Origin of the sequence: Pacificispira spongiicola (assembly GCF_012926505.1) — a bacterium.
In the GTDB taxonomy this organism is placed as follows: Bacteria; Pseudomonadota; Alphaproteobacteria; order UBA8366; family Aestuariispiraceae; genus Pacificispira; species Pacificispira spongiicola.
Map to the genome: position 1 here is coordinate 515,693 of NZ_JABBNT010000002.1, position 386,258 is coordinate 901,950.

Genomic DNA, 386,258 nt, shown 5'->3' on the forward strand with positions numbered 1-386,258 from the left:
ACTTCCGCTCCTTCATCTTCGGCAGCGGTTGTTCCGGTTTCCCGGACAGATCCGCGATCATCCCCATGACGAAGGGCAGTTCCTTCATCTGGATCGCGTTGCCGATCTCGACATCATAGGTGATCTGTACGCGAGGCGGGCGCACCCGACCGATCTTGTGCTGGATACTATCGGACATCAAAGCCCCCCTTCACCGGCCTCCTACCGGACGTGCCCTGCGATCCGCCCCGCCCTCCGGTGCGGACCACCGATATCCGGCGGCCAATTCTATCGACATATGCCCTCCGCCCGAACACGTCCTTCCATGCCGACGTCGAATCGGTAGAGAGGATTCGCGACCCGTGCGATTCGCTAAACAAGGTAAATGATTATCGGTAACTATTGCAAGCGCTTACACACGGGTTAGGAAATTCGTCATAATTTACTTTGAATCCGCCTCCATCACCTATGACGATTTGGCGAATAGCAGCGCGCGACCTATTTTTCCTTTGAAATGTTTTCAACCTATTGAATAGTATAGTTTTTATCCGCTCTTGGCCGATCATGCCTTTTCCGCCTACACTTGAAAGGCAAGCGCATCGGCACTTGAGAACAAAAGACAACCGGGGCGAGACGAAAGCCCGAAACAGGGACGAGAGGCAGCGCCACCATGAGCGATGACGTAATCGAACTGATCGGAAACGAGAGCCCGACAGGCAGTATCCGTCTGCGCCTAGACCTCGAACTGCCGCATGAACAGGCGTTACAGATCCTTCAAACCGTGCATGACGTGAAAGAACGTCAGGAAAAGGAAGCTGAAGCCGCGCGCCGCCGCGAAGAGGCCGAACGCCGGAAAGCGGAAGCCGAAGCCAAGAAGGCCGCCAAGGCCGAAGCGGAAAAGGCGAAAAAGGCCGCCGCGGCCAAGGCGCCGGCGGAGAAACCGGCTGCCGAACAGTCCAAGTAACACCAGCACCGGACAATTTGGGCGGGATATCCGCCCCGCAAAACCGACAGGATCATAGCCATGGCCACGAAAATTCTTGAGTTCAACGGCAGCGAAACCCTGCCCGCCTCCATGATGGTGAATATCCAGATGGAAATGCCCTACGATCTGGCGATCAAGATTCTGGACCTCATCCAGAAAAACATGCCGGAAGAAGCGCCCGCTCCGGCGTCAGAGGGAAGCGAGAGCTAACCCGTCATCATGGAAATCGGTGTCCCCTACAAACGGCTCGGCCCGGTCGATATCGGACCGAGCCTGGATTTACTGGCGCACCTCACCGACGTGGACTGGGAAAGTAACCGCCTACGTCAGGAATTGCTGGCGGCGTCCCCGCACCGGGGCACGACGCGCTCGATCATACTCAAATACAATTGGCTTCCCTATCAGCGGCCTTGGGGCATTCGCACCATGCGCGAATTGGTCGAAGCCTGGTGCAAGCAGGAAAATGTCGACCCAGTAAATCTGCTGCCGGAAATCGAGCTGGAAACGGATCAGGGCCATGTGAACGTCTTCCCGCAATGGAAAAAGTTCGAACCCGTGATCGGACCGCTGGTGGATAAGGCAGTATCCTATATCGGGGCGCAACGGGGCGTGACGACCCGCATCGCCATTGTCGAAATGGTGCCGAACGGCAAGATCGCCCCGCATATCGATAGCCAGGAGCATGCCGGCAGGGCGCACCGCATTCATATCCCGCTGATCGTCCCACCCGGCGTCGAATACAAAGTCGACGGTAAGAAATTCAAGATGCCGCCCGGTTTTGCCTATGACTTCAACAACAAGCGACAGCACAGCGTGCGCAACAAAAGCCCGCGCCCGCGCATAACGATCCTTCTGGATTACCTGCCCGATCCCGGCCCGCCGAAGCAGACCGCCATCCCTCATTTTTCCTGAATTGGACGACCTGGAGCAAGACCGCCCTGCCCGCACCACCGAGAACCGCTAGCGTTGATACTTGATAAACGGTGTTTTCGTAGCGATGCGATCGTACAATAGTCGGGCCGTCGAGTTGAAGTCCTGCGTCATCCAGTAAACGGTCGACGTGCCGTTGGCGTCGGCGGCTTTGTAGACCGCTTCGATCAACGCACGCCCAATTCCCGTACCGCGCGCGTCGGGATGGACGTAGAGGTCCTGCAAGTAACAGACATCCTCCACCCGCCAATTGTGTTCGTGATAGATTGCGTGAACCAAGCCCAGAACCTTCCCGTCAGCTTCTGCGACAAGGCAGAACCGGCTACGGTGCTGGGGATCGATCAGACGGCCGAACGTCGTCGAATAGACCACCTCCGGCACTGTCGACTCATAGAATTCAAGATATGCCGACCAAAGGTCTCTCCAAACAGGTTCGTCTTCCGGACGTAGAGGGCGGACGGTAATCGACATAAGAAAAGAACCCCTGCTATTTGAGTAACGGTACCGACGGCAATGAGGGGCCGCTTTACCGAAGGGCCTCGGCGGTCAGATCGGAAAGCCGTACCTTCTGCCGTCCGTCGGCATCGAAATTGTCGGGGGCGAGCCATTTCTGAAAGGCCGCTTTCACCGCGGGCCATTCGTGGTCGAGGATCGCGAACCATGCGGTGTCGCGGTTGTGCCCTTTCACGACCGACATTTGCCGGAACGTCCCCTCATACGTGAACCCCAGGCGACGGGCGGCTGCTTTCGACGCTTCGTTCAGGTTGTTGCATTTCCATTCGTACCGGCGGTAGCCCAACTCATCGAAAACGCGCGCCATCATCAGATACATCGCCTCGGTCGAGGCCGGACTGCCCTGCATCAAAGGCGAGAAATGGATATGGCCGACTTCGATCACGCCGTTGGCCGCATCGATGCGCAGGTAGCTCGCAACCCCGACCGCCCTGCCGGTCGCAAGGTCGATGATCGCGTAGAACAACGGGTCCTCGCCCAGACAGGTCTTCGCCATCCAGTCCTTGTAATCCGAGAGAGTCTTGAACGGACCGTAGGGTAGATAGGTCCAGTACCGCGCGTCCGGTGCCGTTTCATTCGCGGCGAACAGATCGGCGGCATGCGCATCGACCGACAGCGGTTCCACCCGACAGAAGCGTCCGGTCATCGCCGCGCGGGGCGGATGGGGACGTTTGACGAAATCGGGAACGGGCGGGCCAATCAACTGGCCCAGATCATTGCGGGTTTCGGACACGAAAACTCTCCGGGAAACAATGGAACATGTCCGGAGAATGCCGTGCGAATGGCCCCACTGTAAGGGCCAAAATCGTTTTTGTGGTAGGTCCACTTCGGAAGTGGGTCAGCCCTTCGGGGCGAAGACGATGCAATCCATGCGCTGCGCCTTCAAGCTACGGCAGGCATTGAACGCGGCCTGCTTGTCGAAACCCGCGATGCGGGACCGATGCAGCTTACCGGATCGGTCGACCACGACGACCGCACCCTCGCCCAGAGAGCCGAGATTCCCGACCGCCTGCTGCGCCACGGTGCGGGCGGATTCGGCGCGGCTGAACGCGCCCACTTGAATCGTCCAGCGGCTTTCCTGAATTTCCGTCAGGTCCATATCGGCCGCCGCATCGCCCTGCGGCTCAAGCGTGTCGGAGACAACCTGCACCTTGGGATCGACTGTGTTCATCGCCACCAGATCGGTCGGGCGCGTATCGCCTTCCAAGACCTTCTCGAAACCTTTGTCGAGCAGCGACTTCATATGCGCATCACGGGACTTCCCGGTCTGACCGCCGAAGACCACGCCGATCAGGCGATGGCCGTGCCGTTCGACGGAGGCCACGAGGTTGAAGCCGCTGGCACGAATATAGCCGGTCTTGATCCCGTCGGTCCCTTCGTAGGACGACAACAGCGTATTGTGGTTTTTGTAGGTCCGCGACCCGTATTTGAAATGGGTGGTCGAGAAATAGGAATAGAATTCCGGGAAATCCGCGCGGATGCGCAGCCCCAGGGTCGCCATGTCGCGCGCCGTCGACAATTGACGCCGGTTCGGCAAACCGCTGGCATTCTTGAAGGTCGTGCGCGTCATGCCGATCTGGCGTGCGCGCTCCGTCATCTTGATCGCAAAGTCGATTTCCGTACCGCCCATGGCCTCCGCCAGAACAACCGCCGCATCGTTGGCGGATTTCGTCACAAGCGCCAGAACGGCATCCTTGACCGCAATCGTCTGACCGCGCCGCAGCCCAAGTTTGGACGGGGCCATGCCTTCCGCCCGACGAGAAACCTTCAGCCGCTGGTCAAGAGTCAGCTTGCCGTCGCGCAACGCCTCAAAGGTCATGTACAACGTCATGATCTTCGTCAGCGAGGCCGGATAATTTCGGGTGTCTTCATTCGACGCGTGCAGAACGCGGCCCGTATCGGCATCGATCACATAGGACGCATATTTCGCCTGCGCGCCACCGGAAGGCAGAACAGCGAATAGCGCAAGTAATACGAAGAGAAGAGCGAAAGTTTTCTGCACGACGTCACCTTATTCTTTCGGAATTCTTCCGCGGCCCAACAGGTGACTTAAAACGTTCCCCCATTTGAACCTGAATCTTTATTACTTTAAGTAACACGCTGTGTCCATTGGAAATTTCATCCTAATTCAATTTAGACATTGCGACGAATCATCTTCCGTCCCATATCCTGCAGGCCCGCGTTGGGAAAAAAGGAAGAAAATCATGGATATGACTCCTGCCATCGGAATGCCGGAAAACGGCCACGCCACCGCCACTTTTTTTTCGCGCATCAAGAGTGCGATGGGAATTTTGATCCTGCCGACACTTCTAGCGGGCTGTGCATCCATCACACAATCCAACGGCGAAATAGACAATCCGGTCCAGCGGCGCGCTGTCTGGTTTTCCTTTATCAGCGGGGAGGACATCCAGCGCAGTTGCGCGTCCGACGGACGGGAGCGGTATCGCCTCGTCTATATCGCAGACCGAACGGTTCAGGTCCGCATTTACGATATCGACCCATTGACGACTCCCAGCCCGCAACAACGCAGCCGTGTCATGACCGTCGCCGCCAGCGATTGGTTTCCCTGGGCGATTACCGAAGACGTCACTCGGCCTTTCCGCCCGCATACCGGCATAACCAACCTCAGCGATGCAGACATGGACGCGTTGCGTACCGCCTTCGCCCAGGACGGTCTGGGGACGCGCGCCCCGCCAATCGGACGAAAAATCGCCGACACATCCTACAGTTGGATGGGATCCGCCTGTATCGGCGGTACGTTCCATTTCCAAGCCTGGGAATACCCGGACGCTGATTACACGGGGCTACGCTTCCCGGAAATGCTGTTCGCAAAGGACCCGACCGGCATTCGGATCGAACCGTCCCCAACAGACGGAAAGCGGCGGGTTTACGACCGCTTCAAACCGCCTGTTTGGGATAACGATCCATGGCGGCATGCCTCCCACTACAATATGGAGGTGCATGAGACCGGCGTTACGATTTCGGACTGACGGCAATCCTCGACAGGGTCAGCGCCCGGCGTCTTCGTCCCGCACAAGGCTTAGCGGTGCGACGCCCGCCGTATCGACGGGCGGGGCGATCAACGTGCTGCCCCAGGGGCCGTCCGGCATTTTCATCGCCAACTGGGTCAGGTTCTCATTCCACCAACGGCGTTGTTCCAGCACGTCATCGTAATCGTATTGGGCTTCCCGCCACTGCCCGTCGGCATTGGTGTAGGTAATCAGGTCGATCGGAAAACCGACATCGACAGCGCTTATACGCGTGGAATCGAAGGACAGATAAGCCAGATTGGTCGCCGTCTTCAAATCGGTTTTTCGGCTTAACGCCCGGTCCAGGATCGGCTTCCCGTAAGTCGTCTCGCCGATCGACAGATAGGGCGTGCGGCTGTCGATTTCGATCCAGTTGCCTTCCGGATAGACCAGAAACGCGGTCGGCTCGTCGTCGTCCGGCAGCTTTCCGGCAATGATCGTATGCAGGTTGAACTTCAGATTCGACCGGTCCAGATCGGCGGAGTCTTCCTCGAACACGCGGCGCAGGTTGTTGCAGTATGTCTGCACGGCGTCGAGCATCGTGCCGAAAGACTGCTTGGCGCCGCCCCGCTTCAGGTCGCGCTTCATATAAGCCAGGGTCTTGTCCCGAAGAGACCGAAGGCCCGACGTCATCGTCAAAACCCGCGCATCGCCGGTGCCGACGATTTCCACCTTGCGCGCGGTCGTCGCCTGTGTTCCCGCCGTGATGCGACCATCGGCCAAACAGACCAAGCCGTCGTTAACCTTGATCGCCAGACAGTACGTCATTTCGAACCAACCTTCTCAATTCCCCAAGCGTCGCAACGGACGCAATACCACATACCATCTTATCCAGCCGAGACTCGGTGTTGGAAACACGTCGAATATCCGTACGACGGCATGTCTCAATTCTGCGCACAACATCCTAAGAAACAAAGATTAATTTTGCGTTTCCGAAAAATTATGTTGCGGTGCACAAAAAATTCTCTTGACCCGCGAACCGTATCGAACCATATACGCCCTACACGTTATGTTGCGGTGCAGCATTTAGAGAATGAGGCACCGGTAGAGAGCGCAGATGAGCTGACGCTCTCGATAAATCGGACCGGCCCGGCAGGAGGTCGGCCTCACTCCAAGGAGATCAGTTATGACCGCTACCGCGAAAAAAGTTACCCCCGCGATCGACACCAAGAAGATCGAAGAAGCCGTTGCCGCCGGCAAGCAGACCGTCGAACAGGCTGTCGCCACCACCAAGGAACAGGTGGAAAAGGCCTCCGCCGCCGCCCTGAAAGGCTATGACGAGTTCGCCACCCTGAACAAGGACGCGATGGATGCCTATGTGAAGGCCGGCAACGTGTTCGCCAAGGGCATGGAAGACCTCGGCAAGTCGGTTTTCGCCTTCGCCCAGACCCAGGCGGAAGCCAATGTCGCGGCCGCCAAGACCCTGATGACCGCGAAGACGTTGAACGACGTTGTCGAGATCCAGTCCGATCTGGCGCGTTCCCAGTTCGACGCCCTCGTCGCCGAAGGCACGAAGGTTTCGGAAATCTCCCTGAAGATCGCCAACGAAACCGTTGAACCGATCCAGGCGCAGATGAACGTCTTCGTCGAAAAAGCGATGAAGCCGATCGCCGCCTAATTCGGCAGGAATACCGATCGCGCTTTTTCGCACGATCGTCAGGACGAGACCCGGTCGCAACGCGGCCGGGTCTTTTCTTTTCGTTACCCGAGGTATCTAAATACGCGAATATCGCTATTTTAGGTGTTTTCCCGACCCAAAGACCGCATTTCCGTTCGACGCGACGGCAATTGGCCGGTTAGTCTTCTCGCCAATACTTTTGCGATTGGGCGATAGGAATAGAATGCGTTTCTCCACAATTGCCATGAAACACGTCATTCTTGCGGGTGTGGCAATCATCGAGATTGTGACGGCGAGCGCGTTCCTCTTTGCCTTCTATTATTACGCCAATCGCGCGGCGGAGGAGCATGCAAGTTCCAGCATCCGATGGGCCTTGGCATCCGTCGAACAGGAATTGTCCCTGTTCGTCGACAAGGTCGAAACCGTCACCGACCTGACGCTCGGCCTGTCGCAATCCGAAATTCTGGACCTCAGCGATTCGGACAAGGTCGAACGTTATTTTTTCGACGCGCTGACGGCGTCCCCCCGTTTCACGGGCCTTTACTACGCCGGTGTCGACGGCTCCTTCATCTTTGCGACCCGGGAAGCGCCGGACCTCTCTGAGGGGGAAGTCTTCGTCCGTCGTGTCGCCGTCGAAAACGGCGAAAAATCGCAGTCCCTCTATGTGCGCAGCCCGGAATTCCGGATAGCGCGCCGCTTGCCGGATCAGGATACGATTTTCGACGCATCCTCCCGCCCGTGGTACAAATCCGCCATGGCCTATCCGGGCGTGCAGTGGACCGATCCCTATATCTTCTACACCTCCAAACGGCCCGGCATCACCGTTTCCAATCAAGTCCGGTCGCCGACAACCGGCGAAATAACTGGTGTCATCGGACTGGATCTCAGTTTCCGACGGCTGTCGGAATTCGTCCGTCGCCTGGAAATCAGCCCCAACGGAAAGGCATTTATCGCCGATCGCGGTGGACGGCTGATCGCTTTCCCTCATGATGTCGCGGATTTGGACGGCGCACCGAACGCCCTGCCTGGTATTGATAGCGAAACCGCCCCGGTCGCCGCCGAGTCCTTCCGGCAGGCCCATTCGACAACGGACCTGCCGTTGATCACCGCGATCGATATCGACGGCACACGCTATGTCGCGGCCATCAATGTCTTGAAGCTCAATCGGGGTGAATGGGTTGTCGGCGCCTATGCCCCGAAATCGGACTTCCTGAATTGGTTCGAAGACGTCACTGTCGCGACTTTCTGGCTTACCCTTCTGTTGACGGCGGTCGGCATGGCCGGTGGCATCGCCCTTTGGCGGACGGTGCAGAAGCGGCTTTCGCGCATCCAGATCGGCGCCGACGCGTTGGTCAACGGTACCTGCCAGCCTTTCGAATACGAACCGACGGGCTTCGTCGAACTGCAAACGACGGAAAAGGCGCTGTCCGATATGGCCCAAGCCATTATCGACCGGGAAAACGCCCTGACGGCCCTCAACGGCAAACTGGCGGAAGTCATGCGCGCGGTCGACAAGATGCCCATCGGCGTCGGCGTCTTCACGCCGCACCAATCCATCCGCTACGTCAACGCGGTGGCGGCGGCCATTCTGTCGCTGACCGGGGATGGGGTTGAAACCTTCGACGATGCGCTGATCGATCGCCTGGACGCGGCCTGCCTACCGGACAGGGGCTCCGCCCCCCTCACCCTACGCGAGGCATTGTCGCGGCAGGAACGTTGGGAAGGCGAGTTCCTGGACAAGGATTTGCTGGGCCGCGACAAGGGCATCGTCTATCGCATGATCGTGGTGCCGCTGTCGCCCATCGGATCGGGAAAATTCGTTCTGGCGGTGGAAGACGTCACGCAGCAAAAAAGCCTGGAACGGCATCTCGTCACCGCCCTGGAAACCGCCACGGAAGCGTCGCAGGCGAAATCGATGTTTCTGGCCAATATGAGCCACGAATTGCGCACGCCGCTGAATTCCATCCTGGGATTCAGCGATACGATCCGGCATGAAATCCACGGCCCGGTCGGCGACCCGCACTATGCCGAATACATCAATCATATCTTCGAAAGCGGGAAGTCGCTTCTCGACATCCTGTCGAACCTGCTGGATTTGACCGCGATCGAAAGCGGCCGGATGACGTTGAAGGCCGATGCCGAAGATTTCTCCCGGATTATCGAGGAAGCCCTTAGCCCGCATCGGACCGCCTGCCGTGCGGCTGGGTTGACTGTTACGCTGAATCTCCCTGATTCCTCGCCGATTCAGGCCGATGCGACGAAACTGCGGCAAGCCGTGGGCAACCTTATCCAGAACGCCGCCAGATACGCCACGGATGCGTCGCAACTCACCGTAACATTGCGCGATTTGCCGAATGGCAGGGTCGAGCTAACCGTGGAAGACGACGGCGTCGGCATCCCCGAAGAACGCTTCGACCGGGTGCTGCAGCCGTTCCGGCGATCGGTGGAAAATTCCCATGTCGCGGCGACGGATGGCGTGGGCCTGGGCCTGCCGATCGCGAAAGCGATTTTCGAACTGCACGGCGGTACCTTGAAACTGAGTCGCGGACTGTCCGGGAAAGGCCTTCGCATCATCGCGACGATACCGCGCGGCGGTGTTCCGCAGAACAAGACGTCGTGATCCGTCATCTTGGCGGTCCACCAGCTTGGTGATTTTCTTTGCTTCGTCCCGGTACGATTGTTATAAGCGCCCTCGATTTTCCCGACACGCGTGGATATCCCGGTGTCCTGATCCCGGCCGGGCCGGGGTCCGGCCTGTCAGAAATACCACGCCCGACGAAACACACGGAGCAGGCACGACATGGCAAAGCTTTTGATGCCCAAGGCAACGGCGGTATGGCTGATCGACAACACCGCGCTTTCCTTCGAGCAGATCGGCGCTTTCTGCGGCCTGCACGAGTTGGAAGTCCAGGCCATCGCCGATGGTGAGGTCGCGGTCGGCATGCACGGGATCGACCCGGTGCAGAACGGCCAGTTGACCCTGGAAGAAATCAAACGCTGTGAAGCCGATCCGCTGACCGATCTGAAGATCGCGAAAAGCGACATCCCGCAGCCGGTCATTCGCCACAAGGGCCCGCGCTACACCCCGGTGTCCAAGCGCGCGGACAAGCCGGACGGCATCGCCTGGCTGGCCAAACACCACCCGGAGCTGGCCGACGCCCAGATCAACCGCCTGATCGGCACGACGAAGCCGACGGTTGCCGCCGTACGCGACCGCACGCATTGGAATTCCGCCAATATCCGCCCGCGCTCGCCGGTTGAGCTGGGCCTGTGCACCCAGACGGAACTGGCCATCGAAATCGACAAGGCCATCAAGGCGGGCCGCAAGCCCCTGGAACAGCCGATCGTCGAAGCGGTCAGCGACGAGCCCGACTCGGGCGGCTGGGAAGGCCTGGAATAAGGCGCGAGATCAAAGGGCGGCATCAGCCGCCCTTTTCTTTTGCCCCAACGGTGGTTGGGCTACCGGGGCGCAAGCCCTTCCAGTTCCGTCGGTACGGTTTCATCCAACATGTCCTGTGCAACAAGGCCGCCTATCGTGGCGGCCAGGATGACACCGGGATGGAAGGCGGCGATGTATAGGCACGGAGATCCCGGCACACGCCCGACAATCGGACCACAGCCAACCTGAACGGGCCGCATGCCGACCTGAACCGAATCGAGCGTCAACGCCTCGCCGCCCGTCAGCCCGGTCGCCAAGGCTTTTCGCAGACCCGTTGCCACCACCTCCGGCCCACAGTCAGAACGATCCCCCTGATAACTTTCCGCCGTGACGAGATAGTTCGGCGTTTCCATCCGGGCCTCGAATTCCGGCGACTCAACGATCCGATTTAGAATTGGCACCGGCGACCGGAACCGCGTCAGGATCGACGGCGACGCTTCCAAAGGGAGGATTAGTCCCAATGGTCGGCACAGATCCGCGACCGCCGCCCCGGCTGCCAGCACTACCCGGTCGAATTCAGCGCGGTCGTTCCCCAGCCAAAGTCGAACCCCGCCGGTCGGCAGCGGTTCGATATTGTCGACCGCCTGTCCGACGCGCAACGCCGCGCCCGCCTCCATCGCGGCCGCGGCGAGAACGCGGGCCGATACGCCGGGCCGCATCATCCCGTCTTCCGGGGCGAATATCGCCAAGGCCGGAGGCGACTTCAGCGTCGGTTCCAATCGGGCGACCTGCGCCGTATCAAGCAAGGTGACACGATGGTCCGCGCGCTTTAAATCGGCGAACCGCGCTTCGGTCCGGCCCGGATCATCGGACCAGGACAGCGCGCCTTGCCACGCGATGTTTAGGCGCCCGTGGAGCCGGTCGTCCAATTTGCGATAGTCGTCGATCACCCGATGTTTGAAGTTCGCACCGGGACCGTCGGGATCGGCCAGCGCCACATTGATCCAGCCGAAGGCGCGATCCGTGACACCGGCCCCCGGACCGGCCGCGTCGATCAATGTCACCGACGCACCGCGTGCCGCCAGGAAATACGCGATGGCGCTGCCGACGATCCCCGCGCCCACAATCGCGATACGGGGCGCGGCTCTCATATCAGCAGTCCCGCAGCACCTTCGTGGCGCAATAGGGCGACCTTCGTCTCGACGCCGCCGCGCCCGGAAAATCCGCCCAGCTTTCCATCGGCCGCCAGGACGCGGTGACAGGGGATAATGATCGGGATCGGATTGGCGCCGCAGGCTTGGCCGATGGGCTGCGCCGGAACGCCCAGATCCTTGGCGATGTCGCCGTAGCTGCGTGTCTCGCCGAAGGGAATGGCCAGCATCGCGGCATGGACGGATTGCTGGAACGTCGTGCCCGCCGGATTGAGCGGCAGATCGAACACGGTCAAATTACCGGTAAAATAGGCGCGCAACTGATCGACGGCGGCCTTCAGGATTTCCGTTGCCGGTTCGATGATCGGCCCGTTCTGCCAATCCAGTCGAATGATCGCACCATCCGCTTCCTCTACCACGAGGCCGCCGACGGGACTGTCGATCCGGGCCTTCATCTCAATAGGGACAGTTGGACTTGCCGCAGTTGGATATCCCGTCCACCGCCACATAGGACTTGCAGACCGGACATTGTTCCGTGTCGCCAACCGATCCGTCGGATGCCGATTTTCCGCCCGCGCGGTCGCGCATGGATTTACGGATACGCTCGCCCATGGTGCGTTCCATGGGGCGACGGCGGCCTTCTTCCACCCGGTTGCGGCGCTCCAGATAACGGAACCCGAACCAGACGACGGCGACCAGCAGGACAAGGACGGCGACTTTCAGAAACATGCAATAGGTCTAAGAGCCGCCGAGATCATAGTCAAACGCTTCGCGCGACCCTTATTCCCAATAGTCGGGACCGATGGTCGAAATCGCATTTGAAACGTTCGGATTGTGCAGATCGATTTCACACCGATCTGGATCGTTTAGAAGCGCCAAGGCGAATTCGTTTCCCGGATCGGACCGGAAATTCTCCATGAACGTGCCACTGTCATAGGCTGCTTGAAGGGCGGTCTCCAACTTATCGTGTAACGCCCGATTGTCCTTTCGAACGTATAGGAAATAGTCCTGTCGATAGGAGAAAAGGACACTGCCTTCTATCGAAAATGACCGTCCGGACGCACGCTCCCTCGCCAGTTCGGCCTCGACTTCCTGTATGCCGCGATTGAGCCCATCGAAACGCCCAGCTTCCAACATGCGCCAAAGGCCCTCATACGATGCCCGCGCCACGGGAAAGCCCGCCGCTTCAAACACATCCGAATCCGGCCAATCCGTGCCGGACCCGATGGTTATTTGCGTTCGCAATGTCTCAAGATCACAGGGTAGCGGTTTGCCCTCGTTCCATCCGGATCGGATTACGAGAACGCGCTTGCCCAACAATCCGCGCGTTAATGGAATCGCGACCTGCAGGAATCTGTCTTCCCGATCCCGGCTATTGGCGGAGATAACAACATCGAACGACGGTTCATCGTCGGCATCTTCATCCGAGCCGTGTTCCAACAGATAGAACAGCCGCTTTTGCCGTGTGTTCTCCAAAAATGTCAGGTCGAGAGAGGTGTCTGTCGGGAAGAAAGTCAGCGCCATTCGAAGCACGCCGATTTCGTAACTTATGACGTGTTCGTCGCCAGGCTGCAGGCCCAACCGGACGCTTTCCCCTTGCGCCGCACCGAAACCGACAAAAATAAAAATATTGATGAAAAACAAAAATACGAAACGGTACATAACAACCCGCGAAACTTAGTTTTCCACCCACCCCTATTTTGGGGGAAATCTTCGCGGAAAGTCTATTTCTATAATCCGATTTTTTGCCAATATATCCGTTCTTCAAGTCGATCCATAGCCGCATCCGCCAAATCGCCGATTTTCTGGTCTCCACCGAGACCGATCAATCTCTGAATCCGCGATTTCGGTTTGGAGAAGCTGCGGAAGCGGGTTTTGTCGCCGAAACGCGCTCGCATCACGCTGCGGCAATCGCCCAGCCCGTCGACAAGGCCTAGGCCAACGGCTTCCCGACCAGTCCAAAATGCCCCGGTGAACAAGTCCCGCGCATCGGTCAATTTTCCCGTCCGGCGCTTTTCGATCCAGGTTTTGAACTGGTCGTGCAGATCAACCTGAATGCGCTTCAGGATTTCCAAATCCGCCTTCTTTTCCGGCTGGAAGGGATCGAGGATTGCTTTTTCCGTGCCGGCGGTGTGAACACGCCTTTCGATGCCCAGCTTTCCGATGGCATCGACGAAACCGAACCCGGCGGAAACGACACCGATAGACCCGACGATGGATCCCGGCATGGCGTGAATTTCATCCGCCGCGCAGGCCAGCCAATAGCCGCCGGACGCCGCCGCGTCCTCGCAAAAGGCAAAGACCGGGACGCCCTTCTCTTCCGACAGCGCCCGAATGCGCGTTGCGATCAGGTCGCTCTGCACTGGCGAGCCCCCAGGCGAGTTTATTTCCAGCGCCACCGCCGCCACACCGCGCAGGGAAAATGCCTGCCGCAATTGCGGCGCCACGGAATCCAGGGTCAGGCCGCGTCGCCCGACACCGCCCTTCCCGATCACGCCTTCCAGCCGCACAACGGCGACGACCGGAGTCCGGTTCATATAGGGTAACTTGGACAGGAGAGTGTCCAGACCAGATTTCGGCTGAACACTGGCGGCGGCATTGTTGGTCGAATGTGTCATCGCAGGATCATTTGGCCTTGGCCGCGATCGGATACAAGACCCATCCCCCAAGAAGTGCCTACATCGGCGCCTGTTCCTGCAATGGATCGCGTTCTTTCAGGATACGGCGCAGCTTTTCCAGACCGTCGCGCAATATCTGTTCGGTCCGTGGCGGTCCCAGACAGACCCGCACCGCAAAGGGCGCCCGGTCCCGGCCGATGCTGAATCCATGGGCGGCGGACAGGACGACACCTTCTTCCTTCGCGGCATCGACGAATTGGCTGGCATACCAGGGTTCCGGCAGATGCAACCAGGCATGCAAACCGCCGTCCGGCAGGTCGATATTCAGTCCGGAAAAGACTTCCGCCGCAATCGTCCGACGCCGCGCGGACAAACGACGGGCTTCATCGGCAAGCCGGTCCGCCGTGCCGTCGAGAATCCAGCGCGACGCGATTTCCACGGTGATCGGGGATGCCATCCAGGTCGATCCGCGCACCCCGGCGGCAATGGCGCTGCGCGCCCGGGTCGGTCCGTGGACATAACCGACGCGAAGACCGGGGGCCAATGTCTTCGACAGCGATGTGATGTAATAGCCATGATCCGGCAGCATCGTGCAGATCGGCTTCGGCGCATTGTCCGGCAACAATCCGAAAAGATCGTCTTCCAGCAACGGCGTATCGAATGTCTGGACGATTTCCGCGATTTCCTCGCGCCGTCTCTGGGACATGGTCACATTGGTCGGGTTTTGCAGCGTCGACACGCAATAGATCGCATCGATACCGCCTTTGGACAGAACCTCCCGCAGCGCATCGGGGTTCAGACCTTCCTCGTCCAAGTCGACCGGCACCAATTCGATGCCCATCAAACGGGCGATAGCACGCAGTCCGGGATAGACCATCCGTTCCGTCGCAACACGACCGCCGCTGGGGCACACCGCCGCGAGGCTCGCAAGAATACCGTTATGCGCGCCGGAACACAGGACCAACCTATCGGCGGATGCCTCTAGACCGCGCTTACCCAGCCACTTGATCGCGGCGGTACTGGGCATGCCGTCGCCCGTTGGCGATTGATAGTACAAGAGACGCGTCAAATTCGGGTCCGTCACCAGATCCGCCAGAGTGCGACGCAAATCGGCCTCCCCGGAATCGCAGACAGGATAATTGAACTGCATCTGAATTGGTTGGGCCGGATCGTCTTGCGGTCCGTTGGTTCCGGGGGCCGGGGTCAACGTATACCAGTCCGTGGACATGCCATCGATACGAAACGGATTCAGGTTCGCCTGCTGATCGCGGACAAAGGTGCCGCGCCCGACCTCCCCGCCGATGACGCCGCGCCGTTCCGCTTCCTGATAGGCGCGGGTGACGGTGCCGATGGTGACACCCAGCTTCCAGGCCAGATCGCGTTGCGTCGGCAGTTGGTCGCCGACCTTCAGTTTCCCCGTACGAATGTCCTCCGCCAGGGCCTCCGCAATGCGTTTGTATTTCGGACCCTCGCGGCCTTCCAGCGTCGGAGTCCAAATGTCATGATTTATTGTCATGGTGACAATGTAACATTTGACGGGGACAAAGAAAAGGTAATATCGATTTTATCGAGACAATTTCGTCTCATCTAGGCAGACAGGAGAATTTGTATGGGTACAATTCACTCTTTGCCTGGATCGATCGGGTTCCCTCGAGGATCGGACCGCTCCGGGCATGACAGTGCCGAGGCCACCACGACCAAGGGCGTCTTCCGCCGTATCGTCGTGGGCGTCTGGAGCGTCCTAATCAACATGCAGCGCCGATACGAGATGCGACGGGCCTTGCTCGATCTCGACGACCGCGCGCTGAAGGATCTTGGCCTGACCCGTGAGGACGTCACGCGTGAGGCGGATCGGATGATCCGGTTCGGTTAGCCCCCCTATCTGACCGAAACGGATATCAGAACGGCCCGCCCCGCCCCCAATGAGGCGGGCCGTTCCTTTTTCCGATCCCGCATAGTTCCGACTATAATGCCGATTGAACGAAAGGCCCCCATCATGCCGCAGCCGACGAAAGCCCAACTGGAATCCGCATTCGACACCGTCTACGACGTGTTCAAGGGTACGCCGCAATACAGTTGGCCGCTGCTGAACCAGCGCCTGGATTGCGAAATCTGGGTGAAGCATGAAAACCACACGCCGGTCGGCGCGTTCAAGATTCGCGGCGGTCTCGTTTATATCGGTGACCGGGCGAAATCGGGCAACAAGCGCGGCGTCATTACCGCGACGCGTGGAAACCACGGCCAATCGATCGCGACCGCCTGCGCCCGGCACGGCATCCCTTGCACCATCGTCGTTCCGGAAGGCAACAGCGCGGAAAAGAACGCTGCCATGGCCGCCCAGGGCGGCAAGATCGTCACCCATGGCCACGACTTCCAGGCGGCCGCCGAACATGCCCGCGACCGGGCGGCGGCGGATGGTCTGGACATGCTGCCCAGCTTCCACGAGTTGCTGGTCCGGGGCGTCGGCACCTACGGTATGGAACTGCTCGGTACCGTTCAGGACCTGGACACGGTCTATGTGCCGATCGGCCTGGGGTCTGGGATCAGCGGCATGATTTCGGCCCGCGACGCGCTGGGCCTGAAGACGAAAGTCGTGGGCGTCGTATCCGACGCCGCCCCGGCCTATGCCTTGAGCTTCGAAGCGGGCAAGCCCGTTTCCACCAACACCGCCGACACAATGGCGGACGGCGTCGCCTGCCGCGTGCCGGTAGATGAGGCGCTGGAAATCATTCTGAAGGGTGCCGACCGGATCATCCGCGTGTCCGATGACGAGGTTCGCGACGCCATGCGATGGTATTATCGCGACACGCATAATATCGCCGAAGGCGCCGGGGCGGTACCGCTGGCCGGCCTGGCGCAGGAACGCGCCTTGCATCAAGGGAAGAAGGTCGGCGTCGTGCTGACCGGCGGTAATGTCGACCGCGACGTCTATGCCAAGATCCTTGCGGAAGGGGAGGTTTGACATGTCACAGATACACGATGACTACGACGACTTGGCCGCCTTGCTGCAGCAAGCGTTGAACGGCAGCCTGTCCTTCCACAAGGGGTTGGCCGACCGGCCCGTCGCCGCCCGAAAACAGGATACCGGCCTGCCGCAGGAACTGCCCAGTACCGGTGTCGGCGGGGCGGATGCCCTGACGGACTTTCTGGCACGATACGGCGATCGTTTGTCCGCCAGCGCCGGACCGCGTTTCCTGGGTTTCGTGACCGGCGGCACGACCCCCGCCGCCCTTATCGGGGACTGGCTGGCCGCGTCGGTCGACCAGAACAGCGCGTCGCCCGGCGATTCCGTGGCGACCGCCGTCACCGTCCAAGCGCTGGATTGGCTGAAGCAACTCTTCAATCTGCCCGCCGCCGATTTCGACGGCGCCTTCACGACCGGGGCGACCGCCGCGAATTTCGCCTGCCTGCTCGCCGCCCGCGAATGGGCGGGAGAACAAGCCGGTTACAATATTGCCCAAAAGGGTTTGGCCGGCGGCCCGACGATCCGCATCTACAGCGCCTGTCCGCATGCCAGTTTCGTGAAGGTAACCCGCTTCCTGGGCCTGGGTCAGGACGCCATCGTCCCGGTCGACCGCATCGGCGATACGGAGGCAATGGACCCGGATGCGTTGGACCGCGCCCTGGCCGCCGCGGATCCGGCGGAAGCCAAAATCGTCTGCGCCAGCGCCGGAACGGTGACGACCACGGCTTTCGACGACCTGATCGCGATATCCGCCGTATGCAAGCGCCATAATGCCTGGATGCATGTCGATGGCGCTTTCGGCCTATTTGCCCGCACCGTGCCGGAACTGGCCGGGCGCACCGCCGGGGTCGAATTCGCGGATTCCATTACCGTGGACGGCCATAAATGGCTGAACGTGCCTTACGACTGCGGTTTTTACTTTACGCGCCGGATCGACTTGATCGAACGGGCAGCCGGGGCGATGCCCGCCTATCTGGATGTCGCGGGCGGCGGTTTGCCGCATTACATGAACCGCGCCTTGGAAGGATCGCAACGCTTCCGCGCCCTGCCCGTCTGGCTGACCCTCGCGGCCTATGGCGCGGACGGCGTCCGGCAGATCGTGCGCAACAACTGCCGTCAGGCCGGTTTGCTGGCCGCCTGGGTCGAGCGCACGGACGGTTTCGAGTTGCTGGCCCCGACCAGCCTGAACATCGTCTGCTTCCGGGGCGTACCGCCCGACGGCCATTCCGATCCCGATGGCTGGAACCGTGCCTTACTGAGCGCGATCAACGATACGGGATTGGTTTACCTGACCCCCGGCGCCTATGGCGGCAAAGGTGGAATCAGGGCAGCGTTTTCCAACTGGATGACCCGGGACGACGACCTGGACGCGGTGACACGGGCACTGATTATGGGTCGGGAGACAGTCCTTACCGAAGAACGGGAAGACGCATGACGAAAAGCCTGCCGCTATATCAGTTGGACGCCTTCGCCGAGGCCCCTTTCGCAGGAAATCCTGCCGCCGTCGTTCCTCTGGACGATTGGCTGCCCGACACGGTGCTGCATGCCATCGCGGCGGAAAACAATCTTTCGGAAACCGCCTTTTTCGTGCCCATCCCGGATACAGAACAAGCGGATTTCCACCTGCGTTGGTTCACGCCGACGGTAGAGGTAGACCTGTGCGGTCATGCGACCCTGGCAACGGCGGGAACACTGTTCGATCATCTGGGCTTCGAAAAATCGACGGTCCGGTTCAAGTCCCAGTCGGGCACGCTGACCGCGACCCGTCAGGGCAACCGCGTCGAACTGGACTTCCCCGCCCGACCCGGCACGCCGACCCGTGTCCCGGACGGTCTTGCGGCAGCCCTGGGCGGAATCGAACCCGTCGGTTTCCTCCGGGCTATGAACAATATGGCGGTGCTGCAATCGGAAGCGGAAGTCCGCGCGGTGAAGCCGGACCTTGCCTATATCGCCGCATTGGACGGCGACGGGCTGATCGTCACCGCGCCGGGAGAGGACGGCGACGTCGCTTCCCGTTACTTTGCCCCCCATGCCGGGATCGACGAAGACCCGGTCACCGGATCGGCCCATTGCACCATCGTGCCCTATTGGGCCGAACGCTTCGGCGGGAAGACACAGCTTCATTGCCGGCAGGTTTCGGCGCGGGGCGGCGATTTGTTCTGCGAACTGGCCGGGGACCGCGTGCGCATGGCGGGGACGGTGCGCCTATATCTGGAAGGCCGCATCCATGTCTGATCCGCTGGTCATCCTTCAGGAAATCGACCCGGCGGGCCAGGACCCGGTCCTGGCGAAGATGCTGTTGGTCGAATATGCCGAAAGCCTGGGTTTTTCCCTGTGTTTCCAGCAGTTCGACGAGGAATTGGAAGGCTTCCCCGGCAAATATTCACGGCCCGAGGGAAACTTCTGGCTGGCACGGGTGGACGACAGTCTGGCCGGATGCATCGCATTGCGGCCCTATGGCGACGGAACGGCGGAAATGAAGCGCCTATATGTCCGTCCCGGTTTTCGTGGGCACCGTCTGGGGACGCGGCTGACGAAGACCGTCATCGACTATGCCAGGAAAGCCGGGTACTCGGCGCTGCGCCTGGACACGGAACGCGAAAAGATGCGCGAGGCCCAGGCGATTTACAAACGCCTCGGTTTCGTTGAACGCGATCCCTACTACGAGGCGGACAGCATCGATCTCGTTTTTTACGAAAAGCCCCTCACTTAAGAACAATTCGCATTCTCGCTTGATCCGCGAAACGGCACCGCCTATCCTCGGGCCATGGGCCGGTACGGCCCGCCGTCCGCGCCCCTATGGGTATGGTGAACGTATCGAAATTCCTCTTTCCTGACCTTTATGATCACGGCGGGAAAGTCGGCAAGGCGGACACCGGCACCACACTCCCGCCCTGTCGAAGGATCAGGATCATGCGAAATTTCAAGGACGCCAAATTGATGGCGAAGGCACTGCGCAGCGCGATGGAGACACGCGGCGTTCACTTGACGCATAGCGAAACGCTGGAAATCGTCGCCACCCAATTCGGGTTCGAAAACTGGAACGTCTTTTCGGCCCGGATCGATCCCCTACCCGATCCGGATGGGATCAGTTTCACCGGCACCGCGCCGGTCCTGCGCAGCTTCGACGAGGCAAAGGCGAAGGAATTCTATATCGACTATCTGGGCTTCACCCTGGATTGGGAACACCGTTTCGAACCGGGCATGCCGCTGTATTTTCAAGTCTCGCGCAGCGGTTTGACCCTGCATATCAGCGAACACCACGGCGACGCCACACCGGGCGCAACGGTCTTCGTCACCATGACGGGGATTGAGGACTATCACCGGGAACTGCACGCGAAATCCTACGCCAATCTGCGGCCCGGCATTCAAAACCAGCCCTGGGGCCGGGAAATGACGTTGACGGACCCGTTCCAGAACCGCCTGCGTCTGGACGAACGACCGCGTTAGGTCGCGGTGTCGACGGTCTGTGCCTTCAACGCTGTTTCCCAATCCGCACGCAGGCGCGGACCGTCGCCCGTGAAAAAGTCTTCCGTTTCGGTGCAGGACTGCATCCGATCCAACCGGAAATGCCGGAAATCCGCGCGCATCTCGCACCAGGCGATCAACATCGCATTGTCTACGTAATAGATCAGCGCCAAGGGCCGCAGCGTCCGGCGGGTTATGCGCCCGTCGGCATCCCGATAATCGACCGCCAATTTCCGTTCATCGCGGATCGCCGCCCGCACCAGCGCCATATCCGCATGCTCCGGCTGGTCGATCCCCCAGTTCGACGCGATCAGATAGCCGGAGTCCGGGGCCGCATCGTGCAGTTTCCGCGCCGCGCTGCGCGCCGCTTTCCACAGGGCCTTATCGCCGGTCCGGGCGATCAGGCTCAGCCCGACGGACACGGCCTCCGCCTCCTCAGTATCGAAATTCACCGGCGGCAGGTCGTATCCGCGCCGCAGCACATAGCCGATACCGGGCTCACCAACGATCGGTGTGCGCATGGCCTGAAGGTCCGCGATATCGCGATAGACGGTTCGGGTCGATACCTCCAGCATCCGCGCGATTTCCGCGCCGGGCAGCGGCGCTTTCGCCGCCCGCAGAATTTGGATGATTTCGAACAGCCGCGTGGTTTTTGACATTCGGTCCCCTTCCGTATCCGGCGGAAAGCAAACACCACTGACGCCTAGTTGTCAGCATGTCTCTGATATCTCTTCGGTCCCGAAACCGATGGAGAACCGACCATGCGCGCCCCTATTCCCACCCTGGCCCTATCCCAACACACGGCCGGTGTGATTTTCATCACGATATCCGCCGTCGCGTTCAGTTCGGCCGGTATCTTCACGCGCGGCGTGGAGGCCGACGCCTGGAGCGTCATCTTCTGGCGCGGCCTATCGGGCGCGGGCTTCATTCTGGGATATCTAGCCGGACGTGGGCAGTTGTGGCGAGAAGTCCGCGCCGTGAACGGCCCAGCCATCGCGGCGACTGTGCTGTTGGCCCTGGGCGCGGCAGCCTTCATCACCGCATTCAAGTATACCAGCGTCGCCAACGTCACCGTGATCTATGCCACAACGCCGTTCCTGGCCGCGGGCCTATCCTGGATTGCGTTGAGCGAAAGACCCAGCGCGCGCGTCATGCTGGCCAGTACCGTTGCTTTCGGCGGGATCGCGCTGTTGCTGTCGGACGAGATCGGCGCGGGATCGATGCTGGGAAACGCCCTGTCCGTCTGGATGTCGGTCATGGTCGCGGGCTGCATGGTCGTCTATCGCCGCTGGCCGTCCACATCGGCGACAACGCCGGTCGTCTTGTCGTCCATCCTGGTGCTGCCCACCTGCCTGATCTTCGGAGACCCGCTGACGATCGCCGACCGCGATCTTGTCGCCTTGATCGCCTTCGGCTTCGTCTTCTCGGTATCGCTGGTGGCGATGAACGAGGGCGCGCGTCGCCTGCCGTCCGCCGAAAACGCGCTGCTATCGACGATGGAAACGCCGCTGGCCCTCGTGCTCGCCTACCTGATCCTGTCGGAAGTACCGACGCCTCGCACGATGGTCGGGGCCTCTATTGTTCTGGCCGCCGTCCTGTGGTCGCAGACCCGCCGCCGCGCGGTCGCTTGCCCGGAAGGTTAGACCTTCACCCGGTCGGCCTTCGGATCGTATAGCGGCGCGAGCTGTGCCTTGGCGGGATATCGTTTCCAGGCGATTTCGACCTCGTAGGAACCGCTGTCGATCCAATCCTTGGTTGCCTTGCCGCCGTCGCCGTCCGGGCAGGTAATATAGCCCATGCCGATGGACTTGCCGATGCGATGACCCCAGGCGCCGGACGTCGTGGACCCGACGATGGTGCCGTTCCGATAGATCGGTTCCTCATGGAACATCATCGGCGCGGTATCGCCGTCGTCGTCCAGGACGATCTGCACCATTCGGCGCGCCGGAATTCCCTGTTTTTTTTGCGCGACCAGCGCGGCCCGCCCGATGAAATCCGGCTTGTCCCAGGCGACGGCGAAGCCCAGCCCCGCCTGGACCGGCGAATCTTCTTCCGCAATGTCATGGCCCCAATGGCGGAAACCCTTTTCCGTGCGGCAGACGTTCAGCGCGAAATAACCTGCATGGGTCAGGCCGAATTCGGTCCCGGCCTCAACCAGCCGGTCATAAACATGGGCGGCGAATTCTGCGGGGATATACAGTTCCCACCCCAGTTCCCCGACATAGGTGATGCGCCCGGCCTTGATCTTGGCATAACCGAGTTCGAGGTCCTGCATCGTGCCGAAGGGAAACGCCTCGTTCGACAGGTCCGCGCCGGTCAGTTTTTCCAACAAGGCGCGGCTGTTCGGGCCCATCAGGCCCAGCATCGGCAGGCCGGAGGTGATGTCCGTCGCGATGCAATGGGCGTCTTCCGGAATATGACGCTTCAACCAGGCGAAGTCGCGCACCTGCGCCGCCCCGGCGGTCACCACCATGTATTCCGTTTCGGACAGACGGGTGACGGTCAGGTCCGCCTCGATCCCGCCGCGCTCATTGCACCACTGGGTGTAGACCATCTTGCCCGGCGCGACGTCGACCTGATTGGCGCAGATGCGGTTCAGGACGGCGCAGGCATCGCGCCCTTCCACCCGGAACTTGGCGAAGCTGGATTGGTCGTAGAGCGCGACCGCATCCCGCGTCGCGCGGCATTCCGCGCCGACATGCTCGAACCAGCCCGGTCGGCCGTAGGAATAGTCGAATTCCCGCGCCACGCCGTCAGGCGCGAACCACATCGGGCGTTCCCAGCCCGCCGTTTCGCCCCAGACCGCCCGCGACGCGTCCAACCGGTCGTGGAACGGCGTGCGGCGAACGCCGCGTGCGCTGGTCGTCTGGAAATTCGGCCAGTGCATGGCATAGAGCAGACCCAGCGTTTCCGTCGTCCGGTCGCGCAGATAGGTCTTGTTGTTCTGGAAGCGCGCCATGCGGCGCACATCGACATCGGCAAGATCCATCGGCGGATGCCGGTCGCGAATCCAATCCGCCAGGACCTTCCCGACCCCGCCGGACGACTGAATGCCTATGGAATTGAAACCGCAGGCGACGAACAGATCGCGGACCTCCGGCGTTTCGCCCAGCAGGTAGCGATCGTCGGGGGTGAAGCTTTCCGGCCCGTTGAAGAACAATTGAATACCCGCCTGTTGAAGGATCGGCAGGCGTTCCATGGCGAATTCCAACACCGGTTCGAAATGTTCGATATCCTCCGGCAGGGTGTCGAATTCGAAATTCTCCGGGATGCCGTTCATGCCCCAGGGCTTCGCATTCGGTTCGAACGCGCCCAGCAGGATCTTCCCGGCGTCTTCCTTGTAATAGGCGTATTCGTCCGGAATACGCATGACCGGCAGGTTGGCCGGAACGCCGTCCATCGGTTCCGTCACGATGTAGAAATGTTCCGCCGCGTGGAGCGGCAGGTTCACCCCGACCGACGCGCCCAGATCGCGCGACCACATGCCGCCGGCGATCACGACCGTCTTGGCGCGGATTTCTCCCTTGTCGGTCAGGACGCCGACGGCGCGACCGCCTTCCACCAAAATCCGTTCTACCTTGGTCTGTTCGAAGATTTTCGCACCGCGCATCTTCGCGCCCTTGGCAAGGGCCTGGGTCGTATCGATCGGATTGGTCTGGCCGTCCTTCGGCAGCAGAACTCCGCCGACGATATCCGTCGTATCGACCAGCGGATACAGACGTTTGATGTCGTCGACGGACAGGACCTCGACCTCAAGACCGAAGCTTTTGCCCATGGAGGCGCCGCGCAGAAATTCCTCGAACCGCGCCTGCGTTTTCGCGACGCTGATAGACCCGTTCTGCTTGAACCCCGTCGCCTGCCCGGTTTCCGCCTCCAGCCCCGCAAACAGTTCGGAGGTATATTTGGCGAGTTCCGTCATGTTGCGGGTCGCGCGCAGTTGCCCAACCAAGCCCGCCGCGTGCCATGTCGTGCCGCACGTCAGTTGCTTGCGTTCGCATAGAACGACATCGGTGATGCCGATTTTCGTCAGGTGATACGCGATCGAACAGGCGGCGATTCCCCCACCGATAATCACGACCTCCGCCCGGTTCGGAAAATCCGCCATACCCCACATCCCTTTGCCAAAATATCGCTGTAACAGCATGCCCCGCCCGGCTGTCAACCGGCAACCTCACCGATCCATGCCACTTCCTAAACGCTTTCGCAGCATCAATTTTTTCTGCCGCCGGTTATTTGTTTTCACTTGTTTCCGCGATACGATACCGGCCCGATCACGAATTCGCGATTGGTCCTATGGCTCCATTCCCGGATAGCATTCGGATGTGGCATCCGGACCACACGAAATTGGCTTTCGAAAGGAAGAGCTACATGAAGAAGCGTAACATCAATGGCCTGATCGGCTTGGCACTCTGTACCGGCGTATCCTTGGCGGCGGCAGCCCCGGTCGCGCTCGCCGACGACATGATGGCGTCCGCCGACACCGCTTACGAAACCCGTGAAGGCGTGATGAAGGCGATCGGCGGCCATATGAAGGCGCTGGGTGCCGTGGCGAAGGGCGAGGCGGCGATGGATGCCGGCACCCCGATCCATGCCCAGGCGATCATGGAACTGTCTCACACGGTGAAGTTCCTGTTCCCGGAAGACTCGATCACGGAAAAGAGCCGCGCCAAGCCGGAGATCTGGCTGGATTGGGACGGCTTCATGAAGGCCTCCATGGATTTCGAAACCGCCTCCGCGGCCCTGGTTGAAGCGGCGGCGGGCAGCGACCCGGCGGCGCTGGGCGCGGCGCTGGGCGATGTGGGCAAGACCTGCGGCGGCTGTCATAAGCCGTTCCGTGGCCCCGAGAAGTAAGGCCATGCCCTTTCCCACGCGCTTTCCCGCCTGGATAATGTCTGCCGGTATGGTCGGGTTTTGTCTGTCGGCGACCGTTTCCGCGCAGGAAAGCGCCGTGGACAAAGGGGCCTATCTGGTGCGCGCCGCAGGGTGCCTTGCCTGTCACACGGACGAGGCGAATGGCGGCGATGCCTATGCCGGGGGGCGTGCGCTGAACACGCCCTTCGGCACCTTCTATTCCCCGAATATCACGCCGGATGCCGAAACCGGTATCGGCGCATGGAGCGACGACGATTTCGTCAATGCCCTGCGGCACGGGGAATCGCCGACCGGCGACAACCTATTCCCCGTCTTTCCCTATACCAGCTATAGCGGGATGCGGCGGGACGACATGCTGGCCATCAAGGCGTATTTGATGTCCCTGCCCCCGGTATCGAAGGCCAATAAGGACCACGAGGCCGGTTTCCCCTTCGGCTTCCGCCCCTTCCTGACGGTTTGGAAATGGCTGAACTTCGATCCCGTCGAAATAACCGACGATCCGAACCGGGACGCGACGTGGAATCGCGGTCGCTATCTCGTCGAAGCCCTCGCCCATTGCGGCGAATGCCATACGCCGCGCAACGCCATGGGCGGGCTGGACAATAGCCGTTTCCTGGCAGGTACGGCAGACGGGCCCGACGGCGAGAAAGTCCCGAACATCACGCCGCATGAAACCGGCATCGGCGACTGGAGCGAGGGCGACATCGTCACCTTGTTGCGCGATGGGATGAAGCCGAATTTCGACGATGTTCAGGGCAGCATGGCCGAAGCAGTGCGCGACGGTCTGTCCCATCTTACGGATGAGGATTTGGAGGCAATCGCGACCTATCTGAAAGCCATTCCGCCGATCGACAACAAGCCGTGATCCTGCCGACTAGGCCCGGCGCTTCTTGCGGCGGTCCTTGACGCGATAGATCGGTTGCGGCGCGTCGAAGCCTTTCAGATCGAACTTGCCGATTTCCTCAAATTCGAAATTCGTGGTCTTGCAGATGTCTCGGACGGCGCTGCTGACCGCCGTTTCGTGCGCCTTTGCCTTGGCCAGGACGCGGGCAGCGAGGTTGACCGGTGTCCCGAACAGATCGCCGCTTTCATGGATCGGTTCGCCGCAGCTGATGCCGACGCATATCTCGAAAGCGAGATCCGGCATCATGCCGCTGAACTTCGCGATCCCTTCATGCATCAGCAAGGCGGCGGCAACGGAGGCTTCGACCTCCGGGAAGGATGCCATGATGCCGTCGCCGGTATGCTTGATCTCACGTCCGCCTTGCCGACCGATCGCTTCCCGGACGATGTCATTGTGCGCGCGAACGACGTTCATCAACCACGCATCGCCGTGTTTCTGCTGCTTGGCAGTCGACCCAACGATATCCGTGAACAGGACCGACACGAAGGCATGGGATTCCTCGTCCCCCGTCGTATCGTAATGTTTCGGGTCGGTTTGCTTGTCCGGGTCCTGGCCCGGCGGGGCCTTTGGCGTTTTCCAGAATTTGAACGCCTTTTTCAGGCCGCTGCCCGCTTGCGCATCCTGAAGGCGCGCAATCGCCGCGCCGCGACCGGACGAATACATGTCGAAATACCGGGGATCGAGGAGGTATTCGTCGATATTCGCCGCGAAGCCCAAGGCCATGGAGGCGGAAACACCCAGTTTTTGAATCTGCTCCGCCAAAGAGTTTGTGACGTCGCGGGCCGCCACCTTGAACTTGCGAGCGAAGGTTTCCGCCGCCCCCGCCAGGAACAGAATGATGCCGAAGCGCAGAAACTGGTCGTCGTGGATCGAGTTCTTGGAAATCGCGATCGCTTCCTCCACCAATTCGGCAAGAGCGGCGTTCAGCGGCACGGTCCCCAGCAATTCCTCCTCCGCTGCTTCCTGCTTCTCCCCTTGGTGGTCCGTCGGCGTTTCTTCTTCGGATGGCTCGTCCTGATCCTTAAGGTTTTCGACAGACTCCGCGTCGATGGTGAGGTCTCCGGTGTCGTCGCCCTTGTCGTCGTCTTCTTCATCCAGTTCCAGATCGAAGGACAGCGCCTCTTCCTTTTCCTTCATTCCTTGCAGGTGTTCTTCCAGCGCTTGGGCGACCGACCGTTCGGACATTTCCGCAGGCGATACTGCCGGGGCCGCGGTCGTTGCCGCAGCCGGACGCGGCATTGCAGGGGAAGAATTCGTCGACGGTTGCGATCTCTTCGATGCAGGCGCCTTGTTTTGCACCTTGGCCAGAATGCGCTTCATCATCGGCACGAAGGTGGCACCCCACCCGGCCAGCCACGCCCCGATCAGGACGATCCGGTTGAGTTTGATACCCAGGGCAACGCCCGTGGTCGACAGAAACTTCAACCCGTAAAACGCGGCGATGCCGACAACCGTCCCGACAAGACAGGCGATCAGGAAGGCCAGCAGCAATTTGGGAATCGCATCCGCCCAATCGGACCCGGCTTCTACTTCCGGCATGGCAGCGAGCGGCGGTTCCTTCGGTTCCGGACGTCGGGCTTGCGCCGCCTTTTGTTCCGCTTCCCGGATGGCTGCTTGCCGTTTCGCCTCCGCCTGCGCATTCGCGGCCGCCGATCCCGGCGGGGCCTTCGCCGCCGGTCGGTTATTGGCGCTGGCGGCAGGCTTCGCCGAACCGTTATTCCCCGCCGTGATAACATCGACGGGCGGCTTCGCCTTCAAATTCGGGCTATGATAGATGACGGACTCGGATGCGGTGCCGGTGGAATCGTCCCAATTTTCACGGACAACGCAGGTGGCGTTGAAGTGACCCTGTTTGTCGAGCCGCTTCGCTTCGTCTATTGCGTTGTCACGCTCTCTATAGTTGTATCTATGATGAATCTGCCATCTACCATACTGTAGATAGTAGACTTCATAGGATACAGAACCTCCACCGGCCATGCTTGCGCCCCAACTGCCTCCCGTCTCCCCAAAGCGGCGATACGCCCGTTCGGCGGTTACAACCTAGCCGAAACACCCCTAACTTATTCTTAACGGGCACCGCTCCGCTGCCTTCTATACCTGAATCGAAGGCGGTTTGGGGAACGAAAGACGGGACACGGGAAGGATTTAGGCCTGTTTTTCCCTATTCATGTAGTGATAGTCGGTATTCGGACGCATTTCGACGGCATGGGCCATGCGGTTCGTGTAGTTGAAGAAGCTGGCGGTTTCGGAGATATCCCAGACGGCCTCATCGGAAAATCCGGCGACTTTCAGGGCGTCTCGATCCTGCGGGCCGATGTTTTCCGGTTCGCCGGTCAGCTTCCAGGCATAGTCCAGCATCGCGCGATGCCGCGGCGACAGATCGGCCATTCGGTAGTTCAAGGCGATCGCATCGCCCAATTCCGGATCGCCGGAAAGCTGACGCACCGCCTGACCATGCGCGACAAGGCAGTAGTAGCAGCGGTTTCGGCTGGACACGGTGACCGCGATCATTTCGCGTTCCAACTTGGTCAACGGCCCGTCGGTCAACATGATTTCGTTATAGCTGTCGATGAAGCGCCGCAGGCGATCGGGCCGAAAGCTATAGGCTTTCAAAACATTCGGCAGCAGCCCCAGCTTTTCCCGGCAGATTTTGAAGTATTTCTGCAGGTCCGGGTCCAGCGTGCTTTCGTCCGGCACGGGCAAGGCGTGAACGGGATCATGTGACGGCATTGGAGGCCTCCCTTCATATCGTGTTTTACGAAGGTCTACCCGCTTCCGCCCCTATGGCCCAGAGGAAACTGACGCGGCGCGCCGCTTAGCCGCACTGCGCGCGATGGCGCAGCAGGTGGTCCAGGATGACGCAGGCGACCATGGCCTCCCCGACAGGAACGGCCCGGATGCCGACGCAGGGATCGTGACGGCCCTTGGTCAGAATTTCTGTTTCCCGCCCGTCCGTCGTGACGGTTTCGCGCGGCGTCAGGATGGAACTGGTCGGCTTCACGGCAAAGCGCGCGACGACCGGCTGGCCCGTGGAAATGCCGCCCAGAATGCCGCCTGCCTTATTCGACCGGAACAGCGGCTTGCCGTCGTTGCCCATGCGGATTTCGTCGGCGTTTTCCTCTCCGGTCAGGGCGGCAGCGTCAAAGCCCGCGCCGATTTCGACACCCTTCACCGCGTTGATGGACATCAGCGCGGCGGCAAGGTCGCTGTCCAGCTTGCCATAGATCGGTGCGCCCAAACCGACCGGGACGTTTTCCGCCACGACCTCGATCACCGCGCCGCAGGACGACCCGGCCTTGCGCACGCCGTCCAGATAGGCCGCCCATTCCTCCGCCGCGACCGCGTCGGGACAGAAGAACGGGTTTTCGTCGACCGTGTTCCAGTTCCAGCGGTCGCGATCGATCTTGTGCGGGCCCATCTGGACCAGCGCGCCGCGGATCGACACCCCACCGTCAACCAGATGGTCCAGCGCCTTGCGCGCGACCCCCCCGGCGGCGACCCGCATCGCGGTTTCGCGCGCCGACGACCGCCCGCCCCCGCGATAGTCGCGGATGCCGTATTTTTCCCAATAGGTGAAATCGGCATGGCCCGGACGGAACTTCCCCGCGATATCGGAATAGTCCTTGGACCGTTGATCGGTGTTTTCGATCATCAGCCCGATGGGCGTGCCCGTGGTTTGCCCCTCGAACACTCCGGACAGGATTTTCACCGCATCCGGTTCCTGGCGTTGCGTCGTATAACGCGACTGACCGGGCCTGCGTTTGTCCAGGAAGGGCTGAATATCCGTTTCCGTCAATGGCACCAGCGGCGGGCAACCGTCGACGACGCAGCCGATGGCGGGACCATGGCTTTCCCCAAAGGTCGTAACCCGGAAAAGCTTTCCGAAACTGTTATGGGACATGGAAACCGCCTTTTCAGCCGACCGGCCCTATCCGGGCCGTTTCGGATCACTCGCCCTTTTTGGTCAGGCCCGTCAGAAGCTCGCTGACCGCATCCGCCTGATCAACCGCGACCATGCCGACGGTATGATAGCCGCTGTCCACATGGTGGACCTCGCCGGTCACGCCGCTGGACAGATCGGACAGGAAATACAGGCCCGCGCCGCCGACCTCGTCGATCGTCACATTCCGGCGCAACGGGGAGTTCAGCTCGTTCCATTTCAGGATATAGCGGAAATCGCCGATACCGCTGGCGGCCAGCGTCTTGATCGGACCGGCGGAAATCGCGTTCACACGAATACCGGACGGGCCCATATCCGCCGCAAGATAGCGCACGGAGGCTTCCAACGCCGCCTTCGCCACGCCCATGACGTTGTAATGCGGCATGACGCGTTCCGCGCCGTAATAGGTCAGCGTGATGATGGAACCGCCGTCCTTCATCAACGGGGCGGCACGCTGCGCCAGCGCCGTCAGCGAATAGCAGGAAATATCCATCGTGCGCAGGAAATTGCTGCGCGTCGTCTGAAGGTATTGGCCCTTCAATTCGTCCTTATCGGAAAAGGCAATGGCGTGAACCATGAAGTCCAGCGATCCCCACGCGCCGTTCAACGTCTCGAAGACCGAATCCATACTGGCCTCGTCCGTCACGTCGCACGGCAGGACAAATTTGCTGCCGACGCTTTCCGCCAGGGGACGGACGCGGCGTTCCAACGCTTCCCCCTGATAGGTGAAGGCAAGCTCCGCCCCTGCATCCGACGCGGCCTTGGCAATGCCCCAAGCAATCGACTTATCGTTAGCGACACCAAGAATGATGCCTTTTTTTCCCGCCATAAGCGGTTTTGGCTGAGACATGCCCCCGATACTCCAAATGAGACTGCGAAAAGTGGCGCATCCTACCGGGCGTCGCCCCATCCGTCAAAGCCAAGGCGGCGCCGGGGCGGCGATTGACATGCAATGGGAATTACGACCTCGCCGGGATGGCCTCCCCCGGTGAAAAGCGTCTATACTGCCCCTGAATCAAACAGGAAAACGGTATGAACGACACGACCGCCACGCCCGTCACAAGAATGCGCCCGCCTCCCCGTCCGGTAGCAAACCTGTTCGGATTCTGCGGCTATGCGATCAACCGATTCCTTCATGACGACGGCCAGCAACGCGCGGCGGCCCTGACCTTTACCTCGCTGCTGGCCATGGTCCCGCTATTGGCGGTCAGCTTCGCGATCTTCGCCGCCTTTCCCGCCTATGAATCCCTGAAAGGCCGGGTCCAGAGCTTCCTGTTCGAACAATTCGTCCCCTCCGTCGGCGCGGAAGTGCAAGGCTATCTGGAACAATTCACCGCCCAGACAGGACAATTGACGGCGGTCGGCATCGTCTTCCTGGCGGTCAGTGCGGTCATGCTGTTGATGACAATATCGTCGACCTTCAACCGCATCTGGAAAGTAAAGCAGACGCGCGGCGTGATTTCCCGCCTTCTGGTATTCTGGGCCGTACTGACGCTGACGCCGATGCTGTTCGGCGCGTCCATTTCTCTGTCCAGCTATCTGTTCGCGGCGGCGCGGGCGTCCGGGGTGGAAAGCGTGACCGGCAACCTCACCCGGTTTGCCTTTGTCATCCCGTTCCTGCTGCAAACGGCGGGTTTGATGGTCCTCTATCTCGTCATGCCGAATTTCCCGGTCCGCCGACGGGACGCGATGATCGGCGGCCTTGTCGCCGGGATCATGCTGGATCTGCTGAAGCGCGGCTTCGGGCTGTATGTCACCAACTTCCCGACCTATGAAACCATCTATGGCGCCATGGCGACCGTGCCGATCTTCCTGATGTGGGTCTATTTCAGTTGGATGGTGGTTATTTTCGGGGCGGAGGTCACGGCGGCCCTGCCGGAATGGCGGCACGGATCCCGAAACCCCAGGCAGGAGGGCATGACGCCCTTACGCAAACTCAGCGCCGCCTTGGCTGTCCTGAATGCCCTGCACCGCGCATCGCTTCAGGGCGAGACCTTGTCGGAACGCCGGTTGACACAAACGACGCGGGTCGGACCGCAGGAACAGGGATGGGCGGCGGAACGGCTGCGCAAGAAGCAATACATCACCCGGACCGACAAGAACGGATGGGTCTTGAGCCGCGACCTGTCGCAGGTGGACTTGGCGACGCTTTACACCGATCTCGGTCTCGATCTCGGCGGGCGTCTACCGGAAAGATTGCGCGACGCGGCATGGCTGCGCCGCTTTGCCGAGTTGAAGACGGGGCTGTCGGCGTCGCAGCAGGAAATCTTTGCGACCGATCTGAAATCGCTGCTCGCCCCCGCGGATCCGTCGTCGGAACCGTTGCCCGACGAGGATCACGAGGAAGATGAGGACGGCAAGCCGGGCTTCAAGCTCTATGCCCGTGTCTTGGGCCTTGTCGGGCTGGGGACCCTGGCCCAGGGCAGTTAGGGCCCAAAGCAACGCGGCTTAAAGGTCGTCCAATCCGGCACGCTTGCGCACGTCGTAGTCATAGTCCTTCGACCATTCGGTAACGAAGTCGACCAGTGCCTGATCCGGCTTGTCCGGCAGAACGACGGACAGTTTCACGAACTGATCACCCGCGACGCCGGGACGGGCCTGAATGCCCTTGCCGCGCAGCCGCAACGTCTTACCGGAATTCGACCCCGCCGGGATCGACAGGGCGACATTGCCGTGGATTGTCGGCACCGTGATTTTCGCGCCCAGCACCGCTTCGGCCAGCGTGACCGGCACATCGACGAAGATGTCGTTGCCGTCGCGTTCGAAGAAACGATGGGAATCGACCTGCACCTCGATAAAGGCGTCACCGGCCTCGCCGCCACCCATGCCGGGCATGCCCTGACCTTTCAGGCGCAGGGTCTGGCCATCCGCCGTCCCTGGTGGAATACGGACATCCAGGCTTTTCCCGTCGTATAGATTGACCCGGCGCGTGATCCCCCGCGCGGCCTCCAGAAAGGAGACACGCAAGGAATAGTTCACGTCCTTGCCCTTCATCCGCATGGTGCGGGCGCGGCTACGGTTACGGCCGAAAAGATCGGCGAAGATATCTTCCGCCGCATCGCCGCCGAAGCCCCCGAACCCGCCGCCGCCGGCACGACCGCCGAAGCCGCCGCCGCCGAAAGGCGCGCGTTGGGACCCATCGGCATTGATTTCCCCGGCATCGAATTTCGCGCGCTTCTCCTTGTCGCCCAGGATCGAATAGGCGTGCGAAATCTCCTTGAACCGTTGTTCGACGATGGGATCGTCCGGGTTCAGGTCGGGGTGAAATTCCTTCGCCAGACGGCGATAGGCTTGCTTGATATCGTCGGCGCTGGCGTTGCGTTTAACGCCCAGCACCTCATACGGATCCTTCATATCTGTTCCGACTGCCATTATCGTCACTCACTCGTCAGTCCATACCCACACGGGCAGACAAAAAACCGCAAGCAAAATCCGTTCCGCAAGAAGCGGACGGACCGAAACCGTCACCTTTCGACCGGTCGGTTTCGGGTCACCCCCGGAATTGTGAGTTCGGAAACCGTCCGGCGGTAGCCTAGCTGACGATTTTCCAACTGCCGTCCGGCTGGCGACAGGCCGTCCCGTAGGCCTGCTCCTCCTTGCCGCCGATATCCACCGTCTGGGTGAATTCCCGGCAATATTGGCCCGAGTCGGTCTGATAGGTCTCGTGCGGGGTCACCGTGCCGGAATGGCCGGTATTCGGGTTGACCCAGGACGAGGTCGCCTTGTCCGGCTGGTTTTCCAGTGCGGTTTGTGTCGTCTGCGACATTTTCATCTTATCGACCTCGTCCAGCGACCGGCCGATGGACGACCCGGCCAGCGCGCCTAATACCGCGCCCAGACCGACGGCGATCAACTGCCCCTGCCCCTTGCCGACCTGCGCGCCCAGCACGCCGCCCAACACGGCACCGCTAGCGCCGCCGATCGTTTCCTTCGTTCCGGCCCCTTCGCACGCGGTCAACGCCAAGCCCGCGACCAGCGTCAGGGCGATTGTCTTCGCCGCCACGCGGCGCGGCTTTTGGGTTTCGGCAACGGTCATTTCAATTCCCTTTCCTACCAGGCTGAATGCCCCAAACCATCCGTTCGGCATACAGGTTTCCCATAAAGACGGATGACGCGTCGTTTTCCGTCGCATGTTTTTTCGCACGCCGATTGAGACGCGACCTCTAGATGCCTATAACAGAGTTCAGTCTCACGAACATATGGCGTTTTCATGGCCGATTTAAAAGATACCGATCCGCTGACCCTGTTCGCCGAATGGATGGCCGACGCGGAAAAATCCGAACCGAACGACCCGAACGGCATGGCACTCGCCACCGCCGACGCGCAAGGGCGTCCGTCCCTGCGCATGGTGCTGTTGAAAGGCTATGACGCCGACGGCTTCGTGTTCTACACCAACCTGGGAAGCCGCAAAGGCACCCAATTGGCGGAAAACGCGAATGCGGCCCTGCTGTTCCATTGGAAAAGCTTGCGCCGGCAGATTCGGATCGAAGGGCCGGTTACCCCGGTCACCGACCAGGAGGCCGATGAATATTTCGCCAGCCGCGCCCGGCAGAGCCAGATCGGCGCTTGGGCCAGCGAACAATCGCGCCCCTGCGAAGGCCGCTTCGAATTGGAAAAGCGCGTGGCGACCTATGCCGCGAAATTCAATATCGGCAAGGTGCCGCGCCCGCCGCATTGGTCCGGTTTTCGGGTCAGCCCGCGCTATTTCGAATTCTGGAAGGACGGGGCCTTCCGCCTGCACGACCGGCATGTTTTCAGCCGCGATGCGGACGATCAGGACTGGGCGGTCCAGCGCCTGTTCCCCTGATCGAAGGCCCGGCGGGAGCGGTCACGAAACGATGTCGGACACGAAAATCCAGCTAGACCCGGTCAAGGAACTGCAACGGGCGCGTTCCAAGGAAAACCGGCTTGTCCGATCCGCGACCTATGCCTCCGCGACGACCGCGTCCATCCTGATCGCCGCGAAGCTGGCGGCCTGGGTCATGACGGATTCGGTGGCCATCTTATCCAGCCTGATCGACTCCCTGCTCGATCTCGGCGCGTCCCTGGTGACCTTCTTCGCGGTGCGTCAGTCCCTGACACCCGCCGATTCCGATCATCGCTTCGGCCATGGCAAGGCGGAACCTCTGGCCGCCCTGGTGCAGGCGGGGTTCATCGCCGCATCGGCAGTGTTGCTGATCATTCAGGCGGTAGACCGATTGATCGTGCCCGAACCGATCCATGCCACGACCGTCGGCGTCGGGGTGATGGTGCTGTCCATCGTCGCGACATTGGCCCTGGTCGCCTATCAGCGGTTCGTTATCGCCCGCGCCAGTTCCATCGCGGTAGAGGCGGATTCCGCGCATTACGCCGCGGACCTGCTGGCCAATATCGCGGTGATCGCGGCCCTGCTGGCGACAACCTTTCTGGATATCCCGCAGATCGATCCGATTTTCGGCATCTGCATCGCGCTTTATATCGCGCATGGGGCCTGGGGTATCGCGACGGACGCCTTCGACATGCTGATGGACAAGGAACTGCCGGACGAAGACCGGGAAAAGATCAAGGAGATCGCCCTGTCCTACAGCGACGTTCAGGGCGTTCATGACCTGCGCACCCGCCGATCCGGCCCGGATATGTTCATCCAGATGCATCTGGATTTCAACGGCGGCCTGACCCTGAACCGGGTTCATTCAGTAGCCGACGCGGTCGAAAAGGAAATCATGGAAGCCTTCAAGGGGGCGGAAGTCATCGTCCACGAGGATCCGGTAACCCCGCTTGTCGCGCATGAGGCCCCGGCCGAATTCGAGGAACAGAAACATGACTGAAACGCCGTCCCCTTCCCCCAGTCGGAAAACCGTCGTCCTGACCGGGGCCAGCCGGGGTATCGGACATTCGACCGTACAGCGTTTTTCCGACGAAGGCTGGCGCATCATCACCTGTTCGCGCGAAGGCATCCCCGACCATTGCCGGGCGGACCCGAATTGGACCCACCACATCCCCACGGATTTGAGCGACAAGGACGATGTCGCCGCCTTCATCGCAAAGGCATTGGAAATCTTGGGGAACGAACCGGTCCATGCCCTGGTCAACAATGCCGCCGTATCGCCGAAGACCAGTTTCAAGGAACGCCTGGGCTGCCTGAATGGCGATCTGGACCGCTGGCGCGAAGTGTTCGAACTGAACTTCTTCACGCCGCTGACCCTGTGCCGGGGATTCGCGTCGGCCCTGGGCCGCGCATCGCGGCGGGACGGCGGCGCGGCGATCGTCAATATCACCTCCATCGCCGGGCATGCGATCCATCCTTTCGCCGGGTCGGCCTATTCCACGTCCAAGGCGGGCCTGTCGGCGCTGACCCGCGAATTGGCGGTCGAATTCGCCCAATTGGGCGTGCGGGTCAACGCGGTCGCCCCGGGTGAGATCGAAACGGAAATGATCGGGGAGGAATACGAGCCCCTGATCGCGCGCATTCCGCTTCAACGGATGGGAACCGCGTCGGAAGTCGCGTCCTGCGTCTTTCGCCTATGCGAATCCGATTTCAGCTATGTCACCGGGACGGAGATTTTTGTAACGGGCGGACAGCACCTATATTAAGTTTCGCACAATACCCGTAACGACTTGGGAGGATGAACAAGATGAGCAGTTGGACCGAAACGTTCCGTGGCGCGGTGATGGCGTCGGAATACGATCCCGAATCGTCGATGAACTCCCGCCTTTATATCGAACGTTTCGATCAGGCGACGTGGTTCCTGTTGCATTCGATCGGCGTGTCGCCGCGCACGATCAAACAGGCGGGCCGCCGGATCGCCGTCGTGCGCCAGAATTTCCAATATGTACGCGAATTGCGCGGGGGCGAGTTGGTGCGCATCGAAAGCGGCTTCATCGCCGTCGGCCGCAAGCACCTGCGTTTCCTGCACCGCATGTTCGATGTCGAATCCGGCGCGCTGATCGCGACATCGGACGTCACAGCAGTTCAGGCCAGCCTGGATAGCGGAAAGACGGAGACATTACCGGACAGCCAGGTCGAAAAGGCACGCGGCCTGACGATCACCGAGGACGAAATCGAATAACATCACCGCCTTAGACGGATTTGGGGGAGTATCAGCATGTTGCGTTTCGGTTTTCTGGCCGGTGCCTGCTTATTGTCCATGATCTCGGCGGGACCGATGGTGCACGAGGCGCAGGCGGATACGAACTCCCTGTTCGGCGCGGCGAAATCCCTGCTGAACAAGGCGACCGGGTCGGAGTCCGGAACTGGAACGACGGCGCTTGCCGGATCGGAGGTTGCCGACGGCCTGCGCGAGGCCCTGCGCATCGGCAGTGAATTGGTTGCCGATCAACTGGGGGCGGTGGACGGTTTCAACGGCGACAGTGCCGTTCATATTCCCCTGCCCGATTCCCTGAAAACGGCGCAATCCATGCTGGCCAAGGTCGGCATGGGGAGCCTGGGGGAGGAAGTTGAGCTGAAAATGAACCGCGCCGCGGAAAGCGCCATGGAAGACAGCGGCGATATCCTGGTCAACGCCATCCAGGCAATGACGATCGAGGACGCGAAATCGGTATTGGACGGCCCCGATGACGCGGCGACGCGATATCTGATGAAGGTTTCCGGCGACGATATCCGAAACAAGATTCGTCCGGTCGTGGATCAAGCCCTGACGGAAGTCGGCGCAGTCGCGGCATTGGACAAAATGATGGCGCAGTACAAATCCCTGCCCTTCGTCCCCGACGTCAAAAGCGACCTGACGGAACACGCGACGGAAAAGGCATATGACGGCCTGTTCCATTATATCGCGCAGGAAGAAGCGGCGATCCGGGAGAACCCGGCCAAGCGCACCACGGAACTGCTGCAGAAGGTCTTCGCCCGATAGGGCGGCGGGGTTCGGGGCATGGCCGCGCATAAGACCCGGCTGAAGCAGGCGATCCCCATCCTCGCCGGTTTGGCGGTGATCCTGATCCTGGCCCCCATATACAGCGCGGACCTGCCCGCCGTATCGCGCCTGAGAAACATCGTCTTTGACACGTATCAGCAATTCGATCCGCGCCCGCCCTATCCGGACAGTGTCGTCACCATCCTGGATATCGACGAGGCCAGCCTAAAGAATATCGGACAATGGCCGTGGCCGCGCAGCTATCTGGCCTCCATCGTCGAATACCTGCAACAGGTCGGGGTCGGGGTCGTCGCCTTCGACGTTCTGTTTTCGGAAGCCGACCGAACATCGCCCGCCCGCGTCTTCGGCACCCTGCCCGACACCATGCAGGAACAGCTGGGCGCGATCGATTTCCCGGACAATGACGAAACGCTGGCGGAAACGGTCTCGCGCGGCGGGATCGTCCTGGGGCAAGTTCTGTTACCCCTGCAGGAGTCGCCCGCCCCCGCGCCGCCACCGGAGAAATTCGGGATCGTCAGCAGCGAACCCCACGCGGCCCAGTATCTTTACGCCTATCCGTCCATTCTGCGCGCCCTGCCCGTCCTGGAAGACGCCGCGGCCGGGTTGGGACTCGTCAATATCGTGCCCGACAATGACGGTGTGATCCGCACCGTCCCGCTGTTCCTGCGCTACAAACCGCGGACAGAGACGAACGCCACGACACCTGACGACGTCTTGGGCGCAGATTGGGGCAGTGTCCAGGCGTCGTTGAGCATGGAGACCTTGTCGGTCTATCTGCAGCGCTTGACGCAGATGCTGAAACCCGACAATGCCCCGGCGAAACGCACATACCGTTTCAAGACCGTCGGCGGCAGCGGCGAACAGAGTATCGGCGGCGCGGAAACCGGTATTGTCTATATCGATACCGGGGGGTTACCGGACCTACGCTTCAAGATCGAAACGGATGCCAATGCCGGGCTTCGCATTCACTATGCGCGCAAAGAAACGCAACCGGTCATTTCCATGTGGGATTTGGTCCAGGGCAAGGTGGACCCGAACGAATTGGCGGGGCGCATCGTCCTTGTCGGTACCTCCGCCGCCGGGCTGCACGACCTGCGCTTCAATACGTTGGGCGAGGAAATTCCCGGCGTATTCGTCCACGCACAAATCATCGATCAGGTGATGAGCGGCCATTTCCTGACCCGACCGGATTACGCGCAGGGGCTGGAAATCGTCGCGATGCTGGTCCTGTCCGTCGCCCTGATCGTCGTCATTTATCTGTTCGGGGCGCTCGTTTCCGGTTTGCTCGGTCTCACCATCGTGGCGGCGGGTCTCGCCGGTTCGGCCTATGCCTTCCACGAACACCATATGCTGCTTGACCCGGTGCTACCGTCCATAACGGCACTGGGCGTTTTCATGGCCTGTTCGCTGGCCAAATATTGGCAGACGGAACGCGACCAACGCTGGGTGCGCAACGCCTTTAAGACCTTCGTCTCGCCGAATCTCGTCGAAAGCCTCGCCCTGCATCCCGAAGCCTTGAAGCTGGGCGGGACCCGAAAGGAAGTGACTTTTATCTTCACCGATCTGGCGGGGTTCACGACCTTCGTCGAACAGTCGGACCCGGAGGTATCCGTCCCTCTGCTGAACGAATATATCGACAACATGGTTCGGATCGGGCTGAAACATGGCGGTTATCTGGACAAGATCATCGGCGACGCCACCGTTTTTCACTTCAATTCCTTCCTGCCGCCGCTGGACCAGCCGGACCACGCACAACGCGCCTATGCCTGCGCCGTGGAAATGGATGCCTGGGCCACCGCTTATTCCGACGAAAAGCGCGCACAAGGGATTCCGTTGAACAACACGCGGATCGGTGTGAATACCGGCATTGTGACCATCGGTAACTTCGGCGGGGCCGTGATGGACTACACGGCGCTGGGTGACGCGATCAACACGGCGGCCCGCCTGGAAAGCGGCGGGAAGTTCCTGGGCGTGAATGTCAGCGTCTCCGGCGAAACCAAATCCCGCGTCGATGGCTTCATCGGCCGCCCCTGTGGCATTCTCGTCCTGAAGGGACAAAGCGTCGACACGCCGGTCTACGAACCCATGTCGGAAGACCGCTTGAACAGCGCGCCGATCCAAAAGTATCTGGAAGCCTACGCCCTGATGGAAGCCGAAGACCCGCGCGCGGCAGACGTCATGGCGGAGGTTTTGGACCTCACCCCGGACGACGGGCTGGCGAAACTACACCTCGATCGGCTGCGCAACGGAGAAACCGGCATTCGCATTGTGATGACAAGCAAATAGGCGTCGACGGGCGACCTCGGAAACACCCTTTAGGCTGGACGGTCCCTTATTTTTCCGAAAGCCGTCCGCGCATCGCCAATATCTGATCGCACATATTCAGGTTCAGATTGACGATTTTTTCCAGCAGTTCCGGATCCTTGGCATCGCGGTCGGCAAGCGCGACCGTGACCTTTGTCATGAACTGACTGATCCGCGACAGCAATTCGCGGGTTTCCGGGGTGACATCCTCCCCGAAATGATGCGGCAGGAAATGGGAAATGAACCGCCACAGGAACAGGTTCGTTTCGAAAATCGCCTGCCAGGTTTCCCCATCCGCCTTGTTGAGGCGCGCGGCCTCGATCTTTTCGGCCAGGTCCAGGAAAGGCAGGGCCATATCGTCGATCAGTTCGTCGCGGGACCCCGCATTCGCCAAATCAACGCTGATTTTTATTCTATCCGTCGTCGATGAATTCGACATTTGCATCAATCCCCCGCTTCACCGACCAGCCCCGGATTCCGCGTCCGTGCGTGGCCATACCGCCGTGTCGGACAGGCAAATACGCTTTCTTTCCGACCATTCCCGGAAGTCTCGCACAACCCGGCGCCCCAAGTCCACGCAATTGAAATCACGCTATCCCAGATGAGAAATCGACAAAAATTTTCCAATGCCCGACTAAAAAATTCTGGCCGAGCCCGGATTTTACTGCCAGTCTCCTCTCCAAGGACGCGGTGTTGTTCCAACCCATCACAAAACGGTGGGGTAAAGTATGACAATACCGTGGACAACGGGAGATTGGTATCAAGGGCTATTGATTCATTCGAATTCTGTGCCTGAAATACCTTCACCAATTAGAGCTGCAAAGCAGCCGTCTGGGAGCACAAAGAGGGCCTTAGTAGGCTGCTGGAAGAGCTCTTCTGGCATCAACCAACGATAGGGGACAGTACCAACATGAAACTCAAAACGATTCTGGTCGCGGGCGCGGCTTTGGCGGCGACCGCCACGGTAGCCCACGCGGACACGCTGGCGGACGTCAAAGCCCGCGGCGAACTGAATTGCATCGTGACCACCGGTCTCGTCGGCTTCGCTTACACCGACGAAAACGGCCAGTGGCGCGGTTTCGACGCTGATTTCTGCCGTGCGACCGCAGCCGCGATCTTCGGCGACGGCAGCAAGGTGAAATTCGTTCCGACGACCGGTAAGACGCGCTTTACCGCACTCAACGCCGGCGAGGGCGATATCCTCTACCGCAACACCACAGAAACCATGAGCCGCGACGTCGACCTGAAGCTCAGCTTCCTCGGCATCAACTACTATGACGGCCAGGGTTTCATGGTGAAAAAGGACCTGGGCGTGACCAGCGCCAAGGAATTGAACGGCGCTTCCGTCTGCATCCAGACCGGCACCACGACCGAGCTCAACCTGGCCGACTACTTCCGTGCCAACGACATGAGCTATGAGCCGGTTCCGATCGAAACCAACGACGAAGCCCGCGCCAACTACCTGTCCGGCCGTTGCGACGTCTACACGACGGATGCTTCCGGTCTGGCCGCGACCCGCGCCTCTCTGGACGACCCGAAGAACCACATCGTTCTTCCGGAAATCATCTCCAAAGAGCCGCTTGGCCCGGCGGTCCGCCAGGGCGACGAAGCCTGGGGCGACCTGACGCGTTGGGTTCTGCGCGCCGTTATCGCCGCTGAAGAATACGGCGTGACGCAGGAAAACGTCGCCGAACTGTCTGCCGGTCCGACCGGTAAGCCGGACGTCGACCGCCTGCTGGGCACCGAAGGCAACTTTGGCGAAATGATCGGCCTCGGCAACGATTGGGCCGCGAATGCGATTAAAGCCGTCGGCAACTACGGCGAAATCTTCGATCGCAACATTGGCCCGAATACCGAGCTCGGCATCGAGCGCGGTCTGAACGCCCAATGGTATGACGGCGGCCTGATGTATGCCGCCCCGATCCGCTAAGGATCGGCATTGATCGCATGACTTCGGGGGTGGCCCGGCTTTTAGCGGGCCGGGCCACTTTCGATTTCACGGCGACGTTTGAGCTGTCGGTGGGTCAGGTTTTCACGGGACACGGCTTTCACAGGACATGGGGGTCCTTTGACAAGAACCGGTCCGGATATCGGATTCGGCCCCGTTTCCAGCACCACCAGACTTTTCCGACACAACTCAACACACCGCGTTTCGCCTTCGTGCCCGCGTTGTTGACGGACACCTATGGCGGGACCAACGACTAGGTTGGACGATCATGGCTTCCATGGAACAAACTGCGCCACAAATGGACCTTCTTCGCCTATGGCGAGATAAAAATGCGCGCGCGGTCATCATTCAAATTCTTACCATCGCGGGATTGTTCTTTTTCACTTTCTGGATCGTGTCCAACGCGGTTACGAACCTGGAAACGATCGGCAAGGGCTACAGCTTCGACTTCCTGTTCGAACCGGCCGGATACGACATCAACCAATATCTGATCGAATACACGAACCGCAGTTCTCATCTGACGGCAGCGGTCGTGGGTCTTCTCAATACGCTGCTCGTCGCCGTGACCGGGATCATCCTGGCAACGGTGGTCGGCTTCATCCTCGGCGTTCTGCGGCTCAGCAAGAACCTGCTGATGGGCAAGATCGTCTACACCTATATCGAGGTCGTGCGGAACGTGCCGGTCCTGCTGTGGATCCTGCTGGTGCACGGCATGTTGATTTCCTCGCTGCCGAGCCCAAAAGCTTCCGTCAGCGACGGCTGGGATTTCCTCGGCGTTTCCTTCCTGTCGAACCGCGGTTTCTATCTACCGCAACCCAATCCGGAACCCGCCTTCTGGGCGACGGTGATCGCCTTTTTCCTGGGGATCGCCGGTGCCGTCGTGTTTCGACGCCATGCCCGTAAGGTTCAGGACGCGACAGGCAAGATTCTTCCGGTCTTCTGGGTATCGGTCGCGGCGATCCTGGGTCTGCCGATCCTGGTCTTTCTGGTCACGGGCCTGCCGATCGTGTGGAGCTTCCCGGAGCTCAAAGGCTTCAACTTTGTCGGCGGCTTCGCGATCAAGCCGGAATTCATGGCCCTGACTCTGGCGCTGTCGCTCTACACCTCCTCCTTCATTGCGGAGAACGTGCGCGGCGGCATCCTGGCGGTGAGCCACGGCCAGACGGAAGCGGCCCACGCCCTGGGTATTTCCAATAGCCGCACGCTGCAGCTGGTGGTTATTCCGCAGGCACTGCGGGTCATCATCCCGCCGCTGACCAGCCAGTATCTGAACCTGACCAAGAACTCATCGCTCGCCATCGCCGTCGGCTACATGGACATCGTGGCGACGATTGGCGGGATATCGCTGAACCAGACGGGCCGCGAGATGGAATGCATGACAATCGTCCTGCTGGTCTATCTCTGCTTCTCGCTGCTGATTTCGGCGTTCATGAACTGGTATAACAAACGCATCAAGCTGATCGAACGGTAAGGGGGCGGATATGACCGACGTAACCGAACAAAACTATCCGCCCGGCAAGCATCCCAGCCTGCCGCCGCCGCGGAACATGACCGGATGGCATGTTTGGATCTGGAAGAATTTCTTCGGATCGATCACCAATACCGTCCTGACGTTTCTGTCGATCTTTTTGATCTGGCAAATTGTACCAGGCGCTCTGGATTTCCTCGTTTTCGACTCCGTCGTTAACGCCGGGTCCCGCGCGGAATGCCGTGAAATCGCCGACGGCGCGTGCTGGGCGGTGATTGTGGAACGCTTCGAACAGTCCATCTTCGCCTTCTATCCGGAAGAAGAACGCTGGCGGGTCATCCTCGCCTTCATCCTTCTGTTCCCGACGGTCGGCATCCTGTTGTTCGACGGCTTCCCGGCCCGGGCGAAGCTGATGAAATTCACCATCGCCTATCCGTTCATCGCAGGCTGGCTGATCGTCGGCGGTTGGGGGCTGGAGCCGGTTTCCACCGACAAGTTCGGCGGCGTCATGCTGACCCTGATCATTGGGGTCACCGGCATCACGCTGTCCCTACCGATCGGCATCCTGTTGGCGCTCGGCCGGATTTCGAAACTGCCGGCGATGCGGATCGTCTGCGTCGCGTTTATCGAATTCATTCGGGGCGTGCCGCTGATTACCCTGTTGTTCGTCGCATCGACGATGCTGAACTACTTCCTGCCGCCGGGCGTTCAGTTCGACCTGCTGTTGCGGGTGCTGATCATGGTGACGCTGTTCGCCTCCGCTTACATGGCGGAAGTGATCCGCGGCGGTCTTCAGGCCATTCCAAAAGGCCAGTACGAAGCCGCCGACGCCATGGGCCTGAAATACTGGCAATCCATGCGGCTGATCATCCTGCCGCAGGCGCTCAAAATCTCCATTCCGGGGATCGTGAACACCTTCATCGGCCTCTACAAGGATACGACGCTGGTCATCATTATCGGCCTGCTCGACGTTCTGGGGATTATGAAGACCGCGCTCGCCGATCCGAAATGGAACGGATTGCCTGAGGAGGTTTACATCTACACGGCCATCTTCTTCTTCGTCTCCTGCTTCGCGATGTCTCGGTATTCGCTGTATCTGGAGAAGAAGCTGCACACCGGCCACAAGCGCTAAGTCGAAGGGGGACGAACAATGTCTGAAGCTGCAATCGATACCAGCGGCATGAAGGTCACCGACGAGGTCGTGATCGAAATCCAGCATATGCACAAATGGTACGGTGAGTTCCATGTGCTGAAAAACGTGAACCTGACGGTCAACCGGGGCGAACGGATCGTTATCTGCGGTCCGTCCGGTTCCGGTAAGTCGACCATGATCCGGTGCATCAACCGCCTGGAAGAACACCAGCAGGGTCACATCCTGGTCGATGGAATCGAATTGACCAACGACCTGAAGAACATCGATGCGATCCGCCGTGAAGTCGGCATGGTGTTCCAGCACTTCAACCTGTTCCCGCATCTGACCGTGTTGGAAAACTGCACCCTGGCACCGATTTGGGTTCGTCAGACCCCGAAGAAAGATGCCGAAGAACAGGCCATGCATTTCCTGAGCAAGGTCAAGATTCCGGATCAAGCCCACAAATATCCGGGCCAACTGTCCGGCGGGCAGCAGCAGCGCGTGGCGATTGCCCGTTCGCTGTGCATGAATCCGCGCATCATGCTGTTCGATGAGCCGACCTCGGCCCTTGACCCGGAAATGATCTCGGAAGTGCTCGACACCATGATCGAACTGGCCCAGGAAGGCATGACCATGCTGTGCGTCACCCACGAAATGGGTTTCGCCCGGAAGGTCGCCAACCGCGTCATCTTCATGGATGGTGGTGAAATCATTGAACAGAACGAGCCGGAAGAATTCTTCACCAATCCGCAAAGCGAGCGGACGAAGCTCTTCCTCAGCCAGATTCTGAACCACTAAGACCCACAGTTCGGGGGAGGTTTCCGTCCAGCGCCCTTGCGCGGACGGACGCCACAGCGACGGGCGCCGTTTTCACGCGAAAATGGCGCCCGTTTCTTTTCGGCGGTTTGACGCCCGACGCAATGCGGGCCAAACTGCACGGGCAATACGGTTCGCCTTGGACGTGGCGAATGCCAGCGCCGCCACAGCGAGAATTCGGTCATGTCTCGAAGCCGCACAGCCGCCGCCACACTTACCCCGTGGGACAGGCGTGCCGTTCTGGGATTGGCTTTGGGGGCGGCGTCTTTCGCCCTTCCCGCCCCGACGCTTGCGCAGGAAGTACACCAGGAAGCCCTGACCTTCATCCGGATCGGCACCGGCCCCAGTGCGGAAACGCTCTATGGCCTCGGCACAGCGATTTCCGCCGGAATCAGCCGACCGCCGGGCGGCAGCCCCTGCGACGAGGGCGGCATTTGCGGTGTCCCCGGCCTGATCGCCGTGGCGCAGTCCCGCGGCGGGTCCTTGCAGAATATCCGGGACATGCGCGACGGCCTGCTGGAATCCGCCCTGGTTCACGCCGATATGGCCTATTGGGCCTATACCGGCAGCGGCCCGTTTTCGGAAGATTTGGGCGTGCCGGATTTACGCGTTATCGCGAACCTGATTCCCGTTTCCCTGCATATCGTCGTGCGGGCGGATTCCGGCATCGATTCAATTCGCGGCCTACGGGACAAGATCGTATCCCTCGGCGGTCCCGGTTCCGGGACGACCCGTTTCGCCAATATGCTGTTGCGACTGCACGGGCTGACGCGGGCCGATATCCATCCATTGAGCCTGCCGTCCGGGGTTGCCGCCGACTTGCTGGTCCAGGGGGAAATCGATGCCCTGTTCGAAATGGGCGCCCCGCCGATCGACGCGATATCTGAGCTACGGGACGAAGTCGATATCCGGCTGCTGCCGATCGAACCCAACGCCCTGCAAACGCTATTGGGTTTCTTCCCGTTTCTACGAACGGCGCCGTTCAATCCCGCCCTGTACCATATCCAGGAAGAACCGTTCAAAACCGTGAAGCTGGGTGTGCAATGGGTGGTGCGATCGACAATGGACGCCGCCCTTGTCGAAGCCATCACCAAGGCCCTGTGGCGCAGCGATACCGCGGACGTGTTCAACCTGAACAATCCGGGACACACCTTCCCGACGGTTGATGAGGGAATGGAAAAAGGCCTGATCCCCTTTCATCCGGGGGCCCAGGCCTATTACGACAGTCTGCTGCCGTCCGGATAACGGCGCATCGGGCCGGATAAGCCCGACACGCCCTTTTTCCGACATCTTTTAGTGGGACATCACGACCGGCAGCGTCATGTCCTTCAGGATCGTATTGGTCGCCCCGCCCAGGATCGATTCCCGCAAGCGTGAATGGCCGTAGGCCCCCATCACGATCAAATCGGCGCCCACATCCGCCGATTCATTCAGGATGGCCGACCCGACATCAAGACCGGATGCCGGCATGCGGCGCAGCTCGGCATCCAATCCATGGGCCGACAAGAAGCGCGCAGCGCCCGCGCCGGTCACTTCGGTCTGACGTCCGGTCGTATCGACGGACAGGACTGTTACCTTCGACGCCGCATTCAACAGCGGCAGCGCATCGGACATCGCCCGGGCCGCTTCCCGCGTATCGTTCCAGCACAGCAGCGCATGACCGCCGATCGGCTTGCGATTGCCGATATACGGCACGATCAGGATCGGACGTCCGGATTCCAAAACCAAGTTGTCCGGCAATTCCTCGACTTCCAGCGCTTCCTTGTCCGGTTCCGCCTGACCGACGACGATCAAATCGCATCCGCGACCGATCTTGGACAGCATGCGGGATACGTCGCCGCGCGTTTCGATGAACTCGCTGCGGTCGGACCAGCCGTTGGAGTCCATGACTTTATCGAACGCCTTGTGCGCGGTTTCGATGACCTTGTGCTGTTCGGCGATCAGGACGTCGATGACGTCCGCCGGAATTTGCGCCGCGGCATAGGTTGGGATGCGCGGTTCCGCCTCAACGGCGCAGCCGATCAGATGCGCGTCCTGCGCCTGCGCCAGGGTCAGCGCCATGGTCAGGGCGCGTTCGCCGCGCGGCGTGGCATCGTAATGCACGAGAATCCGTTTCAAAGACATAGCGTTCTATCCCCGAAGTTGTTGTTGGTTCCTAGCGCATAATGCGCCGCACCGCATGCGGTTGCATTGACATCGATCAACAAGCCGACTGATCCGCAGCGTGTCGCGTTGCCGTTGGCTGCACCGTATCAGTAAAGACCCAGGAACTTCCACCATAACAGCTCAAGCGGGAAAATTAACACAACCGTTGCGACAGCCACACTGATCACCAGTTTCGTCGCATCCGCCAACCGCGCCCCCGACAGGCCCAGCGCGATGATGATCGGCGGGGCCTGATAGGGCAGGATCGCCGTCGAATAGGACAGCACGATACTGGCCAGAACGGTATCGAGCGGCAGACCGGACACATCGGCCAAAGGTCCCGACAAGGGAACCATCACGGCGGGCAATCCTGGGATCGTCGCGGCCAGCGCGATCACGCTGCTGCCGAAAGTCATGGACAGAAGGTTCGTGACCGATGCCCCCGGCGTCAACGGCAATAGGTCCGCCAGGAAATGGCCCAGACCGACGCCGATACCGCTATAGGCGATCAGTGCGCCCAACCCCAGAACACCGCCCAGATAGAGAACCGGCGCGACATCGATTTTCTTGAACACGTCCTGTTGCGGCAGGACGCCGATCCCCGGCAGAACAGACAGGATCGCTGCCGCCATCCCGATCCAGGCCGGGGAAACGCCATGCAGGAAATCCGTGGACCATCCGATCAGTGCCGCGACCAGGATGACGGCAAGACGTTTCTCCGCCGCGCTCATCGGCTTTGCCTCATCCTCCGCAGTGACGGGGATCACCTCATCCCGAAACAATGCCCAACTCGCAGCACAGATCAGCAACGCCTTCGTCAATCCCAGGAAAGGGAAATGCAGGATCAACCATTCGCCATAGAGCGGCGCGTAGCCGTGAATTTTTTCCATTGCCCCCGTCAAAACCATGTTCGGCACTGTCGCCGGTAGGATGCCGGTCGCAGGGCTGAAACTGGCGAAGCCGACGGTCAGGGCAAGCCCGCTGCGCCCGATGCTGCCTTCCTTCAGGCCGAAACGGTCCGCGATGGCCAGGACGATCGGCATCAACAACACGACGCGCCCCATGCTGGACGGCATGACGAAGGCAATCAGGGTGGTGGCCGTAACGGTACCGACGACCAATCCGGCATAATTTGCCGGGAATATCCGCGCGAGCCCCCGCGCAAACCGCGCACCGAGCCCCGTTGCGTTGATCGCGAGTCCGATGACGAGGCCGGATAGGACCAGCCAGAACGCGTTGCTTTCGAACCCCGCAAAGACGACCCCTGCCGGAGCGATGGAAAAGACCATGGCGATGGTGAAGAACGCCAAGGCGGTGACATATTCCTTCACCGCGCCGGTCGCGTAGAGGGCGATCGCCGCCAGGACAAGCCCGGATGATCGGGCCAGCGCATCCCCAAGCACGAGAGGATCCCCCAAGGCGATCCATAGCCCCAACAGGATACCCGCCGCCGCGATCCACCCGGCAGGCGATTTAAATATCGGCATACATCCCCACCCTCTACCGGGTCAGGCGGTTAGCCGCACATCCCCGGTTTTCAAGAACCATTCATATGTCGCCGCCAACCCGTCCCGCAATCCGACCTTCGGCGCCCAGCCGAGACCGCGCAGGCGGGACGAATCCGCAAGTTTCCGGGGCGTGCCGTCCGGTTTGGACGTATCGAAAACCAAATCCCCTTCGAACCCGACCACATCGCAAATCGTCCGCGTCAGATCGGCGATGGTGATCTCCTCCCCGGTTCCGACATTAACCATAGAATGCGGAATATCGTTTTCCAGACAGAAGCGCGCCGACGCGGCCATATCGTCGACAAATAGGAATTCCCGCAACGGCGTGCCGGATCCCCAGACGATCATCGAGGGCGCTCCGGCGAGTTTCGCTTCATGCGCCTTACGCATCAATGCCGGAATGACGTGGCTTTTATCCAGATCGAAATTGTCGCCCGGCCCGTACAGATTGGTCGCCATCAGCGTGACAGACTTCATGCCGTATTGCTTGGCATAGGCCTCGCACATCTTCAGCCCTGCGATTTTGGCGATGGCATAGGCTTCGTTCGTCGGTTCCAACGGTCCGGTCAGCAGATGTTCTTCCTTGATCGGCTGCGGTGCCATTTTCGGATAGATGCAGGTGGAGCCGAGATAAATCAGCTTTTCCACGCCGGTCAGTCGGCAATTTTCGATGACGTTCATCTGGATCGCCATATTGTCGCGGATGAAATCGCCGGGATAGTCGTTATTCGCGACAATCCCGCCGACCTTCGCCGCCGCGCAGACGACATATCGTGGACGCTCCGCCGCGAAGAAGGCATTCACCGCGCCTTGGTCGCGCAGGTCCAGTTCCGACGACCTGCGCAAAATAAGGTTTCGGTACCCTGCGGCTTCCAATGCCCGGACGACGGCGGAACCGACAAGGCCCCGGTGGCCGGCGACGAAAATCGGATCGTTCTGCGCCGGGCCGGACATGTCAGTCGCCGGCCCGGGTCGAAATGGCGTGACCTGCATCGATCAGGGTTTTTTCCCTCGCCGCCATGTCCATGTCGTGATCGACCATCATGCGGACCAATTCATTGAAATCGACCTTCGGTTCCCAGCCGAGTTTTTCTTTAGCCTTGCTGGGATCGCCCAAAAGATAATCGACCTCCGTCGGGCGCAGATAGCGCGGGTCGAATTCGACATGCTTCTTATAGTCGATCCCGGCATGCCCGAAAGCCGCTTCCAGAAAGTCCCGAACGGAATAGGCCTTGCCCGTGGCAACGACGTAATCGTCCGCTTCGTCCTGCTGCAACATGCGCCACATCGCCTCGACATAGTCCCCGGCGAAGCCCCAGTCGCGCTTGGCGTCCAGATTGCCCAGGAACAATTTGTCCTGCAGCCCCAGCTTGATGCGCCCGACGGCGCGCGTGATCTTGCGCGTGACGAAGGTTTCGCCCCGGCGCGGACTTTCATGGTTGAACAGGATGCCATTCGCGACGAATAGGTTATAGGCCTCGCGATAGTTCTTGCAGAACCAAAACCCCGCGACTTTGCCAACGGCATAGGGGCTGCGCGGATAGAATTCGGTCCCTTCGTTCTGCGGCGGATTGGCCGCGCCGAACATTTCCGAACTGCCCGCCTGATACAGTTTTGTCATCCGCCCGGTATTCTGGGTGTAGTCCCGGATCGCTTCCAACAGGCGCAACGTGCCGGTACCGACGACATCCGCCGTATATTCGGGCTGGTCGAAGCTGACCCGCACATGGCTCTGCGCACCCAAATTATAAATCTCGTCGGGTTGCACATGTTCCAGAATACGGCGCAAACCCGTCCCGTCCGCCAGATCGCCGTAATGCAGCTTCAACCGCAAATGGCTTTCATGCGGATCCTGGTAGATGTGGTCGATCCGTTCCGTGTTGAAAGTCGATGCCCGGCGCACGATGCCGTGCACTTCATAGCCTTTCGACAGCAGAAGTTCCGCCAAATAGGATCCGTCCTGACCGGTGATGCCGGTAATCAGCGCCTTTCTCATGCGCACCCTTTCCATTGATACGGCGTCTTGCTACGCGCGTCATACTCGACGGTCAAGGCTGTAGCCGGTTGCAAGCGACGGTCGCGGGCGCCATTCTGACGGCATGACATCTTCAGGCACCCCCATCGACTATCATGCGCATGTCTACTTCGACGCGGACACTGTCGACGCCGCCCGCGCGCTGTGCGAGTCCGCCCGCGACCGGTTCGGTCTGCGGATGGGCCGCGTCCACGAAAAGGAAGTCGGCCCGCATCCGATGTGGAGTTGCCAGTTGACCGTGCCGACCGAACGCTTCGGCGACGTCATTCCCTGGCTGAACGCAAATCGGGACGGCCTTGTCGTCTTCGTGCATCCGAATACCGGCGACGATCTTCGAGATCACAGCGACCTGACCATGTGGTTGGGGCGCAGTGTTCCGCTGAAACTGGACATGTTTCTGAAATAGAAACGGCCCAAAAGAAACGGGACGCCCCTTTCGGCGACGTCCCGTTCCCAACCCGATCATACACTCGTAAATTAGGCGACGGCCTTCAGCGTATCGCCGATGATCCCGACCAGATCGTCGATATGCTTCTTTTCCGCCATCAGCGGCGGGGAAATCGCGATGATATCGCCGGTCACCCGGATCATCGCCCCCATTTCATAGGCCTTCACCATCGCGTCATAGCCGCGTTCGCCCGGCGCGCCAGGACGCGCGGACATTTCGACGGCCGCAACCATCCCCATATTCCGGATGTCGACGACATTCGGATGATCCTTCAACGAATGGATGGCGTCGGCCAGATAGGGTTCCAGCGCCAGCGCGTTTTCGAACAGGCCTTCCTCGCGATAGGTATCCAGCGTCGCGATCCCGGCGGCCGCCGCAACCGGATGCCCGGAATAGGTATAGCCGTGGAACAGTTCGATCGGCGCGTCGGCCTTGTCCATCATCGTGTCGTAGATTTCCTTGCGGACCGCAACGGCGCCCATCGGGATGACCGCATTGGTCAAGCCCTTGGCCGTCGTGATGATATCCGGCAGGACGCCGAACCGTTCCGCCGCCGTGGCATAGCCCAGACGCCCGAACCCGGTGATGACCTCGTCGAAGATCAACAGGATACCGTGCTTATCGCAGATTTCGCGCAGACGCTTCAGATAGCCCTTCGGCGGCATCAGAACGCCCGTCGACCCGGCCATCGGTTCCACCATGACGGCGGCGATGGTCGATGCGTCATGCAACGTCACCAGACGTTCCAGGTCATCGGCAAAATGCGCGCCGTATTCCGGTTCGCCCTTCGTGAAGGCATTGTGTTCCATGTCATGCGTGTGGCGGATGTGGTCCACGCCGGTCAGCAGCGTGCCGAAATACATCCGGTTCTTGACGATCCCGCCGACGGAAATGCCACCGAAGCCGACCCCATGATAGCCGCGTTCCCGGCCGATCAGGCGGGTCCGCGTGCCCTGCCCCCGCGCGCGTTGATAGGCCAGCGCGATCTTCAACGCCGTGTCGCCGGATTCGGACCCGGAATTGGTGAAGAAGATATGGTCCAGGTCGCCGGGGAACAAATCGCGCAGGCGGCTGGCCAGTTCGAAGGCCTTGTTGTGACCGAATTGGAAGGTCGGCGCGAAGTCCAGTTCCTTCACCTGCTTCTGCACGGCTTCCACGATTTTCGGCCGGGCATGCCCTGCATTCACGCACCACAGGCCCGCGGTCCCATCCAGGATGTCGCGATTGTCGTGGCTTTTGTAATACATACCTTCCGCCGACACGAGGATCCGCGGGTCCTTCTTGAACCGGCGGTTGGCCGTGAACGGCATCCAGAAGGCGCTGAGGTCGTTTTGCGTGATTCCATCGGGCATGGTGGTCTCCCCTGCGGCTGAGCCCTCAAAATGACGGGCGGGATTTTGTGATCACAAATGGGATACTCCCTTTCCCGACATCGACACAAGTAAAATCCGGACAAGAATTCACGACCATACCGGCCCAACTTGCGAAGTGGCGACTCCGGCGTTAAAAGCCTGTCTTCCCGGACGGGGAACCCCTATTCAATCGTCAGGAAGGACCGCCGCATGATCCCGCGTTACAGCCGCAAGGAAATGGCCGATATCTGGGAACCCGCGAACCGGTTCCACATCTGGTTCCTGATCGAGGCCCATGCCTGCGACGCGTTGGCCGATCTGGGCGTTATCCCGAAAGAGGCCGCGAAGGCCGTCTGGGCCGGCGGCGACAAGCCCTATACCGACGAACGCATCGCCAAGATCGATGAGATCGAGCGGGTCACCAAACACGACGTGATCGCCTTCCTGACGGAACTGGCGGAGCATATCGGTCCCGACTCCCGTTTCGTACACCAGGGCATGACGTCCAGCGATGTGCTGGACACTTGCCTTGCCGTGCAGATGACACAGGCGGCGGATATCCTGCTGGCCGATCTGGACCGCGTTCTGGCAGCCTTGAAGAAGCGCGCCATCGAGACCAAGGAAGCCATCTGCATCGGACGGTCTCACGGTATCCATGCGGAACCGACGACCTTCGGCGTGAAGCTTGCCGGACATTATGCCGCCTTCAAACGCAACCGCGACCGGCTGCTCGCCGCCCGCGCGGATATCGCGACCTGCGCCATTTCCGGCGCCGTCGGCACCTTTGCCAATATCGATCCGCGCGTTGAAGAACATGTCGCCGCGAAACTGGGCCTGACGCCGGAACCGATGTCGACCCAGGTCATTCCGCGCGACCGTCATGCGGCCTTTTTCGCGACCCTGGCCGTTATCGCCGGGTCCATCGAAAATCTGGCCATCGAAATCCGCCATCTGCAGCGCACCGAATTGCGCGAGGCGGAAGAATATTTCTCGCCGGGCCAAAAAGGCTCCAGCGCCATGCCGCATAAGCGCAACCCGGTGCTGACCGAAAACATGACGGGCCTTGCCCGCATGATCCGGGCCTATGCCCTGCCCGCCCTGGAAAACGTCGCGCTGTGGCACGAACGGGATATTTCCCATTCTTCCGTCGAACGCATGATCGGCCCGGATGCGACCGTGACCCTGGATTTCGCGCTGAACCGTCTGGCAGGCGTCGTGGAAAATCTGGTCGTCTACCCGGAAAACATGCTGGCGAATCTGAACAGCCTTGGCGGTCTGCACAATTCGCAACGGGTCCTGCTGCAACTGACCCAGGCGGGGATGAGCCGCGAAGACGCCTATAAAGCCGTACAGCGCAATGCGATGGAAAGCTGGAAAACCGGTAAGAGCTTCCAGAATCTGCTAAAAGCGGATGAAGAGGTGGCGCGTCATTTGCAGGACGATGCTATCGACGCATTGTTCGACTTGGGCTACCACGTAAAGCATGTGGACACGATCCTGGACCGGGTTTTCGCGGAAGACGCTTAATTCCCTGCCGAAGGCGGGCGCGGTCGCGCTCGCCCTTTTGGCCGTTCCGGCCTGGGTGACGCCTGTCTTGGCCCAGGAAGCGGAACAGGATAACGCACCGAATACTGGGCAAGATACCGGGCAGGAACCGGGTCCCGCCTCAGACATTTCCAAACCGACTTTCGATCCAGGCGACGGATTCCGGTCCAGCGCGGTCGATCCCGTTACCCTGGCGGTTTTGTCCGACGCGTTGCTGCGCCTGCAATTCCTCGCCGTCGCGGCCCTGGAATCCGACGAGGATGTCGGCCTGGCGCAAAGCGGCGTCGTCCGTGCCTATCTCGCCCGGCGTCAAGCCATCAAGGCGGTCGAGAATGCCAGCCGAATCGCCGATACGATCTGGCGGTCACGCTCGTTTCTTTGGATAGCCGACTATGTCGCAGCCGTCGAAAAGGACCCGGCCAAGGCGCGCGACTGGGTCCTACGCGCGATATCCGAATATCAGACCTTGAACGCCCCGCGGGACGACGGCGAAACCATCAACATGGCGGCACTGCGCCTCGCCCGCTTCGGATTCATCGAGGACGCCAAGGTAACGGCGGGCAGCATTCCCGGCCTGCTCGCCCGAATTTCGGCCCTTCAGCAGATTTCGACAATTGCCCTGAAAGGCAGACCGACCCAGGCGGAAATCACCGAAGCCATCGCCGTTTTGGCGGAAACCTTCCAGCAGGCGAAAAACCTGGACTTCACCGACCTGACCAATATCGACCTTCTGATAGATATCGGGGTCGCGCGGCGGCTGGCGGGCGACACGCCCGGCGCGGTCGAAACCTTCGCCTATGCCAGGGAACTGATCCTGTCGTCCGACGCGGACCGGCGTTTCGACGCCTTGATCAAACTGGCCGCCAAGATGGTGGAAACCGGCGATCAACGCGGTGGCATGGCGATCGTCAGGTTGGTCCCGGAAGGCGCGCATCGGGCCCGCGCCATTGCCGCCGTTTCCGCCGCCCTGGGAGAGCGCGATCTGGATGCCGCCGTACCGCTATTCCGTCTGTCCATGGAGGAAACGGACCGGATCGAGGATCAGCAAGAGCGGTTCGACGCCCTAACCTATCTGGTTTCCCGACAGGCGGCGGTCGGACGGTTGGCCGACGCTTTCGAAAGCGCCTACAAGATCACGGAAGACATCCCCCGTGCCGAGGCGCTGTTGGGCATGGGGCGCGTTCTGATCGATCAGGGGAAGCTTAAGGAAGCCCTCGTCCTGAAGGATTACATACCCTATGTCGGGATGCGGGCGCAGGTCATGGCGCCGGCTGCCGAGGGGCGCGGTATCGAAGGCGACCCAGTCGGCGCCAGCGCGCTGCTATCGGAAGCATTGGACCCGACGGGCTATCCCTATCAGGCGGCTTTCGTTCCGACCGCTCTGGACAAAGTATTGAGCGCCCAAGTGCGCGTCGGCCTGGAATCGGCGGATCAGGCGATCTTCGGCCGCGCGCGCGAATTGGCGGAAATCATTCCCGGCGACACGGCGCAGGTGAAGGCCCTGGTGCAGGTCGCCATCGCGGAAGCCCGACGCGGCCGTATCCCCGATGCGCAAAAGACCATCAGCAACGCCTATCGCACGACGTTCGAACATCGCGGCGATCCGGGCTTTGACGAAGCGTTGATGTCGATCTCCCTCGCGCAATTGGCGGCGGGCGATCTGCTGGGCGCCTATGACACCGCGGCGCGGATTCCCGAACCGCCCAACACATCGAACCTGAAACGCACGGCGGACGGCGGTTACGACGTTCCGCGCTACCAAGCGCTGATTCGCGTGGCGGCGGCGGCGGGTCGGCTGGGCGACCCCAATTTCGGTCAGGAAGTCACCGACAAGATCGGATTGGACCCGGCCAAGGCCATCGGCCTCGCCGCCGTGGCAATCGCCATGTCGAATCGCAGTTCCGACCTGATCGACGTGATTAACGACATCCGCGACGGTGTCCTGTTGGAACCGAATTTCGAAACCCTGGCGCCCAAACAGGAAGAAGCCGAACCGGAAAAAGTACCGGACGAAATGCCGAAGGCGGTCGAAGAATTGGGCGACGCGCCGGAACTGACACCCCTGCCGCCCAGCTAACGCCAAAACAAAAGCCCCCGCCGAGGCAGGGGCTTTCGAAACGCTATCGCCGATGCGATCAGGCTTCGTTCTTAACCTGAAGCCGCGCAACGTCCAGCAGTTCGGTCATCTGCTTGCGGATCAGATGTTCCGATGTATCGATGCCCTTGCCCTGCATGTCGCCCAGCACCTTGCGCAGAACGTCGTCATCGCCCGGCTCGTCGAAATCGGCCATCACGACCTCTTTCGCGTATCCGTCGGCGGCGTCGCCGGTGATGCCCATCTGTTCGGCGGCCCAGAGGCCCAGAAGCTTGTTCCGCCGCGCAATCGCCTTGAACTCCTGTTCACGGTCGTGACTGTGCTTGGCTTCGAAGCTCTTTTCGCGTTCGTCGAACTGGCTCATACCGTCTTTCCCCTGGCAGGTTATGCGAAGACCCATCCCAGGGCCTTCCTGTTTCGCCCCGTTATTTAGCGACTCCGGCTTACGCGTTCAACGCCGGATACGGAAATCCATGCCGAAATGCGAATTTTAGCCGCATTATGCCCCGAAACCGGCAAGGATACGATTGTGAAACGCGGGGGCGATTGCTATACGCTGCACTCAATCCAACATTTGGCGGCAAAAGGCGGGTCCCTACCCATGGCGCGACGCAGACAGCTTTACGAAGGCAAGGCAAAGGTAATTTTCGAGGGTCCGGAACCCGGCACCCTGGTCTGCTATTTCAAGGATGATGCGACGGCCTTCAACAATCAAAAGAAGGGCACGATCACCGGCAAGGGCGTCCTGAACAACCGGATTTCCGAATTCCTGATGCTGCGCCTTCAGGATCTGGGTATCCCGACGCATTTCCTGCGCCGCCTGAACATGCGCGAACAGTTGGTCCGCGAGGTGGAGATCATTCCGGTCGAAGTCATCGTGCGCAACGTCGCCGCCGGGTCCATGGCCAAACGCCTGGGCATTCCGGAAGGCACGCCGCTGCCGCGGTCCATCGTCGAATATTGCTACAAGTCCGACGAGTTGGGCGATCCGCTGATTTCCGAAGAGCACATCACCGCCTTCGGTTGGGCCAGCCCGCAGGATATCGACGATTTCCTGGCCATGTCGCTGCGCGTCAACGACTTCCTGTCCGGTATCTTCCTGGGCATCGGCATCAAACTGGTCGACTTCAAGCTGGAATTCGGCCGAATCTACGACGAAAACGGCGATGTCCGCATCGTTCTGGCCGATGAATTGAGCCCGGACAACATGCGCCTGTGGGACGTCAATACCGGCGAGAAAATGGACAAGGACCGCTTCCGCCGCGATATGGGCAATGTCGAAGAAGCCTATCGCGAAGTCGCGCGCCGTCTGGGGGTGCTGCCGGAAGGCGCGAATGTCGAAGCCATCGACGGCGAATCGAACTAACCGATCCTACCGGCCACGACCGAAGCGGAGTTTCAGACTATGAAAGCGAATGTCACCGTCACCCTGAAACGCGGTGTGCTGGACCCCCAGGGCAAGGCCATCGGCCATGCGCTGGAAGGCCTGGGCTTCGACGGCATCGGCGAGGTCCGCCAGGGCAAGCTGATCGAGGTCGAACTGGCCGAAACCGATCGCGCCAAGGCGGAAGCCGCGCTGGATGAGATGTGCCGCAAGCTGCTGGCAAATACGGTGATCGAAGATTACCGCATCGAGATCGCGGAGTAAGAGACCATGAAGGCCGCCATCACTGTCTTCCCGGGTACCAACCGCGAACGCGATATGGCGGACGCGCTGGAACGCGCATCCGGCACGCGTCCGACGATGGTCTGGCACGGCGAACGCGACCTATCGGGTTATGACCTGATCGTCGTGCCCGGCGGCTTTTCCTATGGCGATTACCTGCGCTGCGGCGCCATGGCGGGGAATTCCCCGATCCTGCGCGCCGTGAAGGAACAGGCAGACCGAGGCGTTACCGTCCTGGGTGTTTGCAACGGCTTCCAGATTCTCACGGAAACCGGTCTGCTGCCCGGTGTGCTGCTGCGCAATGCGGGGCTGAAATTCATCTGCAAGATGACCCATATCCGCTGCGAAAAATCCGCGGCCCCGTTCACCGGCAAACTGACCCAAGGTCAGGTCAGCCGCGTCGCCGTCGCCCATAACGAGGGCAACTATTACGCCGACGACGAAACGCTGGATATGTTGGAAGGCGAAGGTCGTGTCGTGTTCCGCTACTGCGACGACCGCGGCAATGTCTCCGACGCAACGAACCTGAACGGCTCCCAGCGCAACATCGCCGGGATCGTGAACAAGCGCGGTAATGTCCTGGGCATGATGCCCCATCCGGAAAACGCTATCGACCCGATGGCCGGCGGGACCGAAGGTCTTCCCATTTTCCAGAGCCTGGCCACCGCAATCCTGGCCTAGTTGCCTGAAATCTGATATAAAATCGGTTTGGAGGGGTACACTTCCGACCTTACGGTCGGTGGGTGGGGCAACATGCGAGTCCGTTACTATGAACGAGATTCAACCCATCGGACCCTTAACCCTGTCGACCGCTTCCGACGGGGACACAAGCGCCGATGCCGCCTTTTTGGCGCATGCCGGTCCGATCCTGATCAATGGATTGGACTATTGGCGCAGTCGATGTGCCGGCACCGAAATGCCCGCCAGACGCGATATCCAACCGGACGAAATCCGTCACATTCTGGGCCATGTGGTGATGGTGGACGTTCTGCGCGACCCGATGGATTTCGTCGAACGGATTACCGGCGCAACGGTTCAGCACCATAATTCACGCTGTTACACCGGCATTCCCTGGCGTGAAGTCGATACGCGCGGCCCTGACTCCGAGATTTGGAACTTCATGCGCACCGTCACGGAAGCCCGAACGCCGCGTTATACGAAAATCCCCTATATCGGCCCTCACCGGTCCTTTTTGCGCGCCGAAGTTCTCGGCTGCCCTCTTTCCGGGGATGACAAAGCACAGGTCGCGAAAATCCTCTGCTTCGTCGACTATCACAGCCTATAAAATCCGTACCGTATCCTTTGCATTTCCGGCTGAGTCGGGCTAGGAAACGCGCGTTCCCGATCAGCCCCAGACGGAAGGGATTCCATGTCGCTGCCGCAAGTAGACATCACGCCCGAAATCGTGGCCGAACACGGCCTGACTTCGGACGAATACAAGACCGTTCTCGATATCCTCGGCCGGGCGCCGAATATCACGGAACTCGGCATCTTTTCCGTCATGTGGTCGGAACATTGTTCCTACAAATCCTCGCGCGTTTGGCTGAAAACGCTGCCGACGGAAGGGCCGCAGGTCATCCAGGGGCCGGGTGAGAATGCGGGTGTCGTCGATATCGGCGACGGCGATGCGGCGGTCTTCAAGATCGAAAGCCACAACCACCCCAGCTTCATCGAACCCTATCAGGGCGCGGCGACGGGCGTTGGCGGCATCATGCGCGACGTGTTCACCATGGGCGCGCGACCAATCGCGAACTTGAACGCGCTGCGCTTCGGGGAGCCCGCGCATGCCAAGACCCGGCACCTCGTTTCCGGTGTCGTCGCCGGGATCGGCGGATACGGCAACTGCATGGGCATCCCGACGGTCGGCGGCGAAGTGAACTTCGACAAGGCCTATAATGGCAATATCCTGGTCAACGCCATGACGGTCGGCCTCGCCCGCACCGACAAGATCTTTTATTCGAAGGCTTCGGGTATTGGGAATCCGGTCGTCTATGTCGGCTCGAAAACCGGCCGCGACGGTATTCACGGCGCGACCATGGCCTCCGCCGAATTTTCCGAGGATTCGGAAGAGAAACGCCCTACCGTTCAGGTCGGCGACCCCTTCACCGAAAAGCTGCTGCTGGAAGCCTGCCTGGAACTGATGGCCACGGACGCCATCGTGTCTATCCAGGATATGGGGGCGGCGGGCCTCACCTCCTCCTCCGTCGAAATGGCGGATAAGGGCGGTGTCGGGATCGAACTGGAACTCGATAAGGTGCCGATGCGCGAAGAAGGCATGACGCCTTACGAACTGATGCTGTCGGAAAGCCAGGAACGCATGCTGATGGTGCTGAAGCCGGGCCGGGAGGCGGAGGCGAAGGCCATCTTCGACAAGTGGGAGCTGGATTTCGCCGTTGTCGGCACGGTGACCGATACCGGCAACCTGACCCTGAAATGGTATGGCGAAACCGCCGGTGAAATTCCGGTCGCGCCGTTGGTCGATGCGTCCCCCATGTATGAGCGCCCCTGGGAGCCGACCCCGTCGTCCCCGGTCGTCAAATCGGAGGATGTCGCATCCTCCCTATCCGCGGGCGCGGCCCTCAAGAAACTGATGGCATCGCCGGACCTGTGCTCCCGCCGTTGGATCTGGGAGCAGTATGACCACCTGATCGGCGGCGAGACGGTGCAAACGCCCGGCGCGGCGGATTCCGCCATCGTGCGCCTGCCCGGCAAGTCGAAGGCTCTGGCCGTTACCGTCGATTGCACCCCACGCTATTGTCTGGCCGACCCGATCACGGGCGGCGCGCAGGCGGTGGCCGAAGCTTGGCGCAATATCACCGCGACCGGCGCGAAGCCGCTGGCGATCACCAACAATATGAACTTCGGCAATCCCGAACGCCCCCGAATCATGGGGCAGTTCGTCGGCGCCGTTAAAGGCATGAGCGCGGCCGCCAAAACGCTGGATTTCCCGGTCGTCTCCGGCAACGTCTCGCTCTACAACGAAACCAATGGCGAGGCGATCTTGCCGACCCCGGTTATTGGCGGCGTCGGCCTGATTGAGGATGCCGCGAACTCCGTCGGCCTCGGCCTCACGGAAACCGGTTTGATCCTGATCCTTATCGGAGAAACCCAGGGGCATCTGGGCCGCTCCATCTATCTGCGCGATGTCGTGGGCAAGGACGAAGGTGCACCGCCGCCGGTCGACCTGACGATCGAACGGCGCAACGGCGATTTTGTGCGCGACCTGATTTCCCAGAAACTGATTGCCGCCTGCCACGATCTATCCGACGGCGGCCTGGCTGTCGCCGTCGCCGAAATGGTGCTGGCCGGCGGCATCGGCGCGACGCTGGACGCCGCCCCGCCCGGCATGGGCATCACGGCATGGCTATACGGCGAGGATCAGGCGCGCTACCTTGTCGCCGTGAAGGACGAAAAAGCAGTCCTGTCTGCGGCGAAGGCGGCGGGTGTCCCGGCACATCGTGTCGGTATCTCCATGGGACGCTCGTTGACGCTTCCCGGCGGCGACACCATATCGCTGGAACAACTGGCGAAGACCCATGAAGCGCCGCTGCCGTCCTATATGGCCGGCGAGACGTGGAATTGAGCGAAACAGCCTAGGCGGAGGATTACCGAATGGCGATGAATGCAGGCGAAATTGAGCGCTTTATCAAGGAAGCCCTCCCGGACGCCGAAGTCATCATCAACGATCTGCGCGGCGATGGCGACCATTACGCCGCCTATGTGAAATCGGCCGCCTTTGCCGGAAAGTCACGCGTCCAGCAGCACCAGATGGTCTACAACGCGCTGCAGGGCAGGATGGGAAATGAACTACACGCGCTCGCGCTGCAGACCGCAGTCCGCGAAGATGCGTAAAGAAGAGGATCAGTATGATGGACGGTCAGGTTAAAGAACGCATCGAAGGCGAAATCACGGGCAGCGACGTCGTCCTGTTCATGAAAGGCACGCCGGTCTTCCCGCAATGCGGCTTTTCCGCCGCAGTGGTTCAGGTCTTGAATCACTTGGGCGTTCCGTTCAAGGGCGTGAATGTCCTGGACGATATGTCCGTGCGCGAAGGCATCAAGGAATTTTCCCAATGGCCGACGATTCCGCAGCTTTATGTCAAAGGCGAATTCGTCGGCGGCTGTGACATCGTACGGGAAATGTTCGAAACCGGCGAACTGGGCGACCTGCTGAACAGCAAGGGCATCGCCGTCGAGGCGTAATTTGCCCGGATCAGGCGCCGTTCAGGCATCAGGAAACGTCGCGTCGGCATGCGCCGGGGCGGCGTTTCTTTTTGCAGACCAGGCACCCGCATGGATAACCTTCCCATTTTTTTATAAAACCATTAATCGTAAAAATGCCCTGTTTTCCTATGCTTAGGCAAATAAGCATTCCTATGATACCGCAATTCGCCTATGGTCCGATTGGGGAGTGGCCATACGGTAGGGGGAAGTATGCGGATCGGTCCTAGCGCCATGCGGCAATGGACGAAGATACGACGCGCTGTAGCATTCGGGATGGCCTGCTGTTTTATGGTCGTCTCGGGGCTTGCCCTCCCTCCATCAACCCATGCCGGGCCACCGGAACTCCGCTTCGCCGTTATAGATTGGGCCCCCTTTTCCATTATCGAGCGCAGCAGGATTTCCGGAATCAATATCGATATCGCGACGTTGATCGCACAGGATCTTGGCGCAACCCTGGTGGAGGTACGATGCACCTTCATCCGGTGCCTGAAGGAAATGAAGGCCGGACGCCTGGACCTGATGGCAAGCATCGCCTTCAATATGGAACGATCATCCTATATGGACTATGCACCGACCCCCTATGACAAAGTGTCCGTCGTCTTTCACGTTCGCGCGGGGCAGGAGGACCGCCTGCAGGACTATGACGACCTTCACGACCTACAGGTCGGATATGTCACCGCGTCGCACTATTTCGAACCGTTCAATAGTGACCTGTCGATCCGCAAGACTCCGGTAGGCGAGGAACGGCAATTATTGCCGATGCTGCTCGGCGGGCGGATCGACACCTATATCGGGACCAATCCGAACGCCGCCTATGATATCAAGCGGTTAGGTTATAAGGACCGGATCGTGCCGGCTCCCTACCAACCGGGCGCCGATGTGCCGCTGTATTTTGCCTTTTCCAAGAAATCCGCCTGGGTAGACAAGGTCGACGCCTTGAACCAATCCATCATGGACCATCTTGCAGACGGCATGATCGACGATATTCGGAACCGTTACCGCTAACCCGTCCGCATTTCGAATCCTTGATTCTATTTTACCGCGCTTCCCCACCTACCCGAAAATGCCGACCCATCACTTAACTTTACTGTTTAATATTTGATTCGTCTTGATATGCTGGCATGAAAACTGCATCGCGAATCGGTGATTCTGCCCCGAAAAGCGGGGCGATGCGGCGAACCGTCTGGCACGAGGCGTTGAGAACGCTATGGGGTTTGGGCTACCGGAATTCGTACAGAACCCGGAAAATCGTTGTCCGGTCACGTTGCTGCTGGACACGTCCGCATCCATGCGCGGCGAACCGATCGCCGAATTGAACGCCGGATTACGAGCCTTCCACCATCAAATCCTTTGCGACGAACTGGCCAGCCTTCGCGTCGAGCTGTCGGTCATCTCCTTTGGCGGAGAGGCCCGCCTTGTGCAGGATTTCTGCACCATCGACGAATTGGGACCGCCAACGCTGGAAGCCAGCGGCGACACGCCGATGGGCGATGCGCTCGACCTCGGCCTGCGGATGGTCGATGCCCGCAAGGCCGTCTATCGGGCGAACGGCATCCATTATTACCGACCCTGGATTTTCTTGATCACCGACGGCGCACCGACCGACGGCATCGCGTGGCAGGAAGCGGCCCTATCAATGCAGGAAGCCGATTTACTGGGCCGCGTGACCTTCTTCACCGTCGGCGTTCAGGGCGCGGATATGGCGATCCTGCGGGACATCGCCTCCCCCAACCGTCCGCCCCTGATGCTCCAGGGCCTGAAATTCCGTGACCTGTTCCAATGGCTGTCGGCCAGTGTCCGGCGCGTATCGATGAGCCGTATCGGCGGTGAGACCCTCGCGCTGCCGCCGGTCACCGGCTGGGCGGAGATCCGGCCATGAACGCCCATCGCCCGCTATGGAAAGCCGCTTTGGACTATCGCCAGGGACCGTCGCATCGACGCGCGGGTATCCCCTGCCAGGATTACGGCCGCCTGTTGATGCCCGATGGGGAAACCCTGATCGCCGCGATAGCGGACGGGGCCGGGTCCGCCCCGCACAGCCGGCTGGGTGCCCGCGTCGCGGTCGAAGCCGCCCTGTCGGAAGCCAAGCGCCGGTTGGAACAGGAACGGTTTCGCGATGCCGGTGACCTATCGAAGCTGTTGGGCGAGGTTGTCTCCGCCGTTCGCGCTGCGCTGACGGACGCCGCGAATGACAACAACCTCACCCTGGGCGATCTGGCCTGCACCCTGACCGTTATCGCCCTGACCCCCGGTAGTGTCGCCGCTGCCCAGATCGGTGACGGCTTCGTCGTTGCGCGATCCGGTCGCGGATCCTATGAAATGCTGATTGCGCCGGATCGTGGCGAGTATGCGAACGAGACCAGTTTCGTAACCGACGTCGATGCGGAAACACGACTGCGCCTTTCCGTCTGGGAAAAGGAAGTTCAGTTCCTAAGCGCCGCGACCGACGGCCTCGCCAGCGTTTCCTTGGATCAACGCCTGGGACAACCGCATGCCAATTTCTTCCGTCCCATGGATCAGTTCGCCCACATGTCCGACGGGGCCGGAGAAATCCACGACGGTATCCGGGAATTTCTGGCATCGGAGCGCTTAACGGCCCGTGTCGACGACGATGTCGCCCTGCTCGTCTGCGGGCGTATCGGTAGTTTGGCATGACGTCCCGCCCCGACATTCTGGATGACAGCGGCACGCCGATCCCTCTGGGTGCAAAACTCTCGGAAAGCGGCGAAGCTACCCTTTACCGGCATGGCGGACAGGATGGCCATTTAATTAAACTTCATCACCGCACGGACGCGGCGCAACGCCGCAAGCTCGAACGAGTCGTCTCCCACCGACCCGAAGACCCGTCCTTGGACCCGGATCACAGGAACTTCGCTTGGCCCTTGGAAACGGTGAGGAACATGCGCGGCGATGCGGTCGGCGTAATCCTACCGGAAGTCGCGGACGCCCGCAGCCTGACGGTCCTGGCCAATCCGAAACTGCGTGTCCGTCACGCGGCGGAAATGAACCTGCATTTCCTGCATGCCGTTGCGGCGAATATCGCGTTCCTGTTCGATTGCCTGCACGATCAAGGGTTCATCGTCGGCGATATTCGTCCGGAAAACATCCTGATCGACAAACGTGCCCGGGTCACCCTGATCGACTGCGATTCCATTCAGTTTCGCGACACTGACGGCACGGTCCATTTATGCCCCGTCGGGACGGAAGGTTTCACCGCTCCGGAATGGATCGGCCGACGTTTCGATTCCGGCCCGCGCACGGACAGTGCCGATCGGTTCGGACTGGCGGTATTGCTGTATCAATTGCTGACCGGTAGCCATCCCTGGACCGGCGAATGGATGGGCGGTGGCGAACCGCCACCGCGCGATCACCTGATCCGCAGCGGCGACTGGCCCTATCGCGCGGGGGCGAAATTGCGCCCGATCCCCGGACTGCCCGGCCCGGACACGCTGTCTCCCGAACTGGCCGACCTCTTCCGTCAGGCCTTCGTCGCGGGTGCCACCGATCCGGATCGACGGCCCAGCCCGTCCGATTGGCAGGCCGCCGCCTGTCTGGCGCTGGCGGACCTGGAGACCTGCGCCGCCAATTCGAACCATCTGTACGATGTGTCGATCGACACTTGCCCGTGGTGTGCCCGCGTGCACCACGGTCTGCCCGATATCTTCCCCCCCGCCAAGGGACAAACCGATCCCTTTGCCGCGCTGATCCTGGCCTTCGACAGGGCCATGGCACGTGGCGACAGCCGCATGGCCCGCGATCTGTGGCACGGAAATCCAGTCCTGCAACGACGCGCGGAGCTGCATTCGCTGCACTCCCGGCTAGCGGAAATGGATGCCGCCCTGACCGCACTGGACCAATGGCGTATAGCGCAGAACAACGGCGATACCGGAATGCTGGCCAGCCTGTCCGGTATGCTCCCCCTATTGTCCGATAGCTCGTTCTTCCGGCATGAGGCCGATCACGATCCCATCGCCATTCGACGCTCGATAGAGGCCGCGGACGACGCGACACTCAGCATTCCACCGATTCCGGCACGTCCGATACTGTCGGAATCGGTGTCCGTACCCCCTGCGTCGCAGCCGGTTCGAACCGAAGCGGCATCCGTGCGACGCATGCCCCCGATGCAGGCAAGGGAAGGGACACAACACGCGATAACCCTGTCCTATCGGATCAGCCCCGGCTGGTCCGGCCTGCGCCCACCGTCGCTGATCGTGTCTGTCAGCCGACCGGCGCGCATACCGCCGTTGACCCTAATCGACACGGAAACCGGGCATGTCCTTTGCAGTATCGCCGCCATGCGCATTCGCGGGGAAACGGCGATTCCTCTGGACCATCCGGCACAGCGTGTCCTGGCCGAATTGATTGTGCCGAACCTTGAACATATACAAATTAATGAATATATTTGTATAGCACATCCGCCAAAGCGGCAACGGTATCTGGGACCGGCCGCCGGGTCTCTTTTGCGCCCGGCATTTCTCGCCCCCTGACCCCGGACAAGGCCACGGCGGAACGCGATTTCGAACGCGCTTTCGCAAGCGGCGCCAGCCAAGGAGCAGTCTTAGATGGAAAACTTTACCCCGGTCTCCGCCCTGATCGGCGGCGGCCTGATCGGTTTGTCGGCATTGGTCTACTATCTCGGGATCGGCCGGATCGCCGGAATCAGCGGCATCGTCGGCGGCCTGATGACCGACGGCACGGGACGCCCAATCCGCGCAGCCTTTGTTGTCGGTCTGCTGCTGGGCGCCGCCGCGCTGTTCTATGGTTACGGCATGCCGCCCGCGGTTGAGATGCAGGTGGCGGATTGGCCCTGGTTGGTCGTCGCGGGCCTTCTGGTCGGTTTCGGCACGCGGCTCGGCTCCGGCTGCACCAGCGGGCACGGCGTGTGCGGCCTGTCGCGCGGATCGCTGCGATCTCTCGTCGCGACATGCACGTTTTTCGCGGTCGCCTTGGTGACCGTCTTCGTCATTCGACACGTCCTGTAAGCGAGCCAGAGCCATGAAATCCGTCCTCACATCCCTGATTTCCGGTCTGCTGTTCGGTGCCGGTCTCGCCATTTCCGGCATGATGAACCCGGCGAAAGTCGTCGGCTTCCTCGACATGCTGGGCAATTGGGATCCCAGCCTCGCCTTCGTCATGGGCGGGGCGCTGGCCGTCAGTTTCATCAGTTACAGGCTGGCGGCGGCCCGGTCCGCCCCTCTCTTCGCGACCGCCTTCCAGACGCCGACGCAAAAACAAATCGACCCGCGTCTGATCGCGGGGGCTGTTCTGTTCGGCCTTGGCTGGGGAATTGCGGGCCTGTGCCCCGGTCCGGCGGTCGCGGCCCTCGTCACCGGCACGACCGACATCCTCATTTTCGTCGGTGCCATGCTGGGCGGCATGTTAGTCTACCGCGTGGTTCTGGAACGGTAACGCGAACGACAACGGGTGGCAGTATGGTTGATGCCGTGGGGAAAGTCGGGGGACAGCAACCGACCCTGACGCAAAATCCTGCGGCTGTGCACATCGGCCATGCCGGGGCGGTCCTACGCGATCCCTTCGACATGGCCGTTGTCATTCCGACGATCCTGCGCCCAACGCTGGCGCAGGCGGTACAGTCTGTCTTCGCGCAGGATTTTCAAGGCCGTATCCATATCCTAATCGGCGTCGATCAATCCGATGCGCCCCGCACCCTACTCAGCCAGGCCGTTGCGGGACAGCCCGCCCATTGCGTGGTGACGGTCCTGGACCCCGGCTATTCCACATCCAAACGGCATGGCGGCATGCATCCTGCCCATGACGGCGGCGCCTTGCGCACGGTGTTGAGCTATCTGGCGAATAGCCGCTATGTCGCCTATCTGGACGACGACAATTGGTGGGATCCGGCGCATCTATCCAGCCTGCGCACGGCAATCGACGGACAGGATTGGGCCTTTTCCCTGCGCCGGTATGTGGACCCGGAAACCGGAAGCCCCCATTGTATCGACCGGTGGGAATCCGTCGGACCGGGGCGCGGTGTCTATAACACCCATTGCGGCGGTTTCGTCGATCCGAACTGCCTGATGATCGACAAAATCGCCTGCGAGCCCGTCTTGCGCTTCTGGGCCCACCCCCTTGCAGATTTGCCGACCCCAGAGCCGGATCGATCCGTCTTTCATCAACTCTCACAGGAGTATCGCTGGGGGGAAAGCGGCCAAGCGACCGTCCGCTACCGCATCAGACCGGGAGACGTCGCCCACGGCCACCGGCGCGACTGGATTTTTGAGGAAACCGGCACGCGGATCGCCTAGCCATAGTGCCAGAAATCCGGGCTCAGCACGACCAGCAAGGCCAGAACTTCCAACCGGCCCGCAAGCATTGCGCCGGTCAGTACCAGTTTCGCGGCATCGGGTAGACCGGCGAAATTCCCCGCCGGTCCGACCACCGGCCCCAGCCCCGGACCGACATTGGTAATCGCCGTCACGCTGGCCGAATAGGCCGTCACGAGATCGAGGCCCAGCGCCGCCAGAATGACCGTCACTACCGCGATCGTCGCTACGAACACCGCCAGGAAGGCCAGGACGGACATCGCCACGTCCTCGCTGAGACTGCGACCGTTATAGCGCAGCGGGATGACCCGGTTCGGACTGAACAGGCGCTTCAAATGCGCATTCACGAATAGGAACAGGACCTGGAAGCGGTAAATCTTGATCGCGCCCGACGTCGATCCGGAACAGCCGCCGACGAACATCAGCACCAGGAAAAACCCGGCGGGCCCGTGTCCCCATTGGCCGTAATCCTCGGAAGCAAAACCGGTCGTCGTGACGATGGAGACAACGTTGAAGAAGGAAATCGTCAACGCTTCCCCGAAACTAACGCCCAGATTGTCGACCAGCCAGATCGCCAACCCCATCCCCGCGCAAAACAGGAAAATCAGGAAGCCGCGCACCTGCTGATCCGACAACAACGACAGGCCTTTGCCCTGGAGTTCCTTGATATAGAGACCGAACGGCAATCCGCCGAGGACCATGAAGGTCACCGCAATCCAATGCAGCGACGCTTGCGGGAAATGGCCGAAGGAATCGTCATGGGTGGAATAGCCGCCTGTAGACAGCGTCGTCATGGCATGGGTAACGGCGTCGAAACCACTCATCCCAAAGACAAAATACAACGCCCCGCAGAGGGAGGTCAGCGCGGCATAGATCACCGCCAACCAGACGATGGTCTTTACCGCCGTCGACACCTTTTCCAGGGAGACGTCTGAACTTTCGATCTTGAACATCTGCATGCCGCCGACACGCAGCAGCGGCAGGATCAGGATGGCGATGGCGATGATCCCGATCCCCCCGATCCATTGCAGGATCGCCCGCCAGAGCAACAGGCCCGGCGGCAGGGAGTCGAGGCCGACGATCACGGTAGAGCCGGTTGTCGTGATCCCGGACATCGCCTCGAACAGCGCGTCTACGAAACCGATGCCGATCCCCATCATCGGGATCGCGCCCAGAACGGCGACGACGATCCAGCCCAGGACGGTAACCAGGAAGGCCTGCCGCAAATCCAGCGACAGCGGTTTGGTGCGCATCGTCGCGATGGCGAGCGAGAGTCCGAGTACCAGCGCGAACGCGCCGGACTCCGCGAAGGGCCGCCAATCCGGATTGTCCGCCATGGCATCCGCCGCGGCGGGCAGGAACAGCATTGCCCCGATCAGCCCCGATATCCAACCGAGGATATGGACGACCGGACGGAGGTCGATCATGGAAAACCCCAAACAGCCATTACCGCGATAAAATCACACCCCGGCGCTGGTTGCTGCCGGGGTGTGGGGTAAGCTACGCCACGGAACGCGAAAGGGAAATAATTTCCGCAATCAGCCTCCATCGGCCAAAACCATTTCATAGGCAGGCAGGGTCAGGAAGGTCGGAAAATCTTCCGCCAGCGCCATCTTTTCAAACAGCTTGCCCGCCTGAACGAAGCGGGTCCCGGCAAGGCTGCCGCCGGCATCGGCTTCGATCTTCTTCATTTCTTCCGCGATCATGCCGGAAATCGCCTCGCGCCCCAGCTTGATCCCCTCGACCGTCACGGCGCCGTGCTTCGCCCATTGCCACAATTGCGCGCGGGAGATTTCCGCCGTCGCCGCATCTTCCATCAGATTGAACAGCGGCACACAGCCGTTGCCGCCCAGCCAGGCTTCCGTATAGCGGATGCCGACCTGGATATTCGTGCGGACCCCGGCTTCGGTAATCCCGCCTTCCGGGACGGCCAACAGGTCTTCCGCTGTCACGGTCACGTCGTCGCGCAGACGGTCGATCTGGTTCGGCCCCTTCATCACCGCGTTGAACGCGTCCAGCGCGACCGGCACAAGCCCCGGATGGGCGACCCAACTGCCGTCATGGCCGTCATTCGCCTCCCGCTCCTTATCCGCCTTCACCTTGGCGAAGGCCGCCGCATTCGCGGTTTCGTCGCCCTTTACCGGAATTTGCGCCGCCATACCGCCGATGCAGGGTGCGCCGCGCTTGTGACAGGTTTTGACGGCCAGCAGGGAATAGGCCCGCATGTTCCGCACCGTCATCGTGACCAGGGACCGGTCCGGCATGACGAAATCCGCATTGCGGCGGAACTTCTTGATGATGGAGAAAATATAATCCCAGCGCCCGCAGTTCAGGCCCGCCGAATGATCCCGCAATTCATACAGGATTTCGTCCATTTCGAACGCGGCCAGGATCGTTTCGATCAGCACCGTCGCCTTGATGGTCCCTTTCGGCACGCCCAGATAGGATTGCGCTTCTACGAAGATATCGTTCCACAAGCGCGCTTCCAGATGGCTTTCCATCTTCGGCAGATAGAAGTACGGCCCCGTGCCACGGGCCTTCAGCGCCGCGTGATTGTGAAAGAAATACAGGCCGAAATCGACGATCCCGCCCGACATGGGCAGACCGTCGACCGCGATATGCTTTTCTTCCAAATGCCAGCCGCGCGGGCGGACCAACAGGACCGCCGTCTTGTCCTTCAGCGCGTATTCCTTGCCGGATGCCGGGTCCTTGAAATCGATGCTGCGATTGACCGCGTCGCGCAGATTGATCTGGCCACCGATCATATTGTCCCAGGTCGGGCAGTTCGAATCCTCAAGATCGGCCATGAAGACATAAGCGCCGGAATTCAGGGCGTTGATGACCATCTTGCGGTCGGTCGGGCCGGTGATTTCGACCCGGCGGTCCTTCAGATCGTCCGGAAGCGGCGCGATTTTCCAATCGCCGTCGCGAACCGATTGGGTTTCCGGCAGGAAATCGGGCAGTTCCCCGGCATCGATCTTCGTCTGACGGGCTTCCCGCGCGGCCAGAAGCTCGCGGCGGCGTTCACCGAACAGGCGTTCCAGATGGGCGATGAAGGCCACGGCCTCATCGGTCAGTACGGTCTCGTAACCGGGCTTCATCGCGCCGGTCAGGGCGACGCCTTCCGTCGTGGCGGTCTTAACAGTCATGGATCGGTTCCTTCCTTGGTGCCTTGCGAGGGTACACTCCCTCGTCCCGCAGTGCAGCATTGCGGAAACACTACCAATGCATGGAACCTTTTCCAATATCCGAAAAACTCAAACCGTCTTTTTTTGTCCGATCAAACCCAAGGCCAGCGCCATTCCGAAACTGACGAGGCCTAAACCGATCAGGTGATGCGGACCGGGCACCTCCCCCAAGGCGGGATAGGCGAACAGGGCCGCGAAACCGGGCACCAGCGCCGCGAAGACCGCCCCCCGTCCCGCGCCCAGCAGGCCCACGGCACGGGTGAAAAAGAACAGCGCCAAAACCGCGGAGAAAACACCTTGCGCGATCCCCTGGAAGAGGACTTCCGACATCGGTGCGGACAACAGCGCATCCCCGCGCCAGATCAGATAGATCGGTGTAAATCCAATCAGCGACAGAACAGACACCAGCGCCGTCGCCTGGACGGAATCGACGGCCCATTTGCGGCTGAAAATCGTATAGATGGACCAGCACATGCCGCCGCCGACGAACAGCAGATGCCCGATGGCAAGGTTCGGATATTCGTCTCCCAGGCCGAAAGCCGCGCTGCCGGTCACGACCACGCCGCCCAGAACCAGCGCCAGCCCCAATAGACGCTGCCGGTTCGGTCGGTCTCCCAGGATGAAGGCGCCTCCGATGGTCGAACAGGTCAGCATGGTGCTGGGGATAATCAGCCCCCCGTGCCCCGCCGGAGCGAAGGAAAAGCCGGAAACGGTCACGATTGTGTAGGGCGCGCCCGCCCCGATGGCGAGGATGATCGCCTTCCCCCATCCCAACCCGCCATGACCGCGCCGGATCACCAGCGGCGACAGCAGGAGGCCGGCCACCAAAAAGCGGAGGAAGGTGATATCGGGTGCCGTTAAGGTCTGACCGACGCCGAACCGCGAGGCAACCGGCCACGCCCCCCAAATGGTCACGGCCGCCAAACCATAGGCAATGCCCATCCACAATGTCTTACCGGACACATCAGGTTGCGACGGAACGGGGGGCGGTGTCGGGACAGGCCGTATAGGATCGACTGGGGCGGTTAAATCGGACATGGAAGACTCCGGGGGATCGTGAAGGGTGAGCTATCACGGACATCCCGCGCAGTCTCCCCGAAAAACGTCCTATCTCCTGTGAGGATATGGCATCGGTCGCGCTTCCTGCCTTGACCATCCGGGGCCGAACCCGTCAGATCGGGGCATGCAGACATCCCCTTCATCACCCGCTCCCTCCGCCTGGAAGGATATCGACGATCCGGATGAGGAAATCTGGGTCTACGGCTATGGCTCCCTGATGTGGCGTCCGGGATTCCGTCATGCGGAAACCGCCCCGGCGCGGCTGGCCGGATATGCCCGCAGCTTCTGCATCTGGTCGGAACATCACCGCGGCACCCCGGAACGGCGTGGGCTCGTTCTGGGACTGGCGTCGGTCGCGGATCGGGTTTGTGAGGGCCGTTCCTTCCGGGTTCGTCCCGAAGACTGGCCGGAAACAGCGGCCTATCTGGAAGAACGCGAATTGCGGGGCTATGCCTATCGTCCGGCCCGTTTGCCGGTGGCATTGGCCGACGGGCGCACCGTTGCGGCGCGCTGCTTCGTCGCCGATCCGACACATCCGCATTTCGCCGGGGATATCGCCCCGGACGAGGCTGCGCGCATCATCCTACTGGCGCGCGGTGAAGCCGGTTTGAACCGGGATTATCTGATCAACACGATCCAATCCTTGGAAGATCACGGCTATCACGAACCGCATCTGCACGACCTGCTGACCCGCGTGAAGCGATTGACCGGGGAATTGGATGTGGGTGCGGGGATCTGATCGAGTAGGAAAGGCTGCATATGAAACTTCTGGTTCAACGCGTGTCCCAGGCATCGGTCACGGTCGACAAGGAAACCGTCGGCGCCATCGGACGGGGGCTGATGGTTCTGGTCTGCGCCGATCCGGGCGACAGCGACGAAGACCTCGCCTTTCTGGCCCGGAAGCTGACGGCGCTGCGCATCTTTTCTGACGACGCCGGGAAGATGAACCTGTCCGTCCGGGATATGGGCGGATCGATCCTGGCGGTCAGTCAGTTCACCCTTGCGGCCCGCTGGCGACAGGGGAACCGCCCCGGCTTTTCCGACGCCGCGCCGCCGGACGAAGGCCGCGACCTGTTCGACCGTTTCGTCACTCTGTTGCGTCACGACGGCATGCCCGTCGAAACCGGCGTTTTCGGCGCGGATATGCAGGTTTCGCTGATCAATGACGGGCCGGTCACGCTCTGGCTCGACGGGCGGGACCCGCGTTAGGCGCTAGGCGCTATCCCGCCAACAGATCATCACCATCACAGAACGGCGGCCACCGCGACAGTTCCCAAGACCGTCAGTCCGGTCAGCAGGCACGCCGCGAACCGGGCCAGGGCCGGGAATGGCGGGGGATCGGAATGGAACAGCATGGCGCGTACCTCCTGCCACGGGGGCATTTGTTTCGATACGCGGCACACTGCCCCCCGACCATGGCGAAACGAAGGCGAGATTTTGTGACATTTTGGCGGAATCAGATCACTGTGAATCGTTGAATTCGTTGGGGAAGCTCAGGCGCACATGGCGTTCCGCGGCAAGAAAGACAATTACATCCCGCTATCGACCCGTTTTCAGGCGTGGTGGGACGGGGTCGATGCGCGGGAACTGGCGGAATATAAGCGTCTTCGATCCGCCGCCCCCGACCCGCTCGCGATCGAAGTGGACGAAGAGCCGGATGAGGACGATGGGAAGCGTTGGCCCGAACGGCGCGTCGCCTTTTGCCGCCGTCTTTTCGATATCGCGGAAGAGGACGAAACCGTCCAGCCCGGCGGCGCGGACTATACACTGTGGCTCGTCAAGCCGATGAGCCTGAATTCCGAGCAAAACGCCGCAGATTTGTCTGCCGGCCTGGGCGGCGGGACGCGGAAGGTCAGCAAGGAATTGGGGCTCTATATCGACGGGTATGAGTCCGACCCGGAATTGGCGGAATTGGCGATGGAATTGTCGCGCCGCCACGGGATGGACAAGAAAGTTGCCGTCACCCCATTCGACCCGGATGACTTCACCCTACCCGCAGGCCGCTACAACGGTATCCTCACGCGCGAACGGGCTTACCGTATCCGCAACAAGGCAAAATACCTGGAAACCATCTGCAACGCGCTGCGCCCGCGAGGCCATATTATCCTAACCGATTTCGTTCTGGCTTCACCCAACGACGAGCTTTCCCCGATCGTTGAGGCCTGGAAAGACCGGGAAGCGGCCGAATTCACGCTGTGGACGGCGGACGACTACCGCAAAACGCTGACCGCCCAACGCATGGATGTCCGCATCATCAAGGACGAGACGGAGGAATTTCGGCAAATCCTGTTGAAAGCCTGGACAAAGCTCGCCACCAGCCTCGACAAGGGCGAGCTTACCCGCGAATTCGTCAACACGATGATGCATGAAGCCGAATACTGGCTGATCCTCATCAAGGCGATGGAGATGGGGAAGATCAAATATTACCGTTTCCACGGGATACGCGGCGGCGAGACAATGTAACGAGCGAACGGCCCGGTGTTATTGCTGGTGCTATTGCTGTTGCTGGGCCTGTTGCGCCGCCTGCCAGTGTTTCGCGAATTCGGCCAAGCGAACCGGTTTCCTCTTCGGGCCCCAATCGCCGGGTTTCGGTTCGAAGCGACCCGCGATCACACCCCCGCAATGCGTACAGTGCCCCCCCTGCCCGATGCCCCAATCCGATAGCGTATACCAGTCACGTCCGATGACCTTCGTCCCGCACTGCGGACAATAGGTCGACCCGGTCTCCTCATGATGAACGTTGCCGGTATAGACGTAGTTCAGACCCGCCGCCTTGCCGATCGCATGGGCCTTCAACAGCGTTTCAACCGGCGTGCGCGGTTTGTCCCGCATGCGGTAATCGGGATGGAAGGCGGTGAAATGCAGCGGCACGTCCGGCCCCAGCGTTTCCGACACCCATTGTGTCAGCGCCTCAAGTTCCGCCTCGCTGTCGTTCTCGCCGGGGATCAGCAGGGTCGTCAATTCGACCCAGGTCTTGCGTTCCTTCACCAGATAGACCGCCGTTTCCTTCACGGAGTCCAGCGACGCCGTGCACAGGGACCGGTAGAAATCCTCCGTAAACGCTTTCAGGTCCAGATTGACCGCGTCCATGCGGGCGAAGAACTCCTCGCGTGCCGCTTCCTTGATATAACCGGCGGTCACCGCGACATTCGCGATCCCCTGTTCATGACAGGCGGCGGCCACGTCCACCGCATATTCCAGGAAAATCACCGGATCGTTGTAGGTATAGGCGACGGATCGGCAACCCGTCTTCTTCGCCGCCGCCGCGATGGCGCCCGGCGGTGCCTGATCCATCAGACGGTCCATCTCCCGGCTCTTGGAGATATCCCAGTTTTGGCAGAATTTACAGGTCAGATTGCAGCCCGCCGTGCCGAAGCTCAGTACCGGCGTACCGGGCAGGAAATGGTTCAACGGCTTCTTTTCAATGGGGTCGATACAGTATCCGGAGGCCCGGCCATAGGTCGTCAGCACCAATTCGTCGCCGCGCCGCGCCCGCACGAAACACAGACCCCGCTGCCCGTCCTTCAGCTTGCATTCTCGCGGACAGACGTCACAGCGAATGCGCCCGTCGTCCTGCATCGCCCAATAACGCGCGGACACGCCGTCGATGACATCCCGATCCAGGGTCACGCCTTCCGTCATGGCTACCTCCATCCCATATATAGGATGTCTGACGAAAATTCGAAATGGCGGTCGCGGGTCCCGTGGCGACGCGTTATCATGCCGACCGTCAGGAAATGGAGGGACATACGATGGCACTGATCCGTCCCGCCGCCGTTGCGGGCATGTTCTATCCGGGCGACCGGCAGGGGCTGGCCCAGTCCGTGGCCGGTTTCGTCAACGATGCGGCGAAACGCGCCGGGATCGGACCAAACAGCCCAATTGTGAAGGCCGTCATCGCGCCGCATGCGGGATATGTCTATTCCGGGGCCTGCGCGGGGGAAGCCTATGCCCGTTTGCTGCCGGGCCGAGACGCCGTGACCCGCGTCGTCCTGATGGGCCCGTGCCATCGCGTCGCCTTGCGCGGGCTTGCCACGACCGCCGCCGACCTATGGCAGACGCCGCTGGGCTCCGTCCCCATCGACCGGGAAGCCCTGGACGGTCTGTCCGACCTGCCGCAGGTCTTTGCCCATGACGCCGCGCATAAGCAGGAACACAGTCTGGAAGTCCACCTGCCCTTCCTTCAAACCGTCTTCCCGAAGATGAAACTGGTCCCCTTCGCCGTCGGGCAGGCGAGCGCGGAGGATGTCGCCGCCGTCCTGGACCGCCTTTGGGGCGGACCGGAAACCCGGATCGTGATTTCCAGCGATCTGAGCCATTTTCTGGATTACGACGCCTGCAACGCCCTCGACGCCAAAACCGCCGACGCGGTCGAACGCTTCGATTATGCCGCCATCGGGCGGGATCAGGCCTGTGGGCGGATACCGATGTCGGGGCTCCTGAAACTGGCACCGGAAAAGCATCTGTCAATCGAACGGGTCGGACTGTGCAATTCCGGCGACACGGCGGGCGACAAGGGGCGCACCGTCGGCTACGGCGCCTGGGTGTTCCGCGCATGAATACGCAGGAAATCGCGGATAAGCACGGCGCGCTGCTGCTGGACCTCACGAAGCGCAGCCTTGCCGACGGTCTGGTCAACGGCAAGCCGCCGCCGGTCAATCTGGACAGCTTTCCGGAGGAGTTGAAGGCGCCGGGCGCGACCTTCGTCACCATCGAGAAAGCCGGAAAGCTGCGCGGCTGCATCGGCACGCTGCAGGCGCATCGCCCCTTGGTGCTCGATCTGGTAGAAAACGCCTATCGCGCCGGATTCAAGGACCCGCGCTTCCCACCGCTGTCCGGGGACGAAATGGGCCGCATCAGCTGGTCGATTTCGATCCTGAGCGAACCGGAACGCATGCTGATCCGGGATGAAGACGACCTACTGTCCCAATTAGTGCCCGGCGTGGACGGGTTGATCATCGCCGACAATGGGCGGCGCGCGACTTTCCTGCCGCAGGTCTGGGATCAACTCCCGGACGCGAAAACCTTCCTGTCCCATCTAAAGCGCAAGGCGGGTCTGCCACCCGACCATTGGTCGCCGAATTTTCAGGCCTTCCGCTATCGCGTTGTGAAGGTTGGTTGATTGACCGCAACGCATCCCGCCCTATGATCCTTCTCACACGGTCTTTGAGGGAACTTCCGGCATGGTGAAATTCGGTATCGGTCAGGCCGTTCGGCGCACCGAGGACCCGGTCCTTTTGACCGGCAAGGGGCAGTATACCGCCGATGTCTCCTGGCCCTGTCAGGCCCATGGCATCGCCGTTCGATCCCCCCATGCCCATGCCCGCATCCTGTCGATCGATACACAGGACGCGGCGGCGATGCCCGGCGTTCTTTCCGTCTTCACCGGCGCGGATATGCGCGCGGCGGGTGTCGGGCCGATGCCCGCCAATGTGGTGGTAACGCAGACCGACGGCAGCAAGATGGCGCAACCGCCGCGCCATGCCCTGGCCACCGACAAAGTGCGCCATGTCGGCGATCCCGTCGCCTTCGTCGTTGCGGAAACCCTGGATCAGGCGCGCGACGCGGCGGAAGCCGTGCTGGTGGATTACGAAGACTTGCCCAGCGTCACCGACACCGATCTGGCCGATACGCCGGACGCGCCGGTCATCCATGACGAAGCCCCCGACAACCGATGTTTCACCTGGGATTTCGGCTCCGCACCGGAAACCGCCGACGCGCTTGCCAAGGCCGCGCATAAGGTCGAGTTGAAGCTGATCAACAATCGGATCGTCGTCAACGCGATGGAACCGCGCGCGGCGCTGGCCAACTACGAAGGGGACGACGAAACCGGACGCTATGTCCTGCATACGCCGACCCAGGGGGTGCATTCCGTCCAACGCCAACTGGCCAACGACATTTTCCATGTCGACCCGTCCCGCATGCGCGTTATCACGGGCAATGTCGGCGGCGGATTCGGGATGAAAATCTTCCTCTATCCCGAACAGCTCTGCGTCCTCTATGCCGCGCGGCAGTTGAAACGTCCGGTGAAATGGGTCGGCGAACGGTCCTATGACGGGTTCACGGCGGACAAGCAGGGCCGCGATCATGTCAGCCGCATCACACTGGGCCTGGACAAGGACCTGCGCTTCACCGGCCTGCATATCGACCTGAAGGCCGCGATGGGCGCGCATCTGTCCGGCTTCCAGGCCTTTATCCCCACCATGGCCGGGGCGAAGATGTATACCGGCGTCTATCGCATCCCCGCGCTGCACATGCAGGTCCGGGGCCTGTTCACCAATACGACGCCGGTCGACGCCTATCGCGGCGCGGGGCGGCCGGAAGCGGCCTACCTTCTGGAAAGGCTGGTGGACAAGGCGGCATTGGACCTCGGCGTCGATCCGGCGGAACTGCGGCGGCGGAATTTTATCCCGACAAGCGCCATGCCCTACGATACCGGCCTGGGTCCGGTTTACGATTCCGGGGATTTCGAACGTGTCATGGACACGGCCCTGGCCCGGATCGACCGGGCGGGTTTCGCGGCACGCAAGGCGGAATCCGAAGCACGCGGCAAGCGGCGCGGGTTGGGCATGGCCTATTACATCGAATGTTGCGGCGCAGGCCCCGGCGAACAAGCCGACCTGCGCGTCGACGAGGCGGGCAAGGTGACGCTCTATATCGGGACGCAGGATAACGGCCAGGGCCACCACACGGCCTATCAGCAGATCATATCCGACCGATTGGACCTACCGTTGGAGGCAATCACCGTCGTGCAGGGCGATACCGACCTTGTCGAACGCGGTGGCGGCACCGGCGGCTCGCGCTCCATTCCCGAAGGCGGCGTCGCCGTGCGGGACGCGGCGGAAGGCGTGTTGGACAAGGGCAAGATCATCGCGGCGGGGATGCTGGAAACGGCGCCCGGCGACATCGACTATGCCGACGGGGCCTTTACCGTCGTCGGTACGGACAGACGCGTATCCTTCGAAGACGTCGCCCGCGCGGCCCGCGATCCGTCGCGCCTGCCGCCGGGAACGGAACCGGGCCTGGATACAAAGACGCGGCATAAGGCGGCGGCGCAGACCTTCCCCAACGGTTGCCATGTCTGCGAGGTCGAAATCGACCCCGATACCGGCGATATCGAAATCCCGCGCTATGTCGTTGTCGACGATTTCGGCACGGTCGTGAACCCGATGATGCTGGCCGGACAGGTCCATGGCGGTGTCGGTCAGGGTCTGGGTCAGGCCCTACTGGAAGAAACCGTCTACGATCCGGACAGCGGGCAGCTCCTGTCAGGGTCCTTCATGGATTACTGCATGCCGCGCGCGGACAATATGCCGGATATCGACTTCATCTATATTGAGGACATGCCCTGCACCACGAACCCGCTGGGTATCAAGGGCGCGGGGGAAGCGGGCGCCATCGGCGCACCGCCCGTCTTGATAAACGCCATCGTCGATGCCTTGAAAGATCTGGGCATTCATCATATCGACATGCCCGCAACGAAACACCGCATCTGGCAGACGATCCGAAACGCCACGATGCCTCAAGCGGCAGAATAGAGAGACCCGTGACCTCCACACAATTCGATACCGCGGCCCTGCTCCCGACCATTCAACAGGTGGCGCGGGATGCGGGCGCGAAGATCATGGCGATCTATGCCACGGATTTCGAGCACCGGACGAAGGACGACGCGTCCCCGGTGACGGAGGCCGATGAAGCGGCCGAGGCAATCATCGTCCCGATCCTGGAGAAACTGACGCCCGGCGTAGCCGTGGTGGCGGAGGAAGCGGCGACCACGGGCCGTATCCCGGATGTCGGCAACGGCCCCTTCTGGCTGGTCGATCCACTGGACGGCACCAAGGAATTCCTGAAGCGCAACGGTGAATTTACCGTCAACATCGCGCTGATCGAAAACAATGCGCCGGTCTTGGGCGTGGTCTACCTGCCCGCTTTGTCCTGCCTGTATTCCGGGATCGTCGGAAAAGGTGCCTGGCGTCAGGATAAGGACGGACCCGAAACCGCGATCGCCGTGCGTCCCGAACCGGCGGACGGCCTGACCGTGATCGGCAGCCGCAGCCATGGCGATGCATCGGAAATGGAGGCCTTCCTGGCCCCGCGCCGTATCGCGGAAACGGTGTCCGCCGGCAGTTCCCTGAAATTCTGCCGGGTCGCGGAAGGCGCGGCGGACGTCTATCCGCGCCTGGGCCGGACCATGGAATGGGATGTCGCGGCGGGCCACGCCGTTCTGGCGGCGGCGGGCGGCACGGTCACGCTGACCGACGGCACGCCCTTCACCTATGCCAAGAACCCAATCTTCGAAAACCCGCACTTCGTCGCCTGGGGTGGGGTTCGCCCGTAAAGACCATCCGGGAAGACGAGTGTGCCGCCGAAACGGAGGTCGGCATCATCAAATAGCGCGAAGCAGAAACATACTTTCCCGAAAGCCCGACCTCGCTAGGAAGTCTGTAAAGGGACAATTTCCTTTTCGATCCATTCTTCAGGATAGTCGAACGGCTCCCACCCACAAAACGAATAGGTGTTCCGCATATACTGCCCGTATTCAAATCGGACAGAGCATTTTTGATCTACCGCCAAATTGCGTAGATCGTCGAACCAATAGTCGTCGAGAATGCGTTTTAGGAAGGTTTCTCCGCCCGCCAGTTCCGCAACCCTGGCGATGAAATCCGGCTCGCCGCCCAGCAGGGTGGGGGATTCGTGTTCACCATAAATCGCCCAACTGCCGTCCCGTGAAAACAACAGCCCTTCACCGAATGACAAAGTGTCGGCATCCCCACTAAATCCCACCCAAAAATCCGCAAAATGGGCCGAGGTTGCCGTAGCGCAAGCCGTGCCGCGGTGCTGATAGCCCATGAGGTCGTAGTGTATGACCTCGGTGATTTCGCGCTCCGCCAAGGCGTAGCAGATCGGCGCGAAATCGAACCAACTCTCGTCCCCCTTGAAGATTTGCAGGCATTCTTCGGGCCGCTCGTCCGGCTGGGCACCAAGCTCGCCGTCCCAAAACGACGATCCGAACGCAAGATAGCGCCAATCGGGATTGGCGAACATATCCGTTGGCCGCAGGGTCTTCCTCATAAAATCTCTGAACTCGAAGCCCGGCGCCAAGAGGCGCTGGACGATGGGACGGAACTGCTCATCCGCTTCTTCTTCCGAATAGTGCCGGGCGACGTATACTCTACCGAATTCGATCCTCATTGAGACTCTCCGCGATACCGAATTTTGAAGTATGTTTCCCCGTGCGTCCCATTAGCACGCCCGTTGACCTGGATTTCGTTCGTAACCTCGCCGCTGTCTCTTGACGTGATTGTGCGATAGACGATCTTGGTCCCGTCCTTGGTTTTGTAGATTTTTTTCACGCTTCCATCCTGAGATTCTTCTTTCCGCGCTTGGCTCGGATCGCCTCCGACACTGCGGATGAGATCATAATAGTCCTTACCTGCCACTTCCTCAGGATGAGCCCCACCTCGCTTGGCGAGATTCGTGATGTATTCCCTATCCCCTTTTTCACCGATAAGTTTAGCGCCCGCCGTGACCTGTTTCAAACGGTCGGCGAGATCTGGGTTGCTGATCTGGTCAAGGTTGCCGCCCGCATTTCTGACGTTCTTAGGATGCGCGCCGCTAACATCCCAGTCGTAGTCGTTCCCTTTTGAATCCTTGATGTTGAGGATCGTGCCCTGGGGCAGGATATCCGACTGATCCTCTGACGGCGGTAGTTTGGTGAGGTCGTCGTATCGGCTGCCGTCCGGGAAAACGAGTGTGCCGCCGAAGCCCCGGTCGTCGGACTGGTCGGGAAAGGTTTCCTGGGTGTCGAGGTCCGGCGCGTCCTGCGGCGGGGCTTTGTCGATAGCTTGTTTTTCGTCCTCGCCCAACATGTCGCGTAAGTTCGGGCCCAACGGGCCGTAGCGGCCGACGCCCAGCAGTGGCGCGTCTTTCGCCGCGTCCCAGGCGTCGCCGAGTATTCCGTCGACTTTGTCGCCAAGGTCCTTCACCGCCTTTGGATCCACACCCAGTCCGGTCAGTGTCAGGCCGGGAATTGTGATCAGCCCGCTTTCCGAATCCTCATGCGCGACCTGAATGCCGGGTGGTTTCGGAGCAGGGCCGCCGCGCCGTTCGGGGGCTGTTTCTTTCAGCGCGGCCATCAAAGCAATGGGCATTCCCGATGCGCCGGAATTGTGACCGATGCCGGGCTTTTCCGCCTGCCGATACACGATCGACGGTCCTGCCCCCTTTTTAGCGAGTGGTACGGGGATTGGAGCACGGTATGGCCCGTCGCGTCTGACATCGTATTCCCGTGTACGGATGTTCTGTCGCGGCAGGATCGACGTCGCCAGGCCCAAAATTTCATCGGCGGTGGCCGACGGCTTCACGCCCCGTCCGAACGGACCGGGGGTATAGGTGCCGGGATAGGCCCGTTTCCACAATGCGGCAATGGCATCGCGATAGGCATCGCGCTGCGGGTGATTGGGCTTCCAATAGCGTTCATCCATCATGAATCCCTTGATCGCCTCGTCGGCATCCTTGGGCTTCGCGGTTCCGGTGAAACCGGCCGGTGCCGTAAAATCCGCCGTATCGGAACGGGCGGTCGAACCAGTGAGGTTATCGGCATCGGTAGGGCGCTTGGGATCATCCTCCCCCGGATTGGAATAGCGGTGCAACCCGGCCTCCAACCGGGACCGGAAGGGACCGTCCGGCCCGACACCGAAACCAAGGTCGTCCTGCCCGGATCGACGCCCGCGCGCCCTCGGATCGGTATAGTCATACATATTGATCTCCTTTTGTTCTATTTTGATATTTAAGAAAGGGCGCAATCCAAGCGCCCCTAGCCAGCCTATATCACAACTATAAAATTGTTCCGAAGTCAACACAAAACAGGAACATTAAAGGAACTAATTGGGTGCAAAAACATCCCGCCCAAAAGGCGGGATGTCCGCAATCATAGAAAAGCCCCCTGTCGGTCTGCGGTGCCGATCGGTGACGCACGCCCCTCCCGTTATTCGCGGAATGACGGGTCTTTCTTGTCCATCATGCGCAGATAGGCGTGCCATTCCGGCGGCGGGGTGGTGGCCTGATCTTCGGACTCGTCCTCCCACTGGCGGGCGGTGTGTTCGCAGACCTGACCGGACGGCAACGTGATCTTCGCGCCCGTGCGCATGACGTCCAGTTGCACGCGGCAGGCCTGTTCCAGGTAATAGAACCGGCTGAATGCATGCCCCACGGTTCGGCCCAGCGTCAGCAAGCCGTGATTGCGCAGGATCATGGCCCAGGAATTGCCCAGATCGGCGATCAACCGTTCGCGTTCCGAGAGGTCCAGCGCGATGCCTTCATAATCATGATAGGCGAGCCGGTTGTAGAACTGCATCCCGCCCTGGGTCATGGGCAGAAAACCGTCTTCCAGACAGGAAACCGCGACCCCGGCGTCGGTATGGGTATGCAACACGCAAACCGCGTCGTGACGCGCGCTGTGAATCGCACTGTGGATCGTATAGCCGGCGGCGTTGATGCCGTAGTCGGAGTCGTCCAGCACATTTCCGTCCAGATCGATCTTCACGAGATTGGATGCACAGACCTCGTCATAACCGAGGCCGAAGGGATTGATCAGGAACTGATCCGTCGTGCCGGGAACCCGCGCCGTAATGTGATTGTAAATCTGGTCGCACCAGCCATGGGCGTCGATCAGCCGATAGCAGGCTGCGAGATCGACGCGCATCGCCCATTCTTCATCGGAACAATCCGGTCGGCGCGCGCGATGGATATAGGTCATGCTTATGGGTTCCCTACATTTGGCGGTCTACACGGCAAGGCGGCAAAATAGTCCGCCAAGTCTTCGAGTTTATACTGTTTGCCCTCGTCGAACATGATTTCGCTCAATCGATGGTGTCTTTCGACCTCATCGTCTTGGCCTTTACTATCCTCCCAAAGACGCCGAAGTTCGGCAAGGAGATAGGCCCGGTCTTGTCCCGCCAGATAAGGCGTATCGGCCCACGGATTGCTCCTCATCCCCCCGTGGCACACCTCACATTTCTCGACGCCTTGCGGCTGTACGATATTTGCAACGTCCACATCGACCGGTCCGATACAGGCACGCGTCGAATAGAAGGCCGCGATATCCGCGATTTCCGTCGTCTTCAGGGACCGCGCCATTTCGTTCATGATCGGATGGATCCGGCGGATGACGGTTTCCTGATCCGACGTCACTTCCTTGAACTTCAAATGGGTCAGCGCCCGGACAAGATACCCATATTTCTGGCCCGCAAGTTTCGGAATGCCTTCCGGCCGTGCGGAACCATCCCAAGCGTGGCACGCGCCGCAACCATGTTCGTTGACCAGCGCGCGCCCCTTCGGCGGCGATCCGAAAGCCCATGCCAGTGATACCGGGAAACACGAACACGCTAAAATGAGAAAAAGTATAACTGACTTCATTTTATTACGCCCCACCCGGCAATATTTCAGACCGGGCACCCTAAATCTCTATAATTTTAATTAAAAGAGAGAATAATTTTTTGTTAACACCACCTATACGACAGGCTTTTTATGCCCTGCCGACTCCGGCATCCTGATCCATCGGGTGTTTCGATTAAGGGCCGATAGGCTGTGACCATACCAATCCGGATTGTTCTTGTTGTCGGCTTTTGCGGCCTGCTGGCGGTGTCGCTCGGCATCGTGATCTATACCGGCGTTTCCGGGGCCTTGAGCAATACGCTGGCCCTGATCGCGGGCAATTCCGTGCGTATGGTCGAAAATGCCGAACAACGGCTATCGGACGAATTGTCGCCGATCGAAGCCCAGGCCGCCTGGATTGCGGAAAGCTTCTCCTCCGGTCGTCTGACATTTGATGACCCGCAACGACTACGCCTCGCGCTTGAATCGTCCATGGCCGCCCTGCCGGATCTCGCCGGAATGATCGTCATCGACCGGTACGGGCATGGATTTCAGTTCCTGAGCAAATGGCAGGTTGTCGACGGTCCCTCGGTACAGGAAGTCAATATTCTGGCAGATGGACTTCTGGCAAAAGCGCTGGAAAGCGCCAGGGAGATCAAGATTCCGGTCTGGCGGCGGCCGGTTTGGGTGCCGGAGCTTGCCCAAACCGCGATCAACCTGCACACACCGCTGGTTCGGGACGGGCACTTCCTCGGGCTGCTGATCCAGGGAAAGGCCGTCGCGGATTTGTCCAACCGCTTGCGGGATTTCGATTGGACGGATTCCGGCGCGACGCCGTTCCTGTTGTATGACGGCAATCAGGTGCTGGCCCATCCCAGTTTGGCCGAAGGTGCCTTGAACGCCACCGAAGAAGCGCCCTTACCGACCGTTTCCGCCTTCGACGATCCGGTAATCCAGTCCCTGCCGATTATGGCGCCGTTGCGGCTCCAGGACTTTACCGAGGACGAGCGGTTCAAGCTGGGCCAGGTCTTTTTCGAAAACAGGCGATACCTGATATCCTACGCGCAGTTTTCCGGGCTGGCCGCCGACAAGCCGATCACCGTCGGTCTGTATGTCGATGAAGACCAATATCGCCCCCTGCGGACGAAGATTTACGAAATGATCGGCGCCAGCCTTTCCGTTCTCGCCATATCCGTGGCCATCACCCTGTGGCTTGCGAAACAGACAGGACAACCGATACGCGCCCTGGCGGCGGCATCCAACCGCGTCGCGGCGGGTGACCTGGACCACGTTCCCGCCCTGCCCCACAGCCGACTGCGGGAGTTGGAGGCCGCGTCCCGCGGTTTCGAACGAATGGTCGCGGGCCTAAAGGAACGAGAACGAATTCTGGACCTGTTCGGGCGTGTCGTGCCGCAAAAGATCGCGGAACGGATGCTGCACGCCCCCGACGGCCTTTCCCCGCAACAAACCGAAGCGACGGTCCTATTTTGCGATTTGGCGCGCTTCACGAACATGACGGAGGAATTGGGGCCGGAAAAGGTCGTGACCGTCCTGAACGCCTACTTCACCGATCTGGTCGATGTCATTCACACATTCGACGGAATCGTCACCCAGTTCCAGGGCGACGCCATCCTCGCCGTCTTCAACCTGCCGATGGCCGATCCGGATCATGCCTTCAAGGCGATCGAGGCCGGGACCGTCATTCAACGGCATCTCAATCGGCAATCCTATGAAGGCGAACGCCTAACCGCCCGCATCGGGATCGCGACGGGTCCGTTGATCGCCGCCCTGGTCGGGGCGGAATCCCGCCTGAACTATACGGTCCACGGCGACACGGTGAATGTGGCCGCGCGGCTAGAGGAACTGAACAAGGCGTTGGATACGCATATTCTGATCGCGGAAAGTACGGTCAACGCGGCCAAGGCGCCTCTTGCGGCGGCGAACAACCCGAAACTAAAATCGCTGGGTCCGCAGACGATCCGCGGGCGCGAAACCCCCGTCACGGTCTTCACAACCACGTCGGACTAGACCATGCGAGAAATCCTGCGCAGCAACGACCCCGTCGAACTGTCCTTCACGGAAGTCCTGCTGCGGGACTCCGGGATAGACTGCATCCTGTTCGACGCGCATACGAGCATACTGGAAGGGTCGATCGGCGCCATTCCCCGGCGCCTGATGGTCGCGGACGATGATTTCGAGGCCGCCAAACGCCTTTTAACCGATGCAGGGCAGCGCGATGACAACGCCTGACCGTCACAGCACGGACGCCTTTCTGGGGGGGCGGATCGCCCTGCACCAATCGAAAACCGGCTATCGCGCCGCCATGGACCCGGTCCTGTTGGCGGCGGCGGTCCCGGATATCGGACGCGGACGGGTCCTGGACCTGGGCTGCGGGAACGGTGCGGCCTTGCTGTGCTATGGGGCACGGGTTCCGGGCCCTGACCTCGTCGGGTTGGAATTGGATGGGGAGGCTGCCGACCTCGCCCGGGTGAATGCGGAAGAGAACGGGTTCGACGCCCGGTGCACCATCCTGCAAGGCGATATCATGACCCCGCCGGACGCTTTGACACCCGGCGGGTTCGACCAGGTCTTTGCCAACCCGCCCTATTTGGATGCCCGTACCGGAGAAGCCTCCCCCATCCCCGATCGCGCCCGGTCCAATGTCGAAGGGGAAGCCCGGTTGAAGGATTGGGTTTCCGCGCTGCTGCGCTTCGCCCGACCGAAAGGGGGGGTCACGATTGTCCATCGCGCCGACCGGACAGACGAAATCCTGGCACTATTGAGCCGTAAGGCCGGGGATATCACCGTTATCCCGCTGTGGCCGCGCTTGGGGCAACCGGCGAAGCGCGTTATCATCCGGGCACGGAAGGGCGTTCGCGGCGGCACGGTCCTGCATCCCGGATTGGTATTGCACGGTCCCGCGGATGATCCCACGGCACGCTATACCCCCGCGGCGGCGGCCATCCTTCGAGACGGCGCGGCACTCGTTTGATCGGGTCCCTGATTTTCCGTAGCGGATTGTCCCACGATTTTCGTAAACCCGCCTTTGCTTGCCGTTCCGGAATTGTGCAAGAATGGCCGTAAGGAATTTCTATCGGAAGATCAGGGGAAAAATGGCTGCCGGCGGTGATGTTACCTTCTTGGAAGATGCGGCCTTGTATCTTTCTGCGGCGGTTATCGCGGTACCGCTCTTCAAGCGCTTGAAACTCGGTTCCGTCCTGGGATATCTCGCTGCCGGGGCTGTCATCGGCCCGCATGTTCTGGGGGCCGTCGGGGATACGGAAAACGTCTTCGCCTTTGCCGAATTCGGCGTCGTGCTGCTGCTGTTCCTGATCGGCCTGGAACTGAAGCCCAGCCGATTGTGGGCCTTGCGCGGGGATATCTTCGGATTGGGCAGTATCCAGGTCTTCCTGACCGCCGCCGCCGTCGCCGCCTTCGGCGTCTATGCTCTGGGGGCGTCCTGGCAGGTCTGCGTGTTGGTCGGTATGGGACTGGCGCTCTCCTCCACCGCTTTCGGGCTTCAGTTGATGCAGGAACGCGGGGAATTGAACACGACATACGGTACCCGCGCCTTTTCGATCCTGCTGCTTCAGGATTTGATGATCGCACCGATTCTGGCGCTGGCACCGTTGATGGCCCTGGGCGGCGGACAGGAAGCAGGATCGGACGGTTGGATCGCCGCCCTAGAAAGCATCGGGGCGGTCGCCGTCTTGATCCTGGCCGGAAAGTTCGCCCTGAACCCTATTTTCCGGATCATCGCCCAGACGAAGTCGCACGAAATCTTCATGGCGACGGCCTTGCTGCTTGTCGTCGGATCGGCCTTGCTGATGCAATGGTTCGGACTGTCCATGGCGCTGGGCGCCTTCCTGGCCGGGGTAATGCTGGCCGAAAGCGAATACCGCCACCAGATCGAAGCCGATATCGAACCCTTCCGCGGGCTGCTGCTGGGCCTGTTCTTCATTGCCGTCGGCATGTCCGTGGACTTGGGCGTTGTCATCACGGAATGGGCCTGGGTGGTCGGCGGCGCCATTCTGCTGTTGATCGTAAAAGGGGTCATCATCTATGGCCTGTGCCGGATTTTCCGGTCCTCCGCGCCGGAATCGGGCCTGATCGCCACGACCTTGCCGCAGGGTGGTGAGTTCGGATTCGTCGTCGTCGCCGAGGGTGTCGCTCTCGGCCTCGTCAGTGCCACCGACGCCGGACTGCTGACGGCGCTTATTACCGTGTCCATGGCCCTTACGCCGCCGATCCGCATGGCGTTCGAACGCCTGGCGCCGCACCTGTGGCCCACCAAGACGGATCACCTGCCCCGGCCGGGCGAGGAATCCGAACGCAACGGCGTAATCATTTTGGGCTTCGGACGCGTCGGGCAGATCGTCAGCCAGATTTTTCGCATGAAGGGCATATCCGTCACCGCGATCGACGCGGACCCGAAACGGATCGAGGCGGCGAAACGGTTCGGCGCAAAGGTCTATTTCGGCGACGCCACGCGCCCGGATGTTCTGGCCGCCGCCGGGATGGCCGAGGCAAAATTGGTCTATGTCACCATCGACAACGCCGCCGCCTGTACGAAATCCATCGACGTCATCACCCATCGCTTCCCCAATGTGCGCATCATGGCCCGCGCGCATGACCGTCTACACGCCTTGGACCTGCTGGACAGCGGGGCGGATTTCCTGATCCGGGATACGTTCGAAAGCTCCGTCAAACTGGCGGAAGAAGGGTTGCGCCGCCTCGATATCGATGTGGAGGAAATCGACCGCCTGCTGGAGGAATTCCGGCGCGTCGACGGCGAACGCCTGATCCGCCAGAAAGCGGAAGGCATCTATGCCACGGCAGAAGACGGCGGCACCTTCCGATTGGATAAATCCTGATCCTTCCCGGATATCCACGTCCTCCACACCATTCGCAATAGGATTCGCCGTCATGGCATTCGATCTCGACCACTATCTCAACCGGTTGGGTCTGACCGAAAAGCCGGTCGGCGCCGACGGGCTGGCGCGCCTGCAAGAGGCGCAGATGCGCGCGATCCCGTTTGAGGCGATCGACCCGTTCCTGGGCATGCTGCCGGACCTCACCGACGACGGACTGTGGCAGAAACTGATCATCGACCGACGGGGCGGCTATTGTTTCGAACTCAACACACTCTTCGGGCTCGCCCTCGATGCACTGGAATATCGTCCGCAGATGTTGATGTGCCGCGTCCGCCAGGGCGCGGATCGGGGCGGCGCGCGCACACATCTGGCGTTCACGGTTGAGGCCGACGGCGTTCGCTGGCTCTGCGATACGGGGTTCGGCGGTCCGGGGTCCCGCCGCCCACTGCATTTGGACAGCCGCGATCCGCAGACTATCGGGCAGGATGTCTTTCGCCTTCGAAACGATACGGCGACCGGCGAATTGGTCGTCGACAAGCAACAGGGCGACGGATGGTTCCCGCTCTACGGAACGGATTTCTCACCGGTCCAATTCGCGGATATCGAGGCCGCCAACTTCCTGTGTACCCATTGGAACCGCACGCCCTTTCAGACATTCCTGATGGCGGCGATCCTGACCGAAGCCGGGCGGGCGAGCCTGTTCAATCTTGCCTTCAAGCATGTGAAGGACGGACAGGAAGAAACCCGCATGCTGGCCGACGCCCCGGAACTGGGCACGGTTCTGGAAACGGTCTTCGGTCTGAACTTTAATGATTCGACGGTTCAGGCGGTCTTCGATAAGGCCGCGAACGCGCCCCTTACCCGTTAAGCACCCGCCCCGCGACGGCATCCAGCTTCGCCATGACGGCCGGGTCCCGCGCTTCCGGCGCGGTGATCAGCGCCATTTGCAGCGCCCGGTCGCAGCCGCAGGTCGGTTCCGCAGCCCACGTATTCAAACGTTTCGCCACCTCACGCACCAGATCGCGCCCATGATCGGCGTTTTCCAGCAGGGTCTTGATAACCATTTCGACATCGACATGATCGTGATCGGGGTGCCAACAATCGTAGTCAGTCACCATGGCGACGGTCGCGTAACGCAGCTCCGCTTCGCGGGCCAGCTTGGCCTCCGGCATATTCGTCATGCCGATGACCGAACACCCCCAACTGCGATACAGTTCCGATTCCGCGAGGGAGGAAAATTGCGGCCCTTCCATCACCATATAGGTCCCGCCGCGCGTATGCGGAATGGCCAGGGATTTCAGCCCGTCCTCGCACAAATCGCCAAGCCAGGACGATACCGGATGAGCCATGGACACATGCGCGACACAGCCCGGACCGAAGAAGCTTTTTTCCCGCGCGAACGTCCGGTCGATGAATTGGTCGACAATGACGAAATGGCCGGGCGGCAATTCTTCTTTCAACGATCCGCAGGCAGAAATCGATAGGATATCGGTGCAGCCCAACCGCTTCATCACGTCGATATTGGCGCGATAGTTGATGGAACTCGGCGACTGAACATGCCCGCGACCGTGACGCGGCAGGAAGCGGAGCTTCGTTCCGTTCAAAACGCCGCACAACACGGCGTCGGACGGCTTGCCCCAGGGCGAGTCGACCGACACCCATTCGGCATCTTCCAGACCGTCTATCGCATAGAGACCGCTACCGCCGATGATTCCGAGCACCCGTTCAGTCATATACCGATCTCCGCTGTTTTAAGCCGATCCCGCGGCCTTGATCGCCGCCCGGACGGCCTGCCGAAACATATCTTCCGTCAGGCGCCCCGTATTCGTGTTGTAACGCGAACAATGGTAGCTGTTTACCACGAAGATTTCGCGACTCGTTTTGTCTTCCACACGATGGACGGCTTCATGGGCGAATTTGTACCCGGCGGGGCGCTGCCCCAGGACCCGCAGAATCGCTTCATGTGCGATACGGCCCAGGGTGAAGACCGTCTTCAGGTTGGTCATCGCCGCGATCTCATCGACCAGAAAAGGCCGACAGGCATTCATTTCCTGTCCGATCGGTTTGTTTTGCGGCGGCACACAGCGCACGGCATTGGCAATCCGGCACCCGGTGAGCCGTAGGCCATCGTCGGGCCTGCGGTCGTAGACTCCCTCCGCCAGACCTTCTTCAACCAGAACCTTATACAGGAGGTCTCCCGCCCAATCCCCGGTGAAGGGACGTCCGGTTCGGTTCGCCCCTTGCAATCCGGGCGCCAGACCGAGAATCAGGATCGGCGCGTCCAACGGCCCGAAACTGGGGACCGGGGCATTCCACCAATCGGGATGCGCCGCCCTGTTTTCGGCGATGAACGCGTTCAACCGCGGACAGAGCGGACAATCCCGCGATGGGTTTTCGAAAACCGGCGTGCTCACCGGTTGCCGGATCGGTCGGTGCGTTCGACAATAGCCTCGACGCCGGAATAATCGTCCTCGTCGTCGAACTCGTCGTCGCCTTCATAATCTTCTTCATCGCCGTCAAAATCGGCGCTGGGCCCGCGCGGCGAGCGGCGCGGCGCGGTGCTGGCCTGGGTCGACGGGCGTGCCGGTTCGTGGAAGTTCCGGGCAATATCCTTGGCCAGATCGTAAAGCTCGATGAAGTTGTCGGCCTGACGGCGCAATTCGTCCGCGATCATGGGCGGGGAGGATTTGATCGTGCTGACCACGCTGACCCGCACGCCGCGGCGCTGTACCGCCTCCACCAAGCTGCGGAAATCGCCGTCGCCGGAGAACAGGACGATGTGGTCGAGATGCTCCGTCATGTCGAGCATATCGATCGCCAGCTCCATGTCCATATTGCCTTTGATCCGCTGACGGCCTTGAGAATCCGTGTAGGATTTTGCCGGCTTCGTGACCATGGTATAGCCGTTGTAGTCAAGCCAATCGACCAGCGGGCGGATCGGGGAATAGTCCTGATCCTCGAACAGCGCCGTGTAGTAGAAGGCACGGACAAGTCGGCCTTCCGTCTTGAACTGCGTCAGAAGCTTCTTGTAATCGATATCGAACCCCAGCGCCTTGGCCGCCGAATAAAGATTTGCCCCGTCAATGAATATGGCAAACTTCTCTTCTTTGTAGATTCCCAACCGCATGGCGGAATTCCCTTCGTATAAATTGTTTGCTGCTATGAATGCCGCCGCAGGCGCGAGAAAAAGCCTGTCAGCCTTCAATTCAATAACTTGTGGAAGATTCCTAGTCCGCGCCGAAACGTGTTTCAAGAAACGAAATGTAAAATGCTGTATACTTTACCGACATCGTCCCGGCGTTTCGCCAGGGTCCATTCGGGCGGGAATTCTACGGTTGAAATAGCAGGCGTTGACGCGTATATCCCCGTTTCCGGTGCGGATTTACGTTCGCGCCGCTGAATGACATGCGGTTGACCCGCCCCATCCCCGTCCCGCCGCCTGTGTCGGCCCGGGGGTTCGAACCGAACGAGGAAGTGAACATATGGCCCGCGTTACCGTAGAAGATTGCGTCGAACAGGTTCCGAACCGCTTTGACCTTGTCATGCTGGCCGCTCAGCGCAGCCGCGACATTTCGAACGGCGCGGTGCTGCAGGTCGATCGCGACAACGACAAGAACCCCGTCGTGTCGCTGCGCGAGATCGCGGAGTCCAAGGTCGACAAGGAAGAGCTGAAGGACGAGTTGATCCGCGGTATGCAGCGTTTCATCGACACCGACGAGCCGGAAGAAGAGGACGATGTCCAGGTCTTCGAACAGGCCATGATCGGTGCCGCCGAAATGCCGCATATGGGCGATCCGGGCCCGATCCCGGCGGCGCCGAGCGACGATGACGGTCCGCTGGAAATGCCGCGTTTCGAAGACGCCGACGTCGACGACTGATCGCGAAAGCATCCAAAACGTCTCGGAAGCCCGGCCACAGCGCCGGGCTTCGTTTTTTACGTCCGTTCCAGTCGATTCGACCGCAGCGCGGCCTTGTTAATTGGGGTCGGGCGACACATTCTATCTTTATGGAAAGCCGCGCCTTTCGGCGGCTTGGAACGGTGTTTAAGGTCGCGCTGCGCTCATGATGCGTCAATACGAGTTGGTGGAGAGGGTTCGGGCCTATGATCCCGGCGCCGACGAGGATGCGCTGAACAAGGCTTATGTCTTCACCGTGAAATGGCACGGCAGCCAGACGCGCGCCAGCGGCGACCCCTATTTTTCCCACCCGGTCGAAGTCGCGGGCCTGTTGAGCGACAAGCGGCTGGATTGTGCCTCCATCATTACCGGGCTGCTGCACGACACGGTGGAAGACACCGACGTCACCGTCGACATGATCAAGGAAACATTCGGCGGCGAAATCGCCGCCCTAGTCGACGGGGTGACCAAGCTGTCGCAGTTGGAACTGCAATCGGACCGGACCAAGCAGGCGGAAAACTTCCGCAAACTCGTCCTGGCGATGTCGCAGGATATCCGCGTCCTGATCGTGAAGCTGGCGGACCGGCTGCACAATATGCGCACGCTGCATTTCATAAAGAGCCCGGAAAAGCGTCGCCGCATCGCTCGCGAAACCATGGATATCTATGTTCCCCTGACTGAGCGGATCGGCATCCGCGACTGGCAGGAGGAACTGGAAGATATCGCCTTTCAGGAACTGAACCCGGATGCGCGCGCATCGATCGTCGCCCGTCTGGCCTTTCTGGAAGAATCCGGCGGCGACATTGTCGACCGGATCAAGGACACGCTGATCCAGGAATTGGCGAAACACGGCCTGACGGCGGAAATCAGCGGTCGCCGCAAGAAGCCCTATTCCATCTGGCGCAAGATGCAGCGGCAGAATATCGGTTTCGAACAGCTGTCCGACATCATGGCCTTCCGCGTCATCGTCGGGTCGGTGGAACAGTGCTATCAGGCGCTGGGCGTGCTGCACGGCCTGTATTCCATGGTGCCGGGCCGTTTCAAGGATTACATCTCGCTGCCGAAGCCGAACGGGTATCGGTCCATCCATACCGGCGTTATCGGGCCGGAAAACCGCCGCATCGAAATCCAGATCCGCACCCGCGATATGCATGAAATCGCGGAACTGGGGGTCGCCGCCCATTGGCGCTACAAGGAAAAGGGCGGTAGTGCCAAGGAGCCGGGAGACGCCGAAGGTGGGTCGCGCAAAGGCCTGACCGAAGGCCGCCAGTACCGATGGCTCCGCGAATTGCTGGAAATTCTGGAAAACGCATCCGGACCGGAAGACTTCTTGGAACACACGAAGATGGAGATGTTCTCCGATCAGGTGTTCATCTTCACGCCCAAGGGCGACCTGCATGCCCTGCCGCGCGGGTCGTGCCCCGTCGACTTCGCCTATGCCGTCCATACCGATATCGGCAACCGCTGCACGGCCGCGCGGGTCAACGGGCGGTTGGTGCCGCTGCGCACGGAACTGCGCAACGGTGACCAGGTGGAAATCATCACCTCCAAGGCGCAGACGCCGTCTCCCGCCTGGGAAAACTTCGTCGTCACCGGGAAGGCGCGCGCCTGTATCCGGCGGTTCATCCGGTCGGTCCAACGCGAACAGTATATCCGATTGGGTAAGGAAATCCTCGACCGTGCCTTCAAGGCCGAAGGGTATGACGCGACCGAAAAAGCGCTGAAGGGGATTGCCCAGCGCTTCGACGCAGAAACCGGCGAGGATGTGCAGGTCGCCGTCGGCGAGGGCCGCGTATCCGCGCGGGAAGTCCTGATCGCCTGCTATCCAGGCGTGAAGGAAAAGGAAAAGGACAAGACGGTCCCGAAGCGCAAGGCGCCGGGACAGATCGATCCGACCGCCGGGGGCGCCATCCCGATCCGAGGGCTGATCCCGCATATGGCGATCCATTTCGCACGTTGCTGCCACCCCCTCCCCGGCGACCGGATCATCGGCATCGTCACGACCGGCAAGGGTGTTACGATCCACAACATGGATTGCCCGACGCTGGAAAACTTCTCCGACATGCCGGAACGCTGGCTGGACGTGTCCTGGGACGCGGAGGCCGTGGACGGTACCGCCTTTACCGGGCGGGTCCGAACGGTTTTGTTGAACGAACCGGGCGCCCTGGCGGAAGTCACCGCCGTGATCGGGCGCGAGGGCGGCAATATCTCCAACCTGAAATTCACCAGCCGCAGCGTCGATTTCTTTGAAATGTTGATCGATATCGAAGTCACGACGGCAAAACAGTTGAACAATATCCTGGCGGCGCTGCGGGCCTCCCGCCACGTCAATTCGGTGGAGCGCGCCTGATGCGATTCAAAGGACGCAGCCCCCGGACCTGGTTGACCACGACACGCGAATTCATCTGGCCGCGCATGAGTCTGTCCCGCCTATGGGCCTATTACAAAAAGCGCATTTCCCGCCTACCCGGCACGCCGCACAGCATCGCGGCCGGTTTCGCGGCGGGCGCGGCGGTCAGCTTCACCCCCTTCATGGGGCTGCATTTCGTTCTGGGGGCTCTGCTTGCCTATCTGTTGCGGGGCAATCTGATCGCCTCCGCCCTCGGCACCTTGGTCGGCAATCCTTGGACCTTCCCGCTGATCTGGATCGCGATTTATGAAATCGGCAGTTCGATCCTGCCCGGCGAGGGCACGAAAGTGTCGCTGAACGATTTGAGCTTCACCTATTTGATGGCCCATATCGGCGATGTGCTGCTGCCGATGATGCTGGGCGGGGCGATTCTGTCGGTCGTCGTCTGGCCGATTTTCTATTTTCCGCTGGTCCGCATGATCGAAAAGCTGCGCCGCAGCCGTCTGGGCCGCAGCCGCAAAAGGGCAGAGATGGGCCGGGAAACCGCATGATCATCGGAACCGGGACCGACCTTTGCCAGATTTCGCGTATCGCGGACAGCCTGACCCGGTTCGGCGACCGGTTCACCGCACGATGCTTTACGGAACGCGAACAGATGCGCGCCGACCGGAAACCGGCGAAGCGTGCCGACCGCTACGCCCAGATGTTTGCCGCGAAGGAAGCCTGTTCCAAGGCCTTGGGCACCGGTTTTCGTCAGGGGGTGTTCTGGCGCGATATGGAGGTCGTGCCCCTGCCCAGCGGCAAGCCGCGCCTGATCCTGCACAATGGCGCCCTGGCGCGGGCCGAAAAGCTGATGCCCCCCGGCATGGTGCCTCTGGTCGATATCTCGTTGACCGACGAGGCGGGCCTTGCCCATGCCATGGTCATCCTGTCCGCCATCCCCGCCGATCAGGCGGACATGCTGCGGCACTATCGGGAACTTTAGGCTCGGCTTACGTGGCGAAGAGCTGATCCAGGTTTTTGAACGCCTTCAGTTCCAGTGCGTTCCCGGCCGGGTCCATGAAGAACATCGTGGCCTGTTCCCCCGGCTGCCCCTTGAAGCGGATATAGGGTTCGATGACGAATTCCACGCCCGCCGCGGTCAAGCGATCCGCCGTTTCCTGCCAGTCTTCCATCGTCATCACCAGGCCGAAATGCCGCACCGGCACCCCGTGCCCGTCGACGGAGCCTTTCGCCGCCTGTCGGCATTCCTGCGGCGCTAGATGCGCAACGATCTGGTGCCCGTGGAAATCGAAGTCGACCCAATCCGGCGAACTGCGCCCTTCCCCACAACCCAGCAGCCCTTTGTAAAAGCCGCGCGCGGCCTCCAGGTCGTCGACCGGGAAGGCCAGATGGAAGGGACGGATTTCTTTTGCGGCCATGGGGCGGCTCCTTCGATAATGGTGCATAAAGCGATATCAAATGCGGAAGACAAAGGAAATCCGTTCGCGAATTCCCAGGCTCCGGGTTGACTTCCACCGGGGCTGGGGGCCATATCCAGGCAATCCCGCAGGAATGGCCGTGAACCCGGCCGGTAGTAACTGGAAGATCGATGGCAGACTTCGAAAAGGCGGAAAAGAGCGCCGTGACCGATACCCCGAAGACCAAGAAGAAAAACGCATTCCGCGAAACGATTTCGACCGTCATCTGGGCCGCCGTCATCGCCTTCGGCTGCCGCATCTTTTTCTACGAACCGTTCAACATTCCGTCCGGTTCCATGCTGCCGACGCTGAAGATCGGCGACTATCTATTCGTTTCGAAATTCTCCTATGGCTACGGCAAGTATTCCTTCCCGTTCAGCCCCTTCGATTTTTCCGGCCGGATCATGGGCTCCGGGCCGGAACGCGGCGACGTGGCCGTGTTCCGCAAGCCGACGGATACCTCAATCGACTATATCAAGCGCATCATCGGGCTGCCCGGCGACCGCATCCAGGTCATCAACGGTATCCTGCATATAAACGGCGAGGCCGTGAAGCGCGAACGCATCGAAGACTACGTCCCGGAATACGGCGAACGTCTGGGTCAGGCGGTACCGCAATATATCGAAACCCTGCCGAACGGCGTGCAGCACCGGATCATCGAGGCGATGGGCGACCATTGGCGCCTGGATAACACGCCGGAATATACGGTCCCGCCGGGTCATTATTTCGCGATGGGCGACAACCGCGATCATTCCCAGGACAGCCGCGTGTTGAGCCAGGTCGGTTTCGTCCCGGCGGAAAACTTCATCGGCAAGGCGACGATCCTGTTCTTCTCTATCGGGGATCGGGGCATGCTGTCCTTCGACGAGCCGGGCATCCGGTTCGGGCGTTTCTTCAATGCCGTCGACTGACGACCGCCGCGCCGCGCTCGAAGCGCGGATCGGCCATGCCTTCAAGGATCCTAAACTGCTGGACCGGGCCCTGACCCACAGCAGCAGCCCCCATGCCGCGAAAGGCAGTTATGAACGCCTGGAATTCCTGGGCGACCGCGTTCTGGGCCTGATCATCGCCGATATGTTGATGCGCCACTATCCGAAGGAACCGGAAGGGCACCTGTCCCGCCGCTTCAACGCGCTGGTGCGTAAGGAAACCCTGGCGGAAATCGCGACGGAACTGGGCGTCGGTCCGGAAATCCGGTTCGGCCCGTCGGAAGTCGAGGACGGCGCGGAAAACCAATCCATCCTATCCGATGTCTGCGAGGCGCTGATCGCCGCCCTGTTCCGGGATGGCGGGTTGGACACCGCCCGCGCTTTTGTGGAATCCCACTGGACCGACCGTCTGGATGCCGCGGTCAAACCGCCGCGGGATGCGAAAACCACGCTGCAGGAATGGACCATGGCCCGCGGTCTCGGCCTGCCCGTCTATGAAGAAGTCGGCCGCAGCGGCCCCGACCATGCCCCCGTCTTCCGCATTCGGGTCAGCGTCGCCGGGCATGGCGATGCCGAAGCGGAAGGCCGCGCGAAACGACTGGCGGAACAGACCGCCGCGAAAACCTTGTTGGAAAGCCTACCGAAATGACCGATGCGTCCCCTGAAATGACCCGTTGCGGCTTCGTCGCCGTGATCGGCGCGCCGAATGCCGGGAAATCCACCCTGGTGAACCTGCTGGTCGGGGCAAAGGTCACCATCGTGACCCACAAGGTTCAGACGACGCGAACCCGCGTCCTGGGCATCGCGCTGCGCGACGAAACGCAGGTCTGTTTCATCGACACGCCCGGTATCTTCAAACCCAAACGCCGCCTGGATCGCGCCATGGTCTCCGCCGCGTGGCAGGGCGCGCAGGAAGCCGACGCCACGGTGCTGCTGATCGATGCCCATGCCGGTGTGACGGATGAGGTCGAGGACATCCTGAAGGGGCTGGAAAAGGAAGGCCGCAAAGCCGTCCTGGCGCTCAACAAGATCGACATGGTGAAGCGAGAAATCCTGCTCGCCCTCGCCGACCGCCTGAACAAAACCGGCCTGTTCACGGATATCTTCATGATTTCCGCCGAAAACGGCGATGGGACGGAAGATCTGATGGCGCATCTCGTCTCCCGCATGGCGCCGGGCCCGTGGCTGTTCCCGGAAGATCAACTATCCGACATGCCGCAGATGCTGTTGGCGGCGGAAGTAACGCGCGAAAAGCTGTTTCTGAACGTTCACCAGGAACTGCCCTATGCGCTGACCGTGGAAACCGAAAGCTATGAGGTCCGCAAGGACGGATCGATCCGCATTGAACAAGTCGTCTATGTCGAACGCGAAAGCCAGCGCGCGATCATCCTAGGCAAGAACGGCGCGAAGGTAAAAACCGTCGGCTCCGCCGCCCGGAAGGAGCTGGAGGAGATGTTCGAGTCCAAGGTCCACCTATTCCTGTATGTGAAGGTGCGCGACCGTTGGCAGGACGACCCTGAACGCTATCGTATGTGGAACCTGGACTTTCAGGCATGACGGGACCCGTTGTCGTTCTCGTAGACCCCCAGATGGGGGAAAATATCGGCATGTGCGCCCGTGCCATGCTGAATTGCGGGCTGACGGAAATGCGCATCGTGCGGCCCCGCGACGGTTGGCCGAACCAGAAGGCAATCGACGCGTCCTCCGGCGCGGTGGACGTCATTGAGAACGCCGCCCTGTTCGATACGGTCGAAGAGGCTGTGGCGGACCTGACCCGCATCTACGCCACGACGGGCCGCAAGCGGGAAATGGTGGAAACGGTGATGACGCCCCGCGCCGCCGCCGCCGATATTCGCAAGCGCGAATCCACCGGCACCGAACGCTGCGGCGTCCTGTTCGGCGGGGAACGGTCCGGCCTGACGACGGAAGACGTGGCACTGGCCGACGTTATCCTGCGCGTGCCGCTAAATCCTGACTTCAAATCCCTGAATCTGGCCCAGGCAGTTCTACTGGTCGGCTATGAATGGTTCACGGCGGAAGACGCAACGCCGGATAGCACCGTCGATATCGGCGACTCACGGCCCGCGACCCGCAACGAAATCGACATCATGATTGAACGGTTAGGGCGTGGCTTGGACGACGGCGGCTTTTTCCGGTCCCCCGACATGCGCCCGACGGTCATGCGCAATATCCGCATGCTGTTTCAGCGATCCGGCCTGACGGATCAGGATATCCGCACCGTGCACGGCATTGTCGAAAGCCTGCGCCGTGCCGGGCCGGAACCCCGCAAGGGCGGGTGACGCCCTTCCCTTATTCGTAATCCCGAAGGTCGAGCCCCAGGACGCGGCAGATGGCCTCGCATTGGGCGCGTTCGGACTCCAGGAAGTCGCCGTCGGCGCGGCTGATGGCCAGGGCGATCTTGACCAGCATGACGGCGTCACCTGCGTCATGCCGCATTTCCTTTACCGCCTCCAGCGCCGCCTTGCGGCCCTTCACCGGTTCGGCGACGATCGCATCGACATGGGTATTGAACAGATCGACGGCCTCGTGCACGTCGAAAAATTTCAGCCGGTCGATGGCTTCCAGCACGTCGTCGACGCGGCTGCGTTCGGATAGGGAAACCTCCCCATCCGCGATGGCCACCAAGGCGCAGGTCGCCATGCAAGCCTCCAGAAACGGCCGGTTGCGATGCCGTGCCGTTCGTTCACCCAATGCCGTACGCAGCCCTTCGAGCATGCACTCTCCCCCAAGACTTGTGCGTTGCAATAGTGGGGTCCCGGCGTTTCCTGGTCAACCAATGTCGCAAATATGCTGGATTCCAAACGCGGTTCGCGTAGGCTAAATCCGTTGAGAGAGCGGTTCCTCGACGGGGTTTCCCCCGAAGAGGATCAAAAGGGAATTCGGTGCGGTACCATGGGGCTTCCCCCACTGGACCCAAGGCCGAAGCTGCCCCCGCAACTGTAAGCGGCGAGCCCGCATCCGACCTAGCCACTGGCCCGATCTATAGGGCCGGGAAGGCAGGATGCGACGCACCGACCCGCGAGCCAGGAGACCTGCCGCTCAATGTCTTGAACCTTATCCAACCCGGGCGGGGTGTCCCGGAAGGAGGCCGTATGACAGTATCCCTGTATCCATCCGATTCCGTGGCGTCGCCGGTTGCGATTGCCGATCCCCAACAATGCCTGACGGCGCTGTTCGAAATGGACACCACACTTCCGGACGGCTTTGCGGAAACCGCGATTCTGTCCTGGTTAATCAGCCTGCCGTCGGAAATCGATCCGGCGCGGGCGGCGGCGACGTTGGGATCCTTGCCCAGGATCGCTGGGGCCCAAGGCGGTGAGACGGGTCGGATTTCCCAGCTATTGAGGGAAATCGCGCGCTATCCGGCAGAAAAGCTGGCAGCGACCGGGCGGCGCGGCCATCGACGCCACGCGTAAACAGAACCGCCCCCCTAACGCCGGTCAGGGGGGCGGATTCGGTTTCCGAAATTCCGGTTAAACGCCGAGGTAACGCTGAGTCAGTTCCTGGTCGGCCAGTAATGACGTGCTGTCGCCGGTCCAGACGACCTGACCCTTTTCGACGATGTGATGACGATCCGCGATCCGGGCGAGGTCCTTGACGTTCTTGTCGATAACCAGGATCGACAGGCCTTCCCCTTTCAGGGCTTCCAGGCTGCGCCAGATTTCGTCGCGGATCAGCGGCGCGAGGCCCTCGGTCGCCTCGTCCAGGATCAGCAGTTTCGGATTGGTCATCAACGCCCGGCCGACGGCCAACATCTGCTGTTCACCACCCGACAGCAGGTTGCCCATGCTGGTCCGGCGCGCGGCCAGACCGGGGAACAATTCATAGACCCGTTCCACCGTCCAGGGCGTCTTCAGCTTGCCCCAGTTGGCCGCCGTGGCGACCAGGTTTTCGTGGGCGGTCAGGTTCGGGAAAATCTGGCGGCCTTCCGGCACCAGACCGATGCCCAATCGCGCCACGGCAAACGGGGTCATGCCGCGCAACGGCGTGCCGTTGAATTCGATCTCGCCGTCCTGGGACGGGGTGATCCCCATGATGGAATGCACGGTGGTCGTCTTGCCCATGCCGTTGCGCCCCATCAGGGTGGCGACCTGACCTTCCTGAATTTCGACATCCATGCCGAACAGGGCCTGGCTGTTGCCGTAGAAGGTTTTCAGTCCGGAAATACGCAGCATGGTCAGTCTGCCTCCTCACCGAGATAGGCGCGTTTGACCGCCTCGTTATCGCGGATCGCCTCGGGTTTGTCCGTCGCGATCACCTCGCCATAGACCAGGACCGAAATGCGATCGGCCAGCGCGAAAACCGCATCCATGTCATGTTCGACAAGCAGCATGGTCTTTTCGCCCTTGAACTTCTTCAGGATATCCACCATGCGGGCGGATTCTTCGCTGCCCATGCCCGCCATCGGCTCGTCCAGCAGCAGCATCTTCGGTTCCGTCGCCAGGGCCATGGCGATTTCCAGCTGACGGTGTTCGCCGTGGGACACTTCCCGGGACAGGACATGGGCCTTATCCGCCAACCCGACTTCCGTCAGGAAGGTCATGGCCTTCTCGTTCAGTGCCGTTTCGCTGTCCGCCCGCTTCCAGAAACGGAAGGAATGACCGTCATGGGCCTGTACCGACAGGGCGACATTTTCCAGCAAGGTCATGTCCTGGAAGACGGAGGTGATCTGGAACGACCGCGCCATGCCCAAACGCGCCCGCGCCGGGAACGGCGCCCTGGTGATCGTTTTTCCGGCAAAACGGATCAAGCCGGCATCCGGCATCTGTTCGCCGCACAACTGCGAAATCAGAGTCGTCTTGCCCGCGCCGTTCGGCCCGATGATCGCATGGACCTCGCCTTCCAGCACGTCCAGGCTGACATGCTTCGTCGCCTTAACGCCGCCGAAGCTCTTCTGCAGGTCTTGGATTTCGAGAAGCACGCTCATCGTTTGGTCAACCTATTCAAAAAGCCGGAGATACCGCCGCGCACGAACAGCACGACCAGCAGCAGGATGATGCCGAAGGGCAGATGCCAATAGACACCGGCACCGTCCGCGAACAGATCCATCACATCCGGTATGAATTCTTCCAAAAGCAGGAAGGACAGCACGCCGTAGACCGGCCCGATGATCGACCCGCTACCGCCCAGGACGACCATGAAGATCAATTCGCCGGAACGGCCCCACCCCATCATGTCCGGGCTGATGAAATTGGTGAAGTTCCCCATCAACGCCCCGGCATAGCCGCACAAGGCGCCGGAAATGACATAGGCGACGAGGCGATAGCGGTAGGTCGGATAACCGAGCGCGGACATGCGCTTCTCATTCGACTTCGCGCCCCGGATTACGCGCCCGAAGCGCGAGTTCACGATCCGGTGCAGAAGCAACAGAACGCCGACCAGCGAGACGAAGCAAACGTAGTAGAAGGTCGACGGATCATCCAAGGCCAGGCCGTCGAACAACTCGCTGTCCGACCAGATCAGCAGCCCATCGTCTCCGCCGTATTCTTCCAAAGACAGGAACAGGAAGAAGATCATCTGCGAGAACGCCATGGTGATCATGATGAAATGAACGCCCTTGGTACGCAGACTGATCGCGCCCGTGACCAGCGCAAACAGGGCGCTGACGGCAATCGCCAGCGGGAAGTGCAGGAATCCCGAATAGTATTCGTAATAGATCGGAATTCCGACCGCATAGGCACCGATACCGACAAAGGCGGCATGGCCGAAGCTGATCATTCCGCCGAAACCGAGAATAAGGTTCAGGCTGGCCGCCGCGACCGCCAGAATGACGATACGGGTCGCGATATCCAGGTAGAAGGGTTGGTCGAAGACCGTTGTGAGAACCGGCATCAGCCCCAGCACGATCAGCACCGCTGCAGTCACCAGATTCTTGGGCGTTATAAGCGCAGAGAGATTCATTTTTCGACTTCCTTCCCGTCACCGGACCTTGGGCGGGAACAGGCCCTGAGGCCGGACCGCGAGGATCGCCGCCATCAGGATGTAGATCAGCATGGCGGAAATGGCGGGAGCCGCCGTTTCGGCGTTTTGATCCGACATGACGAGCTTGAAGAGTTGATCCAGGTAGGACCGGCCCAACGTGTCGATCATGCCGACGATCAACGCCCCGATGAAGGCGCCCTTGATGGATCCGATACCGCCGATGATGATAACGACGAAGGCGACGATGATGATATCGTTGCCCATGCCGATCGACGCTTCGGTGATCGGCGAGATCATCATGCCCGCCAATCCGGCGATGGCCGCCCCGGCGGCGAAAACCAGCGAAAACAGATTCTTGATATCGATCCCCAGCGCCTGAACCATCGTGCGGTTCGACGCACCGGCGCGGATCAACATGCCGATCCGGGTTTTTGTCACGACCAGGAACAGGCCGAGCGCGACGGCCAAGCCAACGGCGATGATCGCGAGGCGATAACTGGGCACTTCGATCGTGCTGCTGAAGGCCACCTGGCCCTGCAGCCAGTCCGGCAGCGGGATGGACATGCCTTCCGCGCCCCATAGTAAATGCACACCCGTGTCGAAGATCAGGATGAGCCCGAAGGTCGCCAAAACGTGATCCAAGTGATCGCGGGCATAGATCGACCGCGCGACCAACCGTTCCGCGACATACCCCACGACCAGCGTCAGCGGCACCGCCAGAATCACCGCGAGAACGAAACTATCCAGGAGATAGACCAGAGTCCCGCAGATATAGGCGCCGATCATATAGAACGATCCATGCGCCAGGTTGACGAAGTCCATGATACCGAAGATCAGGGTCAGCCCCGCCGCCACTAGAAACAGCAGGATTCCAAGCTGCAATCCATTCAGCAGCTGGGTTATCAGCAATGCGCTTTCCATACCTCCCCCAAAACCCGGCATTCACACCGGCGTACTTTCGAGTTAGTGACCAACCAATTTAACACATACCCACACAGGCGATGATCGGGAGAGGACTAACGTCCCCTCCCGAGAACCGACCGTGCTCACATCTTGCATTCGGAGGCGTAGCTATCGACCGCGTCCTCCGTCACCTTAGAGACGATTTTCGTCGTCCAACGACCGTCTTCGTCGGCGACCACTTCACGCAGGTAGAAGTCCTGGATCGGGAAGTGGTTGTTGCCGAATTTGAAGTCGCCGCGCAGCGAGTCGAAATCCGCTTTTTCCAGCGCCGCACGAACCGCGTCCTGATCGGACAGGTCGCCACCGACCGCATCCACCGCCGACTTGATCAGCATGATCGCGTCATAGGCCTGCTGGGCATAGTAGGACGGATACGCGCCGTGTTTCGCCTTATAGTCCGCGACGAACTTCTTGGTCGCCGGGTTGTCCATATCGGGCGACCATTGCAGGGTTTCCCGCGCGCCCAGAACCCCGGTCAGACCGGCGTCCTGCAGTTTCGGCAGCGAGATGGAATCCAGCGTGAAGACGGAATACAGCGGCATCGTATCCGCCACGCCCGACTGGACATATTGCTGAATGAAGGCGTTGCCGGCCTTGCCAGGATAGAAAATCCAGATCGCTTCCGCGCCGGACGCCTTCGCCTTCGCCAGTTCCGCGGAGAAGTCGAGCTGTGCGTCGGCCCCCCACTTGGTCATGTCCTTACCCTTGATCTCGCCGTTATAGGCGCCTTCAAGCGCCCCGGTCTGATCCTTTCCTGACGCGTAGTTCGGCGCCATCAAATACAGCGACTTCACGCCCATCTGGTTCAGGACGGCGCCCATCGCTTCGGCGGGCTGGCCGTTCTGCCAGGACACGTTGAAGAAATTCTTGTGGCAGCCCTTGCCCGCCAACTGGGACGGACCGGCATTGGCACTGATCAGGAAGGTGCCGTTGTCCAGGATCGCCTTGGACGAGGCGAGCAACACGTGGCTCCAGATGAAGCCGGTCATGAAATCGACCTTGTCCTGTTTCAGCAGCTTGTCGGTCGATTGCTTACCGGTCGCCGGCGTGAAACCGTCGTCCTCGAAAATGATTTCCGCCTTACGGCCGCCCATTTCGCCGCCGATATGCTCCATCGCCAGTTCTGCGGCATTCTTCATTTCGAAGCCGATAACAGCGGCGGGCGTCGTCAGCGAGGTGACGAAACCAATCTTGATCGGATCATCTTGGGCAAGGGCCGGGCTGGCGGTGACAACGGTCCCGAGAAGGACCGCGATTAACGATTTTCTCACGTATAAGTCTCCCAGTTCGTAAGTCCGCAAGGACTTGTTAGAAACGCGTTCAACGGACAGTTCCGGACGTTTCCAACCAGTCTGCGGGCACGGGAGACTTAGGCCTCTCTTCTTCCCACTTCGGGAACAGGAATAGCCATGAATCCTGCGTCCCTTCGAAACATGACGCATCGGGATCAGCGGTGCTGCGCACGTCATTGTTTCATGCCTATATTTTTTAAGCTTAAACATTCTCTTTTATGCGACACAAGATGAATTCGCGTCTTTCCCAATTTTCGCCCGCTGTGGTCCGACATCGACAAGGCACCCTTCGCATTGTCGCCGGATCGGGGACGCCAGGCATCGGCAATCAGACGAGAAAACCAGGAAAGTTCATACTCAAAGTCACTAAAGGCGCATGGGGCGACGCCATCGACGCCGCCCCACGACAACCGTTAAATTTTACATTTTGCACTGGTCGACGTAGTTATCGACCGCGTTTTCATAGACCGTGCCGACGATTTTGGTCGTCCAGCGGCCTTCGGAATCCACGACCGCTTCACGGACGTAGAAGTTTTCGATCGGGAAGTGGTTCTTACCGAATTTGAACGCACCGCGGACCGAATCGAAGTCGGCCTTTTCCAGCGCCGCGCGAACCGCGTCCTTGTCGGACAGGTCGCCGCCGACAGCGTCTACCGCAGACTTGATCAGCATGATCGCGTCATAGGACTGCTGACCGTAATAGGACGGATAGACACCGTATTTGGCCAGGTAGTCGCCGACGAACTTCTTGTTGGCCGGGTTGTCCATGTCCGGGGACCAATGCTGCGTCGCACGGGAGCCCAACACGCCGGTCAGGTTGGCTTCCTGCAGCTTCGGCAGGGAGATCGCGTCCACGGTGAACACCGAATACAGCGGCAGCGATTCCTGCAGACCCGCCTGGGTATACTGCTGGATGAAGGCGCCACCGGCCTTACCCGGATAGAAGACCCAGATCGCTTCCGCGCCCGACGCCTTCGCCTTGGCAAGTTCCGCAGAGAAGTCGAGCTGCGCATCCGCACCCCACTTCGTCAGGTCCTTGCCTTTGATTTCGCCTTTGAACGTACGCTCGACACCGGCGACCATGTCCTTACCGGCGGCATAGTTCGGGGCCATGATGTAGACCGACTTCACGCCGTTCTGGTTCAGCACCTCACCCAGGGCTTCCGGGGTCTGGTCGTTCTGCCAGGACGTGCTGAAGAAGTTCTTGTGGCAGCCTTTGCCGGCAAGCTGCGACGGGCCGGCATTCGTGCTGATCAGGAACGTGTCGCTGTCGAGCACCGTCTTGGACGACGCGAGCAGAACGTGGCTCCAGATGAAGCCGGTCACGAAGTCGACCTTGTCCTGCTTGACCAACTTGTCAGCGGCCTGTTTGCCGACTTCCGGCTTGAACGCGTCGTCTTCGAAGATGACTTCGACCTGACGACCGCCCATTTCGGCATTGATATGCTCGATAGCCAGTTCGACGGAATTTTTCATGTCGTTGCCGATGACGGCGGCGGGCGTCGTCAGCGACGTAATAAAGCCGATCTTCACCGGATCGGCTGCAACGGCCGGAGCCGCCAGAACGGCGGAGCCCAGCGCGGCCGCCAGAACGAGTTTCTTCATCACTTTCTCTCCCTGTCTTAAGAGCTCTTCCGAACTCGACGAAAACGCAACAATACTAGGAACGCATCGGTTCCAGGTGTTTTGCGGGTTCTTGGAGGATTGACGCCTCTTCTTTTCCCCACCCAGGCAAGTATCCCACCTAAGGGTCACATGCACTATAGTTCATCATGTTTGCCGCGCAACGACGAAATCTGACCTATCTTGCATGCAGTTTCATTGTTTGAAGCTTCGAATATTTAAGCTTAAACATTAGCCTCCTCTGGACGCAAGGTGTATTGCCGCCTTGCTCATACGATCTTGACGCGAAGGGCACCGACGCCTTCCGCACTGCCGTCCAACACATCGCCCTTCTGAACCGGGCCGACACCGGCGGGCGTTCCTGTGAATATCAGATCGCCGGGATACAGGCGATGATACTTGGACAGATCCTCGACAATCTCGCGAGTGTTCCAAATCATCTCCTCCATCGCCGCGTCTTGGCGGGTTTCGCCGTTCACGGACAGCGCGATACGACCGGATGCTATCTCGCCGCTGGTGCCGATCGGGACGATATCGCCGATCGGGGCCGCCAAGGCGAAGCTTTTGCCGTTATCCCAGGGCCGCCCCTTGTCGCGGGCCGCCAGTTGCAGGTCGCGCCGCGTCATATCCAACCCGACGGCATAGCCGAAGACATGCGCCGGCACGTCGGACTGGGCGATGTCGGCGCCTTCCTTGCCGATGGCCACAACCAGTTCGATTTCATAGTGATAGTTCGACGTCATCACCGGATAGGGAACCTCCGTCACCTCCCCGGGCGGGCAATACAGAATCGCGTCCTGCGCCTTGGTGAAAAAGAACGGCGGATCGCGGTCCGTCGCCCCCATTTCCGACCGGTGCGCCCAATAGTTCCGGCCCACGCAATAGATATTGCGGACCGGGAACAGGTCGTCGCTGCCGCGAATGGGAACGGCGGGAACGGGTCGGGTCGGGAAAACGAAGCTCATATCCGAATACCTCTACGGGATGAACCGCTGTGTGGAATAGTCTTCGACCGGCAGTTTCCCGACGGTTCCGCGCAGCTTCACATAGTCGACGAAGGATTTCGCATAGTCCAGATAGGTATCCACCGACCGGCCGCTATCGGTGACGGTCTTGAAGGTCAGATACCCGTCCCGGCCCGCGCCGATATAGTCGTTGGTGATGACCTTGTAGGACCGATCGGGATCGAGCGGAACCCAGGCATCGTCATGCATGCCCCGGAATTCGATATCGGTCAGACGCGCACCCTTTTCGGCCGCCACGGTCACCGTCCACCGCAATCCGGAGGCATAGGGATAGGCGCCGGTGGAGCCGTCCGGCTGCAAGGCGTAATCCAAAGCGTCTTCCAGAACGGACTTGATCTCCGCGCCGGTCATCGTCAGTTCCACCAGCGTGTTGGAAAACGGCAGCATCAAATAGGCATCGCCGACCGTGACCGGACCGGCGGCCTGATCGACGCGCACGCCGCCCGCATTCTGGATGGCGATATCCCCGGTCTTCGACATTTCCCGGAAGGCAAAGGCGACCAGCGTCGCAATATCCGACCCATGATCCGCCGTCGCAGACACATCGCAAATCTTCGACCGGCCTTGCCCCGGAATTCGTTCCAGGCACAACGTGTCCGATGCCTCGCCGATCACTTCCTTCTTACGTGCGTCGACCTCTCCCGCGTAACGGTCCAGCGCGGCCTTGGCTACCGGATCTTCACCGCTCACGGACAGGTTCGGATCGGCGTCGATCGCCGCGAGCACGGCGGCGCGAGCGGCGCCTTCCAGTTCGACCCGGTCGCCGCCGGCGTTCTTGCGCCGGAAGCTATCCGCCAGCGGTATATGCGGCGTGCCGGAACAGGCGGTCACGCGCCCCGTATCGTCAAAATCAACGGCCAGTTCACCGACCACACGGGCATATTCCCAAGCCTGGGCGACGCAGACGGTCGCGCCGTCCTTGCCAGCAACGACGGTCGGATAGGGCCCCTGCGCATTCAGGCCGACCCCGTCGAAATCGCCTAACAAGGTGTGGGAATCCCCGCCGATGATCACATCGACACCGGTCAGAGTCTTCGCCAATTCAAGGTCGTTCCGATACTGATAGTGCGTCAGCAGGACGATGCGATCGACCCCCTTTGCCGTCAGTTCGTCGATATATTTCTGCGCGGTTTCCGCCTCGTCCAGAAACATCGTCGTCGGATCGGGACTGGAGGAATTCTTGGTCTTCGACGCGATATCGATGCCGATAATCCCGACTTCGGCGCCACCGACATCGGTCACTAAATAAGGCTGCAGATAGGCCGGGCCGTCGGCGGGCGCCAAGGGCGACACGCCTTTCTCCGGCACCACATTCGCGGCCAGGACCGGCGTGTCGCAGTCGCCCTTCGCCAGGAAATCCAGAAAGGTTTTCAGCCCGGCATCGCCATTGTCGAATTCGTGGTTGCCCAGCGCGAAAGCGTCGAAGCAGATGCTGTTCATCAGGTCGGCATCCGCCGCGCCGTCGAATAGGGTGAAAAACAAATCGCCCGTCACCGCATCGCCTGCATGCAATTTCAGAACGTTGGCGCGTTCCGACTCCAGCTTTCGGATCACCGCCGCCGCCATGGGAAACCCGCCGGCCTTCACCCGCGTCTTTTCGCCCGCGAGCATCAGATCCAGGCTGCCGTCCGCTTCCAGATGGGAATGGCTGTCATTCATATGCAGGATTGTCAGGTCCGCCGCCTGCGCCGTCGCCATACCGATCCCGGCAAGCAAGGCCGTCATCGTAAAACCTGCAACCGCGTATTTCCGGTAAATGGCAGTCATGGACGCCCCCTCTCCCACGATGACCCGTCCGATATATTCGGACACGCGAATGCTAGGCGCATCACCGGGTCCGGCGCAACCGTTCCCCGCTGAATTCCTGGGATCGCGTTACCCATCGGCCAACCCACCCGGCGCGAACGCCGCCAATACGACCACGACGATCATAGAGGCCGCCATGAACAGGTTGACCATCCGTTGGCGCTGCGGGCTCAAATCGAGACGATGCAGCGATATTCCTGCCCACAGCCACGCGAAATGGATCGGAATCCAGATCGCGCTCATGATCGCCAGCTTAAGGACGGCCTCCAGCCCCGTATTGTCGGGCAGGAAGGCAAACCCGCTGAACAATGTGGTATGGACGGCATAGGCCTTCGGATTGATCGCTTGAAGCGCCACGCCGCCGACCACACCGGGCGGTTCCGCCTTTTCGATAAAGGCGACCTTCGCCCCCGCGAAGGCGATCTTGTAGGCGAGGTAGAGAAGATAACAACCGGACGCGACCAGAAGCGCCGTGCGGATTGCCGGATTGGCCAGGAACACCGCCGCCACGCCGGACACGACGGCCAACGCGACCGCCGTGTTTCCGATAAACAGCCCGACGACGTAGCGCGTACCCGCTTTCGCGCCGTAACCGCTGCCCACGCCCGCGGTGGATAAAACCCCCGGCCCCGGTGTGATGATCAAAAAGAACACGGCGGCGGCGAAGGCGAGCATATCAGGTCCCTTGCATCAGCAACTTCTTGCAGGCTTGCCGGTCGATCTTGTCGGTCCCGGTCTTCGGCAGCTTATCCATATAGAGAATCTGCCGGGGGTATTTATAGGGCAAAAGCTCCGTCTTTACATAGGCTTTGAGTTCCTCGCCCAGAACATCGCCGCCGTCGGTTCCCGGCATCGGCGCGATCACCGCCGCCAGGGTCATCCGTCCGTCATCCATGGCAAGGCCCATGACGGCGCATTCCAGAACCTTCGGATGTTCATTCAGGCACAATTCGACTTCCAACGGATAAACCCATTGGCCGCTGACCTTGATCAGGTCGTCCGCGCGCCCCTTGAAGAAGTAGAAGCCGTCGTCGTCCATGGTGAAACGGTCGCCGGTCCATATCCAACCGTCGCGCATGGTTTCTTCGGTTTTATCCGGCCGGTTCCAATAGAACGGCGCATTGGAGTCGCCGCGCACCCACATGATGCCTTCTTCACCCGGCCCGACATCCTTGCCGTCCCGGTCCGTCAGGCGCACCGAATAGCCCGGCACCCTCATCCCGGCGGAACCGAGGCGCTTCTTTTCGACCGTGTTCGAAAGATAAATGTGCAGAACTTCCGTCGAGCCGAGGCCCTCAATGATTTCATGCCCGAAGCGGTTCTTCCACGCGTTGAACACATCGCCGGACAGAACCTCGGCAGCCGAAATGCACAGACGCACGCTGGACAGATCCGCGCCTTCCGCCGCCGGCGACTTGATCAGCGCCGTATACACTGTCGGCAGGGCGAACAGCAGGGTCGGCCTGCAGCTGCGGATGACGTCGAAAATCCGTTCCGGCACCGGGCGATCGGGCAAAAAGGCCGTCGTCGCGCCCATCGCGAAAGGGAAGGTAATGGAATTCCCGAAGCCGTATGCGAAGAAGATTTTCGGCACGGAAAAGCAGACATCGTCTTCGCGGATGCCCAACACGCGTTTGGCATAGCTTTCGACCGTATAGGCCATGTCGTGATGCAGATGCACGACGCCTTTCGGCCGCCCGGTGGAACCGGAGGAATACATCCAGAACGCCATGTCGTTCCGGTTGGTGTCGGCTTCCGCCAGATCGTCGCCTTGTCCGGCGACCCAGCTTTTACCATCCGCGCTGTCCAGTTCGATCAGCGCCGCATCCGTCTTTTCCGGAAACAGATTCCGGTGGCCGGAATGCAGCAGCGCCGCCTTGGCGGCGGAGTCTTCCAGGAAATAGGCAATCAGGTCGGCGGGCGACAGCGTGTTGATCAGAATCGGCACCAACCCGGCGCGCAAGGCACCGAAGATCGCCGCCGCGTAATCCGGCGAGTCGTCCAGGACCAACAGCACCCGGTCCCCCCGCTGGCAGCCGAGCGCCAAGAGTCCGTTCCCGATCCTGCAGGCCCGGCGGCACAGCTCCGCATAGGTCACCTGCTCCGTTTCGGTCAGCACCGCGACCTTGTCGCCGCGCCCCGCCTCCAGATTGTCGAAGAGGATCCGGGCCGCGTTGTAGCGTTCCGGAATGGAAAACCCGATCTCCCCGGTTTCGACGGCGTCCGCCGGAACCAGGTCCCGTATATCCGACATTGATTATCCCTTCCCGTTAGCCGCGGTAGGCCTCTAGCCCCGCCATGAAACGGGGTGCGAGTTTCCGCAGTCTTTCATCGTCGATCCGACCGGCGCGACGGATATAGCGATCCGCAAACTCCCATGCCGGAAGGTCCATATTCGCAACGAAGTCCTCGTACCAATGCGCGCTCAAATTCGCGGCGGTCACGATCTTTTCCACGATCGGCTTCCGCGCCGCCTGATAGGCAGGCAACGCCGTGGCCACATCCCCGCTATTGTCCGTCAGTGCCTTGACCAGCGCGATTGCGTCTTCCATCGCCAAGCGCGTGCCGGAGCCGATGGAAAAATGCGCCGTATGCAGGGAATCGCCCAGCAAGACGCGATTACCGTTATACCATGTCTCGTTCCACAGCTTCGGGAAGTTCCGCCAGACGGAGTTGTTCGCAACCAGCGGTTCGCCATCCAGAACATCGGCGAAGATTTCCTCGCAAACCTGTTTGGTCGTCGCGGCGTCCATGCCCTCGAAACCTGCGGCCTTCCACGTCGCCCCGTCCGTTTCGACAATGAAGGTGCTCATGTCGTCGGAATACCGATAATGGTGCGCATTGAAACGCCCCAACCGGCTTTCCCGGAACGACTGCGTCAGCGTGTCGAACCGTTTGGTCGTGCCGTACCAGGCGAATTTGTTGTCCAGATATTCCAGACTGGTGCCGAAGTCTCCCGACTGCCGAACCAGGGAGTTCAGACCATCCGCACCGACGATCAGATCGTAATCCTTGTAAGCGTCTAGGTCCGAAATCACCGTGCCGAATTTCGGGTCCAGGCCGACCGCGCGCGCCCGTTCGGTCAGAAGCTGCAACAGATGCAGGCGACCGATCGCGGCGAAGCCGACGCCGTCGATCACGACCTTTTCGCCCTTCATATCCAGGGTCAGGTCACGCCACATCTCCATATGCGGGACGATGGCGTCATGGGTTTCCGGATCGTCTTCGCGCAGAAAATCCAGCGCCGAATCCGAAAACACGACGCCGAAGCCCCAGGTTACGTTTTCAGGATTCTGTTCGACGATGTCGATTTGGGCGTCGGGAAAGGCGCGGCGCAGCAGATAGCCCGTATAAAGACCGGCGGGGCCGCCGCCAATGATTGCGACTCGCATATCTTCCTCCCATTATGTGTTTTTGCGTTATTCACCAATATACAGTACATTCACCATTGTGCAATAGGGAGCAATGCTCATGTCGGAGTTGGAAGATCGGCGCGGTATCGGATCGGTGGACATCGCGATGTCCGTCCTGCGTGTTTTCGCGGACTCGACCGGGGCCATGAGCTTGAAGGAAATCTCCGATCGCACCGGATTGGCGACCAGCAAGCTGCATCGCTATCTCGCCAGTCTCGTGGCCCAAGGGATGGTCAGCCAGAAGGAACGATCCGGTCGCTACGATCTGGGACCGCTGGCGGCGGAACTTGGATTGGCGGCGCTCGGCCGGTCGGATTTCGTGAACAAGACGGCCGCCGCCCTGCCCGACCTTGTGGACCGGGTCGGCTGCACGGCGATGCTGTCTGTTTGGGGATCGAATGGCGGGACGATCGTGCGGTGGGAACGGGCCCACAATCACATCGTGACGACGCTCGGTCTCGGCACCGTCATGCCGTTGCTGGAATCGGCGACCGGCCGCATCTTTCTAGCTTATTTGCCGGAATCCCTGACGCTTCAGGCTCTTGCGCCCCAGAATCTGTCCCGCGCCCAGGCCTTGCGGAAGGAAATTCGGGAACTTGGATATGCGGCGGTCGGCGGGGATTTCATTCCCGGGCTCTATGCCTTGGCCGCCCCGGTAAGGAACTGGCAAGGCGATGCGGAAGCCGCCGTCACGCTAATTTCCCTTTCGCCGGACCTTATCGATCCGAAGGGAGATATCCTCCGCGACCTACTGGCGACATGTCGCGACCTCTCCTTGCCGCGGAAAGGATAGCCCCCTCCCCGCTGCCAAGGAAAGGCGACCGGCTCTCAGCCTGTCATGATGTAATCGCGCATGGCACCGGCTTCCTGCTCAAGCGTGGCAATGCGGTTCTTCACCACGTCGCCGATGGAAATCACGCCGACCAGTTTGGTGCCTTCCACCACCGGCATGTGGCGGAAGCGGCCTTCGCTCATCCGGCGCATGACACTGTCCGCGCTTTCCGACCGCGTACAGGTCTGAACCGGCGCAGTCATCAGATCCGCGACCCGTTGCGTCAGGACCGATGCGCCGCGCGCGGACAGTCCCCGGACGATATCGCGTTCCGACAGGATACCGACGACACGGTCCGCTGCCTCCACGACGACGACGGCGCCGATCTTGTTGTCGGTCAAAAGCTTCGACGCTTCCGCAATCGTGTTCTGCGCTCCGATGGTAACGATCTGGGCTGGCTTTTTTGTCAGTAACGTGGCGACGCTCATCAATTCCTGTCCTTTCCGGTTTTCGGAAGGGGCGGGTCGGGCCTGCCGGGCTGTAGCGTCCGTATCTATCGCGGAGCTCGTTTGCGTAGAAGAGCGTCAGCCGGGCGACGGCGCGACCGCCGTTCTTCACCACTGACTTTCAAGTTAACCCCGATTTCCGCATCCGGATCAATCCCCTTACAGTGCGGCGCAGCATTCCGCTCAAAAGGAAGAACCGGGTTCCTTCAGAAACGCCAGCTCCTCCGCCGTGCTGTCGCGTCCCAACACGGCATTGCGGTGGGGAAAGCGACCGAAGCGCAGAACGATGTCCCGATGCGCTTCGGCATACCGCACGAACTGCTCATCCCCGACCAACCGCGCCAGGGCCATGCTCCACTCTTGATCCGCCGCCGATTCGCTGTGTTCAAAGGGCAAAACGAAGAAAATCGCGCTGCCCTCCGGTAGCGTTTTGTCCAAATGGAAGCCCCGAATGACCGCCTCCCGCGCCAGATCGCGGGCCAGCGGATCCGCCTCGAAGCTGCGTGGATCGCCGCGGAACAGATTGCGCGAAAACTGGTCCAGCACGATCGACGCGGCCAGCGCCCCGCGCGGCGTCTTCGCCCAATCCATCGCCATATCCCAATCGTCGGCCAATTCATCCCGCGCCGCGCCGAAACGGTCGCGGATGGTTCGATCCAGCGCCTCATCCTTCAAAAACCAGGATTCCGGTCCGCAATCCTCTAACCAAAACCGCAGCACGTCTTCGGCGATATCAGGCATAAATCCTCCTATGCAGAATTTCGTTAAAATTTCCGTCATGGAAATGCATTCCATGTCTTGCACAGCGGGAACCGGAACGCTATAAGCCGATCCGCTTCGGCACGGGACGGACCCGACCGCCCCATGAAGATGCCAAGCATATACCGGAGTGTAGCTCAGCCTGGTAGAGCACTGTCTTCGGGAGGCAGGGGTCGTTGGTTCGAATCCAGCCACTCCGACCAATAAGATCAACGGGTTACGTCACATCGGCGTAACCCGTTTTTCGTTTGACCTCTTAGCGCCCCGACATCGCCGCTTCCATGCCGTCCAGCAGCTCGCTGACGACGAAGGGTTTCTGGACGAAGGTATTCACCCCGGCCTCTGCGTAACGTTCCTTCAGGACCGCCCCGCTGGCGCCTGAAACGACGACGATGGCGGCATCGGGGCGGGCGGTGCGGTAAGCCTCCGCCACTTCGTAGCCTTGCATCTTGGGCATGCTGTCGTCGGTGATCAGGACATCCACATCCATGGGATGGGTTTTCAAGAAGGTGGTGGCGGCCGTGGGATCGGCAAAGCTGCGCACGGAATGCCCGGCGCGTTCCAACAGCTTCACCGTCACCGCGTTGTTTTCGACCTCGTCATCGACATAGACGACGCGATAGACCGGACCGTCCGCCTTTACCGGCGCCGCCGCCGGATCCTCGTCGACCACCAGCGTCGCCGCCGACTTCTGATAGGCCGGGATCAGCACCGTGAAGGTCGTCCCCCGCCCCGGCTTGGTATCGACCAGGATGGTGCCGTTCATCGCCTCGACGATACCGCGGCAGGTCGACAGGCCGAAGCCGGTCCCCCTGCCCGACCCCTTTGTCGTGAAGAACGGTTCAAAGACCTTCTGCAGGACGTCGGGCGGAATGCCGCTGCCCGTATCGGTGACGTTCAGGCGCAACGCCGGACCGGGCACGATCGGCGGATGCACGGCGGCGAAATCTTCGCTGATATAGGTCGGTCGGACGACCACGTCGATCCGGCCTTCCTGATCGTCGAAAGCCTGATAGGCGTTGGTGACGAGGTTCATCAGCACCTGATCGAACTTATTCGGATCGCCGACGATTTTGGGCGTGTCTTCCGCAATGTCGGAGGTCAGCTCTATTTTCGGCGGGATGGTCGCCTTCACGAATTTCAAGCTGCCGGCAATCAGTTTGGTCGGATCGAAGGCGATCTTCTGTTCCGCATCCGACCGACGGGAGAAGGCCAGGATCTGCTCGACCATCGCCTTCGCCCGTTTCGCACCGCGCACGATGGCAACAGCATCTTCATGGGCGGAGGTGCCTTCCTCGAAATCCTCGGCCAGCATCCCGGCATAGCCCAGGATCGGGGTCAGCACATTGTTGAAATCATGTGCGATCCCGCCGGCAAGCGCGCCCATTGTTTCCATGCGCTGCGCGTGGAGCAATTGGTTCTGAAGGCTCGACTTCTCTTCCTCATTACGCAGGCGGCGCAATTCCCCGGAGGCACGGATCGTGAAGACGGTCAGCACACTGCGGGCCATTTCCTCGTCGGTCAGCGGCTTTCGGCGCATGGCCAACAAAACGCCGATCACCATGCCTGTATTGTCGACCAGCGGCATCCCGGCATAGCTGACAAGACCGAAACGCCGAAGCGATTCATCGTCGGGATAGACATCCGTGACATTGTTCCGCACGAAGACGAAGTCGCCTTTCAGCACCGACCGACACGGCCCCTGAAGCAGATCGTCCTGCTGTATCGTCACGGTTTCGTCCGACGACGCCCAGGACAGGATAGAAATTTCGCTGCGGCGATCGCGGGGCACCTGCCCCAAAATGGCGAGGTCGTATCCCATATCGATCAGGCAGCGCACCAGTTCGTCGAAGAAGCCTTCCCCGACGCTGCCGGTCATGGCGACCTGAATGGCCTCCCGCACAGTTTCTTCTCGGAATTGGCCGCGGATGTCCCGCCCCGCCCCCCGAAATCCTTTGAAATGTCCGGCCTCATCCATCACGGGAATGGCACTGACGGCAATAAGCACTTGGGACTTGTCTGCCTTTTCGGTCGTAATCGGCACGTCGCGGAAAGGCTCCTTGGCGCTCAGCCTTTCCAGGAAAGCCCGCCACCGCTCCGACGCCGGATCATAGCCCGGCATGTCCGAAACCTTACGACCGACCAGCGACGCATCGAGGTTCAGCGTATCGTCTTTCGCGGACAGATAGGTGAAGACCAGATTTTCGTCACATTCCCAGAATAGGTCCGATGCGGCCATTGAATAGTCCCGGAACCGCGCGTCGCGCAGTTGGACCGCCTGTTCCGCCGCCGCCAGTTTTTGCCGGGCGATGCGCAACAGGATCAATTCGCCCACCCCCTGGACGAAGGCGATATCGTCCGTCGTCCAATGTCGGTTGTCCCGGACGGATTCGAAACAAACGACGCCTTCGATCCCGCCGATGCGGGGGGTCTGCACATCGCAGAGGGACTTCACCCCGGTTTCGGGCAGATAGCCGCTCTTGAAAGACGCGGTCCTGGGATCGGTCCAACAATCCGCAACTGCCAGAACATGGTTTTCGTCCAAGGCGGAGAAATAATCCGGGTGATTTTCCTTCGTCAGGACCAGACCGGCCGCCGGAACCACCCCCCGCCCGACGATATAAAGCCCGTCGCAGTGGAGGTTTCCTTGGGTAATGGTGCCAAGCCAGATCGCCGCGCGCTCTATCCCCAATGCTTCCGCGGCCATGCGCAGGACTTCCGCCTTGAACCCGTCGTCGGTACCGTCTTGCGGCAGCCCCATCATTGCGTGCAGGGTCCGGCGATACAGCGCGGCGCGGTCCCGTAAAAGGCTTTGCGTTTCCAGAACCTCGTTCAGGGAAGCTTCCAGAAGCCGCAGGTTGCGATGCCGGTATAAAAGGTATCCGGTGCTCGCCATCAGCAGCGTGCCGCCCAGGATGATCGGGGTATAGAACCCATACGGGTTTTGCGCATAGCCGCTGCCGGACATCAGACCGATGCGCCCCATCAGCCCGATGAGAAGAATGAAGAGCGCGATGCTCATCAGATTCTCGATCCGCCACAGCCCGTGTTTGGATCGCGTCAACGACATCGACAGGGACAATAGAAAGACGCACAGAACGGCAAATGCCAGAATACCCAGCACATAGGAATTCAGCATATGGCCCAAACCTCCCGACCCCTGTGACGCGGCACGAATTGCCCGCCCCCTATCCGCGAACCGGACCATGGTTGCATCGCTTCAGGGACAGGTGAAGAGAAATCTGTGCGTCAGGGCAAGGCCATGCGGACAAATCCACGGCCGCGCGAACGGTCCGGGCTAATCCACGACGGCTTAATCCAAGACGACACCGGCGGTGGCCAGTGCCTCCTTCAATTGATCTTGGGTAAACGGTTTCGGCAAGGCCGCGTCGACACCCAACTTCTGCGCCGCCGTCAGGGCGTCGTTCATGCTGCCATCGACGCTCCACCCGCCGGAAATCGCGACGACCTTCACATCCGGGGTGCGTTCCTTGATTTCCTGGATGACCTCAATGCCGCTTTTTCCCGGCATGAAGATGTCCGTGATAACGCCGACGATCGCCTCCTGTTGCGCCAGGTCGAAGGACGCATCGAAAAACCGGCTTTCCGCAATGACCGAAGCCTGAAAGCCCAACCGCTCACAGAACCGCACCAGCAACGCGCGGATATCGGCGTCATCCTCAATAATCAAAATGGTCCGGCGCATGTCGCCTCCCCAACCCTCTACACCGACCTATTGCCCGTGTAGCCGCACCATAGAACAAATCATCAGCCCGGCGGAACGGATTAAATCCGGCGCCTAACGGGTACCCGCCGCCCGTTGCTCCAATCGCTTGATCCGGTCCAGGCCAGGCAAAATTTCGCTGATAATGAATTCCAAACGCGCCTGCGGTCCACCCGGGTTTTCCTTGGTGAACCGAGCCTTCCAATGCGTCATCTTCATGGTCAGGCCGCACAGCACCCCGCCGACCGTGACATGGTGATCGGTAATCAGCTTCCGGACTTCCGCGAACCGTGCCGCGGACACATCCGACCAGAAATCCTGGGTCTTACGGTCGAAGCTTTCGAAGCGCCCGGTAATGGACCCCGAGATGTCGGAGAGGTCGCTGATGACATTACCCAGGAGTCGGTGCTTCGGACGATCGTTTCGGATCATCCAGGTTTCCATCAATTCCTTCACCCACGGCATGAAGTTGTCGAGCACCGGGACGACATCGTCCAGGCATTTTCGGAAATAGGCCAGGGATAGGAAGATATCGCCGTAGTCTTCGATAAACCGGGGAATTTCGGACACCTGCACCTGAAGTTCCGCCGCCAGCATGTTCAACCGGCGCAGCGCTTCTTCCTTATCGGGATTGCGCAGCATGCCGATAAGGTCGGAAGCGTCCTCTCCTCCCTTGATTTCCGCGCCGAAAACCTGGGCGATAAGGGGGCGGGTGAATTCCTGCATCCGCGCCGACAGGGCCACCAGCATTTCGTCGGACAGTTTCAAATATTCCTCGTCGTTCACCTCGATGCCCAGCGCCCGCAGCGAGATACGACAGGAATAGACGTCGAAGCTGGGCATCTGTTCGAGGCGGCGCAGTTTCGCGATATCGCGTTCCAGCGCGTCGTGATCGACCTCTTGCAGGTAGTCGGGCAATTCCTTGATCGTCAGCTGACCGCTGCCGGATTCCTTGTCCTTGAAAAATTCGAGCGCCGTTTCGAGGCGGCTATTCTTGATAAGGCTCGCGCGCCGAAGCACGACCGTTTCGATCGGCAACATACAAAGCGGCAGGATGTGAAGGCTATCGCGCTGTTCCGCAGTGGGTTTCAGGACTTCGGTCACGACTGATTCATCCGCAAATACTCCCCCGGCGACAGATAGCCGCCGATCATGCCCCATCCCAAGGCAATAGGTATGCCCGATCCCCGGCGATGCCGCAACAGCACTGGAATCCCATGGGAAAACAGACATTTCCCGAAAGGTTTCAAATCTGAAATACGCTGACATTTTCCGAAACACACAAGGCCGAAAGAATGGCGTAAAAGGAATTCATGAAATGAACAGCAGCGCCGAACCGGGATACCCCTAAGACGACGCGGAAACGGTAAGGAACACGACAATGACGACCGCAATTGCTTTCCCGCGCAATGAAACGCTCTACGAAATGCTGGCCCGTGCCATCTTCTCCCTGTCGACGGTTTTCGAAACCGTCTCGGAAGAGGCCGACCGCTTCAACCGCCGCAATCGCACGGCGCGTCAGTTGAACGCGCTGTCGGATGTGCAGCTTGCCGATATCGGCCTGGAACGCGCCGACATTCCGGCGATCGTTCGCGCCATCTGACGGCCGCTACCGTCGGGCCCTCGACGCCCGGCGGAGCAGCCCCGACTTAAGTGGGGCAGGAAAAGGGGGAGGCATTTATGCCTCCCCCTTTTTCCATTTCCGCGTTAAACTTTCGGGAAATATAATTGGGGGTCAGCGATGAAGCGGTCCTCGGCGCGGAGTGTCGTTTGGACGACACTGAGGAAACTATTGGCGCGAATGCAAGAGGAAGATACCGACCGTCTCGACGATGAAGACGGCGGAACGATCCCTTCAAAATCGAATTTAGCGCCGAATCCGAACGACGTGACGATGCCGCCAGACGCGTCAGGCGGCAAGCCGGCACATCCCCCGGCACATTCCAACGCCATCGCCCCGCCTAAAGACACGCGAGGATCGGAGGATATTTGCGTCCGTCCGTCGATACGATCCGACGGCATCTCTCTGGAGTCCATCCGTCAGGACCGCCTTAGAATTCTAGCCGGTCTGAAAAGCCGCCGCATTGGCATGAAGCTGCGGCCGCCGTCAAAAATCGAACGACATTGTCCGGTCGACCAACGTATGGGCATCGCGTCCCTGCCCGTCCGCGCGGATGCCTTCGACCGTCAGATCGACAAGGAATTGGCCGATCTCTTAAAAGAACTCCCGCCCAAAGGATCGGCCTGACGGCCGCCGTCCGAGCGGGAGGTTCCCTTGTACCGACCTGAGCCCGATTAGGAAGCGCGAACTTCCTCCAGGAAGCGATCGACGCGCGCCCTTAGGGAATCCGCCTGTTTCGACAGTTCCTGCGCGGTGGTCAGAACTTCGCCGGAGGCACCGCCCGTCGCCTGCGACGTTTCGCGGACATCCTGAATGTTGGTATTCACATCCCGCGACGCCGCCGCGACTTCCTCCACATTACGAGAGATTTCGTTGGTGGCGGAGTTTTGTTCCTCCGTCGCCGCCGCAACCGTGGCCGCGACTTCCAGAACCGACGAAATGCTCGCGGAAATCTGTTCGATCGCCGTCACCGCGCTCTTCGTGCGCTCCTGAACGTCCCGGATCTGACTGCCGATTTCTTCCGTCGCGCGGCTGGTTTGACCGGCCAGGTTCTTGACCTCCTGAGCAACGACCGCGAACCCCTTGCCTGCCTCGCCGGCACGTGCGGATTCGATGGTCGCGTTCAGGGCCAACAGGTTGGTCTGTTCGGCGATTTCCTGGATCAGGTTGACCACATCGCCGATTTTTTGGGCCGCTTCCGCAAGGCCGCGAACTTCCTCCTGCGTCGATTGGGACTTGCGTTGCGTTTCCCCGGCCAGATCGTTGGCCATGGTCATTTGCTGGGCGATTTCCGCAATCGATGCCGACAATTCGGACGACGCTGTCGCCACCGTCTCGACGCTCGCCGACGTCTGTTCGGACGCGGTGGCGACGACACCTGCGCGATCCGACGACCGGGCCGCCATTTCGTTCAGGGACTGAGCCGTCTGCTCCAACTCGACGGCGGCGGCAGCCACCATTTGCGTCAGGCTCTTGGCGTCGGATTCGAAGGCCTGCGTCGTTTCCCGCAGGCGGGTCGCCCGTTTCAATTCGGCTTCCTGCTGCGCCTGGGCGGCCGCCTGCAAGCGCTCGTTTTCCTGCAGATTCAAGCGGAATCCATCCAAAGCGGTCGCGATGCTGCCGACTTCGTCCTTCCGTTCCACACCCGGGATGGCCAGATCGTACTGACCGTCCGAAATGGCCTTCATCGATTCCGTCACCGCGCCGATCGGATGGGCGATCCCGCGGACCAGCACGAAATACGCAAGAATAGCGAAGACGACACCGATGACGGCACCGGCGATGGCGGCGATTTCAAGCAAGGCAAAGGCCGATACTTCTGTCGCATGAGAATCCGCGATGATCTGCTTCGCCAGCGCGTTCAGTTGATTGAAAAGCGCGGTCGTCGTTTCGGAGAACTTGAGGCCAGCACCGTTCGCTTCGATAACCCGCGCTTCATCCACCGTCAGCGGCTTCCGCATCAGGGTGATTTGGCGCTCTGCGGTCGTCACCCAGTCGTCATGGGCCTCGCGGTATTGTTCGAGGAGTGCGATGGCTTCCGGATTGGCCCGAACCGCCTCCATGACCGCATCCAAAATAACCACGGAACGGTCGTTCAGCGTGTTGAACGTTTCGATATTATCGCGATTACCGGTCAGCAGCAGGCCGCGTATCGCGGTCAGCTGCCCCGAGGTCGCTTCCTGAAGTCTGTTCAACTGATCGGAAATTGCCGTGACTCGCAGAACGGCGTCCGCAGAGCTTTTCGCGTTGCGGAGCTGCGTGTATGTCAGTGTCGCGCTGATGACCATGATGGCCAGCAGAAAGCCGAAAATGATGATCAGCTTTCGGCCCATTTGAAGATTATTGAAGTAGTTCATGCCATCCTCCCCTTCACAGACCGATGCCGGCATTTTGGCGGCGTTCAAGCTCCGTCAGGTTCAATTCGACGGTGATCGCCCCGATGGGCGTGCCAGAAGCATCCTGAATCGTCATGTTGAGTTGCGCCCGCCAGGTTTGCGTGTCCTCGTTAAGCTCCGCTTCATCCAAGAACACCGCACCGGCACCCGCACCGAAGGACTTCTGAAATTTCGCTTCATCGCCCTGCCAGTAGTCGCTCGTAATCGCACTTTGGCCCGCGTTCAATCCGTTCTGATCCATCACGAAAATCTCGCTCAGCACGCCGAGCGACTGCGCCTGAATGCGCGTGAGATAGGATGACAGCGGATTGGCGAGAACGGATGTAATCAAGGGTTGATCGTCCATTTCCCGTTCGGCGCGCCATTGTTTATCGAGCGCGTCGATCTGATCTTGCGGCACGACACCGCTTGTCTTGTTCCGACCAATGATGCTGTCGATGACGATCGGCTTCGTGGCCCAATCCTTAATGGACGCGACCAGGGAGTCGGTCACCAGATCACCGGGCGCATGGGTCAGTTCCACCGCCTGCGCGTGGGCGTCATTCGATCGAGCCACGCTGAAAAGAAGAAGCGCCGCCGCTAGGCAAGCCAAAAATTTAGGGGATTTCACCCCTTTGGGCCGATAATCGAGCATATTTCTCTCCCACAACGCACCGACGAGGGTGCCGACAGTCTTTTCGATCGCAAGTCGTTAGAAGTACTATCCGGGGATTATCTAAATATTTTACTAATTTTTTTGAGTTCGGAAAAAAGGCCCAAACTCCCTCGAATATTTACTCGTTATACACAATTATTTATAGAATTATTTTTCCGTCACTTAATCATAGGATGCACAATTAGGCCGCCAGCCCCCCGACAGACGAAAAACAGGCTGATAATTCATCGTCAAGCAAGGGTTTGCACAGGGTACAATGCGCCCCGACCTGCAAAGCGGCGACAAACAATTCATCCCGAAGTTGGTCATTGAGGCTTCCGTCCGATGTGACGACGAGTTTCGTTTGCGGCCACCGCCGACGCAAATCCCCGAACAGGGTCAAGCCATTGCTGTTCGGCAGAATGGCTTCCGAAACGATAATATCAAAGCCGCCCAACCGCTCGACTTCAAAGGGAATGTCTACAAAACGCAGGCTGTTCAACACCTCGACGTGATACCCCATCCGGGCCCCCACCCGTTCGATGATGTCGACGGAGATCGGGTCTTCTTCGATGATAAGAAGGCGGCTCATGTAAACTCCTGTTGACGGCACGGCGCATTCTTTTCCAACGCCATTCGCACAGCAAAAGTAACACATACCCTTAAAATTTTATTTTTCGCGGCGTTTCCAAATGTTTCACACCAGAAATATAATAATTCCAAGTAAAAATAACTTGCCCACCTCGATTTCTCGAGATGGGCAAGGAACAGGGAACAGGGAGGGTGCATCCGGGGCGTTGGGGGAGGGGGAGGTCAACCCCGAATGCCCGAGTATATAATCACCTTTCTTCGCCCTTGTGTTTTTCCGAACATTTCCGAACGTGTCATCACTGAAACAATCCACGGCGGGATGAACAGGTCTCTATCCTCTAGGACATTCCGATTTCCGCCAGTTGCGAAAATGACGGCGAGGTGTAACTCTGCCACCAACAGGGTTGGATTATTGTTGTTGAGCAGGAAATCCCGGATTGAGCACGCCATCGCTTAAAGATCGCACGGGCGACCAAAAAACGGCTTGGCGCAAGGCTCGATTAAGACTCTTTATCCTGTTTATTTTCTGTCTCGCCTTCGCCGTCATCGTCGAACGCGTTTCCCATAGCGAGGCCTATAGCGAGGCCCGTACCGTCGCCACGGAACAACTCAGCGTTCTGCGCGTCGACTTGGAACGCGCAACCAACGCTGACGTCCAGCGCGTACGTGGATTGGTGGCCTACATCCGGGGAAATCCCGATATCGACCAGGAAGAATTTGAACGGGTCGCGAAATATTTGATTTCCGACAATCCGGCACTGATCCGCAATATCGCAATCGCAAAGGACTTGTCGATCAGCCATATCTATCCGACCGAAGGGAACGAAGCCGCGCTGGGGTTCGACTATCGAACCAGTGCCACACAATGGCCATCCGTCGAACGGACGATTTCGGAAAACCGGATTGTCGTTGCAGGCCCGGTTCCACTGGTTCAGGGCGGTACCGGCGTGATCTCGCGCTTTCCCGTGTTTTTGCCAGATGAAGACGGTGCGAAAGAAGCGCTTTGGGGTATCGCGTCGCTGGTCATCGACTTCGACGAAATGTTGAGAACCGTCGACATCGATAATTTCACCAAAGATTACGACATCGTCTTCCAAGGAGTCGACGGCACGGGAGCGCAAGGCGATACGTTTTGGAGCACCCCCGACACCAGCCTGTCGGACATTGCCAAGCAGGACCCGGTATCACTGGACGTATACCTGATCAGCGGATCCTGGACCATTCTGGGCGTGCCCAAGGACGGCTGGCCCATCGTCTCCAACTATATTGCCCTTATCATTGCAATCGCCGCCACGGGCTTTGCCATCGGCGGCGCCCTGATCATCACATCCTTGCGGTTCGACCTGCGCTTGATCGAATCCGCCGACGCGATCGAAAAGGCACGTCACGATGCCGTCGTCGCCCTAACCCTTGCCGAACAGGCAAATCGCGCAAAAACCCTGTTCCTGGCGAGCATGAGCCACGAACTGAGAACGCCGTTGAATGCGATCATCGGGTTTTCGCAGATCATGTCACAGGGGCTTCTCGGTAAGATCGACAACCCGAAGTATGAATCCTACATCTCGGACATCTTATCGTCATCGCAACATCTGTTGGAATTGTTGAGTGACATCCTGGACATCTCCCGGATCGAATCCGGGGAAATGGAACTGCATCTGACCGAGACATCCGTCGACGAAATCGTCCAATCATCGCTGCGCCTGATCAAGGCCAGATCGGACCGACGAAAACAAAAGCTGATACAGTCAATAGAGCCGGACCTGCCGCGCCTGCATGTCGATCCCCGATTGATCCGGCAATGCCTGATCAACATCGTATCGAACGCCATCAAATACAGCCCGACCAATACATCAATCACCATCCGTGCCTATCGCCGCGAGGATGGCGGCATCGACCTGAGCGTCAGCGACGAAGGTCCCGGCATTCCGGAGGCGGATCGGATCCGTGTCCTGGAACCGTTCGTTCAACTGCAGTCATCGCCGGATATCGCATTCGACGGTGCCGGGCTGGGACTGCCCATTGCGCGTAAACTGATGCTGGTTCACGGGGGAGAATTGACGATCACGAACAATGCGCCCGTCGGCGCCAAGGTCATCCTGACCCTGCCACCGGACGCGTCCGTGAATCAGGCGACTCCGGGAAGCGACGCCGGCTAATCGACCGCGTTGTACGCGGCCTCAAATTCCGCGGCATGAGTAGAAAAGATTTCCAGCAGCACCGGGTCGAATTGGGACGGACTGGACCGGCTGTCACCATGGACCAGAATGTCGATGGCTTCTTCATGGGTAAAGGCCGACCGGTGTGACGCCGGGGCCCGCAGCGCCGCATAGACATCGCAGATCGCGCAAATACGCGCGCCGAGCGGAATTTCCAAGCCGGTCAAATGCATCGGACGCCCCGAACCGTCGAAACGTTCATGATGGCTCAAGGCGATATCCACTGCCAGAATATGTGCCGGTGCCATGGCCCCGCCCTGCAGGACGGAAGCCCCCAGCAGCGTGTGCTTCGCGACCGAGGTTTCGTCCTCGTCATCGATCAGGCCGACGGATTTGCCGATATCGTGCAAGCAGGCAGCCAAGGCGATGTTTCGACAGAAGTCTGCCGGATACCCCGCCCTTTCGGCAAGCAACCCGCACAGAACACCGACCCGTTCGCAATGCGCCCCGTTTCGAACGGAAGGATTGGCAAGGATGGCGTGCAACCGGTCCGCCGCATCCTGCGACACGGCCGGGATCGCCGTCGACAGCGCTTCCGCAAACAGCGGGAAACGATCGGTGAAGCCGGCCCCGGGAGCGGCCAAATCCTGCTGCGGCCCATCATCTGCCGTTTCGATGCCGGCAATGATTGCGTCAAGCGATTGGCTGGCCGCCTCCACCGCCGCCCGAAGGTCGGGCAGATCCAGGGGCTTCCCCAGATAGGCGACAGCGCCGAGAGCGCGGGCCTTGCTTTCGCGCGCACCGTCACCGCCGCCGCTGACAACGACATACCTGATCGGCCGCGCAATCTGTGATTTCGCGGTTTCGATCATCGCGAAACCGTCCATGCGCGGCATATCGATATCGGTGACGACCAAAGAGCAGTCTTCGTTGCATTGCAGCGCATCGAGGGCGGCGATACCATCCGATGCCGACACGGCCTCAAACCCCTGGCGCCCAAGATAGCGCGTCAGCATGCTGCGGATATGTTCTTCATCGTCTACAACGAGAACCTTCCGCACGACGGACGGGTTTGCGACCATTTACGAAACCTCAAACATTCGGCACAAAGTCACCCTACACAAAAGCAGGAGACTACCGTTTTACTTACGCTAATTTGATAGTAACTACACGTTTCGCAAATTGTCCAAATGTTTCATCTTTGAAACACTCGTTAAAGTGTTATCGAAAACACCGATAGAGAGAATCCGACGGGCTCTAAAACACCCCTCAAGTCTCCCGCACCCGGCTCAGGAAGCTCTGCACCAAGTCCTTGAGAATACGAGATTGCTTACCGACGTCGCCGGCACTTTTGCGAACATCGGCCGCAGATCGATCGGTCACATTCACGGACTCCGAAACACCTTCGATATTGCGGGTCACCTCTTCCGTTCCATGTGCCGCTTCTTCGACGTTGCGGGCGATCTCGCGTGTCGCCGTCGTTTGCTCTTCGACCGCGGCGGCAATGGCGGACGCCGCGTCGTTTACCTGGTTTATCGTCCCGGTAATGCCGCCGATGGCGACGACGACTTCCCTGGTATTGCGTTGTACCGCACTGATCTGGGCGGAGATTTCCTCCGTCACCCGTCCCGTTTGCGTCGCAAGGGATTTTACCTCGCTGGCAACGACGGCGAACCCCTTGCCGGCCTCGCCCGCGCGGGCAGCCTCGATTGTCGCATTCAAGGCCAACAGGTTGGTTTGGTCGGCGATTTCATTGATCAGGCCGATCGCCGCTTCGATCTGCTCCGCCGAAACCGCAAGTTCCTTGACCATCCCGTCCGTATCACGGGCCTGTCTTACGGCATTGCCCGCGATTTGTGAGGATAGCTGTATCTGCGTCCCGATTTCACTGATAGACGCGGACAACTCTTCCGTTGCCGACGCAACCGTCTGGACATTGGCGGAAGCCTGTATCGCGGCGGCGGACACTGCCGTCGACTGTTCGGCGGCCGTGCCCGCCGCGTTCGCCATATTCTCCGAATTCTCTTCCATGGAGCGGACGGCCAAATCGACCTTGTCCAGGGACTCTTTCGACCCTTCCTCGAATTCACGCGTTATCTGACGCAGTAGTTCCGCCCTTTTCTCCTTCGCTTCCGCATCCAGGGTCCGTTGCCTCGCAGCCTCGTCGGCAGCCAGCATCGCATCCTTGAACACCTCCACCGACGTCGCCATGCGGCCCAGTTCATTGGCATATTCCGTGGCGGGGATGGCGATATCCTTTTTTCCCTGGGACAGGCAGGTCATGGCATCCGTCATCGCCGCAATAGGTCGCGACACCGCGCGCACGATCAATGTCGCTATAATCGCCATCGCCAAGACGGCCACGACGACGACCGCGACGATGCTGGCAAAGACCCGTGCAGCGGTCGCATCCGATTCCGCCAAAGCATCCGCGGCTTGCGCATTGAAATATGCGGCGATCCTGTCAAAGGCGGGTTCCGTCGCCGAGAACAGGTCCGATAGCTGGGATTCCTGCGCGACGAGGTCGAGCCGGAGCGCCGCCGCCTGGCGGAAGTCCGACAAGTATTTCTGCATCAGAGCATCGACCTCCGCCCGCTCCCCGGCAGGAACGGACGATGTCGGCAGTGCTTCCTGAAATTCGGCATACCGTTTGTCCATGCGGTCGACATATTTCTCATCAAGCCGCATCAGGAAGTCTTTTTCATGCCGCCGCATCATAAGCATAATCACGGTCAGGCGGTCTTCGTTATATCCGGCGAGGCGCTCCTCAACATCATGAACGGAGGTGCGCAGCGCGCCCATCAGCCCCTGTGTTTCGTCCAGACCGATGGTCCTCCAGGATTCCGCAACCTTATCGAACTGCGCGTCATAGGCGTTCAGCCCCTCGACCAGATGCTGAATATCGTCATCGATTGGCAGGGCATGAAGGCGCGCTAGGTCGGCGAAAATCTTCCCCATCACCTCCCGATGCTTGGCGACATAGGAATCCTCCTTGCGGATAAGGAAATCCTTCTCGCGCCGTCTCGCGTTCAGAAAGCCATAGGCGATCGCATTCGTCAGTTCCTTGTCGGACGCGGCGGCAAAGGCACGTTCACCTTCCGCCTTACGTAATGAATCACCGACGACAAAAGCCCCGGCGACGATCAACAACCCGGCAAGGGCCATTCCCGACAGGACAGTAATCTGCGTTCGAATACTGGCTGATTTAAAGAATCCAACGGTGGGGGTTTGCATGATATCCGCCTCTTTCCACGGTTCTGCAACAACGGCGACGGATCCCCACCACAAGCCCGCCACCCATCTCTACTCTTACACAACGGCCTCCGGCTGTACGGCCAGGCGATAGCCCTTATTCCGTACCGTGAGCAGAAGGCTGGGGGACGCCGGATCGTCGCGCAGCTTTTTACGCAGCCGACTGATGCGGATGTCCACCGAACGGTCGAAGGCCGGGGGATTATCGCCATAAAGGCGTTCCATGATCGCCTGCCGATCTACCGGCAAATCTGGCGATTCCAGGAAAATCCCCAACAATTCCATTTCCGAGTGATTCAAGGTTTCCAAACCGCCATCCGCGAAACGGATTTGGCGGTGTTTCGTGTCCAGGACCATATCGCCAAGACGCACTGTCGGCGCCCCGTCGGTCCCGGGTGAACCACGCCGTGTCGCCGCGCCCAACGCATCCTTCAAGGACGCAACACGACGCGCGACAATCTTAATCCTGGCCGCCAGTTCACGGGATTCGAAGGGTTTGGTGACATAGTCGTCGGCACCAAGTTCCAACCCGATGACGCGGTCGATCGGGTCCGCCTGACCGGTAACGAAAATAACGCCGCAAGTATCGGATTGCAGTTCCGGAAGTTTGGCGATTTCCATCCCATTCCCGTCGGGAAGATTGACGTCCAACAGGATCACGTCAAAACGCGTCGACTGGATCAATGCCTGCGCGGACGCCGTATCTCCGGCTTCCTCGCATTCAAATCCCTCGCGCGTGATGATACGTTTAACCAGCGCACGAATCTCGGGCTCGTCATCGACGATCAGCACTTTCGTCATATCTTTTTCTATCCCAGACCAACAATAACCAGCGCAATACTGGGACACTATACGTCAGATTGATCTAAATCGTTAACAATCGAGCTATTGTCCAGGAAAGGATCACGCCACCTTGGTCACGGCAAACCGTGTTTCCGGATCGACGAGACTGTCCTGCGCGGCCAACAAAGCGAGTTCCCGCGTTCCCGCCTTTCGGGTTTCCGAAAACACCGCATGGATGGATGATGCAGTCCGGGCCAATGCCTCCTCCGGGCGCCGCGTTTCGATGTAATGGGCCAGAAACAATGCCGCCGTCAGGTCCCCCGCCCCGTTCGGCGCGGGTGTCAGGTCGAATTTCGGTGTCGCGACCACCCAGGCTTCCCCACCGCGGTAGACCATCATTTCAATACAATGGTCAGGCGTTCCGTCCCGTTCCAGACTGGTCAGCAGAACGATTTCTGGCCCCAATGCGGCCAAGGCACGACATCCGTCCAAGGCCGTGGACAGCGTATCCGGGCGCATGCCGGTCAGAAGCGCCAATTCGAAGGCATTAGGCGTCGCGATATCGGCGGCGGGAATGGCCCGCGCCTTCATGAATTCCGGAATGCCCTCGCGCACATACAAGCCCGGCGACGCATCCCCCATCACCGGATCGCAGCAGAAAAGGGCCGAGGGGTTGGCACGGCGCACGCGGTCCAAGGCGTCGAGAACGGCCTCTCCCATCGCGGCGCTGCCCAGATATCCGCTCAACACCGCGCTGCACCGCGGCAGCAGACCGCGTTCCTCCAGACCGCCGACGACGGCAGTGACGGTTTCCGGCGGGAAGACCGGGCCGCGCGGCGCGCCATATCCGGCATGGGCCGCGAACATGACGGTGTGAACCGCCCAGACCTCCCGGCGTAGACGTTGCAGCGGCAGCGTGATCGCATCGTTTCCGACATGGCCGAACGCGACATGGGACTGAATCGATAAGATGGCCATGAAAGACGGGTCTATCCGATAGTGTGGCCCTGAAGAGGTTGCCCAGAACTGATCCGCCGCATACAGATAATTGGACATCCCCAGCGGGTGAAAGGACGGCGGCGGCTGAACCTTAGATCAATCCGGCCTGCCGCGCCAAGTACCCGCCGTCAGGGCAGGATGTGGATTTTTGGGGGGCTTCGAAGTGCAGCAAGACGCGCCGACATTCCGGCCACCGGCACAGAACAATATTTTGGGGGCGGTCTACGTCATCCTGTGCTGCATGCTGGTCGCCGTCACGACACTGATCGCCCGATCCATGGGTCCCCAGATCGCCGGACCGGACGCCCTGCATCCGGTACAGGTCAGTTGGGCCCGCTTCTTCTTCGGCGCGTCGATCCTGCTACCGCTCGCGGCCATACGACGGGTCGATCTGTTCAGGGACACGCATTGGCGGCTGCATATCGGGCGCAATCTGTCGGGTATGTGCGGCGTCATCGGCATGTTCGCCGCGGCCGGTCTGATGCCCTTGGCGGATTCGACGGCCATCAGCTTCCTAAGCCCGCTTTTCGCCATGGTCCTGGCGGTCATCTTCCTGAAGGAAACCGTCGGCCCGTGGCGCTGGCTGGCGGCGGCGATCGCCTTTACCGGGGCGATGGTTCTGACGCGCCCCGGATCGGACGCCTTCCAACCGGCGGCCCTGATCGCCTTCACCGCCGCCGCGTTTCTGGGGTCGGAGATGATTTTCATCAAGGCGCTAAGCGGCCGGGAACGGCCCATGAAGATCCTGGCGATCAACAACGGCATGGCCGCCACGATCATCACGCTTCTGGTAATCCCGTTCTGGAAGATGCCGACGGGTCAGCAATGGGTGTTGATGGTCGTGCTGGGCGCCACGATGATCACCGCGCAATCGCTGTTTCTGCGCGGGATCGCGATCGCGGAGGCGAACTTGGCCGCCCCATTCTTTTATACGACGCTGATCTTCGCCGCGCTGTATGGATGGCTGCTGTTCGGGGAAGTACCCGGTGTCTTTACCATCGCGGGAGCGGCGCTGATCGTATCCGGCGCATTGCTGCTGACATGGCGGGAGAATCTGGCCCGCCAGGCCGCCCGGAAGGCGCTTGCGAAGACCGGCTAGCGGAATATATTCCGCATAATGGAAATCTAAAAGGACCGTCCGATGACCGCCGAAACCCGTCCCCGCCGATCCGTCCTCTACATGCCGGGGTCGAATCCCCGCGCGCTGGAAAAAGGGCGCAGTCTGCCTGCGGATGGGCTGATCCTGGACCTGGAAGACGCGGTTTCCCCCGAAGCGAAACAGGAAGCCCGTGCCAATATCATCGCCGCGCTGTCGGAAGGCGGCTATGGCGCGCGCGAAATTCTGATCCGCGTCAACGGGCTGGAAACCGAATGGGGCCGCGACGATCTGGTCGCGATGGCAAAGGCGGGCGCCCACGGCATCGTGCTGCCCAAGGTCGAAAGCGCGGATACGGTCCGCGAGGCCATCGCGATCCTCGACGGCGCGGGCGGCCCATCGGATCTGGCGATCTGGTGCATGATCGAAACGCCGATGGGCGTGTTGCGGGTCGAAGAAATCGGCGCGGCATCCCCTCGCATGGGCGGTTTCGTCATGGGCACGTCGGACTTGGCGAAGGATCTGCACTGCCTGCATACACCGGAACGCTTGCCCTTCATGACCAGCCTGAACATGGCGGTGTTGGTCGCACGCGCTTACGGTCTCGCGGTTCTGGACGGTGTCCATCTGGACCTGGACGACGATCAGGGCTTTGCCGATAGCTGCGCACAGGGACTGGCGCTGGGCTTCGACGGCAAGACGCTGATCCATCCCAAAACCATCGACCAGGCCAACGACACCTTCGGCCCCAGCGCCCAGGAGGTGGAACGCAGCCATGCGATCATCGCCGCCTATGAACAGGCGCGCGCGGCGGGTAAGGGCGTGGTGGTGCTAAACGGCAAACTGGTGGAAAACCTACATGTCGAAGACGCGCGCCGGATCCTGGCGCTGGCCGAAAAGATCGACGCCCTATCCGCCTGACACACGCCCCAACGACGTTTTAAAAAATCCGTTAAATGCTCTTGTTCCAATCAAGGATTTCTAGCATTTCCTTTCCGTAAGCTCTATCTTGCGCTGCAGCAATAGCCTGAAGTTCGGGAAGGTAAAGGGTGGGGATCCCGTCGTGAAATCGATGTTAGCCGGACTTTCCGCCTGCACCTTGTTCGCAGTCTCCCTAATGGTATCCGCGCCGAGCATGGCGCAAGGCCTACCGGACCCGGTGGGACCGGTCATTCTGACGGTCGACGGCGCCATCGCGGTAACGAATGCCGACGACGAAGCGCGTTTTGACAAGGCCATGCTGCAAGCGCTGGACGAAACGGTGCTCAAGACAAAGTCGCCCTGGATAGATGGCGAGGCATCGACCTTTATCGGCACGAAGATTTCGGCGATCCTGACAGCGGTCGGGGCCCGGAAAGCCACGCTCTCCCTGACCGCGTTGGACGGATACGCGGTCGACATCCCCTATTCCGACATTGAAGATATGGATCCGATCCTATCCTGGGAAAGGAACGGCACCCCCCTCACCGTCCGTGATCGTGGGCCACTGTGGGTCACCTACCCAATCGACAAAATTCCAGCAGACGAAGCAGCTAAATATTCCGCCCGTTGGATTTGGCAGGTAGCCCGGATTTCGGTCCAGGAATGACGATACACGCGCAAACAAGTCCGGCCGATATCCTGCCGAAGCGGAGTCCCTCGCGGTGATCGCGTCGAAACATATCTTCGTCACTGCCGTCTTCGCGTTTTTCCTGTTCATGGCCGGTGTTCTGTACCTTCTGTTCAACCAAAGCGTCGCATTGAGCGAACGGAACTACGAGCGGGCCGCCGTCGCGGCCTATCAACTTAGAACCCATTACAGCCGGGCAGAACTGGAACTGCTGCGGTTGACGCAAAAGCCGACGCCGAACCTGCGCGATCACGCCGTTCTGATCTATGACATCCTGTATCAACGTGCCGTTACCTTGATCGAACGACCACCGTATAACGAGGTCATCGTCGGGGCCTATCTCGACGAATACAATGCCTTGCGGAACGCCCTGACGGGGGCCGATCCGACAATACAGAAATTGCGCGCCGCACCCGACGACCAGATCGCCGCGCTGGCAAGATCGGCCTACGAACAGCTTGTCGGATACGACCTCAGGCTCGCGTCCTTCGCCTCGCACCTTAATCAGGAGGTCGTGCTGAAATGGGAGGTCCGGCAAAAGAACCTACAACTGACGGTGAATATCCTGGCCGCCCTTGTCGTCGGGCTTTTGGTATCTTCCTGTGCCGTGGCCTTCATTCACCTTCAACATCTGCGCCGCATCGCCAGCGCGAATGCAAGCCTAACCAGCATGTCGGAAGCGTTGATCACCGCACGCGAAGCCGCGGAACGAGCGAATAGGGCGAAATCGCACTTCCTGGCCAATATGAGCCACGAATTGCGGACGCCCTTGAATGCCATCATCGGTTTTTCGGACATGCTGCGCCATGCGCTGGCGGGCGACCTGCCGCCGAAGGCCAAGGATTACGTCGAGGATATCCATATGAGCGGGACCCATCTGCTGTCGCTCGTGGACTCCGTTCTCGACACCTCGCGCATCGAACACGGTGTCGTGGACCTCGACATCTCCCGCTTCCCGATGGGGCCGATGCTGGACGAGGTTCTGGACATGATGTCCGTGGCGATGGCGAAGAAGGACATTCATTTCCACCGGTCTTTGGCGGATCCGGCCTTGTACGATGCGGACCTGCTGGCCGATCGAAAGGCGGTTAAACAGATGCTGATCAATCTGATCAGCAATTCCGTCAAATTCACCGATCGCGGTGGCGATGCCGGGATCGACGCGGAATGGCACCCGGATGGCGGCGTAAAATTCACCGTCTGGGACACCGGCATCGGCATTCCCGAACAGGATATGGATCGGATTCAAAGCGCCTTCGAACGCGGCAGCAATATTCAGACGGCGAACAGCATGGCGGCCGGCCCCGTCGACGGCGTCGGTCTGGGGCTGTCCATCACACGCGCGCTGATCGAACGCCACGGCGGACATATGGTCATCCGAAGCGAGATCGGGAAGGGAACGCGTGTCACCCTGTCCCTACCGCGCGAGGTCGTCTCGACTACGAGTATATGACCCTCGATCGCGACCGACATCCGGGGCTTGAGCGTCGCAAGGCAACGGCTTACAACCATTGCCGGTTCGACAATCAAGACAGGGTCCGTTCCCCGCGCCTGGCCAAGACAGGTGCGTTCGAATGAACCGGATAAGGGAGAAACACCATGGTAGACACTATACCGCATTTTATCGGCGGCACGCCGGTTTCCGGCACCAGCGGTCGTACCGGCGACGTTTTCAACCCGGCGACGGGTGAGGTGGTTGCCAAAGTCGCCTACGCCTCGCGCGCGGAAGTCGACGCCTTTGTCAAAAAGGCCGTCGCCGCGCATGAAATCTGGAGCAACACCCCGTCGCCGAAACGGGCATCTGTTATTTTCCGGATGCGCGAACTGGTGGTCGCGAACCGTGACAAACTGGCGGAAGTCCTGTGCAAGGAACACGGCAAGACCCTGCCGGACGCACAGGGCGAAATTCAGCGCGGCATCGACGTGATCGAATTCGCCGCGGGTGCGCCGCATCTGATGAAGGGCGAATTCAACGAAAATATCGGCGGCGGCATCGACCTTTTCTCGGTTCGCGAGCCGGTGGGCGTCGTCGGCGGCATCACGCCGTTCAACTTCCCGGTGATGATCCCGCTGTGGATGGGCGCGATGGCGATCGCCTGCGGTAATGCCTATATCAACAAGCCGTCCGAACGCGACCCGTCGGCGCCGATGATGCTGGCGGAGTTGTGGAAGGAAGCGGGCCTCCCCGACGGTGTGTGGAGCGTCGTTCACGGCGATAAGGAAGCGGTCGACGCCCTGCTGGAACATCCGGATGTCCCGGCGATCAGCTTCGTCGGCTCCACCCCGGTCGGCGAATATATCTATCAGCACGGCTGCGCCCATAACAAACGGGTCCAGGCGTTCTGCGGCGCGAAGAACCACATGGTCGTCATGCCCGACGCCGATATCGATCAGGCGGTCGACGCCCTGGTCGGTGCCGGTTACGGATCGGCCGGCGAACGCTGCATGGCGATTTCGGTCGCCGTCCCGGTGGGCGAGGAAACCAGCAAGAAGCTGATCGATAAGTTGGTCCCGCGCGTTCAGGCGCTGAAAATCGGCCCGTACAACGACGCGGACGCCGAAATCAACCCGCTGATCACCCGCCAGGCGAAGGAGCGCGTCGAAGGCCTGATCCAGCGCGGCGTCGATGAAGGCGCGAAACTGCTGGTAGACGGTCGCGGCGCGACGATGCAAGGCTATGAAAACGGCTTCTTTGTCGGCGGCACCCTGTTCGATCAGGTCACGACCGATATGGAAATCTACAAGACCGAAATTTTCGGTCCGGTCCTGTCCGTCATGGCCCCGTCCGGGTATGAGGACGCCGTTCAGATGATCAACGATCACGAATACGGCAATGGTGTCGCCATCTTCACCCGCGACGGCGATACGGCCCGCGATTTCTCCAAGAAGGTCGATGTCGGCATGATCGGCGTCAATGTGCCGATCCCGGTTCCGATGGCCTTCCACAATTTCGGCGGCGCGAAGCGATCGAAATTCGGCGACACGCAAATGCACGGACCGGAATCGATCCGCTTCTTCACCAAAATGAAGACGATTTCCAGCCGTTGGCCGTCGGGCATCAAAGAAGGCGCGCAACTGGCCTTCCCGACGAACAACTAAGACCGCTCAGACCCACACGAGAAAACGGGGCTCCCCGACACATGTCGGGGGCCCCTTTTCTTTGGCGTTAGGTTCGATTGATCGACACGCCGCCATCGACCAGCATCGCCGTTCCGGTCACGAAACTCCCCATACCGGAGGCAAGGAACAATGCGGCGGCGGCAATTTCCTGCGGTTCCGCGATCCGTTTCAGCGCGTGGATGCCCTTCACGAAGTCCATCGCTTCCGGCGTATTGGCACTTTCCCGCCCCATGTCCGTATCCGTCCCGCCCGGCAGCAAGGCGTTCACGCGAATACCCTTGGGACCGTATTCGGCCGCCAATGCCTGGGTCAGGCCGACCAGTCCCGCCTTGCTGGCCGCATAAGCCGCCATGCCGGGAAAGCCGACCGTGTGCCCGACAATGGACGATGTGAAGACAAGGCTGCCGCCGCCCCGTTCTTCCATTGCGCTCAGTTGCTTACGGGCACACAGGAAGGCGCCGGTAAGGTTCACGGTCAGGGTTTCTTCCCAGGACGCCCGGTCGATTTCGCGGAACGGTGCGGTCTTCCCCAGCGTCCCGGCATTGTTCAGGGCAATGTCCAACCCGCCGAACTTCGACACCGCCGTTTCGGTCAAACGCATTGCGAAGCCTTCATCCGTGACATCGCCGTCGACAGCCGCCGCCTGTCCACCCCCGGCTTCGATTTCCGTGACCAGCCCATCCAGTTCGGTGCGTCGCCGTGCGCCGACAACAACCGCCGCCCCATGCTGCGCGAACAGAAGCGCGGCGGCGCGGCCGATGCCGCTGCTTGCCCCGGTGATGATTGCGACCTTCCCATCCAACATCTTCATAATGGTTTCCTTTCAGATTTTAGGTCGCACACCCATAAGGCCCGCTGCTATGGTTCGACACCCGCTTCTTGCGGCGGTTTAAGGGGGTTTTACGTGCGTCTGTTACATATTCGATGCGGTGAGGATATCCGCGACAGCCTTGTGGAAGCCGGTGTCCCTGGGGATTTCCTGGAATGGAGCGACCCGATCTGCCGTGGTCCGGTCCCGGTAGGGTTCGACAGACCCTCCCTGCGCTCCCTCCGGTCGGAATGGATCGCATCGGAATGGAATCTGGACGCCGCCGACTGCCTGTCGCGGATGACCGAACAGGACGCTGCGCTCGACCGGTTGGACGATTACGACCGGGTCATTTTGTGGTTCGAACACGATCTCTACGATCAGGCCACGTTGATCGCGCTGTTGGACCGCATCGGATACCGGTCGAATGTCTATATGATCACGATTGACGACCACCCGAGTGCAAAGCCCCGTTTCTTTGGTCTGGGCCAGCTCGCGCCGGCGGCACTGGCGAGCCTCTATGGCACCGAACGCCCTGTAACGCAGGAGCAGGTCTCCCAGGCCCGCCACGCCTATCGGGTCTATCGGGAAGGAAACGAGGCGGCGATCGCCTGGGTCGCGGCAACCGTTTCCGAACAAAGTCCCCTGCCCTTCCTGCCCGGCGCCCTGACGCGCCATCTCGCGGAACTTCCCGGTGACGACGGCCTGTCACAGACGGAACGGCTGACGCTTCAAGCCTTGGAAACCGGCGCGGCAACGCCCGGCGAATGCTATCGCGACATAATGACGAAGACCGAACCGCAGCCTTTCTTGGGGGACTTGATGTATTGGGGGGACCTGCGGCACCTGACGGAAGCGGCGGAACCGGCAATCGCCCCTGTCCCCGAAGATTGGAAAAGCGCGATCGCGCTGACCGAATTCGGACGGGCGGTCCTGAAAGGACACGCGCGATGGACCGATAAAAACACCGTCAAACGGTGGTGGGGCGGACGTTATCTGGGGCCTGACCTGTAGCCCGGCCGATCGTCGTCACCGGCAAATCGAAAAAGACCGTCGTCCCTTCCCCCAAGGTGCTTTCAACGCGCAACGTGCCGCCATGCAGTTCGATCAATTTCCGGGACAGTGCCAATCCCAGGCCACTGCCTTGAAGACGGTCATCCGTCGATCCGGCCTGAAAATACGGCTGACCGAGGAATTTCAGGTTTTCCGGTGCGATCCCAGGGCCATAATCCTGGACAGAAACCGACAGCCGCCCGTTCCGTACCGAAAAACCGACCCCGACAGTGCTTTCCGGCGGTGAGAATTTCACCGCATTGGACAGAAGGTTGATCAAAACCTGCTTGATCGCGCGAGGATCGGCCTGAACGAACGGCCAATCCCCCTTGTCCACCGCGATACGGACATTTCGATCATGGGCCATGCCGCGCACCAGCCGGATAGACTGTTGGACAAGGTCTTCACTGGCGACGACCGTGGGTTCCAGTGTCGTCGCCCCGGCCTCCACACGCGCCGTATCCAGCAGGTCGTTGACGAGGTCCAGGAGGTAGCGCCCGCTATCCCGGATAATCGCGGCATGTTCGATATTCGTCTTGGCCGCCGGGTTTTCCGCGGCTTTCGTCACCATCAGGTCTGAAAAGCCTATGATCGAATTCAATGGTGTTCTTAACTCATGCGCCATCGTGGCCAGCATCAGAGACCGCGATTCCATCGCCGACTCGACGGCGCGTTGCGCCTTCGTCTTGGCCAGTAACAGGTCGGTACGCATCGCCATGACCGACGCGACCGTGATCGGCGCCAGAGACAACAGCATGACGCCCATTCGCAAGGCTACCATATCCGAATAACTCGTGATCGGCATGCCGGGAAAGATGACCCCGAAGGACGCACCGATCATCGTCCACATCGTGAAAACAAGGACCATCACCGCCGTCAGGAACACGTCGTAGACCAGCGCCGCCAGCAATAGCGCGGGGACAGGCAGGGCCGCGGCTATTGGCCCGCCCAGTTCGAACTGCAGCAAAATGCTGGCCGAGAATAGTATAACGGGCAGGTAGAGAACCGGGTCGCGCAATAAAGCCGCCCGTCGCCGCCATACGTCCCGCGAAACGTTGAAGGTGGGCATGGTCAACAGAATCGGTAGGATCGCCACATAGTTGACCAATTCGGACACCGACCACATGACGAAGCCGTCCAGTGCCTCCCTCCCGAAAAACAGGGGGCCGGCGAACATGCCGACGCTGCCCGCCGCGGCGCAGGCAGCGAACAGATAGACCGAAAACCAGATCATCGTCGCGGAATGTCTGAAATTCAGCCGCGCGGCGTCCAATCGGGAAAACAGCAGGAACCCAGCGACAATTCCGGCCAAATTGGCCATCGTCAGATAAGCTGTCTTGAACAACGTGCTGCCGGTCAGAAGGTCGGCGGCAAAGAAGGCGGCGATCATCCCGACCCACCCGCCCCAATGGGCTAAAATGCGCCGATATCGCAGCATCAACCCCAGGGCCACGGCATTCGCGGGCCAGAAAGAAGCAAAAAAGCCCGCCGGTCGGGTTTCTATCCCGAACAAGGCCGCCGCGAGAACCGCCGCGAATACGATAAGCCCGCCGATAAGACGCCGCTTCAACAACGGCGCCGCACCCGGCAAAGCCGAGTGACAAACCAACCCGTCATCCGGTGCGGCATCTGCTATAGGCGCACGATTGTCCATTGATTGCCCTCACCCGAAGCTAAGGCTGACCGGTCCCAGATATTTCGAAGGAAACGTCCTACCCACCGTCCTTGTATATCGCGCATGCATTCGACGCATGCAACATCGGAAGATCGCACAAAGCGCTTTTAATTAACCAAAAAACTACCATAGATATTAACCATCAAGGCCGAATTTGCACGGGCCGAACAGAAAGGGCCGAACAGAAAGGGCCGAACAGGAAGAGCCAGCCTGTCAGTACTTTGCCAGTTCAGCGGCAAGGGCCCTGATTTCCTTCGCGGCAATGGAAGACCCCTTGGTTTCCAACGCGGTCCGCCCGCTGGCCATGGCTTCCGCGAAGGCGACACGATTTCCGATCAGGCTCTTTGCCACACGCACCTTATAGTCACCCAATCTCGTGATCATCTGCGCGGTCAGGTTGGCGCGTGGCGGCACCCGGTTCAAGGCCAGCACCGGAACGGACTTTTCCTTCGCCGCCAGTTCCAAAGTCGGCAAGGTCGCCCACAGATCCAGGGGGCTGGGCTGCACCGGGATCACGACCAAATCCGCCGCCCGCACGGCAACGCGCGCATCGGTATCCGCGTGCGGTGGGGTATCGATCAGGACGAAATCATGACTTTCGGCTAGCTTCTCGACCGTTCGCGCGGCGCGCCAGCCGGTCACGGCCTCAAAAGTGATCGCCGTCTTACCCTCGCCCAACGTCTTTTCCCGCTGCGCATACCAGGCGGCGAGGCTCTGTTGCGGGTCGATATCGACCAGCGCAACCGACTTCCGTTTCAGGGCCCATGCCAATGCCAAATGGGCCGCCAGCGTGGACTTTCCCGCGCCGCCCTTCTGCTGAGCGATGGCAAAAACCTTGGCACTCATTGAAGGTCTCCCGATATGCTTGAACGCCATCAAGAGTTACATGGTGTCGAACTCTTCGCAATGTCATTTCGCAGGTGCGAAAAAGCCATGCCTTGCCAGCACGCAATACCGGGGGCATAAGCCGTTTCCATGTCGATTGAGGCCACGAAAACAGAAATCGTTCCACTGGACGCGCAGGGTCTGGACCGCGCGGCCACCTGCTTGCGGCTTGGCGGGCTTGTGGCCTTTCCGACGGAAACGGTCTACGGGCTGGGGGCCGATGCCACCAACGACAAGGCGGTCGCCGGCATTTTCGAAGCCAAGGGGCGACCGCAGTTCAATCCGCTGATCGTTCATTTCCCGGACCTCGCCAGCCTGGAACGCCATGTCGAGATGACGCCCCTGGCGCACAAGCTCGCCTCCCTGTTCTGGCCGGGGCCGATGACCCTGGTCCTGAAACGCAAGCCGCGGTCGAAACTGTCGCGGCTGGTCAGCGCCGGGCTGGACACGGTCGCGGTGCGGCTGCCCGCGCAAGGCGGCGCGCGCGACCTGATGCGCTTGACCGACCGCCCCATCGCCGCGCCCAGCGCCAATGCGTCCGGTCGTCTCAGCCCGACCCTGGCCGCCCATGTCCTGTCCTCATTGGACGGACGCGTTGATTTGATCCTGGACGGCGGCGCCTGCGGTGTCGGCCTGGAAAGCACCGTGCTGGATGCCACGGGGGATAGCCCCATCCTGCTGCGCCCCGGCGGCCTGGCCGCGGAAGTGGTGGAACAGGCGCTGGGGATCGGTCGCATGACCCGTTCTCTGGAAGACGAGAAAGCCCCCAAATCGCCGGGCATGCTGCTCAGCCACTATGCACCGGGCCTGCCGGTGCGGCTGAACGCGGAAGCCGCCACAAGTGGGGAAGCCTATCTGTCCTTCGGCGACCGGTCAGGCAATGCCAATCTAAGCCCCGGCGGCGATCTTGTGGAGGCTGCGGCAAACCTGTTTCGGATGCTCCACGAGTTGGACGATCCGGCGCGATTTACCGGGATTGCCGTCGCCCCGATCCCTGAATCCGGCCTCGGTCTCGCGATCAACGATAGGCTGAAACGCGCCGCCCAATAAATTTTCCCGAATTTATTCGACGGATAATTCGATCCGCGCCGTCCTTGTGGGCATGAACGGGCAACCCGAACGGCAGCCCCCGAACAACCTCACAAGGAGTGTGATATGGCTCTCTCTCGCAAATCGGTCGGCATCCTGGCTGGCACCTTCGGTCTCGTTGCCGGTATCATCGGCGGCAGCGCTATCATGGCTCAAGCCGGGTTCCGACATGGTGGTGAATACGGTCCCGGCATGGGGGGTCATCACGGGATGGGCCCCGGCCCGCATATGGAACGCATGTTCGGCGAAATGGACGCCAACGGCGATGCCAGCATCACGCGGGAAGAATTCGACGCCTTCCGCGCGGACCGCTTCGGCCAGTTCGATGCGGACCAAGACGGCGCGGTGACTCCGAAGGAAATGACCACCGGTATGCGCAAGCTGCGCTTCCAGGCCCTGGATGCCGATGGAAACGGTCAGATTTCCGAAGCCGAATACATGGACGCCCAGATGGGCGGCAAGCGTGGCTGGGGCGGCCGTCATTTCAGCCGCATGGACACGGATGGCGACGGCCGTTTGTCCAAGGAGGAAATGGACGCTTTCTCCAACCGCATGTTCTCGCGCATGGATGACAATGAAGACGGCGTCGTTCAAGGTAACGAAATGCCGTTCGGTCCGAAAAAGAACTAAGTTCCGAAGGGTCGGCACGATATGGGCCGTTTAGGACCGATCGAAACCGTACAGGGGGCGCATGGGTTCATGCGTCCCCCGATTTCGAAACCGAGTGTGGTGGTGGTGCAGCAAGGCGACGGCGATCTTCTGGAAGCGGCAACCGCCGGTGAACCGGGTGCCTTTCGCAGCCTGCTGGACCGGTATGCCGACCGGGTTTTTGCCAATTGTTACCGCGTATTGGGCAATCGGACGGACGCGGAAGACGCAACACAGGAAAGCTTCGCGCGGTTGTGGAAAGTCCTTTCCCCCGGCGCGAAGGCCGCGGCACCGGATCGCGACGCGCTCGGCTGGTTGTTGCGGACCTCGCGGAACCTGTGCATCGACAAGCTTCGGCGCGGCAAGCGCTGGGTGGCCGATGACGACAAGATTGCGATGACCGCCGATGACGCCCCGAATGCGGAGGCGCAGAGACAGGCATCGGATCGCCAGAACCGAGTCCGACAAGTGCTGAGCGGGTTGCCCGACCGGCAACGCGTGGCGATCGCCCTGGTTCACTTCGACGGCTTGCCCCAGGCGGACGCGGCGGACAGTCTGGGAATTTCAGTCGATGCGTTGGAATCGCTGCTGGCCCGGGGACGGCGGACGCTGAAGCAGCGACTGATGTCCGAAAGGGAGGATTTACTGTGATGGAAACGACGATGACGAAAGAACGGTTTCTCGAAATCCTCGACGCCTATGGCGCCGATTCCCGACGCTGGCCGGAATCAGAACGCATTGACGCCCTGCGCTTTGCCGCCAGCGGCGATGCCATGATCATGGAAGCAGTCGCGGAGGCACAGTCCCTGGACGCGATGCTGGACGGCGCGGCGGTCCCGACATTGTCGCCGCAAGCGATGGCCCGGCTGCGGGCCCACGCGCACCCGTCCCCGCTGGCCCCCCTTTCCGCTGCGATCCACAAGCTCCTGCAATGGCAGGGGCCGATCTGGCAGCCCGCGGGTGCCTTGGCGGCCTCCCTTATACTCGGCCTCACGTTGGGGCTCGCCAGCCCCGACTACGCGTCCTCCCTCGCGGCCTTGGGCGAAACGAATACCGAAGCCGCCGACAGCGCGGCGTCGGGAACAACGACACAGGGCTTCGACCTGTTCCTCGATACGGAAAACACGCTATGACCATGCAAGACACCGACCCGAAAAAGAAACCGCGCCGGTCCTGGCTGCTGATCGGATCGCTTGCTCTTAACCTGTTCCTGATCGGGTTCTTTGCGATCGGTGCAATCCGGCATCATCATCGCGGCTTCGACGATTTCGGCGGGCGCAGCCATTTCCGAACCATGATGCACTACATGGAAGACCGGGGCGGACCGCACCACCTGCCGCCGCAATTGTTTTCAGATGCGGATGAAGTCGCCTTGGCCGAAATCCGCAACCAGCATGGGTCGGAACTCGCCCAGACGCGCGCGGACGTCCGCGCCGCACGCAACGCGGTGCGCGACCTGATGCGCGACGGGGTGCGTGACCCACAGCGGTTAGCAGAGGCCCTGAACGACGCCAGCGCCGCCCGCGATCGCTACAGCAAGGCGATCAACGCGATGATCCTCGATCTGGCAGGGTCCCTATCCGACGACGGCTACCGAGACCTCGCCGGGCCGGAACGCCCATAAAAAACCTCTCCCTCAGCGGAGGGAGAGGTCTTGTTTCTTCCCGAAACGCGGGCGGCCCGACTAGGCGGCGTCCGGCGTCACCCAAGGCTGGGAATTCCGGCGCTCGGCTTCGTAACCGTCGATTTCGCCCCCCTTCTGAAGGGTCAGGCCGATATCGTCCAACCCGTTCAGCAAGCAATGTTTCCGGAACGGATCGACATCGAAGGCGATTTCCTTACCGTCCGGATCGACCACGACCTGCCGTTCCAGATCGACGGTGAACATGGCGTTCTGACCGCGATCGGCCTTGTCCATCAATTCCTTGACCGTTTCTTCCGGCAGGCGGATCGGCAATACGCCGTTCTTGAAGCAGTTGCCGTGGAAAATGTCGGCGAAGCTGGGCGCGATGACGCAGCGGATGCCGAAATCTTCCAACGCCCAGGGGGCGTGCTCCCGGGACGAACCACAGCCGAAATTGTCGCCGGCGATTAGGATCGTCGCGTGACGATACGGTTCCTTGTTCAGGATGAAATCCGGGTTTTCCGACCCGTCTTCCTTGTACCGCATTTCGTCGAACAGGTTCTTGCCCAGACCCGCGCGCTGAATGGTTTTCAGGAATTGCTTCGGAATGATCATATCCGTGTCGATATTGATCAGGTCCATCGGCGCCGCGATGCCGGTCAGTTCCTTGAACGGTTTCATCTCGTCTTTCCCCCTTATTTCCGGCCGCGCTTCAACAGCGTCAAAAGGAAGCCCGGATCCAGGCTGCCGATCATGTCGTCGTCATTGGCAGGCGCCGGGACATCGACTTCCCAGCCGTTGCCGTGCATGTCGCGCCCGAAGACGCGTTCCAGATGGTCGATCGGCAGGGCCATATTGCTCATCGCAGATACTCCCGTACGTCGGCCAGCTTGCCTTTCAGCGCGGCGGCGGCGGCCATCGCGGGGCTGACGAGGTGGGTACGCCCGCCCCGGCCCTGACGGCCTTCAAAGTTGCGGTTGGACGTCGAGGCGGAGCGTTCGCCCGGCGCCAGCTTGTCCGCGTTCATGGCCAGACACATGGAACAGCCCGGTTCACGCCAGTCGAAACCGGCTTCGATCAGGACGCGGTCCAGGCCTTCCTTTTCCGCCTGTTCCTTCACCAGTCCGGACCCCGGAACGACCATCGCACGGACGCCGTCGGCAACCTTGCGGCCCTTGGCGATTTCCGCGACCTGACGGATATCCTCGATACGGCCGTTGGTGCAGGAACCGATGAAGACCGTATCGATCTTCACATCGGTCATCGGCATGCCGGCCTTCAGGCCCATATAGTCCAGGGATCGCTGGGCGGCGGCGCGCTTCGCATCGCCGAAGCCCGTCGGGTCCGGCACATTGCCCGTGATCGGCACGACGTCTTCCGGGCTGGTGCCCCAGGTGACCTGCGGCACGATATCGTTGACGTCCAGCACGACTTCCTTGTCGTAGACCGCGTCTTCGTCCGACGGCAGCGACTTCCAATAGGCGACGGCACGGTCCCAGGCCTCGCCCTTCGGCGCCATCGGGCGGCCCTTCAGGTATGAGAAGGTCGTTTCGTCCGGCGCGATCAGACCCGCGCGGGCACCGCCTTCGATGGTCATGTTACAGACCGTCATGCGGCCTTCCATGGACAGGTCGCGGATCGCCTGACCGGCGAATTCGATGACATGACCGGTGCCGCCCGCGGTGCCGATCTTGCCGATGATCGCCAGGATCAAGTCCTTCGCGGTAACGCCGATCGGCAGCGCGCCATTGACCATGACGCGCATGTTCTTCGCCACCGTCTGCTGCAGAGTCTGGGTCGCCAGCACATGTTCGACCTCGGACGTGCCGATGCCGAAGGCCAGGGAGCCGAAGGCGCCATGGGTCGCCGTGTGGCTGTCGCCGCAGACGATGGTCATGCCCGGCAAGGTAAAGCCCTGCTCCGGACCGATGATGTGCACGACGCCTTGACGGACATCCATCATCTCAAAAATCGGAACGCCGAAATCCTTCGCATTGCGGGACAGGGTGTCGACCTGAACGCGGCTTTCCTCGTCCTCGATCCCGGCGGCGCGGTTGGCGGTCGGTACGTTGTGGTCGGGAACGGCGAGCGTCAGTTCCGGACGCCGCACCTTGCGGCCCGCATTGCGCAGGCCTTCGAACGCCTGCGGGCTGGTCACTTCGTGAACCAGATGGCGGTCGATATAAATCAAACAGGTTCCGTCATCCTGACGATGGATGACATGACTGTCCCAGATCTTATCGAACAACGTCTTCGGTGTGCTCATTTTGCCCTCTCCGCGCCGTCCCAATGTGCATGGAATTTTTCTATGGGCGACGAAATACCCTAACTCCCTGAACGCATAAAGTTCGCCTGTGGTCGCGATACTTGTGACGAAATTGGGTCATAAACCCACGCCTATCGGGCACAGACCAAGTCCGGTTTTCCGGGACTTTTGCATCCGGGAGCCGGAATTTCGGCGCCCCGGATGCAAATTCGAAGTCCGGAAAGCGGATGGCGCGTCACGAGTGTCGTGACGCGACCTACTTACGCGTCCGTTTTGTCCCCGACGTAACGGCCGTTGACCATGCCACGGCCGGTCGTGCGTTCGACGATACGGGCCGACTTACCGGCGCGACCGCGCAGGTAGTACAGCTTCGCACGGCGGACTTTACCGCGGCGCACGACGTCGATTCCTTCGATGCGCGGGCTATAGAGCGGGAACACGCGCTCGACGCCTTCGCCGTAGGAGATTTTACGGACGGTGAAGTTCGAGTTCACACCGGCATTCTTACGGCCGATGCAGACGCCTTCGAAAGCCTGGATACGCTCACGCGTGCCTTCGACGACCTTCACGCGGACGCGAACCGTGTCACCCGGCGAAAATTCCGGGATCGCCTCGCCGGCGGCCAGGCGCTTTTCGACCTGCTCCGCGTTCAACTGTTCGATAATGTTCATGACCTTGCTTCCTTTCTTCGCAAATCTTTTGCGTTACGCAACGTTTTCGGCCCCGGCATAGCGGGTCCAAAGATCCGGCCTCCGCCGCTTGGTGACGGCTTCGGCCTGGGCCCGTCGCCAGGCCCTGATATTCTCGTGATGACCGGAGAGCAGGACGTCCGGAACCTTCCGTCCTTCCCATTCCGCCGGTCGCGTATAAAGCGGGTATTCGAGAAGCCCGCTTTCGAAACTTTCTTCCTCAAGCGATTCAGAGGAGCCCATAACGCCCGGAATCAGCCGCAGGCATGCATCCAGCATGACTAGGGCCGCGGGTTCGCCGCCCGAGAGGATGAAATCGCCGAGGCTGATTTCACGGACCTCCCATTTGTCGAGCACCCGCTGATCGACGCCTTCATACCGGCCGCATAGAATGCGGACGCCCGGTTCGGCGGCCAATTCCCGAGCCACGGTCTGGTCGAAGACCCGACCCCGCGGCGACGGATAGACCAGCGGACCCGGCGCATCGGCCACGGAGGCCAGCGCCGCGTCGATCACGTCCGGACGCATCACCATCCCGGCCCCGCCGCCCATCGGCGCATCGTCCACGGTCTTGTGCTTGTCCGTGGCGAAGGACCGGATATCGACGGTGTCGACCTTCCAGAGTCCGTTTTCCAGCGCCTTTCCGGCCAGCGACTGGCCGAGGGGCCCCGGAAACATTTCCGGAAACAGGGTGAGCGCGGTCACGGTCCAGGGAGAAACGGTCATTGATCCGCCCCCTTTTCCGCTTCCGTCTCCACCGGCGGCACGACGGTCAGACGACCGCCCGCCAGATCGATCGACGGCACGACATCGCGGGTGAATGGGTAGAGGACGACCTTTCCATCCGCGTCGGATACTTCCAGCATATCGCCGCTGCCGAAATCGAAGATCGCGCGGACCGTGCCGAGCGCCATCCCGTCTTCCGTCACCGCCGACAGACCGATCAGGTCCGCGTGGTAGAATTCCTCCTCATCCGTTTCCGGCAGCAGTGCGCGGTCGAGATAAAACTCGGTGCCGCGCAAGGCGTCGGCCGCGTTGCGGTCCGTGCAGCCTTTCAACTGGATGAGAAGTTGGCCTTTCGCCTCGCCCTTCACCGTGACGCCGTATTCGGTTTGACCCGATGCGTCGGTCAACGGGCCATAGGCCGTCAGATCGGCAGGATCGGCGGTAAAGCTTTTGACGCGCAGCATGCCCCGCACGCCATGCGCGCCGGTCACCACTCCCACGACTAGCCGTTCCACCGTCATATGTCCGATCCCGTCTGGCATCGATCCGTCCGTCAGGCTCCAGAAACCGCCTTAGGCGTTGGTTTCTTCAGCGGCAGCTTCTTCAGCCGGGGCTTCTTCCGCAGCGGCTTCCTCAGCCGGGGCGGCGGCGGCTTCAGCGGCTTCCGCTTCAGCGGCGGCGGCGGCTTCGGCAGCTTCCTTGGCTTTTTCTTCGCGCTCGCGGATACGCTCCTGCGCTTTCGCCTTCGGCTGGTTCTTCTTGGTCTGTTCCGGGATGGACGGCTTGTCCATCACACCGGCGTCGGCCAGGAAGCGGTGGACGCGCGGGGACGGCTGGGCGCCGACCGACAGCCAATGCTTCGCACGGTCCAGGTTGATCTGAATCCGCTCGGCATGGTCCGCCGGGACCATCGGGTTGTGGAAGCCGATCTTCTCAATGAAGCGGCCATCGCGCGGCGCGCGGCTATCCGCGACCACGATGCGGTAGAACGGGCGCTTTTTCGCACCGCCACGGGACATCCGAATCTTAAGGCTCATACGTGTTCTCCAGTTTCAAAACTAACGTGTACTCGGTTGTCAAAAGGCCGGGATACCTACCGACCGGTTATATCTTCGGGAAACCCCTATTTCTTGGGGAAACCGGGAGGGAATCCCCCCATCCCGGGAGGCAGTTGGCCGCCCCCCAAACCTTGTCCCGGCCCACCCAGGCCGGGCATCTGTCCGCCGCCCATCAGCTGGCTCAAATCCGCGCCGCCCGGTCCGCCGAGGCCGAAGGGCATCTTCCCCTTCTTCCCCATCTTGGCGACCTGCTTCATCATCTTCGCCATCATCTGATGCTGTTTCAGCAGCTTGTTCACATCCTGCACCGACGTGCCCGACCCGGCGGCGACGCGGCGCTTGCGCGACGCGTGCAGCACACCCGGATTACGACGTTCCTGCGGCGTCATGGAGGAAATAATCGCTTCCTGCCGCAGCATCATCTTCGGGTCGATATTCGCGCCCGCCATCTGCTTCTTGATCTTGCCGACACCCGGCAGCAGCCCCATCACGCCTTCCAGACCGCCCATCTTGCGCATCTGTTTCAGTTGCGAGGCCATGTCGTCCAGATCGAATTCGCCCTTCTGCATTTTGCGGGCGATCTTTTCGGCCTCTTCGGCCTCGATCGTTTCGGCGGCTTTCTCCACCAGGGAGACGACATCGCCCATGCCCAGGATACGGCCCGCGACGCGGTCGGCCCGGAAGGCTTCCAGCCCGTCCATCTTCTCGCCGGTGCCGAGGAACTTGATCGGCTTGCCGGTGACCTGACGCATGGACAGCGCGGCCCCGCCGCGTGCATCGCCGTCGACGCGGGTCAGGACGATCCCGGTCAGACCGACGCGGTCTTCGAAACTCTTCGCGACGGTCACCGCGTCCTGACCGGTCATGCTGTCGGCAACCAGCAGGGTCTCGCGCGGCTTCGCTGCATCGCGAACGGCGGCGACTTCGGCCATCAGCTGTTCGTCGACATGCAGGCGGCCCGCGGTATCGAGCATGACCACGTCATACCCGCCCAAGCGCCCGGCATTCATCGCGCGTTTGGCGATATCGACCGGCATCTGGCCCGCGACGATCGGCAAGGTCGCGACGCCCGTCTGCTCGCCCAAAATCTTCAATTGTTCCTGCGCCGCCGGACGATAGACGTCCAGGGACGCCATCAGGACCTTCTTCCGGTCCTTTTCGGTCAGACGCTTCGCGATCTTCGCCGTGGAGGTCGTCTTACCCGACCCTTGCAGGCCGACCATCAGAATGGCGTGCGGCGGTTCCCCGATCAGCGTCAGGTCTTGATCGTCGGACTGCAGCAACCCGACCAACGCGTCGTGCACGACCTTGACGACCTGCTGGCCCGGCGTGACCGACTTCAACACCTGTTCGCCGACGGCCTCTTCCTTGACCTTGGCGATGAAGTCCTTGACGACCGGCAGCGCCACATCGGCTTCCAGCAGCGCGATGCGGATGTCGCGCATGGCGGCATCGACGTCGCCCGCTTTCAGCGAACCGCGCTTTTTCAGGGCGTCGAAAACACCGCCCAACCGATCTGACAAAGACTCGAACATATCCACTCCAAAACCGTTCGATCAGGCAAAGGAATAGGCCACAACGCAAAACACGCCGGTGCGCGAAACTCGCGGACCGGCGGAGCCCCTTCTTAATCGAGTGGGGACCGATTGCAGTCATTCCTGCTTGATGTGCGGCGGCTTTTACGGGTTTTCCGCCGCGCGGTCAAGCCCGCCGGTCGGCGCCACGCCTCCCAACAACCCAATACACCCGTAAAACGTACTTTACTTAAATTAATCTATTAGACATTGAAAACATATCTATCGCGTGCATAGAATAACTCATACCAATAGTTAGGAAATCAATATGGTCAGTCGCAAAAGTCGTTCCTCGCGCCTGCCAACGGATGTGGACCGAACCGTCGGCGCCAATATTCAGGCCCGTCGCGTGGCACTCGGCCTGACGCAAACGGAACTCGGCACCGCAATCGGGCTCGGCGCCTCCGAAATCCAACGCTTCGAATCCGCCCAAGACCGCGTTTCCGCCGGTATGCTCTTCCACCTGTCTCAAGCGCTGCAGATTGTGCCGGACCGACTGTTCGACGGCGCGACGTCCGATCTCCGGCCCGCCGCGGTTGCTCCGCGTACGGACGTCATGGAACTCTGCCAGGCCTTCGCCGCGATCCGCCGACCGCAAGAACGTCAGGCCTTTTTGCGGCTGGTCAAGGGTATCGCTCTCAGCGACGCTCTGGGAAGCGGAGTTTAAGAGGTCTAACGTCCTCCCGTCGGAGGCGTCAGCGACAGCGAAATTGCGCGGACGCCTGGGTTTCCTTATAAGACGGCCCATATAGTCGCGTGTCCGATGGGGACGCGCACCATTGGGATTCGGAACCGAAGATGCTGGCCTTTCGCAAGATGCACGGATTGGGCAACGATTTCGTCGTGCTGGATGCACGCGCGAAACCGGTCGATCTGCCGGAATCCCGCATCCGCGCCATCGGCGACCGACATCGCGGCATCGGCTTCGACCAATTGCTCGTCATCGAGCCGCCGACGGACGGATCGACGGCCTTCATGCGCATCTACAATCCGGACGGCAGCGAGGCCCAGGCCTGCGGCAACGGCACGCGCTGCGTCGCGCATCTTCTGATGGACGAAGCCGGATCGGACGAAGTCGCGGTTCAGACCCGGCGCGGGCGCCTGCCGTCGTATCGGAATTCGGACGGCACGGTTTCCGTCGATATGGGCGCGCCGATGCTCGACTGGCAGGATATTCCCCTGGCCCGGGACGTCGACCACCTGCATCTGCCGATTGAGCTGGAGGTCCTGCACGATCCGGTCGCCGTCGGCATGGGGAACCCGCATTGCGTCTTCTTCGTCCCGGATGCCGAGGCAGTGGACCTGTCGCGCCTCGGCCCGCAGATCGAACACCACCCCATGTTCCCGGAACGCACGAATGTGGAAGTTGCCTCCCTCGGTCCCGATGGGGTCCTGCGCCTGCGCGTTTGGGAACGCGGTGCCGGGATCACGCTGGCCTGCGGGTCCGGGACCTGCGCGACCGCCGTCGCCGCGCATCTGCGCGGGCATGTTGATGCGTCCGAGCAGCCGATCCGCATCCGCGTCGACGGCGGCGAACTCGCCATTCAATGGCGACAAGACGACGGCCATGTCATCATGACCGGACCCATCGCGACATCCTTCCTGGGGGAAATGGCCCTGTGACGGAAATCGTAACCTTCGGCTGCCGCCTGAATGCCTTCGAATCCGAAGCGATCCGCGAATTGACCGCGGATCGGGCGCGGGACGATCTGATCGTCGTGAATACCTGCGCCGTGACGGCGGAGGCCGAACGGCAGGCACGTCAGACGATCCGTAAGCTGCGCCGCGACCACCCCGATGCGGAAATCCTGGTCACCGGCTGCGCCGCGCAGATTTCGCCCGACGCCTATGCCGCCATGCCGGAGGTCACCCGCGTCGTCGGCAATCGCGAGAAACTGAAGGCCGAAACCTATGGCGGCCAGAGCGAGGAACGCATCCTGGTCGACGACATCATGTCGGTGGAGGAAACCGCCGGGCATCTGATCGCCGGATTCGGCGAACGCGCCCGCGCCTTCGTCCAGGTCCAGAACGGCTGCGACCATCGCTGCACCTTCTGCATCATCCCCTACGGTCGGGGAAACAGCCGGTCCGTTCCGGCGGGCGTGGTCGTCGAACAAATCCGCACCCTGGTCGAAACCGGCGTGAAGGAAGTCGTGCTCAGCGGCGTCGACATCACCTCCTATGGCGCGGACTTGCCCGGCCATCCGACCTTGGGGCAACTGACCCGCCGCATCCTGAAACTGGTCCCGGACCTGCCGCGCCTGCGCATTTCCTCCATCGACTGTATCGAGATGGATGAAGACCTGATGCGCGCGATCGCGGAGGAAGAGCGCCTGATGCCGCATCTGCACCTGTCGCTACAGGCCGGGGACGACATGATCCTGAAGCGGATGAAGCGGCGCCATTCCCGCGACGACGCGGTGCGCCTGACCGACCGATTGCGCGACCTGCGTCCCGGTATCGTCTTTGGGGCGGACCTGATCGCGGGCTTCCCGACCGAAACCGACGCGATGTTCGACAACACGCTGCAGATCGTCGACGATTGCGGACTGACTTGGTTGCATGTCTTCCCCTATTCCGAACGGCCCGGCACGCCCGCCGCGCGCATCCCGAACCAGGTTCCCAAAGCGGAGCGCAAGGCCCGCGCCAAGACCCTGCGCGATGCCGGCGCAAGAGCGGCGACCGCCTATCTGGACAGCCTGCAAGGCCACACCGCGACGGTCTTGATCGAAAAGGACAATATGGGCCACAGCGAAGGTTTCGCGCCGGTGCGCCTAGACCGCGACATGGTGGAGGGCACGCTGGTCACGACCCGACTGGGGCCGGTACGGGACGGCATCGTTCAGGGCTCCCCCATCACCGACCGCGCGGCGGCATGATCCATCCCACCCTTTTGTATCGGTAACTTCCATGGCGCTTACCTGGTTTCAGAAGATCAAGCAGGGTCTGACCAAGACCTCCTCCCGCCTTGCCGACGGCGTCGCCGGTATTTTTACCGGCAAGCGCCGCCTTGACGACGACGCGCTGGAGGAATTGGAGGAAGTCCTGATCTCCGCCGATCTGGGGCCCGCCATGGCGGCCCGGATGGTGGCGGAACTGGCCAAGAACAAGTTCGACAAGGAAATTTCCGACCTGGAGGTCCGCGAGGCCTTTGCCGCGCATGTAACGTCGGTGCTGGAGCCCGTGGCGAAACCCATCGCCGTGGACCGGACGCGCAAGCCGCATATCGTGTTGGTCGTCGGGGTGAACGGATCCGGCAAGACGACGACGATCGGGAAACTGGCCAAACACTATTCCGAACAGGGTTTGACGGTCATGTTGGCGGCCGGGGATACGTTCCGCGCCGCCGCCGTCGAACAGTTGAAAGTCTGGGGTGAGCGGACGAATTGCCCGGTCATCGCGAAAGAGACCGGGGCGGATGCCGCATCGCTGGCCTTCGACGCGATCCAGCAGGCCAAGGAACAGAATGTCGACCTCCTGTTGATCGATACGGCGGGCCGTCTGCACAACAAGACCGGCCTGATGCAGGAACTGCAAAAAGTCGTGCGCGTGATCGGCAAGCAAGACCCTGACGCTCCGCATGACACGATCATGGTTTTGGATGCCACGACCGGCCAGAACGCGGTGCAGCAGGTGTCCGTCTTCGGCGACATGGTGAAGGTCACCGGCCTTGTCCTGACCAAATTGGACGGCACGGCAAAGGGCGGTGTCATGGTCGCGCTCGCGGACCGGTTCGGTCTGCCGGTCCATTGCATCGGCGTCGGCGAACAGGCGGACGACCTGCGCGCCTTCACGGCCAACGATTTCGCCCGCGGCTTGATGGGCCTGGAATGATTGTCTTTTTCTAAAATGCAACCTAACTGTCGCGTAATGATAAGTCAGACTCGCTGACGTTATTTATTTGTTCACATTCCCCCTCTAACGTCCAAAATACGTTTAACACCCAGAGGGGACCATAGGGGATGAACGAGGACTATCAGACGGACGGCACGGATACCGAGACCGCCGAACCGGCCGCCCTAAAAACCATCGCACAACCTTTCCGCATCACCATGCTGGCAACGCTCTTGCTGGCGGGCGCCATCGCCGGGGCGGGCGCGTTTTCCATCCGCACGATGCAATCCGCGATGACGGAAATCGTTCAGGTGCGTTACGAAAAGATCGTTCTGGGCATGCAGTTCGAACGCGCCCTGACCCAGGTAAACCGCACCGAAAAAAGTCTGATCCTGTCCATCTCCCCCTTGCATCTGGAAAAGACGCTGGAAGCAAGCAAGTTTGAGCTGGAAAACGCGCTGCGGCTCAAGGAAGCCTTCGCGCAAACGCTGACCCCGGAAGAAGCGGAAATCTTCGCCCCGATCAACGACGCCTTCGATAGCTGGATCGGCGGCCACGAAAAAGTGGTCGAGGCGGTCATGGACGACAAGATCAAGAAGGCGACCCGCGTTTCCGACGGCAAGAATCAGAAGCTGATCGACGATATGGAAGCCATCACGGCGGAACTTCTGACGCAAAACCGACAAGCCATGGATTCCCTGCGGGCGGAAGCGACACGGCTCGGCACTCTGGCCTTCCAGGGCATCATCGCCTTCGCGGTTATCGGCACCGCATTCGTCCTGGGCCTGATCTTCTGGATCCTGCGTCGGCGCGTCCTGCGGCCCATCGGGCATATGACGGGCGCGATGCAGTCACTGGCGGACGGCGATACCGGGATCGACGTCCCGCGCTTCGGCCATAACGACGAATTCGAGACGATGGCGGGTGCCCTCGACCAGTTCAAACTGTCGATGCTGCGAAATGCCGACCTGACCCGATCGGCGGAAGAAGAAGGCGCCCGTCAGGCCGCCCGCGCCCGCGAATTGCAGGACGCCGCCGCCGCCTTCCGCGATCAGGTGCGCACGTCGTTGGAAGCCTTGGCCAGCGCCGCCGGTGGGTTGGACAAATCGTCCCAAAAACTGGCGAGGGAAGCCGCGAACGGCGTTAACGACACCAACGCTGCCTCTGCCGCCGCCGATGTCGCCAGCAGCAATTCCGGCGCCGTCGCCGCCGCCACGGAGGAAATGTCCGGCGCGATCCGCGAGGTAAACCGCCAAATCACGGAAACCAGTTCTGTCACCGATCGGGCGGTGGACGACGCAAAACGGGCCGCCAACACGATCAACGGCCTGGACGAGGCGTCCCAGCGCATCGGCGAGGTCGTACAACTGATCACCGCGATCGCGGAACAGACCAACCTGTTGGCGCTCAACGCGACGATCGAGGCGGCGCGCGCCGGGGATGCCGGGAAAGGCTTCGCCGTCGTCGCAAGCGAGGTCAAATCCCTGGCGACCCAGACCGGTCAGGCCACGGAGGAAATCTCCAAGCAGATCGAGGATGTCCAGCGCCGCACCGACGAGGCCGTGGCCGCCATCGGCGACATCACACGGATCATCGAACAGGTAAACGGCAATGCGTCGTCCATCGCCGCGGCGATTGAGGAACAGGACGCGACGACGAACGAAATCGCGCGCAGTGTCCAAGGCGCGGCGGAAAGTGCTGCGGAGGTCACGAACCGGATCGCCGCCGTGCGCCGCAACGCCGAATCTGCGAATGTGGTCAGCGAGGAGCTGACCAAGGCAGCGGAAACCGTAAAACGCCAAAGCGATGCCCTGGGCGCCGATATCGACGCCTTCATCCGGAAAATTGGATCGGCCTGATCGCGGTTAAAGCTTAAATTCCAATTTGGGCAGAAGGCGGCCCGGGATGGCTTCGGAAGCAACCGATCCCACCCGGATCGCCCCCATGCGCAGGTAGAAGCTTTCCGCCCCAGGATCGGATTCGATGGTCATGACCGTAGCCCCCAGTGCCTTGGCGCGCGCGGCCGCATCATCGAACAACAACGCGCCGACACCGCTCCCCATTGCTTCCGGCGCGATGAACAGCTTGTCTAGACCGGCGCGCCCGTCACCGTCGCACACGACCTTGTTTAGACCCAGCGGCACATCCGCTTCGGCATCCGCCGCCACCCGGATCGCCCCTTCCGCGATCGCCTCCGGTGTGATCCGCAGAACGTCCACACAGGCCGCCATGAAATCCGGCGGGTACCCCCAAGACGCCTTGGACCGCAGCACCATGTCCGAAAGCATATCGGCTTCATGCGCATGGGGCGCGCGGATGACAACACCCGCGGTCATTGCCCCAACACCAGACCGATGGAACCGCCCACGGCCATCGCACCCGCCGTCAGGGCGAATTTTCCGCCGAATCCTTTTCCGCCAACGGCCAGCGCAAGGCTCGCCTTTGCAATTGTGTTCGCCAGCATGGCCAACAGAATGCCCGTTACGGCGACGGACGGCAGGATCGCCCCGCCCGCGCCCGCATCCTTCGCGAAACTTAGGGTCACAGTGTCCACATCGGCCAGGCCGGCGACGATAGACAGCGTGAACAGGCCGAGATCGCCGACATGTTCGGCGATAAGGTCCGCCGCCAGGATAATGACGGCCAACAGCAGACCGAACTTAATCGCGACGGTCAGTTCCAGAGGATTCGGCAAATCGAAGGGCAGCACCTTTGTCCGGCCGGCGGTCCGGCGCCACAACACCGCCGACGCCGCGCACCCTGCCAGAGTCGCACCGACGACGGGCGGCCACAGGGCGGGTACGAGGCCGGGCTGAAGAATACCGGCGACGGCAAGGGTCCGTACGAACATAACGGACGCGGACAAGACGGCCCCGGACGCGAACAGACGCGCGCCGGTCGGCTGTTCCCTGGCCATCCGTGCGAAGTTCAGTGTCGCCGCCGTCGACGACACCAATCCGCCCGCCAGCCCCGACAGCAGAACCCCCGTCCCCGCCCCGGCCAATCGCATCAACACATAGCCCGCGAAGGACAGCCCGGCGATGACGACGACCATAAGCCAGATTTCGAAGGGGTTGAGCGCGCCCCAGGGATCGAGCGCACGGTTCGGCAGGATGGGCAGCAGCAAGGCCGAAATCGCAACGAATTTCAGCGTCGCGTTCATTTCCTCGGGCCGGACGTTCCGCAACCAGCCATGCACCAAGGCCTTGGTCCCCAGAATGACCGTCGTCGCCCCGGCCCCGACGACCGCCACCGTCATATTCCCCATCGCCGCATAGGCGCCCAGGCCGAAGGTCACCAAGGCCGCCACGACCGTGGTCGCGCTGCGTTCTTGCGGATGCGGTTTCGCCCGATAATAGGCTGCCCCCATGATTCCGGCGAATCCCAGAAAGACGAGCCCGGGCACGATCGGATGCAGCTTGTTGGCGAGAAGCCCCCAGATACCGCCCAGCAGCGCAACCAGGGTGAAGGTACGCAGACCGGCAACCCGTTCCCCCTCGTCCTCGTCCCGCGCCTGCCAACCGCGCTCCCCGCCGATCAAAATCCCGATCGCCAGCGCCACGCCCAACCGTTGCAGCAGTTCTATCTGATCCATCGTCTCACCCCTGATTGCGCCAACAGATTAATCCCGGATGAGCGATAGGCTCAAAAGAAAACCCCGCCTTCCGAAGGAGGCGGGGTTTCCCATAACCGATGCCGGAAAGGCTTAGTTCTTCGTCTTGTCGACGAGCGCCTTTTCCGAAATCCAGGGCATCATCGCCCGCAGCTTGGCGCCGACTTCCTCGATCGGATGGGCGTCGTTCAAGCGGCGCGTGGCTTTGAAGCTGGTCTGGTTGACCTTGTTTTCCAGCATCCAGTCGCGGGTGAATTTGCCGGTCTGGATGTCGGTCAGAACGCGCTTCATTTCCGCCTTCGTTTCCGGCGTCACGATGCGCGGGCCGGTGACATATTCGCCGTATTCCGCCGTGTTGGAGATGGAGTAGTTCATGTTCGCGATGCCGCCTTCATAGATCAGGTCGACGATCAGCTTCACTTCGTGCAGGCATTCGAAATAGGCCATTTCCGGCGCGTAACCGGCTTCGACCAGGGTTTCGAACCCGGCGCGGATCAATTCGACGAGACCGCCGCACAGGACGACCTGCTCACCGAACAGATCGGTTTCGCATTCTTCCTTGAAGGTGGTTTCGATGATGCCGGCCTTGCCGCCGCCATTGGCGCAGGCATAGGACAGGGCGATTTCCAGCGCGTTGCCGGACGCGTCACGGTCGACCGCGACCAGGGTCGGAACCCCGCCGCCGCGCAGATATTCGGAACGGACCGTGTGGCCCGGGCCCTTCGGCGCGATCATGAAGACGTCCAAATCGGCGCGCGCTTCGATCAGGTTGAAGTGCACGTTCAGGCCGTGCGCGAAAGAAATGGCCGCGCCTTCCTTCATATTGGCATGCAGTTCGTCGCGATAGATATCGCCCTGCAATTCGTCCGGCGTCAGCATCATGACCAGATCCGCCCATTTGGCGCATTCCGTGGCGGTCATGCATTTGAAGCCCGCGGCTTCCGCTTTCTTGCGGGTGGCGGAATCTTCACGCAGGCCGATAGCGATCTCTTTCACGCCGCTGTCGCGCAGGTTCATCGCATGCGCATGACCCTGGCTGCCGAAACCGATGATGGCGACCTTTTTGGTCTTGATCAGATTGACGTCCGCATCGCGGTCGTAATAGACGCGCATGATTGGCGCTCCCTTCGACTGTCCCAATTATCACAAAGTTGGCGTCATGCGCCAAAACCCGCGTCTCTCTAGCGGTCTTGGGCGGATCGATCAACGTCGGAAATGACGCCGGAGCGGCAAAAAGCCTGTGCCGAGTGTATGATTGTTGCGAAAACGGCTCAGTGGCCGAACTTTTTCTTCGCTTCAGACAGGCTTTTCAGCAACTGTTGACCGACCGATCCGCCGTCGCCCTTGATCTTCTGCTTCGTCACGACCTTGATCAAATCGATATGCGCGTCGATCAGGTCCAAAAGCTGCGGTGAGACTTGGGATTCCTCGTCCGTCACGTCATACAGGGACTTCCCGAACTGGGTCATCAGCGGATAGCCGAAGATACCGCCCTGACCGCGCAGTTCGTGGGCGATTTCGTGCACGGTCGCCATGTGCAGAACCGCGCGTTCGGGTTCTTCCACCATGCGATGGTGCGCCTGGCTCAACTCATCGATGGAATGGGCGACCCAATCGGCATAGTCGCCTTCCATATTGGCGATCTTGCCTTCCGCCGCCTCGATCAGGGCGGGATCGAAGGCCGGTTCGTTCGGGTCGCCGCTGCGACCGCCGGCAAGCTTGGCCTTCAAACCGCGCGGAATGCGGAATTCCCAAACCATTTTGCTGCTGTTTTTTAACGCGGAAAGATCCTTGCCGGAATAGACGACCTCGACATCCTTTTCGGTCAGGATACGTTGATCTTCCTGAACGGGTTTCGCGCGACGCCGACGATCCGGTCCGAAATAGCGCGGGCAATAGATGTACGGGCGCGGATGTTCGATCACCGCCGTCAGGCGCTGCGCCAGCATCGCGGCGGAAAACGGTTTCGCCAGGAATTCGTCGACGCCCGCGTCGCGTGCCGTAAAAATCACGTCCATATCGGCCGCCGCCGACACCATGATGACCGGAATGAACCGGTCCGGCGACCGGTCGGACCGCCGAAGCCAGCGCAGGAACATCGCCCCATCCACGGTCGGCATGAAATAGTCGCAGATGATCAGGTCAACGCCGCTGGTGCCGATCATCGTTCCCTTTGTCCCGGCGGCTGGGGTCATGATCTTGATCGCCTGCTCGCCGTCTTCGGCGATCAGGATGCGTTCGACCCCCAGAGCGCGCAGAACGTTCACGAATACCGACCGCATGAAGGCGCTGTCTTCGACCAGCAGCACGGAAAGTCGGGTAAAATCGAGACGCGCCATATCGTTCCTCTAGGGGTTTCCCCAAAACGGTCTTATTTTTGTTGCCGTATTGGGGCAACACGCCCGCGCGCAAGTCAAGCCATCGCAATAATCGAATGTGAAATGGGACTGCGCTGCTTTCACGGAACGACGCCCCTAGACAAGGATGTTCAGGTAAAATCCCCGCGACGGAATTCCCTTTCGTGGTCCGTTCGCACCGTCGAAGGCCAGGAGGGTCCGCAATCTGTGAAAAGCGCCTTCCAAATCCGACGTAAAGTCCGACCAGCGGCCGTCCGACGACCGCGCGCCGCGTGACGCGCCCGCACCGCGCTGACCATAGTCCGTCGATTGGCCCGGCTTGGGCTGAATTCGATTGTTCGATCCAAATCCGATATCGCTCATGCCGACGATTATGAAGTGCGTCGCCATTCCGTGCAATCGACAGGTGACGCGCCCGCGCGCATCGCTTATACAGCCGTCATGACTGATCGCGAGACGAACGCCCCCACTCCCGCCACCGGCAAACCGGGTAAGAAATCCGCCGCGCCGCAATGGCTGGGATCAGCCATCGAATTCGCGCCGCTGGGGGCCTTTCTGGTCACCTGGCTGTGGTCGAAAGACCTCATGGCCGCGACCGTCGTTGTCATGGTGGCCAGCGCGCTGGCCGTTCTCGTATCCTACCTTGTACATCGCAAGATTCCCTGGATGCCGTTGATGACAGCCATGATCGTCGGCGTTTTCGGCGGTCTGACGCTGTATCTGGCGGACGAAAGCTTCATCAAGATGAAGCCGACAATGATCAACACGCTGTTCGCGGCGATCCTGTTCGGCATGCTGGCGCTGGGCAAATTGCCGCTGAAAAAGCTGCTGGGGCACGCCTTCGAAATGCCGGACAGCGCCTGGAAGACATTGACCGTCCGCACCGGCCTGTTCTTTCTGATCACCGCCATCTTGAACGAGGCCGTCTGGCGCACGCAGCCGACCGAAGTCTGGGTCTATTTCAAGTTTCCCGGCCTGACGGTCCTGACGATCGGGTATTTCCTGTTACAGATTCCGTTCATCATGCGCCACGCCGACCAAAACCAAACGTCCTGAGCCGCCCCCCGCCGGCCCGATACGGGAATATCATGTCCGACCTGACCGCCTATATTGCAGAGGCCGAAGAACATTACCGCCGCAACCGTCTTGAAGATGCCGCCGCGGCCTATGAAAACGCGCTGGAAATCGACCCGAACCACGCCGAAGCCCTGGAATGGCGCGGCGAGATCGCGGTGCAGATGGACGATTACGAAACCGCTGTCGACTGCCTGTCCAAGGCACGCCGCCTGCGCGGGGACGACGTGTTCACCGAATACACCAATCTGGGCCTGTCCTATTACGAACTGAACATGGCCGAAGAAGCTGTCGAAACCCTGTGGCGGGCGGTTCGACGCGACGCGACCGACCTTGTGTCCCATTCCAATCTGGGCAAGGCGCTCTACGACCTTCACGCTCACGGGCATGAGGAAGAGGCCGAAAAGATAGCCGCCGCCTGGATGCGGCAATTCCCGGAAGTTCCGGACGCGCAGCATATCGGCCCGGCGATTTCCGGCCTGGGCCTGCCGGAAACGGCGTCGCCCGCCTATGTCGAGGATATCTTCAACGACTACGCCCCGATCTTCGACGAAAAGCTGGCTGAACTCGGCTACCGTGCCCCGACCTTGATCCTGCAAACGCTGCAGGACCAATTGCCGCCGCCGAACCGCGATCTCGTCGTATTGGACGCCGGTTGCGGCACCGGCCTGTGCGGCCCGTTGCTGACCCCCTATGCCCATCGCCTGGACGGCGTCGACCTGTCGCCCAAGATGTTGGAAAAAGCGCGGGAAAAGGGCCTTTACGACGGCTTGGAGAAAGCGGAATTGACCGCCTATCTGAATAAGGCCGGGGATATGTACGACCTGATCGTCGCCGCCGACGTGCTGTGCTATTTCGGCGACCTGCTGGCGGTCTGCAAGGCGTTCCGCAAGGCCCTGGTGCCGACCGGACGGCTCGGCTTCTCCGTGGAAATCAGCGAAGAGATCGCAGAGGACGGCCCCGGCTATCTGCTCAACCAAAGCGGTCGTTACAAACACGATGCCGACTATATCCGTCAGGTGGTGTCGGACGCGGGTCTGGCCCTGATGGAAGCCCGTCCCGACGTATTGCGCAGCGAGTATGGCGAACCGGTGAACGGTTTGATCGTCACCGCCGCGAAACCGGGTTAATACCTTTTCGTGTATTCGAACCTTAGCTATTCTCCCGGCCATGTCTGATCAAACGGAGCCTCCTCCCCCTTCCGGCGTGGAGCCGAGCATTGCCAAGGCCGCCCCGAAACGGGTCGTCGCCAAGGCCGTAGCGCGCAAATCCGCCGCCGTCGCACCAAAACCTGAGGGACCGGCGGTCTTGCGCACCGTCGCGAAGGGCCACGGCGCATGGGGGGAAGAGAAACGGGGGGAAGAGGAAGCCGCCCCGAAACGGCCCCCGGCCAAACGTCCAGTCGTGAAGGCGACCGTCAAATCGCAGGTCGTCAAGAAAACCGCCCGCCCTGCCGAACCCGCGCCGGAAGACACGGTCACCGGCCCGAAGCAAACGGCGGAGGCGAACCGGGATGCCCTGATGCGTCAAGCGCTGACGGCCCATAGTGACGGTCGCCTGGACGATGCGGTGAACAGTTATCGCAAGGTGCTGCTGGCCGAGCCGGATTTCGCGCCGGCCTGGATCAATCTTGGGGTGCTGCACCGGCGACGCGGCGCCTATGATGCGGCGGTCATCTGCCTGAAGCGCGGCATCGCGTTGAAGCCGGATGACGGCCCGGCCTGGTCGAACCTGGGCAACGCCTTGCGCGCGGTGAACCGGCTGGAAGAAGCCCTTGCGGCCCAGCGCCGCGCCCTGGACCTGTCGCCTGACCTGCCGCGCATCCATTACAATTACGGCCTGACCATCCGCGATGCCGGCGATTTGAAGGAAAGCGAACACGCGCTGCGCCGCGCCCAATTGCTGGGCCATGACAAGCCGGAACTGCGCTGGGACCAATCCCTGACGCATTTGTTGAAAGGCGACCTGAAAAAAGGGTTCGAAGCCTACGAGAACCGTTGGGGCCTGGAAGACGTGCCGCGCCTTCACACGCAGGTCCCCGCCTGGACCGGAGAGCCGCTGGATGGGCGGCGGCTTCTCGTCTGGGCCGAACAGGGGCTGGGCGACACGATCCAGTTCTGCCGCTACCTGACGGGCCGGGAGGAGGGTGCGATCCTGGACCCGCGTCGAGACGAGCTGGTCCTGGAGGTTCAGCAACCCTTGGCGCGGCTGTTACGCAACTCACCCGATTTCGCGCGGGTCAAGATCGTAGAGCGCGGGCGCAGCCTGCCGGAAGTCGATCTCCAAATTCCGCTATTGAGCCTGCCTTATTGCTTCGGCACCGATCTGAAGTCGATCCCGGACCATTGCCCCTATCTGGTCGCACCCGCGAAAACCGGCCATATGGTGCCACCGCGCAAGAACCGCCTGAAAGTCGGGATCGCCTGGGCGGGCAAGCCGACGCATAAGAACGACCGCAACCGATCCATCGACCTGTGCCAGTTCGCGCCGCTGTTCGATCTGCCGAATGTCGATTTCCATTCGCTGCAAAAAGGCGATGCCACGGCCGATATAGACGAGAAAGGCCTGGGCGCGATCATCCGGGATCGCGGCACGACGTTCCGGGATTTCGCGGACACGGCCGCCGTTGTTCGAGATATGGACCTGATCATCAGTATCGATACCTCCGTCGCGCATCTGGCCGGGGCCATGGCGCGGCCGGTCTGGACGTTGCTGCCCTATGCGCCCGACTGGCGTTGGATGATGCGCCGGGACGACAGTCCCTGGTATCCGTCCATGACCCTGTTTCGGCAAACGAGCCCCGGCGATTGGGGAGAAGTGTTCTCCCGCCTGCGGCATGCCCTGATCCGGAAGCTCAAAACGCTGCGCTGATCCGCCTTTCAAGGCATCTTTGATCCTCTGTGGTTCTCAAGAGATCGCTTTCATTGTTTTAGTTTTTGATTTGTTCTCATGAACAAAAGAGAACAAATCAAGAATTTAAATAAGCGAATTCTCTTACCCACCCCTTCCCGCACTTTCAGATCGATTTTCCTGCCTCGATTTTGGGGCGTTTTTACTATTCGAGAACTTTGGATAGGTGGCTTTTTACCTGTATCTACGTTGACTGACAGTGCTTTCCCATGATATCCCATGTTATCCCATAAACGGGACTGATGCGAAAATCCGCTTGGAATTTGTCCGTCCAGGATTGGCATCGAAACGTTGGGGAAAGACCGAAACGCGGGAGAAGCCCGGGTCGAGGCCGACAGAACTAGCCCCGTTCGGACGCGGACGGGTGCGCATCGGGAAAGGGTGACGGCGATCATGGCGCTGTTTACCGGCACGTTCGAGAACAAGGTCGACCGGAAGGGACGCGTTTCCCTGCCGTCCGATTTTCGTGCCGAGCTGCCGGAGGGCGGCGAACGGGTCGTCTATATCTACCCCTCTCCCAAACACGATGCGCTGGAGGCCTGCGACAAGGCCTTCATGCAGCGGCTGGTCGAAGCGATCGAGGATCGCCCCCTCTATTCCGATGAAGAGGAAGACCTGAACCAATCTATCGTCGCCCAGGCCCGCCGCGCCCTGCTGGACGATACCGGACGCCTCGTCCTGCCCCCGGATCACGCCGACCATGCCGGTATCGAAGACAAGGCCGTTTTCGTCGGTCAGGGCAGCCGCTTCCAGATCTGGTCCCCGGACCGCTATGCCGACCATGCGAAGATCACCCGCGAACGGGCGAAATCCCGGACGCTGTCCCTAAAACCAGTCGGAGGGGACAAATGATCGCCGAACAGAACGCCATTCACCTGCCGGTCATGCTGCCGGACGTGCTGACGGCCTTGAAGCCGACGGCGCGCGAAACCTATCTGGACGGCACATTCGGGGCGGGCGGTTACAGCCGCGCCATTCTGGAAGCCGCAGATTGCCGCCTGTTCGCCATCGACCGCGACCCGGACGCCATCGACCGGGGCAAGCCGCTGATCGACGCCTTCGCCGGGCGCCTGACGCTGCTGTCCGGCACTTTCGGCGATATGGACAGCCTGCTGGCCGAAGTCGGCGTCACCCAATTGGACGGCGTCGTGCTGGACCTTGGCGTGTCCTCCCCGCAGATCGACACACCGGAACGCGGTTTCTCCTTCCGCTTCGACGGGCCGCTGGATATGCGGATGAGCCAATCCGGCCCCAGCGCCGCCGATGTCGTGAACCATTGGCAGGAAGAAGAACTGGCCCGGATCATCTGGGAATATGGCGAGGAACGATTCTCCCGCCGGATCGCCAAGGCCATCCTGCGCGAACGGGCCGAAGCGCCGATCGAAACCACCCATCGTCTGGCGGAAATCGTCCGATCCTGCGTGCCGCGCGCGAAGGACAAGATCGATCCCGCGACCCGCACCTTCCAGGCGCTGCGCATTCAGGTGAACGACGAATTGGGCGAATTGGACCGCGCGCTTGCCGCCGCCGAACGCCTTCTGTCGCCGGGCGGCCGCCTTGTCGTCGTCGCCTTCCATTCGCTGGAAGACAAGCGGGTGAAGGCCTTCCTGAAATCCCGATCGGGCCGCGAGGGCGGTGGATCGCGCCATGCGCCTCAGGGTATGACGCCCGCGCGCGCCCCGTCCTTTACCCTGCCGTCGGCCAGCGCGGTCAAACCCAGCAGCGCCGAAGCCTCCCAAAACCCCCGCGCGCGGTCCGCCCGCCTGCGCCTTGCCATTCGCACCCAGGCCGACGCCTGGCCCGACCAACCCGCCCCTTCGGGAAAGAGAGGTTCGCGATGAGAGCGCTTGTGATCGCCGTTTGGATCGTCATGGTCATGATGACCGGCTATGCGCTGTTCCACATCTCCTTCCAGGTCGAAGCGCTGGAGGGGCAGCTTGCCGAACTGAACCAGCAGATCCGGCAGGAACAGGAAGTCATCCATAACCTGCGCGCCGAATGGGCCTATAGCAGCCGCCCCGATTGGATCGAAACCATGGGCGCGGAATTCCTGCCGGACATGCACGGTGTCGAACCGTCTCAGGTCCTGCGCATCGAAGATATTCCTTTCCGTCGGGACGATCCGGCCGTGCCGGAAACCGCCGCCCTACCGGCGCCGTCCCAACCGAAAGCGGCAGAAGCCGCGCCCGCCAACCCGTCGGCCAAAGCCGTCAAGGGCATGGCGACCCCCGTCACGCTTGTGAGGACACAGCAATGATCGGACCGTTCAGAAGAACGCGCCGGCCAAAACCGCCGGAACTCTATTCCCCCCGCAGCAAACCGGGCGGCGACCGCCGCCCGGTGTTGAACTGCGCGCCGACCCGCACCGACGGAACGTTCCGCCGCGCCATCGAAACCGGGCGGTCCCGCCTGTTGATCACCGGCGCCGTGATGAGCTTCGCCTTCGTCGCGGTGGGTCTGCGTCTGGTCGATCTGGCGGCCTTCGCCTCCCCGACCGCGACCAGCGCGCCGATGCATGCCGAAACCGCCTACCGCATGCATACCGACCGCGCGACGATCACCGACCGCAACGGCGTCATCGTGGCGACCAGCCTGACGACGACGTCGCTGGCCGCGCGCCCGGACCGGATGCTCGATCCCGTCGACGCCGCGCGTAAGCTGGCGCAGGTTTTCCCGGAACTGGACCCGGCCGAATTGACGGCCAAGCTGACCTCCGGCTCCCCCTTCGTCTACATCCATCGCAAGGTCACGCCGAAGATGGAACAGGCGGTGATGGAACTGGGCATCCCCGGCCTGGAATTCGAACGCGACGAAACCCGCGTTTATCCGCACGGCCCGCTAATGGCGCATGTCCTGGGCTTCACCGATGTCGACGGGCGCGGCCTCGCCGGAATCGAACAGGGCATGGAATCGGTCCTGAAAGGCAGCGACGATCCGCTGCGCCTGTCCATCGACGTCCGGTTCCAGCACGCCGCCCATCAGGAACTGAAGAAAGCCATCGACACCTATAGCGCCATCGGCGGCGCTGCGCTGGTCACGGACGTTCGTACCGGCGAGATCCTGGCCATGGTGTCGATGCCCGATTTCGACCCGAACCATCCTGCGGACTCGCCCGCCGTGAACCGCTTCAACCGGGCGACGTTCGGGACTTACGAACTGGGTTCCACCTTCAAGATCTTCAACACGGCGATGGCGCTGGACAGCGGCGTCACCACGCTGGCCGACGGGTATGACGCCAGCGAACCCATCCGCATCAGCCGGTTCACGATCAACGATTACCACGCGAAGAACCGGTTCCTGACGGTGCCGGAAATCTTCATTTACAGCTCCAATATCGGCTCCGCCAAAATGGCGCTGGATGTCGGCCCGCCCGCGCAGAAGGCGTTCATGGAACGCCTGGGCATGTTGCAGCCGATCGCGCTGGAAATCCCGGAAACCGGGCGTCCGCAATATCCGGATGTTTGGGCGCCGATCTATACGATGACTATTTCCTATGGCCATGGCCTGTCCGTGACGCCGCTGCATCTGGCCGAAGGCGTCGGCGCGATGCTGAACGGCGGGATGCTGATGCCGGCGACGCTGCTGGCCCGCGATAACGTGCCGACCGGGCGTCGCGTCGTGTCCGAACAGGTTAGCTACGACATGCGCCGCCTGATGCGTCTGAACGCCGTTTACGGGTCGGGCAAGGCCGCCCAGGTCAACGGGCTGATGGTCGGCGGCAAGACCGGAACAGCGGAAAAACCGGGCGGCAGCAAGGGGTATAACCGCCGCTCGCTGATTTCCTCCTTCGTCGCGGCCTTCCCAATGACCGATCCGCGCTATGTCGTCTATGTCGTTTTGGACGAACCGCAGGGAACGAAGGAAACCTACGGCTATGCCACCGGCGGTTGGGTCGCGGCCCCGGCGGCCGGAGCGATCGTCGAACGGATTGCCGGAATCGCCGGAATCGCGCCGATAGAAGAGAACGCGCCCGAGATTCAGCACGCCTTTGCCATAGATCTGCCGGAGGAAACGAAGAAGCTCGCCTCGCTGCGTCAATAGACGCGGCGGGATCAAGCCTGTGTGAAGGATGAAAGAAAGAGGATGAACGCAGACAGACTATTGCCCGACATTCCCCTAACCGGACTGACGGCGGACAGCCGAAAGGTCCGTCCGGGCTATCTGTTTGCCGCAATTCCGGGCACCGTCGCTGACGGTGCCGCCTTCATTTCCGACGCTATCGCCCGCGGGGCCGTTGCGATCCTGGCGCCGCCCGGCATCGACACCTGGACTATCGGCGCCAATGTCACGCTGGTCAGCGACGCTAATCCGCGCCGCCGCCTTGCCCGAATGGCCGCCGCTTTCTACACGCCGCAGCCGGACACGATCGTCGGCGTCACCGGCACGAATGGAAAAAGTTCCGTCGCCGGGTTCACGCGCCAGATTTGGACGGCGATGGGCCTGCGATCGTGCAGCATCGGGACCCTGGGCATCGAAGGTCCCGGCTATGAAGGTGGCGAAGGTCTGACCACGCCGGACCCGGTCGACCTGCACCGCGAAATGGCGGCCATGGCGCTGGCCGGAACCGACCATGTCGCGATGGAAGCCTCCAGCCACGGCCTGGACCAGCATCGCATGGACGGTGTGCGCTTCAGCGCCGCCGCCTTCACCAATTTGAGCCACGAGCATCTGGACTACCATCACAGCATGGAAGCCTATCGTCAGGCGAAACTGCGCCTGTTCGAGGAACTGGTGCCGCGCGGCGGTACCTGCATCGTGAATACCTGCGCGGCGGAGCACGACACGATTGCGAATATCGCGTCGGACCGTGGGTTGCGCATGATTTCCTACGGCCTGGTCAACGGCATGATCCGTTGTATCGAAGCGTCTGAACAGCGGGGCGGATATGCCGCCGTGCTGGACGTCATGGGCGAGCGCGTGCCGGTCGATTTTCCCCTTCCCGGCCGGTTCCAACTGGAAAACGCATTGGCGGCGCTGGGTCTTGTCATCGCGACGGGCAGCGACCCGCGTATCGCGGCCCAAACCCTGTCGCGCCTGGAAGGCGTGCGGGGACGCCTGCAATTGGCCGGAAGCCGCGTCAACGGCGCCCGCGTCTTCGTCGATTACGCCCATAAGGCGGAAGCGCTGAAAACCGTTCTGACCACGCTGCGTCCATTTGTGAAGGGGCGTCTTGTCGTCGCCTTCGGCTGCGGCGGGGACCGCGACACCGGCAAACGCCCGGTCATGGGCCGCTATGCCGCCGAATTCGCCGATGCCGTGATTGTCACCGACGACAATCCGCGCACGGAGGATGCGGCGTCGATCCGCAAGGAAGTCCTGGCCGGATGTCCTGACGCCACGGAAATCGGCGACCGGGCGGAGGCTATCGCCGCCGCCGTTGCCGGTCTGGGTCCGGAAGACGTGCTGCTGATCGCGGGCAAGGGTCACGAAACCGGTCAAAAGATCGGCACGGAAATCCTGCCCTTCGACGATTTCGAACAGGCGCGGACCGCCATCGCTGCCGCGGACGGGGTGACGCCATGACGGCCCCGCTCTGGACATCGGCCATGGCGGATGCCGCGCTGAAGACACGGTCCTATCAGACCTGGGAGGCGACCGGCGTCAGCATCGACAGTCGCTCCCTGGCGGCGGGCGATATGTTCGTCGCGCTGAAGGGCCCCAATCACGACGGTCACGACCATGTCGCGAAGGCGATCGGCGAAGGTGCCGCCGCCGCCGTGGTCGAATCCTCCTGGGCCGCCGACCGATCGCAGAATCTGCCTCTGGTTCCCGTCACGGATACGATGGAGGCGCTGCGGGACCTCGCCCGCCACAAGCGCGAAACCGTGGCGGCGAAATTCATCGGCGTCACCGGTAGCGTCGGCAAGACCGGTACGAAGGAAAGCCTCGCGCTCGCCCTGTCTCAATTGGGCGAAACGCATAAGACGATGGGCAATCTGAACAACCATATCGGTTTGCCGCTGACCCTCGCCCGCCTGCCGGACAGCGCCCGTTTCGCCGTCCTGGAAATGGGCATGAACCACAGCGGCGAAATCGACGAACTGTCCAAACTGGGCCGCCCGCATGTCGCCATCATCACGACGGTCGAAGCGGTGCATCTGGAATTCTTCAATTCCGTTGAAGGCATCGCCGACGCCAAGGCCGAGATTTTCGACGGCATGATGCCGGGCGGCACGGCAATCCTGCCGCGCGACAATGAACAGTACGACCGCCTGCGGAAAAAGGCGGTCGCCGCCGGGGTCGAAACCATCCTGGGCTTCGGTTGGCACGAAGACGCCGATATCCGGCTGGTGGACTGCGACCTGCGCGCCGACCATTCCCTGGCGCAGGTCCGCATGAACGGCCGAGACTTCAGCTACAAGGTCGGCGCGCCGGGCCTGCATTGGGTGGTCAACGGCTTGGCCGTGCTGGGCGCCGTTGCGGCGCTGGGCGGCGATCCGGAACAGGCCGCCGCCGCCATGGCCGCCGTGAAGGCGGCGCGGGGTCGCGGTGCCTCACGGTCCATCGCCCTACCCACTGGCGGCAGTTTCCAATTGATCGACGAAAGCTACAACGCCAGCCCGGCATCCGTTCGCGCGGCCATCGCCGTTTTGGGAGCAACACCGCCGAAGACCGGGGGTCGCCGCATCGCCGTCTTGGGCGATATGCGCGAACTGGGCAATGCCGGGTCGGATCTGCATGCGGCCCTGGCCAAGGACCTAATCGCCGCGGAAATCGACAAGGTTTTCTGCTGCGGCCCTGTAATCCGGTCGCTTTGGGACGCCCTCCCCCAGTCCATGCGCGGCGGCTATGCCGAAGTGTCGGACGATCTGGTCGCCCCGGTCTGCGCGGCGATCGGGCAAGGCGATATCGTAACGGTCAAGGGATCGCTCGGCACCCGCATGGCGCCGATCATCCAGGCCCTGGACGATCTTGTATCCGACGCGGCCGCGACGGCCCGACCGGCAACCGGTTCCTGAAGGAGACGGAAGATGCTTTACACCCTCCTCTCCCCCTTCGCGGATACGTTTCCGGGGCTCAACCTGTTCCGCTACCTGACCTTCCGCACCGGCGGGGCGATCATGACGGCGCTGGTGATCAGTTTCCTGATCGGCCCGGCGGTGATCCGCTGGCTGAAGTCCAAACAGCGCGGGGCCAGCAACATTCGAGACGACGTCCCCGAAGGCCATCTGGCAAAGGCCGGAACCCCAACCATGGGCGGTTTCCTGATCCTGATTGCCCTGTCGCTGTCTACGTTGCTGTGGGCCGATATCGGAAACGGCTATGTCTGGATCGTCGTGCTGGTCACGGTGGGTTTCGGGTCGATCGGATTCATGGACGACTATCTGAAACTGACGAAGCGGAATTCGAAAGGCCTGCCAGGCAAACTGAAGCTTCTGGGCCAGATCGTCGTCGCGGGCATCGCATCGGCCTGGTTCCTGTATCTGACGCCGGACCCGTTGGCTGCCGGTCTTGCGGTCCCGTTCCTGAAGGACACGCTGATCAATCTGGCCTGGTTCTTCATGCCCTTCGCCATCTTCGTCATGGTCGGCGCGTCGAATGCCGTCAACCTGACGGACGGGTTGGACGGGTTGGCCATCGTCCCGGTGATGATCGCCGCCGGGTGCTTCGGGCTGATCGCCTATCTGGTCGGAAACGCGGTTTATTCAAACTATCTGGGCATCCACTATGTCGCGGGCAGCGGCGAACTGGCGGTGTTCTGCGGCGCGATCCTGGGGGCCGGTCTGGGCTTCCTGTGGTTCAACGCACCGCCCGCCATGGTGTTTATGGGTGACACCGGATCGCTGTCCCTGGGCGGCGCACTGGGCGCGATGTCCGTCATCACCAAACACGAAATCGTCCTGGCCATCATCGGCGGGTTGTTCGTCCTGGAAACAGTGTCCGTGATCGTCCAGGTCGTCAGCTTCAAGACGACAGGCAAACGCGTCTTCGCCATGGCGCCCTTGCACCACCATTTCGAAAAGAAGGGGTGGAAAGAACCGACCATCGTGATCCGCTTTTGGATCATTGCCGCGATCCTGGCCCTCGTCGGTCTGGCCACGCTGAAACTGAGGTGAGGAAATGACCGCCGCCTCCCCCATCCGCGCGCTGACCGCCTATGCCAACCGCATCGTTTTCGTGGTCGGCCTGGGCAAGTCCGGCATGAGCGCCGCCCGCGCCTTGAAAGCGGGCGGGGCCAGCGTGCATTGCTGGGACGACGGTGAGGCGGCGCGGAAGAAGGCGGCGGACGAAGGCTTCACCCTCACCGATCCCAGCAAGAGCCTGCTGCTCGCGGCAGCGGAAGCTCTGGTCCTCGCACCGGGCATCCCGCTGACCCATCCGACACCGCATCCATCGGTCGTCGCGGCGAAGGCGGCGCGCGTCCCCGTGCTGGGCGACATCGAACTTCTGTATCGCGCGGAACCGGACGCGACCTATATCGGGATCACCGGCACCAATGGGAAATCCACGACCACCGCCCTGATCGGTCACATGCTGAGCCGGGCCGGGGTCGATGTCGCCGTCGGCGGCAATCTGGGGACGGCGGCGCTGACGCTGCCCAAGGCATCTGTCTACGTCCTGGAAATGTCGTCGTATCAGTTGGACCTGACCGTCAGCCCGATGTTCGATATCGCGGTCTTGTTGAACGTCACGCCGGATCACCTGGACCGGCACGGCGGCATGAACGGCTATATCCAGGCGAAGGAACGCATCCTGCGGTCGCATGACGACGACAGCACCGCCATTATCGGTACAGACACGCCGGAAACCGCGGAAATCGCCAATCGCCTGCTGACCGAAGGCCGGAACATTGTCCGTATCGCGAAGGACAGCCGCCCCGTCGCCGACCTGATCGACAGCGGCGCCTGCCCGGCTCTGGCGGGCGATCATAACAAACAGAACGCGGCCGCGGCCTATGCCGTCGGGCGCGCCCTAGGCCTGGATGAGGAAACGATCCTGGACGGGATTCGCAGCTTCCCCGGCCTCGCGCACCGGCAGGAGCGGATCGCGACCCTGGACGGCATCGTCTATATCAACGATTCCAAGGCGACGAATGCCGACGCCGCCGCCCGCGCCCTATCCGCCTTCGACGGCATCTATTGGATCGCGGGCGGACGGGAAAAAGACGGCGGTTATGCCGATCTCGACCCCTATCTGCCGCATGTTCGGCATGCCTTCCTGATCGGGGAAGCGATGGCCAACATGGCGGCCTGGATCGCCCAACGCGTGCCGGTCACCCTGTCCGGAACGCTGGCGGAGGCCGTATCCGCCGCGCATGCAACAGCCTCGAATGACGGGTCGGGCACGGTGCTGCTGTCCCCGGCCTGCGCATCCTTCGACCAATATCAGAATTTCGAAATCCGGGGCGACGCCTTCCGGGATTTGGTGCTGGCACTGCCGGCAACGGCACGCATCGTCCATTCGACACGGGAGGCCGCGTGATGGCTATCGCACGGAACGACACATCGGTCCTGGGCCGCTGGTGGTGGACCGTCGACCGCTGGACGCTGGTCGCGGTGACCGTCCTGGCCGTGCTGGGCCTGTTGATGACCCTGTCCGCCAGCCCGTCCGTCGCGGAACGTATCGGTGTCGACCCGCTGCATTTCGTGCGCAAGCAAGCCGTGCTGTTGTTGCCCGCCCTGGTCGCGATGCTGGGCGTGTCCCTGATGGACCCCCGGTCCGTGCGCCGCTTGGCGCTGATGATGCTGGGCGGGTCGATTCTGCTGCTGATCGGGACGCTGTTCATCGGCGCGGAAATCAAGGGCGCCACGCGCTGGGTATCCATCGCGGGCTTCACCGTTCAGCCGTCCGAATTCGCCAAACCCGCCTTCGCCGTCGTCGCCGGCTGGCTGTTCGCCGCCCGCCGTCTGGGCGAACCGATCCCCGGCTATGCCCTGGCCTGCGCGCTCTATGCGCTTGTCGTCGGCTTGTTGCTGCTGCAACCGGATGTCGGTCAGGCGACCGTCGTCACCGCCATTTTCGGCGTTCAGTTTTTCCTGGCCGGTCTGCCGATGGTGCTGGTCATCCTGATGGTCATGGGCAGCGTCAGCGCGCTGGTCGGCGCCTATTTCGTCTTCCCCCATGTACAGAGCCGTATCGACCGTTTCCTGGACCCGACGGCGGGCGATACCTATCAGATCGACAAGGCGCGCGAAGCCTTTATGAACGGCGGTCTGTTCGGCCGCGGTCCGGGCGAAGGCATCGTGAAGATGAGCATCCCCGACAGCCATGCCGATTTCGTCTTCGCCGTCGCGGGGGAGGAATTCGGCCTGATCGCCTGTCTGCTGATCGTTGCGCTATTCGCCTTCATCGTCATGCGCGGTTTCGCGCGTGTGCTACAGGACAACGACCTGTTCGCCGTGATTGCCGCAACCGGGCTGTTGGTGCAGTTCGGCTTGCAGTCGCTCATCAACATGGCCTCGACGCTCAGCCTTATCCCGACCAAGGGCATGACGCTTCCCTTCCTGTCCTACGGCGGGTCGTCGCTGCTGGCGCTCGGCATCGGCATGGGCATGCTGCTGGCCCTGACGCGCAGGCGATTGGGGGTGCTGTCGTGACGACACTCGGCCCCATCGTCCTCGCCACCGGCGGCACCGGCGGTCATGTCTTCCCCGCTCAGGCCTTGGCGGAGGAACTGAAACGACGTGGTTTCCATCTGGCACTGGTAACGGATCGTCGCGGCGACGCCTATTCCGGTCCGCTGGGCGAATTGGAAGCGCACACGATAAAAGCAGCGGGCGTGTCCGGTAAGGGCGTCATGGCGCGGATCGGCGCCGTCGGCCAATTGTTCGTCGGCTATTTTCAGGCGCGCGCGCTCCTCAACAAGCTGGCCCCCTCCGCCGTCGTCGGTTTCGGTGGCTATCCCAGCGTGCCGACCATGGTCGCGGCCAGCCATCTGGGCTTGAAGACCGCGATCCATGAACAGAACGCTGTGCTGGGCCGGGCCAACCGGTTGTTGGCAGGCCGGGTCGACCGGATCGCGCTCAGCTTCGATGAAACGGACAGCCTGTCCGACCGCGACCGCGCGAAAAGCGAACGCACCGGCAATCCCGTCCGTCCCGAAATCGCGGCGCTTGCCGGGCGTCCCTTTGCCCCGCCGGAACCGGGTGGACCGATCCGCATTCTGGTCATCGGCGGCAGCCAGGGCGCGCAGATCCTGGGGGAGGCCGTGCCCGCCGCCCTCGCCGCCCTGCCGGACGACATCCGCACACGCTTGTCCGTGGAACAACAGTCCCGCCCGGAACAGTTGGCCGCGGTGAAATCCGCCTATGCCAAATCCGGTATCGACGCGGATATCCGCCCCTTCTTCGACGACATGCCCGCCCGCTTGTCGCGCGCGCATTTGCTGATCAGCCGTGCCGGGGCCTCGACATTGGCGGAAATGACCGCCGTCGGTCTGCCCGGTATTCTGATCCCCTACGCCTATGCCATCGACGATCATCAGGCAGCGAATGCCGCACGGTTAAGCGATGCGGGCGGCGGTTGGGCGATCCCGCAAAAGGACGTGACGCCGGAAGACCTGACCCGGCGATTGAAACAAATTCTAGGCAATCCGGCGGTTCTCGCCGCCGCCGCCCATGCTTCCGCCCGTACCGGTATCCCCGCCGCGACCCAGCGCCTCGCCGATCTGGTGGAAGCATTGGCGCTCGGCAAGGCCGTCTCCGACACTTCTTCACCGCAGGAGACACGCTGATGCGCATGCCCCTCACCCTCGGTCGCCTGCACTTCGTCGGTATCGGCGGGATCGGCATGTCCGGCATTGCGGAGGTCATGCACAATCTCGGCTATACCGTGTCCGGGTCCGACATGTCGGATAACGCCAATGTGAAACGCCTGCGCGATCTGGGCATCGATGTGCGCATCGGCCATACGGCGGAAAATTCCGAAGGCGCCGCCGTCGTCGTCGTGTCCACGGCGGTGAAACGCGACAATCCGGAAGTCGCCGCCGCCCGTGCCGCCCATGTGCCGGTCGTCCGCCGCGCCGAAATGCTGGCCGAGCTGATGCGCCTGAAATGGTCCGTCGCCATCGGCGGCACGCACGGCAAGACGACCACGACCTCCCTGATCGCGCAAATGCTGGAAACGGCGAAGATGGACCCGACCGTCATCAACGGCGGCATCATCAACGCCTATGGCACCAATGCCCGCCTGGGCCAGGGCGACTGGCTGGTCGCCGAAGCGGATGAAAGCGACGGCACCTTCGTGAAGCTGCCCGCGACCATCGCGGTCGTGACGAATATCGATCCGGAACACATGGACCATTACGGATCCTTCGACGCGCTGCGCGACGCGTTCCGGACCTTCGTCCAGAATATTCCGTTCTATGGCTTCGCCGCCGTCTGCATCGATCACCCCGAAGTCCAAGCCCTGATCGGCCGGATTGAAGATCGCCGCATCATTTCCTATGGCTTCTCGCCGCAGGCCGAAATCCGCGCGGTCGAGCACAAGGCCGGCCCGGACGGATACGACCTGACCGTCGAAATCGCGTCCAGGACCGGTGCGCCGCGCCGGATCGACAACATCCGCCTGCCGATGCATGGCGACCATAACGTCCTGAACGCGCTGGCCGCCATCGGCGTCGCGGTTGAAATGGAACTGGGCGACGACATCATTCGGGAAGCTCTGGCCGCCTTCAAGGGGGTCAAGCGACGCTTCACGCGTACCGGGGTCTGGAACGACGTTACGATTATCGACGATTACGGCCATCACCCGGTGGAAATCGCCGCCGTGTTGAAGGCCGCCCGGCAGGCGACCCGCAACCGTGTCCTGGCGGTCGTCCAGCCGCACCGTTATACCCGACTGCGCGATCTGTTCGAAGACTTCTGCACCTGCTTCAACGATGCCGACATGGTCTTCGTCGCCCCGGTCTACACCGCCGGGGAATCGCCGATCGACGGCGCGGATCGCGACCATCTGGTGGAAGGCCTGCGGGCACGCGGCCATCGGTCGGTTCAGGCTATCGAGGGCGAAAACGACCTGCCCTACGCGATCCGCGAGGCCGCGAAGCCGGGCGATTTCGTGATCTGCCTCGGTGCCGGGTCGATTTCCGCTTGGGCCAACGCCCTGCCCGACCGCCTTGCGGCGGGAGGAGGCGCATGATGGCCGCCGCAACCCAATCGCTGATCGACCGGCTGCCCGCCGTGACGGGCCGCATCACCCAGGGCGGCGCGCTGTCCAAAGTGACGTGGTTCCAGGTCGGCGGCCCGGCGGAGGTCCTGTTCAAGCCGGACGATCTGGCGGACCTGCAAACCTTCCTGGCCGGAACGCCTACCGATATCCCGATCATGCCGATCGGCGTGGGGTCGAACCTTCTGGTGCGCGACGGCGGTGTAGACGGGGTTGTCCTGCGTCTGGGCCGCGACTTCGCGGAAATCGCCGTCGATGGGAATGACATCACCGCAGGCGCCGCCGCGCTGGATGCCAATGTCGCGAAGGTCGCCGCCAATGCGCGCCTGACGGGTCTTGAGTTCCTTTCCGGTATTCCCGGCACCATCGGCGGCGCGTTGCGCATGAATGCCGGGGCATACGGGACGGAAACCAAGGATGTGCTGATCTGGGCGGAAGCGCTGGATCGGACCGGCGCCCTGCATCGCCTGACCGCCGCCGACATGCAGTTCGACTACCGTCATTGCGGCGTGCCCGCCGACTGGATTTTTGTCCGGGCCCGGTTCCGCGCGGAACCCGGCGACCCTGAGGCGATCAAGGCCCGCATGGCGGAAATTCAGGAAAGCCGGGGCGCGAGCCAGCCCATCCGCAGCCGCACCGGCGGGTCGACCTTCCGCAATCCGCCGGGCGGCAAGGCCTGGCAGGCGATCGACGCGGCGGGCTGCCGCGGGATGAGGGTCGGCGGGGCGCAGGTATCGGAACAACACTGCAATTTCCTGATCAACACCGGTGACGCAAGTGCCGCCGACCTCGAAGCCCTGGGCGAGGAAGTGCGTCGCCGCGTGAAGGAAAGTCAGGGCATCGATCTGACCTGGGAAATCAAACGCATCGGGAGAGCCGCCGGATGAGCAAGACCGTAACCGTCCTGATGGGAGGTTTTTCCGCGGAACGCGAAGTCTCGCTGTCTTCCGGCAAGGCCTGCGCGGATGCCCTGGAAAATGCCGGTTACGCGGTCACCCGCCTGGACGTAACGCGCGATATTCCGGCCTTGATGGCGGCGCTGGATCCGCGTCCGGATGTCGTGTTTAACGCCCTTCACGGTCGTTGGGGCGAAGACGGCGCGATCCAATCGCTGCTGGATATGATGGCGATCCCTTACACCCATTCGGGCCGCCTGACCTCCGCCGTTGCCATGGACAAGCCGCTGTCGGTTCAATTGTTCCGCGATGCGGGCCTGCCGACGGCGCAACACATCGTATGCGAAATCGACGACTTGCGCAGTCAGCCGGATCCGATGCCCCGTCCCTTCGTGGTCAAACCGGCGCATGAAGGATCTTCCGTCGGTGTCTATATCGTACAGGAAGGGACCAACGGGCCGGATTACGCCAATTGGGCCTACGGCACCGCCATGGTCGAAGAATACGTGCCCGGTCTGGAACTGACCGTCGGCGTCATGGGCGGCAAGGCGATGGCCGTGACCGAATTGCGCGTGACGAAGGGCTTCTACGACTACGACGCCAAATATACCGACGGGATCACCGAACATCTGTGCCCCGCGCCGATCCCGGATTCGCTGACAGATGCCTGCAAGGACATTGCCGAACGCGCCCATGTCGCATTGGGCTGCCGGGGCGTCAGCCGGTCAGACTTCCGATACGACCCGGAAACAGGCCGCCTGATCATTCTGGAGGTCAATACCCAGCCGGGGATGACGCCGTTGAGCCTCGTTCCGGAACAGGCGCGGCATCTGGGCATGCGGTTTGAGGAATTGGTGAGTTGGATGGTGGAGAACGCGACATGCGATCCCTAGGGCGAGCGAAAAAGCCTGCCGGGCGGGCGGCGAAGGAACCGGCAACCGGACGGACGGTCCGGCGGGCCAAGGCGGCACGCCCGCGCTTGGAAGTCGGCAGAATAATGTCCCATCTGAAACTGGGGGGCTTAAGCCTCGCCGGTCTCGCCGTCGCAGGCATGGTTGCCTATGGCATGTCCACCGGCGCACCGACGCTAATTGCGGATTGGGGCCGCCGGGCGGTCTTTGACGTAACCGCCGATATGGGGCTTGCGATTAAGGAAGTCTATGTCGTCGGGCGCCGGGAAGTCGCCCGCGACGATCTGCTGGATGCATTGGGCACGGGCGTCGGCGCGTCGATCCTATCCGTCGATCCGGACGCCGTGCGGGAACGCCTGGAAGGCCTGGGCTGGGTCAAATCCGCAACCGTCCGTCGGCGATTGCCGGACACGATCGTCCTGGCGTTGGAGGAACGGAAGGCCGTCGCGATTTGGCAGCATGAAGACCGCTTCGTCCTGATCGACGAGGATGGCGTCACCATCGGTGAAAAAGATGTGCACCGGCACGGTCATTTAAAGGTGGTCGTCGGGCCCGACGCACCGCAACATGTGATGACGTTGCTGGCCATCCTGCGGTCCGAACCGGAGTTGGAAGATCGCGTGGTCGCCGCGGTCCGCATGGGCGGTCGCCGCTGGAATCTGCGCCTGGACGGCGGAATCGATGTCCGCCTGCCGGAAGAAGGCGCGCAGGAAGCCTGGCATAAACTGGCCAATTACCAGCGTGAACATGAAATCCTGTCGCGTGCGGTCGGCGCGATCGATTTGCGGTACCCGGACCGGACGGCCGTCCAATTGACGGAGCCGGGCCTGCAGGAAGTCAAAGGGCGACGTCTCGGCAAGGATACCTGAGGACAGTTACGAAACAGCTAGGAAAGGCGACGCCGCCGCTTGTGGGAAGGGCAAGGAAGCGGATGGCGATTTTGAAGGAAGAACGGAAGTGGCCACGAGAAAACTGACGGCGTTGGATGTCGGATCCACGAAAATCTGCTGCTTCATCGCGGAAGTGTCGGAAGCGGGACGCATTCGCGTAACCGGTATGTCGCACCAACAGTCCGCCGGGCTCAAGGGCGGCGTCGTCGTCGATATGGAAAGCGCCTATCGCGCGATCCTCAGCGCCGTTCATTCGGCGGAACAGATGGCCGGAACGACGATCGAAGATGTCGTCGTCTCCGTCAACGGCGGTCGCCCGCTCAGCACGACCGTCACCCGGGAAATGGTTATCGGCGGCGGGGCGATCCGCGACGGCGACCTGTCGCGCCTGATCCAGGACGCGCGCGGCGCGGCGGAACTGGACGACCGCATGCTGTTGCATGCCATCCCCATCGGCTATTCGGTGGATGGCGGACCGCTGCTGCGCGAACCGCGCTCCATGCATGCCCAGACGCTCGGCATGCGCATGCATCTGGTCACCGCCAATGAAGGCGCGGTGCAGAACCTCGTGAACTGCGTCGCGCGGTGCCACCTGCAGGTTTCCGACTTCGCCCTCGCCCCCTATGCCGCCGGTCTGTCGGCACTGGTGGAGGACGAAAAGGACCTGGGGGCGACGGTCATCGACATGGGCGGCGGGACGACCAGCTTCTGCGTCTTCTATGAAGGCGCCGCGGTCTATGGCGACTGCCTGCCGGTCGGCGGCCAGCATGTGACCGCCGATATCGCGCGCGGCCTGTCGATCACGCTGCATCAGGCCGAACGCCTGAAAACACTATATGGTTCATGCCTGCCCGCGCCGTCCGACGACCGCGAATTGATCGACGCGCCGCGCATCGGGGAAGAAGACGACGCCTCCCCCAATCGCGTCCCGAAAAGCTTCCTCGTCTCCATTATCATGCCGCGGCTTGAGGAGACGTTCGAACTGGTCAAGAAGCGCCTGGACGCGTCCGGCGCCGCCGGCATGGCGGGCCAACGCGTCGTGCTCACCGGCGGGGCGAGTCAGTTGCCGGGTGTCCGGGAATTGGCGAATCGCATCCTGGGCAAGCAGGTACGGCATGGGCGGCCGTTGAAAATTTCCGGCCTCGCGGAAGCGACGGGCGGACCGGCCTTCGCTACGGCGGCGGGCCTTTTGCACTTCGCCGTCGACGACTGCGGCGAGGCGCGCGTCACCGCCACGCAGAATCATGCGAATCGATCCGGCCTTTTTTCGAAGGTCGGTGAATGGTTTCGTGGCTTTTAAGCAACACACCAAGTAAAATATGGTAAAAAAATAGCCGGTGCGCAGAAAAAATAGGTCGAAAAGGTGCGAATCACCTAACAGTCGATTCGGTACGAAACGCCGTAACGAATCAGCCCGGCTACAGTAGCGTCGCTCGAAGGAGGCGAAACATGAGCATCAATTTCATGGCACCGGAGGCCGATGCCGACCTGAAGCCCCGCATCATCGTCGTCGGGGTCGGCGGCGCGGGCGGGAACGCGGTCAACAACATGATCCGCTCCAACCTGGAAGGGGTGGAGTTCGTTGTGGCGAATACCGACGCGCAAGCGCTCAAACACTCCCAAGCGGATCGGAAAATCCAGCTCGGCCACTCGGTGACACAGGGGCTGGGCGCCGGGGCGCGACCGGAAATCGGGCGCGAGGCCGCAATCGAGACGCTTGAGGAATCGATGGAATTCCTCAAAGGCGCGAACATGGTCTTCTTTACCGCCGGCATGGGTGGCGGCACGGGAACGGGCGCCGCCCCGGTCCTTGCCGAAGCGTGCCGCGATGCGGGCATGTTGACCGTCGGTGTCGTGACCAAGCCGTTCCACTTCGAAGGCGCCCATCGCATGCGCGCCGCCGAACAGGGCATCGAGGAACTGCAAAGCTTCGTCGATACGCTGATCATCATTCCGAACCAGAATCTGTTCCGCGTCGCGAACGAAAAGACGACCTTCGCCGACGCGTTCAAGATGGCGGACGATGTTTTGTATTCCGGCGTCCGGGGCGTGACCGACCTTATGGTCATGCCGGGCCTCATCAACCTCGACTTCGCCGACATTCGCACGGTGATGAGCGAGATGGGTAAGGCCATGATGGGCACCGGCGAGGCCGAAGGCGACAACCGTGCCATCCTGGCGGCGGAAAGCGCCATTTCGAACCCGCTGCTGGAAGACGTGTCGATGAAGGGCGCGCGCGGCGTGCTGATCAACATCACCGGCGGTCCGGATATGACCCTGTTCGAGGTCGACGAGGCCGCAAACCGTATCCGCGAGGAAGTCGACGCCGACGCCAACATCATCTTCGGGTCGACCTTCGACGAGAACCTGGAAGGCATGATGCGGGTATCGGTCGTCGCGACGGGTATCGAAAGCGAGGCCGCCATGGCCGGTCGCCCGGTTTCCCGCGCCTCCGTCACGCCGCTGCGTCCGCGCAAACTGGACCCGGTTGCCGAGGATATCGAAATCGCCGCGTCCGCGACGATGGAAACCGTCGACGCGCCGGAAATGGATGCCGATCCCTACGACGATGCCGTCGCCTATGACGACACCGCCGCGGCGACCGCCGATTATGACACGGACGCCTATGCCGAACCGGCAGCGGCTGAAGACGCCGTGGGCCATGAAGAACCGGCGCGCGAAACCGGCCTGTTCGACAATCTGACCCAACCGGAAGCGACGACCGCCGAAGGCGTGCAGGAAGAAGCCGAAGTCGCATCCGCGCCGGACGCCCCGCAAACCGTGCCGGAGCCGGTTCGTCCCAAAGACGCCTTCATCCCGCCGCGTCCGGTTCGTCCGGAGGAATTGAAGCGGGGGCCGGCACGCGCCGCCGAACCGTTTCGCGAAGCGGACCTGATGAATGCGGGCGAGACCGAAGCCCGCCCGACGAAGTCAAAGCCCAGCCTGTTCAGCCGCGCCATCGGTCTGGGCCTAGGCGGCAGCGTGGGACATAAAACGGCTCCGTCCAAACCGGCGGAACCGCAGATGATTCGACCGGCCCAAGCGACGGCGCAACAAGCCACGCCGAAACCGGAACCGGCAATGCAACGTCCAGCGGCCCCGCAACAAGCGGCACAGACCGCCGCCGCGCCGCAGCATCGCCCCGCCGAAGCGGACCTGGCCCCGTCCAAGGCGGATGAGGAAATGCTGGAAATCCCGGCCTTCCTGAGGCGGCAGGCAAATTGATCGGACAGTCCGACCATACCGATTACACCAAAGCGTTCATAGACCGCCCCTTCCTCGCGAAGGGGCGGTCTTTCTTTGTCCCCACGAAATTCCGCGCGGAACAGACGGTCGCACTGCAACAAAATGTAACACGAGTTGATTTGAGGCCTTGATAAGGCGGTGCTATCCACTCGAACGTACCGAATGTGGCGCATTTAAAGTTAAATTGCCGCGACGGTGCCGCAAATGGCGATGACGCACATAGCGACAGTGACGCTACGCAGTTTAAGTGACGGTTCACGGTACAAGTTTCAACGGGGTGGGGTTTAGGTGAACAAAATGCTCGACGGTATGAACGACCTTTCCGAATTCGCCGCGCATTCCGTCTCGACGGGGCTGCTTCAACGCACCCTACAGGCGCCGATCCATTGCAGCGGCATCGGCCTTCATACCGGCGCGGTCATAAACATGACGCTGATCCCGGCCGACCCTAATACCGGCATCCTGTTCCGCCGCACGGACCTGAAAAACGGTGCCCGCGATATTCCGGCGCGGTTCGACGCGGTCATCGATACCCGGCTGTGCACCACCATCGGCAACGACCATAACGGTTCCGTCGCGACCATCGAACATCTGATGGCGGCGCTGGCGGGCTGCGGCGTCGACAATGCCGTGGTTGAAATCGACGGTCCGGAAGTGCCCGTCATGGACGGTAGCTCCGAACCCTTCGTTTTCCTGATCGATTGCGCCGGGGTCGTCGAACAATCCGCCGAACGGTCCGTCGTTCGCGTGAAACGTCCTGTCCGGGTCGATCAAGGCGACGGCTTCGCCGCCCTGGAACCGGGCCGCCGCTTCACCATGTCGATGGGCATCGATTTCGACAGCCGCGCCATCGGCCGTCAGGAAATCTTCCTGGAAGTCAGCGACCTGACGTTCAAGCGCGAACTGTCGCAGGCCCGCACCTTCGGCTTCCTGCATGAAGTCGAGGCGATGCGCGCTGCCGGTCTGGCCCGTGGCGGCAGCCTGGAGAACGCGGTCGTGATCGACGGCGACACCGTGATGAACAGCGAAGGCCTGCGCTACGAAGACGAATTCGTCCGCCATAAGGCCTTGGACTGCATCGGCGACCTGTCCCTGGCGGGCGCGCCGATCCTGGGCCATTTCAAGGGCAGCCGGACGGGCCATGGGTTGAACAACCTGTTGCTGCGCGCGCTGTTCTCCGACAAGGAAAACTACGATCTCGTCCCGACCTCCGAGGTCATGGCCGCGGTCTGATCCTCCCTTTCGGAACGGTTCGAAACGACGTTGCCGACGCCGCCTCATCAGGGCGGCGTTTGGCGTTTTGATCCGCCGACTCGGGTGCTATAGTCGCGCACCCGAATGGGTCCGATTTCCATAATCAGGTTCCGATACGCTTTGAGAGTCTTCGCGATGTCCCGATCCCTGTTGTTACCTTTCCTGCTTGCCGCCCTTCTCGGCCTCGCCGCTTGTTCGGACGAGGAACCGGAATATGTCGAACGCCCCGTGGACGAGCTCTACAACGAGGCGATGGATATGATGGAGGTACGGAACTACGCCGGCGCCGCCGCCGCGTTCGAGGAAGTCGACCGGCAGCACCCCTATTCCGTATGGGCGACCAAGGCGCAGTTGATGCTGGCCTATGTCTATTACCGCAGCGACGAATATGACGAGGCGATTATCGCGCTCGACCGCTTCATCGACCTGCATCCCGGTAACCGCGACGTGGCCTATGCCTATTATCTGCGGGCCATTTGCTATTACGAACAAATCGTCGATGTCGGTCGCGACCAGAAAATCACCCAACTTGCGCTCGACAGTTTGCGCGATGTGACGCGGCGCTTCCCGAATTCGGAATACTCACGCGACGCGAATCTGAAGATCGACCTGACCATGGACCATCTGGCCGGTAAGGAAATGCTGATCGGTCGGTTCTATCAGCGTCGCGAAGAGCATCTTGCGGCGATCAATCGCTTCAATGCGGTGATCAAGAATTACGAAACCACGACACATGTCCCGGAAGCCTTGCACCGACTGGTCGAAAGCTATTATGCGCTCGGCATCCGGCCGGAGGCGGAACGTACCGCCGCCGTCCTGGGGTATAACTTCCCGGGCAGCGATTGGTACGCCTATAGCTACGCCCTTCTGGAAGGGAAAAATCTGGACCAACCGGAAGAAGACTCGTGGCTTAGCTGGACCTGGTCCTGGATATTCTAGACGACGGATATGCTGATCGGGCTGACCATCCGCGACATTGTCCTGATCGACCGGTTGAGCTTAAGCTTTTCCGGCGGATTGGGCGTTTTGACCGGAGAAACCGGCGCCGGTAAGTCGATTCTGCTGGACTCCCTTGGGTTGGCTCTAGGCCGCCGGTCGGAGGCAAAGCTGGTTCGGCCCGGTGCGGATCGCGCCTCCATTACCGCAGAATTCGACCTACCCGACGATCATGCCGTCCTCGCCCTATTGGACGAAAACGATCTGCCCAAGGAAGAACGCCTGATCCTGCGCCGTACCGTTTCCGCGGACGGGCGCAGCAAGGCCTTCGTCAATGATGAACCCGTCGGCGTCGGACTGTTGAAACAGATCGGCGAGCGGCTGGTCGAGGTGCAGGGTCAATTCGACCAGCACGGATTACTGGATCCGACGACGCATATCGACCTTTTGGACGCCTATGGCGGGTTGATGGGGAAACGGGAAGCTGTCGCGGCCTTGCACGCGGATTGGGCGGCGGCGCGGCGCGCCCTGGACAAGGCCCGCGCCACGGCGGTGGCCGCCCGCAAGGAAGAGGATTTCCTGCGCTTCGCCGCCGACGAGTTGGACAAGCTGGCGCCACAACCGGGTGAGGAAGAAGAGCTGTCCGAACGCCGCAGCCTGTTGCAGAACGCCGAACGTCTGACGGAGGCGATCACCGCCGCCGTCGACTTCCTGACCGGCAATGACGGCGCGGATGAAGGTCTGCGGCAGGCGCAGCGCGCGCTGGACCGCATGGCGGACAAGATGGGCGACCTGCTGAACGCACCGGTGGCCAGCCTGGACCGTGCGGCGGTGGAGATCGAGGAGGCCGTTGGCGAGTTGAACCGCATCGGTGCGGATCTGGACGCGGACAGCTCCGCCCTCGAAAGCATTGAGGAACGCCTGTTCGCCCTGCGCGATATTGCCCGCAAGCATGGCGTGGCTGTCGACGACCTCCCGCAATTGCGGGAGGATTTCGCCCAGCGCCTGTCCCTGATCGATGCAGGCGAAGAGACGCTGGCGAAACTGGAGACGGCCGCGAAACAGGCGGAAAAGGCCTTCGCCGACGCTGCGGCGGCCTTGAGTGCACAGCGCCAGGACGCCGCGACGCGGTTGGATGCCGCCGTCAATGCGGAATTGCCGCCGCTGAAGCTGGAACGCGCCCGATTCACGACGGAGGTGGAACAGTTGGAACCCTCCCGATGGACGGCCCTGGGCAGCGACCGCGTCGGTTTCACTGTCACGACCAACCCCGGCCTGCCGGGCGGGCCGCTGGACAAGGTCGCGTCGGGCGGTGAATTGAGCCGTTTCCTGCTGGCCATAAAGGTCGCATTGGCCGAGGTCGGCACCGTCCCGACCCTGGTCTTCGACGAGGTCGATTCCGGCGTCGGCGGGGCCACGGCGGCGGCTGTCGGGGAACGCCTGTCGCGGTTGGCGGATCGGTTGCAGGTTTTGGTCGTGACCCACTCGCCGCAGGTCGCCGCGCGCGGCAAGGCGCATTGGCGGGTGTCGAAAGCGGCGGGTAATGACGGACGCATGGCAACGTCCATCGACAGTCTGGACCCGCATCACCGCCGGGAAGAACTGGCCCGCATGCTGTCCGGCGCGGAAGTAACGGATGAAGCCCGCGCCGCCGCGGATCGTTTGATTGAGGGAAGCCGTTTATGACCGACACGCCGGTCGAAGATCTGACGGAGCAGGAGGCCCGCAAGGAACTGATCCGTCTAGCGCTGGAAATCCGTCACCATGACGACCGCTATCACAAGGAAGACGCGCCGGAGATCAGCGACGCGGCCTATGACGCGCTGCGCCGCCGGAACGAGGCGATCGAAGCCCGCTTCCCGGACCTGATCCGCCCGGACAGCCCCAGTCTGCGCGTCGGCGGCGGTCTGAAATCCGGCTTTTCGAAGATTCAGCACAAGAAGCCGATGCTGTCGCTGGGCAACGCCTTTTCCGATGAGGATGTGGCGGAATTCGTGACCCGCGTCCGGCGCTTCCTGAACCTGTCCGACAGCGAAGAAGTCGCCATCCTGGCGGAACCGAAGATCGACGGTCTGTCCGCCTCTTTGCGATACGAGAAAGGCAAGCTGATCTACGCCGCAACGCGGGGCGACGGGTCCGAAGGCGAGGACGTCACCGCCAATATGCGAACGCTGGAAGACGTCCCGACCGAGATTACCGCCGCCGATGTTCCGGATGTTCTGGAAGTGCGTGGCGAAGTCTATATGCGCAAGGATGATTTCTTCGCCCTGAACAAGCGCCAAGAAGAAGCCGGTGCGAAGACCTTCGCCAATCCGCGCAATGCGGCGGCGGGCTCTCTGCGCCAGTTGGACCCGACGATTACGAAGCAGCGCCCTCTGCGCTTTTTTGGTTATGCCTGGGGCGATCTTTCCGAACCGCTGGCGGACACGCAGGCACATGCCCGCGCGAAACTGGAATCCTTCGGCTTCACTCTGAATCATCCCACTGCGCTCTGCCGGTCGCTGGAGGAGGTTCTGGCGCATTATCGGATGATCGAACAGCAGCGCGCCGATCTGCCCTTCGATATCGACGGCGTCGTCTACAAGGTCGATCGCCTGGACTGGCAGGAGCGCCTGGGTCAGGTCAGCCGTGCGCCGCGCTGGGCGATCGCGCATAAATTCCCCGCCGAGAAAGCGGAAACGGTGATTGAGGAAATCACTGTCCAGGTTGGCCGAACCGGTGCCCTGACGCCTGTCGCAAACCTGAAACCCGTCACGGTGGGCGGGGTCGTCGTGTCCCGCGCGACACTTCACAATGAAGACGAAATCAATCGTTTGGGCGTGAAGCCGGGCGATACAGTGCGCATCCAGCGTGCCGGAGACGTCATCCCGCAGGTTCTGGAAGTCACCATCGACGGCGGAGGGACGCCATTCGATTTCCCCCATGCCTGCCCCGTCTGCGGCAGCGATGTGGAACGTGACGAGGGCGAGGTCGTCTGGCGATGCACTGGCGGCCTGATCTGCGCGGCGCAAGCGGTGGAACGCCTGAAGCATTTCGTGAGCCGCGATGCCTTCGACATCGAAGGCCTGGGCACCAAGAGTATAGAGGAATTCTGGGAGGACGGCTTGATCCGCCAACCCGCCGACATTTTTGCGCTGTCCCAACAACGGGATAAAATCCTGGGCAAGGAAGGCTGGAAGGAAAAATCCGTCGGTAACCTGCTTTCCGCCATCGAGGACCGCCGCAACATCCCCTTGGACCGCTTCATCTATGCTCTGGGCATCCGGCATATCGGACAGACCACGGCAAAATTGCTGGCCCGGTCCTTCGGCAATTACCGCGACTGGCGGGAGAAGATGACGCTGGTATCCGAAGAACGCCACGCCAATCCCGACGAACATAAAAAGCCGGAGCTGATCGGCCCGCATTACGCGGATTTGGTCGGGATCGATACGGTCGGCATGACGGCGGCGGACAGTCTGGCCGCTTTTTTCGGGGAAGCCCATAATCGCGACGTGTTGGATGCGTTGGACTCCGTCCTGACCGTCACGGATGTCGCGGCACCGTCCGCCAGTGGCTCCCCCGTCGCCGGAAAGACCGTCGTTTTCACCGGCACCCTGGAAAAGATGGGACGTAGCGAGGCGAAGGCACGGGCGGAAAGCCTGGGCGCGAAAGTATCGGGGTCGGTGTCGAAAAAGACCGATTATGTGATCGTCGGTGCCGATGCCGGTTCGAAAGCAAGGAAAGCGCAAGAATTAGGCGTTACGATGTTGAGCGAAGACGATTGGCTGGCGCTGATCGAAGGCACACAGGATGCACCCACCCCGCCCGCCGACACGGATGGCGGGTCGGCGCAAGGAACGCTGATCTGACATGCTATCCCGTATTTGGGCCGCCATAGCCGGCGTAGGTCTGGTCATCTGTGCGACGACTGCCGGGCCGCATTCCGCCGCCGCCGGAGACCACGGCTGGACCGTCCTGGAATATGGCGAGGACGGAACCGCCGTCCGCTCCCGGCAGAGCGACCCGACCCAGAACGATAAGCCCATCGGCTTTTCCGATCCCAACAGCCGCGCCGTCGAATCCGATCAGGTCCTTGTCGTCGATCCGACGGAAGAAGACCTGACGCAGCTTTCCACCGCCGGGTTTCGTGTCATCGCGAAAAACCGACTGGACGGCTTGGGCATGACCCTGGTCGAACTGACAATTCCCCGCGACTACGACCTCGCGGAGGCGTTGCGGGTTCTGGCGCGGGACTTTCCGAACCTGATCGTCGGCGCCAACGACCTGTTGGATATGTCGTCCGGCCCGCAAGTGGCGCAGGCTTCCGGGTCGACGGATTTCACTCGAAGCCTGTCCGGCTGGGGCGAAGTTCCGGAAAGCTGTGGCCAGGGGATCGTCTTGGGGCAGATCGACGGATTCGTCGATACCGACCATCCCGCGCTGCGCGGCAAGCGGCTGGTCTATGGCAGCTTCATCAAGGAAGGTCGCCTGCCCGCGGCGGGGGATCACGGGACCGCGGTCGCGATCATGCTGATCGGTCGCTCCACCGACGGCCGTCCCGGCGGCCTGTTGCCCGGTGCGCGGCTATACGCCGCCAATATTTTCGAACGTCGCGACGGGCGGGAGGCCGGGAATCTGGCCGCCCTGGTCCGCGCCATCGACTGGCTGGTGCAGAACCATGTGAAGGTCGCCAATCTGTCCATCGCCGGACATGACAGTGTCATCATGCAGATCGCCGTGAAACGGTCGATCGAGAAAGGGCTGCTGCTGGTCGCCGCCGCCGGGAATAACGGCCCTTACGCCCCGCCCGTCTGGCCCGCCGCGCATCCCGACGTCTTCGCCGTGACGGCGGTCGACAGCAACATGCATCAATATCGGAACGCCAATAACGGCGACTATATAGACTTCGCCGCGCCCGGCGTGAACGTGCCGACGCAAACCCCGCACGGACCGATGGCGCAAAGCGGCACCAGTTTCGCCGCGCCCTTCGTCACCGCCATGGTCGCGCTACATCTGCAAATCGGGTTCGAAGCGAAAGCCGATTTGATCCGGCGCAGCCTGCAACGCTACAGCACGGATCTGGGAACGACGGGCAAGGACGCGAATTTCGGTTGGGGGCTGGTGCGTCTTCGGCCCAAATGCTGACCCAAGTATCGAAACGCAACGGGGGGCGCGAAGGCCCCCCGAAACAATGACCGTCTAACCGATCCGCTTACATGCCCAGCGCCGCCATATAGGTTTCGAGCAGCGCGTCTTCTTCCGCGCGGTCGTCCGGGTCCTTTTTGCGGATCGCGATGATCTTGCGCATGGTTTTCACATCGAAGCCTTGGCCCTTGGCTTCGGAGAAGATTTCCTTGATATCTTCCGCCAGCGCTTTCTTTTCTTCCTCCAGACGCTCGACGCGTTCGATGAAGGAGCGAAGACGGGCGCCGGTCGCCGTGTCGGTCGTGTTGGTTTCCGTGTCGGAATTGCTGGGGAAAGAAGCGATGTCGGCCATGGTCTCCGGGGCTCCTGTGCAGGGCGGTTTGTCGCGGGATTGTTTCGCCGGACTCTAGCCGTCCCCTGCCCGTCCTTCAAGCCACCAGTCCGCCGCTATGGCAGTATCGGTTATTCAGAGGCCTTTGATGCGGATCAATGCCGGACGGGCCCGTTTTCCGTATTTCAGGGCCATGACACAGGACCTTCTGAAACGATATGGCGGCGCGGTTCCGCGCTATACCAGCTATCCCACGGCCCCACATTTTTCGGATGCCGTGACGGAAACCGACTATCGCGACCGGCTTTCTCACCTGCCGTCGGGCGAGCCCGTTTCGCTGTATCTGCATGTTCCCTATTGCGATACGCTGTGCTGGTTTTGCGGTTGCCACACCAAGATCACGCGGGTCTATAAGCCGGTTCAAAGCTATGTCGACACGGCCATCGCGGAACTACGCCTGTTGGCCGATGCGGCGGGCAACCGACTGAAGCTGGGGCATCTTCACTGGGGCGGCGGGTCGCCGACCCTGATGCGACCGGAAGAAATCCTTCGTCTGGCCGAAGCGACGAAGGGCGTTCTCCCGCATGCCCCGGATTTCGAATTCGCGGTGGAAATCGACCCGCGCGAAACCGGTCCGGATCGGATCGCGGCCTTGGCGGAATCCGGCCTGACACGCGCGAGCATCGGCATTCAGGATTTCGACCCGGAGGTCCAGAAAGCCATCAATCGCATGCAGAGCTATGAGGAAACCGCGCGGACCGTTCAGGACCTGCGGCGGTTCGGTGTGCATGCGCTCAACCTCGATCTCATGTACGGACTGCCGTACCAAACGCAGGAACGGACGCTTGAGACGATCCGCACGGCATTGTGGCTGCGTCCGGGGCGGGTTGCGCTGTTCGGCTATGCCCATGTGCCGTGGATGAAGACTCATATGCGCATGATCCCGGAAGAAGCGCTGCCCGGGCCTGAAGAACGTCTGGAAACGGCGGAAGCCGCGGCGGAACTGCTTGTATCCGCCGGGTATCGGCGCATCGGGTTGGACCATTTTGCCCTGCCGGAGGATTCGCTGTCCGTCGCTCAGGACAACGGCACGCTGCGCCGGAACTTCCAGGGCTATACGACAGATCAGGCAGATACGCTGCTCGCCGTCGGCGCCAGCGGGATCGGTCGCTTGCCGGACATGTTCGTGCAGAACGAACCGTCGCTGCAAACCTATGCCCGGCAAGTCTCGGGCGGTATCCTGCCGATTGCGAAAGGCGTGGTGCTCAGTGCCGACGATCGCCTACGCGCCGCCGTCATCGAACGGTTGATGTGCGACTTCGCGGTAGACCTGAACATGCTAATCGCGTCCCACGGCGCATCGGCGGATTGTCTTGCCGATGCCGATGGGATGCTGAGCCGGATGGAAGACGACGGTCTGCTGACCCGGTCTCATGGTAAACTGACCCTGACGACCGACGGTCGCCCCTACGTCCGACAGGTCGCCGCCTGTTTCGACAGTTACTTCCGGGGCGGCGCAGCGCGTCATTCCAGCGCCGTCTGACTGTCCGTCTTACAGACCGGCGGGACGCCCAGCGATCACGAACAGCAACCCGTCCGGGTCCAGCAGTTCGGCCGCAAGCGCATTCACGTCCTCCGCCGTCACGGATTCGATCCGCTCGTTTCGGGTTTCGAAATAGTCGATGGGGAAGCCATAGACCTGCATCGCCACCAACTGATCGGCAATCCGCGACGAATTGGTGAAACGCAGCGGGAAGGACCCGGTCAAATAGGTCTTCGCGTCGTCGATCCTATCGATGGACAGCCCTTCCTCTTTCACCTTGCGGAAGGCATCCCGGATCAGCGACACAACCTCCCCCACCGTTTCATTCGCCGTCCCGGCGCCACCGCGCAACAGTGCCGCATGATCCATCGGATGCAGGAAGGAATAGACGGAATAGACCAGCCCGCGTTCCACGCGTATCTCATCGGTCAACAGCGATCCGAACCCGCCACCGCCCAGCGCATGATTCAAAACCATGGCGGTATAGTAACGCGGATCGTCCAGCGCGATGCCTTTCTGCGCGAACAGGACCGTGCTTTGCGGAACATCCATGTCCACAACCTTGATCCCCGGCGGCACGGCCCCGTCGAAATCCGGCGTCGCATCGGTTTCGCCGCGATCCGGCAGGCCACCGAAAGCGCTGTCCAGGATCGGCCCCAATTCTTCCGGCGTTATCGACCCGACGACGCCGATGAACAGGCGATCCTTGGTCAGTACAGCGCGGCGAAAGGCTTGTAGGTCGTTCACCGTGACAGCGGCAAGACTGTCTTCCGTCCCTTCCGTGGGACGGGCATAGTCATGACCGTCAAAGATCGTTTCGAACATCAGTTCGCCGGCGCGCGACGACGGGTCGGTTTGTTGCCCCCGCAAGGACGTGGTCATCTGCGCGCGGATACGGTTCACCGGCTCTTCATCGAAACGCGGTTCGGTCAGGGACAGGCGCAACAGATCGACCGCCTTATCGCGGTATCGGTTCAACGTGTAGACGCTGCCGGAGAAACTATCCCGACCGGCACTGAACCCCAGGGAAATCGATTGGTCGGCCAATTCCTTGCGAAAGGCCATGCTGTCATAAGGCCCGGCCCCTTCGTCCATCGTCGCGGCCAGCAGTTGCGCGGTCCCTTCCCGGCCCATCGGATCGTGGCCGGCCCCGCCGCCCTTGAACTCGAACTGGATGGCCGTCACCGGGACTGTTTCGTCGCGGACCAGCCATGCGGTCAGACCGCGCGGACTGACGACCTTTTCCACGTTGACTTCGGCCAGCGCCGGTCCGGCCCAAACCAGGATCAGCGCGATCAGCAGATATCGGATCGGTTTCACGATTTGGGCGCCTCCGCTTCGGGTTTCGGCAGCAGACGGGTTTCCACCTCGCCGGGATCGGAAAAGATCTTATGTGCCGCGTCATTCACCGCCTCGACCGTCACCGCGCCGATCCGGTCCGGCCAGGATTCGACATCGTCCACCGTCATGCCGATGGCCAGGGACGACCCCAGCGTCCGCGCCGGGCCGCTGAGGCTATCCATCGCGGTCGCGGCGGCGTCCTGGAGACGAACGATCGCCCGCTCGACCGCATCCTTACCGATACCATCGCGCAGAATCGTCTCGATTTCCTGCCGAAGGGCGGTTTCCGCCTCATCCGGCGATACGCCGTCCTTGGGGGTAATATAGAAACCGAAGGAGCTTGGCCCCCGGTTGCTGCCGTCATACCAAGCCCCGGCGGACACCGCCAAACCCCGGTCGATCACAAGACGCCGATAAAGGATACCCGTCGGCCCGCCGCCGACGATCTGCGAGAGGACCTGCAGGGCGTATCGTTCGGAAGCGGCATCCGGATCGTTCCGGCTCTCCGCCCAACCCGGCGCCTGCTTGCGGATCGACAGGCTGGGCGTCGTAACGCGTGGATCGGCATAACTGACGACCGCCTGGGTCAGCAACGGCGGTTCCGTTTCGACGGGCCTGTCGGGCAGGTCGCGGGCGGGGATCGGGCCGTAGATGCGCTTCGCCATATCGAACACATCCGGCGCCGCTACATCGCCGGACACGACCAGGATCGCGTTGTTCGGGGCGTAAAAGCGGCGATAGAAAGCCTGCGCGTCTTCCAGCGTCAGGGCTTCGATCTCATGCCGCCAGCCGATCACCGGAATGGCATAGGGATGATTTCGGTAGAACGCGGACCCGGCCTGTTCCGACAGGATCGATCCCGGCTCGTTATCGATGCGCATGCTGCGCTCTTCCAGGATCACTTTCTTTTCTGGCTCGAAATGGGTCGCGTCGATGTCCAGATTGGCCATGCGGTCCGCTTCCAGCGTCATGACCAATTCCAGACGGTCGCTGGCGACGGATTGGAAATACGCCGTGTAGTCCTGAGACGTGAAGGCGTTTTCCTCCCCGCCGTTGCGAGACAGGATGGCCGAAAACTCCCCCGCCGGATGGCTTGGCGTGCCTTTGAACATCAGATGTTCCAGGAAATGCGCCAGACCGGACTTGCCCGGCGGTTCGTCCATCGCCCCGACCTTGTACCAGACCATCTGCGTGACGACGGGCGCGCGGTGGTTTTCCACGACCACGACCTGCAACCCATTGTCCAATACGGTCTGTTTGGCGTCGAAGACCTTCGCTTGAACGGCGGCCGGACCAATGGCGATGGGCAGGACGAACAGAAGGCCCATCAGGGCGACCCGTTGGAAGCTGGACATGCATTCTCCTCTCGATCTTACAGGAGAGATAGGCAATCGAACCGGATCATGCCACCCGTCGCACGGATAATTGATCGCCTAAACAAAAACCCCTCTCGGGGGGAGAGGGGCTTCAGGTCGCCATCACTTAAAAGGAGCCTAGAAGGGCCATTCGAAAAAAGACTTCTCGCCTTCACGCGTGATGATCGGCGTCTGTCCTTCGGTCACCGGTTGCCCCAGGGCCGCATTGCTCTGAATGCGGCGGGATTCTTCCTCGGCATCGATGATATCGCCTGTTTCGGGCTTGTCCTTCCAGAACACCAGATCATCGACGAAGGAGTCTTGTTCCGCCGCCAGCGCCGCCGTTTCCTGATCGACGATGCGCCGGATATTCGGATCGGCATCGATCGCGCCGGTCCGATCCAGCAAGGCCAAATCACCCGTCGTCGCGCCCTCGGCCCGTAACCGCGCTTCTTCTTCCTGCCGCCGTTGGACGGCTTCCGCGCCGAAAAGGGCCCGTTGCGCGTCCAATTGCGGTTGAAGGTCTTGGTTGCGTTGCCCGTTCGGATCCGGTGGACGCAGGCCGTAATTCGGCGGCAGCGTCAGCGGGGCGCGGGATACGACGGCGAATTCGTCCGGCGTTTGCTTTTCCAGTCCCAGAAACGATCCGGATTCCGAACCAGAACATGCGGACAAGACCGCCCCGCACAGCATGGCGACGAAAAGCGTTCTTCCCAGATTTTTTTGGCGCGACACCGACATTTCAGGGGCCACCTTTATTTCCCACCGTTAAGGCTATCCTACCATATAAGGACGCCTGGATCATTCTTTAAGGGGTTTCGCCCCCCCGAACAACCCGTCGAACACCAGCACCGCCGCCCCGACGACAATGGCACAATCGGCAACATTGAATGCCGGCCAATGGTACCCGGCGGCGTGGAAGTCCAGAAAATCCACGACGGCGCCGTAAAGCAGGCGATCCAGCGCATTGCCGAACGCCCCGCCGATGATCAGGCCCGCCGCAATCGCCATGATCGTCTTTTCGCAACGACGCAGCAGGAACCACCACACACACGCCGCGATCACGACGGCCAGACCGGCCAGAAGATAGGGACCATGGGTCAAGTCGTTGGTGAACATGCCGAAGCTGACGCCGCGGTTATAGACCAGCACCAGATTGAAGAACGGCAGGATTTCGATTGCCTGGAACCTGTCCTCGAACACGGACAGGATCCAGGGTTTCGAAATCTGGTCCAGGGCAAAAACCGCGACCGCAAGGATCAGACCGAGACGTTGCAAGCGCTTACTCCGCCGCTTCCGCCGTGCCGACCGCATCGGCGCAGCGCCCACAGACGCCGGGCGCTTCCGGCACGGATCCGACATCCGGCAGGACCTTCCAGCAACGCTCGCACTTCTCGCCATCCGCCTTTTGGAAGACCACGGCGACACCGGGCACATCGGACAGGGTATAGGCCCCGTCCGGCGCTGCCCCGTCGGCAAACCGCGCCTGCGAGGTAATCAACACATCGGCAAGGTCCAGCTTGTCGAAAGCCTGAACGTATTTCGCATCGGCATAGAGAACCGGCGCGGCTTCCAGGTTCGAGCGGATTTCCTTCTCGTACCGCTTCTGCTCCAGCGCTGCCAGAACGACACGGCGGACCTGACGGACCAGATCGAAACGCGCGGCATCCGCCGCCGGCAACAGCCAATCGGCAGGCACAGATTCGATCTGACGCAGATGCACGGACTTGCCATCCGCATCGCCATGCCGGGTCAGCCACGCTTCCTCCGTCGTGAAGGACAGGATCGGCGCCAGCCATGCGGTCAGCGACTCGAACAGAATATCCAGGACGGTCAGTGACGCCAGGCGGGTCGGATCGTCCTTCGCGTCGCAATACAGCGAATCCTTGCGGATATCGAAATAGAAGGCCGACAGGTCCACCGCGCAGAATTCGTGCAGTTCCCGGAAGATCAGCGTGAAATCGTAATTTTCGATGCCCTTGCGCACGATCTTGTCCAGTTCCGCCACCCGGTGCAGGACCCAGCGCTCCAGTTCCGGCATATCCGCCGCCGCGACCCGTTTCGCCGGATCGTAATAGGCAAGACCGCCCAACATCCAACGCAGGGTGTTGCGGAAGCGGCGGTAATAGTCGGTTAGCTGCTTCAGCATCTTTTCCCCGACACGCAGATCGCCCGAATAGTCTTCGGACACGACCCACAGCCGCAGGATTTCCGCCCCGTATTTTTCGTTCACTTCCGCCGGAACGACGACATTGCCCAGCGACTTGGACATCTTGCGGCCGTCTTCCGCCATGACGAAGCCATGGGTCAGCACGGCGTCATAGGGTGCGCGACCGCGTGTGCCGCAGCTTTCCAGCAAGGACGAATGGAACCAGCCGCGATGCTGATCGGACCCTTCCAGATACAGGGATGCGGGCCATTGCTGGTCTTCCCGACCTTCCAGCACAAAACTGTGCGTGGAGCCGGAATCGAACCAGACATCGACCACGTCCTTCACCTGTTCGAAATCGTCCACATTGTATTCGTTGCCCAGGAAGCGTGACGGATCGCTGGAGAACCACGCATCCGCGCCTTCCAGCTTGAAGGCCTCCACGATGCGGTCGACCACGGCCTGGTCGCGCAGCGGTTCGCCGCTTTCCTTGTTCACGAAGACCGGGATCGGCACGCCCCAGCTGCGCTGGCGGCTGATGCACCAGTCCGGGCGTTCCTTGATCATCGAATGCAGGCGCGTCTTCCCCTGTTTCGGGTAGAAGGCGGTTTCATCGATTGCCTTCAGCGCGACATCGCGCAGCCCGTGGCTTTCCATGGAAATGAACCACTGCGCCGTATTGCGGAAGATCAGCGGCGCTTTCGACCGCCAGCTGTGCGGATATTGGTGACGGATGCTGCCCTTTGCCAGCAGCTTTCCGGCAATAGCCAGTTCGCGCAGCACGGACGGGTTGGCATCGCCTTCCTTGCCGTCCTGCGTGATGACGACCTTTCCCGCCATCAGCGGCACGAAGTCGTAAAAACTGCCGTCCTCGCCAACTGTCTGCGGTACTTCGATCCCATGTTCGACACCCAGCTTCCAGTCGTCCGCGCCATGGCCCGGCGCGATATGGACGAAGCCCGTACCGGCATCTTCGGTCACGTAATCCGCCGCCAGGACCGGCACGTCGAAATCGTACCCACCCTTTGCATCGGCATAGTCACGCCACGGATGGGCGCAGACCGTTCCCTTGATCTGCGACCCGTTGAGCGCCGCCACGACCTTATGGCCGGTGATTTTCGCCTGTTCGCACACGCTGTCGACCAGCGCCTTCGCGACGGCCAGTTTCTCGCCGACGACCGCGCCTTTCGCGCCGTCATCGACCGCCGTCACCTCGATCACGACATAGTCGAAATCCTCGTGGCAGGCGATGGCGCGGTTGCCGGGGATGGTCCAGGGCGTCGTCGTCCAGATCACGACGGACGCACCATCCAGTTCCGGCGTCGCGGGCGTCACGACCGGGAATTTCACCCAGATCGTGGTCGACTTGTGTTCCATATATTCGGCCTCGGCCTCGGCCAGGGCGGTTTTTTCGACCGCCGACCACCAGACCGGGCGCGCGCCCTTGTACAGGCTGCCCTGCATCAGGAACTTGCCGATTTCCTTGGCGATCTGGGCTTCGGCCCCATAGGCCATGGTGGTGTAGGGATTGTCCCAATCGCCCAGCACCCCCAGACGCTTGAATTCCGCGCGCTGGATGTCGATCCATTTGGCCGCGAATTCGCGGCATTCCTTGCGGAACTCGTCGACCGGGACGTCGTCCTTATCCAGACCCTCGGCGCGATATTTTTCCTCGATCTTCCATTCGATCGGCAGGCCGTGACAGTCCCAGCCCGGTACATAGGGCGCGTCATAGCCCGTCATCTGCCGCGACCGGACGATGATGTCCTTCAAGATCTTGTTCAGCGCATGCCCGATATGCAGATGACCGTTCGCATAGGGAGGGCCGTCATGCAGGATGAATTTCTCCCGCCCCTTGCTGTCGGCACGCAGCTTGCCCCACAGGTCGATATCGTCCCAGCGCTTCAGGATTTTCGGCTCCAATTCGGGCAGGCCGGCGCGCATCGGGAAATCGGTTTGCGGCAGGTTGATCGTATTCTTGTAGTCGACACTCATCGTTCGGACTTTCTACTGACCCGATCCGGTATCACGGGCGGGCGGAATTTATGTAAGGAACGGCTATTCTGGGGTGCCGGGGGGCACCGGGCACATACCGGCAAAGGCCGGTCGCCACGGCAACGACACTATCCCGACACCCGCGCGCCCCGACCCGCGAGAGTCGGGCTGATAATTCGTGCGCAGCGCAAAGCCCCAAGATTGAAGGGGGCCGCAGCGTATGGACTGTTTCCTGTCATCATAGCGGCGCGACTTTATGGTCTGGCAGGCGCTAAATCAAGCATGCGTGACCTTTACCTTGGATTAAGGAAATCGGTGTTATCATACCATCCGTATTGGTGGGTGAGTCCGAAAGGATGAAACGTGATCGACAGCAGTATCGAGACCGGTAGTACCACGGTGGACCGCCGCGACGCCGCGCGCCTGACCACGGTTTTGCCTGTTCTGGAAATTGACGGAAAATTCCGTCACCTGCTGGATTGCAGCGCGCATGGATTCCGCGCCGAATTGCCGGAGCGCTTTCGCAAGATCGGCGTGACTGCCACCGGCATCCTGCATTTTAATGCCGCCGGTCACAGCGTGCACAAGACAATCTCGTTCGAGGTCATCCATGTGCTGGGCGCCGCCGTCGGCGTCCGTTTCGAGGTTCTGCATACCAAGACGGAAGCCAGCGGAACGCTGTTCTAAGACTATTCAGGATATACCATGTGGAACAGGCAGTCCCCGCGAAGCACCCGCGCCGGGACGCGATGCGCCACAATCGTACCGGGACGCGTGAAGGTGATCTCCACCGGTTCCTTGCCCGGCCGTTCCGGAAAATGGATTCGGGCCGCCGGTTGACCGACCTCCACATCCTCTCCGCTGACCGCCAGGGGCTCATATAAACCGGCTTCATCGGCATAGATCAGGTCTTCGGAGAAAAACTCCCGCATTTTTCCGGCCAAGCGCTGCTTTGGCAGGTTTGCGTCGTAGAGACCGATCGCGGCCAGCGCACGCAACACGCCCGACTGCGCCCCTTCCCGGATTTTCGGGTCGACCGTTCCGCCGCCGCCAAGTTCCAACGTAAACCCGGCGGCGCCTGCCCGCACCGCAGCGGAGGTGGAAAACCATCCCGTCTTTTCCGACCCGTGCCACAAGACGACCGGCAGCCCCAATGCATAGAGGATCGCGCGCCGCAGATCCGCATGCTTGTCCCCGTCTTCCGTCATGGTCATCGCGAAGGGCAGGCAATACAGCGACGACCCGCCGGAATGCAGATCGATGAAGACATCGACCCCCGGCATCAGGACATGCTCGATATAATAGGCCGTCATTTCGGTCGGCTGACCCAGCGGAACGCCGGGGAAACTGCGGTTCAGGTTGCCGCTGTCCAGGGGCGATGTCCGCAACCCTGCCTCCGCCGCCGCGAAGTTCGCCATGGGCAGTATGACCAGCTTGCCGGATACATCGGCGGGATCGATCATCCGGATCAGTTCGGACAGGACGATCTGGCCTTCATATTCATCGCCGTGGTTCCCGGCCATCAGCAACACGGAAGGGCCGGGCTTGTCCCCAACAATCGACGCGACCGGTACGGGAATGTGACCGTAAGCGGACCGATGAACGGAATGCGGGACCCGCAGAACGCCGAGATTGCGTCCGGGCTGGTTCAGGTCGACACTGCAAACGATCGGGGAATCGGACATGATTGCTCACATAAATAAGATTTGGCCGGGCCGCAGGACCCGCCGGATAGGGGGTCACATGCGTCGTGGCCATTTGAGGCGGCGTGCGCCCGGCTGGCAAGCGGTTCCCACGTGTTTTGACACAGGAAGCCATCGCTTTGCTGGCTTAGGGATTGGATCGCACACAATGATACCGTTTTCATCGTGACGACATTAAAAGACATAGTGCCTGACGCCGATCCACGCATCTTTCAATTCTTCGATGCCTGGAACGCGGCGCGCGCCGTCGGTGGCGTCCATCGGACAATTCCGTATAAGCGCGACTTCGATCCGGCGTCGATCCCTGGCCTGTTACATCAGACATGGCTGTACAGATACGACCCCGATCTGGGCGATTTCGTCTGTAATCTGGCGGGGGAAGAGGTGAACCATGCCTGGGGCAAAAGCATTCGCGGGATGCGGCTGCGCGATATCGTGGGCATCGAAGATCACCCGACCATCCTGGACCGTTGGCACCGGATCGTCGGCAAGGGCATGGTGCATTATGGCGCCAGCCGGGAACGCTTGACCCGCCTGAAGGTACAGATCGGCGAACGGCTGCTTCTGCCGCTTCTCGACGGGGAAGACAGGGTCGACTACGTCTTGGGGATCAGCCTCTACCGTTTCGGGTCAAACGACCCCGGCCAGTCGACCCTGCAGGAAGAAGACATCATCCAATTCCCCTGCGCGGAACTCGACTGCCCCTAACGGGGCCGGGTATCGATCCGTGACGAAAACGCGCGGACCGGTGCGCCTTCCCGCTGTTTCGTTTCCCAATCCGGCGCGATCCAGACCGGCGCATTCGACGCCGGTAGCGCATCGCGCCCCAACACCATATCCGCGCCCTTTTCCCCGACCATGATGGTGGGCGAATTCAGGTTGCCGTTCGGGATGGTCGGGAAGACGGAACTGTCGATCACACGCAGCGAGTCGATGCCGATCACCCGGCATTCCGAATCCAGAACCGCCATCGGATCGTCCGCCGCCCCGATCTTGCAGGTGCAGGCGGGATGATAGGCGCTTTCCGCGTTCTGACGTATCCAGGCGTCGATGGCCTCGTCGCTGTCGATCGCTTCGCCCGGTTGGATTTCCGGTCCGCGATAGGCGTCCATCGCCGGTTGGCTCATGATTTCACGGGTCAGCCGGATGCAGGCCCGGAAGGCCTCGATATCCTCCTGCGCCGTCATGTAGTTGAACAGGATGGACGGTTTCGCCATCGGATCGGCGGAGGTAATGCGCAGATGCCCCCGGCTCTTCGGCTTGTTCGGGCCGACATGAACCTGGAATCCGTGACCGTCGAAGGCCGCGTTCCCGTCATAGCGCATCGCGGCGGGCAGGAAGTGATATTGCAGGTCCGGCCATTTCAGCCCCGGTTTCGACCGGATGAAGGCGCAGGATTCGAAATGGTTCGTCGCGCCCAGCCCTGACTTGAAGAAGAACCAACGGGCCCCGATCAGGAACTTATGGAACGGATCCAAATGGCCGTTCAGCGTGATCTTCTGCTTGCTGCGGAATTGGAAATAGACCTCCAGATGGTCTTGCAGATTTTTACCAACGCCCGGCAGGTCGTGCACGACGTCCACGCCCGCGTTCTTGAGGACCGATGCCGGACCGATCCCGGACAGTTGCAGCAATTGCGGCGACCCGACGGACCCGGCGGAAAGAATAACCTCCCGCCGCGCGGTCGCGTCGACGACCTTGCCGCCGACTTCATAGCGCACACCGGTCGCCTTCTTACCGTCCAGCAGGATCTTATGTGTCATCGCCTTGGTCACGACGGTCAGGTTCGCGCGGTTCATCACCGGTTTCAGATAGGCGTTCGCCGTCGACCAGCGAACCCCGTCCTTCACCGTCATATGCATGCGGCCGAAGCCTTCCTGACGGTATCCGTTGTAGTCTTCGGTCTTACCGTAGCCCGCTTGTTCCCCCGCCTCGATCCAGGCTTTGTAGAGCGGGTTCCGCATTTCGTTGCCGTTATTGGTATTCAGCGGACCGTCGGTCCCGCGATAGTCGTCCGCAGCACGGTGGTCCGGGTCCTTCCAGGTCTCCGCCCGGCGGAAATAGGGCAGGACATGGCGATAGCCCCAGCCCGTCGCCCCATGTTCTTCCCATTGGTCGAAGTCGCAGGCATGGCCGCGCACATAGACCATGCCGTTGATGGAGGACGACCCGCCCAAAACCTTGCCGCGCGGCGTGTGCAGGCGGCGGTTATCCAAGCCCGGTTCCTCTTCGCTTTCAAAGAACCAGTTGAATTTCGGCATATTCATCGGGATCGACAGCGCCGTCGGCATCTGGATGAAGATGGAGGAATCGCTGCCGCCCGCTTCCAGCAGCAGGACGCGGTTCTTGGGGTCTTCCGTCAAACGCGCCGCCAGGACGCAGCCCGCGGACCCGGCTCCGACAACGATGAAATCATATTCCGACATGCTATCCCCCCAATCAAAACCGGTCACAACGTTCCCATCGGGACATGGTCGCGCGAATTGCGCGATTTAAAGTCCCCGCCCCATGGTATCGCCCAGAACGCCCGCATCAAGTTTCACCATAGAGGCACCGGGGAACGCATTTGCGTCGTTTCTTTGCACGATCGTGCAAGGGGTTGGCAAGCCCCGGCATTCTGACCGATAGTGCGACCCGACGAATAGACACTTCTGGATACCCGCCATGCCGGACAAACTGTTCACACCGCCCTACTATGCCGTGATCTTCACCGCGACGCGAACCGATGCCGACCCGGAAGGGTACGAGAAGACCGCCGATCTGATGTCGGAACTGGCCGCGTCCATGCCGGGGTATTTGGGCGTGGAATCGACCCGCGACCCGGAAACGGGCCTGGGCATCACGGTCAGCTACTGGCGGGACCTGGAGTCCATCGCCGCCTGGAAAAAGCAGACGGATCACACCGCCGCGCGCAACCAGGGGCGTGCGTCCTGGTATCGCGACTATGCCCTGCGCGTCGCGCGGGTCGAACGCGAATACGATTTCAAGGCACCGGACTGATCGGTTATTGAGTATCCGTCCCGACTGTTTATCCGGGGCGGGGCAGCCTTCCTTCTTCCCTTTAGACGCGATGACGCCACACTGACGCCATGACGACAGACGCCGCCGACCCAACGCCCGCCGCCGTTTCAAAACCCAGCCTGAGGGCCTGGGCCGCCTTCGGCCTCGGATGCTGCTGTTTCGGCTATGCCTTTCTGCAACGCGTCGCGCCCAGTGTGATGACAGACGACCTGATGCGCGATTTTTCGGTCGGCGCCGGGGCCTTGGGGGCGTTGAGCGCCTTTTACTTCTATGCCTATGCCGGGATGCAGATGCCGATCGGCATCCTGATCGACCGCTACGGTCCCCGGCGCATTCTCAGCGCCGCGATGGCGGCCTGCCTTGTCGGCAGTCTGGTTTTCGCCTTCGCGGACAATCTGGGGATCGCCAGCGCGGGCCGGGCGATGATCGGCGCGGCGGTCGCCTTCGGCTATGTCGGATCGATGGCGATTGCCGGGACCTGGTTTCCGACGCGGCATTTCAGCCTGCTGATCGGTATCCTGCAAAGCATCGGCATGGCAGGGGCGATGACCGGGCAGGCCCCGATGAGCCTTGCCGTATCCGCCCTGGGATGGCGCGACACGATCACCGCCATGGGGATCGGCGCCGCCGTGTTGGCCGTCCTTGTCTTCCTGGTGGTTCAGGAATTGCCGCCGCATCGCAAACAAGCCGCTTCCGCCGCGAAAAAAGGGGCGTTCTCAGACGTTCTGCGCAATCCGCAAAGCTGGGTCTGCGCGATACTGGGCTTCACCCTGACGCCGCCGATGCTGGCCTTTGCCGGTCTTTGGTCCGTCCCGTGGCTGGTCGATGTCTACGGCATGACCAAACCGGACGCCGCGACCACCGCGTCCCTGATTTTTCTGGGATGGGCCGCGGTCGGCCCCGTCATCGGTTGGGCGACGGAACGGATCGGTCGCCGCAAACCGATCCTCTATCTTGGCTTCCTGCTCGGCGCCGGGGCGATGGCTTGCCTGTTCTATATCCCGAATCTGCCGATCTGGGCGATTCGGGTGCTTTTCCTGATCAACGGGATCGGCGGCTGTACGATGATCCTGTGTTTCACCTGCGTACGCGAATTGAACCGGCCCAGCCGCGCCGGATCGGGCCTGGGCTTCGTCAATATGTTCGTGGTCGGGGCGGGTGCGGTTTTCCAACCGCTGATCGGTGTCCTGCTGGACCTGAATTGGGACGGGGCCTTGGTCGACGGCGCGCCGGTCTATACCGCCGGGGCCTACAGTGTCGCGCTATCCGCCATGCTGGTCGCGCAGGCCATCGGTTTCATCGCCTGCTTGTTGCTCAAGGAAACCCGTTGCCGACAATTATAAGATGCACAAAATATACGTAGCGTAACTTTTCAAGACTCAATCGCAACCAGAGCGGTTGACTTTACGGGTGTTAATCATAATATTTGATGCGCGGTTGAGAGGACTGCCTTCGCAGTTCGCCGAGACAGGTTCTCGCTCGGCCGCCTTTTTTATCCTCATTTCAGCCACCGGAAGCTGTTTCTATTGTACGTCTTATACCTTGATGATGCCGGTTCTGTAAAAAATTCATCAGACAAGTACTTTGTTCTGGGCGGTATCGCTATTTTTGAGCGGCAAATCCACTATCTCTCAGAGGAGATGGAAAAAGTTGCGGTCCGCACGGGACATCCTAACCCCCAAAACATTGAGTTGCATGGCAATGAGATCTTCTCGGGACGCGGATGGTGGCGCAGTATCGCAAACAAAAAAAGACGCCGGCAATTCATTCACGACGCGCTCTACAGCGTCAACTTACTCCGAGGGGATTGGGCCTTATTCGGCGTAGCGGTTAACAAACAAGACGTTTCTCCCAAAGACCCTATCGAAGTAGCGTTTGAGCAAATATGTAGCCGCTTCGACCTATATCTTGGCCGAATGTACAAGAACTATAATAACCCACAGCGCGGCATGATTGTTTTTGATAAATCGACGAGAGAAACTAGACTGCAAACTCTTGCCACAGAATTTAGGCGTAGCGGCCACAGCTGGGGGAAACTGCATAATCTAGCAGATGTTCCACTGTTTGTAGATTCTCGAGCCACACGGAGCGTGCAATATGCCGATCTTGTTGCTTATTCGATCCGTCGATATTTCGAAGCACACGACACTTCGTTTCTTGATCCAATAAAGCGCCATTTTGACAACGAAGGAGGCACCCTTCACGGCTTAGTGCACGTCCGAAAAAATGAAGGTGTTTGCCCATGTCTTGCTTGCAACCCAAGTTTTTTGGGTAAATAGCGTTCAACCGACAGAGAAGCTTTCGCCGCAGCCGCAGCGGGCGGTTTCGTTCGGGTTCTTGAAGGTGAAGCCGGACTGAAGGCGCGATTCCTCGTAATCGATTTCCGCGCCGATCAGGAACATCGTGGCCGCCGGATCGATCAGCAGCTTGGCGCCGTCGATATCGACTTCTTCCTCGAACTGCTTCTTGTCCTTGGCATATTCCACGACATAGGACAGGCCGGAGCATCCCTTGGAGGACACCCCCACGCGCAGCCCGATAACGCCGTCCCCGCCCTTGGAGATTAGCGCCCGCACCCGATCCGCCGCAGCGTCGGTCAAGGTAACGATGGGTTTGCCGGTTCCGAACATGTCTGCCTCTAATCAGTCGTTCTTAGTACTATATTGGATTCGGATTAAAAGAAATCCAGGGCCAGCTTGGCATCTTCCGACATCATGTCGGGCCGCCAGGGCGGCGTCCAAGTCAGGGTGACGCAGACGACGCCGATCCCCTCCACCGCCGCGACGGCATCCGCCACCTGCTGCGGCATTTCCCCGGCAACCGGACAGGCAGGCGCCGTCAACGTCATGACGATATCGCAATCGCCCTTCGCATCGACGTCGCAGGAATAGATCAGACCCAGGTCATAGATATTCACCGGAATTTCCGGGTCGTGAACGGTGCGCAAGGCGGCTTCCACCGCGTCCTGCGTGGCAAGCGGCGTTCCTTCCGGCAGGGCGTCGCCGGCAAGCGCTTGCAACCCTTCTTCCGCCTGCTGGCCGTCACCGAACATGCCCATATAGGGATGCACCAGATCAGCCCCGCTCTGCGGCGGTTCCGCATGTATGCCGAGATAGTCCCGGCTTTCCGCGTCCGTCTTGTCGTGCGTATCGTTCATCCGTTCATCCCTATCCGAAAATCGAATTCACTTTGTCCAACGCCTCCGCCAGCCGATCGATTTCGGCCCGGGTGTTGTACATGCCTATGGACGCCCGCGCCGTGCCGACGACATTCATGCGATGCATCAGCGGTTCCGCGCAGTGATGGCCGGCGCGGACGCAGACCCCTTGCTGGTCGATGATCGTCGCGACGTCGTGCGGATGCGCTTCCCCCATGACGAAGGAAATGACCGCCGTCTTGTTCGGCGCCGTGCCGATGACCCGCAGATTGTCGACTGCCGCCAAGCGCTGCATGGCATAGGTCAGGAGGTCGCGTTCATGCGCCGCGACCTTGTCCACGCCGATACCCGCCAGATATTTCACCGCCGCCCCCAGGCCGATGGCCTCGACGATCGGCGGGGTTCCGGCCTCGAACTTCGCGGGCAGGTCGGCCCAGGTCGATTTCTCGAAAGTGACGGAGGAGATCATATCCCCGCCCCCCAGGAAGGGCGGCATCGCATCCAGAATCGCTTCCTTGCCGTAGAGCACACCGATCCCCGTCGGGCCGTAGATCTTATGGCCGGTGAAGACGTAGAAATCGCAATCCAGCGCCTGCACGTCGACGGTCATATGCATGACCGCCTGGCTGCCGTCGAACAGGATCTTCGCGCCCGCCGAATGCGCCATTTCCACGATGCGCTTGGCCGGGGTGATCGTACCCAAGACATTGGACACATGGGTGATGGCCACCAGCTTCGCCTTGCCGTCTTCCAACAGCGTGGCCAGCACATCCATCTGCAACTCGCCCTCGTCCGTGACGGGCGCGACGCGTAATTCGATACCGATCATGTCGCGCAGCAACTGCCAGGGAACGATGTTGGAATGGTGTTCCATTTCCGACACGATGACGGCATCCCCGGATTTCAGCATCCCGCGCCCCAGGGAGTAGGCGACCAGATTGATCGCCTCCGTCGCGTTCTTTGCGAAGATCACTTCCCGTTCGCTTTTCGCGTTCAGGAAGGCCCGCACGATCTCCCGCGCATCCTCATAGGCTGCCGTCGTCTGTTCTGAGAAATGATAGGCGCCGCGATGCACATTGGCATAGCAATGTTCATAGGCACCGGACATGGCGTCGATCACGGCGCGCGGTTTCTGCGCCGACGCGCCGTTGTCCAGATAGGTCAGCGGCTTGCCGTGCACCGCTTCCGACAGGATCGGAAAATCGGCGCGGATCGCCTCTACATCATATTCCATCGGCAGGATCGTATCGTTCATTCCGTCACCCCACCCAGACGCGCCGTCAGGACCGCCTGAAAAACGTCGCGCACCGCCGTCCGGCCGATCTTCTCCACGGCTTCCGCCAGGAAGGACCGGGTCAGCAGCGCCCTTGCATCCGCTTCCGAAATGCCGCGCGCGCGCAGATAGAACAATTGGTCTTCGTCCAGCGTCCCGACCGTCGCGCCATGGGCGCACTGCACATCGTCGGCATAGATTTCCAGTTCCGGCTTCGCGTCGATTTCCGCCTCGCGCGACAACAGCAGCGCCTTGTGCTGTTGTTGACCGTCGGTGCCTTGCGCGCCCTCGCGCACCAGGACCTTGCCCTGGAATACGCCGCGCGACCGGTCGCCGACGACACCGCGGAAGAACTGGCGGCTGACCGCATTTTCCGCGATATGCGTGACGAAGGTCGTATTGTCGATCAACGCATCACCGGACCCGACATAGGCGCCCGCGACGGTCGCTTCCGCCCGTTCCCCGGCCATGGTCAGGCGCGTTTCGCGGCGAGTCAGCCCTTCACCGAGGGTCAGAAGGAAGGAGTCCAGCACCGCCCCGTCGGCAAGGCCGATATCCGCCAACCCGATCTGCGCCGAACCGGCGCTGTCCAACAGCGCGGAATACAGACCCAAACGCGCGCCCTTTTCCAGGCTGATACCCAGGCTCGGCACGGAAAAGCCCCGGCCTTGTACCTGTGCGTGACTTTCGACGATGCAGGCCTCGCCGCCTTCGGCGACGGTGATGACGACGCGCGCCGCATGGGCGATGGCCGCTTCGTCATCCGCACCCCAGGTGACGTGATGCAGATGCACGACCGGTTCGATCGTCTTTCCGGCGTCGACGCGAATACAGATTTCCTCCTGCGTCAGCGCGTCGCTCAATCGATCCGTGAAATCGTCGCCCCAGGCTTCCGCCGCCGGACCGGCCTCAACCGACAGACCGGCGGGCAAATGATCCAGATCGGACAGATCGCGGTCCAGGAAACCGTTCACGATGACGATGTCGATCGTCTTTTCCAGTCCCGGCAGGACCGTCGGCAGGCGCGTCACGCCATGGCTGTCCTCGGCCAGCCACAGGGACCAGCCAATTTTCTCCAGACGCATCAGGTCGGTATATTTCCACTGCTCCGCCTTGCGGGTCGGCAAGGCTTCTTCCGCCTCGAACCGGCCCGACGCACCACGCTGGCGCAGCAGGTCTTGCAGAATACCCGTCATGCCGCAGCCTCGCCCGTGTAATCGGCGTATCCCGTCTTTTCCAGTTCGGTGGCCAGCGATTTGTCGCCGGTCTTCACGATACGCCCGCCCGACAGGACGTGCACTTGGTCCGGGACGATATAATCCAACACCCGCTGAAAATGGGTGATGATCAGGAAGGCCCGATCCGGGTTGCGCAGGGCGTTCACGCCTTCGGCCACCAGTTTCAGCGCGTCGATATCCAACCCACTGTCGGTTTCGTCCAGGATCGCCAGTTTGGGTTCCAGAACGGCCATCTGCAGCATTTCGTTGCGCTTCTTTTCCCCGCCGGAGAAACCGACATTGACCGGACGTTTCAGCATATCGTCCGGCATATTCAGGTCTCTCGCCTTCTTCCGGACGGCCTTTACGAATTCCAGCGCGTCCAGTTCCGGCTCCCCAACATATTTGCGGCGCGCGTTCAGCGCATGTTTCAGGAAGGTCGTATTGGCGACGCCCGGCAGTTCGACCGGATACTGGAAGGCCAGGAACAGGCCTTCACAGGCGCGATCTTCCGGCGCCATGTCCAGCAGGTTCTTGCCGTCATAGGTCACCGTGCCGCCGGTCACGTCATAATCGCTTTTCCCCGCCAGAACATTGGACAGGGTCGATTTGCCGGACCCGTTCGGGCCCATGATGACATGCACCTCACCCGCGTTAATTTCCAGGTCGATGCCTTTCAGGATGGGCTTGCCATCGACTTCGGCGGTCAGGTTTTCAATCTTCAACAGGCTCATCACATATCGTCCTTAACTTGTCCTTAGCCCACGCTGCCTTCGAGCGAGATGCCGATCAGTTTCTGCGCCTCGACCGCGAATTCCATCGGCAGGGTCTGCATCACTTCCTTACAGAAACCGTTGACGATCAACGCCACGGCCTCTTCTTCCCCGATCCCGCGCGACAGGCAGTAGAACAGCTGATCCTCGCTGATCCGGCTGGTCGTCGCTTCATGCTCCAATTGCGCGGTCGGGTTGCGGCTTTCGATATAGGGGATTGTGTGCGCGCCGCATTTGTCGCCGATCAGCAGGCTGTCGCACTGCGTGAAATTGCGTGCGCCTTCCGCCCCCGGCAGAACCCGGACCAAGCCGCGATAGGTCTGATCCGCGCGACCCGCCGAAATCCCCTTTGAGATAATGCGGGACCGGCTGTTCTTGCCGATATGGATCATCTTGGTGCCGGTATCGGCTTCCTGGCGGTTATTGGTGATGGCGACGGAATAGAATTCGCCCACCGAATTTTCGCCCTGCAGGATGCAACTAGGATATTTCCAGGTGATCGCGGAGCCGGTTTCGACCTGGGTCCAGGATATCTTGGAATTCCGGCCCCGGCAGGCACCGCGCTTGGTCACGAAATTGTAGATCCCGCCCTTGCCGTTCTCGTCGCCCGGATACCAGTTCTGCACCGTCGAATATTTGATTTCCGCATCGTCCAGCGCGACCAGTTCGACGACGGCGGCATGCAACTGGTTTTCGTCGCGCATCGGCGCGGTGCAGCCTTCCAGATAGCTGACGTAGGAACCTTCGTCGGCGATGATCAGGGTGCGTTCGAACTGCCCGGTATCCTGCGCGTTGATACGGAAATAGGTCGATAGTTCCATCGGGCAGTGCACGCCCTTGGGGATATAGACGAAGCTGCCGTCGGTGAAGACCGCCGAATTCAGGCAGGCATGTTTGTTGTCCGAATAAGGTACGACGGACCCCAGATATTTCTTCACCAGATCGGGATGGGTCTTCACGGCTTCCGAAATCGAACAGAAGACGATGCCCTGGGCTTCCAGTTCCTTCTTATAGGTCGTTGCCACCGACACACTGTCGAACACGGCGTCGACCGCGACCTTCGGCGCACCTTCAACCCCGGCCAGAACTTCCTGTTCCTTCAGCGGAATGCCCAGCTTGGCATAGGTTTCCAGAAGCTTGGGGTCGACCTCGTCCAGGCTTTTCGGCCCGTCCTTTTTCGGCGCGGCGTAGTAATGAACGTCCTGATAGTCGATTTGCGGAACATGCGGTTTCTGCCAGGTCGGCTCCGGCATATCCTGCCAGATACGAAAAGCCTTCAACCGCCATTCCAGGAGCCATTCCGGCTCTTCCTTCTTCATGGAGATGAGGCGGACGATATCCTCGTTCAGGCCTTTCGGGGCCATGTCCATTTCGATATCGGTCGTGAAGCCGTAGCGGTATTTCTCCGCTTCCAGGGCACTGACCTTCTGAATGGTTTCCGTCGTCGCCATATCTTTGACTACCGTTTCTTAACCGTATCGTTCACTGTTGCAGCGTAATGCCCGGCGCGGCACCGAAAGCCGGGTCCGACATGCCGCATTCCGAAATCAAGTCGGCCAGCGAGACATCGTCCAGCGCCGCCTTGACCGCCAGATTGATCCGGTTCCAGCCACCCGCCAGCGGGCACAGCCGTTCCACCGAACAATTATCGTCCGATCCGTCCACACAGGCGGTCAGCGCGACCGGCCCGTCCAACGCAGCGATGATCTCCGCGACGGTGATGTCGGCCGCCGGGCGGGCAAGCGAATAGCCGCCTTGCGCCCCACGGGTCGCAACGATCACCTGCCCCTTCGCCAAGGCTTTCAGGATTTTCGCCACCGTGGGCGCCGGCAACATGGTGCGATCGGCAAGGTCCGGCGCGGTCGACAGACAGTCCGGCCGCTGCGCCATGCTACTCAGCAGGACGACGCCGTAATCGGTCATGCGTGACAGTTTGAACACCGCTGGGTTCTCCCGCGCAATACAGTACTTATTTAGTCCTGTTTATATCTAGCGCGTTAGAGAGGTTTTGCAAGCCCGCGGTTTGGCCTGAGTTTAAGACACTACCAAGGCACCGCTTACCGACGGCGCACCGCCGAAGCTGTGACGCTTCATAGAAAGAAGAGGGGTATTTGCCAACCGTTTTTGACCGGCAGGCGCGATTTCCGTCGCGGCCGCCGGTCAGACGGTTCTGAAGGAATCAGGCCCGCAAGCCGCCGACACCCAGAGCGGCAACATCCGATTGGAAGTCCGTCGTGGAGATTTCGTAATCCTCGCTATGCGACAGCACCCCATGGGGCGTGAGCAACAAGATGCCATAGGCCGACGGTTCCTCGACGGAGGACGCCGGGTCGACATTGACGAAGTCGAGCGGCATTTGATGGCACGGGCTTTTGAAGATCGAAAACGGGATGCCGCGATGGGACCCGGAAATCGTCCGGTGCACATGTCCGGCGACGATATGGCGGACCTTGCCGTGGCGTTCGACGACCTCATAGAAGACGTCACCGTTTTTAAGCTTGATCGCATCCATCCCCGGGAAGCCGATATCGTGCGGCGGATGATGCATGAACACCGCAACCCGATCCGGCGCACCGGCCAGTTCCGCGTCCAGCCAGGACAGCCGGTCGTCGCACAGATACCCGCTATAGGCCTCCGGAAAATCATATGGCGGCGCGTTCAGGGTATCGAGGAAGATCAGGCGCCAGCCGTCGATATCCAGGCTGCTCTGCACGAAACCGGCCCGGTCCGTCTTGGCGTCATCGAACACCGACAGGAATTCCCCCCGATTGTCGTGATTGCCCAATAGCAGCGTGGCCGGAATGGCGGAGCGGTCCAGGATTTCCTTCAAACGGCGGTAGGAGTGCGGGTCGCCCCAATTGGTCAAGTCGCCGGTACAGACGATGCGATCGGCATCGGCGTTCAGCCGGTTCGCGTGATCGATACCCTTGGCGAGCTTCTCATAGGGGTCGAGCCCGATGATGCGCTCCCCTTCCGGGACGATATGCAGGTCTGTAAAAACGATGATCTTGGCCATAATTCCTCCGCGTCGGTCGCCGGACAATGCCAGAGGAATGTTACAATTGTCAGTAACGATCATCGCTATTCGACGGCACGCGCCCCGTGCCGAAAAGAAAAAGGGCGGCGACCGAGGTCACCGCCCTTTTCCGTCCCTATCGCGGGATGGCCTTAGGCCGCGCGCAGGTTCACCGCCTTCGGACCGCGGCGGTCGGCTTCGACGTCGAATTCGACCGTCTGTCCGTCGCTCAGCGTGTCCAAACCAGAGGCCTGCACAGCGGTGATGTGGACGAAAACGTCCTTTTCGCCGCCGTCCGGCGTAATGAAGCCGAAGCCTTTGGTGGTGTTGAAGAATTTCACGGTGCCTTTGGCCATGATCTCGTAGTCCTATTCAGTCTGCACGTGCCGACCGCCCGTCTGGGTCTGGTCCGGCACACTCCATATGCCCGGATCGCGCGAATGCGATGCCGGAGCGACTTGTCCCACGGTGCTTATGAGGGGTTTCGGGTCCGCAGGCGTTTCGGACGGTGAGGTCCTAGTTTATTCTGCAGTCGTTACTCTCTCAAAAACGGCTGCGGGGCCGTCACGGGACGGACAATGCGCCGGAGAGAGTTGAAACGCAAGACAAAACTATGAAATCAGAAATCGTCGGGAACCCGGAAGCGGACGCCGTCCAGTTCCTCCGTCACCCGGATCTGGCAGGACAGGCGGGACGTTTTCGTCAGGCCGAAGGCGAGATCGAGCATATCTTCCTCGTCATCGCTGGGCGCCCCCAATTTGTCGTACCATTCCTGATCGACGACCACGAGGTGACAGGTCGCACAAGCAAGCGACCCTTCGCAGGCCGCTTCGATATCGATACCGTTGTCGACTGCGGTTTCCATGACGGACAAGCCCGGTTTCGCATCCACGACGGTTTCGCTTCCGTCCCGGTTGATGAACGTGATTTTCGGCATGAATGGGATACTCCGGTACTGAAATCGCCTGATGGCCGCTTATTTGGGCCACGCGGATGGCGTTGTCAAAAACTAAGCGGCATTCGCTTAACCCGCCCCCGTAAGGCGAGTCATGGCGGCGATCAGATTTTCCGCTGCGGCGTCGATTTCCGCCGGTGTCGTAAAACGGCCCAGACCGATCCGGATTCCGGCGGCGGTCTTGGCCGGGTCCTGGCCCAGCGCCTGCAACACATGGCTGCCTGCATTCCCTGCGGATGAACAGGCAGACCCGCCGGAGATAGATAGGCCCGGTACGGCGGCCAGCAGCTCCGCCGTTTCAATACCCGGCAGGGTAACATTCAAATTTCCGGCGATGCGCCGTTCCGCATGCCCGTTCAGAGTGAGCGTCGGGACCGTGGTTCTAAGCCGCTGCCACAGATCGTCCCGTAGCCCGCGCAATCGGCTGGATTCCGCCTCGTTTTCCCGCGCAGCGATTTCCGCCGCAGCGCCCATACCGACACATAGCGGCGTCGGCACGGTGCCGGACCGTAACCCGCGCTCCTGCCCGCCGCCGTCCATCAGGGCGGCCAGCGTGACTTTCGGTTTCCGCCCCCGAACGTAAAGCGCGCCGATCCCTTTCGGACCGTAAATCTTGTGACCGGAGACGCTCATCAAGTCGATGGCCATTTCATCGACGTTCAGCGGGATTTTGCCGTAACCCTGCGCCGCATCGGTATGGAACCACGCCCCGACCCTGCGCGCCATCGCGCCGATTTCCGAGAGCGGCTGGATCACCCCAATCTCGTTATTCACCGCCATGATCGACACGACCGCTACCCGATCGTCCAGAGCCGCGTCCAACCGCGCCAGATCGACCAATCCGTCGCTTCCAACCGGCAGGATAACGGTTTCGAAGCCTTCGCGGTCCAGCCGGGCAACGCTTTCCAACACGCATTTATGCTCGCTGGCCACGGTCACGACCTTGTCACGGCCTTCCGCCTCGCGCCGATATCGGGCCGCGCCCTTGATCGCCAGATTGTTGGATTCCGTGGCGCCGGAGGTGAAGACGATATCCCGCGCCCGCGCCCCGATCGGGTCCGCGATCTGGCGGCGGGCGGTTTCCACCGCTTCCTCCGCTTCCCAGCCATGGCGGTGATCCGCGGAATGGGGATTGCCGAAGGCAGTGGTGAAATAGGGCACCATCCGGTCGACCACGCGCGGGTCGCAGGGCGTCGTCGCCTGATAATCCAGGTAGATCGGACGCACGGGATTGTTGCCGGTCATGCGCCGCCTCCCAACCGGACTGCCAGCCGGACCGCCATGATCTGATATGCTTTCAGGAATCCGGCGATTTCCTCCGCCGTCGTTTTCCAGCCCAGGCTGATGCGGACGGCCGATCCGGCGATGTCCTCGGGCAGGCCCATGGCGCTCAACACATGGCTGGTCTTCACCTTGCCGGAGGAACAGGCGGATCCGGCGCTAACCGCATAACCGGCAAGGTCCAGGGCAATCACCTGCTTTTCCGCCGGTACGCCGGGCAAGGCGACGGACAGCGTATTCGCGATCCGGTCCATATGCGTGGCGATCAGCACCGCCGCCGGCACCGTGGCGGCAATGCCGCGTTCCAGCCGGTCGCGCAGGGCCACGATACGGTCGCGTTCTTCCTGCCAGATGGACTGCAGGGCCGCCGCCGCCGCGCCGAAGCCGACGATACCCGCCGTATTCTCCGTTCCGCCGCGCCGCCCGCGTTCCTGGCCGCCGCCGCGCGTCTGGGCCGTCAGGGGCAAATCCGTCTTCAGGACGAGCGCGCCGATACCGGGCGGCCCGCCCAGCTTGTGTGCGCTGACACTCATCGCCGCGGGGCTCAGCCCGCCGAAATCCAGCGCCATCCGCCCGGCGGCCTGAACGGCATCGACATGCAGGACGGCCCCGGCTTCCGCGACGATTGCCGCGATATCCGCAAGCGGCTGGATGACGCCCGTTTCGTTATTGGCGGCCATGACGGATACCAGATCGCCCTCTCGAACCACGCCGCGCAGGGCGTCCAGATCGATCCGTCCCGCGCCATCGACCGGTAGCAGGACCGGGTCGGAAACGGCGTTCAGAACACTGTCATGTTCGATGGCGGACACCAACACACGCCTGGAGGGCAGACCGCGCAGGGCGAGGACATTCGCCTCGCTCGCCCCCGATGTGAAGGTCACGGAACCGGGTTTCGCACCGACCAGGTCCGCCACCTGGGCCCGTGCCGCCTCCACCTTGTCGCGCGCCGCGCGTCCGGCCGCATGGACGGAGGACGGATTGCCGCCCAGGCGCAACATATCCATGACCGCATCCGCTGCTTCCGGGCGGATCGGACTGGTCGCATTATAGTCGAGGTAAACCGTTTCGCGCATCATTGCCGCGTTTTCCCACGCCGCCCCGCTCTTGCCAAGCGGGCGGCGTGGCACCATTCAATTCGGGATCAGCCCTTTTTGGCGCTGGCCGTGTTGTCGTCGGAGTCGACCGGGAAGCCGAAGTTGGGACGCTGTTCCGCGTCCGCCAGACGGGATTCCAGATCACCGACCTGCGCCTTCAGGATTTCCACCTGCTGCATCAGGCCTTCAATCGCCCGGGCCGCCGGATCGGGCAGATCGCCCAGCGGCGTCCCATAGGGCGCGAAGCCGTCTTCCGTCCGGCTGGCACGACCGGCAACCGGCTTCGCCGGGATTCCGACCATGGTCGCCCCTTCCGCGACATTCTTGATGACGACGGCATTCGCCCCGATCCGCGCGCAGCGGCCGACCGTGATCGGCCCCAGGATTTGCGCGCCGGACCCGACGATGACGTTATCTTCCAGGGTCGGGTGACGCTTGGTGCAGCGCTGACCGTCCGAGTTTTCAGCCGGGGACACACCGCCCAGGGTAACATCGTGATACAGCGTCACATTGTCGCCGATTTCCGCCGTTTCCCCGATCACGACACCCATGCCGTGATCGATAAAGAAGCCCTTGCCGATTGTCGCGCCGGGATGGATTTCGATCCCGGTCACCCAGCGGGCGAATTGGGAAATCCCACGCGCCAGGAAGAACCAGCGATGACGGTAGAGCCAGTTGGAAAGACGATAGTAACAGATCGCATGAAAGGCCGGATAGAACAGCACAACTTCCAAACGGGAGCGTGCGGCCGGGTCGCGCGAAATCATCGCGTCGATATCGGAACGGATCGTGTCGAACATATTCGCCACCTTTCTATCCGGCATCGTCCAGAAAAGGGCCACGATGGCGCTTTTGGAACCGATTGCGGGCCCCTACATATACGGCGGGCTCAATCGCCGTCAAGGAATGGGCCCATCAAACTTTCACCTTAGCGCTTGTATCCGCCGCCCGCCGCGTTTACGGAGAAGGGCTGGGTTGAAGGCTTTAACCGTTACCATTCCACCGGAGAGAACATGCCGGAAGTCATTATCAACGGACCTGAAGGCCGCCTGGAAGGCCGTTACACGCATGGCAATTCGGACACCGCGCCGATCGCCCTTTTCCTGCATCCGCATCCGCAACATGGCGGCACGATGAACAACCGTGTCGTTTACGAGATGTATCATACCTTCGCGAAGCGCGGCTTTTCCTGTCTGCGATTCAATTTCCGGGGTGTGGGCCGGTCCCAGGGCGTCTTCGCCCGGGGCGAGGGCGAATTGTCGGATGCCGCGACCGCGCTGGACTGGCTGCAGACCTATAACGAAAACGCCCGCGACTGCTGGATCGCCGGATTTTCCTTCGGCGCCTGGATCGGCATGCAGCTTCTGATGCGCCGCCCGGAAATCAACGGCTTCATCTCCGTGGCCCCGCCCGCGAATATGTATGACTTCACCTTCCTCGCGCCCTGCCCGTCGTCGGGTCTGATCGTCCATGGCGACACCGACGACATCGTCCCGCACGAACAGGTCGGCAAGCTGGTCGACAAGCTGCGCGCGCAGAAGGGGATCACCATCGATTACGAATTGATGCCGGATACGAACCATTTCTTCACCGGCAAGGTCGACGACCTGAAACAGTCGGTCAGCGATTATCTGGACAAGCGGCTGGCTTAAGCCACCCTTTTTTCGTCATCCTGAAACGCGTACCAAGCGCCCTCCGGTCATCGGCCGGGGGGCGCGTGTCGTTTGGGGGAAGCTGATTGGCAGACCCAGCAGACTACGCACCGCCATGAAGGCGAAGGCCTGGGCCTCCAGCGCGTCGCCGTCCCATCCGACGCTCTCCACCGGATCGACCGGCACACCGATCCGTTCCGCCAGTCCGCGCATGATCGTCGGGTTGCGCCGCCCGCCGCCAGTCACCAGAACCCGGCAAGGCCGCGTCGGCAGCAGGTCCGCGCCGCGCCCGACGCTTTCCACCGTGAAGGCCGCCAGGGTCGCCGCGCCGTCTTCCAGCTCCAGGGCCTCTACCGGCGTCGGATCGAAGGCATTGCGGTCCAGCGATTTCGGATAAGGTGCGCTGAAATAGGCGTTGTCCATCAATGCCGCCAAAACACCGGCATCGACCGTCCCGGCGGCGGATACCGTCCCGTCGCGGTCCATCGCTTCCGTCCCGTTCCGTCCGATCCAGTCGTCCAGCAGGGCATTCGCCGGGCCGGTATCGAAGGCGACGGGCTCGCTGTCCGGGCCTTCCAGATAGGTCAGGTTCCCGACCCCGCCCAGATTGAGGACGGCCAGCGGGAAGTCCAGGTCCCGCGCCAGGGCCCGGTGATAGACGGGGGCCAATGGTGCGCCCTCCCCGCCCGCCTGCACATCCGCGCCGCGCAGGTCATAGACCGTGTCGATCCCCACCGCCCGCGCCAGGCGGTCGCCCAGACCGATCTGCCACGTCCATTGTCGCGCCGGCATATGGTTGATCGTCTGTCCGTGAAAGCCGACCACGTCGATATCGGACGCGGTCAGTCCGGCCTGCGCCAGAAGATCCTGCACCGCCGCCGCATGCCGGTCGGTCAGATCCGCCTCCAGCGCCGAGATTTCCGCCGTCGGTTCCATCGCGCCCAGGGACGATCGCAGCCGCGCCCGGAATTCCGGATCGTAGGACCGGCACAGGCGCGCCCCCTTTGACAGGATCGCCTCCCCATCCGTTTCGATCACGGCGGCGTCGATACCGTCCAGGCTGGTGCCGCTCATCAGGCCGATCGCGCGATACTGTCGGGTCATTTCGGGCATCCCTTCGATTGCCGGTTTGCACGCTTCATGCTATGCCGCGCCGCATCAACTAATCAATCAGTGAAAATCGGATCATGACTGACGTAAAATCGGACTTTCTGAAGGCTGTCCGCGACCGCGGCTTCCTGCATCAGTGCACGGATATGGAGGCGCTCGACGCCCGCGCGCTTGAAGGTCCGATCCCGGCGTATATCGGCTTCGATGCCACGGCGGACTCGCTGCATGCGGGGTCCCTGGTGCCGATCATGCTGCTGCGCCTGCTGCAACGGACCGGGCATAAGCCGGTCGTCCTGATGGGCGGCGGTACGACGAAGGTCGGCGACCCCAGCGGCAAGGACGAGGCCCGTAAGCTGCTGACCAACGAGGATATCGCCCGCAACATGGCCGGGATCAAGAAGGTCTTCGAAAAGTTCCTGACCTTCGGCGACGGCCCGACCGACGCGATCATGGTCAACAACGACGACTGGCTGTCGCAGCTTCAATACATCGATTTCCTGCGCGACTACGGCCGTCACTTCTCCGTCAACCGCATGCTGAAATTCGACAGCGTGGCGCTGCGCCTGGAACGCGAACAGCCGCTCAGCTTCCTCGAATTCAACTACATGATCCTGCAGGCCTACGATTTCGTGGAACTGAGCCGCCGCCACAATGTCTGCCTGCAGATGGGCGGATCGGATCAATGGGGCAATATCGTCAACGGTGTCGAACTGGGCCGCCGGACGGAAGACGTGTCCCTGTTCGGGCTGACCGTGCCGCTGCTGACCACCGCGTCGGGCGCGAAGATGGGCAAGACGGCCAGCGGCGCGGTCTGGCTGAACGAAGAACGATTGAGCGCCTACGACTACTGGCAATACTGGCGCAACGCGGAAGACGCGGACGTCGCCAAGTTCTTCCGCTTGTTCACCGACCTGCCGCTGGAAGAAATCGCGGAGATCGAAAAGCTGGAAGGCGCGGCGATCAACGAGGCGAAGATCCGCCTGGCGAACGAAGTCACCGCCCTGTGCCACGGCTGGGATGCGGCCAATGCGGCGGCGGAAACGGCGCGCAAGACCTTCGAACTGGGCGCGGTCGGCGACGACCTGCCGACGGTGGAAATCACCGCCGCCGAACTGGATGCCGGGATCGGCGTGCTGGAGGCCCTGACCCGATCCGGCCTGACGCAGAGCAACGGCGACGCCCGCCGTCAGATCAAGGGCGGCGCGATCCGCGTCAATGACGAAAAGGTCGAAGACGACAAGCTGACCCTCGGCACGGCGTCCCTGGTCGATGGGGTGATCAAGCTATCGATGGGCAAAAAGAAGCATGCCTTGCTGAAATTGGCGTGATTTCGGCGCAAAATGAGGGGAAAGGTCGTGGGGAATGCCCTGCGGCTTTTCGCCTCAATTTTGTGATCACATTTCGTTCACATCTATAATTCATAATGTTTGGATTATAGGGAGTGAAAAATGTCGACCGGAATTCGCGTTACCCCCATCGGGTCTATACGTACACCATACAAAACCCTCGACGAGTGTCCGAAAGGCCCAGACGAGAATAACGGCAAGGCCAAGATCGAACTGCTGCCAAACTACGCCGACGGCCTGTTGAAGCTGGAGGCGGAAGAAGTCGACCTCCTCTACTGGTTCGACAAGGCACCGCGCGATCAACTGCGTGGGGTCAGCCCCCATGACGGGATCGAACGCGGCGTATTCGCCATGCGCTCCCCCCATCGGCCGAACCCGATCGCGCTGTCGCGGGTGAAACTGCTGTCGATCAGCGGCAATATCCTGACGGTCAGCGGCATGGACTGCCTGGACGGCACGGCCCTGCTGGACATCAAACCCGCACCGCGCAAACGTTAGGCGGCGGGTTCCAGAATAACGTAGAGCTTTTTCGCGGCGCTTAGGTTGCGCCATGTCCCGGCAAAGCCCGCCGGGACCACGAAGGCGTCGCCGGGGCCGAAGCGTCGGCTGCCGCCCTGCCTATCCGATATCTCGACTTCGCCTTCCAGCAGGTGGCAGAACTCGTCCTCGTCATAGGACACGGTCCAGCACCCGGCCTCTCCCGTCCAGATCCCGCAATGGAACCGACCCGACGCATCGGAAAAGACGTTCTGCACGGTCTGGCCGCAGGCACCCTCCAGAAGTTTCTCCGGTGCCGGAGCGAAACTTTCAACCGGCGCGTCCGTACCGGTAAAGGCGGCAATGTCGTTTACGCTACGGATCATGGAAATTACCTTCGGTAAATTCAGACTATTTCTAAAACTAGATTAAGAAGGGTTTTATCTCTTCAATATCCTTTAGCAAATCTGACATCTGTGCGATCGATTTTTGCCGAGTATCTCCTTAATCCGCGTGAATTTTAGAGGCTTGAGAAATGAATGAACCAGACATATCGTTTAACTTGTTATATATCAAAATAATTACGTTTAGGGAGATCACGGATGACTTCAGAAAACCAAAAAAAGTACGTATGGCGATACTTTTTGGCTTCGGCAGCGATAATCACAGCCATCATACTCGGTTACACAATTTATATTTTTTGTAAGTCAGATAGTTTTTCAAGCAAAACAATGTAAATATTTGGATTGTTTGGAGATAGTTTCGGTATATTAACCTCTTTATTTTCTGGATTAGCCTTTGTAGGAATAATAGCAACCATACTATTACAAAAAAATGAACTAGAGCTACAAAGAGACGAACTTTCCTTAACCAGAAAGGAAATATCAATACAAAATGAGACCTTAAAAAAACAGCTTTTCGAAAACACGTTCTTTCAATTAATCAGAACCTTAAATGAAATTGTCTCTTCTCTTGACTTGCAGAAGAGCACCTCCTCACGCACAACTATATCGACCGGAAGGGACTGCTTTATCATATTTTACCGTTCCTTAGAAAACGCTATACAAGAAAAAGATTCTCGAGGAAAACCAAGCGGACGGCACCCCAAAATTCTCGAAATAATAAATGACCGGTATGTAATTTTTTACAAGAATCACAACCAAGACCTAGGTCATTATTTTCGACTAATGTACAGAATATTCTTATACATAGATAACTCCGAGGAGATAAATAAGTTATTTTATGCAAAAATATTGCGTTCTCAAATAAGCGACTATGAACTGGCAATACTATTCTATAATGGAATTTCAGAAAATGGCAGAAATAAGTTTAAACCACTGATTGAGAAATACAGTCTGTTCGACAATCTTCCAGAGTCGTTAATTTTCGACAAATCGCATAAGCAATTTTATGATGAAATAGCATTTGGTGTTAAAGAAAAATAATGAAGGATCAAAGGCTCGTCGCGCTGCGGGCGGCTTGGTCGTAAAGGCCAGACAGGGCCCGCAGCGTGCGGGCGGTGTCGTGGATGTCGTCGGGATTGACGCCGCCCAAGGCCTGAAAGGCATCGACAAGGCAGGCCTCGCGGACTTCCCTGTATTTCCGGCATGCCTCCCGCCCGGCTTCGGAGGTCTGGTAGAAGACCTCCTTCCCGCGTTTTTCGGCCACGACGAGATCGGCCTTCAACAGCTTCTTGAGCGCGTAGTTGACGGTATGCGTATCCTCGACATTCAAGGTGAAGCAGATATCGGCCAGCCGTTTCACGCGGTCGCGGTGGTTCGCGGAATGCAGCACCATGATGTCCAGGGACGACAGATCGCCATATCCCGCCGCCGCCATGCAGCGCGTGATCCAGCGCTGAAAGGCGTTCCAGCCGACCATCAGCCCGTATTCGTATTCGCTCAACTCCGCCGCCTGTTCGGAGACGAGATGCGCCGAAGCAACGATACGGTTCTTCGACATGGCCTGTTCCTTCCTCTTTTATTTTACCGCCAAGAGCGCCAAGGAGGGCGCAAAAGAATGCTAAGCCGGCTTCGCCGTTTTTCCTTTGCAGTCCTTGGCGCCCTCCTTGGCGTCCTTAGCGGTTCCCCTTACCTCAAGCCTTGCCGTAGCCGCCGCCGCCGGGGGTTTCCAGCACGAAGACGTCGCCGGGCATCACATGGCGCAGATCGGTCGAGCCCATCTCGTCGCGCGAGCCGTCGGTGCGTTCGACCCAGTTGCGGGCCAGCGCGCCCGGCTCCCCGCCCGCCATGCCGTAAGGCGGGATTTTCCGGCGGTTGGCCAGGATGACGATGTCCACTTCCTCAAGAAAGCGAACGCGGCGCCGCACGCCGTCGCCGCCGTGATGCTTACCCTTACCACCCGTACCCTTCAGGATTTCAAAGCTTTCCAGCAGGACAGGCAGACGCCATTCCAGGATTTCCGGGTCGGTCAGGCGGCTGTTGGTCATATGGGTGTGGACCGCATCGGTGCCGTCGAAATCCGGTCCGGCCCCGGTGCCGCCGCAAACGGTCTCGTAATATTGGTGCGTGTCGTTGCCCCAGATGAAATTGTTCATCGTGCCCTGGGCCGCCGCCATGACGCCGAGTGCGCCGTAGAGTGTGTCGGTGACGACCTGCGACGTCTCGACATTGCCGGCGATGACCGCGCCCGGATAGCGGGCGTTCAACATGCAATCCTCCGGCAGGACGATTTCGATGGGCTTCAGGCAGCCCTCGTTCATCGGAATTTCGTCGTCGACCAGGGTGCGGAAGACATAGAGCACCGCCGCACGGCAGACCGCGGAGGGTGCGTTGAAATTATTCTCCCCCTGCGGCGAGGTACCGGTGAAATCGACCTTTGCCGAGCGGTTCGGCTTGTCGATGGAGATCGTGACCGTGACTTCCTGGCCGTTGTCGAGCGGATAGGTAAAGGCCCCGTCCTTCAGCACGTCGATGACGCGGCGCACGGATTCCTCCGCATTGTCCTGAACGTGGCCCATATAGGCCTCGACCGTCTCCAGCCCGAAATGGGAGACCATCTTACGCAGTTCCTGCAGCCCCTTTTCGTTGGCCGCGAGCTGGGCGCGCAAATCCGCCTCGTTCTGCGCCGGGTTGCGCGCGGGATAGAGCGCGCCGGTGAGCAGGTCGTGCAACTCCTGTTCCCGATAGTCTCCGCGATCGACAAGTTTGAAATTGTCGATCAGCACGCCTTCCTCGTCGATATGCTTCGAATCCGGCGGGGCGGACCCCGGCGTGCGTCCGCCGATATCGGCGTGGTGGCCTCGGCTGGCGATGAAGAACAGGATCTTGGCGCCCGCCTCGTCGAAGACCGGCGTCACGACGGTCACGTCCGGCAGGTGGGTCCCGCCGTTATACGGATTGTTCAGGACGAAACTGTCGCCCGGATGGATGCCGTCCGGATTGTTGCGCACCACGGCGCGCACGCTTTCGCCCATAGAGCCCAGATGCACCGGCATATGCGGCGCATTGGCGATCAGATTGCCCTCCGCGTCGAAAATGGCGCAGGAGAAATCCAGCCGTTCCTTGATGTTCACGGAATAAGCGGTGTTCTGCAGCGTGTAGCCCATCTGCTCCGCAATCGACATGAACAGATTGTTGAAGACTTCCAGCATGACCGGATCGGCCTGCGTGCCGATGGCGACCTGACGCGGCAGCGCCTCGACGCGGGTCAGAACGATATTGCCGATGGCGGTCAATTCGGCCTCCCAGCCCGGCTCGATAATGTTGGTGCCGGTACGCTCGATCAGGATCGCCGGGCCTTTCACCTTCTGCCCCGGGACCATGACATCACGATCATAGACCGGCGCCTGTACTTCCTTTCCGCCCATAAAGGCTGTGACGGTTTCGACCGGTGACACCGCATCGCCCGCCGCCGCCAGCGCATCGGCGGACAGATCGAAGGTCCGCCCGATCGCCTCGACGGACAGGGCGGACGCAACCAGCCCCTTGCTGCCCATCAGGAAACCGAAACGACTGCGATAGGCTTCCTTAAACGCCGCATCCATTTCCGGCAGCGGGCCGAACGGAACCTCGATGGCGGTGTCAGAGCCGTCGTAACGGATATGCACCTTGCGCAGGATGGTGCGGTGGTCTTCCGGTACGTCCTGATCCTTCAATTCCTGTTCCGCCTGATCGGCCATCGTGTCCAATTCGGCGGTCAAACGGTCCAGCAGGGTATCGTCCAGCGGCTGTTCGACCGACCGTTCGCGCATCGCGCGGATATCGGCCAGTCCCATACCATAGGCCGACAGAACACCGGCGAAAGGATGGATCAGCACCTTGGTCATGCCCAGCGTATCGGCGATCAGGCAGGCATGCTGCCCCCCCGCGCCGCCGAAGCATTGCAGGGCATATTCGGTCACGTCATAGCCGCGCTGAACGGAGATTTTCTTGATCGCATTCGCCATGTTTTCGACCGCGATTTTCAGGAAACCGTCGGCGATTTCTTCCGGCGTGCGTTTCGTGCCCGTCGCCTTTTCGACCTCGGCGGCGAGCGCCTCGAATTTGACGCGCACGGCCTCGGGGTCCAGCGCCTCGTCCTGGTTCGGGCCGAACACCTTGGGAAAGAATTGCGGCTGCAACTTGCCCAGCATGACGTTGCAGTCGGTAACGGCCAACGGACCGCCCCGGCGATAGCAGGCCGGGCCCGGATTGGCCCCGGCACTTTCCGGGCCGACGCGGAAGCGCGCACCGTCGAATTGGCAGATCGACCCGCCGCCCGCCGCGACGGTATGGATCAACATCATCGGTGCGCGCATGCGCACCCCCGCCACCAGCGTCTCGAAGGCGCGTTCGTATTCGCCGTCAAAATGCGCGACATCGGTCGAGGTACCGCCCATGTCGAAGGTGATGACCTTTTCGAAACCGGCCTGTTCCGCCGTTTTCACGGACCCGACGATACCGCCTGCCGGACCGGACAGGATCGCGTCCTTGCCCTGGAACAGGCTGGCATCGGTCAGGCCGCCGTTCGATTGCATGAATTGCAGGCGCACGTCGCCCAGCTCCCCCGCGACCTGCTGCACATAGCGACGCAGGATCGGCGACAGATAGGCATCAACCACGGTCGTATCGCCGCGTCCGACGAATTTGATCAGCGGGCTGGTCTCATGGCTGGTCGACACCTGGGTGAAACCGATTTCCCGCGCCAGATCGGCGATCTTCTTTTCATGATCGGGCACGCGGTAGCCGTGCATCAAAACGATGGCCGTCGCGCGGATACCGTCGTCATAGGCGGCCTGCAGCTTCGGGCGCAAATCGTCGAGGTCGAGCGGGATCAGGACCTCGTCATGGACATTCACGCGTTCGACGACTTCCTCTACCCGTTCATACAGCATTTCCGGCAGGACGATATGCCGGTCAAACAGGCGCGGGCGGGCCTGATAGGCGATGCGCAATTGATCGCGGAACCCTTTCGTGACGACCAATAGCGTCCGATCGCCCTTGCGTTCCAACAGGGCGTTGGTGGCGACCGTCGTGCCCATCTTCACGGCGTCGATCTTGTCGGACGGAATCGGGTCCCCGGCTTTCAGGTCCAGCAGATCGCGGATGCCCTGAACGGCGGCGTCCTTATACGCCTCCGGATTTTCGGACAGCAGCTTATGCGTCAGCAGGGTGCCATCGGGCTTGCGCGCCACGACATCGGTGAACGTACCGCCCCGGTCGATCCAGAATTGCCAACCGTCGCGTTCGTCCCGCACCACGTCTTGAGCCGCCGTCATCATATCCCTCCGGTTAAAAGACGGATAACGATCACGATTTATCGATAAATTGTCAACGTTAATTCTCGAACGTGAGGGAATCCCCCCCGCTTACGAAAACCCCATACGCAACAGAACCACGCAGACGGTTCCGATGGCGACGGCGACGATCAGCGGCAACCGCCAGGCGGCAAGCGCCGTGATCGCGGCGGCAATGGTTTCCGCCGGGCCGGTTGCCAGCGCCGTCGGCACGATCAGAGCGGTCAGCACTGCCACGGGCATCGCCTCCATCGCTACGGCGGCCCGCCCCCGCAACGTGACATACCGGACCAGAACGTAACCGCCGAGCCGCATCGCCAGCGTGACCAGCGCCATCCCCGCAATCGTCATCAGGTGTACTGTATCGACCGTCATGCTTCGGCCTCCTGCGCGGACGCGTCCGCGCGGCAGGTCAGGGCGGCAGCCGCCATCCCCGCGACGGCCCCGGCAAAGATATACCAATGGCCGGAAACGTATCGGTGCACGACCCAGGCGGTCAGCGCCGAGGCGCAAATCGCCAACAACGACGACCGCCCCTGCCACAGTCCCCGGATCAAGCCGATGAACAGGGCGGCGAACATGAAATCCGCCCCGAACCGCGCGGGATCGTCGATCGCCCCGCCGAACACGGCGCCGACCCCACACCAGAACGGCCAGTTCAGATAGAAGAAGCCGACAAGCCCGGCGACATATCCCGGCGTCAGGTCATGGGTCTTTCGCCGACGCAGGGCGAGCGCCCAGGTTTCGTCCGAATGAATGCCGACAAAGCCCAGCCGAACAACCAAAGGCAACGTTCGAAGATGCGGACGCAGTGCGGCCCCCATCAGAAGATAGCGTGAATTCGCCAGGGCCGTGGCCGCGATCACCGCAAGCACCGGCACCGGATGAGCCCAGACCTCAATCGACACGAATTGCGCACCGCCGGCATAGACGCTGGCGCACATCAAAACGGTTTCAAGCGGGCTCAACCCCTTCTGCGCAGCCAGCGTACCGAACAGCAGGGCAAAAGGAACGACACCGAGTGTCAGCGGCGCGATATCCAGAAAACCGCGCCGAAATTCCGGCAGAAACGAGGGGTTCGACGACATGGAACGACCTTATGATACTGACTTCATGCCTCCTTCTATCGTTCGCGGTTTGACGTGGATTGTAAAAAATTGCGCTGACGTCCCCAAACCGGCGCGCGACGGTCCCGCCGCGGCCGATGACGCCCCTAGGACAGGAAGGCCGCGCGGTAATGTCCGGGCGTGACGCCGTGAACGGATTTGAACAGGCGGGTCAGATGCGCCTGATCGTAAAATCCGCAATCCACCGCGACATTGGCGGGCTGGTCGCCCATCGACAGCAACCGCCGTGCCTTGGCGATACGGCGCCCAGTGACCCAGGCATGCGGCGTCTGACCGATGGCCTTCCGGAAGGTTCGGATCAGGCGATACGGGCTGAACCCGACCAATGCCGCCAGTTTCTTCAGGTCCAGGTCTTCCGCCAAATTGTCTTCGACGAAGTCCTGCACCGTTGCGACGGCGCGATCTTCCCGTCCCACCCCTATTTCCGGGCCGTCGAGGTCGGCATGGCGGCGGATCAACAGGCTTGCCGCCTCCAGAAAGGCGCTGTCCCGTTCAAGATGGGTGGGCGCATCCTCCAACGTCCGGTGCGCGCCGGACAGGAGACGAAAGACCTCCGGATCCTCGACCAGGGCCTCGCGGAAATGCAATCCGCCCCCATGGCGTTCCGTCACTTGCCCGCGCACTTCCGCCATCAGGTCGATGGACGGGTAAAACATGCGATAGCGATAGCCGTTGCCGCCCGGACGGCCGTCATGCAGTTCCCCCGGATTGACGAGGCACACATCGCCCGCGACGGCGCGGTGTTCAACGCCCTTCAGCCGATATTCCTCAACCCCGCTTTCGATCACGCCGATCACGTATGTATCGTGGGTATGCAGGGAATATTCGTGCTGCACGAAGGTTGCGGACAGGCATTCAAGATCGTCCCAGCGCGCGTCGCGCCAGAAGCATACCTTGTCCCGTTCGCCGATGCGGCCGGGATCGACCGCCTGTTCCTGTGTAATCGCCGACATGCCGGGACTTTATCAGTTCCGATCCCGTCGGACTTGTACAAAATTGCGGCCCTTTCCCGACCAGCGAATGGAAAAATTAAGGTGCCTAGGCCTTGCATAAAAAACAGCGAAACAGCATATCCATGCGCGGGGGATGGCTGAATAGGCCGTTAGGAAGTCGCCTGTCGGTACAGCCGAACCGGCGCGCCAAAAATCGCGGAGTCTCTTTTTTCATGGATGTGGTCTATCTGGTAGCCGGTCTGGTCATCCTGTTCGTCGGTGGCGAACTGACCGTCAGAGGGGGCGTCGGCCTCGCCCGGTATCTCGGCATTTCCGCGGCGGTCATCGGATTGACTGTCATAGGCTTCGGCACGTCGGCACCGGAACTGGTCGTCACGGTTCAAGCGGCGCTCGCCGGGCAAAGCGGGCTTGCGGTCGGGAATGTCGTCGGCTCGAACATCTCCAACCTCCTTCTGATCCTTGGCACGGGCGCGGCGATCTGGCCGATGAGCTGCACCGTCGGCGCCGCGCGGCGCGATGCGGGCGTCATGACGGCCAGTGCGGTCCTGCTGGTCGGACTGGGTCTGTATGGCGTGATCCTGTGGTGGCACGGCGTCCTGATGGTCGCGGCGCTGATACTGTACCTGTTCCTGACCTACCTGCAGGACAAGCGGGATCAGGCATCCTGCGAATTCCACGCCAGCGAGGCGGAGGAAATCGAAAACGCGCCAACATCGCTGCCGAAGATCATCCTGTTCACGCTGCTGGGCCTCGTCGGCCTGATCGTCGGGGCGGATTTGATGGTCAAGGGTGCGATCGGCATCGCGGAGAAATTCGGCGTTCCGGACAGCATTATCGGACTGACCGTGGTCGCGCTGGGCACCTCCCTGCCGGAACTGGCCGCGACGGTCGTCGCCGCCTATCGCAAACACACCGATGTCGCGATTGCGAACGTCCTGGGCTCCTGCACCTTCAACGTCCTGTCGATCCTGGGCATCACATCCCTGGTCGCGCCCTTGTCCATCGACCCTGATATCCAACGGATCGACCTTTGGGTGATGTTGGCCGCGACCGTCTTGGTGACCGCCGTGTTGCTGTTCCGTTGTCGAATCGGCCGGGCCACGGGGCTGATCTTCCTGGTCGGCTATGTGGCGTATATCGCAAGCCTTGTGCCGCGTTCCGGATTATCCTGACGGGCGTCACAGCTGTGTCATGAAGGCGTGATAGGTGCGCGTGCATCATGACCGCGATCAAGAACATCCTTCTCGTAACCTTCGACCAGTGGCGCTGGGAATGTCTCTCCGCGCTGGGCCACCCGATCCTGCAGACGCCAAAGCTCGACGCCTTCTGTCGGGACGCGGTCCTGTTCAAGAACCATTGGTCGGTGACCTGCCCCTGCGGGCCGGGCCGGTCGGCGCTTCTGACCGGGACATACCTGCATAAGAACCGCGCGTTGCGGAACGGCACGCCGCTGGACCGCCGATTCACCAATATCGCGTTGGAAACGCGCAAGCTGAATTACGACCCGGCGCTATTCGGCTATACCGACATTTCGCCGGACCCACGCGGCGCGCCCCATCGCGACCCGATCTTCAATTCCTATGAAGGTGTGCTGCCGGGCATGACCCGCATCTGCCGCCTGGACGAGGATTTCGGCACCTGGTTCACCGATCTGGAAGCCAAGGGCTACATCATCCCGGCGCAACCCTGGGATATTTTCCGCCCCGCCAAGCCGGTCGCCGGGAAGGGCTATAGCTACGCCCCCGCCTCCTTCAAGGCGGAAGACAGCAACGCCGCCTTCCTAACGAATTCCGCGATTGACTATGTCTCCGCCCGGCGTGGTCAGAAATGGTTCGCGCATATCACCTATATCAGCCCGCACCCGCCCTGGATCGTGTCCGAGCCGTATCACGCGCGCTACGACGCCGCCGACGTGCCGATGCCCGTCCGGGCGCCCAGCGCGGAAGAGGAAGGCGCCCTGCATCCCTGGCTGAAATACCGCATCGCCTATGGCGGGCAACCGACGAAGCCGGGGTCGGGTTTGGTCATGGGGCGCGACTACGACCCCGCAACCATGCCTGAGGCCGAATTGCGCCAGTTGCGCGCGACCTATTACGGCATGATCAACGAGGTTGAGGACAATTTCGACCGCCTGCTGGACCACCTGAAGGCGACGGGCGAATACGACGAAACGCTGATCGTCCTGACCTCCGATCATGGGGAGCAGTTCGGCGATCACTGGCTGTTCGGCAAGACCGGCTTTTTCGACGAGAGCTATCATATCCCGCTGATTATCCGCGACCCGCGGCCGGCGGCGGATTCGGCACGCGGGCGTCAGGTCGACGCCTTCACGGAATCCGTCGATGTCATGCCGACGATCCTGGACGTTCTGGGCGCGCCGATACCGCGTCAGGTCGACGGCTATCCGCTGACGTCCTTCCTGACCGGCGGCACGCCGGACGGTTGGCGCATGGAAGCGCATATCGAATACGATATCGGAGACCCCAGCCTGGGCACGGCGGAAGCCGCCCTGAGCCTGCGCAGCGACGAATGCGGATTGGCCGTAATTCGCTCCGCCGAATACAAATACGTTCATTTCGCGGCCCTGCCGCCGCTGTTGTTCGACCTGCGCAACGATCCCGACGAGCGTATCGACCGGTCGAAAGACCCGGCCTATCGCGAAATCATGTTGGAAATGGCGCAGCGGCTGTTGTCCTGGCGGATGAATACCGAAGAACGCGAACTTACCTATTGCCACATTGCGGACGGCGTGAACGAATATCGCGACGACCGATACGATTTCCTGCGATAGACGAACCCATACCGACATGACCCGTTCCGACCTTCCGCGCCTGATCGGCCATCGCGGCGCCGCCGGGCTTGCCCCGGAAAACACCATGGCCGCTTTCCGTGCCGCCCATGCCGCCGGATGCCGTTGGGTCGAATTCGACTGCATGCTGACACGGGACGGCGAAATCGTCGTTCATCACGACGATGCGATTGACCGGACGACCAACGGCACCGGCCTGATGTCGGATATCGACCTGGCCGCGCTGAAAACGCTGGATGCAGGCGCGTGGTTCGATCCCGCCTTCGCCGGTCAGCGTGTACCGACCCTGGCCGAAATTGTCGCGCTGCTCGCCGAATTGGGGATGGGCGCGAATGTCGAAATCAAACCGGTCACCGGTCACGAGACCGAAACCGGCATCGCGGTCGCGCGCTTCCTGACCGCCTCCTGGCCGGAAAACCTGCCGCCGCCCGTCGTGTCGTCCTTTTCGCTGGCAGCATTGGACGCCGCGCGTCGGGAAGGACCGGGACTGGACATCGCCATCCTGTGGGAAGATGTGCCCGGTGATTGGCACGACCATCACATCCGCCTGAAGGCCAGCGCCGTGCATACGGATGCCGCGCGCGTCAGCGATGCCAGCATCGCGGCCTTCCGGGATGCCGACATTCCCTTCCGTTGCTATACGGTGAATGATCCCGATCGGGCGTCGGCATTGTTCGCCAAGGGATGCCAATCCGTCTTCACCGACTTCCCTGACCGTTTGGCACAGGTATAGCGAAGAACTGCATGTTTCCGCGACCGCCGGGAACGGATAAATTTCCACGATGACAGACCGTTCCACCCAACCCGCAGGCATTTTGGCCGACGCAGAGTCCGAACGGAAATTGGCGACGGTTCTGCTGTTCCTGACGCCCTTTTTCTTTTGCGCCAATATGCTGGTCGCGAAGGCGACCGTCGGCGTCATCCCGCCGATCCATCTGGCCTTTCTGCGCTGGTCCGCGACCTTCATCCTGCTGATGCCGCTGGTCGGTCCGCGTCTGTGGGTGAGGCGCGGCGCGATCTTTCGCGAATGGATGGACCTGTTGGTCCTCGGCGCCTTGGGCATGGGGGTTTGCGGTGCCTTCGTCTATATCGGCGCGGAATCCACCAGCGCCACGAATATCGGGCTGATCTATTCCGCCTCTCCCGTTCTGATCATCCTGTTGTCGGGGATGTTCTACGGCGAGGACGTGTCACGCCGCCAGATCCTCGGCGTTGCGGCCAGTCTGGCCGGGGTTCTCGTCATCGTCTGCCGGGGCGATCTGGGCGTCCTGCTCAGCCTCAATTTCACGTCGGGCGACCTTTGGATCGTGGCATCGACCATATCCTGGGCCGTCTATTCCGTTCTATCGCGGCACCGGCCCAGCGAAATGGGCCTGTCCACACGTTTCGCCGCCGTGACTCTGGCCGGGGTCATCGTCCTTGCGCCGTTCACCGCCTGGGAAGCGTCACAAGGTCACGTACCGGATTATAATTGGGAAACCTTCGGCTGGATCGCCATGCTGGCCTGTATCGCGTCCTTCGGCGCGTATCAGCTCTACAGCTATGTGCAGAAGGTTCTCGGCGCGGGCCGATCCAGCCTGCTGATGTATCTGGTGCCGTTGTACAATGCCGGGCTGGCCTGGGCCCTTCTGGGGGAACAGCCGAAGATGTATCATATGGTCGGCGCCCTGATGGTGCTGCCCGGTCTGATGCTGGCGACCCGAAAGGGAAAGTGATGCTGTTTCCCGGTTTCAGGGAAGAGAGGATTTCGGTCAGCCATGATTTCGGCACCGATATCGCGCTGCATGTCCGCATCGGCGGAAACGGGCCGCCGTTGCTGCTACTGCACGGCTATCCGCAAACCGGGGCGATGTGGCACCGGATCGCGCCGCAATTGGCGGAACGCTTCACCGTGATCGTGCCGGACTTGCGCGGCTACGGCGCGTCGGCGAAACCGGACAGCGATGCGGCGCATCTCCCCTATTCCAAACGCGCCATGGCCGCCGACATGGCCGCCCTGATGCGTCGGTTGGGTTATGACCAATTCCAGGTCGCCGGCCACGACCGGGGCGCGCGGGTGACGCATCGGCTTTCCCTCGATTACCCGGATCGTGTGACTAGGGCCGCCGTTCTTGACATCGTGCCGACACGAATCTTGTTCGCAACGGCGACGCGGTCGGTCGCGATGGCTTATTACCACTGGTATTTCCTGGCGCAGCCCGCGCCCTATCCGGAAACACTGATCGGCGCGGATCCGATCTATTACTTCCGCTACACTGTCGGCGGGTTGAGCCAATCGGGGACCGGCTTCTTCGATCCGATCGCCCAGGCCGAATACGAAGCGGCTTTCGCCGATCCTGCCGTGATCCATGCATCCTGCGAAGACTATCGGGCCGCCGCGACGATCGATCTCGACCATGACGACGCGGATATCGAAACGCCTGTCCAATGCCCCCTTCTGGTTCTGTGGGGAGAACATGCACCGATGCACAAACATTACGACGTGCTGGGAACCTGGAAGGAACGCGCCCGCAACGCTCAGGGTCACCCGGTCGAGGCGGGTCATTTCCTGGCGGAGGAAAACCCCGACGCGACCCTCGCGGCGCTGCTCGATTTCTTCGACGTTTAGGGCGCGCCGCCCTCAATCTCTCGCTCTTTTAGAATCCGGTCGATCAATCCCCATTCCAGGGCCTCTTCCGACGTCATGAAACGGTCGCGGTCCATGGCCCGCTCGAATTCCTCGTAAGAGCGTCCGCAATGTTCGGCATAGAGCCGCGTCATGCGCTGCTTGACCCGCAACGTCTCTTCGGCGTGGATCAGGATATCCGACGCTTGGCCTTGATAGCCGCCCAACGGCTGATGGATGTGAACGCTGGCATTGGGCAGTGCCGCCCGATGCCCCGCTTCCCCCGCCATCAGAAGGAACGATCCCATCGACCTTGCCGTCCCCATGCACAACGTATGCACCGGCGAGCGGATATAGCGCATCGTGTCGTAGATCGCGAGGCCGCTGGTCACGACCCCGCCCGGCGAGTTGATGTAGAAACCTATCGGCTTGTTGGGATTTTCCGCCTCCAGAAACAGGAACTGCGCGCAGATCAGCGCGGATACCGTATCGTTCACCTCCCCGTTCAGGAAGACGATCCGCTCCCGCAGCAGCCGCGAATAGATATCGAAAGACCGTTCCCCCCGGCTGGATTGTTCGACCACCATGGGGACGAGTTGCATCGCTTCGCGCATCGGCGAATTCCTTTCGTGATGGAATTTTTTGAGGGCGGTCGCCGCGTCAGGCGGCGAGCATCATCACCGGGCCGTTATTGTTGGCGGCAGCCTTCGGTGCGGTCACGACCCGGACATCCGTCAGATCATGAACGATCCGCAGCATTGTACCGCCGCCTTCCGCCGGATCGACCGTGAAGGTCACGAGGCTTTCCAAGAATGGCGGTTCCGCGTCCCGCATCCTGTACCGAACCTGACGTCCCGGCGTCAAAATGGACGGGGCGGGGTCCGCCAGCGTATCCGTCGGCAGCCAATTCTTTCGGAAGTCGCGGATACTGAGCGCGCGCCAGACCTTTTGCGGCGGCGCGTCGAGTTCGTATTCGAACTCCAGCCCGATGGGGTGCGTCTTCGTCTCTTTGTCGGTCATTGGTCCATATCCTTCAGCAGGGTTTTCAAGGCGTCGATGCGCTCGGGCCAGAAGGCACGATATTTCGACAGCCAATGCGCCACGACATTCAGCCCGGCGGGGTCGACCTGATAATTCACGAAACGCCCCTGCCGTTCTTCCTTAACCAGCCGCGCATTGCGCAATACAGACAGGTGCTGGGACATCGCCGGTTGGCTGATTTCCATACCCTCGCGCAGACTGCTGGCATTCATTGCACCGGATGCCAGCTTGTCGAAAATCGCGCGGCGGGTCGGATCGGCCAAGGCCTTGAAGATATCGTTCTCTATCATGACAACACATAAGCACACACTTATGCATTGAGCAAGACGGATTCGACGGATGGAGTCAGGTTCTACGGGTTGACTTAGGGCGACGTCAGGAAATCGGCAGACCGCGTTCCAGCATGTACCACTCCGCCGGATTCCGGCCGAACGGATTCATGATATGAGTTTTATAGGCTTGGCGTTGTTGAAGGCGGCTGTAGAAAGCCTCGATATTCGGCAAGGACGGTCGCTCGATCGGCATGTTGAAATACCGATACAGCACCGCCCCGATCGGAATGTCCGCGATGGTTAGCCGATCCCCGACGATGAACTCCCGTCCGTTCAGATGGGCGTCCAATATCTTCAGGCTTTTCCCCAAACTTTCGGCCTGACGGGCAATCGCGGCGGCGTCTCGTTTCGGCGGCTCCGTCCGGATGGTGGAAAAGAATATCGCCGATGCCTGCAATGCGAAAACGTTGCGGTGCCAATCCATCCATTGTTCGGCATGGGCCAGGTCGGCTTCCGTTTCCGGCTGCAACCCGCCGACGCCGTGCACCCGCGCCAAATGCCGGACGATGGCATTGGATTCCCACAGGATGAAGCTTCCTTCCTGCAGCACGGGAATTTGACGGTTCGGGTTCATCTTGACGAAGGCGTCGGTGTCCAACCCGCCGAAAGACCCGCCGACATCCTTGCGTTCATGCGGCAGGCCCAACTCGCCGACCGCCCACATGACCGGCATGACATTGCTGGAATTCCGTCTGCCCCAAATCGTAATCATGACGCCCCGTCCCCTTCCGTCTTTTTCAATGCGGCCCGGCCCGCTTCGGCGCGGGATCCGATCAGGTCGCGATAATGCCCATGAACCGCCTTCGCCGCATCCTCAATCGGCCCGGCAAGGTCCGAAAAATCGGTCAGCCCCACCGCGCGTGCAAGCGCGCGTTTCTGATCTTCCGGCGCGGTTTCCGCATCGAATCCGCCATTCGGGGCCGTCAGCCGGATTACCGCCTGCAACCGCCGCCACAAGGCCAACGCATCCCGCAGGTCTCTTGCAGTCTGCTGCCCCAGATATCCGTGCTTTTCCAGGCGTTCCAGCGCCTCTCCCGTATTCGGGGACAGGATACCGGAATTTTCCGACGCATGGGCCAATTGAAGCGTCTGGGCGATGAATTCGACATCGACCAGACCGCCCCGCCGATATTTGATATCCCAGGCCGATTTCGGAGAAAATTCCCGTTCGATCCTGTCCCGCATGTGATCCACATCGGCGAACAGCTTATCGTGATCACGCTCCTGCACCAGGGCCGCCCGAATGCATTTGGACAGACGGGCGCGCAAATCAGGATCGCCATAGACCGGCCGCGCGCGGGTCAGGGCCATGTGCTCCCAGGTCCAGGCCTCCCCATCCGGCAGACGGTAGTAGCTTTCGAACCCGGAAAATTGGGTGGCCAGCGCCCCGGCCTTCCCCGCCGGGCGCAGCCGGGTGTCCACCTCGTACAGACCGCCCTCGCCCGTTTCCGTTGTGATCGCGGTGACGAACCGCTGACACAGGCGCAGGTAATAGACCTGCGGCCCGATCGGCCGCGCTCCGTCGGATTCCGAAACCTCCGGGTCCGTATCGTACACGAAGACAAGATCGAGGTCGGACATCGGCAGCAGTTCCCCGCCGCCCAGTTTACCGAAGGCGACGACCGCCAGGGACGAGCCGGGGACATCGCCATGGGCCTCCCTGAATTCCGTTTGGGTCGCTGGCAGCACAGCCTCCAGCCCCCCTTCCGCCAGCGCGGTATAGGCCGGCCCCACCCGGTCGCCATCCGCAATTCCGCGCAGAAGATGCACGCCGATGCGGAATTTCCGGTCGTTGGTCCAGCGCCGCACCGCGTCCAGGATATCCTGGTAATCCTGCGACAACCCGATGGCGGTATAGAGTTCACCATCCTTGTCCGGCGATACGGTTTCCGCCGTCACGGGTTCGAAGAAATCCTCGCTGAGAACGCTATCCAGCAGCACCGGTTTACGCGACAGCCATTCCGCCAGACGCGGCGCGCTGCCCAGAATTTCCGACACCAAGTCCAACAGCACCGGATAGGCCTGAAACAGAGAGAACAACTGCACCCCGGACGGCAGCCCCGACAGGAAATTGTCGAACTGCTGAAACGCCTCGTCCGGGTCGGACGTATTGGCGAAGGCCTGCAATAGACGCGGTTTGATTTCGGTCAGGATCTGGCGGCTGCGGGTGCTGCGCGTCGCACGATAGCGCCCCGTATGCCAGATACGGATACGCCCCGCGACATGGGACGCGTCGCGAAATCCCATGCGGGTTAGGGTTTCCAGCGTATCCGGGTCGTCGTCGGCCCCGGTAAAGACCAGTGACCCGTCGCCGCCCAGATCCGGCGCTTCCTCAAACAGCCGGGCATAATGTCCGGCGACGGTTTCCAGCACGGTACGCAGGCGCATACGGAATTGATCGGGATCAGCGAAACCCATGAACCGGGCGACGGCGTCGAATTCCGGTCCCGCCTCCGGCAGGGTCTGTGTCTGCTGATCCGCGACCATTTGCAGGCGATGTTCCAGGCGCCTCAGGAAACCGTAGGACAGCGTCAAATCCCGCACCGTATCCGGTTCCGTATGGCCGTTCGCCGCCAGTTGTTCCAGGGCGAGACAGGTTGGTTTGACGCGCATTTCCGGCTGCCGTCCGCCCCAGATCAATTGCTGGGTCTGCGCGAAAAACTCGATCTCACGGATGCCGCCCCGCCCGATTTTGATATTGTGACCGTCGATGGCGATGGTCGCGCCGCCGCGATGGGCATTGATCTGGCGCTTGATTGAATGAATGTCCTGGATCGCCGCGAAATCCAGGTATTTGCGCCAGATGAAGGGCCGGATATGCGTCAGGAACGCCTCTCCCAACTCGATATCTCCAGCGACGGGGCGCGCCTTGATCATCGCGGCGCGCTCCCAGTTCTGACCCAGGCTCTCGTAATAGGTTTCGGCGGCCAGGACGCTGATCGCCAGCGGCGTCGCGCCCGGATCGGGACGCAGCCGCAGATCCGTGCGGAAGACATAGCCGTCGCCGGTGCGTTCATCCATCAGACGCATGACGTTGCGCGTCACCCGGACGAGGTCCTGACGCAGGCGGTCGGGGTCTTCCGGGTTCAGGCGTTCCGTATCGTACAAAACGATCAGGTCGATATCCGAAGAATAATTCAGTTCCCGCGAGCCGAACTTTCCCATGCCCAGGATCACGTAGCCGTCCGTCGCGGTGTCGCCCCGCCACGCGCGCAGGGCATGCCGGACGGATTGTTCCAGCGCCGCTTCCGCCATATCGGCCAGCGCACCGGTCAGATCTTCCAAGGGCCAGAGGTTCAGGATATCCGCCACGGCGACGGCCAGCGCGATCTTGCGTTTCGCAACGCGCAGCGCCTTCATTACCGCCGCATCCCCGGTTTCCCGATCGGTCAGATCGCGCAACCCGTCCAAGGTCGCTTGAACCGCGGTTTTCGGACCGTTCGAGACGATTTCAGCAAAAAAACCGGTATCGCGCCGGATCAACGACCATAGAAATCCGCTATGGGCGAACATAAATGACAGGAAGTGGCGCCCCTGCTCGGTCTCGCAGAAGGTCCGAAAAGCGGCCGCCATCGGATGATCGTCGTCCAGATGCGGCAGATCCGGCGTTCCGACATCTTCCGGAAGCGGCAATTCGGCCGTTTTGATTGCCTTGAGAATGGCGGTGATATCCATAGACTCTATCCTGATTGGACCGGTTCCAAACCTGCGCGAACCGTCTATGATGGTCAATCGAATGAAGAAATCCGGCGAATGAAGAAATCCGGCGGGTAACGACCGGTAATTGGTGTGGCGCCGAACGACACAGGCTGAATGACACAAACAAAAAAACGCATTTTGCGGACGGCAATGGAACTGGGCATCGGCCTGATCGTAGGCTTCGTCCTTCTTGTCATGATCGGCGTCTATCTATTGTCGCGCGGCCCGATCTCCCTCTCCGCACTGACCCCGACACTGGAAGAAAGCCTGAACCCGGAAGGATCGCCCTTCAAGGTGACGGTCGGCGATACCCGGCTCGTCTGGGGCGGATGGGATCGCGCGATCGACGTCGTCGCCGCGGACGTGCGGATTGCCAAGGGCAGCGCCCCGCCGCTGGCCGTCCTGCCGGAAGTGTCGGTCGGCCTGTCTTTCAAGGCCCTGCTGCAAGGTAAGGCGCGGCTTGCCGCGGTGGAGGTCCTGCACCCCACAATCGCGCTTCTACGGTTCCGGGACGGACGGCTGTCCGTCGCAATCGACGAATTCGACGATGACGAGACGATATCGGCACAGGATCAGACCGATACGACATGGCTGGAGCTTCCGAAGTCCGACCAGCCGGGCGTCATCCCTCCCGCGATCCTGGACTACCTAATCGGACGCCAGGAAATTCAGGGCGTGTTTTCCGACGTGAAGCGGTTCAGCGTCATTGGTGCCGACGTGCGGATTTTCGATTTTTCCGTCGGGGAGTCCCTCAATTTGACCGATGCCGGTTTCTTCGCCAACCGGTCCGAAGACGGGATGAACGGCACCTTCACCGGGCGGTTGGAAACCACCGGACGGGAAACGACGGTCGGGGCGACCCTGACCGTCGACAAATCCGAAGAGCGGATCGCCGCATCGATCGGCATTGGGGAATTGGATACCGAACTGCTGGCCCGATATATCCCGGCGCTTTCCGATTTCCTGCCCAATCTTTCCGTTTCCGGTTCCGCCGACACGGTATTCGATTTTAATGGGGAACCGCTGAAGGCCGATGCCGAACTGCGCAGCGCCGCCGGTTCGGTTTCCGTAACCGCCGTTCCAGGCACGGCCTTTCCTGAAATGTCCCTGGAAGCCGTCCTGGACGGATTGGACATCGCGCAATGGCTGGGCGGATTGAAAGGCGCGGAAGCCGTCCTGGACTATGCCCCGCGCACGGCGTTGAGCGGCACTACGTCGGTTCGGATCGACAGCGACGGCCGGATAGCGTCGCTGTCCGCCGCGCTTCACGGCGACGATACCGGCACGATTACCCTGAAGACCGTCCCTCAAGCGAATGGGGACACGAAACTTCGGCTGGTGATATCGGAACTGCGTCCAGGGCAGGTCGCGCAAACCTCCCCCGCCTTGGGTGATTTGGAATCCGTAACGGTTCCGGTTTCAGGCACCGCGTCGATCACGCTATCACCGGACTGGCAACCGATCGCTGCGGATTTGGTCCTTGATCTGGGGGCCGGAACTGTCGCATTCGGCGAGCAGACGCTGCCCCCCGTGGCTCGCGGCAGGATGGAGGCCACCTATCGTGCTGATACATCGACCGTAGACTTGCAGGGACTATCGTTGGATTTCGACGGGACGGTCGTTTCCGCATCCGGGATGGCGTCATTGGCCGACAACACCGCCGCCATCGCCGTCGATGCGTCGGTTACGAATCTGCCGATGAACCGTCTTTCCGAATTCTGGTTACCGGGGCTTGCCCCCAACCCGCGTGAATGGGTTCTGGAAAACATCCCGGAAGCCGATGTTCATGAGGCGACGATTGCGATCCGCGCGGGCCTGCCGAGTCTAGACCCGGATGCGATGATCCTGGACGCATTATCGGGAACGATCCGGTTCGACAATGCCGAAGTGCATTATTTACGCCCTATGGCGCCGGCCACCGGCGTTTCCGGATTGGCGACTTTCGGTCCGTCCGATTTCAATATCGATATCCTCTCGGGCGGGCTGGACGATGCCAGCGTCGATGGCGGACGGATCGAAATCAGCAATATCGGCGGCGATGTCGAACGTATCGCCATTTCCATCGATGTCGACACCCCGTTGCTGACGGCGCTGGAACTTCTGGACACGGAACCGCGACGTTATATTTCCAAGATAGGCTTGGACCCGAAAGGCGTATCCGGCCGGGCGAAAGCGACGGTACGTTTCGATTTCCCGCTGCTGCTGGACCTGACCGGCGACCTGATCCAATACGAGTCGGACGCAATCCTGACGAATGTCTCCGCCCCCAGGGACGATCTGAAAGGTGTCGTCACATCGGATAAGATGGCGCTCACGCTGCGCACCGGCAGTTTGAAACTGGACGGCCCGATCGAAATTGACGGCGTTCCGGTTCGCACAACCTGGTTGGAAGATTTCAGCGACGGCGCGGATATCGTTCGTCGTTTCGATGTCCAGGCCCGTGCGGCGGTGAAAGAGCTGAAACGCTTCGACTTGGATATCACCGAATTCGCCAACGGACCGGCGGATGTGGATTTGGTCTATACCGTCGCGGCGAACGGGTCGCAGCGCTTCGAATTGAAATCGGACCTGACCGATACCGATCTGACGGTCGGTCCGATCGGATTTGAAAAACCTGCCGGCACGGCCAGCAAACTGGCGATGCGGGTCGATATCAACCCGAAGGGCGACCTGCGTTTCAGCAACGTCGTACTGGATGGCGGGCGGGACCATCTGCTGAAAGGCAACGTGTCCGGCACCGCAGGTTTCGACACTGTAACGACCGCCGCCATCGACGTGGCCCGGTTCGGTCTAACCGACCTGTCCGGGTCCGTTCAACGACAGGCGCAGACGGGCACTTATAAAATCGACCTGTGGGGGAAGCGTTTGGACGCCGCACCCTTCCTGCATGATGACGACGATCAGCCTCCCCTGACCCCGGAGGCGGCGGTAGAGGAAGACGAAAAAACAGACCCGAAGCTGCGAATCCGCGCACAGTTCGACGAAATCGTCGACGGCCCGGATCGGCGTGTCCTGGCCCCCAGCCTCGCCATCGATATGGATGGGACGGAACTGCTTATGTTCCAGATGCGCGGCGATCTCGGCGACGACCGGCATTTGGATATCGACTACCATCCGACGCCAACCGGCGGGCGGGAACTGTCTGTCGTGGCCGACGATACGGGCCTGGCGCTTGCGGCGGCGGATGTGACCGGGCGTCTGGAAGGCGGGGTTCTTGAAATTATGGGCAGCAGCCCATCACCCGATGCGCCGCTGACCGGAACCGTCTCGCTGCGTGATTTCACGGTCCGAGAGGCGCCGCGTCTGACCAAGATTCTGCAAGTCATCTCGGTCACCGGCATCCTGAACGCGATGACCAATGACGGCCTGTCCTTTTCCAACCTGAAAGCGGATTTCTCCCTGAATGACGATTTGCTGGAAATCACGGATGCGTCCGCCCGCGGGTCGTCGATGGGGATCACCGCGCGCGGCAACATCAATCGGAAAACGGATATCATCGATCTGACCGGCGATGTGGCGATTTCCGATATCTTCTCGAAGACCATCGGTCAGTTGCCGGGGATCGACCTGTTGTTCGGCGACGGGCTTATCGGCGCGACCTATACCTTGAAGGGCGATGTCGACGATCCTACCGTTTCGGTGAATCCGCTGTCTATCATTGCCCCCGGATTTCTGCGCAAGGTATTCGAAGCCCCCCTTGAGGGCGATGTCAGCCCCGCGCCTATCCCGACCCGGCGCGAAGACGACAACTAGCCACAACGGACCCCGATCATGACGGAACATCGCGCCTTCACCGCCAGCGGGCCGTTCGGCGACCCGTCCCGCCCGGAAGACGCCTTCCTGACCACATTGGCCGAATTGGCGCGTCGGGACGGTCGCCCGCTATGTCGCCGGTTGGCCGATGAAATCGACAGATTGGGACCGACACGGCGCAAGTGGAAGGCATCCAGGGTCCCCTGTGTCGCGCAATTGGATGCCTGCCTGTCGCGGGGGCCGGACGACATGGCCTATCTGCGCGGCGCGATCGCCGGCATGAAGGGCGGGTTGAACTGGACCACCTGTCCGGTCGATCCGGCCCTGGGCGGCTTCAACAGGCATCACGGCTATTGCACGCTGGTCGGGGAAGACGGGCGTATACCGTCCGACAGGCTTCTGGTCGGCCTGTTCCTGATCGATCCCAATATCCACTATCCGCATCACTTTCACGCGGCGGACGAGTTGTATTTGCCGATATCCGATCCAATCGCGATCCAGGCCGTCGGACGCTCAGGGTCGGTGCTGCGGCAACCGGGCCGGTTCGTCCAGATGCCGTCCCGCACGACGCATGCCTTGTGGACCGGGGAACGGGCGACGCTGCTCGTTTGGGCCTGGATGGGCGAGCTGTCCGGGGAATTTCGGATTGGCACCGCGCGCGGCTAGTGGTTTTCCTATATTTGGCGGCCAAGCCTTTACCCGCCGGAACGCGGGATTTATACCCGCTCCATCACCAACCGGCACCAACGGGCCGACAGCAACGGGACGGTACACATGGCGCGCAGTATCGACGATCTGGTCGACGACTTCGACCTCTTCGAGGACTGGGAAGAACGGTATCGCTACATCGTCGATCTGGGCAAAAAACTGCCCCCGATGCCCGAAGAAGAAAAGACCGAGGACAACAAGGTCCGCGGTTGCATGTCCCAGGTATGGCTGACCTGTCAGGCCGTCAATGACCAGCACGGGGACGGGGGCGACACCGTCCTGACCTTCCGCGCCGATAGCGACGCGTTTATCGTGAAGGGCCTGATCGCGATCCTGCTGGAGCTGTATTCCGGCCGGACACCGAAGGAAATCGCGGAACTGGACGCGACGGAGGCCCTGCGCAAACTGGGGTTGGAAAGCCACCTGTCGCCGAACCGTCGCAACGGTTTCGTCGCCATGGTCGACCGCATCCGGGGAGAGGCGCAAAGCCGTTTGCCGTAGTGCCTAAAAAGCCAGCCATCTTCGCTTGTTCATAATTTCTTCAGATTGCTACTCTCCAATAACAATTGGAGGGAGCGTCCGATAAAATATAACCGCTCTGGATGGGAATGCAGGGATGACTGAAGAGATGGTTGAACCGCGCGGGGCGTCTGTCCCGGGGCGAACCGGGGGACGTCTTACAATCCGCATCGTGCTGTTGGTGATCGGTGGGTTGGTTTCCGCGGGTGCAATCGCCGCGATGCTATGGAGTACATCGGCGTCCAGCCGTCAGGCGACGGCCCTACTGCGCAGCAGTTCGTCGGAAACCTTGGGCGCGCTGATCACGGACCGTATCCGTACGAAATATTCGGACGAAATCGAGGATGTCGCGCGGGAATGGGCGCGGGTACAGCCCCTGAACCAAGCGTTCAAGGACAATGACGTCGCCCGAATGGTGATCGAGGCCGATGCTTTCTTCAGCGACGCCGCCGTGACGCAAGGTCATATCGCCCTCGTCTCCGCCACGGTACTATCTCCGGAAATGGTCGTCCTGGCCCAGGCGGAAAAGGGAACGACCGATACGGTGGTCAAGCTGGAGCCGGTGAAGGAGGCGCTGGCCGCTCGCGACAAGGCGGCGATGCGCCAGACGATCAGTCATATGTTCAAGGGCGCGGACGGCCGCCCCCTGCACAGTGCGATTGCCCCGATCGGCGGGTTCAAGGCCGCGGCCTTCCTGGAAATCGTAACCGACCCCAGCGCCGCCCTGACCGGGATCGCGGAAGCCGTCGGTGGCGATGTCCGGGTGATGGACACGGCAGGCAATCTGATCTTGGACGATCACCTGCCGAAACCTGACGAAGAAGAAGAGGTCGCCGACGCCCCCCCAACGGAAGCAGACGCTGCCGCTGGCGAGCGGACCAAGGAGGAACCGGCGGAGCGCGTCCTTCCCGATGGCTTCACCACCGTACACAGCGAAGTTCTGGACAGCGCCGGATCGGTATGGGCTGTTGCCGAACTGGACCGCGACCTGTCCGACTTCCAGGACGCGGTGACCGACACGCGCCTGAATGCGCTGATCCTGATTCTGGGCGTTCTGGCCGTCGCCTGGGTGGTGGGATTCCTGCTGCTGCGGTCGGTCGTTTTCAATCCGTTGAAGGCGATTGCCGACACAATGATCCGCATCGGCAAGGGCGATACGGATGTCACCATTCCCGTAACCGGCCGCGACGAAATGGGATCGATGGCCGAAGCCCTTGTCCAATTGCGGGAAAGCACGATCGAACTGGCGGCCATGCGAGCGGAAGAAGGCGTGAAGGCGGAACAGCGCCGGCGCGAAATTCAGGACCGCCTGCGCACTTTGTCGGAACGCTTGAACCGTGAGGCGGAAAGTACCGTCGGGGAAGTCCGGTCCAGCATGCAGGACCTGCTGGGCGTCGCGGACGATATGGCGCGATCCGCCGACGATGCGGTCGCCCGCGCAAACGAGGTCGCGTCAGCGTCCCGTTCGTCAACGGAAAGCACGGATTCCGTCGTCAGCCTCAGCGAGGACATCGTCCGGTCCTTCGAGGAAATCGGCTCCATGGCGGGCCGGTCCGGCGACGCCACCAAAAGCGTGTCGGACGCCGCCCGGAAGGCGACCCTGTCCATCGAAGGCCTTGCGGAGGAGTCGCAAAAGATCGGCGCGGTCGTAACCCTGATCCAGGAAATCGCCGAGCAGACGAACCTGCTGGCCCTGAACGCAACGATCGAGGCCGCCCGCGCCGGGGAGGCTGGCAAAGGCTTCGCCGTCGTCGCCAGCGAGGTAAAATCCCTCGCCACCCGGACGGGTCAGGCGACGGAGGAAATATCCGAACGGATCGGTCAGGTTCAACAACGCACGGAAAGCGCGGTCTCGGACATCTCCGCCGTGGGGGAGCAGATCGCCGAAATGTCGGAAATCGCGACGACGATCGCCGCCACCGTTCAGGAACGGGCGGACGCGGCGACGGCGATCATTTCGCATGTCCGGGAAGCCGCCGACGGAACGCGCCGCGTCACGTCGGAAATCGGCGAGGTTTCGAACGTCTCCAGCCATGTCGGCGGTTTGTCGGCAAAGGTGAAGGACAGCGCGACCCGCGCCGCGGAAGATGTCGAAAAGCTGAACCGCGCCCTGAAGAAGATCGTCGAGGAATCGTGACGACGTCCCGGCCTAGGCGATCAGTCCGATAGGGCTAGATTGGCCGCAAGGCCCAACAAGACCGTGCCGGACACCCGCTGCTGCCATTTCAGCGCTGCGGGCCGCGTGGTCAGCCAACGTCCGGCACGGGCGAACAGGACGGCCTGGATCAAGACCCAGAACAAGCCGCCGACGGTGAATAACATCCCGAAAAAGAAGAACTGCGCGGTCGGATGGCCTTGCGCAGGATCGACGAATTGCGGGATGAAGGCCAGGAAGAACAAGGCGATTTTCGGATTCAGCAGATTGACCAGAATCCCCTGACGCAGCATCGCCCAATCGGATGCCGGGGCGGCCTTGCGGAAACCCGACTGATCCCCGGCGCCCAGCCATGCCTTGATCCCCAGATAGGCCAGGTAGGCGGCCCCACACCATTTCACGGCGATGAAGGCGGCGGGAACGGCGATCAGCAGTGCCGCCAGACCGAACCCGGCGGCCAGCATGTGACAGACGATCCCGATGGAAACGCCCAAACCTGCCAGCACCCCGGCCCGAACGCTGCCGCCCAGGGCGCGAGACGCGATATAGAGCATATCCGGCCCCGGCGACAGATAGAGCGCCAGCGACGCCGTCGCAAACAGGATCAGGCGGTCGAGTTCCGGCACGACCATGGTCAGCGTCCCGGAATGGCGGCGCGGGCCAGCGCGTCCGCCCGTTCGTTTTCAGGATGACCGGCATGGCCCTTGACCCAGGCCCATTCGACCGTGTGCTTGGCCGCGGCCTGTTCCAGGCGCTGCCACAGATCCGCATTCTTCACCGGCTTCTTCGCCGCCGTCTTCCAGCCGTTCCGCTTCCACCCATGAATCCATTTGGTGATACCGTCGCGGACATAGGTGCTGTCGGTGGTGATGCGGACACTGACCGGACGGGTCATCGCCTCCAGTGTCGCGATGGCGGCCATCAGCTCCATGCGGTTATTCGTGGTCTCCGCTTCCCCGCCCGACAGTTCCTTTTCATGATCGCCCCAGCGCAAGACGGCCCCCCAGCCGCCGGGTCCGGGATTGCCGCTACACGCGCCGTCGGTGAAGGCCTCAACCAGCTTCGCGTCGCTCATGCCCCGTCCACCCCATAGGCGCCCAACCCATAGGCGCCCAGTCCGGTCACCCCCTGATGGAAGCGCAGCTTTTCGAAATATTCCATCGGATCATGCGGCCGGACCAGCGCGCCGGGCGGACAGTTCAGCCAGTCGTACAGTCGGGTGAGCAGGAAGCGCAACGCCGACCCCCGCGCCAGAATCGGCAAGGCGCCAAGCTCCGCCTCCGTCACCGATCGATTGTCGCGGTAGTTGGACAGCATGGCCCGCGCCTTGGTGACATTGAAACTGCGGTCACGTTCGAAGCACCATGCATTCAGACAGATCGACAAATCGTAGGCTAGGAAATCCGTGCAGGCGAAATAGAAATCGATCAGACCGGACAGCCGATCGCCGATGAAGAAGACATTGTCCGGGAACATATCTGCGTGACAGACACCGACCGGCAGGTCCGTGGGCCAGGATTCCTCCAGAAACGCCAGTTCGTCCCGGATCATCGGGGCCATGTCGGGATGGACCTCATGCGCGCGGTCTTCCGACATTTCGAACAGCGGGCGCCAGCCGTCGACGCTCAGCGCATTCTTGCGGGTCATGGGGAAATCCGCCCCGGCCTTGTGGAAGTCCGCCAGAGCGGCCCCGACCTGCCCGCAATGTTCCTTGCGGATACGGCGCGTCCACATGCCTTCCAGGAAAGTCGTTACCGCTGCCGGACGCCCGCACAATTCCCGTAAGGCCGTGCCGTCCGGCATCGCCACCACCTGCGGACAGGGAATCCCCTTCGTCGAAAGATGATTCATCAGGCCGATGAAGAAGGGCAAATCTTCCGGTCGGACGCGTTTTTCATACAGTGTCAGGATGAAGGTATCCCCCGTCCCATCGCGTCCGGTCGTGCGGATCAGGTAGTTGGAATTCTCCACCCCTTCCGCGATGCCCTTGGCGGAGACGAGATCGCCGATGCCGTAATCCGCGACAAAACCCGCCATCTCTTCGTCGGAAACATCCGTGTAAACCGCCAAGACTGTAATCCCCTATACCGCCAGCAGACGCGGCAGTTTGAATTCGACATTTTCTTCCGCGATGACGACTTCTTCCACATTGACGTTATAGCGTTCGGCGCAAGCGTCGATCACTTCGCGGACCAGGACTTCCGGCGCGGAGGCACCGGCGGAAATCCCCAGGCGCTTCACGCCCTGCATCCACTCCCAGTCGATTTCCGTCGCCCGTTGGACCAGCGCCGCCTTGGGACAACCGATAAGACGCGCGACCTCTACCAATCTGCGGGAATTTGACGAATTGGGGGCGCCGATCACCAGAACCGCATCGACCTGTGCCGCCATCGTGCGTACCGCCGCCTGACGGTTCGTCGTCGCATAGCAGATATCGTCCTGCTTCGGCCCCGCGATCTCAGGGAAGCGCCGTTGCAGCGCGGCGATAATTTCCGATGTATCGTCGACCGACAATGTCGTCTGGGAGGCATAGGCCAGCCGCGTTCCCGCCGGGAAGTCCAGCGTTTCGACATCGGCCACCGTTTCGACCAACACGATTCCGTCATCGGGAAGCTGCCCCATCGTGCCGATGACTTCCGGGTGCCCCGCATGGCCGATCAGAACGATGGTACGACCGTCCGCGTTATGTCGCGACACCTCGCGATGGACCTTGCTGACCAAGGGGCAGGTCGCGTCGACATAGATCATGTCCCGGCGCTGCGCTTCCGCCGGAACGGCCTTCGGCACGCCATGGGCGGAAAAGACGACGGGTCGGTCGTCCGGCGCCTCGTCCAATTCCTCCACGAACACCGCGCCCTTGGATTCCAGGTTTTCGACCACGAACCGGTTGTGCACGATTTCATGCCGGACATAGACTGGGGCACCGAATTTTTCCAAGGCGCGTTCGACGATCAGGATCGCCCTATCCACACCGGCGCAAAAACCGCGCGGACCGGCAAGCTTGATCGTCAAATCGGGTTTTCCGTCGCTCATCGGCGCCTCACTTATCAGATGCCCCTTACCTGTCGCTTTCCGGCATCCGCGTCAACAGGCAAGCGCGTAACGTGGCGCAAGCTTGAGGCATCGCGGGACCTCCCCTAAGGTTCCATTCGCTTAAGCGGAGGAAAAGATTACACCATGACCGCGCCGACGCGACGGAAGGCGAATCCCCATGCCGTTCCGGTTGAATCCGGCAAGGCATATCTGTGGTGCGCTTGCGGGGAAAGCCAGCGGTTTCCCTATTGCGACGGGAGCCATGTGGGAACGGGGTTGACGCCGCACCGCTATTTCGCGGACAAGGCGCGGACGATTTTAGTTTGCGGATGCGGGCGATCGGCCCGGATGCCGCTATGCGACGGAACGCATGCAAGACCGCCCCAGGGGCGACGGAGGACAGGGTGATCGCAACGGCACGGCGTATCGGTATGGGTTTCGCGGGACTTCTTCTGCTATCCGCTTGCTCCGGCACCCCGGATAAGCTCATCAGTTGCCCGGATATCCTGATTCCGCAGAATACGGAACGCGTGACCCGCTTCGCCCCCGGCGAGGGCCGCGATATCACCGACATTGTGCTGCAGGGGGAAATCAAGTTCCTGTCCGGCGAATGCGAAATCGGCGAAGAAAATATCACCCTGGACCTACCGATCGCCGTCGGCGGCACCAGCGGCCCCGCGGATACGGACAAAACCGAATCGGTCAGCATTTTCATTGCCATTTCCACGTCTGACCGGAAGGTCCTGACGCGCCGCGAACTGCCGATGACGTTAAACTTCGCCGGCAACCGGACGTCTGTCGTTACGATGGATGTCGTATCGCTGGAAATTCCCAAAAAACCGGATCAAACGACCAAGGATTTTGTGATCTTCCTGGGTCTGGTCCTGTCGGAAGAGGAACTGGCCTACAACCGTGAGGAAAGCCGGAACTGACGACAAACCGGAACGCATGCGCAGGGCGGCCGACAGAGAAACTTGACAGATTGCGTCATTGAAGTACCGTCCGCGCGACATAGTTCGCCATTTCCCCGTGGGAGAGTATCGTTTCGCGAGAAACGGTCGCCGAAGGAGCAACCGCCCCGGAATCTCTCAGGCCAAAGGATCGCGGGGGATAGAACGATCTGGAAAGCGGTGAGGGCCTAAGCGCCCGCCACCCACCGAAGGGGTAAGCCCCGCCCGGCATCCGTTATGCCGATGCGGTCGGTCACACTCTCAGGTTCCATGACAGAGGGGGCACGATACCGGGAAACCGGTGCCGGGTCATTGTCTTGGATAGGGGGAGCACCGTTTCGATGTCGTCCGAAACACTGAAAACCACGCCGCTTCACGCGCTGCATGTCGAATTGGGCGCGAAGATGGTGCCGTTCGCCGGATACGACATGCCGGTGCAATATCCCTTGGGTATCCTCAAGGAACATCTCCACACGCGTGAGGGCGCCGGTCTGTTCGATGTGTCCCATATGGGGCAGGCGTGGCTCGTCTCCGAAACCGGCGACGATCCGGCCATTGCCTTCGAAAGTCTGGTCCCCGCCGACGTCCAGGGCCTCGCCCCCGGACAGCAGCGATACAGCCAGTTGCTGAACGACGACGGCGGCATTCTGGACGATCTGATGGTTACCCGCCCCTTGTCGGAATTCGGATCGGATCGTCTGTATCTGGTCGTCAATGCCGCCTGCAAAGATCAGGATCTCTCCCATATCGCCGAGGCATTGAAGGGCCGTCTGCGGGTCGAGCCCTTGGAAGACCGCGCACTCTTGGCCCTGCAGGGACCGAAGGCTGCTAATGTTGCCGCGCGCCTGTTCGGGGAAGAACTGTCCTTCCTGCCCTTCATGGGGCAGGCCCGCATCGATTGGCTGGGGGCCGATCTGTGGTTCAGCCGGTCCGGCTATACCGGGGAGGACGGCTACGAAATCTCCGTCCCCGCCGACAAGGCGGAGTCCCTGGCGCGGGTCCTATTGGCGGAACCGGAGGTTGAGGCAATCGGCCTCGGCGCGCGGGACTCGTTGCGCCTGGAAGCGGGCCTATGCCTTTACGGGCATGATATCGACACCACGACAACGCCGGTGGAGGCAGGGCTGGTCTGGTCCATCGGCAAACGCCGCCGGACCGACGGCGGATTCCCGGGCTTTGACACCGTTGCCAAGCAATTGGCGGACGGTGCCGCGCGTAAGCGCGTCGGCATTCTGCCGGAAGGCCGCGCCCCGGCCCGCGAAGGCACGCCGATCCTGGACGCCGACGGTGCGGAAATCGGCATGGTGACCAGTGGCGGCTTCGGCCCCACACTCGGCGGGCCGGTCGCCATGGGCTATGTCCCCAAGGGTTTCGCGAAGGACGGGACGCCCGTCTTCCTGTCCGTTCGGGGCAAGGCCCTGCCCGCCAATATCGTTAAATTGCCTTTCGTTCCCCCCGGTTTCTATCGGGTTTAAACTTGAATTACCCATCCTTCAGCCATCGCCAACAGGGAGCAGAGTAAATGGCCGATCGTAAGTTTTCCGAAGAGCATGAATGGATCGAAGTCGACGGTGACGTCGCCACGGTCGGGATCACCGATCATGCGCAGGAACAGTTGGGCGACATCGTCTTCGTCGACCTGCCGGAAGTCGGTACGGAACTGAACAAGGACGACGAAGCCGGCGTCGTCGAATCAGTGAAAGCCGCCAGCGAAGTCTATGCCCCCATCGGCGGCGAGATCGTGGAAGTCAACGACACCCTGACCGACAATCCGGCCCTGGTGAACGAGGATGCCGAAGGCGACGGCTGGTTCTTCAAGATCAAGATCGCCGATCCGGGCGAGTTGGACGATCTGATGAGCGAAGCCGAATATAAAGATTTTATCGCCGACTGACCGTTACGGTGAGGCGAGGAGGAAATAGATGAGTTTCGATAGCGACGCACGCCTGACCCTGGACGACCTGGAAGTCCATCACGACTTCGTCCGGCGCCATATCGGGCCGGGCAAGACGCAGATTGCGGACATGCTTTCTACCTTGGGCTACGACAGTGTCGACGCCCTGATCGAGGCGACGGTTCCGAAGAAAATCCGGATCGACGCGCCGCTCGATCTCCCCTCCTCCCTCAGCGAACGGAAGACCCTGTCCGCCCTGCGACTGATCGCGGAACGGAACAAGGTCCTGACCACCATGATCGGCATGGGCTACTACGGCACGATCACGCCGCCAGTCATCCTGCGCAATGTGCTGGAAAATCCGGGCTGGTATACGGCCTATACCCCCTATCAGGCGGAAGTCAGCCAGGGCCGCCTGGAAGCCCTGCTGAACTATCAGCAAATGGTGATCGACCTGACCGGCATGGACATGGCCAATGCGTCCCTTCTGGATGAAGGCACGGCGGCGGCCGAAGCCATGGCCATGGCCCACCGCGTATCGAAATCCAAATCCGACGCCTTCTTCGTCGATCGGGACGTGCATCCCCAGACGTTGTCCGTACTGAAAACCCGCGCTTGGTCGCTGGGCCTGACGATCGTGGAAGGCGACGCCTTTACCGATCTGGCGGATGCCGATGTCTTCGGCATGTTGATCCAATATCCGGGATCGTCCGGTCAGGTGCGCGACATCACGCAGCCGATCGCCCTTGTGAAGGAAAAGGGCGGCCTCGCCGTCGTGGCCAGCGACCTGATGGCGCTGGTCATGCTGCGCTCTCCCGGTGAAGTCGGGGCGGATATCGTCATCGGTTCTGCCCAGCGTTTCGGCGTTCCCATGGGATATGGCGGGCCGCATGCCGCCTTCTTCGCCACACGGGAAGACTGCAAGCGCCAGTGTCCGGGCCGTATCATCGGCGTCTCCGTCGATGCCGAGGGCAGAAAAGCCCTACGCATGGCGCTGCAAACCCGCGAACAGCATATCCGCCGGGAAAAAGCGACCAGCAACATCTGCACGGCGCAGGTCCTGCTGGCGGTGGTCGCGGGCTTCTATGCCGTCTATCACGGGCCGGACGGGCTGTACCGCATCGCGCGCCGCATTCACCGCAAGGCGGAAATCGTGGCGGAAGCCCTGCGCCGTATGGGCTTCGAGATCGTGCACGACACGTTCTTCGACACGATTCAGGTCCGCAAACCGGGTCAGGCGCCGCGCCTGCTGGCCAAGGCACGCGAACACGGCATCAACCTACGCTTCGTGGATGCCGATACGCTGGGCATTTCCGTCGACGAGGCGACCAAGCGGTCGGATATAGAAAATCTGTTTCAGGTCTTCTCCTCCAAGGCATCCAGCCAGGTATCCATCGAAGACCTGGATATGGAAGTCGCGGACGACACGATCCCGCATCTCCTGCGCCGGACGCCGGACAGCTATCTGACCCATCCGGTTTTCAACCTGTATCACGGCGAAACGGAAATGCTGCGCTATCTGCGCTGGCTCGCCGCCAAGGATATCGCGCTGGACCGCGCCATGATCCCGCTGGGGTCCTGCACGATGAAGCTGAACGCCACGACGGAGATGATCCCGATCACTTGGCGCAACTTTGCCCATCTACATCCCTTTGCGCCGCTGGATCAGGCCCAGGGGTATCAGCAGATGTTCGAGGATCTCGAAGAATGGCTGTGCGAAATCACCGGCTATGACGCCCTGTCGCTGATGCCCAATGCGGGCAGCCAGGGCGAATATGCGGGGCTGCTGGTCATCCGGCGCTATCACGAAAGCCGCGGCGACCATCACCGCACGATCTGCCTGATCCCATCATCCGCCCATGGCACCAACCCGGCGAGCGCGATCATGGCGGGCATGCAGGTCGTCGTCGTCAAATGCGACGATCACGGCAATGTCGACATGGCCGATTTGAAGGAAAAGGCGGAAAAGCATTCCGACAATCTGGCCGCGATCATGATCACCTATCCGTCGACCCATGGCGTGTTCGAGGAAACGGTGACGGATATCTGCGACCTCGTCCATCAACATGGCGGGCAGGTCTATGTCGACGGCGCGAATTTGAACGCCATGGTCGGCCTGTGCAAACCGGGCAAGTTCGGCGCGGATGTCAGCCACCTGAATCTGCACAAGACCTTCTGCATCCCGCATGGCGGCGGCGGTCCCGGCATGGGGCCGATCGGCGTGCGTCGACATCTGGCGCCGTTCCTGCCGGAACATCCGATGGTCGACGGCCTCAACCCCTATGCCCATGAAGGCGAAGGCGATGTCGGCCCGATCGGCCCGGTTTCCGCCGCAGCCTGGGGGTCCGCCAGCATCCTGCCGATCGTCTGGGCCTATATCCGCATGATGGGTCCGGACGGCCTACGTCAAGCGACGGAAATCGCCATCCTGAACGCGAACTACATCGCCGCCCGGCTGAAGGATCATTACCCGATCCTCTATAAGGGCCGGAACGGCACCGTCGCCCATGAATGCATCGTGGATTGCCGGGCGTTCAAGGAAAGCTGCGGCATCACGGTGGAGGATATGGCGAAGCGATTGGTCGATTACGGCTTCCACGCGCCGACCATGTCCTGGCCGGTACCGGAAACCATGATGGTGGAACCGACGGAAAGCGAATCCAAGCGCGAGATCGACCGCTTCTGCGACGCGATGATCCGCATTCGCGAGGAAATCCGGGCCGTGGAAGACGGATCGTCGGACCGGGAGGACAATCCCCTGGTCAACGCCCCGCACACGCATCACCTGCTGATGGAAACGCCCTGGCCTAAATCCTATTCCAAGGAACAGGCCTTCTTCCCCCTACCGGCAAACCGGGAGGACAAATACTGGCCGCCCGTCGCGCGGGTCGACAATGTCGCGGGCGACCGCAACCTCGTCTGCACCTGCCCCCCGCTGGAGGCCTATCAGGAAGCGGCGGAGTAAAAGACGCCTTATCGATCACCGGACGCGGCGTTTCTTTCGCTTCGGATCCAGGCTTCCGCTTCCTCCAGGGAGCGGAAGACGCGCCGCGTCTGGTCGATCGCGGATTCGAAACTGGAATTGATCAGTTTCGCGATCATGCGTTCGCCTTCCGACGACACGACGGTGGCAACCAGTGCGCCTTCTCGGATCGGCGGATCGTCCCGGTATGCGGACAGTTCCTTGATTTCCTCCGCGCTCAACTCCCCGATATTGGAATGCCGCATATCCCAAATCGCGGGCATGCCGTCGCGATATTCCGGCACCTCCGCCATTTGCCGGTACAATTCCATCGCCGCGGACACCGTCACCATGGACGGCATCTCTATGCGGATATAGGAATCGCTTCCTATTCCCACGATCTCATACATTGCCCCAATACCACCCCAACGAGAGTCTCACCCACCGCACGCAGCATACCTAATTGTTTTTCCTGCGCAACATACCCCCGATGGATGTGTATGCGTGTGATTCCCGCGAAACGATTCCACGTGGTGAAATTGGGACCTATTCGAGAGCCGGGCGACGATCTACCGGGCAAGAACCCAGCATTTCGCCGCGTCGATTGTGGGAAAGATTTGGAGCGTCTGCTTGTGGTCGGCGGCGTATATCGTCAGCAGAATTTTCAGGATCACCCCTTTTGCATCGTCGGAGGCGACGACACCGACGCGAAATCCGTCTCGATTGGGGCCGCCTTCATCATAGGCGGCGACGACGGACAGGTCGTCGTAGTTCAAATCGGTTATATCGATTTCCCGCATATCCCAGACCGTCGGCCAACCGTCCCGATACCGAACGTCTTCTTCCAGGCGACGATAGGTATCGATTACCGCTTGCGCGGTCAGACGCATCCTGAACGTCACCAAAAGGCATCCGTTCAAAGGCTCGATGCTCACTGTTTCGACCATCTCCGGCAATCGTCCCTCTCTATGCATCCCCGCCGGACATCCCCGCTAGGCGGCGCGGCGATATAATAGATTAGATATACCAGTTTCCCGCCAACGAACCAGCCGACCCGAGCTGTCGGCGCGGACGAAATGACATTCCCGATGCGATTAAAGTTTCGCTTGTCTAACGGCGAAATTGGCCTTCAATCGCGCGGGAATTTTTCCGTGGGAGATGGCGATGATCGTGTTGGATGGCGGTATGGGTCGGGAGTTGCAGCGGATGGGCGCCCCGTTCAAGCAACCGGAATGGTCGGCGCTGGCCCTGATCGAGGATGCGCGCTTCGTCCGTAAGGCACATGACCGGTTTATCGAGGCCGGTGCGGATGTTATCACGACCAACGCTTATGCGGTTGTCCCGTTCCATCTCGGCGAAGAACGCTTCGCGGAGGATGGCAGCCGCCTTGCCCGGCTGGCGGCCTGCATCGCACGGGAAGCCGCCGACGCATCGAATCGCGCTGTGAAGGTGGCAGGCTCCGTCCCGCCGCTGTTCGGGTCCTATCGCCCCGACCTGTTCGACCCGGTGCGGGCCATTCAACTGTGGCCGGAAATCATCGAACCGCAGATCGAGTATGTCGATTTTTTCCTGACGGAATCCCTGTCCTGTATCGCGGAAAGCCTGATGGCGCTGGAACTGTGCGCTGCGACCGGGAAGCCGGTCTGGCTGTCCGTCACGCTGTCGGACGAAAACCCCGTCCTGCGATCCGGCGAGACCATTGCGGATTGGATCGCCGCCCTGCGCGCCAGCCCCCGCGCCGGATCGATCGAGGCAATCCTGTTCAACTGCTCCCAACCGGAAGTGATGGCGGGTGCCGTCCATGCCGCGGCGGACGTGATGGCCGGGACGGATTGGAAGATCGGCGTCTATGCCAACGCCTTCCCGAAAGTACCGGAAGAGGCCCAGGCAAACGCCGGACTGGCGGAAATCCGCAAGGACCTGACACCCGAACGCTATGCCGAATTCGCCGACGCCTGGAAATCGGAAGGGGCGCAGATCATCGGCGGATGCTGCGGTATCGGCCCGGAACATATCGCGGCCCTGCGCGCGGCCTGACGGCCCTGCACGCGTGCTCAGTCAGTTTCGGCGGTCGTTTTCCGCCGCAGCACAGGTTTCAGGACGGGTTTTGCGCGGAATTCCGCTTTTCTAGGCCCGCCCTCCCCGGTAAAACCGCCGGGAACTTTGAAATGGCACAGTATTGCCGAACGTTGACGATTTTAGAGAGGATGTGACCGATATGGCCTCCAACAAGACTCTTTTGATGCTGCCGGGCGACGGGATCGGGCCGGAAGTTTGCGATGAAGTCCGCAAGGTTGTGGATTGGATGGACAAGCGCCGGGCGGTCACCTTCGACATCAAGGAAGACAAGGTCGGCGGCGCGGCCTATGACGCCTATGGCACCCCGTTGACCGACGACGCCATGGACAAGGCGCAAAACGCCGATGCCGTGCTGTTCGGGGCCGTCGGCGGGCCGCAGTATGACAATCTGGGCTGGGACGCGCGACCGGAAGCCGGTCTGCTGCGCCTGCGCAAGGAAATGGACCTGTTCGCCAATCTGCGCCCGGCGGTGACGTTCGACGCGCTGCTGGAAGCGTCGACCCTGAAGCCGGAAGTCGTCCAAGGCCTGGACATCATGATCGTGCGCGAACTGACCGCGGGCGTTTACTTCGGCGAACCGCGCGGCATGCAGATGTGGGAAGGCAAGGAACGCTGCATCGATACGCAGTCCTACACCCGCGACGAAATCGTGCGCGTGGCGGAAGTCGCCTTCGACCTCGCCCGCAAACGGAACAAGCGCGTCGCGTCGGCGGAAAAGGCGAATGTTATGAAGACCGGCGTTTTCTGGCGCCAGACCGTCGCGGAAGTCCACAAGGACGGCGGCTATGACGATATCGAACTCAGCAACGTTCTGGCCGACAACTGCGCCATGCAGCTTGTCCGGAATCCGAAGCAGTTCGACGTCATAGTGACCGACAACCTGTTCGGCGACCTGCTGTCCGACGTGGCGGCGATGCTGACCGGCTCGCTGGGCATGCTGCCCTCCGCGTCGTTGGGCGCCGTCGACGAATTCGGCCGCCGCAAGGCCCTGTACGAGCCGGTGCACGGCTCCGCGCCGGATATCGCGGGTCAGGGCAAGGCGAACCCGATGGCCATGCTGCTCAGCTTCGCCATGGCTTTGCGCTACAGCTTCGACCTGGGTGACGACGCCGATCTGGTGGAACAGGCCGCCCAGGCCGTGCTGTCCACCGGCAAGCGCACGCTGGATATCATGAGCGCGGGCTGCGAGGCGATTTCGACCTCTCAGATGGGCGATGCCGTCATCGCCGAACTGGACAAGCGCGCCGCGTAATGACGCAACGAACCGTACCGGCGCCCTGGTTGCCCGCGCTGTTGCTGGCGGCCCTGGTGCCGGTGCTGGTTTGGTCCTATATCGCGCCCCATGACCGCGCGACCTGGTGGATGGAAGCCCTGCCGGTCGCAATCGCGGTGCCGCTTCTGGCGGCGACCTGGAAACGCTTCCCGCTCACCCCACTCCTCTACATTCTGGTTTGGCTGCATGCCGTCATCCTGCTGGTCGGCGCGCATTACACCTATGCCCTCGTCCCGATCGGCGATTGGGCCCGGGACACTTTCGATCTCAGCCGAAATCACTATGACCGCCTGGGTCATTTCGCGCAGGGCTTCGTCCCCGCCATCGCGGCGCGCGAATTGTTGATCCGGCTGACGCCGCTGAAGCGCGGCGGCTGGCTGTTCGCCGTCGTCACCCTGTCCGTTCTGGGGATCAGCGCCGCCTACGAACTGATCGAATGGGCCGCCGCCGAACTGACCGCCGACGGCGCGGAAAGCTTCCTGGGCAGCCAGGGCGATGTCTGGGACGCGCAGAAGGACATGCTCTTGGCCCTGATCGGCGCAGTGGTCGCGCAAATCGGACTGGGTCGGATTCACAGACGCGCCCTGCAACAACTGTAATATTTCATTGTTAGGCTGGCGGGTCCCTTTCATGAGAGAGACCCATGGTCCAAACAGCCCAACCGGAACCGCCCCTATTTCCTCGCCCCCTTCTGCCCGTCGGCAAACTGAGTTACGTCCTGCCAGACGATCCGCTGCCCCTGCGTGCGGCGGTGCGGGTGATGGAACGGTTGAGCGGATCCGGCAAGCTGGAGAAGCTGTATCGTCGCTGGCGGGTCGAAAAATACGCGCGCGGCGCGCCGTTTTGGGAATCGGCCCTGGAAATGCTGGGCGTCGACCTGCGGCTGCACGGCGCCCCGTGGCCCCCGGCGGTGGCGGAAGACGAACCGCGCATCATCATCGCCAACCACCCGTTCGGCCTGATGGATGGGGTTGCCGCAGCGGCGCTGGCGGAGCGGCTGGGCCGACCGTTCAAGGTCATGGTGCATGAGGCGCTGATGCGCGTTCCGGAACCGGAACCCTATCTGCTGCCTGTCGATTTTTCGGAATCGCGGGAGGCGATGCAGAAGAACCTGCAACTGCGCAAGGATACTCTGGCCGCCCTAGCGCGGGGCGAAACCATCGTCATCTTCCCGGCGGGCGGCGTTTCGACCGCGCCGAAGGTCCTGGGCCCGGCGGAGGACCTGCCCTGGAAGCGTTTTACCGCGCGCCTGATCCGGGAGGCCCGGGCGACGGTCCTGCCGCTGTACTTCCCCGGCCAGAACGGATTGATGTTCCACGCCGTCAGCAAGATCAGCATGCGCCTGCGCATTTCCATGATCGTCGGCGCCGCGAAACGGCACATGAACCGCCCGATCGACATATGCATCGGCGATCCGATCCGATATGACGAGCTGGAAGCCCTTGCCGGGAACCGCGACGCCTTGATGGATGTGCTGCGCGCCAAGGTCTACGGCCTGTCCTCCACGATGGGCAGCAACGACCCCTGACAATCGTCCGGGACTATACCCCCGGTAAGTTTTTCTTGCAGTGCGGTAGCGACGACACTAGTCTTGCGCCGCCTTCAATCGGTGAAGGCGGAATTTTCGAATTAGGCTCGTTCAGATGCATATGTCCGCCCCATTGGTCGCTTTGACTTTCGTTATCACGACCAAAACCACGACCAAAAAAACCACCACCGGTGTCTAGGCGGACCCCGCGCATCCGAACATGGCGATAACGCTTCATCGGGCCGGGGATTTCCCGGCCCGAAGCGTATGCGGGATCGGGATCACCGGATCGAGGATCGAAACCCGAACCACGAGAAAGGGATAAGGAAAAATGGGTTACAAGGTTGCAGTCGTCGGCGCGACGGGGAATGTCGGGCGCGAAATCCTGCGGATCATGGCGGAACGCAATTTCCCCGCCGATCAGGTTGTCGCGCTGGCGTCAGAATCGTCGGTCGGCAAGGAAGTTTCCTATGGCGACGACGATGTGCTGAAGGTTCAGGCGCTGAAACACTACGATTTCAAGGGCACCGATTTCGTCCTGTCGTCGCCGGGCGCGAAGGTCAGTGCGGAATATTCGCCGAAGGCCGGTAAGGCCGGGGCCGTCGTGGTCGATAACACCTCCCATTTCCGCATGGACCCGGATGTGCCGCTGGTCGTGCCGGAAGTGAACCCGGACGCGCTGAAGGACTTCGGCAAGAAGAACATCATCGCGAATCCCAACTGCTCCACCATTCAGATGGTCGTGGCACTGAAACCGCTGCACGATCTGGGCATCATCAAGCGCGTCGTCGTATCGACCTATCAGTCCGTATCGGGCGCCGGACGCGAAGGCATGGACGAGCTGTTCAACCAGACCCGCTCCGTCTTCGTGAACGACGCCATGGAACGTCACAAGTTCACGAAGCAGATCGCCTTCAACGTCATTCCGCATATCGACGTCTTCATGGATGACGGCTCGACCAAGGAAGAATGGAAGATGGTCGTCGAAACCAAGAAGATCCTCGATCCGAAGATCAAGGTGAACGCGACCTGCGTCCGCGTGCCGGTCTTCATCGGTCACGCCGAATCCGTGAATGTCGAATTCGAACGCGATATCGGTGCCGCCGAGGTCCGCAAGGCGCTGCAAAAGGCGGAAGGCATCATCGTCGTCGACCATCGTGCCGATGAAGGCTATGTCACGCCGCAGGAATGCGCCGGGGAAGACGCCGTCTACGTCTCGCGCATCCGCGACGACGCGACGGTGGAAAACGGCATTTCCATGTGGGTCGTGTCCGACAACCTGCGCAAGGGCGCGGCGCTGAACACGGTTCAAATCGCCGAACGCATGATCCAGGACGGCCTAGTCTAAACCCGCAAGGGTTCGGGATTGAGGGCGCGGTGGCCGGTCGGGCTGCCGCGCCCTTTTCTTTTGCGATTTCGATAGTCGCTCGGCGGGCGGTGATAGACCTCCGCGAAGACCGTATTGAAACGGCGCAGGCTGCCGAATCCGGCCTGATCCGCGATTTCCGTCATCGACAGGTCGGTATCGTCCAACAGACGCTTCGCCCGCTGGACCCGGACCGTCCGCGCGACCTGTAAGGGCGTTGCGCCTGCATGCTTCCGAAACAGACGCGACAATTGCCGCGCCCCGACGCCCAGACGATCCGCCAGCCCGTCCACGGACGCGCCCGGCCCGTCCAATGCCCCGTCCTCAATCAGCCGCAGAGCACGGGCGACCGTCGTTTGCGACCCGTTCCAGGCGGGCGAGAAAGGCGCGGTTTCAGGGCGGCAGCGCAGGCAGGGCCGATATCCCGACAACTCCGCCGCTGCTGCTGTCGTACAGTAGGTTACGTTCTCCGGCTTCGGCGGTCGCGCCGGGCAGATCGGACGACAATAAATCCCCGTCGTCTGCACACAGGTAAAGAACCGCCCATCATAGGCCGGGTCCCGCGCCAATCGCGCGCGTTCGCATTCCTCGACCGACAAAGGGGCCGGGTCGTGTGTCGTCGTGCACATCGTCAAATCCATCCGTTTCAGTTCGCCGCCCATCATCGCCCTTCCGATGCGGCGCCGATAGCGTTTTCAGAGGACGGAGTCCGAAACCGGCGACGGTCTGAAAAGAGAAAAGGCGCGGAAGCCGAAGCTTCCGCGCCTTTCCCAACTCCCCTCTCCGCGAAACTCAGACGGAGACGATGTTGCTGCCGCGTGCGATGGCGATGACGCCGGAGCGGGCGATTTCCGTGTCGCCCAGGGCGCGCATCAGTTCGATGAAGCTGTCGACCTTGTCGGTCGTGCCCTCGATCTGAAAGACGAAGCTTTCCAGCGTCGTATCCGCCACTTTCGCGCCGAAAATATCGGCGATGCGCAGGGATTCGCGGCGATTATGTTCCTTCGCGCGGACCTTCACCAGGGCCAGTTCGACCTCCACATGCGCGCCGTCCAGGGTCAGGTCGTGCACGTTGTGGATCGGGATCAGGCGTTCCAACTGCGCCTTGATCTGTTCGATGATCATTTCCGTGCCCGTGGTCACGATATTGATGCGGCTGACGCTTTCGTCTTCCGTAACGGTGGAGACGGTCAGGCTTTCGATATTGTAGCCGCGGCCCGAAAACAGGCCGATGACCCGCGCCAGAACGCCCGGTTCGTTGTCCACGATGACGGCGAATGTATGCCGCCGCACCGTTTCGTCGCCCTTCACGAAAGTATAGGCCGCCCCCGGCTGACCCACCGTACCCGTCTTTGCCATGTCGAATCTTCCTTCCGGCATATCGCTACTCTACCCTTACACCAGAACCTTACCGGCGGCGCCGATCGCTTCCTCGCCTTCCTCGACCGGGCCCAGCAGCATATCGTTATGCGCCGCGCCCGACGGGATCATGGGGAAGCAGTTCTCTTTCTTGTCGACCAGAATATCGGCCAGGACCGGCCCGTCATGAGCCAGCATTTCGTCGATCACATCATCCAACTGCCCCGGATTTTCCGCCCGCAGCCCCTTCAGGCCATAGGCATCCGCCAGCTTGACGAAGTCCGGCAGGGCTTCCGAATAGCTTTCCGAATAACGCCCGCCATGCAGCAGTTCCTGCCACTGGCGGACCATGCCCATATATTCGTTGTTCAGGATGAACACCTTCACCGGCAGGCGATATTGAACCGCCGTCGACAGTTCCTGAATATTCATCAGGATCGACGCCTCACCCGCAATGTCGATGACCAGACCGTCGGGGTTGCCCAGTTGCGTCCCGACCGCCGCCGGCAGACCATACCCCATGGTGCCCAGGCCGCCCGAGGTCATCCAACGGTTCGGCTTCTGGAAGTCGAAATGCTGGGCCGCCCACATCTGATGCTGGCCGACCTCCGTCGTGATGAAGGTCTCGCGGCCCGACGCCACGGTCTTTTCATACAGACGGCGGATCGCTTGCTGCGGTTTGATGATCTTGCCGTCGGTCTTGAAGTCCAGGCATTTCACCGCGCGCCATTCGTCGATCTGCTTCCACCAGCGATCCAGCGCCGCCGCATCCGGCTTCTTCTGGCGCGCCTTATAGACCTTGATCAGGTCTTCCAGCGCGAAACCGGCATCACCGACGATCGGCAGGTCGACGCGGATATTCTTGTTGATGGAGGACGCGTCGATATCGATGTGAATCTTCGTCGAATTCGGGGAGAACGCATCGACCCGCCCGGTGATCCGATCGTCAAAGCGCGACCCGATGGCCAGCATGACATCGCAGTCATGCATCGCCCAGTTGGCCTCATACGTCCCATGCATGCCCAACATGCCCAGATATTGCGGTTCGTTGGCCGGAAATGCGCCCAGCCCCATCAGCGTCAACGTGATCGGGAAATTGGTCATCCGGGTGAACTCACCCAGCAGCTTCGCCGCGTTCGGGCCCGAATTGATGATCCCGCCCCCGGCATAGATGATCGGACGCTTCGCGGACAGCAGCAGGTCCACCGCCGCCTCGATCCGCGCACGGTCCGGCTTCACCACCGGCTTGTAGGTTTTATGCGCAACCTGCTTCGGCATTTCATAGGTGCCGGACGCAAATTGCACATCCTTCGGCAGGTCGATCACCACCGGGCCGGGACGGCCGCTGGTCGCGATATAAAAGGCCTCGTGAATGGTCTTGGAAACCTTGTTCACGTCCTTGACCAGATAATTGTGCTTCGTGCAGGGCCGCGTGATCCCGGTCGTGTCGCATTCCTGGAACGCGTCATTGCCGATCAGATGCGTCGGCACCTGACCCGTCAGGCAGATGATCGGAATGGAATCCAGCAGTGCGTCGGTCAGGCCCGTCACCGCGTTGGTCGCCCCAGGGCCGGATGTCACCAGCACGACGCCCGGCTTGCCGGTCGACCGGGCATAGCCTTCCGCCGCATGCACGGCGCCCTGTTCGTGCCGGACCAGGATGTGGCGAATTCGGTTTTGTTTGAACAGCGCGTCGTAAATCGGTAGTACCGCGCCGCCAGGATAGCCGAATACGACCTCTACCCCCTGATCCGCCAAGGCTTTGATCACCATTTCCGCGCCGGTCAGTTGTTGGGTAGACATCGCTTTCTTTCGTCCTTTTCCAAATTGCCTATTTGCTCGCCGGGCCCATCCATCCGCTTCGGGTCCTTCCACGTCGGGCTTCCGGATTTCATTCCTGTAACACTTACTCGTACTTCAGACGGAGTCAGAAGGCTCCACCCCGCCCGATCCTGGATCGAACGGTGGGCCCTTTCCCCGTTTCAGCAATACCCCGTGCGGGTCGTCGGCCGGTCTGTCGTCGCGGTTTTCACCGCCATCGCGCCGGAAGCGTCGTCATTGCCAGGGTCGCCAGCGTCGCGCCAGGATATCATTACCAGAATACCATCATCCCGTTGCGTGCAGCGCACAATAGGAGGCGATCAAACCTTAATCAACCCGTTTTCTTCAATAAATGCAAAAAAATCACCTTCTGATCTTTTCGAAAATTGCTCATTTTTTGAAAAACTTGTAATTATCTGATTTTTAAGCCATGTGGATTGGCGTTTTGCATATTGCCGCGTGGCCGCTTTCGCGCGGGTCACGGCTTCGTCGCGCGACAATTCGCCCCGGATATGGGCCGCGAGTTCCGGCACCCCGACCGCGCGCATTAAAGGTCGGTCCGACGGAAGGTTCCGGGTCAGAAGGGTCTCGACCTCCTCCAGCGCCCCCCGTTCCATCATCATATCGAAACGCAGGTCGCAGCGGGACCGCAGGACGTCGCGCGGCGGATTCAGGGCGAAGGTCGTAAACGACAGGCCCGGCGGCGGGCCGCTCAACGGCTGCGCCTGCCAATCGGTCATCGGGCGGCCGGTCGCTTCGAACATTTCCAGCGCACGGCTGATCCGCTGCTTATCCATCGGTTCGATCCGCGCCGCCGCGACCGGATCGATACGTTGCAGCCAGTCCCAAGCCTCCGCGCCCGGCAAGGCCTCCACCCGTGCGCGAACATCGGCGCGCAGATCCGGCGGGATTTCCGGCATCGGGGACAGGCCTTCGACCATCGCTTTCAGGTAAAACCCGGTTCCGCCGCACAGGATCGGCACCCGGCCTGCCGCCAGTGCCGCCTCTATTTCGGTCAGTGCCAATGCCCGCCAATCGGCGGCGGAACATACCTGATCCCCATCCAGAACGCCGTATAGCCGATGCGGTTGCGCGGCCTCGTCCGCCACGGACGGGCGGGCCGTCAACAGGCGCAGGTCTTTGTATATCTGCATGGAATCGGCGTTGATGATCGTTCCCCGGTATCGATCCGCAAGCGCAAGCGCCAGATCGGACTTTCCCGACGCGGTCGGGCCGAAGATCACAAGGCACGGAGAGGGCGAAGCTGATAGGGTCATGTTCAACCGATAGGAAACCCGCTATGGTTCCGCAAGGCGTAAACACTATGTTAGACTGTATGCCGGTATGAAGATCGGCGCCCGGCCAGCCAGGGTACCATTCCCTTCGCTTGGAATCATGCCATAGGCTACGGGCAGCGATTGATTTTTGAATTTGATGCTTGAGATGATTATGGACGATGCGAAGTCGACAGATACGGACGTGACGCCGCCCGAGGCCGCCACAGGCGACGCCGGTTTCGGCGCTTCCGACGTCGGCAGTTTCGGGTCGGTCGCCCAGCCGATCCGCGCCGTTCCGGATGATTCATTGGATCTGCCCGCGCCGGAGGGCGCAACGCTGGAACAGGCGGTCAACGGTCCGCTGACCAGCGGCGTGGTCCCCGATGTGCCGACCGCGGACGACCTGGAATCCCTGCTGGAACCGGGCATTGTCGAATATCTCGGAAGCCTGCCGCCAATCCCGGAAATCGGACCGGACCCGCTGGATGGGCCGGTAATTCCGGCGGGTGGCTTGGCCAGCCTGATGCCGTCGGATGAATTTTCGGACGAACTGTCGGCCTTCGCCCTCATCGACTGGCCGGACGGGCCGGACCTCGACCAAATCCTCCCGGCACCACCGCCGGAACCGCCGGATCAGGTGGCGACCGGCACAAGCGCGGCAGCGGTCGAACCGGTTAGCAATATTCTGGACAATATTCTGGACCTCGATTTACCAACCGACCCGGAAGACCCGAACGGCGGTATGTTCGGCGTCTAAGGCCGCACGTCTTTATGCCATCATCATCACGCCTAGCCGCCCGTCATCATATTGACACTTGCCGTCGCGGCGCGGCTGGGATACCCGGCTTTCCATGCTGACAGTCATCACACTCGTCGCCGATGGCGACACGACCGCCCTGACCCAGGATCATATCGACGCCGCCAAGGAAGCCGCGCATCTGACCTGGGCCAAACCTTCCGACGAAATCCGCTGGCTCGCCCACGGCCGGGCGGCGGAATTCCACTGCAACGGCGCCGATGCCGACCGCATCGCCCATGCGCTGGATGCCTCGACCGGGTTGGACCGGATCGACCGCGCGGTCCAACCCGCCGAAAACCGGCGCAAGCGGGTGCTTGTGGCGGATATGGATTCGACCATGATCCAGATCGAAACCCTGGACACGATGGCTGCTGAATTGGGGATCGGAGAAGAAGTCGCGGAAATCACCACCCGGTCCATGGCCGGGGAAATGGATTTCGTCGAAAGCCTGCGCGCCCGCGTCGACCTGCTGAAAGGGTTTGAGGCCGCGCCCGCGATGGCCAAAGTGATGGATCAGGTGGTTCACACCTCCGGCGCGGAAACGGCGGTCAAAACCATGGCCGCGAACGGGTGCCTCTGCGCGCTGGTCTCCGGCGGGTTCACCTTCACGACGGAAGTGGTGCACAAAGCGCTGGGCTTCCAGCAGCATGCGGCGAACACCCTTGAAATCGACGATAACGGATTGTTCACCGGCGGCCTGACCGGTCCGATCGTCGGCCGTCCGACCAAGCTGGAAATCCTGAGCGCATTATGCGAGCGGCAGAGCGTGGACCTGTCCCGGGCCGCTGCCATCGGTGACGGTGCGAACGATCTGGATATGTTGAAAGCCGCCGGGTTGGGCATCGGGTTCTATCCGAAACCGATCGTCCGGCGGGAAGCGCGTTTCCGCATCGAATTCACCGATATGACGACGCTCGCCTTCTATCAGGGTTACGGCTCGGAAGACTTCGTTTCCTGACCGGCCATCGCGATTTCCGGCGGCACCGCCTCGGCCAGGACGACGAAACGGTCGTCCCCACCCGCTGTCAGCGCATCGAAGGGATAGCAGGTGACAAGAACGATCCGGTCGGTTTGATCGCCGACCGGGACCTGAATGCGGTCCTTCCGCATGACCGCGGTTTCGCTGACCCGATATTCCCGTACCGTTCCGTCCGGATGTTCCCACAGGATCGGGTCGCCCGCCGCGATCCCGGCCAGGAGCGCAAAATGCGTATCCCGATGCCCGAAGAAGGCGGGCAGCGGTGCATTTTCCGACAGGGTCGGGCCGAAAGCCATGTTGCGGCCCGTCGCCCCGGATAAAGCAATCCGGGACACGCCCTGACGTGGAAACACCAGACGCGCGACCGGTTCCGTATCCGCCCAGGGCCAGGGCTTATAGGCCCCGGCAACTTCCCCGTCGGCAGAGATCGCGGCCTCCCGCCGTGCGGTCCAGGCATCCTCGATCAGGATCGGGGCCAGCCACGCCTTGCCCAGGATCATACCCGTCTCGCCGATCTGCCACAGACCGACCGCGGCCAGCATCCCGGACGCAAAGACCACCGCCCGACGACGGGACAACCGTCCGATCCGCGTTTTCGGACCAGCCTCTTCATAGGTCAGACTGCTCATCGCCGGGTCCTCATGGTTGAATGGCGGCTCAAAAAGATCAGGCCGACCGATCCACCGATCAGAACGAACCCGATCAGCAACATACCCGGCCATCCCGCCGCGCCGGCCGGGCCACGGATCGCCGCCAGCGACATGCCGTCCGGCAGATTCGAGGGCACCGCCCCGCCGCCCAGATCGGCATCAGACGGACGCCGCACGGGCTTGTCGATCGCAACGAAGCTGGTAAACCGCGTGGCGAGGCTGTTGGGCAGCGCGACATCCAGGACGGCCATCCGGGCCTCGTCCTCGCTCAACACGCCGCGACGCATATCGTCCAGGATGGATTCGACCTTCCCTTCCGCCCACAGCTTCGCGATGCCGCCGGCTTCATGGATATCTTCCGGCCCGGCAGTGACCGTAAAGGGCTTGCCGTCCATCGTGCCCTTTAGGGTCAGCGTGCCGTCCCATTTTTCCATCGCCATCGGCACCATCACCGCACGGGCACCATAAAGGTCGGGGATCCGCGTGGGATAGGTTTCGGGCAACCGCCCGGCCCCATCCGTCAGCCGTAGGTCGACCGCCACCGGCGTTTCGATTTCATGATAAAATTCCGCCATGCGACGTTCGGCTTCCTTGCCGTTGGCGATCATCACGGATTGACCGGCGCCGACCTCCGCCGCCTTGCGCATGAACCAGCCGTTCGGGGCGGAACCGAGTCCGACGGTAAACACGCGGGCATGGCCCAGATTGGCCTCGATCATGCGAAACAGGTCGGCCTCGTTCCCGACCAGCCCGTCGGTCAGAAACACAATCTGGCGCAGCCAGCCTTCCACTCCCTTCTCCGCCAGCGCAGCCTTCAGCGGGTCCGCCATTTCCGTGCCGCCCTCGCTTTCCAGACTGCCGACGAAGCGCACTGCGGTTTCGACGCTGGTTTCATTGGCCGGACGGGACTCGCCGAAAAGGCGATAATACTGGTCGGAAAAGGCGATGACGTCGAACCGATCCGTCGGCTTCAACCCGCCCAACGCCCCGATCAGCGCACGCTTTGCCGCGTCGAGAGAGTCCCCATGCATCGACCCTGAAATATCGATGACGAAGGTGACGTCGCGTGGCTGGGACAGTTCCTTGATGGTGTCCGCTTCCGGCGGCTGAATGGACGCGAGGAGATAATCCGTCCCGTCGCGGTTCTCGTGGAACAGGGTCATGCCGGTTTCTTCCGACCGTTCCGTGCGCCAGCGCAGGACCATGTCGCGGTCGGCCGATTCCATTCCCATACGCAGGCCGATCCGGTATTTCCGACCATCACGCGATACGACCAGATCGTGGCTCGGGCTTTCCAGCGTCGCCAAATCCGCCCCGGCGTCCAGGTCGATTTCCAACTCTGTCGGGTTGCTGCCCCGCGTCGGATCGATGGGGAAGTTCAGCCGCGCGGCATTTTCCAACCGCTTCGCCAAGGCCGCCCGCATGGACGGATGGTCCACCGACGCCAGGGGTTCATCCGGCAGGTACCGCGGGGCGACCACCAGAGGCATACGGTATTCGAAATCGTCCCCATCCCTGACAACGGTCGACTGATATTCCAAAGTGACCGTGATCGCCTCGTTCGGGGCAATATTCGTCAGTGCCAGACTGAACATGTTCGGTCGGTCCTCATCCAGCAAGGCCGCCGTCTGACCGGCCTCTCGGGCGGCCTCATAGTCCTTTTTGGCCTGTTCACGTTCCTTGATGGCGCCTTCGACGACACGGTCGCCGATCTTGATCTGCAATTTGTCGACCGCCGCCCCTTCGGGCAGGGGGAAGCGATAGCTGCCTTCGACCCAGCTTTCCTTATCATTCGTGAAGACCTGTTCGACCCGACCGCGCGCAACGATGCCGGAAATGTCGACATTGACCGTTTGGGTCAGGCGCGGCGCGGAGGTCATGGCCGCGTCCGGATCGTTCATCGGTCGCAGGAACAACCCGTCGTAACGGGTGTCCGGCAATTCCGCCCGCGCCCGCCCGCTCAAGGCCAGGAACCCGGACAGGACGAAGACGGCCACGCAGAGCAAAACCGCGCCGCGAACCACCTTTCTGTCGCGATGCGCCCGGTAATGTCGGGTCTGATAGGAAAATGTGGTTACCTGCATGGGACCGGCCTCCTCGCTTGGTCTCTCGGATTTAACCGGTATGACGCTGGATAGCGGCGGACAGACGGGCGGGACACGGCGTTCCCAGGGAAGATTTACGGCAAAACAAGGGCAACGGAGCCTGTTACCGTCCACGCGCGCTCAAAGTGCTAGCGCCGGGACCGCGCTGGTTTATACTTGCCTGATATTCTCATAGCCTTTGGGGGGCATGACATGATTACGCGTTTACTAAGTTCAATCATCGCACTTGGTTTCGTTTTGCTTGCATCCTCCGGCCCGACAAGGGCCGTCGAACTGGTCACTGGAAACAATTACTTTCCGTATACGGATGAGCGAATTCCCGGCGGCGGCATTTCCACCATCATCGTGAAAGCCGCCTTTGAGCGCATGGGACAACCCGCGAATGTGACCTTCGCCTCCTGGGACGATGGTTATGCGGGAACGCGGGACGGCAAATATCTGGCGACCTTCCCCTATATCAAAACCGCCGACCGGGTGGAGGAATTCCTATATTCCGAAAAGCTGTTTTCCGTGCGCCCGCATATCTTCATCAATTATCAGATCGCCCTGCAATTGGAGGAACCGGAAGACCTGATCGGCCGGACGCTGTGTGTGCCAAAAGGCTGGACGATCGACAATTACCTGAAAAAAATCGCGGATGCCGGCCAGTTGAAGGTCTATAACGAAACCACGTTGGTCGGGTGCTTCCAACTGCTGTATCAGACCCGCGTCGATGCCGTGTCGATTGACCGGCTGTTGGGAACGGCCGCAGCGAAATCGGTCAAGAACGGTGCTTGGTTCAAGGTTCGACGCCTGACCAATTCTTCCAGTTCGAACTATCTGATGATTTCCAAGTCGACACCGAACGCCCAGGAATGGATCGAGAAGTTCAACGCGACCTTGGATTCCCTGCGTCGGGACGGGACAATTTCACGCCTGACGAAGGAATTCTACGCGGTCTATCCATAACACCGTCTTTGGAGCGTGGGACGGCCCGTTTTCACCGAAAAACCGGCATAGAGCATGTTGCGGTGCACCGCACATGGGCGTAGGTTGCGCGCATCCGCCAAACCCCATGCAGGATTCATCAGGAGAAAATCCATGGCTTTCCTTGCCGACCGTCTGAAACGCATCAAACCCTCAGCGACCGTTGCCGTGACCACCAAGGCGAACGAACTGAAAGCGGCGGGACAGGACGTGATCGGTCTCGGCGCCGGCGAGCCGGATTTCGAGACCCCGGAACACATCAAGGAAGCCGTCTATAAGGCGATTGCCGACGGCAAAACGCGCTATGCGCCGCCCGCCGGTATCCCGCAACTGCGCGAAGCCATCTGCCGTAAGCTGAAGCGCGACAACGGCCTGGATTACACGCCCGCCCAGATTTCCGTCGGCGGCGGCGGCAAGCAGACGATCTTCAATGCCCTGATGGCGACGGTAAATCCCGGCGATGAAGTCATCATTCCGGCGCCCTACTGGGTCAGCTACACGGAAATCGCGGCGCTGATGGAAGGCGTCCCGGTCGTCATCGACTGCCCGGTCGAAAGCGGCTTCAAGCTGCAGCCGGATCAATTGCGCAAGGCGATTACGCCGAAAACGAAATGGCTGATGCTGAACAGCCCGTCCAACCCGACCGGCGCGGCCTATACCGAGGCCGACCTGAAGGCCTTGGCGGACGTGCTGCTGGAACCGGGGAACGACCATGTCCATGTCATGACCGACGACATGTACGAATTCATTACCTATGACGACTTCAAGTTCACGACCATCGCCCAGGTGGAACCGCGCCTTTACGACCGGACGCTGACGCTGAACGGCCTGTCGAAAGCCTATTGCATGACGGGCTGGCGCATCGGTTATGCCGCCGGGAACGCCGATTTGATCAAGGCGATGAACATGCTGAACTCGCAGTCGACGACCTCGCCGACGACCTTCGTCCAGTGGGCGGCCGTCGCGGCGCTGGACGGCGACCACAGCTTCATCGCGAAGCACAATGCGATCTTCAAGGAACGTCGCGATCTCGTCGTCGGGATGCTGAACCAGGCGTCCGGCCTGACCTGTGCGACACCGGAAGGGGCGTTCTACGTCTATCCGTCCTGCAAAGGCGTGATCGGGAAGAAGACACCGGCGGGCAAGGTCATCGAAACGGATGAGGATTTCGTGACCTATCTGCTGGAAGACAAGGGTGTCGCCGCGGTGCATGGGGCGGCCTTCGGCCTGTCGCCGTATTTCCGTATCTCCTACGCCACTTCGACGGAAGCGCTGGAAGAGGCCTGCCGCCGGATTCAGGCGGCCTGCGGTGCGCTAAGCTAAGGCATAGCCTACCCTAGTTTCGAAAGGGGGAGACGGTATCTGCCGCCGCCCCCTTTTTCATGCGGGCAGCGATGTATCGTACAGCATGAACAGCAAAATCCGATCGACGCCCGTCGCCGTTCGAACCGGGTATAGAAAGCGTAGATAGCGCACCCAATTCATATCGGAAATCGTGACCTGCCCGGTACTGGCCCGAGGGTGGCCTTCCTTCAGGGTCGTTTCATATTCCGTCAGGATCCAATTCATCGCCGGGCCTACCAAGACCTGACGCAGACTGATGCCCCTAAGGCTCCGTTTCGCGATCGTGTTGATGCTTTCCCCGACAAAGCGATAAACGAAATCCGGCTCCCCGGCCTCCGTCTCGATTCGGTCCAACGTGGCGATCGCGGGCATCCAATAGGCAAAGGATGTGATGTCGAATCGTGACCAGTCGACCACGCCGTCATCTGCCATGGCCATGACCGTTTCATGCGCCTTCGTGAAGCCGCCAAGTGTCATTGCCTCCTGAAAATCAAGGGAAACCGGCATCTTCCGGCTCATCGCATCAGCAGGAATCTTTGTCGGATCGCTGTCGCGCGCGACGATGAAGTTCAGATCGGCGGAGAACATGGTTCCATGATATGTATTTTATCGGAGGGGTTGCCAGTGCAATCTAGCGGTTATCAAGATCGCAATGACGATTAAGGTTACAGCAGGGTATCGGAGAGAAACCACATGGACATCATTCGCATCATCATCGCCCTTTTCATTCCGCCGCTCGCCGCCTTTCTGACGGTCGGTATCGGCGTTCACTTCTGGCTGAACATCCTTTTGACCATTCTGGGTTTCCTGCCCGGCGTCGTGCACGCGCTTTGGCTGGTTCTGCGCAAGAACGCCTGACGTTTTTCGACCGGAAATTAAAAAGGGGCGTGCCAGGAAACCGGCACGCCCCTTTCCGTTATTCCGTTACGCGCGATCAGGCGACGGCCAGCGCCAGACCGGCCGTGGCGATGCCCGCCCCGCCGAAGCGCAGCATGGTTTCGCTGCCCAGCACGGACACCATACGGGTCAGGGCGATGCCCGCGACATGCAGCAGCGCCGTCGCGGCGACGAAGCCAAGACCATATTCCAGGCCGCTGACGCTCAACGGCATTTCCGTACCGTGGGCATGCCCGTGGAAGACCGCCAGCGCACCGACCAGCAACGCCGACGCGGCGACCGGCATATGACGGCCCAGGGCGATGACGAAGCCCAGCAGAATGACGGACCCGACAATGCCGACTTCCACGAAAGGCAGCGGTATGCCGCCGATGGAGGCGGCGGCCCCGACAATCATCATGCCGACGAAAGCCAACGGCAGCAGGTACAGCGCACGGCCGCCCTGCTGTGCGGCCAGGATACCGACGGCAATCATCGCCAGCAGGTGATCGGCGCCCCCCATCGGGTGACCGAAACCGGTTCCCAGACCGGTCGCACCGGTCGCGCCGGTATGCGCGAAAGCCGGCGTCGCGGCGAGAAGGATGGCGGCGATGGGAGCATAATTGCGAAGTTTGGTCATGAGGCCCCTGCTTTCAGGTTTTGTCGGGATGAATCCATTGCAGGCAGATTACCGCAGTTTCCTCCTCTTGCAATCTCCCGCACTGCAAAAAAAAATGTAAAAATTTACGGCATTCGCGCATGACGCGGCGCAACAATCAGGCGGTGGCGGACCCGTTCGCGATAGAAGGAATACAATCCCATCGCAATGACGACGGCGCTGCCCAGCAGGGTCCAATTGTCCGGGAACTGCCCGAAAACCAGGAATCCCAACAGAATGGCCCAAATCATCGCGGTGTATCGGAACGGGGCGACAAAGGCGATTTCCCCGACCCGCATCGTCATCACACTGGACAGATACCCAATGACAAGAAACACCGTCGATCCTGCCAGGGCTGTCAATTGAGGCGCCTGAACGGGGTGCCAATCGCTGAACGGCACCGCCAACGCCCCGATGGTCGTCACCGCGATCGATGTCATCAGCGCTGCGAAAATCGATGGAACCTTGCTTCCCAACCGACGGGTCGACAGATCGCGCAGAACAACGAACCCCACTGACAGCAAGGCGAAGGTCGCGAAACTGTTGAACCCTTCCGTGCCCGGCCGCACGATGATCAGCACACCGGTGAAACCGATCGCGATCGCCGACAAGCGACGCCAACCGACGCTTTCCCGCAGGAAGACCGCGGCGCCCAAGGTTACCGCCAGCGGCAGAGCCTGGAGGATCGCCGTCACATTGGCCAACGGCATGTTGAACAAGGCTGTCAGGAAACTCATCGTCGCGCCGATTTCCCCAATCAGACGCAGGGCCATAACGCCGATATCCCGACGTTCCAGAGAGACGAAAAGCTGCCCCCGAAAATGGGCGATCACGATCAGGGCGGCAGTCGCCATAATCCCGCGCAGAAAGAGAATCTGAAACAGCCCCAAATCCGACGATACGAGCTTCACCAGCGTATCGTTCGACACGAAAGCGGCCATGCTGATCGCCATCAGGGCGGCACCGCGGATATTGTCGGACAGAACCATAGGATGCTTATCCGGCATCCCGTAACACTTGAACAGGAAAATTCGCTCAACCACGGCGGAATATCGGTCCTGAGACTTTTTATCAAAATGGCCCTGTCGGAATGATGGTCACAGCCAATATGTTAAGGCCAATTGAGAGTTCTGACGAAAGGAAGCCGTGTTATGAAACGGCAAGATACGAAACTGTCGATCAACCTGAACAAGGTTGCGCTGCTGCGTAATCAGCGGCATGTCGGCTATCCCGATCCCGTTCTGGCGGGACGGACGGTACTGGAAGCGGGCGCCCATGGCCTGACGGTGCATCCGCGCCCCGACGAACGCCACATCCGCAAGACGGACGTCACAGCCCTGGCCGCCCTGGCGCGGGAAGACCGCTGGAAGGCCAAAGGCGTCGAATTCAATATCGAAGGCAATCCGTTCGACGACTATCTGTCGATCGTCGACCGGACGCGTCCAGATCAGGCGACCCTCGTCCCGGATTCGCCGGATGCCGCGACCTCCGACAATGGCTGGGACGTTTTTGCCGAAGAAGGTCGCCTGCGCCAGGTGATCGCCACACTGAAAGGCCTGGGCTGCCGGGTATCGCTGTTCATGAACGCGACGGACGACCCGGAACCGGCGATGCGCAAGGCCGCCAATCTGGGCGCCGACCGCGTCGAACTCTATACCGGTCCCTATGCGGATGCGTTTAGTACGCGCGATCGCGATGCCGTGCTGGCCCGGTATGTCAAAACGGCGGAAGCGGCCGTTGCCGCGGGCCTGCTGATCAATGCCGGGCACGACCTGACGACGGAAAATCTGCCCGCCCTGGTACGCGCCCTACCCCGCCTCGACGAGGTATCCATCGGTCACGCCTTTACGTCCGACGCGTTATGGATGGGGCTCGATGGCGCGGTTAAGGCGTATCTGGACGCCTTGCGTCCGGCGGCAGGCGCGAGTAGCGAGGCGGCCTGACCGGCTCATTCACCTATTCGACCGCCCGTAGCGCCCCGATGTGGAGCCGAAAGAAGGTCGTCCGCCGAATACTGGTCGAGTTTTAGGCAAGAGCCGGACGCGTTTTGGGAAACCGCCGAACCAGGATCACGGCAAAGACGAAAGCGCCCGCCAACACCGCGAAGCCGATCAGGAAGGGCGATTCCGTGCCGAACGCCGTGAAGGCCGCCGCGCCCCAGGCAGGGCCCAGCACACGCGCCAGCGACTGGGCGCTTTGCGCATTGCCCAGGGTTCCCCCCTTCATCGAGGGAGGCGCGACCTGACTTAACAGGCTCTGCATGGCCGGGCCATGCAATCCCATGCCCAGCGCCAATAGGCCCATCGGCACCAGGATCCAGATCGGCGCGTCGACCATCAGCAGCGTCAACATGGTCAGGGCCAGGGTTCCGACCGCCAGCCCCACCGTCTTCGCCTCACCCAGTTTCGGCACAAGACGCCGGACGATCCCGCCCTGAACGATCACCGACACGATTCCGGAATAGGCCAGGAACATGCCGACCTCCCGCGCGCCGAGTCCGAAACGGCTGGCCGCCCAGATCGCGAAGACGCCTTCCATCGCGGTGAAGACGATATGCACCGTGAAATGCAGCACCAACAGGCGCGAAATATCGGGGTGGGTCAGCACACTGGTCGCGAACCGCACGGTCGCGTCCTGAACATGGCGCTGCGGTTCCTTAACCCAGATCAGGGTCAACAGGACGCAGATCACCGCGCATCCCGCCGCCGCATAGGCGGGCAGCGCGAAATTCTCCGACCCGTGTCCGACGGCCCAGGCCCCCAAGGCCGGACCGATGGTGAAACCGATGCCGAAGCTCGCGCCCAGGAAGCCCATGCCCTTCGCGCGATCCTGTTCCGACGTCACGTCGGCGATGAACGCGGCGGAGGTCGCGAACCATCCCGCCGCCAAACCGGCCAGGACGCGGCTACCGTACAACGCCACCAAGGTATCGACATTCGCCAACCACAGATAGGACAGCATCGTCAACCCGGCGGAGGCGAGCAGAACCGGCTTGCGCCCGATCCGGTCAGACAGCCAGCCCCAGATGGGCGTGCTGATCACGGCGGCGGCGGAAAAGGCGGAAAAAATATAGGGGGCATGCCCCTTCTCTCCGCCCAGGGCCTCCACCTGAAACGGCAATACGGGCACGATCATGCCCAGACCGACGATGCTGAAGATCGTTGCCAGAATAAGGGGCAGAAGCGGGCGGGATGACGTCATGTGCGATAGGCCGTGCAGGATAGAAACGGAAAAACTGGCCGGGACTATACCGATTTTGCCGGAAGCCGCACGCCCTAAGGCCGGGCAGACCTATCGGCGGCCGAACAGCTTCTCGATATCCGCCAGTTTCAATTCGACATAGGTCGGGCGACCGTGATTGCACTGACCGGAATGCGGTGTCGCTTCCATCTGGCGCAACAGGGCATTCATTTCATCCGTGTTCAACCGCCGCCCGGCACGGACCGACCCGTGGCAGGCCATGGTGCCGCACACCTCCTCCAATTTTTCCTTCAAGGAGAAAGCGCCGCCCAGATCCTCCAACTCGTCCGCCAAATCGCGGATCAGGCCCGGCGCATCGACCTTGCCCAGCAGCGCGGGCGTTTCACGCACCGCGACCGCGCCGGGGCCGAAACTTTCGATCACCAGCCCCAATTGCGCCAGTTCTTCCGCCCGCTCCAGCACACGGTCCGCAGCCCGTTCGTCCAATTCCACGATTTCCGGGATCAACAGCCCCTGACGCGGCACGCCGCCCGCATCCATCGCCTGTTTCATCCGTTCGTAGACGAGGCGTTCATGCGCCGCATGCTGATCGACGATAACGATCCCGGTATCGGTCTGGGCGACGATATAGGTCGCATGCAACTGCGCCCGCGCCGCGCCCAACGGATAGGACGGCGCGTCCGACACTTCGCCGGTTTCGGGATCGACGGTCTCCCCCATCCCGGACGGTGCGGCGGGTTCAAATCCCCCCGTCAGCGTATGCGGGGCTTGAAAATCGTAGGCGGCGGCGGACAGGCCCGGCGATGGCCGCGATATCGGCGGATAGGATGGACGATACGCATAGCCGCCGGTGAAGCTTGTCTGCTGCGGCAGGCTGTTCGCCCCTTCCGGCTGAAACGATCCCAGTGCCTGCATGGATACGGTGGTCGACGCACGATGTCCCGCCCCGGCCAGTGCGTGTTTGAGCGCGCTGACGATCAGGCCGCGCACCATGCCCGGTTCTCGGAAGCGCACCTCCGTCTTCGCCGGGTGCACATTGACGTCGACCGCACGCGGTTCGCATTCCAGGAACAGCGCCAGAAGCGGGTGCCGATCCCTGGCCAGAAAATCCTGATAGGCAGCCCGAACGGCACCGATCAACTGCTTGTCGCGGACCGGACGGCCATTCACGAACAGGAATTGCATCGCCGCGTTGCCCCGGTTCAGCGTCGGCACCCCGGCATAACCGGTGAGGCGAAACCCTTCCCGTTCAGCATCGATGGGCAACGCGTTTTCCCGGAATTCCCGCCCCATGATCGCGCCCAGACGGGCAAGGCGCAGGTCCAGCAGTTCGCCCTGATCGGCGGACAACTTGAGTTTTTCCCGGCCGTCGTCCGTCAGCGAAAAGCCGATATCCGGATGCGCCATGGCCAGCCGCGTGACGACATCCTGCACCGCGCCGCTTTCCGACCGCGCGCTGCGCAGGAATTTCAGGCGCGCCGGGGTGCTGTAAAACAGGTCGCGCACTTCCACCACAGTGCCTTGCGCCCCGGCGGCGGGTTTCGGATCGACGATGCGCCCACCTTCGATTTCGATGCGCCAGGCTTCTTCCGCGTCGCGCGGGCGGCTGGTGATCGCCATCCGGCTGACCGACCCGATGGACGGCAAGGCCTCCCCCCGGAAGCCCAGCGTCGTGATATGGAACAGGTCCTCGTCCGGCAGCTTGGACGTCGCGTGCCGTTCGACGGCCAACCGCAAATCGTCCGGCGTCATGCCGCGTCCGTTGTCGGCGATGGATATCAACGCCCGCCCGCCGTCACGGATTGTCACATCGACGCGGGTCGCCCCGGCATCCAGGGCGTTTTCAACCAATTCCTTGACCGCGCTGGCCGGTCGTTCAACGACCTCCCCCGCCGCGATTTGGTTTACCAAAGTTTCCGGCAACCGCCGGATATGCGCCGTCCTGGGGTCCGCTTGCGTTTCCCGCAAGTTCATGCCGGGTCTCCGCTATCCGCAAGATATTTGCGGATCAGGACCTTGCCTTCCTCAACGGCGGGTTGGTCGAAGGGATCGACCCCCATCAAATGCGCGGCGATCACGGTTTCCAGCATGAAATGCATCATCAGCGCGCCCATGGCGCTTTCGTCGATGCGGGTCATGTCGATTCGCCGCACCGGACGGCCGCGCCGCGCCAGCGTTTCCGCCGTCGCCCGGCGGGATGCCGCCATCAAATCACCCATGCTGCGGCCCGCCATATAGGCCAACCGCGGATCGTCGGCCAGGGCCGGATCGATGGGCAAGCCGTCCGTGTCGTTCGGGCCGCCCAGGACGGTAAACATCTTGTCCGCCGGACCGTCGAGCCATAGCTGAAGCTGGCTGTGCTGATCGACCGGGCCGGTGGCATAGACCGGGGTCGTACCCTGCCCGCCCTTGCCCAGGCTTTCGGCCCAGAGCTGACGATACCAACGCGCCAGGGAGCCGAGCCGGTCCGAATAAGCCAGCATGACAGACGCGCTGACCCCTCTTTTTTCAGTCAGCCCCACGGAAATCGCCGCGCCGACCGCCGCCGGACAGCGCGACGGATCGTCGATGGAGGCGAAGGCATGGTCCAGGACGCGGGACGCTCCCTTCCGCGTATCCGCCGCATCCAACCCGGCGATCATGGTCGGCAGCATCCCGACGACGCTCAACACCGAATAGCGGCCCCCGACCTTCGGGTCGTGATCCAGGACCGGCAGGCCGTAACGCGCGCCCAGACGACGCAGGGGATTGTCCCCCGGTTCCGTAATCAAGGTGATGTGCCGCGCCAGTTCATCCGGCGTCAACCGTTCCAGCACGACCGGCAGCAACGTCAGAAACTGCATCATGGTTTCCGTGGTACCGCCGGATTTGGAGATCACGACAATCCCGGTCGTTCGGTAATCCAAACGCCGGATCAAGCGGTCCCAGACAAAGGGGTCCACGTTGGTGATGATGTGCAGCTTGGGCGCGCCACGGACCTTGTCTTCGTCCTTATCCGCCATTTCGTAAAGCGCGCGTGAGCCCAGGGACGAGCCCCCGGTCCCCAGGATCAACACATCGTCGAAGCGGGATTGAAAATGGCGGGCGATGGGTTCCAGCATTTCCAGATCCTGCCGATCTTCCGGCAGGTTCAAAAACGGCATGGCCCCGGCATCGTAGGCCTTTTTAAGATCCGTCAGCGCGCCGCCGCTGCGCTGAACCAGATCGGACAGATAATCGTCGTCCAATCCGCCGCTGCCGATACGCACGGCGCGGCAATCCTCGACATTCTGGGTATAGCCGAGGGTTGCGGATAGGGTCGGGTCGGTGTCGAAACGGTCGGGGCCGGAAGCTGTTTGCATGCCGTGTTCTTACCGAAGCACTGTGCTACAGTCCATCCCGCATCCAGTTTGATTGGCAACTCGTTGAGACTCTTGATGACCCGACGTTTCCTCGCCGCGTTCTTGTTCCTCACCGCCATATTGGTTTCACCGTTCGATTCGGCCTTCGCCCAATCCAACGCATCAGAGTCGACCGCCCTGCCGGCAAATGTCGATGCGCAGATGCAGGAATGGAACAACGATCTGAATGTGCTGGAAACGATGATCCGAAACCCGGATCTATCGAACGATATCGCGGATTCCCTGAAACGAACGCTGTCGCGGATCATTAGCAGCGCCACACAACTCAAGAACACGGCCGAATCCGAACGGTCGGTTATCCAGTCCAGCCTCGAAGCCCTGGGTCCGCCGCCGGAAGGAGAAAACGCAACGCCGGAACCGGAACCGGTCGCGGCGGAACGCACCCGTCTGAACGACGCCTTGGCCGAACGGCGCGCGGAGTCCTCATTGGCCGACCTGACAATCGCCCGCGCGACTTCGCTGGAAGCCCGGATTGGGGAAACCCAGCGCACGCAGCTCGCCGAACGCCTGATGGCGCAGGGCGACTTACCCTACGACCCGGATGTCATTGCCGAAGTCCCACGGGGGATCGGTCTATACTTGGCGCGTCTCGGTCTGCTGGCCGCCGAATGGTGGAAGGGTATCCCGGAACATGGACGCGGGTTCGCCGGCCTGTTCCAATCCGGTGTCATCATTCTGATCGGCCTGGCGGTCGGCTGGTGGTTGCGAACGGTTTTACTCAAACGCCTGGGACCGCAACCCGTTACGGAACAACCGCCCTATATCCGCCGTCTGATCGCCGCGATTGCCGACGGGGTCGCGAAAGGCATCCTGCCATCCGTGGTATTGGTCGTGATCATCATCCGAACAAAGGCGGATTCGACGATCCTGTACGGCGACTTCGGCGCGGTAATCGGTCTCGCCGCGGTTTTCCTGATGGTGTTCGTCTTGGTAACCGCCCTGCCCCATGCGGTTCTGTCCCCGGATGACGACAAATGGCGGCTAACCTCCATTTCCCAGAGCCGGGGACGGCGGATCATGAATCTGGTCTCGCCGCTGGCGCTGCTGTTCTGCATCGACGCTTTCGTGTCCCGAACCGCGGAGGACGTTCCCGCCTTTCACGATGTCCTGACACCCGGCTTCCTGTCCTTTTGGACATTCGCCTTCAACTTGGCCCAGGGCGGTTTCGCGCTCGCCCTGATGCGGCCGTCGCTTTGGATCGACCCGCCTGCAACGGATGTGGCGGCGGCGGACGACGGCAGCACGCCGACAGATGGCGGCGGCGTGCCGAAACCGTTTTGGAAGGCAGTGCATACGCTGCTGATCGTGTTGACCGTCATCGGCACGGTCGCACCGGCCTTGGGCTATATCAACCTTGGGAACTATTTGCTGAACAACCTGCTGGGATCGGCGGTTCTGGCGTCGATCCTGTTCATTCTACGCGGCCTGTTCCGTGATCTTATCGGCATGGCGGTCAGTAGTGTGTTTATCCGCGAGCAACTCGCCCTGCAGCACAAGACCCGCAGCCGTATCAAGTTCATGGCGCGGTTTGTGATGGATATTGCCCTGATCGCCATCGGGGTCAGCCTCGTCGCGCCCAGTTGGGGCATTTCCGAAACCGACCTATTGCGTGCGGTAAGAACGGTTTTCGGTGGATTGAAGGTCGGCAGCGTGACGATCTCCCCAACCGACATTCTGTTGTCGATCCTCGTCTTCACGGTAGCGCTGGCCCTGATCCGCGCGTTGAAGCGCAACCTCGCGGAAAAGATCCTGCCGGAAACGGAAATCGAAGAAGGTCTGCGCCATTCGATCACGGCGGGCATCGGCTATATCGGCTTCGTCGTCGCCGCCGGTCTGGCGGTCGCTGTCGCCGGAGTGGATCTGACCAATATCGCCCTGATCGCCGGGGCCCTGTCGGTCGGGATCGGTTTCGGCCTTCAGAACATCGTGAACAACTTCGTATCCGGTCTGATCCTGCTGATCGAACGGCCGATCAAGGTCGGCGATTGGGTCGTCGTCGGATCGAACGAAGGCATGGTGAAACAAATCAATATGCGCGCCACGGAAATCGAAACCTGGCAGCGCGCCAGCGTGATCGTGCCTAATGCGGACCTGTTGTCCCAATCGTTGAAGAACTGGACCCACAAGGACAAGATGGGCCGGGTCGATATCAGCGTCGGCGTCGCCTATGACAGCGATATCGACAAGGTCTGCGCGGTCATGCTGGACATCGCGAAGGCCCACCCTAGGGCGCGGCGGTTCCCGGAACCCTTCGTCCTGGTAACGAATTTCGGGGACAGCCAGATCGATGTCGAGGTTCGGATGTTCACCAGCGACATCCTCTATGTCGCGATTATCGGCAGCGAAATCCGCCGGGAAATCCTGCGGCGCTTCCATCAGGAAGGCATTTCCATCCCCTTCCCGCAGCGCGTGCTTCACTTCACACGGGAAGAGGCGCCGGTTGTCGAAACGGCGCCGGCATCCGAACTGGACATGTCGGGAAAAGAGTCAACCGACGGCAAGAACGCCTAGGCCAGCATCATCTCGAAACGCGATTGAACCTGAAGCGCCTTGTTGTGGTGCAGGATGCCGAAATCCTGCACAAACGCCTTGTCGTTCCGCACAAATAGACCGCTGAGTAGCCGATCCGGCTTGCGACCCAACCCGATCGGCAAGGTCAGACGCTGATAGGTGAAAGTACCCCGGTCCCGGGAGGCATAGACGACACGGCTGAGCCATGGGCGGGCGTTTTCCAGAACACGACCATAGGACCGACGGGCATTTTCCAGATCGGCGCCGTCCAGTATCTGTTCCAGGGACTTTCCGGTCGGGTCGACGCCGAAAACTTCGCGCATGCGCGTACCGGCCAGCCGGAACCGGTAGCCCCCGTTCGAGTCGGCCTCGACCAGGAGCAGATTGGGCAACAAATCCGCGGGCATGTCGACGGCATCGACGCTTTTGCTGGATGGAAACGGCCGCGCCCCGCGCTTCTCGTTCCAATAATCGAAAAGTTCCAGCGCCGGGGAGCCTTCAAGCTCCGCCCGGAACGCCGGAAGCGGTCGCCGGACCGTTTTCCCGAATAACCAGCGCCAATCCACCGCGCGCCCTCGCCCTTTACTTAACCTTACGCAGCAGAAATTCGCGCCCGACTTTTACGCGCGGCTGACCGTCATATTCGACAATATCGGCGGTGGCATAGGTTTCCGCCCAACGGTCGGGCAGATAACTGCCGGTGCCGATGACGTCGATCGGGGCGTCGGCCAATGCCATAACCTTGCATTTTTCCGGGCCGAAACCGGACGACGCGACGATCTTCACATCCGGATACCCTGCCCGATCAAGGGCTTCGCGCATATGCCAAACGGCGGCGGCGGACACACCGGGACCGATCAGGTGACGCAATTCGCCTTCATTCCGGTAACCACGGATGGAGCGCGGGGCGTTCCGATCCAAGACGGCATAGGATTCCGCCGGGCCCAGCCCTTCGCAGAACCGCCCGCCCATCGTATCGAGGCGCACGCCGATCTGGCCCGCCTTGGCCAAGTCCGGGAAGCGATCGCAGACGGCCAAGGCGTCGGACACTTCCCGGCCGAAATAATCGACAAGCACGATCAGCATCTTGTCTGGATGGGTTTCCCGGAACATCTCCGCCGCGCGTACCGTCGACCCGGCATAACCGATCAAGGCATGCGGCATGGTTCCCATTCCCGCCGCCTGACCGAAATAATGGGCGGTCGCATCCGTGGCGTTGCCGATGAAGCCGACGGCGCCCGATTTGCGCTTTGCCCGGTCCGACCCGACGGAGGCCGCATAGGCCATGATTTCCGCCATTTCGGTCCCCGCGCAGTGCCGGGCATCCATCGCCAGGAAAGACGTCTTCGGCAATTCCTGACACATGGTAAACGCGTTATAGGCGGCGACGCAGGCTGGCCCGACCTTTTGCAGCAACAGCGTTTCCAGATCGCACAACACGGCGAACGACCCGGTGATATAGAAGATCGGTTCCCCGGCGCCCACCCAACGGCCTTCCTCGTAGCGGAGGTCGATATCGACGGTTTCCCCACGCAGGGCGACCGCTTCCTTCAACCAATCCAGCGCCTGACGCGTCGCGGAAACGACCGGACGGCGCATGAACACCGCATAGGTAACCCTGGAATCGCCGAATTTCTCGACGATTTCGCGGGTTCTGTTGAAATACGCGTCCGTCCATCGGCGGACATAGGCATCCAACTCTTTGCGATCGGTCATTCCGACGCAGTCCTCCCCGTGAGAGTGCCTGGATTGAGAATCCCTTGAGTGAGTGGCTCTGAACCCGCCAAACGAACCGGCGGCGGAGGGTTACTCCGCCGCTTGCGACGGCCGCAGCTTTCCGACGCGTCCCGCTTTCAGTTCTTCCGCGATCAGGAAGGCGAGTTCCAGAGACTGGGCCCCGTTCAGACGCGGATCGCAATGCGTGTGATAGCGCGCCGACAGGTCCGAATCCGAAATCGCCTGAGCCCCGCCGAGACATTCGGTGACGTCCTTGCCGGTCATTTCGAAATGCACGCCGCCCGCATGGGTGCCCTCGGCCTCATGGACTTCGAAGAATTGCCGAACCTCGCTCAGGATACGGTCGAACGGACGCGTCTTGAAGCCGCTGGGCGCCTTGATGACGTTGCCGTGCATCGGGTCGCAGGACCACACGACCTTGCGGCCTTCTTCCTTCACGCGGCGGACCAGCGCGGGCAGATGATCGTGCACCTTATCGCTGCCCATACGCGCGATCAGGGTCAGGCGACCGGCCTCGTTCTTCGGGTTCAGGATATCGATCAGTCGGATCAACTCGTCCGGGTCCGTCGACGGGCCGCATTTCATACCGATCGGGTTTTCCACCCCACGGCAGAATTCGATATGCGCGCCGTCCGGCTGACGCGTCCGGTCGCCGATCCAGATCATATGGGCGGAACAATCGTACCAGCCACCGGTGATGCTGTCGCGGCGGGTCAATGCCTCTTCATACCACAACAGCAGGCCTTCATGACTGGTGTAGAAATCCGTTTCCGCGATCTGCGGCACCCGGTCGGAGGTCAGGCCGCAGGCGGCCATGAAGCTCAGCGTCTCGTCCAGTCGGTCGGCCAGCGCTTGATAGCGTTCGCCCTGTGCGCTGTCCGCAACGAAATCCAGGTTCCACTGATGCACCTGATGCAGGTCCGCGAAACCGCCCTGCGCGAAGGCGCGCAGCAGGTTCAGCGAGGACGCCGCCTGATGATAGGCCTTCAGCATGCGCGTCGGGTCCGGCGTGCGATCGGCGGCCGTGAAGTCGATACCGTTGACGATGTCGCCACGGTAGCTGGGCAGTTCGACATCGCCCTGCTTTTCCGTATCGGCGGATCGCGGCTTCGCGAACTGACCGGCCATGCGACCGACCTTCACCACCGGACAGGCCGCGCCGAAGGTCAGGACGACCGCCATCTGCAGCAGCACCTTGAACGTGTCGCGGATGTTGTTCGCGGAAAATTCAGCGAAGCTTTCCGCGCAATCGCCACCCTGAAGCAGGAAGGCGCGACCTTCCGCGACTTCACCGAGCGCAGCCTTCAGCTTTCGCGCTTCCCCTGCAAATACCAACGGCGGATTGGCGGCGAGTTCCGCCTCGACCGCGTGCAGCCCATCCTGATCCGGATAGGTGGGGACCTGCAAAATCGGCTTTCCGCGCCAGGAATTCGGGGACCAGCTGCCTTGTACCATCGTTTCCACTCCATTCATCCTATCCGGCCCCTATGCCAGGGTGGGCCGGACTCACCGCTTGTTTTACGCGCTCGGGCCGGGGTTTTCCACAGGATATTCCTGGAATTTCGGATATTCTCGAAAATGCCGGGCAATGCGATTTGCCTTCCTGGCGCAGACACGTCAATTTTGGTCCGGGACGAGGAAAGACAAGGGAGAAGCAGTTCATGACCACGGAAAATCCGACCCGGCGCACGATCTTGGCGACCGCTGCCGCTGCGGGCCTTCTCGGCCTTGCCGCCTGCTCTCCGGTAACGCTCGTCCAGCGCGCGGTGGAAGATCGCAGCGCGGAGGATATCGCCGAAGACAACCGCATCGTCATCGGTGTCAACAAATTGATGGCAAAATACAAAACCGCGTCCGTATCCACCGAAATCTACGAACAGCGCCTGTTGGTCTATGGGATCGTCGACGACAAAGCCGTTTATGACGGGTTCCGGTCGGAAATCGGCAACATTGCCGGCATCCGCAAACTGTATTGGCAGGTCAAACACATGACCGAGGCGCAACAGGAGGCCGAAGGCGACCGCATGATCGGCTTCGCGGAAGGCCTGAAGGTCAAGGCGGAGATCGAGGCCGACTGGCTGAATGCGGAAGGGGTGGAAAGCCTGAATTTCCGTGTCGCCGTCGATCCCTTGGGCGCCGCCTATGTCCTGGGCCGGGCGAAATCCGCGACGGAACGGGACCGCGCCATCGCCGTCGTTCGCAACACGCCGCGCGTCAGAAGCGTGGCGGACTATATTGTCGTTCGGTAACCAATTATTTGCCCGTTAAGAGGAACGAAACACCATGAAATACGTCGCCGCCGCCGCTTTGCTTGCCAGCAGCCTTCTCCTCACCGCCTGCGAACCGGAAGTCGGGTCGGAGGAATGGTGCCAGGACATCAAGGAAAGAGGCGTGGAAAACGTGACCGCCAAAGAGGCGGCCGACTTCACCAAAAACTGCGTCTTCTAATTCGTCAATCGGCGGCAAGCGGCGTGGCATCCTCTGGGATCAAATCCCAGGGAACGTCGACCGGCTTGCCGACCTGACCGGCGAGATCGCGTAGGGCGTTCTGCAAGGCTTCCTCCACCACCGGGTGGTAGAACGGCATGGACAGCGTGTCATAAACCGTCGTCCCGGCCTGGACCGCCCAGGCCATCAGATGCCCCAGATGTTCCGCATGAACGCCGATCAGACTCGCCCCCAATAGGCGACCGTCCGTTTTCCGTCCGTAGACCCGCAACACACCGCCCGTCTGGCCCAGGACCGTCGCCCGGCCATTGGCTGTCATCGCGGCGGTGCCGACGACGGTATCCGGCGACGCGACGATGTCCGCGACAGGCCCGACCGTCGCGATATTCGGGTCGGAAAAGACGACGCCCAGCGGGACCTTACGCCGGAACCGCGTCGGAGCGTCGGCCCGCGCGACGTTCCAGCCCGCGATCCGACCTTCATCCGCGGCCTCGTGCAGGACCGCGCGGTCGCCGTTCACATCCCCCGCAAAGAAGATCGGCGTCTTGCCGATCCGCATAGTCGCCGGATCGTATTCCGGCATGCCGCGTTTGTCGGTTTCGATCCCCAGCGCGTCCAACCCCAACCCATCCAGATTGGGTCGCCGCCCCATGGCCGCGATCACCGCATCCACAATGACGGGACCGTTGGGCGTGTCCATGGCGATACCGTCGGCTGTGACCTGTGGATCGGCGGCAAGGCCCAGATGGATCGGGAAAGACTGGCGCAAGGCGGCCAAGGCGGCATCCCGCGCGACCGGATCGACAAGTCCCGCAATCGTTTCCTGAAGGTCGAAGCCCGTTACAGTGATCCCCCAGCGCGACAGCGCCTGTCCCAGTTCCAGCCCGATCGCGCCCAGACCGACGACCGCGATCCGATCCGGCAGAGTTTCCTGTTCGAACAGCATATCCGTATGCAGCAGGCGGTCGCCCAACCGTTCCACCCAGCTCGGCGGCAGAACCGGGCGGCTGCCCGTCGCGATGACGGCAGTGTCGAACCGATACCGCTCCCCGCCCGCTTCCAGGACAGTCGGTTCGACGAAGCGGCCGTGATGGCGGATCAAGCGGCCCGGCTCCATCGCATCGACCGTTCGGGCATTCGTCTTTTTCACGAATCCGTCGCGCAGGGCACGCACCCGGCGCAGAGCCGCCGCACGATCGAGCGTCAGCCCATCGCCGCCGGAAATGCCGTCTTCCCCGAAGGCATGACGGCCACGGTGCAGGTCTTCGCCGATTTGGATGGCGACCTTCGACGGCATGCAGCCGACCCGGGCGCAGGTGGTTCCCAGCGTACCACCGTCGAACATCAGGACATCCCGACCGGCCCGCCGCAATTGTGCCATAGCCTGAAACCCGGCGGTCCCGGCGCCCAGGATTACGACATCCGTTTTTTGCTCACCCATCACCCAATCCTCTGACAGCCGCACGATTTGCTCCCAATCATACAAGAGTACGGAAAGGGCGCGTTGTCATATATCAAGACTGGAATATATTGGCCGGGGAGTTGGCGTCAGGCGGCCTTGTCGGGAACCGGTTCGCGCATGGTGACGAATTCTTCCGCGCTGGTCGGGTGAATGCCGACCGTCGCATCGAAATCCGCCTTCGTCGCCCCCGCCTTGATGGCGACGCCGAAACCCTGGACGATTTCGCCCGCTTCCGGCCCGACCATGTGCAGGCCCAATACGCGATCCGATTCCGGATGCACGATCAGCTTCATGAAGCTGCGTTCCGACGCGCCGGACAGGGTGTGCTTCATCGCCCGGAATTCGGAACAATAGACCGTGACATCGCCATAAGCCGCACGGGCTTCCGATTCCGTCAGGCCGACCGTTCCGACGGGCGGCTGGCTGAAGACGGCGGTCGGAATGTCGCGATAATCCATCTTGCGCCCACCCTTGCCGTAGGTGTTGTGGGCGAAGACCATGCCTTCGGAAATCGCCACCGGGGTCAGGGCCACACGGTCGATCACATCGCCCAGCGCATAAATCGACGGGACGGAAGATTGGAAATCGTCATTCACCACGATGGCGCCGTTCTTGGCCAGCTCGACCCCGGCGTTTTCCAGGCCCAGACCGTCCGTCATCGGCGCACGGCCCGTCGCATAGAGAATGCAATCGGCCTCTTGGGTCGATCCGTCCTCAAGCGTCGCTTTCAGGCTGCCATCCGCGTTTTTGTCAACGCGGGCGATATTGGCATTGAAGCGCAGGTCGATCCCTTTCTTGCGGATTTCTTCCGCCAGGAAGGTCCGGATATCGTCGTCGAAACCGCGCAAGAAATGCGGCCCGCGATACAGTTGCGTCACCGCGCTGCCCAGCCCGTTCAGGATGCCCGCCAGTTCCACGGCGATATATCCGCCGCCGACCACGATCGTCCGTTTCGGCAAGTCGGGCAGATAGAAGAATTCGTTGGATGACGCGACATGTTCCTTGCCCGGAATATCGGGGATCGACGGCCACCCGCCGACCGCGACCAGAATACGTTCCGCCGTCACCGTCTTGCCGCCGACTTCGACTTCATGCGGGCCCTTGATCGTCGCGCGGGCTTCGTACAACTCCACCCCCGCATTCGACAGCAACGACCCGTAGATGCCGTTCAGCCGCGCGATTTCCTTGTTCTTGTTTTCGACTAGCGTCGCCCAGTCGAAGCTGGAGTCCCCGACCGTCCAGCCGAAACCGCGCGCTTCCTCAAAATCTTCATGATAATGCGAGGCATAGACCATCAGCTTTTTCGGCACGCAGCCGACATTGACGCAGGTCCCGCCCAGATAGCGTTCTTCCGCGACCGCGACTTTCGCACCCAACGAGGCCGACATGCGGCTGGCCCGAACGCCGCCCGAACCGGCCCCAATCACGAAAAGATCGTAGTCGTACTCGCCCATATCTCTCGACGCTCCTATATGTTAGACGGTCCATAGTATGGACCAGCAACCGGGCTCTGACATAGGGCCCCCCGATGCGAAGGGCAATAGGTGTCCCGCGATAAATTGGAATAGTTCTAATTTGCCGGAGATAAAAGCCAAAAATCCCGACCAGGCGGCGGAACAGCGCCGTTTCACCCGACTGCGCATGTGCGTGAATTTCCGGGCCGGGGATTTACTGCCGTCCTGTGGTGCGCGCGGGGCAAAGGAGCTCCAGCCCGTACTCACCGAAAAATTGGCGGCGCGCGGTGACTTCTTGTCCCTCGAACCCGTGCATTGCATGGGGAAATGCCATGCCGGACCGACCCTGAAACTGCTGCCCGGCGGCCCGTTCCTTCTCGGTGCGCAGGCGGCGGATGTCGACAGGCTGCTCGATCTGTTGGAGGCGGAGTCCTATGACGAGGCGGCGGCGGCCTTTCCCGATCCGGCGCGTGTCGGGGGCGAGTGACCCATGCCCCTCCCCCGCCGCACCGCCACAATCGTGATGCTGCTCCTGCTTTTCGGGACCCATGCGGCGCAGGCGCAGGAAATCTTCCGCTCGATCCCCGATACCGTGGCGCCGGAAGCCCATGGCGACGTGAAGACCCGCACCGGTGGGCATCGGGTGAATTTTCCGGTCGATCCGGCGACGCTGTCGCAGAAGCTTTCCGCCGTCCTGTCGGAGGCCTGCGCCAATCTGGAATTCAATCAACGCCGTAAGGATCGCTATTTTATTCCGGTCACCCCGCCGGGTCAGAAGCGGATGCGCTTCGGATATGCGCAAGGCAACGGCTTGAATCTCTACGATCCCAAAAATCTACGCGGACAGGATCAGGCCTATCTGTTCTATCTGGATGGGACATCGGAATGCCGCGTTTATGTCTATGCCATGCCCTAATGCAGCATCGCTATAGGCATCGCGATAATTCTGCCGCGACCGGGAGGCACATGATAAGCTGACCGGACCATGGCAATCCGGCTTCGACATATCGCCTTCGCGGTCGTCATTGCGGCGGCATCGATCCTGCCGCATCCCACCCACGCGCAATTCTGGGGCGGCGATGACGACGGCCCCGCCCCCTACGGCACGGGACGCGAGGGCAAATGCGGATCCGTCGATCTGGTCATCGCTCTGGACACAACGAATTCCATGGCCGCCGCGATCCGCGACATGAAGCGGGAGGCTGTGCGCCTGATCGACCTCGTCAAATTCGTTTCCGCCGGCGACTATCGTCTGGGGCTGATCAGCTTCAAGGACCGGGTGACCGTCGAAATGGATTTGGGCGCGGTAGCCGATCCTGAGGAAGCGCGGCAGGAAACCGTTTGGGCCATCCGCCGGATGAAGGCGGAAGGTGGCGAGGGCGGCCCCGAAGCAAGCGACGAGGCTTTAAGAACGGCCATTCTGGGTCTACCCGCGCAAGGTCGCGATCAGGACGGGGATTTCACGGCCCAGTGGCGGGCGCACAGCCGTCTGCTGGTTCTGATCACCGACAACCTACCCGGCGGATTCGACGACGCGTTCAAGGAAGGGGTGGACGATGTGAACGCCCGCGCCGTGACGACGGAAGCCCTGTCGCGGGATATCCGGATATCGTCTGTCTTCATCCCGGCATCGGGTTTCCAAATGGCACCCGACCCGCGCGTCGAAGGGATCATGCGCAGCTACCCGCAATTGACCGGCGGCGTTTTTGCCGTCACCTCGGAATCCGGGCGCGGGGCGGCGGAAGCGATCGCCAAGATCGTCGATCAATGCGGCATGCGCCCGCTGTCGTGATCCGACCTTTCAAGCCAGTAATTCAGCCAAACAAAAACCCCGCCGAACCATGCGATCCGGCGGGGCTGCCTGTCTTGCAAACGGGCAAATTCTGTTACGCGGCAACCTTCAGTTCGACGATTTCGGCGCCGAACAAGGCCTCGAAGGCGTCGGCGTCGTAATGCTTCAGACATTCAGCGGCGAAGGCTGCCGGGGTGAAGCCGAATTGATGCGCCAGCGTCTTGTAGAAGGAAGACGGAACCGGGCGGCGGCCCGCTTCGACGTCGGCAACCCAGGCGGCGGACGGCAGACCGGCCTGTTCGGCCAATTCGGCCGTCGTCACTTCCAGGCCAAGGCGCAGTTCGGCCATACGGCGGCCGCCGTCGGCCCAGGGGCCGGTCATCAGGGTACGGGTCGGTTTGTTAACGGTATCGGTCATCGTGTCGGTTCCTATTCGTCGCGTTCGTGGCGCGCCCCGGTTTCAGGACCGCGCAATCGATTTTCGTTGTGTTGCCATGGCGAAACAGTGACACGGGATTTCCGAAAAATTGGTTAACGGCATCCCCGGGCGCTCTTTTTATCGGAGCGTCACTTCGGAATGCCGTGATCGGAAAACCGCGTCGGCCGTCTCAAGCCCGGCGCTGAGCGACACATTATTGCAACGAGTCGGAAATCGAACTGCAAAGATCGAAGGATAGCTATGCGTCAGACGCATGGCGCACTGTCAATCCATGTCGAGAGGCGCCACCACGACGACCGTATCCCGACCGGGCACGACGGCCAGCAGTTCGGCAATCGTCGCGTCCAGACCCGGCCCCACGAAATCAGGGGCGATATCGCCCAAGGGGGCGAGGACAAAAGCCCGCTCCGCCAACCGGGGATGCGGGATCGTCAACCGGCCATGGTCGACGGTGGCATCGCCATAGAAAAGGATATCCAGATCAATGGCACGCGGCCCGTTGACGACGGACGGAACCCGACCGATTTCGGTTTCCAGCGTCTTCAACCGATCCAACAGGTCCATGGGGGATAGGTCCGTTTCGGCCTCCACCGCCATGTTCAGGAAGGCCGGTTGATCGGCGACATACATCGGCGCGGTTTCGTACAGGCGCGACAGCCGCTTGACCGGCGCGAAATCCGGCAACGCCCGCAATGCGGCGATCAGGTTGGCCCGACGGTCCCCCAGATTGCCGCCCAGGGCCAGGTAAACGCGTTCCGTCATTTCGTCGCCTCTTCCTTCGCATTGCCAGCGGCATACCGCCGCCGCGCGGCCGCGCCGCTGGACAGAACCGCTTCCGTCATGCGGACCACTTTGGTGTTTTCCGCCACGTCATGCACCCGCACCCCCAAGGCACCGCGTTGCACGGCCAAGGCGGTCGTCGCCAGGGTCGTTTCCAGACGGTCGTCGGCAGGCAGGTTCAGAACCTTCCCCATGAAGCTTTTCCGGCTGGCCGCGAGCAGAACCGGATAGCCGAGCGCCCGCAGCACGTCGATGGCGTCGATCAGAACCATGTTCTGATCCGGTGTCTTGCCGAAGCCGACACCGGGGTCCAGCACGATCCGGCTTGCATCGATCCCACTGGATATCGCCTGCGCCGCAATCGCGCGCATTTCGTCCAGGAATCTCCCCAGGAAATCGTCGCCGTAATCCGGCGCGACATAACTGCCGCCCAGACGCCGGTCGATTTCCGCATGGCCCGGTTTGCTGCGGTTATGCATCAGGATGACAGGACAATCGCGTTTCGCCAGCATCGGTCCCATATCCGGGTCGGCGCGCAGGGCCCAGACATCGTTCGCGATATCCGCGCCCGCATCCAGGGCCGCCGCCATGACCCGCGCCTTGTAGGTGTCGACCGACAACGCGATATCCGGCAGGGCGGCACGGATCGCCGCCACGACCGGCACGACACGGGCCAATTCGTCGGCCTCCGAAACAGGTTCCGCGCCGGGTCGGGTACTTTCCCCGCCAATGTCCAAAATATCGGCCCCGGCGGCCACCATCGCCCTCGCCTGATCGACCGCGGCCTGCGGAATGTCGCTTTCGCGGCCTAGTCCGTCGCCGGAGAAGGAGTCCGGCGTGACATTCACGATACCCATAACCAAGCACCGGGACGGCGGGGCCGTGAGAATGTTTCTGGGCATGGAGGGACCTCCTGTCTGGGAAGAGGGTCAGGGCCTAGGAAATCTTGCCATCATTACCCCATCGGGTAGTGTGTGCCGCTCGGCACCGGGAAGTAGCCCGGTGGGTCGGTTTTGCCAAGCGCGGTTTTCCTGACCGTCGGGCGGGGAGACCGGTCGCAGACGGGGACTATTCGACACTAGATCAGGGGTTGTCGACGATGCGTGTAATTTCAGAGCTCGCCCAGGCAAGCTACCCGATCCGACGCGACAGCGCCGTTCACCCCGTTCCGGCGGAAGACGTCGCCTATCGCATTGCCGTGCGCGACCTGCGCCTGGACTGGAGCATCGGCGTCTTCGACTATGAACACCGCAAGGTCCAACCGGTCTGCATCAACCTGGATCTGGAAGCCGTGCCGCTGGACGATTGGGAAGCGGACGACTACGACGCCGTCCCCTGTTACGCCCGGATCGTCGAGCGCATCCAGCAGATGGCCGAAGAAGGCCATGTAAAGTTGGTCGAAACGCTGGCAAACCGAATCGCCGATTTGTGCCTGGAAGACCACCGCATCTTGTCGGCGAAGGTCCGCGTCGAAAAGCCGGAAGCCTTGGCGCTCGCGGCCTCCGTCGGTGTGGAAGTGACCCGCAGCCGCTGACCCGATTCGCGAAAACAGCCGCTGTCCGCTCGTTTCGCGGTGTGATGCTATTTCACGTCCCCGCGTAAAAATCGCCCGATTTCCGCGCATTCCGATCGACGCGCCCTGCCCCGACATTTCGGTCCTTGAACCGTCTCCGGCCCCACATGTAGGGTGCGGAACGATGTTGAACGGTACCGGGGTGGTATCATTTAGCCGACGTGAATGGGGCGAAACGGGCGGGAACCGTGGAACGAACGTTTTGGATACAGGGGCGCACCGGGCGCTATTGGCAGAATCTGGAAAGCCTCGAGTCTGACCAGACGGCCATCATGCGTTTGGGGGCGTTGATCAGCGAGGATCGTTACGACGAACTTCGCCTTATCCAGGCGCAGGTCTCCCCCATTTCCGGCGAAACCGAATATGCCGACATTGTCACCGTGCGCGACGGCCAAGTCGTGGATTCGCCCATGTTGCGGGCGCAGGCCGCCGCTGCGGCGCATTTCAACCTGCCCGACGACGAAGCGCCGATCCAGGCAGGTTCGGTTACCCAGAACACCGCCCCGTTCCAGCCGACCGGCCCTCAGCCGGACCTTCCGCCCGCGCCGGTGGGACACAATTCGGACAGCCGTGATACCACCGGACTGCCTCCCGAAGACATGCTGGACCCGGACAACCACCCCCAGCTTCGCTTCTGGCCGACGGTCAAACCGGAACATATGCAAGGCAGTCTGGGCCTGCATGGTGAGGAACATTGGGTCGAACAGGATCCGGAACCGGCGCCCCACCCCGCGTCGACCGCGGGCCGCCGCCAGATCGACGAATCCCGCGAACCGGCTTTCGAACGTCCATACGCGCCGCAGCCCTATTCCCCCCCGCCGAAATCGACGCCGAAACTGGCCGACGACGAATTCCTGGCGGGCGGTTGGCGCATTCCAGGCAATCTGAACGACGACGGCAATCCCGCGCCGTCCACGGATAGCGGCCTAAAGGCCCCCGGCACTGAGACGTATCAGCGCCGAAACCTGACCGCCGATCCGACGGAACGACGTTCCGGACAGACCCGCGTGCAAGGCTTCCTGTCATCCCTGCGCAAGCCTTCCACCCGTCGTCAGGGTCGCCGCGAAGATCCCACCGCCCCGCGTGAGCGGAAATCGAGCGGCAGTGCCAGCCGCGCCGCGTTGATGAGCGGCGTGTTCGCCGGCGCTCTTGCCTCCGGTCTTGCCTTGTCAGCCATCAATCCGGACTTCGCGGGCCGTGTCTTTGCCGGGATTTCCGGGCAATTCGGCACGATGCTGCCGAGCGCGGGCCTGATCGAGGCCATTGAATCCGGCGACCTGCAATCCGTTCGAGCGCGCCTTGCAGAAGGCGTCGATCCCAACATGGTTGATATGGAAGGCAATCCGGCCTTGCTGCGCGCCGCGCGGGCTGGAAACCTTGCCGCGGTCAGTCTGCTGCTGCAGGCGGGAGCGGATCCGACCCTGCCCAGCAAGGACGGCCGTTCCGTCCTGCACCGTGTCGCCGCCGAAGGCCGCAGTCAGGCCCTGCAACGCATGATCGATGCCGGGGCACCGGTCGATTTGGCGGGCGGCGTCTATGGCTGCCTGACGCCACTATCCGTCGCCGCCGCCAATGGCCGTGTCCGCGCCGCCTCTCTCCTGGCCGAGCGCGGGGCGGCGCTGACGGCGCAACGCGGCTGCAATGTCGGACCGATCGAAATCGCGGCGGCCCATCCTCATGTTCTCGCGCGGCTGGAACAAATTCGTGCCGAACAGGATGCGCTCGTTCGCCTGTCCGGCGCCGGACAAGCAACGAACCAAGTCAGCCCCGGAAGTGAATTGCTGACCGAGGCACTGACCGCCCCGGCACAGATGCAGGACGGTCCCGCCATTCCGGGTCAGACGGAATCCGCACCCGCCTTGGAAACCGCCCAGGCGGGCCAAGCCCCGTCCGGAGAGGCCCCGTCCGCCGCCGGTCGCGCCCTGGCCGAAGCCGTCGCCAAACTGGCCGATATCGAACCGGCCGCGACAACGGACGGCACCGATACCGCGACCGAAACCGCCTCTGTCTTCCAACCCCCGGCCAAGCCCGCCCCGCCCGTGGCGCAGGCCGACCCGCGCGTGTTCACGGCAAAACTGAAATCCGCGATCGATCGGGGCGATCAGGGGGCCGTTGTTGCCCTGCTGGACGGCGCACCATCCGACTTCAAACTGGATGAAGCCCGCTTTGCCGTGGAAGATTCCTTCGGGTCCGGTGTTCGATCCGCCCTGGAACAGGCGGCCCTCCACGGTCAGTCGGATATCGTCCGACTGCTGGTGTCGGACGGCGCCTCTATCCCGCCGCGCCTGATCCACCGCGTCGTTCAGAATGCCGACCGCCCCGATCTGGCCGGGATTCTGGGGGTGCTGCTTGAAAAAGGCGGCGACCCGAACGCCATGTCGGATGGCCTGACCCCGCTGATGCGCGCCTCGCTGAAAGGCGATCCGCAGACCGCCTATATGCTGATGGCCTTCGGCGCCGATCCGAAGATCGTGTCGACGGACGGACGTCAGGCGTCGGATTATGCCCGGGAAGCCGGACGCGCCGATCTGGAAGAACGCCTCGTCCTCGCCGCCAGCGAACAGGATTACGGCAATCTGATGATGGGATTGAGCTGGTCCGACACGCTGGCCAGCCTGCGCGACAAGATCGAGGTTTGTAAGGATATCGGTGACGATTTCACCGCCTGCAAACTGAATGTCGACAGCTTCCTGACAGATGCGAAAGTCGTCGTCGCACAGTTCGACAGAAAGGCGTCGGACCGTCTTGTCGCAATTCAGGTGGACAGTCGTCCGCTGACCAATCCGTCCTCCGCCATTGCGCAATTCGACGCCGCGCGGCGCGCCATTCAGGATCGTATTCCGGAAGGCCATGCGGGCTTCGTCACCGCCGAATACGAAAACCAGGAAACGCTGTTCCGCGATCTGCGTCCGGAAACCAATCGGGGCCGGTATTTCACCTATTGGCCCGATCAGGATCGCCGCCGCCCGGTCTTCATTCACTTGAAGCTGTCCGGCCTGGACGATCAGCACGGCTTCTACCGCCTGGTTATCGGCAACCCGTTCCGGGCCAGTTAACCGACGCGGCTGCTAGCCGCCCCAATTTTTCAGGGCTTCCGCAGCGGCTTCGATTTCCTCCGTCGATCCGGCAAAGGAAAACCGCACCGTTCGGTTGCCGCGATCCGCATCGAAATCCAGGCCGGAGGTAATTGCCACGCCGGTTTCGTTCAGGATGCGAGCGCAAAAATCACGACTGTCATTCGTGCGCGTCCCGACATCGGCATAGAGGTAGAAGGCCCCGTCCGACGGCGCCAAATCGCTGAAACCTGCCTTCGGCAGTTCCGCCAGCAGGAATTCCCGGTTCGCTCCGTAGCGTGCCAGATTGGCCTGCAATTCGTCATGGCAGTCGAAGGCCGCGACGGCCGCGATCTGGCTGAGTGTCGGCGGAGAGATGAACAGGTTCTGCGCCAGACATTCGACGGCGCGCAGCATGTCTTCCGGCACGACCAACCAGCCGAGCCGCCATCCGGTCATCGAGAAATATTTCGAGAAACTGTTCACCACCACCACGCCAGAATCGAGTCCGGCAGCGGATACGGCAGGCTCCCCAAAGGTGATGCCGTGATAGATTTCATCCGAAATCACCCGAATGCCCTTGTCTCGGCAATAGTCGAGCAACGCCGTCAGCGCCTCGCGTCCCAGCATGGTTCCTGCCGGGTTGGACGGCGACGCGACGATCAAGCCGTCGATCGGGCCGTCTTCCATCGCCTTTTCCAGCAAGGCCGGTGTCGGTTGGAAACGGTCTTCTGCCTGGGCGGGCAGCATGACCGGATCGATCCCCAGTGCCGACAGAATATGTCGGTAGCAAGGATATCCCGGCGCCGCCAGGGCGACACGATCCCCCGGATCGAAGGCGGCCAGGAAGCTGAGGATGAAGCCGCCGGACGACCCTGTGGTAACCACGATCCGGTCTTCCGGCACTTTGATTCCATAGCGGTCGGCATAATCCGTCGCGATCGCGGCGCGCAGTTCGGGAATCCCCAGGGCGACGGTATAGCCGATGCGATCCCCGTCTAGCGCCTTATGCGCGGCCTCGATCACGCCGCGCGGGGCAGAGGTACCGGGCTGTCCGACTTCCAGATGGTAGACCGCTTTCCCTTCGCGTTCGCGCAAGGCAGCCGCCCGCATGACCTCCATCACCAGGAATGCCGGAATGGCGCCCCGGCGGCCGACCTTCAGCGCCATCAACTACCGCTTTCGGAATATGGGGCCAGACCGTGACCGCGCGGATCGGAAACCGCCTGACAGGTGCGCGCTTCCGTAGATGTTCCGTCCAAGCCCTTGGGACAATAGATCGCCGAGGCGCGCCCCTGCCAATCGAGGCGCGAAACCTTATGTCCCTTCGCCGACAGGGATTGTGCCAAGGCATCGCCGTTTCGGTTTTCGACGATTACCGCATCGGGAACGTCGACCGCCAGGAAACGCGGTTCCTCGATGCTTTGTTCAATCGTCTGCCCGGCCAGCAACGTATCCGCCAGCACTTGCACGGTCGTGGCGGGGGCCAATGGTCCGCCGCTGGCCGCCAGCGCCATCTTGAACCGAAAGGTATTCGCATTGGTCACCATGACGGGGCCGAGGCCGAGCGGATTGCGACCCTGGAGTCCCGGTGCGGCGGCAAGAATGATACCCGTTCCGTCCGCAATCCGACCGGTGCCGAACGGATTGTACAGTGTCAGATTGCAGGCGATCCCCATCCCGTCCTTGTCGACGACGACGAACCCGGTTCCGGAAATCACCTCGGCCAATTGGCGGCCTTTCGGGTCCAACACGTTCCCCGGCGTCGGACGCGTCGGGTCATAGGTCGCCAACAAAGCGGCGGCACGATCCGGATCGGTAACTTGCTCCACGGGCATGCTGCTGTTGAAACCGGGCGCCAGCCAGGTCTTACGATCCGCGGAGGCACGCTTCATAACCTCCGCCAGAAGATGCGGGCGTTCCGACGCATCCGCCTCGGCGTAACGGTCATCATCCGCCAGCATTCGCCACATCACCGCTTCCATCGGACCACCGGCGGCGGGCGGCGGCGCGAAGGACAATTCGTCATTGTCATAAAGGATCGTAATCGGCAGGCGCCACGTCGGGGAATAGGCGCTCAATTCCTCAAAAGTCAGATTGCCGCCCGCGTTCTTTACGCCGTCGACAATTCGGCGGGCCAGCACCCCTTGGTAGAACGCTCCGGCCCCGTTGGCGCGAATCTGTCCCAAGACCCCGGCCAAGTCGGCCTGAATCAGCTTGTCGCCTTCCCCGACCAAGCGACCGCTGGGCGCGAAAACGCGGCTCATCGCCGGTTCCCGGTACAGCGCATCCGCCGCACGCGTCAATTCATAGGTCATGGCTCGCGAAACGCGATACCCCAACCGCGCCAGCCGTTCCGCCGGGGTTACGACTCCGCGCCAGGGGAACCGACCGTATCGCGCATGAAGCGCCGCCATCCCGCGCACAAATGTCGGCACGGCAGAAGGGCGATCGCCGCCCGTACCGGAGGCTGCGGGGGGCACGAAATCCAATACTTCCGTAAGGCCCAGCACGGCATCGTGGACGAGGCAGACACCGCCACCGCCCAACCCCGCCGCCTGCGGGTAGGTCACGGACAGCGCGAAGCCCATGGCCACGGCCGCATCAGCCGCGCTCCCTCCGGAGGTCAGAACATTGCGGCCGATCAGAGCCGCCGTCGGTTCTTCCGACGACACGCCGCCGTAAAACCCCTCGATATAGCCGACATTCCCATACTGGGATTCGCCCCCGCCGGAGCAGGCGGATACCGCAAACATTGCACCGGCGGCCGCCAGCGCGATTGAACGTCTGCGTAACGATCCGGCCACGACCATGCGCAGAGGGGGTTTGAACCGAAAGGGCACAATCCCTAGATTACGAGTCCTGAGAGGCGCGGTGAAACGCTCTTGCCATGATATCGGAGCACCGAACAAGGATGCGAACCCTCCTGCAAAATCTCCGTGGTCTCATGCGGTCATCCCGTCGGACCGCCGGATTGCTTATTCTTCTGGCCGCCATCACTGGCGGGGCGGCGGCGAGTGTGCCCGCTTCGCAGGCGTATGCGCAAGACCGCGATACGACCTTTATCCGCGATACGGAAATCGAAAACACGATCCGCTACTACCTGCAGCGCATATATGAAGCCGCCGGCGTGGATTCCAGCGCTATCAGCATTCATCTGATCCGGGACAATCAATTGAATGCCTTTGTTGCGGGCGGCCAGCGCATCTTCATTTATACCGGTTTGTTGACGCGCGCGGATAACGCCGGTCAGGTTATCGGCGTTATGGCCCACGAATTGGGGCACATCACCGGCGGTCATTTGTCCAAATTTCGTGACACATTGGAAAATTCGCAGGCCATGGCGATTGCCGGTATGTTGCTGGGCCTGGGCGGGGCGATCCTGACCGGAGACGGGCAAGCCTATGCCGCCGGTGCCTCCTTGGGGCAACAGATCGGGACACGCAACTTCCTGCAATATTCGCGAGCGAACGAACAGGCGGCGGATCAGGCCGCCGTGACCTTCCTGGACGAGGCCGGAATGTCGTCCAAGGGCATGCTGGAATTTATGACGATCCTGCACAATCAATCGAAACTCTACAGCGAGGGTGCCGACCCCTATACCCGCACCCACCCTCTGACCGAAGACCGTATCGCCTTCATCAAGCATCATGTCGAAGAATCGAAACTGAGCGACGTGCCGCTGCCGCCCGAATACGACCTGATTCATCAGCGGATGCGCGCGAAACTGATCGGCTATATCACCCCGCAACAGGCGCTGAAGACCTATCCGACATCGGACACGTCCGATCCCGCGCGCTATGCCCGGGCGATCGCCTATATGGAATTGTTCAAGGTCGACGACTCTTTGGCGGAGATCGATACGTTGCTGGCCAAACATCCGGACGATCCGTTCTATCACGAAACCAAGGGCGATATCCTGCAGCGGGCTCACCGCGTCGAAGAAGCCGCCGATTCCTATCGTGCCGCGATCAAGATGCTGCCCTGGGCAGCCCTGATCCGCACAAGTCTCGCCCGGGTGTTACTGGAAACCGGGAACCCGGACGACGTTCAGGAAGCCCTAGACAACGCGAACGTCGCCCTTGGATACGAACCGAATTTGACATCCGCCTGGAGCTTAAAGGGACAAGCCCATGAACGTCGCGGCGAGACCGGCATGGCCCTTCTGACCCAAGCGGAAGTCGCGATCCGGCGCGGCGACAAACCCCAAGCGAAAGCGCAGGCGAAGCGGGCGATGGAACTGCTGCCGGAAGGGTCCGGGTCCTGGATTCAGGCGCAGGACATTTCCTATCGCGCCGACGATAAGTGACATAGGTATTGTCCATTACGACCACCGGCGGGCGGCGGGGCCGAAGGTCACAGTCGCGCGATTGCCTCTTTTCCGGCCTCCGGGAACGGGATAAGACGACTGACCCTGCTGCAGACAAAGGAACCGACCCAGTGACCGCCCTTCCGATTTTCCGTGCCGGACGCATCGCGGCCTTCGCGTTTTTCGCCCTTCTAACCGTCTGCACCCTGCCTTTCTCCGGTCATGCCGAAGACGTCGATGCGACCGAACGCGCCAAGATCGAATCCGTCGTCCGCGACTACATCATGGCCAATCCGGAAATCATCGTGGATGCGCTGAAGGAATTGGAACGCCGCGAAAAAGTCGCCGCCGATGAAAAGCGCAGCGCCGTAATCGCCCAACTGGTGCCGTCCCTCTTGGCCGATCCCATGACCCCGGTCGTCGGCAATGTCGACGGCGACGTCGTCATGGTCGAATTCTTCGACTATCAGTGCGGATACTGCAAACGCCTGTTCCCCGATCTGAAAACGGCGATGGCCGAAGACGACGGGTTGAAGGTCGTCTTCGCCGAATATCCGATCCTCAGCCCGGCCTCCGTGGTTGCCGCCCGTGCAGCGATCGCCGCAAAGAACCAGGACAAATACTGGGACTTCCATGTTGCCCTGATGAGCCATGAAGGCCGTTTGGACGAAACCGTTATCATGGACGTTGCGGACTCCGTCGGCTTGGACACGGATCGGCTTGCGACCGACATGAAATCGGACGCCGTAACAACGCATCTACGCACCGTGCAAGCCATGGCCCAGGCCCTGGGCGTCACCGGGACCCCCGCCATGGTAATCGGCGATCAATATGTCGGCGGCTATGTCCCGTTGGCGCATTTGAAGGCGCTATTCGCGCAAGCCCGCGACAAGGCCAGTTGATCGGTGGTACTGCGCTATCCAGAAGCGCTGTCCGAAGGACGTCTGATCAAGCGGTATAAGCGGTTCCTCGCAGACGTTTTAATGAAGAACGGCCGAACCGTCGTCGCGCATTGCGGCAATCCGGGGTCCATGATGGGCCTGGCGGAACCGAACAGCCGCGTTTTCCTGCTGCCGAACCGGAATCCGACGGCGAAGCTCGCCTGGCGCTGGGAAATCGCCAGCCAGACCGTCCCGGATGCCGAGGGGATATCAGGAGAAGTCCTGGTCGGGATCAACACCAATCTGGCAAACCGGATCGTCGAGGCCTCCCTGACGGCGGGACGCATCCGTGCCCTTGCGGGATATCCGTCGATCCGACGGGAAGTGAAATACGGCAGCCGCAACAGCCGGATCGATTTTCTGCTGGAAGACGGCGAACGGTCCCTCTGCTATGTCGAAGTGAAAAGCGTCACCCTGCGCCGACCGGACGGTCCCGATCCGAGCGCGGCGCAATTCCCGGATGCGAAGACCGAACGCGGTGCCAAGCATCTGGCGGAACTGGCCGATCTGGCCAAAGCCGGAGACCGCGCGGTCATGCTCTACCTTGTCCAGCGGTCGGACTGCACCCATGTTTCTCTGGCCGACGACATCGATCCCGCCTATGCGCTGGCTTTCGCGGACGCGCGGGCTGCGGGCGTCGAGGCGATATGCTATGATTGCAAGGTCACGCCCGAGGGCATAGAACTCGGAAAACTGCTGCCCCTGAAGGCCTGACCGGGCCGGAACCGGGCGAAGACGTCACGAAAGAGTACCGGAAGACATGCTGTACAATACCGAAGCAGGCCGTATCAAACTCCACACGCCGGAAGATTTCGACGGTATGCGCAAGGCGGGTAAACTGGCCGCCGAAACGCTGGACTACATCACCGACTTCGTGAAGCCGGGGGTGACGACCGGCGAACTGGACCGCCTCTGCCACGAATTCATCACCGATAACGGCGCGATCCCGGCTCCGCTGAATTATCGCGGGTTTCCGAAATCGATCTGCACCAGCATCAACCATGTCGTCTGCCACGGTATTCCGGACGACGCGAAAAAGCTGGTCGACGGCGATGTGATGAATATCGACGTGACGGTCATCCTGGACGGGTGGTTCGGCGATACCAGCCGCATGTTCCCGGTCGGCGACAAGGTTTCCGTCAAGGCGCGCAACCTGATCGACGTCACCTACCAGTCCATGATGTTGGCGATCGAGGCGGTGAAGCCGGGCCTGCGCCTGGGCGATCTGGGCCATATCATCCAAAGCTTCGCGGAAGGGCATCGTTTTTCCGTCGTGCGCGATTTCTGCGGCCACGGCCTGGGCCGGGTCTTCCATGACGCGCCGAGCATTCTGCATTACGGCGAACCGGATACCGGGGTCGAACTGCGCGAAGGCATGTTCTTCACCATCGAACCGATGATCAATGCCGGGAAATATCCGGTAAAGGTCCTATCCGACGGCTGGACGGCGGTGACCAAGGACCGGTCCCTGTCGGCGCAGTTCGAACATTCGATCGGCGTCACGGCCACCGGTTACGAGATTTTCACCCGGTCGCCGAAAGGCTGGGACAAGCCCCCCTATCTCTAAGAGACCCGCTGCTTCATGTCGGATACGCCTCCGTCGTCGTCTGTGCACGACAAGCCCCACCACCTGGAGCATAGAAAGCGGCTAAGAACTCGCTTTATGAAGGATATGGGCGCGCATATGGAGGATTACGAACTCCTGGAGTTCCTCCTCTGCCAGACCATTCCCCGGCGCGACGTGAAGCCCCTGGCCAAGGCCCTGATTTCAGAATTCGGCGGTTTTGGCGCGGTGATCGCCGCCGATCCCGCGCGCCTCGCCGCCGTCAATGGGTTGGGGGACGCGTCCATTGCAGGTCTGAAATTGGTGCAACAAGCAAGCCTGCGGCTCCTGAAACAGGATATCGAGGGCGCGCATGTCCTGTCGTCCTGGGATGCGGTGCTGGATTATTGCCGCGCCGCCATGGGTCGGGAGAAGATCGAACAATTCCGGCTGCTCTTCCTCGACAACCGTAACCGCCTGATCGCGGACGAAGTTCAACAGCGCGGCACAGTCAACCATACACCGGTTTATCCCCGCGAGGTCGTCAAACGCGCCCTGGAACTGGGGGCCAGCGCCCTGATCATGGTACACAACCATCCGTCCGGCGACCCGACGCCATCTGGCGACGACATCGCCATGACGATCCAGGTTCGCGATGTTCTGTCCAAGGTCGATATCCGGCTGCACGACCACCTGATCATCGCCAAGTCCGATTTCCGCAGCATGAAAAGCGACGGCTATTTCTGATTAGAGGTCGAGCACCAAAGGGCCTTCTTTGACGCTGCTGACGCACAGACACATCTGCGTGTTGGCGGCCTTTTCCGCGTCCGTCAGATACATGTCCCGATGGTCGGGTATGCCGCTGATGACGCGGGTAACGCAGGTGCCGCAAATCCCCTGCTCACAGGACGTATCAACCGTAATACCGGCACGATCCAGGACATCCAGGATACTTTCGCCCGGTTCGACCCGAAGCGTCTGCCCGCTGGCGGCCAAGTGCAGTTCGAAACCCGCATCGGCGCCGGACTCGACCGGGGCGGCGTTGAAATATTCGACATGGACGCGATCTGCCGGGACCCCGGCCGATTCCACCACGGACACCGCACATTCCATGAAGGGGACGGGCCCGCAAATATAGAAATGCGTGCCGTCCGCCGCCGTCGCTATGGCGTCTTCCAGCGTGCGGCGCGTTTCTTCCGGGTCCAGTCCCGAATGGAACCGAACCTGTCCGCCCATCTTGGCGAGGTCCTCGTGGAAGGCCGCCAAGTCGAGGCTGCGGATAAAATAGTCCTTGCGGAACGATGTTCCGCGATCCTGTAACGCTTTTGCCATGGCATAAAGCGGCGTAACGCCGATCCCCCCGGCCAGCAAGACGGCGGGCGACGCATCCGAATGCAGGGCGAACAGGTTGCGCGGCGGCGATATGTCGATGCGGTCCCCCGGTGTCAGATTGTCATGCACAAAGGCCGATCCACCGCGCGACTGGGGTTCCCGCTTCACCGCGATACAATACCGGTCGCCCGACGCCCCCATGCCGGTCAGGGAATATTGCCGGGTCAGGCCGGGCGCCAGGAACAGATCGATATGCGCGCCGGGCTCCATCCGGGGCAATTCCCGGCCATCGGCGGCGCGCAGGGTGACGGCCCGAACTTCCGCCGTCAGATCGGCCACAGCCTCCACGATTGTCGGAATTTTCTCCATGGCGCGATCAGGCGACGTTCTTGGTTTCAGTGGACTCGTCAGTGGTTTCCCGTTCGCGATCCAGCATCTGGTCGATAATCCGGCGCCATCGCACGACACCGGCATCGGTCTCCAGCATGACGGGTCGCAGGTCGTCCGGATCGGACATTTGGCGTATCCGATGCTGAGCTTTGATCAAGGGTTCATCCTGGTCTTCGAAGGCGAACCGGCGCAGGTCGGCGATCTTCAGGCGCATCTCGTCGTTTTCCGTCGCCGGATTGATGTTCCACCGGCAGGCCGCCGTGAAGTAATGCGTCGTTTCGTCCGTTTCCGGCGTCAGGATGTGGATGCCGTAATAACCGGTACCTTCGGACTTCTCCGCCCCCGGCGGGCAGACACCGACATCGAGCAGCAAACAGCAGGGCGGGTCCCATCGGAAATCGGTCCAGCAATCCACATTCTGCCCGTCCTGCCGAAAGATCATGTCGAACATGCTGGGCGGCGGCACGTCGCGGGCATAGCGGACGACATTCAACGTAGCGCCGGTCTGCGCGATTTCCGTTGGGGCGGCGACCATCGGCTCGTTCCCCAGGATGCCGTCATGGACGAAGCTGGTATGGGAACAGTCCAACAGATTGTCGACGATCAGATCGTAGGGCGCGTCCATGACGAAATGGTCGAAGCGCGTAACGCCGTATTCGTCGATCTTGGAATAATCGGGAATCAGCGCCGGATCGGCCTGGGCCGCGTCGCCCATCCATATCCAAATGGCGGAATGACGTTCATGGGTCGCGAAGACCGGCACGGCGGCGTTGCGGGGAATCTTGCCGGACGGATGCGGATTACGGACGCATTTCCCGTCCAGGCCGAATTCCAGCCCGTGGTAACAGCATTTCACGATGCCGTCGGCATATTTACCCATCGACAGCGGGGCGAAGCGATGCGGACAGCGGTCCAGCATCGCGACCGTATCACCGTTCGCATCGCGCAGCAGAACGATCGGCTTGCCGCAGAAGGTGCGGGCGAATAGGTCCCCCTCCCCGACTTCTTCGGACCAAGCCGCGAAATACCAAGTGTTTTTAACGAATTCCATGACCAATCCTCCTGCAGGCTTACGCGGATCGGCCCGGCGGCACTGCACCGGGCCGCCCGGTCTTACTTCATCGAACATTCACCGATATACGGGTCTTCGGGCTGGGCCATGACCAGTTGCGGATCCTGAACGCCCCAGTTTCCGTCCGCGTCCTTGCCCACCTTCATCAGGTAGAAGTTATCCAGGACAAAGTGGTTGGAACCGAGACCGATATCCCCGCGCGTGCTGTCGAAATCCATTTCCTCCAGCGCCGCGACGGTCTTGTCGCCGTCGGACAGGTCGCCGCCGGTTTTCGCGACAGCGGAGGCGATTAGGTTGATCGCGTCATAAGCCGCTGCCGCATAATTCGACGGCAGGCGGTCGTACTTTGCCTTGAAGGTTTCTACGAACTTGGCATTCGCGGCATTGTCCATCTGCGGATACCAGTAATCGACCAGGGTCGTACCCAGCGCGACCGACAGGTCGGCGCCCTGCAATGTCGGCAGAACGGTCTGATCCAACATGTAGACGGAATAGAGATCGATCTTCTTTGCCAGACCGGACTGATCGAACTGCTTCAGGAACGTCGCCGTCCGCCCCGGATAGAAGACGAACAGGGCTTCCGCATCGCTGGCCGCGACCTTTGAAAGTTCCGCGGAAAAATCGAGCTGCGGGTCGGATCCCCATTTCGTGAAATCGCGGCCGACGATTTCGCCCCCGAAGGTCCGTTCCATACCGGCGACGACATCCTTCCCGGCGGCATAGTTCGGGGCCATTGTATAAATCTTCTTAACCCCGTTCTTCGTCAGGGCCTCGCCCAAGGCTTCGGACATCAAATCGCCTTGCCCGCGCATGCCGAAGAATTTGTCGTGACATCCCTTCCCTGCCATCTGCGACGGGCCGGCATTCGTGCTGATCAGGATCGTACCGCTGTCCCGGGCAACCTTCTGGGACGCCAACAGAACATGCGACCAGACATAGCCGGTCAGGAAATCGACCTTGTCCTGTCGGATCAGTTTTTCCGTCTTCTGGCGTCCGCCGTCGGCATTCAGTCCGTCATCTTCGATGATCAGGGTAACCGGACGGCCCGACATTTCCCCACCCAGATTTTCCACGGCCAGTGTCGCCGCATCGGCGACTTCATTGCCCAGGACCGCCGCGCCGGTGGTCAGGGTCGTAACGACGCCGATCTTGATCGGGTCGGCTGCCATTGCGGGGATTGAGGTAAATCCGGTTCCGGATAGACACAGGGCGACAGACGCCCCAAGAAGCGCTTTCTTCATTATATCCTCCCATTGAGCGGCCCTTTTTAGGCCCTTTCATAATTTATATACCGATTGATCGGTATATTTTTAATATGCCATTGTGAATGACGATTTCAACGGTTTTTTGCCGCACCCGTTGTCAAGGAAGACCCTTGTACATTGAGGACCGTGGTCGAAAGCGATTAACGGGGCTTTTTAATGGGGAGAGCGCTCACTATCATGCTCTCGCCTTTTGGGAGACCCCAATGAACGACATCCGACCGGAAAACGAACCGCCCCCATACCGCCGTCGAACCCAGAAGGAACGGCGGGAGGAAACGCGTGCGCGCCTGCTGGACGCGACGATCCAGGTCATTCTGCACCACGGCTATGCCGGGATGTCCACTGCGCTGGTCGATGCCGAAGCAGGCGTCTCCAGCGGCGCACGCAACTATCATTTTCCGACGAAGCTTGAACTGGTGGCGGAGGCAACCCGCAACGCCTATGACCATGCCCTGGAGCTGGGCCGCCGCCGGGCGGAACAAGCGCTGACCTCGGACTACCCGCTGAACGACCTATTGGACGATTTGAAGTCCATCTATTTCGATTGGCCCTATCTGGTCGCCCAGGATGTCGTAATCGCCGCCCGCACCGACGCCGCCCTCATGGATAAGGTTGCACCGATCCTGGGCACATACCACGAAGCCTTGCGAAAGACCTGGACGGAATTGTTCGTGAAGCGTGGTCTGGCGCAAGCCGACGCGGAGACGGTCTTCGACCTCGCGCTGAACCTTATTCGCGGGATGGGAATCAACCGGGTCTGGCGGCAGGATAAAGACCACCAGGCGCTCCTGATCGCCCAATGGGCCGAACGGTATCACCCGCTCTTCAAGTAGACGGAATGGGGTGGCGTTACGCCGCCGCCGATGCCTGCGCCAATCGTCCGAACTTGACCAGCAGGTAATCGACGTTATCCGCGCCGAATTCCTCAACGATATCCTCGTTTTCGGTCAGCACATGTTCCAGCAGGCGGCGCATGCGTTGGTCGGGGTCGTCGTCGGTGCGTTCCAGTTCCGTGCTGTGCACCATATCCAGCGCGGCACGATAGGCGGGTAAAAGCGCCGGCGGCATGCCCGCTTTCTGATACAGGGATTTCAGCCCCAACTCGCCTTCGTCATGGATCAGCAATTGGGCATTGGATACAGGCACGCCGGACAGGGCCGCCATGGCGTATTCGAAGAACATGACATCGCCGACACACAGCGCGCGCAGGATGATCGACGGCGTCAGGCGCCCATTGTCCCGCATCTGCGTAACGAGGGCTTCGACCTCCTTCGCCCCGCCGCCGCTTAGGCGCAGTGTCGCCTTTTCGCGGCTTTGCAGGATGACGTCGGTCGCCGTTTCTTCCGGCAATTCGTGATGCCGGACCAGATAGTCCTTCAGATGATCCGCGACACGGGCGACCAGCTTTTCCGCCACCTGCACCGGCAGATGCGGGCGGTGCACCAGCGGTTCCTGAACACGCGGGGAATCGCCGTGCTTTTCGACCACTTTATTCAGTGACGTCTCGCTGATCTCGGCGCCGCTGTTCGACACCAGTGCAACCACCGCATCCTCGTCGCCATGATCGACGATCGCGTCGGAAACGGACTCGGACACCTCCGGCCGTTCCGCGACGGCCTTGGTGCGGGTCATGTTCTGTTGCCGGACGATTTCGACCAGATCGTTGTCGGTCAGCGCCGTTGAGAATTGCAGCATCGGCAGCGCCACGGAATCCGAAAGATCCATGGCCAGACTGCGTGCCACGTCGCTGGTGATGTTGGACGAATCCTTCAGCTTGTCGGACAGCGTCGCGCGGACGCGTTCTTCCGCGTCCTGAACCATGATGCGGAAGATGTCTTCGGCAAGCTTCCGTTCCGCCGGCGTCATGGAGCCGGATTCGAATTCCGTCGCGATCTTACCCGCCGCATCCGCCCGGTTCGCGCCGGAAGGGTCGGTCAGCAGACGTTGAACATCCAAGGCGGTGAGTTTTTCTGCCATCGGCCTGCCGTCCTGATTGTTTCCATTTCCCGACAAAATCCCGGCGCCTCTTCTTGGCATCTTCATGCCGGGATATCTGTTTTTACCGCTCTAGAATACGCGCAGCCGTGCAAATCTCCAAGGCTGGCCTATACGACCGGCGGAATCTGGATCGCATTTTCGCTAAACCCGGAAGGAAACGGGTGTTTTCGCGGTATTATGATCCCATCAACGCCTTGACATGCGCCGCCGCCGACCGACCCAGCGCATCCAGGTCGTAGCCCCCTTCCAAGGCGGAAACGACGCGACCCTGGGCGTGTTTTTCCGCAATTTCGATCAAGGCGGTGGTCGCCCAGGCGAAATCCGCTTCCTCCAGATTCTCCTGCGCCAGCGGATCGTCCTTATGCGCGTCGAACCCGGCGGAGATCATGACCAGTTCCGGCCCGAACGTATCCAGCGCGGGCAGGACGATATCGGTGAAGGCGTGCCGAAAATCATCCGACCCCGCATAGGGCGGCATCGGGGCGTTGACGATATTGTTCGCAATGCCGGTTTCCCGACGCTTGCCCGTTCCGGGATACAAGGGTGACTGATGGGTCGAGGCATAGAACAGCAACGGTTCGTTTTCGAACATCGCCTGGGTGCCGTTGCCGTGATGCACGTCGAAATCGATCACCGCGATCCGTTGAAGATCATGCGCCTGCCGCGCATGGCCCGCCCCGATCGCGATATTGTTGAACAGGCAGAACCCCATCGACCGATCCGGTTCCGCATGATGCCCCGGCGGGCGCACGGCACAGAAGGCGCGTTTCGCATCGCCCCGCATCACCGCATCGACGGCGGCGACCACCCCACCGGCGGCCCGCAACGCGGCTTCCTTCGATCCCGGCCCAAGGGACGTATCGGCATCGATTTGAAGATGCCCTTCTTCCGGGAAAACCTGAAGCATGCCATCGACATAAACAGTCGGATGCATCAGCAACAGATGCGCCCGCGTCGCCATCGGCGCTTCCCGCCGCTCCAGCTCTGCGAAGTCGGGACCTTCCAGGGCTTTCAGCACCGCGGCGAGGCGCGCGGGCTGTTCCGGGTGGCCGTCGCCCATATCATGACCGGCACAGGCCGGATGGGTGAACAGCAGCGTCTTCATCGGCACGTTTCCTCTTTCTTTTTCGTATTCTACCCTAGAGCGGTGCCCCCCTGACTGAAAACCCAAAACATCATCCGGCGAGGCGCGGCACCGGTTGCATCGCCCCCATGCGTCGCCGTACACTGGCCGCCCGAAGAGAGAGGACCATTTTCGACAATGAGTGACAGTGACAAGCCCGCGATCGACGCCATGACTTTCGAACAGGCCATGGGGGAATTGGAATCCATCGTCCGCGGCCTGGAATCCGGCGACATCGCGCTGGAAGAAAGCATCGCCGCCTATGAACGCGGCGTTGCCCTGAAAAAGCATTGCGAAGACAAATTGGCCGGCGCTCGCGCGCGGATCGACAAGATCACGGTGGGGCAGGACGGATCGATATCGGCGGAGCCCACTCAAATCGACTGACACCATTCGGGCGGCCGCCCGGATGGCATTGCGATCAAGGAAAACGGAATGACCGAACTTGCGCGGGCCATGGCTTCCCTGGCCGAAAGACTGGAAGGTGTGCTCGACCGGATGCTGCCGCATGAGGATGCCCCGGAACGCGGCCTTGTGGAGGCCATGCGCTATGCCACGTTGGACGGCGGCAAACGCATTCGCCCCTTCCTGGTTGCGCAGAGCGCCGCCCTGTTCAATGTCAGCGAGAATGCGGCCTTACGGACAGGCGCGGCCTTGGAAATGGTGCATTGCTATTCCCTGGTTCACGACGATTTGCCAGCGATGGACGACGACGCCCTGCGCCGGGGAAAACCCACCGTGCACAAACGCTATGACGAGGCGACGGCGATCCTGGCGGGGGATGCCCTGCTGACCCGTGCCTTCGGTATCCTGGCGTCGGATTCGACCCATTCCAATCCGTCTGTGCGCTGTGAATTGGTCGCGGAACTGGCGAAGGCGGCAGGCCATCACGGCATGGTCGGCGGACAGATGATCGACCTGACGGCGGAACACACCGATTTCGACATCGGGGCGATCACCCGCCTGCAACGGTTGAAAACCGGTCGCCTGATCGATTTTTCCTGTCAGGCCGGGGCTATCCTGGGCCGCGCGCCCGTCGGCGCTCGGGAAGCCCTGCGCGGCTATACCCATGATCTGGGCCTCGCCTTCCAAATCGCCGACGATTTGCTGGATGTCGAAGGCGATGCGAAAACAGTCGGCAAGGCCGTCGGCAAGGATGCGGAAAAAGGGAAAGCGACCTTCGTATCCATCCTGGGCGCCGAACAGGCCCGCGACCAAGCAAGCCGCCTTGCCAGTCAGGCGATCGCCCATTTGAAGCCCTTCGCGGAAAAGGCCGATCTCCTTCGGGAACTCGCCCATTTCGTGGTCAATCGGAAGCACTAAGGCACCCCCGCCGCCTCAGGTCAAATGCCCACTCTTGGCAATTATTGCCTCATACGGCTTCAAGAACCGACATTACATCGCGGGCGCCGAATTATTGAAATCAAGCCGCTCTTTATTGCACATAATTATTATTAACCTCTCAAATAAAGTCCTACCAATAATATAAAATCGTTCTACAGGCACAACCCGATAATATTTTTATTGTTATTATTATATGTGATACGCTTCGACATAATCATAATGTCAGAAAATAAATTAGGTAACTGGCTATGGATACCGAGGAAACCTGGGCGAGCATCGACAATATCTCCCATCCCTTAGTCAAGGAATTCGCCGCATATTGGAGCAGCCTTCGGAAAGGTCGACGGGTACCCGCACGCCGGGATTTTGAGCCATTCGACGCCAAGCGCTTCCTACCCCATTTATTCCTGCTGGATGTCGAAAGACCGGCAATGCGGTTCAAAGGTCGGGTCGTTGGAACGCGGATCGCCGAAACGCTCGGATACGATTATACCGGCAAGTATCTCGACGAAGTCGTCTCGGAACCGTACTACGCACAATTAAAACAGGACCTTACCTCCGTCGCGGAAGAAGGAATCCTGCACTACCGCCTCACCACGCTGGACTGGAACGACAAACCCTACTCCGTCTATTCCCGCCTCTATGCGCCGCTGACCACAAATACAGATCAAATAGATATCGTTGTGGGTATCGCGATCGTCACCAATTCAGGTGATATCCGCCAAAAGGAAGACCTGATCCGGTCCGTGTTGATGAGTCAGCGGTCCATCAGCGCCCGAATCGTCTTGCCGGAATAGCCCCTCCGGGATGCACGCCGACGGGACCGGTCTGGGCATCGTCGAGCTGACGACGGCACGGACAGACCATATTTACCGTCGGGTTTTTCCTGGAAAATGTCTGGATTCCGGGCTAGGTCATTGCGGATAGCTAGACACTGATACAGGTAGTTCCGTGGTGATCGATCAGACGCCCCTTCTCGACCAGATTTCCGTTCCGGCAGATCTTCGGACGCTTCAGCCCGGCCAGTTGCGCCAGGTCGCGGATGAATTACGCGCTGCCACGATCCGCGCCGTGTCGCAGACCGGCGGGCATTTGGGGGCCGGTCTGGGTGTCGTCGAACTGACGACGGCCCTGCATTACGTCTTCAACACGCCGGACGATCGGTTGATCTGGGATGTCGGACATCAGTGCTACCCCCATAAGATCCTGACCGGACGCCGCGACCGTATTAACACGCTGCGCCAAGCCGGCGGGTTGAGCGGCTTCACCAAGCGGTCGGAAAGCGAATACGACCCATTCGGCGCAGCGCACAGCTCCACCTCGATTTCCGCAGGGCTGGGCATGGCCGTGGCGCGCGATCTGGCGGGCGGCAACAACCACGTCATCGCCGTGATCGGCGACGGCGCGATGTCGGCCGGGATGGCCTATGAAGCCATGAACAACGCGGGCGCGATGAATTCCCGCCTGACGGTGATCCTGAACGACAACGACATGTCGATCGCCCCACCGACCGGCGCAATGAGCGCCTATCTGTCGCGGCTTCTATCGTCCAAATCCTATTTGGGCCTGCGCGAGATCGGCAAGCACATTGCCGAACGCTTCCCGCGCCAGTTCGAGCGCGCCGTCGAAAAGGCGGAGGAATTCGCCCGCGGCTTCGTTACCGGCGGCACCCTGTTCGAGGAAATGGGCTTCTACTATGTCGGGCCGATCGACGGTCACAACATGGACCATCTGCTGCCCGTCCTGAAAAACGTCCGAGACGCAAAAGATGCGGGCCCAGTACTGATCCATGTCGTGACGCAAAAGGGCAAGGGGTACGAACCAGCGGAAGCCAGCGCGGACAAATATCACGGCGTCGCCAAATTCGATGTCGTCACCGGCGCGCAGCACAAGCCGAAACCCAATGCCCCAGCCTATCAGAACATTTTTGGCGAGGTTCTGTCGAAACTGGCGGAAAAGGACGACAAGATCGTCGCGATTACCGCCGCCATGCCGTCCGGCACGGGCGTAAATCTGTTCGAAAAGGCCCATCCCGAACGGACCTTCGATGTTGGGATCGCCGAACAACACGCGGTCACCTTCGCCGCCGGGATGGCGACGGAAGGCTACCGTCCCTTCGCCGCGATCTATTCGACATTCCTACAGCGCGGCTACGACCAGGTCGTGCACGACGTTGCGATCCAGAAGCTGCCGGTCCGCTTCGCCATCGACCGGGCGGGTTATGTCGGGGCGGATGGGTCGACTCATTGCGGGGCATTCGATCTGGCCTATCTGTGCTGCCTGCCCGGTTTCGTCGTCATGGCGCCATCGGACGAGGCGGAACTGGCCCATATGGTCGCGACGGCCGCCGCCATCGACGACTGTCCGTCCGCCATCCGTTATCCGCGCGGCGAAGGCACCGGCGCGGACCTGCCGGAAGTGCCCAAAGTGCTGGAGATCGGCAAGGGCCGCATTCTGCGCGAGGGCAAGACCGTCGCCATCCTATCGCTGGGCACGCGCCTGCAGGACGCCCTGGCCGCCGCCGACGATCTGGCCGCGCGCGGCCTGTCCGCCACGGTCGCCGACGCCCGGTTCGCGAAACCGGTCGATACGGACCTGATCGACCGGCTGGCCCGCGACCACGATTTGCTGATCACCGTCGAAGAAGGTTCCGTCGGCGGTTTCGCCACGCAGGTCTTGGATCATATGACCAAAGCCGATCTGTTGCAGACAGTGAAGCTGCGCACCCTCTACATGCCGGATCGCTTCCTGGATCAGGACAAACCGGAACGCCAGGTCGCCGATGCGGGATTGGACGCCGCCGGGATCGTGAAAACGGCCCTGGATGCGTTGGGGATCGAATCCGCGCCGGACGAAACCGTTTCCGGTAAGGACAGACCCGCGCGCGCCTGATACGGTCGTTCGCAAAGAGTGATTGTCGGATCGCTGTCATGACCCGTTCGGGCCTTCGCCTGATTTATCTTCTGCTGGGACTGCTGTTTACCGGGCTGGGGCTCGTCGGGGCCTTCCTGCCCCTGCTGCCGACCGTGCCGTTCCTGCTGCTGGCGGTATGGTGTTTCGCGCGGTCCAGCCAAAGGCTGCATACTTGGCTGTATTCCCATCCGCGTTGGGGACCGCCGATACAAGATTGGGATCGATACGGCGTCGTCCCAATCCGTGCGAAGATCCTGTCCTGTTCGATGATGAGCGTCAGCATGATCCTGATGCTGCTGACGACCGATCTGGCCCTGTGGCATTACGGCGCGATTGCAGCCTTCTTGACCGCGGTGGGTGTCTGGATTGTCACACGTCCCAGCCATCCGCCATCGCCAGAAGACGACGGCGCTTCCCTGGACCAATAAATTCGGCCATAAGGCCATCCATGACACGAGAGATCATGGAAGACGACGCGCTGGGCACGGACCCGCACAAGGAGATACGCGCGACCCTGTCCCTGGCCGGGCCCATCATCGCGACCATGATCGGCATCATCCTGATGGAAACCGTCGACACGCTGATGATCGGTCATCTGGGCGAAAACGCCCTGGCGGCGGCGGCCCTAGCCCTGAATATTTGGTTCCTGTTCCTGCTGTTCGGCATCGGCGCACTGGGTGCGGTATCCTCCCTCGCCGCGCAAGCCATCGGCATGGGCGACATTCGCGGCGTCCGGCGCAGCGCCCGATCTGGCATCTGGTTGGGGCTGATGTTGGGCACGCCTTTCGCACTGATTCTGCTGTATACCGAGGACATCCTGATCCTGCTGGGCCAGCCCGCGCATCTGACCGCCCTGGCGCAGGACTATGTCGATTGGATGGGGCCGGTCCTGATCGTCGTTTTCGTCAGCCTGCCGTTGCGCATGACGCTGGCGTCCTTCGGCGTCACACGACCGTCCATGATGATCGTGCTGGCCGGGGTGCCGCTGAACGCCCTGTTCAATTGGATCTTCATGTTCGGCGGTTTGGGCGGTCCGGAACTGGGACTTGCCGGCGCCGGGATTTCCACCCTGCTGGTCGATATATTCGTCCTTGTCGGACAGGTCGCCTATATCCAGATGACCCCGCGTTTCCGGGATTTGGAACTGTTCGCCCGGTTCTGGCGGTTCGACCGGGAACGGTTCCGCAAACTGATCGCCGTCGGTGCGCCGTCCGGCATGACATCGGTCGTGGAACATGCCTTTTTTGCCGCGACCGCCATTATGATGGGCTGGGTCGGCGTGACGCAGCTCGCCGCGCATCAGGTTGCAGTGCAGATCGTCGGTATCATGTTCATGGTCCCCTTCGGCCTGGGACAGGCCGCAACGATCCGCGTCGCCCTGGCCGCGGGTGCGGGCAATCTGGCGGCGGTGCGTCTGCGCGCACGCATCCCCATGGTGCTGAACTGGATGGCCATGGTGGTGGCCATCCTGATCTATTGGATTTTCGGCCCGGAACTGGTCGGCCTGTTCCTGGCGCCGAACGATCCGAACCGGGCGGAAATCGTCGCCTACGGTTCGCTGTTCCTATCCATCGCCGCGATTTTCCAGCTGTTCGACGGCACGCAATCGACGGGCGGCGGCATCCTGCGCGGCATGAACGACACCATCGTCCCCATGATCATCGCCATGGTCGGATATTGGGCGGTCGGCATCGTCGGCGCCTATGTCCTGGCCTTCCCGATGGGGATGGAAGGGGTCGGTATCTGGTATGGGCTGCTGGGCGGCTTGGCGGCGTCGGCGATCGGCATCCTGATCCGTATCGCCTATGACACGTCACGTCCGGAACGGGCGTTCAGATACGTGCATCACGGCAATATTCCGGCAGACGGGAAATAGAGGCCAGCACCGCCTCCGCCCCCGCATCCATCAGTTGCCCCGCATCGGACGTGCCGGTCAGGACACCGACAGCCCGTGCCCCGGCGGCGCGCGCCATGTCGATGTCGTGGCGATTGTCGCCGACGACGATGACCTCCCCCGGCTGCACCCCACATAGCGCGCAGAAGGCATGGACCATGCCGGGTTCCGGCTTCCGCCCGTGGCCGCTGTCGAACCCGGCCGCGAAGCGGAATCGATCCAAGATACCGAACGGTTCCAGAGATCGGTTCAAGCCGTTGACGCTGTCCGCCGTCGCGACGCCCAGACACAATCCCAGCTGCCCCGCCAGTTCGTCCAGCAGGGGGCCTAGATCGCAAACGGCGGTCGGCACCATATTGTCCGGAAAGCCGGTATCCAGGAAGGCAACGATATCGTCCACCGACCGAGTATCGCCCGCCGGTAGATACGGATGCCACAGCACCGCAATATCCTGCAAATCCCCGGCGGCAAGCGGTGTTCCGCTGCCGACGCGGTCGGTTTCCGCGTCCCACCCGCCGATCGTCAGAAGGTGCAGGGCCAGTGCCGCATCCCCGCCGGAGAGGGCATGGGCGACGGCGCGATTCGCGGGCATCCAGGTTTCGTGATAGTCGAGAAGCGTCCCGTCCTTATCGAACAGAATCCCGCGCGGGGCCATGATCGTTTCCTAGACCGCCAGCAGGCTGCCCGCGGGAATCCCGACGCCGCTGGCTTTCAGTTGAGAGACCACCTGCTTCTTCAGCGCCTGCAGAGAATCCGCGTCCGGGGCTTCACAGCGCGCCACCAGGGCCGGTTGCGTGTTCGACGCGCGCAGCAGCCACCAGCCGCCTTCCGCGCTGACGCGAACACCATCCGTTCCGTCGACCATGGCACCGTCCGCTTCCAGCCGCTCCTTGACCTCGTCCACCACCGCGAACTTCCGGGAATCGTCGACATCGATCCGGATTTCCGGCGTGTTCACCATTTTGGGAAGCTCGTCGACAAGCTCGCTGATCTTCTTGCCGCCTTCCGCCAGCAGCGCGAGCAGCCGAACGGCGGTGTAGAGCGCATCGTCATAGCCGTAATATTTGTCGGCAAAGAAGATATGGCCGCTCATCTCCCCGGCGAGCGGAGCCTGGGTCGCGATCATCTTGGACTTGATGATGGAATGGCCGGTCGGACACATGACCGGGACGCCGCCCAAGCGTTCGATTTCATCGAACAGAACCTGGCTTGCCTTCACATCCGCCAGAATCTTGGACCCCGGCTTCTTCTTCAAGACGTCGCGGGCCAGGATCGCGAGAAGCTGATCCCCCCATACGACGCGCCCCTTGTCGTCGACGACGCCGATCCGGTCGCCGTCCCCGTCGAAGGCCAGGCCGATATCCAACTCTTCCTTCAGGACGAGGTCCTTCAACTGTTCCAGGTTTTCCTCGACCGTCGGGTCGGGATGATGCGCCGGGAAGGTACCATCCACCGTTTCGTTGATCAGCATATGCTCACCCGGCAGCCGGTGCGCGAGGCGCAGGACGACGGGACAGGCCGCGCCGTTGCCCGGATCCCAACCGACCTTCAGGCCGACGCGGCTAGTATAGTCCAGCGCCAGCCGCGCGGCATAGGCGCCAAGGGCCTCGCCTTCCACAGCGCCGCCTTCCGCGCGGGCCCAGACACCGCGCGCGGCAAGATCGCGCAGGCGTTTGATTTCCGCGCCATAGAAGGGGAGCCCGTTCAGGACGATCTTGAATCCGTTATAGTTCGACGGATTATGCGACCCGGTCACCATGATGCCCAGAGAGGCATTCAGCATCTTCGTCGCGAAATACAGACACGGTGTCGGCACCAGCCCGATGCGCATGACATAGAGACCGCAGGAGGCGAGCCCCCGACAGAGTTCCTCCTCCATCATTGGGGAGCTCATCCGCCCGTCATAACCGACGACGGCAATCCGACCGGACCCGGCGACCGCGATGGTCCCCATCGTGCGGCCCAGCGCCAGCGCGTCCGACGCGGTCAGGGTCTGACCGACGATGCCCCGAATATCGTACTCACGTAAGATACTGGGATCGAACCGATGACCTATCGCCGACATTCGATGGCGCCCCCCAAGTTAGTTCATTCGGCCGGTCGCCCGACGCTGGAATATACGAACCCACGATCTTTCATATCCGCGGGATCGAAAAGATTACGCAAGTCGACAAGAACCGGCTTCGACAGCAGACCCTTCACGCGTTCCAAATCCATCATACGGTATTCCGACCACTCCGTAACGATAACAGCCGCATCGGCGGAGTCGAGCGCCGCGTAAGCATTTTCCGCCCAATCCACATCGCGAATGAACGGTTTGGCGGCCTCCATTCCCTTAGGGTCGTGAACCACGACATTCGCACCTTTATCCTGCAGCGCCGCCACGATATCGATTGCGGGGCTTTCGCGCATATCGTCGGTTTCCGCCTTGAAGGTCAGGCCCAGCACCGCGATCCGCGCCCCGTCGACCGGCGCGCCCATCGCGTCGGCAACGCGATCGGCCATGGACCGTTTGCGGTTGTCGTTGGATTCCACAACCGCTTCCACGATCCTACTGGGCGCCCCGGATTTCCGCGCCGTGGCGACCAGTTCCAGCGTGTCCTTGGGGAAGCAGCTGCCGCCGTAACCGGGGCCGGGCATCAAGAATTTCGGACCGATGCGGGTATCCATGCCGATCCCTTTCGCGACCTGCCGGACGTCCGCGCCGGTGCGTTCGCACACATCCGCGATTTCGTTGATGAAACCGATCTTCACCGCCAGGAAGGCGTTGGCCGCATACTTGATCAGTTCCGCCGATTCCGGATCGGTGATCAGCAGCGGCACGCCCTGATCGGTCAGCGGCTTGTAAACTCCCTGCATGATCGCCGCCGCCTTTTCGGTGCGGCAACCGACGACAACGCGGTCCGGCTTCAGGAAATCTTCGATCGCGGCCCCTTCGCGCAGGAATTCCGGGTTGGAGACAACGTCGTATTCCGAGGCGTCGCGGGTCCGGGCGACGATCTGCGAAACCTCCCGCGCGGTGCCGACCGGCACGGTCGATTTATCGACGATCACGGTATAGCCGGTCATCGCGGCGGCAACCCCTTCCGCCGCGGCATGGACGAAGCGCAGATCAGCATGGCCGTCGTCAGGGCGGGGGGGCGTCCCGACCGCGATGAAAACCGCATCCGCGCCCGGCACGCCTTCGGAAACTTCTGTGGTAAAGCTCAACCGCCCCGCCGTTACATTGCGCGAGACTATTTCTTCAAGACCGGGTTCGTAGATTGGGATTTCGCCGCGTTCCAGTTTTTCGATCTTGCGCGGGTCGATATCGACACAAACGACATCGTGCCCCAGATCCGCAAAGCAGGCACCGGAAACCAAACCCACATAGCCGGTGCCGATCATTGCAATTCGCATCGCGGTTAGCCCCTCAAACAGTTATCAGTCAGGAACCGGCGAACCGGTTCACGATGGTGCGCGTCGCTTCCCGGCGATCCGGTCGGGCGAGGGAAAAGGCTATATTGGCCGCCAGCCAACCATCCTTCGTCCCGCAATCGTAGCGCTCGCCTTCGAATCTCAAACCGTGAAACGGCCCGGTGCCGATCAGTTTCGCCATGGCGTCGGTCAGTTGAATTTCCCCTCCGGCGCCCTTCTCATGACGGTCCAGATGACCGAAAATTGCCCCATCCAGGATATAGCGCCCGATGATCGACAACGTCGACGGCGCCGCCGCCGGGGCGGGCTTTTCAACAAGGCCTTTGATCTCGGCCAACCGGTCTTCCGCGTTCGGCGTATCGAGAATACCGTATCGATCCGTCCGGTCGCGCGGGACATCCATAACGGCGACCGTGTTCCCGCCGGTTTCGGCATGGGCATCGACCAACTGCTTCAGACAGGGCGTTTCGGATAGAACCAAGTCGTCGGGCGACACGACCGCGAAAAACTCGTCGCCGATCATGTCCCGCGCACACCAGACCGCATGCCCCAGGCCCAGCGCTTCCGTCTGGCGGACATATTTTACCCGGCCCGCCGGCGGCAGAAAGGACAGGATTTCGTCCAGTTCCTTGGTCTTTCCGCGCCGTTCCAGCATCGCCTTCAATTCGAAGGCCAGGTCGAAGTGATCTTCGATCGCCTGCTTGCCGCGCCCAGTGACGAAAATGAATTCCTCAATCCCGGCCGCCATGGCTTCTTCGACCGCATATTGGATCAGCGGCTTGTCGACGACGGGCAGCATTTCCTTGGGCATCGCCTTGGTCGCGGGCAGGAACCGCGTCCCCAACCCGGCAACGGGAAAGACAGCCTTAGTGACCTTGCTGGACATACCCCGCTCCTAATCGGAAGACAGATGCCGGAACCGACATGAGAAAACGACACTGACGGCGACAGGGTATTGCCACACGCCGACGCTGTTCCGCAAGGCTTTGACCACAGAAACAGCGCTTTGTCACCGAACCGTCACCGGCCCAGAAGCACGTCCTTTGCCTGATTGATCAATGCGGCAAGATGGGCCGAACCGCCCGCATCGGGATGCACCTGTTTCATCAAGCGTCGATGGGCCGCCTTGATCGCCTCTTCATCGGCCCCGTCCTGCAGCCCCAGCAATTCCAACGCTTCCTGACGGGACATCGATCCCGACCGCGCGCGCGGTTCTTCCGACCGCCTTTCGTCCGAACCGTTTTCGGACCGCCAGTCGCCGCCGAAGCGGCGATCCAGGTAGGCTTCCAACAACTGCCGGGACCGCGTATCGCCACTTTGATCCACATCGTGAAAAAGCGTAACGCTTTCTTCCATCGACAGTTCCGACAAAAGGGCACCGGCGAATCGGCCTTCCTTCACCCGTCCGTCCATATCGCCGCTATCGTGGTCCAGCGACATATCGAAGAACCGGCAGGAAATGCCGGAACGTTGGCCCCGCGTCGGCCCCTTCATCGACTTCCAGGCGCGGCGCAATCCGTTGAGGCGCAAAATCCAGGGCAGCGCCACGACACCCAATCCCCAAATCAGCTGGAAATTACGGGTCAGGGCGACAAGGGCAATCACCCCCATGCCCATGCCGATGGCGACATATTTGATGGCCTGCACGACCTTCGCCGGATTTGCCGTGCTGCCCCAATTGATCAGGAACAGCAAACAGGCCAACACCGCGACGCCCAGCAGGAACCAGACCATCAGCCGCCTCCCGGCCCCGGCTTTCGCAACTGGCCCAGCAAGGCGACGGCGGCCTCGCCATCCGCGCCACGGCTGTGGTGCTCCAGGGCCTTGATCCCGCCGCTAGCATAAATCGCCACGGCAGACAGCAACGCTTTCAACCGACCGGCGCTTCCCTGATCGAACCGACACCATGCCCCATTCGTCAGGCGGGCGATTTCCTGGAACGCCTTGCGGGCTACCGGGTCGTGCCCTTCCTGGAACAGAAAGACCGGCACACCGAAAAGTCCCAGATTGCCGGCAACATGGCAAACCTTGTCGATATCTTCCTCAAACGCATCGCCGACATAAACCGCCGCGCCGATACGCTGTTTCGTCGTCTCTTTGCGGATATGGGACAGGACCTTGCCGATCTGCGTACGCCCGGCATGGCATTCAACCCGCGACATCAGGCGCGACAAACCGTCGGCATCGGGCTGCCAGCGCCCGGCCTTGCATTCGCCGTAGCCCCGAAAATAGACCAACTGGACATCCAATCCACCGATCGCCTTGGTCGCCTCGAACATCTCGCCTTGAATGGAACAGGCCATGTCCCAGGTCGGTTGGCGGCTCATCGTCGCATCCAACGCGAAGACCAGCCGCCCGCGCCGGCCGGCATCGGGTTTACGCACCGCCTTCACCTTTTCCAAAAAGGCGGCGACGTCGTCATTTGTGTCACGGCGCTTTGTCGGCTGTGTTTTCATGCCGTTAGATATGGGGTGATTCCAGGAAACGTCACCCCTGAATGGCTTTTAGTAGGCATATAGGCGCGCCTGTCGCCATTGCCTGCGCCGATCCGTCAAAATTTCCCTTACTCCAAGATACGTTCCATCCGACCGCACGGAATGAAACCCGCCGGTGATCGTATTGTTCAGGGATACCGATCTGGTCCGATCCGCACTCTCCCCCAAAATTTGCGGCACGTTTTCAGCGATAACCCGCGCGAATTGTTCCGGATTCAGGAAAAAGTCGGGAAAGAGAACCGGGTGGGTGTTGATTTCGACGCTTCCGCTTTCCGAAAACAGCATTGCGATATCGACGGCCTGCGAAAAAACAACGCCGTCCGAATTTTCGAACACCACGCGAAAGTAACTGCCGTTTTCGATCGCGGCCCTGAGAGCATCGATTTCGTCCGGACGCTCCCCATCCCAGACCAGCGCCGCATCCTGCCGCGCATGGAATCGGAACGTCGCATACTGCCGCAGGCTGTTCAGGTTCAGCTTGCGATTGCCATCCCGCAACCCTTGCGACATCAGCTCGTAAGTAGTGGATATGTAAAGCGCTTCCGGGGTGTTCGAATATCCCAGAACCCCCTGATCCCATAATCCCTTGCCGCTGACGAATGGCTGGTTGGTGCCGCTGGTAATCCCCCAGAAGATATCGCCGACCAACACGATGTGGGTCAGTGGATAGCTTTCCTCATATTGCGGCAGCGGGTTTGCGTAAGACGCGGACAATGTCGCGTCCGGCTGCATCACCGGAACGATGCGATGGCCTGAAAGAATCAGATTACGGGCGCCGGGAAGGGAACAATCAAACATTGGGACCCAGTCAGGAAACGGTTGTTGCAGCGCTTTCCAAACCGATTTCCGACATCAGATCGCGGACTTCCTGGCGGGCGGCCAGGTGGGACATGCTCATTTTCACATCCGTCCCCTTCGTCTTCAGATCCAACAGGGTCAGACCGTCCAGGAAAAGCTCGCGGAAGATAACACGTTCGGAGAAACCTGGAACCAATTTGAAACCGATCCGTTGGCTCAGCTTTTCCAACGCTTCGTCCATCGCCCGCTGATTTCGGGAATCAAGCTGCCCCGTCCGATTGCGCATCACGATCCATTCGAACGTGCGGTTCGATCGGTCCCGCCGCGCCTTCTGCATCTTCACCTGAAAGATCATTTCCGCGTATTTCGACGGGCGCGTCATGGCATATGTTTCAGGATCGATCGTTGCCAGAACGTCCAAATCGACAAAACTGTCGTTCAACGGCGTGATCAGCGTATCCGCAAAGGAATGCCCGACGCGGCTGAGGAAATTGTCGGTGCCGGGCGTGTCGATAACGACGTAATCGTGCCGCATGGCAAGGTCTTGAACGGCCCGCTCGACAGCATGCTGATCATGGGCGCGGGCAACGTCCGTCGACGCCACCGTCGACGGTTCGATACTGCGATGGGTCGGCATGGGCAGTTTTACGCCCTTGCGCTGCATGAAGGCCTGACGATTTTCAACATAGCGGGACAAGGTACCCTGACGGGCATCCAGGTCGATGCTGGCCACTTTCGCGCCGGACGACAGCAAGGCCGCGATGATATGCATCGTCGTCGTGGACTTGCCCGATCCGCCCTTCTGGTTTCCGACGACCACGATCTGACCCCGCGTCGCAGGCTGTACGGGCGGCGTCGGCATCGCCGTTACGACTGTTCTTTTCGAGGCGTCTTCCGGCATTGCGTCTTTTTTCGTCCCCGTCATGGGCGTCGGTCTCGACACTGTGGGTCGGTCATCGCCTTGGGCGGATTCGTCCGACGGTATGCCGTCCTGCTTAGGATCGTCCCTGAAATTGCCGCCCATTGTACCACTGCCCGCCGTATTACCGCCCGTCGTATTGCGCAATGCATGCTGCCCCGGCATAGCACGGTGCCTATCCGGCGCAAAGCCGCGCCGTAGCACCCAATTTATGCCTGACCATGCCATTCCGCCCCCTTCTGCCGATCCCGACCGATTGCCATCGAGCCCAGCCCATCCCAAACGCTTGCTGCACCTCGCGAAACTCCCACCATTTCGTTCGGCATTTCCACTTCGAGATCAAAAGAGTTACCCTCGCTTGCCTTTGACTCAAGCGCCGCCTTGTAGCATGGATCGGACCGACATGCGAAATTTAACTAAAATGCTATTAATTCTAGGCGCTTGCCTGGTTTCAACGGGTTGCGACGAATTCGGATGGAATCCCCTCGATCCGAACTACGAAAACGTTGTTTTCGCGAATCGGGAAAAACCGCCGCCACTTTTGCTTGATTTCAGGGTCCCGACACTCGATGGCGCCGCATCCTTTTATGACGAGCGGTTCGAGTTGGAGTCCGATCTTTATTTCAGGCGTCGGACATGGCGCGGACCGCCGGACAACGACATCGCCGCCTCGCTGATGGAAATTCGCCGGCTGGACAATGCGCCCATGGCGGAACCGCCTGCCCCGGACGCAGCCGCATCTTATTGGGATATTCTCGCCCGGCGCCATTTGACGTTCCAAACGCTGTATTCCAGCATGAATGCCATTGGGCCGGTCTTGTGGCGACGCTTCACTATGGCCAGCCAAATCTGCGTCATCTTCAGCCAATCCTGGAAAGCGGATGTTTCCGCGCCCGCCACGCGGACCATCGTCGGCTATTACTGTGCGCCGAGCGGTGAGGAATTTTCGGACGGTCAGGCGGAAACCGTCGTGCGCGCCGTCATTCTAAAAGAAGGCGATCCGCAACAGTCGACGGACGGCTGACGTATTCTCCGGTTACGCCCTTGTCGGGTTGCCGAACCCCGTTACAGTATAAACTTACCTCGATAAGGCGACCGGGCCGGAAGACGGAACAAGCATGAGTATATGGGGAAAAGTGATCGGCGGCGCGACCGGCCTCGCCCTCGGCGGGCCGATCGGTCTGCTTGTCGGGGCGATCGGCGGGCATTTCGTCGATAAATACCGCACCGAACAGGAACCCGACCCCGAACGCGCAAAGAAATCCATGGGGTTCACCATCGCCGTCATCGTGCTGAGCGCCAAAATGGCAAAAGCCGACGGCGTCGTGACCCGGGACGAGGTCGATGCCTTCAGGCAGGTATTCCGCGTCCCGGAAGACGAGGTGAAGAACGTCGCGCGCGTCTTCGACCAGGCCCGCAAGGACGCCAGCGGCTTCGAGCCCTACGCGCATCAGGTTGCGGGCATGTTCAAGACGGCTCCGCAGGTGCTGGAAGAATTGCTGTGGTGCCTGGCCCATATCGCCAAGGCGGATGGTGTCGTTCACCCCAACGAACATGCATTCCTGCAAAAAGTATCCGATATTTTCGGTTTCGACACTGCAACCTTCGAACGGGTCACGGCCCTGCAATTGTCCCCCGACGAGGCCGACCCGTACCGTATTCTGGGCGTGTCCCACGATGCCGATGACGAAACCGTAAAGCAGGCGCACCGCAAATTGGTGCGCGAGAACCATCCCGATCGCCTGACGGCGCAGGGAATGCCGGAAGAGTTCGTGTCCCATGCCAATGACAAATTGGCGATGATCAACGCGGCCTATGACCGGATTCGCGCCGCGAGGGATAAAACCAAAAAATGAGAGCGTTGGATGTTGCCAAGGCGCTGTTCGTCATCCTGATATGGGGGTCGAATTTCGTCGTTGTGAAATGGGGATTACAGGACTTCTCCCCCTATCTGTTGTTGGCCTTGCGGTTCGCATTGATCGCCTGCTTCCTGGTCCCCTTCGTCAAATGGCCGAAAGGTCGATTCTGGCCGATATTCCGGTATTCGATGATGCTGGGCGTCATCCATTTTGGCCTGATGTTCTCCGGCATGCAGTATATTGATGCATCCACGGCTGCTCTGCTGAGCCAGTTGAACACCCCGTTCGCCGTCATCCTGTCGGCCTTCATGTTCAAGGACTATCCCGGTTGGCGGCGTATTCTGGGTATTTCCATCGCCTTCGCGGGTTGCGTCGTCGTTGGCGGGCAGCCGCGTTTCGAAGGAACATTCATTTGGGTCCTTGCGGTCGTTCTCGCCGCCTTCTGCTGGGCCTATGCCGCAACGCAAGCGAAGCGGCTTGGCGATTTGGACCCGTTCACCCTGAACGGTTGGATGGCGTTGATGGTGGCGCCATGCTGGTTCGCGATTTCCTTCCTTGTGGAGGACAATCAGGTCGCGATGATGATGGATGCGGGCTGGAAAGGCTGGGGCGCGGCGGTCTTCCAGGCGGCCTTCGTCACCATTACCGGCTATGGCATCTGGTACGGGTTGATCAAGCAATACCCGCTCAGCCGCGTTATTCCCTTCACCCTATTGTTGCCGGTCGTAGGCGTCGCCGGTGGGGTCTTGATTCTGGGCGACGCATTGACGCTGCCGATGATAATCGGCGGGGCGATGGTCGTCGTCGGTGTCGGTATCGTCACCATCCGTCAGGCAGCAAGAGGGTCGGCCCCGGATGCGGAGGTCCGATGACACTGCCCGCCGTTCAGGACCGCCCGTCCCCCAATCACGGCCCAAGGCGGCATGGCGGTCCGGTCGACATGCTGGTCCTGCATTACACCGGCATGGCGAGCGCGACGGCGGCGATAGACCGCCTGTGCGATCCGACGGCTGAGGTCAGCGCCCACTATTTCGTTCAGGAAGACGGCACGATCCTGCGGCTGGTGGCGGAGGCCGAACGGGCGTGGCATGCCGGTCTGGCCTATTGGCGCGGGGTCACCGACGTGAATTCCCATTCCATCGGTATTGAAATCCAGAATCCAGGGCATGAATTCGGCTACCGCGCCTTTCCAGAAAAGCAGATCGCGGCGGTGACCGATCTGTGCCTGGACATTCTGTCCCGGCATTCGATCCCACCGTCCGGGATTGTCGGCCATTCCGATATCGCGCCAGCGCGCAAGCAGGATCCGGGGGAACTGTTCCCCTGGCGGCAACTCGCGCAGGAGGGAGTCGGAGTCTTTCCGGAAGCCGAGCTGGATACCGACCGGTCCTTATCCGAGTTGCTGACCGAAATCGGCTATGATCCCGATGCGGACCTTCGCATTAATGCTTTCCAACGACGGTTTCGTCCCCGCAGGATCGACGGCAAGGACGATGCCCAATGCCGCGGTCTCGCCGCGCGTTACCTGTCCCTGATTCAAGAGAAAGGCTGATCCTATGGGAAAAATTATCGATTACTATTACGGTCATATCTCCCCTTGGGCATTCCTCGGCCATGATCGATTGATTGCGATCGCGGCGGAAACAGGCGCGACGATTGCCTATCATCCGATATCGGTCAGCGACATATTTCCGAAAACGGGGGGGGTCCCCGTCGCGAAACGGTCGCCGGAACGGCGCGCCTACCGCATGCAGGAATTGAAGCGCTGGTCCGCCTATCTGGGCATTCCTATCACTTTTGAACCGAAGCATTTTCCCGTCGACGATCATCCGTCCCAATATGTCGCCCTGGCGGCGGCTGACCGGGGCGCGGATCTGGGCTCCCTGTCTCGGGCGATCATGGCGGCGGTTTGGCAGGAAGAACGCGATATTTCAGACTGGCAGACACTGTCCGGCATCGCATCGGCACAGGGATTGGACGGTCCGGCGATCGTCGCGTCGGCACAAGCCCCCGCAATGGCCGAAACGGCATTGAAGGTCTGCGAGGACGCCCTCGCCGCCGGCATGTTCGGCGCGCCGTGGTACTGCGTCGATGGTGAAACATTCTGGGGCCAGGATCGTCTGCCGATGTTGGCCGACCGGTTGAAATAGGAATTCGCCTTTTCAGCGCGGCTATCGGAATTACCGGTTTTCAACCTTTTCCGCACGAAGATTGCGTCATTTCGGCGCTGCTTCGTGATTTTCGGTCTTTCTTCAAACCCGTCTCATTTCCCCTCTTCCGCTCAGCCCGGATCGACCTCATAACATGGGTAACAATATTGCGTGCCGAATAAAAACCCCCGGTTTTCTGCGGCGCAGCATAAACCCAACAGAGCAGACGATGGAGGTATCCGATGAGCGTATTTTCGTCCCCCAGCTTCGACGAACACGAAGATGTCGCCTTCCACTATGACGGCGAGACGGGTCTGAAGGCGATTATCTCCCTCCACAGCACGGTTATGGGTCCGGCGCTCGGCGGTTGCCGGATGTGGGCCTATGACGACGACGCGGCGGCGCTGACCGATGTGTTGCGCCTGTCGCGCGGTATGACCTTCAAGAACGCATTGGCGGATCTGCCCTGGGGCGGCGGCAAGTCGGTCATTATCGGCAATGCGAAAACGGACAAGACCCCGGCAATGATGCGCGAAATGGGCCGCTTCGTGGACAGTTTCGGCGGTCGCTACATCGTCGCGGAAGATGTCGGCACGACACCGGAGGATATGGCCGAAATTGCCAAAACGACTCGGAACGTGCGCGGTGTGAAGAGTGTCGGTTTCGACCCCTCGCCGGGCACCGCCTATGGCGTCTTCAAAGGCTTGGAAGCCGCCGTTGGGGAAGCGCTGGGCGCCAGTGATCTGAAGGGCGTGCGCGTCGCCGTCCAGGGCCTGGGCCATGTCGGATACGATCTTGCCCGCCGACTGCATGCCGCCGGCGCGGTGTTGACCGTGACCGATATCGATGCGGCGGCGCTCGCCCGCGCGGAACGGGAACTGGGCGCGACGGTGGTCGGTCTGGACGCGATCTATGACGCGGATGTCGACGTCTACGCCCCCTGCGCCTTGGGGGCGACGCTGAACGACGACACGATCCCGCGTTTGAAAGCATCGATCGTTGCGGGCGCGGCGAATAACCAATTGGCGGAAACCCGCCATGGCGACCGACTTGCCGATCGGGGCATCCTGTACGCGCCCGACTATGTGCTGAATGCCGGCGGCGTGATCCATATCTATCACGAGGGACCGGATTTCGACCGGGACGCGACCTTCGCCCATATCGGACGGATCGGCGGCACGATGCGTGATATCTTCCGCCGCGCGAAGGATGACGGTATCCCCCCACATATCGCCGCGGACCGATTGGCGAAGGACAAACTGGCGGCGGCAAAGGCCGGACAACGGAAGGCCAACCGCCCGCTAGCGGCGGAATAAGGCATACGATCACGGTTTTGTGATCGACCGCCCGAACATCTCAACCCCTTGTAAATATGGAAAAGGCGGCCATTCGGCCGCCTTCTTCCTTTTCCGATGTTCCGGATGCAACGGCACCTTCTTGCGAATGGGAATGAAACGCGTTATCGATCCCATTCATGATAATAACTCGCAGTTGCATCGCTTGTGATGAAAGAAATTCTGCGTTTGAGGAAACAGCCGTTCCGCACCGTATTGGGCGCTTTTGCCGCGCCCGGTGATGTCTTGTTTTTTCAAAACCTGCGGACTTTTCTTCGCATCGACTGCAATTTGGCACTCTTACCCCAAAAAGGACGATCCACCATGACTGCCCTTTCCTTCCGCTTGCTCGCCGCTGCCGTCGTTTCGGTCGGCAGCCTGGCATCCGGCCCCGCCCTGGCTGACGGCGAATTGAACATCTATTCCCACCGCCAGCCGTTCCTGATCGAACCCTTCATCAAGAAATATGAGGAAGAAACGGGCACGCGGGTGAATATCGTCTTCGCGGAAAAGGGGCTGGTGCAGCGCCTGCAGGCGGAAGGGGAACAAAGCCCCGCCGACGTTATCCTGACCGTCGACATCGCGCGGTTGAGCGAATATGCCGATGCCGACCTGCTGGCCCCGACCGAGTCCGAGATCCTGGAAGCGGATATTCCGGAACATCTGCGCGACCCGCAGAATCGTTGGTTCGCCTTCGCGAAGCGCACCCGCGTCATCGCGGTGGCAAAGGACATGCCGGAAGCCGAACGCCCGAAACGCTATGAAGACCTGGCCGATCCGGTCTGGAAGGGCCGCATCTGCACCCGCCCCGGCAGCCACGTTTATAACCGCGCGCTGACGGCGTCGATGATCGCCGCGCATGGCGTCGATGGGGCGACCGAATGGGCGCAGGGCCTCGTCGACAATCTGGCGCGCAAGCCGCAGGGCAACGACCGCGCCCAGGCGAAGGCGATTTACGAAGGCCAGTGCGACGTCGCCATCATGAACAACTACTATTACGGCAAGATGCTGACGTCGGAAGACCCGGCACAGCACGATTGGGCCGCCGCCATCGATATCATCTTCCCGAACCAGGGCGAAGGCGACCGCGGCGCGCATATCAACGTATCCGGCGGCGGCATCGCCATCCATTCCAAAAATAAGGACGAAGCCCGTCGCTTCCTGGAATTCCTGACCGAACCGGAAGCCCAGCGGCTTTACGCGGACGTCAATTTCGAGTACCCGGTGAACCCCGCCGTCGGTCCGTCCGACGAGCTGAAGTCCTGGGGCGAATTCCGGGAAGACACCCTGCCGATTGCGCGCATCGCGGAATTGGCGCCTGACGCGCAGAAGGTCATCGACACGGTCGGATGGTAACAGAGGTTTCCCAGACTTTCCCTGACACATCAACCCGTGCGGCCCGCCGCCGGTCCAAGGACGGCAACCGACTTTGGACCGGTGCGACGGCCCTCATCAGCCTGCTGCTGCTGGCACCGATCTTCTCGGTTTTCGTCGCAGCATCGGGCGACGGTCAGGGAAACTGGGGCCATCTGGTCGATACGGTTCTACCGAGATATGTCGCCAACACGCTGATCTTGATGCTGGGCGTCGGCGGCGTGACGCTGATCTTCGGCATTTCCAGCGCCTGGGCCGTCACCCGTTATGACTTTCCGGGACGACGGTTTTTCGAATGGGCGTTACTGCTGCCCGCCGCCATCCCCGCCTATCTGATCGCTTATACCTATACCGATTTCCTGGAATATGCCGGGCCCGTGCAGGGATTGCTGCGCGACATTTTCGGCTGGCAGAGCGCGCGCGATTATTGGTTTCCCGAAATCCGCTCCATGGGTGGGGCCATGCTGGTCATCGGCGCGGTGCTTTACCCTTACGTCTATATGATGACCCGCACCGCCTTCCTGCTGACCCCAGGATCTCTGTTCGAGGCCGGTTTGCTGGCACGCCGGAACCTGTTGTTCGGGATTGCTCTTCCCCTCGCCCGGCCCGCGATCATCGCCGGTCTGGCCCTGGTCATGATGGAAACCATCAGCGATTTCGGTACCGTCGAATATTTCGCCGTCCGCACCCTGACGCTGGGCATCTTCAACGTCTGGCTGGGTATGAACGACCTGACGGCGGCGGCGCAGATCGCCTGTTTCGCCTTCCTGTTCATCCTGGCGCTGCTGGCCATAGAACTGCATGCACGGTCCCGCCGACGCTATTCCGACACCAGCAAGAAAGCCGTGCCGCTGAAACGCCTTCGGGCGCGGGGCGTTTCGTTGGCCGGTTGCTTGATCGCCTGTATCGCGCCCATCGCCGTCGGCTTCCTGCTGCCGGTCGGCGTGTTGCTGTCCTTCATCCTTCGGGGCTATTCGCTGGACGTCACCCCGCAAGTCGTCGATGCTGGCGTCAATTCGCTGATCGTGTCCGGCGGCACGGCCCTGTTGGTAATCGGTGTCGCCGGGTTCCTGGTCTTCGTATCGACCTATCGCGGCGGACCGATGTTGAAGCGTCTCGCCGCCCTGTCCGCCGTCGGTTATGCCTTTCCCGGCACGATCCTGGCCATCGGCGTCGTAACGGCGGCGGGTGCGTTGGATTCCGGTGCCGTGGCGGTTCTGCGCGACTGGCTAGGCTTCGATTTCCGGGGCTGGTTCAGCAGCGGCGTCGGTTTGGTTCTGTTCGCCTGCCTCGTCCGGTTTCAGGCCGTCGGCTATGGCGCGATTTCCGCCGGCATCCAGCGCCTGCCGCCGAACCTGATGAATGCCAGCCGCGTCCTGGGCCACGGTTTCGGCGCCAGCCTGCGCAAGGTCGTCCTGCCGCTGATGCGCGGCTCCATTCTGGCGGGCGGGTTGCTGGTCTTCGTCGACGTGATGAAGGAACTGCCGATGACGCTGCTGCTGCGGCCTTTCAACTTCGAAACCTTGGCGACCTATGTCTACCAGTATGCCAAGGACGAGTTGCTGGAACAGGCGGCGATGCCCGCCCTGATGATCGTTATCGCCGGGATCGGCCCCGTCATGCTGATGAATGCCGCCCTGCGCCGGTTGACGCGCGGTAGCTGACTTAAAGGCTGGTCAGGAAGGCGATCAATGCGTCGCGGTCTTCTTTCGACAAGGCCATGAACCCTTTCCGTGCCCCAGCCGCCGATCCGTCGTGCCAAAGGATCGCCTCCGCCGCCCCCCGGGCCCGCCCGTCATGCAGCAGCGGGAAGGCCGGGTCCTTCTTCAACACCCGTCCCAATCCCCAGAGCGGTGCTGTCCGCCATTTCGCACTGTCCACCCCGCCTTCCGGCAAACCGTCATCCAGACCCGGCCCCATATCGTGCAAGGCGAGGTCGGTATAGGCATGCACCATGCCCGATCCCATCTGTTTCGGCAGGTCGGGGCGGTGGCACTGCGCGCAGCCGATCTTGGTAAACAGCATCTTTCCCAAGGCAGGCGGAGGATCGGGTTCCGGCGCGGCCAGATGGTCGGTGAACAGGGTCAGCAGCATCAAGCGCGCGCCGTCGATTTCCGGTTTCCCTTGCGCGCATCCATCCGACGGGCAAATCGGGACGGGCTGATAGTGGGAGGTGATCCCGATATCCTGGGACAGTGCAGCCGCGTTCTGGGTGACCAGGGTCGGTTCAAGCGCTTTCCATCCGAAGAGTCCGGGCGTGAACTGGGGCCCGACCGCGTCCGCCAGCGCGCCGACGCCGTAAACTTGCGGCGCGACGCGGATAGACCAGCGCGCATCCGGTCCGGGATCGGGTGCGATGGTCAGGACCGGGCGGCGCAGTTCGTATTCCGTCCCGTCGGGAAATTGCCCCGACATCGGCTCCCAATCCAGGGAAAGCGATGCCTCAGGCGCAACATCCGGAACCGCGCGGTCCTGAATTTGCGTGCCGAAGACGGGATGCGCAGAAACCTTGCCGTCCTTGTCCACCACGCCGATGCGCACCAGCGCCGTAAGGAAGGGAGAGTTCGGTCCTTCCGGCGGCTTCCCGCGCCCACCCGCGCCATGGCAGGATGCACAGGACAGGCGATTGTAAAGCGGCCCCAGCCCGACCAAATCGTCCGGTCCGTTTGTGCCTGACGGCCGCCAGTGACCGTTGAAGATCAGACGCCCTTCCTCGTAAGCTTGCCGCATTTCGGCGGACAATCCGGCACGCGGCGCCAGCGGATCGGGCGGCAGATCCTGCGCATACGCGACCGTTCCCACGACCGCGAGACCACAGACAAGCAGACAGAAAGACAGAAACCTGAACACGAACCCTCAGGACAAGCTGGAGCGAGCGAAAGCGACACGCCCGCCTTCGGAACGCTCCCCTTCCGGAAGGCCCTCCCGGAAAGCCCACCCGGAAAACCCACCTGGAAAGTTCGTCAGGCCTCCAACGTCATCAAGGACGCATTGCCACCCGCCGCCGTCGTGTCGATCGATACAGTGCGCTCCACGGCGAAGCGATGCAAGTATCGCGGCCCGCCCGCCTTCGGCCCGGTACCGCTCAACCCTTCGCCGCCGAAAGGTTGGACGCCGACGATCGCACCGATCTGATTGCGGTTCACATAGGCATTGCCGACCCGCAGACGTTTCAGCACCCGCGTGACCGTTTCGTCGATCCGGCTGTGTACCGCGCAGGTCAGACCGAACCCGGTGCCGTTGATCGCATCCACGACCGAGTCGATTTCCCCCGCCTTGAAACGCACGATATGCAGGATGGGACCGAAATGTTCGGTCTTCAGCACATCGATGTTGGGGATTTCAAAGGCCATCGGCGCGACGAAGGTTCCCTTGTCGCAGGCGGCGGGCAGCGGGGTTTCGCCGACCTTCTTCGCCGTCTTGGACATATCCGCGATATGGGCGTTGAGGGCCGCTTTCGCCTCCGCATCGATGACGGGCCCGACATCCGTGGACAGGAAGGCAGGATCGCCCATCTTCAATTCCTTCATCGCGCCGGCGATCATGGCGATCTGCTTGTCGGCCACGTCTTCCTGCACGAACAGGCAGCGCAGGGCGGAACACCGCTGCCCCGCGCTCTGGAAGGAGGAGATCAGAACATCGCGCGTCACCTGTTCCGGCAGGGCGGAACTGTCGACGATCATCGCGTTCTGGCCGCCGGTTTCCGCGATCAGCGGCACGATCGGCCCGTCCCGATCCGCCAGCTTGCGATTGATCAGGCGCGCCGTGTCCGTCGACCCGGTGAAGGCGACCCCGCCCAGGCGGGGATCGGACAGCAGGGCATTCCCGATTGTCGGTCCATCGCCCGGCAAAAGATGGACCGCATCCGCCGGAACCCCCGCCGCATGCAGCAGCTTCACCGCCTCATAGGCGATGATTGGGGTTTGCTCCGCCGGTTTGGCGAGAACCGCATTCCCCGCCGCCAGCGCCGCCGCGACCTGACCGGAGAAAATGGCCAGTGGGAAGTTCCAGGGCGAAATACACAGGAAAACGCCCCGACCGTGCAGGCGTATCTGGTCGATTTCGCCGGTCGGCCCCGGCAGGTCGGTCGGACCGGCGAAATCCGCGCGCGCCATCGCCGCGTAGTAGCGCAGGAAATCCACGGCCTCGCGCAGTTCGGCGACGGCATCGGCCAGGGTTTTCCCGGCCTCCCGCATGACGATGGCCATAAGGCGCGCGCCATGGGCTTCGTACAGGTCCGCCGCGCGTTCCAGCGCCGCCGCCCGGTCCGTCGCCGGAACGTCGTCCCACAGCGGCTGGGCCCGCAATGCCCGTTCGAAGGCGTCCTTCGCCGTATCGGCCGTCGCCAGGGTAACATCGCCGACCTTGTAGCCACGATCCGCCGGGGAATAGACCGCCATCGCCTTGCCCGCGACCGGTGCGCCGCCGACAAGCGGGGCGGCGGTCCAGGGTTCTTTTTCCGCCTGTGCCATCGCCTCGCGCAGGATCAGCAGGGACGGCGCATCGGTGATGTCGTACCCGTCTGAATTCTTGCGCCCCTCGCCGAACAGGGCTTCCGGCATCGGGATCTGCGGATGGCGCACCGGCGATAGGCGTTCCGCCTCCCGCAGCGGGTCGGCGATGATGTCCGCGATGGGCAAACGGTCGTCGACGATGCGGTTCACAAAACTGCTGTTCGCCCCGTTTTCCAGCAAACGCCGGACAAGATAGGCCAGAAGGTCTTCGTGGCTGCCCACCGGCGCATAAATGCGAACGGGATAGCCGCCGCCGTCGGAATGATCGCCCGCCTTGCCGACGACTTGATCGTACAGCGCGTCGCCCATACCGTGCAGGCGCTGGAATTCGAAATCGCTGCGATTTCCGGCCATTTCCGCGATGGCGGCGAAGGTATGCGCGTTATGCGTCGCGAAGCACGGATAGAAGGCGTCCTGTTCTTCCAACAGTTTCCGCGCGCAGGCCAGATAGGAGACGTCGGTCGATACCTTGCGCGTGAAAACGGGATAATCGGCCAGACCCAGTTCCTGGGCGCGTTTGATTTCCGTGTCCCAATAGGCCCCCTTCACCAGTCGCACCATCAGGCGGCGCTTGCCGCGTTTCGCGACATCGGCCAGCCATTCGACGAGCGGATAGGCGCGCTTCTGATAGGCTTGAACCGCCAGCCCCAGCCCATTCCAGCCCGCCAGATCGGGGTCGAGAGCCAAGGCCTCGATGATATCCATGGAAATGTCGAGACGGTCCGTTTCCTCCGCATCGATGCACAGACCGATATCGTACTGTTTCGCCTGGACGCACAGGTCTTTCATGCGCGGCAGCAATTCGTCGAAGACGCGGGCTTCCTGGCCGAACTCGTACCGCGGATGCAAAGCCGACAGCTTCACCGAAATGCCCGGTGCCTCGATCGAGCCACGCCCTTTCGCCGCCTTGCCGATCTTGTCGATGGCGGCGGAATAGGCCTCGAAATAGCGCAGGGCATCCGCCATGGTGCGCGCCGCTTCCCCCAGCATGTCATAGGAATAGCGGTAGCCCCGGCTTTCGAAGCCTTTCGCGCGGTCCAGCGCCTCGCCGATCTTGCGGCCCATGACGAATTGGCGCCCCATGACGCGCATCGCCTGGGTCACGGCCTGACGGATGACCGGTTCGCCGGACCGGTGCACCAGCTTGCGCATGACCCCACGCCAGTCGCTGTCCCCGCCGCTTTCGTTCACCCCGACGATACGTCCGGTCAGCATCAAGGCCCAGGTGGAGGCATTGACGAACCAACTTTCGGACTGACCCAGATGGCTTTCCCAATTCGCGCCGCCGATCTTGTCCTTGATCAGGGCATCCGCCGTTTCGTCGTCCGGGATGCGCAACAGCGCCTCCGCAAGGCACATCAGCACGACGCCTTCTTTCGACGACAGCTCGTATTCATGCATGAAGGCGTCGATACCCGACGATTTGACCCGGTCCTCGCGTACCTTCACGACAAGGTTCCGCGCCCGTTCCTCAATCCGGTCGCGCGCGGCGGCGCTCACGGAAGCCTGAGAAAGGCGCTCATCCAGGCAGACGACCTCGTCCAGGCGATAGGCCTCGCGCACGCGGCGGCGCAGGTCGGACAGGGAGGCATGACGGTCGGCTTGGGCTTGGGTCAGAAGCATGGCGGTTTCCTGAAACGGAGTGGCGATGATCCCAAATGATACCGCCACAACAGCCGAATGTGCTTCTGTTTTACAAATTCCAACGATATTTTATAAATTGTTCAGCGCAAACAATAGAGAATTATGCTGCCATGCCGGACTCCCACAGGCCGCTCGACAAGATCGACCGGAATATTCTGCGCCTTCTGCAAACGGACGGACGCCTGACCAATGTGGAATTGGCACGACGGGTAAACCTGTCGCCCACCCCCTGCCTGGAACGTGTCCGCCGGTTGGAAAAGGACGGATATATCCGGGGCTATTCGGCGCGGTTGAACCCGACCCGGCTAGAGGCCGGATTGACCGTCTTCGTTCAGGTCACGTTGGACCGGACGACCACCGACATCTTCGACCATTTCCGCGAAGCCGTGGCGAAGGAACCGGGCATCGCCGAATGCCATATGGTGGCAGGGGGCTTCGATTATCTGCTGAAGGTCCGAACCAAAGACATGGAACGGTTCCGGCATTTTCTGGGCGATGTGATCAACATGCTGCCCGGCGTGATTTCGACGGCTACGTATGTCGCGATGGAGACCGTGAAGGAAGGCGATTTTGTACCGATACCGGAGTGACGGGTTCAACGAAGCCGTGTAACGTCGCGCGCGATGTGTGGAATTGCCGGATATATCGACCTCGACCGCCGCAGCCCGGATGCCCTATTGGCCGAAACCGGGCGCGCGATGACGGACGCCATCTATCGACGCGGTCCCGATATGGGGGCCGTTTGGACCGATGAAGCGGCGGGTATCGCGCAAGGCTTCCGACGCCTTGCGATCATCGATCTGTCGGAGGCCGGTCACCAGCCGATGCACAGCGCCGACGGTCGCTTCGTCATCACCTATAACGGCGAAATCTACAACTATCAGGACCTTGCGGAAGACCTTGCATCGCGCGGGCATCGGTTCCGCGGTCATTCCGATACGGAAGTGATGTTGGAACTCTTCGCCCGCGACGGCGTGGAAAAGACCCTGCCGCGTCTGATCGGCATGTTCGCCATCGCCCTGTGGGACCGACGGGACCGCCGCCTGACCCTGATCCGCGACCGTTTGGGCATCAAACCGGTTTACTTCGGTCGCCAGGGCCACCGCGTTTATTGGGGATCGGAATTGAAGGCGATCCGCGCGCATCGGGATTTCGTTGCCCATGTCGACCCCGCCGCGATCAACGGGTTCCTGCAAGGCAACGCCGTCACCGCGCCGGCCTGTATCTACCGTGACATACAAGCGCTGCCGCCGGGTCATCTGGCGACCGTCGCGGCCAACGGCGATATCGACATCCGCCCCTACTGGTCCATGGAAGACGTCGCGAAGGCACCGCAAACGACCCTGTCCCTGGACGAAGCGGTGGACGAAGCCGAACGCCTGATCGGCGACGCGGTGCGCCGCCGCATGGTGGCCGACGTGCCGCTGGGGGCGTTGCTGTCGGGCGGTATCGATTCTTCGACCGTCGTCGCCCTGATGCAGAAGGCATCGAACCGGCCGGTGAAGACCTACACAATCGGGTTCGGCGCGGCCGATTATGACGAGGCCACCCATGCCGAAGCCGTGGCCAAGCATCTGGGTACCGATCACCGGACCTTGTCTTTGTCACCCGATGCGGCGCGCGACCTGATCCCCAACCTGCCCGACTGGTATGACGAACCCTTCGCGGATTCCTCCGCCCTGCCGACCTATTTGGTCAGCCGTCTGGCGCGGGAGGACGTGACCGTGGCCTTGAGCGGCGACGGCGGGGACGAGGTGTTCTTCGGTTACAATCGGCACAAGGCCCTTGGCGCGATGGAACGGCGGCTGGCGTCGGTGCCCGGTTTTGCCCGCCGCCTTGCCGGATGCGCCCTGGCCGCGCCGGGCCCGGCCCTGTGGGACAGTTTGGCGAACATGATCCCGGCGTCGAAACGTCCCCGGATGGCGGGGGTGAAGGTGCAGAAATTGGGCCGCGCCCTGCGCGCCGATACGGCGGATCAGCGCTATCTGGACGTTGTCACCCATTGGCCGGGAAACCTGACCGGTCAACACCCGCCGCCGCGCCTGCCGAAGGGCATCCCCGCCGGGGACGCGGCCTTGCGGGCGGCCTGGACCGACACGGTGACCTATCTGCCCAGCGATATTCTGACCAAGGTGGACCGGGCCAGCATGGCGGTCAGCCTGGAAGCGCGCGTGCCTCTGCTGGACCATCGGGTCGTCGAATTCGCCTGGACCCTGCCGACGGAATACAAAATCCACAACGGCGTGACCAAATATCCGTTACGCGAAATCCTGTACCGGCATGTGCCGCGCGCCCTGGTGGACCGCCCGAAATCCGGCTTCGCCATTCCGTTGGGCGACTGGCTGGCCGGGCCGTTGCGCGATTGGGCCGAAAGCCTGCTGAACGAAGACCGAATCGCCAAACGCGGCTGGATCGATCCGGCGCCCGTACGGAAGGCTTGGAGCGATCATCTGGCCGGTCGCGGCGCACGGGCGGAAGCCCTGTGGGGCATCTGCATGCTGGAAGCCTGGGCGGAACGCTGGATCGGTACGCCATGAGCCGGATCGACCTCACCGGAAAAAGCGTCCTCTTCCTGGTCACGGAAGATTGGTATTTCTGGTCCCATCGCCTGCCCTTCGCCCGGGCGGCACGGGATGCCGGGGCAACGGTGCTGGTCGCCTGCCGCTATCAGGATCACCGCCTGAAGATCGAATCGGAAGGCTTTACCGCGATCCACGTTCCCTTCGATCGATCAGGCTTGAACCCGATCCGGGATTTCAAAACCTACAAGCACATCCTGGAAATCTATCTCCGGCACAAGCCGAACCTTGTGCATCAGGTCGCGATGAAGCCCGTCCTGTATGGCAGCATTGCCGCCGCGAAGGCGGACCTGCCCGCCGTGGTGAACGCGATGGCCGGTTTGGGTTTCCTGTTCATATCGAACAGTTGGAAAATGCGGCTGTTGCGTCCGGTGATTGAACGCCTGTTCCGCAAGCTCAACAACCGCCGCCATACAAAGCTGATCGTGCAGAACGGCGACGATGCGGAACTGTTCATTTCCCGCATCGGGGTCGAACCCGAACAGATCACCGTAATCCGGGGATCGGGCGTGAACACGGATCGTTTCCACCCGATGCCCGAACGGCCCGGCACGCCGGTCGCCGTCTGTGTCAGCCGCATGCTGTGGGACAAGGGGATCGGGGAATTGGTCGCCGCGGCACGTCTATTGAAACAACGCGGCGTGGCCCTGACCGTCCGTCTGGTCGGGCCGACGGATATGAATCCGGCCAGCATCCCCCAGGAAACGCTGGATTCCTGGCAAGCGGAAGGCGTCGTGGAGATTCTGGGGCCGCGCGACGATATCGCCGGGGTTTACGCCGATGCGCATATCGCGGTGCTGCCGTCCTATCGCGAAGGCCTGCCGAAGTCGCTGCTGGAAGGGGCGGCCTGCGCGCGGGCGGTGGTTGCGACCGACGTGCCCGGCTGCCGCGAAATTTGCCGTGACGGCGAAACCGGAATCCGGGTTCCGCTGAAATCGGTGGAACCGCTGGCCGATGCGCTGCAACGGCTTGCCGAAGACAAGGACCTGCGCCGGTCTCTCGGCCGCGGCGCGCGGCATGCCGTCGAAGAAGACTTTGCCGAAGAAATCGTGGTGGGGGAAACTCTCGCGCTCTACGCGACAATGATGGGAGGATGGCGCCGATGACGATCGACCTGACGGAAAAGCGGATTTTGATCACCGCCGGTGCCGCCGGTATCGGGCGGTTGATGGCCGAACGCATGGACCAGGCCGGGGCGCGGGTCTTCGTCTGCGACGTGGACGAGGCGGGATTGGACAATCTCAAGTCCATCCGGCCCGGTATCGGCTGTATCAAGGCGGACGTATCCGACCGCGACCAGATCGACGCCTTTTTCGACGCCGGCCTGAAATTCCTGGGCGGGTTGGACGTCATGGTCAACAATGCCGGGATCGCGGGCCCGACCGCCCCGGTCGAAGACATCGACCCCGACGATTTCGAGCGCGTTTTGTCGATCAACGTCACGGGTCAGTTCCTGTGCACGCGCCTCGCCGTTCCGGAACTGAAGAAATCGGGCGGTGGGTCGATCATCAACCTGTCTTCGGCGGCGGGCAAATTCGCCTTCCCGCTGCGCACGCCCTATTCCGCGTCCAAATGGGGTGTGATCGGTTTCACCAAGTCGCTGGCGGCGGAACTGGGCGAATTCAACATCCGCGTGAACGCGATCCTGCCCGGCGCGGTCGCCGGGGACCGGATCGAACGCGTGATTTCGGCAAAGGCGGAAGCACGCGGCGTGTCCTATGAGAAGATGCTGGCCGAGTATACCAGCATCGCCTCCATGAACCGGCTGATCCCACCGGACGACATTGTCGACATGGCCTTGTTCCTGGCCTCCGACCTGTGCGGCACGCTGTCCGGTCAGGCCTTGAGCGTCGACGGGGATTTGCAAACATTGAAGTAATCAATGGGAGGCGACGGATGAAACTATCGGGCAGTTGTCATTGCGGATCGGTCCGATTCACGGTCGAAAGTCCGCATCCCTATCCCTATAACCGCTGCTATTGTTCGATTTGCCGCAAGACCCAAGGCGGCGGCGGTTACGCCATCAATCTGGGCGCGGTCCATGAAACCCTGTCGGTCGAGGGGGCGGATGACGTCACCGTCTATCGGGCGCGGGACGACCGGAATGAAACCGGCATCAGTCCCCTGCAGCGGCATTTCTGCCGACACTGCGGATCGGGGCTTTGGTGCTATGACCCGCGCTGGCCGGAACTGGTGCATCCCTTTGCCTCCGCGATCGATACGCCGTTGCCCGACCCGCCTGAATACGTGCATTTGATGACGCGGTTCAAGGCGCCCTGGTGCCGCATTGAAGGGAAACCGGGGGACAAGAGTTTCCCGGACTATCCGGACGAGTCCCTCGCAGCGTGGCACGAACGCCTTGGGCTGACGCGGTAGGGGTCAGAAGGTCAGGCCGAAATAGGTTCCGGCCCAATAGACCATCAGCGGCAACGTGACGAAGGATACCAGCGTCTGCAGGGTGACGATGGCGGCCATCAGGGGCGCGTCGCCACCCATCTGCCGGGATAGCGTGAAGGACGACGCGGCGGTCGGTATGCTGGCGGCGATCATCGGCACGACGGCGGTCATGCCGGTCAGGCCCGTGGCCAGGATCAGGCCGAAGGCAGCGGCCGGAAAGACGACGAATTTGCCGACGATGGACAGCAGCACCGGCCCCAGGCTGGTATGCATTTCCCGGATGCGCAAATTCGCGCCGATGCACAACAGCACGATCGGCAGCGCCGCCGCGCCCAACAATCCGGTCGTCTGGTGAATGACGGGCAACCCGCCCAGCCCCAGCGCGTTCATCGACAGTCCGATGACGATGGAGACCAGCAGGGGATTGCGGGACAGATCGCGCAGGATCGCGCGGCCCAGACTGTGCGCACCAGGCTGCGGCAGCATCCCCGTCATCAGGGACACGACGACGATATTCGTCACCGGCACCAGCACCGCCGTCACCAGGGTCGCCAGCGCCAGACCTTCCGCCCCGAACAACTGCCCCGACACGGCCAGGGACACGAAGGTATTGTGCCGCGACGCCCCTTGCAGAACGGAACTGCCGACCGCGCCGGTCAGCCCCGTGATCTTCTTCACCGCCACGGCATAGAGCACCGCCGCCCCGAACGCCCCCAGAGTGACGATGGCATAGGATTCCAGCAGGTTCCCGGTCAGCTTCAAGGTCGATGTGTTGTGGAACAGCAGCGCCGGAAACAGCACCCAATAGGCCAGCTTGTCGTTCAGGTTCCAGAATTCGACGGACGGAATCCCCTTCCGCAGCAGATAGTTGCCCAGCAGGATCAACAGGAAGATCGGCGCGATGGAAGTGAGAATGGAAAACACGTCGGACTGGCCCCAAGCGATGATCCGCGCACTATAGGACGCCGACGGGTATTGTCGATTCCCGTCTTTCACCCATGTCCTGCCTCACCCGAAAAAGGTTTTCGGGCGGTCCCTCGGATGGCGGGGGGTCGCAGCCTGCGGCAGGGCGGATTGCGGCAGAGCGGATTGCGGCACGGCGGTTTTCATCGGGCGATATCCCGCGCCACGATGGCCTTCCGGGGCGATCTGCACCACCGGCCCGCCGCGATGGGATCCCGGCATGGGATTGCGGACCTCGTCCGACGGCATGACGGCGTCGATCGCTTTCCCGTCATTCCCTTCCGCCAATTCGTCCAGCAGATAGGATCGATCCTCGATCTTCTGGGCCACGATATGGATGACAATGCCTTCCTTCTGCATCTTGCCGGTCACCGACATCAGGCGGCTGGTCAGGATCGGGCGGCGGAAGGCCTCGAACGTATCCTGCCAGATGACGATATTGGCGACGCCGGTTTCGTCCTCCAGCGTCGCGAAAACGACCCCCTTCGCGCTGCCCGGACGCTGCCGAACGAGGACCAGCCCCGATACCGTCACCCGCCGCCCCGGCGTCACCGTCGGCAATTCCGACGCCACCGTCACGTCCGACAGCGGTGCATCCGCCCGGCCCCGCAGCAGGGCCATCGGATGCGCCTTGAGGCTGAGGCGCAGGGCGGAATAATCCTCTGCCACCGCCTCTCCCATACTGGCCTTGGGCAGGGTGACGACCGGCTCCGCGCCATATTCCGCTTCCGCCGCGTGTTGGAACAGCGGCAGGGGGGCGTCCCCGCCCAGCCCCTTCACCGCCCACCAGGCCGCCCGCCGGTCCAATCCCAGGGAGGAAAACGCATCCGCCCGCGCCAGCGCCGCCAAGGCGCGCTTACCGATCCGCGCACGCAGCCACAAATCCGCCGGACGGGCATACCCATTGGCGCGAAAGCCGACGATTTCCTCCACTTCTGATTCCGACAATCCCTTGACCTGCCGAAAGCCGAGCCGCAAGGCGAGACCGTTTTCCGCCGCCTCCAGCGTACAGTCCCAGTGAGAGGCGTTGACGTCCGGCGGGCGAACCTCGACGCCATGCGCCTCTGCGTCTCGGACAATCTGGGCCGGGGCGTAAAACCCCATCGGCTGGCTGTTCAACAGCGCGCAGGCGAAGGCTGCCGGGTAATGGCATTTCAGCCAGGCGGACACATAGACCAGCAGAGCGAAACTGGCGGCATGGCTTTCCGGGAATCCGTATTCGCCGAAACCTTCGATCTGCCGAAAGCAACGGGTCGCGAATTCTTCCGTATAACCGTTTCGGATCATGCCCTGGACCATCTTGTCCCGGAACTGATCGATCTCCCCCATCTTACGGAAGGTCGCCATGGCGCGCCGCAAACGATCCGCCTCCGCCGGGGTAAACCCCGCCGCCACGATGGCGATCTGCATCGCCTGTTCCTGGAACAGCGGGACACCGTTCGTTTTCTCCAAAACCTGCCGTAATTCTTCGGACGGATAGTCGACCGGTTCCTCCTTATTGCGGCGACGCAGATAGGGATGGACCATGTCGCCCTGGATCGGGCCGGGCCGGACGATCGCGACCTCGATCACCAGATCGTAGAAATTCCGGGGTTTCATGCGCGGCAGAAAAGACATCTGCGCCCGGCTTTCAACCTGGAACACGCCGATACTGTCCGCCCGGCACAACATGTCATAGGTCGCGCTGTCCCCCGGCGGGATGCTGGCCAAATCGTCGTTGCGCCCGTAATGCCGGTGCAACAGGTCGAAGGCCTTGCGGATGCAGGTCAGCATCCCAAGCGACAGGATATCGACCTTCAGGATGCCCAGCGCGTCGAGGTCGTCCTTGTCCCACTGGATCACGGTACGGTCGGCCATGGCCGCGTTTTCGATGGGCACGATCGTATCCAGGCGGCTGCGCGTCATGACCATGCCGCCGACATGCTGGCTCAAATGTCGGGGGAAACCGATGATCTGGCGGATCAGCGCCAGGGTCTGACGCAGACGCCGGTCGCGCGGGTCCAGACCGACTTCCTCCAACCGATCGGCGGCGGTCACCCGCTCGTCGGACCACCCCCATATCTGGGAGGCCAGCAACGTCACCGTATCGTCACCCAGCCCCATCGCCTTGCCGACCTCCCGGATCGCACCGCGCGCCCGGAAGCGGGTGACGACGGCGGTCATGCCCGCACGCTCCCGCCCGTATTTTTCATAGACGTATTGGATCACCTCCTCCCGCCTCTCATGCTCGAAATCAACGTCGATATCCGGCGGTTCGTTGCGTTCGGCGGACACAAAGCGTTCGAACAGAAGGTCCAGGCGCGCCGGATCGACGGAAGTGACGCCCAGGCAGTAACAGACCGCCGAATTCGCCGCCGACCCCCGCCCCTGACATAGAATCTTCTTCGACCGGGCATGGCGGACGAGGTCATAGACGGTCAGGAAATAGGGGGCGTAGCCCAGACCCGCGATCAGGTCCAATTCGTGTTCCACCGCCTTGCGCACCTTTTCCGGCACCCCGCCCGGATAGCGGCCTCGTGCACCCTCCCAGGTCAGACGGGTCAGCGATTCCTGGACCGTTTCCCCCGGCGTGACGATCTCGTCCGGGTAGTCGTAGGCCAGTTCATCGAGGGAGAAATCGACCTTCTCCACAATCTCCAGCGTCGCCGCCAGCATGTCCGGTCGGTCGGCGAACAGGGCCGCCATCTCCGCCGGAGATTTCAGATGCCGTTCCCCATTCGCCTGGGTCAGACGGCCCGCCGTGTCGATGGTCACGCCTTCCCGGATGCAGGTCAGAACATCGGCCAGCGGCCGCCGCGCGGCCTCATGCATCAGCACATTGTTTGTCGCGACCAGCCTGCCTTCCGGTAGGGGCAGCGGCGACCCGTCATAGGTCCGAGACACGGCGATGTAGAAATCGTTCCCCGCCAGATCGCCCAACCGCCGAAAGGCATCATCTGCCTGCGCGAAACTGTCGGCTACGGCGATCAGCACCATTTCCGCCCCCCAGGCCTCCACATCGGCGAGGTGCAGCAGGCAGTTCCCCTTCTCCGCCCGGCGCCGCCCCAGGGTGATCAATTGGGACAGACGGCCATACGCCTCCCGATGCTTGGGATAGGCGATTACCGATCCGGCTCTTTCTCCTGCATCGTCCGTCAGGTCCAGCCGCGCACCGACCAGCAGGCGTAGCCCATGCGCCTTCGCCGCGACATGGGCGCGGACCACGCCGGCCAGGGAATTCCGATCCGCCACGCCCAGAGCCGACAGCCCCAGCGCCTTTGCCTGAATCGCCAATTCGTCCGCATGGGAGGCACCCTCCAGAAAGGAGAAATTGGTCAGGCATTGCAGTTCGGCGTAACCGGTCATGGCCTCACGGGTCTTTTCTTCAGAACAGCCCATGCAGATACCAGCGCACGGGCCGATTGCCCGCCTCGCTGTATATCCAGAAGCGCCGCCCGGTTTCGTCTTCGACGTCGTAGTAATCGCGCGCGCCCCCCGCCCAGAACGCATCCTTGCGCCACCATTCCGGGGCGATCCTTTCCGGTCCGCGCAGCAGGCGCAGGGCCGTGCGGCGACCGAAGATGCGAAAACTGTGCCCGCCCAGATCCTCAATCGGATAGGGCGCGTTGAGCAACCGCAGCGGCCTGTCCCCGCTCTTCGACCAAGGGGCGGACTTATCCGGCAAGACCGCCGTCCGGGTCTGCGCCCGGTCCGGCAGATGGCTGTCGACCGGGGCCAGACGGAAAACATTGTCCGCCCCCAACCGGTTCCCCAGCCGGTCGATCGCGGTTTCCAACGCGGTCCGGTCATATCCCGTCACGGCGCCGATCCCGTCTTCCTGCGTGGCGGTGCAGGCCTCGACCCCCGTTGCGGCCAGCAGCATGGAATCCACGCCGTAACCCGGTTCCACCGTTTTCAGTTTTTCGGCAAACAGGCGGAACAACCGGTTCGGGTCGCGGGCCGGTCGGGCCGTGCCGATGGTCAGGGACTGTTCCGTCCGGTCGGCGCGATACAGGGTCCAGTCGAGCCGCCGACAGCCGCGTCCTTCATCCCCCAGCCGTCGGCACAGCCTGTCCAGCAAACGGCGCAGCGCCGCCTCGATATCCGGCGTGTCGCCGATCGGATCAGGGAAGCGCAGCCGCACCCGATAGGGCGGACGGATCGGACGCGGCGCAATCGGCCGTGGCGCCTGCCCCAGCGCCTTGTCCAGCGCCGACGCCAGGGCTAAACCGAACCGCGCGGCCAGCGCGGCACGCGGCACCCCGATCAAATCCCCGATCCGGCGCAGCCCGACGCGCACCAGCCCGTCGAAAACATCCTCGTCCAGTCCCGGTTCGACGGCGCTCAAGGCCGTGACCGGCAGGTCGGACAGGACATCCGACAGTTTGGCGTCCGGGGCGACATGCCATTCCTCCCGCCCGCCATAGCGGGCCAAAGCCGCCGCCGCGCCGGATGTGGAGGCCAACGCCGCCGAAGCATGAAAACCCAATGCCGCCAACCCCTCCCGCGCCTGCCGGATCAACACCGCCTCCCCGGAATCCGTGTCGGTTTCGAACAGGGGATCGCAGCCCGCGGTATCGAGCATCAAGCCATCCACGCCGTCGACCGCAACCAGGGGGGTAAAGCGATCACACCACAGCGCCAATTCATACAGGCGCGCCCGATCCCCGTCCGGGTCGTGCGGCAGGACCGTCAGATCGGGACAGACCGCCTGTGCGCTGGCCAGGGTCATGCCGGACCGCAAGCCGCGTTGCCGTGCCATGCGATCCAGCGCCACCAGAAACGCGCTGTTGCCGACCCGCTGCACGGTCGCACCGGGAACGGATAGGGGCGCCTCGCCTGCCGCCGGACGCAGGCGGTCCGTCGGCAGAAACGGCAACCAAAGACAAAGATAACGCCGTCCCGACATGGATCACACCGTATCGAGAAGCCAACGCCGGGTTTCTTCCCCGGTCAGGCCCCGGCACCGTTCCAGCACCAGCGACAGACGGCGGCGGACCGGGCCGGTTTCGGAAATGGCGGCGGGTGCCGGTTCGGCGCGCCAGCGGCTGGCCGACGTGCCGGGCGCGGAAATGGCCGCACCGCCTTCCGACACCAACAGGCCGCAGGTTCCCCCAGCCTCTGCCGCCAGACTCAATCGCCGGGCCGCCGTCGTGCCCAACGCGCCCTCCGGCTCCCCCAGAACCAGCGAGAAAGCACCGCTTTTCAGGGCTTCCTCGATCAGCCACAACCCTTCCACCGCGGACCGGTAGCGGGCAATCACCAACCGCGACGGGTCCACGCCATATCCCGCCAGTCCGGGGCCATAAAGCGCATGTCCCGCCGCAACGGGCACGGCCCAGAGCGCCGGGGCGGCGGCATTTTCCAACCGGCGGGCCAGCAGATGCACGGCAAACCGACGGGCGGCCAGCCCCAGGCTTTCATGAATCGCTCCACAGGTCAGACCGCCATCCGGCAGGACAGCATCCACGGCGGCAAAGCCGGTTCGCAGGGCAGAACCTTTGGATGGGGCACGCCGAAACTGCCGTTCAATCCGGTCGACATGCCGCCGTGCCGTTGCCAGCCGCAGACCGGCATCTGCCCATACGCCGTCCCCCTCCGTGCCTTCTCGCCACGCCCCCCCATTCCGCGCCGTTTCGAAAATCTCCGCACGATAAACGCTCATATCGGATGATCCTTTCGTTCACTGCCTTGGCCGTGTTATTGGTTACTTTGATGAACCTGTTTTGTTCTCACACAATAGTTCCTTAAATGTTCACTTTCAAGACTCTCTTCGTTCCCTTTGCATGATGCACTCTAACGCACGGAAATTGCGGCATCTTCCGCCACAGGACTTTCCAACCCCGCCCATACAAGGCTACAACGAGTGAACGATTTTAAAGTTCAGGATGGCGAGCGCGACCAGATGGCCCAGGACGATCAGGACGATTCCGTAATGAAGGCAGATCTGCCAGTCGACGCTCCGGTAAAGTCTGAAACCGGGGGCACAGAAGCCACCGAAACAGCCGCTAAGAAATCGGCGAAAAAGGCGTCCCGGAAAAAGGCCGCCGCCAAGAAGGCGTCTTCCAAGAAAGCTGCCGCCGCGCCGGCCGAACAGGCGAAACCCGCCGATAGCGGCCCAGCCCCCGCAGATACCGGCCCGGTCCCGGCCAGCCTGCAGCATATGCCGGTCACCCTGTTCGGGGCGGGTCTGGGCCTCGCCGGGTTCGCCACCGCGTGGCGGGAAATCGCCGCCGTCTTCGGCTGGGGAATCCTTCTGTCCAAACTGCTGGTCGGCATCGCCCTGGGGGTCTTCGGGATCCTGGTCATCCTCTACGGCATCAAGACCCTGCGCCATTTCCCCGCCGTGAAGGCGGAATTCCGCCATCCGGTCACCAGCAATTTCTTTTCCGCCGCGACCATGACGCTGATGATCCTGGCCTCCCATCTAGGGCAGGCCGCGCCGATGCTGGCAGAGGGAATCTGGGTCGTCGCCGCCGTGATCAACGTGGCGATTTCCGTCATCATCGTTACCTTCTGGATCGGACGCGACTGCCATATCTCGCACGTTGCGCCGGTCTGGTTCATCCCGGTCGTCGGCAATCTGGTCATCCCGATCGTCGGCGCGCCCATGGGCTATACCCAACTCGGCTGGATGATTTTTGCGATCGGCCTGCTGTTCTGGCTGGTGCTGTTCACGGTCATCCTGTACCGGCTGATTTTCGAACGACCCCTGGAAAACCCGCAGCGGCCCAGCCTGTTCATCCTCATCGCCCCGCCGTCGCTGTGCTTCGTTTCCTATGTTGTGCTGAAAGGCGGGCTGGTCGACGGCGTCGCCAGCATGTTCCTGGGCGTGTCCATCTTCATGCTGTTAATTCTGTTGCCGCAGATTCCGGCGCTGATGCGTCTGCCCTTCGGGATCAGCTGGTGGTCCTACACCTTCCCGCTCGCTGTATTTTCCGTCGCCTGCACGCTTTACGCCGACGCGATCAATCATGCTGCGGCCTCGGCCCTATCCGTGGCCGCCATCGCCGGGGTCAGCATGATAACCCTGCTGGTCTCCGTTCAGACAATCCGCTTCGTCATGGCGGGCCGTATCCTCCGCCCGGTGGAAACGCCGCTACCGAAGCCGTAACCGCTCAAACCCAAAACAGGTCGAAGACAGATGACAGCTTCCCAATACGACATCCCCACCCCCGCACGGGTTACCGCGCGCATCCTGATCGAAACGAAATCGGTCCTGTTCCGCCCGGAAGACCCGTTCATCCTGACGAGCGGGCGGGCCAGCCCGGTCTATGTCGATTGCCGCCGTCTGATCGCCTTCCCCCGCGCCCGCCGCCGCCTGATTTCCCTGGCCGCGCAATCCATCGAAGACCGCATCGGCTTCGAATCCCTGGACGTCATCGCGGGTGGGGAAACCGCCGGCATTCCCTATGCCGCCTGGGTCGCCGACGCGCTGATGCTGCCGATGTGCTATATCCGCAAAAAGCCGAAAGGCTTCGGCCGCAACGCCCGCATCGAAGGCGCATTGGAAGAAGGTCAGAACGTCCTGCTGGTCGAAGACATGTCGACCGACGGCGGATCCAAACTGTCCTTCGTCGAAGGCATCCGTGACGCCGGGGCCGAATGCCACCACACCTTTGTCTTCTTCCACTATGGCATCTTCCCCGAAGGCGAGCGCAAGCTGGCCGAAAACGGGGTCAGCCTGCACACGCTGGCGACCTGGTGGGACGTCATCGCCTGCGCCAAGGAAGAAGGCTATTTCGCCGCCGGTCAGGCCGGGGAGGTCGAGGCCTTCCTGCACGACCCGGCGGGCTGGTCCCGCGCCCATGGAGGCACCGAGGCTTGATCCGACCCGTCGCCGCCGCGCTAGCCGGAGCCTTCGCGCTCCTCTTCTTCGTCGCCCTTTCCGCCCCGCAGGCGGAGGCGGCGGACAAGCGGCGGTTGACGATCGGGATCAGCCAATATCCGTCGACCCTGCACCCATCCTTCGATTCCATGATGGCGAAGTCCTATATCGCGGGCATGGCGCGGCGGCGGATCACCACCTATTCCCCGGAATGGCTGGAAATCTGTCAGCTCTGCACCGAATTGCCGAGCCTGGAGAAAAACACCGCCGCCTATGAAACGACGCCGGACGGAAAACCGGGCATGGCCGTGACCTATACTTTGAAACCCGATGCGGTCTGGGCGGACGGCGTACCGATCACCACGAGAGACATCGCCTTTACCGTGGAGGTCGGCAAGAACCCGGAAACCGGCATCGACAATGCGGAACTGTACAGCCGGATCGACAGCGTCGACATTCTGGACGACAAAAGCTTCACCCTGCATCTGAACAAGCGGACCTGCGATTATTCCGGTCTGGCGGGATTCGACATTCTGCCCGCGCATATCGAACGGCCGATCTTCGAACAGGGGGCGTCGGAATACCGGCATCGCAGCGCCTATGACACCGACCCGACTCAACCGGGCCTGTGGCATGGTCCCTATCGCGTTGCCCGTGTCACGCCGGGGCAGAGCATCCTTCTGGAACGCAATCCGAATTGGTGGGGGGCGCGTCCCTATTTCGACGAAATCCTGGTCCGGGCGATCGAGAATACCGCGGCGCTGACCGCAAACCTTCTGTCCGGCGACATCGATATGATCGCGGGAGAGGTCGGCATCCCAGTCGATCAGGCGCTGTCTTTCGAGGCCAAGCACGGCGCGGATTTCAAGGCCGTCTATCGTCCGGGCCTGTTCTACGAACATATCGACCTGAATCTGGACAATCCCATCCTTCAGGATTCCCGCGTCCGTCTGGCGCTATTGACCGCCATCGACCGGGACGCCATCAGCCAGCGCCTGTTCAAGGGCGTGCAACCGGTCGCCCATGGCAACGTCAATCCGCTGGACGTCCGATACGATGCGACCGCGCCGCGCGTCGCCTATAACCCGGACCGCGCGGCTGCCCTGCTGGACGAGGCCGGGTGGCGCATGGGCGGCAACGGGATACGCGAAAAGGACGGCCAGCCGCTGACATTGACCATCCAGACCACGGCAGGCAACACGACCCGCGAACTGGTCGAACAGGTCCTGCAAAACCAATGGCGCGCGGTCGGCGTCGACATCCGCATCGAAAACGAACCGGCGCGCGTCCTGTTCGGGGAAACGATTTCCAAGCGTAAATTCACCGGTCTGGCCATGTTCGCGTGGTTGAGCGCCCCGGAATCCATCCCCCGGACGACCCTGCATTCCAGTCAAATTCCGACAGCGGAAAACGCCTGGATCGGTCAGAACTACACCGGCTACGCCAATCCCGAAATGGACCGTATCATCGACGATCTGGAAACCGAATGCGCGGAAACGGATCAGGCCCGCCTTTGGTCGCGGCTTCAGCATCTTTATGCCGAAGACCTGCCTGTCCTACCGCTCTATTTCCGGTCCGACCCATTCCTGATGCCGAAGAACCTGACGGGGGTGCGGCCGACGGGCCATCAATATCCGTCCACCTTATGGGTTGAGGAATGGCGCCTGAACGACTGATGGCGCACTTTCCCAGACTGGCCGGAGTCCGGCAATGCTGAGCTATATCGCGCGGCGGCTGGGCGGTGGCCTTATCGTGCTGCTGATCGTGACCTTTCTGGGATATGCCCTGATCGGTCTGATGCCGGGCGATCCGATCGATCAGATGCTCGCCGGCAACCCCGACCTGACGCCCCAGGACGTCCTGCGCCTGAAGGCCATTCACGGATTGGATCAGCCGTTGTTGGACCGCTATTGGGCCTGGCTGTCCAGCGCGCTTAACGGCGATTTCGGCTATTCCCGACTGTACCGTCAGCCCGTCGGCGAGATACTGATACCGCGCCTGGGGGCAAGTCTTCTACTGCTCGGTACCGCCCTCATCCTATCGCTGTGCATCGCCGTGCCGTTGGGAATCGTCGCGGCGGCGCGGGCGAACGGTCCGCTGGATTATCTGGTCAACCTCATCTGCTATGCCGGTATTTCAGTGCCGCCCTTCTGGCTGTCGCTGATGCTGATCGCCTTGCTGGCCGTCCCCATCGCCTGGATTCCGGCGGGCGGGATGGGCGACCCGGATTTGAGTATGTGGCAGCGCCTTCCCTATATGCTGTTGCCGGTGACGGCGCTGACCCTGTCCGCCGTCGGCGGTTTCACCCGGTTCCTGCGCGGCGCGATGCTTGAGGTTCTGTCGGAAGATTTCATGCGCACGGCCAAGGCAAAGGGCGCCGGTCCCTATCGCCGGTTCGTCGGTCATGCGCTGCGCAACGCCTTGCTGCCGCTCATCACCTTGATCGCCCTCAGCTTCGGCAGCTTGTTTTCCGGTACGCTGATCATCGAAACCATCTTCGGCTGGAACGGCATGGGCCGGATGATTTTCGAGGCGACGATGGGCAACGATTTCAATCTGGCCCTGGTCGCGCTGATCGTGACGACGGGGTTCACGCTGATCGCCAATATTCTGGCCGATGTCGTCTATGCAATGCTCGACCCGCGCATCCGTCTCGACGGCGCGGCGGGCGACGATGGGGGATCGGCGACATGATCTCTCCCCGATCCCGCCGTATCCTTCGACGGTTTGTCGGTCACTGGCCCGGCATGGCGTCCGCCGTGGTTCTGGCCCTTTTATGCCTGACCGCCTTGTTCGCTCCTCAAATCCTCACAATCCTGGGACTGGACCCGTTCGCGACCGATCTGTTCCTGTTGAAGGCCCCGCCCGGCCCCGGCCATCCATTGGGCACGGACGAGGCCGGACGTGACGTCCTCGCGCGCCTGATCCTGGCCAGTCGCGCCTCGCTCACCGTCGGCCTGACGACCGCCCTGGCGGCCAGCGCCATCGGCACGCTGATCGGGTTATGGGCGGGATATTTCGGCGGGCGGGTCGATTCCATCCTGATGCGCCTGACCGATGGGGCCATCGCCTTGCCGCTGCTGCCGCTGTTGATCGTCCTGTCCGCCATCGACTACGCCAAGGTCGGCTTGGACGGATTGAACGAGGGGTCGGGGCTGGCCCGTATGGTTTTGATCCTGTCCCTTTTCGCCTGGACGACCGTCGCGCGCCTTGTCCGGGCAGAAACGATGAGCCTAAAAACAAGGGACTTCGTCGTCGCGGCGACCGCCTTGGGCGCGACACCAGGCCGTGTCCTGCGACGGCATATCCTGCCCAATGTTCTGGGCGCGGTGATCGTCGCCACGACGCTGGCCATCGGCAATGTCATCCTGCTGGAAAGCGTGCTCAGCTTCCTGGGATTGGGCCTGTCGCCGCCGACGCCCAGTTGGGGCGGGATGCTGACCAATGCGCAAAATACCCTGTGGGACCGGCCCGAATTGGCGCTTTGGCCGGGGCTCGCGATCTTCCTGACCGTGATCGCCTTCAACTTCCTGGGCGACGGCTTGCGCAACGCCCTTGCCGCCCGCGAAAACCCGGCGGCGGGTCGGTAGCCGCAACATATCTAAAATCCAGGAGAATTCTTGCGATTTTGCGCTTTCTCGCTTATATTCACCGTATCCGACTATCCGTTCGCGCGTAGAAATGCGGAGGATAGGGGCAGCGGCGCAGAAACAGTCCACCGAACGATAGGTTCAACTGGACGGGCGGCGCGACACGAAAGGAAAGTGCAATGGCTGATATTGGTGCCATCGGCGGTTTCAATCCCGCAACCACGCGCAGCAATGCCGATTCCGAAGCCGCGGCCCAACGCCGGGCGGAAGAAGCCCGCCAAGCGGCGGAACAGCGGCAGGCCGAACAGGCGGAAACCGCACGGGAAGAGGCCGCTGCGGCGGAGGAATCCGATTCCGACGATCAATCCCAAGCCGGCGGCCAGCAACAGCTGTCCGAAGATACCGTGACGCTGAGCAGCGCGGCGCAGGACTTCCTGCTGCAGTCGGATCGCGAAGCGACGGAAACGGCTGCCAATGACGATGCCGCCGCCACGGAAGCCACGACATCGGTCGCCGCCCCGGCTGTCGACCCGACCCAAGTCGGCGGCGTGAACGGCACGAACCAGACGACCACCGACGAAGAGAACACGTCCGCCGTGAACGGCAACCAGGACAATCAGTCGGAACAGACGCGGGCCTTGGGTCAATTGGTCGATCAGTTCGCGTAATCGCAACAACGTGTAACATCCCATACTGACGGATGGTAACGCCGCCCCCTGCGACGTTGCGGTCGCTTGTCATACCGTGACGGTCCTTTCATGCTGCCGATCCGCACAAACAAATCGGATCGGCCCGTCATGCAATCGCTTTCCCCCCAATCGCTTTCCCCCGCCTTTCGCCTTCTGATCCTGATCGCCGGTATTTTCGGGGCACTCGGCGTCGCACTTGCTGCCCTGGCCAGTCACGGGTTGGAGGCGACGAAGACGGAACTGGAAATCGAATGGGTCGCCACGGCCAGCCGTTTCCTGATGTTCCATGCTCTGGCGCTGATCGGCACCGGCTACCTGACGGATCGGCGGGGCGGACTCCTGCCCGTCCTGTGCGGCGTCACCCTTGCACTGGGCACCGGGCTTTTCTGCGGCAGCTTGCTGATGCTCGCCTTCGTCGGGTCGGGTTCCATCGCCATGATGGCCCCGGTTGGCGGTAGCTTGATGATTCTCGGTTGGATCGGGATCGCGCTGTGCGGGATCGTGCCGAGGCGATAATCCCCCCAGGTCAAACGGCTCAACTTTAGGCTTCCGATTCCTGCCGGAATCACGGTACTCCTAAGTCAGGAATCTGTGCATGAAGAGGGGAACTAAGCATGTCGACTCCAACCGGGATCGGACGACATCGCTTTCGGGGCAGTGTTTCGGCGGCCGTTTTGGCGGGTCTCGCCCTAGGCTGGGCCGTGACAGGCGGCGCGGCGCAGGATGCCCGTGCGGACGGTATGGCCCCGAAAGCCTGCTATCTTCATACACAAGACGGTAGCGCGACGCCGGACGACCTTGAAGCGGCCTATGACTGCTTCGAAGAACAACTCCTCGCCGGTTACGCACAGTCCAAACATATCCTGGCCAAGACTTTCGGCGGTTGGGAACGCGCCGGGGACATGCCTTTCGTGTATGACGCGGTCGGCGACCGGTACCTTGTCGCCTATGGCAATGAACGCGCGGTCGGCGAAGAATCCACGCTGTGGCTCGATCGAGGGCTGCCGGTCGGTGCGACGGTGGCCGTCGCCGGTTTCACAGTGGACGAAAACGGCATGCTGCATGCCGCGCCGTTGATGATTTATGAGAAGATGTCCAAGGGCTACACCTTCGGGCGTGGCAACTGGCGTCAAACGATGATTGCCGAGGACGGCGCGATTGTCGGCGTGACGAAAGGTCCGGGCGCGGAAGAGCTGACGGTCTGCGAAGACTGCGCCGCGCGCTCGGCCGACCGTCTCTACCTCGCCCTGATGCATGACGGTCGCATGCCCGCGGATGCGCCGGAGGAATCGGCACCGATCCAAGAAGACGGAACGATGGAGGGAGAAACCCTCGATCCGGGCGCGGTGCTCAGCCCGGCGCCGCTCGACCCGTCGGCAACGCTGGATCCGTCCCTGTCCGTGCCGCCCGCGGAAAATTTCGATCCGAACGCCTCGCTGAACAATGGCATGGAAAGCGAGACCCTGGCGCCGCTCGACCCGATGGCCCCGCTCGATCCCTTGGCGCCGCTGGAACCCAATGCGCCGAGCACGGGCCTCGACCCGGCTGCGCCGCTCGACCCTTTGTCGCCGTTGGATCCTCTCGCCCCGCTTGAACCCGATGCAACGTCGAGTCTGGACGACAACTCCACGGCCATGGCACCGGAAGAACCGGAATCCATGGAGCCGACCACCGATAGCGACGATAATCTGGGCACGGACATGGCGGATGCGGGCGATGCCGATATCGGCGCGCAAGACCCGGCCGCGAACAACGCCGATATCCTGTCCGGTTTGGCGTTGGAACTCGCGGACGCCGTCGATCCGCTTCTGGAAGTACCGGTTATCGGAACGGCGGACGCGCCGCCCTTCCTGGAACTGCCGGAAGCAAGCGGCTAACCGGTCTTTTCCTATCGATTACCGACTATTGCCCCAAGGCCTGCGCGGCGGCGGGGTGAAGCGGCGCGAACAGGGTCGCACTGGCCAAATCCTCCACCTTGATCGTGGCAAAAGCGGGATGCGACGCGTTCAACCGCGCCAGCCCCCGCGTCAGAGCCGTCGTCAAATCCGCCACCAGTGCCGGATCCGCATCGACCGTGGTCGTCAGGACCGGCCGCAATCCCACCGTCCGCACGGATACGCTCTGCCCCGGATAGGTCTTGGCCGGGATTGTCACCTCGGAATAGCCCTGTAAGACACCCAGCAGGTCCGACACCTCGTCATCGGAAAAGGAAAGGGGCGTAATCCCGCAACGACGGCCCGCCGCCGTCAGCAGATCGGCGGGATGCACCGCCATAACGACCACGGCATCCGTCTGACCGTCGCATAGACGATCAATGGCTGCCACGACCGGCTCCCCGCTCACCTCCGATAAATCATCACGGTCGAGTCCCGCGACATCCAACGCCGCATCGGCCAGGATACCGCGATAGCTGCCCGGCGTGCCCAGGCTGGCGCGCTTTCCGTCCAGATCGGACAGGCGTGAAACCGGGCCTGTCGCCTTCACGAAAACCGTAAACGCCTCCGTATAGAAGGCGGCGACGGACCGAAGTTCTTCGGCGGGGCCGACATCGCGGTATCGGCTGCTGCCCTGAACCGCGTGATACAGCCAGTCACTCTGCACGATCGCAAAGGGCATGCGGCCCTCCTGCAAGGCGGCGATGGCGGCGGCGCTGTCAGACAGGCTGGCGACGGCACAGGATCGCGGCACGCTTTCGGTTTCCATCAACCGGCATAGGGTTCCCGCAAGCGGGAAATACAATCCGAAGGGCAGACCGCCGCCAATCAGGACGCGATCGGTGTCTTCTCCCGGAATGGAAAGATCGAGACTGGTCGACGCGGATTGGGCCGATGCCGGGGACGTCATCGTCAGTAAACCGAGCCCAAAGGCCGCAGCCGCCAATCCGCCCGCCATCCGTCCAAACCATGCGTTCTTGCCAAAACTCACATCCATCCCCTTCATGCACATGTCAAAATCATACAGGCTGAAACAGCCTCCAAATTATGCCGCGTTGTCGTCCGCGCTTTCCCGGTCGATGCGATCCCCTTCCAGCAGCGTCCAGGATACCGCGCGCTTCAACACCTTTCCCAAAACCGCATCGAAACCGGCGACGACCTCTATCATGGTCGGCCCTGGTGCCGGGAGAAAATATTCGAAGGTCCGCGATCCGACGATGCGGCGGTCCGGCATCTTCACCAATTTCGTGTTCAGTCGGATACGAATATTCGGCGCGCTGCCCTCCGGCAGCGGCATACCGTTTTCGTCCACATATTCCGCCTGAAACTCGCGCAGGTCCGATTTCATGATGAAATCCGCGCTTAACCCGATGGCCTGCCTGCCGACCGAAATGATTTTCCCCGAATTCTCGAAGCTTTCGATCATCAGGTTCTGCACCATTTTCGGCGCACTATCCGTCCAGGCGGCGCGGCTGAAATATTGCAGTTCGATCGACGACCGGCGCAGCGCGATCCGCGACGACGCGATCCCGGCCGCCGCCTGGGGCGTTTCCACCAGCAATTGCCAATCGACCGAGGGCAGGCCCTCGTCGAAGGTGCTTTTCGGCGTCAGAACAAAGATGCGCGGCGGCGACCCGCTGCCCGGCAGGCTGACGGAACAGGCCGACAGCAGGGCCAGCGCCGATGCGCCGCCCATCCATTCCAGGACACGGCGGCGGGAGGACGATGCAGTGACCGCCTGTCCGTTCAAAAGGCTTCCCCTCATTCCAAATCGTATCCCTGTTGAGAATCCCCGAAGAAGAACTGCGCCGGATCGCGTTCGATCTGGTTCGTAATCCGCGTCAGGGACGAAATCAGTACACGCATTTCGGAAAGCATCTGCGTGAACTCGTAAAGACCGGTTGCGGTGAAATTGGTAACAGGCGTCCGGTTCTCTGCAATCAGAGCCTCGGCCTCCCCGGCGGCCCCGGCGATGCTGGTCGCCGCCTGCCGCAATTCCCCGGAAATGGCGCTGAGATTTGCCACAGCCTCCGACGCATCCGACGCGACACCGTCGATCTTCGGCGCTACGGTATCCGCCAGGGCGGAATACCGGCCCAGCGTATCCTGCGTCGTATCCGCCACGGACCCGATCCTATCGTTCGCCGTCACGACCATCCCGTCGACCTTGTCCAGGGTTGCCGTCAATCGAGCCGCCAGCGCCGTACCGTCGCGCCGTAAATCCTCGGCCAGCGCGGCATAGGAGCCGATCGCTGAATCCGCCGACCCGATAACCGGCGCGGCCTGTTTCGCAATATCATCCAATTGCGCCGTGAAGCGTCGCATATCGCGGACAAGATCGCGCGCTTCCACAATGGTTTCTTCCGTCGCCCCGGCCAATCCTTCGCCACGATCCGCGAAGGCGGAAACCAGCCGCTGCGCATCCTCCGCCGTTCGCGACAGCTGTTCCAGTGTCGATGCCCCCTGTTGCAACAACACGGTCACGTCTTCGGAGCTTTCCGCCAGCGCCCCTGAAAAACGGTCGATATTTCCGATGGTCGCATTGATATGGGCGATATTGTCATCGTTCAGAAGCTTCGAGGCTTGGCTCGCCAAGTCCCGCAAGTTCCCCATGATTTCCGGTGCGCTTTCCAGAACCTGTTGTAGACCCGACACTTCCGAGCGGATTTCCGCGCGCTCGCGCCCCGGTTTCGGACGGATCGGCGGGGCATTGGCCGTGCCGCCGTTCAATTGGATAAAGGCGACGCCGGTGATGCCCTGATATTCCAGGCGGGCGACGGCATCTTCGTGGATCGGGGTCGTTTCCGGCACCTCGATCACGACCTGCACTTCGCCGAAACGGTCCGGGCTGATCCGCATGTCGGTGACGATCCCGACCGGAATGCCGGAATACCGAACGGGATTGCCGATGGATAGGCCGCTGACCGACCCTTCGAAGAAGATATCGTAATGCGTCACATCATCATCGATATCGACATCGGCCAGCCACAGAATAGCCAGCACAATGGCGGCAAAGAACGACAGGACGAAGGCCCCGACGATGACGTAACTCGCGCGCGTCTCCATACGTTCCCCTTCAATCCGCTTTCGACGCGGTGCCGGTTGCGCCGCCGCCAACCGCCCCACCACCGACCGCTCTGGCCCGCGGCCCATGGAAATATTCGACCAGCCACGGATGGTCGTTCTCCATAAGCTCGGCCATGGTACCGACCGTTACCCGTTTGTCTACCAAGGCGGCGATGCGGTCGCAGATGGCGGCCAAACTATCCAGATCGTGCGTGACCATAAAAACGGTCAGTCCCAGGCTTTGTTGAAGGGACCGGATCAGGCGGTCGAAGGCCGCCGCCCCGATCGGATCCAGCCCGGCCGTCGGCTCGTCCAGGAAGACCACATCCGGGTCCAGGGCCAGCGCCCGCGCCAGGCCCGCTCGTTTCCGCATCCCCCCGGACAATTGCGAGGGCAGCTTCGACCCTGCATCCGGCGGCAAGCCGACCATAGCGATCTTCAGCATCGCCAATTCGTCCATCAAGCTCTGCGATAGGGTCAGGTGTTCGCGCATCGGCACCTGAATATTCTCCGTCACGGTCAGGGAGGAGAACAACGCCCCGTCCTGAAACAGAACGCCGATACGGCTGCGCAGATGGGTCAGTTCGGCGGTGCTGGCGGACCATACATCGGTTCCCAGCAGGTCGATGCTGCCGCCAGACGGTCGCTGCAACCCGATTACTTCGCGCAGCATGACCGACTTCCCGGTCCCCGATCCACCGACAACGCCGATCACTTCCCCCCGACGGACATCCAGGTCCAGCCCGTCATGGATCACCTGCGTGCCGAAGCGGGTGGTCAGCCCCCGGATACGGATTGCGACATCCCCCACCGATCACACCCCCAGGATCGAAAAGAAGATGGAGAACAGGGCGGTGGCAACGATCACCAGGAAGACGGATTCGACCACGGACACCGTCGTCTGGTGGCCCACGCTTTCCGCCGTGCGCTGCACCTTCAGGCCTTCATAACAACCGACGATCGCGATGATATAGGCATGGACCGGTGCCTTCACCAAACCGACGACGAAATCGTCGATATCCACCGCCCCCTTCAAGGCCGTCACGAATTGCGACGGCGACAGATCCAGCGCCAGAACGGTCATCACGCCACCGCCCAGCACCCCCATGATATCGGCAAAGAAGGCGAGAAACGGGAGGGTGATCATCAGGGCAAGCACGCGCGGCAAAACCAGCACCTCCACCGGGTCGAGACCCAGCGTGCCCATGGCGTCGATTTCCTCATTCACCTTCATCGTGCCGATCTGCGCGGTGAAGGCGGATCCGGATCGCCCCGCGACGACAATGGCGGTGATCAGAACCGCGACCTCCCGGAACATGGACAGGCCCACAAGGTTCACCGTGAACACTTCCGCCCCGAATTTCCGCAATTGATCGGACATCAGATAGGCCAGCACGACCCCGACCAGGAAGGATAGCAATCCGACAATGGGAAGGGCGTCCAATCCGGTCCGTTCGATCTGCGTGATCAGCGCATTGGGACGTAGGCGGTTCGGCCGGATCGCGCTGCGCCCGAAGGCGACGGCGACCAGACCGACAAAGTTCAGGAGCTCCAGCCCCTTTTTCCCAAAATCGAACGCGCCTTCGCCGACTCGCGCCAGGAACCTTACCAGCGCATTCGCACGGTCCGCCTTGGGCACCGCCACATCGTCCAACTTGCCGACGATTTCCAGAAGCGGGCGGTGTTGTTCCGATACATTGACGAATTCGACGGGGGTGCCGCCGCCGCTCAACCGGTGCGCGGCCCGGAACAACATCCAGGCCCCCGCGCTATCCAGGCGGCTGACCGCGGATAAATCGAAGGCGATCTTGCCGTGACCGGCGCCGCTGAAATCCTTGAGTGTCCGGTCCAGCGCCGATGCGCCGTCCACGGTCCAGTCGCCGCCGAACAGCATCCGGGAACCGTCATCCGCCGGATCGGGACGCATCCATCCGGCGCCCTTGTCCGCCCCGGTTCCTGCCGTCTTTCCGGTCACGCCGCCGTTCCCCTGTTTCTACCGACGAAACATTGCCCCTAGAGGCGTAACTCACTAGGATGCGCTGCTTTTCGCCGACCGACTGTAGAGGCTTCAATGGACCTGACGCAACATATCCGTACCATTCCCGATTTTCCCAAGCCGGGAATTCTATTTTACGATATTTCGACCCTGCTGGCGCATCCGAAGGCCTGGCGGTCCTGCGTCGACCAACTTGCGGAAACGGTTAGAACCTGGAAGCCGGATCTTTTGGTCGGGATCGAAAGCCGCGGATTTCTGACGGCGGCGCCGCTGGCCTTGGAACTCAATCTGGGTTTCGCGATGGTCCGCAAGCAGGGCAAGTTACCGGGTCAGACCGTAAGCCATGTCTATGAATTGGAATACGGAACGGATACCGTCGAAATCCAGTCGGATGCTATTCAGCCGGGCCAGCGCATTGTGGTTCTGGACGACCTGTTGGCAACCGGCGGCACGATGAGCGCGGCCATTGAATTGATCGAAAAGGTCGGCGGCATTGTGGCTGGCGTGGCCTGTATCATCGAATTGAACGGTCTGGGCGGCCGGGACGAAATGACTGTCCCGTTCCATTCGCTCATTCAATACGACATTTAAGCGACTGAGCTTTTAGCGAGAGCCATCAGGCCCTCGTCGGTTCCCGCACCGCCTAGGATGGATAGGCCGACCGGCAATCCATCCAGGCGCGCCCATGGCAGCGACAGCTGCGGCAGGCCGGTCAAGGGCGCAATGCCGGATAGACGGATGATGCGGGCGCGGACCTCGTTCGATATGACGGATCCCTTCCCCGCTTCCAACGCCGGCCCGGGTGCCGCAGGCAGCACAAGGACACCGCCATCCGCCACAACATTTGTCACGCGTCGCGTGATCGCAGCCCGGTTTTCCAGCGCCGCCTGCCAATCGGCCTTCGAAATCGACGAACACCATTCCAGGCGTTCGCGAATGCCGGGACCGATTTGCGGTTTCGTCTTTTCGATCCATGGCCCCAGCGTCGCCCAGATTTCCGCCCCCTGCGCGACACGGAAACAATCGAACCACGCGTCCAGGCTAGCACCCTCCGCCAGTACGATAGGTTCCGCCGCGCCATAGCGATCTTCCAACCGACCCGCCGCTGTTTCCAAGGCCGTTCGGGTGCCATCCTCCGCCTGATCCCAGGCATCCAGCGGATTCAGCAGGCGCGGTTTCGGCAAATCCTGCCCAAGCCCCGTCAATAGGACCGTCCCGATGCGGATCATCATGTCGGGATCGCGTGCAAACCAGCCAACCGTGTCGAAACTGGGGGCCAGGGGAAACACGCCGGCGGCGGAAACCCGGCCATGCGTCGGGCGCAATCCGTACAGGCCGCAGAAACTGGCCGGCACCCGGACCGAGCCGCCCGTGTCCGTGCCCAGCGCGAAATCCGCCAAGCCCCCGGCCACCGCCGCGGCGGAGCCACTGGACGATCCACCGCAGACCCGACCGGGCGCATTGGGATTGATCGGCGTTCCGTGGTGATGGTTTTCCCCAACGATCGAAAAGGCGAATTCGTCGGTGATCGTCTTCCCCTTAACCGATGCCCCGGCGGCAAGCAGCAGAGAGACCGCATCCGCATGCACCGACGCCGGATCGTGCGTTCGGCCCCAATCCGGGTTGCCGCATTGCGCGACCGTTCCGGCGATATCGAACAGGTCCTTCACCGCGAAGGTCAGTCCGGCCAAGGGTCCTGTTGCCGCGCCGTCGACGCGCAGGCCTTCGTCGATGAAGGCGTTTAAGGATCCTGCCATGGAGATCAGCGCTCGTTCAGGGCGTTCTCACGGGCTTTGATGATCGGCTTCAGCAGATATTGAAGCACGGTCTTTTCGCCGGTGATGATATCGACGGTCGCGGTCATGCCGGGGATGATCGGTTTATCCTCGCCCAGGCTGGTTTCATTCGTGGAAAGGCGCACGCGGTAATAGGGTTTGCCTTCCTCATCCAGGATCGTATCGGCGGAAATATCGACCAGTTCCGCATCCAACCCGCCATAGATCGAGAAATCATAGGCGGACACTTTCACCACCGCTTTCAGACCGGGATAAAGCTGCGCGCGATCCGCCGGTTTGATGCGGGCCTCAATCAGCAGACTGTCTTCCAAGGGCACGATTTCAGCCACCGGATCGCCGGGTTTGACCACCCCGCCGATCGTGTTGATCAAAATCTTGTTCACCGTGCCGCGCACCGGGGATCGGATATCGGTTCGCCGCGCCCGATCCTGGCCGGCGGTCAGTTCTTCGCGCAGGCGTTCCGCATCGATACGAACCTGGCTCAAATCCTGCTGCGCCTTGGCGCGAAAGGCCGACAATTCCTGTTCGATCGTGCTGGTCGCTTCTTGAATCTGCGAGCGGATACGCGGGATCGACAACTGCACGTCCTCCAGCTCCGCTTCCAACTGCACGACGGTCTTACGTGCCGTCAGGAGTTCCTGCTGCGACGCGGCCCCGGCGGCAACGAGCGGCTGCACGAGATCCAGTTCCTGGCGCGCGATTTCCAACTGGTTTTCGATCTGCGTCACCTGCGCTGTCTTCTGACGCAGTTCCTGCAAGGCCTGTACCCGCTGTGTTTCACGGATTTTAATCTTGCCGCGCAGTTCCGTCAGGTTGGTTTGGAACACGTCATTCTGATCACGGGCGCGATCGGATGCATGCTCCAGCACTTCTTCCGGGAAGGCGATCTCGCTGGCGCCCGTCGCTTCGGCCTGAAGGCGCGACGCCTGGGCCAGCAAGCTGCGATACTGTTTGGTCTTCTCCGCCAGTTCCGCGGTGGCGAGACGGTTTTCGACACGCATGATGACATCGCCGGATTCGACGATCTGGCCTTCCTGGACGGCGATTTCCGCGACGATCCCGCCTTCGAAATGCTGCACGATTTTGGTTTGACCGGACGGGATGACCTTGCCTTCCCCGCGCGTCACTTCATCCAGAACCGCGCCATGCGCCCAGAGCAGCGCCGTCACGAAGAAGGCCGCGATGAGGAACAACATGACCTGGGCCCAGAAACGGGCGTTCCGGCCGGACCCGGAATTCGATTCCGCTTCGAAGATACCGTGGTCCCAATTGCCAGCGGACATGGTCCTTGCGCTCCGTTCGTTGAGAGGGTCGCGTTACATCTTGGCCGCTTGGATTCGACCGGAAGCCAGGGCTTCCATGACGATTTCCTTCGGCCCGTCCGCTACGATACGCCCGCCATCCATGACGATCAATCGATCGACCAGTGTCAACAGCGACCCGCGGTGGGTCACCATGATCAGGGTTTTGTTGGTCAGCACCGTGCCGAGACGCGCCTTGAACCGACCTTCCGTCGTGTTGTCCATGGCGCTGGTCGGCTCGTCCATCAGCAGGATCGGCGGGTCCAAAAGCAAGGCGCGCGCCACGGCCACCGCCTGACGCTGCCCGCCGGACAGGGACATGCCCCGTTCCCCGACCGGCAGGTCGAGGCCCAGCGGGTGTTTCGAAATGAATTCGTCCACGCCGGAAATCCGCGCCGCGCGCAGAATCGCCGTATCGTCTGCATAGGGCGCACCGATTGCGATGTTTTCCTTCACCGACCCGAAGAACAGGTAGATATCCTGCGGCACCACGCCGACGGACCGGCGCAAATCCGCCGGATCGATCTGGCGCACGTCAGTGCCGTCGATCAGGACCGAACCCTCGTCCGGATCGTAGAGCCCCAGCAACAGTCGTTCGATCGTGGATTTACCGGACCCGATACGCCCGATAATGCCAACCTTCTCCCCCGCTTCGATACGGAAGGACACGTCGCTGAGCGCCGATGTCTTCGCCTCGGGGTAGTTGAAGGTGACGTTGCGGAATTCGAGCGTACCGTGGAATTCGGGACGGTGAACGAAGGACCGCCCTTCCGGTCGTTCGACCGGGGTCTGCATCATCTTGTCCAGGCCGATCAGGGATTCCCGCGCCTGATTGAACCGCGTCGCGATGGCCGCGATCTGGGACAGCGGCGCCATGGCGCGACCGGACAGCATGCTGCAGGCGATCAACGCCCCCATCGACATGTTCCCGGCATGAATTTCATAAACCCCGACAACCACGACCGCGACGGTCACGAACTGCGTGAAGAAACCGCTGAGATTCAGGGCGAACTGGGACCAGCGCGTCGCCTTCATCGACGATTGCGCAGTCTTGGTGACGAAGGTTTCCCAATTCCGCTGCATCCGCCCTTCGGCGGCCATCGCCTTGATCGTTTCCGCGCCGGAAATCGCCTCGATCAGGATCGCGTGTTTCTGCTGCGCCTCGCGGGTCGTTTCCTTCACGACCTTGCGCATCTGGATTTGAACCAGGAAGCCGACGACAATCGCGATCACGACCATGAAGGTTGGGATGATCACGATATAAGGCGTGCCGATGATCGAAATAATGCCCAGGAACAGGAAGATGAACGGAAAATCGATCAGCGCCGTCACGGTGGACGAGGTGAAGAATTCCCTCAGGCTTTCGAATTCCCGCATGGAATTCGCCATACCGCCCGCCGATGGGGGGCGATGCGCCATTTTCATGCCCATCACCTGCTGAAACAGGCGGGCAGCAATCTTTGTATCCGCTGTTTTCCCAGCGACATCAACCAGATATCCGCGGATCAGTTTCAGCATAAAATCGAAGCCGTAGACGATCGCGATCCCCATCGCGAGGACCCATAGGGTTTCCTCCGCGAAGTTGGGCACGACACGGTCGTAGACGTTCATGGTGAAAAGCGGGCTGGCCAGCGCGAAGCAGTTCACCATGATCGCGGCGATACCGACCTCGATATAAAGCTTCCAGGAATTCAGCAGGGTTCCCCAGAACCAGCCTTTCGGGTCGGCGACCCGGTCGTCCTGTGCCCGCTTGTCATATTGGAATTCCGGCCGTGCGAAGAGGGCATAACCGACATATTCGGCTTCCAGCTCCGCGTAATCGACATCGCGGGCGCCCGCGCCCATTTCCGGCAGGATGATTTTCGCCCGGCCCTCATCGCGATGCAGTTCCGTCAGGACGCAGGCGCGTTGTCGGGTCAGCAGCAGGACGCAAGGCAGCGCAAGGCTGGTCACCGTGTCGAGCCGTTGACGCTGAAGCCTTGCGGAAACGCCCGCGCGCGCGGCGGCGCGGGTAAACAGTTCGGGCGTCAACATGCCGTCGACAAGCGGCAGACCGGAAGTCAGAGCCTCCGACGAGATATTGCGTTCCAGCAGGGTGCACAGGATGGTCAGGCAGCCGAGAAGCGGATCGTCCTTCGTCCCCGGTGTCGGCCGGACCTGCCAGCCGATGGACGACGCCTTGCTGCTGCGGCGGTCGTCGCCGTCGCGATCTTCCTCGCGCCGGTCTTCTTTGCGCTGATCGGTTTCGGGATAGTCCGTCCCACCGCCGGGCGAGCCGTGTTCCTTATCAAGGTCGGCAACCTCCCCCTTCGGGGTCGACCCGTTTTCCAATCTGGGTTTGGTTTCCGTTTCGGCAACGTCGCGCAGGGCACCGACAGTGTCGTTGGCGGCGTGGGCGGCATCGAAATGCCGCTGAAGGGCCTCGGGCGACAGTAAATCGCGATCGGACCGGCCCGCATCGGGATCCGCGGTCCCGCCGTCGACCGGATTCAGCAACCCGGCCCCCCTGGGGTCGTTCAGCAGGCCCGGAGAGCCGGAATCCGAGGGGACGGGCTTCTCCGGAATTTTCTCGGGAGCCCGGACAGACGGGTCCCGTGACGGTACAGCGCCCTTGTTCGGGGCGTCGCCCTTCGGCGTACCGTCCTGCCTGTCCTTCGTAACGCCCTGAGCCATCTGAACTCCGGAATCCCACACCTGTCGTACTTAAGCACGATTCATGGGGGAATTCACCCTACCCGTAAAGAAAAGTAAACGGCGATGGTTCCTTTTGGGAAACCACCGCCGTTTTACCATACTCTTTTACGATTTACCTATTACTGGTTGTTCGGATCTTCCTGACCGCCCATGTCGGTGAGACCCGGCTCGACCGGCGCAACGAAGACGATACCCGCGTCGTCCGGGGCCGGCGGGGCCGTGTCGCCCGAACCGCTATCGTCGCCCATCACGTCGTTCTTCAGATCCATCAACTCATCGACGCTCAACGCACCGCTGTCATCGGTATCGGCATCGTAGGACGCGATGTTGTCTTCCGATCCGAACAGATCCGCATCGACCCCAACCAGCTTGATCGCACCGCCGTCGCCCAGGCTGATGATCGTATCGTCACCATCCTTGGAGATCGTCATCTCTTCGCGATCGTAGCCGCTGATGAACAGCTGATCCGTGCCGACCTCGAAGTCGTGGATCGTGTCGACACCGTCGCCGCGGGCGTAGAAGAACGCATCCTGTTCCCCGTCGCCCGTGCCGCCGACATCGCCGCCCCACAGATGGTCGCCGTTTTCGAAGTCCGCCGCGGCATCGCCCGTCCGGACCGACAGGATCGCATCGTCGTAATCCTGGTCGCCGCCGTTCAGCAGGTCTTCGAAGCCGATCAGGGTTTCGCCCGCGCCGCCTTCGATCACTTCCGGATCGCTGGACGGGGTGAAGCCGTCGACCGTTTCGTAGGTCAGGTGGTTACCGTTGCCGGAGACATCGGCCACCGTCTGGGTATCGGAGTCGTACCCGCCGAAGCGATAGTCGGCGACCACGTTATCCGTGCCGTCCGGCAGGGGTTCCCCGGCATTTTCGGCGATTTCCACAGAGTCGCGGACTTCGTCGAAGATCCGGGCCTGGGTGTAGGTACCCTGGAAGACCTGATCTTCGTCGAACCCGCCGCCGTTGCTATCCTGCTCCTGACCGAAGACCAGGGTTCCACCGGATTCCAGCGTCTCGCCGGTCGCGACGCCGGTGGTCGAATACCCTTCGACACCGTCGACATAGACCTTCAAGGCGCCGTCGCTGCTGTCCCAGGAGACCGAGACCATGTGTTCCGCACCGTCGAAGACGCTCGACGCCAGGATGCTGGTCGCGACGGACGCACCGGCCACGTAGATGCGCAGGACACCGTCTTTCGCGGTAATGCTGAACTCGTTCCCGTGGTGGCTGTCCGTGCCGTAGGACATGATCGGCGTGATGCTGTCGCCCACCGCGGTCGACTTGAAGCCGACTTCGACCGTGATCTGCTGGCCGGAGATGACATCGTCCGCTTTCAGGTAACCGTCGGTTCCATCGCTGTTGATGATCAGCCCGCCACCCTCGACGACCTGCGTCACTTGAGTGTGATCGAACCCATCGGGGTTCAGGCTCGACGGGTTGGAGAAGTAGGCCTTCGCATCCTGACCGGTCAGTTCCTGGCCATCGGCGTAGACGGAGATGGAACCGTCCCCGTTGGTGCCGAAGGTCACGACCATGCCGTCGGTCAGACCGTTATTCAGGTCCGCGCCGTCCGGGATGATGAAGAAGCCGACATCTTCCTGGTCGAAGCCGTCCAGCAGGATCGAATGCGTCGCGCCGACATCGGTCTGATGCAGGTTCGACCAGATGATCTCGCCGGTTTCGGGCATGCCGTTTTCGTTCAGGACATAGAACCCGACGACGTTGGAATAGTCGGCTTCCGTGCCTTCGAACGTCACCGTCATGGTCTGGGTGCCGATATCGGCCGTGCCGGTATCCGTGCCGCCCATGATCCAATCCTTGCCGGCACCGCCGGAGACGATGTCGTCGCCGGAGCCGCCCTTGAGGATATCGTCGCCATACTGGCCGTAGATCTGGTCGTTGCCCGACCCGCCATGGATGTCGTCGTTGTAGTCGGAGTAATCCGGCGCCGAGGAAACGGGCTCCGCGCTCACCGACTTCAACAGGAAGTCGGAGTTCTTGTAGCTGTTCCCCGCACCGTCATCCAACGGCATCAGTTCGACGGACGTGATCGGGAAGTCCGCATCGATCTCGAAGGTGACGAGGCCGTTGACGGTGCCTTCCACCGTGCCCGACAGCTCCTGCCCATCCGGACCGAAGGCGGTCCAGCGCGCTTTCTCCAGGTAACCCGGATCGGTGTCGGAATGTTCCGCATCGATCGTGGTTTCGCTGTCGAACAGCGCGGACAGGGTGAGCGTGACCGTATCCATCGGCTGGTCGAAGGTCATCCGCATGACTTCCGTGCCGTTGGCGTCATTGCCGTCGCCGGTATCGATCTCACCGCCATCCAGGCCGCCGCCGATCGAGATGCCGGAGTAATTGTAGCTACCCTGCAGTGACGTGTCGGCGGTGTTGGACGAGGTCAGCGTGAACGAAATGTCCTTCGTGGAGAAGCTGGCATCGTCGTAGCTGTCGGTGCCCGCGTTGTAGCGCAGCGCCTGCAGCGTGACCCCAGCTTCCGCCCATTCGGAAACGATATCGGCCGTGTTGACCCCGGTACCGTCGATGTCCAGATCGACCGGTTCGGCAGTGGTTTCGCCATCCGGTTCGGTCACCGCCGGCGGGACATAAGTGTCGAGGTTCGCCACGAAGTCCGCGGTGCCGACATTGTGCAGCGTCGCAACCTGTTCGGGGGTCAACGCCCCGTCCAGCAGCATCGGGTTGTCGATCTTGCCATTCAGGTAATCGTTCAGATTGTTCGCGACATTGTCACCGCTGTTGACCTGCGACGCACCGAAGGTCCACGGGTTCTCGTTGTCCGCCATGTTCCAATCGGAGTCGACGCTGTCGACCAGGTTCCCGTTGACATAGAGCGACACGGTCGATCCATCCCAGGTCACGGTCGCGTTCTGCCAATTCTGCCAATCGATGCTACCGCCGCTCAGCGTGAAGGACTCGCTGTCCGTCTGGACCCGCAGGCTGACCTGATGGTTGCTGTCGATATCCAGATTGAAATGACCGCCGTCGTCGTAACCGCTGGAGTCTTTCGACGCCAAGGTCCCGTTGTTCCAGGCAACGAAGTCGATCGAGAAGGTCCCCGTTTCGGTTTCCATCGATTCATCGTGGTCCACCACGATGTAATCGCCGTAGCCGTCAAACTGAGCGGCACCGTTGGCCGATCCTGTATCGCCTTTGGCCGTGCCGGTAAGTCCGTTGACGCTATCCGTCACAGTTTCGCTATGCGAATTCCAAGTCACATCCGACAGGCCGAAGTGGAAAACCGCATCGATATCGGATGTGGTGCTGCCCGTGTCGTCGCCACCGTCGAAACTGCCGCCGACCGTTCCCGATACCTCGATATCGGTGAAGCGGACGGTCATCTGCTCTTCGTCCTGGGTCTTGGAATTGTTGTACCCGCCCAAGGTGATCGTGTGATCGCCCGCGCTCAGGTCGCCCAGATCGATGGTGACCGTCTGCCAGCCGCTGTCGTAGTCGCTGGAACCGCTGCCATCGACATGTTCGATATAGTCATTGCCGTTCAGCATGACCTTCTGACCGTCGATCGCGACCCAGACCTCACCGTACTCGCTCGATTCGTATTCCTTATCGAACACCATGCGGTAGCTGAAGGTCAGGCTGCCGTCCGTCGCACCGTCCTGGACATTGAAGGTGGTCGTGTAACCGCCCGCCATGTCGCAAACGTTGCAATCGTCGACCCCGCCGATCTTCACGACATAATCGTCGCCATCGACATAGCCCGTGGCATATCCGTCGCCGCCGCTGCTGTATTCGTTCAGCGGATCGTCGGAATAGCTGGGCGTCGTCAGATCGAAGGACATTTCGACCGGTTCCGACGCGGTGTCGCCGATCGGATCCTCCATGTCCGGTCCTTCGTCGCCGAAGAGAATGTCGTCGCCCTGCTGGCCATAGATCGTATCGTTGCCCGACCCGCCATAGATCGTGTCGTCGCCCGCTTCCCCGGTCGACCCGGATACTTCCGGAATGTCGATGGAAATCGTGCTGGACACGGTGCCGGTGTCGGTTTCGCCGCGATCCGGATCGGTATCCAGCGAGGTGACGTCGACCGACAGGGTGAAGTCCTGCGTCCCGTAAGGCACGCTGATCGTCAGCCCGGCCAGTTGATCCGGCGTCAGGACATGCACGGTGGAACCGCTGAACGTATCGCCCGCCGTATTCGTCAGGGTCGCCCCTTCCGGAATATCGCCGATTTCGATCGTCAGCACTTCCGACCCGTCGACGTCGTTGTCGTCGGTTTCGATGACCAGCGGCGCGGTGAAGTAGCCTTCCGGCGTCAGATCGGTCGGATCGTCGCCGTACAGGATGTCGTCACCCTGCTCGCCGTAAATCCGATCGTCGTCGGCCCCGCCATAGATGGTGTCGTCGAAGCTGTCGCCCTCCACCGTCGTCGTGGCATAGCCCGTGTCGACCAGCGTGATGTCGTCCAGCGACATGCCGCGGCCGTCCGCCTGATCGTTGTCCGAGTTTTCGGTGAACACGATCCGCATGGGCTCGCCGGTGCCGACAAACCGGACCGTGACCGTCTGCCAGTCATGGTCGGTCGCATTGGACATATCCTGCGAGTAGGAGCCCAGTTCGACCCCACCGACGGAGACGGCCATGGAGTTGACGGTTTCGTCATATCCCGGACGGCCCGAGTAGCTGAAGGTCAGCTCGTAGACCTGTCCTTCCACCGTATCCACGTCGCGATAGATGCCGTCGGAGTCGCTGAACGAATTGGCCGCGACGTTGTTCAGTTCGACGAAGTTGTCGCCATCCGCCGCAGAGTTGGTGCCGTCGGCCTGATCGCCCAGGTCGCGGACCATTTCGTCGGTCCAGATCTCGACATCTTCCGCCGTCGTCGTCCAACCGTCGATCGAGTTGGCGAAGTAGCTCGGATTGGACGTCTGAACGTCGTCCGGCAGTTCCTCGAAGGAGCTGTTGAAGATGACCGTCCGGTCACCGACCTGCGTGAGGCTTTCGCCGACGCTGGAGCCGTTGTCACCGTACAGCAGATCCTGACCGTCGAGACCCATAATGGTGTCGTCACCGCCCATGCCGATGATCGTGTCGTCGCCATCGGTCCCGGTCAGCGTGTCGTCGCCGCTGGTGCCCAAGATGTCCCCGGTGGCCGTGTCGTCCAGGACATAATAGCCGCCGTCGGTCAGCGTCATGCCGTCCGGCAGGTCGCCATAGACGATGTCGCCGCCCAGGGTTTCGCCGTCCAGCTCGACCAGGAAGCGTTCGGAACCGCCCGCCTCCCAGTAGACGACCTCGATCGGATACAGACCCGCTTCGGTGACCGTGTAGGTCCCGTCAAACGTATCCGTGCCGCCATTCGTCGTCCGCTCCGCCACGACATCGCCGCCAACCGACAGTCGGAAACCGTCATCGACGGTAGCGCCGAAGGTGTGCGAGCCCGCTTCGAGGTAGACATAGCCCGACAGTTTGACGACGAAGCTATCCGCCGCCGCACTGGTCGAACCCGACGCGCTTGCCGCATCGTCGCCCAGGAATTGGCCGATGGTGCTGGCACAATCGTAATCGACATTGGTCGCCGTGAAGGTGATCGTCGCCGACTGACTGTCGATGATCGTCTGCGCGTTGTCCAAGTCGCAGATGTAATCGCCGGTGTCGTAGACCATCCCCTGTAGGCCGGTTCCCGTCGGAAGGGTCGGCGGTTCACTCGGCTCCGTCGGTTCCGTCGGGGTTGCCGTCGACACGAAGGTCGCGGTCGCGTCCTGCGTCGTCAGGTCGATTTCGTCGACGACCGGCGCCACGAAGACCGTGAAGGTTTCGCTGTCGGTCGCGACGTCGCCATCGACATCCGTGACACTGGCGGAGACGGTCAATTCGACCTCGCCGGAGAAATCTTCGGTCGTGCGCATGGCCAGACCGTCGATATCGCCCGCCTGCAGCGTCCACACGCCGGGCGACGTCTGGCTACCGTGGTTCAGCACCGCATCGGTCGGCACACCGGACAGGGTGAGCGTACCCGAGGAGAAGCCTTCACCCGTCGCCGTGACGGACAGGTTGATCGGAACCCACTGATCCTCCAGACCGCCGCCGGACGCACCGACATCCAGTTCCGGCGCCGTGTCGGCGATATCGATCACGACATCGGCTGTGGACGTATCGCCGTCGCCGTCGGTGATCGTGTAGGAGAAGGCCTCCTGCTCGACCGAGCCGTTGGTGGCGTGGTCGATACTGTCATCCGCCGTGAAGCTGTAGGAGCCGTTGGCGTTCACCGTCAGCGAGCCGTACTGCGTCGTCACCGTGGAACCCGCGGTCGCCGTCTGGCTCTGACCGTTGGCGTCCGTGTAGGTGAAGCTCGTCAGCGTGGAGCCATCCTGACCCAGATCGTCGTTGGTCAACAGGTTGCCGGTCACCGCCGCACCGCCTTCGACGGTGCTGGCCGTGTCGTCCACCGCATCCGGTGCCGTATCGGCAATGTTGATATCGACGTCGGCCGTCGACGTATCGCCGTCACCGTCGGTGATCGTGTAGGAGAAGCTTTCCGTCTCCGTCACGCCGTCGGTGGCATGGTCGATGCTGTCATCCGCCGTGAAGCTGTAGGAGCCGTTGGCGTTCACCGTCAGCGAGCCGTACTGCGTCGTCACCGTGGAACCAGCCGCCGCCGTCTGGCTCTGACCGTTGGCATCCGTGTAGGTGAAGCTCGTCAGCGTGGACCCGTCGGCTCCCAGATCGTCATTGGTCAACAGGTTGCCGGTAACGGCCGAACCGCCTTCGACAGTGCTGGCCGTGTCGTTTTCCGCATCCGGCACAGTATCGGTGACCGTCAGCGTTACCGACGCGGTATCCGACCCGTATTCGTTTTCCAGCGTGTAGGTGACGGTCTCGCTGAGATCGCCGCCCGAATGATCCTCGCTGGCATCCGAGGTGTAGGTATAGGAGCCGTCGGCATTGACCGTCAGCGTACCGTATTGCGTGTCCACCGTGGACCCCGCCGCCGCCGTCTGGGTCTGGCCGTTTTCGTCCGTGTAGGAGAATTCGGTCAGTTCGCCGTCGTTGACGTCGTCATTGTCCAGCAGGTTGCCGGTAACGGTATTGCCGCCTTCGGCCACGCTCTGGCCGGTGTCGTCATGCGCGTCGACCGGCGGAGGCAGCGGCGGCCCGTCGAGTGTCACGTCTTCCCAATCCTGAACCGTGATGCCCAACGCGTCGAAGGTCATCTCCGCGCCGCTATCCGTGTTCGGGTCGGAGTTGTTCGCGATGAATTCCTGGATCGCCCGCAACTCGTTGACGACATCCGGGTTTTCCAGGTCGGCCGCCGTGTAGCGGATGACCAGCGTATCCGTGCCCGTGCCGCCGTCATAGCGTTCGCCCGCGCCGCCTTCACCGACGGTGAACAGGCCGGTGTCGTTGCCGGAACCGGCGTGAACATCGTCGATACCGGTACCGCCGTCGACGGTATCCTGATCCGCCCCGCCGCGCAGGATGTCGTCACCCTGGTCGCCGTAGAGCTGATCGTCGCCCTCTTCGCCGTAGATCGTATCGTTGTAGCTGGCGTCGTCGCCGCCCGGAACGCTGATCAGTTCTTCATTGCCGATGACCGAGCCGTCGGAGAACGCGATCGCTTCGATGTTGTTCACCGTGATCATCTGACCCGTATCGTTGTCGATGATCTGGGTGTTGATATGGCCCTGGTTGTTCGTGAAGTTCTGGAACGTGTAGGACGACTGACCCTTGCTGAGATACAGCACGTCGTCGCCGTCGCCGCCGTCGACGCCGGTATGACCGACAACGGCGCCGTTCAACTGAACCGCATCATTACCGCCGCCCATATTCAGGTTGTTGCCCTGACCGGTGGTGCCGTTCACGACGACCGTGTCGTTCCCGTCGCCCATATGGAAGTTCTCGTTCATCACGAGATCCCGATCGACGATATAGGTTTCGTCCGCACTGGTCGCGTTGTGGTTCATATTGCCGTCGTCGACGAAGTCATTGTCGCCGGTGGCAATCGGATCACCGGTATAGGTGCCGCTGGTGGACGTGCCGGATTCCGACCCGCTGGGCACCGCCGCCGTGTAGGAGAAGGTGTCGGGCAGCGGATCGCCGCTGATCCCGTGATCTTCATCCAGATCGGAGGTGTAGCTGTAGCTGCCGTCGGACTGAACCGTCAGCGTGCCATGGATCGTATCCACGGTGACGCCGTTGTCTTCATCGACATCCACCGTCACGCTCTGGCCGCCTTCCGCGGTGTAGGTGATCGCAGTGATCACGCCGCCCGCTGCGATGCCGAGAGTGCCGGTCAGGGTGTTGCCGCCCTCTTCGACCGTATTCTCGTTGTCGCCGCTATCGACGCCGTCGCCGCCGCCGAAGCCGCCGCCGATCCCGAAGGACGGGCCGTCATCGGTGACATAGATCGTGTGTTCACCGGTCACCGTTTCGATCGCATCCGGCCCGTCGCCGTGCAGGATGTCGTTGCCCCGGTTGCCGTAGATCGTGTCGTCGCCGACGCCGCCGGTGATCGTATCGTCACCATAGCCGTCGCCGTCCGGCAGGCTGACGCTGATGGTCTGGACCACATCCGCCGACGTATCGGTGGTGTTGTCGTCCGCATCCGTATCGACCGTGCGGGCCGAAACCGTGATGTCGAACGCGTCCGTCCCGGTCGGGAACGTGACCGTCAGGCCTTCCAGATCGTCCGCCGTCAACTGGGCCGTCCCGTTCGTGACGGTGATCGAGCCGTTGTCGGAGGTCAGGACCGCGCCTTCCGGCAGACCGCTAAGGGTCAGGCCCGCCACTTCCGAACCGTCCTGATCGATCAGGCCGACATCGATGTCGAGTGCGGCGGACATGGTGCCTTCGTATTCGTCACCGATCAGCAGGTCGTCGCCGCCCTGACCGTCGATCACGTCGTCGCCCGCGCCGCCCAGGATCGTATCGTCGCCCGCCGAACCGGTCAGCGTGTCGTCGGTGCCTTCGTCGCCCACCGCCGTGACGTCGGCCGCCACCTCGAGGGTCGGGCCGTCGGCCACTTCATGCACCGTGACCGGCAGGGCCATCGGTTCCGTCGTGATGGTCTCGCCGGTGACCGAATGGGTCGCCGTCGCCGTCACGGTGATACCGAAATCGTCCGCCGAATGATCCGTCGCCTGGATGGTCAGACCTTCCAGGTCCGCCGGGGTCAGGTCATAGGAGCTCGCCCCCGTCAGAACCTGACCGGTACCCGTCACCAGGGTCGCATCGGTCGGGACGTTGCCCAGCGTGACACCGATCGTCACCGCATTGTTGGCCTGCGCCAAATCGGCGGAGATCGTCAGGGCGATCGGCTGATCCTCATAGCCTTCCGCCGGGCCGATCTGCAGGGACAGATCGGGCATCGCGTCTTCGATTTCGAAGCTGTGCGTGGCCGTCGCGCTGTCGCCGTCCGCGTCGGTGATCGTGTAGGTGAAGCCGTCTGTCGCCGCTTCGCCGCCGACATTCTCCACCGACGTGTCGGAGGTGAAGGTGTAGCTACCGTCGGCATTCACCGTCAGCGAGCCATACTGCGTATCGACGCTGACGCCGTTGGTCGGATCGACCGCCGCGGTGACACTGTCGCCGGCTTCGTTCGTGTAGGTAATGGACGTCACCGTCGCGCCGTCCGCGCCTTCGGTGTCGTTGCCCATGACGTTGCCGGTGACGGTCGCGCCGCCTTCGTCCAACGTCACCGTAGCATCGTCCACCGCCGTCGGGACGTCGTCCACGACATTGACCTGGAAGCTGTGCGTGAAGGCGACGCCTTCCATATCCGCCGGGTCGAGGTCGTAGTCGGTGATCGCGCCGTCGCTCGGCACGCCCGTCAGGCCGAAGCTGAGCGTCGAAGTGTTTTCACCCGCACCCGCCGCATGATCGATCGTGTCCATCAGCGTGAAGGTGAAGGACCCGTCGGCATTCAGCGTCACCGTGAAGACATCGCGACCGTCGGCCGTCGCCGTCAGCACGTTGCCGGACTGGCTGTAGGTGACCGCATCGCCGTTCGACGTCAGGCCTTCCGGACCCGAAATCGTGAAGTCCAGGTCGCCGTAGCCGAGGCCGGACGGCGCGCCGTCCGCGGCACCGTCGGCGCCGTAGTCGATGCTGATCAGTTCTTCACCGGCCAGACCCAGGTTACCGTCGGCGGACAGGGCGCCCGCATCCGGGCTGGAGCCGTCGGCCAGATCGTCTTCATTCACCGTCGGGATGCCCGTGACGGTCGACGTCGTGACGTTGATGTTCACGTCGTCGAAGTCCTGGTCGCCGCCGCCGGGGATGTCTTCCCAGTTCTGGTTGCCCGGGCTGCTGCTGTCCTGGGTGTAGTCGTAGTTGCCTTCGTTCAGGGCCGGGTTGTCGAAGATGACCGGGTCGCCCTGACCATCCAGACGTTCGCCGTCCAGCACGGCATACCATTCGCCGTTACCGTCCTGTTCGAAGGTAACCTCGACGCCGTTCTCGATATCGCCGTTCAGGTTCGCCCCGTTCGAGATCACGAAGAAGCCGACATCCGCCGGGTCCACGCCCTCGATCGTGTAGGTTTCCCCGATATCTTCCTTCGTGTCGGCGAAGATGATCTTGCCGTCCACCGGATTCCCGTTGGCGTCCTTGATGTAGTAGCCGTAGCTGTTGTGATAGCTGGCTTCCTCGTGACCCATATTGGTCACTTGGATCACGTGCTCTTCCGTGCCGCCCGGCGGCAGGCTGTTCGCCGTCGCCACCGGCACGTCGTCCACGACGGAAACGGAGAAGGTCTGCGTCACTTCCGCATCGGCAAGGCCGGACACCGCATCGCCGTCACCGTCGACCGCCGCGGCCAGAATGTCCGCGCCCGGCGTGCCGGTGATGGTGAAGCCCAGATCCATGGCGTTTTCGCCGTCGGCATCCGCATGGTCCAGGCTGTCCTTCAGATCGAAGGTGTAGGAACCATTGTCGTTCAGCGTCACCGTGAAGACCTCGCGCCCATCGGCAGCGGTCGCCGTCAGGACGTTGCCCTGTTGGCTATAGGTGATCGCATCGCCGTTCGACGTCAGACCTTCCGGACCCGTGATGGTGAAGTCCATGTCGCCGTAGCCGACGCCCGTCGGAGCGCCGTCGCCCGCGCCGTCCGCACCGTAATCGATATCGATCACGTCGCCGGAGCCGAAACCCAGATCGCCGGAGACACTCGTCGAGTCCGACCCGTCCGTACCGTCGGCCAGATCGTCCTCATCGACCGAGACGGATTCCGCCTGTCCGACGGAGATATTGTCCGTATCGGCCACCGGCACATCGTCTTCGACCGACAGGGTGAAGGTCCCGGATTCCTGCGTCCCATCGCTATCCGTCAGGGTCACCGTGAACGGCATATCCGCGATCACGTTGGCCCCGTCGCCTTCCGGATGGTCAAGCTGACCGACCAGATCGAAGGTGTAGGACATGGTACCACTGGCCGGATCGCCGGACAGTTCGACGGTGAAGACCGTCTCGCCATTCGCGCTCGCCGTGACGGTCAGGCCGTCTTCGGAAACGGTGTAGGCAATCGCTGCACCGCCGGAGGTCAGGGCCATGGCCACCAGGGCTGGCGGGACCGAAATCGCCACCGGATTCGTGTCCGCCGGACCGTCATTGCCGAAGTTGACGTCGAAGCTCTTCGTCACGATGGACGGATCGCTACCGTCCGTACCGGTGACGACATCGCCGCCCGCCACGGACAGGTCGTTTTCGCTCAGCGTGGCCGTGGCATTGGCACCGAAATCGATGCTCAGGCAGCCATCGGCGATCGCGATGGACTGACTCGCCGTCGAGGTGTCGCCGTCGCCATCGGTCAGGGTGTAGGTGAAGGTATCCACCGCATCCTGGCCGTCTTCGTTGGCGACCTGCTCGTCGACCGTGTAGCTCCAGGAGCCGTCGGCATTGACCGTCAGCGTGCCGTGGATCGTATCCACCGTTTCACCAGCATTCGCCTCATGGACCTCACCGTCCTCACCGGTATAGGTGAAGCTGGTGATCTCGCCGCCGTCGGCGCCCAGGTCGTCGTTGGCCAACAGGTTCGCCGAGCCCTGATCCGTCCCGACGACGATGGAAATCGACGCCCCGTCAGACAGCAGGCTCGGGTTTTCCGGACCGATATACATGCCGTCGAAGGCATCGCTCGCCTGCCATTCGACATCGGCATGGGCCGCTGTCGGCAGATCCGCCGCCGTGTAGCCGTCGTCGGTGATGAACAATTCACCCTCGCCCGGGCCATAGCCGGACGGATGGTTGTTGCCCGCCTTCACCGTCAGGCCCGCGACCAGCGTCGCATCCGGGTAGTTCTGGTTGACGAATTCCTGGATCGGCAGGTGGTCCGGATCGCGAACCCCGTCCATTTCGTCGAAGCCCTCGATTTTGACCTTGATGATCTCACCGGTCGCATTGTCCGCCAGATACAGCACGATATTCGAGATATCGTGATCCATTTCCGGTAGATCGCCATCGGACCCGGTCGGCTGGCATTCGCCGACCGTCACGATGCCGTCGTCATGCGCCGTTGGAACATCGTCGACAACGTCAATTTCCAGCGTCGCGGAAGCCGTCGATCCGTCGCCGTCCGTCACCGTGATCGTGAACGGCACGTTTTCGATAACATTCTGGTCCTGGCCTTCCGGGTGATCCAGCGTACCGGTCAAGTCGAAGTTGAACCCGTAGCCATCCGTGGAATTGCCCGACAGGGTCAACGTGAAGATATCATCCGACCCGGCAGACCCCGTGATCGTCTGACCGTCTTCCGACAGGGTGTAGGTCACCGCCGTCCCACCGGACGTCAAGTTCATGTTCGTCAGTTCGCTCGGGATGCTCAAGGCAACCGAGGCGATACCGTCGGCACCACCGTCGATATCCAGCATGCCGGAGGTAGAACTGTCCTGCGTCCCATCGGTGCCGGTCGCGAGGTCACCCGCTTCGCTGCCCAGATCGTCTTCATCGACTCGATAACCATCCGCCCCGATGCTCGGATCGTTCGGATCGTTAACCGGCGGTTCTTCCGGCGGGGGCATCGGTGTGGGGGGTTCCGGCCCATCATCGGTGATGGTGAAGGCCTGCGTCGCAGAGGACGTGTCGCCGTCGGCATCCGTGATCGTATAGGTGAACGCGTCTTCCAGCGGTTCGCCGTCGGTGTGCTGTTCCGCACCGTCCGACGTGTAGGTGTAGGAACCGTCGGCATTGAC

The 386,258-nt window shown here is 61.4% G+C and carries 353 protein-coding genes, 1 tRNA gene, 1 pseudogene and 2 riboswitches (1 of these 357 cut by a window edge); of the genes and pseudogenes, 188 read left to right on the plus strand and 167 right to left on the minus strand.

Features of this window, described 5'->3' with window-relative positions; genetic code table 11:
- Positions 1–178, minus strand: partial view of a type VI secretion system contractile sheath small subunit gene (gene tssB, locus HH303_RS07690; RefSeq protein ID WP_169624646.1) — the beginning only. 347 nt of this gene lie to the left of the window's left edge; the window shows 178 of its 525 coding nt (coding positions 1–178); it begins with the start codon at positions 176–178; its stop codon lies beyond the left edge, outside the window.
- Between the two features lie 471 nt (positions 179–649).
- Here tssB and HH303_RS07695 point away from each other — a divergent pair, with 471 nt between their 5' ends.
- Genes HH303_RS07695 through HH303_RS07705 form a run of 3 tightly spaced genes read left to right on the plus strand, consistent with a single transcriptional unit; the run spans position 650 to position 1,876 of the window.
- Positions 650–943, plus strand: coding sequence for a hypothetical protein (locus HH303_RS07695; RefSeq protein WP_169624647.1), 294 nt, complete (start codon positions 650–652; stop codon positions 941–943).
- A gap of 60 nt (positions 944–1,003) precedes the next feature.
- Positions 1,004–1,174, plus strand: a complete 171-nt coding sequence (locus HH303_RS07700; protein WP_169624648.1) for a hypothetical protein — start codon at positions 1,004–1,006, stop codon at positions 1,172–1,174.
- A 9-nt stretch (positions 1,175–1,183) separates the two neighbouring features.
- Positions 1,184–1,876, plus strand: coding sequence for an aspartyl/asparaginyl beta-hydroxylase domain-containing protein (locus HH303_RS07705; RefSeq protein WP_169624649.1), 693 nt, complete (start codon positions 1,184–1,186; stop codon positions 1,874–1,876).
- 48 nt (positions 1,877–1,924) lie between these two features.
- Here HH303_RS07705 and HH303_RS07710 read toward each other — a convergent pair whose 3' ends face one another.
- The 3 genes from HH303_RS07710 to HH303_RS07720 all read right to left on the minus strand — a co-directional run bounded on the left by HH303_RS07710 (position 1,925) and on the right by HH303_RS07720 (position 4,409).
- On the minus strand, positions 1,925–2,365 hold the full coding sequence (locus HH303_RS07710; RefSeq protein WP_169624650.1) for a GNAT family N-acetyltransferase: 441 nt from the start codon (positions 2,363–2,365) through the stop codon (positions 1,925–1,927).
- Between the two features lie 55 nt (positions 2,366–2,420).
- Positions 2,421–3,140 (minus strand): GNAT family N-acetyltransferase, encoded by a 720-nt coding sequence (locus tag HH303_RS07715; protein ID WP_319637342.1) that lies wholly within the window; start codon positions 3,138–3,140, stop codon positions 2,421–2,423.
- A gap of 105 nt (positions 3,141–3,245) precedes the next feature.
- Positions 3,246–4,409 carry a serine hydrolase gene (locus HH303_RS07720; RefSeq protein ID WP_169624651.1) on the minus strand — a complete coding sequence of 388 codons (1,164 nt, stop codon included), beginning with the start codon at positions 4,407–4,409 and terminating at the stop codon, positions 3,246–3,248.
- A 202-nt stretch (positions 4,410–4,611) separates the two neighbouring features.
- Here HH303_RS07720 and HH303_RS07725 point away from each other — a divergent pair, with 202 nt between their 5' ends.
- Positions 4,612–5,397, plus strand: coding sequence for a hypothetical protein (locus HH303_RS07725; protein WP_169624652.1), 786 nt, complete (start codon positions 4,612–4,614; stop codon positions 5,395–5,397).
- A gap of 18 nt (positions 5,398–5,415) precedes the next feature.
- Here the strand turns inward: HH303_RS07725 and HH303_RS07730 are convergent, their stop codons facing one another.
- Entirely contained in the window at positions 5,416–6,204 is a 789-nt protein-coding gene (locus tag HH303_RS07730) for a peptidase (protein ID WP_169624653.1), read from the minus strand.
- A 358-nt stretch (positions 6,205–6,562) separates the two neighbouring features.
- Between HH303_RS07730 and HH303_RS07735 the strand changes: the two genes are divergently transcribed.
- The 3 genes from HH303_RS07735 (at position 6,563) to HH303_RS07745 (ending at position 10,454) form a co-directional block, all read left to right on the plus strand.
- Positions 6,563–7,054 carry a phasin family protein gene (locus HH303_RS07735; RefSeq protein ID WP_169624654.1) on the plus strand — a complete coding sequence of 164 codons (492 nt, stop codon included), beginning with the start codon at positions 6,563–6,565 and terminating at the stop codon, positions 7,052–7,054.
- Positions 7,055–7,277: 223 nt separating this feature from the next.
- On the plus strand, positions 7,278–9,674 hold the full coding sequence (locus tag HH303_RS07740) for a sensor histidine kinase (protein ID WP_169624655.1): 2,397 nt from the start codon (positions 7,278–7,280) through the stop codon (positions 9,672–9,674).
- A gap of 180 nt (positions 9,675–9,854) precedes the next feature.
- Positions 9,855–10,454 (plus strand): DUF1013 domain-containing protein, encoded by a 600-nt coding sequence (locus tag HH303_RS07745; protein WP_169624656.1) that lies wholly within the window; start codon positions 9,855–9,857, stop codon positions 10,452–10,454.
- Between the two features lie 59 nt (positions 10,455–10,513).
- On the opposite strand, the gene HH303_RS07750 is transcribed toward HH303_RS07745, so the two are convergent.
- The 6 genes from HH303_RS07750 to HH303_RS07775 form a co-directional block, all read right to left on the minus strand.
- Complete coding sequence (locus HH303_RS07750) at positions 10,514–11,584, minus strand: NAD(P)/FAD-dependent oxidoreductase (protein ID WP_169624657.1); 1,071 nt, start codon at positions 11,582–11,584, stop codon at positions 10,514–10,516.
- Positions 11,581–12,039, minus strand: coding sequence for a methylated-DNA--[protein]-cysteine S-methyltransferase (locus tag HH303_RS07755; protein ID WP_169624658.1), 459 nt, complete (start codon positions 12,037–12,039; stop codon positions 11,581–11,583). The genes HH303_RS07750 and HH303_RS07755 overlap by 4 nt, the downstream gene beginning before the upstream one ends.
- A gap of 1 nt (position 12,040) precedes the next feature.
- On the minus strand, positions 12,041–12,313 hold the full coding sequence (locus HH303_RS07760) for a hypothetical protein (protein WP_169624659.1): 273 nt from the start codon (positions 12,311–12,313) through the stop codon (positions 12,041–12,043).
- 51 nt (positions 12,314–12,364) lie between these two features.
- The gene (locus tag HH303_RS07765) at positions 12,365–13,165 is read right to left on the minus strand and encodes a hypothetical protein (protein ID WP_169624660.1); all 801 of its coding nucleotides are present in this window, start codon (positions 13,163–13,165) and stop codon (positions 12,365–12,367) included.
- 149 nt (positions 13,166–13,314) lie between these two features.
- Positions 13,315–14,202 (minus strand): S49 family peptidase, encoded by an 888-nt coding sequence (locus tag HH303_RS07770; RefSeq protein ID WP_169624661.1) that lies wholly within the window; start codon positions 14,200–14,202, stop codon positions 13,315–13,317.
- Between the two features lie 58 nt (positions 14,203–14,260).
- Positions 14,261–15,718 carry an aminotransferase-like domain-containing protein gene (locus tag HH303_RS07775; protein WP_169624662.1) on the minus strand — a complete coding sequence of 486 codons (1,458 nt, stop codon included), beginning with the start codon at positions 15,716–15,718 and terminating at the stop codon, positions 14,261–14,263.
- Between the two features lie 93 nt (positions 15,719–15,811).
- Here HH303_RS07775 and HH303_RS07780 point away from each other — a divergent pair, with 93 nt between their 5' ends.
- From HH303_RS07780 to HH303_RS07805, 6 genes are all read left to right on the plus strand, one after another.
- Positions 15,812–16,075 (plus strand): DUF1127 domain-containing protein, encoded by a 264-nt coding sequence (locus HH303_RS07780; RefSeq protein WP_169624663.1) that lies wholly within the window; start codon positions 15,812–15,814, stop codon positions 16,073–16,075.
- Between the two features lie 123 nt (positions 16,076–16,198).
- On the plus strand, positions 16,199–17,164 hold the full coding sequence (locus HH303_RS07785) for a threonine dehydratase (protein ID WP_169624664.1): 966 nt from the start codon (positions 16,199–16,201) through the stop codon (positions 17,162–17,164).
- A gap of 1 nt (position 17,165) precedes the next feature.
- Positions 17,166–18,602: a pyridoxal phosphate-dependent decarboxylase family protein gene (locus tag HH303_RS07790; protein ID WP_169624665.1), complete on the plus strand. Its 1,437-nt coding sequence runs from the start codon at positions 17,166–17,168 to the stop codon at positions 18,600–18,602.
- The gene (locus HH303_RS07795; protein ID WP_169624666.1) at positions 18,599–19,402 is read left to right on the plus strand and encodes a PhzF family phenazine biosynthesis protein; all 804 of its coding nucleotides are present in this window, start codon (positions 18,599–18,601) and stop codon (positions 19,400–19,402) included. Before HH303_RS07790 ends, HH303_RS07795 begins: the two co-directional genes overlap by 4 nt.
- Positions 19,395–19,880 (plus strand): GNAT family N-acetyltransferase, encoded by a 486-nt coding sequence (locus tag HH303_RS07800; protein WP_169624667.1) that lies wholly within the window; start codon positions 19,395–19,397, stop codon positions 19,878–19,880. The genes HH303_RS07795 and HH303_RS07800 overlap by 8 nt, the downstream gene beginning before the upstream one ends.
- A gap of 200 nt (positions 19,881–20,080) precedes the next feature.
- The gene (locus HH303_RS07805; RefSeq protein ID WP_169624668.1) at positions 20,081–20,617 is read left to right on the plus strand and encodes a glyoxalase superfamily protein; all 537 of its coding nucleotides are present in this window, start codon (positions 20,081–20,083) and stop codon (positions 20,615–20,617) included.
- Here the strand turns inward: HH303_RS07805 and HH303_RS07810 are convergent.
- Complete coding sequence (locus HH303_RS07810; protein ID WP_169624669.1) at positions 20,614–21,294, minus strand: helix-turn-helix transcriptional regulator; 681 nt, start codon at positions 21,292–21,294, stop codon at positions 20,614–20,616. The genes HH303_RS07805 and HH303_RS07810 overlap by 4 nt on opposite strands.
- A 102-nt stretch (positions 21,295–21,396) precedes the next feature.
- Between HH303_RS07810 and HH303_RS07815 the strand changes: the two genes are divergently transcribed.
- The gene (locus tag HH303_RS07815; RefSeq protein ID WP_169624670.1) at positions 21,397–22,278 is read left to right on the plus strand and encodes a DMT family transporter; all 882 of its coding nucleotides are present in this window, start codon (positions 21,397–21,399) and stop codon (positions 22,276–22,278) included.
- Here HH303_RS07815 and HH303_RS07820 read toward each other — a convergent pair.
- Complete coding sequence (locus tag HH303_RS07820; protein ID WP_169624671.1) at positions 22,275–24,740, minus strand: GcvT family protein; 2,466 nt, start codon at positions 24,738–24,740, stop codon at positions 22,275–22,277. The two genes, HH303_RS07815 and HH303_RS07820, sit on opposite strands and share 4 nt — an antisense overlap.
- 263 nt (positions 24,741–25,003) lie before the next feature.
- Between HH303_RS07820 and HH303_RS07825 the strand changes: the two genes are divergently transcribed.
- The gene (locus HH303_RS07825; protein ID WP_169624672.1) at positions 25,004–25,486 is read left to right on the plus strand and encodes a c-type cytochrome; all 483 of its coding nucleotides are present in this window, start codon (positions 25,004–25,006) and stop codon (positions 25,484–25,486) included.
- A 49-nt stretch (positions 25,487–25,535) separates the two neighbouring features.
- Positions 25,536–26,372: a c-type cytochrome gene (locus HH303_RS07830; RefSeq protein ID WP_169624673.1), complete on the plus strand. Its 837-nt coding sequence runs from the start codon at positions 25,536–25,538 to the stop codon at positions 26,370–26,372.
- Positions 26,373–26,381: 9 nt separating this feature from the next.
- Here the strand turns inward: HH303_RS07830 and HH303_RS07835 are convergent, their stop codons facing one another.
- The 4 genes from HH303_RS07835 to fabI form a co-directional block, all read right to left on the minus strand.
- Positions 26,382–28,388: an adenylate/guanylate cyclase domain-containing protein gene (locus HH303_RS07835; protein WP_169624674.1), complete on the minus strand. Its 2,007-nt coding sequence runs from the start codon at positions 28,386–28,388 to the stop codon at positions 26,382–26,384.
- 168 nt (positions 28,389–28,556) lie between these two features.
- Positions 28,557–29,141: a peroxidase-related enzyme gene (locus HH303_RS07840; protein ID WP_169624675.1), complete on the minus strand. Its 585-nt coding sequence runs from the start codon at positions 29,139–29,141 to the stop codon at positions 28,557–28,559.
- Between the two features lie 85 nt (positions 29,142–29,226).
- Positions 29,227–30,312: a chorismate synthase gene (gene aroC, locus HH303_RS07845; RefSeq protein WP_169624676.1), complete on the minus strand. Its 1,086-nt coding sequence runs from the start codon at positions 30,310–30,312 to the stop codon at positions 29,227–29,229.
- 46 nt (positions 30,313–30,358) lie between these two features.
- On the minus strand, positions 30,359–31,201 hold the full coding sequence (gene fabI / locus HH303_RS07850; protein WP_169624677.1) for an enoyl-ACP reductase FabI: 843 nt from the start codon (positions 31,199–31,201) through the stop codon (positions 30,359–30,361).
- 182 nt (positions 31,202–31,383) lie between these two features.
- Between fabI and HH303_RS07855 the strand changes: the two genes are divergently transcribed.
- Complete coding sequence (locus tag HH303_RS07855; protein ID WP_169624678.1) at positions 31,384–32,781, plus strand: YihY family inner membrane protein; 1,398 nt, start codon at positions 31,384–31,386, stop codon at positions 32,779–32,781.
- An 18-nt stretch (positions 32,782–32,799) separates the two neighbouring features.
- Here the strand turns inward: HH303_RS07855 and HH303_RS07860 are convergent, their stop codons facing one another.
- A complete protein-coding gene (locus tag HH303_RS07860; RefSeq protein WP_169624679.1) occupies positions 32,800–33,705 on the minus strand; it encodes a DnaJ C-terminal domain-containing protein in 906 nt (301 codons plus the stop codon).
- Positions 33,706–33,883: 178 nt separating this feature from the next.
- A complete protein-coding gene (locus HH303_RS07865) occupies positions 33,884–34,387 on the minus strand; it encodes an RT0821/Lpp0805 family surface protein (RefSeq protein WP_169624680.1) in 504 nt (167 codons plus the stop codon).
- Positions 34,388–34,561: 174 nt separating this feature from the next.
- Between HH303_RS07865 and pdxH the strand changes: the two genes are divergently transcribed.
- Genes pdxH through HH303_RS07895 form a run of 6 tightly spaced genes read left to right on the plus strand, consistent with a single transcriptional unit; the run spans position 34,562 to position 40,508 of the window.
- Positions 34,562–35,158: a pyridoxamine 5'-phosphate oxidase gene (gene pdxH, locus HH303_RS07870; RefSeq protein ID WP_169624681.1), complete on the plus strand. Its 597-nt coding sequence runs from the start codon at positions 34,562–34,564 to the stop codon at positions 35,156–35,158.
- A 31-nt stretch (positions 35,159–35,189) separates the two neighbouring features.
- Positions 35,190–36,158 carry a cation diffusion facilitator family transporter gene (locus tag HH303_RS07875; protein WP_169624682.1) on the plus strand — a complete coding sequence of 323 codons (969 nt, stop codon included), beginning with the start codon at positions 35,190–35,192 and terminating at the stop codon, positions 36,156–36,158.
- Positions 36,151–36,924, plus strand: a complete 774-nt coding sequence (locus tag HH303_RS07880; protein ID WP_169624683.1) for an SDR family NAD(P)-dependent oxidoreductase — start codon at positions 36,151–36,153, stop codon at positions 36,922–36,924. Before HH303_RS07875 ends, HH303_RS07880 begins: the two co-directional genes overlap by 8 nt.
- Before the next feature lie 41 nt (positions 36,925–36,965).
- Positions 36,966–37,400 carry an acyl-CoA thioesterase gene (locus tag HH303_RS07885; protein WP_169624684.1) on the plus strand — a complete coding sequence of 145 codons (435 nt, stop codon included), beginning with the start codon at positions 36,966–36,968 and terminating at the stop codon, positions 37,398–37,400.
- 36 nt (positions 37,401–37,436) lie between these two features.
- The gene (locus HH303_RS07890; RefSeq protein ID WP_169624685.1) at positions 37,437–38,201 is read left to right on the plus strand and encodes a DUF4197 domain-containing protein; all 765 of its coding nucleotides are present in this window, start codon (positions 37,437–37,439) and stop codon (positions 38,199–38,201) included.
- Positions 38,202–38,219: 18 nt separating this feature from the next.
- Complete coding sequence (locus HH303_RS07895) at positions 38,220–40,508, plus strand: CHASE2 domain-containing protein (protein WP_169624686.1); 2,289 nt, start codon at positions 38,220–38,222, stop codon at positions 40,506–40,508.
- Positions 40,509–40,554: 46 nt separating this feature from the next.
- On the opposite strand, the gene HH303_RS07900 is transcribed toward HH303_RS07895, so the two are convergent.
- On the minus strand, positions 40,555–40,965 hold the full coding sequence (locus HH303_RS07900; RefSeq protein WP_169624687.1) for a hypothetical protein: 411 nt from the start codon (positions 40,963–40,965) through the stop codon (positions 40,555–40,557).
- A 471-nt stretch (positions 40,966–41,436) separates the two neighbouring features.
- Between HH303_RS07900 and HH303_RS07905 the strand changes: the two genes are divergently transcribed.
- The 5 genes from HH303_RS07905 to HH303_RS07925 all read left to right on the plus strand — a co-directional run bounded on the left by HH303_RS07905 (position 41,437) and on the right by HH303_RS07925 (position 47,135).
- The gene (locus HH303_RS07905; protein WP_169624688.1) at positions 41,437–42,456 is read left to right on the plus strand and encodes an amino acid ABC transporter substrate-binding protein; all 1,020 of its coding nucleotides are present in this window, start codon (positions 41,437–41,439) and stop codon (positions 42,454–42,456) included.
- A gap of 316 nt (positions 42,457–42,772) precedes the next feature.
- Positions 42,773–43,945: an amino acid ABC transporter permease gene (locus HH303_RS07910; protein ID WP_227421620.1), complete on the plus strand. Its 1,173-nt coding sequence runs from the start codon at positions 42,773–42,775 to the stop codon at positions 43,943–43,945.
- A 10-nt stretch (positions 43,946–43,955) separates the two neighbouring features.
- Positions 43,956–45,074: an amino acid ABC transporter permease gene (locus tag HH303_RS07915; protein ID WP_169624690.1), complete on the plus strand. Its 1,119-nt coding sequence runs from the start codon at positions 43,956–43,958 to the stop codon at positions 45,072–45,074.
- A gap of 48 nt (positions 45,075–45,122) precedes the next feature.
- Positions 45,123–45,872, plus strand: a complete 750-nt coding sequence (locus HH303_RS07920; protein WP_227421674.1) for an amino acid ABC transporter ATP-binding protein — start codon at positions 45,123–45,125, stop codon at positions 45,870–45,872.
- A 201-nt stretch (positions 45,873–46,073) separates the two neighbouring features.
- The gene (locus HH303_RS07925) at positions 46,074–47,135 is read left to right on the plus strand and encodes a TAXI family TRAP transporter solute-binding subunit (RefSeq protein WP_169624692.1); all 1,062 of its coding nucleotides are present in this window, start codon (positions 46,074–46,076) and stop codon (positions 47,133–47,135) included.
- A 48-nt stretch (positions 47,136–47,183) separates the two neighbouring features.
- Here HH303_RS07925 and HH303_RS07930 read toward each other — a convergent pair whose 3' ends face one another.
- The 4 genes from HH303_RS07930 to gmd form a co-directional block, all read right to left on the minus strand.
- Positions 47,184–48,014 (minus strand): universal stress protein, encoded by an 831-nt coding sequence (locus tag HH303_RS07930; RefSeq protein ID WP_169624693.1) that lies wholly within the window; start codon positions 48,012–48,014, stop codon positions 47,184–47,186.
- Positions 48,015–48,142: 128 nt separating this feature from the next.
- Positions 48,143–49,522 carry an SLC13 family permease gene (locus HH303_RS07935; protein WP_169624694.1) on the minus strand — a complete coding sequence of 460 codons (1,380 nt, stop codon included), beginning with the start codon at positions 49,520–49,522 and terminating at the stop codon, positions 48,143–48,145.
- A gap of 21 nt (positions 49,523–49,543) precedes the next feature.
- Entirely contained in the window at positions 49,544–50,497 is a 954-nt protein-coding gene (locus HH303_RS07940; protein WP_169624695.1) for a GDP-L-fucose synthase family protein, read from the minus strand.
- Position 50,498: 1 nt separating this feature from the next.
- The gene (gene gmd, locus HH303_RS07945; RefSeq protein ID WP_169624696.1) at positions 50,499–51,539 is read right to left on the minus strand and encodes a GDP-mannose 4,6-dehydratase; all 1,041 of its coding nucleotides are present in this window, start codon (positions 51,537–51,539) and stop codon (positions 50,499–50,501) included.
- 103 nt (positions 51,540–51,642) lie between these two features.
- On the opposite strand from gmd, the gene HH303_RS07950 reads away from it, so the two are divergent.
- Positions 51,643–51,984, plus strand: coding sequence for a DOPA 4,5-dioxygenase family protein (locus tag HH303_RS07950; RefSeq protein WP_169624697.1), 342 nt, complete (start codon positions 51,643–51,645; stop codon positions 51,982–51,984).
- A gap of 71 nt (positions 51,985–52,055) precedes the next feature.
- Here the strand turns inward: HH303_RS07950 and HH303_RS07955 are convergent, their stop codons facing one another.
- The gene (locus HH303_RS07955; RefSeq protein WP_169624698.1) at positions 52,056–53,378 is read right to left on the minus strand and encodes an aspartate aminotransferase family protein; all 1,323 of its coding nucleotides are present in this window, start codon (positions 53,376–53,378) and stop codon (positions 52,056–52,058) included.
- Positions 53,379–53,588: 210 nt separating this feature from the next.
- Between HH303_RS07955 and purB the strand changes: the two genes are divergently transcribed.
- Positions 53,589–54,905, plus strand: coding sequence for an adenylosuccinate lyase (gene purB / locus HH303_RS07960; RefSeq protein ID WP_169624699.1), 1,317 nt, complete (start codon positions 53,589–53,591; stop codon positions 54,903–54,905).
- Positions 54,862–57,000, plus strand: coding sequence for a hypothetical protein (locus HH303_RS07965; RefSeq protein ID WP_169624700.1), 2,139 nt, complete (start codon positions 54,862–54,864; stop codon positions 56,998–57,000). The genes purB and HH303_RS07965 overlap by 44 nt, the downstream gene beginning before the upstream one ends.
- A gap of 58 nt (positions 57,001–57,058) precedes the next feature.
- Here the strand turns inward: HH303_RS07965 and HH303_RS07970 are convergent, their stop codons facing one another.
- The gene (locus HH303_RS07970; protein WP_169624701.1) at positions 57,059–57,382 is read right to left on the minus strand and encodes a DUF1476 domain-containing protein; all 324 of its coding nucleotides are present in this window, start codon (positions 57,380–57,382) and stop codon (positions 57,059–57,061) included.
- 237 nt (positions 57,383–57,619) lie between these two features.
- On the opposite strand from HH303_RS07970, the gene purC reads away from it, so the two are divergent.
- From purC to HH303_RS08040, 14 genes are all read left to right on the plus strand, one after another.
- Entirely contained in the window at positions 57,620–58,384 is a 765-nt protein-coding gene (purC, locus tag HH303_RS07975; protein WP_169624702.1) for a phosphoribosylaminoimidazolesuccinocarboxamide synthase, read from the plus strand.
- Positions 58,385–58,423: 39 nt separating this feature from the next.
- A complete protein-coding gene (purS, locus tag HH303_RS07980; RefSeq protein WP_169624703.1) occupies positions 58,424–58,666 on the plus strand; it encodes a phosphoribosylformylglycinamidine synthase subunit PurS in 243 nt (80 codons plus the stop codon).
- A 6-nt stretch (positions 58,667–58,672) separates the two neighbouring features.
- Positions 58,673–59,365, plus strand: coding sequence for a phosphoribosylformylglycinamidine synthase subunit PurQ (gene purQ / locus HH303_RS07985; protein ID WP_169624704.1), 693 nt, complete (start codon positions 58,673–58,675; stop codon positions 59,363–59,365).
- 88 nt (positions 59,366–59,453) lie between these two features.
- Positions 59,454–59,969: a PAS domain-containing protein gene (locus HH303_RS07990; protein WP_169624705.1), complete on the plus strand. Its 516-nt coding sequence runs from the start codon at positions 59,454–59,456 to the stop codon at positions 59,967–59,969.
- A gap of 84 nt (positions 59,970–60,053) precedes the next feature.
- Positions 60,054–62,267, plus strand: a complete 2,214-nt coding sequence (gene purL / locus HH303_RS07995; protein WP_169624706.1) for a phosphoribosylformylglycinamidine synthase subunit PurL — start codon at positions 60,054–60,056, stop codon at positions 62,265–62,267.
- 29 nt (positions 62,268–62,296) lie between these two features.
- Positions 62,297–62,536 carry a BolA family protein gene (locus HH303_RS08000; protein ID WP_169624707.1) on the plus strand — a complete coding sequence of 80 codons (240 nt, stop codon included), beginning with the start codon at positions 62,297–62,299 and terminating at the stop codon, positions 62,534–62,536.
- A gap of 14 nt (positions 62,537–62,550) precedes the next feature.
- Complete coding sequence (gene grxD / locus HH303_RS08005) at positions 62,551–62,886, plus strand: Grx4 family monothiol glutaredoxin (RefSeq protein ID WP_169624708.1); 336 nt, start codon at positions 62,551–62,553, stop codon at positions 62,884–62,886.
- A 309-nt stretch (positions 62,887–63,195) separates the two neighbouring features.
- On the plus strand, positions 63,196–63,912 hold the full coding sequence (locus HH303_RS08010) for a substrate-binding periplasmic protein (protein WP_169624709.1): 717 nt from the start codon (positions 63,196–63,198) through the stop codon (positions 63,910–63,912).
- A 202-nt stretch (positions 63,913–64,114) separates the two neighbouring features.
- Positions 64,115–64,786, plus strand: coding sequence for a vWA domain-containing protein (locus HH303_RS08015; RefSeq protein WP_169624710.1), 672 nt, complete (start codon positions 64,115–64,117; stop codon positions 64,784–64,786).
- A complete protein-coding gene (locus HH303_RS08020) occupies positions 64,783–65,562 on the plus strand; it encodes a PP2C family serine/threonine-protein phosphatase (RefSeq protein ID WP_169624711.1) in 780 nt (259 codons plus the stop codon). Before HH303_RS08015 ends, HH303_RS08020 begins: the two co-directional genes overlap by 4 nt.
- Positions 65,559–67,394 (plus strand): protein kinase domain-containing protein, encoded by a 1,836-nt coding sequence (locus HH303_RS08025; RefSeq protein ID WP_169624712.1) that lies wholly within the window; start codon positions 65,559–65,561, stop codon positions 67,392–67,394. The genes HH303_RS08020 and HH303_RS08025 overlap by 4 nt, the downstream gene beginning before the upstream one ends.
- Positions 67,395–67,469: 75 nt before the next feature.
- Positions 67,470–67,889: a YeeE/YedE family protein gene (locus HH303_RS08030; RefSeq protein ID WP_169624713.1), complete on the plus strand. Its 420-nt coding sequence runs from the start codon at positions 67,470–67,472 to the stop codon at positions 67,887–67,889.
- Positions 67,890–67,902: 13 nt separating this feature from the next.
- A complete protein-coding gene (locus tag HH303_RS08035) occupies positions 67,903–68,316 on the plus strand; it encodes a YeeE/YedE family protein (RefSeq protein ID WP_169624714.1) in 414 nt (137 codons plus the stop codon).
- 23 nt (positions 68,317–68,339) lie between these two features.
- Complete coding sequence (locus HH303_RS08040) at positions 68,340–69,173, plus strand: glycosyltransferase (protein ID WP_169624715.1); 834 nt, start codon at positions 68,340–68,342, stop codon at positions 69,171–69,173.
- Here the strand turns inward: HH303_RS08040 and HH303_RS08045 are convergent.
- The 3 genes from HH303_RS08045 to HH303_RS08055 all read right to left on the minus strand — a co-directional run bounded on the left by HH303_RS08045 (position 69,170) and on the right by HH303_RS08055 (position 73,417).
- Positions 69,170–70,618 (minus strand): TrkH family potassium uptake protein, encoded by a 1,449-nt coding sequence (locus tag HH303_RS08045; RefSeq protein ID WP_169624716.1) that lies wholly within the window; start codon positions 70,616–70,618, stop codon positions 69,170–69,172. The genes HH303_RS08040 and HH303_RS08045 overlap by 4 nt on opposite strands.
- A 111-nt stretch (positions 70,619–70,729) precedes the next feature.
- Positions 70,730–72,340: a malate synthase A gene (gene aceB, locus HH303_RS08050; protein WP_169624717.1), complete on the minus strand. Its 1,611-nt coding sequence runs from the start codon at positions 72,338–72,340 to the stop codon at positions 70,730–70,732.
- Between the two features lie 108 nt (positions 72,341–72,448).
- The gene (locus HH303_RS08055) at positions 72,449–73,417 is read right to left on the minus strand and encodes a DMT family transporter (protein ID WP_227421621.1); all 969 of its coding nucleotides are present in this window, start codon (positions 73,415–73,417) and stop codon (positions 72,449–72,451) included.
- 145 nt (positions 73,418–73,562) lie between these two features.
- On the opposite strand from HH303_RS08055, the gene HH303_RS08060 reads away from it, so the two are divergent.
- The 3 genes from HH303_RS08060 (at position 73,563) to HH303_RS08070 (ending at position 75,901) form a co-directional block, all read left to right on the plus strand.
- Complete coding sequence (locus HH303_RS08060) at positions 73,563–74,177, plus strand: gamma-glutamylcyclotransferase (protein WP_169624718.1); 615 nt, start codon at positions 73,563–73,565, stop codon at positions 74,175–74,177.
- 20 nt (positions 74,178–74,197) lie between these two features.
- On the plus strand, positions 74,198–74,647 hold the full coding sequence (gene dtd, locus HH303_RS08065; protein WP_169624719.1) for a D-aminoacyl-tRNA deacylase: 450 nt from the start codon (positions 74,198–74,200) through the stop codon (positions 74,645–74,647).
- Positions 74,648–74,941: 294 nt separating this feature from the next.
- On the plus strand, positions 74,942–75,901 hold the full coding sequence (locus HH303_RS08070; RefSeq protein WP_169624720.1) for a methyltransferase domain-containing protein: 960 nt from the start codon (positions 74,942–74,944) through the stop codon (positions 75,899–75,901).
- 30 nt (positions 75,902–75,931) lie between these two features.
- Here HH303_RS08070 and amrS read toward each other — a convergent pair whose 3' ends face one another.
- Entirely contained in the window at positions 75,932–77,080 is a 1,149-nt protein-coding gene (amrS, locus tag HH303_RS08075; protein WP_169624721.1) for an AmmeMemoRadiSam system radical SAM enzyme, read from the minus strand.
- A 44-nt stretch (positions 77,081–77,124) separates the two neighbouring features.
- Between amrS and amrB the strand changes: the two genes are divergently transcribed.
- The 4 genes from amrB to cysQ all read left to right on the plus strand — a co-directional run bounded on the left by amrB (position 77,125) and on the right by cysQ (position 81,776).
- Positions 77,125–77,997: an AmmeMemoRadiSam system protein B gene (gene amrB, locus HH303_RS08080; protein WP_227421622.1), complete on the plus strand. Its 873-nt coding sequence runs from the start codon at positions 77,125–77,127 to the stop codon at positions 77,995–77,997.
- Positions 77,994–78,560 (plus strand): AmmeMemoRadiSam system protein A, encoded by a 567-nt coding sequence (amrA, locus tag HH303_RS08085; protein WP_169624722.1) that lies wholly within the window; start codon positions 77,994–77,996, stop codon positions 78,558–78,560. Before amrB ends, amrA begins: the two co-directional genes overlap by 4 nt.
- Before the next feature lie 61 nt (positions 78,561–78,621).
- The gene (locus HH303_RS08090; RefSeq protein ID WP_169624723.1) at positions 78,622–80,976 is read left to right on the plus strand and encodes a xanthine dehydrogenase family protein molybdopterin-binding subunit; all 2,355 of its coding nucleotides are present in this window, start codon (positions 78,622–78,624) and stop codon (positions 80,974–80,976) included.
- 8 nt (positions 80,977–80,984) lie between these two features.
- The gene (gene cysQ / locus HH303_RS08095; RefSeq protein ID WP_319637343.1) at positions 80,985–81,776 is read left to right on the plus strand and encodes a 3'(2'),5'-bisphosphate nucleotidase CysQ; all 792 of its coding nucleotides are present in this window, start codon (positions 80,985–80,987) and stop codon (positions 81,774–81,776) included.
- Between the two features lie 95 nt (positions 81,777–81,871).
- Here cysQ and HH303_RS08100 read toward each other — a convergent pair whose 3' ends face one another.
- The 4 genes from HH303_RS08100 to HH303_RS08115 form a co-directional block, all read right to left on the minus strand.
- Positions 81,872–82,630, minus strand: coding sequence for a hypothetical protein (locus HH303_RS08100; RefSeq protein WP_169624724.1), 759 nt, complete (start codon positions 82,628–82,630; stop codon positions 81,872–81,874).
- Positions 82,627–83,925 carry a hypothetical protein gene (locus tag HH303_RS08105; protein WP_169624725.1) on the minus strand — a complete coding sequence of 433 codons (1,299 nt, stop codon included), beginning with the start codon at positions 83,923–83,925 and terminating at the stop codon, positions 82,627–82,629. The genes HH303_RS08100 and HH303_RS08105 overlap by 4 nt, the downstream gene beginning before the upstream one ends.
- Positions 83,926–84,425: 500 nt before the next feature.
- Positions 84,426–85,196 (minus strand): class II aldolase/adducin family protein, encoded by a 771-nt coding sequence (locus tag HH303_RS08110; protein WP_169624726.1) that lies wholly within the window; start codon positions 85,194–85,196, stop codon positions 84,426–84,428.
- 2 nt (positions 85,197–85,198) lie between these two features.
- Positions 85,199–85,855 (minus strand): c-type cytochrome, encoded by a 657-nt coding sequence (locus HH303_RS08115; protein ID WP_169624727.1) that lies wholly within the window; start codon positions 85,853–85,855, stop codon positions 85,199–85,201.
- 171 nt (positions 85,856–86,026) lie between these two features.
- On the opposite strand from HH303_RS08115, the gene HH303_RS20270 reads away from it, so the two are divergent.
- The 5 genes from HH303_RS20270 to HH303_RS08140 all read left to right on the plus strand — a co-directional run bounded on the left by HH303_RS20270 (position 86,027) and on the right by HH303_RS08140 (position 91,555).
- A complete protein-coding gene (locus HH303_RS20270) occupies positions 86,027–87,841 on the plus strand; it encodes an adenylate/guanylate cyclase domain-containing protein (RefSeq protein WP_169624728.1) in 1,815 nt (604 codons plus the stop codon).
- Between the two features lie 3 nt (positions 87,842–87,844).
- Complete coding sequence (locus tag HH303_RS08125; RefSeq protein WP_169624729.1) at positions 87,845–88,063, plus strand: putative signal transducing protein; 219 nt, start codon at positions 87,845–87,847, stop codon at positions 88,061–88,063.
- On the plus strand, positions 88,050–88,805 hold the full coding sequence (locus HH303_RS08130) for a tRNA1(Val) (adenine(37)-N6)-methyltransferase (protein ID WP_227421623.1): 756 nt from the start codon (positions 88,050–88,052) through the stop codon (positions 88,803–88,805). The genes HH303_RS08125 and HH303_RS08130 overlap by 14 nt, the downstream gene beginning before the upstream one ends.
- Positions 88,806–88,926: 121 nt before the next feature.
- On the plus strand, positions 88,927–90,687 hold the full coding sequence (locus HH303_RS08135) for a monovalent cation:proton antiporter-2 (CPA2) family protein (protein ID WP_169624731.1): 1,761 nt from the start codon (positions 88,927–88,929) through the stop codon (positions 90,685–90,687).
- A gap of 52 nt (positions 90,688–90,739) precedes the next feature.
- Complete coding sequence (locus tag HH303_RS08140) at positions 90,740–91,555, plus strand: arylamine N-acetyltransferase family protein (RefSeq protein ID WP_169624732.1); 816 nt, start codon at positions 90,740–90,742, stop codon at positions 91,553–91,555.
- On the opposite strand, the gene HH303_RS08145 is transcribed toward HH303_RS08140, so the two are convergent.
- Genes HH303_RS08145 through HH303_RS08155 form a run of 3 tightly spaced genes read right to left on the minus strand, consistent with a single transcriptional unit; the run spans position 91,545 to position 93,814 of the window.
- Positions 91,545–92,420: an S-methyl-5'-thioadenosine phosphorylase gene (locus HH303_RS08145; RefSeq protein WP_169624733.1), complete on the minus strand. Its 876-nt coding sequence runs from the start codon at positions 92,418–92,420 to the stop codon at positions 91,545–91,547. The two genes, HH303_RS08140 and HH303_RS08145, sit on opposite strands and share 11 nt — an antisense overlap.
- Positions 92,421–92,438: 18 nt before the next feature.
- Entirely contained in the window at positions 92,439–93,101 is a 663-nt protein-coding gene (locus tag HH303_RS08150; RefSeq protein WP_319637344.1) for a uracil-DNA glycosylase, read from the minus strand.
- A complete protein-coding gene (locus HH303_RS08155; RefSeq protein WP_455011040.1) occupies positions 93,098–93,814 on the minus strand; it encodes a LabA-like NYN domain-containing protein in 717 nt (238 codons plus the stop codon). Before HH303_RS08155 ends, HH303_RS08150 begins: the two co-directional genes overlap by 4 nt.
- Before the next feature lie 355 nt (positions 93,815–94,169).
- Here HH303_RS08155 and rpoZ point away from each other — a divergent pair, with 355 nt between their 5' ends.
- From rpoZ to acpS, 4 genes are all read left to right on the plus strand, one after another.
- Positions 94,170–94,565 carry a DNA-directed RNA polymerase subunit omega gene (rpoZ, locus tag HH303_RS08160; protein WP_169624734.1) on the plus strand — a complete coding sequence of 132 codons (396 nt, stop codon included), beginning with the start codon at positions 94,170–94,172 and terminating at the stop codon, positions 94,563–94,565.
- 184 nt (positions 94,566–94,749) lie between these two features.
- Positions 94,750–96,933, plus strand: coding sequence for a RelA/SpoT family protein (locus HH303_RS08165; protein WP_169624735.1), 2,184 nt, complete (start codon positions 94,750–94,752; stop codon positions 96,931–96,933).
- Positions 96,933–97,484 (plus strand): DUF2062 domain-containing protein, encoded by a 552-nt coding sequence (locus HH303_RS08170; RefSeq protein ID WP_169624736.1) that lies wholly within the window; start codon positions 96,933–96,935, stop codon positions 97,482–97,484. The genes HH303_RS08165 and HH303_RS08170 overlap by 1 nt, the downstream gene beginning before the upstream one ends.
- On the plus strand, positions 97,481–97,918 hold the full coding sequence (gene acpS / locus HH303_RS08175; protein ID WP_169624737.1) for a holo-ACP synthase: 438 nt from the start codon (positions 97,481–97,483) through the stop codon (positions 97,916–97,918). Before HH303_RS08170 ends, acpS begins: the two co-directional genes overlap by 4 nt.
- A 7-nt stretch (positions 97,919–97,925) precedes the next feature.
- Here acpS and HH303_RS08180 read toward each other — a convergent pair whose 3' ends face one another.
- A complete protein-coding gene (locus HH303_RS08180; RefSeq protein ID WP_169624738.1) occupies positions 97,926–98,354 on the minus strand; it encodes a VOC family protein in 429 nt (142 codons plus the stop codon).
- 170 nt (positions 98,355–98,524) lie between these two features.
- Between HH303_RS08180 and lepB the strand changes: the two genes are divergently transcribed.
- The 4 genes from lepB to HH303_RS08200 are packed head-to-tail and all read left to right on the plus strand — an operon-like array spanning position 98,525 to position 101,622.
- Positions 98,525–99,304: a signal peptidase I gene (lepB, locus tag HH303_RS08185; protein WP_169624739.1), complete on the plus strand. Its 780-nt coding sequence runs from the start codon at positions 98,525–98,527 to the stop codon at positions 99,302–99,304.
- Entirely contained in the window at positions 99,291–99,971 is a 681-nt protein-coding gene (gene rnc / locus HH303_RS08190; RefSeq protein ID WP_169624740.1) for a ribonuclease III, read from the plus strand. The genes lepB and rnc overlap by 14 nt, the downstream gene beginning before the upstream one ends.
- A complete protein-coding gene (gene era, locus HH303_RS08195; protein WP_169624741.1) occupies positions 99,968–100,879 on the plus strand; it encodes a GTPase Era in 912 nt (303 codons plus the stop codon). Before rnc ends, era begins: the two co-directional genes overlap by 4 nt.
- Positions 100,876–101,622, plus strand: coding sequence for an RNA methyltransferase (locus tag HH303_RS08200; RefSeq protein WP_169624742.1), 747 nt, complete (start codon positions 100,876–100,878; stop codon positions 101,620–101,622). The genes era and HH303_RS08200 overlap by 4 nt, the downstream gene beginning before the upstream one ends.
- 10 nt (positions 101,623–101,632) lie before the next feature.
- Here HH303_RS08200 and HH303_RS08205 read toward each other — a convergent pair whose 3' ends face one another.
- Positions 101,633–102,058 carry a tellurite resistance TerB family protein gene (locus HH303_RS08205; RefSeq protein ID WP_169624743.1) on the minus strand — a complete coding sequence of 142 codons (426 nt, stop codon included), beginning with the start codon at positions 102,056–102,058 and terminating at the stop codon, positions 101,633–101,635.
- 103 nt (positions 102,059–102,161) lie between these two features.
- Positions 102,162–102,397: riboswitch (cobalamin riboswitch) on the plus strand.
- Between the two features lie 38 nt (positions 102,398–102,435).
- Here HH303_RS08205 and HH303_RS08210 point away from each other — a divergent pair.
- Positions 102,436–102,759 carry a hypothetical protein gene (locus HH303_RS08210; RefSeq protein ID WP_169624744.1) on the plus strand — a complete coding sequence of 108 codons (324 nt, stop codon included), beginning with the start codon at positions 102,436–102,438 and terminating at the stop codon, positions 102,757–102,759.
- Between the two features lie 57 nt (positions 102,760–102,816).
- Here the strand turns inward: HH303_RS08210 and HH303_RS08215 are convergent, their stop codons facing one another.
- The 11 genes from HH303_RS08215 to HH303_RS08265 all read right to left on the minus strand — a co-directional run bounded on the left by HH303_RS08215 (position 102,817) and on the right by HH303_RS08265 (position 115,366).
- Positions 102,817–103,518 carry an ABC transporter ATP-binding protein gene (locus HH303_RS08215; protein WP_169624745.1) on the minus strand — a complete coding sequence of 234 codons (702 nt, stop codon included), beginning with the start codon at positions 103,516–103,518 and terminating at the stop codon, positions 102,817–102,819.
- Between the two features lie 2 nt (positions 103,519–103,520).
- Positions 103,521–104,270 carry an ABC transporter ATP-binding protein gene (locus HH303_RS08220; protein ID WP_169624746.1) on the minus strand — a complete coding sequence of 250 codons (750 nt, stop codon included), beginning with the start codon at positions 104,268–104,270 and terminating at the stop codon, positions 103,521–103,523.
- Entirely contained in the window at positions 104,267–105,244 is a 978-nt protein-coding gene (locus HH303_RS08225; protein ID WP_169624747.1) for a branched-chain amino acid ABC transporter permease, read from the minus strand. The genes HH303_RS08220 and HH303_RS08225 overlap by 4 nt, the downstream gene beginning before the upstream one ends.
- 18 nt (positions 105,245–105,262) lie before the next feature.
- Entirely contained in the window at positions 105,263–106,186 is a 924-nt protein-coding gene (locus HH303_RS08230) for a branched-chain amino acid ABC transporter permease (protein WP_169624748.1), read from the minus strand.
- A 125-nt stretch (positions 106,187–106,311) separates the two neighbouring features.
- Positions 106,312–107,499: an ABC transporter substrate-binding protein gene (locus HH303_RS08235; protein ID WP_319637345.1), complete on the minus strand. Its 1,188-nt coding sequence runs from the start codon at positions 107,497–107,499 to the stop codon at positions 106,312–106,314.
- 441 nt (positions 107,500–107,940) lie between these two features.
- Entirely contained in the window at positions 107,941–109,125 is a 1,185-nt protein-coding gene (locus HH303_RS08240) for an ABC transporter substrate-binding protein (protein WP_169624749.1), read from the minus strand.
- A 287-nt stretch (positions 109,126–109,412) separates the two neighbouring features.
- A complete protein-coding gene (locus HH303_RS08245; RefSeq protein WP_169624750.1) occupies positions 109,413–110,108 on the minus strand; it encodes a fumarylacetoacetate hydrolase family protein in 696 nt (231 codons plus the stop codon).
- A gap of 12 nt (positions 110,109–110,120) precedes the next feature.
- Positions 110,121–111,935: an NAD nucleotidase gene (nadN, locus tag HH303_RS08250; RefSeq protein WP_169624751.1), complete on the minus strand. Its 1,815-nt coding sequence runs from the start codon at positions 111,933–111,935 to the stop codon at positions 110,121–110,123.
- A gap of 108 nt (positions 111,936–112,043) precedes the next feature.
- Entirely contained in the window at positions 112,044–112,649 is a 606-nt protein-coding gene (locus tag HH303_RS08255; protein ID WP_169624752.1) for a LysE family translocator, read from the minus strand.
- A gap of 1 nt (position 112,650) precedes the next feature.
- A complete protein-coding gene (locus HH303_RS08260) occupies positions 112,651–114,228 on the minus strand; it encodes a benzoate-CoA ligase family protein (RefSeq protein WP_169624753.1) in 1,578 nt (525 codons plus the stop codon).
- A 16-nt stretch (positions 114,229–114,244) separates the two neighbouring features.
- Positions 114,245–115,366 carry an FAD-dependent monooxygenase gene (locus tag HH303_RS08265; RefSeq protein ID WP_169624754.1) on the minus strand — a complete coding sequence of 374 codons (1,122 nt, stop codon included), beginning with the start codon at positions 115,364–115,366 and terminating at the stop codon, positions 114,245–114,247.
- Positions 115,367–115,445: 79 nt separating this feature from the next.
- On the opposite strand from HH303_RS08265, the gene HH303_RS08270 reads away from it, so the two are divergent.
- Entirely contained in the window at positions 115,446–116,180 is a 735-nt protein-coding gene (locus HH303_RS08270; protein WP_169624755.1) for an IclR family transcriptional regulator, read from the plus strand.
- Between the two features lie 35 nt (positions 116,181–116,215).
- On the opposite strand, the gene HH303_RS08275 is transcribed toward HH303_RS08270, so the two are convergent.
- Together HH303_RS08275 and HH303_RS08280 are read right to left on the minus strand one after the other, a co-directional pair.
- The gene (locus tag HH303_RS08275) at positions 116,216–116,647 is read right to left on the minus strand and encodes a CBS domain-containing protein (protein WP_169624756.1); all 432 of its coding nucleotides are present in this window, start codon (positions 116,645–116,647) and stop codon (positions 116,216–116,218) included.
- Positions 116,648–116,848: 201 nt separating this feature from the next.
- The gene (locus HH303_RS08280; protein ID WP_169624757.1) at positions 116,849–117,406 is read right to left on the minus strand and encodes a DUF924 family protein; all 558 of its coding nucleotides are present in this window, start codon (positions 117,404–117,406) and stop codon (positions 116,849–116,851) included.
- Between the two features lie 144 nt (positions 117,407–117,550).
- Between HH303_RS08280 and HH303_RS08285 the strand changes: the two genes are divergently transcribed.
- Positions 117,551–117,627: transfer RNA gene (locus HH303_RS08285), tRNA-Pro, on the plus strand.
- 53 nt (positions 117,628–117,680) lie between these two features.
- Here HH303_RS08285 and HH303_RS08290 read toward each other — a convergent pair.
- The 3 genes from HH303_RS08290 to HH303_RS08300 form a co-directional block, all read right to left on the minus strand.
- Positions 117,681–120,563, minus strand: a complete 2,883-nt coding sequence (locus tag HH303_RS08290; RefSeq protein ID WP_169624758.1) for a hybrid sensor histidine kinase/response regulator — start codon at positions 120,561–120,563, stop codon at positions 117,681–117,683.
- 174 nt (positions 120,564–120,737) lie between these two features.
- Complete coding sequence (locus HH303_RS08295; protein ID WP_169624759.1) at positions 120,738–121,130, minus strand: response regulator; 393 nt, start codon at positions 121,128–121,130, stop codon at positions 120,738–120,740.
- 93 nt (positions 121,131–121,223) lie between these two features.
- A complete protein-coding gene (locus HH303_RS08300; RefSeq protein WP_169624760.1) occupies positions 121,224–122,252 on the minus strand; it encodes a hypothetical protein in 1,029 nt (342 codons plus the stop codon).
- Between the two features lie 277 nt (positions 122,253–122,529).
- On the opposite strand from HH303_RS08300, the gene HH303_RS08305 reads away from it, so the two are divergent.
- A complete protein-coding gene (locus HH303_RS08305) occupies positions 122,530–122,751 on the plus strand; it encodes a DUF1127 domain-containing protein (RefSeq protein WP_227421624.1) in 222 nt (73 codons plus the stop codon).
- Between the two features lie 198 nt (positions 122,752–122,949).
- Complete coding sequence (locus HH303_RS08310; protein WP_169624761.1) at positions 122,950–123,396, plus strand: hypothetical protein; 447 nt, start codon at positions 122,950–122,952, stop codon at positions 123,394–123,396.
- Positions 123,397–123,443: 47 nt separating this feature from the next.
- On the opposite strand, the gene HH303_RS08315 is transcribed toward HH303_RS08310, so the two are convergent.
- The 3 genes from HH303_RS08315 to HH303_RS08325 form a co-directional block, all read right to left on the minus strand.
- Positions 123,444–125,126 carry a methyl-accepting chemotaxis protein gene (locus HH303_RS08315; protein ID WP_169624762.1) on the minus strand — a complete coding sequence of 561 codons (1,683 nt, stop codon included), beginning with the start codon at positions 125,124–125,126 and terminating at the stop codon, positions 123,444–123,446.
- A gap of 13 nt (positions 125,127–125,139) precedes the next feature.
- Positions 125,140–125,799: a hypothetical protein gene (locus HH303_RS08320; RefSeq protein ID WP_169624763.1), complete on the minus strand. Its 660-nt coding sequence runs from the start codon at positions 125,797–125,799 to the stop codon at positions 125,140–125,142.
- Between the two features lie 202 nt (positions 125,800–126,001).
- Positions 126,002–126,391 (minus strand): response regulator, encoded by a 390-nt coding sequence (locus tag HH303_RS08325; protein WP_169624764.1) that lies wholly within the window; start codon positions 126,389–126,391, stop codon positions 126,002–126,004.
- Between the two features lie 436 nt (positions 126,392–126,827).
- Between HH303_RS08325 and HH303_RS08330 the strand changes: the two genes are divergently transcribed.
- Positions 126,828–128,546: a sensor histidine kinase gene (locus HH303_RS08330; protein WP_169624765.1), complete on the plus strand. Its 1,719-nt coding sequence runs from the start codon at positions 126,828–126,830 to the stop codon at positions 128,544–128,546.
- Here the strand turns inward: HH303_RS08330 and HH303_RS08335 are convergent.
- The 4 genes from HH303_RS08335 to pdxY form a co-directional block, all read right to left on the minus strand.
- Positions 128,543–129,628 carry a response regulator gene (locus HH303_RS08335; RefSeq protein WP_169624766.1) on the minus strand — a complete coding sequence of 362 codons (1,086 nt, stop codon included), beginning with the start codon at positions 129,626–129,628 and terminating at the stop codon, positions 128,543–128,545. The genes HH303_RS08330 and HH303_RS08335 overlap by 4 nt on opposite strands.
- Before the next feature lie 187 nt (positions 129,629–129,815).
- Positions 129,816–131,780 (minus strand): methyl-accepting chemotaxis protein, encoded by a 1,965-nt coding sequence (locus tag HH303_RS08340; RefSeq protein WP_169624767.1) that lies wholly within the window; start codon positions 131,778–131,780, stop codon positions 129,816–129,818.
- 75 nt (positions 131,781–131,855) lie between these two features.
- On the minus strand, positions 131,856–132,599 hold the full coding sequence (locus HH303_RS08345; protein ID WP_169624768.1) for a response regulator transcription factor: 744 nt from the start codon (positions 132,597–132,599) through the stop codon (positions 131,856–131,858).
- Between the two features lie 102 nt (positions 132,600–132,701).
- Positions 132,702–133,559 carry a pyridoxal kinase PdxY gene (gene pdxY / locus HH303_RS08350; protein WP_169624769.1) on the minus strand — a complete coding sequence of 286 codons (858 nt, stop codon included), beginning with the start codon at positions 133,557–133,559 and terminating at the stop codon, positions 132,702–132,704.
- Positions 133,560–133,728: 169 nt separating this feature from the next.
- On the opposite strand from pdxY, the gene HH303_RS08355 reads away from it, so the two are divergent.
- The 5 genes from HH303_RS08355 to HH303_RS08375 all read left to right on the plus strand — a co-directional run bounded on the left by HH303_RS08355 (position 133,729) and on the right by HH303_RS08375 (position 139,384).
- Entirely contained in the window at positions 133,729–134,679 is a 951-nt protein-coding gene (locus HH303_RS08355; RefSeq protein WP_227421625.1) for a DMT family transporter, read from the plus strand.
- Positions 134,680–134,721: 42 nt separating this feature from the next.
- A complete protein-coding gene (locus HH303_RS08360) occupies positions 134,722–135,597 on the plus strand; it encodes an HpcH/HpaI aldolase/citrate lyase family protein (RefSeq protein ID WP_169624770.1) in 876 nt (291 codons plus the stop codon).
- A gap of 142 nt (positions 135,598–135,739) precedes the next feature.
- Positions 135,740–136,264 carry a hypothetical protein gene (locus tag HH303_RS08365; protein ID WP_169624771.1) on the plus strand — a complete coding sequence of 175 codons (525 nt, stop codon included), beginning with the start codon at positions 135,740–135,742 and terminating at the stop codon, positions 136,262–136,264.
- A 55-nt stretch (positions 136,265–136,319) separates the two neighbouring features.
- Positions 136,320–137,738 (plus strand): sensor histidine kinase, encoded by a 1,419-nt coding sequence (locus HH303_RS20275; protein WP_169624772.1) that lies wholly within the window; start codon positions 136,320–136,322, stop codon positions 137,736–137,738.
- 146 nt (positions 137,739–137,884) lie between these two features.
- Positions 137,885–139,384, plus strand: a complete 1,500-nt coding sequence (locus tag HH303_RS08375; RefSeq protein WP_169624773.1) for a CoA-acylating methylmalonate-semialdehyde dehydrogenase — start codon at positions 137,885–137,887, stop codon at positions 139,382–139,384.
- A gap of 67 nt (positions 139,385–139,451) precedes the next feature.
- On the opposite strand, the gene HH303_RS08380 is transcribed toward HH303_RS08375, so the two are convergent.
- Positions 139,452–140,216 carry an SDR family oxidoreductase gene (locus HH303_RS08380; RefSeq protein ID WP_169624774.1) on the minus strand — a complete coding sequence of 255 codons (765 nt, stop codon included), beginning with the start codon at positions 140,214–140,216 and terminating at the stop codon, positions 139,452–139,454.
- Positions 140,217–140,309: 93 nt separating this feature from the next.
- On the opposite strand from HH303_RS08380, the gene HH303_RS08385 reads away from it, so the two are divergent.
- Positions 140,310–141,227 (plus strand): DUF1835 domain-containing protein, encoded by a 918-nt coding sequence (locus HH303_RS08385; RefSeq protein ID WP_169624775.1) that lies wholly within the window; start codon positions 140,310–140,312, stop codon positions 141,225–141,227.
- Here the strand turns inward: HH303_RS08385 and HH303_RS08390 are convergent.
- Together HH303_RS08390 and parA are read right to left on the minus strand one after the other, a co-directional pair.
- A complete protein-coding gene (locus tag HH303_RS08390) occupies positions 141,184–142,920 on the minus strand; it encodes a sensor histidine kinase (protein ID WP_169624776.1) in 1,737 nt (578 codons plus the stop codon). The genes HH303_RS08385 and HH303_RS08390 overlap by 44 nt on opposite strands.
- 234 nt (positions 142,921–143,154) lie before the next feature.
- A complete protein-coding gene (parA, locus tag HH303_RS08395) occupies positions 143,155–143,787 on the minus strand; it encodes a ParA family partition ATPase (RefSeq protein WP_169624777.1) in 633 nt (210 codons plus the stop codon).
- Between the two features lie 129 nt (positions 143,788–143,916).
- On the opposite strand from parA, the gene HH303_RS08400 reads away from it, so the two are divergent.
- The 5 genes from HH303_RS08400 (at position 143,917) to HH303_RS08420 (ending at position 147,187) form a co-directional block, all read left to right on the plus strand.
- Positions 143,917–144,876, plus strand: a complete 960-nt coding sequence (locus tag HH303_RS08400) for an L-threonylcarbamoyladenylate synthase (protein WP_169624778.1) — start codon at positions 143,917–143,919, stop codon at positions 144,874–144,876.
- A 105-nt stretch (positions 144,877–144,981) separates the two neighbouring features.
- Positions 144,982–145,545, plus strand: a complete 564-nt coding sequence (locus tag HH303_RS08405; protein WP_169624779.1) for an EF-hand domain-containing protein — start codon at positions 144,982–144,984, stop codon at positions 145,543–145,545.
- Positions 145,546–145,614: 69 nt separating this feature from the next.
- Positions 145,615–146,214 carry an RNA polymerase sigma factor gene (locus tag HH303_RS08410; protein ID WP_169624780.1) on the plus strand — a complete coding sequence of 200 codons (600 nt, stop codon included), beginning with the start codon at positions 145,615–145,617 and terminating at the stop codon, positions 146,212–146,214.
- Positions 146,214–146,696: a DUF1700 domain-containing protein gene (locus tag HH303_RS08415; RefSeq protein ID WP_169624781.1), complete on the plus strand. Its 483-nt coding sequence runs from the start codon at positions 146,214–146,216 to the stop codon at positions 146,694–146,696. The genes HH303_RS08410 and HH303_RS08415 overlap by 1 nt, the downstream gene beginning before the upstream one ends.
- Positions 146,693–147,187: a periplasmic heavy metal sensor gene (locus tag HH303_RS08420; RefSeq protein ID WP_169624782.1), complete on the plus strand. Its 495-nt coding sequence runs from the start codon at positions 146,693–146,695 to the stop codon at positions 147,185–147,187. The genes HH303_RS08415 and HH303_RS08420 overlap by 4 nt, the downstream gene beginning before the upstream one ends.
- 60 nt (positions 147,188–147,247) lie before the next feature.
- Here HH303_RS08420 and leuD read toward each other — a convergent pair whose 3' ends face one another.
- From leuD to ffh, 8 genes are all read right to left on the minus strand, one after another.
- Entirely contained in the window at positions 147,248–147,868 is a 621-nt protein-coding gene (leuD, locus tag HH303_RS08425) for a 3-isopropylmalate dehydratase small subunit (RefSeq protein WP_169624783.1), read from the minus strand.
- A 14-nt stretch (positions 147,869–147,882) separates the two neighbouring features.
- Positions 147,883–148,050, minus strand: coding sequence for a hypothetical protein (locus tag HH303_RS08430; RefSeq protein WP_169624784.1), 168 nt, complete (start codon positions 148,048–148,050; stop codon positions 147,883–147,885).
- A complete protein-coding gene (gene leuC, locus HH303_RS08435; RefSeq protein ID WP_169624785.1) occupies positions 148,047–149,453 on the minus strand; it encodes a 3-isopropylmalate dehydratase large subunit in 1,407 nt (468 codons plus the stop codon). Before leuC ends, HH303_RS08430 begins: the two co-directional genes overlap by 4 nt.
- Before the next feature lie 260 nt (positions 149,454–149,713).
- A complete protein-coding gene (gene rplS, locus HH303_RS08440) occupies positions 149,714–150,124 on the minus strand; it encodes a 50S ribosomal protein L19 (protein WP_169624786.1) in 411 nt (136 codons plus the stop codon).
- A 33-nt stretch (positions 150,125–150,157) separates the two neighbouring features.
- The gene (trmD, locus tag HH303_RS08445) at positions 150,158–150,868 is read right to left on the minus strand and encodes a tRNA (guanosine(37)-N1)-methyltransferase TrmD (protein ID WP_169624787.1); all 711 of its coding nucleotides are present in this window, start codon (positions 150,866–150,868) and stop codon (positions 150,158–150,160) included.
- Positions 150,865–151,410 carry a ribosome maturation factor RimM gene (gene rimM, locus HH303_RS08450; protein ID WP_227421626.1) on the minus strand — a complete coding sequence of 182 codons (546 nt, stop codon included), beginning with the start codon at positions 151,408–151,410 and terminating at the stop codon, positions 150,865–150,867. The genes trmD and rimM overlap by 4 nt, the downstream gene beginning before the upstream one ends.
- 30 nt (positions 151,411–151,440) lie before the next feature.
- The gene (gene rpsP, locus HH303_RS08455; RefSeq protein WP_169624788.1) at positions 151,441–151,905 is read right to left on the minus strand and encodes a 30S ribosomal protein S16; all 465 of its coding nucleotides are present in this window, start codon (positions 151,903–151,905) and stop codon (positions 151,441–151,443) included.
- An 86-nt stretch (positions 151,906–151,991) separates the two neighbouring features.
- On the minus strand, positions 151,992–153,461 hold the full coding sequence (gene ffh, locus HH303_RS08460) for a signal recognition particle protein (protein ID WP_169624789.1): 1,470 nt from the start codon (positions 153,459–153,461) through the stop codon (positions 151,992–151,994).
- A 307-nt stretch (positions 153,462–153,768) separates the two neighbouring features.
- Here ffh and HH303_RS08465 point away from each other — a divergent pair, with 307 nt between their 5' ends.
- From HH303_RS08465 to HH303_RS08485, 5 genes are all read left to right on the plus strand, one after another.
- Positions 153,769–154,167: a helix-turn-helix domain-containing protein gene (locus HH303_RS08465; RefSeq protein WP_169624790.1), complete on the plus strand. Its 399-nt coding sequence runs from the start codon at positions 153,769–153,771 to the stop codon at positions 154,165–154,167.
- 131 nt (positions 154,168–154,298) lie between these two features.
- The gene (dapF, locus tag HH303_RS08470) at positions 154,299–155,123 is read left to right on the plus strand and encodes a diaminopimelate epimerase (RefSeq protein ID WP_169624791.1); all 825 of its coding nucleotides are present in this window, start codon (positions 154,299–154,301) and stop codon (positions 155,121–155,123) included.
- Positions 155,120–156,379, plus strand: a complete 1,260-nt coding sequence (gene mtaB / locus HH303_RS08475) for a tRNA (N(6)-L-threonylcarbamoyladenosine(37)-C(2))-methylthiotransferase MtaB (protein ID WP_319637346.1) — start codon at positions 155,120–155,122, stop codon at positions 156,377–156,379. Before dapF ends, mtaB begins: the two co-directional genes overlap by 4 nt.
- Before the next feature lie 31 nt (positions 156,380–156,410).
- Positions 156,411–157,334, plus strand: coding sequence for a signal recognition particle-docking protein FtsY (gene ftsY / locus HH303_RS08480; protein ID WP_169624793.1), 924 nt, complete (start codon positions 156,411–156,413; stop codon positions 157,332–157,334).
- A gap of 128 nt (positions 157,335–157,462) precedes the next feature.
- Positions 157,463–159,193, plus strand: coding sequence for a methyl-accepting chemotaxis protein (locus HH303_RS08485; RefSeq protein ID WP_169624794.1), 1,731 nt, complete (start codon positions 157,463–157,465; stop codon positions 159,191–159,193).
- A gap of 6 nt (positions 159,194–159,199) precedes the next feature.
- Here the strand turns inward: HH303_RS08485 and HH303_RS08490 are convergent, their stop codons facing one another.
- From HH303_RS08490 to HH303_RS08510, 5 genes are all read right to left on the minus strand, one after another.
- Positions 159,200–159,670, minus strand: coding sequence for a GNAT family N-acetyltransferase (locus tag HH303_RS08490; RefSeq protein ID WP_169624795.1), 471 nt, complete (start codon positions 159,668–159,670; stop codon positions 159,200–159,202).
- Complete coding sequence (locus HH303_RS08495) at positions 159,667–160,929, minus strand: MgtC/SapB family protein (RefSeq protein ID WP_169624796.1); 1,263 nt, start codon at positions 160,927–160,929, stop codon at positions 159,667–159,669. The genes HH303_RS08490 and HH303_RS08495 overlap by 4 nt, the downstream gene beginning before the upstream one ends.
- Before the next feature lie 111 nt (positions 160,930–161,040).
- Positions 161,041–162,060, minus strand: a complete 1,020-nt coding sequence (gene ilvC / locus HH303_RS08500) for a ketol-acid reductoisomerase (RefSeq protein WP_169624797.1) — start codon at positions 162,058–162,060, stop codon at positions 161,041–161,043.
- A 158-nt stretch (positions 162,061–162,218) separates the two neighbouring features.
- Positions 162,219–163,286, minus strand: a complete 1,068-nt coding sequence (locus tag HH303_RS08505) for a response regulator (protein ID WP_169624798.1) — start codon at positions 163,284–163,286, stop codon at positions 162,219–162,221.
- 135 nt (positions 163,287–163,421) lie between these two features.
- On the minus strand, positions 163,422–163,694 hold the full coding sequence (locus HH303_RS08510) for a hypothetical protein (protein ID WP_169624799.1): 273 nt from the start codon (positions 163,692–163,694) through the stop codon (positions 163,422–163,424).
- A 51-nt stretch (positions 163,695–163,745) separates the two neighbouring features.
- Between HH303_RS08510 and HH303_RS08515 the strand changes: the two genes are divergently transcribed.
- From HH303_RS08515 to HH303_RS08630, 24 genes are all read left to right on the plus strand, one after another.
- Positions 163,746–164,360 carry an inner membrane-spanning protein YciB gene (locus HH303_RS08515; RefSeq protein WP_169624800.1) on the plus strand — a complete coding sequence of 205 codons (615 nt, stop codon included), beginning with the start codon at positions 163,746–163,748 and terminating at the stop codon, positions 164,358–164,360.
- A gap of 32 nt (positions 164,361–164,392) precedes the next feature.
- On the plus strand, positions 164,393–165,508 hold the full coding sequence (locus HH303_RS08520; protein ID WP_169624801.1) for a class I SAM-dependent DNA methyltransferase: 1,116 nt from the start codon (positions 164,393–164,395) through the stop codon (positions 165,506–165,508).
- A 40-nt stretch (positions 165,509–165,548) separates the two neighbouring features.
- Positions 165,549–167,249 (plus strand): tetratricopeptide repeat protein, encoded by a 1,701-nt coding sequence (locus HH303_RS08525; RefSeq protein ID WP_169624802.1) that lies wholly within the window; start codon positions 165,549–165,551, stop codon positions 167,247–167,249.
- A gap of 432 nt (positions 167,250–167,681) precedes the next feature.
- A complete protein-coding gene (locus HH303_RS08530) occupies positions 167,682–168,140 on the plus strand; it encodes a division/cell wall cluster transcriptional repressor MraZ (protein WP_169624803.1) in 459 nt (152 codons plus the stop codon).
- Positions 168,137–169,129, plus strand: coding sequence for a 16S rRNA (cytosine(1402)-N(4))-methyltransferase RsmH (rsmH, locus tag HH303_RS08535; protein WP_169624804.1), 993 nt, complete (start codon positions 168,137–168,139; stop codon positions 169,127–169,129). Before HH303_RS08530 ends, rsmH begins: the two co-directional genes overlap by 4 nt.
- Positions 169,126–169,545: a cell division protein FtsL gene (gene ftsL, locus HH303_RS08540; protein ID WP_169624805.1), complete on the plus strand. Its 420-nt coding sequence runs from the start codon at positions 169,126–169,128 to the stop codon at positions 169,543–169,545. Before rsmH ends, ftsL begins: the two co-directional genes overlap by 4 nt.
- Complete coding sequence (locus HH303_RS08545; protein ID WP_169624806.1) at positions 169,542–171,329, plus strand: peptidoglycan D,D-transpeptidase FtsI family protein; 1,788 nt, start codon at positions 169,542–169,544, stop codon at positions 171,327–171,329. The genes ftsL and HH303_RS08545 overlap by 4 nt, the downstream gene beginning before the upstream one ends.
- A gap of 42 nt (positions 171,330–171,371) precedes the next feature.
- Positions 171,372–172,811, plus strand: a complete 1,440-nt coding sequence (locus tag HH303_RS08550) for a UDP-N-acetylmuramoyl-L-alanyl-D-glutamate--2,6-diaminopimelate ligase (RefSeq protein ID WP_169624807.1) — start codon at positions 171,372–171,374, stop codon at positions 172,809–172,811.
- Positions 172,808–174,247, plus strand: coding sequence for a UDP-N-acetylmuramoylalanyl-D-glutamyl-2,6-diaminopimelate--D-alanyl-D-alanine ligase (locus HH303_RS08555; RefSeq protein ID WP_169624808.1), 1,440 nt, complete (start codon positions 172,808–172,810; stop codon positions 174,245–174,247). Before HH303_RS08550 ends, HH303_RS08555 begins: the two co-directional genes overlap by 4 nt.
- Positions 174,248–174,259: 12 nt before the next feature.
- A complete protein-coding gene (gene mraY / locus HH303_RS08560; protein ID WP_169624809.1) occupies positions 174,260–175,345 on the plus strand; it encodes a phospho-N-acetylmuramoyl-pentapeptide-transferase in 1,086 nt (361 codons plus the stop codon).
- A gap of 4 nt (positions 175,346–175,349) precedes the next feature.
- Positions 175,350–176,711: a UDP-N-acetylmuramoyl-L-alanine--D-glutamate ligase gene (gene murD / locus HH303_RS08565; protein ID WP_227421627.1), complete on the plus strand. Its 1,362-nt coding sequence runs from the start codon at positions 175,350–175,352 to the stop codon at positions 176,709–176,711.
- Complete coding sequence (gene ftsW / locus HH303_RS08570; RefSeq protein ID WP_169624810.1) at positions 176,711–177,826, plus strand: putative lipid II flippase FtsW; 1,116 nt, start codon at positions 176,711–176,713, stop codon at positions 177,824–177,826. Before murD ends, ftsW begins: the two co-directional genes overlap by 1 nt.
- On the plus strand, positions 177,823–178,962 hold the full coding sequence (murG, locus tag HH303_RS08575; protein WP_319637348.1) for an undecaprenyldiphospho-muramoylpentapeptide beta-N-acetylglucosaminyltransferase: 1,140 nt from the start codon (positions 177,823–177,825) through the stop codon (positions 178,960–178,962). The genes ftsW and murG overlap by 4 nt, the downstream gene beginning before the upstream one ends.
- Positions 178,959–180,368 (plus strand): UDP-N-acetylmuramate--L-alanine ligase, encoded by a 1,410-nt coding sequence (murC, locus tag HH303_RS08580; RefSeq protein WP_169625095.1) that lies wholly within the window; start codon positions 178,959–178,961, stop codon positions 180,366–180,368. Before murG ends, murC begins: the two co-directional genes overlap by 4 nt.
- The gene (gene murB / locus HH303_RS08585) at positions 180,365–181,282 is read left to right on the plus strand and encodes a UDP-N-acetylmuramate dehydrogenase (RefSeq protein ID WP_169624811.1); all 918 of its coding nucleotides are present in this window, start codon (positions 180,365–180,367) and stop codon (positions 181,280–181,282) included. Before murC ends, murB begins: the two co-directional genes overlap by 4 nt.
- Entirely contained in the window at positions 181,279–182,184 is a 906-nt protein-coding gene (locus tag HH303_RS08590; protein ID WP_169624812.1) for a D-alanine--D-alanine ligase, read from the plus strand. The genes murB and HH303_RS08590 overlap by 4 nt, the downstream gene beginning before the upstream one ends.
- Positions 182,172–183,071 carry a cell division protein FtsQ/DivIB gene (locus tag HH303_RS08595; protein ID WP_169624813.1) on the plus strand — a complete coding sequence of 300 codons (900 nt, stop codon included), beginning with the start codon at positions 182,172–182,174 and terminating at the stop codon, positions 183,069–183,071. Before HH303_RS08590 ends, HH303_RS08595 begins: the two co-directional genes overlap by 13 nt.
- A gap of 88 nt (positions 183,072–183,159) precedes the next feature.
- On the plus strand, positions 183,160–184,392 hold the full coding sequence (ftsA, locus tag HH303_RS08600) for a cell division protein FtsA (protein ID WP_169624814.1): 1,233 nt from the start codon (positions 183,160–183,162) through the stop codon (positions 184,390–184,392).
- A gap of 149 nt (positions 184,393–184,541) precedes the next feature.
- Positions 184,542–186,317, plus strand: a complete 1,776-nt coding sequence (gene ftsZ, locus HH303_RS08605; protein WP_169624815.1) for a cell division protein FtsZ — start codon at positions 184,542–184,544, stop codon at positions 186,315–186,317.
- A 318-nt stretch (positions 186,318–186,635) separates the two neighbouring features.
- A complete protein-coding gene (lpxC, locus tag HH303_RS08610; RefSeq protein ID WP_227421628.1) occupies positions 186,636–187,571 on the plus strand; it encodes a UDP-3-O-acyl-N-acetylglucosamine deacetylase in 936 nt (311 codons plus the stop codon).
- Between the two features lie 156 nt (positions 187,572–187,727).
- The gene (locus tag HH303_RS08615) at positions 187,728–188,531 is read left to right on the plus strand and encodes an outer membrane protein assembly factor BamD (protein ID WP_227421629.1); all 804 of its coding nucleotides are present in this window, start codon (positions 187,728–187,730) and stop codon (positions 188,529–188,531) included.
- A 9-nt stretch (positions 188,532–188,540) separates the two neighbouring features.
- The gene (gene recN, locus HH303_RS08620) at positions 188,541–190,214 is read left to right on the plus strand and encodes a DNA repair protein RecN (RefSeq protein WP_169624817.1); all 1,674 of its coding nucleotides are present in this window, start codon (positions 188,541–188,543) and stop codon (positions 190,212–190,214) included.
- Positions 190,211–192,379 (plus strand): NAD-dependent DNA ligase LigA, encoded by a 2,169-nt coding sequence (gene ligA, locus HH303_RS08625; RefSeq protein ID WP_169624818.1) that lies wholly within the window; start codon positions 190,211–190,213, stop codon positions 192,377–192,379. Before recN ends, ligA begins: the two co-directional genes overlap by 4 nt.
- Position 192,380: 1 nt before the next feature.
- Positions 192,381–193,655: a S8 family serine peptidase gene (locus HH303_RS08630; RefSeq protein WP_169624819.1), complete on the plus strand. Its 1,275-nt coding sequence runs from the start codon at positions 192,381–192,383 to the stop codon at positions 193,653–193,655.
- 67 nt (positions 193,656–193,722) lie between these two features.
- On the opposite strand, the gene HH303_RS08635 is transcribed toward HH303_RS08630, so the two are convergent.
- Positions 193,723–194,007 carry a DUF2312 domain-containing protein gene (locus HH303_RS08635; RefSeq protein ID WP_169624820.1) on the minus strand — a complete coding sequence of 95 codons (285 nt, stop codon included), beginning with the start codon at positions 194,005–194,007 and terminating at the stop codon, positions 193,723–193,725.
- Between the two features lie 172 nt (positions 194,008–194,179).
- On the opposite strand from HH303_RS08635, the gene hemN reads away from it, so the two are divergent.
- Positions 194,180–195,529: an oxygen-independent coproporphyrinogen III oxidase gene (gene hemN, locus HH303_RS08640; protein ID WP_169624821.1), complete on the plus strand. Its 1,350-nt coding sequence runs from the start codon at positions 194,180–194,182 to the stop codon at positions 195,527–195,529.
- Between the two features lie 9 nt (positions 195,530–195,538).
- Here the strand turns inward: hemN and HH303_RS20280 are convergent, their stop codons facing one another.
- From HH303_RS20280 to ileS, 5 genes are all read right to left on the minus strand, one after another.
- Positions 195,539–196,849, minus strand: coding sequence for a M16 family metallopeptidase (locus tag HH303_RS20280; RefSeq protein WP_169624822.1), 1,311 nt, complete (start codon positions 196,847–196,849; stop codon positions 195,539–195,541).
- Positions 196,846–198,225 carry a M16 family metallopeptidase gene (locus HH303_RS08650; protein WP_169624823.1) on the minus strand — a complete coding sequence of 460 codons (1,380 nt, stop codon included), beginning with the start codon at positions 198,223–198,225 and terminating at the stop codon, positions 196,846–196,848. Before HH303_RS08650 ends, HH303_RS20280 begins: the two co-directional genes overlap by 4 nt.
- A gap of 138 nt (positions 198,226–198,363) precedes the next feature.
- Entirely contained in the window at positions 198,364–198,960 is a 597-nt protein-coding gene (locus HH303_RS08655; RefSeq protein ID WP_169624824.1) for a DUF3035 domain-containing protein, read from the minus strand.
- Positions 198,961–199,026: 66 nt separating this feature from the next.
- Positions 199,027–199,503, minus strand: a complete 477-nt coding sequence (gene lspA / locus HH303_RS08660; RefSeq protein ID WP_227421630.1) for a signal peptidase II — start codon at positions 199,501–199,503, stop codon at positions 199,027–199,029.
- 4 nt (positions 199,504–199,507) lie between these two features.
- The gene (gene ileS, locus HH303_RS08665) at positions 199,508–202,369 is read right to left on the minus strand and encodes an isoleucine--tRNA ligase (protein WP_169624826.1); all 2,862 of its coding nucleotides are present in this window, start codon (positions 202,367–202,369) and stop codon (positions 199,508–199,510) included.
- A gap of 363 nt (positions 202,370–202,732) precedes the next feature.
- Between ileS and HH303_RS08670 the strand changes: the two genes are divergently transcribed.
- Positions 202,733–203,056 carry a hypothetical protein gene (locus HH303_RS08670; RefSeq protein ID WP_169624827.1) on the plus strand — a complete coding sequence of 108 codons (324 nt, stop codon included), beginning with the start codon at positions 202,733–202,735 and terminating at the stop codon, positions 203,054–203,056.
- 2 nt (positions 203,057–203,058) lie between these two features.
- On the opposite strand, the gene HH303_RS08675 is transcribed toward HH303_RS08670, so the two are convergent.
- Positions 203,059–204,054, minus strand: coding sequence for a succinylglutamate desuccinylase/aspartoacylase family protein (locus HH303_RS08675; RefSeq protein ID WP_169624829.1), 996 nt, complete (start codon positions 204,052–204,054; stop codon positions 203,059–203,061).
- A 183-nt stretch (positions 204,055–204,237) separates the two neighbouring features.
- Between HH303_RS08675 and HH303_RS08680 the strand changes: the two genes are divergently transcribed.
- Positions 204,238–204,780 carry a PAS domain-containing protein gene (locus HH303_RS08680; RefSeq protein WP_169624831.1) on the plus strand — a complete coding sequence of 181 codons (543 nt, stop codon included), beginning with the start codon at positions 204,238–204,240 and terminating at the stop codon, positions 204,778–204,780.
- On the opposite strand, the gene betA is transcribed toward HH303_RS08680, so the two are convergent.
- Positions 204,777–206,498, minus strand: a complete 1,722-nt coding sequence (gene betA / locus HH303_RS08685) for a choline dehydrogenase (protein ID WP_169624832.1) — start codon at positions 206,496–206,498, stop codon at positions 204,777–204,779. The two genes, HH303_RS08680 and betA, sit on opposite strands and share 4 nt — an antisense overlap.
- 238 nt (positions 206,499–206,736) lie before the next feature.
- Here betA and HH303_RS08690 point away from each other — a divergent pair, with 238 nt between their 5' ends.
- From HH303_RS08690 to HH303_RS08700, 3 genes are all read left to right on the plus strand, one after another.
- Positions 206,737–207,072, plus strand: coding sequence for an antibiotic biosynthesis monooxygenase family protein (locus HH303_RS08690; RefSeq protein WP_169624834.1), 336 nt, complete (start codon positions 206,737–206,739; stop codon positions 207,070–207,072).
- Positions 207,073–207,161: 89 nt separating this feature from the next.
- Positions 207,162–208,436, plus strand: coding sequence for an MFS transporter (locus HH303_RS08695; protein WP_169624836.1), 1,275 nt, complete (start codon positions 207,162–207,164; stop codon positions 208,434–208,436).
- A gap of 183 nt (positions 208,437–208,619) precedes the next feature.
- Entirely contained in the window at positions 208,620–209,372 is a 753-nt protein-coding gene (locus HH303_RS08700) for a DUF3800 domain-containing protein (RefSeq protein WP_169624838.1), read from the plus strand.
- A 3-nt stretch (positions 209,373–209,375) separates the two neighbouring features.
- Here the strand turns inward: HH303_RS08700 and HH303_RS08705 are convergent, their stop codons facing one another.
- From HH303_RS08705 to epsC, 13 genes are all read right to left on the minus strand, one after another.
- Positions 209,376–209,723 carry a HesB/IscA family protein gene (locus tag HH303_RS08705; protein ID WP_169624839.1) on the minus strand — a complete coding sequence of 116 codons (348 nt, stop codon included), beginning with the start codon at positions 209,721–209,723 and terminating at the stop codon, positions 209,376–209,378.
- A gap of 44 nt (positions 209,724–209,767) precedes the next feature.
- Positions 209,768–210,250 (minus strand): DUF59 domain-containing protein, encoded by a 483-nt coding sequence (locus HH303_RS08710; protein WP_406611035.1) that lies wholly within the window; start codon positions 210,248–210,250, stop codon positions 209,768–209,770.
- Positions 210,251–210,260: 10 nt separating this feature from the next.
- Positions 210,261–211,505 carry an aminotransferase class V-fold PLP-dependent enzyme gene (locus HH303_RS08715; protein WP_169624841.1) on the minus strand — a complete coding sequence of 415 codons (1,245 nt, stop codon included), beginning with the start codon at positions 211,503–211,505 and terminating at the stop codon, positions 210,261–210,263.
- A complete protein-coding gene (gene sufD / locus HH303_RS08720; protein ID WP_169624843.1) occupies positions 211,502–212,719 on the minus strand; it encodes a Fe-S cluster assembly protein SufD in 1,218 nt (405 codons plus the stop codon). The genes HH303_RS08715 and sufD overlap by 4 nt, the downstream gene beginning before the upstream one ends.
- Positions 212,716–213,474, minus strand: coding sequence for a Fe-S cluster assembly ATPase SufC (gene sufC, locus HH303_RS08725; protein ID WP_169624845.1), 759 nt, complete (start codon positions 213,472–213,474; stop codon positions 212,716–212,718). Before sufC ends, sufD begins: the two co-directional genes overlap by 4 nt.
- Positions 213,475–213,497: 23 nt before the next feature.
- Positions 213,498–214,964, minus strand: a complete 1,467-nt coding sequence (gene sufB / locus HH303_RS08730) for a Fe-S cluster assembly protein SufB (protein WP_169624847.1) — start codon at positions 214,962–214,964, stop codon at positions 213,498–213,500.
- 31 nt (positions 214,965–214,995) lie between these two features.
- The gene (locus HH303_RS08735; protein ID WP_169624848.1) at positions 214,996–215,454 is read right to left on the minus strand and encodes an SUF system Fe-S cluster assembly regulator; all 459 of its coding nucleotides are present in this window, start codon (positions 215,452–215,454) and stop codon (positions 214,996–214,998) included.
- A gap of 238 nt (positions 215,455–215,692) precedes the next feature.
- Positions 215,693–216,529 (minus strand): 2', 3'cyclic nucleotide phosphodiesterase SpdA, encoded by an 837-nt coding sequence (gene spdA / locus HH303_RS08740; RefSeq protein ID WP_169624850.1) that lies wholly within the window; start codon positions 216,527–216,529, stop codon positions 215,693–215,695.
- Positions 216,530–216,681: 152 nt separating this feature from the next.
- The gene (locus tag HH303_RS08745) at positions 216,682–216,885 is read right to left on the minus strand and encodes a cold-shock protein (protein WP_169624853.1); all 204 of its coding nucleotides are present in this window, start codon (positions 216,883–216,885) and stop codon (positions 216,682–216,684) included.
- Between the two features lie 263 nt (positions 216,886–217,148).
- Entirely contained in the window at positions 217,149–217,466 is a 318-nt protein-coding gene (locus HH303_RS08750) for a ferredoxin family 2Fe-2S iron-sulfur cluster binding protein (protein ID WP_169624854.1), read from the minus strand.
- An 87-nt stretch (positions 217,467–217,553) separates the two neighbouring features.
- On the minus strand, positions 217,554–218,729 hold the full coding sequence (locus HH303_RS08755; protein WP_169624856.1) for a cysteine desulfurase family protein: 1,176 nt from the start codon (positions 218,727–218,729) through the stop codon (positions 217,554–217,556).
- Positions 218,726–219,844 carry a cysteine desulfurase family protein gene (locus HH303_RS08760; RefSeq protein ID WP_319637349.1) on the minus strand — a complete coding sequence of 373 codons (1,119 nt, stop codon included), beginning with the start codon at positions 219,842–219,844 and terminating at the stop codon, positions 218,726–218,728. The genes HH303_RS08755 and HH303_RS08760 overlap by 4 nt, the downstream gene beginning before the upstream one ends.
- 65 nt (positions 219,845–219,909) lie before the next feature.
- Entirely contained in the window at positions 219,910–220,662 is a 753-nt protein-coding gene (gene epsC / locus HH303_RS08765) for a serine O-acetyltransferase EpsC (RefSeq protein WP_169625099.1), read from the minus strand.
- A gap of 213 nt (positions 220,663–220,875) precedes the next feature.
- Here epsC and HH303_RS08770 point away from each other — a divergent pair, with 213 nt between their 5' ends.
- On the plus strand, positions 220,876–221,514 hold the full coding sequence (locus HH303_RS08770) for an alpha/beta hydrolase (RefSeq protein WP_169624858.1): 639 nt from the start codon (positions 220,876–220,878) through the stop codon (positions 221,512–221,514).
- A 15-nt stretch (positions 221,515–221,529) separates the two neighbouring features.
- Here the strand turns inward: HH303_RS08770 and HH303_RS08775 are convergent, their stop codons facing one another.
- A complete protein-coding gene (locus tag HH303_RS08775; protein ID WP_406611039.1) occupies positions 221,530–222,627 on the minus strand; it encodes an anhydro-N-acetylmuramic acid kinase in 1,098 nt (365 codons plus the stop codon).
- Between the two features lie 74 nt (positions 222,628–222,701).
- On the opposite strand from HH303_RS08775, the gene tyrS reads away from it, so the two are divergent.
- Positions 222,702–223,952 (plus strand): tyrosine--tRNA ligase, encoded by a 1,251-nt coding sequence (gene tyrS, locus HH303_RS08780; RefSeq protein ID WP_169624861.1) that lies wholly within the window; start codon positions 222,702–222,704, stop codon positions 223,950–223,952.
- Positions 223,953–224,072: 120 nt separating this feature from the next.
- A complete protein-coding gene (gene tsaA / locus HH303_RS08785) occupies positions 224,073–224,468 on the plus strand; it encodes a tRNA (N6-threonylcarbamoyladenosine(37)-N6)-methyltransferase TrmO (RefSeq protein WP_169624863.1) in 396 nt (131 codons plus the stop codon).
- Here the strand turns inward: tsaA and HH303_RS08790 are convergent.
- Positions 224,465–224,833, minus strand: coding sequence for a cupin domain-containing protein (locus HH303_RS08790; protein WP_169624865.1), 369 nt, complete (start codon positions 224,831–224,833; stop codon positions 224,465–224,467). The two genes, tsaA and HH303_RS08790, sit on opposite strands and share 4 nt — an antisense overlap.
- Positions 224,834–225,424: 591 nt before the next feature.
- Between HH303_RS08790 and HH303_RS20355 the strand changes: the two genes are divergently transcribed.
- Positions 225,425–225,892 (plus strand): putative phage abortive infection protein, encoded by a 468-nt coding sequence (locus HH303_RS20355; RefSeq protein ID WP_227421687.1) that lies wholly within the window; start codon positions 225,425–225,427, stop codon positions 225,890–225,892.
- 7 nt (positions 225,893–225,899) lie between these two features.
- On the opposite strand, the gene HH303_RS08800 is transcribed toward HH303_RS20355, so the two are convergent.
- The 5 genes from HH303_RS08800 to HH303_RS08820 form a co-directional block, all read right to left on the minus strand.
- Complete coding sequence (locus HH303_RS08800) at positions 225,900–226,409, minus strand: winged helix DNA-binding protein (RefSeq protein ID WP_169624869.1); 510 nt, start codon at positions 226,407–226,409, stop codon at positions 225,900–225,902.
- Between the two features lie 133 nt (positions 226,410–226,542).
- Complete coding sequence (locus tag HH303_RS08805; RefSeq protein ID WP_169624871.1) at positions 226,543–230,166, minus strand: hydantoinase B/oxoprolinase family protein; 3,624 nt, start codon at positions 230,164–230,166, stop codon at positions 226,543–226,545.
- A 90-nt stretch (positions 230,167–230,256) separates the two neighbouring features.
- Positions 230,257–230,559 carry an AzlD family protein gene (locus HH303_RS08810; protein WP_169624872.1) on the minus strand — a complete coding sequence of 101 codons (303 nt, stop codon included), beginning with the start codon at positions 230,557–230,559 and terminating at the stop codon, positions 230,257–230,259.
- Positions 230,556–231,272: an AzlC family ABC transporter permease gene (locus HH303_RS08815; RefSeq protein ID WP_169624874.1), complete on the minus strand. Its 717-nt coding sequence runs from the start codon at positions 231,270–231,272 to the stop codon at positions 230,556–230,558. Before HH303_RS08815 ends, HH303_RS08810 begins: the two co-directional genes overlap by 4 nt.
- Positions 231,273–231,397: 125 nt before the next feature.
- Positions 231,398–232,264 carry an AraC family transcriptional regulator gene (locus HH303_RS08820; protein ID WP_169624876.1) on the minus strand — a complete coding sequence of 289 codons (867 nt, stop codon included), beginning with the start codon at positions 232,262–232,264 and terminating at the stop codon, positions 231,398–231,400.
- A gap of 212 nt (positions 232,265–232,476) precedes the next feature.
- Between HH303_RS08820 and HH303_RS08825 the strand changes: the two genes are divergently transcribed.
- The 5 genes from HH303_RS08825 to HH303_RS08845 are packed head-to-tail and all read left to right on the plus strand — an operon-like array spanning position 232,477 to position 237,681.
- The gene (locus HH303_RS08825) at positions 232,477–233,436 is read left to right on the plus strand and encodes a calcium/sodium antiporter (RefSeq protein WP_169624878.1); all 960 of its coding nucleotides are present in this window, start codon (positions 232,477–232,479) and stop codon (positions 233,434–233,436) included.
- Positions 233,437–233,483: 47 nt separating this feature from the next.
- On the plus strand, positions 233,484–235,055 hold the full coding sequence (locus HH303_RS08830) for an alkaline phosphatase family protein (protein WP_169624880.1): 1,572 nt from the start codon (positions 233,484–233,486) through the stop codon (positions 235,053–235,055).
- Between the two features lie 16 nt (positions 235,056–235,071).
- Positions 235,072–235,806, plus strand: coding sequence for a glycerophosphodiester phosphodiesterase family protein (locus HH303_RS08835; protein WP_169624882.1), 735 nt, complete (start codon positions 235,072–235,074; stop codon positions 235,804–235,806).
- Between the two features lie 49 nt (positions 235,807–235,855).
- Entirely contained in the window at positions 235,856–236,788 is a 933-nt protein-coding gene (locus tag HH303_RS08840; protein WP_169624884.1) for a DMT family transporter, read from the plus strand.
- Positions 236,788–237,681: an alpha/beta fold hydrolase gene (locus HH303_RS08845; RefSeq protein WP_169624886.1), complete on the plus strand. Its 894-nt coding sequence runs from the start codon at positions 236,788–236,790 to the stop codon at positions 237,679–237,681. Before HH303_RS08840 ends, HH303_RS08845 begins: the two co-directional genes overlap by 1 nt.
- Here HH303_RS08845 and HH303_RS08850 read toward each other — a convergent pair.
- The 5 genes and pseudogenes from HH303_RS08850 to HH303_RS08870 form a co-directional block, all read right to left on the minus strand.
- Positions 237,678–238,349: pseudogene (locus HH303_RS08850) on the minus strand (ATP-dependent Clp protease proteolytic subunit); the annotation flags it as partial. The gene HH303_RS08845 and the pseudogene HH303_RS08850 overlap by 4 nt on opposite strands.
- Complete coding sequence (locus tag HH303_RS08855; RefSeq protein WP_169624890.1) at positions 238,339–238,698, minus strand: SRPBCC family protein; 360 nt, start codon at positions 238,696–238,698, stop codon at positions 238,339–238,341. The pseudogene HH303_RS08850 and the gene HH303_RS08855, both read right to left, overlap by 11 nt.
- Positions 238,695–239,009: an ArsR/SmtB family transcription factor gene (locus HH303_RS08860; protein WP_169624892.1), complete on the minus strand. Its 315-nt coding sequence runs from the start codon at positions 239,007–239,009 to the stop codon at positions 238,695–238,697. The genes HH303_RS08855 and HH303_RS08860 overlap by 4 nt, the downstream gene beginning before the upstream one ends.
- 85 nt (positions 239,010–239,094) lie before the next feature.
- Positions 239,095–239,763 carry a glutathione S-transferase family protein gene (locus HH303_RS08865; protein ID WP_169624894.1) on the minus strand — a complete coding sequence of 223 codons (669 nt, stop codon included), beginning with the start codon at positions 239,761–239,763 and terminating at the stop codon, positions 239,095–239,097.
- Positions 239,760–242,726 carry a bifunctional [glutamine synthetase] adenylyltransferase/[glutamine synthetase]-adenylyl-L-tyrosine phosphorylase gene (locus HH303_RS08870; protein ID WP_169624895.1) on the minus strand — a complete coding sequence of 989 codons (2,967 nt, stop codon included), beginning with the start codon at positions 242,724–242,726 and terminating at the stop codon, positions 239,760–239,762. Before HH303_RS08870 ends, HH303_RS08865 begins: the two co-directional genes overlap by 4 nt.
- Before the next feature lie 138 nt (positions 242,727–242,864).
- Here HH303_RS08870 and HH303_RS08875 point away from each other — a divergent pair, with 138 nt between their 5' ends.
- The 4 genes from HH303_RS08875 (at position 242,865) to HH303_RS08890 (ending at position 249,867) form a co-directional block, all read left to right on the plus strand.
- Entirely contained in the window at positions 242,865–246,503 is a 3,639-nt protein-coding gene (locus HH303_RS08875; RefSeq protein ID WP_169624897.1) for a YhdP family protein, read from the plus strand.
- An 18-nt stretch (positions 246,504–246,521) separates the two neighbouring features.
- On the plus strand, positions 246,522–247,169 hold the full coding sequence (locus tag HH303_RS08880; protein WP_169624899.1) for a dimethylsulfonioproprionate lyase family protein: 648 nt from the start codon (positions 246,522–246,524) through the stop codon (positions 247,167–247,169).
- Between the two features lie 108 nt (positions 247,170–247,277).
- Positions 247,278–247,712 (plus strand): SufE family protein, encoded by a 435-nt coding sequence (locus tag HH303_RS08885; protein WP_169624901.1) that lies wholly within the window; start codon positions 247,278–247,280, stop codon positions 247,710–247,712.
- Between the two features lie 115 nt (positions 247,713–247,827).
- A complete protein-coding gene (locus tag HH303_RS08890) occupies positions 247,828–249,867 on the plus strand; it encodes a methyl-accepting chemotaxis protein (RefSeq protein ID WP_169624902.1) in 2,040 nt (679 codons plus the stop codon).
- A 20-nt stretch (positions 249,868–249,887) separates the two neighbouring features.
- Here HH303_RS08890 and HH303_RS08895 read toward each other — a convergent pair whose 3' ends face one another.
- From HH303_RS08895 to ispH, 4 genes are read right to left on the minus strand one after another with little or no spacing between them, the layout of a single operon-like run.
- Entirely contained in the window at positions 249,888–250,517 is a 630-nt protein-coding gene (locus tag HH303_RS08895; RefSeq protein WP_169624904.1) for a LysE family translocator, read from the minus strand.
- A 2-nt stretch (positions 250,518–250,519) separates the two neighbouring features.
- Positions 250,520–250,960: a ribonuclease HI gene (gene rnhA / locus HH303_RS08900; RefSeq protein ID WP_169624906.1), complete on the minus strand. Its 441-nt coding sequence runs from the start codon at positions 250,958–250,960 to the stop codon at positions 250,520–250,522.
- Positions 250,957–251,955, minus strand: a complete 999-nt coding sequence (locus HH303_RS08905; protein WP_169624909.1) for a homoserine kinase — start codon at positions 251,953–251,955, stop codon at positions 250,957–250,959. Before HH303_RS08905 ends, rnhA begins: the two co-directional genes overlap by 4 nt.
- A gap of 12 nt (positions 251,956–251,967) precedes the next feature.
- The gene (gene ispH, locus HH303_RS08910; protein WP_169624911.1) at positions 251,968–252,918 is read right to left on the minus strand and encodes a 4-hydroxy-3-methylbut-2-enyl diphosphate reductase; all 951 of its coding nucleotides are present in this window, start codon (positions 252,916–252,918) and stop codon (positions 251,968–251,970) included.
- Positions 252,919–253,062: 144 nt separating this feature from the next.
- On the opposite strand from ispH, the gene HH303_RS08915 reads away from it, so the two are divergent.
- The 5 genes from HH303_RS08915 (at position 253,063) to gcvP (ending at position 258,727) form a co-directional block, all read left to right on the plus strand.
- A complete protein-coding gene (locus HH303_RS08915) occupies positions 253,063–253,326 on the plus strand; it encodes a CDGSH iron-sulfur domain-containing protein (RefSeq protein WP_169624913.1) in 264 nt (87 codons plus the stop codon).
- On the plus strand, positions 253,275–253,850 hold the full coding sequence (locus HH303_RS08920) for a hypothetical protein (RefSeq protein WP_169624195.1): 576 nt from the start codon (positions 253,275–253,277) through the stop codon (positions 253,848–253,850). Before HH303_RS08915 ends, HH303_RS08920 begins: the two co-directional genes overlap by 52 nt.
- 88 nt (positions 253,851–253,938) lie before the next feature.
- A riboswitch (glycine riboswitch) is annotated at positions 253,939–254,032 on the plus strand.
- 177 nt (positions 254,033–254,209) lie between these two features.
- The gene (gene gcvT, locus HH303_RS08925) at positions 254,210–255,343 is read left to right on the plus strand and encodes a glycine cleavage system aminomethyltransferase GcvT (RefSeq protein WP_169624915.1); all 1,134 of its coding nucleotides are present in this window, start codon (positions 254,210–254,212) and stop codon (positions 255,341–255,343) included.
- Positions 255,344–255,390: 47 nt separating this feature from the next.
- On the plus strand, positions 255,391–255,762 hold the full coding sequence (gene gcvH, locus HH303_RS08930; RefSeq protein WP_169624916.1) for a glycine cleavage system protein GcvH: 372 nt from the start codon (positions 255,391–255,393) through the stop codon (positions 255,760–255,762).
- Between the two features lie 28 nt (positions 255,763–255,790).
- A complete protein-coding gene (gcvP, locus tag HH303_RS08935; protein WP_169624918.1) occupies positions 255,791–258,727 on the plus strand; it encodes an aminomethyl-transferring glycine dehydrogenase in 2,937 nt (978 codons plus the stop codon).
- An 8-nt stretch (positions 258,728–258,735) separates the two neighbouring features.
- Here gcvP and HH303_RS08940 read toward each other — a convergent pair whose 3' ends face one another.
- A complete protein-coding gene (locus HH303_RS08940) occupies positions 258,736–259,134 on the minus strand; it encodes a hypothetical protein (RefSeq protein ID WP_169624920.1) in 399 nt (132 codons plus the stop codon).
- Positions 259,135–259,293: 159 nt separating this feature from the next.
- Positions 259,294–259,659: a hypothetical protein gene (locus HH303_RS08945; RefSeq protein ID WP_169624922.1), complete on the minus strand. Its 366-nt coding sequence runs from the start codon at positions 259,657–259,659 to the stop codon at positions 259,294–259,296.
- 229 nt (positions 259,660–259,888) lie between these two features.
- Here HH303_RS08945 and HH303_RS08950 point away from each other — a divergent pair, with 229 nt between their 5' ends.
- The 5 genes from HH303_RS08950 to HH303_RS08970 all read left to right on the plus strand — a co-directional run bounded on the left by HH303_RS08950 (position 259,889) and on the right by HH303_RS08970 (position 264,952).
- Positions 259,889–260,761, plus strand: a complete 873-nt coding sequence (locus HH303_RS08950; protein ID WP_169624924.1) for a homocysteine S-methyltransferase family protein — start codon at positions 259,889–259,891, stop codon at positions 260,759–260,761.
- A 181-nt stretch (positions 260,762–260,942) separates the two neighbouring features.
- On the plus strand, positions 260,943–262,055 hold the full coding sequence (gene leuB / locus HH303_RS08955) for a 3-isopropylmalate dehydrogenase (protein WP_169624926.1): 1,113 nt from the start codon (positions 260,943–260,945) through the stop codon (positions 262,053–262,055).
- Entirely contained in the window at positions 262,055–262,675 is a 621-nt protein-coding gene (locus HH303_RS08960; RefSeq protein WP_169624928.1) for a DUF2238 domain-containing protein, read from the plus strand. Before leuB ends, HH303_RS08960 begins: the two co-directional genes overlap by 1 nt.
- Before the next feature lie 44 nt (positions 262,676–262,719).
- Positions 262,720–263,604, plus strand: coding sequence for a lysophospholipid acyltransferase family protein (locus HH303_RS08965; RefSeq protein WP_169624930.1), 885 nt, complete (start codon positions 262,720–262,722; stop codon positions 263,602–263,604).
- Between the two features lie 331 nt (positions 263,605–263,935).
- The gene (locus HH303_RS08970; protein WP_169624931.1) at positions 263,936–264,952 is read left to right on the plus strand and encodes an aspartate-semialdehyde dehydrogenase; all 1,017 of its coding nucleotides are present in this window, start codon (positions 263,936–263,938) and stop codon (positions 264,950–264,952) included.
- On the opposite strand, the gene HH303_RS08975 is transcribed toward HH303_RS08970, so the two are convergent.
- The 4 genes from HH303_RS08975 to miaA form a co-directional block, all read right to left on the minus strand.
- Entirely contained in the window at positions 264,949–265,635 is a 687-nt protein-coding gene (locus HH303_RS08975) for a bifunctional transcriptional activator/DNA repair enzyme AdaA (protein WP_227421631.1), read from the minus strand. The genes HH303_RS08970 and HH303_RS08975 overlap by 4 nt on opposite strands.
- A gap of 127 nt (positions 265,636–265,762) precedes the next feature.
- Positions 265,763–266,329, minus strand: coding sequence for an acetolactate synthase small subunit (gene ilvN / locus HH303_RS08980; protein ID WP_169624932.1), 567 nt, complete (start codon positions 266,327–266,329; stop codon positions 265,763–265,765).
- 36 nt (positions 266,330–266,365) lie between these two features.
- A complete protein-coding gene (locus HH303_RS08985) occupies positions 266,366–268,132 on the minus strand; it encodes an acetolactate synthase 3 large subunit (protein WP_169624933.1) in 1,767 nt (588 codons plus the stop codon).
- A 338-nt stretch (positions 268,133–268,470) separates the two neighbouring features.
- Complete coding sequence (gene miaA / locus HH303_RS08990; protein ID WP_169624934.1) at positions 268,471–269,427, minus strand: tRNA (adenosine(37)-N6)-dimethylallyltransferase MiaA; 957 nt, start codon at positions 269,425–269,427, stop codon at positions 268,471–268,473.
- Positions 269,428–269,584: 157 nt separating this feature from the next.
- Between miaA and HH303_RS08995 the strand changes: the two genes are divergently transcribed.
- Complete coding sequence (locus tag HH303_RS08995; protein ID WP_169624935.1) at positions 269,585–270,184, plus strand: hypothetical protein; 600 nt, start codon at positions 269,585–269,587, stop codon at positions 270,182–270,184.
- A 94-nt stretch (positions 270,185–270,278) separates the two neighbouring features.
- Positions 270,279–271,184, plus strand: a complete 906-nt coding sequence (gene serB / locus HH303_RS09000) for a phosphoserine phosphatase SerB (protein ID WP_169624936.1) — start codon at positions 270,279–270,281, stop codon at positions 271,182–271,184.
- On the opposite strand, the gene HH303_RS09005 is transcribed toward serB, so the two are convergent.
- Positions 271,157–271,834 (minus strand): sortase domain-containing protein, encoded by a 678-nt coding sequence (locus tag HH303_RS09005; protein WP_169624937.1) that lies wholly within the window; start codon positions 271,832–271,834, stop codon positions 271,157–271,159. The genes serB and HH303_RS09005 overlap by 28 nt on opposite strands.
- On the minus strand, positions 271,831–273,939 hold the full coding sequence (locus tag HH303_RS09010; RefSeq protein ID WP_169624938.1) for a marine proteobacterial sortase target protein: 2,109 nt from the start codon (positions 273,937–273,939) through the stop codon (positions 271,831–271,833). Before HH303_RS09010 ends, HH303_RS09005 begins: the two co-directional genes overlap by 4 nt.
- 213 nt (positions 273,940–274,152) lie before the next feature.
- Between HH303_RS09010 and HH303_RS09015 the strand changes: the two genes are divergently transcribed.
- On the plus strand, positions 274,153–274,908 hold the full coding sequence (locus tag HH303_RS09015) for a substrate-binding periplasmic protein (RefSeq protein ID WP_169624940.1): 756 nt from the start codon (positions 274,153–274,155) through the stop codon (positions 274,906–274,908).
- Positions 274,909–275,040: 132 nt separating this feature from the next.
- Complete coding sequence (locus HH303_RS09020; protein WP_169624942.1) at positions 275,041–276,249, plus strand: pyridoxal phosphate-dependent aminotransferase; 1,209 nt, start codon at positions 275,041–275,043, stop codon at positions 276,247–276,249.
- 57 nt (positions 276,250–276,306) lie between these two features.
- Here the strand turns inward: HH303_RS09020 and HH303_RS09025 are convergent, their stop codons facing one another.
- Positions 276,307–276,858, minus strand: a complete 552-nt coding sequence (locus tag HH303_RS09025; RefSeq protein ID WP_169624943.1) for a PAS domain-containing protein — start codon at positions 276,856–276,858, stop codon at positions 276,307–276,309.
- Positions 276,859–276,963: 105 nt separating this feature from the next.
- Between HH303_RS09025 and HH303_RS09030 the strand changes: the two genes are divergently transcribed.
- The gene (locus tag HH303_RS09030; RefSeq protein WP_169624945.1) at positions 276,964–277,128 is read left to right on the plus strand and encodes a YqaE/Pmp3 family membrane protein; all 165 of its coding nucleotides are present in this window, start codon (positions 276,964–276,966) and stop codon (positions 277,126–277,128) included.
- Between the two features lie 76 nt (positions 277,129–277,204).
- Here HH303_RS09030 and HH303_RS09035 read toward each other — a convergent pair whose 3' ends face one another.
- Both HH303_RS09035 and HH303_RS09040 read right to left on the minus strand, forming a co-directional pair.
- Positions 277,205–277,786, minus strand: coding sequence for a HupE/UreJ family protein (locus HH303_RS09035; protein WP_169624947.1), 582 nt, complete (start codon positions 277,784–277,786; stop codon positions 277,205–277,207).
- Between the two features lie 104 nt (positions 277,787–277,890).
- A complete protein-coding gene (locus HH303_RS09040) occupies positions 277,891–278,793 on the minus strand; it encodes a DMT family transporter (RefSeq protein ID WP_227421632.1) in 903 nt (300 codons plus the stop codon).
- 162 nt (positions 278,794–278,955) lie between these two features.
- Here HH303_RS09040 and HH303_RS09045 point away from each other — a divergent pair, with 162 nt between their 5' ends.
- Entirely contained in the window at positions 278,956–279,747 is a 792-nt protein-coding gene (locus tag HH303_RS09045) for a pyridoxine 5'-phosphate synthase (RefSeq protein WP_169624949.1), read from the plus strand.
- An 82-nt stretch (positions 279,748–279,829) separates the two neighbouring features.
- Here the strand turns inward: HH303_RS09045 and HH303_RS09050 are convergent, their stop codons facing one another.
- Genes HH303_RS09050 through HH303_RS09060 form a run of 3 tightly spaced genes read right to left on the minus strand, consistent with a single transcriptional unit; the run spans position 279,830 to position 284,346 of the window.
- Positions 279,830–281,059 carry an MFS transporter gene (locus HH303_RS09050; RefSeq protein ID WP_319637365.1) on the minus strand — a complete coding sequence of 410 codons (1,230 nt, stop codon included), beginning with the start codon at positions 281,057–281,059 and terminating at the stop codon, positions 279,830–279,832.
- 36 nt (positions 281,060–281,095) lie between these two features.
- Positions 281,096–282,979, minus strand: coding sequence for a DNA mismatch repair endonuclease MutL (mutL, locus tag HH303_RS09055; RefSeq protein ID WP_169624952.1), 1,884 nt, complete (start codon positions 282,977–282,979; stop codon positions 281,096–281,098).
- On the minus strand, positions 282,976–284,346 hold the full coding sequence (locus tag HH303_RS09060) for a glucose-6-phosphate isomerase (protein ID WP_169624954.1): 1,371 nt from the start codon (positions 284,344–284,346) through the stop codon (positions 282,976–282,978). The genes mutL and HH303_RS09060 overlap by 4 nt, the downstream gene beginning before the upstream one ends.
- Positions 284,347–284,421: 75 nt before the next feature.
- On the opposite strand from HH303_RS09060, the gene HH303_RS09065 reads away from it, so the two are divergent.
- On the plus strand, positions 284,422–286,917 hold the full coding sequence (locus tag HH303_RS09065; protein ID WP_169624956.1) for a mechanosensitive ion channel family protein: 2,496 nt from the start codon (positions 284,422–284,424) through the stop codon (positions 286,915–286,917).
- On the opposite strand, the gene HH303_RS09070 is transcribed toward HH303_RS09065, so the two are convergent.
- From HH303_RS09070 to HH303_RS09080, 3 genes are all read right to left on the minus strand, one after another.
- Complete coding sequence (locus HH303_RS09070) at positions 286,914–287,483, minus strand: PAS domain-containing protein (RefSeq protein WP_169624958.1); 570 nt, start codon at positions 287,481–287,483, stop codon at positions 286,914–286,916. The genes HH303_RS09065 and HH303_RS09070 overlap by 4 nt on opposite strands.
- Before the next feature lie 16 nt (positions 287,484–287,499).
- Complete coding sequence (locus HH303_RS09075; protein WP_169624960.1) at positions 287,500–288,633, minus strand: beta/alpha barrel domain-containing protein; 1,134 nt, start codon at positions 288,631–288,633, stop codon at positions 287,500–287,502.
- Positions 288,634–288,723: 90 nt separating this feature from the next.
- Positions 288,724–290,109: a class II 3-deoxy-7-phosphoheptulonate synthase gene (locus HH303_RS09080; protein ID WP_169625102.1), complete on the minus strand. Its 1,386-nt coding sequence runs from the start codon at positions 290,107–290,109 to the stop codon at positions 288,724–288,726.
- Between the two features lie 206 nt (positions 290,110–290,315).
- Between HH303_RS09080 and HH303_RS09085 the strand changes: the two genes are divergently transcribed.
- Both HH303_RS09085 and HH303_RS09090 read left to right on the plus strand, forming a co-directional pair.
- Positions 290,316–290,903 (plus strand): BON domain-containing protein, encoded by a 588-nt coding sequence (locus HH303_RS09085; protein WP_169624961.1) that lies wholly within the window; start codon positions 290,316–290,318, stop codon positions 290,901–290,903.
- A 34-nt stretch (positions 290,904–290,937) separates the two neighbouring features.
- Positions 290,938–291,102: a DUF3012 domain-containing protein gene (locus HH303_RS09090; protein ID WP_169624963.1), complete on the plus strand. Its 165-nt coding sequence runs from the start codon at positions 290,938–290,940 to the stop codon at positions 291,100–291,102.
- Positions 291,103–291,106: 4 nt separating this feature from the next.
- On the opposite strand, the gene HH303_RS09095 is transcribed toward HH303_RS09090, so the two are convergent.
- Both HH303_RS09095 and gorA read right to left on the minus strand, forming a co-directional pair.
- Positions 291,107–292,543 carry a dihydrolipoyl dehydrogenase gene (locus tag HH303_RS09095; RefSeq protein ID WP_227421633.1) on the minus strand — a complete coding sequence of 479 codons (1,437 nt, stop codon included), beginning with the start codon at positions 292,541–292,543 and terminating at the stop codon, positions 291,107–291,109.
- A 107-nt stretch (positions 292,544–292,650) separates the two neighbouring features.
- Positions 292,651–294,018: a glutathione-disulfide reductase gene (gorA, locus tag HH303_RS09100; protein ID WP_169624965.1), complete on the minus strand. Its 1,368-nt coding sequence runs from the start codon at positions 294,016–294,018 to the stop codon at positions 292,651–292,653.
- 121 nt (positions 294,019–294,139) lie between these two features.
- Between gorA and HH303_RS09105 the strand changes: the two genes are divergently transcribed.
- From HH303_RS09105 to HH303_RS09115, 3 genes are all read left to right on the plus strand, one after another.
- Complete coding sequence (locus HH303_RS09105; protein WP_169624967.1) at positions 294,140–294,505, plus strand: (2Fe-2S) ferredoxin domain-containing protein; 366 nt, start codon at positions 294,140–294,142, stop codon at positions 294,503–294,505.
- 3 nt (positions 294,506–294,508) lie between these two features.
- The gene (locus tag HH303_RS09110) at positions 294,509–294,934 is read left to right on the plus strand and encodes a hypothetical protein (protein WP_169624968.1); all 426 of its coding nucleotides are present in this window, start codon (positions 294,509–294,511) and stop codon (positions 294,932–294,934) included.
- A gap of 69 nt (positions 294,935–295,003) precedes the next feature.
- Positions 295,004–295,810 carry a vWA domain-containing protein gene (locus HH303_RS09115; RefSeq protein ID WP_169624969.1) on the plus strand — a complete coding sequence of 269 codons (807 nt, stop codon included), beginning with the start codon at positions 295,004–295,006 and terminating at the stop codon, positions 295,808–295,810.
- A gap of 94 nt (positions 295,811–295,904) precedes the next feature.
- Here HH303_RS09115 and HH303_RS09120 read toward each other — a convergent pair whose 3' ends face one another.
- From HH303_RS09120 to folP, 3 genes are all read right to left on the minus strand, one after another.
- Positions 295,905–296,228, minus strand: a complete 324-nt coding sequence (locus HH303_RS09120) for a helix-turn-helix domain-containing protein (RefSeq protein WP_169624970.1) — start codon at positions 296,226–296,228, stop codon at positions 295,905–295,907.
- A 285-nt stretch (positions 296,229–296,513) separates the two neighbouring features.
- Positions 296,514–297,011: a 2-amino-4-hydroxy-6-hydroxymethyldihydropteridine diphosphokinase gene (folK, locus tag HH303_RS09125; protein ID WP_169624971.1), complete on the minus strand. Its 498-nt coding sequence runs from the start codon at positions 297,009–297,011 to the stop codon at positions 296,514–296,516.
- Positions 297,008–297,931, minus strand: a complete 924-nt coding sequence (gene folP, locus HH303_RS09130) for a dihydropteroate synthase (protein ID WP_169624973.1) — start codon at positions 297,929–297,931, stop codon at positions 297,008–297,010. Before folP ends, folK begins: the two co-directional genes overlap by 4 nt.
- Positions 297,932–298,128: 197 nt before the next feature.
- Here folP and folB point away from each other — a divergent pair, with 197 nt between their 5' ends.
- Complete coding sequence (gene folB / locus HH303_RS09135) at positions 298,129–298,563, plus strand: dihydroneopterin aldolase (RefSeq protein ID WP_169624975.1); 435 nt, start codon at positions 298,129–298,131, stop codon at positions 298,561–298,563.
- A gap of 227 nt (positions 298,564–298,790) precedes the next feature.
- Positions 298,791–301,658, plus strand: coding sequence for an ankyrin repeat domain-containing protein (locus HH303_RS20285; protein ID WP_169624976.1), 2,868 nt, complete (start codon positions 298,791–298,793; stop codon positions 301,656–301,658).
- Between the two features lie 12 nt (positions 301,659–301,670).
- Here the strand turns inward: HH303_RS20285 and HH303_RS09145 are convergent, their stop codons facing one another.
- Entirely contained in the window at positions 301,671–302,825 is a 1,155-nt protein-coding gene (locus HH303_RS09145) for a pyridoxal phosphate-dependent aminotransferase (protein WP_169624978.1), read from the minus strand.
- The gene (locus tag HH303_RS09150; RefSeq protein ID WP_169624980.1) at positions 302,825–304,411 is read right to left on the minus strand and encodes a gamma-glutamyltransferase; all 1,587 of its coding nucleotides are present in this window, start codon (positions 304,409–304,411) and stop codon (positions 302,825–302,827) included. The genes HH303_RS09145 and HH303_RS09150 overlap by 1 nt, the downstream gene beginning before the upstream one ends.
- A 218-nt stretch (positions 304,412–304,629) precedes the next feature.
- On the opposite strand from HH303_RS09150, the gene HH303_RS09155 reads away from it, so the two are divergent.
- The 5 genes from HH303_RS09155 to radC all read left to right on the plus strand — a co-directional run bounded on the left by HH303_RS09155 (position 304,630) and on the right by radC (position 309,195).
- Positions 304,630–305,964, plus strand: a complete 1,335-nt coding sequence (locus HH303_RS09155) for a M48 family metalloprotease (protein ID WP_169624981.1) — start codon at positions 304,630–304,632, stop codon at positions 305,962–305,964.
- A gap of 131 nt (positions 305,965–306,095) precedes the next feature.
- Positions 306,096–306,866 (plus strand): DsbA family protein, encoded by a 771-nt coding sequence (locus HH303_RS09160; RefSeq protein ID WP_169624982.1) that lies wholly within the window; start codon positions 306,096–306,098, stop codon positions 306,864–306,866.
- Positions 306,867–306,869: 3 nt separating this feature from the next.
- On the plus strand, positions 306,870–307,619 hold the full coding sequence (gene sfsA, locus HH303_RS09165) for a DNA/RNA nuclease SfsA (protein WP_319637353.1): 750 nt from the start codon (positions 306,870–306,872) through the stop codon (positions 307,617–307,619).
- 46 nt (positions 307,620–307,665) lie between these two features.
- Positions 307,666–308,472, plus strand: coding sequence for a type I methionyl aminopeptidase (gene map, locus HH303_RS09170; RefSeq protein ID WP_169624983.1), 807 nt, complete (start codon positions 307,666–307,668; stop codon positions 308,470–308,472).
- A 15-nt stretch (positions 308,473–308,487) separates the two neighbouring features.
- Entirely contained in the window at positions 308,488–309,195 is a 708-nt protein-coding gene (gene radC / locus HH303_RS09175; RefSeq protein ID WP_169624984.1) for a RadC family protein, read from the plus strand.
- Here radC and HH303_RS09180 read toward each other — a convergent pair whose 3' ends face one another.
- The 3 genes from HH303_RS09180 to HH303_RS09190 form a co-directional block, all read right to left on the minus strand.
- Positions 309,196–310,149 (minus strand): PDR/VanB family oxidoreductase, encoded by a 954-nt coding sequence (locus HH303_RS09180; RefSeq protein WP_169624985.1) that lies wholly within the window; start codon positions 310,147–310,149, stop codon positions 309,196–309,198. It abuts the gene before it with no gap.
- Positions 310,150–310,156: 7 nt separating this feature from the next.
- Positions 310,157–311,221 (minus strand): aromatic ring-hydroxylating dioxygenase subunit alpha, encoded by a 1,065-nt coding sequence (locus tag HH303_RS09185; RefSeq protein WP_169624986.1) that lies wholly within the window; start codon positions 311,219–311,221, stop codon positions 310,157–310,159.
- A gap of 62 nt (positions 311,222–311,283) precedes the next feature.
- The gene (locus HH303_RS09190; protein WP_169624987.1) at positions 311,284–312,483 is read right to left on the minus strand and encodes an ABC transporter substrate-binding protein; all 1,200 of its coding nucleotides are present in this window, start codon (positions 312,481–312,483) and stop codon (positions 311,284–311,286) included.
- 227 nt (positions 312,484–312,710) lie between these two features.
- Between HH303_RS09190 and HH303_RS09195 the strand changes: the two genes are divergently transcribed.
- Positions 312,711–313,340 (plus strand): TetR/AcrR family transcriptional regulator, encoded by a 630-nt coding sequence (locus tag HH303_RS09195; RefSeq protein WP_169624988.1) that lies wholly within the window; start codon positions 312,711–312,713, stop codon positions 313,338–313,340.
- A 16-nt stretch (positions 313,341–313,356) separates the two neighbouring features.
- On the opposite strand, the gene HH303_RS09200 is transcribed toward HH303_RS09195, so the two are convergent.
- Positions 313,357–314,484, minus strand: coding sequence for a DUF2336 domain-containing protein (locus tag HH303_RS09200; RefSeq protein ID WP_169624990.1), 1,128 nt, complete (start codon positions 314,482–314,484; stop codon positions 313,357–313,359).
- 196 nt (positions 314,485–314,680) lie between these two features.
- A complete protein-coding gene (locus tag HH303_RS09205; protein ID WP_169624991.1) occupies positions 314,681–315,610 on the minus strand; it encodes a histone deacetylase family protein in 930 nt (309 codons plus the stop codon).
- A gap of 156 nt (positions 315,611–315,766) precedes the next feature.
- Between HH303_RS09205 and HH303_RS09210 the strand changes: the two genes are divergently transcribed.
- The 6 genes from HH303_RS09210 to HH303_RS09235 all read left to right on the plus strand — a co-directional run bounded on the left by HH303_RS09210 (position 315,767) and on the right by HH303_RS09235 (position 321,761).
- Entirely contained in the window at positions 315,767–316,015 is a 249-nt protein-coding gene (locus HH303_RS09210) for an exodeoxyribonuclease VII small subunit (RefSeq protein WP_169624993.1), read from the plus strand.
- Positions 316,016–316,063: 48 nt separating this feature from the next.
- Positions 316,064–316,951, plus strand: a complete 888-nt coding sequence (locus tag HH303_RS09215; RefSeq protein WP_169624995.1) for a polyprenyl synthetase family protein — start codon at positions 316,064–316,066, stop codon at positions 316,949–316,951.
- A gap of 269 nt (positions 316,952–317,220) precedes the next feature.
- Positions 317,221–317,769 carry a PAS domain-containing protein gene (locus tag HH303_RS09220; RefSeq protein ID WP_169624997.1) on the plus strand — a complete coding sequence of 183 codons (549 nt, stop codon included), beginning with the start codon at positions 317,221–317,223 and terminating at the stop codon, positions 317,767–317,769.
- 154 nt (positions 317,770–317,923) lie between these two features.
- On the plus strand, positions 317,924–319,864 hold the full coding sequence (dxs, locus tag HH303_RS09225; RefSeq protein ID WP_319637355.1) for a 1-deoxy-D-xylulose-5-phosphate synthase: 1,941 nt from the start codon (positions 317,924–317,926) through the stop codon (positions 319,862–319,864).
- Between the two features lie 38 nt (positions 319,865–319,902).
- The gene (locus HH303_RS09230; RefSeq protein ID WP_169625001.1) at positions 319,903–320,313 is read left to right on the plus strand and encodes a YbaN family protein; all 411 of its coding nucleotides are present in this window, start codon (positions 319,903–319,905) and stop codon (positions 320,311–320,313) included.
- A gap of 20 nt (positions 320,314–320,333) precedes the next feature.
- Positions 320,334–321,761 (plus strand): MATE family efflux transporter, encoded by a 1,428-nt coding sequence (locus HH303_RS09235; RefSeq protein WP_169625003.1) that lies wholly within the window; start codon positions 320,334–320,336, stop codon positions 321,759–321,761.
- On the opposite strand, the gene HH303_RS09240 is transcribed toward HH303_RS09235, so the two are convergent.
- The 8 genes from HH303_RS09240 to HH303_RS09275 all read right to left on the minus strand — a co-directional run bounded on the left by HH303_RS09240 (position 321,718) and on the right by HH303_RS09275 (position 329,414).
- Entirely contained in the window at positions 321,718–322,434 is a 717-nt protein-coding gene (locus HH303_RS09240; protein ID WP_169625005.1) for an HAD family hydrolase, read from the minus strand. The genes HH303_RS09235 and HH303_RS09240 overlap by 44 nt on opposite strands.
- A gap of 9 nt (positions 322,435–322,443) precedes the next feature.
- Positions 322,444–323,844: a phosphoglucomutase/phosphomannomutase PgmG gene (gene pgmG, locus HH303_RS09245; protein WP_169625007.1), complete on the minus strand. Its 1,401-nt coding sequence runs from the start codon at positions 323,842–323,844 to the stop codon at positions 322,444–322,446.
- Between the two features lie 23 nt (positions 323,845–323,867).
- Positions 323,868–325,178: a UDP-glucose dehydrogenase family protein gene (locus HH303_RS09250; RefSeq protein WP_169625008.1), complete on the minus strand. Its 1,311-nt coding sequence runs from the start codon at positions 325,176–325,178 to the stop codon at positions 323,868–323,870.
- Positions 325,179–325,206: 28 nt separating this feature from the next.
- The gene (gene galU, locus HH303_RS09255; RefSeq protein ID WP_169625010.1) at positions 325,207–326,082 is read right to left on the minus strand and encodes a UTP--glucose-1-phosphate uridylyltransferase GalU; all 876 of its coding nucleotides are present in this window, start codon (positions 326,080–326,082) and stop codon (positions 325,207–325,209) included.
- 134 nt (positions 326,083–326,216) lie between these two features.
- Complete coding sequence (locus HH303_RS09260) at positions 326,217–326,930, minus strand: DnaJ domain-containing protein (RefSeq protein ID WP_169625012.1); 714 nt, start codon at positions 326,928–326,930, stop codon at positions 326,217–326,219.
- The gene (locus HH303_RS09265) at positions 326,930–327,580 is read right to left on the minus strand and encodes a VWA domain-containing protein (protein WP_319637356.1); all 651 of its coding nucleotides are present in this window, start codon (positions 327,578–327,580) and stop codon (positions 326,930–326,932) included. Before HH303_RS09265 ends, HH303_RS09260 begins: the two co-directional genes overlap by 1 nt.
- Before the next feature lie 120 nt (positions 327,581–327,700).
- Positions 327,701–328,489, minus strand: a complete 789-nt coding sequence (locus HH303_RS09270) for a hypothetical protein (protein WP_169625013.1) — start codon at positions 328,487–328,489, stop codon at positions 327,701–327,703.
- Positions 328,490–328,499: 10 nt separating this feature from the next.
- A complete protein-coding gene (locus HH303_RS09275) occupies positions 328,500–329,414 on the minus strand; it encodes a division plane positioning ATPase MipZ (RefSeq protein ID WP_319637357.1) in 915 nt (304 codons plus the stop codon).
- Between the two features lie 535 nt (positions 329,415–329,949).
- Here HH303_RS09275 and HH303_RS09280 point away from each other — a divergent pair.
- From HH303_RS09280 to HH303_RS09315, 8 genes are all read left to right on the plus strand, one after another.
- A complete protein-coding gene (locus HH303_RS09280) occupies positions 329,950–330,432 on the plus strand; it encodes a hypothetical protein (protein ID WP_169625014.1) in 483 nt (160 codons plus the stop codon).
- Positions 330,433–330,526: 94 nt separating this feature from the next.
- Complete coding sequence (locus HH303_RS09285; protein WP_169625015.1) at positions 330,527–331,264, plus strand: TerB family tellurite resistance protein; 738 nt, start codon at positions 330,527–330,529, stop codon at positions 331,262–331,264.
- Positions 331,261–332,139 (plus strand): DMT family transporter, encoded by an 879-nt coding sequence (locus HH303_RS09290; protein WP_169625016.1) that lies wholly within the window; start codon positions 331,261–331,263, stop codon positions 332,137–332,139. Before HH303_RS09285 ends, HH303_RS09290 begins: the two co-directional genes overlap by 4 nt.
- The gene (locus tag HH303_RS09295; RefSeq protein WP_169625017.1) at positions 332,136–332,819 is read left to right on the plus strand and encodes an N-acetylmuramoyl-L-alanine amidase; all 684 of its coding nucleotides are present in this window, start codon (positions 332,136–332,138) and stop codon (positions 332,817–332,819) included. Before HH303_RS09290 ends, HH303_RS09295 begins: the two co-directional genes overlap by 4 nt.
- Before the next feature lie 4 nt (positions 332,820–332,823).
- On the plus strand, positions 332,824–333,417 hold the full coding sequence (locus tag HH303_RS09300; protein WP_169625019.1) for a 2-hydroxychromene-2-carboxylate isomerase: 594 nt from the start codon (positions 332,824–332,826) through the stop codon (positions 333,415–333,417).
- Between the two features lie 242 nt (positions 333,418–333,659).
- The gene (locus HH303_RS09305) at positions 333,660–334,733 is read left to right on the plus strand and encodes a Glu/Leu/Phe/Val family dehydrogenase (RefSeq protein WP_169625021.1); all 1,074 of its coding nucleotides are present in this window, start codon (positions 333,660–333,662) and stop codon (positions 334,731–334,733) included.
- 342 nt (positions 334,734–335,075) lie between these two features.
- Positions 335,076–336,107: a Fe(3+) ABC transporter substrate-binding protein gene (locus HH303_RS09310; RefSeq protein WP_169625023.1), complete on the plus strand. Its 1,032-nt coding sequence runs from the start codon at positions 335,076–335,078 to the stop codon at positions 336,105–336,107.
- Positions 336,101–337,789 carry an ABC transporter permease gene (locus HH303_RS09315; RefSeq protein WP_169625024.1) on the plus strand — a complete coding sequence of 563 codons (1,689 nt, stop codon included), beginning with the start codon at positions 336,101–336,103 and terminating at the stop codon, positions 337,787–337,789. The genes HH303_RS09310 and HH303_RS09315 overlap by 7 nt, the downstream gene beginning before the upstream one ends.
- A gap of 1 nt (position 337,790) precedes the next feature.
- Here HH303_RS09315 and HH303_RS09320 read toward each other — a convergent pair whose 3' ends face one another.
- Together HH303_RS09320 and putA are read right to left on the minus strand one after the other, a co-directional pair.
- A complete protein-coding gene (locus HH303_RS09320; protein ID WP_169625025.1) occupies positions 337,791–338,927 on the minus strand; it encodes a di-heme oxidoredictase family protein in 1,137 nt (378 codons plus the stop codon).
- Positions 338,928–339,088: 161 nt separating this feature from the next.
- Positions 339,089–342,262 (minus strand): bifunctional proline dehydrogenase/L-glutamate gamma-semialdehyde dehydrogenase PutA, encoded by a 3,174-nt coding sequence (gene putA / locus HH303_RS09325; protein WP_169625026.1) that lies wholly within the window; start codon positions 342,260–342,262, stop codon positions 339,089–339,091.
- 131 nt (positions 342,263–342,393) lie between these two features.
- Here putA and HH303_RS09330 point away from each other — a divergent pair, with 131 nt between their 5' ends.
- The 5 genes from HH303_RS09330 to HH303_RS09350 are packed head-to-tail and all read left to right on the plus strand — an operon-like array spanning position 342,394 to position 347,238.
- The gene (locus HH303_RS09330) at positions 342,394–342,873 is read left to right on the plus strand and encodes an Lrp/AsnC ligand binding domain-containing protein (protein WP_169625027.1); all 480 of its coding nucleotides are present in this window, start codon (positions 342,394–342,396) and stop codon (positions 342,871–342,873) included.
- A gap of 33 nt (positions 342,874–342,906) precedes the next feature.
- Positions 342,907–344,820, plus strand: coding sequence for an asparagine synthase (glutamine-hydrolyzing) (asnB, locus tag HH303_RS09335; protein ID WP_169625028.1), 1,914 nt, complete (start codon positions 342,907–342,909; stop codon positions 344,818–344,820).
- Positions 344,817–345,968: a glycosyltransferase family 4 protein gene (locus tag HH303_RS09340; protein ID WP_169625029.1), complete on the plus strand. Its 1,152-nt coding sequence runs from the start codon at positions 344,817–344,819 to the stop codon at positions 345,966–345,968. Before asnB ends, HH303_RS09340 begins: the two co-directional genes overlap by 4 nt.
- Complete coding sequence (locus HH303_RS09345; RefSeq protein ID WP_169625030.1) at positions 345,965–346,741, plus strand: SDR family oxidoreductase; 777 nt, start codon at positions 345,965–345,967, stop codon at positions 346,739–346,741. Before HH303_RS09340 ends, HH303_RS09345 begins: the two co-directional genes overlap by 4 nt.
- A gap of 17 nt (positions 346,742–346,758) precedes the next feature.
- Positions 346,759–347,238 carry a GFA family protein gene (locus HH303_RS09350; protein WP_169625031.1) on the plus strand — a complete coding sequence of 160 codons (480 nt, stop codon included), beginning with the start codon at positions 346,759–346,761 and terminating at the stop codon, positions 347,236–347,238.
- 3 nt (positions 347,239–347,241) lie between these two features.
- Here the strand turns inward: HH303_RS09350 and HH303_RS20290 are convergent, their stop codons facing one another.
- From HH303_RS20290 to HH303_RS09370, 4 genes are read right to left on the minus strand one after another with little or no spacing between them, the layout of a single operon-like run.
- Positions 347,242–348,255: an AEC family transporter gene (locus tag HH303_RS20290; RefSeq protein WP_169625032.1), complete on the minus strand. Its 1,014-nt coding sequence runs from the start codon at positions 348,253–348,255 to the stop codon at positions 347,242–347,244.
- Positions 348,256–348,267: 12 nt separating this feature from the next.
- Positions 348,268–351,600 (minus strand): error-prone DNA polymerase, encoded by a 3,333-nt coding sequence (locus tag HH303_RS09360; protein WP_319637358.1) that lies wholly within the window; start codon positions 351,598–351,600, stop codon positions 348,268–348,270.
- Entirely contained in the window at positions 351,587–353,110 is a 1,524-nt protein-coding gene (locus HH303_RS09365) for a Y-family DNA polymerase (protein ID WP_169625033.1), read from the minus strand. Before HH303_RS09365 ends, HH303_RS09360 begins: the two co-directional genes overlap by 14 nt.
- A gap of 3 nt (positions 353,111–353,113) precedes the next feature.
- A complete protein-coding gene (locus HH303_RS09370) occupies positions 353,114–353,866 on the minus strand; it encodes an ImuA family protein (protein ID WP_169625034.1) in 753 nt (250 codons plus the stop codon).
- A 201-nt stretch (positions 353,867–354,067) separates the two neighbouring features.
- Between HH303_RS09370 and HH303_RS09375 the strand changes: the two genes are divergently transcribed.
- From HH303_RS09375 to HH303_RS09410, 8 genes are all read left to right on the plus strand, one after another.
- Positions 354,068–355,315: an SLAC1 anion channel family protein gene (locus tag HH303_RS09375; protein ID WP_169625035.1), complete on the plus strand. Its 1,248-nt coding sequence runs from the start codon at positions 354,068–354,070 to the stop codon at positions 355,313–355,315.
- Between the two features lie 30 nt (positions 355,316–355,345).
- Positions 355,346–356,029 (plus strand): orotate phosphoribosyltransferase, encoded by a 684-nt coding sequence (locus tag HH303_RS09380; protein WP_169625036.1) that lies wholly within the window; start codon positions 355,346–355,348, stop codon positions 356,027–356,029.
- Complete coding sequence (locus HH303_RS09385) at positions 356,026–357,705, plus strand: peptide ABC transporter substrate-binding protein (RefSeq protein ID WP_319637359.1); 1,680 nt, start codon at positions 356,026–356,028, stop codon at positions 357,703–357,705. The genes HH303_RS09380 and HH303_RS09385 overlap by 4 nt, the downstream gene beginning before the upstream one ends.
- A gap of 34 nt (positions 357,706–357,739) precedes the next feature.
- Positions 357,740–358,723 carry an ABC transporter permease gene (locus HH303_RS09390; RefSeq protein WP_169625037.1) on the plus strand — a complete coding sequence of 328 codons (984 nt, stop codon included), beginning with the start codon at positions 357,740–357,742 and terminating at the stop codon, positions 358,721–358,723.
- Complete coding sequence (locus HH303_RS09395; protein WP_169625038.1) at positions 358,720–359,619, plus strand: ABC transporter permease; 900 nt, start codon at positions 358,720–358,722, stop codon at positions 359,617–359,619. Before HH303_RS09390 ends, HH303_RS09395 begins: the two co-directional genes overlap by 4 nt.
- 179 nt (positions 359,620–359,798) lie before the next feature.
- A complete protein-coding gene (locus tag HH303_RS09400) occupies positions 359,799–360,287 on the plus strand; it encodes a hypothetical protein (RefSeq protein ID WP_169625039.1) in 489 nt (162 codons plus the stop codon).
- Between the two features lie 129 nt (positions 360,288–360,416).
- Positions 360,417–360,824 (plus strand): DUF423 domain-containing protein, encoded by a 408-nt coding sequence (locus HH303_RS09405; protein WP_169625040.1) that lies wholly within the window; start codon positions 360,417–360,419, stop codon positions 360,822–360,824.
- 98 nt (positions 360,825–360,922) lie between these two features.
- Positions 360,923–362,185, plus strand: coding sequence for a hypothetical protein (locus HH303_RS09410; protein WP_169625041.1), 1,263 nt, complete (start codon positions 360,923–360,925; stop codon positions 362,183–362,185).
- Positions 362,186–362,210: 25 nt separating this feature from the next.
- Here the strand turns inward: HH303_RS09410 and HH303_RS09415 are convergent, their stop codons facing one another.
- Genes HH303_RS09415 through HH303_RS20085 form a run of 5 tightly spaced genes read right to left on the minus strand, consistent with a single transcriptional unit; the run spans position 362,211 to position 367,283 of the window.
- Positions 362,211–363,233: a TAXI family TRAP transporter solute-binding subunit gene (locus tag HH303_RS09415; RefSeq protein WP_169625042.1), complete on the minus strand. Its 1,023-nt coding sequence runs from the start codon at positions 363,231–363,233 to the stop codon at positions 362,211–362,213.
- A gap of 54 nt (positions 363,234–363,287) precedes the next feature.
- Positions 363,288–364,007 (minus strand): ABC-type transport auxiliary lipoprotein family protein, encoded by a 720-nt coding sequence (locus HH303_RS09420; protein WP_169625043.1) that lies wholly within the window; start codon positions 364,005–364,007, stop codon positions 363,288–363,290.
- The gene (locus tag HH303_RS09425) at positions 364,004–365,308 is read right to left on the minus strand and encodes an MlaD family protein (protein WP_169625044.1); all 1,305 of its coding nucleotides are present in this window, start codon (positions 365,306–365,308) and stop codon (positions 364,004–364,006) included. Before HH303_RS09425 ends, HH303_RS09420 begins: the two co-directional genes overlap by 4 nt.
- Before the next feature lie 10 nt (positions 365,309–365,318).
- Entirely contained in the window at positions 365,319–366,119 is an 801-nt protein-coding gene (locus HH303_RS20080; protein WP_319637361.1) for an ABC transporter ATP-binding protein, read from the minus strand.
- 3 nt (positions 366,120–366,122) lie between these two features.
- Complete coding sequence (locus HH303_RS20085) at positions 366,123–367,283, minus strand: MlaE family lipid ABC transporter permease subunit (protein WP_319637362.1); 1,161 nt, start codon at positions 367,281–367,283, stop codon at positions 366,123–366,125.
- A gap of 96 nt (positions 367,284–367,379) precedes the next feature.
- Here HH303_RS20085 and HH303_RS09435 point away from each other — a divergent pair, with 96 nt between their 5' ends.
- On the plus strand, positions 367,380–367,895 hold the full coding sequence (locus HH303_RS09435) for an adenine phosphoribosyltransferase (RefSeq protein WP_169625045.1): 516 nt from the start codon (positions 367,380–367,382) through the stop codon (positions 367,893–367,895).
- On the opposite strand, the gene HH303_RS09440 is transcribed toward HH303_RS09435, so the two are convergent.
- The 4 genes from HH303_RS09440 to HH303_RS09455 form a co-directional block, all read right to left on the minus strand.
- On the minus strand, positions 367,892–369,061 hold the full coding sequence (locus tag HH303_RS09440) for an amidase (protein ID WP_169625046.1): 1,170 nt from the start codon (positions 369,059–369,061) through the stop codon (positions 367,892–367,894). The genes HH303_RS09435 and HH303_RS09440 overlap by 4 nt on opposite strands.
- Before the next feature lie 5 nt (positions 369,062–369,066).
- Entirely contained in the window at positions 369,067–370,383 is a 1,317-nt protein-coding gene (locus HH303_RS09445) for an HlyD family type I secretion periplasmic adaptor subunit (protein WP_169625047.1), read from the minus strand.
- A 33-nt stretch (positions 370,384–370,416) separates the two neighbouring features.
- On the minus strand, positions 370,417–373,074 hold the full coding sequence (locus HH303_RS09450) for a type I secretion system permease/ATPase (protein WP_169625048.1): 2,658 nt from the start codon (positions 373,072–373,074) through the stop codon (positions 370,417–370,419).
- A gap of 140 nt (positions 373,075–373,214) precedes the next feature.
- A complete protein-coding gene (locus tag HH303_RS09455) occupies positions 373,215–386,087 on the minus strand; it encodes a T1SS-143 repeat domain-containing protein (RefSeq protein ID WP_227421636.1) in 12,873 nt (4,290 codons plus the stop codon).
- Positions 386,088–386,258 lie beyond the last annotated feature (171 nt).

Excerpts from the sequence above, each read along its gene's own strand:
- HH303_RS07695 (WP_169624647.1), top strand. The coding sequence starts at position 650 with ATGAGCGATGACGTAATCGAACTGATCGGAAACGAGAGCCCGACAGGC.
- HH303_RS07700 (WP_169624648.1), top strand. The coding sequence starts at position 1,004 with ATGGCCACGAAAATTCTTGAGTTCAACGGCAGCGAAACCCTGCCCGCC.
- HH303_RS07705 (WP_169624649.1), top strand. The coding sequence starts at position 1,184 with ATGGAAATCGGTGTCCCCTACAAACGGCTCGGCCCGGTCGATATCGGA.
- HH303_RS07710 (WP_169624650.1), bottom strand. The coding sequence starts at position 2,365 with ATGTCGATTACCGTCCGCCCTCTACGTCCGGAAGACGAACCTGTTTGG.
- HH303_RS07725 (WP_169624652.1), top strand. The coding sequence starts at position 4,612 with ATGGATATGACTCCTGCCATCGGAATGCCGGAAAACGGCCACGCCACC.
- HH303_RS07730 (WP_169624653.1), bottom strand. The coding sequence starts at position 6,204 with ATGACGTACTGTCTGGCGATCAAGGTTAACGACGGCTTGGTCTGTTTG.
- HH303_RS07735 (WP_169624654.1), top strand. The coding sequence starts at position 6,563 with ATGACCGCTACCGCGAAAAAAGTTACCCCCGCGATCGACACCAAGAAG.
- HH303_RS07740 (WP_169624655.1), top strand. The coding sequence starts at position 7,278 with ATGCGTTTCTCCACAATTGCCATGAAACACGTCATTCTTGCGGGTGTG.
- HH303_RS07745 (WP_169624656.1), top strand. The coding sequence starts at position 9,855 with ATGGCAAAGCTTTTGATGCCCAAGGCAACGGCGGTATGGCTGATCGAC.
- HH303_RS07750 (WP_169624657.1), bottom strand. The coding sequence starts at position 11,584 with ATGAGAGCCGCGCCCCGTATCGCGATTGTGGGCGCGGGGATCGTCGGC.
- HH303_RS07755 (WP_169624658.1), bottom strand. The coding sequence starts at position 12,039 with ATGAAGGCCCGGATCGACAGTCCCGTCGGCGGCCTCGTGGTAGAGGAA.
- HH303_RS07760 (WP_169624659.1), bottom strand. The coding sequence starts at position 12,313 with ATGTTTCTGAAAGTCGCCGTCCTTGTCCTGCTGGTCGCCGTCGTCTGG.
- HH303_RS07770 (WP_169624661.1), bottom strand. The coding sequence starts at position 14,202 with ATGACACATTCGACCAACAATGCCGCCGCCAGTGTTCAGCCGAAATCT.
- HH303_RS07775 (WP_169624662.1), bottom strand. The coding sequence starts at position 15,718 with ATGACAATAAATCATGACATTTGGACTCCGACGCTGGAAGGCCGCGAG.
- HH303_RS07780 (WP_169624663.1), top strand. The coding sequence starts at position 15,812 with ATGGGTACAATTCACTCTTTGCCTGGATCGATCGGGTTCCCTCGAGGA.
- HH303_RS07785 (WP_169624664.1), top strand. The coding sequence starts at position 16,199 with ATGCCGCAGCCGACGAAAGCCCAACTGGAATCCGCATTCGACACCGTC.
- HH303_RS07790 (WP_169624665.1), top strand. The coding sequence starts at position 17,166 with ATGTCACAGATACACGATGACTACGACGACTTGGCCGCCTTGCTGCAG.
- HH303_RS07795 (WP_169624666.1), top strand. The coding sequence starts at position 18,599 with ATGACGAAAAGCCTGCCGCTATATCAGTTGGACGCCTTCGCCGAGGCC.
- HH303_RS07800 (WP_169624667.1), top strand. The coding sequence starts at position 19,395 with ATGTCTGATCCGCTGGTCATCCTTCAGGAAATCGACCCGGCGGGCCAG.
- HH303_RS07805 (WP_169624668.1), top strand. The coding sequence starts at position 20,081 with ATGCGAAATTTCAAGGACGCCAAATTGATGGCGAAGGCACTGCGCAGC.
- HH303_RS07810 (WP_169624669.1), bottom strand. The coding sequence starts at position 21,294 with ATGTCAAAAACCACGCGGCTGTTCGAAATCATCCAAATTCTGCGGGCG.
- HH303_RS07815 (WP_169624670.1), top strand. The coding sequence starts at position 21,397 with ATGCGCGCCCCTATTCCCACCCTGGCCCTATCCCAACACACGGCCGGT.
- HH303_RS07820 (WP_169624671.1), bottom strand. The coding sequence starts at position 24,740 with ATGGCGGATTTTCCGAACCGGGCGGAGGTCGTGATTATCGGTGGGGGA.
- HH303_RS07825 (WP_169624672.1), top strand. The coding sequence starts at position 25,004 with ATGAAGAAGCGTAACATCAATGGCCTGATCGGCTTGGCACTCTGTACC.
- HH303_RS07830 (WP_169624673.1), top strand. The coding sequence starts at position 25,536 with ATGGTCGGGTTTTGTCTGTCGGCGACCGTTTCCGCGCAGGAAAGCGCC.
- HH303_RS07835 (WP_169624674.1), bottom strand. The coding sequence starts at position 28,388 with ATGGCCGGTGGAGGTTCTGTATCCTATGAAGTCTACTATCTACAGTAT.
- HH303_RS07840 (WP_169624675.1), bottom strand. The coding sequence starts at position 29,141 with ATGCCGTCACATGATCCCGTTCACGCCTTGCCCGTGCCGGACGAAAGC.
- aroC (WP_169624676.1), bottom strand. The coding sequence starts at position 30,312 with ATGTCCCATAACAGTTTCGGAAAGCTTTTCCGGGTTACGACCTTTGGG.
- fabI (WP_169624677.1), bottom strand. The coding sequence starts at position 31,201 with ATGTCTCAGCCAAAACCGCTTATGGCGGGAAAAAAAGGCATCATTCTT.
- HH303_RS07855 (WP_169624678.1), top strand. The coding sequence starts at position 31,384 with ATGAACGACACGACCGCCACGCCCGTCACAAGAATGCGCCCGCCTCCC.
- HH303_RS07860 (WP_169624679.1), bottom strand. The coding sequence starts at position 33,705 with ATGAAGGATCCGTATGAGGTGCTGGGCGTTAAACGCAACGCCAGCGCC.
- HH303_RS07865 (WP_169624680.1), bottom strand. The coding sequence starts at position 34,387 with ATGACCGTTGCCGAAACCCAAAAGCCGCGCCGCGTGGCGGCGAAGACA.
- pdxH (WP_169624681.1), top strand. The coding sequence starts at position 34,562 with ATGGCCGATTTAAAAGATACCGATCCGCTGACCCTGTTCGCCGAATGG.
- HH303_RS07875 (WP_169624682.1), top strand. The coding sequence starts at position 35,190 with ATGTCGGACACGAAAATCCAGCTAGACCCGGTCAAGGAACTGCAACGG.
- HH303_RS07880 (WP_169624683.1), top strand. The coding sequence starts at position 36,151 with ATGACTGAAACGCCGTCCCCTTCCCCCAGTCGGAAAACCGTCGTCCTG.
- HH303_RS07885 (WP_169624684.1), top strand. The coding sequence starts at position 36,966 with ATGAGCAGTTGGACCGAAACGTTCCGTGGCGCGGTGATGGCGTCGGAA.
- HH303_RS07890 (WP_169624685.1), top strand. The coding sequence starts at position 37,437 with ATGTTGCGTTTCGGTTTTCTGGCCGGTGCCTGCTTATTGTCCATGATC.
- HH303_RS07895 (WP_169624686.1), top strand. The coding sequence starts at position 38,220 with ATGGCCGCGCATAAGACCCGGCTGAAGCAGGCGATCCCCATCCTCGCC.
- HH303_RS07900 (WP_169624687.1), bottom strand. The coding sequence starts at position 40,965 with ATGTCGAATTCATCGACGACGGATAGAATAAAAATCAGCGTTGATTTG.
- HH303_RS07905 (WP_169624688.1), top strand. The coding sequence starts at position 41,437 with ATGAAACTCAAAACGATTCTGGTCGCGGGCGCGGCTTTGGCGGCGACC.
- HH303_RS07910 (WP_227421620.1), top strand. The coding sequence starts at position 42,773 with ATGGACCTTCTTCGCCTATGGCGAGATAAAAATGCGCGCGCGGTCATC.
- HH303_RS07915 (WP_169624690.1), top strand. The coding sequence starts at position 43,956 with ATGACCGACGTAACCGAACAAAACTATCCGCCCGGCAAGCATCCCAGC.
- HH303_RS07920 (WP_227421674.1), top strand. The coding sequence starts at position 45,123 with ATGAAGGTCACCGACGAGGTCGTGATCGAAATCCAGCATATGCACAAA.
- HH303_RS07925 (WP_169624692.1), top strand. The coding sequence starts at position 46,074 with ATGTCTCGAAGCCGCACAGCCGCCGCCACACTTACCCCGTGGGACAGG.
- HH303_RS07930 (WP_169624693.1), bottom strand. The coding sequence starts at position 48,014 with ATGTCTTTGAAACGGATTCTCGTGCATTACGATGCCACGCCGCGCGGC.
- HH303_RS07935 (WP_169624694.1), bottom strand. The coding sequence starts at position 49,522 with ATGCCGATATTTAAATCGCCTGCCGGGTGGATCGCGGCGGCGGGTATC.
- HH303_RS07940 (WP_169624695.1), bottom strand. The coding sequence starts at position 50,497 with ATGTCCGGCCCGGCGCAGAACGATCCGATTTTCGTCGCCGGCCACCGG.
- gmd (WP_169624696.1), bottom strand. The coding sequence starts at position 51,539 with ATGAGAAAGGCGCTGATTACCGGCATCACCGGTCAGGACGGATCCTAT.
- HH303_RS07950 (WP_169624697.1), top strand. The coding sequence starts at position 51,643 with ATGACATCTTCAGGCACCCCCATCGACTATCATGCGCATGTCTACTTC.
- HH303_RS07955 (WP_169624698.1), bottom strand. The coding sequence starts at position 53,378 with ATGCCCGATGGAATCACGCAAAACGACCTCAGCGCCTTCTGGATGCCG.
- purB (WP_169624699.1), top strand. The coding sequence starts at position 53,589 with ATGATCCCGCGTTACAGCCGCAAGGAAATGGCCGATATCTGGGAACCC.
- HH303_RS07965 (WP_169624700.1), top strand. The coding sequence starts at position 54,862 with ATGTGGACACGATCCTGGACCGGGTTTTCGCGGAAGACGCTTAATTCC.
- HH303_RS07970 (WP_169624701.1), bottom strand. The coding sequence starts at position 57,382 with ATGAGCCAGTTCGACGAACGCGAAAAGAGCTTCGAAGCCAAGCACAGT.
- purC (WP_169624702.1), top strand. The coding sequence starts at position 57,620 with ATGGCGCGACGCAGACAGCTTTACGAAGGCAAGGCAAAGGTAATTTTC.
- purS (WP_169624703.1), top strand. The coding sequence starts at position 58,424 with ATGAAAGCGAATGTCACCGTCACCCTGAAACGCGGTGTGCTGGACCCC.
- purQ (WP_169624704.1), top strand. The coding sequence starts at position 58,673 with ATGAAGGCCGCCATCACTGTCTTCCCGGGTACCAACCGCGAACGCGAT.
- HH303_RS07990 (WP_169624705.1), top strand. The coding sequence starts at position 59,454 with ATGAACGAGATTCAACCCATCGGACCCTTAACCCTGTCGACCGCTTCC.
- purL (WP_169624706.1), top strand. The coding sequence starts at position 60,054 with ATGTCGCTGCCGCAAGTAGACATCACGCCCGAAATCGTGGCCGAACAC.
- HH303_RS08000 (WP_169624707.1), top strand. The coding sequence starts at position 62,297 with ATGGCGATGAATGCAGGCGAAATTGAGCGCTTTATCAAGGAAGCCCTC.
- grxD (WP_169624708.1), top strand. The coding sequence starts at position 62,551 with ATGATGGACGGTCAGGTTAAAGAACGCATCGAAGGCGAAATCACGGGC.
- HH303_RS08010 (WP_169624709.1), top strand. The coding sequence starts at position 63,196 with ATGGTCGTCTCGGGGCTTGCCCTCCCTCCATCAACCCATGCCGGGCCA.
- HH303_RS08015 (WP_169624710.1), top strand. The coding sequence starts at position 64,115 with ATGGGGTTTGGGCTACCGGAATTCGTACAGAACCCGGAAAATCGTTGT.
- HH303_RS08020 (WP_169624711.1), top strand. The coding sequence starts at position 64,783 with ATGAACGCCCATCGCCCGCTATGGAAAGCCGCTTTGGACTATCGCCAG.
- HH303_RS08025 (WP_169624712.1), top strand. The coding sequence starts at position 65,559 with ATGACGTCCCGCCCCGACATTCTGGATGACAGCGGCACGCCGATCCCT.
- HH303_RS08030 (WP_169624713.1), top strand. The coding sequence starts at position 67,470 with ATGGAAAACTTTACCCCGGTCTCCGCCCTGATCGGCGGCGGCCTGATC.
- HH303_RS08035 (WP_169624714.1), top strand. The coding sequence starts at position 67,903 with ATGAAATCCGTCCTCACATCCCTGATTTCCGGTCTGCTGTTCGGTGCC.
- HH303_RS08040 (WP_169624715.1), top strand. The coding sequence starts at position 68,340 with ATGGTTGATGCCGTGGGGAAAGTCGGGGGACAGCAACCGACCCTGACG.
- HH303_RS08045 (WP_169624716.1), bottom strand. The coding sequence starts at position 70,618 with ATGATCGACCTCCGTCCGGTCGTCCATATCCTCGGTTGGATATCGGGG.
- aceB (WP_169624717.1), bottom strand. The coding sequence starts at position 72,340 with ATGACTGTTAAGACCGCCACGACGGAAGGCGTCGCCCTGACCGGCGCG.
- HH303_RS08055 (WP_227421621.1), bottom strand. The coding sequence starts at position 73,417 with ATGTCCGATTTAACCGCCCCAGTCGATCCTATACGGCCTGTCCCGACA.
- HH303_RS08060 (WP_169624718.1), top strand. The coding sequence starts at position 73,563 with ATGCAGACATCCCCTTCATCACCCGCTCCCTCCGCCTGGAAGGATATC.
- dtd (WP_169624719.1), top strand. The coding sequence starts at position 74,198 with ATGAAACTTCTGGTTCAACGCGTGTCCCAGGCATCGGTCACGGTCGAC.
- HH303_RS08070 (WP_169624720.1), top strand. The coding sequence starts at position 74,942 with ATGGCGTTCCGCGGCAAGAAAGACAATTACATCCCGCTATCGACCCGT.
- amrS (WP_169624721.1), bottom strand. The coding sequence starts at position 77,080 with ATGACGGAAGGCGTGACCCTGGATCGGGATGTCATCGACGGCGTGTCC.
- amrB (WP_227421622.1), top strand. The coding sequence starts at position 77,125 with ATGGCGGTCGCGGGTCCCGTGGCGACGCGTTATCATGCCGACCGTCAG.
- amrA (WP_169624722.1), top strand. The coding sequence starts at position 77,994 with ATGAATACGCAGGAAATCGCGGATAAGCACGGCGCGCTGCTGCTGGAC.
- HH303_RS08090 (WP_169624723.1), top strand. The coding sequence starts at position 78,622 with ATGGTGAAATTCGGTATCGGTCAGGCCGTTCGGCGCACCGAGGACCCG.
- HH303_RS08100 (WP_169624724.1), bottom strand. The coding sequence starts at position 82,630 with ATGAGGATCGAATTCGGTAGAGTATACGTCGCCCGGCACTATTCGGAA.
- HH303_RS08105 (WP_169624725.1), bottom strand. The coding sequence starts at position 83,925 with ATGATGGATGAACGCTATTGGAAGCCCAATCACCCGCAGCGCGATGCC.
- HH303_RS08110 (WP_169624726.1), bottom strand. The coding sequence starts at position 85,196 with ATGACCTATATCCATCGCGCGCGCCGACCGGATTGTTCCGATGAAGAA.
- HH303_RS08115 (WP_169624727.1), bottom strand. The coding sequence starts at position 85,855 with ATGAAGTCAGTTATACTTTTTCTCATTTTAGCGTGTTCGTGTTTCCCG.
- HH303_RS08125 (WP_169624729.1), top strand. The coding sequence starts at position 87,845 with ATGCGAGAAATCCTGCGCAGCAACGACCCCGTCGAACTGTCCTTCACG.
- HH303_RS08130 (WP_227421623.1), top strand. The coding sequence starts at position 88,050 with ATGACAACGCCTGACCGTCACAGCACGGACGCCTTTCTGGGGGGGCGG.
- HH303_RS08135 (WP_169624731.1), top strand. The coding sequence starts at position 88,927 with ATGGCTGCCGGCGGTGATGTTACCTTCTTGGAAGATGCGGCCTTGTAT.
- HH303_RS08140 (WP_169624732.1), top strand. The coding sequence starts at position 90,740 with ATGGCATTCGATCTCGACCACTATCTCAACCGGTTGGGTCTGACCGAA.
- HH303_RS08145 (WP_169624733.1), bottom strand. The coding sequence starts at position 92,420 with ATGACTGAACGGGTGCTCGGAATCATCGGCGGTAGCGGTCTCTATGCG.
- HH303_RS08155 (WP_455011040.1), bottom strand. The coding sequence starts at position 93,814 with ATGCGGTTGGGAATCTACAAAGAAGAGAAGTTTGCCATATTCATTGAC.
- rpoZ (WP_169624734.1), top strand. The coding sequence starts at position 94,170 with ATGGCCCGCGTTACCGTAGAAGATTGCGTCGAACAGGTTCCGAACCGC.
- HH303_RS08165 (WP_169624735.1), top strand. The coding sequence starts at position 94,750 with ATGATGCGTCAATACGAGTTGGTGGAGAGGGTTCGGGCCTATGATCCC.
- HH303_RS08170 (WP_169624736.1), top strand. The coding sequence starts at position 96,933 with ATGCGATTCAAAGGACGCAGCCCCCGGACCTGGTTGACCACGACACGC.
- acpS (WP_169624737.1), top strand. The coding sequence starts at position 97,481 with ATGATCATCGGAACCGGGACCGACCTTTGCCAGATTTCGCGTATCGCG.
- HH303_RS08180 (WP_169624738.1), bottom strand. The coding sequence starts at position 98,354 with ATGGCCGCAAAAGAAATCCGTCCCTTCCATCTGGCCTTCCCGGTCGAC.
- lepB (WP_169624739.1), top strand. The coding sequence starts at position 98,525 with ATGGCAGACTTCGAAAAGGCGGAAAAGAGCGCCGTGACCGATACCCCG.
- rnc (WP_169624740.1), top strand. The coding sequence starts at position 99,291 with ATGCCGTCGACTGACGACCGCCGCGCCGCGCTCGAAGCGCGGATCGGC.
- era (WP_169624741.1), top strand. The coding sequence starts at position 99,968 with ATGACCGATGCGTCCCCTGAAATGACCCGTTGCGGCTTCGTCGCCGTG.
- HH303_RS08200 (WP_169624742.1), top strand. The coding sequence starts at position 100,876 with ATGACGGGACCCGTTGTCGTTCTCGTAGACCCCCAGATGGGGGAAAAT.
- HH303_RS08205 (WP_169624743.1), bottom strand. The coding sequence starts at position 102,058 with ATGCTCGAAGGGCTGCGTACGGCATTGGGTGAACGAACGGCACGGCAT.
- HH303_RS08210 (WP_169624744.1), top strand. The coding sequence starts at position 102,436 with ATGACAGTATCCCTGTATCCATCCGATTCCGTGGCGTCGCCGGTTGCG.
- HH303_RS08215 (WP_169624745.1), bottom strand. The coding sequence starts at position 103,518 with ATGCTGCGTATTTCCGGACTGAAAACCTTCTACGGCAACAGCCAGGCC.
- HH303_RS08220 (WP_169624746.1), bottom strand. The coding sequence starts at position 104,270 with ATGAGCGTGCTTCTCGAAATCCAAGACCTGCAGAAGAGCTTCGGCGGC.
- HH303_RS08225 (WP_169624747.1), bottom strand. The coding sequence starts at position 105,244 with ATGAATCTCTCTGCGCTTATAACGCCCAAGAATCTGGTGACTGCAGCG.
- HH303_RS08230 (WP_169624748.1), bottom strand. The coding sequence starts at position 106,186 with ATGGAAAGCGCATTGCTGATAACCCAGCTGCTGAATGGATTGCAGCTT.
- HH303_RS08240 (WP_169624749.1), bottom strand. The coding sequence starts at position 109,125 with ATGAAGAAACTCGTTCTGGCGGCCGCGCTGGGCTCCGCCGTTCTGGCG.
- HH303_RS08245 (WP_169624750.1), bottom strand. The coding sequence starts at position 110,108 with ATGAGCTTCGTTTTCCCGACCCGACCCGTTCCCGCCGTTCCCATTCGC.
- nadN (WP_169624751.1), bottom strand. The coding sequence starts at position 111,935 with ATGACTGCCATTTACCGGAAATACGCGGTTGCAGGTTTTACGATGACG.
- HH303_RS08255 (WP_169624752.1), bottom strand. The coding sequence starts at position 112,649 with ATGCTCGCCTTCGCCGCCGCCGTGTTCTTTTTGATCATCACACCGGGG.
- HH303_RS08260 (WP_169624753.1), bottom strand. The coding sequence starts at position 114,228 with ATGTCGGATATACGGGACCTGGTTCCGGCGGACGCCGTCGAAACCGGG.
- HH303_RS08265 (WP_169624754.1), bottom strand. The coding sequence starts at position 115,366 with ATGCGAGTCGCAATCATTGGCGGCGGCCCCGCCGGTCTTTATACGGGC.
- HH303_RS08270 (WP_169624755.1), top strand. The coding sequence starts at position 115,446 with ATGTCGGAGTTGGAAGATCGGCGCGGTATCGGATCGGTGGACATCGCG.
- HH303_RS08275 (WP_169624756.1), bottom strand. The coding sequence starts at position 116,647 with ATGAGCGTCGCCACGTTACTGACAAAAAAGCCAGCCCAGATCGTTACC.
- HH303_RS08280 (WP_169624757.1), bottom strand. The coding sequence starts at position 117,406 with ATGCCTGATATCGCCGAAGACGTGCTGCGGTTTTGGTTAGAGGATTGC.
- HH303_RS08290 (WP_169624758.1), bottom strand. The coding sequence starts at position 120,563 with ATGCTGAATTCCTATGTGCTGGGTATTCTGGCATTTGCCGTTCTGTGC.
- HH303_RS08295 (WP_169624759.1), bottom strand. The coding sequence starts at position 121,130 with ATGCGCCGGACCATTTTGATTATTGAGGATGACGCCGATATCCGCGCG.
- HH303_RS08305 (WP_227421624.1), top strand. The coding sequence starts at position 122,530 with ATGACGACCGCAATTGCTTTCCCGCGCAATGAAACGCTCTACGAAATG.
- HH303_RS08310 (WP_169624761.1), top strand. The coding sequence starts at position 122,950 with ATGCAAGAGGAAGATACCGACCGTCTCGACGATGAAGACGGCGGAACG.
- HH303_RS08315 (WP_169624762.1), bottom strand. The coding sequence starts at position 125,126 with ATGAACTACTTCAATAATCTTCAAATGGGCCGAAAGCTGATCATCATT.
- HH303_RS08320 (WP_169624763.1), bottom strand. The coding sequence starts at position 125,799 with ATGCTCGATTATCGGCCCAAAGGGGTGAAATCCCCTAAATTTTTGGCT.
- HH303_RS08325 (WP_169624764.1), bottom strand. The coding sequence starts at position 126,391 with ATGAGCCGCCTTCTTATCATCGAAGAAGACCCGATCTCCGTCGACATC.
- HH303_RS08335 (WP_169624766.1), bottom strand. The coding sequence starts at position 129,628 with ATGGTCGCAAACCCGTCCGTCGTGCGGAAGGTTCTCGTTGTAGACGAT.
- HH303_RS08340 (WP_169624767.1), bottom strand. The coding sequence starts at position 131,780 with ATGCAAACCCCCACCGTTGGATTCTTTAAATCAGCCAGTATTCGAACG.
- HH303_RS08345 (WP_169624768.1), bottom strand. The coding sequence starts at position 132,599 with ATGACGAAAGTGCTGATCGTCGATGACGAGCCCGAGATTCGTGCGCTG.
- pdxY (WP_169624769.1), bottom strand. The coding sequence starts at position 133,559 with ATGGCCATCTTATCGATTCAGTCCCATGTCGCGTTCGGCCATGTCGGA.
- HH303_RS08360 (WP_169624770.1), top strand. The coding sequence starts at position 134,722 with ATGACCGCCGAAACCCGTCCCCGCCGATCCGTCCTCTACATGCCGGGG.
- HH303_RS08375 (WP_169624773.1), top strand. The coding sequence starts at position 137,885 with ATGGTAGACACTATACCGCATTTTATCGGCGGCACGCCGGTTTCCGGC.
- HH303_RS08380 (WP_169624774.1), bottom strand. The coding sequence starts at position 140,216 with ATGAAGATGTTGGATGGGAAGGTCGCAATCATCACCGGGGCAAGCAGC.
- HH303_RS08390 (WP_169624776.1), bottom strand. The coding sequence starts at position 142,920 with ATGGACAATCGTGCGCCTATAGCAGATGCCGCACCGGATGACGGGTTG.
- parA (WP_169624777.1), bottom strand. The coding sequence starts at position 143,787 with ATGAGTGCCAAGGTTTTTGCCATCGCTCAGCAGAAGGGCGGCGCGGGA.
- HH303_RS08400 (WP_169624778.1), top strand. The coding sequence starts at position 143,917 with ATGTCGATTGAGGCCACGAAAACAGAAATCGTTCCACTGGACGCGCAG.
- HH303_RS08405 (WP_169624779.1), top strand. The coding sequence starts at position 144,982 with ATGGCTCTCTCTCGCAAATCGGTCGGCATCCTGGCTGGCACCTTCGGT.
- HH303_RS08410 (WP_169624780.1), top strand. The coding sequence starts at position 145,615 with ATGCGTCCCCCGATTTCGAAACCGAGTGTGGTGGTGGTGCAGCAAGGC.
- HH303_RS08415 (WP_169624781.1), top strand. The coding sequence starts at position 146,214 with ATGGAAACGACGATGACGAAAGAACGGTTTCTCGAAATCCTCGACGCC.
- HH303_RS08420 (WP_169624782.1), top strand. The coding sequence starts at position 146,693 with ATGACCATGCAAGACACCGACCCGAAAAAGAAACCGCGCCGGTCCTGG.
- leuD (WP_169624783.1), bottom strand. The coding sequence starts at position 147,868 with ATGAAACCGTTCAAGGAACTGACCGGCATCGCGGCGCCGATGGACCTG.
- HH303_RS08430 (WP_169624784.1), bottom strand. The coding sequence starts at position 148,050 with ATGAGCAATATGGCCCTGCCGATCGACCATCTGGAACGCGTCTTCGGG.
- leuC (WP_169624785.1), bottom strand. The coding sequence starts at position 149,453 with ATGAGCACACCGAAGACGTTGTTCGATAAGATCTGGGACAGTCATGTC.
- rplS (WP_169624786.1), bottom strand. The coding sequence starts at position 150,124 with ATGAACATTATCGAACAGTTGAACGCGGAGCAGGTCGAAAAGCGCCTG.
- trmD (WP_169624787.1), bottom strand. The coding sequence starts at position 150,868 with ATGACCGTTTCTCCCTGGACCGTGACCGCGCTCACCCTGTTTCCGGAA.
- rimM (WP_227421626.1), bottom strand. The coding sequence starts at position 151,410 with ATGCCAGACGGGATCGGACATATGACGGTGGAACGGCTAGTCGTGGGA.
- rpsP (WP_169624788.1), bottom strand. The coding sequence starts at position 151,905 with ATGAGCCTTAAGATTCGGATGTCCCGTGGCGGTGCGAAAAAGCGCCCG.
- ffh (WP_169624789.1), bottom strand. The coding sequence starts at position 153,461 with ATGTTCGAGTCTTTGTCAGATCGGTTGGGCGGTGTTTTCGACGCCCTG.
- HH303_RS08465 (WP_169624790.1), top strand. The coding sequence starts at position 153,769 with ATGGTCAGTCGCAAAAGTCGTTCCTCGCGCCTGCCAACGGATGTGGAC.
- dapF (WP_169624791.1), top strand. The coding sequence starts at position 154,299 with ATGCTGGCCTTTCGCAAGATGCACGGATTGGGCAACGATTTCGTCGTG.
- ftsY (WP_169624793.1), top strand. The coding sequence starts at position 156,411 with ATGGCGCTTACCTGGTTTCAGAAGATCAAGCAGGGTCTGACCAAGACC.
- HH303_RS08485 (WP_169624794.1), top strand. The coding sequence starts at position 157,463 with ATGAACGAGGACTATCAGACGGACGGCACGGATACCGAGACCGCCGAA.
- HH303_RS08490 (WP_169624795.1), bottom strand. The coding sequence starts at position 159,670 with ATGACCGCGGGTGTTGTCATCCGCGCGCCCCATGCGCATGAAGCCGAT.
- HH303_RS08495 (WP_169624796.1), bottom strand. The coding sequence starts at position 160,929 with ATGGATCAGATAGAACTGCTGCAACGGTTGGGCGTGGCGCTGGCGATC.
- ilvC (WP_169624797.1), bottom strand. The coding sequence starts at position 162,060 with ATGCGCGTCTATTACGACCGCGATGCGGACGTCAATCTGATCAAGACC.
- HH303_RS08505 (WP_169624798.1), bottom strand. The coding sequence starts at position 163,286 with ATGGCGCGTCTCGATTTTACCCGACTTTCCGTGCTGCTGGTCGAAGAC.
- HH303_RS08510 (WP_169624799.1), bottom strand. The coding sequence starts at position 163,694 with ATGGCGACGCACTTCATAATCGTCGGCATGAGCGATATCGGATTTGGA.
- HH303_RS08515 (WP_169624800.1), top strand. The coding sequence starts at position 163,746 with ATGACTGATCGCGAGACGAACGCCCCCACTCCCGCCACCGGCAAACCG.
- HH303_RS08520 (WP_169624801.1), top strand. The coding sequence starts at position 164,393 with ATGTCCGACCTGACCGCCTATATTGCAGAGGCCGAAGAACATTACCGC.
- HH303_RS08525 (WP_169624802.1), top strand. The coding sequence starts at position 165,549 with ATGTCTGATCAAACGGAGCCTCCTCCCCCTTCCGGCGTGGAGCCGAGC.
- HH303_RS08530 (WP_169624803.1), top strand. The coding sequence starts at position 167,682 with ATGGCGCTGTTTACCGGCACGTTCGAGAACAAGGTCGACCGGAAGGGA.
- rsmH (WP_169624804.1), top strand. The coding sequence starts at position 168,137 with ATGATCGCCGAACAGAACGCCATTCACCTGCCGGTCATGCTGCCGGAC.
- ftsL (WP_169624805.1), top strand. The coding sequence starts at position 169,126 with ATGAGAGCGCTTGTGATCGCCGTTTGGATCGTCATGGTCATGATGACC.
- HH303_RS08545 (WP_169624806.1), top strand. The coding sequence starts at position 169,542 with ATGATCGGACCGTTCAGAAGAACGCGCCGGCCAAAACCGCCGGAACTC.
- HH303_RS08550 (WP_169624807.1), top strand. The coding sequence starts at position 171,372 with ATGAACGCAGACAGACTATTGCCCGACATTCCCCTAACCGGACTGACG.
- HH303_RS08555 (WP_169624808.1), top strand. The coding sequence starts at position 172,808 with ATGACGGCCCCGCTCTGGACATCGGCCATGGCGGATGCCGCGCTGAAG.
- mraY (WP_169624809.1), top strand. The coding sequence starts at position 174,260 with ATGCTTTACACCCTCCTCTCCCCCTTCGCGGATACGTTTCCGGGGCTC.
- murD (WP_227421627.1), top strand. The coding sequence starts at position 175,350 with ATGACCGCCGCCTCCCCCATCCGCGCGCTGACCGCCTATGCCAACCGC.
- ftsW (WP_169624810.1), top strand. The coding sequence starts at position 176,711 with ATGGCTATCGCACGGAACGACACATCGGTCCTGGGCCGCTGGTGGTGG.
- murB (WP_169624811.1), top strand. The coding sequence starts at position 180,365 with ATGATGGCCGCCGCAACCCAATCGCTGATCGACCGGCTGCCCGCCGTG.
- HH303_RS08590 (WP_169624812.1), top strand. The coding sequence starts at position 181,279 with ATGAGCAAGACCGTAACCGTCCTGATGGGAGGTTTTTCCGCGGAACGC.
- HH303_RS08595 (WP_169624813.1), top strand. The coding sequence starts at position 182,172 with ATGCGATCCCTAGGGCGAGCGAAAAAGCCTGCCGGGCGGGCGGCGAAG.
- ftsZ (WP_169624815.1), top strand. The coding sequence starts at position 184,542 with ATGAGCATCAATTTCATGGCACCGGAGGCCGATGCCGACCTGAAGCCC.
- lpxC (WP_227421628.1), top strand. The coding sequence starts at position 186,636 with ATGCTCGACGGTATGAACGACCTTTCCGAATTCGCCGCGCATTCCGTC.
- HH303_RS08615 (WP_227421629.1), top strand. The coding sequence starts at position 187,728 with ATGTCCCGATCCCTGTTGTTACCTTTCCTGCTTGCCGCCCTTCTCGGC.
- recN (WP_169624817.1), top strand. The coding sequence starts at position 188,541 with ATGCTGATCGGGCTGACCATCCGCGACATTGTCCTGATCGACCGGTTG.
- ligA (WP_169624818.1), top strand. The coding sequence starts at position 190,211 with ATGACCGACACGCCGGTCGAAGATCTGACGGAGCAGGAGGCCCGCAAG.
- HH303_RS08630 (WP_169624819.1), top strand. The coding sequence starts at position 192,381 with ATGCTATCCCGTATTTGGGCCGCCATAGCCGGCGTAGGTCTGGTCATC.
- HH303_RS08635 (WP_169624820.1), bottom strand. The coding sequence starts at position 194,007 with ATGGCCGACATCGCTTCTTTCCCCAGCAATTCCGACACGGAAACCAAC.
- hemN (WP_169624821.1), top strand. The coding sequence starts at position 194,180 with ATGACACAGGACCTTCTGAAACGATATGGCGGCGCGGTTCCGCGCTAT.
- HH303_RS08650 (WP_169624823.1), bottom strand. The coding sequence starts at position 198,225 with ATGTCCAGCTTCCAACGGGTCGCCCTGATGGGCCTTCTGTTCGTCCTG.
- ileS (WP_169624826.1), bottom strand. The coding sequence starts at position 202,369 with ATGAGTGTCGACTACAAGAATACGATCAACCTGCCGCAAACCGATTTC.
- HH303_RS08675 (WP_169624829.1), bottom strand. The coding sequence starts at position 204,054 with ATGTCCGATTCCCCGATCGTTTGCAGTGTCGACCTGAACCAGCCCGGA.
- betA (WP_169624832.1), bottom strand. The coding sequence starts at position 206,498 with ATGTCGGAATATGATTTCATCGTTGTCGGAGCCGGGTCCGCGGGCTGC.
- HH303_RS08690 (WP_169624834.1), top strand. The coding sequence starts at position 206,737 with ATGCCGGACAAACTGTTCACACCGCCCTACTATGCCGTGATCTTCACC.
- HH303_RS08695 (WP_169624836.1), top strand. The coding sequence starts at position 207,162 with ATGACGACAGACGCCGCCGACCCAACGCCCGCCGCCGTTTCAAAACCC.
- HH303_RS08705 (WP_169624839.1), bottom strand. The coding sequence starts at position 209,723 with ATGTTCGGAACCGGCAAACCCATCGTTACCTTGACCGACGCTGCGGCG.
- HH303_RS08710 (WP_406611035.1), bottom strand. The coding sequence starts at position 210,250 with ATGAACGATACGCACGACAAGACGGACGCGGAAAGCCGGGACTATCTC.
- HH303_RS08715 (WP_169624841.1), bottom strand. The coding sequence starts at position 211,505 with ATGAACGATACGATCCTGCCGATGGAATATGATGTAGAGGCGATCCGC.
- sufD (WP_169624843.1), bottom strand. The coding sequence starts at position 212,719 with ATGACGGGTATTCTGCAAGACCTGCTGCGCCAGCGTGGTGCGTCGGGC.
- sufC (WP_169624845.1), bottom strand. The coding sequence starts at position 213,474 with ATGAGCCTGTTGAAGATTGAAAACCTGACCGCCGAAGTCGATGGCAAG.
- sufB (WP_169624847.1), bottom strand. The coding sequence starts at position 214,964 with ATGGCGACGACGGAAACCATTCAGAAGGTCAGTGCCCTGGAAGCGGAG.
- spdA (WP_169624850.1), bottom strand. The coding sequence starts at position 216,529 with ATGGCCAAGATCATCGTTTTTACAGACCTGCATATCGTCCCGGAAGGG.
- HH303_RS08745 (WP_169624853.1), bottom strand. The coding sequence starts at position 216,885 with ATGGCCAAAGGCACCGTGAAATTCTTCAACACCACCAAAGGCTTCGGC.
- HH303_RS08750 (WP_169624854.1), bottom strand. The coding sequence starts at position 217,466 with ATGCCGAAAATCACGTTCATCAACCGGGACGGAAGCGAAACCGTCGTG.
- HH303_RS08755 (WP_169624856.1), bottom strand. The coding sequence starts at position 218,729 with ATGACCGGCAACAATCCCGTGCGTCCGATCTACCTGGATTATCAGGCG.
- HH303_RS08760 (WP_319637349.1), bottom strand. The coding sequence starts at position 219,844 with ATGATGCGCGAAACGGTTTACCTCGACTATAATGCGACCAGTCCGATC.
- epsC (WP_169625099.1), bottom strand. The coding sequence starts at position 220,662 with ATGTTCGACACGATCCGTTCCGATATCGACGCGATGATTTCGCGCGAC.
- HH303_RS08770 (WP_169624858.1), top strand. The coding sequence starts at position 220,876 with ATGCCGGAAGTCATTATCAACGGACCTGAAGGCCGCCTGGAAGGCCGT.
- HH303_RS08775 (WP_406611039.1), bottom strand. The coding sequence starts at position 222,627 with ATGCCCGAAATGACCCGACAGTATCGCGCGATCGGCCTGATGAGCGGC.
- tyrS (WP_169624861.1), top strand. The coding sequence starts at position 222,702 with ATGACTGACGTAAAATCGGACTTTCTGAAGGCTGTCCGCGACCGCGGC.
- tsaA (WP_169624863.1), top strand. The coding sequence starts at position 224,073 with ATGTCGACCGGAATTCGCGTTACCCCCATCGGGTCTATACGTACACCA.
- HH303_RS08790 (WP_169624865.1), bottom strand. The coding sequence starts at position 224,833 with ATGATCCGTAGCGTAAACGACATTGCCGCCTTTACCGGTACGGACGCG.
- HH303_RS08800 (WP_169624869.1), bottom strand. The coding sequence starts at position 226,409 with ATGTCGAAGAACCGTATCGTTGCTTCGGCGCATCTCGTCTCCGAACAG.
- HH303_RS08805 (WP_169624871.1), bottom strand. The coding sequence starts at position 230,166 with ATGACGGCGGCTCAAGACGTGGTGCGGGACGAACGCGACGGTTGGCAA.
- HH303_RS08810 (WP_169624872.1), bottom strand. The coding sequence starts at position 230,559 with ATGACGGTCGATACAGTACACCTGATGACGATTGCGGGGATGGCGCTG.
- HH303_RS08815 (WP_169624874.1), bottom strand. The coding sequence starts at position 231,272 with ATGTCGTCGAACCCCTCGTTTCTGCCGGAATTTCGGCGCGGTTTTCTG.
- HH303_RS08820 (WP_169624876.1), bottom strand. The coding sequence starts at position 232,264 with ATGTCGGCGATTACACAGGAACAGGCGGTCGATCCCGGCCGCATCGGC.
- HH303_RS08825 (WP_169624878.1), top strand. The coding sequence starts at position 232,477 with ATGGATGTGGTCTATCTGGTAGCCGGTCTGGTCATCCTGTTCGTCGGT.
- HH303_RS08830 (WP_169624880.1), top strand. The coding sequence starts at position 233,484 with ATGACCGCGATCAAGAACATCCTTCTCGTAACCTTCGACCAGTGGCGC.
- HH303_RS08835 (WP_169624882.1), top strand. The coding sequence starts at position 235,072 with ATGACCCGTTCCGACCTTCCGCGCCTGATCGGCCATCGCGGCGCCGCC.
- HH303_RS08840 (WP_169624884.1), top strand. The coding sequence starts at position 235,856 with ATGACAGACCGTTCCACCCAACCCGCAGGCATTTTGGCCGACGCAGAG.
- HH303_RS08845 (WP_169624886.1), top strand. The coding sequence starts at position 236,788 with ATGCTGTTTCCCGGTTTCAGGGAAGAGAGGATTTCGGTCAGCCATGAT.
- HH303_RS08855 (WP_169624890.1), bottom strand. The coding sequence starts at position 238,698 with ATGACCGACAAAGAGACGAAGACGCACCCCATCGGGCTGGAGTTCGAA.
- HH303_RS08860 (WP_169624892.1), bottom strand. The coding sequence starts at position 239,009 with ATGATAGAGAACGATATCTTCAAGGCCTTGGCCGATCCGACCCGCCGC.
- HH303_RS08865 (WP_169624894.1), bottom strand. The coding sequence starts at position 239,763 with ATGATTACGATTTGGGGCAGACGGAATTCCAGCAATGTCATGCCGGTC.
- HH303_RS08870 (WP_169624895.1), bottom strand. The coding sequence starts at position 242,726 with ATGGATATCACCGCCATTCTCAAGGCAATCAAAACGGCCGAATTGCCG.
- HH303_RS08875 (WP_169624897.1), top strand. The coding sequence starts at position 242,865 with ATGACACAAACAAAAAAACGCATTTTGCGGACGGCAATGGAACTGGGC.
- HH303_RS08880 (WP_169624899.1), top strand. The coding sequence starts at position 246,522 with ATGACGGAACATCGCGCCTTCACCGCCAGCGGGCCGTTCGGCGACCCG.
- HH303_RS08885 (WP_169624901.1), top strand. The coding sequence starts at position 247,278 with ATGGCGCGCAGTATCGACGATCTGGTCGACGACTTCGACCTCTTCGAG.
- HH303_RS08890 (WP_169624902.1), top strand. The coding sequence starts at position 247,828 with ATGACTGAAGAGATGGTTGAACCGCGCGGGGCGTCTGTCCCGGGGCGA.
- HH303_RS08895 (WP_169624904.1), bottom strand. The coding sequence starts at position 250,517 with ATGGTCGTGCCGGAACTCGACCGCCTGATCCTGTTTGCGACGGCGTCG.
- rnhA (WP_169624906.1), bottom strand. The coding sequence starts at position 250,960 with ATGAGCGACGCGAAGCTGGTTGAGGCCTTCACCGACGGCGCGTGTAGC.
- ispH (WP_169624911.1), bottom strand. The coding sequence starts at position 252,918 with ATGAGCGACGGAAAACCCGATTTGACGATCAAGCTTGCCGGTCCGCGC.
- HH303_RS08915 (WP_169624913.1), top strand. The coding sequence starts at position 253,063 with ATGACCGCGCCGACGCGACGGAAGGCGAATCCCCATGCCGTTCCGGTT.
- HH303_RS08920 (WP_169624195.1), top strand. The coding sequence starts at position 253,275 with ATGCGACGGAACGCATGCAAGACCGCCCCAGGGGCGACGGAGGACAGG.
- gcvT (WP_169624915.1), top strand. The coding sequence starts at position 254,210 with ATGTCGTCCGAAACACTGAAAACCACGCCGCTTCACGCGCTGCATGTC.
- gcvH (WP_169624916.1), top strand. The coding sequence starts at position 255,391 with ATGGCCGATCGTAAGTTTTCCGAAGAGCATGAATGGATCGAAGTCGAC.
- gcvP (WP_169624918.1), top strand. The coding sequence starts at position 255,791 with ATGAGTTTCGATAGCGACGCACGCCTGACCCTGGACGACCTGGAAGTC.
- HH303_RS08940 (WP_169624920.1), bottom strand. The coding sequence starts at position 259,134 with ATGTATGAGATCGTGGGAATAGGAAGCGATTCCTATATCCGCATAGAG.
- HH303_RS08950 (WP_169624924.1), top strand. The coding sequence starts at position 259,889 with ATGATCGTGTTGGATGGCGGTATGGGTCGGGAGTTGCAGCGGATGGGC.
- leuB (WP_169624926.1), top strand. The coding sequence starts at position 260,943 with ATGGCCTCCAACAAGACTCTTTTGATGCTGCCGGGCGACGGGATCGGG.
- HH303_RS08960 (WP_169624928.1), top strand. The coding sequence starts at position 262,055 with ATGACGCAACGAACCGTACCGGCGCCCTGGTTGCCCGCGCTGTTGCTG.
- HH303_RS08965 (WP_169624930.1), top strand. The coding sequence starts at position 262,720 with ATGGTCCAAACAGCCCAACCGGAACCGCCCCTATTTCCTCGCCCCCTT.
- HH303_RS08970 (WP_169624931.1), top strand. The coding sequence starts at position 263,936 with ATGGGTTACAAGGTTGCAGTCGTCGGCGCGACGGGGAATGTCGGGCGC.
- HH303_RS08975 (WP_227421631.1), bottom strand. The coding sequence starts at position 265,635 with ATGATGGGCGGCGAACTGAAACGGATGGATTTGACGATGTGCACGACG.
- ilvN (WP_169624932.1), bottom strand. The coding sequence starts at position 266,329 with ATGGCAAAGACGGGTACGGTGGGTCAGCCGGGGGCGGCCTATACTTTC.
- HH303_RS08985 (WP_169624933.1), bottom strand. The coding sequence starts at position 268,132 with ATGTCTACCCAACAACTGACCGGCGCGGAAATGGTGATCAAAGCCTTG.
- miaA (WP_169624934.1), bottom strand. The coding sequence starts at position 269,427 with ATGACCCTATCAGCTTCGCCCTCTCCGTGCCTTGTGATCTTCGGCCCG.
- HH303_RS08995 (WP_169624935.1), top strand. The coding sequence starts at position 269,585 with ATGCTTGAGATGATTATGGACGATGCGAAGTCGACAGATACGGACGTG.
- serB (WP_169624936.1), top strand. The coding sequence starts at position 270,279 with ATGCTGACAGTCATCACACTCGTCGCCGATGGCGACACGACCGCCCTG.
- HH303_RS09005 (WP_169624937.1), bottom strand. The coding sequence starts at position 271,834 with ATGAGCAGTCTGACCTATGAAGAGGCTGGTCCGAAAACGCGGATCGGA.
- HH303_RS09010 (WP_169624938.1), bottom strand. The coding sequence starts at position 273,939 with ATGCAGGTAACCACATTTTCCTATCAGACCCGACATTACCGGGCGCAT.
- HH303_RS09015 (WP_169624940.1), top strand. The coding sequence starts at position 274,153 with ATGATTACGCGTTTACTAAGTTCAATCATCGCACTTGGTTTCGTTTTG.
- HH303_RS09020 (WP_169624942.1), top strand. The coding sequence starts at position 275,041 with ATGGCTTTCCTTGCCGACCGTCTGAAACGCATCAAACCCTCAGCGACC.
- HH303_RS09025 (WP_169624943.1), bottom strand. The coding sequence starts at position 276,858 with ATGTTCTCCGCCGATCTGAACTTCATCGTCGCGCGCGACAGCGATCCG.
- HH303_RS09030 (WP_169624945.1), top strand. The coding sequence starts at position 276,964 with ATGGACATCATTCGCATCATCATCGCCCTTTTCATTCCGCCGCTCGCC.
- HH303_RS09035 (WP_169624947.1), bottom strand. The coding sequence starts at position 277,786 with ATGACCAAACTTCGCAATTATGCTCCCATCGCCGCCATCCTTCTCGCC.
- HH303_RS09040 (WP_227421632.1), bottom strand. The coding sequence starts at position 278,793 with ATGGTTCTGTCCGACAATATCCGCGGTGCCGCCCTGATGGCGATCAGC.
- HH303_RS09045 (WP_169624949.1), top strand. The coding sequence starts at position 278,956 with ATGAAACGGCAAGATACGAAACTGTCGATCAACCTGAACAAGGTTGCG.
- mutL (WP_169624952.1), bottom strand. The coding sequence starts at position 282,979 with ATGAACTTGCGGGAAACGCAAGCGGACCCCAGGACGGCGCATATCCGG.
- HH303_RS09060 (WP_169624954.1), bottom strand. The coding sequence starts at position 284,346 with ATGCAAACAGCTTCCGGCCCCGACCGTTTCGACACCGACCCGACCCTA.
- HH303_RS09065 (WP_169624956.1), top strand. The coding sequence starts at position 284,422 with ATGACCCGACGTTTCCTCGCCGCGTTCTTGTTCCTCACCGCCATATTG.
- HH303_RS09075 (WP_169624960.1), bottom strand. The coding sequence starts at position 288,633 with ATGACCGATCGCAAAGAGTTGGATGCCTATGTCCGCCGATGGACGGAC.
- HH303_RS09080 (WP_169625102.1), bottom strand. The coding sequence starts at position 290,109 with ATGGTACAAGGCAGCTGGTCCCCGAATTCCTGGCGCGGAAAGCCGATT.
- HH303_RS09085 (WP_169624961.1), top strand. The coding sequence starts at position 290,316 with ATGACCACGGAAAATCCGACCCGGCGCACGATCTTGGCGACCGCTGCC.
- HH303_RS09090 (WP_169624963.1), top strand. The coding sequence starts at position 290,938 with ATGAAATACGTCGCCGCCGCCGCTTTGCTTGCCAGCAGCCTTCTCCTC.
- HH303_RS09095 (WP_227421633.1), bottom strand. The coding sequence starts at position 292,543 with ATGGGTGAGCAAAAAACGGATGTCGTAATCCTGGGCGCCGGGACCGCC.
- gorA (WP_169624965.1), bottom strand. The coding sequence starts at position 294,018 with ATGGGCGAGTACGACTACGATCTTTTCGTGATTGGGGCCGGTTCGGGC.
- HH303_RS09110 (WP_169624968.1), top strand. The coding sequence starts at position 294,509 with ATGCCCCTCCCCCGCCGCACCGCCACAATCGTGATGCTGCTCCTGCTT.
- HH303_RS09115 (WP_169624969.1), top strand. The coding sequence starts at position 295,004 with ATGGCAATCCGGCTTCGACATATCGCCTTCGCGGTCGTCATTGCGGCG.
- HH303_RS09120 (WP_169624970.1), bottom strand. The coding sequence starts at position 296,228 with ATGACCGATACCGTTAACAAACCGACCCGTACCCTGATGACCGGCCCC.
- folK (WP_169624971.1), bottom strand. The coding sequence starts at position 297,011 with ATGACGGAACGCGTTTACCTGGCCCTGGGCGGCAATCTGGGGGACCGT.
- folP (WP_169624973.1), bottom strand. The coding sequence starts at position 297,931 with ATGCCCAGAAACATTCTCACGGCCCCGCCGTCCCGGTGCTTGGTTATG.
- folB (WP_169624975.1), top strand. The coding sequence starts at position 298,129 with ATGCGTGTAATTTCAGAGCTCGCCCAGGCAAGCTACCCGATCCGACGC.
- HH303_RS09145 (WP_169624978.1), bottom strand. The coding sequence starts at position 302,825 with ATGGCGCTGAAGGTCGGCCGCCGGGGCGCCATTCCGGCATTCCTGGTG.
- HH303_RS09150 (WP_169624980.1), bottom strand. The coding sequence starts at position 304,411 with ATGTTTGCGGTATCCGCCTGCTCCGGCGGGGGCGAATCCCAGTATGGG.
- map (WP_169624983.1), top strand. The coding sequence starts at position 307,666 with ATGCTGTACAATACCGAAGCAGGCCGTATCAAACTCCACACGCCGGAA.
- radC (WP_169624984.1), top strand. The coding sequence starts at position 308,488 with ATGTCGGATACGCCTCCGTCGTCGTCTGTGCACGACAAGCCCCACCAC.
- HH303_RS09180 (WP_169624985.1), bottom strand. The coding sequence starts at position 310,149 with ATGGAGAAAATTCCGACAATCGTGGAGGCTGTGGCCGATCTGACGGCG.
- HH303_RS09185 (WP_169624986.1), bottom strand. The coding sequence starts at position 311,221 with ATGGAATTCGTTAAAAACACTTGGTATTTCGCGGCTTGGTCCGAAGAA.
- HH303_RS09190 (WP_169624987.1), bottom strand. The coding sequence starts at position 312,483 with ATGAAGAAAGCGCTTCTTGGGGCGTCTGTCGCCCTGTGTCTATCCGGA.
- HH303_RS09195 (WP_169624988.1), top strand. The coding sequence starts at position 312,711 with ATGAACGACATCCGACCGGAAAACGAACCGCCCCCATACCGCCGTCGA.
- HH303_RS09200 (WP_169624990.1), bottom strand. The coding sequence starts at position 314,484 with ATGGCAGAAAAACTCACCGCCTTGGATGTTCAACGTCTGCTGACCGAC.
- HH303_RS09205 (WP_169624991.1), bottom strand. The coding sequence starts at position 315,610 with ATGAAGACGCTGCTGTTCACCCATCCGGCCTGTGCCGGTCATGATATG.
- HH303_RS09210 (WP_169624993.1), top strand. The coding sequence starts at position 315,767 with ATGAGTGACAGTGACAAGCCCGCGATCGACGCCATGACTTTCGAACAG.
- HH303_RS09215 (WP_169624995.1), top strand. The coding sequence starts at position 316,064 with ATGACCGAACTTGCGCGGGCCATGGCTTCCCTGGCCGAAAGACTGGAA.
- HH303_RS09220 (WP_169624997.1), top strand. The coding sequence starts at position 317,221 with ATGGATACCGAGGAAACCTGGGCGAGCATCGACAATATCTCCCATCCC.
- HH303_RS09230 (WP_169625001.1), top strand. The coding sequence starts at position 319,903 with ATGACCCGTTCGGGCCTTCGCCTGATTTATCTTCTGCTGGGACTGCTG.
- HH303_RS09235 (WP_169625003.1), top strand. The coding sequence starts at position 320,334 with ATGACACGAGAGATCATGGAAGACGACGCGCTGGGCACGGACCCGCAC.
- HH303_RS09240 (WP_169625005.1), bottom strand. The coding sequence starts at position 322,434 with ATGGCCCCGCGCGGGATTCTGTTCGATAAGGACGGGACGCTTCTCGAC.
- pgmG (WP_169625007.1), bottom strand. The coding sequence starts at position 323,844 with ATGTCGGCGATAGGTCATCGGTTCGATCCCAGTATCTTACGTGAGTAC.
- HH303_RS09250 (WP_169625008.1), bottom strand. The coding sequence starts at position 325,178 with ATGCGAATTGCAATGATCGGCACCGGCTATGTGGGTTTGGTTTCCGGT.
- galU (WP_169625010.1), bottom strand. The coding sequence starts at position 326,082 with ATGTCCAGCAAGGTCACTAAGGCTGTCTTTCCCGTTGCCGGGTTGGGG.
- HH303_RS09260 (WP_169625012.1), bottom strand. The coding sequence starts at position 326,930 with ATGGTCTGGTTCCTGCTGGGCGTCGCGGTGTTGGCCTGTTTGCTGTTC.
- HH303_RS09270 (WP_169625013.1), bottom strand. The coding sequence starts at position 328,489 with ATGTTTGATTGTTCCCTTCCCGGCGCCCGTAATCTGATTCTTTCAGGC.
- HH303_RS09275 (WP_319637357.1), bottom strand. The coding sequence starts at position 329,414 with ATGACGGGGACGAAAAAAGACGCAATGCCGGAAGACGCCTCGAAAAGA.
- HH303_RS09285 (WP_169625015.1), top strand. The coding sequence starts at position 330,527 with ATGAGTATATGGGGAAAAGTGATCGGCGGCGCGACCGGCCTCGCCCTC.
- HH303_RS09290 (WP_169625016.1), top strand. The coding sequence starts at position 331,261 with ATGAGAGCGTTGGATGTTGCCAAGGCGCTGTTCGTCATCCTGATATGG.
- HH303_RS09295 (WP_169625017.1), top strand. The coding sequence starts at position 332,136 with ATGACACTGCCCGCCGTTCAGGACCGCCCGTCCCCCAATCACGGCCCA.
- HH303_RS09300 (WP_169625019.1), top strand. The coding sequence starts at position 332,824 with ATGGGAAAAATTATCGATTACTATTACGGTCATATCTCCCCTTGGGCA.
- HH303_RS09305 (WP_169625021.1), top strand. The coding sequence starts at position 333,660 with ATGAGCGTATTTTCGTCCCCCAGCTTCGACGAACACGAAGATGTCGCC.
- HH303_RS09310 (WP_169625023.1), top strand. The coding sequence starts at position 335,076 with ATGACTGCCCTTTCCTTCCGCTTGCTCGCCGCTGCCGTCGTTTCGGTC.
- HH303_RS09315 (WP_169625024.1), top strand. The coding sequence starts at position 336,101 with ATGGTAACAGAGGTTTCCCAGACTTTCCCTGACACATCAACCCGTGCG.
- putA (WP_169625026.1), bottom strand. The coding sequence starts at position 342,262 with ATGCTTCTGACCCAAGCCCAAGCCGACCGTCATGCCTCCCTGTCCGAC.
- HH303_RS09330 (WP_169625027.1), top strand. The coding sequence starts at position 342,394 with ATGCCGGACTCCCACAGGCCGCTCGACAAGATCGACCGGAATATTCTG.
- asnB (WP_169625028.1), top strand. The coding sequence starts at position 342,907 with ATGTGTGGAATTGCCGGATATATCGACCTCGACCGCCGCAGCCCGGAT.
- HH303_RS09340 (WP_169625029.1), top strand. The coding sequence starts at position 344,817 with ATGAGCCGGATCGACCTCACCGGAAAAAGCGTCCTCTTCCTGGTCACG.
- HH303_RS09345 (WP_169625030.1), top strand. The coding sequence starts at position 345,965 with ATGACGATCGACCTGACGGAAAAGCGGATTTTGATCACCGCCGGTGCC.
- HH303_RS09350 (WP_169625031.1), top strand. The coding sequence starts at position 346,759 with ATGAAACTATCGGGCAGTTGTCATTGCGGATCGGTCCGATTCACGGTC.
- HH303_RS09360 (WP_319637358.1), bottom strand. The coding sequence starts at position 351,600 with ATGGGCTGTTCTGAAGAAAAGACCCGTGAGGCCATGACCGGTTACGCC.
- HH303_RS09365 (WP_169625033.1), bottom strand. The coding sequence starts at position 353,110 with ATGTCGGGACGGCGTTATCTTTGTCTTTGGTTGCCGTTTCTGCCGACG.
- HH303_RS09370 (WP_169625034.1), bottom strand. The coding sequence starts at position 353,866 with ATGAGCGTTTATCGTGCGGAGATTTTCGAAACGGCGCGGAATGGGGGG.
- HH303_RS09380 (WP_169625036.1), top strand. The coding sequence starts at position 355,346 with ATGACAGCTTCCCAATACGACATCCCCACCCCCGCACGGGTTACCGCG.
- HH303_RS09390 (WP_169625037.1), top strand. The coding sequence starts at position 357,740 with ATGCTGAGCTATATCGCGCGGCGGCTGGGCGGTGGCCTTATCGTGCTG.
- HH303_RS09395 (WP_169625038.1), top strand. The coding sequence starts at position 358,720 with ATGATCTCTCCCCGATCCCGCCGTATCCTTCGACGGTTTGTCGGTCAC.
- HH303_RS09400 (WP_169625039.1), top strand. The coding sequence starts at position 359,799 with ATGGCTGATATTGGTGCCATCGGCGGTTTCAATCCCGCAACCACGCGC.
- HH303_RS09405 (WP_169625040.1), top strand. The coding sequence starts at position 360,417 with ATGCAATCGCTTTCCCCCCAATCGCTTTCCCCCGCCTTTCGCCTTCTG.
- HH303_RS09410 (WP_169625041.1), top strand. The coding sequence starts at position 360,923 with ATGTCGACTCCAACCGGGATCGGACGACATCGCTTTCGGGGCAGTGTT.
- HH303_RS09420 (WP_169625043.1), bottom strand. The coding sequence starts at position 364,007 with ATGAGGGGAAGCCTTTTGAACGGACAGGCGGTCACTGCATCGTCCTCC.
- HH303_RS09425 (WP_169625044.1), bottom strand. The coding sequence starts at position 365,308 with ATGGAGACGCGCGCGAGTTACGTCATCGTCGGGGCCTTCGTCCTGTCG.
- HH303_RS09435 (WP_169625045.1), top strand. The coding sequence starts at position 367,380 with ATGGACCTGACGCAACATATCCGTACCATTCCCGATTTTCCCAAGCCG.
- HH303_RS09440 (WP_169625046.1), bottom strand. The coding sequence starts at position 369,061 with ATGGCAGGATCCTTAAACGCCTTCATCGACGAAGGCCTGCGCGTCGAC.
- HH303_RS09445 (WP_169625047.1), bottom strand. The coding sequence starts at position 370,383 with ATGTCCGCTGGCAATTGGGACCACGGTATCTTCGAAGCGGAATCGAAT.
- HH303_RS09450 (WP_169625048.1), bottom strand. The coding sequence starts at position 373,074 with ATGGCTCAGGGCGTTACGAAGGACAGGCAGGACGGTACGCCGAAGGGC.
- HH303_RS09455 (WP_227421636.1), bottom strand. The coding sequence starts at position 386,087 with ATGCCCCCGCCGGAAGAACCGCCGGTTAACGATCCGAACGATCCGAGC.